This window comes from Pseudooceanicola sp. NS-SX9 (genome assembly GCF_057380705.1).
The window spans coordinates 111,486-555,818 of record NZ_CM170818.1; the positions used below are offsets into that span (position 1 = coordinate 111,486).

The 444,333-nt window shown below is 67.2% G+C and carries 427 protein-coding genes, 4 tRNA genes, 2 pseudogenes and 1 riboswitch (2 of these 434 running past the window's edge); of the genes and pseudogenes, 237 read left to right on the top strand and 196 right to left on the bottom strand.

The features are described 5' to 3' along the window. The 3 genes from pcaF to fghA form a co-directional block, all read left to right on the top strand. Positions 1–912, top strand: the 3' portion of a protein-coding gene (pcaF, locus tag AC2ITM_RS00530; RefSeq protein WP_486467889.1) for a 3-oxoadipyl-CoA thiolase. It extends 285 nt beyond the left edge of the window; the window shows 912 of its 1,197 coding nt (coding positions 286–1,197); its start codon lies off the left edge, out of view; it ends in the stop codon at positions 910–912. Between the two features lie 268 nt (positions 913–1,180). Further along, entirely contained in the window at positions 1,181–2,290 is a 1,110-nt protein-coding gene (locus AC2ITM_RS00535; RefSeq protein ID WP_486467890.1) for an S-(hydroxymethyl)glutathione dehydrogenase/class III alcohol dehydrogenase, read from the top strand. Further along, the gene (fghA, locus tag AC2ITM_RS00540) at positions 2,290–3,132 is read left to right on the top strand and encodes an S-formylglutathione hydrolase (protein WP_486467891.1); all 843 of its coding nucleotides are present in this window, start codon (positions 2,290–2,292) and stop codon (positions 3,130–3,132) included. The genes AC2ITM_RS00535 and fghA overlap by 1 nt, the downstream gene beginning before the upstream one ends. Here fghA and AC2ITM_RS00545 read toward each other — a convergent pair. From AC2ITM_RS00545 to AC2ITM_RS00555, 3 genes are all read right to left on the bottom strand, one after another. After that, on the bottom strand, positions 3,129–3,752 hold the full coding sequence (locus tag AC2ITM_RS00545) for a TetR/AcrR family transcriptional regulator (protein WP_486467892.1): 624 nt from the start codon (positions 3,750–3,752) through the stop codon (positions 3,129–3,131). The two genes, fghA and AC2ITM_RS00545, sit on opposite strands and share 4 nt — an antisense overlap. A gap of 107 nt (positions 3,753–3,859) precedes the next feature. Next, entirely contained in the window at positions 3,860–4,408 is a 549-nt protein-coding gene (locus AC2ITM_RS00550) for an ActR/PrrA/RegA family redox response regulator transcription factor (RefSeq protein WP_486467893.1), read from the bottom strand. Between the two features lie 109 nt (positions 4,409–4,517). Then, the gene (locus AC2ITM_RS00555) at positions 4,518–5,150 is read right to left on the bottom strand and encodes an SCO family protein (RefSeq protein ID WP_486467894.1); all 633 of its coding nucleotides are present in this window, start codon (positions 5,148–5,150) and stop codon (positions 4,518–4,520) included. Between the two features lie 115 nt (positions 5,151–5,265). On the opposite strand from AC2ITM_RS00555, the gene regB reads away from it, so the two are divergent. The 12 genes from regB to AC2ITM_RS00615 all read left to right on the top strand — a co-directional run bounded on the left by regB (position 5,266) and on the right by AC2ITM_RS00615 (position 20,912). After that, entirely contained in the window at positions 5,266–6,633 is a 1,368-nt protein-coding gene (gene regB, locus AC2ITM_RS00560) for a sensor histidine kinase RegB (RefSeq protein WP_486467895.1), read from the top strand. 118 nt (positions 6,634–6,751) lie between these two features. After that, a complete protein-coding gene (locus AC2ITM_RS00565; protein ID WP_486467896.1) occupies positions 6,752–8,377 on the top strand; it encodes a PAS-domain containing protein in 1,626 nt (541 codons plus the stop codon). A gap of 70 nt (positions 8,378–8,447) precedes the next feature. Further along, positions 8,448–8,939, top strand: a complete 492-nt coding sequence (tsaE, locus tag AC2ITM_RS00570; protein WP_486467897.1) for a tRNA (adenosine(37)-N6)-threonylcarbamoyltransferase complex ATPase subunit type 1 TsaE — start codon at positions 8,448–8,450, stop codon at positions 8,937–8,939. Beyond that, positions 8,932–9,954 carry an aminoglycoside phosphotransferase family protein gene (locus tag AC2ITM_RS00575; RefSeq protein WP_486467898.1) on the top strand — a complete coding sequence of 341 codons (1,023 nt, stop codon included), beginning with the start codon at positions 8,932–8,934 and terminating at the stop codon, positions 9,952–9,954. Before tsaE ends, AC2ITM_RS00575 begins: the two co-directional genes overlap by 8 nt. After that, positions 9,930–10,613 carry a nucleotidyltransferase family protein gene (locus tag AC2ITM_RS00580; RefSeq protein ID WP_486467899.1) on the top strand — a complete coding sequence of 228 codons (684 nt, stop codon included), beginning with the start codon at positions 9,930–9,932 and terminating at the stop codon, positions 10,611–10,613. Before AC2ITM_RS00575 ends, AC2ITM_RS00580 begins: the two co-directional genes overlap by 25 nt. Then, positions 10,606–13,557: a double-strand break repair protein AddB gene (gene addB, locus AC2ITM_RS00585; protein ID WP_486467900.1), complete on the top strand. Its 2,952-nt coding sequence runs from the start codon at positions 10,606–10,608 to the stop codon at positions 13,555–13,557. The genes AC2ITM_RS00580 and addB overlap by 8 nt, the downstream gene beginning before the upstream one ends. Beyond that, the gene (gene addA, locus AC2ITM_RS00590) at positions 13,554–16,934 is read left to right on the top strand and encodes a double-strand break repair helicase AddA (protein ID WP_486467901.1); all 3,381 of its coding nucleotides are present in this window, start codon (positions 13,554–13,556) and stop codon (positions 16,932–16,934) included. Before addB ends, addA begins: the two co-directional genes overlap by 4 nt. Positions 16,935–16,995: 61 nt before the next feature. Further along, the gene (trxA, locus tag AC2ITM_RS00595; RefSeq protein WP_486467902.1) at positions 16,996–17,316 is read left to right on the top strand and encodes a thioredoxin; all 321 of its coding nucleotides are present in this window, start codon (positions 16,996–16,998) and stop codon (positions 17,314–17,316) included. A 166-nt stretch (positions 17,317–17,482) separates the two neighbouring features. Then, on the top strand, positions 17,483–18,037 hold the full coding sequence (hslV, locus tag AC2ITM_RS00600; protein WP_486467903.1) for an ATP-dependent protease subunit HslV: 555 nt from the start codon (positions 17,483–17,485) through the stop codon (positions 18,035–18,037). A 26-nt stretch (positions 18,038–18,063) separates the two neighbouring features. Then, on the top strand, positions 18,064–19,374 hold the full coding sequence (hslU, locus tag AC2ITM_RS00605; RefSeq protein WP_486467904.1) for an ATP-dependent protease ATPase subunit HslU: 1,311 nt from the start codon (positions 18,064–18,066) through the stop codon (positions 19,372–19,374). Next, complete coding sequence (locus tag AC2ITM_RS00610) at positions 19,374–19,844, top strand: GNAT family N-acetyltransferase (protein WP_486467905.1); 471 nt, start codon at positions 19,374–19,376, stop codon at positions 19,842–19,844. The genes hslU and AC2ITM_RS00610 overlap by 1 nt, the downstream gene beginning before the upstream one ends. A gap of 117 nt (positions 19,845–19,961) precedes the next feature. Further along, positions 19,962–20,912 carry a class I SAM-dependent methyltransferase gene (locus tag AC2ITM_RS00615; protein WP_486467906.1) on the top strand — a complete coding sequence of 317 codons (951 nt, stop codon included), beginning with the start codon at positions 19,962–19,964 and terminating at the stop codon, positions 20,910–20,912. Positions 20,913–20,926: 14 nt separating this feature from the next. Here AC2ITM_RS00615 and AC2ITM_RS00620 read toward each other — a convergent pair whose 3' ends face one another. Further along, entirely contained in the window at positions 20,927–21,535 is a 609-nt protein-coding gene (locus AC2ITM_RS00620; RefSeq protein ID WP_486467907.1) for a Smr/MutS family protein, read from the bottom strand. A gap of 197 nt (positions 21,536–21,732) precedes the next feature. Continuing rightward, on the bottom strand, positions 21,733–22,392 hold the full coding sequence (locus AC2ITM_RS00625; protein WP_486467908.1) for a Tim44/TimA family putative adaptor protein: 660 nt from the start codon (positions 22,390–22,392) through the stop codon (positions 21,733–21,735). A 102-nt stretch (positions 22,393–22,494) separates the two neighbouring features. On the opposite strand from AC2ITM_RS00625, the gene AC2ITM_RS00630 reads away from it, so the two are divergent. Further along, positions 22,495–22,974 carry an FxsA family protein gene (locus AC2ITM_RS00630; protein WP_486467909.1) on the top strand — a complete coding sequence of 160 codons (480 nt, stop codon included), beginning with the start codon at positions 22,495–22,497 and terminating at the stop codon, positions 22,972–22,974. A gap of 123 nt (positions 22,975–23,097) precedes the next feature. Beyond that, positions 23,098–23,601, top strand: a complete 504-nt coding sequence (gene secB, locus AC2ITM_RS00635) for a protein-export chaperone SecB (RefSeq protein WP_486467910.1) — start codon at positions 23,098–23,100, stop codon at positions 23,599–23,601. A 47-nt stretch (positions 23,602–23,648) separates the two neighbouring features. On the opposite strand, the gene dnaQ is transcribed toward secB, so the two are convergent. From dnaQ to AC2ITM_RS00655, 4 genes are read right to left on the bottom strand one after another with little or no spacing between them, the layout of a single operon-like run. Next, complete coding sequence (gene dnaQ, locus AC2ITM_RS00640) at positions 23,649–24,341, bottom strand: DNA polymerase III subunit epsilon (protein ID WP_486467911.1); 693 nt, start codon at positions 24,339–24,341, stop codon at positions 23,649–23,651. Beyond that, positions 24,334–24,927 carry a dephospho-CoA kinase gene (coaE, locus tag AC2ITM_RS00645; RefSeq protein WP_486467912.1) on the bottom strand — a complete coding sequence of 198 codons (594 nt, stop codon included), beginning with the start codon at positions 24,925–24,927 and terminating at the stop codon, positions 24,334–24,336. Before coaE ends, dnaQ begins: the two co-directional genes overlap by 8 nt. Continuing rightward, the gene (locus tag AC2ITM_RS00650) at positions 24,924–25,757 is read right to left on the bottom strand and encodes a shikimate dehydrogenase (RefSeq protein WP_486467913.1); all 834 of its coding nucleotides are present in this window, start codon (positions 25,755–25,757) and stop codon (positions 24,924–24,926) included. The genes coaE and AC2ITM_RS00650 overlap by 4 nt, the downstream gene beginning before the upstream one ends. After that, positions 25,754–26,353 (bottom strand): Maf family protein, encoded by a 600-nt coding sequence (locus AC2ITM_RS00655; protein WP_486467914.1) that lies wholly within the window; start codon positions 26,351–26,353, stop codon positions 25,754–25,756. The genes AC2ITM_RS00650 and AC2ITM_RS00655 overlap by 4 nt, the downstream gene beginning before the upstream one ends. Before the next feature lie 431 nt (positions 26,354–26,784). Between AC2ITM_RS00655 and hemJ the strand changes: the two genes are divergently transcribed. The 7 genes from hemJ (at position 26,785) to AC2ITM_RS00690 (ending at position 34,177) form a co-directional block, all read left to right on the top strand. Beyond that, positions 26,785–27,234 carry a protoporphyrinogen oxidase HemJ gene (gene hemJ / locus AC2ITM_RS00660; RefSeq protein ID WP_486467915.1) on the top strand — a complete coding sequence of 150 codons (450 nt, stop codon included), beginning with the start codon at positions 26,785–26,787 and terminating at the stop codon, positions 27,232–27,234. Between the two features lie 155 nt (positions 27,235–27,389). Continuing rightward, positions 27,390–28,661 (top strand): transcription termination factor Rho, encoded by a 1,272-nt coding sequence (rho, locus tag AC2ITM_RS00665; protein ID WP_486467916.1) that lies wholly within the window; start codon positions 27,390–27,392, stop codon positions 28,659–28,661. A gap of 7 nt (positions 28,662–28,668) precedes the next feature. Beyond that, positions 28,669–29,952, top strand: a complete 1,284-nt coding sequence (mnmE, locus tag AC2ITM_RS00670; protein ID WP_486467917.1) for a tRNA uridine-5-carboxymethylaminomethyl(34) synthesis GTPase MnmE — start codon at positions 28,669–28,671, stop codon at positions 29,950–29,952. A 14-nt stretch (positions 29,953–29,966) separates the two neighbouring features. Further along, positions 29,967–31,835 (top strand): tRNA uridine-5-carboxymethylaminomethyl(34) synthesis enzyme MnmG, encoded by a 1,869-nt coding sequence (gene mnmG / locus AC2ITM_RS00675; RefSeq protein WP_486467918.1) that lies wholly within the window; start codon positions 29,967–29,969, stop codon positions 31,833–31,835. Then, positions 31,832–32,452: a 16S rRNA (guanine(527)-N(7))-methyltransferase RsmG gene (gene rsmG / locus AC2ITM_RS00680; RefSeq protein WP_486467919.1), complete on the top strand. Its 621-nt coding sequence runs from the start codon at positions 31,832–31,834 to the stop codon at positions 32,450–32,452. Before mnmG ends, rsmG begins: the two co-directional genes overlap by 4 nt. After that, on the top strand, positions 32,436–33,245 hold the full coding sequence (locus AC2ITM_RS00685) for a ParA family protein (RefSeq protein ID WP_486467920.1): 810 nt from the start codon (positions 32,436–32,438) through the stop codon (positions 33,243–33,245). The genes rsmG and AC2ITM_RS00685 overlap by 17 nt, the downstream gene beginning before the upstream one ends. Before the next feature lie 17 nt (positions 33,246–33,262). Next, positions 33,263–34,177 (top strand): ParB/RepB/Spo0J family partition protein, encoded by a 915-nt coding sequence (locus AC2ITM_RS00690; RefSeq protein WP_486467921.1) that lies wholly within the window; start codon positions 33,263–33,265, stop codon positions 34,175–34,177. Here the strand turns inward: AC2ITM_RS00690 and AC2ITM_RS00695 are convergent. From AC2ITM_RS00695 to rph, 4 genes are read right to left on the bottom strand one after another with little or no spacing between them, the layout of a single operon-like run. Then, on the bottom strand, positions 34,161–34,520 hold the full coding sequence (locus tag AC2ITM_RS00695; RefSeq protein ID WP_486467922.1) for a YbaN family protein: 360 nt from the start codon (positions 34,518–34,520) through the stop codon (positions 34,161–34,163). The genes AC2ITM_RS00690 and AC2ITM_RS00695 overlap by 17 nt on opposite strands. Beyond that, positions 34,517–35,683, bottom strand: a complete 1,167-nt coding sequence (hemW, locus tag AC2ITM_RS00700; RefSeq protein WP_486467923.1) for a radical SAM family heme chaperone HemW — start codon at positions 35,681–35,683, stop codon at positions 34,517–34,519. Before hemW ends, AC2ITM_RS00695 begins: the two co-directional genes overlap by 4 nt. After that, positions 35,680–36,288 (bottom strand): RdgB/HAM1 family non-canonical purine NTP pyrophosphatase, encoded by a 609-nt coding sequence (gene rdgB, locus AC2ITM_RS00705; protein ID WP_486467924.1) that lies wholly within the window; start codon positions 36,286–36,288, stop codon positions 35,680–35,682. The genes hemW and rdgB overlap by 4 nt, the downstream gene beginning before the upstream one ends. After that, on the bottom strand, positions 36,281–36,997 hold the full coding sequence (rph, locus tag AC2ITM_RS00710; protein ID WP_486467925.1) for a ribonuclease PH: 717 nt from the start codon (positions 36,995–36,997) through the stop codon (positions 36,281–36,283). The genes rdgB and rph overlap by 8 nt, the downstream gene beginning before the upstream one ends. A 111-nt stretch (positions 36,998–37,108) precedes the next feature. Between rph and hrcA the strand changes: the two genes are divergently transcribed. Next, positions 37,109–38,164 (top strand): heat-inducible transcriptional repressor HrcA, encoded by a 1,056-nt coding sequence (gene hrcA / locus AC2ITM_RS00715; RefSeq protein ID WP_486467926.1) that lies wholly within the window; start codon positions 37,109–37,111, stop codon positions 38,162–38,164. Between the two features lie 23 nt (positions 38,165–38,187). After that, complete coding sequence (locus AC2ITM_RS00720; protein ID WP_486467927.1) at positions 38,188–38,745, top strand: nucleotide exchange factor GrpE; 558 nt, start codon at positions 38,188–38,190, stop codon at positions 38,743–38,745. A gap of 164 nt (positions 38,746–38,909) precedes the next feature. Here the strand turns inward: AC2ITM_RS00720 and mutS are convergent, their stop codons facing one another. Next, entirely contained in the window at positions 38,910–41,567 is a 2,658-nt protein-coding gene (gene mutS, locus AC2ITM_RS00725) for a DNA mismatch repair protein MutS (RefSeq protein ID WP_486467928.1), read from the bottom strand. 127 nt (positions 41,568–41,694) lie between these two features. Between mutS and AC2ITM_RS00730 the strand changes: the two genes are divergently transcribed. Beyond that, positions 41,695–43,953: an NADP-dependent malic enzyme gene (locus tag AC2ITM_RS00730; protein ID WP_486467929.1), complete on the top strand. Its 2,259-nt coding sequence runs from the start codon at positions 41,695–41,697 to the stop codon at positions 43,951–43,953. Beyond that, entirely contained in the window at positions 43,950–44,807 is an 858-nt protein-coding gene (locus tag AC2ITM_RS00735) for a ribokinase (RefSeq protein ID WP_486467930.1), read from the top strand. Before AC2ITM_RS00730 ends, AC2ITM_RS00735 begins: the two co-directional genes overlap by 4 nt. Before the next feature lie 240 nt (positions 44,808–45,047). Here AC2ITM_RS00735 and AC2ITM_RS00740 read toward each other — a convergent pair whose 3' ends face one another. Both AC2ITM_RS00740 and AC2ITM_RS00745 read right to left on the bottom strand, forming a co-directional pair. Beyond that, positions 45,048–45,743, bottom strand: a complete 696-nt coding sequence (locus AC2ITM_RS00740) for an alpha/beta fold hydrolase (protein ID WP_486467931.1) — start codon at positions 45,741–45,743, stop codon at positions 45,048–45,050. Positions 45,744–45,882: 139 nt separating this feature from the next. Further along, positions 45,883–47,112, bottom strand: a complete 1,230-nt coding sequence (locus AC2ITM_RS00745) for an argininosuccinate synthase (protein WP_486467932.1) — start codon at positions 47,110–47,112, stop codon at positions 45,883–45,885. Between the two features lie 105 nt (positions 47,113–47,217). On the opposite strand from AC2ITM_RS00745, the gene ilvA reads away from it, so the two are divergent. Then, on the top strand, positions 47,218–48,453 hold the full coding sequence (gene ilvA / locus AC2ITM_RS00750) for a threonine ammonia-lyase IlvA (RefSeq protein ID WP_486467933.1): 1,236 nt from the start codon (positions 47,218–47,220) through the stop codon (positions 48,451–48,453). Here ilvA and AC2ITM_RS00755 read toward each other — a convergent pair whose 3' ends face one another. Further along, positions 48,454–48,756 (bottom strand): Hpt domain-containing protein, encoded by a 303-nt coding sequence (locus AC2ITM_RS00755; RefSeq protein ID WP_486467934.1) that lies wholly within the window; start codon positions 48,754–48,756, stop codon positions 48,454–48,456. It lies immediately after the preceding gene. A 222-nt stretch (positions 48,757–48,978) separates the two neighbouring features. On the opposite strand from AC2ITM_RS00755, the gene AC2ITM_RS00760 reads away from it, so the two are divergent. Beyond that, positions 48,979–50,289, top strand: a complete 1,311-nt coding sequence (locus AC2ITM_RS00760; RefSeq protein WP_486467935.1) for a PP2C family protein-serine/threonine phosphatase — start codon at positions 48,979–48,981, stop codon at positions 50,287–50,289. Positions 50,290–50,320: 31 nt separating this feature from the next. Here the strand turns inward: AC2ITM_RS00760 and AC2ITM_RS00765 are convergent, their stop codons facing one another. After that, positions 50,321–50,752: an NUDIX domain-containing protein gene (locus AC2ITM_RS00765; protein WP_486467936.1), complete on the bottom strand. Its 432-nt coding sequence runs from the start codon at positions 50,750–50,752 to the stop codon at positions 50,321–50,323. A gap of 92 nt (positions 50,753–50,844) precedes the next feature. On the opposite strand from AC2ITM_RS00765, the gene hslO reads away from it, so the two are divergent. The 6 genes from hslO (at position 50,845) to AC2ITM_RS00795 (ending at position 57,341) form a co-directional block, all read left to right on the top strand. After that, complete coding sequence (gene hslO / locus AC2ITM_RS00770) at positions 50,845–51,834, top strand: Hsp33 family molecular chaperone HslO (RefSeq protein WP_486467937.1); 990 nt, start codon at positions 50,845–50,847, stop codon at positions 51,832–51,834. Further along, positions 51,824–52,423, top strand: a complete 600-nt coding sequence (locus AC2ITM_RS00775) for a CoA pyrophosphatase (protein WP_486467938.1) — start codon at positions 51,824–51,826, stop codon at positions 52,421–52,423. Before hslO ends, AC2ITM_RS00775 begins: the two co-directional genes overlap by 11 nt. Beyond that, positions 52,420–53,571 carry a CCA tRNA nucleotidyltransferase gene (locus AC2ITM_RS00780; protein WP_486467939.1) on the top strand — a complete coding sequence of 384 codons (1,152 nt, stop codon included), beginning with the start codon at positions 52,420–52,422 and terminating at the stop codon, positions 53,569–53,571. The genes AC2ITM_RS00775 and AC2ITM_RS00780 overlap by 4 nt, the downstream gene beginning before the upstream one ends. An 87-nt stretch (positions 53,572–53,658) precedes the next feature. Beyond that, positions 53,659–55,497, top strand: coding sequence for an ABC transporter ATP-binding protein (locus AC2ITM_RS00785; RefSeq protein ID WP_486467940.1), 1,839 nt, complete (start codon positions 53,659–53,661; stop codon positions 55,495–55,497). A 39-nt stretch (positions 55,498–55,536) separates the two neighbouring features. Further along, positions 55,537–56,751, top strand: a complete 1,215-nt coding sequence (locus AC2ITM_RS00790; protein ID WP_486467941.1) for a class I SAM-dependent RNA methyltransferase — start codon at positions 55,537–55,539, stop codon at positions 56,749–56,751. 89 nt (positions 56,752–56,840) lie between these two features. Next, positions 56,841–57,341 (top strand): L,D-transpeptidase family protein, encoded by a 501-nt coding sequence (locus AC2ITM_RS00795; RefSeq protein WP_486467942.1) that lies wholly within the window; start codon positions 56,841–56,843, stop codon positions 57,339–57,341. 94 nt (positions 57,342–57,435) lie between these two features. On the opposite strand, the gene dalA is transcribed toward AC2ITM_RS00795, so the two are convergent. Further along, positions 57,436–57,993 (bottom strand): divisome-associated lipoprotein DalA, encoded by a 558-nt coding sequence (dalA, locus tag AC2ITM_RS00800; RefSeq protein WP_486467943.1) that lies wholly within the window; start codon positions 57,991–57,993, stop codon positions 57,436–57,438. A gap of 178 nt (positions 57,994–58,171) precedes the next feature. Between dalA and AC2ITM_RS00805 the strand changes: the two genes are divergently transcribed. Beyond that, the gene (locus AC2ITM_RS00805) at positions 58,172–58,789 is read left to right on the top strand and encodes a L,D-transpeptidase (RefSeq protein WP_486467944.1); all 618 of its coding nucleotides are present in this window, start codon (positions 58,172–58,174) and stop codon (positions 58,787–58,789) included. Positions 58,790–58,946: 157 nt separating this feature from the next. After that, the gene (locus AC2ITM_RS00810) at positions 58,947–59,129 is read left to right on the top strand and encodes a hypothetical protein (RefSeq protein WP_486467945.1); all 183 of its coding nucleotides are present in this window, start codon (positions 58,947–58,949) and stop codon (positions 59,127–59,129) included. A gap of 89 nt (positions 59,130–59,218) precedes the next feature. On the opposite strand, the gene hemH is transcribed toward AC2ITM_RS00810, so the two are convergent. Both hemH and AC2ITM_RS00820 read right to left on the bottom strand, forming a co-directional pair. Then, on the bottom strand, positions 59,219–60,259 hold the full coding sequence (hemH, locus tag AC2ITM_RS00815) for a ferrochelatase (RefSeq protein ID WP_486467946.1): 1,041 nt from the start codon (positions 60,257–60,259) through the stop codon (positions 59,219–59,221). A gap of 86 nt (positions 60,260–60,345) precedes the next feature. Then, positions 60,346–61,170, bottom strand: coding sequence for a methyltransferase domain-containing protein (locus AC2ITM_RS00820; protein WP_486467947.1), 825 nt, complete (start codon positions 61,168–61,170; stop codon positions 60,346–60,348). On the opposite strand from AC2ITM_RS00820, the gene AC2ITM_RS00825 reads away from it, so the two are divergent. From AC2ITM_RS00825 to AC2ITM_RS00835, 3 genes are read left to right on the top strand one after another with little or no spacing between them, the layout of a single operon-like run. Further along, positions 61,169–61,927: a ComF family protein gene (locus AC2ITM_RS00825; RefSeq protein ID WP_486467948.1), complete on the top strand. Its 759-nt coding sequence runs from the start codon at positions 61,169–61,171 to the stop codon at positions 61,925–61,927. The genes AC2ITM_RS00820 and AC2ITM_RS00825 overlap by 2 nt on opposite strands. Before the next feature lie 41 nt (positions 61,928–61,968). Further along, complete coding sequence (gene grxC / locus AC2ITM_RS00830; protein WP_486467949.1) at positions 61,969–62,229, top strand: glutaredoxin 3; 261 nt, start codon at positions 61,969–61,971, stop codon at positions 62,227–62,229. Between the two features lie 46 nt (positions 62,230–62,275). After that, entirely contained in the window at positions 62,276–62,716 is a 441-nt protein-coding gene (locus tag AC2ITM_RS00835; RefSeq protein WP_486467950.1) for a MarR family winged helix-turn-helix transcriptional regulator, read from the top strand. Positions 62,717–62,793: 77 nt separating this feature from the next. Here the strand turns inward: AC2ITM_RS00835 and ubiG are convergent, their stop codons facing one another. After that, positions 62,794–63,540, bottom strand: coding sequence for a bifunctional 2-polyprenyl-6-hydroxyphenol methylase/3-demethylubiquinol 3-O-methyltransferase UbiG (gene ubiG / locus AC2ITM_RS00840; protein ID WP_486467951.1), 747 nt, complete (start codon positions 63,538–63,540; stop codon positions 62,794–62,796). 53 nt (positions 63,541–63,593) lie between these two features. On the opposite strand from ubiG, the gene pip reads away from it, so the two are divergent. The 5 genes from pip (at position 63,594) to infB (ending at position 70,182) form a co-directional block, all read left to right on the top strand. After that, positions 63,594–64,562, top strand: coding sequence for a prolyl aminopeptidase (pip, locus tag AC2ITM_RS00845; RefSeq protein WP_486467952.1), 969 nt, complete (start codon positions 63,594–63,596; stop codon positions 64,560–64,562). Positions 64,563–64,801: 239 nt separating this feature from the next. Further along, positions 64,802–65,386 carry a ribosome maturation factor RimP gene (gene rimP / locus AC2ITM_RS00850; RefSeq protein ID WP_486467953.1) on the top strand — a complete coding sequence of 195 codons (585 nt, stop codon included), beginning with the start codon at positions 64,802–64,804 and terminating at the stop codon, positions 65,384–65,386. Between the two features lie 3 nt (positions 65,387–65,389). Beyond that, positions 65,390–67,009 carry a transcription termination factor NusA gene (gene nusA, locus AC2ITM_RS00855; RefSeq protein WP_486467954.1) on the top strand — a complete coding sequence of 540 codons (1,620 nt, stop codon included), beginning with the start codon at positions 65,390–65,392 and terminating at the stop codon, positions 67,007–67,009. 20 nt (positions 67,010–67,029) lie between these two features. Continuing rightward, on the top strand, positions 67,030–67,620 hold the full coding sequence (locus tag AC2ITM_RS00860) for an RNA-binding protein (RefSeq protein ID WP_486467955.1): 591 nt from the start codon (positions 67,030–67,032) through the stop codon (positions 67,618–67,620). Positions 67,621–67,662: 42 nt separating this feature from the next. Next, complete coding sequence (infB, locus tag AC2ITM_RS00865) at positions 67,663–70,182, top strand: translation initiation factor IF-2 (RefSeq protein ID WP_486467956.1); 2,520 nt, start codon at positions 67,663–67,665, stop codon at positions 70,180–70,182. A 223-nt stretch (positions 70,183–70,405) separates the two neighbouring features. On the opposite strand, the gene AC2ITM_RS00870 is transcribed toward infB, so the two are convergent. The 4 genes from AC2ITM_RS00870 to AC2ITM_RS00885 form a co-directional block, all read right to left on the bottom strand. Then, a complete protein-coding gene (locus AC2ITM_RS00870; protein WP_202397679.1) occupies positions 70,406–70,546 on the bottom strand; it encodes a hypothetical protein in 141 nt (46 codons plus the stop codon). Between the two features lie 273 nt (positions 70,547–70,819). Continuing rightward, positions 70,820–71,224, bottom strand: coding sequence for a (deoxy)nucleoside triphosphate pyrophosphohydrolase (locus AC2ITM_RS00875; protein ID WP_486467957.1), 405 nt, complete (start codon positions 71,222–71,224; stop codon positions 70,820–70,822). Beyond that, positions 71,221–72,450 carry a bifunctional glutamate N-acetyltransferase/amino-acid acetyltransferase ArgJ gene (gene argJ / locus AC2ITM_RS00880; protein ID WP_486467958.1) on the bottom strand — a complete coding sequence of 410 codons (1,230 nt, stop codon included), beginning with the start codon at positions 72,448–72,450 and terminating at the stop codon, positions 71,221–71,223. The genes AC2ITM_RS00875 and argJ overlap by 4 nt, the downstream gene beginning before the upstream one ends. 4 nt (positions 72,451–72,454) lie before the next feature. Further along, a complete protein-coding gene (locus AC2ITM_RS00885; RefSeq protein ID WP_486467959.1) occupies positions 72,455–73,399 on the bottom strand; it encodes a peptidylprolyl isomerase in 945 nt (314 codons plus the stop codon). A gap of 175 nt (positions 73,400–73,574) precedes the next feature. On the opposite strand from AC2ITM_RS00885, the gene secA reads away from it, so the two are divergent. Together secA and AC2ITM_RS00895 are read left to right on the top strand one after the other, a co-directional pair. Beyond that, positions 73,575–76,301, top strand: a complete 2,727-nt coding sequence (gene secA, locus AC2ITM_RS00890) for a preprotein translocase subunit SecA (protein WP_486467960.1) — start codon at positions 73,575–73,577, stop codon at positions 76,299–76,301. Further along, a complete protein-coding gene (locus tag AC2ITM_RS00895; RefSeq protein WP_486467961.1) occupies positions 76,285–76,959 on the top strand; it encodes a hypothetical protein in 675 nt (224 codons plus the stop codon). Before secA ends, AC2ITM_RS00895 begins: the two co-directional genes overlap by 17 nt. Here the strand turns inward: AC2ITM_RS00895 and AC2ITM_RS00900 are convergent. Continuing rightward, the gene (locus tag AC2ITM_RS00900; RefSeq protein ID WP_486467962.1) at positions 76,932–77,732 is read right to left on the bottom strand and encodes an IclR family transcriptional regulator; all 801 of its coding nucleotides are present in this window, start codon (positions 77,730–77,732) and stop codon (positions 76,932–76,934) included. The two genes, AC2ITM_RS00895 and AC2ITM_RS00900, sit on opposite strands and share 28 nt — an antisense overlap. A 117-nt stretch (positions 77,733–77,849) precedes the next feature. Here AC2ITM_RS00900 and AC2ITM_RS00905 point away from each other — a divergent pair, with 117 nt between their 5' ends. After that, entirely contained in the window at positions 77,850–79,997 is a 2,148-nt protein-coding gene (locus AC2ITM_RS00905; RefSeq protein WP_486467963.1) for a malate synthase G, read from the top strand. A 58-nt stretch (positions 79,998–80,055) separates the two neighbouring features. Here AC2ITM_RS00905 and radC read toward each other — a convergent pair whose 3' ends face one another. The 3 genes from radC to dnaK form a co-directional block, all read right to left on the bottom strand. After that, positions 80,056–80,817 (bottom strand): RadC family protein, encoded by a 762-nt coding sequence (gene radC, locus AC2ITM_RS00910; protein WP_486469457.1) that lies wholly within the window; start codon positions 80,815–80,817, stop codon positions 80,056–80,058. A gap of 184 nt (positions 80,818–81,001) precedes the next feature. Next, positions 81,002–82,147 (bottom strand): molecular chaperone DnaJ, encoded by a 1,146-nt coding sequence (gene dnaJ / locus AC2ITM_RS00915; protein WP_486467964.1) that lies wholly within the window; start codon positions 82,145–82,147, stop codon positions 81,002–81,004. A gap of 87 nt (positions 82,148–82,234) precedes the next feature. After that, entirely contained in the window at positions 82,235–84,157 is a 1,923-nt protein-coding gene (gene dnaK, locus AC2ITM_RS00920; RefSeq protein ID WP_486467965.1) for a molecular chaperone DnaK, read from the bottom strand. Positions 84,158–84,375: 218 nt separating this feature from the next. On the opposite strand from dnaK, the gene AC2ITM_RS00925 reads away from it, so the two are divergent. Continuing rightward, positions 84,376–84,975 carry an alpha-ketoglutarate-dependent dioxygenase AlkB family protein gene (locus AC2ITM_RS00925; RefSeq protein ID WP_486467966.1) on the top strand — a complete coding sequence of 200 codons (600 nt, stop codon included), beginning with the start codon at positions 84,376–84,378 and terminating at the stop codon, positions 84,973–84,975. On the opposite strand, the gene AC2ITM_RS00930 is transcribed toward AC2ITM_RS00925, so the two are convergent. Then, positions 84,972–85,790 (bottom strand): ABC transporter permease, encoded by an 819-nt coding sequence (locus AC2ITM_RS00930; protein WP_486467967.1) that lies wholly within the window; start codon positions 85,788–85,790, stop codon positions 84,972–84,974. The two genes, AC2ITM_RS00925 and AC2ITM_RS00930, sit on opposite strands and share 4 nt — an antisense overlap. A 177-nt stretch (positions 85,791–85,967) precedes the next feature. Between AC2ITM_RS00930 and cysQ the strand changes: the two genes are divergently transcribed. From cysQ to AC2ITM_RS00960, 6 genes are all read left to right on the top strand, one after another. Further along, a complete protein-coding gene (gene cysQ / locus AC2ITM_RS00935) occupies positions 85,968–86,762 on the top strand; it encodes a 3'(2'),5'-bisphosphate nucleotidase CysQ (RefSeq protein ID WP_486467968.1) in 795 nt (264 codons plus the stop codon). Positions 86,763–87,038: 276 nt separating this feature from the next. Beyond that, positions 87,039–87,932: a UTP--glucose-1-phosphate uridylyltransferase GalU gene (galU, locus tag AC2ITM_RS00940; RefSeq protein ID WP_486467969.1), complete on the top strand. Its 894-nt coding sequence runs from the start codon at positions 87,039–87,041 to the stop codon at positions 87,930–87,932. Positions 87,933–88,071: 139 nt separating this feature from the next. Beyond that, positions 88,072–89,127, top strand: a complete 1,056-nt coding sequence (locus tag AC2ITM_RS00945; protein WP_486467970.1) for a glycosyltransferase family 2 protein — start codon at positions 88,072–88,074, stop codon at positions 89,125–89,127. Between the two features lie 182 nt (positions 89,128–89,309). After that, entirely contained in the window at positions 89,310–90,320 is a 1,011-nt protein-coding gene (locus AC2ITM_RS00950; RefSeq protein WP_486467971.1) for a glycosyltransferase family 2 protein, read from the top strand. 18 nt (positions 90,321–90,338) lie between these two features. Next, on the top strand, positions 90,339–92,030 hold the full coding sequence (locus tag AC2ITM_RS00955) for a DUF5927 domain-containing protein (RefSeq protein WP_486467972.1): 1,692 nt from the start codon (positions 90,339–90,341) through the stop codon (positions 92,028–92,030). After that, positions 92,031–93,413, top strand: coding sequence for a nodulation protein NodH (locus AC2ITM_RS00960; protein ID WP_486467973.1), 1,383 nt, complete (start codon positions 92,031–92,033; stop codon positions 93,411–93,413). It abuts the gene before it with no gap. Positions 93,414–93,521: 108 nt separating this feature from the next. Here AC2ITM_RS00960 and AC2ITM_RS00965 read toward each other — a convergent pair whose 3' ends face one another. The 6 genes from AC2ITM_RS00965 to AC2ITM_RS00990 all read right to left on the bottom strand — a co-directional run bounded on the left by AC2ITM_RS00965 (position 93,522) and on the right by AC2ITM_RS00990 (position 97,434). After that, positions 93,522–93,986 (bottom strand): PTS sugar transporter subunit IIA, encoded by a 465-nt coding sequence (locus AC2ITM_RS00965; RefSeq protein ID WP_486467974.1) that lies wholly within the window; start codon positions 93,984–93,986, stop codon positions 93,522–93,524. Between the two features lie 50 nt (positions 93,987–94,036). After that, positions 94,037–94,606, bottom strand: a complete 570-nt coding sequence (gene hpf / locus AC2ITM_RS00970) for a ribosome hibernation-promoting factor, HPF/YfiA family (RefSeq protein ID WP_486467975.1) — start codon at positions 94,604–94,606, stop codon at positions 94,037–94,039. Between the two features lie 323 nt (positions 94,607–94,929). Beyond that, positions 94,930–95,688, bottom strand: coding sequence for an LPS export ABC transporter ATP-binding protein (gene lptB / locus AC2ITM_RS00975; protein ID WP_486467976.1), 759 nt, complete (start codon positions 95,686–95,688; stop codon positions 94,930–94,932). Further along, positions 95,689–96,195, bottom strand: a complete 507-nt coding sequence (locus AC2ITM_RS00980) for an LptA/OstA family protein (protein WP_486467977.1) — start codon at positions 96,193–96,195, stop codon at positions 95,689–95,691. Positions 96,196–96,200: 5 nt separating this feature from the next. After that, positions 96,201–96,809 carry a hypothetical protein gene (locus AC2ITM_RS00985; protein WP_486467978.1) on the bottom strand — a complete coding sequence of 203 codons (609 nt, stop codon included), beginning with the start codon at positions 96,807–96,809 and terminating at the stop codon, positions 96,201–96,203. Positions 96,810–96,819: 10 nt separating this feature from the next. Next, positions 96,820–97,434 carry a ribonuclease D gene (locus tag AC2ITM_RS00990; RefSeq protein WP_486467979.1) on the bottom strand — a complete coding sequence of 205 codons (615 nt, stop codon included), beginning with the start codon at positions 97,432–97,434 and terminating at the stop codon, positions 96,820–96,822. Positions 97,435–97,665: 231 nt separating this feature from the next. Between AC2ITM_RS00990 and AC2ITM_RS00995 the strand changes: the two genes are divergently transcribed. Beyond that, the gene (locus AC2ITM_RS00995) at positions 97,666–99,039 is read left to right on the top strand and encodes an aminotransferase family protein (RefSeq protein WP_486467980.1); all 1,374 of its coding nucleotides are present in this window, start codon (positions 97,666–97,668) and stop codon (positions 99,037–99,039) included. 176 nt (positions 99,040–99,215) lie between these two features. Here the strand turns inward: AC2ITM_RS00995 and AC2ITM_RS01000 are convergent, their stop codons facing one another. The 4 genes from AC2ITM_RS01000 to AC2ITM_RS01015 form a co-directional block, all read right to left on the bottom strand. Beyond that, positions 99,216–99,665 carry a hypothetical protein gene (locus AC2ITM_RS01000; RefSeq protein ID WP_486467981.1) on the bottom strand — a complete coding sequence of 150 codons (450 nt, stop codon included), beginning with the start codon at positions 99,663–99,665 and terminating at the stop codon, positions 99,216–99,218. 109 nt (positions 99,666–99,774) lie between these two features. Then, positions 99,775–101,517, bottom strand: coding sequence for a tannase/feruloyl esterase family alpha/beta hydrolase (locus AC2ITM_RS01005; protein ID WP_486467982.1), 1,743 nt, complete (start codon positions 101,515–101,517; stop codon positions 99,775–99,777). Positions 101,518–101,781: 264 nt separating this feature from the next. Then, a tRNA-Leu gene (locus tag AC2ITM_RS01010) sits at positions 101,782–101,867 on the bottom strand. Positions 101,868–102,016: 149 nt separating this feature from the next. Continuing rightward, positions 102,017–102,102, bottom strand: a tRNA-Leu gene (locus AC2ITM_RS01015). 155 nt (positions 102,103–102,257) lie between these two features. On the opposite strand from AC2ITM_RS01015, the gene AC2ITM_RS01020 reads away from it, so the two are divergent. Continuing rightward, positions 102,258–103,256 carry a complex I NDUFA9 subunit family protein gene (locus AC2ITM_RS01020; RefSeq protein ID WP_486467983.1) on the top strand — a complete coding sequence of 333 codons (999 nt, stop codon included), beginning with the start codon at positions 102,258–102,260 and terminating at the stop codon, positions 103,254–103,256. Positions 103,257–103,315: 59 nt separating this feature from the next. On the opposite strand, the gene AC2ITM_RS01025 is transcribed toward AC2ITM_RS01020, so the two are convergent. Beyond that, positions 103,316–104,143 carry an undecaprenyl-diphosphate phosphatase gene (locus AC2ITM_RS01025; protein ID WP_486467984.1) on the bottom strand — a complete coding sequence of 276 codons (828 nt, stop codon included), beginning with the start codon at positions 104,141–104,143 and terminating at the stop codon, positions 103,316–103,318. Positions 104,144–104,376: 233 nt separating this feature from the next. On the opposite strand from AC2ITM_RS01025, the gene AC2ITM_RS01030 reads away from it, so the two are divergent. Together AC2ITM_RS01030 and gltB are read left to right on the top strand one after the other, a co-directional pair. Continuing rightward, positions 104,377–105,822: an NAD(P)-dependent oxidoreductase gene (locus AC2ITM_RS01030; RefSeq protein WP_486467985.1), complete on the top strand. Its 1,446-nt coding sequence runs from the start codon at positions 104,377–104,379 to the stop codon at positions 105,820–105,822. Between the two features lie 278 nt (positions 105,823–106,100). Then, entirely contained in the window at positions 106,101–110,639 is a 4,539-nt protein-coding gene (gene gltB, locus AC2ITM_RS01035; protein ID WP_486467986.1) for a glutamate synthase large subunit, read from the top strand. Between the two features lie 140 nt (positions 110,640–110,779). On the opposite strand, the gene AC2ITM_RS01040 is transcribed toward gltB, so the two are convergent. Further along, complete coding sequence (locus AC2ITM_RS01040) at positions 110,780–111,127, bottom strand: DUF4342 domain-containing protein (RefSeq protein WP_486467987.1); 348 nt, start codon at positions 111,125–111,127, stop codon at positions 110,780–110,782. Positions 111,128–111,452: 325 nt separating this feature from the next. Between AC2ITM_RS01040 and mtgA the strand changes: the two genes are divergently transcribed. The 6 genes from mtgA to AC2ITM_RS01070 all read left to right on the top strand — a co-directional run bounded on the left by mtgA (position 111,453) and on the right by AC2ITM_RS01070 (position 116,038). After that, positions 111,453–112,106 (top strand): monofunctional biosynthetic peptidoglycan transglycosylase, encoded by a 654-nt coding sequence (mtgA, locus tag AC2ITM_RS01045; protein WP_486469458.1) that lies wholly within the window; start codon positions 111,453–111,455, stop codon positions 112,104–112,106. A gap of 46 nt (positions 112,107–112,152) precedes the next feature. Next, complete coding sequence (gene fzlA / locus AC2ITM_RS01050) at positions 112,153–112,824, top strand: FtsZ-binding protein FzlA (protein WP_486467988.1); 672 nt, start codon at positions 112,153–112,155, stop codon at positions 112,822–112,824. 79 nt (positions 112,825–112,903) lie between these two features. Further along, positions 112,904–113,944 (top strand): tRNA epoxyqueuosine(34) reductase QueG, encoded by a 1,041-nt coding sequence (queG, locus tag AC2ITM_RS01055; RefSeq protein ID WP_486467989.1) that lies wholly within the window; start codon positions 112,904–112,906, stop codon positions 113,942–113,944. A 92-nt stretch (positions 113,945–114,036) separates the two neighbouring features. Next, positions 114,037–114,483 (top strand): peptide-methionine (R)-S-oxide reductase MsrB, encoded by a 447-nt coding sequence (msrB, locus tag AC2ITM_RS01060; protein WP_486467990.1) that lies wholly within the window; start codon positions 114,037–114,039, stop codon positions 114,481–114,483. Beyond that, positions 114,483–114,992, top strand: a complete 510-nt coding sequence (msrA, locus tag AC2ITM_RS01065; protein WP_486467991.1) for a peptide-methionine (S)-S-oxide reductase MsrA — start codon at positions 114,483–114,485, stop codon at positions 114,990–114,992. Before msrB ends, msrA begins: the two co-directional genes overlap by 1 nt. Before the next feature lie 131 nt (positions 114,993–115,123). Further along, positions 115,124–116,038, top strand: a complete 915-nt coding sequence (locus AC2ITM_RS01070; protein WP_486467992.1) for a DMT family transporter — start codon at positions 115,124–115,126, stop codon at positions 116,036–116,038. 78 nt (positions 116,039–116,116) lie between these two features. Here the strand turns inward: AC2ITM_RS01070 and AC2ITM_RS01075 are convergent, their stop codons facing one another. The 5 genes from AC2ITM_RS01075 to AC2ITM_RS01095 form a co-directional block, all read right to left on the bottom strand. Further along, positions 116,117–117,460 carry an NAD(P)/FAD-dependent oxidoreductase gene (locus AC2ITM_RS01075; protein ID WP_486467993.1) on the bottom strand — a complete coding sequence of 448 codons (1,344 nt, stop codon included), beginning with the start codon at positions 117,458–117,460 and terminating at the stop codon, positions 116,117–116,119. A gap of 38 nt (positions 117,461–117,498) precedes the next feature. Next, entirely contained in the window at positions 117,499–118,314 is an 816-nt protein-coding gene (locus tag AC2ITM_RS01080; protein WP_486467994.1) for an ABC transporter permease, read from the bottom strand. Beyond that, positions 118,311–119,204, bottom strand: coding sequence for an ABC transporter permease subunit (locus tag AC2ITM_RS01085; protein WP_486467995.1), 894 nt, complete (start codon positions 119,202–119,204; stop codon positions 118,311–118,313). The genes AC2ITM_RS01080 and AC2ITM_RS01085 overlap by 4 nt, the downstream gene beginning before the upstream one ends. Positions 119,205–119,398: 194 nt before the next feature. After that, positions 119,399–120,520: an ABC transporter ATP-binding protein gene (locus AC2ITM_RS01090; protein ID WP_486467996.1), complete on the bottom strand. Its 1,122-nt coding sequence runs from the start codon at positions 120,518–120,520 to the stop codon at positions 119,399–119,401. Between the two features lie 73 nt (positions 120,521–120,593). Continuing rightward, entirely contained in the window at positions 120,594–121,682 is a 1,089-nt protein-coding gene (locus AC2ITM_RS01095) for a polyamine ABC transporter substrate-binding protein (protein WP_486467997.1), read from the bottom strand. A gap of 148 nt (positions 121,683–121,830) precedes the next feature. Between AC2ITM_RS01095 and AC2ITM_RS01100 the strand changes: the two genes are divergently transcribed. The 3 genes from AC2ITM_RS01100 (at position 121,831) to AC2ITM_RS01110 (ending at position 125,128) form a co-directional block, all read left to right on the top strand. Further along, positions 121,831–122,505: a GntR family transcriptional regulator gene (locus AC2ITM_RS01100; protein WP_486467998.1), complete on the top strand. Its 675-nt coding sequence runs from the start codon at positions 121,831–121,833 to the stop codon at positions 122,503–122,505. Positions 122,506–122,587: 82 nt separating this feature from the next. Next, entirely contained in the window at positions 122,588–123,982 is a 1,395-nt protein-coding gene (locus tag AC2ITM_RS01105; RefSeq protein WP_486467999.1) for an aspartate aminotransferase family protein, read from the top strand. 306 nt (positions 123,983–124,288) lie between these two features. After that, on the top strand, positions 124,289–125,128 hold the full coding sequence (locus AC2ITM_RS01110) for a formate/nitrite transporter family protein (RefSeq protein WP_486468000.1): 840 nt from the start codon (positions 124,289–124,291) through the stop codon (positions 125,126–125,128). Positions 125,129–125,160: 32 nt separating this feature from the next. Here AC2ITM_RS01110 and AC2ITM_RS01115 read toward each other — a convergent pair whose 3' ends face one another. Continuing rightward, positions 125,161–125,577 (bottom strand): winged helix-turn-helix transcriptional regulator, encoded by a 417-nt coding sequence (locus tag AC2ITM_RS01115; RefSeq protein WP_486468001.1) that lies wholly within the window; start codon positions 125,575–125,577, stop codon positions 125,161–125,163. 120 nt (positions 125,578–125,697) lie between these two features. Here AC2ITM_RS01115 and AC2ITM_RS01120 point away from each other — a divergent pair, with 120 nt between their 5' ends. Then, positions 125,698–126,807 carry an NADH:flavin oxidoreductase gene (locus tag AC2ITM_RS01120; RefSeq protein WP_486468002.1) on the top strand — a complete coding sequence of 370 codons (1,110 nt, stop codon included), beginning with the start codon at positions 125,698–125,700 and terminating at the stop codon, positions 126,805–126,807. A gap of 198 nt (positions 126,808–127,005) precedes the next feature. Here AC2ITM_RS01120 and AC2ITM_RS01125 read toward each other — a convergent pair whose 3' ends face one another. Beyond that, positions 127,006–127,872 (bottom strand): branched-chain amino acid aminotransferase, encoded by an 867-nt coding sequence (locus AC2ITM_RS01125; protein WP_486468003.1) that lies wholly within the window; start codon positions 127,870–127,872, stop codon positions 127,006–127,008. 210 nt (positions 127,873–128,082) lie between these two features. On the opposite strand from AC2ITM_RS01125, the gene AC2ITM_RS01130 reads away from it, so the two are divergent. Together AC2ITM_RS01130 and AC2ITM_RS01135 are read left to right on the top strand one after the other, a co-directional pair. After that, complete coding sequence (locus tag AC2ITM_RS01130) at positions 128,083–128,580, top strand: MarR family winged helix-turn-helix transcriptional regulator (RefSeq protein WP_486468004.1); 498 nt, start codon at positions 128,083–128,085, stop codon at positions 128,578–128,580. Next, positions 128,577–129,293, top strand: coding sequence for a response regulator (locus AC2ITM_RS01135; RefSeq protein ID WP_486468005.1), 717 nt, complete (start codon positions 128,577–128,579; stop codon positions 129,291–129,293). The genes AC2ITM_RS01130 and AC2ITM_RS01135 overlap by 4 nt, the downstream gene beginning before the upstream one ends. A gap of 94 nt (positions 129,294–129,387) precedes the next feature. Here the strand turns inward: AC2ITM_RS01135 and AC2ITM_RS01140 are convergent, their stop codons facing one another. Beyond that, positions 129,388–130,344 (bottom strand): phosphotransferase, encoded by a 957-nt coding sequence (locus AC2ITM_RS01140; RefSeq protein ID WP_486468006.1) that lies wholly within the window; start codon positions 130,342–130,344, stop codon positions 129,388–129,390. 116 nt (positions 130,345–130,460) lie between these two features. Between AC2ITM_RS01140 and AC2ITM_RS01145 the strand changes: the two genes are divergently transcribed. From AC2ITM_RS01145 to dxs, 3 genes are read left to right on the top strand one after another with little or no spacing between them, the layout of a single operon-like run. Then, the gene (locus tag AC2ITM_RS01145) at positions 130,461–130,703 is read left to right on the top strand and encodes an exodeoxyribonuclease VII small subunit (protein ID WP_486468007.1); all 243 of its coding nucleotides are present in this window, start codon (positions 130,461–130,463) and stop codon (positions 130,701–130,703) included. Positions 130,704–130,706: 3 nt separating this feature from the next. Then, complete coding sequence (locus tag AC2ITM_RS01150; RefSeq protein WP_486468008.1) at positions 130,707–131,567, top strand: polyprenyl synthetase family protein; 861 nt, start codon at positions 130,707–130,709, stop codon at positions 131,565–131,567. Between the two features lie 43 nt (positions 131,568–131,610). Next, complete coding sequence (gene dxs / locus AC2ITM_RS01155) at positions 131,611–133,536, top strand: 1-deoxy-D-xylulose-5-phosphate synthase (protein ID WP_486468009.1); 1,926 nt, start codon at positions 131,611–131,613, stop codon at positions 133,534–133,536. A gap of 139 nt (positions 133,537–133,675) precedes the next feature. Here the strand turns inward: dxs and AC2ITM_RS01160 are convergent, their stop codons facing one another. Continuing rightward, positions 133,676–134,356, bottom strand: a complete 681-nt coding sequence (locus AC2ITM_RS01160; protein WP_486468010.1) for an exopolysaccharide biosynthesis protein — start codon at positions 134,354–134,356, stop codon at positions 133,676–133,678. 31 nt (positions 134,357–134,387) lie between these two features. Further along, positions 134,388–135,254: an SDR family oxidoreductase gene (locus AC2ITM_RS01165; protein WP_486469459.1), complete on the bottom strand. Its 867-nt coding sequence runs from the start codon at positions 135,252–135,254 to the stop codon at positions 134,388–134,390. 160 nt (positions 135,255–135,414) lie between these two features. Here AC2ITM_RS01165 and AC2ITM_RS01170 point away from each other — a divergent pair, with 160 nt between their 5' ends. Together AC2ITM_RS01170 and AC2ITM_RS01175 are read left to right on the top strand one after the other, a co-directional pair. Continuing rightward, positions 135,415–136,881: an AMP nucleosidase gene (locus tag AC2ITM_RS01170; RefSeq protein ID WP_486468011.1), complete on the top strand. Its 1,467-nt coding sequence runs from the start codon at positions 135,415–135,417 to the stop codon at positions 136,879–136,881. A gap of 176 nt (positions 136,882–137,057) precedes the next feature. Continuing rightward, positions 137,058–137,345, top strand: a complete 288-nt coding sequence (locus AC2ITM_RS01175; protein ID WP_486468012.1) for an HU family DNA-binding protein — start codon at positions 137,058–137,060, stop codon at positions 137,343–137,345. Between the two features lie 129 nt (positions 137,346–137,474). On the opposite strand, the gene AC2ITM_RS01180 is transcribed toward AC2ITM_RS01175, so the two are convergent. From AC2ITM_RS01180 to AC2ITM_RS01190, 3 genes are read right to left on the bottom strand one after another with little or no spacing between them, the layout of a single operon-like run. Beyond that, positions 137,475–138,617 carry an HlyD family secretion protein gene (locus tag AC2ITM_RS01180; protein WP_486468013.1) on the bottom strand — a complete coding sequence of 381 codons (1,143 nt, stop codon included), beginning with the start codon at positions 138,615–138,617 and terminating at the stop codon, positions 137,475–137,477. Positions 138,618–138,628: 11 nt separating this feature from the next. Next, the gene (locus AC2ITM_RS01185; RefSeq protein WP_486468014.1) at positions 138,629–140,314 is read right to left on the bottom strand and encodes an efflux MFS transporter permease; all 1,686 of its coding nucleotides are present in this window, start codon (positions 140,312–140,314) and stop codon (positions 138,629–138,631) included. Then, positions 140,301–140,705 carry a MarR family winged helix-turn-helix transcriptional regulator gene (locus tag AC2ITM_RS01190; protein WP_486468015.1) on the bottom strand — a complete coding sequence of 135 codons (405 nt, stop codon included), beginning with the start codon at positions 140,703–140,705 and terminating at the stop codon, positions 140,301–140,303. Before AC2ITM_RS01190 ends, AC2ITM_RS01185 begins: the two co-directional genes overlap by 14 nt. Before the next feature lie 331 nt (positions 140,706–141,036). On the opposite strand from AC2ITM_RS01190, the gene AC2ITM_RS01195 reads away from it, so the two are divergent. The 3 genes from AC2ITM_RS01195 to AC2ITM_RS01205 are packed head-to-tail and all read left to right on the top strand — an operon-like array spanning position 141,037 to position 143,116. Beyond that, positions 141,037–141,933, top strand: coding sequence for a DMT family transporter (locus AC2ITM_RS01195; protein WP_486468016.1), 897 nt, complete (start codon positions 141,037–141,039; stop codon positions 141,931–141,933). Between the two features lie 33 nt (positions 141,934–141,966). Beyond that, positions 141,967–142,680, top strand: coding sequence for a cytochrome c biogenesis CcdA family protein (locus AC2ITM_RS01200; RefSeq protein ID WP_486468017.1), 714 nt, complete (start codon positions 141,967–141,969; stop codon positions 142,678–142,680). Between the two features lie 13 nt (positions 142,681–142,693). Next, the gene (locus AC2ITM_RS01205; protein ID WP_486468018.1) at positions 142,694–143,116 is read left to right on the top strand and encodes a thioredoxin family protein; all 423 of its coding nucleotides are present in this window, start codon (positions 142,694–142,696) and stop codon (positions 143,114–143,116) included. Between the two features lie 18 nt (positions 143,117–143,134). Here the strand turns inward: AC2ITM_RS01205 and AC2ITM_RS01210 are convergent, their stop codons facing one another. The 3 genes from AC2ITM_RS01210 to aroC form a co-directional block, all read right to left on the bottom strand. Next, positions 143,135–143,401: a hypothetical protein gene (locus AC2ITM_RS01210; protein WP_486468019.1), complete on the bottom strand. Its 267-nt coding sequence runs from the start codon at positions 143,399–143,401 to the stop codon at positions 143,135–143,137. Between the two features lie 126 nt (positions 143,402–143,527). Further along, positions 143,528–144,475: an AEC family transporter gene (locus AC2ITM_RS01215; RefSeq protein WP_486468020.1), complete on the bottom strand. Its 948-nt coding sequence runs from the start codon at positions 144,473–144,475 to the stop codon at positions 143,528–143,530. A 1-nt stretch (position 144,476) separates the two neighbouring features. Continuing rightward, on the bottom strand, positions 144,477–145,580 hold the full coding sequence (gene aroC, locus AC2ITM_RS01220) for a chorismate synthase (protein WP_486468021.1): 1,104 nt from the start codon (positions 145,578–145,580) through the stop codon (positions 144,477–144,479). 184 nt (positions 145,581–145,764) lie between these two features. Then, positions 145,765–145,862: riboswitch (TPP riboswitch) on the top strand. 39 nt (positions 145,863–145,901) lie between these two features. Between aroC and thiB the strand changes: the two genes are divergently transcribed. The 6 genes from thiB to AC2ITM_RS01250 all read left to right on the top strand — a co-directional run bounded on the left by thiB (position 145,902) and on the right by AC2ITM_RS01250 (position 153,251). Next, positions 145,902–146,882 (top strand): thiamine ABC transporter substrate binding subunit, encoded by a 981-nt coding sequence (gene thiB / locus AC2ITM_RS01225; protein WP_486468022.1) that lies wholly within the window; start codon positions 145,902–145,904, stop codon positions 146,880–146,882. Continuing rightward, on the top strand, positions 146,858–148,396 hold the full coding sequence (locus tag AC2ITM_RS01230; RefSeq protein WP_486468023.1) for a thiamine/thiamine pyrophosphate ABC transporter permease ThiP: 1,539 nt from the start codon (positions 146,858–146,860) through the stop codon (positions 148,394–148,396). Before thiB ends, AC2ITM_RS01230 begins: the two co-directional genes overlap by 25 nt. Beyond that, the gene (locus AC2ITM_RS01235) at positions 148,389–149,084 is read left to right on the top strand and encodes a thiamine ABC transporter ATP-binding protein (protein ID WP_486468024.1); all 696 of its coding nucleotides are present in this window, start codon (positions 148,389–148,391) and stop codon (positions 149,082–149,084) included. The genes AC2ITM_RS01230 and AC2ITM_RS01235 overlap by 8 nt, the downstream gene beginning before the upstream one ends. 32 nt (positions 149,085–149,116) lie before the next feature. After that, positions 149,117–149,788 (top strand): 2-dehydro-3-deoxygalactonokinase, encoded by a 672-nt coding sequence (locus AC2ITM_RS01240; protein ID WP_486469370.1) that lies wholly within the window; start codon positions 149,117–149,119, stop codon positions 149,786–149,788. An 87-nt stretch (positions 149,789–149,875) separates the two neighbouring features. After that, a complete protein-coding gene (gene deoC, locus AC2ITM_RS01245) occupies positions 149,876–150,880 on the top strand; it encodes a deoxyribose-phosphate aldolase (protein ID WP_486468025.1) in 1,005 nt (334 codons plus the stop codon). A gap of 43 nt (positions 150,881–150,923) precedes the next feature. Further along, positions 150,924–153,251, top strand: a complete 2,328-nt coding sequence (locus AC2ITM_RS01250; protein ID WP_486468026.1) for an aldehyde dehydrogenase family protein — start codon at positions 150,924–150,926, stop codon at positions 153,249–153,251. Positions 153,252–153,387: 136 nt separating this feature from the next. On the opposite strand, the gene serB is transcribed toward AC2ITM_RS01250, so the two are convergent. The 3 genes from serB to AC2ITM_RS01265 form a co-directional block, all read right to left on the bottom strand. Continuing rightward, positions 153,388–154,263 (bottom strand): phosphoserine phosphatase SerB, encoded by an 876-nt coding sequence (gene serB / locus AC2ITM_RS01255; RefSeq protein ID WP_486468027.1) that lies wholly within the window; start codon positions 154,261–154,263, stop codon positions 153,388–153,390. 82 nt (positions 154,264–154,345) lie between these two features. Next, positions 154,346–155,338, bottom strand: coding sequence for an MDR family oxidoreductase (locus tag AC2ITM_RS01260; RefSeq protein ID WP_486468028.1), 993 nt, complete (start codon positions 155,336–155,338; stop codon positions 154,346–154,348). A 24-nt stretch (positions 155,339–155,362) separates the two neighbouring features. Then, entirely contained in the window at positions 155,363–156,118 is a 756-nt protein-coding gene (locus tag AC2ITM_RS01265) for a FadR/GntR family transcriptional regulator (RefSeq protein ID WP_486468029.1), read from the bottom strand. 154 nt (positions 156,119–156,272) lie between these two features. On the opposite strand from AC2ITM_RS01265, the gene AC2ITM_RS01270 reads away from it, so the two are divergent. Further along, a complete protein-coding gene (locus AC2ITM_RS01270; RefSeq protein ID WP_486468030.1) occupies positions 156,273–157,652 on the top strand; it encodes an FAD-binding oxidoreductase in 1,380 nt (459 codons plus the stop codon). A gap of 28 nt (positions 157,653–157,680) precedes the next feature. Then, a complete protein-coding gene (locus AC2ITM_RS01275; protein WP_486468031.1) occupies positions 157,681–161,046 on the top strand; it encodes an indolepyruvate ferredoxin oxidoreductase family protein in 3,366 nt (1,121 codons plus the stop codon). Positions 161,047–161,080: 34 nt separating this feature from the next. Here the strand turns inward: AC2ITM_RS01275 and AC2ITM_RS01280 are convergent, their stop codons facing one another. From AC2ITM_RS01280 to AC2ITM_RS01290, 3 genes are read right to left on the bottom strand one after another with little or no spacing between them, the layout of a single operon-like run. Then, the gene (locus AC2ITM_RS01280; RefSeq protein ID WP_486468032.1) at positions 161,081–161,890 is read right to left on the bottom strand and encodes an enoyl-CoA hydratase/isomerase family protein; all 810 of its coding nucleotides are present in this window, start codon (positions 161,888–161,890) and stop codon (positions 161,081–161,083) included. A 9-nt stretch (positions 161,891–161,899) separates the two neighbouring features. Further along, entirely contained in the window at positions 161,900–162,811 is a 912-nt protein-coding gene (locus AC2ITM_RS01285) for a pseudouridine-5'-phosphate glycosidase (protein WP_486468033.1), read from the bottom strand. Between the two features lie 6 nt (positions 162,812–162,817). After that, positions 162,818–163,951, bottom strand: a complete 1,134-nt coding sequence (locus AC2ITM_RS01290; RefSeq protein ID WP_486468034.1) for a carbohydrate kinase — start codon at positions 163,949–163,951, stop codon at positions 162,818–162,820. A gap of 161 nt (positions 163,952–164,112) precedes the next feature. Between AC2ITM_RS01290 and AC2ITM_RS01295 the strand changes: the two genes are divergently transcribed. The 5 genes from AC2ITM_RS01295 (at position 164,113) to AC2ITM_RS01315 (ending at position 168,938) form a co-directional block, all read left to right on the top strand. After that, positions 164,113–165,057: an isopenicillin N synthase family dioxygenase gene (locus AC2ITM_RS01295; RefSeq protein ID WP_486468035.1), complete on the top strand. Its 945-nt coding sequence runs from the start codon at positions 164,113–164,115 to the stop codon at positions 165,055–165,057. A gap of 78 nt (positions 165,058–165,135) precedes the next feature. After that, positions 165,136–166,173 (top strand): ABC transporter substrate-binding protein, encoded by a 1,038-nt coding sequence (locus AC2ITM_RS01300; RefSeq protein WP_486468036.1) that lies wholly within the window; start codon positions 165,136–165,138, stop codon positions 166,171–166,173. An 82-nt stretch (positions 166,174–166,255) separates the two neighbouring features. Continuing rightward, positions 166,256–167,314: an ABC transporter ATP-binding protein gene (locus AC2ITM_RS01305; RefSeq protein ID WP_486468037.1), complete on the top strand. Its 1,059-nt coding sequence runs from the start codon at positions 166,256–166,258 to the stop codon at positions 167,312–167,314. Next, positions 167,314–168,156, top strand: coding sequence for an ABC transporter permease (locus tag AC2ITM_RS01310; protein WP_486468038.1), 843 nt, complete (start codon positions 167,314–167,316; stop codon positions 168,154–168,156). The genes AC2ITM_RS01305 and AC2ITM_RS01310 overlap by 1 nt, the downstream gene beginning before the upstream one ends. Beyond that, positions 168,156–168,938 carry an ABC transporter permease gene (locus AC2ITM_RS01315; RefSeq protein ID WP_486468039.1) on the top strand — a complete coding sequence of 261 codons (783 nt, stop codon included), beginning with the start codon at positions 168,156–168,158 and terminating at the stop codon, positions 168,936–168,938. Before AC2ITM_RS01310 ends, AC2ITM_RS01315 begins: the two co-directional genes overlap by 1 nt. Before the next feature lie 168 nt (positions 168,939–169,106). Here AC2ITM_RS01315 and AC2ITM_RS01320 read toward each other — a convergent pair whose 3' ends face one another. The 6 genes from AC2ITM_RS01320 to AC2ITM_RS01345 all read right to left on the bottom strand — a co-directional run bounded on the left by AC2ITM_RS01320 (position 169,107) and on the right by AC2ITM_RS01345 (position 174,731). After that, positions 169,107–170,135 carry a tyrosine-type recombinase/integrase gene (locus AC2ITM_RS01320; RefSeq protein WP_486468040.1) on the bottom strand — a complete coding sequence of 343 codons (1,029 nt, stop codon included), beginning with the start codon at positions 170,133–170,135 and terminating at the stop codon, positions 169,107–169,109. A gap of 180 nt (positions 170,136–170,315) precedes the next feature. Further along, a complete protein-coding gene (locus AC2ITM_RS01325; protein WP_486468041.1) occupies positions 170,316–170,531 on the bottom strand; it encodes a phage head-tail joining protein in 216 nt (71 codons plus the stop codon). Next, positions 170,531–172,294: a prohead protease/major capsid protein fusion protein gene (locus AC2ITM_RS01330; protein WP_486468042.1), complete on the bottom strand. Its 1,764-nt coding sequence runs from the start codon at positions 172,292–172,294 to the stop codon at positions 170,531–170,533. The genes AC2ITM_RS01325 and AC2ITM_RS01330 overlap by 1 nt, the downstream gene beginning before the upstream one ends. After that, positions 172,291–173,604: a phage portal protein gene (locus tag AC2ITM_RS01335; protein ID WP_486468043.1), complete on the bottom strand. Its 1,314-nt coding sequence runs from the start codon at positions 173,602–173,604 to the stop codon at positions 172,291–172,293. Before AC2ITM_RS01335 ends, AC2ITM_RS01330 begins: the two co-directional genes overlap by 4 nt. A gap of 5 nt (positions 173,605–173,609) precedes the next feature. After that, on the bottom strand, positions 173,610–174,194 hold the full coding sequence (locus AC2ITM_RS01340; RefSeq protein WP_486468044.1) for a hypothetical protein: 585 nt from the start codon (positions 174,192–174,194) through the stop codon (positions 173,610–173,612). A gap of 165 nt (positions 174,195–174,359) precedes the next feature. Continuing rightward, the gene (locus AC2ITM_RS01345) at positions 174,360–174,731 is read right to left on the bottom strand and encodes a hypothetical protein (protein ID WP_486468045.1); all 372 of its coding nucleotides are present in this window, start codon (positions 174,729–174,731) and stop codon (positions 174,360–174,362) included. 141 nt (positions 174,732–174,872) lie between these two features. Between AC2ITM_RS01345 and AC2ITM_RS01350 the strand changes: the two genes are divergently transcribed. The 3 genes from AC2ITM_RS01350 to AC2ITM_RS01360 all read left to right on the top strand — a co-directional run bounded on the left by AC2ITM_RS01350 (position 174,873) and on the right by AC2ITM_RS01360 (position 176,457). After that, positions 174,873–175,157 (top strand): Arc family DNA-binding protein, encoded by a 285-nt coding sequence (locus AC2ITM_RS01350; RefSeq protein ID WP_486468046.1) that lies wholly within the window; start codon positions 174,873–174,875, stop codon positions 175,155–175,157. 140 nt (positions 175,158–175,297) lie between these two features. Then, positions 175,298–176,173, top strand: a complete 876-nt coding sequence (locus tag AC2ITM_RS01355) for an ATP-binding protein (protein WP_486468047.1) — start codon at positions 175,298–175,300, stop codon at positions 176,171–176,173. A 68-nt stretch (positions 176,174–176,241) separates the two neighbouring features. Further along, on the top strand, positions 176,242–176,457 hold the full coding sequence (locus AC2ITM_RS01360) for an STAS-like domain-containing protein (RefSeq protein ID WP_486469371.1): 216 nt from the start codon (positions 176,242–176,244) through the stop codon (positions 176,455–176,457). 18 nt (positions 176,458–176,475) lie between these two features. Here AC2ITM_RS01360 and AC2ITM_RS01365 read toward each other — a convergent pair whose 3' ends face one another. The 4 genes from AC2ITM_RS01365 to AC2ITM_RS01380 all read right to left on the bottom strand — a co-directional run bounded on the left by AC2ITM_RS01365 (position 176,476) and on the right by AC2ITM_RS01380 (position 179,977). Further along, complete coding sequence (locus AC2ITM_RS01365; protein WP_486468048.1) at positions 176,476–178,248, bottom strand: phage terminase large subunit family protein; 1,773 nt, start codon at positions 178,246–178,248, stop codon at positions 176,476–176,478. A 6-nt stretch (positions 178,249–178,254) separates the two neighbouring features. Then, a complete protein-coding gene (locus AC2ITM_RS01370) occupies positions 178,255–178,578 on the bottom strand; it encodes a head-tail joining protein (RefSeq protein WP_486468049.1) in 324 nt (107 codons plus the stop codon). Continuing rightward, positions 178,571–179,062 carry a terminase small subunit gene (locus AC2ITM_RS01375; RefSeq protein ID WP_486468050.1) on the bottom strand — a complete coding sequence of 164 codons (492 nt, stop codon included), beginning with the start codon at positions 179,060–179,062 and terminating at the stop codon, positions 178,571–178,573. Before AC2ITM_RS01375 ends, AC2ITM_RS01370 begins: the two co-directional genes overlap by 8 nt. A 111-nt stretch (positions 179,063–179,173) precedes the next feature. After that, a complete protein-coding gene (locus AC2ITM_RS01380; RefSeq protein ID WP_486468051.1) occupies positions 179,174–179,977 on the bottom strand; it encodes a hypothetical protein in 804 nt (267 codons plus the stop codon). Between the two features lie 321 nt (positions 179,978–180,298). On the opposite strand from AC2ITM_RS01380, the gene AC2ITM_RS01385 reads away from it, so the two are divergent. Together AC2ITM_RS01385 and serA are read left to right on the top strand one after the other, a co-directional pair. Next, positions 180,299–181,453, top strand: coding sequence for a phosphoserine transaminase (locus AC2ITM_RS01385; RefSeq protein WP_486468052.1), 1,155 nt, complete (start codon positions 180,299–180,301; stop codon positions 181,451–181,453). Positions 181,454–181,527: 74 nt separating this feature from the next. Further along, a complete protein-coding gene (gene serA / locus AC2ITM_RS01390; RefSeq protein ID WP_486468053.1) occupies positions 181,528–183,123 on the top strand; it encodes a phosphoglycerate dehydrogenase in 1,596 nt (531 codons plus the stop codon). Positions 183,124–183,184: 61 nt separating this feature from the next. On the opposite strand, the gene AC2ITM_RS01395 is transcribed toward serA, so the two are convergent. Beyond that, the gene (locus tag AC2ITM_RS01395; RefSeq protein WP_486468054.1) at positions 183,185–183,556 is read right to left on the bottom strand and encodes a hypothetical protein; all 372 of its coding nucleotides are present in this window, start codon (positions 183,554–183,556) and stop codon (positions 183,185–183,187) included. A gap of 213 nt (positions 183,557–183,769) precedes the next feature. Here AC2ITM_RS01395 and AC2ITM_RS01400 point away from each other — a divergent pair, with 213 nt between their 5' ends. Beyond that, complete coding sequence (locus tag AC2ITM_RS01400) at positions 183,770–184,525, top strand: metallophosphoesterase family protein (protein WP_486468055.1); 756 nt, start codon at positions 183,770–183,772, stop codon at positions 184,523–184,525. Positions 184,526–184,655: 130 nt separating this feature from the next. Here AC2ITM_RS01400 and AC2ITM_RS01405 read toward each other — a convergent pair whose 3' ends face one another. Genes AC2ITM_RS01405 through puuE form a run of 4 tightly spaced genes read right to left on the bottom strand, consistent with a single transcriptional unit; the run spans position 184,656 to position 188,784 of the window. Beyond that, positions 184,656–186,011 carry a uracil-xanthine permease family protein gene (locus tag AC2ITM_RS01405; RefSeq protein WP_486468056.1) on the bottom strand — a complete coding sequence of 452 codons (1,356 nt, stop codon included), beginning with the start codon at positions 186,009–186,011 and terminating at the stop codon, positions 184,656–184,658. A gap of 51 nt (positions 186,012–186,062) precedes the next feature. After that, entirely contained in the window at positions 186,063–186,551 is a 489-nt protein-coding gene (locus AC2ITM_RS01410) for an ureidoglycolate lyase (RefSeq protein ID WP_486468057.1), read from the bottom strand. After that, a complete protein-coding gene (locus AC2ITM_RS01415; protein ID WP_486468058.1) occupies positions 186,551–187,372 on the bottom strand; it encodes a bifunctional allantoicase/(S)-ureidoglycine aminohydrolase in 822 nt (273 codons plus the stop codon). The genes AC2ITM_RS01410 and AC2ITM_RS01415 overlap by 1 nt, the downstream gene beginning before the upstream one ends. Next, positions 187,369–188,784, bottom strand: a complete 1,416-nt coding sequence (puuE, locus tag AC2ITM_RS01420; protein WP_486468059.1) for an allantoinase PuuE — start codon at positions 188,782–188,784, stop codon at positions 187,369–187,371. The genes AC2ITM_RS01415 and puuE overlap by 4 nt, the downstream gene beginning before the upstream one ends. Positions 188,785–188,869: 85 nt before the next feature. Between puuE and uraH the strand changes: the two genes are divergently transcribed. Continuing rightward, a complete protein-coding gene (uraH, locus tag AC2ITM_RS01425; RefSeq protein WP_486468060.1) occupies positions 188,870–189,229 on the top strand; it encodes a hydroxyisourate hydrolase in 360 nt (119 codons plus the stop codon). A gap of 105 nt (positions 189,230–189,334) precedes the next feature. Here the strand turns inward: uraH and AC2ITM_RS01430 are convergent, their stop codons facing one another. The 3 genes from AC2ITM_RS01430 to AC2ITM_RS01440 all read right to left on the bottom strand — a co-directional run bounded on the left by AC2ITM_RS01430 (position 189,335) and on the right by AC2ITM_RS01440 (position 191,634). Continuing rightward, positions 189,335–189,982 (bottom strand): YiaD family glycine zipper/OmpA-like lipoprotein, encoded by a 648-nt coding sequence (locus AC2ITM_RS01430; protein ID WP_486469372.1) that lies wholly within the window; start codon positions 189,980–189,982, stop codon positions 189,335–189,337. Between the two features lie 122 nt (positions 189,983–190,104). Continuing rightward, the gene (locus AC2ITM_RS01435; protein WP_486468061.1) at positions 190,105–190,944 is read right to left on the bottom strand and encodes a methylated-DNA--[protein]-cysteine S-methyltransferase; all 840 of its coding nucleotides are present in this window, start codon (positions 190,942–190,944) and stop codon (positions 190,105–190,107) included. A gap of 69 nt (positions 190,945–191,013) precedes the next feature. Beyond that, complete coding sequence (locus AC2ITM_RS01440) at positions 191,014–191,634, bottom strand: Hint domain-containing protein (protein WP_486468062.1); 621 nt, start codon at positions 191,632–191,634, stop codon at positions 191,014–191,016. A 92-nt stretch (positions 191,635–191,726) separates the two neighbouring features. On the opposite strand from AC2ITM_RS01440, the gene nth reads away from it, so the two are divergent. Both nth and AC2ITM_RS01450 read left to right on the top strand, forming a co-directional pair. After that, complete coding sequence (gene nth / locus AC2ITM_RS01445; RefSeq protein ID WP_486468063.1) at positions 191,727–192,371, top strand: endonuclease III; 645 nt, start codon at positions 191,727–191,729, stop codon at positions 192,369–192,371. Further along, positions 192,368–193,354, top strand: coding sequence for an adenosine kinase (locus AC2ITM_RS01450; protein ID WP_486468064.1), 987 nt, complete (start codon positions 192,368–192,370; stop codon positions 193,352–193,354). Before nth ends, AC2ITM_RS01450 begins: the two co-directional genes overlap by 4 nt. A 104-nt stretch (positions 193,355–193,458) precedes the next feature. On the opposite strand, the gene lpxK is transcribed toward AC2ITM_RS01450, so the two are convergent. From lpxK to AC2ITM_RS01475, 5 genes are all read right to left on the bottom strand, one after another. Continuing rightward, positions 193,459–194,448 carry a tetraacyldisaccharide 4'-kinase gene (gene lpxK, locus AC2ITM_RS01455; protein WP_486468065.1) on the bottom strand — a complete coding sequence of 330 codons (990 nt, stop codon included), beginning with the start codon at positions 194,446–194,448 and terminating at the stop codon, positions 193,459–193,461. Next, positions 194,448–195,602, bottom strand: coding sequence for a 3-deoxy-D-manno-octulosonic acid transferase (locus tag AC2ITM_RS01460; RefSeq protein ID WP_486468066.1), 1,155 nt, complete (start codon positions 195,600–195,602; stop codon positions 194,448–194,450). The genes lpxK and AC2ITM_RS01460 overlap by 1 nt, the downstream gene beginning before the upstream one ends. 160 nt (positions 195,603–195,762) lie before the next feature. Further along, positions 195,763–195,993 (bottom strand): DUF4170 domain-containing protein, encoded by a 231-nt coding sequence (locus tag AC2ITM_RS01465; protein ID WP_486468067.1) that lies wholly within the window; start codon positions 195,991–195,993, stop codon positions 195,763–195,765. A gap of 141 nt (positions 195,994–196,134) precedes the next feature. Then, positions 196,135–196,959: a 3'(2'),5'-bisphosphate nucleotidase CysQ gene (locus AC2ITM_RS01470; RefSeq protein WP_486468068.1), complete on the bottom strand. Its 825-nt coding sequence runs from the start codon at positions 196,957–196,959 to the stop codon at positions 196,135–196,137. Beyond that, positions 196,946–198,304, bottom strand: a complete 1,359-nt coding sequence (locus tag AC2ITM_RS01475) for a TldD/PmbA family protein (protein ID WP_486468069.1) — start codon at positions 198,302–198,304, stop codon at positions 196,946–196,948. The genes AC2ITM_RS01470 and AC2ITM_RS01475 overlap by 14 nt, the downstream gene beginning before the upstream one ends. A 213-nt stretch (positions 198,305–198,517) precedes the next feature. Here AC2ITM_RS01475 and AC2ITM_RS01480 point away from each other — a divergent pair, with 213 nt between their 5' ends. Beyond that, positions 198,518–199,267, top strand: coding sequence for an SDR family oxidoreductase (locus tag AC2ITM_RS01480; protein ID WP_486468070.1), 750 nt, complete (start codon positions 198,518–198,520; stop codon positions 199,265–199,267). A 418-nt stretch (positions 199,268–199,685) separates the two neighbouring features. Then, positions 199,686–200,855 (top strand): TIGR03862 family flavoprotein, encoded by a 1,170-nt coding sequence (locus AC2ITM_RS01485; RefSeq protein WP_486468071.1) that lies wholly within the window; start codon positions 199,686–199,688, stop codon positions 200,853–200,855. Between the two features lie 12 nt (positions 200,856–200,867). Here the strand turns inward: AC2ITM_RS01485 and holA are convergent, their stop codons facing one another. The 3 genes from holA to leuS form a co-directional block, all read right to left on the bottom strand. Then, the gene (holA, locus tag AC2ITM_RS01490; RefSeq protein WP_486468072.1) at positions 200,868–201,884 is read right to left on the bottom strand and encodes a DNA polymerase III subunit delta; all 1,017 of its coding nucleotides are present in this window, start codon (positions 201,882–201,884) and stop codon (positions 200,868–200,870) included. Then, positions 201,881–202,264, bottom strand: a complete 384-nt coding sequence (locus AC2ITM_RS01495; protein WP_486468073.1) for an LPS assembly lipoprotein LptE — start codon at positions 202,262–202,264, stop codon at positions 201,881–201,883. Before AC2ITM_RS01495 ends, holA begins: the two co-directional genes overlap by 4 nt. Positions 202,265–202,358: 94 nt before the next feature. Further along, on the bottom strand, positions 202,359–204,911 hold the full coding sequence (gene leuS / locus AC2ITM_RS01500; RefSeq protein ID WP_486468074.1) for a leucine--tRNA ligase: 2,553 nt from the start codon (positions 204,909–204,911) through the stop codon (positions 202,359–202,361). Positions 204,912–205,060: 149 nt separating this feature from the next. Here leuS and AC2ITM_RS01505 point away from each other — a divergent pair, with 149 nt between their 5' ends. After that, the gene (locus AC2ITM_RS01505) at positions 205,061–206,284 is read left to right on the top strand and encodes a glycosyltransferase (RefSeq protein WP_486468075.1); all 1,224 of its coding nucleotides are present in this window, start codon (positions 205,061–205,063) and stop codon (positions 206,282–206,284) included. Between the two features lie 73 nt (positions 206,285–206,357). Here AC2ITM_RS01505 and AC2ITM_RS01510 read toward each other — a convergent pair whose 3' ends face one another. Continuing rightward, on the bottom strand, positions 206,358–206,849 hold the full coding sequence (locus tag AC2ITM_RS01510; RefSeq protein ID WP_486468076.1) for a DUF3576 domain-containing protein: 492 nt from the start codon (positions 206,847–206,849) through the stop codon (positions 206,358–206,360). A 298-nt stretch (positions 206,850–207,147) separates the two neighbouring features. Here AC2ITM_RS01510 and AC2ITM_RS01515 point away from each other — a divergent pair, with 298 nt between their 5' ends. Further along, positions 207,148–208,026 (top strand): porin, encoded by an 879-nt coding sequence (locus AC2ITM_RS01515; RefSeq protein ID WP_486468077.1) that lies wholly within the window; start codon positions 207,148–207,150, stop codon positions 208,024–208,026. A gap of 192 nt (positions 208,027–208,218) precedes the next feature. After that, complete coding sequence (locus AC2ITM_RS01520) at positions 208,219–208,875, top strand: YggS family pyridoxal phosphate-dependent enzyme (protein WP_486468078.1); 657 nt, start codon at positions 208,219–208,221, stop codon at positions 208,873–208,875. Here the strand turns inward: AC2ITM_RS01520 and AC2ITM_RS01525 are convergent, their stop codons facing one another. After that, positions 208,876–211,452: a hybrid sensor histidine kinase/response regulator gene (locus AC2ITM_RS01525; RefSeq protein ID WP_486468079.1), complete on the bottom strand. Its 2,577-nt coding sequence runs from the start codon at positions 211,450–211,452 to the stop codon at positions 208,876–208,878. Between the two features lie 491 nt (positions 211,453–211,943). Between AC2ITM_RS01525 and AC2ITM_RS01530 the strand changes: the two genes are divergently transcribed. Continuing rightward, a complete protein-coding gene (locus AC2ITM_RS01530; protein ID WP_486468080.1) occupies positions 211,944–212,558 on the top strand; it encodes a response regulator in 615 nt (204 codons plus the stop codon). Between the two features lie 9 nt (positions 212,559–212,567). Here AC2ITM_RS01530 and AC2ITM_RS01535 read toward each other — a convergent pair whose 3' ends face one another. Next, on the bottom strand, positions 212,568–213,521 hold the full coding sequence (locus AC2ITM_RS01535; protein ID WP_486468081.1) for a formylglycine-generating enzyme family protein: 954 nt from the start codon (positions 213,519–213,521) through the stop codon (positions 212,568–212,570). A 135-nt stretch (positions 213,522–213,656) separates the two neighbouring features. After that, the gene (locus AC2ITM_RS01540; protein WP_486468082.1) at positions 213,657–214,331 is read right to left on the bottom strand and encodes a TetR/AcrR family transcriptional regulator; all 675 of its coding nucleotides are present in this window, start codon (positions 214,329–214,331) and stop codon (positions 213,657–213,659) included. A gap of 413 nt (positions 214,332–214,744) precedes the next feature. Here AC2ITM_RS01540 and AC2ITM_RS01545 point away from each other — a divergent pair, with 413 nt between their 5' ends. The 4 genes from AC2ITM_RS01545 to AC2ITM_RS01560 all read left to right on the top strand — a co-directional run bounded on the left by AC2ITM_RS01545 (position 214,745) and on the right by AC2ITM_RS01560 (position 220,057). Beyond that, positions 214,745–215,848 (top strand): ABC transporter ATP-binding protein, encoded by a 1,104-nt coding sequence (locus AC2ITM_RS01545; RefSeq protein WP_486468083.1) that lies wholly within the window; start codon positions 214,745–214,747, stop codon positions 215,846–215,848. 120 nt (positions 215,849–215,968) lie between these two features. Further along, a complete protein-coding gene (locus AC2ITM_RS01550; protein WP_486468084.1) occupies positions 215,969–217,051 on the top strand; it encodes an extracellular solute-binding protein in 1,083 nt (360 codons plus the stop codon). A gap of 116 nt (positions 217,052–217,167) precedes the next feature. Continuing rightward, the gene (locus tag AC2ITM_RS01555; RefSeq protein WP_486468085.1) at positions 217,168–218,868 is read left to right on the top strand and encodes an ABC transporter permease; all 1,701 of its coding nucleotides are present in this window, start codon (positions 217,168–217,170) and stop codon (positions 218,866–218,868) included. A 10-nt stretch (positions 218,869–218,878) separates the two neighbouring features. Next, the gene (locus tag AC2ITM_RS01560; protein WP_486468086.1) at positions 218,879–220,057 is read left to right on the top strand and encodes an ABC transporter permease; all 1,179 of its coding nucleotides are present in this window, start codon (positions 218,879–218,881) and stop codon (positions 220,055–220,057) included. Positions 220,058–220,158: 101 nt separating this feature from the next. On the opposite strand, the gene AC2ITM_RS01565 is transcribed toward AC2ITM_RS01560, so the two are convergent. From AC2ITM_RS01565 to AC2ITM_RS01575, 3 genes are read right to left on the bottom strand one after another with little or no spacing between them, the layout of a single operon-like run. After that, positions 220,159–220,920, bottom strand: coding sequence for a LamB/YcsF family protein (locus tag AC2ITM_RS01565; RefSeq protein ID WP_486468087.1), 762 nt, complete (start codon positions 220,918–220,920; stop codon positions 220,159–220,161). 53 nt (positions 220,921–220,973) lie between these two features. After that, complete coding sequence (locus tag AC2ITM_RS01570; RefSeq protein ID WP_486468088.1) at positions 220,974–221,675, bottom strand: winged helix-turn-helix domain-containing protein; 702 nt, start codon at positions 221,673–221,675, stop codon at positions 220,974–220,976. Beyond that, a complete protein-coding gene (locus AC2ITM_RS01575) occupies positions 221,647–221,958 on the bottom strand; it encodes a hypothetical protein (protein ID WP_486468089.1) in 312 nt (103 codons plus the stop codon). The genes AC2ITM_RS01570 and AC2ITM_RS01575 overlap by 29 nt, the downstream gene beginning before the upstream one ends. Positions 221,959–222,195: 237 nt before the next feature. On the opposite strand from AC2ITM_RS01575, the gene AC2ITM_RS01580 reads away from it, so the two are divergent. The 3 genes from AC2ITM_RS01580 (at position 222,196) to AC2ITM_RS01590 (ending at position 224,594) form a co-directional block, all read left to right on the top strand. After that, positions 222,196–222,585: a hypothetical protein gene (locus AC2ITM_RS01580; RefSeq protein ID WP_486468090.1), complete on the top strand. Its 390-nt coding sequence runs from the start codon at positions 222,196–222,198 to the stop codon at positions 222,583–222,585. A gap of 174 nt (positions 222,586–222,759) precedes the next feature. After that, the gene (locus AC2ITM_RS01585) at positions 222,760–223,392 is read left to right on the top strand and encodes a ribonuclease HII (protein WP_486468091.1); all 633 of its coding nucleotides are present in this window, start codon (positions 222,760–222,762) and stop codon (positions 223,390–223,392) included. Between the two features lie 101 nt (positions 223,393–223,493). Further along, positions 223,494–224,594: a DNA methyltransferase gene (locus AC2ITM_RS01590; RefSeq protein WP_486468092.1), complete on the top strand. Its 1,101-nt coding sequence runs from the start codon at positions 223,494–223,496 to the stop codon at positions 224,592–224,594. Between the two features lie 96 nt (positions 224,595–224,690). Here the strand turns inward: AC2ITM_RS01590 and AC2ITM_RS01595 are convergent, their stop codons facing one another. Next, the gene (locus AC2ITM_RS01595) at positions 224,691–224,999 is read right to left on the bottom strand and encodes a darcynin family protein (RefSeq protein ID WP_486468093.1); all 309 of its coding nucleotides are present in this window, start codon (positions 224,997–224,999) and stop codon (positions 224,691–224,693) included. Between the two features lie 124 nt (positions 225,000–225,123). Between AC2ITM_RS01595 and AC2ITM_RS01600 the strand changes: the two genes are divergently transcribed. Next, the gene (locus AC2ITM_RS01600; protein WP_486468094.1) at positions 225,124–225,690 is read left to right on the top strand and encodes a TetR/AcrR family transcriptional regulator; all 567 of its coding nucleotides are present in this window, start codon (positions 225,124–225,126) and stop codon (positions 225,688–225,690) included. Here AC2ITM_RS01600 and AC2ITM_RS01605 read toward each other — a convergent pair. Next, positions 225,687–226,505, bottom strand: coding sequence for a sulfotransferase family protein (locus tag AC2ITM_RS01605; RefSeq protein WP_486468095.1), 819 nt, complete (start codon positions 226,503–226,505; stop codon positions 225,687–225,689). The two genes, AC2ITM_RS01600 and AC2ITM_RS01605, sit on opposite strands and share 4 nt — an antisense overlap. Positions 226,506–226,645: 140 nt before the next feature. Here AC2ITM_RS01605 and AC2ITM_RS01610 point away from each other — a divergent pair, with 140 nt between their 5' ends. The 4 genes from AC2ITM_RS01610 (at position 226,646) to polA (ending at position 231,996) form a co-directional block, all read left to right on the top strand. Further along, a complete protein-coding gene (locus AC2ITM_RS01610; protein ID WP_486468096.1) occupies positions 226,646–228,223 on the top strand; it encodes a DUF5928 domain-containing protein in 1,578 nt (525 codons plus the stop codon). 8 nt (positions 228,224–228,231) lie between these two features. After that, complete coding sequence (locus AC2ITM_RS01615) at positions 228,232–228,612, top strand: HIT domain-containing protein (protein WP_486468097.1); 381 nt, start codon at positions 228,232–228,234, stop codon at positions 228,610–228,612. 102 nt (positions 228,613–228,714) lie between these two features. Beyond that, a complete protein-coding gene (locus AC2ITM_RS01620; protein WP_486468098.1) occupies positions 228,715–228,909 on the top strand; it encodes a zinc-finger domain-containing protein in 195 nt (64 codons plus the stop codon). A gap of 276 nt (positions 228,910–229,185) precedes the next feature. Continuing rightward, positions 229,186–231,996: a DNA polymerase I gene (polA, locus tag AC2ITM_RS01625; RefSeq protein ID WP_486468099.1), complete on the top strand. Its 2,811-nt coding sequence runs from the start codon at positions 229,186–229,188 to the stop codon at positions 231,994–231,996. A 69-nt stretch (positions 231,997–232,065) separates the two neighbouring features. Here polA and AC2ITM_RS01630 read toward each other — a convergent pair whose 3' ends face one another. Further along, positions 232,066–232,476: a MerR family transcriptional regulator gene (locus tag AC2ITM_RS01630; protein WP_486469373.1), complete on the bottom strand. Its 411-nt coding sequence runs from the start codon at positions 232,474–232,476 to the stop codon at positions 232,066–232,068. Positions 232,477–232,559: 83 nt separating this feature from the next. On the opposite strand from AC2ITM_RS01630, the gene AC2ITM_RS01635 reads away from it, so the two are divergent. Further along, on the top strand, positions 232,560–233,525 hold the full coding sequence (locus tag AC2ITM_RS01635) for a cation diffusion facilitator family transporter (RefSeq protein ID WP_486468100.1): 966 nt from the start codon (positions 232,560–232,562) through the stop codon (positions 233,523–233,525). Here AC2ITM_RS01635 and AC2ITM_RS01640 read toward each other — a convergent pair. The 4 genes from AC2ITM_RS01640 to AC2ITM_RS01655 all read right to left on the bottom strand — a co-directional run bounded on the left by AC2ITM_RS01640 (position 233,519) and on the right by AC2ITM_RS01655 (position 236,092). Then, the gene (locus AC2ITM_RS01640; RefSeq protein WP_486468101.1) at positions 233,519–234,232 is read right to left on the bottom strand and encodes a helix-turn-helix transcriptional regulator; all 714 of its coding nucleotides are present in this window, start codon (positions 234,230–234,232) and stop codon (positions 233,519–233,521) included. The two genes, AC2ITM_RS01635 and AC2ITM_RS01640, sit on opposite strands and share 7 nt — an antisense overlap. 13 nt (positions 234,233–234,245) lie before the next feature. Continuing rightward, positions 234,246–234,599 (bottom strand): VOC family protein, encoded by a 354-nt coding sequence (locus AC2ITM_RS01645; RefSeq protein WP_486468102.1) that lies wholly within the window; start codon positions 234,597–234,599, stop codon positions 234,246–234,248. 71 nt (positions 234,600–234,670) lie between these two features. Continuing rightward, complete coding sequence (locus AC2ITM_RS01650; protein ID WP_486468103.1) at positions 234,671–235,459, bottom strand: hydroxypyruvate isomerase family protein; 789 nt, start codon at positions 235,457–235,459, stop codon at positions 234,671–234,673. 39 nt (positions 235,460–235,498) lie between these two features. Continuing rightward, positions 235,499–236,092, bottom strand: coding sequence for a DUF1285 domain-containing protein (locus AC2ITM_RS01655; RefSeq protein ID WP_486468104.1), 594 nt, complete (start codon positions 236,090–236,092; stop codon positions 235,499–235,501). A 70-nt stretch (positions 236,093–236,162) separates the two neighbouring features. Between AC2ITM_RS01655 and AC2ITM_RS01660 the strand changes: the two genes are divergently transcribed. Genes AC2ITM_RS01660 through AC2ITM_RS01675 form a run of 4 tightly spaced genes read left to right on the top strand, consistent with a single transcriptional unit; the run spans position 236,163 to position 242,878 of the window. Further along, positions 236,163–237,170 (top strand): AAA family ATPase, encoded by a 1,008-nt coding sequence (locus AC2ITM_RS01660; RefSeq protein ID WP_486468105.1) that lies wholly within the window; start codon positions 236,163–236,165, stop codon positions 237,168–237,170. Further along, positions 237,167–238,042 carry a DUF58 domain-containing protein gene (locus AC2ITM_RS01665; RefSeq protein WP_486468106.1) on the top strand — a complete coding sequence of 292 codons (876 nt, stop codon included), beginning with the start codon at positions 237,167–237,169 and terminating at the stop codon, positions 238,040–238,042. The genes AC2ITM_RS01660 and AC2ITM_RS01665 overlap by 4 nt, the downstream gene beginning before the upstream one ends. Beyond that, entirely contained in the window at positions 238,042–240,810 is a 2,769-nt protein-coding gene (locus AC2ITM_RS01670; protein ID WP_486468107.1) for a DUF4159 domain-containing protein, read from the top strand. Before AC2ITM_RS01665 ends, AC2ITM_RS01670 begins: the two co-directional genes overlap by 1 nt. Before the next feature lie 16 nt (positions 240,811–240,826). Then, a complete protein-coding gene (locus AC2ITM_RS01675; RefSeq protein WP_486469374.1) occupies positions 240,827–242,878 on the top strand; it encodes a hypothetical protein in 2,052 nt (683 codons plus the stop codon). Here the strand turns inward: AC2ITM_RS01675 and AC2ITM_RS01680 are convergent, their stop codons facing one another. Beyond that, complete coding sequence (locus AC2ITM_RS01680; RefSeq protein WP_486468108.1) at positions 242,879–243,592, bottom strand: DUF599 domain-containing protein; 714 nt, start codon at positions 243,590–243,592, stop codon at positions 242,879–242,881. It abuts the gene before it with no gap. A gap of 285 nt (positions 243,593–243,877) precedes the next feature. Here AC2ITM_RS01680 and AC2ITM_RS01685 point away from each other — a divergent pair, with 285 nt between their 5' ends. Beyond that, positions 243,878–244,342: an Hsp20 family protein gene (locus AC2ITM_RS01685; RefSeq protein WP_486468109.1), complete on the top strand. Its 465-nt coding sequence runs from the start codon at positions 243,878–243,880 to the stop codon at positions 244,340–244,342. A gap of 56 nt (positions 244,343–244,398) precedes the next feature. Here the strand turns inward: AC2ITM_RS01685 and AC2ITM_RS01690 are convergent, their stop codons facing one another. Beyond that, positions 244,399–245,025, bottom strand: coding sequence for a VOC family protein (locus tag AC2ITM_RS01690; RefSeq protein ID WP_486468110.1), 627 nt, complete (start codon positions 245,023–245,025; stop codon positions 244,399–244,401). An 83-nt stretch (positions 245,026–245,108) separates the two neighbouring features. Continuing rightward, positions 245,109–246,281: a MalY/PatB family protein gene (locus AC2ITM_RS01695; RefSeq protein WP_486468111.1), complete on the bottom strand. Its 1,173-nt coding sequence runs from the start codon at positions 246,279–246,281 to the stop codon at positions 245,109–245,111. A gap of 225 nt (positions 246,282–246,506) precedes the next feature. On the opposite strand from AC2ITM_RS01695, the gene def (AC2ITM_RS01700) reads away from it, so the two are divergent. The 4 genes from def (AC2ITM_RS01700) to fmt are packed head-to-tail and all read left to right on the top strand — an operon-like array spanning position 246,507 to position 248,954. Continuing rightward, complete coding sequence (def, locus tag AC2ITM_RS01700; protein WP_486468112.1) at positions 246,507–247,025, top strand: peptide deformylase; 519 nt, start codon at positions 246,507–246,509, stop codon at positions 247,023–247,025. Between the two features lie 6 nt (positions 247,026–247,031). Continuing rightward, positions 247,032–247,529, top strand: coding sequence for a peptide deformylase (gene def, locus AC2ITM_RS01705; RefSeq protein ID WP_486468113.1), 498 nt, complete (start codon positions 247,032–247,034; stop codon positions 247,527–247,529). Next, positions 247,526–248,020: a peptide deformylase gene (gene def, locus AC2ITM_RS01710; protein ID WP_486468114.1), complete on the top strand. Its 495-nt coding sequence runs from the start codon at positions 247,526–247,528 to the stop codon at positions 248,018–248,020. Before def (AC2ITM_RS01705) ends, def (AC2ITM_RS01710) begins: the two co-directional genes overlap by 4 nt. A gap of 13 nt (positions 248,021–248,033) precedes the next feature. After that, positions 248,034–248,954, top strand: a complete 921-nt coding sequence (gene fmt / locus AC2ITM_RS01715) for a methionyl-tRNA formyltransferase (RefSeq protein ID WP_486468115.1) — start codon at positions 248,034–248,036, stop codon at positions 248,952–248,954. Positions 248,955–249,074: 120 nt separating this feature from the next. Here the strand turns inward: fmt and rnhA are convergent, their stop codons facing one another. Continuing rightward, the gene (gene rnhA, locus AC2ITM_RS01720) at positions 249,075–249,527 is read right to left on the bottom strand and encodes a ribonuclease HI (RefSeq protein ID WP_486468116.1); all 453 of its coding nucleotides are present in this window, start codon (positions 249,525–249,527) and stop codon (positions 249,075–249,077) included. Positions 249,528–249,643: 116 nt separating this feature from the next. On the opposite strand from rnhA, the gene queF reads away from it, so the two are divergent. Next, positions 249,644–250,108, top strand: coding sequence for a preQ(1) synthase (gene queF / locus AC2ITM_RS01725; RefSeq protein WP_486468117.1), 465 nt, complete (start codon positions 249,644–249,646; stop codon positions 250,106–250,108). Positions 250,109–250,252: 144 nt separating this feature from the next. Here the strand turns inward: queF and ispH are convergent, their stop codons facing one another. Continuing rightward, a complete protein-coding gene (ispH, locus tag AC2ITM_RS01730; protein ID WP_486468118.1) occupies positions 250,253–251,203 on the bottom strand; it encodes a 4-hydroxy-3-methylbut-2-enyl diphosphate reductase in 951 nt (316 codons plus the stop codon). Between the two features lie 151 nt (positions 251,204–251,354). After that, entirely contained in the window at positions 251,355–251,930 is a 576-nt protein-coding gene (locus AC2ITM_RS01735; protein ID WP_486468119.1) for a LabA-like NYN domain-containing protein, read from the bottom strand. 128 nt (positions 251,931–252,058) lie between these two features. Between AC2ITM_RS01735 and folK the strand changes: the two genes are divergently transcribed. The 5 genes from folK to AC2ITM_RS01760 all read left to right on the top strand — a co-directional run bounded on the left by folK (position 252,059) and on the right by AC2ITM_RS01760 (position 256,988). Continuing rightward, positions 252,059–252,643 carry a 2-amino-4-hydroxy-6-hydroxymethyldihydropteridine diphosphokinase gene (gene folK / locus AC2ITM_RS01740; RefSeq protein ID WP_486468120.1) on the top strand — a complete coding sequence of 195 codons (585 nt, stop codon included), beginning with the start codon at positions 252,059–252,061 and terminating at the stop codon, positions 252,641–252,643. Between the two features lie 146 nt (positions 252,644–252,789). Continuing rightward, the gene (gene rpoZ / locus AC2ITM_RS01745; protein ID WP_486468121.1) at positions 252,790–253,146 is read left to right on the top strand and encodes a DNA-directed RNA polymerase subunit omega; all 357 of its coding nucleotides are present in this window, start codon (positions 252,790–252,792) and stop codon (positions 253,144–253,146) included. A 148-nt stretch (positions 253,147–253,294) separates the two neighbouring features. Further along, positions 253,295–255,469 carry a RelA/SpoT family protein gene (locus tag AC2ITM_RS01750; RefSeq protein WP_486469375.1) on the top strand — a complete coding sequence of 725 codons (2,175 nt, stop codon included), beginning with the start codon at positions 253,295–253,297 and terminating at the stop codon, positions 255,467–255,469. Positions 255,470–255,509: 40 nt separating this feature from the next. After that, a complete protein-coding gene (locus tag AC2ITM_RS01755) occupies positions 255,510–256,148 on the top strand; it encodes a DUF2062 domain-containing protein (RefSeq protein ID WP_486468122.1) in 639 nt (212 codons plus the stop codon). Positions 256,149–256,238: 90 nt separating this feature from the next. Then, positions 256,239–256,988, top strand: coding sequence for a pyridoxine 5'-phosphate synthase (locus tag AC2ITM_RS01760; protein WP_486468123.1), 750 nt, complete (start codon positions 256,239–256,241; stop codon positions 256,986–256,988). On the opposite strand, the gene AC2ITM_RS01765 is transcribed toward AC2ITM_RS01760, so the two are convergent. Beyond that, the gene (locus tag AC2ITM_RS01765; RefSeq protein ID WP_486468124.1) at positions 256,973–257,881 is read right to left on the bottom strand and encodes a LysR substrate-binding domain-containing protein; all 909 of its coding nucleotides are present in this window, start codon (positions 257,879–257,881) and stop codon (positions 256,973–256,975) included. The genes AC2ITM_RS01760 and AC2ITM_RS01765 overlap by 16 nt on opposite strands. Before the next feature lie 95 nt (positions 257,882–257,976). On the opposite strand from AC2ITM_RS01765, the gene AC2ITM_RS01770 reads away from it, so the two are divergent. From AC2ITM_RS01770 to AC2ITM_RS01800, 7 genes are all read left to right on the top strand, one after another. Continuing rightward, a complete protein-coding gene (locus AC2ITM_RS01770) occupies positions 257,977–258,216 on the top strand; it encodes a hypothetical protein (protein ID WP_486468125.1) in 240 nt (79 codons plus the stop codon). 30 nt (positions 258,217–258,246) lie between these two features. Next, a complete protein-coding gene (gene acpS, locus AC2ITM_RS01775) occupies positions 258,247–258,645 on the top strand; it encodes a holo-ACP synthase (RefSeq protein ID WP_486468126.1) in 399 nt (132 codons plus the stop codon). 316 nt (positions 258,646–258,961) lie between these two features. Further along, positions 258,962–259,792 carry a signal peptidase I gene (gene lepB, locus AC2ITM_RS01780; RefSeq protein WP_486468127.1) on the top strand — a complete coding sequence of 277 codons (831 nt, stop codon included), beginning with the start codon at positions 258,962–258,964 and terminating at the stop codon, positions 259,790–259,792. Positions 259,793–259,890: 98 nt separating this feature from the next. After that, positions 259,891–260,580, top strand: coding sequence for a ribonuclease III (rnc, locus tag AC2ITM_RS01785; RefSeq protein ID WP_486468128.1), 690 nt, complete (start codon positions 259,891–259,893; stop codon positions 260,578–260,580). Further along, positions 260,577–261,458 (top strand): DMT family transporter, encoded by an 882-nt coding sequence (locus AC2ITM_RS01790; protein ID WP_486468129.1) that lies wholly within the window; start codon positions 260,577–260,579, stop codon positions 261,456–261,458. The genes rnc and AC2ITM_RS01790 overlap by 4 nt, the downstream gene beginning before the upstream one ends. Positions 261,459–261,534: 76 nt before the next feature. Beyond that, positions 261,535–262,443 carry a GTPase Era gene (gene era / locus AC2ITM_RS01795; protein WP_486468130.1) on the top strand — a complete coding sequence of 303 codons (909 nt, stop codon included), beginning with the start codon at positions 261,535–261,537 and terminating at the stop codon, positions 262,441–262,443. A gap of 78 nt (positions 262,444–262,521) precedes the next feature. Continuing rightward, positions 262,522–262,851, top strand: coding sequence for a DUF1491 family protein (locus AC2ITM_RS01800; RefSeq protein WP_486468131.1), 330 nt, complete (start codon positions 262,522–262,524; stop codon positions 262,849–262,851). A gap of 6 nt (positions 262,852–262,857) precedes the next feature. Here the strand turns inward: AC2ITM_RS01800 and AC2ITM_RS01805 are convergent, their stop codons facing one another. Further along, positions 262,858–263,484, bottom strand: coding sequence for a Pr6Pr family membrane protein (locus AC2ITM_RS01805; protein ID WP_486468132.1), 627 nt, complete (start codon positions 263,482–263,484; stop codon positions 262,858–262,860). A gap of 53 nt (positions 263,485–263,537) precedes the next feature. Here AC2ITM_RS01805 and recO point away from each other — a divergent pair, with 53 nt between their 5' ends. Continuing rightward, positions 263,538–264,272 carry a DNA repair protein RecO gene (gene recO, locus AC2ITM_RS01810; RefSeq protein ID WP_486468133.1) on the top strand — a complete coding sequence of 245 codons (735 nt, stop codon included), beginning with the start codon at positions 263,538–263,540 and terminating at the stop codon, positions 264,270–264,272. Here recO and AC2ITM_RS01815 read toward each other — a convergent pair. Beyond that, entirely contained in the window at positions 264,264–264,809 is a 546-nt protein-coding gene (locus AC2ITM_RS01815) for a TetR/AcrR family transcriptional regulator (RefSeq protein WP_486468134.1), read from the bottom strand. The genes recO and AC2ITM_RS01815 overlap by 9 nt on opposite strands. Positions 264,810–264,905: 96 nt before the next feature. Next, positions 264,906–265,592 carry a fumarylacetoacetate hydrolase family protein gene (locus AC2ITM_RS01820; RefSeq protein ID WP_486468135.1) on the bottom strand — a complete coding sequence of 229 codons (687 nt, stop codon included), beginning with the start codon at positions 265,590–265,592 and terminating at the stop codon, positions 264,906–264,908. A gap of 138 nt (positions 265,593–265,730) precedes the next feature. Between AC2ITM_RS01820 and ade the strand changes: the two genes are divergently transcribed. After that, positions 265,731–267,431, top strand: coding sequence for an adenine deaminase (gene ade / locus AC2ITM_RS01825; protein WP_486468136.1), 1,701 nt, complete (start codon positions 265,731–265,733; stop codon positions 267,429–267,431). Between the two features lie 156 nt (positions 267,432–267,587). On the opposite strand, the gene AC2ITM_RS01830 is transcribed toward ade, so the two are convergent. Beyond that, positions 267,588–268,715, bottom strand: a complete 1,128-nt coding sequence (locus AC2ITM_RS01830; RefSeq protein WP_486468137.1) for an alkane 1-monooxygenase — start codon at positions 268,713–268,715, stop codon at positions 267,588–267,590. A 30-nt stretch (positions 268,716–268,745) separates the two neighbouring features. Then, entirely contained in the window at positions 268,746–269,837 is a 1,092-nt protein-coding gene (gene mutY, locus AC2ITM_RS01835) for an A/G-specific adenine glycosylase (protein WP_486468138.1), read from the bottom strand. Positions 269,838–269,915: 78 nt separating this feature from the next. On the opposite strand from mutY, the gene AC2ITM_RS01840 reads away from it, so the two are divergent. Together AC2ITM_RS01840 and AC2ITM_RS01845 are read left to right on the top strand one after the other, a co-directional pair. After that, positions 269,916–270,425 carry a DUF721 domain-containing protein gene (locus tag AC2ITM_RS01840; RefSeq protein ID WP_486469376.1) on the top strand — a complete coding sequence of 170 codons (510 nt, stop codon included), beginning with the start codon at positions 269,916–269,918 and terminating at the stop codon, positions 270,423–270,425. Positions 270,426–270,440: 15 nt separating this feature from the next. Beyond that, positions 270,441–271,124 (top strand): DsbA family protein, encoded by a 684-nt coding sequence (locus tag AC2ITM_RS01845; RefSeq protein WP_486468139.1) that lies wholly within the window; start codon positions 270,441–270,443, stop codon positions 271,122–271,124. 71 nt (positions 271,125–271,195) lie between these two features. Here the strand turns inward: AC2ITM_RS01845 and AC2ITM_RS01850 are convergent, their stop codons facing one another. Next, positions 271,196–272,218, bottom strand: coding sequence for an NADP-dependent oxidoreductase (locus AC2ITM_RS01850; RefSeq protein ID WP_486468140.1), 1,023 nt, complete (start codon positions 272,216–272,218; stop codon positions 271,196–271,198). Between the two features lie 111 nt (positions 272,219–272,329). Between AC2ITM_RS01850 and smpB the strand changes: the two genes are divergently transcribed. From smpB to AC2ITM_RS01870, 4 genes are all read left to right on the top strand, one after another. Further along, a complete protein-coding gene (gene smpB, locus AC2ITM_RS01855) occupies positions 272,330–272,803 on the top strand; it encodes an SsrA-binding protein SmpB (RefSeq protein WP_486468141.1) in 474 nt (157 codons plus the stop codon). 73 nt (positions 272,804–272,876) lie between these two features. Continuing rightward, positions 272,877–273,725 carry a 3-mercaptopyruvate sulfurtransferase gene (gene sseA / locus AC2ITM_RS01860; RefSeq protein WP_486468142.1) on the top strand — a complete coding sequence of 283 codons (849 nt, stop codon included), beginning with the start codon at positions 272,877–272,879 and terminating at the stop codon, positions 273,723–273,725. 7 nt (positions 273,726–273,732) lie between these two features. Beyond that, positions 273,733–274,920, top strand: a complete 1,188-nt coding sequence (locus tag AC2ITM_RS01865; RefSeq protein ID WP_486468143.1) for an amino acid aminotransferase — start codon at positions 273,733–273,735, stop codon at positions 274,918–274,920. An 89-nt stretch (positions 274,921–275,009) separates the two neighbouring features. Further along, a complete protein-coding gene (locus AC2ITM_RS01870) occupies positions 275,010–275,597 on the top strand; it encodes a VOC family protein (RefSeq protein ID WP_486468144.1) in 588 nt (195 codons plus the stop codon). A gap of 3 nt (positions 275,598–275,600) precedes the next feature. Here the strand turns inward: AC2ITM_RS01870 and AC2ITM_RS01875 are convergent, their stop codons facing one another. Then, the gene (locus AC2ITM_RS01875; RefSeq protein ID WP_486468145.1) at positions 275,601–275,990 is read right to left on the bottom strand and encodes a thioredoxin family protein; all 390 of its coding nucleotides are present in this window, start codon (positions 275,988–275,990) and stop codon (positions 275,601–275,603) included. A 109-nt stretch (positions 275,991–276,099) separates the two neighbouring features. Then, positions 276,100–276,987, bottom strand: coding sequence for a 4-hydroxy-tetrahydrodipicolinate synthase (gene dapA, locus AC2ITM_RS01880; protein WP_486468146.1), 888 nt, complete (start codon positions 276,985–276,987; stop codon positions 276,100–276,102). A 295-nt stretch (positions 276,988–277,282) separates the two neighbouring features. On the opposite strand from dapA, the gene AC2ITM_RS01885 reads away from it, so the two are divergent. Continuing rightward, positions 277,283–279,193, top strand: a complete 1,911-nt coding sequence (locus AC2ITM_RS01885) for a lytic transglycosylase domain-containing protein (RefSeq protein WP_486468147.1) — start codon at positions 277,283–277,285, stop codon at positions 279,191–279,193. Here AC2ITM_RS01885 and AC2ITM_RS01890 read toward each other — a convergent pair. Beyond that, positions 279,158–280,024, bottom strand: coding sequence for a DMT family transporter (locus AC2ITM_RS01890; RefSeq protein WP_486468148.1), 867 nt, complete (start codon positions 280,022–280,024; stop codon positions 279,158–279,160). The genes AC2ITM_RS01885 and AC2ITM_RS01890 overlap by 36 nt on opposite strands. Next, positions 280,021–280,689, bottom strand: a complete 669-nt coding sequence (mnmC2, locus tag AC2ITM_RS01895; protein WP_486468149.1) for a tRNA (5-methylaminomethyl-2-thiouridine)(34)-methyltransferase MnmC2 — start codon at positions 280,687–280,689, stop codon at positions 280,021–280,023. The genes AC2ITM_RS01890 and mnmC2 overlap by 4 nt, the downstream gene beginning before the upstream one ends. Positions 280,690–280,754: 65 nt before the next feature. Between mnmC2 and AC2ITM_RS01900 the strand changes: the two genes are divergently transcribed. Then, entirely contained in the window at positions 280,755–281,795 is a 1,041-nt protein-coding gene (locus tag AC2ITM_RS01900; protein WP_486468150.1) for an NAD(P)/FAD-dependent oxidoreductase, read from the top strand. Between the two features lie 96 nt (positions 281,796–281,891). Here AC2ITM_RS01900 and AC2ITM_RS01905 read toward each other — a convergent pair whose 3' ends face one another. Beyond that, complete coding sequence (locus AC2ITM_RS01905; protein ID WP_486468151.1) at positions 281,892–282,302, bottom strand: PaaI family thioesterase; 411 nt, start codon at positions 282,300–282,302, stop codon at positions 281,892–281,894. Positions 282,303–282,474: 172 nt separating this feature from the next. Here AC2ITM_RS01905 and AC2ITM_RS01910 point away from each other — a divergent pair, with 172 nt between their 5' ends. After that, positions 282,475–283,416 (top strand): class 1 fructose-bisphosphatase, encoded by a 942-nt coding sequence (locus tag AC2ITM_RS01910; RefSeq protein WP_486468152.1) that lies wholly within the window; start codon positions 282,475–282,477, stop codon positions 283,414–283,416. Positions 283,417–283,554: 138 nt separating this feature from the next. Then, positions 283,555–284,250 carry a ribulose-phosphate 3-epimerase gene (gene rpe / locus AC2ITM_RS01915; protein WP_486468153.1) on the top strand — a complete coding sequence of 232 codons (696 nt, stop codon included), beginning with the start codon at positions 283,555–283,557 and terminating at the stop codon, positions 284,248–284,250. A gap of 66 nt (positions 284,251–284,316) precedes the next feature. Here the strand turns inward: rpe and AC2ITM_RS01920 are convergent, their stop codons facing one another. Beyond that, positions 284,317–285,453, bottom strand: a complete 1,137-nt coding sequence (locus tag AC2ITM_RS01920) for a sensor histidine kinase (RefSeq protein WP_486468154.1) — start codon at positions 285,451–285,453, stop codon at positions 284,317–284,319. A gap of 190 nt (positions 285,454–285,643) precedes the next feature. Next, positions 285,644–286,186, bottom strand: a complete 543-nt coding sequence (locus tag AC2ITM_RS01925) for a helix-turn-helix transcriptional regulator (RefSeq protein WP_486468155.1) — start codon at positions 286,184–286,186, stop codon at positions 285,644–285,646. Positions 286,187–286,249: 63 nt separating this feature from the next. Here AC2ITM_RS01925 and AC2ITM_RS01930 point away from each other — a divergent pair, with 63 nt between their 5' ends. After that, positions 286,250–287,566 carry an acetylornithine deacetylase/succinyl-diaminopimelate desuccinylase family protein gene (locus AC2ITM_RS01930; RefSeq protein WP_486468156.1) on the top strand — a complete coding sequence of 439 codons (1,317 nt, stop codon included), beginning with the start codon at positions 286,250–286,252 and terminating at the stop codon, positions 287,564–287,566. A 59-nt stretch (positions 287,567–287,625) separates the two neighbouring features. On the opposite strand, the gene panC is transcribed toward AC2ITM_RS01930, so the two are convergent. Together panC and panB are read right to left on the bottom strand one after the other, a co-directional pair. Beyond that, the gene (panC, locus tag AC2ITM_RS01935; RefSeq protein ID WP_486469377.1) at positions 287,626–288,462 is read right to left on the bottom strand and encodes a pantoate--beta-alanine ligase; all 837 of its coding nucleotides are present in this window, start codon (positions 288,460–288,462) and stop codon (positions 287,626–287,628) included. A 39-nt stretch (positions 288,463–288,501) separates the two neighbouring features. Next, positions 288,502–289,311, bottom strand: a pseudogene (gene panB, locus AC2ITM_RS01940) (3-methyl-2-oxobutanoate hydroxymethyltransferase); the annotation flags it as partial. Positions 289,312–289,510: 199 nt separating this feature from the next. Between panB and AC2ITM_RS01945 the strand changes: the two are divergent. From AC2ITM_RS01945 to AC2ITM_RS01980, 8 genes and pseudogenes are all read left to right on the top strand, one after another. Continuing rightward, a complete protein-coding gene (locus AC2ITM_RS01945; RefSeq protein WP_486468157.1) occupies positions 289,511–291,004 on the top strand; it encodes an ABC transporter substrate-binding protein in 1,494 nt (497 codons plus the stop codon). A 256-nt stretch (positions 291,005–291,260) separates the two neighbouring features. Then, positions 291,261–292,208 carry an ABC transporter permease gene (locus AC2ITM_RS01950; protein WP_486468158.1) on the top strand — a complete coding sequence of 316 codons (948 nt, stop codon included), beginning with the start codon at positions 291,261–291,263 and terminating at the stop codon, positions 292,206–292,208. After that, positions 292,205–293,056: an ABC transporter permease gene (locus AC2ITM_RS01955; RefSeq protein WP_486468159.1), complete on the top strand. Its 852-nt coding sequence runs from the start codon at positions 292,205–292,207 to the stop codon at positions 293,054–293,056. The genes AC2ITM_RS01950 and AC2ITM_RS01955 overlap by 4 nt, the downstream gene beginning before the upstream one ends. Continuing rightward, positions 293,053–294,645 carry an ABC transporter ATP-binding protein gene (locus tag AC2ITM_RS01960; RefSeq protein ID WP_486468160.1) on the top strand — a complete coding sequence of 531 codons (1,593 nt, stop codon included), beginning with the start codon at positions 293,053–293,055 and terminating at the stop codon, positions 294,643–294,645. The genes AC2ITM_RS01955 and AC2ITM_RS01960 overlap by 4 nt, the downstream gene beginning before the upstream one ends. A 142-nt stretch (positions 294,646–294,787) precedes the next feature. After that, positions 294,788–295,342: an NADPH-dependent FMN reductase gene (locus AC2ITM_RS01965; protein ID WP_486468161.1), complete on the top strand. Its 555-nt coding sequence runs from the start codon at positions 294,788–294,790 to the stop codon at positions 295,340–295,342. A 196-nt stretch (positions 295,343–295,538) separates the two neighbouring features. Beyond that, positions 295,539–296,561, top strand: a complete 1,023-nt coding sequence (locus AC2ITM_RS01970) for an aspartate-semialdehyde dehydrogenase (protein ID WP_486468162.1) — start codon at positions 295,539–295,541, stop codon at positions 296,559–296,561. Positions 296,562–296,729: 168 nt separating this feature from the next. Then, the gene (locus tag AC2ITM_RS01975) at positions 296,730–298,346 is read left to right on the top strand and encodes a DUF4139 domain-containing protein (protein WP_486468163.1); all 1,617 of its coding nucleotides are present in this window, start codon (positions 296,730–296,732) and stop codon (positions 298,344–298,346) included. A 123-nt stretch (positions 298,347–298,469) separates the two neighbouring features. Beyond that, positions 298,470–298,720: pseudogene (locus AC2ITM_RS01980) on the top strand (transposase); the annotation flags it as partial. Between the two features lie 810 nt (positions 298,721–299,530). Here the strand turns inward: AC2ITM_RS01980 and AC2ITM_RS01985 are convergent. After that, entirely contained in the window at positions 299,531–300,181 is a 651-nt protein-coding gene (locus AC2ITM_RS01985) for a carbonic anhydrase (RefSeq protein ID WP_486468164.1), read from the bottom strand. A gap of 206 nt (positions 300,182–300,387) precedes the next feature. On the opposite strand from AC2ITM_RS01985, the gene AC2ITM_RS01990 reads away from it, so the two are divergent. The 3 genes from AC2ITM_RS01990 (at position 300,388) to AC2ITM_RS02000 (ending at position 303,110) form a co-directional block, all read left to right on the top strand. Beyond that, entirely contained in the window at positions 300,388–300,768 is a 381-nt protein-coding gene (locus AC2ITM_RS01990; protein WP_486468165.1) for a hypothetical protein, read from the top strand. Positions 300,769–300,840: 72 nt separating this feature from the next. Then, entirely contained in the window at positions 300,841–302,244 is a 1,404-nt protein-coding gene (locus AC2ITM_RS01995) for a leucyl aminopeptidase family protein (protein ID WP_486468166.1), read from the top strand. Continuing rightward, a complete protein-coding gene (locus AC2ITM_RS02000; RefSeq protein ID WP_486468167.1) occupies positions 302,241–303,110 on the top strand; it encodes a C40 family peptidase in 870 nt (289 codons plus the stop codon). Before AC2ITM_RS01995 ends, AC2ITM_RS02000 begins: the two co-directional genes overlap by 4 nt. 75 nt (positions 303,111–303,185) lie before the next feature. On the opposite strand, the gene AC2ITM_RS02005 is transcribed toward AC2ITM_RS02000, so the two are convergent. Together AC2ITM_RS02005 and AC2ITM_RS02010 are read right to left on the bottom strand one after the other, a co-directional pair. Further along, on the bottom strand, positions 303,186–303,530 hold the full coding sequence (locus tag AC2ITM_RS02005; RefSeq protein ID WP_486468168.1) for a DUF2794 domain-containing protein: 345 nt from the start codon (positions 303,528–303,530) through the stop codon (positions 303,186–303,188). Positions 303,531–303,677: 147 nt separating this feature from the next. Next, the gene (locus AC2ITM_RS02010) at positions 303,678–305,357 is read right to left on the bottom strand and encodes a Y-family DNA polymerase (protein WP_486468169.1); all 1,680 of its coding nucleotides are present in this window, start codon (positions 305,355–305,357) and stop codon (positions 303,678–303,680) included. Positions 305,358–305,482: 125 nt separating this feature from the next. Between AC2ITM_RS02010 and AC2ITM_RS02015 the strand changes: the two genes are divergently transcribed. Further along, positions 305,483–305,920 (top strand): c-type cytochrome, encoded by a 438-nt coding sequence (locus AC2ITM_RS02015; RefSeq protein ID WP_486468170.1) that lies wholly within the window; start codon positions 305,483–305,485, stop codon positions 305,918–305,920. A gap of 67 nt (positions 305,921–305,987) precedes the next feature. Here AC2ITM_RS02015 and AC2ITM_RS02020 read toward each other — a convergent pair whose 3' ends face one another. Both AC2ITM_RS02020 and AC2ITM_RS02025 read right to left on the bottom strand, forming a co-directional pair. Further along, positions 305,988–306,608, bottom strand: a complete 621-nt coding sequence (locus tag AC2ITM_RS02020; protein WP_486468171.1) for an I78 family peptidase inhibitor — start codon at positions 306,606–306,608, stop codon at positions 305,988–305,990. A 20-nt stretch (positions 306,609–306,628) separates the two neighbouring features. Then, positions 306,629–307,300 carry a TetR/AcrR family transcriptional regulator gene (locus AC2ITM_RS02025; RefSeq protein WP_486468172.1) on the bottom strand — a complete coding sequence of 224 codons (672 nt, stop codon included), beginning with the start codon at positions 307,298–307,300 and terminating at the stop codon, positions 306,629–306,631. Positions 307,301–307,547: 247 nt separating this feature from the next. Here AC2ITM_RS02025 and AC2ITM_RS02030 point away from each other — a divergent pair, with 247 nt between their 5' ends. From AC2ITM_RS02030 to AC2ITM_RS02040, 3 genes are all read left to right on the top strand, one after another. Then, positions 307,548–308,099 carry a PAS domain-containing protein gene (locus tag AC2ITM_RS02030; protein WP_486468173.1) on the top strand — a complete coding sequence of 184 codons (552 nt, stop codon included), beginning with the start codon at positions 307,548–307,550 and terminating at the stop codon, positions 308,097–308,099. A 165-nt stretch (positions 308,100–308,264) separates the two neighbouring features. Beyond that, complete coding sequence (locus AC2ITM_RS02035) at positions 308,265–311,678, top strand: chemotaxis protein CheB (protein WP_486468174.1); 3,414 nt, start codon at positions 308,265–308,267, stop codon at positions 311,676–311,678. Next, positions 311,662–312,072 (top strand): response regulator, encoded by a 411-nt coding sequence (locus AC2ITM_RS02040; RefSeq protein ID WP_486468175.1) that lies wholly within the window; start codon positions 311,662–311,664, stop codon positions 312,070–312,072. Before AC2ITM_RS02035 ends, AC2ITM_RS02040 begins: the two co-directional genes overlap by 17 nt. Positions 312,073–312,136: 64 nt before the next feature. On the opposite strand, the gene AC2ITM_RS02045 is transcribed toward AC2ITM_RS02040, so the two are convergent. Continuing rightward, positions 312,137–313,378: an MFS transporter gene (locus AC2ITM_RS02045; protein WP_486468176.1), complete on the bottom strand. Its 1,242-nt coding sequence runs from the start codon at positions 313,376–313,378 to the stop codon at positions 312,137–312,139. Between the two features lie 127 nt (positions 313,379–313,505). Between AC2ITM_RS02045 and zapE the strand changes: the two genes are divergently transcribed. Continuing rightward, a complete protein-coding gene (gene zapE / locus AC2ITM_RS02050; protein WP_486468177.1) occupies positions 313,506–314,582 on the top strand; it encodes a cell division protein ZapE in 1,077 nt (358 codons plus the stop codon). A 352-nt stretch (positions 314,583–314,934) separates the two neighbouring features. Here zapE and AC2ITM_RS02055 read toward each other — a convergent pair whose 3' ends face one another. Genes AC2ITM_RS02055 through AC2ITM_RS02070 form a run of 4 tightly spaced genes read right to left on the bottom strand, consistent with a single transcriptional unit; the run spans position 314,935 to position 319,072 of the window. After that, positions 314,935–316,209, bottom strand: a complete 1,275-nt coding sequence (locus AC2ITM_RS02055; protein WP_486468178.1) for a bifunctional folylpolyglutamate synthase/dihydrofolate synthase — start codon at positions 316,207–316,209, stop codon at positions 314,935–314,937. After that, positions 316,206–317,201, bottom strand: coding sequence for an acetyl-CoA carboxylase, carboxyltransferase subunit beta (accD, locus tag AC2ITM_RS02060; protein WP_486468179.1), 996 nt, complete (start codon positions 317,199–317,201; stop codon positions 316,206–316,208). The genes AC2ITM_RS02055 and accD overlap by 4 nt, the downstream gene beginning before the upstream one ends. A 60-nt stretch (positions 317,202–317,261) precedes the next feature. Then, complete coding sequence (locus AC2ITM_RS02065) at positions 317,262–318,209, bottom strand: CPBP family intramembrane glutamic endopeptidase (protein WP_486468180.1); 948 nt, start codon at positions 318,207–318,209, stop codon at positions 317,262–317,264. Then, positions 318,206–319,072 (bottom strand): CPBP family intramembrane glutamic endopeptidase, encoded by an 867-nt coding sequence (locus tag AC2ITM_RS02070; protein WP_486468181.1) that lies wholly within the window; start codon positions 319,070–319,072, stop codon positions 318,206–318,208. Before AC2ITM_RS02070 ends, AC2ITM_RS02065 begins: the two co-directional genes overlap by 4 nt. Positions 319,073–319,211: 139 nt before the next feature. On the opposite strand from AC2ITM_RS02070, the gene AC2ITM_RS02075 reads away from it, so the two are divergent. The 4 genes from AC2ITM_RS02075 (at position 319,212) to AC2ITM_RS02090 (ending at position 322,188) form a co-directional block, all read left to right on the top strand. Next, positions 319,212–319,865 carry a hypothetical protein gene (locus AC2ITM_RS02075; protein ID WP_486468182.1) on the top strand — a complete coding sequence of 218 codons (654 nt, stop codon included), beginning with the start codon at positions 319,212–319,214 and terminating at the stop codon, positions 319,863–319,865. A 123-nt stretch (positions 319,866–319,988) separates the two neighbouring features. Next, positions 319,989–320,768 carry a DUF6478 family protein gene (locus AC2ITM_RS02080; RefSeq protein ID WP_486468183.1) on the top strand — a complete coding sequence of 260 codons (780 nt, stop codon included), beginning with the start codon at positions 319,989–319,991 and terminating at the stop codon, positions 320,766–320,768. A gap of 16 nt (positions 320,769–320,784) precedes the next feature. Further along, on the top strand, positions 320,785–321,162 hold the full coding sequence (locus AC2ITM_RS02085; RefSeq protein ID WP_486468184.1) for a hypothetical protein: 378 nt from the start codon (positions 320,785–320,787) through the stop codon (positions 321,160–321,162). Positions 321,163–321,279: 117 nt separating this feature from the next. Next, positions 321,280–322,188, top strand: coding sequence for a LysR family transcriptional regulator (locus tag AC2ITM_RS02090; RefSeq protein ID WP_486468185.1), 909 nt, complete (start codon positions 321,280–321,282; stop codon positions 322,186–322,188). 554 nt (positions 322,189–322,742) lie between these two features. On the opposite strand, the gene AC2ITM_RS02095 is transcribed toward AC2ITM_RS02090, so the two are convergent. From AC2ITM_RS02095 to AC2ITM_RS02105, 3 genes are read right to left on the bottom strand one after another with little or no spacing between them, the layout of a single operon-like run. Then, a complete protein-coding gene (locus AC2ITM_RS02095) occupies positions 322,743–323,681 on the bottom strand; it encodes an OmpA family protein (protein ID WP_486468186.1) in 939 nt (312 codons plus the stop codon). Between the two features lie 3 nt (positions 323,682–323,684). Beyond that, complete coding sequence (locus AC2ITM_RS02100) at positions 323,685–324,434, bottom strand: GNAT family N-acetyltransferase (protein WP_486468187.1); 750 nt, start codon at positions 324,432–324,434, stop codon at positions 323,685–323,687. Further along, positions 324,431–325,153: a competence/damage-inducible protein A gene (locus AC2ITM_RS02105; protein ID WP_486468188.1), complete on the bottom strand. Its 723-nt coding sequence runs from the start codon at positions 325,151–325,153 to the stop codon at positions 324,431–324,433. The genes AC2ITM_RS02100 and AC2ITM_RS02105 overlap by 4 nt, the downstream gene beginning before the upstream one ends. A 45-nt stretch (positions 325,154–325,198) precedes the next feature. Here AC2ITM_RS02105 and sfsA point away from each other — a divergent pair, with 45 nt between their 5' ends. Beyond that, positions 325,199–325,900 carry a DNA/RNA nuclease SfsA gene (gene sfsA / locus AC2ITM_RS02110; RefSeq protein ID WP_486468189.1) on the top strand — a complete coding sequence of 234 codons (702 nt, stop codon included), beginning with the start codon at positions 325,199–325,201 and terminating at the stop codon, positions 325,898–325,900. A gap of 104 nt (positions 325,901–326,004) precedes the next feature. Further along, entirely contained in the window at positions 326,005–326,838 is an 834-nt protein-coding gene (gene map / locus AC2ITM_RS02115; RefSeq protein ID WP_486468190.1) for a type I methionyl aminopeptidase, read from the top strand. A 121-nt stretch (positions 326,839–326,959) separates the two neighbouring features. On the opposite strand, the gene rsmD is transcribed toward map, so the two are convergent. Continuing rightward, positions 326,960–327,520 (bottom strand): 16S rRNA (guanine(966)-N(2))-methyltransferase RsmD, encoded by a 561-nt coding sequence (gene rsmD / locus AC2ITM_RS02120; RefSeq protein ID WP_486468191.1) that lies wholly within the window; start codon positions 327,518–327,520, stop codon positions 326,960–326,962. Further along, entirely contained in the window at positions 327,520–328,728 is a 1,209-nt protein-coding gene (locus tag AC2ITM_RS02125) for an NAD(P)/FAD-dependent oxidoreductase (protein WP_486468192.1), read from the bottom strand. The genes rsmD and AC2ITM_RS02125 overlap by 1 nt, the downstream gene beginning before the upstream one ends. Before the next feature lie 87 nt (positions 328,729–328,815). On the opposite strand from AC2ITM_RS02125, the gene AC2ITM_RS02130 reads away from it, so the two are divergent. Beyond that, a complete protein-coding gene (locus tag AC2ITM_RS02130) occupies positions 328,816–329,304 on the top strand; it encodes a redoxin family protein (protein WP_486468193.1) in 489 nt (162 codons plus the stop codon). Positions 329,305–329,516: 212 nt separating this feature from the next. On the opposite strand, the gene AC2ITM_RS02135 is transcribed toward AC2ITM_RS02130, so the two are convergent. After that, complete coding sequence (locus tag AC2ITM_RS02135) at positions 329,517–330,092, bottom strand: protein-tyrosine phosphatase family protein (RefSeq protein ID WP_486468194.1); 576 nt, start codon at positions 330,090–330,092, stop codon at positions 329,517–329,519. Between the two features lie 129 nt (positions 330,093–330,221). Between AC2ITM_RS02135 and AC2ITM_RS02140 the strand changes: the two genes are divergently transcribed. Beyond that, on the top strand, positions 330,222–330,827 hold the full coding sequence (locus AC2ITM_RS02140) for a winged helix-turn-helix domain-containing protein (protein ID WP_486468195.1): 606 nt from the start codon (positions 330,222–330,224) through the stop codon (positions 330,825–330,827). 10 nt (positions 330,828–330,837) lie between these two features. Here AC2ITM_RS02140 and AC2ITM_RS02145 read toward each other — a convergent pair whose 3' ends face one another. The 6 genes from AC2ITM_RS02145 to AC2ITM_RS02170 form a co-directional block, all read right to left on the bottom strand. Further along, complete coding sequence (locus AC2ITM_RS02145) at positions 330,838–331,134, bottom strand: 4a-hydroxytetrahydrobiopterin dehydratase (RefSeq protein ID WP_486468196.1); 297 nt, start codon at positions 331,132–331,134, stop codon at positions 330,838–330,840. Continuing rightward, entirely contained in the window at positions 331,131–332,336 is a 1,206-nt protein-coding gene (locus AC2ITM_RS02150; protein WP_486468197.1) for a GNAT family N-acetyltransferase, read from the bottom strand. The genes AC2ITM_RS02145 and AC2ITM_RS02150 overlap by 4 nt, the downstream gene beginning before the upstream one ends. 32 nt (positions 332,337–332,368) lie before the next feature. After that, positions 332,369–333,136, bottom strand: a complete 768-nt coding sequence (locus AC2ITM_RS02155) for a glycerophosphodiester phosphodiesterase family protein (RefSeq protein WP_486468198.1) — start codon at positions 333,134–333,136, stop codon at positions 332,369–332,371. Position 333,137: 1 nt separating this feature from the next. Beyond that, positions 333,138–333,602, bottom strand: a complete 465-nt coding sequence (locus tag AC2ITM_RS02160; protein WP_486468199.1) for a RidA family protein — start codon at positions 333,600–333,602, stop codon at positions 333,138–333,140. A gap of 263 nt (positions 333,603–333,865) precedes the next feature. Continuing rightward, the gene (locus AC2ITM_RS02165) at positions 333,866–335,158 is read right to left on the bottom strand and encodes an HlyD family type I secretion periplasmic adaptor subunit (protein ID WP_486468200.1); all 1,293 of its coding nucleotides are present in this window, start codon (positions 335,156–335,158) and stop codon (positions 333,866–333,868) included. Next, positions 335,155–336,882 (bottom strand): type I secretion system permease/ATPase, encoded by a 1,728-nt coding sequence (locus AC2ITM_RS02170; protein WP_486468201.1) that lies wholly within the window; start codon positions 336,880–336,882, stop codon positions 335,155–335,157. Before AC2ITM_RS02170 ends, AC2ITM_RS02165 begins: the two co-directional genes overlap by 4 nt. A gap of 289 nt (positions 336,883–337,171) precedes the next feature. On the opposite strand from AC2ITM_RS02170, the gene AC2ITM_RS02175 reads away from it, so the two are divergent. Both AC2ITM_RS02175 and AC2ITM_RS02180 read left to right on the top strand, forming a co-directional pair. Beyond that, on the top strand, positions 337,172–338,053 hold the full coding sequence (locus AC2ITM_RS02175; protein ID WP_486468202.1) for an MlaA family lipoprotein: 882 nt from the start codon (positions 337,172–337,174) through the stop codon (positions 338,051–338,053). Continuing rightward, positions 338,043–338,660, top strand: coding sequence for an MlaC/ttg2D family ABC transporter substrate-binding protein (locus AC2ITM_RS02180; RefSeq protein WP_486468203.1), 618 nt, complete (start codon positions 338,043–338,045; stop codon positions 338,658–338,660). The genes AC2ITM_RS02175 and AC2ITM_RS02180 overlap by 11 nt, the downstream gene beginning before the upstream one ends. Positions 338,661–338,747: 87 nt before the next feature. Here the strand turns inward: AC2ITM_RS02180 and AC2ITM_RS02185 are convergent, their stop codons facing one another. After that, positions 338,748–341,012 (bottom strand): transglycosylase domain-containing protein, encoded by a 2,265-nt coding sequence (locus tag AC2ITM_RS02185; protein ID WP_486468204.1) that lies wholly within the window; start codon positions 341,010–341,012, stop codon positions 338,748–338,750. Between the two features lie 290 nt (positions 341,013–341,302). On the opposite strand from AC2ITM_RS02185, the gene AC2ITM_RS02190 reads away from it, so the two are divergent. The 4 genes from AC2ITM_RS02190 (at position 341,303) to AC2ITM_RS02205 (ending at position 344,967) form a co-directional block, all read left to right on the top strand. Further along, positions 341,303–341,641, top strand: a complete 339-nt coding sequence (locus tag AC2ITM_RS02190) for a P-II family nitrogen regulator (protein ID WP_486468205.1) — start codon at positions 341,303–341,305, stop codon at positions 341,639–341,641. Between the two features lie 28 nt (positions 341,642–341,669). Beyond that, entirely contained in the window at positions 341,670–342,992 is a 1,323-nt protein-coding gene (locus tag AC2ITM_RS02195) for an ammonium transporter (RefSeq protein WP_486468206.1), read from the top strand. 284 nt (positions 342,993–343,276) lie between these two features. Beyond that, on the top strand, positions 343,277–343,615 hold the full coding sequence (locus AC2ITM_RS02200) for a P-II family nitrogen regulator (RefSeq protein WP_486468207.1): 339 nt from the start codon (positions 343,277–343,279) through the stop codon (positions 343,613–343,615). A 29-nt stretch (positions 343,616–343,644) separates the two neighbouring features. Then, the gene (locus AC2ITM_RS02205; protein WP_486468208.1) at positions 343,645–344,967 is read left to right on the top strand and encodes an ammonium transporter; all 1,323 of its coding nucleotides are present in this window, start codon (positions 343,645–343,647) and stop codon (positions 344,965–344,967) included. 62 nt (positions 344,968–345,029) lie between these two features. Here AC2ITM_RS02205 and AC2ITM_RS02210 read toward each other — a convergent pair whose 3' ends face one another. Then, complete coding sequence (locus AC2ITM_RS02210) at positions 345,030–345,407, bottom strand: rhodanese-like domain-containing protein (RefSeq protein ID WP_486468209.1); 378 nt, start codon at positions 345,405–345,407, stop codon at positions 345,030–345,032. Positions 345,408–345,649: 242 nt separating this feature from the next. On the opposite strand from AC2ITM_RS02210, the gene AC2ITM_RS02215 reads away from it, so the two are divergent. Then, on the top strand, positions 345,650–346,873 hold the full coding sequence (locus tag AC2ITM_RS02215; protein ID WP_486468210.1) for a urate hydroxylase PuuD: 1,224 nt from the start codon (positions 345,650–345,652) through the stop codon (positions 346,871–346,873). Positions 346,874–346,928: 55 nt separating this feature from the next. On the opposite strand, the gene AC2ITM_RS02220 is transcribed toward AC2ITM_RS02215, so the two are convergent. The 4 genes from AC2ITM_RS02220 to rbfA form a co-directional block, all read right to left on the bottom strand. Continuing rightward, entirely contained in the window at positions 346,929–347,441 is a 513-nt protein-coding gene (locus AC2ITM_RS02220) for a DUF1643 domain-containing protein (RefSeq protein ID WP_486468211.1), read from the bottom strand. A 223-nt stretch (positions 347,442–347,664) separates the two neighbouring features. Next, a complete protein-coding gene (truB, locus tag AC2ITM_RS02225) occupies positions 347,665–348,579 on the bottom strand; it encodes a tRNA pseudouridine(55) synthase TruB (RefSeq protein ID WP_486468212.1) in 915 nt (304 codons plus the stop codon). A gap of 212 nt (positions 348,580–348,791) precedes the next feature. Next, on the bottom strand, positions 348,792–349,586 hold the full coding sequence (locus AC2ITM_RS02230; RefSeq protein WP_486468213.1) for a phosphodiester glycosidase family protein: 795 nt from the start codon (positions 349,584–349,586) through the stop codon (positions 348,792–348,794). Positions 349,587–349,593: 7 nt separating this feature from the next. Continuing rightward, the gene (gene rbfA, locus AC2ITM_RS02235) at positions 349,594–350,022 is read right to left on the bottom strand and encodes a 30S ribosome-binding factor RbfA (protein WP_486468214.1); all 429 of its coding nucleotides are present in this window, start codon (positions 350,020–350,022) and stop codon (positions 349,594–349,596) included. Between the two features lie 170 nt (positions 350,023–350,192). Between rbfA and dapB the strand changes: the two genes are divergently transcribed. Further along, the gene (gene dapB, locus AC2ITM_RS02240) at positions 350,193–351,014 is read left to right on the top strand and encodes a 4-hydroxy-tetrahydrodipicolinate reductase (protein WP_486468215.1); all 822 of its coding nucleotides are present in this window, start codon (positions 350,193–350,195) and stop codon (positions 351,012–351,014) included. Between the two features lie 82 nt (positions 351,015–351,096). After that, the gene (locus AC2ITM_RS02245) at positions 351,097–351,486 is read left to right on the top strand and encodes a hypothetical protein (RefSeq protein WP_486468216.1); all 390 of its coding nucleotides are present in this window, start codon (positions 351,097–351,099) and stop codon (positions 351,484–351,486) included. A gap of 117 nt (positions 351,487–351,603) precedes the next feature. On the opposite strand, the gene AC2ITM_RS02250 is transcribed toward AC2ITM_RS02245, so the two are convergent. Beyond that, on the bottom strand, positions 351,604–351,840 hold the full coding sequence (locus AC2ITM_RS02250; RefSeq protein ID WP_486468217.1) for a DUF1674 domain-containing protein: 237 nt from the start codon (positions 351,838–351,840) through the stop codon (positions 351,604–351,606). Positions 351,841–351,911: 71 nt separating this feature from the next. Between AC2ITM_RS02250 and AC2ITM_RS02255 the strand changes: the two genes are divergently transcribed. The 9 genes from AC2ITM_RS02255 to rlmN all read left to right on the top strand — a co-directional run bounded on the left by AC2ITM_RS02255 (position 351,912) and on the right by rlmN (position 363,029). Continuing rightward, on the top strand, positions 351,912–353,246 hold the full coding sequence (locus AC2ITM_RS02255; RefSeq protein WP_486468218.1) for an RsmB/NOP family class I SAM-dependent RNA methyltransferase: 1,335 nt from the start codon (positions 351,912–351,914) through the stop codon (positions 353,244–353,246). Positions 353,247–353,356: 110 nt separating this feature from the next. Beyond that, positions 353,357–355,087: a heparinase II/III family protein gene (locus AC2ITM_RS02260; RefSeq protein WP_486468219.1), complete on the top strand. Its 1,731-nt coding sequence runs from the start codon at positions 353,357–353,359 to the stop codon at positions 355,085–355,087. A 27-nt stretch (positions 355,088–355,114) separates the two neighbouring features. Then, entirely contained in the window at positions 355,115–356,713 is a 1,599-nt protein-coding gene (gene purH / locus AC2ITM_RS02265) for a bifunctional phosphoribosylaminoimidazolecarboxamide formyltransferase/IMP cyclohydrolase (RefSeq protein WP_486468220.1), read from the top strand. A gap of 7 nt (positions 356,714–356,720) precedes the next feature. Then, positions 356,721–357,191, top strand: a complete 471-nt coding sequence (gene lspA / locus AC2ITM_RS02270) for a signal peptidase II (protein WP_486468221.1) — start codon at positions 356,721–356,723, stop codon at positions 357,189–357,191. 55 nt (positions 357,192–357,246) lie between these two features. Next, complete coding sequence (locus AC2ITM_RS02275; protein WP_486468222.1) at positions 357,247–357,843, top strand: DUF3035 domain-containing protein; 597 nt, start codon at positions 357,247–357,249, stop codon at positions 357,841–357,843. Between the two features lie 229 nt (positions 357,844–358,072). Continuing rightward, positions 358,073–359,467, top strand: a complete 1,395-nt coding sequence (locus AC2ITM_RS02280; RefSeq protein ID WP_486468223.1) for a M16 family metallopeptidase — start codon at positions 358,073–358,075, stop codon at positions 359,465–359,467. Further along, positions 359,464–360,783 carry a M16 family metallopeptidase gene (locus tag AC2ITM_RS02285; protein ID WP_486468224.1) on the top strand — a complete coding sequence of 440 codons (1,320 nt, stop codon included), beginning with the start codon at positions 359,464–359,466 and terminating at the stop codon, positions 360,781–360,783. Before AC2ITM_RS02280 ends, AC2ITM_RS02285 begins: the two co-directional genes overlap by 4 nt. A gap of 434 nt (positions 360,784–361,217) precedes the next feature. After that, positions 361,218–361,739, top strand: coding sequence for an invasion associated locus B family protein (locus AC2ITM_RS02290; protein WP_486468225.1), 522 nt, complete (start codon positions 361,218–361,220; stop codon positions 361,737–361,739). Positions 361,740–361,847: 108 nt separating this feature from the next. Continuing rightward, positions 361,848–363,029 (top strand): dual-specificity RNA methyltransferase RlmN, encoded by a 1,182-nt coding sequence (gene rlmN, locus AC2ITM_RS02295; RefSeq protein ID WP_486468226.1) that lies wholly within the window; start codon positions 361,848–361,850, stop codon positions 363,027–363,029. Between the two features lie 141 nt (positions 363,030–363,170). Here the strand turns inward: rlmN and arsJ are convergent, their stop codons facing one another. The 5 genes from arsJ to AC2ITM_RS02320 are packed head-to-tail and all read right to left on the bottom strand — an operon-like array spanning position 363,171 to position 367,534. Continuing rightward, positions 363,171–364,421 carry an organoarsenical effux MFS transporter ArsJ gene (gene arsJ, locus AC2ITM_RS02300; protein ID WP_486468227.1) on the bottom strand — a complete coding sequence of 417 codons (1,251 nt, stop codon included), beginning with the start codon at positions 364,419–364,421 and terminating at the stop codon, positions 363,171–363,173. 57 nt (positions 364,422–364,478) lie between these two features. After that, complete coding sequence (locus tag AC2ITM_RS02305) at positions 364,479–365,477, bottom strand: ArsJ-associated glyceraldehyde-3-phosphate dehydrogenase (RefSeq protein ID WP_486468228.1); 999 nt, start codon at positions 365,475–365,477, stop codon at positions 364,479–364,481. A gap of 9 nt (positions 365,478–365,486) precedes the next feature. Next, complete coding sequence (locus AC2ITM_RS02310) at positions 365,487–366,299, bottom strand: arsenate reductase/protein-tyrosine-phosphatase family protein (RefSeq protein WP_486468229.1); 813 nt, start codon at positions 366,297–366,299, stop codon at positions 365,487–365,489. 48 nt (positions 366,300–366,347) lie between these two features. Next, on the bottom strand, positions 366,348–366,980 hold the full coding sequence (locus AC2ITM_RS02315; protein WP_486469378.1) for a ChrR family anti-sigma-E factor: 633 nt from the start codon (positions 366,978–366,980) through the stop codon (positions 366,348–366,350). Beyond that, entirely contained in the window at positions 366,980–367,534 is a 555-nt protein-coding gene (locus tag AC2ITM_RS02320) for a sigma-70 family RNA polymerase sigma factor (protein WP_486468230.1), read from the bottom strand. Before AC2ITM_RS02320 ends, AC2ITM_RS02315 begins: the two co-directional genes overlap by 1 nt. A 252-nt stretch (positions 367,535–367,786) precedes the next feature. Between AC2ITM_RS02320 and AC2ITM_RS02325 the strand changes: the two genes are divergently transcribed. The 5 genes from AC2ITM_RS02325 (at position 367,787) to AC2ITM_RS02345 (ending at position 374,308) form a co-directional block, all read left to right on the top strand. Continuing rightward, entirely contained in the window at positions 367,787–369,064 is a 1,278-nt protein-coding gene (locus AC2ITM_RS02325; RefSeq protein WP_486468231.1) for an NAD(P)/FAD-dependent oxidoreductase, read from the top strand. After that, positions 369,061–369,819: a DUF1365 domain-containing protein gene (locus AC2ITM_RS02330; RefSeq protein WP_486468232.1), complete on the top strand. Its 759-nt coding sequence runs from the start codon at positions 369,061–369,063 to the stop codon at positions 369,817–369,819. The genes AC2ITM_RS02325 and AC2ITM_RS02330 overlap by 4 nt, the downstream gene beginning before the upstream one ends. Further along, positions 369,819–370,967 carry a class I SAM-dependent methyltransferase gene (locus AC2ITM_RS02335; RefSeq protein ID WP_486468233.1) on the top strand — a complete coding sequence of 383 codons (1,149 nt, stop codon included), beginning with the start codon at positions 369,819–369,821 and terminating at the stop codon, positions 370,965–370,967. Before AC2ITM_RS02330 ends, AC2ITM_RS02335 begins: the two co-directional genes overlap by 1 nt. A gap of 150 nt (positions 370,968–371,117) precedes the next feature. Continuing rightward, positions 371,118–371,864 (top strand): SDR family NAD(P)-dependent oxidoreductase, encoded by a 747-nt coding sequence (locus AC2ITM_RS02340; RefSeq protein WP_486468234.1) that lies wholly within the window; start codon positions 371,118–371,120, stop codon positions 371,862–371,864. Between the two features lie 251 nt (positions 371,865–372,115). Continuing rightward, entirely contained in the window at positions 372,116–374,308 is a 2,193-nt protein-coding gene (locus tag AC2ITM_RS02345; protein ID WP_486468235.1) for a FepA family TonB-dependent siderophore receptor, read from the top strand. A 214-nt stretch (positions 374,309–374,522) separates the two neighbouring features. Here AC2ITM_RS02345 and AC2ITM_RS02350 read toward each other — a convergent pair whose 3' ends face one another. Further along, on the bottom strand, positions 374,523–375,179 hold the full coding sequence (locus tag AC2ITM_RS02350) for a TetR/AcrR family transcriptional regulator (protein ID WP_486468236.1): 657 nt from the start codon (positions 375,177–375,179) through the stop codon (positions 374,523–374,525). A gap of 322 nt (positions 375,180–375,501) precedes the next feature. On the opposite strand from AC2ITM_RS02350, the gene mhpA reads away from it, so the two are divergent. The 10 genes from mhpA (at position 375,502) to AC2ITM_RS02400 (ending at position 384,934) form a co-directional block, all read left to right on the top strand. Further along, positions 375,502–377,148 (top strand): bifunctional 3-(3-hydroxy-phenyl)propionate/3-hydroxycinnamic acid hydroxylase MhpA, encoded by a 1,647-nt coding sequence (gene mhpA, locus AC2ITM_RS02355; protein WP_486468237.1) that lies wholly within the window; start codon positions 375,502–375,504, stop codon positions 377,146–377,148. 5 nt (positions 377,149–377,153) lie between these two features. Next, on the top strand, positions 377,154–378,212 hold the full coding sequence (locus AC2ITM_RS02360; RefSeq protein WP_486469379.1) for a maleylacetate reductase: 1,059 nt from the start codon (positions 377,154–377,156) through the stop codon (positions 378,210–378,212). A gap of 31 nt (positions 378,213–378,243) precedes the next feature. Next, on the top strand, positions 378,244–379,512 hold the full coding sequence (locus AC2ITM_RS02365) for an ABC transporter substrate-binding protein (protein ID WP_486468238.1): 1,269 nt from the start codon (positions 378,244–378,246) through the stop codon (positions 379,510–379,512). A gap of 65 nt (positions 379,513–379,577) precedes the next feature. Then, entirely contained in the window at positions 379,578–380,297 is a 720-nt protein-coding gene (locus AC2ITM_RS02370) for an ABC transporter ATP-binding protein (RefSeq protein WP_486468239.1), read from the top strand. Further along, a complete protein-coding gene (locus AC2ITM_RS02375; RefSeq protein WP_486468240.1) occupies positions 380,294–381,007 on the top strand; it encodes an ABC transporter ATP-binding protein in 714 nt (237 codons plus the stop codon). The genes AC2ITM_RS02370 and AC2ITM_RS02375 overlap by 4 nt, the downstream gene beginning before the upstream one ends. Continuing rightward, positions 381,004–381,864, top strand: coding sequence for a branched-chain amino acid ABC transporter permease (locus AC2ITM_RS02380; protein ID WP_486468241.1), 861 nt, complete (start codon positions 381,004–381,006; stop codon positions 381,862–381,864). Before AC2ITM_RS02375 ends, AC2ITM_RS02380 begins: the two co-directional genes overlap by 4 nt. A gap of 12 nt (positions 381,865–381,876) precedes the next feature. Further along, positions 381,877–382,938: a branched-chain amino acid ABC transporter permease gene (locus tag AC2ITM_RS02385; RefSeq protein ID WP_486468242.1), complete on the top strand. Its 1,062-nt coding sequence runs from the start codon at positions 381,877–381,879 to the stop codon at positions 382,936–382,938. Continuing rightward, entirely contained in the window at positions 382,935–383,783 is an 849-nt protein-coding gene (locus AC2ITM_RS02390) for a dioxygenase family protein (protein WP_486468243.1), read from the top strand. Before AC2ITM_RS02385 ends, AC2ITM_RS02390 begins: the two co-directional genes overlap by 4 nt. Positions 383,784–383,834: 51 nt before the next feature. Further along, positions 383,835–384,167: a hypothetical protein gene (locus AC2ITM_RS02395; RefSeq protein ID WP_486468244.1), complete on the top strand. Its 333-nt coding sequence runs from the start codon at positions 383,835–383,837 to the stop codon at positions 384,165–384,167. A 119-nt stretch (positions 384,168–384,286) separates the two neighbouring features. Then, on the top strand, positions 384,287–384,934 hold the full coding sequence (locus tag AC2ITM_RS02400) for a hypothetical protein (RefSeq protein ID WP_486468245.1): 648 nt from the start codon (positions 384,287–384,289) through the stop codon (positions 384,932–384,934). Positions 384,935–385,035: 101 nt separating this feature from the next. On the opposite strand, the gene AC2ITM_RS02405 is transcribed toward AC2ITM_RS02400, so the two are convergent. Beyond that, a tRNA-Met gene (locus AC2ITM_RS02405) sits at positions 385,036–385,112 on the bottom strand. Positions 385,113–385,246: 134 nt separating this feature from the next. Here AC2ITM_RS02405 and AC2ITM_RS02410 point away from each other — a divergent pair. The 4 genes from AC2ITM_RS02410 (at position 385,247) to AC2ITM_RS02425 (ending at position 390,395) form a co-directional block, all read left to right on the top strand. Beyond that, positions 385,247–386,653, top strand: a complete 1,407-nt coding sequence (locus tag AC2ITM_RS02410) for an FAD-binding oxidoreductase (protein WP_486468246.1) — start codon at positions 385,247–385,249, stop codon at positions 386,651–386,653. A 190-nt stretch (positions 386,654–386,843) separates the two neighbouring features. Continuing rightward, complete coding sequence (locus AC2ITM_RS02415) at positions 386,844–389,753, top strand: error-prone DNA polymerase (RefSeq protein ID WP_486468247.1); 2,910 nt, start codon at positions 386,844–386,846, stop codon at positions 389,751–389,753. A gap of 73 nt (positions 389,754–389,826) precedes the next feature. Continuing rightward, a complete protein-coding gene (locus AC2ITM_RS02420; protein WP_486468248.1) occupies positions 389,827–390,201 on the top strand; it encodes a hypothetical protein in 375 nt (124 codons plus the stop codon). Then, entirely contained in the window at positions 390,198–390,395 is a 198-nt protein-coding gene (locus AC2ITM_RS02425) for a helix-turn-helix transcriptional regulator (RefSeq protein WP_486468249.1), read from the top strand. The genes AC2ITM_RS02420 and AC2ITM_RS02425 overlap by 4 nt, the downstream gene beginning before the upstream one ends. A gap of 4 nt (positions 390,396–390,399) precedes the next feature. Here AC2ITM_RS02425 and AC2ITM_RS02430 read toward each other — a convergent pair whose 3' ends face one another. The 6 genes from AC2ITM_RS02430 to rnr form a co-directional block, all read right to left on the bottom strand. Further along, complete coding sequence (locus AC2ITM_RS02430; protein ID WP_486468250.1) at positions 390,400–390,969, bottom strand: PqiC family protein; 570 nt, start codon at positions 390,967–390,969, stop codon at positions 390,400–390,402. Between the two features lies 1 nt (position 390,970). Beyond that, entirely contained in the window at positions 390,971–393,058 is a 2,088-nt protein-coding gene (locus tag AC2ITM_RS02435) for an MlaD family protein (protein WP_486468251.1), read from the bottom strand. Then, entirely contained in the window at positions 393,055–393,693 is a 639-nt protein-coding gene (locus AC2ITM_RS02440) for a paraquat-inducible protein A (protein WP_486468252.1), read from the bottom strand. The genes AC2ITM_RS02435 and AC2ITM_RS02440 overlap by 4 nt, the downstream gene beginning before the upstream one ends. Beyond that, positions 393,672–394,322: a paraquat-inducible protein A gene (locus tag AC2ITM_RS02445; RefSeq protein WP_486468253.1), complete on the bottom strand. Its 651-nt coding sequence runs from the start codon at positions 394,320–394,322 to the stop codon at positions 393,672–393,674. Before AC2ITM_RS02445 ends, AC2ITM_RS02440 begins: the two co-directional genes overlap by 22 nt. Before the next feature lie 137 nt (positions 394,323–394,459). Then, positions 394,460–396,010, bottom strand: a complete 1,551-nt coding sequence (locus AC2ITM_RS02450; RefSeq protein WP_486468254.1) for a lytic murein transglycosylase — start codon at positions 396,008–396,010, stop codon at positions 394,460–394,462. A gap of 122 nt (positions 396,011–396,132) precedes the next feature. Beyond that, a complete protein-coding gene (gene rnr / locus AC2ITM_RS02455; RefSeq protein WP_486468255.1) occupies positions 396,133–398,430 on the bottom strand; it encodes a ribonuclease R in 2,298 nt (765 codons plus the stop codon). Between the two features lie 288 nt (positions 398,431–398,718). On the opposite strand from rnr, the gene AC2ITM_RS02460 reads away from it, so the two are divergent. Beyond that, complete coding sequence (locus AC2ITM_RS02460) at positions 398,719–399,399, top strand: hypothetical protein (protein WP_486468256.1); 681 nt, start codon at positions 398,719–398,721, stop codon at positions 399,397–399,399. Continuing rightward, positions 399,399–400,511: a hypothetical protein gene (locus AC2ITM_RS02465; RefSeq protein ID WP_486468257.1), complete on the top strand. Its 1,113-nt coding sequence runs from the start codon at positions 399,399–399,401 to the stop codon at positions 400,509–400,511. The genes AC2ITM_RS02460 and AC2ITM_RS02465 overlap by 1 nt, the downstream gene beginning before the upstream one ends. On the opposite strand, the gene AC2ITM_RS02470 is transcribed toward AC2ITM_RS02465, so the two are convergent. The 4 genes from AC2ITM_RS02470 to AC2ITM_RS02485 all read right to left on the bottom strand — a co-directional run bounded on the left by AC2ITM_RS02470 (position 400,417) and on the right by AC2ITM_RS02485 (position 402,876). Beyond that, positions 400,417–400,869, bottom strand: coding sequence for a GNAT family N-acetyltransferase (locus AC2ITM_RS02470; RefSeq protein ID WP_486468258.1), 453 nt, complete (start codon positions 400,867–400,869; stop codon positions 400,417–400,419). The two genes, AC2ITM_RS02465 and AC2ITM_RS02470, sit on opposite strands and share 95 nt — an antisense overlap. Beyond that, on the bottom strand, positions 400,866–402,017 hold the full coding sequence (gene dapE, locus AC2ITM_RS02475; RefSeq protein ID WP_486468259.1) for a succinyl-diaminopimelate desuccinylase: 1,152 nt from the start codon (positions 402,015–402,017) through the stop codon (positions 400,866–400,868). Before dapE ends, AC2ITM_RS02470 begins: the two co-directional genes overlap by 4 nt. Before the next feature lie 85 nt (positions 402,018–402,102). Beyond that, on the bottom strand, positions 402,103–402,462 hold the full coding sequence (locus AC2ITM_RS02480; RefSeq protein WP_486468260.1) for a hypothetical protein: 360 nt from the start codon (positions 402,460–402,462) through the stop codon (positions 402,103–402,105). A gap of 162 nt (positions 402,463–402,624) precedes the next feature. Further along, positions 402,625–402,876, bottom strand: a complete 252-nt coding sequence (locus AC2ITM_RS02485; RefSeq protein WP_486468261.1) for a GlsB/YeaQ/YmgE family stress response membrane protein — start codon at positions 402,874–402,876, stop codon at positions 402,625–402,627. Between the two features lie 229 nt (positions 402,877–403,105). Between AC2ITM_RS02485 and AC2ITM_RS02490 the strand changes: the two genes are divergently transcribed. Continuing rightward, complete coding sequence (locus AC2ITM_RS02490; protein ID WP_486468262.1) at positions 403,106–404,122, top strand: Hint domain-containing protein; 1,017 nt, start codon at positions 403,106–403,108, stop codon at positions 404,120–404,122. Between the two features lie 60 nt (positions 404,123–404,182). Here AC2ITM_RS02490 and dapD read toward each other — a convergent pair whose 3' ends face one another. Then, complete coding sequence (dapD, locus tag AC2ITM_RS02495) at positions 404,183–405,010, bottom strand: 2,3,4,5-tetrahydropyridine-2,6-dicarboxylate N-succinyltransferase (RefSeq protein WP_486468263.1); 828 nt, start codon at positions 405,008–405,010, stop codon at positions 404,183–404,185. Between the two features lie 130 nt (positions 405,011–405,140). Here dapD and AC2ITM_RS02500 point away from each other — a divergent pair, with 130 nt between their 5' ends. After that, complete coding sequence (locus tag AC2ITM_RS02500; RefSeq protein WP_486468264.1) at positions 405,141–405,983, top strand: LOG family protein; 843 nt, start codon at positions 405,141–405,143, stop codon at positions 405,981–405,983. A 20-nt stretch (positions 405,984–406,003) separates the two neighbouring features. Continuing rightward, on the top strand, positions 406,004–407,167 hold the full coding sequence (locus AC2ITM_RS02505; RefSeq protein WP_486468265.1) for an MFS transporter: 1,164 nt from the start codon (positions 406,004–406,006) through the stop codon (positions 407,165–407,167). A 15-nt stretch (positions 407,168–407,182) separates the two neighbouring features. Here AC2ITM_RS02505 and AC2ITM_RS02510 read toward each other — a convergent pair whose 3' ends face one another. Next, the gene (locus tag AC2ITM_RS02510) at positions 407,183–408,181 is read right to left on the bottom strand and encodes a P1 family peptidase (RefSeq protein ID WP_486468266.1); all 999 of its coding nucleotides are present in this window, start codon (positions 408,179–408,181) and stop codon (positions 407,183–407,185) included. A 144-nt stretch (positions 408,182–408,325) separates the two neighbouring features. Here AC2ITM_RS02510 and AC2ITM_RS02515 point away from each other — a divergent pair, with 144 nt between their 5' ends. From AC2ITM_RS02515 to AC2ITM_RS02555, 9 genes are all read left to right on the top strand, one after another. Beyond that, positions 408,326–409,405 carry a hypothetical protein gene (locus AC2ITM_RS02515; RefSeq protein ID WP_486468267.1) on the top strand — a complete coding sequence of 360 codons (1,080 nt, stop codon included), beginning with the start codon at positions 408,326–408,328 and terminating at the stop codon, positions 409,403–409,405. A 64-nt stretch (positions 409,406–409,469) separates the two neighbouring features. After that, positions 409,470–410,573 carry a hypothetical protein gene (locus AC2ITM_RS02520; RefSeq protein WP_486468268.1) on the top strand — a complete coding sequence of 368 codons (1,104 nt, stop codon included), beginning with the start codon at positions 409,470–409,472 and terminating at the stop codon, positions 410,571–410,573. A gap of 39 nt (positions 410,574–410,612) precedes the next feature. Then, a complete protein-coding gene (locus tag AC2ITM_RS02525) occupies positions 410,613–412,514 on the top strand; it encodes an AAA family ATPase (RefSeq protein WP_486468269.1) in 1,902 nt (633 codons plus the stop codon). Between the two features lie 94 nt (positions 412,515–412,608). Continuing rightward, a complete protein-coding gene (locus AC2ITM_RS02530) occupies positions 412,609–414,024 on the top strand; it encodes a DUF6638 family protein (protein ID WP_486468270.1) in 1,416 nt (471 codons plus the stop codon). Further along, complete coding sequence (locus AC2ITM_RS02535) at positions 414,021–414,299, top strand: hypothetical protein (protein WP_486468271.1); 279 nt, start codon at positions 414,021–414,023, stop codon at positions 414,297–414,299. The genes AC2ITM_RS02530 and AC2ITM_RS02535 overlap by 4 nt, the downstream gene beginning before the upstream one ends. Before the next feature lie 13 nt (positions 414,300–414,312). Then, a complete protein-coding gene (locus AC2ITM_RS02540) occupies positions 414,313–414,930 on the top strand; it encodes a DUF1523 family protein (RefSeq protein ID WP_486468272.1) in 618 nt (205 codons plus the stop codon). A 59-nt stretch (positions 414,931–414,989) separates the two neighbouring features. After that, positions 414,990–415,967, top strand: coding sequence for a diacylglycerol/lipid kinase family protein (locus tag AC2ITM_RS02545; RefSeq protein WP_486468273.1), 978 nt, complete (start codon positions 414,990–414,992; stop codon positions 415,965–415,967). Then, positions 415,964–416,839, top strand: coding sequence for a metallophosphoesterase family protein (locus tag AC2ITM_RS02550; protein WP_486468274.1), 876 nt, complete (start codon positions 415,964–415,966; stop codon positions 416,837–416,839). The genes AC2ITM_RS02545 and AC2ITM_RS02550 overlap by 4 nt, the downstream gene beginning before the upstream one ends. Positions 416,840–416,991: 152 nt before the next feature. After that, the gene (locus AC2ITM_RS02555) at positions 416,992–418,272 is read left to right on the top strand and encodes a glycerate kinase type-2 family protein (protein WP_486468275.1); all 1,281 of its coding nucleotides are present in this window, start codon (positions 416,992–416,994) and stop codon (positions 418,270–418,272) included. Positions 418,273–418,353: 81 nt separating this feature from the next. On the opposite strand, the gene hypE is transcribed toward AC2ITM_RS02555, so the two are convergent. From hypE to AC2ITM_RS02650, 19 genes are all read right to left on the bottom strand, one after another. Next, positions 418,354–419,397 carry a hydrogenase expression/formation protein HypE gene (hypE, locus tag AC2ITM_RS02560; RefSeq protein WP_486468276.1) on the bottom strand — a complete coding sequence of 348 codons (1,044 nt, stop codon included), beginning with the start codon at positions 419,395–419,397 and terminating at the stop codon, positions 418,354–418,356. A gap of 13 nt (positions 419,398–419,410) precedes the next feature. Beyond that, entirely contained in the window at positions 419,411–420,553 is a 1,143-nt protein-coding gene (hypD, locus tag AC2ITM_RS02565; RefSeq protein WP_486468277.1) for a hydrogenase formation protein HypD, read from the bottom strand. Next, on the bottom strand, positions 420,553–420,843 hold the full coding sequence (locus AC2ITM_RS02570) for a HypC/HybG/HupF family hydrogenase formation chaperone (protein ID WP_486468278.1): 291 nt from the start codon (positions 420,841–420,843) through the stop codon (positions 420,553–420,555). The genes hypD and AC2ITM_RS02570 overlap by 1 nt, the downstream gene beginning before the upstream one ends. A 4-nt stretch (positions 420,844–420,847) precedes the next feature. Then, a complete protein-coding gene (locus AC2ITM_RS02575) occupies positions 420,848–422,320 on the bottom strand; it encodes a sigma-54-dependent transcriptional regulator (RefSeq protein WP_486468279.1) in 1,473 nt (490 codons plus the stop codon). Further along, positions 422,317–423,243, bottom strand: coding sequence for a hydrogenase nickel incorporation protein HypB (gene hypB / locus AC2ITM_RS02580; RefSeq protein ID WP_486468280.1), 927 nt, complete (start codon positions 423,241–423,243; stop codon positions 422,317–422,319). Before hypB ends, AC2ITM_RS02575 begins: the two co-directional genes overlap by 4 nt. Then, positions 423,243–423,584 carry a hydrogenase maturation nickel metallochaperone HypA gene (gene hypA, locus AC2ITM_RS02585; RefSeq protein WP_486468281.1) on the bottom strand — a complete coding sequence of 114 codons (342 nt, stop codon included), beginning with the start codon at positions 423,582–423,584 and terminating at the stop codon, positions 423,243–423,245. The genes hypB and hypA overlap by 1 nt, the downstream gene beginning before the upstream one ends. After that, the gene (locus AC2ITM_RS02590; RefSeq protein WP_486469380.1) at positions 423,577–424,461 is read right to left on the bottom strand and encodes a hydrogenase expression/formation protein HupK; all 885 of its coding nucleotides are present in this window, start codon (positions 424,459–424,461) and stop codon (positions 423,577–423,579) included. Before AC2ITM_RS02590 ends, hypA begins: the two co-directional genes overlap by 8 nt. Further along, the gene (gene hybE / locus AC2ITM_RS02595; protein ID WP_486468282.1) at positions 424,461–425,285 is read right to left on the bottom strand and encodes a [NiFe]-hydrogenase assembly chaperone HybE; all 825 of its coding nucleotides are present in this window, start codon (positions 425,283–425,285) and stop codon (positions 424,461–424,463) included. Before hybE ends, AC2ITM_RS02590 begins: the two co-directional genes overlap by 1 nt. Further along, positions 425,282–426,097: a hydrogenase expression/formation protein gene (locus AC2ITM_RS02600; RefSeq protein WP_486468283.1), complete on the bottom strand. Its 816-nt coding sequence runs from the start codon at positions 426,095–426,097 to the stop codon at positions 425,282–425,284. The genes hybE and AC2ITM_RS02600 overlap by 4 nt, the downstream gene beginning before the upstream one ends. A gap of 1 nt (position 426,098) precedes the next feature. After that, on the bottom strand, positions 426,099–426,485 hold the full coding sequence (locus AC2ITM_RS02605; protein WP_486468284.1) for a thioredoxin domain-containing protein: 387 nt from the start codon (positions 426,483–426,485) through the stop codon (positions 426,099–426,101). Between the two features lie 10 nt (positions 426,486–426,495). After that, positions 426,496–426,816, bottom strand: coding sequence for a HypC/HybG/HupF family hydrogenase formation chaperone (locus AC2ITM_RS02610; protein ID WP_486468285.1), 321 nt, complete (start codon positions 426,814–426,816; stop codon positions 426,496–426,498). A 2-nt stretch (positions 426,817–426,818) separates the two neighbouring features. Next, on the bottom strand, positions 426,819–427,424 hold the full coding sequence (locus tag AC2ITM_RS02615; RefSeq protein ID WP_486468286.1) for a HyaD/HybD family hydrogenase maturation endopeptidase: 606 nt from the start codon (positions 427,422–427,424) through the stop codon (positions 426,819–426,821). A 280-nt stretch (positions 427,425–427,704) separates the two neighbouring features. Beyond that, positions 427,705–428,421: a Ni/Fe-hydrogenase, b-type cytochrome subunit gene (cybH, locus tag AC2ITM_RS02620; RefSeq protein ID WP_486468287.1), complete on the bottom strand. Its 717-nt coding sequence runs from the start codon at positions 428,419–428,421 to the stop codon at positions 427,705–427,707. A 61-nt stretch (positions 428,422–428,482) separates the two neighbouring features. Further along, the gene (locus AC2ITM_RS02625) at positions 428,483–430,276 is read right to left on the bottom strand and encodes a nickel-dependent hydrogenase large subunit (protein WP_486468288.1); all 1,794 of its coding nucleotides are present in this window, start codon (positions 430,274–430,276) and stop codon (positions 428,483–428,485) included. Positions 430,277–430,279: 3 nt separating this feature from the next. Beyond that, a complete protein-coding gene (locus AC2ITM_RS02630; RefSeq protein WP_486468289.1) occupies positions 430,280–431,386 on the bottom strand; it encodes a hydrogenase small subunit in 1,107 nt (368 codons plus the stop codon). 215 nt (positions 431,387–431,601) lie between these two features. Continuing rightward, a complete protein-coding gene (gene hypF / locus AC2ITM_RS02635; protein ID WP_486468290.1) occupies positions 431,602–433,824 on the bottom strand; it encodes a carbamoyltransferase HypF in 2,223 nt (740 codons plus the stop codon). Continuing rightward, positions 433,824–435,254: a nickel-dependent hydrogenase large subunit gene (locus AC2ITM_RS02640; RefSeq protein WP_486468291.1), complete on the bottom strand. Its 1,431-nt coding sequence runs from the start codon at positions 435,252–435,254 to the stop codon at positions 433,824–433,826. The genes hypF and AC2ITM_RS02640 overlap by 1 nt, the downstream gene beginning before the upstream one ends. Further along, positions 435,251–436,240, bottom strand: coding sequence for an NADH-quinone oxidoreductase subunit B family protein (locus AC2ITM_RS02645; protein ID WP_486468292.1), 990 nt, complete (start codon positions 436,238–436,240; stop codon positions 435,251–435,253). The genes AC2ITM_RS02640 and AC2ITM_RS02645 overlap by 4 nt, the downstream gene beginning before the upstream one ends. After that, positions 436,237–437,562 carry a sensor histidine kinase gene (locus AC2ITM_RS02650; protein ID WP_486468293.1) on the bottom strand — a complete coding sequence of 442 codons (1,326 nt, stop codon included), beginning with the start codon at positions 437,560–437,562 and terminating at the stop codon, positions 436,237–436,239. The genes AC2ITM_RS02645 and AC2ITM_RS02650 overlap by 4 nt, the downstream gene beginning before the upstream one ends. A 233-nt stretch (positions 437,563–437,795) precedes the next feature. On the opposite strand from AC2ITM_RS02650, the gene AC2ITM_RS02655 reads away from it, so the two are divergent. Next, positions 437,796–439,241 carry an MFS transporter gene (locus AC2ITM_RS02655; protein WP_486468294.1) on the top strand — a complete coding sequence of 482 codons (1,446 nt, stop codon included), beginning with the start codon at positions 437,796–437,798 and terminating at the stop codon, positions 439,239–439,241. Here AC2ITM_RS02655 and AC2ITM_RS02660 read toward each other — a convergent pair. Then, positions 439,222–439,869 carry a GntR family transcriptional regulator gene (locus tag AC2ITM_RS02660; protein WP_486468295.1) on the bottom strand — a complete coding sequence of 216 codons (648 nt, stop codon included), beginning with the start codon at positions 439,867–439,869 and terminating at the stop codon, positions 439,222–439,224. The genes AC2ITM_RS02655 and AC2ITM_RS02660 overlap by 20 nt on opposite strands. Before the next feature lie 31 nt (positions 439,870–439,900). After that, the gene (locus AC2ITM_RS02665) at positions 439,901–440,587 is read right to left on the bottom strand and encodes a M48 family metallopeptidase (protein WP_486468296.1); all 687 of its coding nucleotides are present in this window, start codon (positions 440,585–440,587) and stop codon (positions 439,901–439,903) included. A 138-nt stretch (positions 440,588–440,725) separates the two neighbouring features. Here AC2ITM_RS02665 and AC2ITM_RS02670 point away from each other — a divergent pair, with 138 nt between their 5' ends. The 5 genes from AC2ITM_RS02670 to AC2ITM_RS02690 all read left to right on the top strand — a co-directional run. Then, entirely contained in the window at positions 440,726–441,055 is a 330-nt protein-coding gene (locus tag AC2ITM_RS02670) for a TIGR02300 family protein (protein WP_486468297.1), read from the top strand. A 120-nt stretch (positions 441,056–441,175) separates the two neighbouring features. Continuing rightward, a tRNA-Ala gene (locus AC2ITM_RS02675) sits at positions 441,176–441,251 on the top strand. A 274-nt stretch (positions 441,252–441,525) separates the two neighbouring features. Continuing rightward, positions 441,526–442,404 carry a hypothetical protein gene (locus AC2ITM_RS02680; RefSeq protein WP_486468298.1) on the top strand — a complete coding sequence of 293 codons (879 nt, stop codon included), beginning with the start codon at positions 441,526–441,528 and terminating at the stop codon, positions 442,402–442,404. Between the two features lie 68 nt (positions 442,405–442,472). Then, positions 442,473–443,996 carry a cryptochrome/photolyase family protein gene (locus tag AC2ITM_RS02685; RefSeq protein WP_486468299.1) on the top strand — a complete coding sequence of 508 codons (1,524 nt, stop codon included), beginning with the start codon at positions 442,473–442,475 and terminating at the stop codon, positions 443,994–443,996. A gap of 161 nt (positions 443,997–444,157) precedes the next feature. Continuing rightward, positions 444,158–444,333, top strand: partial view of an MFS transporter gene (locus AC2ITM_RS02690; protein ID WP_486468300.1) — the start only. Its footprint extends 970 nt past the window's final position; 176 of the gene's 1,146 nt are visible here — the first part of the coding sequence; the start codon lies at positions 444,158–444,160; the stop codon falls past the right edge of the window.

The following is a 444,333-nucleotide window of genomic DNA, read 5'->3' on the forward strand; positions in this document are numbered from 1 at the left end:
GCGATCATCGCTGCGGCCCGCGCGATCAAGGCGGGCGAGGCCGATCTGATGATCGCCGGCGGCGTCGAATCGATGTCGCGTGCCCCCTTCGTCATGCCAAAGGCGGAAAGCGCCTATTCGCGCTCGAACGCCATCTACGACACCACCATTGGCTGGCGCTTCGTCAACCCGCTGATGAAGAAGCAATATGGCGTCGATTCCATGCCCGAAACCGGCGAGAACGTCGCCGAGGACTTCAACATCTCGCGCGATGACCAGGACCTGTTCGCCCTGCGCAGCCAGGAAAAGGCCGCCGCCGCCATCGCCTCGGGCCGGCTGGCGAAGGAGATCGTGCCGGTGGCCATCAAGCGCCGCAAGCAGGATGACCTGATCTTCGACACCGACGAACATCCCCGGGCCTCGACCCTGGAGAAGCTGGCGAAGCTGCCGACGCCGTTCCGCGAAGGCGGCAGCGTAACGGCTGGCAACGCATCCGGCGTGAACGACGGGGCGGCGGCGCTGATCCTGGCCTCGGCGGAAGCCGCACGGAAATACGGCCTGACCCCGATCGCCCGGGTGCTGGGCGGGGCCACCGCGGGCGTGCCGCCGCGGATCATGGGCTTCGGCCCTGCGCCTGCTTCCAAGAAGCTGATGGCGCGGCTGGGGCTGGGCCCGGACGATTTCGCCGTGATCGAACTGAACGAGGCCTTTGCGAGCCAGGGCCTGGCGACGTTGCGCGATCTCGGGATTGCCGATGACGATGCGCGCGTGAATCCCAATGGCGGCGCCATCGCCTTGGGCCATCCGCTGGGCATGTCGGGCGCCCGCATCACCGGCACTGCCGCGCTGGAGCTGAAGGCGGGCGAGAAATCCCTGTCGACCATGTGCATTGGCGTCGGGCAGGGCATTGCCGTGGCCCTTGAGGGCATCTGAAGCGATCGCAAAGCCGCACCGAAGGGCGCCCCCGATGGGCGCCCTTTTGCTTTCATCTTTCCTTAAATATGCATTCGCAACCGTCGTCCCAGGCGGCCGGCCGGGGCAGGGGGCTCTGCCCCCGCGCCTGTCGGCGCTCCCCCGGAGTATTTATGGCCAGATGACGGGAAACCTGTCGCGCAAGGGCGGGGACGTGCCGCTTCGGGGCTTTCCCGGGACGCAAGGCTATGCTTTGTCGAGGTCAAATCACTTCCGGAGGTCTGCCCCCATGAAAACCCGCGCCGCCGTCGCCTTCGAGGCGAAGAAACCGCTCGAGATCGTCGAGATCGACCTGGAAGGCCCGAAGGAGGGCGAGGTCCTGGTCGAGATCATGGCGACCGGGATCTGCCACACTGATGCCTATACGCTGGACGGCTTCGACAGCGAGGGGATCTTCCCGTCGGTGCTGGGCCACGAGGGTGCGGGCGTCGTGCGCGCCGTGGGGCCGGGCGTAAAATCGTTGAAGCAGGATGACCACGTGATCCCGCTTTACACCCCCGAATGCCGCCAGTGCAAAAGCTGCCTGTCCGGCAAGACCAACCTTTGCACCGCGATCCGTGCCACGCAGGGCAAGGGCCTGATGCCTGATGGCACCAGCCGGATGTCCTACAAGGGCGAGACGATCTATCATTACATGGGGTGCTCGACCTTCTCGAACTTCATTGTGCTGCCCGAGATCGCGGTTGCGAAGATCCGCGAGGACGCGCCCTTCGACAAGGCCTGCTATTGCGGCTGCGGCGTCACCACCGGCGTCGGCGCCGTGATCAACACGGCCAAGGTCACCCCCGGTTCCAACGTCATCGTCTTCGGCCTGGGCGGCATCGGCCTGAACGTGATCCAGGGCGCCCGGATGGTCGGCGCCGACAAGATCATCGGCGTCGATCTGAACGACGGCAAGGCCGAGTGGGGCAAGAAGTTTGGCATGACACATTTCGTCAACCCCTCGAAGATCGAGGGCGACATCGTCAGCCACCTGATCGCGCTGACCGATGGCGGCGGCGACTACACGTTCGACTGCACCGGCAACACCATGGTCATGCGTCAGGCTTTGGAAGCCTGCCACCGTGGCTGGGGCGTTTCCACCGTGATCGGCGTCGCGGAAGCGGGCAAGGAAATCAGCACCCGGCCGTTCCAGCTGGTCACCGGCCGCGTCTGGCAGGGCTCGGCCTTCGGGGGGGCCAAGGGCCGGACCGACGTGCCGAAGATCGTCGACTGGTACATGAACGGCAAGATCGAGATCGATCCGATGATCACCCATGTGCTGACCCTGGACGAGATCAACAAGGGCTTTGAGCTGATGCATGCGGGCGAGAGCATCCGCTCGGTGGTGGTGTTCTGATGGAGATCCTGTCCACCAACCGCGCCCATGGCGGCACCCAGGGCGTCTACAGGCATGCCTCGAGCGCGACCGGCACCGAGATGACCTTTTCGGTCTACGTGCCGCCACATGCGGCGGGCGCGAAGCTGCCGGTGGTCTGGTACCTGTCGGGCCTGACCTGCACCCATGCCAATGTCACCGAGAAGGGCGAGTTCCGCGCCGCCTGCGCAAAGCTGGGGCTGATCTTTGTCGCCCCCGACACCAGCCCGCGCGGCGAGGGCGTCGCCGATGATGCCGAGGGCGCCTATGATTTCGGCCTGGGTGCCGGGTTCTACGTGAACGCGACCGAAGCGCCCTTTGCACAGCATTACCGGATGCGCGACTATATCGAGCAGGAACTGCCGGCGCTGATCGCCGAACACTTCCCCGCCGACATGGCGCGCCAGTCGATCATGGGACATTCCATGGGTGGCCACGGGGCGCTGACCATCGGGCTGCGCAATACCGACCGCTTCAAGGCGATCTCGGCCTTTGCGCCGATCGTCAGCCCGCTGAACTGCCCCTGGGGCGAGAAGGCGCTGACCGGCTATATCGGTGCGGACCGGGCCAAATGGCGCGAATACGACGCCTGCGCCCTGATCGAGGACGGGGCGCGAATGCCCTCGGGGCTGCTGATCGACCAGGGGACCGCCGACGGCTTCCTGGAAAACCAGCTAAAGCCCGAATTGCTGGAAATCGCCTGCCGGTCCACCGGGCAGGCAGGCGAGGTGCGGATGCAGGAGGGCTATGACCATTCCTACTACTTCATCTCGACCTTCATGGCCGAGCACCTCGCCTGGCACGCCGAACGGCTGAAGGCCTAATCCCCGGCGCCGCGGACCAGGGCACGCAGCCCCGCGGCGCAGAACGGCAGCAGGTGGGCATAGACCTGTCCCAGGTCATCCCCCTGCGCCACGCCATGCGACAGCGACGTCACGCGGGTTTCCCCGATCACCGAACGCAGCATCAGCGACAGCACGAAGTTGAAGCCGTGGAACAGCGCCTGTTCGCCGCAGCCGGGCACGGCGCGGCGCAGTTCGGCCACGAATTCCCGCGCGGTGGCGTCGAAACGTTCCGCCAGAAGGTCGCTCAGCCGCTGGTCCTGCACCATGTTGGCCAGCACCCGCGTATAGCTGGACCAGCCCGGATCATGGGTTTTCATCCGGTCGAAAAGCGGCCGCATGAAGGCATCCAGGACCTCCTCGACGGCCGGCGCGGCAGCGCGGGCGCGCAGCGTCTTCAGGCGCTCCATCCGCAGCTGGCCCAGGTCTTCGGACCGACGCGAGATCACCTCGTAATAGAGGTTTTCCTTGCTCTTGAAGTGGTAGTTCACCAGCGCCAGGTTGACCCCCGCCATGCCGGTGATCTGCCGCAACGAGACGCTGTCGTAATGCCCCCTGCCAAAGGCGTCCTCGGCCGCATCAAGGATGCGTTGCCGGGTCACCATCCCATTGGCGCGCTGCGCCGACCGACCGGAGTCGGATATGCTGCCATCGTCTGTCATGATGCCAGGATGCACCGCAGCACGGGGGAAGTCATCAGCCCGCGCAATCAGCGCGGCGAACGTTTGGCCAGGATCCGCTGCAGGGTTCGACGGTGCATGTTCAGCCGCCGCGCCGTTTCCGAGACGTTGCGGTCGCACAGCTCGTAGACGCGCTGGATGTGTTCCCAGCGGACGCGGTCGGCGCTCATGGGGTTTTCGGGCGGCGGCGGCAGTTCGTCATCGGTCGACAGCAGCGCGTTCACGATGTCGGTCGCATCGGCGGGCTTCGACAGATAGTCTGTGGCGCCGATCTTGACCGCGGCGACGGCGGTGGCGATGGCGCCGTAGCCCGTCAGCACCACGATGCGGCAATCGGGGCGGCGTTCGCGCAGCACCTCCACCACGTCGAGGCCATTGCCGTCCTCAAGCCGCAGATCGCAGACCGCATAGGCCGGTGCCCGGGTCGAGGCGATGGCCTTGCCTTCGGCCACGGTCTCGGCGGTCAGAACGTCGAAGCCGCGCTTTTCCATGGCCTTGGCCAGGCGCCGCAGGAAGGGTTCGTCGTCGTCGAGCAGCAGCAGGCTCTTGTCTTCGCCGATATCACCCATTTCCGTCATGTTCTTGCCTCCGGCCGGATTCCGATGTGCACCGTTGCGGTACACGCTTCCGAAAAGCATTAATGCGGACGCTGGGTTAGGTCAAACCGACAGCGTGATCACAGAGGCGTTAACCCGCCTTGTCCAGAAAACAGGAAAGCCTTTTGGCCATTTCTTCCGCCGTTTCATCGCGGCGAAAGAAATCGACAAAGCCGTGGCCCGGCAAAACCAGGTAGCTGAATGTCGAATGGTCAACGAGATAATAATCCGCATCCTCGCCTTTGGCGGGAGGATTGATCTTGTAATAGACCCGGTAGGCGCGGGCGGCCGCCCGGATCTGCTCTGACGTGCCGGTCAGCCCCAGCAGATCGGGGCTGAGGTAATCGGTATAGGCGGCCAGCTGTTCGGGCGTGTCGCGCGCCGGATCGACGCTGATGAAGACCGGCTTCACTGTCTTGCCCTGCTGCGCCAGCATCGAGACCGCATCGACATTGCGCGCCAGATCCATCGGGCAGACATCGGGACAGAAGGAATAGCCGAAATAGAGCAGGGTCGGGCCGTCGATCACCTGCTGGTCCGTCACCGTGGCACCGGTTTCGTCGATCAGCGTGAAGGGGCCGCCGATCTGGCTGCGCCCGCCCGCCACCGCCCCCGACAGGCAGGGGGCAAAGGGATCGCTGCCATCCGGCCGGGTGGCGTACCAGATCCCGCCCAGCAGCCCGGCCATGACCGTCACGGCCGCGATGGCATAGATGCGCAGCATGGGCGCTCTCCCTCTCCCCCCGCGACGCCCGGCGCAATTGCGGGTCCGCAGGTCAAGACCTATCAAGCGGGGGCGCGATTGCAATCCATCGATCGGTCGCAGGAAGGACTGCCCCATGCCAGACACACATCCCCAGAAGGACCTGCCGATCCAGACCGGCCAGCACCGCGGCAACTGGATCCGGTTGCGCACGCTGATCCTGCTGCGCTGGATGGCCATCATCGGCCAGCTTTCGGCGCTGTTCGTCGCCGAACAGGTCTACCGGCTGGACCTGCAGTACGGGCTGTGTTTCCTGGTCGTCGGCATCAGCGTCATCGGCAACATCATCGCCAGCTTCATCTTCCCCGAAAGCAAGCGCCTGTCCGAGGCCGAGAACCTGCTGATGGTGCTGTTCGACCTGTTCCAGCTTTGCGCGCTGCTGTACCTGACGGGGGGGCTGAACAACCCGTTCTCGATCCTGCTGGTTGGGCCGGTGACGGTGTCGGCGGCGGCGCTGTCGGCGCGCTCGGCCATCTTCGTGGGCTCGATGGCGATCATCCTGGTGACCTTGCTGTCGGAATTCCACTTCCCCCTGGTCACCCGCGACGGGATGCTGCTGCAGGTGGCCGACATCTTCCTGTTCGGCAACTGGCTGGCCATCGTCATCGCGGTGATCTTCCTGGGGACCTATTCACGCTGGATCTCGGCCGAGATGCACGCCATGTCGGATGCCCTGCAGGCCACCCAGATGGCCCTGTCGCGCGAGCAGAAGCTGACCGATCTGGGTGGTGTCGTCGCCGCTGCCGCGCACGAGATGGGCACGCCCCTTGCCACCATCAAGCTGACCTCGGGCGAGCTGATCGAAGAGCTGGACGGCCACCCCGAGCTGCAGGAGGACGCCCGGCTGATCCGCGCCCAGGCCGACCGCTGCCGGGACATCCTGCGTTCGATGGGGCGGGCGGGGAAGGACGATCTGATGATGCGCCGCGCCCCCCTGCCCACGGTGATCGAGGAAGCCGCCGAGCCGCACCGCGATCGCGGCAAGGCGATCGAGTTCCTGCATGGCGACGGCGAAGAGATGCCCCCCACCATCCTGCGCCAGCCCGAGCTGATCCATGGCCTGCGCAACCTGGTGCAGAATGCCGTCGACTTTGCCCACAGCACGGTCTGGGTCGAAAGCAGCTGGGACGACAGCTATATCACCATCCGCATCATGGATGACGGCCCGGGGTTTTCGCCAAACGTGCTGGGGCGGATCGGCGATCCGTTCATGCGCCGGCGCCGCAGCGCCCAGGACCGCCAGGCGCGCCCCGAATACGAAGGCATGGGGCTGGGCCTGTTCATCGCCAAGACCCTGCTGGAACGCACCGGCGCCGAGCTGATCTTTGCCAATGACGAGGACGGCGGTGGCGCCGTGGTCCAGGTCACCTGGCCCCGGCGCCGTATCGACGCGCTGAGCGGCGACAATGCCCTGCGCTGGCGTCAAAACGAACCTATCCACTGAACTGTCCGTTTCAATCCAACCGATCACCCCGCCTTTCTCTGCAAAGGTGGGGTGATTTATTAATGAATATTTTACCTTCGGTTCAGAATGCTGTTTACACTTCGGCAGGAGAAAACACGTGTTCTTCATCACGGGATCCGAGATGACAGGGATCAGCCCATCGTCGCTCCTGCTCGCGATCGTGTTCGGCCTGCTGATGGCCGGGGCGTGCCTTGTCATCCTGGTCGGGATCGGGCGGCGCCCGCTGTCGCGGGACGAGGAAGAGGCGGAATTGCCCGAGGCCCCCACGGCCTCGGTCTTCATCTTTGACGAACAGCACCTGGTCAGCGCGCCGCGCGACTGGCGCAGTTGGCTCGAGGGAGAGCCGCAGGACACCTCGGACTGGACGCGGCTGCGCGGCCTGCTGGCGGATCGTTTTCCCGGCCTTCCCGAACAGGCGGAACTGACCGGCGGCAAGTCCTTCGTGCGCCTGGATACGCGCGACCCCACGGACCGCGCCGTGCTGCGGCTGCGCCAGAGCGGCCGGAACCTGCGGGTGACACTGTGCGAGCCGGGGGCGGCCTCGCTTCTTGACCGGCATCTTGCGGCGCTGCGCGCCTGCCGGCTGAACGAGCGCGACTCCGTCCTGGAAGATCTGCCCATCCCAAGCTGGAGCATGGATGGCGAGAACCGCGTAACCCGCCGCAACGCCGCCTACCGGGCGCTGGAAAGCCGCCTGTCGGGCGCGACCGAGCTGACGGCACCGCTGGTGCGCGGCCACGAGGGGCAGGCCGACCGGCCCGAATTCACCTATCGCGTCATGCTGGACCCGCGCGGCCGGCTGCCGGAACGCTGGTTCGACGTCTCGGCCCGGCGCAACCGCGACGGCTGGGACTGCGCCGCACAGGATGTCACCGCCCTGGTCAAGGCCGAGGTCGCGCAGCGCAACTTCGTGCAGACCCTGACCAAGACCTTCGCGCAGCTGTCGACGGGCCTGGCGATCTTCGACCGCGACCGTCAGCTGATCCTGTTCAACCCGGCGCTGGTCGACCTGACCTCCCTGTCGCCGGAATTCCTGACCGGACGCCCGGCGCTGTCGCAGTTCTTCGACCACCTGCGTGACCATCAGATCATGCCGGAACCCAAGAACTATGCCTCGTGGCGCGAACAGCTGAATGCGCTGGTCTCGGCGGCGGCGGACGGGCGCTATCAGGAAACCTGGAGCCTGCCCAGCGGCGCCACCTACCGCGTCACCGGCCGACCGCATCCCAATGGCGCCATCGCCTTCCTGTTCGAGGACATCACCGACGAAATCGCCATCACCCGCCGCTTCCGCCAGCAGCTTTCGCTGTCGCAATCGGTTCTGGATGCGCTGACCGACGCAATCGTGATCTTCGATGCCCAGGGCATCATGAGCTACTGCAACAGCGCCTATCGCCAGCTGTTCGCCCTGGCCCGGGAGGCCGATCTGACCGATATCTCGGTCCGCGACGCGCATGCCACCTGGACCCGCCACGCCGCCAGCCCCCAGGCCCTGGACGAGCTTCTGGCCCGCGTGCTGGGCCGCAACGGCCGCGAGACCTGGCATGGCACGGCGTTGCTGGACGGGGTAACCGAAGTGCCCTGCAGTGCCCTGCCGCTGGTTGCGGGGGCCTGCATGGTGACCTTCGGCCATGCCGACCGGCCGCTGCCCGATCCCGGCCACGCCCTGCCGCCCGTGGATGCCGACACGGCTGCACAGCAGGAATCCCAGGCTGCCGAATAGCCCCCCGGGGGCCGGCCGCCAGCCGCCAACTTCGGCTTGCGGCCCGGCCCGCGGTCGTTACATTCGCGACATGAGCCGCGCCGCATTTCACCTGACCCTCGCCTCTGCCGATGCCACTCGCGCGCTTGCCGCGGCGCTGGCGCCGCATCTTCATCCCGGCACCGTGCTGCTGCTGTCGGGCGGCATCGGCGCCGGCAAGACGCATTTCGCCCGCAGCCTGATCCAGACCCTGCAGGACCCGCCCGAGGACGTGCCCTCGCCGACCTTCACCATCGTGCAGGAATACGACACCCCCGCAGGGCCGCTCTGGCATGCCGACCTCTACCGCCTGGGCGATCCCGCCGAAGCGGTCGAGCTGGGCCTGGAAGAGGCGTTCTCGGATGCCATCTGCCTGGTGGAATGGCCCGACCGGCTGGGCAGCCTGACCCCGCCCGATGCCTGGCAGCTGGAGCTTGCGCCGCTGCCAGAAGACGACGATGCCCGCACCCTGACCCTGGACGTTCCGGCCGCAGCAGCAGCCCTTGTCCAGGCGATCCTGAAAGAGATCCCGTCCCATGAGTGACCGCACCGCGCAGAAGCTTTCCTTCCTGGCCGGCACCGACTGGGCCGATGCCCGGATCCGGCCGCTGGCCGGCGATGCCTCGATGCGCAAATACGACCGGCTGCAGCGCGACGACGGCACCACCGCCGTGCTGATGGACGCGCCCCCCGACAAGGGCGAAGACGTCCGCCCCTTCGTCGCCATCGACCGCCACCTGACCGGGCTGGGCCTGTCGGCCCCTGCCATCCTGGCCCTGGACACCGCCCACGGCTTTCTGCTGCTGGAGGACCTGGGCGACAACCTGTTCGCCCGCGCGGTCCCGGCGATCCCCGACAGCGCGCCGCTGCTTTATGGCGCGGCCATCGACGCGCTGCAGGTGCTGCACCGCGGGCCGCTGCCACATGGCCTGCCGCCCTATGACCCGCCGCTGATGACCCGCCTCGCCGCGCTGGCCTATGAATGGTACGTTGCCGGTGCCACCGACAGGGTGCCCTATACGATGGCGGGCTTCTCGGCCGATTTCCAGCCGCGGCTGGCGCGGGCGACGGGGATGCCCTCGGTGGTGATCCTGCGCGACTTCCACGCCGAGAACCTGCTGTGGCTGCCCGACCGCGAAGGCCCGGCCCGCGTCGGCCTGCTGGATTTCCAGGACGCCATGCTGGGCCATCCGGCCTATGATCTGGTGTCGCTGCTGCAGGACGCGCGCCGCGATGTCCCGGCCGATCTGGAAGAGCAGATGATCGCGCGGTTCGTCGCCACCTCGGGCGCCGATCCGCAGGCCTTCCGCACCGCCTACGACATGCTGGGCATCCAGCGGAACCTGCGCATCCTGGGTGTCTTCGCGCGCCTGTGCATGGGCTATGGCCGCCCGCATTACGTCGATTTCATCCCCCGGGTCTGGGGCTATCTGCGCCGCAGCCTGGACCGCCCCGGCATGGAAGAGATCCGCGCCCGCCTGCTGTCGGACCTGCCCGAACCCACCCCCGAGATCCTGGACCGCCTGAAAGAGAAATGCGCGACACGCCCTCTGCCCTGATGCTGTTCGCCGCCGGTCACGGCACGCGGATGCGCCCGCTGACCGACACCCGGCCGAAACCGCTGATCGAGGTCGCAGGCAAGCCGCTGATCACCCATGCGCTGGAGCAGGCCCGGGGCCTGCCCCTGCACCCCGTGGTAGCCAATGCGCATTACCTGGGCGAGCAGATTGCAGCGCATTTCGCGGGCTCTGACGTGCGGGTCCTGCACGAGGAGGTGTTGCTTGACACCGGGGGCGGTTTGCGCGCGGCAGGGCCGGTCCTGGGGCCCGGGCCGGTCTTCACCCTGAACACGGACGCGGTCTGGAAGGGGCCTGCGGCGCTGCAGGTGCTGGCGCGGCACTGGGATCCCCGGCGGATGGATGCGCTGCTGCTGGGGCTGCGGCCCGAAAACGCCATCGGCCATGCCGGGCAGGGGGATTTCACCGCCGACGCCACCGGGCGGGTCACTGGCCGCGGCGCCGGGCTGGTCTATGCCGGCGCCCAGATCACCACCACCGACGGGCTGAAGGACATTCCCGATCAGGTCTTCTCGCTGAACCTGCTGTGGAACCGGATGATCGCCCGCGGGCGCCTTTACATCGTCCCCTACGAGGGGCTGTGGTGCGATGTTGGCCGCCCCGAGGGCATCGCGCTGGCCGAAGAGATGCTGGATGTTTGAGCCCACCGACCGTCCCCGCCTGTTCGGCCTGCCGCCGGGCGCCGATTTCCCCGCCGACCTGCTGAAGGGCCTGCTGCTGCGCATGGCGGGCCAGCCGCCCCATGCGCTGGCGCGGGTCGAGCTGGTGGTGAACACCCGCCGCATGGCCCGCCGCATCCGCACCCTGCTGGACACCGGCCCCGCGATGCTGGCCCCCCGCATCCGCCTGCTGACCGACCTGCACTGCGCCGAGGCGATCCCGCCGTCGATCTCGGGCATCCGCAGGCGGCTGGAACTGATCCGGCTGATCTCGGCGCTGCTGGATGCGGAACCGGATCTGGCGCCGCGCGCCGCGCTTTACGATCTGTCGGACAGCCTGGCCAAGCTTTTGGACGAGATGCAGGGCGAGAAGGTCTCGCTCGATGATATCCGCAACCTCGATGTGTCGGACCTGTCGGGCCACTGGGCGCGGACGCAAAAGTTCCTGTCGATCGTCGGCACCCTGGATGCGGATCGCGAGGCCCCCGACCCCGAGGAACGCCAGCGCCGCGTCGTCGAGGCACTGGTCGCGGAATGGGAAACCAACCCGCCGCAGCATCCGGTGCTGCTGGCGGGCTCGACCGGGTCGCGGGGGGCCACACACCTTCTGATGCAGGCGGTTGCGCGGCTGCCGCAGGGCGCGGTGATCCTGCCGGGCTACGATTTCCACCAGCCCGACCGGATCTGGTCGCAGCTTGACGATGCCCTGACCGCCGAGGACCACCCCCAGTTCCGGTTCCGCAAGCTGATGACGGGTCTAGGGCTGGACCCGTCCGAGGTGCAGAACTGGCACCCCGACACCACCGGCCCCGAGGCGCGCAACCGTTTGGTTTCGCTTGCGCTTCGTCCCGCGCCGGTGACGCACCAGTGGCTCGAGGAAGGCCCCTCTCTGGGGGATCTGATCGCGCCGACGCAGGACATCACGCTGCTGAAGGCGCCCTCGCCGCGGGCCGAGGCGATGGCGATTGCCCTCAGGATGCGGCAGGCGGCCGAAACCGGGCAGACCTGCGCGCTGATCACCCCCGACCGGCAACTGACGCGGCAGGTCAGCGCCGCCCTTGGCCGCTGGGGGATCGTGCCCGATGACTCGGCCGGGATTCCGCTGCAGGTGACGCCCCCGGGGCGCTTTCTGCGGCAGGTGGCGCAGCTTCTGGTCGCGCCCCCCAACGCGGTCGAACTGCTGACCCTGCTGAAACACCCGCTGGCCCATTCCGCCCCCAAGGGCAATGACGCCGCCGCCCATCTGCGCGGCCGCCACCTGAGCCTGACGCGTCGGCTGGAGATCTATCTGCGCCGTCAGGGCCGCCCGCGCCCCACCCCCGAGGACATCCGCAAATTCGCCGCGACCGAACGCCTGCAGGACGTGGCGCCCGCCTGGGCCGATTGGGTCTGCACCCATGTCTTCGGCGCGGCCCGGCCCGATCCGATCCCGCTGGACCAGCGCGTCCAGGACCACCTGGCGCTGGCCGAAACCATCGCACGCGGCTGCATGGAAAGCTCGGCCTCGGGGCGGCTGTGGGAAGGCGACGCGGGCACCGAGGCCGATCGCGTCATGGCAAGCCTGGCGCAGGACGCCCCCCATGGCGACGATTTCGCCGCGCGCGACTATCTGAACCTTGTCTCCAAGATCATCTCGGGCGGCGAGGTCCGCAACGCCGATGAACCGCATCCCGGGCTGCTGGTCTGGGGGACGCTGGAGGCGCGGGTGCAGGGCGCCCAGCTGGTCATCCTGGGCAGCCTGAACGAGGGGTCCTGGCCCGAGGCCCCCGATCCCGATCCATGGCTGAACCGGCAGATGCGCCAGAAGGCGGGCCTGTTGCTGCCCGAACGCAACATCGGCCTGTCGGCGCATGATTTCCAGCAGGCCGTCGCCGCGCCCGAGGTCTGGCTGTCACGCTCGATCCGGTCGCAGGATGCCGAAACGGTGCCCGCGCGCTGGCTGAACCGGATGACCAACCTGCTGAGCGGCCTGCCCGAATCCGGCCCCGCCGCGCTGAAGGACATGGAGGCACGCGGCAATCACTGGTTGGCGCTGGCCCGCCAGGTCGAGACGCCCACGCCGATCCCCCCGGCGCCGCGTCCCGCGCCCTGTCCGCCGCTGGAGGCCCGCCCGCGCGATTTCTACGTGACCGAGATCGAACGCCTGATCCGCGACCCCTATGCGATCTATGCCAAGAAGATCCTGCGCCTGTCGGCCCTGAACCCGCTGATGCGCGAACCCGACGTGATGCTGCGCGGCGATGTCAGCCACCTGGTGCTGGAGGATTTCGTCACAGGCGTCGCCCGCGGCACCGAACCGCTCAGCGCCGAACGCCTGCTGGAGATGGCCCATGCGGTGCTGGTGGATCAGGTCCCCTGGCCCGAAACCCGCCTGCTGTGGCACGCCCGCCTGGCCCGTGTCGCCGACTGGTTCGTCGCCCACGAAGCCGCCCGCCAGCAGGAAGCGGCCGAGATCCTGAACGAACGCAAGGGCACGGCCCGGATCGAGGCGCTTGGCGTGTCGCTGTCGGCGCGCGCCGACCGGGTCGACCGCGATCACCACGGAAGGCTGCACATCTTCGACTACAAGACCGGCAAGCCGCCCAGCGAACGCGAACAGACGTTCTTCAAAAAGCAACTGCCGCTCGAGGCCGCGATCGCGGAACGCGAAGGGTTCGGCAAGACCGGCCCCATGCCCGTGGCCCGCGCCGTCTACATTGGCCTGTCGAACCCGCCCGAAGAGGCCCACGCGCCTCTGGACGAAACCTCGCCCGCGCAGGTCTGGGCCGAATTCACGCAATTGATGGAACGCTGGCTGGACCCCGAACAGGGCTACCTGTCGCGCCGCGCCATGCGCGAGGTCCGCTTCAGCGGTGATTTCGACCATCTGGCGCGCTTTGGCGAATGGGACGAGACCGACGAGCCCGACCGGAGACCCCTGACATGATCCCCAGGAACGAGGCCTCGGTCCGCCAGATCCGCGCCGCCCGCCCCGACAAATCCACCTGGCTGGCTGCCAATGCCGGATCCGGCAAGACCCGCGTGCTGACCGACCGCGTGGCCCGGCTGCTGCTGGATGGCGTGTCGCCGCAGAACATCCTGTGCCTGACCTATACCAAGGCCGCCGCCTCTGAGATGCAGAACCGCCTGTTCAAACGCTTGGGCGAATGGGCGATGCTGAAGGATGACGAACTGCGCGCCGCGCTGACCGATCTGGGCATCGAGACCGAGATCGACAGCCAGCGCCTGTCCCGCGCCCGGACCCTCTTTGCCAGCGCCATCGAGACCCCCGGCGGGCTGAAGATCCAGACCATCCACTCGTTCTGCGCGGGGCTGCTGCGGCGTTTCCCCCTCGAGGCGGGCGTGTCCCCCCAGTTCCAGGAGATCGACGACCGCAACGCCGTGATCCTGCGCGAAGAGGTGATGGAGCGGCTGTCGAACGGCCCCATCGCCGCCACGGTGGAACGTGTCGCGGCCTATCTGCGCGACGACAGCTTTGGCCCCCTGGTCGAGGACATCGCCCGCAACCGCGACCTGTTCACCGCCCCCGTCTCTGCCGAAGACCTTGATCTGGCGCTGGATCTTCCGCCCGGCCTGACGCCGCAGGATTGCCTGGACATGGCCCTGACCGCGGCCGACATGGCCCTGATCCCGCAGCTGTGCGAGATGCTGCGCACAGGCACCACCAAGGGCGACGCCACCGCGCTGGAGGCCCTGGCCCCGCTGCGCGATCGCACCCCCGAGACGCTTCTGGTGCTCGAGGACCGGCTGCTGACGAAAAGCGGCAAGGCCCCCTTCACCCCGGCGAAATTCCCCAGCGTCGGCGCCAAGAAGGCCTTTCCCCACCTGGTCCCCCAGATCGAGGACTGGCAGACCCGCATCGCCGAGGCCCGCGCCCTGCGGGTGGCCCTTCAGGCCCGCGACAAGGCGTTGGTTCTGCAGGACTTTGCCCGCGCCTTCCTGCCCGCCTTCGCCGCCGCCAAGGAGGCCCGCGGCTGGCTGGATTTCGACGACCTGATCCTGAAGACCCGCGACCTGCTGACCGACAAGACGGTGTCGCAATGGGTGCTGTGGCGCCTCGATGGCGGCATCGACCACATTCTGGTGGACGAGGCGCAGGATACCAGCCCGGTGCAATGGCAGGTGATCGCCGCCCTGGCGCGCGAATTCACCAGCGGCGAGGGCGCCCGCGATGACGTCCGGCGCACGATCTTCGTGGTGGGCGACAAGAAGCAGTCGATCTATTCCTTCCAGGGCGCCGATCCGTCGGGCTTTGACCGGATGCGCGACGATTTCGGCGACCGGCTGGAACAGACCGACAATCCGCTGCAAAAGCTGGAACTGCAGTTCTCGTTCCGCTCGTCCGCCGCGATCCTGTCGCTGGTCGACACGGTGTTCGAGGGGCGCGAGGCCGCCGGTTTCACCCCCGACCAGCGCCACCGCGCCTTCAAGTCCGCCATGCCCGGCCGGGTCGATCTGTGGCCCGTCGTCCCCGAGCTGAAAGAGGAAGAGGACCGCGACTGGTTCGATCCCGTCGACAAACTGGCCGAGAACCACCACAACGTCATCCTGTCGCGCCGCATCGCCCGCCAGATCCACGAAATGATCCACGGCGGCGCCACGATCCCCGAGGAAAACGGCCATACCGGCACCTATCACGCCCGTCCGGTGCGTCCGAAGGATTTCATGATCCTGGTCCGGCGGCGCTCGGGCATCTTCAACGAGGTCATCCGCGCCTGCAAGGAACTGAACCTGCCGATGGCGGGCGCCGACCGGCTGAAGGTGGCCGCCGAACTGGCCGTGCGTGATGTCACCGCCTTCCTGGCCTTCCTGGCCCTGCCCGAGGATGACCTGTCGCTGGCCGCCGTGCTGAAATCGCCGATCTTCGGCTGGGACGAACAGCGCCTGTTCGACCTGGCGCATCGCCGCGCGCCGGGCATCACCCTGTTCCATGCCCTCGAGGCCAGACCACAAGATTTCGCGTGGGAACTGGGGCTGATCCGCGACATGATGGGTCTGTCGGACTTTCTGCGGCCCTATGACCTGATCGAACGCATCCTGACGCGCCACGACGGGCGCCGCAAGCTGCTGGGCCGTCTGGGCCCCGAGGCCGAGGACGGGCTGGATGCGCTGCTGGATCAGGCGCTGGTCTACGAACAGTCCGAGGTCCCCAGCCTGACCGGTTTCCTGGTCTGGATGGAGGCCGATGAGCTGGAGATCAAGCGCCAGATGGATGCGGCCTCGGACCAGATCCGGGTGATGACGGTGCATGGGTCGAAGGGTCTCGAAAGCCCAATTGTCATCCTGCCGGAAACGATCTCGGGCGGACGGACGACGGCGCCGCATGTGGTGGATGCCGGGGGCCTGCCGCTGTGGTCGCTGACCGAGGCCGAGGAACCCGCCCAGATGCGCGAGCTGCGCGCCACCCGCAAGGAGGCCGCAGCGCAGGAACTGGACCGGCTGCTTTATGTCGCGATGACCCGGGCCGAGAAATGGCTGATCGTCGCCGCCGCCGGCAAGATCGGCGAGAAGACCGAGAACTGGTACACCCGCATCCGCGACGCCATGACCGTGATGGAGGCCGACCCGCTGCCGATGGACGGCACCGAGGGTCTGCGGCTGGAGGTGGGCGACTGGGATCTGGCCGTCGAGCGCCCGCAAACCCGCGTCATCCCCACGCCCGAACTGCCCGGCTGGGCGCATCAGCCGGCGCCGAAACCCGCGCTGCCGCCGAAAACCCTGTCTCCGTCCGAGGATCTGGGCGGCGCCAAGGCCCTGCCCGGCGCCGAGGGCCTGGACGAGGCCGCCGCCAAGCGCCGCGGCCGTCAGGTCCACCTGCTGCTGGAACACCTGCCCGCGTTGCCGCCCGACCACTGGCCCGCCACCGCCGACACGCTGCTGGCCAGCGGCGCCGATGCCGCGATCCCGGCGGAAATCGCCCTACTGCTGGCCGAGGCGACCCGCGTCATCACCGGCAATGCGACCGCGCCCTTCTTCGGCCAGGACGCGCTGGTCGAAACCGCGATCACCGCCGCCCTGCCGGAACTGGACGGCCAGCGCATCCATGGCATCATCGACCGGCTGATCATCGACGACCGCGGCGTGCTGGCGGTGGATTTCAAGACCAACGTCACAATCCCCGACCGCCCCGCCGAGGTGCCCGCGGGCCTGCTGCGGCAGATGGGCGCCTATCGGGCGGCGCTGATGCAGGTCTATCCCGATCTGCCCGTGCGCACGGCATTGCTGTGGACACGGAATGCAACGCTGATGATGCTGCCCGATGATCTGGTCATGGCAGCCTTGCACGATGCCGCCACAGCTTGACCCGGGCCGGGGCGGTACTTAGGTTCGCCCCAACTCAGACACCCCCCGATGGAGGCCCGATATGGCAACCCATGCAGTCACCGACGATACCTTCGAGGCCGAGGTCAAGAACGCGGACCTGCCCGTCCTCGTCGACATCTGGGCCGAATGGTGCGGCCCGTGCAAGCAGATCGCCCCGGCGCTGGAAGAGATCTCGGAAGAGATGGCCGGCAAGCTGAAGGTCGTGAAGGTCGATGCCGATGCGAACCCGCAGTCGGTCATGGCGATGGGCGTGCGCGGCATCCCGGCGCTGTTCATCTTCAAGGACGGCGAGATCGTCTCGAACCGGACCGGCGCTGCGCCCAAGGCCGCGCTGCAGAACTGGATCAACGACTCTATCTGAGGCGTGCGCATCCCGTCACGAAAGGGCGCCTTCGGGCGCCTTTTCTTTTATTTCCAAGGGGATGTTTTTGGGAAATCAGCAAGGTCCCGCGCGATTGCACCGTGCCAAGCCTTGCCCGCCCGCGCCCCCGCCCTCATATAGCGGCCAAGATCGAAGGAGATATCTGATGGCAGACAGCGATTTTCCCGGCTGGCACGGCACCACGATCATCGGCGTCCGCAAGGGCGGCCGCGTGGTGGTGGCGGGTGACGGGCAGGTCTCGCTCGGCAATACCGTGATCAAGGGCACCGCGCGCAAGGTGCGCCGGCTGTCGCCCGGCGGCTATGACGTGGTGGCGGGCTTTGCCGGATCCACCGCCGATGCCTTCACGCTGCTGGAACGGCTGGAAGCAAAGCTGGAAATGACCCCCGGCCAGCTGGCCCGCGCCAGCGTCGAACTGGCCAAGGATTGGCGCACCGACAAGTACCTGCAAAAGCTGGAGGCAATGCTGATCGTCACCGACGGCAAGGACCTGTTCGTGATCACCGGCGCCGGCGACGTGCTGGAACCCGAACATGACATCGCGGCCATCGGCTCGGGCGGGAATTTCGCCCTCTCGGCGGCCCGCGGCATCTACGCCTACGAGGACGACGCCGAGGTGATCGCGCGCAAGGCCATGGCCATTGCCTCCGACATCTGCGTGTTCACCAACGGAAACCTGACCGTGGAGTCGATCGGCTGAGCCCGGTCGCCCGAAAGGATCCCCCCATGACCGACCTGACCCCCCGTGAAATCGTCAGCGAACTGGATCGCTTCATCATCGGCCAGAACGACGCCAAGCGCGCCGTGGCCGTGGCCCTGCGCAACCGCTGGCGCCGCAAGCAGCTGTCCGATGACCTGCGCGACGAGGTTTATCCGAAGAACATCCTGATGATCGGCCCGACCGGCGTCGGCAAGACGGAAATCAGCCGCCGCCTGGCCAAGCTGGCGCGCGCGCCCTTCATCAAGGTCGAGGCCACCAAGTTCACCGAAGTGGGCTATGTCGGCCGCGACGTTGAACAGATCGTCCGTGACCTGGTCGATGCCGCCATCGCCCAGACCCGCGAATACATGCGCGAAGACGTCAAGCAGAAGGCCCATGAACAGGCCGAAGAGCGCGTGATCGAGGCCATCGCCGGCAAGGACGCCCGCGACAGCACGCGTGAGATGTTCCGCAAGAAGCTGCGCGACGGCGAATTGGACAACACGGTCATCACCCTGGAACTGCAGGACAACTCCAACCCTCTGGGGATGATGGGCATTCCCGGCCAGCCCGGTGCCGGCCAGATGGGCATGATGAACCTGGGCGATATCTTCGGCAAGGCCTTCGGCGGCCGCACCGTGACCAAGCGCCTGACCGTCGCCGAAAGCTACAACGCCCTGATCGGCGAAGAGGCCGACAAGCTGCTGGACGACGAAACCGTCAACCGCGTGGCGCTGGAGGCGGTGCAGGAAAACGGCATCGTCTTCCTGGATGAGATCGACAAGGTCTGCGCCCGTCAGGATGCCCGCGGCGGCGACGTGTCCCGCGAAGGCGTGCAGCGCGACCTGCTGCCGCTGATCGAGGGCACCACGGTCTCGACGAAATACGGCCCCGTGAAGACCGACCACATCCTGTTCATCGCCTCGGGGGCGTTCCACATCGCGAAACCCTCGGACCTGTTGCCCGAACTTCAGGGCCGCCTGCCGATCCGGGTCGAGCTGCGCGCCCTGACCGAGGATGACTTTGTCCGCATCCTGACCGAGACCGACAATGCCCTGACCCGCCAATATGCGGAAATGCTGGGCACGGAAGAGGTGAGCGTCACCTTCACCGAAGGCGGCATCCGCGCCATCGCCCGCATCGCGGCCGAGGTGAACGCCAGCGTCGAGAACATCGGCGCCCGTCGCCTTTACACGATCATCGAGCGCGTCTTCGAGGAACTTTCCTTCACCGCGCCCGACCGCTCGGGTGATGCGGTCGAGGTGGACGAGGCCTTCGTGCAGAAGAACGTCGGCGAACTGGCGGCCTCGGCCGACCTCAGCCGGTACGTGCTGTAATGGCGCCGCGCCTTCGCCTTGCCGAACGCGCGGATCTGATGGCGGTCGAGATGATCATCTCGGCCGCCTACACCCCCTGGATCGACAAGATCGGCCAGCGTCCCGGCCCCCTGACCGACGACTACGGCGCGCTGATCGACGAGGGGCGCGTCACCCTGCTGGACGACGCCGCCGAGATCCTGGGACTGGTGGTGCTGGTGCCGCAGGGCGATGCAATGCTGCTGGACAATATCGCCGTGGCGCCGCAGGCGCAGGGGCGGGGGTTGGGCCGCGTCCTGATGGACCATGCCGAGGACCAGGCCCGCGCCGCAGGCCTGCCGAAGATGCGCCTTTACACCCATGCCCGGATGGACACCAACATTGCCATCTACACACGCGCCGGTTACGCCGAGACCCGCCGGGTGACCGAAAAGGGGCTGCACCGGGTCTACATGGAAAAGCCCCTGTCAGACGACGCAACGTCCTGTTGACAGAACGGCCCCGGCGGCCGTATCGGCATCGCTGATGCAGCATCAGGCTGCAGCGTTTTCCCCGCCCCGGCGCAGTACGAACCTGTGAAATGGCGGGCCTTTTGGAAAGTGACAGCGATGGTGGGAACGCGTTTTCCCTCTGGAGACCCGGCGGCCGACCGCCGGGCGTCCTATGCCGAGATGCTGATGCATATCGGCGATCCCGGCGCGGCGATCGAGGTGCTATCGGGCGCCATGGAGCTGGTTCCCGGCTGGGCCGCAGGCTGGTTCCGCATGGGCGAGCTGCTGGAGGCCGTCGGCGCCCATGCCGAAGCCTGCACCGCCTGGGACCGGGTGGTGACGCTGGATCCGGCCGACCCGCTGGGCGCCGGGCTGAAGCGCGACCTGCTGCGCAAGGTACCCGTCACCGACACCATGCCCTCGGCCTTTGTCGAGCTGCTGTTCGACCAGTATGCCCACCGGTTCGAGACCTCTCTGGTGGAAAAGCTGGGCTATCGCGGCCCGGCGCTGATCGCCGATGCGCTGACGCGGGCGGGCGTGGGCTATGCCAGCCGGGTGCTGGACCTGGGCTGCGGCACCGGGCTGGCGGGCGTCGTGCTGCGCGATCGCAGCGGCTGGCTGGGCGGCTATGACATCTCGGAGAACATGCTGACGGAAGCGGCCGAAAAGGGCATCTACGACCTGCTGGAAAAGCGCGACCTGTCGACGCTGGAACTGTCGGCGGAACGCTATGACCTGATCGTCGCGGCCGATGTCTTCATCTACCTGGGCGCGCTGGAGCGTATCGTCGGCTGGTGTGCCGATGCGCTGGCCCCCGGCGGCACCCTGGCCTTCACCATCGAGCTGGGCGAGGCCCCCGTCGAGCTGCGCGAAAGCCGCCGCTTTGCCCATTCCCGCGCTTATGTCGAAACCCTTCTGGCGCAGGCGGGCTTTGCCCTGGTGCAGATGGACGATTGCGTGCTGCGGCAGGATCGGGGCAGCGATGTGGCGGCGCTCTGCGTGGTGGCCTCGGCCCTGATCCAGCGGCCGGTCCAGGAAGGCGACAGCCTGTCCCGAGCCCTGGCATGATCAATATATAGAATTCATCGGTTCCGGCGCAGATAGATATAGTATGCGCCGGTGCCGCCATGCTTCAGATGGGCGGCGCTGACCTGCAGCACCACCTGCGACAGCGGCGGCAGCGACAGCCAGTGCGGCAGCTGGTGGCGCAGGATCCCATGGCGCACCGGGATCGGGCCGTCCTCGTCCGCGCGGCGGCCCTTGCCGGTGATCACCAGCACCAGCCGCATGTCCTGCGACACGGCCCGCAGCAGGAACCCCGTCAGCGCCCGGTGCGCCCGGTCGACCGTCATGCCATGCAGGTCGATCCGCGCCTCGGGGGACATCTTGCCCCGGGTCATCTTGCCATGGGTCTTCTTGTCCATCCGCAGCGGAGCGCGATGCAGACGTTCGGGCAGGGGATCCAGAAGATCATGGAAGTTTTCCGGCGGCCTGGCGGCCTCGCCCAGGCGGAAGGCCGGGATCGGCAGGTCGGGCAGGGGATCGGGACGGGGCACGGGCGGCGCCTTCGTGACCGCGCGTGGGGCCGGGGCAGGTGGCTTGCCTTCCGGGTGCAGACGCTCGGCCTGACCGGCAACCTGTTTCCACAGCTCGATTTCCTCGGGGCGCAGGGTGCGGCGGCGGCGACTCATGACAGGCACCCGCCGGCCAGGGGCGCCCGCGCCCCGCTGCCTTGCCGATGCCCTGTGCCGTCCATGTCCGCCCCTCTTGCCTTGTGCCGCGTGCAGCCCACCTGTGCCATTCCTGTGGCGAAGATTTAAGTGAAAAAGGCCCCGGGTCACCCCGGAGCCTCGTGAATTTTCGACCGGCCGGTGAAGCGGCAGGCGGATCACTCGCCGGTGGCGACCAGCTGCCAGTTCAGATCATCGGTGCCCATGCGGCGTTCGAAAGTCCAGCCGTCGCGCTGCGTCTTGATCTTGCCTTCCTCGCCCTCGATCACCGTGCCGTTGGCATCGCGCACCACCTGGGTCAGCTGGCCGGTGAAACGCACCGTCAGCGCGGCAAGACGGCTTTGGGGATCGTATTCGGCCTCGTCCAGGGACATTTCGCGGATACCGATGAACTCGGCCTCGACGCTCAGACCCTGGCGTTCGCGGGCCGTGACCACCTCGGCGAAGCTTTGGTAGACCTCATTCGACAGGAAGGGGCGGACATCCGTCAGATCCCCCTTTTCGAAGGCCATCAGGATCATTTCATAAGCTGCCCGGGCACCGCCCAGGAATTCGCTGACGCTGAAAGAGGGCTCGGCGGCCTTCATCTCGGCCAGCGCACGGGCGGCGGCGCTGCCCTCGGCGACGTGATCGGTGATGTCATGGTCAGGACCGCCATCGATCACCTCGAACTTGCCCTGGCGGGCGGCCGGCTGGGGCGTCGCGGAAACCGGCGGCTTTTCAAAGCCTTCGCGGGTGCCGAGCACACTGCGCAGCCGCAGGATCAGGAAAATGGCGATCCCTGCCAGGACGAGAAGCTGAAGTATCGGCGAATTCATGGGAACCTCTCGGGCCTCCGGGGCATGGTATCTCTTCGGGTCCGTTCCTATGTAGGGATTGCACCGGGCTTCGTCCACCGTGCGAGCGAAAGGAGACTTACCATGTGGCTGCTGCTGGCCTTCATCGCGATCCCGATGATCGAGATCGCCCTGTTCATCAAGGTCGGTGGCCTGATCGGCCTGGGCTGGACCCTTGCCATCGTCTTCGGCAGCGCGATCCTGGGCACCTGGCTGGTCAAGCAGCAGGGGCGCGACGTGCTGGCCAAGATCCAGCGCAGCTTCAACGAGCTGTCGGACCCGTCTGCGCCGCTGGCCGAAGCCGCGATGATCCTGATCGCCGGCGTCCTGCTGGTCACCCCCGGTTTCTTCACCGATGCCATGGGCTTTGCCCTGATGGTGCCGGCCTTCCGCCACGCCGCATTCCGCTTCCTGAAGAAGCGTGTGAAGGTCCAAAGCTTCACCATGGGCGGCACCCAGGCGCAACAGCGCCCGGCCCAGTCCGATATCATCGATGGCGAATTCACCGAAGTCGATCCCTCCAAGCGGCCGACGCACCAGCCCTCGGGGTGGACCCGCCACTGAGGGTCCTTCCAGGGCAACACTGCGTCCCTTTGTGACCCGAACGGTCTTAACGCGGCGTTGAGACGCCCCGTGCAAGCTGCTACCAAAGGTCCCGACGCATAACCTCAAGGGGAGGGAGCCGAAATGGCTGATCAACCGAACGACGCGGCGCCGCAACAGGCGCCGCAGGTCAGAATGAACGTCCTGACGCAATACATCCGCGACATGTCCTTCGAGAACATCCTGGCGCGCAAGCCCGCGCCCGGTCAGGTTCAGCCCGACGTGCAGGTCCAGGTGGCGCTGGATGCGAAAAAGCGCGAGGCCGAGCACCAGTTCGACGTGATGATGAAGCTGCACATCACCAGCAAGGCCAAGGAAACCGGCGATCCGATGTTCCTGATGGAGCTGGAATATGTCGGCGTCTTCCATGTCGAGGGCGTGCCGGAAGAGCAGATGCACCCGTTCCTGCTGATCGAATGCCCGCGGATGCTGTTCCCCTTCGCCCGCCGCATCGTTTCCGACGTGACGCGCGACGGTGGCTTCCCGCCGCTGAACCTGGACACGATCGATTTCGTTGGCCTTTACCGCGCCGAACTGCAGCGCCGTGCCACGGCCATGCAGCAACAGGCCCCCGCGACCGCGAACTGATCGCACGCGGAAAGATCCTTGAAAACCCGGCCCCCGGCCGGGTTTTTTCATGACTGCAGCTTGGTCCAGAGGGCCCCATCGCCCATCTTCTTGACGAAAGCGTCATGCGCGGCCTTCTCGGCCTCTGTCAGGCGCGACGGCAGGGGGGTCGGACGCGGCCGTGGACGCCAGTCATCGGAAACCTCGACCACCGCCTTTGTCGTGCCGGATGCCAGAACGAGGTCCGGCTGTCGGCCACCGATCAATTCCAGATAGACCTCGGCCAGGATCTCGGAGTCAAGCAGCGCCCCGTGCAGCGTCCGGGCCGAGTTATCGATGCCGAAGCGACGGCAGAGCGCATCGAGCGATGCTGGCGAGCCCGGGAATTTCCGCCGCGCGATGGCCAGCGTGTCGACCGCGCGATTGTTCGGGATCTGCGGCAGATTCAGCCAGGACAGCTCGGCATTGAGGAATTTCATATCAAAGCTGGCGTTGTGGATGATCAGCTTCGAATCTGCGATGAAATCGACGAAACTCTGCGCCAGTTCCCGGAACGTCGGCTTGTCCGACAGGAATTCGGTGCTAAGCCCGTGCACCTTGAAGGCATCCTCGGGCACGTCGCGTTCCGGGTTGATGTAGACATGATAGGTCTCGCCCGTCGGCACGTGGTTCAGAAGTTCCACGCAGCCAATCTCGACCAGACGGTCCCCCTGGAATGGGTCGAAGCCAGTCGTTTCCGTATCCAGAACAATCTCACGCATAAACGGGGCCTTTCCGGATCGCCTCGAGGATGTCCAACACCTGTTTCCGGGCATACGCTAACGTATGTGTCTCGATCACATAGTCCGCGCGAGCGCGTTTCTCGGCATCCGGCATCTGCTTGGAAAGAATCATGTCGAATTGCGTCTCACTCATCGTTCCGCGCTCGAGGACCCTTTGCCGCTGAACCTCTGGCGGTGCAGAAACTACTGAAATTGCGTCGAATTCTTTTTCATACTCACGTTCGAACAGCAACGGGATATCGCAGACAACAACATCGGATTTCGCGTTTTCGATGAATCTTTTTCGATCATCAGCTACCAGGGGATGTACGATCTCCTCAATACGCTTCAGTACGGTTTCATCTTCCGATATCAGTCGCCTCAATGTTTCACGTGAAACAATGCCATCCGTCACGGCTTGCGGAAACGCGGCTTTCAACGGCCCCACAGCCGCCCCGCCAGCACCATACAGACGGTGAACCGCGGCATCGGCATCCCAGACATCACATCCGGCTTCGGCAAAAAGCCTCGCCGTTGTCGACTTGCCCATGCCGATCGACCCCGTAAGCCCCATCAAAAAGGTCACTTCAGGGCCTCTTCCCGCAACTCTGCCGTCACCTCGGGGCGAACACCGAACCAGCGCTCGAAACCGGGCACAGCCTGGTGCAGCAACATGCCCAGCCCATCGACCGTGACGCATCCCGCCTCGCGCGCGCGGCGCAAAAGCGTCGTTTCAAGGGGATTATAGACGATATCCGTCACCACCTGTCCAGAGTGGAGAGCATCCAGGTTCACATTCAGCTCAGGCTTGCCAATCATGCCGAGCGAAGTCGTGTTGACCACCAGAGCGGCATCGGCCATCGGATGGGACAAGGAATGCCAGTCTATCACCTTGAGTTTTCGACCGAAATCCTCTTGCAGGCGCTCTGCCCGAAGGCGGGTGCGATTGGCGATGAAAATCTCCGGCACGCCGGCCTCGAGCAGCGCGAAAACGATCGCCCTCGACGCACCGCCTGCCCCCAGCACCATCGCCGGCCCCGAAGTCGGATCCCAGGCCGGCGCATATTGCCGCAGATTCTCTATGAACCCGTAACCATCTGTATTATCGGCATGAATCGACCCATCAGGACGAAAGATCAGCGTATTCGCCGCGCCGATCAGCGCAGCCCGATCGGTGACGATATCCGCCAGCGCCAGAACGGATTCCTTGTGGGGAATTGTCACGTTAATGCCCACGAAGCCCATTTTTGGAAGCATTTTCAACGCCTCAGCTAGGTCATCCGGGTGGATATCCATGGGGATGTAGTGCCCGCGCAGGCCAAGGCTGCGCAGCCAGTGGCCATGTACCAGCGGCGAGCGCGAATGCGCGATCGGGTGACCGATCACACCGGCGAGGGGGGCAGCATCCAGCGTCATGACGAAATGGCTCCTCTGAGAGCAAGGTAGTCGAGAACTTCCAGCAAAGGCAGGCCGAGCACCGAGAAATAGTCGCCGTCGATGCGCGAAAACAGCCGCACCCCCTCGGATTCGACCTGGTAAGCACCACAGGATTGGCCGATCTGAGGCCAATTTCGCTGCAAATACCCCTCGAGATAGGCATCCGAGAGTGGTCGCATCGTCATCCGCACCGTCGAAACCCGCCGCCAGACAACGCCTTCGCCATTGTGGATCACCGCAGCGCTGTGCAGCGCATGACGTTGACCGGACAGCGTTTTCAGCTGCGTGCGGGCCTCTTCCAGGTTTTCAGGCTTGGAAAAGATACGTCCCTCGAGCTCCAGAACCTGGTCGCAGCCCAGGACATAGGCCTCGGGCTCTTTCCGGCCGACCTTTTCAGCCTTCGCCTGGGCCAAGGCGTCGGCAATGTTGCGCGGACTTTCCCCTTCGGCCTCGAGGGCCTGCCGCACAGCGTCCTCGTCAACCCGCGGCTTGCTGACCTGGAACGTGACGCCCGCCTTCGAGAGCAATTCGGCCCGGATGGCCGAGCCCGAGGCAAGGAGGATGGATGCGGACATGGGGATAAACCGGTTCAAAATCAGGAAGAAAGCGCCGCACTGTTCTGGGAAAAAACGCCCGAAAACGCAAGCCCTGCGCGAAGCGGTGGACAACTCACCCGAGTCGGTCCTGAGTCGCACCGATTCCCCCACGGTGGGAAAGGATATGTGGATTCCTCGTTCCGCACCGATTCTCCCGGACTCGCTCCCCAGAATCAGTCCACAGTTATCCACTGGTTTTTCACAGCGTAAGCACTTGAGTGGGAAAAGCTTCTCTGAAATCCTGAAAAGAATTCCACTGATTCGAGGTGATTCATCCCTGACTTATGCACCTGTGGAAAAGGGGTGGGACAAATCAAGGATCCACAGCCTTAAGGCAGACAACATCACACAACAATCTTTTCTTTCTTTTTAATGAAAGAGTAAGAGGCTCCACTCAGAAGGAGTTCCCCATGACCGATTTCCTCGTCTCGGTTTACCCGTGGACAAAGTTCCTGCACGTCATCTGCGTGATTTCCTGGATGGCGGGAATTTTCTATCTTCCCAGGCTCTTCGTGTACCACGTGGAACAGGGCAGCGAAGACGAGAAGATCGACGCAATGTTCCAGACGATGGAACGGCGGCTTCTTCGCGGGATCATGAATCCGGCGATGATCGGCACCTGGGTTTTCGGCTTAATGCTTGTTTTTACTCCGGGAATTGTCTCCTGGAGCATGCTTTGGCCGTGGGCGAAAGCGGCCTCTGTGCTGGTTATGACTTGGTTTCATCACTGGCTTGGCAAGCGCCGGAAGGGGTTTATGAAAAAAACGAATACCCTTACCGGGCGCCAATATCGCATGATGAACGAGGTCCCCACCGTGCTGATGGTGATCATCGTCCTGTCGGTCATCGTGAAGTTCTGAGGGCCTGGAAAGCGCCTGGAACGTTGACTTCGCTGCCCCGGACGCGTATGTCCTGCAGCAAGCCGCCCGTCCGGGCGGATGTCTTCCGCACATGACATTGACAGAACATGACGATCGCCCGCCACGGCGGCGCCGATCCCCGGGGATGCCCTTCGATGACCGAAAACCGCCTGAACCTCTCTGACCTGAAGGCCAAAAGCCCGAAGGACCTTCTGGCCATGGCCGAGGAGCTGGAGATCGAAAACGCCTCGACGATGCGCAAGGGCGAGATGATGTTCCAGATCCTGCGCGAGCTTGCGGACGAGGATTGGCAGATCGGCGGCGACGGCGTTCTGGAAGTGCTGCAGGACGGCTTTGGCTTCCTGCGCTCTCCCGAAGCGAACTACCTGCCGGGTCCCGATGACATCTACGTCTCGCCCGACATGATCCGTCAGTGGTCGCTGCGCACCGGTGACACCGTCGAGGGGCTGATGAAGGCGCCCGACGACAACGAGCGCTATTTCGCCCTGACCTCGGTCCAGCGGATCAACTTCGAGGATCCCGAGAAGGCCCGCCACAAGATCGCCTTCGACAACCTGACGCCGCTGTACCCGGATGAGCGCCTGAAGATGGAGATCGAGGATCCGACCATCAAGGATCGCTCGGCCCGGATCATCGACCTGGTCGCGCCGATCGGGAAGGGGCAGCGTTCGCTGATCGTGGCTCCGCCGCGGACCGGCAAGACCGTGCTGCTGCAGAACATCGCCTCGAGCATCGAAAAGAACCACCCGGAGTGCTATCTGATCGTCTTGCTGATCGACGAACGCCCGGAAGAGGTCACCGACATGCAGCGCTCGGTGAAGGGCGAGGTGATCTCCTCGACCTTCGACGAACCGGCAACGCGCCACGTCGCCGTGTCCGAGATGGTGATCGAAAAGGCCAAGCGCCTGGTCGAACACAAGCGCGATGTCGTCATCCTGCTGGACTCGATCACCCGCCTGGGCCGTGCCTTCAACACCGTCGTGCCGTCCTCGGGCAAGGTGCTGACCGGGGGTGTGGACGCCAACGCCCTGCAACGCCCGAAACGCTTCTTCGGTGCGGCGCGCAACATCGAAGAGGGCGGCAGCCTGACCATCATCGCCACCGCGCTGATCGACACTGGCAGCCGGATGGACGAAGTGATCTTCGAAGAATTCAAGGGCACCGGTAACAGCGAGATCGTACTGGACCGCAAGGTGGCCGACAAGCGCGTCTTCCCGGCGATGGACATCCTGAAATCCGGCACCCGGAAAGAGGACCTGCTGGTCGACAAGGTGGACCTGCAGAAGACCTTCGTTCTGCGCCGCATCCTGAACCCGATGGGCACCACCGATGCCATCGAGTTCCTGATTTCCAAGCTGAAGCAGACGAAGACGAACTCTGACTTCTTCGACTCGATGAACACCTGAGGATGTGATGGATACGATCTTCGCGCTGGCATCGGCCCCTGGCCGGGCCGGCGTTTCGGTGATCAGGATCTCTGGGCCGGGGGCAATCCCGGCCCTTGCCCATTTCGGGGTCAGGGATCCGGCGCCACGTGAAACACTGCTGAGGACCCTGCGGGACGGGCAGGGGGGGCTGCTGGACCAGGCCGTGGTGGTGTATTTCCGCGCGCCTGCCTCGTTCACCGGCGAAGACGTGGTCGAGCTGCACCTGCACGGCAGCCCCGCCATCATCAGCGCCACGCTGCGGATCCTGGGCGATCTGCCGGGCCTGCGCATGGCCGAGGCGGGGGAATTCACCCGCCGGGCGCTGGAAAACGGCAAGATGGACCTGACCCAGGTCGAGGGCCTGGCTGATCTGATCGATTCCGAGACCGAGGCCCAGCGGCTTCAGGCGCAGCGGGTCTTTTCCGGCAAGCTGGGAGAGATCGTCCAGGACTGGCGCCGCGATCTGCTGCGCGCAGCGGCCCTGCTGGAGGCCGTCATCGACTTTGTCGACGAAGACGTGCCCGTGGATGTCCGCCCCGAGGTCACGGCCCTGCTGGGCCGCGTTTCGGCCAGCCTGAAGGTCCAGGCGGCGGGGGCCCAGGTGGCTGAACGGGTCCGCCACGGCTTCGAGGTCGCCATTCTGGGCGCACCGAACGCCGGCAAGTCGACGCTGCTGAACTACCTGGCAGGCCGGGATGCCGCGATCACCTCGTCAGTGGCGGGAACCACCCGCGATGTGATCGAGGTTCGCATGGACCTGCGCGGTCTTCCCGTGACCCTTCTGGACACCGCCGGCCTGCGCGAGACCCAGGACGAGGTCGAGGCCATCGGCATCGAACGTGCCCGCGCCCGGGCCGAAACCGCCGATCTGCGGATCTACCTGCTGGAACCCGGCGAGGAACCGCGCATCGCCCTGCAGCCCGGCGACATCGCCCTGCACGGCAAGGCGGATCAGACCGGCGACCCCGAGGGCATCAGTGGCCGCACGGGGCAGGGGATCGACGCCCTGGTGGACCGCGTCACCGCCATTTTCGCGGACCGCAGCGCCCTTGTCGCCACGGCGACGCGGGAACGCCACCGTCTGGCGATCCTGCGCGCCATGGGCTATCTGGACGCCGCGCAGGACATGCTTGCTCAACCGCTGGCGACGGAAGACGTGATCGCGGAAGAACTCCGCTCGGCTATCCGCGCGCTGGATTCTCTGGTAGGAAACATCGATGTCGAGTCTCTCCTGGGAGAGATCTTTTCGAGTTTCTGCATCGGCAAATGATGGGAGTGTTTCACGTGAAACATCCGGACTTCGATGTTGTAGTGGTCGGTGCCGGCCATGCGGGTTGCGATGCGGCCCATGCGGCGGCCCGCGCGGGCGCCCGGACGGCGCTTGTGACGCTGAAATTCGACGGGATCGGCGTGATGTCCTGCAACCCGGCCATCGGCGGCCTGGGCAAGGGGCATCTGGTCCGGGAAATTGACGCGCTGGACGGCGTGATGAGCCGCGTGGCCGATGCTGCGGGCATCCAGTTCCGCCTGCTGAACCGCCGCAAGGGGCCCGCCGTGCAGGGGCCGCGCGCCCAGGCCGACCGCGCCGTCTACCGCGCCACGATGCAGCGGGAAATGACCTCTTTCCCGGGCCTCGAGGTCATCGTGGGAGAGGTGACGGATTTCCTGATGGATGGCAACCGCGTGGCGGGGATCGTTCTGGCGGATGGCTCTCAGGTCTCGGCCCGCGCCGTGGTCCTGACCACGGGGACCTTCCTGCGCGGCCTGATCCATATCGGCGATCACAGCTATTCCGGCGGCCGGATGGGCGACAATGCCGCGAACCTGCTGGGGCAGCGCATGGATGGCTTTGGCCTGCCGCTGGGGCGGCTGAAGACCGGCACGCCGCCGCGCCTGGACGGCAAGACCATCGATTGGAGCATCCTCGACAGCCAGCCCGGTGACGAGGATCCGGTTTTCTTCTCGTTCGCGACGAAATCCGTGGCGATCCGGCAGGTGTCCTGCGGGATCACCCATACCAACGCCGCGACCCATGACATCATCCGCGACAACCTCAAGCGCTCGGCCATGTACGGCGGCTATATTGAGGGCGTCGGCCCCCGCTACTGCCCCTCGATCGAGGACAAGGTGGTGCGCTTTGCCGACAAGGACTCGCACCAGGTCTTCCTGGAGCCCGAGGGCCTGAACGACGACACGGTCTATCCCAACGGCATCTCGACCTCGCTGCCGCAGGACGTGCAGGAGGCCTATGTGCGCTCGATCCGGGGCCTCGAGCAGGTGACGATCCTGCAGCCGGGCTATGCGATCGAATATGATTACGTCGATCCGCGGGCGCTGAACGACCGTCTGGGCCTGCGCGACGTGCCCGGCCTGTACCTGGCGGGCCAGATCAACGGCACCACCGGCTATGAAGAGGCCGCCGCGCAGGGCCTGGTCGCGGGTCTGAACGCCGCGAAAGAGGCGCTTGGCGCCGATCCGGTGACCTTCAGCCGGACCGACAGCTACATCGGCGTGATGATCGACGACCTGATCACCCGGGGCGTCTCGGAACCCTACCGGATGTTCACCTCGCGCGCCGAATACCGGCTGTCGCTGCGGGCGGACAATGCGGACCAGCGCCTGACGGGGAAGGGGATCGAGGCCGGCGTCGTGGGCGAGGCCCGCAAGGCCGCCTTCGCCGACAAGATGGAACGCCTGGGCCGCGGCAAGGCGCTGCTGGAAGAGGCCAAAGTGACGCCGAAGGCGTTGAACGGGGCTGGAATCAAGGTGGGCGAGGACGGGAAACTGCGCTCTCTCTACCAGGTCTTGGCATTCGCGGATGTTGAGATACAGCATCTTGAGGGTTTGGCGCCGGGTCTGTCAGATCTGGATGGGGAAACCCGCGACCAGCTGAAGAAGGATGCGCTCTACGCAACCTATATCGGCCGGCAAGAGCAGGACGCGGCCGCGCTGCGCAAGGACGAGGCACGTTCGATCCCCGAGGGCTTTGACTATGCCGGTTTGGAGAGCCTCTCGAACGAGCTGAAGATGAAGCTGCAGCGCGTGCGTCCGGTGAACCTGGCGCAGGCCGGCCGGATTGAGGGCATGACCCCCGCCGCTCTGGCGCTGATCCTGGCGCGACTGAACCGCGAGACCCGGGAAAAATCCGCGTGAGCCTGGATCCGACCACCGAGAATGTTTCACGTGAAACATCGGAGAAGCTCCGCCTTTACGCGGAGCTTCTCGAGAAATGGAACCGCAAGATCAATCTGGTCTCGAGGCACACGATCCCGGATCTGTGGACGCGCCATTTCGTCGACTCGGCCCAGATCCACGATCTGGCGCCGGGCTTTGGCCATTGGGTCGATATCGGCAGCGGCGGCGGTTTCCCGGGGCTTGTGATTGCACTCCGCGCGGCCGAATTGCAGCCCGAGGCCACCTTTACCCTGATCGAATCTGACCAGCGCAAATGCGCTTTCCTTCGGTCGGTGGCGCGCGAATGCGGCGTCAAGGTGCAGGTTCTGTCGCAGCGGATCGAACAGGTTCCGGCGCAGCAGGCGGATGTGCTGTCGGCGCGGGCGCTGGCCTCGCTTTCGGACCTGCTGGGATTTGCCGAACGGCACCTTTCGCCTGAAGGAACGGCGCTTTTCCCCAAGGGCGTCCGCTGGCGGGACGAGATTTCCGAGGCGGAAGCACAATGGTCCTTCCTCTGGGAGGCCGTGCCGAGTAAGACTGAACCCGAGGCTGTCATCCTGAAAATCGGAGGAATTCGCCGTGTCGCGTCTGCTTAACCAAACGGGCCCCCGCATCATCGCTGTCGCGAACCAGAAGGGTGGGGTGGGCAAGACGACAACGGCGATCAACCTGAGCGCCGCCCTGGTCGAGAACGGCTGCAAGGTGCTGCTGATCGACCTGGATCCGCAGGGCAATGCCTCGACCGGGATCGGGGTGGAAGCGGATGACCGCGAATTCACCGCCTATGACCTGATGGTCGACAACACGCCGCTGGATCAGGTGATCCGCAAGACCGGCGTGGCCAACATGGATGTCATCCCGGCGACGATCGACCTGTCCTCGGCGGATATCGAGCTTTACAGCAACGAGAACCGCGTCTTCCTGCTGCAGAAGGCGCTGCAGCAGCCGGCGATGGCGCCTTATGGCTATGATTTCATTGTCATCGACTGCCCGCCGTCTCTGAACCTGCTGACGGTGAACGCGATGGTCGCGGCGCATTCTGTTCTGGTGCCGCTGCAAAGCGAATTCTACGCCCTCGAGGGCCTGTCGCAGCTGATGCTGACGGTGCGCGAAGTGCGCTCCAGCGCCAATCCCGATCTGCGGATCGAGGGTATCGTGCTGACGATGTACGACTCGCGCAACAACCTGTCTCAGCAGGTCGAGCAGGACGCGCGTGAAAACCTGGGTGACATGGTTTTCCGCACCCTGATTCCAAGGAATGTCCGCCTGAGCGAGGCGCCGTCCTTTGCGATGCCGGTGCTGGACTATGACACGACGTCTCGAGGGGCTGAGGCCTATCGAGCATTGGCACAGGAAATCCTTAAGAAATACGAACCTGTCGCCGCCTGAAGGCAGAGGAGCAGCAGATGATGGAAAAGAGGAAAACCCGGGGGCTCGGGCGCGGTCTGTCGGCCTTGATGGCGGATGTGACCCCCGAGGAAACAGCCACCCTGCAGGGCAATCGTCGTCCTGACCTGCTGGTTCCGATCGAGAAGGTCGTGCCCAATCCCGACCAGCCGCGCCGCAGCTTCACCGAGGCGCAGCTGGAGGATCTGACCAATTCCATCAAGGAAAAGGGCATCATCCAGCCGCTGATCGTGCGACCGAAGCCGGGCATGGACGGCAGCTACGAGATCGTCGCAGGCGAACGCCGCTGGCGTTCGGCGCAGCGGGCGCAGCTGCACGAAGTGCCTGTGATCGTTCGGGATTTCGATGATATCGAGGTCCTCGAGGTCGCCATTATCGAGAACATTCAGCGGGCCGACCTGAACCCCGTGGAAGAGGCCATGGGCTTCCGTCAGCTGATGGACAAGTTCGGCCACACGCAGGAAAAGCTGGCACAGGCCCTTGGGAAAAGCCGCAGCCACATCGCCAACCTGATGCGCCTGCTGCAACTGCCCGACGAGGTGCAGGAGATGCTGCGCGAAGGTCAGCTGTCGGCGGGCCATGCCCGGGCGCTGATCACCTCGGAAAACCCGGTAGCGCTGGCGCACAAGGTCGTCGAGGGCGGCCTGTCGGTCCGCGCGACCGAGCAGCTTGCCAAAAAGCCCGAGGCCCCGGCCGCGCCGAAACCGCAGAAGAAGATCAGCTTCGGCATCCGCCCGGACGAGGGCGAGAAAGACGCGGACACCCGCGCGCTGGAACAGGATCTGGGCGCGGCGCTTGGCATGACGGTGATCATCGACCATGTGCCGGGCAAGACCTATGGCCAGGTGACGATCAGCTACGACACGCTCGAGCAGCTGGACGACCTGTGTCAGGTCCTCAGCGCGGGCCGCTAGGGCGCGACCACAGGAAGGTCATCACGCCCAGCAGCGTGATGACCTGGATCGCCAGAAGTTGCGGGCGCAGGCCCATCAACACCGAGATCAGAAAGACGCCTCCCACCATGACGGTGGCGAGGCGTTTTGCCTTCAGAGAGATCGCGCCATGGTCATGCCAGTCGCGGATGGCGGGGCCGAAGGTCGGGTGGTTCACCAGCCAGCCGTGCAACCGGTCCGAGGACCGCGCAAAGCAGAAGGTGGCCAGCAGCATGAAGGGCACGGTGGGCAGAAGCGGCAGAACCACCCCGATCAGGCCGAGTCCGAGGCTGAGCAGCCCCGAAACCAGCCAGAAGGCCCTCATTCCAGCGAATCCAGCAGTTTGTTCAGGATCGCGTTCAGGACCATACGTCCCTGATCTGTAACGAAAATATGCGATTTTTCGCGTTTCAGTAGGTTCATCTCGTCGAGCTCGTTCAGGACAGAGGTATCAAGGGACGTTCCGCTCAATCTCTCGAACCGGTTTTGATCGATTCCCTCGAGCAGCCGCAGCCCCATCAGCAGGTATTCTTGCGCCTGTTCGGGGCCGGTCAAGGCTTCGATCAAACTGTCCGCATTTCCTGCCTCGGCCGCGGCCAGCCATTTGCCGGGGGCACGGTGGGCTTCGGTCGCGTGGCGACGGCCGTCGATGGTGACGCGGCCATGGGCGCCGGGACCGACGCCGATGTAATCGCCGTAGCGCCAGTACAGGACATTGTGCCGGGACCGCGCGCCATCGCGCGCGTGGTTCGAGACCTCGTAGCAGTCAAAGCCGTGTTCGGCGGTGACGCTTTGCGTCAGCTCGTACATGTCGGCGGCCAGGTCTTCCTCGGGCAGGCCCTTCAGCCCGCCGCGCTTGTAGCGGTCGCCGAAGGCGGTGCCTTCCTCGATCGTCAGCTGGTAGAGCGACAGATGGTCGATGGCCAGCGACAGGGCGCGGTGCAGCTCGGCCTCCCATTCGGCCAGGGTCTGATCCTGGCGGGCATAGATCAGGTCAAAGCTGACGCGGTCGAACTGGTTGCGGGCCACGTCGAAGGCGCGCAGGGCCTCGTCCACGGAATGCAGGCGCCCCAGCCGCTTCAGGTCCCGGTCGTTCATCGCCTGAAAGCCCATCGACACCCGGTTCACGCCCGCCGCCGCATAGCCACGGAACCGTTCTGCCTCGACCGAACCGGGGTTGGCCTCCAGCGTCACTTCGGTGTCATTGGCCTGCGGCCACAGCCTGCGGATGGTGTCCAGGATCCCCTCGACCGTCCGGGGCTCCATCAGGGACGGGGTGCCGCCGCCGAAGAACACCGACTGGACGACGCGACCTGACGTAACGGTAGCGTATCGTTCCAATTCGGTGACGTATGTTTTCAGCCAGCGGCCCTGGTCGATGCTTTCCGCCACATGCGAGTTGAAGTCGCAATAGGGGCATTTGGACTGGCAGAAGGGCCAGTGAACATAGATGCCGAAGCCGGCATTCTGCCAGTCCTCAGTGGTCACTCAAAGCAGCCCTGAACCAGTTTCGCGAACGCCTGCGAGCGGTGCGAGATCGCGTTCTTCTGCTCCGAGGTCATCTCGGCGAAGGTCACGTCAAAGCCTTCGGGCTGGAACATCGGGTCATAGCCATGACCGTTGTCGCCGCGCATCGGCCAGACGCATTGCCCGGGCATCCGCCCGACAAAGATCTCGTCATGGCCATCGGGCCAGGCCAGGCACAGGGTGCAGTTGAAGGCCGCGGTGCGCGGGTAGGGGGCGTCCTTTGCCTCCAGCTCGTCCCAGACCTTGGCCATGGCCATCGGGAAATCGCGGCCATGGTCGGTTTCGGCCCAGTCGGCGGTGTAGACGCCCGGGGCGCCATCCAGGCCGTCGACGGAAATGCCGCTGTCATCCGACAGGGCGGGCAGGCCGGTCGCCTTGGCGGCGTAATGCGCCTTGATGCGGGCATTGCCGATGAAGTTGTCCTGGTCCTCGACCGGCTCTTCCAGCCCATGGTCGGCGGCCGAGGTTACGGTGATGCCGAAGGGGGCCAGAAGCTCGGTGATCTCGGCCAGCTTGCCCTTGTTGTGGGTCGCCAGGACCAGGTCCTTGCCGTCGAACTTACGCATGGACTGCCGCCTTCTGGATCTCGACCAGCTCGGCCACGCCCTTTTCGGCAAGGTCCAGCAGCTGGTTCATCTGGTCACGGGAATAGGTGGACCCTTCCGCCGACATCTGCACCTCGATCAGGCGCTTCGTGCCGGTCAGGATAAAGTTGCCGTCGACGCCTGCCTCGCTGTCCTCGGGGTAGTCGAGGTCCAGCACCGGCTGGCCGGCATAGATGCCGCAGGACACCGCCGCCACCGGATCGACCAGCGGGTCCGAGATCACGATGCCCGCCTTCATCAGCTTGTTCACCGCCAGTTTCAGCGCCACCCAGCCGCCGGTGATCGAGGCGCAGCGGGTGCCGCCATCGGCCTGGATCACGTCGCAGTCGATGGTGATCTGACGCTCGCCCAGGGCCACGCGATCGACGCCGGCGCGCAGCGCACGGCCGATCAGGCGCTGGATCTCGACCGTGCGGCCGCCCTGCTTGCCCATCGCCGCCTCGCGCCGCATCCGCGAGCTGGTCGAGCGCGGCAGCATTCCGTATTCCGCCGTCACCCAGCCCAGGCCGGTGCCCTTGATGAAGGGGGGCACGCGCTCGTCGATGGTGGCGGTGCACAGCACATGGGTGTCCCCGACCTTGATCAGGCACGAGCCCTCGGCGTGCTTGGTGACGCCGGTCTCGATTGAAACCGGGCGCATTTCGCTTAAATCTCTACCAGACGGTCGCATGAAACCTCTCATCTTTTGAGGCCCGTGATAGGCACCGGGACCCCCGGAAGGCAAGTCCCGTTGACCTTTGGCGCAAGGCCTCTTTAATGAACCTTGGAACGGAATGCGGCGATGGCAGAGCAGAAAACCATCCTCAATGATCTGAACGACCGCTCGCGAGAGGTGTTTCGCCGGGTTGTCGAAGGCTATCTGGACAACGGAGAGCCCGTGGGCTCGCGCACCCTGACCCGCGTGATGAGCGAGAAGGTCAGTGCCGCGACGATCCGCAACGTCATGCAGGACCTTGAATACATGGGGCTGCTGGGCAGTCCGCACGTATCTGCCGGGCGCATCCCGACGCAGCGCGGCCTCAGGATGTTCGTCGATGGGCTGCTCGAGGTCAGTGACCTTGATGCGAACGAGCGCCAGAAGATCGACGCGACGGTCGGCAATGGCGGCGATCCCTCGACGCTGCTGGATCGGATCGGTTCGGCGCTCAGCCTGGCGACGCAGGGGGCCTCGCTGGTGCTGGCGCCCAAGCACGAGGCGCCGATCAAGCATATCGAATTCGTCGCGCTCGGCCATGACCGGGCGCTGGTGGTGCTGGTCTTCGGCGATGGCCATGTGGAAAACCGCATCTTCACGCCGCCGCCCGGCCAGACGCCGTCCTCGATGCGGGAGGCTGCGAATTTCCTGAACGCGCTGCTCGAGGGCAAGACCCTCTCGGAGGTCAAGTCCGTCGTCGCCCGCGAGATCGAGGCCCGCCGTCAGCAGATCGACGGGCTGGCGCGGGCGCTGGTGGAAAGCGGCGCTGCGATCTGGGAGGGCGAGGGCGGCATCCACGACCGGCTGATCGTGCGGGGGCGCTCGAATCTGCTGGGCGCGGACGAGGCTGACCTGGATCGCATCCGGGAGCTGTTCGATGACCTGGAACGCAAACGTGACATCGCCGAGTTCCTGGAACTGACCGAAGACGGCGAGGGGGTGCGCATTTTTATCGGCTCCGAGAACAAACTTTTCTCACTTTCGGGTTCCTCTCTGGTGGTCTCTCCTTATATGAACGCGGACCGAAAGATCATCGGTGCGGTCGGTGTGATCGGGCCCACGCGGCTCAATTACGGACGGATCGTTCCGATCGTTGACTACACGGCCCAGCTGGTGGGACGGATGCTTTCCGACCGCCGCTAGGGGCCGCTCAGTGAGGTGAAATGATGGCAGAGCCGAAAGACGACGACTTCCTGGATGATCCCGAGCGGGCCGAGGCCGAATCCCGCGCCTACGAGACGGAAGAGATCGACGATGCCGATATCGCGCTCGAGACGCTGCGTGCGGAACGGGACGAGATGAAGGACAAGTGGATGCGCGCCCTGGCGGATGCGGAAAACGCCCGCAAGCGCGCCGACAAGCAGCGCCGCGAGGCCGAGCAATACGGCGGGTCGAAACTGGCCCGCGATATGCTGCCGGTCTACGACAACCTCAAGCGCGCGCTCGAGGCTGCCGGCGAAAAGACCGAGGAAAACACCGCACTTCTGGAAGGCATCGAGCTGACCATGCGCGAGCTGTCGAACACTTTCCGCAAGCACGGTCTGCTGGTGATTTCGCCCGCCGTCGGTGACAAGTTCGATCCGAACCACCACGAAGCCATGTTCGAGGCCCCGGTCCCCGGCACCAAGTCCGGCGAGATCATCCAGGTCTCGGCCGAGGGCTTCATGCTGCACGACCGCCTGCTGCGCCCTGCCCAGGTCGGCGTCAGCTCCTTCCCTGGCTGATTTCGGCCCCGTTCCGGGGCCGAAGCCTCCGGCGGGAGTATTTATGGCCAGATGAAAGAACCGGTCGCGCCCAGAAGCGCGGCCGGTTTTCTCATTTTCTTGTTCTGAAATACCTCGGGGGAGGCCGCCGCAGGCGGACGGGGGCAGAGCCCCCCCTTCAGGGCTCATCCCCGAGAGGCGTCCTTCAGCCGGTAGAGCGCTTCCAACGCCTCGCGCGGGGTCAGGTCGTCAGGGTGGATATCCTTCAGCAGTTCGGACACGGCCAGCAGCTCGGGCGGGATCTTGGGCTTGGGCGGCGGCGGAGGGGCCGCGGCGAACAGCGGCAGGTCATCGATCATCGCGCGCGGGGCGCCACCGCCCTTGCGGGCGTTTTCCTCGAGCAAAGCCAGGACCTCGCGGGCGCGGGCCACGACGCTGTCGGGCAGGCCCGCCAGCTTGGCCACCTGCACGCCATAGCTGCGGTCGGCCGCCCCCATGCGGACCTCGTGCATGAAGATCACTTCGCCGTCGTGTTCGCGCACCGTGACGGTGGCGTTCTCGACCCCCGAGAGGCGCTTCGAAAGCTGCGTCATCTCGTGGTAATGCGTGGCGAAAAGGGCGCGGGCGCGGTTCGTCTCGTGCAGGTGTTCCAGCGTCGCCCAGGCGATCGACAGGCCGTCGTAAGTGGCGGTGCCGCGGCCGATCTCGTCCAGGATCACCAAGGCCCGGTCGTCCGCCTGGTTCAGGATCGCGGCGGTTTCCACCATCTCGACCATGAAGGTCGAGCGGCCCCGTGCCAGGTCGTCCGAGGCGCCGACGCGGCTGAAGATCTGGCTGACAAGGCCCACATGCGCCGCTGTGGCGGGCACGTGGCAGCCCATCTGCGCCAAGAGCGCGATCAGCGCGTTCTGCCGCAGGAAGGTCGATTTGCCGGCCATGTTGGGGCCCGTCAGCAGCCAGATCGAGGCGCTGTGCTCGCCCTCGGGGATCAGGGCGCAGTCATTGGCGATGAAGGGGGTGCCGTCGCGGCGCAACGCCTGTTCCACCACCGGGTGACGGCCGCCGTCGATGCGCAGCACCCGGCTGAGGTCGACCTTGGGCCGCACCCAGTTTTCCGAGCGTGACAGATCCGCAAGCCCCGTTGCCAGGTCGAATTCCGCCAGCGCCTGCGACAGCTGGGTCAGGGCGGGGGCGGCCTCGATCACCTGGGCGCGCAGGGTCGCGAAAAGCTGCGTCTCGATCCCCTGGGCCTGGCCTGCGGCATTCAGGATCCGGGTTTCCAGGTCCGACAGTTCGGGCGTGGTGAAGCGCAGCTGGTTCGCCGTGGTCTGGCGATGCTTGAAGCGTTCCGACAGGGGCGGCGACAGCATCTTGTCGCCATGGGTCGCGGTGACCTCGATGAAATAGCCCAGCACGTTGTTGTGCTTGATCTTCAGGGAGCCAATGCCGGTGTCCTCGGCGTAGCGGCCCTGCATGGCAGCGATGACGCCGCGGCCCTCGTCGCGCAGGCGGCGGACCTCGTCCAGCTCGTCGTGGAAGCCCCGGGCGATGAAGCCGCCGTCGCGCACCAGCAGCGGTGGCTCGGCCACCAGCGCCACGTCCAGCAGCGACAGCAGCGCCTCTTGCCCGGAAAACGCATGGGCGCTTTTCGACAAGAGCTGCGGCAGGCTGGCGTTGCCCAGCCGCGCGGCCAGCTGTTCGGCCTGGCTCAGCGCATTGCGGATCGCCGCAAGGTCACGCGGGCCGCCGCGCTCCAGCGACAGCCGCGACAGGGCGCGGTCGATGTCGGGCACCTTGCGCAGCAGCTCTCGCAGGTCGGCGGCGGTGCGGCTGTTGGTGCAGGCATAGTCGATCGCATCCAGCCGCTCGCCGATCACCGACAGGCTGCGCGAGGGCGACGAGATCCGCCGTTCCAGCAGGCGCGCGCCCAGGGGCGTCACCGTGCGGTCGACGGCCTGCAGCAGCGATCCCGCCCGCCCGCCGGTCATCGCATGGGTGATTTCCAGGTTGCGCCGGGTGGCGGCGTCGATCTGAACCGTGCCGTCCAGCGCCTCGCGCACCGGCGGGCGCAGCAGCGGCAGCTTGCCCTTCTGGGTGATCTCCAAATAATCGACCAGCGCCCCCATGGCCGAAACCTCGGGCCGGCCGAACTGGCCGAAACTGTCCAGCGTGCCGACGCGGAACAGTTCGGTCAGGCGCTTGGCGGCACCGTTGCTGTCGTAGGAAGACCGCGCCAGCGGCGTGATCGAGATCCCGAAATCCTCGACCAGCGGGCGCAGGCGGTTTTCATCGGCATCGCTGACCAGCAGCTCCGACGGCATCAGCCGCGCCAGTTCCGGCCCCAGCTTGACCGCCGCCAGCGGCATCACGTGAAACGCCCCGGTCGAGATATCGACCCAGGCCAGCGCCGCGCCGTCGCGCATCTCGGCATAGGCCGCCAGGAAGTTGTGGCGCCGCGCCTCCAGCAGGCTGTCCTCGGTCAGGGTGCCGGGGGTGACCAGGCGCACCACATCGCGCCGCACCACCGATTTCGAGCCGCGCTTCTTCGCCTCGGCCGGGTCTTCCATCTGCTCGCAGACGGCGACGCGAAAGCCTTTGCGGATCAGCGTCAGAAGGTAGTTTTCCGCCGAATGCACGGGAACGCCGCACATGGCGATATCTTCGCCCAGGTGCTTGCCCCGCTTGGTCAGCGCGATGTCCAGCGCCTGCGCGGCCTCTTCCGCATCCTTGAAGAACATCTCGTAGAAATCGCCCATGCGGTAGAACAGCAAGGCATGAGGGTATTGTCCCTTGATTTCAAGATATTGCGCCATCATCGGCGTGACGGTTTCCGCCGTGCTCATAGGTCCCCCGGTTCGTTTCGCGCAACTTAACGGTCCAGGAGGTGCGGCGAAAGGGGGGACCTCTGGGCGGTTGAGGCAGCCCCGGCAACCCGATATGCAACTCTCTGACTTCGGAGGGAAGACAGTCATGACCAAGAGCCGCATCAGCCGTGAAGACGCGCTGGCCTTTCACCTTGAGCCCACGCCCGGCAAGTTCGAGATCACGGCCACCGTGCCAATGACCACCCAGCGGGACCTCAGCCTGGCCTACAGCCCGGGCGTCGCCGTCCCCTGCGAGGTGATCGCCGAACAGCCCGAGACCGCCTATGACTATACCAACAAGGGCAACCTTGTGGCGGTGATCTCGAACGGCACTGCGGTGCTGGGTCTGGGGAACCTGGGCGCGCTGGCCTCGAAGCCGGTGATGGAGGGCAAGTCGGTCCTGTTCAAGCGCTTTGCCGATGTGAACTCGATCGACATCGAACTGGACACCGAGGACCCGGAAGAGATCATCAAGGCGGTCAAGCTGATGGGGCCGACCTTCGGCGGCATCAACCTGGAAGACATCAAGGCGCCCGAATGCTTCATCATCGAGCAGCGCCTGAAGGAAGAGATGGACATCCCCGTCTTCCACGACGACCAGCACGGCACCGCGGTGATCTGTGCGGCGGGCCTGATCAACGCGCTGCACATCAGCGGCAAGAAGATCGAGGATGTGAAGATCGTGCTGAACGGCGCGGGCGCGGCGGGCATCGCCTGCCTCGAACTGCTGAAGGCCATGGGCGCGCGGCATGACAACTGCATCATGTGCGACACCAAGGGCGTGATCTATCAGGGCCGCACCGAGGGCATGAACCAGTGGAAATCGGCCCATGCCGCCGCCACCTCGGCCCGTACCCTGGCTGAGGCGATGGAGGGCGCGGACGTCTTCCTGGGCGTGTCGGTCAAGGGCGCGGTGACGCAGGAGATGGTGAAATCCATGGCGCCCAATGCCGTGATCTTCGCCATGGCGAACCCCGATCCCGAAATCACCCCCGAAGAGGTCCACGAGGTCCGCGAGGACGTGATCGTTGCCACCGGCCGGTCGGATTATCCGAACCAGGTCAACAACGTGCTGGGCTTCCCCTATCTGTTCCGCGGCGCGCTCGACATCCATGCCCGCGCGATCAACGACGACATGAAGATCGCCTGCGCCCAGGCCCTGGCGGCCCTTGCCCGCGAGGACGTCCCCGACGAGGTGGCCCTGGCCTATGGCAAGACGCTGACCTTTGGCCGTGACTACATCATCCCGACGCCCTTCGATCCCCGCCTGATCTGGCGCATTCCCCCCGCCGTCGCCCAGGCCGGCATGGAGACCGGCGCCGCCCGCCGCCCCATCGTCGACATGGACGGCTATCAGGTGTCGCTGCAGGCCCGGATGGACCCGACGGCCTCGATCCTGCGCGGGCTGAACGCCCGGGCGCGTCGGGCGCAGGCCCGGATGATCTTTGCCGAGGGCGATGATGTCCGCGTGCTGCGCGCCGCGGTCCTTTACCAGCGCTCCGGCCTGGGCGAGGCCATCGTGGTCGGCCGCGAGGCCGATGTGGAACAGAAGCTGCGCGGCGCGGGCCTGTCCGATGCGGTGGGCGAGCTGAAGATCGTCAATGCCGCCAACACCCAACATCTGGGGGAATACAAGGACTTCCTCTACAAGCGGTTGCAGCGTCGTGGGTTCGACCAGCAGGATGTGCACCGTCTGGCGGCGCGCGACCGGCATGTCTTTGCCTCGCTGATGCTGGCGCATGGCCATGGCGATGCGATGATCAGCGGCGCCACCCGCAAGTCGGCCCATGTGATGGAGCTGATCAGCCACGTCTTCGACGCCGATGCCGAACATGGCGCCTGCGGCACCACCGCCGTCCTGCACAAGGGCCGCATCGTGCTGATCGGTGACACGCTGGTCCATGAATGGCCGGACGAAAACGACCTGGCCGACATCGCCGAACGCTCGGCCGAGGTGGCGCGCGATCTGGGTCTGGAACCCCGCGTGGCCTTCGTCAGCTTCTCGACCTTCGGCTATCCGGTCTCGGAACGGGCCGAGAAGATGCACCTTGCACCCCAGGTCCTGGAAGCGCGCGGCGTCGACTTCGAATTCGAGGGCGAGATGACCATCGACGTGGCGATGAACGCCAAGGCCCGCGCGGCCTACCCGTTCCAGCGCCTGACCGGTAATGCCAACATCCTGGTGGTTCCGGCGCGGCACTCGGCCTCGATCAGCGTCAAGCTGATGCAGGAGATGGCCGGCGCCACGATCATCGGCCCGATCCTGTCGGGGATCGACAAGGCGGTTCAGCTGTGCTCGACCACCGCGACGGTGAACGACATTCTGAACATGGCGGTCGTCGCCGCCTGCAAGGTGAAGGGTTGACCATCTGGAACCTCGGGTCGGTGAATGCCGACCTGCTTTTCCGGGTGCCGCACATGCCGGCACCCGGGGAAACCCTGTCGGCCACCGGCCACCAGAAGGGGCTGGGCGGCAAGGGCGCCAACATGTCCGTCGCGATTGCCCGCGCCGGGTCCCAGGTGGAACATATCGGCGCCGTGGGCGAGGATGGCCTGTGGCTGAAGGACCGTCTGACCCGTTACGGCGTCGGCACCACCCACCTGGCCGAGGTCCCGGGCCCCACCGGGCAGGCCGTCGTCTATCTGGACGACAGCGGCGAAAACCAGATCGTCATCCTGGCGGGCTCGAACGCCGCGATCACCCCCGAGGCGATCGAAGCTGCCCTGCAGCAGGCCCGTCCCGGCGACATCGCGCTGTTCCAGAATGAGACCAGCGGTCAGCTGGCCTTTGCCCGTGCCGCGAAGGCGCGCGGGCTGCGCCTGGCCTATGCCGCCGCGCCCTTCGATGCGGATGCGGTGGCGGCGGTGCTGGATCACCTCGACATCCTGATGATGAACGAGGTCGAGGCCGCGCAGTTGCAAAAGGCCACCGGTCTTGCCCCCGAGGCCCTGCCCGTGGCCGAGGTCATCGTCACCCTGGGCGCCCGGGGCTGCCGTCGAATCAACACCGCGGCAGCGGTGCTGCGCGACTTCCCCGCGCAGAAGGTCACGCCGGTCGACACCACCGGCGCCGGGGATACGTTCAGCGGATATCTGCTGGCGGGCCTCGACCAGGGGTTGCCCATGGATGATGCGATTTCCCTTGCCCAGAAGGCTGCAGCGCTGATGGTCACCCGCCTGGGGGCCGCTGACGTCATTCCGGGACGAGCGGAAATATGACAATTGTCATGGTACGAATTTTTTTCCTTATGAATCCCCCAAAATGAACTCTATCTTCTACTTGTGGAATATGAGTGCGCCTGAGGGTTGCCAGGCATGACCCGGAACGTCTGGAGGCGGATCGGGTCGGGGGAGTGCAAGCTCTTCGCGTAACGAGTGGTTCGTAGTAGGAACCGAACGGGCTGATCCTTTTGGGGTCGGCCCGTCTTGTTGTGTGGTGCCTGCACGGCCCGTTACATCCTACAGCGCCAGCCAGTCCTGCAGGGCGGCATTGACCGCCTCGGGGGTTTCCATGGTCGACAGGTGGCCGCAGCCCGGCACCACGACCAGCCTTGCTCCGGGAATGGCATCCGAGATCTCGCGGGCGATCTCGGGCGGGGTCAGCAGGTCGGCTTCGCCCACCAGGACCATCGTCGGCAGGGCATAGCTCGCCAGATCTGGGCGCGAATCCGGGCGTGAGATGATTGCCGCCGATTGCTGCGCCAGCACCGCCTTGCCCAGACTCAGCGACATCTGCAGCACCGGTTCGCGCAGGCGCGCCTGGTGATCGGAATGCACAAGGTTGGGCAGCCCGGCGGCAAAGGCCATGCGCAGCTGGCGCCCTTCCAGCGGGCCGATGGTGTCCAGCGTGGCACGGCGATAGGCCGATTGCTGGTCGGTATCGGGGCGGGCAGAGGTATCCAGCAGCGCCAGACGCTCGACCCGTTCGGGGGCCTGGCGCATGATCTCCATCGCGGCATAGCCGCCCATCGACAGACCAGCCAGGGCAAAGCGCGGCGGCGCCTCGGCCAGGATGGCGCGGGCCATTTCGGCGATGGTTTCGCCGCGTTGGGTGTTGGCGACGGTCACCGCCCCATGCGGCCACAGCGCGGGGATCTGGGCGGCGAACAGGGCAGGCGTCGCCATCAGCCCGGGGATCAGCAGGATCGGGGTCATCGACTCATCCTTCTCGCAAGTCGTCCGGGCGGAAGGGTGAAACCCTTTGCGGCGGGGACCAAGGGGGAAGGCGGCCTTGCAGATGAAAAAGGGCGCGCATCTACATATGCGCGCCCTATACCAGATGTAGTGTTCTGGATTACTTCTTGATGCGCATGTTGCGTGCCGCCAGCAGCTTCAGACGCAGGGCGTTCAGCTGGATGAAGCCGGCCGCGTCCTTCTGGTCGTAGGCGCCGGCGTCTTCCTCGAAGGTCACGTGCTTCTCGGAATAGAGCGAGTAGTCGGACCAGCGGGCCACGGTGCGCGCCGCACCCTTGTAAAGCATCAGCTTGACGGTGCCGGTGACGAACTCTTGCGACTTGTCGATCAGCGCCTGCAGCATCTCACGCTCGGGCGAGAACCAGAAGCCGTTGTAGATCAGTTCCGCGTAGCGCGGCATGATCGAGTCCTTCAGGTGGCCCGCGCCGCTGTCGATGGTGATCTGCTCGATGCCGCGGTGGGCTTCCAGCAGGATCGCGCCGCCGGGGGTCTCGTAGACGCCACGGGACTTCATGCCGACAAAGCGGTTTTCCACAAAGTCGAGACGGCCGATGCCGTGCTTTTTGCCATAGGCGTTCAGCGCGGTCAGGATCGTGGCCGGGCTCATCGCTTCGCCGTTGATCGCGACGGCATCACCCTTTTCGAAGGTGATCTCGATGTACTCGGGCTCGTTCGGGGCCTGGGTGACGGGATCGTCGGTGCGCTGGAACACGTATTCGGGCGCCACGGCGGCCGGATCTTCCAGCACGCGGCCTTCGGACGAGGTGTGCAGCAGGTTCGCATCGACCGAGAACGGTGCCTCGCCGCGCTTGTCCTTGGCGATCGGGATTTGGTTCGCCTCGGCGAATTCCAGCAGCTTGGTGCGGCTGGTCAGATCCCACAGGCGCCAGGGTGCGATCACCTTGATGGCCGGGTTCAGCGCATAGGCCGACAGCTCGAAGCGGACCTGGTCGTTGCCCTTGCCGGTGGCGCCATGGGCGACGGCATCGGCACCGGTTTCGCGGGCGATCTCGACCAGGCGCTTGGAAATCAGCGGCCGCGCGATCGAGGTGCCCAGCAGGTACAGGCCTTCATAGACCGCGTTGGCGCGGAACATCGGGAAAACGAAGTCGCGCACGAATTCTTCACGGACGTCTTCGATGAAGATGTTCTCGGGCTTGATCCCCAGAAGCTCGGCCTTCTTGCGGGCGGGCTCCAGCTCTTCGCCCTGACCGAGGTCAGCGGTGAAGGTGACGACCTCGCAACCGTATTCGGTTTGCAGCCACTTCAGGATGATCGAGGTGTCGAGGCCACCGGAATAGGCCAGGACGACTTTCTTGGGCGCGGACATGAATTTTCCCTCAATTCGAGTTTCGCCGGGCGATAGCCCTTTTTCGCCTAGGGTACAAGCCTAACGCCCCTTGCCAGCAAGGATACAAGGCGTAAAGACGAGGATATGAGCGAGTTTCTGGACAAGGCCCGGGCGGCCATGGTGGCAATGCGGGAGGTCTTTCCCGCCACGCCGCTTCTGCGCAACGATCATCTGTCGGCCCGCTATGGGGCCGAGATCTGGCTGAAACGCGAAGATCTGTCGCCGGTGCGCAGCTACAAGTTGCGCGGCGCCTTCAACGCGATGCGCAAGGTGATGTCGGCAGGTGGCGCGCCGTCGTTCGTCTGTGCCAGCGCTGGCAACCATGCCCAGGGCATGGCCTTCATGTGCCGCCATTTCCAGGTGCCGGGCGTGGTCTTCATGCCGGTGACGACGCCGCAGCAGAAGATCGACAAGACCCGCACCTTTGGCGGCGATTTCATCCAGATCCGCCTGGTTGGCGACTATTTCGACGACACCCTGGCCGAGGCGCAGCGCTATTGCAGCGAGGTCGGTGGGCATTTCCTGGCGCCTTTCGACGATGATGACGTGATCGAGGGCCAGGCCTCTGTTGCCGCCGAGATCGAACAGCAGCTGCCGGGCCTTGCCGACATGATCGTGCTGCCGGTCGGCGGCGGTGGTCTGGCCGCCGGGGTGCGCAGCTATTTCGGCGACCGGATGGCGTTCCGCTTTGTCGAGCCCGAGGGCGGCCGTTCGCTGCGCGCCGCGGTCGAGGCAGGCGAGCCGGTGACGCTGAAGAAGGTCGACAGCTTTGTCGACGGGGCCGCGGTGGCGCGCATCGGGGCACGGCCCTTTGCACGGCTGAAGGACATTGCCGCCGATCACGTCCTGGCTGCCCCCGAGGACCGCATCTGCCTGACCATGCTGGACATGCTGAACGTCGAGGGGGTTGTGCTGGAACCCGCGGGCGCGCTGTCGGTCAACGCGCTGGAGGATCTGAAGGACGAGATCCGCGGCAAGCGGGTGATCTGCGTCACCTCGGGCGGCAATTTCGACTTTGAGCGCCTGCCCGAGGTCAAGGAACGGGCACAGCGCTTTGCCGGGCTGAAGAAGTACTTCATCCTGCGGCTGCCGCAGCGCCCCGGCGCCCTGCGAGAGTTCCTGGACATGCTGGGCCCCGAGGATGATATCAGCCGGTTTGAATACCTGAAGAAATCGGCACGCAATTTCGGCACGGTGCTGATCGGCATCGAGACGAAGGATGCCGCGAACCTGCAGGCGCTGACGGCGCGGATGGAGGCGGCGGGCTTTACCTTCCGCGACATCACCACCGATCCGGTGCTGGCCGAATTCCTGATCTGATCAGGCGGCCACCCGGCCGGGCAGTTCGGACAGGAAAATCTGCCGACTTTCGGCATAGCAGGTGCGGATGGCCCCGATGTCGACCGCATCACCGTCTCCGGCGGCGGCCATGTGCTCGCCCTGGGCGCAGAGACCGGCAAAGGCGTTGAACCCCAGGTTCAGCGCCGATCCCTTCAGCGCATGCAGCACCTGCACCAGCGCCGGCCCGCGTTTCAGATCCGCCAGCGTGCCCTCGACGTCCTCGAGGAAGATCTGCACGACCTCGTCGAAATCGTCATGCCCGACATCGTCGCGCAGGGACATGACCTGTTCCCAGGATATCATCATCGCTCTCCCGTGACCCCCGGGGTGGTCATAGGGCCAAGGTCTTAACCGGCGATTTCAGACAAAGGTCGAACTCTAGCTTTAAGGGCTTCTTAGCTGACCTGGCCCTATCCCCTTGGGCAAGACCGGCGGCCGGGGGGCCGGCGGAAGGCATTGAGGACACCCGGGGCGCGCCCGTGGTGTCGGTGACGGGTGGTGGGAATGCAGGCTGGACGGGACATTGCGCCGGAGCAGGAGGCGGACGGGGACCGGGCGCGGGCGCGCCGGGTGCTGGTGGTCGACGACAGTCGCTTGCAGCGGCACATCCTGAAGCGGCTGCTGCTGGGCTGGGGCTACGAGGTCGACGAGGCCGAGACCGGCGATGCCGCGCTGGAGCTGTGCCACAGCCAGCCGCCCGATCTGGTGATCAGCGACTGGATGATGCCGGGCATGGACGGGCTGGGCTTTTGCGAGGCCTTCCGCCGCCTGCCGCGCGAGGATTACGGCTATTTCATCCTGCTGACCTCGAAACAGGAAAAGCTGAGCGTCGCCGAGGGGCTGGATGCGGGGGCGGATGATTTCCTGACCAAGCCGGTCAGCAAGACGGAACTGCGCGCCCGGCTGAATGCCGGCGAGCGCATCCTGGACATGAGCCGCCAACTGCGCGAGAAGAACCGCCTTGTCAGCCAGACGCTGGCGCGGCTGCAGGTGGCGCATGACCTGATCGATGGCGACCTGATCGAGGCCAAGAAGCTGCAGCAGAGCCTGGTGCGGGAACGCTTTCGCGATTTCGGGCCGGTGGCGGTGTCGCTGATGCTGCGCCCGGCGGGACGGGTCGGCGGCGATCTGGTGGGCTTCTATCCGGTGAATGAGGCGTGGTTCGGCTGCTTTGCGCTGGATGTGTCGGGGCACGGGATCAGCTCGGCGCTGATGACGGCGCGGCTGGCGGGCTATCTGACCTCGGCCACGCCGGGGCGCAACCTGGCGATCACGCGCGATGCCGAAGGGCAGCCCGCGCCGCGCCCCCCCGCCGAGGTGGCGGCGCATCTGAACCAGCTGATGCTGGCCGAGATGTCGACCGAGCATTACTTTACCATGGTGCTGGCCCAGGTCGAGATCGCCACCGGCCGGGTGATCCTGGTGCAGGCCGGCCATCCGCATCCGCTGCTGCAGCGCGCCAATGGCCAGGTCGAGAGCATCGGCCGCGGCGGCGTTCCGATCGGGCTGATCGACGGCGTGCCATACGAGGAGACCGAACTGGTGCTGGCGCCGGGCGAGCGGCTGTTGCTGCAGTCCGACGGCATCACCGAATGCCCGCTGGAGGGCGGCGGGATGCTGGATACCGAGGGGCTGGTGGCGCTGATGGAAGGCCTGCGGGAGAGCCAGGGCACGGCCTTTCTGGAGGCGCTGGTCTGGCAACTGGCCGAGCGGGCGGGGGCTGGGGATTTTCCCGACGACATCTCGGCTGTGGTGATCGAACGGCCTGACGGAGGGGATGGGGTGGGGGCGCTGCCCCCGTCAGCCTGCGGCTGACCCCCCCGAGGTATTTGGAACAAGAAAATGGTTACAGGAGGCTGCGCAGCACGGCGGCATCGCCTTCGCTGCCGACGGCCTGGGCCGCAAGGGTGGGGGCCATCCAGAGGGCGGTGTGGTGCGGTTCCGACGGGGCGGAGCGGCGCATCACCGGGCGCGCGAGGAAGATGTGGCAGAGCTTTTCGGCAAAGATCTCGTACTCCGGCATCCAGACGAAGCGGCGGTAGCTGGTGATCAGGCGCGGCGCGGTGATCGACCAGCCGGTTTCCTCCCAGACTTCGCGGTGCAGGGCGCGGACCGGCGTTTCGCCGGGGTCGATGCCGCCGCCGGGCAGCTGGACCTCGGGTTCGGGGTGGGCCTGGAAGGTCACCAGAAGCTTGCCGTCACGGGGCAGGATCGCGTAGGCGCCGGGCCGCAGCGTGTATTTCTGACCCGGGCGGGGCGGTTTTCCGTAGCGGCGCATGGCGGGTTCTCGGTCTCTCGGGGGTTGAAGGCGGCTGGGTTGCTCCTTACCTCGCACCGGGTTATGCCAAGAGCAAGCGCATAGGACATCTCATGACCATCGGCACCAAACTCGCCTGGGACGACACGGTACTGCCGTTCCAGCTGGACAATGCAGACATTCGCGGCCGGGTGGCCCGCCTGGACGGGGTGCTGGACGGCATCCTGAAGCAGCACGACTACCCCCCCGGCGTCGAGGCCCTGGTGGCCGAGATGGCGCTGCTGACCGCGCTGATCGGCCAGACGATCAAGCTGCGCTGGAAACTGTCGCTGCAGGTGCAGTCCGACGGACCGGTGCGGATGATCGCCACCGACTACTACGGCCCCGAGAAGGAGGGCGAGCCCGCCCGTATCCGCGCCTACGCGAGCTTTGACCGCGAGCGCATCACCGACGGGGCGCCCTTTGCCCAGATCGGCAAGGGCTATTTCGCCGTGCTGATCGACCAGGGCCCGGGCACCGTGCCCTACCAGGGCCTGACGCCGATTGCGGGCGGCAGCCTGCGCGCCTGCGCCGAGGCCTATTTCGCGCAGTCCGAACAGCTGCCCACCAGCTTCAACCTGTCCTTCGGCCTGTCGACCGAGGCAGGCGGCATCCAGCACTGGCGCGCCGGTGGCGTGATGCTGCAGGCGATGCCGAAGCCGGGCGAGCATGTCGCCAATGCAGAAGGCTCGGGCGAGGGCGGGCTGCTGCTGGCCCAGGACCTGGTCGAGGGCGAGGCGGAAGAGAACTGGAACCGCGTCAACTTCCACCTCGATACTGTCGAGCAGCTGGAACTGATCGGCCCCTCGGTGTCGCCGACCGACCTGCTGGTGCGGCTGTTCCACGAGGAAACGCCGCGCGTCTTCGATGCCCAGTCGGTGCGTTTCGGCTGCACCTGTTCCGAGGATCGGGTGCGGCAGAGCCTGTCGATCTACTCGGCCAAGGACATCGAGAAGATGACCACCGAAGAGGGCGTCGTGACCGCGGACTGCCAGTTCTGCGGCGCCCATTACGTGATGGATCCGAAGACCCTGGGCTTCGAAGCGGGGAAGGATGAGGGCTGAGCCCGATTTCGACCGCATCGCCGAGGCGCTTTTGCGCCCCGGCACCCCGTCCTCTGATTTCGACCTGAATCCGCCGCTGGCGCTTCCGGCCGGTCGCAAGCTGCGGCCGGCCTCGGTGCTGTGCGGCCTCGAGGAGGGCGCGCGGGGGCTGCAGGTGATCCTGACCAAGCGGTCCTCGGCGCTGAAGCACCATCCGGGGCAGATCGCCTTTCCGGGCGGCAAGCAGGAAGAGGGCGATGCCGATGCCACCGCCGCCGCCCTGCGCGAGGCCGAGGAAGAGATCGGCCTGCCCGCATCTGCCGTGGCCGTGCTGGGCCATCTGCCGCCGCACGAGACGGTGACGGGGTTCCAGGTCAGCCCGGTGGTGGCGCGCATCACCACGCCCTTTGCCGAACGCTGGCAGGCCAGCGAGGTCGAAGAGGTCTTCCGCGTGCCGCTGGCGCATCTGCTGCGGCCCGAAAGCTATTCGATCCAGTCGCGGCGCTGGCGGGGTGTCAGACGCTACTACTATACGGTTCCTTACGGGCCCTACTACATCTGGGGGGCGACCGCCCGGATGCTGCGGGTGCTGGCGGACCGGCTGGCATGACGCGACTGACCGGCGACTGGCTGCGGACCCCGGCCACCCGGGCGGTCTGCGCGGCGCTGACCGGGGCCGGGCACCAGGCCTGGTTCGTCGGCGGCTGCGTGCGCGATGCGCTGATGGGGATCGCGGTGGGCGATATCGACCTGTGCACCGATGCCCGGCCCGATCAGGTGCAGGCGCTGGCGCTGGCCGCCGGGCTGAAACCCGTGCCCACCGGGATCGAGCATGGCACGATCACCATCGTCTCGGGCGGCATCCCGCACGAGGTCACGACCTTCCGCCGCGATGTCGACACCGACGGGCGCCATGCGGTCGTGGCCTTTTCCGACAGCATGGAGGAGGACGCGCGGCGCCGCGACTTCACCATGAACGCGCTTTATGCCGATCCCGAGGGCCGGGTCCGCGATCCGCTGGGGCAGGGGCTGGCGGATCTGGCGGCTGGGCGGCTGCGCTTCATCGGCGATGCCGAAACCCGCATCCGCGAGGATTACCTGCGCACCTTGCGCTACTTCCGCTTCCATGCGCGCTTTGCCGATCCCGAGGGCGGCTTTGACCCCGAGGCGCTGGCCGCCATCGCCGCGACGCTTGAAGGGCTGGAAACCCTCTCGGCCGAGCGCATCACGGCCGAGCTGACCAAGCTGCTGTCGGTGCCGGATCCCGCGCCCGCGGTGGCCTGCATGGCGCAGACCGGGGTGCTGGGCACCCTGTTGCCGGGGGCCGAGGCGCGGGCGCTGGCGCCTCTGGTGCACCTCGAGGGGGCGGTGGGCGTGGCCCCGGACTGGCGCTGCCGTCTGGCGGCAATCGGCGGCAGCACGCCGCTGCGGCTGTCGAAGAGGGATGCTGCCACCGTGGCCCTGCTGCGCGACGAAGCGGGCACGATGACCGGCGCGGCCGAGCTGGGCTATCGCCACGGCGCCGATCTGGCGCTGCAGGTTCTGCTGCTGCGCGCCGCGCTGCTGGAGATGCCGGTGATGCCGGATGCCGCCCGGCAGGCGCGCTTTGGTGCCGCGCAGGTCTTTCCGGTGAAGGCCCGGGATCTGCCGACCGGGCTGAAGGGGCCGCAGATCGGCGCCGCGCTGCGCGCCATGGAAACGAGATGGATCGTTTCCGAATTCACGCTGGACCGGGACGCCCTGCTGCGCGATCCTTGACGCCGCGTGATCACGATCGCGACACCCGGCGTGGCGCGCTTGATTGCAGGCCTTCCCCGCGTCGATAACCGCGAGGAGAGGTGCCCCATGTTCCAACCCGAGACCCTGATCGACCCCTTTGCCCCGGCCACCGGGGCGCCGCCGAAGACGCTGCTGCGCTTCATGGGCTGGCTGCTGAAGGGGGCCTTTCCGGCGCTGATCCTGGCGGCGGGGCTGGCGGCGCTGGCCGGCGCGATGGAGGCCGCGACCGCCTGGATGCTGGGCCGCGTGGTGGACGGCGCCCAGGCGGCCGGCCCCGAGGCGTTCTTTTCGGTGGGCAATATTGTCCTGCTGGCCGGGGCGGTCGGGTTCTTCCTGCTGGTGCGGCCGCTGTTCTTCGGGCTCAGCTCGGCGGCGAATTCGATGATCGTGCAGCCGAATGTCTTTGCGCTGGTGCTGTCGCGGCTGCATCGCTGGACCATGGGCCAGTCGGTGACCTTCTTCGACAACGATTTTGCCGGGCGGATCAGCCAGAAGCAGATGCAGACCGCCCGCGCCACGACCGATGTCGCCTTCGAGACGATCAACGTGGTGGCCTTCGCGCTGGCCTCGATGGGGGGATCGGTGCTGCTGATGCTGTCGATCGACGGCTGGCTGGGGCTGGCCTTCATCCTCTGGCTGGCGGGCTATCTGGCGCTGGTGCGCTGGTACATCCCGAAGGTGCGCGCCCGGGCGGGCAAGCGGGCGGCGGCGCGGGCCATGGTGTCGGGGGTCGTCGTCGACACGATCACCAACATCAAGACGGTCAAGCTGTTCGCCCATGCCGAACACGAGGATCAGGCGGCGCTGGCCTCGCTGGGGCGCTACCGTGATGCGGCGCTGCATTTCGGGCGGCTGTCGGCGCAGTTCCGGTTCACCCTGACGATCATGGGGGGCGTGCTGCCGGTGCTGCTGGTGGGGGGTACGCTGGCCTCCTGGGCGCATGGGGGGGCATCGGTGGGCGACATCGTGGCGGCAGGCGCCATCGCCACCCGGATCGCCCAGATGACCGGCTGGGTCAGCTTTTCGCTGATGGGCATCTATGGCTCGGTGGGCGAGGTCGAGGACGGCATGCACACGCTGGGCCGCGCGGTGCGGCTTTATGACCGCGACGATGCCGTGCCGCTGCGCGCGGACTGCGGCGGCATCCGCTTTGACCACCTGACCTTTGCCTATGGCGGCCAGAAGGGCGGCCTGCACGGCGTCGACCTGACCATCCGCCCGGGCGAGAAGCTGGGGATCGTCGGGGCTTCGGGGGCCGGGAAATCGACGCTGGTGTCGCTGCTGCTGCGCCTCTACGACCCCGAGGGCGGCCGGATCGAGATCGACGGTCAGGACATTGCCGGTGTCACCCAGGACAGCCTGCGCCGCAACATCGCGCTGGTCACGCAGGACACGGCGATGTTCAACCGCTCGGCCCGGGAAAACATCCTCTATGGCCGTCCCGATGCCACCGAAGACGACATGATCGAGGCCGCCCGCAAGGCCGAGGCCGACCATTTCATCCGTGATCTCAGGGACCTCGAGGGGCGCTCGGGCTATGATGCGCGGCTGGGCGAACGCGGGGTCAAGCTGTCGGGCGGCCAGCGCCAGCGCATCGCGCTGGCCCGCGCCATCCTGAAGGACGCCCGCATCCTGGTGCTGGACGAGGCGACATCGGCCCTCGACAGCGAGGTCGAGGCGCAGATCCAGGACGCGCTGGAACGGGTGATGGAGGGCAAGACGGTGCTGGCCATCGCGCACCGGCTGTCGACCATCAGCCACATGGACCGGATCGTGGTGCTGGACCAGGGCCGCATCGCCGAGATCGGCCCCCATGCCGAACTGCTGGCCCAGGGCGGCCTTTACGCGCGCTACTGGGCGCGGCAGTCGGGCGGTTTCCTGGGCACCGAGGAAGCCGCGGAATAGGGCTTTGCCGGGCGTGTCTTCCACGGTAAGGGGCCGGACATGGAACATCGCATCGAACGTCTAGGCCACCATGGCGACGGCGTGGCCCCCGGCCCCGTCTTCGCCCCCATGACCCTTCCCGGCGAAACCGTCAGCGGCACGCTGAACGGCGACCGGCTGGAGAACGTGAAGATCCTCGTGCCCTCGCCCGACCGGGTGGCGGCGCCCTGCCGGCACTTCCGCTCCTGCGGGGGCTGCGCGGTGCAGCACGCGGCCGAGGATTACGTGGCCGACTGGAAGCTGGGCATCGTGCGCACCGCGCTGCAGGCCCAGGGGATCGAGGCCGAATTCCTGCCCGTCGCGACCTCTCCGGCGCGTTCGCGTCGTCGCGCGGCGGTGTCGGCCAGAAAGACCAAGGGCGGCGCGCTGGCGGGGTTCCACGGCCGGGCCTCGGATGCGATCGTGGCGGTGCCCGAGTGCCAGCTGCTGCACCCCGACCTGATGCAGGCGATCCCCGTGGCCGAGGCGCTGGCCATCGCCGGTGGCGCCCGCAAGGGCGAACTGTCGGTGCTGGCCACGCTGTCGGACGGCGGCCTTGATGTTGCGGTGACGGGCGGCAAGCCGCTGGACGAGGCGCTGCGCATGGGCCTGACCGCGACCGCCCAGCAGCTGGGCCTGGCCCGGCTGTCGTGGGAGGACGAGGTGATCGTCACCCTGACGCCGCCGGTGCAGCGGTTCGGCCGCGCCCGGGTGGTGCCGCCGCCGGGATCCTTCCTGCAGGCCACCGCCCATGGCGAGGCCGTGCTGCGCGACGCGGTGCTGGGGATCATCGGCGATGCCCGGAAGGTCGCGGACCTGTTCGCCGGTTGCGGCACCTTCGCGCTGCCGATCTCGGAACGGGCCGATGTCTGGGCGCTGGAAGGCAGCAAGCCGATGATCGCCGCCCTGGAAGACGGCTGGCGGCGCGCCGGTGGCCTGCATGCGCTGAAGGCGCAGGCGCGTGACCTGTTCCGCAACCCCGCCGAGGGGATCGACTTCAAGGGCATCGACGCCGTGGTCATCGACCCGCCGCGCGCCGGTGCCGAGGCCCAGACCCGCTGCATCGCCGAGGCCAAGGTGCCGGTGGTGGCCTCGGTGTCGTGCAACCCGGTGACCTTTGCCCGCGACGCCCGCATCCTGTTGGCGGCGGGCTACCGGATGGGTCCGGTGCAGGTGGTCGACCAGTTCCGCTGGTCGCCGCATGCCGAACTGGTCGCGGCCTTTCACCTCACTTAAACGCGAGGGCGGCATGCTGGCTTCTGCGATGCACGCGGAAGTGATATGTTGGCCTCAGGCAGAAAACCTGAATCATAATCGGGGCAGTGATGAAACGGGCAGTGATGTTCCTGGCCATGGCGTTGGCGATGGTGCTGACGCTTGCGGGCTGTGTCAGCAAGATCCAGACCTATGACGGTCCGGAAGTGACGCGGATCCTGGTCTTCAAGGGCGACCGCAAGATGTACCTCATGCATGGGGGCGTCGCGATGAAGACCTACAATATCGAACTGGGCTTCGATCCGGTGGGGCCGAAGCAGTTCAGCGGTGACGGCAAGACACCCGAGGGCACCTATTACATCGACCGGCGGAACGCGAATTCGCAGTTCCACCTGTCGGTCGGGATCTCTTATCCGAACCCCGCGCAGATGGCCTTTGCGGCGCAGCAGGGCAAGCAGCCGGGCGGTGACATCTTCATCCACGGCGCCCCCAATTCCGGCGCCGACGTGGTGGGGGACTGGACGGCAGGCTGCATCGCGGTGTCGAACAAGGATATCGAGGAAATCTTCTCGATGGTTCCCGAAGGGACGCTGATCACCATCTTCCCCTGACCCGGGGCGAGTGTTGCAAAAAAGCCCGGCATCGCAGGATGCCGGGCTTTTTTCTTAGGCGCGCTTCCGCCGATCGGACCTTGGGTCAATCGGCTCAGTTGCGCTGAGAGACCTTCTCGGTACCCGGGTCGGGCAGGGTCGAGCCGATGACCAGCGTCCACCAGATCTTGCCGTTCGGGTCCTGGTGCCAGGCAATGCCCATGTCGGTTGCCGACTTGTCGAGGATCACCCGGCGGGTGTCTTTCTCGTTCGACCAGGCGGCCAGGGTTTCCAGTTCGGTCTCGTAGGTTTCCGAGATATCCTCGCCGACGAGGCGGCCCTGGTAGCCCACGCGCTCGACCCGGTCGACCGGCGAAGAGCCGTCAGAGCCAAAGTGCCATGGGCGGTTTTGTCTAGACATATCAAGGGAATGCGTGGCGGCTGCGGCGGTCAGCTGCGGGCTCAGCTGCAGCGGCGCGGCGCCTGCGGCCTGACGCAGGGCATTGACCGAGTCGAGCATCTCGTAGGGGATCTTGCTGTCGGCATCCCGCGGCATGTGGTAGACCTGCGGCAGAGGCTTGCCATCCGGTCCGAGTTGCGGCGCTTGCGAGCCGGTGGTGGCGCACGCCGAGAGGGCCAGCGTTGCCGAGATCAAGAGAGGTAGAATGCGCATTCAGATCCTGCCCGATTAGGTGTGTTGAAACCCGCTTAGCGCGGCGCAAAGACCTTAGCAAACGCACAAGCGGGTGAGAAAGTTCGCTGACACTTGTTTGAGTTGCCGCTATAGCCGCAGCGCCCTACCTTTTCGCAGCATTTTCGGTCCCAACGTACCGCAAGGTTACGGAGTCCCCATGAAACCCAACAACAAGTCCACGCGCCGTGCCTTCCTTGCCACTGGCGCTGCCATGCTGGCGACGCCCGCGTTCGCCCAGTCCCATACCGCCGCTTACGATGCTCCCTTCCAGGAACCCGAAGCGCCGGTCGAGCGCGACCCGGCGAAGGCCGCGCGCCGCAATATCTCGTCCTTCCGCACGCTGGATTGGCAGCCCTACTTCGACAACACGAAGAACGGCGTCATCCTGGTCGACATCGACAGCCGCGCCCTGCATTTCTGGTCCGAGGACCGGACGATCTACAAGCTGTACCCGACCTCGGTTCCGCTCTCTCCGGACCTGACGCGCCGGGGCCGCACGCGGGTCGTTCTGAAGGACCCGCATCCCAGCTGGCGTCCGACCCCGGCGATGAAGGAGCGCGATCCCGAATGGCCCGATTTCATCCCGCCGGGCCCGGAGAATCCCCTGGGCACCCGTGCCCTGCACCTGAGCTGGACCTACTACCGGATCCACGGCACCCAGGATACGCGCAAGATCGGTCGCCCCTCGTCGAACGGCTGCATCGGCCTTTATAACCAGCACATCGAGGAGCTTTACGACCTCGCCGTGGTGGGGACGCAGGTGTTGCTAATTTGACCACAGGTCGTCGGCAAGCGTAAGGCGAAAACCAAGTTCGAATTGCTTTTGATACGGGCCGATCTATTACATCAGACTCACGAGGTAAGTCTTAGCGCCGCCCTCAATGTGTCTGACGATCGTGTGATGACACGGCGGCTTTTATCTGGAGGTTAACATGAAGAAACTCGTTCTCGCAGCCGTTCTCGCTGGCTCCGCAACCGCAGCTTCGGCTGGCTCGCTGGCTCAGCCGGTCATCGAAGCACCGGTCGTCGTGCAAGAAACCAAAAGCTCCTCCACCGGGATCATCATCCCGCTGGTGATCCTGGCTGTGGTGGCTGCTGCTGTCGCGTCCAACTAAGACGCGGCCTCAGGGCAAAACGGAAAAGGCGGTGGAGCAATCCACCGCCTTTTTCGCATTCTGCAGGCCTTGGGGCCGGGCGGCGGCCCTCAGGCCAGCCAGCCCGAAAGGTTCGCCTCGATCGCCGCGCCCAGGGCCGCGATATGGGCATCGTCGTCGTTCAGGCAGGGGATGTAGGTAAAGCTTTCGCCGCCGGCATGGACGAAGCTTTCGCGGATCTCCTCGTTGATCTCTTCCAGCGTCTCGATGCAGTCGGCCGAGAACGCCGGCGCCATGATGGAGATGCGCTTCTTGCCGGCCTTGGCCAGCCGCGCGACCTCTTCCACGGTATAGGGCTTCAGCCATTCCTCGGGGCCGAATTTCGACTGGAAGGTGGTGATGATCCGCCCGTCCGCCAGCCCCAGCCGTTCCTTCAGCAGCCGCGTCGTCTTGTGGCAATGGCAGTGGTACGGGTCGCCTTCGTGCAGGTAGCGTTCCGGCAGCCCGTGGTACGAGCACACCAGGATGTCGGGTTCCTGCGCCAGCCCGGCATAGGCCCGCGTGACCGAGGCCGCCAGCGCCTCGACATAGGTGGGGCTGTCGAAATAGGGCGGCAGGGTGCGCGAGGCGGGCTGCCATTTCAGCTCCATCAGGGCGCGGAAGAACTGGTCGTTGGCGGTCGCGGTCGTGGCGCCGGCGTATTGCGGGTAAAGCGGGCAGAACAGGATCTTCGAGCACCCCTCTGCGACCATCCGCGCCACCACCGATTTCGTCGAGGGATTGCCGTAGCGCATGCAGTAGTCGACCACCACGTTGCCTTCGCCATAGCGCGCCTCCAGCGCCGTCTTCAGCTTGGCATGCTGGGCCTTGGTGATGGTCATCAGGGGCGATTCATTGGCCTCGTTGTTCCAGATCGACCGGTAGGCCTTGCCGGATTTCGACGGCCGCACCGTCAGCACGATGCCCTGCAGGATCGGCTGCCACTTCCACGCCGGGTAGTCGATGACCCGCTTGTCGGACAGGAATTCCGACAGGTAGCGCCGCATCGAGCGGTAGTCGGTGCCATCGGGCGTGCCGAGGTTGGCGATCAGCACGCCCACTTTCTCGCGCGGCAGCGCGGGATGGTTGGCGGGGCGGTGGGCATCGGTCATGGGGCACTCCTGAAGATGGTCCGCCCCCGAGATAGACGCCCGGGGCGGCAGGTCAATGCGGTCTGGCGCACCATATCCTGTGCGGGTCAGGATTTCAGTGGGGTTTCCCGGGTGCCAAGGGCCGCCGCGAGGGATGTCATCGCCGAACCGGGCCGCAGCGGCTGCTGCTGGCTTTCGTGCGGCGACCAGCCGGTCAGGGTGACCAGCTCGAAGGTGGCGGGGATGCGGCCTTCGGGATCGGCATGGGTTTCAAGGTACAGCTCGATCGCGCGCAGGAAGACGGCGCGGCGGGTCGGGCGGCGCAAGCGGGCCTGCAGCGCGTTGCTTTCGCCCATGGCGCGCAGCTCGGCCATCAGGCGCAGCGGGTGGCTGTAGGTGACGGGGGTGCGGTCGTTGTCGGCCACCGGCAGGGCAAAGCCCGCACGCTGCAGCAGCGCGCCCAGGTCGCGGACCTCGCCCATGGGGGCGACGCGGGGCGACAGGCCGCCGGTGACCTCGATCTCGGCCTGGCCCAGGCAGGCGCGCAGCTCGGTCAGGGTCTGGCCGCCGAAGAACACCCCCAGGAACAGCCCGTCGGGGCGCAGGGCGCGGCGGCACTGGATCAGCTGGCCTACCGGGTCGTTGCGCCAGTGCAGGTCCATCACGTGGATCACCAGATCGGCGCTGCCTTCCGCCAGGTCCAGCGTATCGGCGGCGGCCAGGATGCGGGGGCGCACCGGCAGGTCCTGCACCAGGCGCTGCCAGTGGTCGGGGAAGGGTGTGATCAGCACCGCATCCGTGAAGGTTTTCTTAACCATGCCGAGGCGATCCTGCAGGTCCTGAGCCACCAGGTCATGCAGGAACAGGCCTTCGGGGGTGGCGCGGGCGCGGTGGCGGGCAAGGGCCGCCATGTCGGTCAGGATCTGGCTCATGGGGAACAGAGATAAGCGCCTTCAGGGGGCAGTGCAAACGGCGTTGCGGGTGATCTATCCGGCGCGCTGTTTGTGCTGCGGCGGGCTGGTGGACAGCGATTTCGGGCTGTGTGCGGGATGCTGGGCAGATACCCCCTTTCTGGGGGGAATGGTCTGCGACGGCTGCGGGGCGCCGCTGCCGGGCGGCTATGCGGGCGAGGTGGCGCGCTGCGACCAGTGCCTGAAGGATCCGCCCCCCTGGCGGCAGGGCCGGGCGGCGCTGATGTACGAAGGCATGGGGCGGCGGCTGGTGATGGCGTTGAAGCACGGCGATCGCCACGACATCGCGGCGCCTGCCGCCGACTGGCTGCTGGACAGCGCAGCCCCGATGCTGTGCGACGGCATGGTGGTGGCGCCGGTGCCGCTGCATTGGCGGCGGATGTGGAAGCGCGGCTACAACCAGGCGGCGCTGCTGTCGCGGGGGCTGGCGCGGCGTCTGGCGGGGCGCGGGGCGCTGGATCTGCCGGATCTGCTGGTCCGGCGCCGCGCCACGCCGGGCCTCGACCACCGCGGTCGCACGGAACGCGCGGCGCTGCTGGCGGACACCATGGCGGTCGATCCGCGCCACCTCGCGCGGCTGCGGGGCCGGCCGGTGCTGCTGGTGGACGATGTGCTGACCAGCGGCGCGACCTTTTCCGAGGCGACACGGGCTTGCGTTGCGGCAGGTTCCGGGCCGGTGTCCGTTCTGGCACTGGCGCGCGTGGCGAAATCGCCCTAGTTTGCCGGATGTCCCCGATCCGAACCGAAAGCGTCTCTCTCATGCAGCCGATCGACATCTACACCACGCCGACCTGCGGCTATTGCCAGGCCGCCAAGCGCCTGCTGACCCAGAAGGGCGCCGATTTCAACGAGATCGACGTCAGCGCCGACCCCGAGTTGCGCCAGAAGATGACCGAGCGCGCCCATGGCGGCCGGACCGTGCCGCAGATCTTCATCGGTGGCGCCCATGTCGGCGGCTGCGACGACCTTTACGCGCTGGAGCGCGACGGCAAGCTGGATGCGCTGCTTGCGGATGCATGAACGCTGCCCCTGCGGGGCACGGCCCCAAAGGGACTGACGACCAACCATGAGCGACGCCCGCAATTCCCTTGCCATCGCCCTGTTCTCGGAGATCCTGGCGGCGGATCAGCTGATCCGCAACCGCCTGTCGAAGGTGTTGCCGAAGGGGATGGAGCTGTCGCATTTCTCGGTGCTGAACCACCTGGCACGGGCGAGCACGGAACGCACGCCCGCGCAGCTGGCGCAGAGTTTCCACGTGACCCGCGGCGCGATGACCAACACGCTGTCCAAGCTGGAATGGGCGGGATACGTGCATATCCGTCCCGACTGGGACGATGCGCGGCGCAAGATGGTGGCGATCAGCCCGGCGGGGCGCATGGCGCGCGATGCAGCCCTGGCCGCGGTGGCGCCGATGTTCGCCCAGGTCGTCGACGAGATGAGCGAGGACAAGGTGCGCGCGCTGCTGCCGATCCTGCGGGAATTGCGCGGCAAGCTGGAGGATGGCTAGGGGGAGGGGGCTCTGCCCCCGTCTCCTGCGGAGACTCCCCCGGAGTATTTATGGCCAGATGACGGGGAACCCGGCCTTCAGGCCGGGCGGTGCGCCGCGGTGACGTAATTGACGCTGAGGTCGCGGTCGCTGATCTTCCACTGCCAGGTCACCGGGTTGAAGATGTAGCCCTTGCGGTCGACGGGCGTCATGCCGGCCTGGCGGATCAGCGCGTAGAGTTCGTCGGGGGTGATGAACTTGGCCCAGTCATGGGTGCCCTTGGGCAGCCAGCGCATCACCCATTCGGCACCGACGATGGCCATGGCAAAGCTTTTCGCGTTGCGGTTCAGGGTCGAGCACAGGTGCAGCCCGCCAGGTTTCAGCAGGTCGTGGCAGGCGGTCAGGTAGGCCAGCGGATCGGCGACGTGTTCGACCACTTCCATGTTCAGCACGACGTCGAACTGTTCGCCGGCGGCGGCCATGGCCTCTGCTGTGGTGTGGCGGTAGTCGATCTGCAGGCCGGATTGTTCGGCATGGGTCTGCGCGACGGGGATGTTCTTCGGCGCCGCATCAACGCCCACGACGGTGGCGCCCAGCCGTGCCATCGGTTCGCACAGAAGGCCGCCGCCGCAGCCGATGTCGAGGATCCGGATCCCCTGGAACGGTGCCTTGTCCTTGAGATCACGGGAGAATTCGGCAGCGATCTGGGTGGTGATGTAGTCCAGGCGGACCGGGTTCATCATGTGGAGCGGCTTGAACTTGCCCGTCGGGTCCCACCACTCCGCAGCCATGGCTTCGAACTTGGCGACTTCGGCGGGGTCGATGGTTGTCGTGTCGGTTTGCATTCCGCGCTCCTTGCGGTCATGGTGGCTCAACCCCCCTTCTACAGGGAGACGTCATGGATAGGAACTCGGGGCAAAGAGCCGCAGGTCAAGTGCTGTATCCGCCGGTTGATCCCTTCGATCAGCGGATGCTGGACGTGGGCGACGGCCACACGATCTATGTCGAGCAGTCCGGCAACCCCGAGGGGATCCCCGTCGTGGTGCTGCATGGCGGCCCGGGCGGCGGCTGTTCCCCGGCGATGCGGCGCTACTTCGACCCGGCGCAGTACCGCGTGGTGCTGTTCGACCAGCGCGGCTGCGGGCGTTCGCGCCCCTTTGCCGGGGTCGAGGCCAACACCACCTGGCACCTCGTCCGCGACATCGAGCTGATCCGGGAAACCCTGGGCATCGACAGCTGGATCGTCTTCGGCGGTTCCTGGGGCGCCACCCTGTCGCTGGTCTATGCCCAGGCCCACCCCGAGCGTACCCGCCATCTGGTGCTGCGCGGCGTCTTCCTGATGACCCGCTCCGAGCTTGACTGGTTCTATGGTGGCGGCGCGGCGGCCTTCTGGCCCGACACCTGGGCCCGCTTCACCGCCCCCATCCCCGAGGACGAGCGTCACGATCTGATCGGCGCCTATGCCCGGCGCCTCTTCACCGGCAACCAGGCCGAGGAAGTCACCTATGCCAAGGCCTGGTCGGCCTGGGAAAACGCCCTTGCCTCGATGGCCTCGACCGGCCACGGCGGCGAACCGCCGGGCCAGTATGCCCGCGCCTTCGCCCGGCTGGAAAACCACTACTTCACCCATCTCGGCTGGTTGCAGGACAACCAGCTGCTGGACCAGGCCCACCGCATTGCCCATATCCCGGGCCATATCGTGCAGGGCCGCTACGACATGATCTGCCCGCCGCGCATGGCCCATGCCCTGCACCGTGCCTGGCCCCGGTCCGAGCTGCGGATGATCCCCGACGCCGGCCATGCCCTGTCGGAACCCGGGATTTCGGCGGAGCTTGTCCGCATCATGAATGCCCTCGTCCCCGGCTGACGCAGGGGACTAACCGGTTCTTTCATCTGGCCAAAAATACTCCCGCCGGAGGCCCGGTGCCGCCCGGCGGCACCGGTTGCACCATCCGCCAAACCGCGCCAAGGCCGATTTTCCTTGCGATTCGCCAGTCAAAGACCTATATCCCCTTCAACAGCGGCGTGTCGGTGCCTTCCTGGTCCGACGCTCCACCGGAAGCACCGACGGGCCGCGCGCCCGTTTTTTTGTACCCGGATCATCCCATGACCGACCTCATCGCGAAAACCGCCATCGATCGCCGCCTGGCCGAGATCGTCTCTCCCGTCCTCGAGGACATGGGGTTCGAGCTCGTCCGCCTGCGGCTGATGGGTGGCGACATCAAGACCCTTCAGATCATGGCCGAGCGCCCCGACGGCGGTATCGACGTCGACGAATGCGCCGACATCTCGAACGCGGTCTCGGCCGTGCTCGACGTCGAGGACCCGATCACCGACAACTACACCCTCGAGGTCTCGAGCCCCGGCATTGACCGTCCGCTGACGCGCCTGAAAGATTTCGACACCTACGAAGGCTATGACGCCCGCCTCGAGACCGCCGAGCTGGTCGGCGGCCGCAAGCGCTTCAAGGGCGTGCTGGCCGGTGTGGAGGACGACGAGGTCCTCATCAACATCGAGGACCAGGGCGAGGACGTCACCGTCGGGCTGAAGTTCGACTGGCTGGTCGAAGCCAAGCTTGTCCTGACGGACGAGCTGATCAAGCAGATGCTGAAGGCCCGCAAGGACGCAGGCGTTCTGAACGAAGAGAATTTTGACGAGATCGAGACCGATCCGGACTCCCAGGAGGACTGAGACATGGCCATCACCTCTGCCAACCAGCTGGAGCTGCTCCAGACTGCCGAGGCCGTTGCCCGCGAGAAGATGATCGACCCCGGTCTGGTGGTCGAGGCGATGGAGGAATCCCTCGCCCGTGCCGCCAAGAGCCGCTACGGCTCCGAGATGGACATCCGCGTGAAGATCGACCGCAAGACCGGCCGTGCCACCTTCACCCGCGTCCGCACCGTGGTCGCCGATGAGGATCTGGAAAACTACCAGTCCGAGCTGACCGTCAAGCAGGCCAAGCAGTACATGGCCGATCCGCAGATCGGCGACACCTTCGTCGAAGAGGTCCCGCCCGTGGAAATGGGCCGCATCGCCGCGCAATCCGCCAAGCAGGTGATCCTGCAGAAGGTGCGCGAAGCCGAGCGTGACCGCCAGTTCAACGAATTCAAGGACCGCGTCGGCAGCATCATCAACGGTGTCGTCAAGCGCGAGGAATACGGCAACGTCATCGTCGATATCGGCACCGGCGAAGGCATCCTGCGCCGCAACGAGAAGATCGGCCGCGAAGCCTATCGTCCGAACGACCGCATCCGCTGCTTCATCAAGGACGTGCGCCGCGAAACCCGTGGCCCGCAGGTCTTCCTGTCGCGCACCGCGCCCGAGTTCATGGCGGAACTGTTCAAGATGGAAGTGCCGGAAATCTACGACGGCATCATTGAAATCAAAGCCGTGGCCCGCGATCCCGGTTCGCGCGCCAAGATCGGCGTGATCTCCTATGACAGCTCGATCGACCCGGTCGGCGCCTGCGTCGGTATGCGCGGCAGCCGCGTGCAGGCCGTCGTGAACGAGCTTCAGGGCGAGAAGATCGACATCATTCCGTGGTCCGACGACATGCCGACCTTCCTGGTGAACGCGCTGCAACCGGCCGAAGTCACCAAGGTGGTTCTGGACGAGGATGCCGAGCGCATCGAGGTCGTGGTCCCCGAGGAACAGCTGTCGCTGGCCATCGGCCGTCGCGGTCAGAACGTGCGTCTGGCCTCGCAGCTGACGGGCCTTGATATCGACATCATGACCGAGGCCGAGGAATCCGCCCGTCGCCAGAAGGAATTCGAAGCGCGCACCAAGCTCTTCGTCGACAAGCTGGACCTGGACGAATTCTTTGCCCAGCTGCTGGTTTCGGAAGGCTTCACCAACCTCGAAGAGGTTGCCTATGTGGATCTGGACGAACTGCTGGTCATCGACGGCGTCGACGAGGACACCGCCAAGGAACTTCAGGCCCGCGCCGCGGATTGCCTGGAAGCCGAGGCCAAGGCCGCGCTCGACCATGCCCGCCAGATGGGTGCCGAGGACAGCCTCATTGAATTCGAGGGTCTGACCCCCCAGATGGTAGAGGCCCTGGCGGCGGACGGCGTGAAGACGCTGGAAGACTTCGCCACCTGCGCCGACTGGGAACTGGCCGGCGGCTGGACGACGGTCAACGGCGAGCGCGTCAAGGACGAAGGCCTGCTCGAAAAGTTCGACGTGTCGCTGGAAGAAGCGCAGCACATGGTGATGAACGCGCGTGTCCTCTTGGGCTGGGTCGACCCGTCCGAGCTGGAACCCGAAGCGGCAGATGAAGCCGAGGCGGATGACGCAGAGGAGTCCGAGGCGTAACGCCTCGGGTTCCCTGACCGATGTCTCGCGGTGGACAGGAAAGGGACCCGGAAGCGGGTCCCGAACGCAAATGCATCGTCACGGGTGAGTCGCAGCCGAAAGGCGGGCTGGTCCGTTTCGTTGTGGGTCCGGATGGTTCGGTTTTCCCGGACATCCTCGAAAAACTCCCCGGCCGGGGTATCTGGGTTTCCGCCGATCGGGCGGCAATCGAGACGGCCGCGAAGAAGAAACTGTTTTCCCGGGCGGCGAAACAGCCGGTGACGGTCCCCGATGGGCTGGCCGACATGGTTGAGAAGCTGCTGCTGCGCCACGTGACGGATCTTCTGGCACTGGCACGCAAATCCGGTGACGCCGTCACGGGTTACGAGAAGGTGAAGGACTGGCTGGCCAAGGAAGAGGCCTCCACCCTGATCCAGGCCAGTGACGGATCGGGCCGCGGCAAGTCGAAATTGTCGACCCCCTACAAGGGTCACTACATCGGCTGGCTGACCTCGGACGAGCTGGGCTTGGCCTTCGGGCGGGAATTTGTCATACACGCCGCCTTAGGAACTGGTGGTTTGAGCAAACGTGTTGTAGAGGAGGCCGCAAGGCTGAAAGGCATGCGCGCCTGACGTGAGGCGGGAGGGACCCGCCTGAAAGGAAGTATGGTCCATATGAGCGACAACGACGGCAAAAAGACTTTGGGTGTGCGCGGCAGCGGTCCCCGTCCGGGGAACGTGAAGCAGAGCTTCAGCCATGGCCGCACCAAGAGCGTCGAGGTGGAAGTTAAGAAGAAGCGTACCGTGACGAAGCCTGCCCCTGGCAAGGCTGCGGGCGGTAAGTCTTCGCTTGGCAACCCGTCTCGCCGTCCCGCCGGGATCACCGATGCGGAGATGGAGCGTCGCCTGAAGGCGGTGGCTGCTGCGAAATCGCGCGAAGCGGAAGAGACGGCCCAGCGGGCGCGTGAAGAACGCGAACGCGAGGAAGAGCGTCAGCGCCGCCGCGAGGAAGCGGAGCAGAAGGAACGCGAACAGCGCGAAGCCGAGGAAAAGGCCCGCGCCAAGGCCGAGGAAGAAGAGCGCCGCCGCAAGGAAGAGGAAGAGGCCGCCAAGCGCGCCGCTGCCCAGGCCGCTGCGGCGAAGGAAGCTCCCAAGACGGAAGCGGCTGCGGCTGCCGATCCCGCCCGTGGCGGTGCCGCAAAGGCGCCGGTGCGCGGTGGTGGCAAGGCGCCCGCGGTTCCGGAACGCACCGATCGCGAGGACCGTGGCAACAAGCGCGGCGCGACCCGTGAAGACGGCCGTCGTGCTGGCAAGCTGACGCTGAACCAGGCCCTTTCGGGTGGCGAGGGTGGCCGTCAGAAGTCGCTCGCCTCGATGAAGCGCAAGCAGGAGCGTGCGCGCCAGAAAGCCATGGGCAACCAGCAGCGCGAGAAGATCGTGCGCGACGTCCAGGTGCCCGAGACCATCGTGGTGTCGGAACTGGCGAACCGCATGGCCGAACGCGTCGCGGACGTGGTCAAAGAGCTCATGAAAATGGGCATGATGGTCACGCAGAACCAGACCATCGACCAGGACACCGCCGAGCTGATCGTCGAGGAATTCGGCCATAACATGGTCCGCGTGTCCGACGCCGACGTCGAAGACGTGATCCAGTCCGAAGAGGACAAGGCCGAAGACCTGCAGTCGCGTCCCCCGGTCATCACGATCATGGGCCACGTCGACCACGGCAAGACCTCGCTGCTGGATGCGATCCGCAAGACCAAGGTCGTGTCGGGCGAAGCCGGCGGCATCACGCAGCACATCGGCGCCTATCAGGTGCAGACGACGGGTGGCTCGACGCTGACCTTCCTCGACACGCCCGGCCACGCGGCCTTCACCTCCATGCGTTCGCGCGGGGCCCAGGTGACGGATATCGTGGTTCTGGTCGTGGCGGCGGATGACTCGGTCATGCCGCAGACGATTGAGGCCATCAACCACGCCAAGGCGGCGGGTGTGCCGATGATCGTCGCGATCAACAAGATCGACAAGCCGGCGGCAGATCCCGACCGCGTGCGCGCAGGCCTGCTGCAGTACGAAGTCGTGGTCGAGAAGATGTCCGGTGACGTGCAGGACGTCGAAGTGTCGGCGCATACCGGCCAGGGCCTGGATTCGCTGCTGGAAGCCATCGCGCTGCAGGCAGAGATCCTGGAGCTGAAGGCCAACCCCGACCGCAACGCCGAAGGCGCGGTGATCGAGGCGCAGCTGGACGTCGGCCGTGGCCCCGTTGCGACCGTTCTGGTCCAGAAGGGCACGCTGAAGCAGGGCGACATCTTCGTCGTGGGCGAGCAGTACGGCAAGGTCCGTGCGCTGGTGAACGACAAGGGTGAGCGCGTCAAGGAAGCCGGTCCTTCGGTTCCGGTCGAGGTCCTTGGCCTGCAGGGCACCCCGGAAGCGGGCGACGTGCTGAACGTCGTCTCGACCGAGGCCCAGGCCCGCGAGATTGCCGAATACCGCCGCAACGTCGCCAAAGAGAAGCGCGCTGCAGCCGGTGCCGGCACGACGCTGGAACAGCTGATGGCGAAGGCCAAGGCCGACGAGAACGTCTCGGAGCTGCCGGTCATCGTGAAGGCCGACGTGCAGGGTTCTGCCGAGGCGATTGTCCAGGCGCTGGAAAAGGTCGGCAACGACGAGGTCCGCGTGCGCGTGCTGCACTATGGCGTGGGCGCCATCACCGAAACCGACGTGGGCCTTGCCGAAGCGTCCGGTGCCCCGGTGATCGGCTTCAACGTCCGTGCCAATGCGCCGGCGCGCAACTCGGCCAACCAGAAGGGCGTCGAGATCCGCTATTACAGCGTGATCTACGACCTGGTGGATGACGTGAAGGCGGCGGCCTCGGGCCTGCTGTCGAACGAGATCCGCGAGAACTTCATCGGCTATGCCAACATCAAGGAGGTCTTCAAGGTCTCCAACGTGGGCAAGGTCGCTGGCTGCCTGATCACCGAAGGCGTGGCACGCCGCTCGGCTGGCGTGCGCCTGCTGCGCGACAACGTTGTGGTCCACGAAGGCACGCTGAAGACCCTGAAGCGCTTCAAGGACGAAGTCAGCGAAGTGCATTCGGGCCAGGAATGCGGCATGGCCTTCGAGAACTACGACGACATCCGCCCCGGCGATGTCATCGAGATCTTCGAGCGCGAAGAAGTCGAACGTTCGCTCTGATATTCGGCGTGGCGGGGGCTCTGCCCCCGTCTCCCGTTCCGGGAGACTCCCCCGAGGTATTTCAGAACAAGAAAATGCAGAAGGCGCGCCCGGGATCCCGTGGCGCGCCTTTGGTTTTCATCTTTCCCTAAATATGCCCGCCGGAGGCGGTTAGCAGCTGGCGGGCAGGCATGAAAAAAGGGACGGAGAACCGTCCCTTTCTGTCTTCGGTCTTGCAGGTCGCTCAGGCAGCGGCGGTCTGATTTACCGGAGTGCCGGAGAAAAGTTTCTCGCCCACACGGACTTCCACTTTCCCGTTCGGGAGTGCGCGGACGAACGTGCCCTGGACGGAAACGTAACGACCAATGGTGACGGTCTTCAGCATGGTGGTTTCCCTTTCCCCCTTGAAATTGGTACGTCCAGAGTATCTCAAAATCCGTTAACGGAATATCTAATATTTACTCATTCGTTGTTGTGACGTTACGAAAAACGTTCACATTTTCGAATCTCGTCGGAAATTCGTTTCCGGACACACGAAAATCCTTGCTCAATTCTTGCGTGTTTTCCGCCTTTGCGTGTGGAATGTGGGCATGTGCACGAAAAAGGCGCTCTCCTTGCGGAAAGCGCCCTTGATGTCTGCGAATCACGTTCTAGCGGCTTACAGCCAGTCCTGCAGGATCGGGATTAGCGGCAGGTCGGCGGGGGGCATCGGGTAGTCACGCAGCTGGCCCGGGCGCGCCCAGGCCAGGGTCTGGCCCTCTTTCGGCTGCGGCACGCCGTTCCAGCGGCGGCAGGCGAAGAGCGGCATCAGAAGGTGGAAATCGTCATAGGCATGGCTGGCAAAGGTCAGCGGCGCCAGGCAGCTTTCCCAGGTGTCGATGCCCAGTTCCTCCTGCAGTTCGCGCACCAGGGCGGCTTCCGGGCTTTCGCCCGGTTCCACCTTGCCGCCCGGGAATTCCCAGAGCCCGGCGAGGGATTTCCCCGCGGGGCGTTGGGCCAGCAGGACGCGGCCGTCAGCATCGATCAGCGCCACGGCCGAGACGAGGACCGTCTTCTTCGTCACGAACGGTAGTCCGCGTTGATCGAGATGTAGCCGTGGGTCAGGTCGCAGGTCCAGACGGTGCACTGGCCGCTGCCCAGGCCCAGATCGACGCCGATGCGGATTTCCTGCTGTTTCATCACGGCGGCGCCCTGGTCCTCGCTGTAGGAGGGCGAGACCCAGCCCTTTTCGGCGACCAGCACGTCGTCGAAGGTGATGGTCAGCAGGTCGCGGTCGGCCTCGGCGCCGGATTTGCCGATCGCCATGACGACGCGGCCCCAGTTCGGATCCTCGCCGGCGACGGCGGTCTTGATCAGGGGCGAATTCGCGATGGCCATGGCGTGCACCTTGGCCTCGGCATCCGAGACGGCACCGGTGACGGTGATCTCGACGAACTTGGTGGCGCCCTCGCCGTCCTTCACGACCTGGTGCGCCAGGTCCAGCATGACGGCCTTCAGCGCCTCGGTGAAGGCGGTGTCACCGGCGGTGACCTCGACGCCCGAGGCGCCGGTGGCCGCCAGCAGCAGCGTGTCCGAGGTCGAGGTGTCGCTGTCGACGGTGATGCAGTTGAAGGTGACATCGGTCAGGCCCGACAGCATCCCCTGCAGCACCGGGCGTTCCACCTTGGCGTCGGTGAAGATGTAGACCAGCATGGTGGCCATGTCGGGGGCGATCATCCCCGAGCCCTTGGCGATGCCCGCGATCTTCACCGTGCCGCCGGGCAGCTCGACGGTGGCGGTGGCGCCCTTCGGGAAGGTGTCGGTGGTCATGATCGCATTCGCGGCCTCGGCGATCTTGCCGGGGGCGAGGTTCGATTTCAGCTCGTCGAGCTTGGCGGTGATGCGCTCGTGCTTGAGCGGCTCGCCGATGACGCCGGTCGAGGAGGAGAAGACGCGGGTTTCCTGAAGGCCCAGCATCGCGGCGGTGGCCGAGGTCACCGCGCGGGTCGATTCAATGCCGTTCTTGCCGGTGAAGGCGTTGGAATTGCCCGAGTTCACGATGATCGCCGCACCGCCCGTGCCGTCCAGGCCGATCTTGGCCTGGCAATCCAGCACCGGGGCGGAGCGGGTCTTGGAGCGGGTGAAGACCCCGGCCACCGTGGTGCCGGGATCCATTACGGCGAGCATGACATCCGTTCGCCCCTGGTACTTCACACCGGCCGCAGCGCTTGCAAGGCGCAGACCCCCGATGACGGGAAGGTCAGGGAAGGTCGCGGGTGCGAGGGGAGAGGTAGGATACTTGCCCGCCATGGGTTCACTCCGAAAGGTCGATCGAGTCCAGTTTCGACGGGTCGATGCCGTCGGCCGGAGTCTTATCGACTTGAGCCGCAGCCACAAGGGAATCGATGTACTTGCCGGCCAGGTCCTGCTGAACCTTGTCCTGGATCTGGGCCTTCACGTCCTCGAACTTGGGCGCCTGCTTGCGGGTGTCGAGCAGTTTGATCACGTGCCAGCCGAACTGGGTCTTGACGGGGGCGCTGACCTCGCCGGGTTTCAGGGCGGCCACGGCCTTCTGGAAGTCGGGCACCATCATGCCGTCCGAGAACCAGCCCAGATCGCCGCCGTTCGGGCCCGAGGGACCGGTCGATTTCTCTTTCGCTTCCTTGGCGAAATCGGCGCCGCCTTTCAGGTCCTTCTCGACGGCCTTTGCCTCATCCTCGGTCTTCACGAGGATGTGCGCGGCGTGCCATTCTTCCTTCGGCTCGTAGCCGGCGCCGTATTCCTTGTTGTACTCGGCCTTCAGCGTGTCGTCGTTGATGTTGGCCTGCAGGTAGTCCGCCAGCGCCACGGACGCCATGGTCGAGCGGTCGGTGTTGTCGAGCGAGTACTGCACGATCTTCGGCACGGCGCCCTTGTAGGACTGCTTCAGCACTTCCTGCTGGATCAGCTGGTTCAGCAGGCCCGGGAAGATGACCGAGGTCGGGATCTTCTGATATTGCTGGGGCAGCGCGTCGCGCGCGGTCAGCAGGTGACCCACGGTGATCTTGGTGCCGCCGACGGTCGCCAGGACGGTGTCGGGGGTGACCGGGGTCTCGTCCTTCTTGGTATCGGCGGCCTTGTCCGCAGCCGGGGCGGCGGTGGCGGGGGCCTCGGTCTTGGCAGCGGGGGCAGGGGTCGTGGTGGCGGCCGTGTCCTCGGCCATGGCGAAGGCCGGCAGGCACAGGGCCAGGGCAGTTGCGCAGGCAAGACGGTTGATCATGGGAATTCCTCGGTATTGACCGCGCGGGGCGCGGCGTTGACACAGGTAGGGCTCCACCTTACATCGCCTTATGGCAAAGGGCCGGAGGGCCGGTTCCGGCTCTTTCTATGGGCCATGCGGACGCCGGACAACAGGCCCAAAAACACGAAGGCGTCAGAGAGGCGGAATACGGATCATGCTGGGTATCGGAACAATCGCCAAGAAGGTCTTCGGGACCCCGAACGACCGCAAGGTGAAGGCAACCCGCCCGCTGGTCGCGAAGATCAACGCCCTGGAAGAGGAATTCCGTGCGCTGACCGACGACCAGCTTCGGGCCAAGACCGAAGAGTTCAAGAAACGGGCAGCCGAGGGCGAAAGCCTGGACGACATGCTGCCCGAAGCCTTCGCCAACTGCCGCGAAGGCGCGCGCCGGGCGATCGGCCTGCGGGCCTATGACGTGCAGCTGCTGGGCGGGATCTTCCTGCACCAGGGCAATATCGCCGAGATGAAGACCGGCGAGGGCAAGACCCTGGTCGCGACCTTCCCGGCCTACCTGAATGCCCTTTCCGGGAAGGGCGTTCACGTGGTGACGGTGAACGACTACCTGGCGAAACGCGACGCCGAATGGATGTCGAAGGTCTATGGCTTCCTGGGGCTCAGCTGCGGGGTGGTGCATCCCGGGCAGGACGACTTCTCGAAGAAGGCGGCCTATCGCTGCGACATCACCTATGCCACCAACAACGAGCTGGGCTTCGACTACCTGCGCGACAACATGAAGTCGGACCTGGACGATCTGTACCAGCGCGAACACAACTTCGCGATCGTGGACGAGGTCGACAGCATCCTGATCGACGAGGCGCGCACGCCGCTGATCATCTCTGGGCCGTCGCAGGACCGTTCGGACCTGTACCTGTCGATCGACAAGCTGATCCCGCTGCTGCCCGAAGAGGGCTACACCATCGACGAAAAGCAGCGCTCGGTCACCTTCACCGAAGAAGGCAACGAGGCGCTGGAGCAGCTGCTGCACCAGCAGGGCCTGCTGGCCGAGGGCGCGACCCTTTATGACCCGGAAAGCACGACCATCGTGCACCATGTCAACCAGGCCCTGCGCGCCCACAAGCTGTTCCTGAAGGACCAGCAGTACATCGTCCGCAACGGCGAGGTCGTGCTGATCGACGAATTCACCGGCCGGATGATGTCGGGCCGCCGCCTGTCCGAGGGCCTGCACCAGGCCATCGAGGCCAAGGAAGGCGTGCAGATCCAGCCCGAGAACGTGACGCTGGCGCAGGTCACCTTCCAGAACTACTTCCGCCTCTACAACCGGCTGTCGGGCATGACCGGCACCGCGATGACCGAGGCCGAGGAATTCCTGGAAATCTACAGCCTTGGCGTGGTCGAGGTGCCGACGAACCGTCCCATCGCCCGCAAGGACGAGGATGACGCGATCTACCGCACCGCCCGCGAAAAGTACGAAGCCATCGTCGAAGAGATCAAGGTCGCCCATGCCAAGGGCCAGCCGGTGCTGGTCGGCACCACCTCGATCGAGAAATCCGAGATGCTGTCGCAGATGCTGACCCAGGCCGGTCTGCCGCACAACGTGCTGAACGCCCGTCACCACGAGCAGGAGGCCTCGATCGTGGCCGAAGCCGGCAAGCTGGGCGCGATCACCATCGCGACGAACATGGCCGGCCGCGGCACCGACATCAAGCTGGGCGGCAACGTCGAGATGAAGGTGATGGAGGCGCTGGCCGCCAACCCCGAGGTCAACCCCGACCAGCTGCGCGAAAAGATCGAGGCCGAGCACGCCGCCGCCGAAGAGGCGGTGAAGGCGGCCGGGGGCCTGTTCGTTCTGGCCAGCGAACGCCATGAATCGCGCCGGATCGACAACCAGCTGCGCGGCCGTTCGGGCCGTCAGGGGGATCCGGGGCGTTCCAGCTTCTTCCTGTCGCTGGAAGACGACCTGATGCGCATCTTCGGCTCGGACCGGCTGGACAAGGTGCTGTCGGGCCTTGGCATGAAGGAAGGCGAGGCGATCGTGCACCCTTGGGTGAACAAGTCGCTGGAACGCGCCCAGGCCAAGGTCGAGGGCCGCAACTTTGACATGCGCAAGAACGTGCTGAAGTTTGACGACGTGATGAACGACCAGCGCAAGCTGATCTTCAAGCAGCGGCGCGAGATCATGGAAACCACCGATCTGGCCGAGATCGCGCAGGACATGCGCTACGAGGTCATCGAGGATCTGGTGACCAAGTTCATGCCGCCCAAGACCTATGCCGACCAGTGGGACACCGAGGGCCTGAAGACCGCCTGCCGCGAGCAGCTGGGCATCGACGTGCCGGTGGATGAATGGGCGGCCGAGGAAGGCGTCGACGACGAACACATCATCGAGCGCCTGGAAGAGGCCTCGGATGCGGTGATGGCCCAGAAGACCGAGGCCTTCGGCGAAGACAACATGCGCCTGATCGAAAAGCAGATCCTGCTGCAGACGATCGACGGCAAGTGGCGCGAGCACCTGATGCGGATGGAGCACCTGCGCTCTGTCATCGGCTTCCGCGGCTATGCGCAGCGCGACCCGCTGAGCGAGTACAAGAACGAGGCCTTTGCCATGTTCGAGACGATGCTCGACGGTCTGCGCGAGGATGTCACCACGACCCTCGCCCGCGTCCGCCCGATGACCGAGGAAGAGCGCGAGGCCCAGATGGCGCTGCTGCAACAGCAGATGGCGCTGCAGCAGCAGCAGGTCGACGAGGCCGTGCACCAGGCCGAAGCCGCCGCCAGCGACGAGGCCCCCGAGGCCCCCGAAGGCGCGCTGCCGGGCTTTGACGAGGCCGACCCCTCGACCTGGGGGATGCCGGGCCGGAACTCTCCCTGCCCCTGTGGGTCGGGCAAGAAGTTCAAGCACTGCCATGGCGAAATCGCCTGACCTTCTGAAAACGGCGCTCTCGGGCGCCGTTTTTTGCGTGGCCCTGGCCGCGGCCGGAAGCCTGCGCGCGGCCGATTGCGGCATCATCGCCGGCGCCACCCCCGAGGCCGGGGCGATCGTCCGTTTCGACCTGGCCGCGCCCTGCCGCGGTGGCCAGGACGTGACGATCCTGCACGATGGGCTGGCCTTCACCGAAACCCTGCCGCCCAATGGCATCCTGCAGATCGACCTGCCGGTGTTGTCGGACCCGGCGCTGATCGTGGCGGCTTTCGCAGATGGCGCCTCGGCCCATGCGCAATCGGCGGTCACGGGGCTGCAGGACGTGGTGCGGGCCGCCGTCGACTGGACCGGCCCCTCCGAGATCGCGCTGATCTCGGCCGATGACAGCGGCAATGGCGTCCACCTTGGCACCCATCGCGGCGCCGACGGGCGGCATCTGCGGATCGACAGCTTCAAGGCGGGCAGCGACGTGCCGATCCTGCCCGAGGTCGTCCTGACGCCCGAGACCTGCAACACCGCCCTGACCGTCCATGCGGCGCTGAAGATGCCCGGCCAGCCCGCCATCCACCACACGCTGAAGCTGGACCTGCCGGCCTGCGATGCGGTGACGGAAGACCGGGTGCTGCTGCCTCAGCTCTTCCCGGAACTGGGCGACTGATCGCCCGCCGGTGCAGCGCCCATCGCCGCCGACAGCTCGGCCGCGATGCGCTGCACGGTTTCGCCGCAACGGGCGACCTTTTCCGGGGTCATCCGCGCCGCCAGCCCGCTGACCGAGATCGCGCAGGCCGGATCCCCGTCCGGGCCCCGGACGACGGCGGCAACGCAGCGCAGGCCCAGCACGAATTCCTCGTCATCGACGGCATAGCCCTGGGCGCGGATGCGGGCCATTTCCGCCAGCGCGGCCTCGGGGCGGGTCAGGCTGCGGGCGGTGGCGGCGCGAAAGCCGTGGCGGCGGATCAGCTGGCTGACCTCGGCATCGCTGCGGGTGGCCAGCAGCGCCTTGCCCATCCCCGAACACAGCACCGGCACCCGGCCCCCGGGCGGGGAAATCGCGCGCATGATCTCCCGGCTTTCGACCTGGCTCAGGGTGACGACCTCGCCGTCCTCGATCAGGCCCAGGTTCGCCGTCTCGCGGGTGGCATCGCGCAGGCGCCGCAGAAAGGGCAGGGCCGGGGCCACCAGGTTGCGCGCCAGCACATAGGCCGCCCCCACCCGATGCGCCGCCCGCCCGACATGCCAATGCCCCGAGGCCGCATCCGATTGCAGGAAGCCGCGCTGTTCCAGCGTTGTCAGCAGCCGGTGTGCGGTCGAGGCCGCCAGCCCGGCGCGCCGCGCGACCTCTGACAGGCGCAGCCCGTCGGGTTCGGCGGCGATCAGTTCCATCAGGGTCAGCGCGCGGTCCACCGACTGGACGCCCGGGGCTTCGGCCATGGGGTGCCTTTCCATTTTCTGCCGATACCTTTCCACATCGTGGAAAAGGTTGCAAAGCCATCCCCCTTTGTCCCGCGCTGTGGCTAAGGTGGCGCAAAGCGTTTGAGGAGACACCCGATGACCCAATACGTGACCCGCGCCGGTCTTTCGGTCGCAGCGCCGCTGGCCGCCCTGGTCGAGGACCAGATCCTGCCCGGCCTGGAGATTTCGCCCCAGGACTACTGGTCCGGCTATGCCCGCCTGCTGGCGCGGCTGGTGCCCGAGAACCTGCGCCTGCTCGAGGTCCGCGACACCCTGCAGGCCCGGATCGACGACTGGCTGCTGGCCCGCAAGGGGCAGCCCTGGGATGCCGCCGCCTATCGCGCCTTCCTGGAAAAGATCGGCTACATCGTCCCCGAGGGCCCGGAGTTCCAGATCGGCACCGCCGATGTCGACCCCGAGATCGCCACCATCGCCGGCCCGCAGCTGGTGGTGCCGGTGATGAACGCGCGCTTTGCGCTGAATGCCGCGAATGCCCGCTGGGGGTCGCTGTATGACGCGCTCTATGGCACGGATGCCCTGCCGGGCGTGGCCGAGGGGCCGGGCTATGACCGTGCCCGGGGCGCGCAGGTGATGGCCTGGGCGGCCGAATTCCTGGACCTGGCGCTGCCGCTGAAGGGCGCAAGCCACGCCGAGGTCACCGCCTATCGCCGCGACGGCACGACCCTGGTGGCCGAGGTCGCAGGTGTGGCCCATGGCTTCAAGGACCCGTCCGCCTTCAGGGGCTATACCGAGGACGGCACCAAGGCCTCGTATCTGCTGCGCCACAATGGCCTGCATGTCGTGCTGATGATCGACCCGGATCATCCCGTGGGCCAGGACAGCCCGGCGGGCCTGCGCGACGTGGTGCTGGAATCCGCGATGACCGCGATCCAGGATTTCGAGGATTCCATCGCCGCCGTCGATGCCGATGACAAGACCGAGGCCTATTCCCGCTGGCTGGGCCTGATGAAGGGCGACCTGACCGACAGCTTCGAAAAGGGGGGCGGGGTGATGACCCGGGCGCTGAACCCCGATCCCGAATACCTCTCGCCCGAGGGCGAAGCCTTCACCCTGCAGGGCCGCGCCCTGCTGCTGGTGCGCAACGTCGGCCACCTGATGACCACCGATGCGGTCCTCTTCGAGGGCGAGGAAACCCCCGAGGGGATGCTGGATGCCATCGTCACCGTCGCCTGCGCCATGCATGATCTGATCAAGGCCGAGGGGCCGCGCAATTCCCGCGCGGGCTCGGTCTATGTGGTCAAGCCCAAGATGCATGGCCCCGAGGAAGTGGCCTTTGCCGAGGCGCTTTACGCGGGCGTCGAGGACATCCTGAATCTGCCGCGCAACACGGTGAAGCTGGGGGTGATGGACGAGGAACGCCGGACCTCGGTCAACCTGCGCGAATGCATCCGCGCGGTGAAGGACCGGCTGGTCTTCATCAACACCGGCTTCCTGGACCGCACCGGCGACGAGATCCACACATCAATGCAGGCGGGGCCCTTCGTGCCCAAGGCCGAAATGAAGGATGCCGCCTGGCTTAGCGCCTACGAGAACGGCAATGTCGACACCGGCCTTGCGGTGGGGATGCAGGGCAAGGGGCAGATCGGCAAGGGCATGTGGGCCAAGCCCGACATGATGGCCGAGATGCTGGCGACCAAGATCGGCCATCCGATGGCGGGCGCAACGACGGCCTGGGTACCCTCGCCCACGGCAGCGACGCTGCATGCGACGCATTACCACCAGGTCGATGTCTTTGCCCGCCAGGACGACCTGAAATCCCGCGAGAAGGCCAGCCTGGATGCGCTGCTGACGCCGCCGCTTTTGTCGGGCCGCAACCTGACCGAAGACGAGGTCGCCCGCGATCTGGACAACAACTGCCAGGGGATCCTGGGCTATGTGGTGCGCTGGATCGACCAGGGCGTCGGCTGCTCCAAGGTGCCCGACATCCATGACGTCGGGCTGATGGAGGACCGCGCGACGCTGCGGATTTCCTCGCAATACCTGGCGAACTGGCTGCTGCACGGCCTGGTGGGCGAAACCCAGGTCGAGGACGCGCTGCGCCGGATGGCAGTCAAGGTCGATGCGCAGAACGCTGGCGATCCGGCCTACCGGCCGATGGCCCCGGGCTTTGACGGCGTGGCCTTTGCCGCGGCGCGGGATCTGATCTTTACCGGCGTGGCGCAGCCCTCGGGCTATACGGAGCCGGTGCTGCATGCCCGCCGCCGCGAAGCCAAGGCGCTGTAAGACCCTGATGCGACGCCCGGTTGCGGGCGTCGCATGCATATTTGGGGAAAGATGAAACCTAAAGGTAGCCCTCTGCCCGGAAGCTGAGCTCGCGGGAGCGGCCGATGATGATGTGATCGTGCAACACGATGCCAAGGGCGCTGGCGGCGGTCTCGATCTGGCGGGTCATCTCGATGTCGCTCTCCGACGGGGTCGGGTCGCCCGAGGGGTGGTTGTGGACCAGGATCAGCGCGCTGGCATTGTGGTGCAGGGCGCGCTTGACCACTTCGCGGGGATAGACGGGAACGTGGTCCACGGTGCCCTGGCCCTGCGCCTCGTCCGCGATCAGCACGTTGCGACGGTCCAGGAACAGCACGCGAAACTGCTCGGTCTCGCGATGGGCCATGGCGGTGTGGCAATAATCCAGCAGCGCCTCCCACGAGCTGACCACATGGCGCTGCATGACGCGGGCACGGGCCAGCCGTTGTGCGGCGGCCTCGATGATCTTCAGCTCGCAGATGACGGCCTCGCCCACATCAGGCACCTCGGTCAGGCGCTCGGGGCTGGCTGTTACAACGCCGTTGAAATCGCCGAACCGCTGCAGAAGGGCATGGGCCAAGGGTTTCATGTCACGCCGGGCATTGGCGCGGAACAGAACCAGCTCCAGCATCTCGTAATCCGGCAAGGCGCCTGCGCCACCCTCCAGAAAACGGTCCCGCAGCCGCTTGCGGTGGTCCCGGATATACGAGGGCAACCGCCCTTGCGGCAGGGCCGCAGGCACGGCCTCGTCGGAATCGAAAAGGGGCAGGGTCATTTCCCGGAAGGCGCGCGGATCACTCATCATGCGCCAAGCTTCGCGCTCCGTTCCTTAAACCATGGTTAACGCAGTGCGCCGTCCCTTCATTTTCTTGTTCCAAATACCTCGGGGGAGTCTTCCGGTACGGAAGACGGGGGCAGAGCCCCCCTCCACAGATGAAAAGGGCGACCCGAAGGCCGCCCTGTCCAAACAATTCCATCATCGGGTCTCAGCCCTTCATCGAGTCCCAGAAATTCTTCACCGATTTGAAGAACCCTTCGCTTTCCGGATTATTCTCCGCGGAAAGCTCCTCGAATTCGCGCAGCAGTTCCTTCTGGCGATGGGTCAGGTTCACCGGGGTTTCCACCGCCAGCTCGATGAACATGTCGCCATGACCGCCACCGCGCAGGGCGGGCATGCCCTTGCCGCGCAGGCGCATCTGCCGCCCGGCCTGGCTGCCCTCGGGGATCTTCACCCGGGAACGCCCGCCGTCGATCGTCGGCACCTCGATATCACCGCCAAGCGCGGCCGAGGTCATCGACACCGGCACGCGGCAGAACAGGTTCGTCCCCTCGCGTTCGAAGATGTCGTGCTTGGCCACCTCGATGAAGATGTAAAGGTCCCCCGCAGGGCCGCCGCGCATCCCGGCCTCGCCCTCGCCACCCAGGCGGATCCGGGTGCCGGTCTCGACGCCGGCGGGAATGTTCACCGACAGCTGCCGCTCGCGCTCGACACGGCCCTGGCCGCCGCAGGCCGAGCAGGGGTTCTTGATGATCTGCCCCAGACCCGAACATGTCGGGCAGGTGCGTTCCACGGTGAAGAAACCCTGCTGCGCACGGACCTTGCCCATGCCCGAACAGGTCGGGCAGGTGACCGGTTCCGCACCGCCCTCGGCGCCGGTGCCGTGGCAGGTGTTGCACTGAACGGCGGTCGGTACCTTGATGGTCTTCTGCAGGCCCTGGTAGGATTCCTCCAGCGTCACCCGCAGGTTGTAGCGCAGGTCCGAACCCCGGGTGGCGCGTTGCCGCCCGCCGGGCTGGCGCCCGCCCATGAAGTCGCCGAACAGGTCGTCGAACACGTCCGAGAAGGCCGAGGCGAAATCGCCCTGGCCCCCCGCACCGCCCGGCCGCCGCCCGGCCCCCATGCCACCTTCAAAGGCCGCATGGCCGAAGCGGTCATAGGCGGCTTTCTTCTCGGCATCCTTCAGGCAGTCATAGGCCTCGTTGGCCTCCTTGAACTGCTCCTCGGCCTGGGGGTTGTCCTGGTTGCGGTCCGGATGAAGTTCCTTGGCCTTCTTGCGATAGGCCTTCTTGATCTCTTCCGCAGAGGCGCCCTTCGACAGGCCGAGGACCTCGTAGTAATCGCGTTTTGCCACGTCAGGTCATCCCTTCCTTCGGAACGATCAGGGCCGGCCCGCCCGATGGGAGGACCGGCCCCGGAAGTTCCTCAGCGAAGCTGCAAATCAGCCACGCTTCTTGTTGTCGTCCAGGTCCTCGAAATCGGCGTCGACAATGCTGTCGTCATCCGAGGGGCCCGCGCTGTTGTCGGCCGCCGAAGGCTCGTCGTCGTTTTCCGACGCCTGCGCCTTGTAGATCGCCTCGCCCAGACGCATCGCCGCTTCGGTGACGTTCTGGATGCCGGCCTTGATCTTGTCGGCGTTGTTGCTTTCCAGCTCGTCCTTCAGGGCGGCCAGGGCCAGTTCGATCGCCTCGACGGTGGACGGGTCCACCTTGTCGCCATGATCCTCGATCGATTTCTCGGTCGAGTGGATCAGGCTTTCGGCCTGGTTCTTGGCTTCGATCAGCTCGCGGCGCTTCTTGTCGGCCTCGGCGTTCTCTTCCGCGTCCTTCACCATCTTCTCGATATCGGCATCGGACAGACCGCCGGACGCCTGGATGGTGATCTTTTGCTCCTTGTTGGTGCCCTTGTCCTTGGCGCCGACGGACACGATGCCGTTGGCGTCGATGTCGAAGGTCACTTCGATCTGGGGCACGCCACGCGGGGCGGGCGGAATGTCTTCCAGGTTGAACTGGCCGAGCATCTTGTTGTCGGCCGCCATTTCACGTTCGCCCTGGAACACGCGGATGGTCACGGCGTTCTGGTTGTCCTCGGCGGTCGAGAAGACCTGCGATTTCTTCGTCGGGATCGTCGTGTTGCGGTCGATCAGGCGGGTGAACACGCCGCCCAGGGTCTCGATGCCCAAGCTCAGCGGGGTCACGTCCAGCAGCACCACGTCCTTGACGTCACCCTGCAGCACGCCGGCCTGGATCGCGGCGCCCATGGCAACCACTTCATCCGGGTTCACGCCCTTGTGGGGTTCCTTGCCGAAGAACTTGGTCACCTCTTCGATGACCTTCGGCATACGGGTCATACCGCCGACCAGAACCACCTCGTCGATGTCCGAGGTCGACAGGCCCGCATCCTTCAGCGCAGCCTGGCAGGGCTTCAGCGAGCCCTTGATCAGGTCGCCGACCAGGCTTTCCAGCTTGGCGCGGGTCAGCTTGACCACCAGGTGCAGCGGCGTGCCGGTTTTCGGGTCCATCGAGATGAACGGCTGGTTGATCTCGGTCGACTGGCTGGACGACAGCTCGATCTTGGCCTTTTCAGCGGCTTCCTTCAGACGCTGCAGGGCCATCTTGTCGAGGGTCAGGTCGACGTTGTGCTCTTTCTTGAACTCGCCCGCCAGGTAGTTGACGATGCGCATGTCAAAGTCTTCGCCGCCCAGGAAGGTGTCGCCGTTGGTGGCTTTCACTTCGAACAGGCCGTCGTCGATTTCCAGGATGGTGACGTCGAAAGTACCACCGCCAAGGTCATAGACCGCGATCGTGTGGGTGTCTTCCTTGTCCAGACCGTAGGCGAGGGCGGCTGCGGTCGGTTCGTTGATGATCCGCAGCACCTCGAGCCCGGCGATCTTGCCGGCATCCTTGGTGGCCTGACGCTGGGCGTCGTTGAAGTAGGCCGGGACCGTGATGACCGCCTGGGTCACTTCCTCGCCGAGGTAGCTTTCGGCGGTTTCCTTCATCTTGCCGAGGATGAAGGCAGAGATCTGCGAGGGCGAATATTTCTCGCCGCGGCTTTCGACCCAGGCGTCGCCGTTCGGGCCGGCGATCACGTTGTAGGGCAGGTTCTTCTTGTCTTTCGACAGGTGGGCGTCATCCGACCGGCGGCCGATCAGGCGCTTGACGCCGAAGATGGTGTTGGCGGCGTTGGTGACGGCCTGGCGTTTTGCCGACTGCCCGACCAGGCGCTCTTCTTCCGTGAAGGCGACGATCGAGGGCGTCGTGCGCGCGCCTTCGGAGTTCTCGATGACCTTGGCCTGCGAGCCGTCCATGATGGCGACGCAGCTGTTGGTGGTGCCGAGGTCGATACCGATCACTTTGGACATGTTTTCAATCCCTTCTACTTAAGGCGATGTTACGAGGAACCGACCCGTGTCGGCATCGGCCCCCGATCCCTGACACGACGGTAGGTTCCCCGTCCCGCCGCGCTTCTGGGCGTATATAGGCAGGGGGTTTGCACCCTGCAAGCGCGCAGCAAGGGGGCGAAACGCAAAAAACGCGGCATTTCACGGCAAATGCCCGTGGCACTGGCAAGAGGTTGGTCATGTCCGTGAAGATCCATGGGGTCGAGATCCTGAAGGGGCATCTGGATCGTCCCGCGCAACAGGCGCTGATGGACCAGTTGCGCGATGTCGTGGCGGCGGCGCCGCTGTTTTCGCCGGAAACCCGCGGCGGACGGAAGATGAGCGTGCGGATGACCTCGGCCGGGCGCTATGGCTGGGTGTCGGACCGCCGTGGCTACCGTTATGAACGCCGCCACCCCTCGGGCTGCGACTGGCCGCCGATCCCGCCGCTGGTGCTGGCGCTGTGGCATGCCGTCACCGGGCTGGAGCGCGCGCCCGACTGCTGTCTGCTGAACCTCTATCGCGACAGCGCGCGGATGGGGCTGCACCAGGACCGGGACGAGGCCGATTTCCGCTGGCCGGTGCTGTCGGTCTCGCTGGGGGATGACGGGTTGTTCCGCATAGGCGGGACGGAACGCGGGGCGCCTACGCGCTCGGTCTGGCTGCAGTCGGGCGACGTGGCGGTGCTGGGGGGTGCGGCGCGGCTGTGTTATCACGGGGTGGACCGGATCCGGCCCGGCAGTTCCAGCCTGCTGGCGGGGGGTGGCCGGCTGAACCTGACCTGCCGGGTGGTCGACTAGCGCACCTTCCACGACAGCGACACATGGCGGCGGGTGTAGAATTCGCCGATCATCGCCAGGCAGAAGATCACCACCGAGACCCAGATCGCATAGCTGATCGAGGTGAAATGCGGCGTGTAGTTGATGAAGACGTGGCCTCGGGTCTGGTCGATGGTGTGGAACAGCGGGTTCCAGTCGAAGATGTTGCGCATCTTCGGTGGCAGGGTGTTCACCACGAACATCTTCCCCGAGGCGATCATGTTGGCACGCCGGTAAAACTGCGAGGCGATGTTGGCGAAGGTCGGGACCCAGGGCTTCAGCGCGGCGAAGGCCACACCCACCGCAATGCCGAACCCCCAGGCCACCAGCACCCCGGCGAAGGCGCCTGCGGGCTGGTAGATCTCGAACGGGCCATGGATCAGGTGATAGCCCAGCAGGATGATCAGCAGGCACAGTGTCTGAACGTAAAGCACCGACAGCGAAGACGAGGCCAGCGCCACCAACGTGTTCAGCGGCCGGTGCTGGCGCATCGAGGCAAAGGCGCTGCTGGCCCCCATCACCTGGCCCACGGTCTGGATATGGGTGCGGTACAGGAACACGCCCGACAGCATGAACAGCAGGAAATCGCCACGGATCGCGGTGCTGCGCAGGCCGAACAGCAGGAACATCAGGTAAAAGACGCTCATCATCACGGCGACGCGCACCAGGTTGTTCAGGATCGAGAACAGCGCGCTGCGGTGCGATTTGCGGATGTCATGGGCGGTGGAATGGAAGATCAGCTCGGCCATGCCGAGGGCCGATTGCAGCCGGCTGCGGGGGACGGGCTTTTCGAACATTCGCCTGCTCCGTCGTCGGGCCGCTGCCTTGCTGCGCAGGGTTGCGGCGGTTTCGGTCGCATTCTGGTCGGCAACGGGCAGCGGGTCTTGCAAAGTGCCCTCGGGACAGGGATACCTCGGGAAAAGTTTTCAATCAATTAGCGAGGTCCCGGTCCGCCGGTCCTCGAGGAGCCTATTTTGGATTACGAAAAACTGACCGTCGTCATGCGCACCCTTGCCCTGGAAGCCGGTGCGAAGATCATGGAAATCTACAACTCGGACGATTTCGAGGTGAAGACCAAGTCCGACGAAAGCCCTGTGACGGCGGCGGACGAGGCGGCGGATGCGCTGATCTCGGCCGGGCTGAAGGCGGCCTTCCCCGATATCCTGCTGGTGACCGAGGAACAGTCGGCGACCCACAGCGAACAGGCCGCGACCTTCCTGATCGTCGACCCGCTGGACGGCACCAAGGAATTCGTCAACCGCCGCGGCGACTTCACCGTCAACATTGCGCTGGTCGAGAACGGCACCCCCACCCGCGGTGTGGTCTACGCCCCGGCGCGCGAGCGGATGTTCTTCACCCTGGCGGATGGTTCGACCGTCGAGGAAATCGGCCCCTTCGGTGACAAGCCGTCCGAGATGAAGGCGATCAAGGTCTCGGCCCCCGACAATGACGCGCTGATGGTCGTGGCCTCGAAAAGCCACCGCGACCAGGCGACCGACGACTACATCGCCAAGTACAAGGTCAAGGACATGACCAGCGCGGGCTCTTCGCTGAAGTTCTGCCTGGTGGCCACGGGCGAGGCCGACATCTACCCGCGCGTCGGGCGCACCATGGAATGGGACACCGCCGCCGGTCACGCGGTGCTGAAGGGCGCGGGCGGCGAGGTGGTGCGTTTCGACGACCATACCCCGCTGGCCTACGGCAAGGACGGCTATGCCAACTGCTTCTTCATCGCCTACGCCCCCGGCGTCGATCTGAAGAGCGCCTGATTCCCGGGGGGGGGCTGTCGCCAGGCCACGGGCGGGATGCGCGCAATGATGGTTTTCCGCGCATCCGCAGTGCTGTCCGTGATCAAGTCGTGACGTCTTGAAGACAGGCGATTTTTCCAGTGGAAAGCCCCCTTGCGATCCGTCATGCTGTTGCGCAGAACAACTTGAAATCGAGTTTTTTCGTTACACAATTCCAACCGAATTTGTCTGATGCGACCTGGGTGCTATGCTCTGGAAGGCATCGGACGGACATTTTGAAAAAGTTGAGGGCTTAAAGTGAAAAACAAGGTCACCAAGGCGATTTTCCCCGTTGCGGGCCTGGGCACGCGCTTCCTTCCGGCCACCAAGTCGGTGCCGAAGGAGATCATGACCCTCGTCGACCGGCCGCTGATCCAGTATGCCATCGACGAGGCCCGCGCCGCCGGCATCACCGAGTTCATCTTCGTCACCTCCAAGGGCAAGTCGGCCCTGGAAGACTATTTTGACCATTCCGCCGTCCTGGAGGCCGAGCTGGAGGCCAAGGGCAAGACCGACCTGCTGGAGATCCTGCAGCAGACCTACATGGAATCCGGCCAGATCGCCTATATCCGCCAGCACAAGGCCCTGGGCCTGGGTCACGCGGTCTGGTGCGCCCGCCGCCTGATCGGCGACGAACCCTTCGCCGTCATCCTGCCCGATGACGTCATCGCCGCCGAGAAACCCTGCCTGGCGCAGATGATCGAGGCCTTCGAGGAAGAGCCCGCCTCGATGGTCGCTGCCATGGAAGTGCCCGCCGACAAGGCGAAATCCTACGGTGTCCTCGACATCGCCGAGGACAATGGCGACGTGGTGAAGGTCAAGGGCATGGTCGAAAAGCCGAAGGCCGGCACCCAGCCGTCGAACCTGGCGGTGATCGGCCGCTACGTGCTGCAGAACACCGTCATGCAGAACCTCGACCAGCTGAAATCCGGTGCCGGCGGCGAGATCCAGCTGACCGACGCCATCGCCGACGAGATCACCGCAGGCCGCAAGGTGCACGGCTACCGCTTCAAGGGTCAGCGTTTCGACTGCGGCTCGAAGGCGGGCTTCCTGCAGGCGACCGTGTCCTTCGGCCTGTCGCGCGACGATCTGAAGGACGAGCTGATGGAATATCTGCAGGATGTGGTCGCGCTGAAGACCGCCGCCCAGTAAGGCCTGGCTCCGTTTCGAACCTGCGGGGGCGGTCCGAAAGGGCCGCCCCCTTGCCTTTGCTGCAATTGCACAAAGACGACGCTTGACCGGGAAGGCCGGGCGGCCGCACGCTCGGTCCGGTTGTGGCGTGGAGGTGTGGATGCGGATCCGGGGCGGGCTCTCTGGGGTCAGGCGCGGGCTGGCGCGGCAGCGGCAGGCGCTGAAGCTGCGCCGCCGCCGCCAGCTGGGCCTGTGGCAGGCGTTCCGTGCACGCCATGACCTGCACTGCCGGATCGACCGCACCGCCGCGATCCGCCCGGGCGACGTGCTGCTGGTCTGCGTCTTTCGCAACGAAGCCCTGCGGCTGCCCTATTTCCTGCGTCATTACCGGCGCCTGGGGGTGCGGCATTTCCTGTTCGTCGACAATGACAGCGACGATGACAGCGCGGCGCTGCTGGGGGCGGCCCCCGACGTGTCGCTGTGGTGGACCGATGCCTCGTACCGGGGGGCGCGCTTTGGGATCAGCTGGCTGAACCACCTGCTGGCGCGGTATGGCCATGACCATTGGTGCGTTATCGCCGATGCGGACGAACTGCTGGATTATGCCGGATCGGGGCACATGGATCTGCCGGTTCTGGCGGCCCGGCTGCAGGCCCGTGGCCAGCCGGTCTTTGGCGCCTTCCTGCTGGATCTCTTTCCAGAGGGGCCTCTGGGCCGGCAGGTCTACCGCCCCGGCGACGATCCGCGCCAGGTACTGACCCATTTCGACCCCCGCCCGATGCGGGTCACCCGGCAGATGCCGATGGGCAATCTGTGGCTGCAGGGCGGGCCGCGCGACCGGGTGTTCTTTGCCGGCCAGCCCGAGCGCGCGCCGACGCTGAACAAGCTGCCCTTCCTGAAGTGGCACCGCCGTTACGCCTTCGTTAACTCATCGCACGCGATACTGCCGCCGCGGTTGAATGCCTATTACTCGGGGCCGGGCGGTCCGTTTCCCAACGGCGCGATTCTGCATACGAAATTCCTGCCCGATGTCACGCAACGGGCGGCCGAGGATATGTCTCGGCAACAGCACTTCAATGTGCCGGAGGCCTATCGCGACTATTACCTGTCCATTCTCTCGGAACCGGTCCTGAAGGATGGTGTTTCCCTGGAATTCAAGGGGGTCGAGGGACTCGTGGATCTGGGATTGATCAGCCCTGAACGGGAATTGGGCTGAATTCCTTTTCCTCTTGTCGGAATCCAGAAGGGTTCGTTAATGTTGGAATCAACCATGGGTGGTTTTTCGCTTCTTCCGTGCCCGTGGAAGTCATGCCGGTGTTACGGGGGCGCGGGGCCTTGCGGGACCGGCGCGGTGGGGTGGCATGCCGTCCGGAAGGCGGCTGGAATGGAACGTGCGACTTGGGTCTTCGGGACACATATCGGCTTCGGCGCTGGCGTCGCAGAAGGGCCCTGCGTGGCTTCCTGAAGTCGCGCGGCCTGAAGGCCGTGCAGGACAACACCGGGCTGATCCGCAAATCCGACATCCTGCTGTTCGCCACCATTCGGAACGAGAAGATCCGCCTGCCCTATTTCCTGGACTATTACCGCCGGATGGGGGTGGACCGGTTCCTGATCGTCGACAATGCCAGCCAGGACGGTGCACAGGATTTCCTGACCGGGCAGGAGGATGTCTCGGTCTGGTACACCGAAGGCAGCTACCGTGATGCCAGTTTCGGCATGGACTGGATCAACCACCTGCTGCGGCGCCATGGCCATGGTCACTGGGTTCTGGTGGTGGATCCGGATGAATTCTTCGTCTACCCGTTCTGCGATACCCGGCCGCTGTCGGCGCTGACCGGCTGGCTGGACACCTGCGAGATCCGCAGTTTCGGGACCATGCTGCTGGACATGTATCCCAAGGGCCCCCCCGAGGCGCAGCCCTACCAGGAAGGCCAGGATCCGCTCGAGATCGCATCCTGGTTCGATTTCGGCAACTACACGATCAAGAAGAACGACACCTTCGGCAACCTGTGGATCCAGGGCGGACCGAGGATGCGCACCTTCTTCCGCGACACGCCGGAACGGGCGCCGGCGCTGAACAAGATCCCGCTGGTCAACTGGCACCGCAGCTTTGTCTATGAAAGTTCGACACATATGCTGCTCCCGCGGGGGTTGAATCTGGTCTATGATCCCTGGGGCGGAGAGAAGGCCAGCGGCGTGCTGCTGCACACCAAGTTCCTGCACACCTTCGCCGACAAGGCCGCAGAAGAGGTGAACCGGGGCGAGCATTACCAGGGGGGGCAGGAATACCGGGCCTATGATTCCAACCCCGAGGCCGTGGCGCAGCTGTGGTGCAAATGGTCCGAGAAATACATCAACTGGCGACAGCTCGAGGTTCTGGGGCTGCTGTCCAAGGGCAACTGGGCCTGAAGCGGGGGGCGGCGCGGGGTGACGGTCGGTATCGTGATGTTGGTCCATACGGCTTTGGGGAGGGCAGCGCAGGTGGCCCGCCACTGGAGCGCGGGCGGCTGCCCGGTGGTGATCCATTGCGATGCGCGGGTGTCCGACCGGCAGTTCCAGCGTTTTCGGGCCTCGCTGTCGGACGATCCGCTGATCGCCTTCGGGCCGCGGCACCGCTGCGACTGGGGCACCTGGGGGCTGGTGGCGGCGACCCAGGACGCGGCGACGCTGCTGCTGAAGACCTATCCGCAGGCCAGCCATGTCTTCCTGACCTCTGGATCCTGCCTGCCGCTGCGCCCCGTGCAGGAGCTGGTGAACTACCTCGCGGCGCGGCCCTCGACCGATTTCATCGAAAGCGCCACCACCGATGACGTCACCTGGACGGTGGGCGGGCTGGACCGCGAACGCTTCCTGCTGCGCTTCCCCTTCTCGTGGAAAAAACACCGGCGGCTGTTCGACTGGTACGTCAATGTCCAGCGCCGGGCCGGCTTCCAGCGCCGCATCCCCGAGGGGATCGTGCCGCATATGGGCAGCCAGTGGTGGTGCCTGACCCGGCAGACCCTGCAGGCGATCCTGACGGATCCGAACCGCCGGACCTACGACAGCTACTTTCGCAAGGTCTGGATCCCGGACGAAAGCTATTTCCAGACCCTGACGCGGCGCTGGTCTCAGCAGGTGGAAAGCCGGTCGCTGACGCTGTCGAAATTCGATTTCCAGGGCAAGCCGCACATCTTCTACGACGATCACCTGCAGCTTCTGCGGCGATCGGACTGCTTTGTGGCGCGCAAGATCTGGCCCCGCGCCGGCAAGCTGTATCGGGCCTTCCTGACCGATGGCCACACGGCCATGAAACGGGCCGAGCCCAACCCCGGCAAGATCGACCGCATCTTCGAGAAGGCCTCGGATCTGCGCACCCGCGGGCGCACCGGCCTCTACATGCACAGCCGTTACCCGAACGAGGGCTGGGATAATGGGCTGACGGCCGGGAAATACTCGATTTTTCAGGGCTTTGCTGAGGTCTACGAAGATTTCGAGCCCTGGCTGGAGCGGCAGGCGGTGGCGCGGGTGCATGGGCCGCTCTTCGGGCCGGGCGATGCGGTTTTCGCCGGTGGCCAGACGATCCTGAACGGCGGGCTGATGGCGGATGCGCGGCTGCGCGATTACGCGCCGCGGGACTTCCTGACCAACCTGGTGTGGAACACCCGGGGCGAACGCCAGGTCTTCCAGTTCTCGCCGCTGGCCAACCAGGCGATCTGCTGGGACATTGCCAAGGACCCGAATGCCCATGTTTCGCTGATCACCGGGGCCTGGGCGGTGGCGCTGTTCCGCTCGGGGATGGATTTCACCGAGGCGCGGGCCGAGGCCGCGCGCCTGCAGAAGATCGAGAACGACTTCCTGGGCGCGCTGCGTTCGCCCTATGCCCGGGCGCGGGTGTCGGTGTGGAACATGGCCCAGTTCGTCCGCGCCCCGATGGCACCGCTGCAAAGCGCGATCGAGGTGATCGGCGCCCGCCTGGCCACCCCAGTGGCCGAGGCGCCCACCATGGTGGCCCTCGAGGGCTTTGCGCAATTCCTGCAGGAGCTGAAGAACACCGGCATGCATCCCTTTCTGGTGGGCGATCTTCCGGTCGCGCCCCCGCCCCGGCCGCAGCAGGTGCGACCCTATCTGGTGCGGCAATAGATGGCGGATTTCGACTATTTCATCGTTTTCGCAGACATGCGGACGGGGTCGAATTTCCTCGAGGCGAATTTGAATGCCTTCGAGGGGCTGACCTGCCATGGAGAGGTCTTCAACCCGCATTTCGTCGGCTATCCGAACCGCGATGCCTGCCTGGGGGTGGGACGGGCAGCGCGCGATGCCGATCCCGGGGCGTTGATCGCAGCGCTGAAGGCGGCACCGGGGCTGAACGGGTTTCGCTTCTTCAGCGATCATGATGCCAGGGTGGCCGCGATGGCGCTGGCCGATCCGCGCTGCGCCAAGGTGATCCTGGGGCGCAATCCGCTGGACAGCTACATCAGTCTGAAGATCGCGCGCGCCACCGACCAATGGAAGCTGACCGATGTGCGGCGCCGGCGCGACAGCCGCATCCGTTTCGAAACGGCCGAGTTCTTGCGGGTGCTGGAGGTGATGAAGGCCTTTCGGCTGGATCTGCTGAACCGGCTGCAGGCGGCGGGGCAGGTGGCCTTCTGGCTGGATTACGACGACCTGCAGTCATTGCCAGTGATCAATGGGCTGGCGGCCTGGCTGGGGGTCGATGCGCGCCTGCAGGCGCTGGACCAGAGCCTGAAGGTGCAGAACCCCGGCCCCCCCGAGGACAAGGTCGAGAACCCCGAGGAGATGCGCGCGGCCTTGGCCCGGCTGGATCTGTTCAACCTGGACCGGGTCCCGGATTTCGAGCCGCGTCGCGGTCCGAGGGTGCCGAACTTTCTGGCGGCGGGGGGGCTTTTGTACATGCCCGTGCCCGGCGGCCCCGAGGCCGCGGTCGAACACTGGATGTCGGGGCTGGCGGGCGGGGTGCTGCGTGATTTCAACCGCAAGCGGCTGAAGGACTGGCAGCAGGCCCATCCCGGGCACCGCAGTTTCACCGTGATCCGGCATCCTTTGGTGCGCGCGCACGAGGTCTTCTGTCGCAAGATTCTGGACCCGGGGACAGGACACCTGCCCGAGATCCGCCGCCTGCTGATCCAGCGGTTCGGACTGGACCTGCCGGATGGACCCGAGGGGCTGGCGGATGTGGCGCGCCACCGGTCGCTGTTCCTGGGGTTCCTGGATTTTCTGAAGGCCAACCTGGCGGGGCAGACCGGGCTGCGCATCGATGCCCACTGGGCCAGCCAGTCGGCGGTGATCGAGGGTATGACGCAGATCGTTCTGCCCGACCGGGTGATCCGCGAGACAGAAATGGCGGAGGAGCTGTCGGCGATGGCCGGGGGCACAGTTGCGCCCGAACCCAGCCGGGCGCCGGTGCCGCTGGCGGCGATCCATGATGCGGCGCTGGAGGCGAAGGTGGCCGAGATCTATGCCCGCGACATGCTGGGGTTCGGATTCGGGCCCTGGCGGGGCTAGGGGGCTCTGCCCCCGTCCCCTGCGGGGACTCCCCCGGAGTATTTATGGCCAGATGACAGGGAAGCCGGTCGCGCGGGGCGAATCGAATCCCCCGAGTTTTCCAGAGGCTCAGGCGGCCTGCATGTCCTGATCGGAGGTCAGGATCGCATAAAGCGTCGCGGGATCGGTGTTGGAGCGCAGCTTTTTGCAAAGGGCTTGATTTCGCAGGGTTCTCGAGACGAGCGCCAGAGCCTTCAGGTGTTCGACACCGGCGCTTTCGGGGGCGAAGAGCGCAAAGATCACATCCACTGGCTGGCGGTCGATCGCCGCGAAATCCACAGGCTTTTCCAAGGCAATGAAGGCGCCCAGAACCTGGTCCATGCCTTCAAGGCGCGCATGCGGCAGGGCCACGCCGTGGCCCACGCCGGTGGGCCCCAGATTCTCGCGCTCCTGCAGGGCTTCGACGACCATGCCCTGGTCCAGCCCGTAGGCGGACTGGGCCAGGTCGCCGATATCCTGCAACAGGCGCTTCTTGCTGGATGCCGAGGCAATGACCTTGATCGCATCCGGCTTGAGAATCTGAGACAGTTTCATGCCGTCTTTCGTATCCCTTGTGCGGGACCCGTCAGACGGGTTCCCGGTCCTCAGTTCCGCGGGTCGATCCAGCCGATATTGCCGTCCTCCCGACGATAGACCACGTTGAGCCCATCCTTCTTCTCGTTCCGGAAGACCAGGATCGGAGCGCCGGCAAGTTCCATCTGCATGACGGCTTCGCCGACCGACAGCGAGGGAATCTTGGTCTCCATCTCCGCAACGATCACGGGCTGCAGGCTATCGGGTTCCGAATCCTCGTTGTCCTGTTCCGAGGCGAGGATATAGGTCGATGCCCCCAGGAGTTCAACCGGCTCGACCCGCTCCTTGTGGTGGTCTTTCAGACGACGTTTGTAGCGCCGCAGCTGTTTTTCCATCTTCTCACAGCAGGAGTCGAAAGAGGCATAGATTTCCGTGGCTTTCGCCTTTGCCTGGGCGGTCAGCCCGGTACTGAGGTGCACGGTGGCTTCGCAGATGAATTCATGTGCGCTCTTGGAAAAGGTGACGCTGCCGTCGGTCGGACGGCCAGCATATTTCGACACGGCGGTCACCAGCCCATCGCGGACGTGGGTTTGCAGGGCTTCGCCGATGTCGATCTGTTTTCCGGTGATCTGAGTGCGCATTCCGTCTCCTCTCATGACAATTCGGGCGTGGGGCGGCGTGGCTTTGCCGACACGCTTAGGTTCGAATGCTGCGGAAAAGTGACAGTCCGTTCAGCCAGAGCATTTCCCTGCCGCAAAGGCGGCCCGGGCGATGTTCATCAGGGCGACGCGAAACTGTCATATATCCATTTGAGGGTGAAACGGGGCGGACTGTCAACGCCCTCTGGGTCGCATCCTTGACGCGGCGTTTCCCCGCCGGTTCACAGGCCCGCGGGCGGGCCTTTCAGGCAAGGCGCGGCCGACCCCGGGATGGGGGGCGCGGCAGGGTGTCGCTGGGGCCTTGATCAGGAGATGCGGAAGCTGTCGCCCAGGTAGACGCGGCGGACGTTTTCGTTGCGCACAACCTCGTCGGGGGTGCCCGACATCAGCACCTTGCCGTCGTGCAAGATGTAGGCGCGGTCGACGATTTCCAGCGTTTCCCGGACGTTGTGGTCGGTGATCAGCACGCCGATGCCGCGGGTCTTCAGATCCGCCACCAGATGCCGGATATCCGCGACCGAGATCGGGTCGACCCCGGCGAAGGGTTCGTCAAGCAGCAGGTACTTCGGATCGGCGGCCAGGCAGCGGGCGATCTCGACCCGGCGGCGTTCGCCGCCCGACAGCGCCAGGGCGGGGGCGCGGCGCAGGTGCTCGATCGAGAATTCTGACAGCAGTTCCTCGAGCCTCTCGCGGCGCTTGTGCGGATCGGCATGGGTGATGTCGAGGATCGCGGCGATGTTGTCCTCGACGTTCATGCCGCGGAAGATCGACATTTCCTGCGGCAGGTAGCCGATGCCCAGCTTGGCGCGGCGGTACATCGGCAGGCCGGTCACGTCGATGCCGTCCAGCAGGACGCGGCCGCCCTCGGGGATGACGAGGCCCGCGATAGAGTAGAAACTGGTGGTCTTGCCCGAGCCGTTCGGGCCCAGAAGCGCCACGACCTCGCCCTGGTCAAGGCTGATCGAGACATCGGTGATCACCACGCGCTTCTTGTAGGCCTTGCGCAGGCCGGTGATGCGCAGGCCCTTTTCGGCCGGGGCGGGGCTGACGGCAGAACGCGGCATTCACTTGGCCTGCTGCTGAAGGACGGTGCGCACGTTGCCCTGCATCTGCGCCTCGCCGGTGGTGACGTTCAGGTCCATGCGGTCGGCGGCGATGGTGTTCTTGCCGCTGACCAGCAGCACCTTGCCCTGCATCCGAACCTTGCCGCTGGAAACCAGGTAGTCGGCGGTCTGCGCTTCGGCGGCATCGGTGCCGCTGACCAGGGTGACGCCGCCGGTGGCATGCAGACTTTCGATCTGTTTGCCGGTCTCGTCATAGGCGACGGTGACCTTGGCGGCCGACAGCTTCATCGTGTCCTGCTGGATCACCACCTTGCCCTCGAACACGGCCGAGCCGTCCTTCTGGCTGACCGAGAGCGTCTCGGACTGGATGTTGATCGGGGCGTTGCGGTTGCCGCCGCCCTGTCCGAAGGCCAGCGAAGCGCCCTGCGCTGCGGCAAACCCCGTCGCAGCCAGGGTCAGGGCGCCGGCCAGCAGGACCGGAAGAAGGCTGTTCCTGAATGCATTCAAGGGGATCACTCCTGCGACGACTTGGGGGTGTATACCAGCTTAACGCCACCGGTAAAAAGCAAAAGGCTGTCGCCCTTGCCGTCACCCTGGTGCAGCGCCATATGGCCTGCCTCCAGCGTGCCGACGGGGCCGTTGCCCTGCACCGGGCCAGTGCTTTCGACATCCAGGGCCTTCATCGCGGTGCGCAGGCCATCGGTCGTCAGCGTATAGCCCAGTGACGAGGTGAAGGTGACGCCGCCCTCCAGCCGGGTGATGCCGCGGGACTGGTCGACGCGGCCCTGGGCGGCGGTCATGCTGACGGTCGATCCGCCCACCAGGTCCAGTTTCGCGGTCAGGCCGGTGGCGGCAAAGACGGACCCGCTTTCTGGGGTGGCCTCGGTTGCGGTGATGGCGATCAGGTCACCCGCAGTGGTCGCCCCGGCAAAGCTGGGCTTGGTGATGCCCTCGCGGCTGGCGATATCCTTCAGGTCGACCTGCGAATAGGGGATCTGCGGATCGCTGTTGCGCCCGCGCGACACCAGAAAGACCGTCGACAGCAGCACCACCGCGGCCAGCGGCAACGCCACCTTCAGCAGGGACACGACCCGGGAATAGGACCTTTCGCTAAGTGCCATCGCCGGATCCTCAGCTATGCGCGAAGATGTCGGTGTCGGGCCAGCCCGCCAGGTCCAGCTGCGCCCGCGTCGGCAGGAAGTCAAAGCAGGCCTGGGCGATTTCGGTCCGGCCCTCGCGCGCCAGCCGGGCCGACAGCACGTCGCGCAGCCTGTGCAGGTACAGCACATCCGAAGCCGCGTAATCCAGCTGTGCGGGGGTCAGCGCCTCGGCGCCCCAGTCGCTCATCTGCTGCTGCTTCGAGATGTCGACGGCCAGCAGTTCGTGGGTCAGGTTCCGCAGCCCGTGGCGGTCGGTATAGGTGCGCACCAGGCGGCTGGCGATCTTGGTGCACCAGACCGGGGCGGCCAGCGCGCCGAAGGTGTTGTACATCGCCGCGATGTCGAAGCGGCCGTAGTGGAACAGCTTCAGCACCTGCGGGTCGCGCAGCAGCCGCTCCAGGTTCGGCGCCCGGGTCTGGCCCTTGGCGATCTGCACGATATGTGCGTCGCCGTCGCCCGCCGACAGCTGCACCACGCACAGGCGGTCGCGATGCGGGTTCAGCCCCATTGTCTCGCAGTCGATGGCCACCACGGGGCCAAGGGACAGCCCGTCGGGCAGGTCTTGCTGATGCAGGTGGTTGGTCACGGGCGGGGCGTCCTCGGGGCTGGCTGCCATTGCACTTAGTGGCTTGCCTGCGGGGATGCAAATCCGCGCAGGCGCTGTTATCCTAGCGGCAAGGCGCCGGCCGGCGAAACCGCGCCCGGTGGGGCGGTTTCGGGCGCCGGAAACTGGCCCTATCGAATTCACGATTCTGGACCTAGAAATCGGGCCGGGCGGCGGGCTTTCTGGGGCCAGCACGACCTCCGGAGCAGATCCATGCACGACAACGACATTACCGGCATCATCGAAGCCGACAAGGCCCATGTCTGGCACCACCTCAGCCAGCACAAGGCCTACGAAACCTCCGACCCCCGCGTCATCGTCGAGGGCAAGGGCATCCATGTCTGGGACGCCACCGGCAAGAAGTTCCTTGATGCGGTCTCGGGCGGGGTCTGGACGGTGAACGTGGGCTACGGCCGTGAAAGCATCGCCAACGCCGTGCGCGACCAGCTGGTCAAGCTGCCCTATTTCGCGGGCGCGGCCGGCACCATCCCCGGTGCCCTCTTCGCGGAAAAGCTGATCTCGAAGATGCCGGGCATGACCCGCGTCTACTACAACAACTCGGGCTCGGAGGCGAACGAGAAGGCCTTCAAGATGGTCCGCCAGATCGCCCACAAGAAATACGGCGGCAAGAAGCACAAGATCCTGTTCCGCGAACGCGACTATCACGGCACCACGATCGGCACCCTCTCGGCCTGCGGTCAGCCGCAGCGCGCCGAGCAATACGGCCCCTTCGCGCCGGGCTTCGTCGAGGTGCCGCATTGCCTGGAATACCGCGCCCAGTGGGACCTGAGCGGCGCCGAATACGGCAAGCGCGCTGCTGACGCCATCGAAGAGGTCATCCTGCGCGAAGGCCCCGACACCGTCGGCGCCCTCTGCCTGGAACCGGTGACCGCCGGCGGCGGCGTCATCACCCCGCCCGAAGGCTACTGGGACCGCGTGCAGGAAATCTGCAAGAAGTACGACATCCTGCTGCATATCGACGAGGTCGTCTGCGGCCTTGGCCGCACCGGCACCTGGTTCGGCTACCAGAACTACGGCATCAAGCCCGACATGGTGACCATGGCCAAGGGCCTGGCCTCGGGCTACGCCGCCATCGCCTGCCTGGTGACCACCGAAGAGGTGTTCAACATGTTCAAGGATGATGCGGCGGATCCGATGAACTACTTCCGCGACATCTCGACCTTCGGCGGCTGCACCGCGGGCCCTGCGGCAGCGCTGGAAAACATGCGCATCATCGAAGAGGAAAACCTGCTCGAGAACACGCTGGCCATGGGCGCCCGCCTGATGACGCGCCTGGAAGAGCTGAAGGAAAAGCACGCGGTCATCGGCGATGTGCGCGGCAAGGGCCTGTTCTGCGGCGCCGAGCTGGTTGCCGACCGGGCCACCAAGGAACCCGTCTCCGAGAAGCAGGCCCAGCAGGTCGTCGCCGAATGCGGCGCCCAGGGCGTGATGATCGGCGTGACCAACCGCTCACTGCCAGGCTTCAACAACACGCTCTGCCTGTCGCCTGCGCTGATCGCCACCCCCGAGGACATCGACACGATCACAGCCGCCATCGACGTGGCCCTGACCCGCGTATTCGGCTGATCTCCGGCGGCCCTCCCGGCGTCACCGTCGGGAAGGTGCATATTTATGGAAAGATGAAGACAGAAGGGCGCGCCCGGTTACCCCGGCCGCGCCCTTCCTCATTTTCTTGTTCTGAAATACCTCGGGGGAGGCCGCCGCAGGCGGACGGGGGCAGAGCCCCCTGCGCGGGTGGGGCTTCAGCGCAGCTTCCACTCTTTCAGGCGCCAGTTCGGCCCGTATTCGGCCTTGAACCTGTGTCCATCGGGATCGACCCCCTCGATCTCGGCGCCATCGTCGTGGAATTCGATCTTTTCGAGGCGCCCGTCCGCAGGGTAGCGCTCGGCCGCCTTCAGGGGCTCGGGGATGACGATGGCAATGGCGCTGGCCGCGATCAGGTCATGATCGTCACCCTTGATCTCTTCCAACGTGCCATCGCGGTGCAGGTCAAGCTCGATCCAGGTGCCGTCGGGCAGGCGGCCACGGGCATCGGGGCCGTGGTCGTCGCGGTGGATCGTTACCTGTTCGAGCTTCAGAGCGTCGATCACCGTTTGCAGAGTGTCCGGGCCAGCTGGGGCAGTGGCAACCTGGGCTGTGGCCAGGCCCGCGGCCAGGATCAGGGGCAGGGTCGTCAGGGAGAGGCGGAGCATCCGGTTTCCTTCGGGATGGGGGACCTCTGGGCGAGTCGGGCGAAGCTGCCTGCGGGCGGAGGTCGGGAGGGGAAGGCCGGGGCGGCGCGTACCGCCCCGGCTGGTATCGTCACCGGGTGGTGAAGATATAGGGGGTGAACATCGAGCTGCCCGGCCAGTCGGGCGTGGCCACGATCTGGGCGGCATCGCCCTTGCTCCAGTTGGCGGCATCTGTCACCTCGCCCGTGCCGCTGTACTTGGCGACATAGGGATAGGGATAGACCGGGCGCGTCATGTCCGGCAGCGCCGGATAGTCCAGGGCTGCGGCTTGCGGATGACTGTTCGGTTTGGCGCCGTCGGGCTGACCGAAGCTGGAGGTCTCGCGGGTGGTGGCGGTCTCGATCGCGTCGGGGGCCTGGCCGTTCTCAACCCAGGCCATCATCGGCGTCAGCAGATCAAGGTTGCTGGGGCCCTCGCCGCCGCCGCAATGGGCGACCCCGGGCAGCAGGTAGAGCCGCTCGAAGCTGTCAACGCGGTCCTGGCCAAGGGTCTTCACAAGGGCATTCTGGTAGCTGACCGTGTTGGCCGGAGAGATGTGCTGGTCGGCCAGGCCGTGCCACATGATCAGCTTGCCGCCGGCGGAATCGAAGCGCGACAGGTCCGGGTTGGTGGCATCATAGAAGGGATGGCGGGCGCGCAGCGCATCCAGGGTCGTTTCGGTGAACTTCAGATCCGACAGCTTGTAGTCGGGATTGGCCTTCTGGAAGGCCAGGTATTTCAGCACCGGATCGACGATCTTCTGCGAGAAGAGCTCGTCATCGGCCGTGGCGGCGACATAGACGCCGGCCCAGTTCAGCTCGGAGCCGTATTGTGGCTGGCCAGCGGTCAGCGGCGTGTTGGTCAGCGGATCCTTGGGGCCTTCGTAGAACTTCTTCGCGACATCGGCCTGGGCCTGGGTCAGCCCCTTGCCGACCAGGCTGGAGGGGTCGAAATGGCACAGGGCCGGCTGGCTGATCAGCCCGTCCTTGACGCCGTCCAGGTCGTCGCAGGCCTCGACCACGGCCTTGTGCAGGATCGGCAGCTGGGCGGCGGTCAGGATCACCTTGCCGTCCTTGTCGTAGTTCGACGCAGCCTGCCAGCCGTGGAACAGCGTGTTCTGAACCTGGAACAGCATGGCCGGGGCGCCGGCGATGATGCCGTTGAAATCGTCGGGGAAGCGCTGGGCCTCCATCAGCGCCTCTCGGCCGCCGTCGGAGCAGCCGTTGAAATAGCTGTACTGGGCGTCCTGGCCGTAGAAGGCGACGATCAGCTGGTGCGCCGCCAGCGACGTGATGTGCTGGGCGCGATAGGCAAAGTCCTGGCGCTTCTGGTCATCAAGGCCCCAGGTGCCGTCCTGGCCGGAATGGCCCATGTCGGTGGCGGCCATCACGAAGCCGCCGTCATTAAGCACCTGGCATCCGGCCGAGGCGCCCGAGGTCAGGGTGATCATGCCGCACAGGCCGCCGCAGCCCAGCTGCAGGTAGCGCTGTGTCCAGCTTTTGGTGGGCAGCAGGATCTCGAGCGAGATCTCGGGGGCCAGCGTTGCCTTGATGTCGCAGACCGGCAGCCCGCCCGAGGTCGTCTCGGTGGCCGAGGTGATCTTGCTGCCCGCCCCGCCGATCCGCGTCAGGTCGGTCTTGGCCAGATCGGCGCAGCTGATCACCGGCTTCAGCACGGCAAGGGATTTCGGCGTTGCGGCGGCGGAGGTGGTTGCCGCCGGGGCAGCGGCGGGGGCGTCCTCGGCCCGGGCCAGTGCGGGCAGGGCCAGGGCCAGCCCGGTGACCACAACGGCCACCGCGCGGACCATGCCACCGTGCAAGGGTATGCGAATCATGTGTCTCTCCTGATCGTCGGGATGCCTCGCACGTCCGAGCGCATCCGGGTCTGCGTCGATCCTACGCAGGGCCGCGGCGATTCCGTCGGGCCAGCGGGTGATCTGACCCGATCATGGTAGGTACGGGCCTGTACCGCAACATGCCGCATTCTATGGCCCTGTCCATGGTGTTGAACGCGGCCGGGTCGGATTTCTGCCAGGGCGAATCCTGAGGGGGGAACGACAAAGCCCCGAAACCGCTGGGGTTTCGGGGCTTTCGAAAAGTGGTGCCCAGGAGAGGACTCGAACCTCCACGTCCTTTCGAACACTAGTACCTGAAACTAGCGCGTCTACCATTCCGCCACCTGGGCCGGTGTCGTGAGGTGCCGTATAGGGGCAAGCGCAGAGGCCGTCAATCGGTCTTGAACAGGTCCTGCAAGATTTCGTTAAAAATCCGCAAGTCCCTGGCCGCAAAAGAAAAAGCCCCGAAACCACGAGGGTTTCAGGGCTTTTAGAAGAATGGTGCCCAGGAGAGGACTCGAACCTCCACGTCCTTGCGAACACTAGCACCTGAAGCTAGCGCGTCTACCATTCCGCCACCTGGGCCGGTGTCGTGAGGTGCCGTATATGAGGGGCTGCTGAGGCCGTCAACGATCTTTTTCAGTTTTTCGAGAACGACCTAGCGGCAATCCCGGGAACGCCTTGCCCGAAGGGGCCCCGGGCGGTACTTACAGGAGGGAAACGCCAGCCGGAGGTCGCTCATGTCCCTTTCGTCCCCGTCCAAGCTCGTCACCATTTTCGGCGGCTCGGGTTTCGTCGGCCGCTACATCGCGCGCCGGATGGCCAAGCAGGGCTGGCGGGTGCGTGTCGCCGTACGCCGCCCGAACGAGGCCGGCTTTGTGCGCACCTACGGTGTCGTCGGCCAGGTCGAGCCCGTCTTCTGCAACATCCGCGACGATGCCTCGGTGCGGGCGGTGACGCTGGGGGCCTCGGCAGTGGTGAACTGCGTGGGCACCTTCGCCGCCACGGGCAAGAACAATTTCGACGCCGTGCAGAACGCGGGCGCGGGCCGCATCGCGCGCATCGCCGCCGAAGAGGGCATCACCGCGATGGTGCACCTGTCGGCGCTTGGCGCGGACGAGGGCGGCCACAGCCAGTATGCTGTGTCGAAGGCCAAAGGCGAGGCCGCCGTGCTGGCCGCCCAGCCCGGCGCGATGATCCTGCGCCCCTCGGTGGTCTTCGGCCCCGAGGACAAGTTCTACAACCGCTTCGCCGAGATGGCCCGCAATGGCGCCTGCCTGCCGATCGTGTCGGGCAGCACCCGGTTCCAGCCGGTCTATGTGGATGACATCGCCGCCGCCGCCGAGCTGTACCTGACTGGCCAGGCCGAGGGCGGTATCTACGAGTTGGGTGGCCCCGATGCCCATACCTTCCGCGAGCTGATGCAGGAAATGCTGGGCGTGATCCAGCGCCGCCGCCCGGTGATCGGCGTGCCGCATTTCGCGGCCGCACTGATGGCTTCGGCGCTGGACGGGCTGGACCGCGTGACCGCCGGCACCTTCGCCAACCATACCCTGACCCGCGACCAGCTGCGCCAGCTGGGCAGCGACAACGTGGTCACCGGCAGCCAGAAGGGCTTTGCCGATCTGGGCATCCAGCCGGTCTCGGTGGAAAGTGTCCTGCCGGACTACCTGTGGCGCTTCCGCCCGGCCGGCCAGTACGCGCCGCTGACGCGCTCGGCCAAGAACCTGCAGATGTAACCGCGCTTCCGCGTGAGGGCGACAGGCCCCGGTGCCGCAAGGCGCCGGGGCCTTTGCGTTCACGCCTCCTGCGGCGGGGCGCCGAACAGGTAGGCATAGCCCAGCAGAATCACCCCCAGCACGACGCGGTAAATCACGTAGGGCGTGAAGCTGACCGAGCGCAGCAGCCGCATCATCAGCACCAGCGCCACCAGCGCCGACAGGAAGGCGAAGACCGCCGCGATGGCGCCGTCGCGGGCGGCCTGCAGGTTGGCGCTGGCCACCACGTCGCCGAATTCATAGGCCGTGGCGGCGATGATCATCGGAATCGACATCAGCATCGAGATCTTGGCCGCCGCCTGACGCTCGAACCCGGCAAAGAGGGCGCCGGTGATGGTGATGCCCGAGCGCGAGGTGCCGGGAATCAGCGCGATCGCCTGCCACAGGCCCAGCTTGATGGCATCGCGCATCGACCAGTCCGCGGCCGGCCTGCCGGTGTCGCCGCGACGGTCCGCCCAGTACAGCACCAGCCCGAACAGCAGCATCGTCCAGCCGATGACCGCGACAGATCGCAGCATCTCGTCCAGGCCGGTGATGGCCAGCAGCAGCCCGAACAGAATGCCGGGAATCGTCGCAACGATCAGCAGCAGCGCCAGCCGGGCACCGGGGGTGTCGGCGCGGCCGCAGGCCAGCCGTGGCAGCCCCGCCACCGCCTGTCCGACATCCTTCCAGAAGTAGATCATCACGGCCAGAAGCGTGCCGAAATGCACGGCAACATCCAGAATCTGGCCCTGATCTTCGGCGCCGGTCAGCGCGGGCAGAAGAATCAGGTGGCCCGAGGACGAGATTGGCAGAAACTCGGTGATGCCCTGGATCATCGCCAGGATGAGAAGGTGGAGGAGGGTCATGAAAGGTCCTTGGTCTGGAATGTGCCGCGTGAAAACAGCGTGGAAAAGAAGGCGGAAATCGAATATAGGTCCGGTTGTTGACCTTTTTTAGGGGGTCAAATTGTCCCTAAACTCAAAATCCTGCAGTAAAGTGACATATTGGGTCAGCATGTCTGACTTTTATTCCCTCTCGATGTGTCATAGAAGGCCTCCGACAGGCACGGGGACCCGTGAATCGAAAAAGGAGCTAGGCCGTGGCGAAGCAACCGATGCTGAAATTCGTGACCGTCAGCCGTGACATGCCGCAAAAGCGTGACGCGAGCTTGCGCGCGAAGGACTACGACGAGATCTATGCCGAATTCGCGGCTGCAAAGGCCGAAGAGCAGGCCTCGCGCTGCTCGCAATGCGGCGTTCCGTATTGCCAGAGCCACTGCCCGCTGCACAACAACATCCCCGACTGGCTGCGCCTGACCGCCACCGGCCGGCTGGAAGAAGCCTATGCGATCAGCCAGGCGACGAACACCTTCCCCGAGATCTGCGGCCGCATCTGCCCGCAGGATCGCCTCTGTGAGGGCAACTGCGTCATCGAGCAGTCCGGCCACGGCACCGTGACGATCGGCGCGGTCGAGAAATACATCACCGACACTGCCTGGGAAAACGGCTGGGTCAAGGCCAAGGGCCCCGAGCTGGAGCGCGAGGAAAGCATCGGCATCATCGGTGCGGGCCCGGGCGGTCTGGCGGCAGCCGACATGCTGCGCCGCGAGGGCTTTCAGGTCACCGTCTATGACCGATACGACCGCGCCGGCGGCCTGCTGACCTACGGCATCCCGGGCTTCAAGCTGGAAAAGGACGTGGTCATGCGCCGCATCCAGCAGCTGCAGGACATGGGCATCGAATTCGTGCTGAACTGCACCGTGGGCGAGGATATTTCCTTCGACGCGATCCGCGGCAAGCATGACGCGGTGCTGATCGCCACCGGCGTCTACAAAACCCGCGACCTGTCGGGCCCGAACGCAGGCGCCACCGGCATCGTGCGCGCCATCGACTACCTGACCGCCAACAACAAGGTGTCGAACTTCGGCGACGACGTGGCCGAGTTCGAAAGCGGCGAGCTGAACGCCAAGGGCAAGAAGGTTCTGGTGGTCGGCGGCGGCGATACCGCGATGGACTGCGTGCGCACCGCGATCCGCCAGGGCGCGACCAGCGTCAAATGCCTCTATCGCCGCGACCGCGCCAACATGCCCGGCTCGCAGCGCGAGGTGAAGAACGCCGAGGAAGAGGGCGTCGAATTCGTCTGGCTGTCGAACCCGGTGGGCTTTGCCACCACCGATGCCGGCGCCGTCAGCCAGGCCATGGTGCAGAAGATGCGCCTGGGTCAGCCCGATGCCTCGGGGCGCCGCGCGCCGGAACTGATCGAGGGCTCGGACTATGCCGAGGACGCCGATCTGGTCATCAAGGCCCTGGGTTTCGAGCCCGAGGACCTGCCGAAGCTGTGGAACACCGAGGGGCTGGAAGTGACCCGCTGGGGCACCGTGCGCGCCGAATTCGGCACCGGCCGGACCAGCCTGGATCGCGTCTATGCCGTGGGCGACATCGTGCGCGGTGCCAGCCTGGTGGTCTGGGCGATCCGCGACGGCCGCGACTGCGCCACCGCGATCATCGCCGATCTGAAGGCCCAGGGCGCCATCGCCGCTGAATGACGAAAGGGGCGACCGGCCCCTTTCACCCCCGTCTCAAGCCGGGGAAGACCGGAACGGATGCGGAAAGCGGCCCCCGGGGCCTTCTTTCCGCGGCAAGGCGCCGCGCAAGGCGGGCGCCCCGGCAGCTTCCCCTTCGTCCTCCCGCCGGTTCGGGCCACACTGGCCCCGGCACGGAAGACGGCAGCAGGACCCCGCGCGGTCCGACAGAACAGCACCGGCCCGGGGCCGCTCCCCCGCCCGGTTGCACGTAACGCCACTTCGGCAGAGGAGAGCTTTGAATGACCCGCTTTGATGAGAACTGGGCCGCCGCCGAGGAAGCCAAGCGCAAGTGGATGGAAGAGAACGGCCTGTTCCGCGAGGAACACGAGCACTCTTCCTGCGGCGTGGGCCTCGTTGTTTCCGTGGACGGGAAAGCCTCCCGCAAGGTGGTCGAATCCGGCATCACCGCGCTGAAGGCGATCTGGCACCGTGGTGCCGTCGATGCCGACGGCAAGACCGGTGACGGCGCGGGCATCCACGTGCAGATCCCCGTTCCCTTCTTCCACGACCAGATCCGCCGCACCGGCCACGAACCCCGCCTGGATGAACTGATGGCCGTGGGCCAGGTCTTCCTGCCGCGCACCGATTTCGGCGCCCAGGAAACCTGCCGGACGATCGTCGAATCCGAAGTGCTGCGGATGGGCTACTACATCTACGGCTGGCGCCACGTGCCCGTCGACATCGACTGCCTGGGCGAAAAGGCCAACGCCACCCGTCCCGAAATCGAGCAGATCCTGATCTCGAACTGCAAGGGCGTCGACGAAGAGACCTTCGAGCGCGAGCTTTACGTGATCCGTCGCCGCATCGAGAAGGCGGCTCAGGCGGCGCATGTCAGCGGCCTGTACCTGGCGTCGCTGTCGTGCCGCTCGATCATCTACAAGGGCATGATGCTGGCCGAGCAGGTCGCCGTCTTCTACCCCGACCTGATGGACGAACGTTTCGAATCGACCTTCGCGATCTACCACCAGCGCTATTCGACCAACACCTTCCCGCAGTGGTGGCTGGCCCAGCCGTTCCGCATGCTGGCCCACAACGGCGAGATCAACACCCTGAAGGGCAACGTCAACTGGATGAAGTCGCACGAGATCCGCATGGCCTCGAGCACCTTCGGAGAGCTGGCCGAGGACATCAAGCCGATCATCCCCTCGGGCACGTCGGATTCCGGCGCGCTGGATGCCGTCTTCGAGGTTCTGGTGCGTGCGGGCCGTTCGGCGCCCATGGCCAAGACCATGCTGGTGCCGGAAAGCTGGTCCAAGCAGGCCGAGGAGCTGCCCGAAGCCTGGCGCGACATGTATTCCTACTGTAACTCGGTCATGGAACCCTGGGACGGCCCCGCCGCCCTGGCGATGACCGATGGCCGCTGGGTCTGCGCCGGTACCGACCGCAACGGCCTGCGTCCGATGCGCTATGTCGTCACCGGTGACGGCCTGCTGATCGCGGGTTCCGAAGCGGGCATGATCCCCGTTGACGAGGCCACCGTGCGCGAAAAAGGCGCGCTTGGCCCGGGCCAGCTGCTGGCCGTCGATACCGCCGAGGGCAAGCTGTACCACGACACCGAGATCAAGGACAAAATGGCCGCTGGCCAGCCCTTCGGTGAATGGGTCGGCAAGATCTCGGAACTGGACGAGCACCTTGAAAAGGTCGAGGAAAAGCCGCTGTTCGAAGGCGAGGAACTGCGCAAGCGCCAGATCGCGGCCGGCTTCACCATCGAGGAAATCGAGCAGATGCTCGCGCCCATGGCCGAAGATGGCAAAGAGGCGCTGGCCTCGATGGGCGATGACACGCCCTCTGCCGTGCTGTCGAACAAGTACCGTCCGCTGTCGCATTTCTTCCGCCAGAACTTCAGCCAGGTGACCAACCCGCCGATCGACTCTCTGCGCGAATTCCGCGTGATGAGCCTGAAGACGCGCTTCGGCAACCTGAAGAACGTGCTGGACGAAAGCAGCGCGCAGACGGAAATCCTGGTCCTGGACAGCCCCTTCGTCGGCAATGCCCAGTTCGAGGAGCTCAAGCGCCACTTCAACGCCGAGATGGTCGAGATCGACTGCACCTTCGCGGTGGACGGCGGTGAACATGCCCTGCAGGACGCCCTGGCGCGCATCCGCCGCGAGGCCGAGGATGCCGTGCGTTCGGGCGGCGGCCACATCGTGCTGACCGACCATCACCAGAATGCCGACAAGATCGGCATGCCGATGATCCTCGCGACCTCGGCGGTGCACAGCTGGCTGACCCGCAAGGGCCTGCGGACCTTCTGCTCGCTTGGCGTGCGGTCTGCCGAATGCATCGACCCGCATTACTTCGCGGTGCTGATCGCGTCGGGCGCGACCATCGTCAACGCCTACCTGGCCGAGGACACCCTGGCCGACCGCATCAAGCGCGGCCTGTTGGAAGGGTCGCTGACCGACAACATCGGCCGCTACCGCGATGCCATCGACCAGGGTCTGCTGAAGATCATGGCCAAGATGGGCATCTCGGTGATCTCGTCCTATCGCGGTGGCCTGAACTTCGAGGCCGTCGGCCTGTCGCGCGCCATGGTGGCCGAGTTCTTCCCCGGCATGCTCAGCCGGATCTCGGGGATCGGGGTCTCGGGCATCCAGAACAAGCTGGAAGAGATTCACGCGCTTGGCTGGCTGAAGGGCCGTGACGTGCTGCCGATCGGCGGCTTCTACAAGTCCCGCAAATCCGGCGAGACCCACGCCTGGGAAGCGCAGACCATGCACATGCTGCAGGCGGCCTGCGACCGGTCCAGCTATGAAATCTGGAAGCAGTACAGCGCCCGGATGCAGGCGAACCCGCCGATCCACCTGCGCGACCTGCTGGCGATCAAGCCGCTGGCCAAGGCGATCCCGCTGGAAGAGGTCGAATCGATCACCTCGATCCGCAAGCGTTTCGTGACGCCGGGCATGTCGCTGGGCGCCCTGTCGCCCGAGGCGCACAAGCTGCTGAACGTCGCCATGAACCGCATCGGTGCGAAATCCGACAGCGGCGAGGGCGGCGAGGATCCGGCACATTTCGTGCCCGAACCCAACGGCGACAACCCGTCGGCGAAGATCAAGCAGGTGGCTTCGGGTCGTTTCGGCGTCACCGCCGAATACCTGAACCAGTGCGAAGAGCTGGAGATCAAGGTCGCGCAGGGTGCCAAGCCCGGCGAGGGTGGCCAGCTGCCCGGCATGAAGGTCACCGACCTGATTGCGCGTCTGCGCCACTCGACCAAGGGTGTCACGCTGATCAGCCCGCCGCCGCACCACGACATCTACTCGATCGAGGATCTGGCCCAGCTCATCTATGACCTGAAGCAGATCAACCCGACGGTGAAGGTGACGGTCAAGCTGGTGGCAAGCTCGGGCGTGGGCACCATCGCTGCGGGTGTGGCGAAGGCCAAGGCCGACATCATCCTGATCTCGGGGCACAATGGCGGCACGGGCGCGTCCCCGGCGACCTCGATCAAGTTCGCGGGCCTGCCGTGGGAAATGGGCCTGACCGAGGCGCATCAGGTCCTGGCGATGAACAAGCTGCGCGAACGCGTGACGCTGCGCACCGACGGTGGCCTGCGGACGGGTCGCGACATCGTCATGGCCGCGATGATGGGTGCCGAGGAATTCGGCATCGGCACCGCCGCGCTGATCGCGATGGGCTGCATCATGGTGCGTCAGTGCCAGTCGAACACCTGCCCGGTGGGCGTGTGCACCCAGGACGAGGCCCTGCGCAAGAAGTTCACCGGTTCCGCCGACAAGGTGGTCAACCTGATCACCTTCTACGCCCAGGAAGTCCGCGAGATCCTGGCCAGCATCGGTGCGCGCAGCCTGGATGACGTGATCGGCCGTGCCGACCTGCTGCACCAGGTCAGCCGCGGTGCGGAACATCTTGACGACCTCGACCTGAACCCGCTGCTGGTGACGGTCGATGGCGCCAAGGACATCGTCTACGACCGCCTGAAGCCCCGCAACGTGGTGCCCGACACGCTGGACGCCGAAATCGTCCGCGATGCCGCGCGCTTCCTGCAGGAAGGCGAGAAGATGCAGCTGTCCTACGCGGTGCAGAACACGCACCGGACCGTGGGCACGCGGACCTCGTCGCATATCGTGCGCAAGTTCGGGATGCGCAACGCGCTGCAACCCGACCACCTGACGGTCAAGCTGACCGGGTCTGCCGGCCAGTCGCTGGGCGCCTTCGCGGCCCCGGGCCTGAAGATCGAGGTCTCGGGCGAGGCGAACGACTACGTGGGCAAGGGTCTGTCGGGCGGCACCATCGTGGTGCGTCCGGCGATGAATTCGCCTCTGACGGCGGCCGAGAACACGATCATCGGCAACACCGTGCTGTACGGCGCGACCGATGGCTTCCTGTTCGCGGCAGGCCGTGCGGGCGAACGTTTCGCGGTCAGGAACTCGGGCGCCAAGGTGGTGATCGAGGGCTGCGGCTCGAACGGGTGCGAGTACATGACCGGCGGTGTCGCCGTGATCCTGGGCTCGATCGGGGCGAACTTTGGCGCGGGCATGACCGGCGGCATGGCGTACCTTTATGATCCCGAGGGCAAGGCCGAGAAGCTGATGAACAAGGAAACCCTTGTCACCTGCGCGGTCGAGGTCGCCCACTGGCAGTCGCAGCTGCACGAGCTGGTCAAGCGCCACGCCGAGGAAACCGGCAGCCGCAAGGCCGCCGAGATCCTGCAGCACTGGGACCTGGAGCTGGGCAACTTCGTCCAGGTCTGCCCGATCGAGATGCTGAAGCACCTGCCGTTCCCGCTGACCGAGGACGAAAAGGCGATGCCGGCGGAATGATCCTTCGGCCCCCTTCTGGGGGCCGGGAGCAAGGTCCGTCGAAGGGGGCGGACAGGGAAAGACCCCGGTGCGCAAGCGCCGGGGCCTTTTTCGTTGCGGGGTCGCATCTGCCCCTGCCGCCTTTTCCTGTCGGACCCGGGTCAGACCGGCATGTTGTCACCGATCGGGTCATCGTCGATATCGGCGGCCGTTGGCTCCATGTGGGGTGGGCCACGGCCGTCATGGGCGGCTTCGGGGTGATGATCGACCTCGACATGCAGGTCGGTGGCCAGCCCCGCGACGGCGCCCAGAAGGGCGATCCAGGGGGCGGCCAGCGCCACGGTCCCGCCGGCCACGACGGCTGCCGTCACCGGCAGTTCCAGCGTGAAGTTGCCTTCGGGGTCGCGGATGCGCAGGTGACTCACGTTGCCCTCGGCGATCCGGTCCCGGATGTGTTCGACGATCCGGGGGGCAGTGATGCAGGTGGTGGTTCCATGAATGCGGGCCATGACAGGCTCCTTTCATCCGGGCTGTCGGGAGGGTGGTGCAGGTGGAGGAAACGAACCCGGCCACCCTCCCTTTCCAGACATCTGTATGTTAGCACTGCAAGGACGGTTCCCGACTTGATCCTGATCATTTCCGGCCGAACTTTTGACGGCAGGACAGGCGGGCATCCGGGCAGCGAAAGGGCAGGGCGTGGCGAAACAGGCCGTACGGAAGACGACGGGCAGCAGGGGCGGAAAGAAGGCGGCAAAGACCGCGGCCCCGGTGGAAACGAAACGGGGGCTGGGGGCGCTGCTGCGCTGGCGCCGGGGCGGCGGACGGGTCCGGCCGATGCGGCGGATCTGGCAGGGGCTGGGCGTGCTGGTGCTGCTGGCGCTGGCGCTGGTGGCCGCCAATTCGGTCATCCGGCCCTTCCAGGGTGTCTACATGCATTCCGAGGCCCGCCGGCTGGGCGGCATCACCCAGGACTGGGTCCCGATGAGCCGCATCGCCCCGGTGATGGCGCGATCCGCCGTGGCGGCCGAGGATGCCAACTTTTGCCGCCACTGGGGGTTCGACATGTCGGCGATCCGCGATGCCATTGCCGAAGGCATGTCGCGGGGGGGCTCGACCATTGATCAGCAGGTGGCGAAGAACGTCTACCTCTGGCCCGGGCGCAGCTATCTGAGGAAGGCGATGGAGGGCGTCGTGACCCCCGCGATCGAGTTGTTCTGGAGCAAGCGGCGCATCCTTGAGGTCTATCTGAACGTGGCCGAGTTCGACGAGGGCATCTTTGGCGTGCAGGCGGCGGCGCGGCATTACTTTGGCGTCGATGCCGACAAGCTGAGCGCGACCCAGGCGGCGCGGCTGGCAGCGATCCTGCCTTCGCCCCAGGCCTGGTCGGCCTCGCACCCGACGAATTACGTGCGGCGGCGGGCCGCGCAGATCATCGACGGGGCGGCAACCATCCGGCGGGATGGCCGGGCGGATTGTTTCGAGGATTGAACCCGCGGCCCTGAACGGGCATGACATGGGCCCAAGGATGGTGAAGATGATGTCTGCAGAACTGTACCACGTGCCGCTTTCCCCCTTCTGCCGCAAGGTGCGCCTGTCGCTGGCGGAGAAGCGGATCGAGTGCAAGCTGATCGAGGAACGCTACTGGGAGAAGGATACCGACTTCCTGCGGCGCAACCCGGCCGGCAAGGTGCCGGTGCTGAAGCTGGACGGCCGGGTGCTGGCCGAAAGCGCCGCGATCTGCGAATATCTTGAAGAGGTCTGCCCAGAGCCGCCGCTGATGCCGCACGAGCCGCTGGAACGCCACGAGGTGCGCCGGCTGGTCAGCTGGTTCGACGACAAGTTCCACCACGAGGTGACGTCGAAGCTGCTGTACGAGCGGGTGAACAAGAAGATCACCGGCCAGGGGTTTCCGGATTCCGCCAATGTGAAGGCCGGGCTGCGGGCGATCAAGTTCCACATCGACTATCTGGGCTGGCTGCTGGACCACCGCCGCTGGCTGGCGGGCGGGCGGATGACGCTGGCGGATTTCGCCGCAGCCGCCCATCTGTCGAGCCTCGATTACATCAGCGACGTGGACTGGGACCGCAATGCGACGGTCAAGGACTGGTACGCCAAGATCAAGTCGCGTCCGGCCTTCCGGGGCATCCTGATGGACCAGGTGCCGGGTTTCCCGCCGCCGGACCATTACACGGATCTCGATTTCTGAGCGGGGTGGGGGCGCTGCCCCCGTCCGCCTGCGGCGGCCTCCCCCGAGGTATTTGGAACAAGAAAATGAGGGGGCCGGGGTGCTTCGGGAACGGCTGATCGCGCAGGCGCAGGCGGAGGGGTTTTCTGCGGCGCGGATCTGCAGGCCCGGTGACGTGCCCGAGGTGATGGCGCGGCTGCAGGCCTTCCTGGCCGCCGGGTATCATGGGCAGATGGGCTGGATGGCCGAGCGGGTACACTGGCGGGGCGATCCGGCGGCGCTTTGGCCCGAGGCGCGATCCGTCATCATGCTGGCCGAGAACTATGGGCCTGATCATGACCCGCGGGAGGTGCTGGAAGAGCCCGGGCGGGCGGCGATTTCGGTCTATGCGCAGAACCGCGATTACCATGACGTGGTGAAGAAGCGGCTGAAGCGGCTGGCGCGCTGGCTGATCGCCGAGGCGGGGCCGGAGGTGCAGGTGAAGGTCTTTGTCGATACCGCGCCTGTGCCGGAGAAGGCCCTGGGGCAGGCGGCGGGGCTGGGCTGGCAGGGCAAGCACACCAATCTGGTCAGCCGGGATCTGGGCAGCTGGTTCTTTCTGGGGGCGATCTTTACCACGCTGGAGCTGCCGGTGGATGGCGCCGAGGCGGATCATTGCGGGCGCTGTTCGCGCTGTTTGCAGGCCTGTCCGACGGGGGCGTTTCCGGCGCCCTATCGCCTGGATGCGCGGCGCTGCATATCCTATCTGACGATCGAGCATTCGGGGCCGGTCCCGGAGGATCTGCGGGCGCTGATGGGCAATCGGATCTATGGCTGCGACGACTGCCTGGCGGCCTGTCCCTGGAACAAGTTCGCCGAGCGCGCGGCCGAGGTGAAGTACCATGCCCGCGACGACCTGCTGGCGCCCGATCTGGCGGAGCTGGCGCGGCTGGACGATGCGGGGTTCCGGGCGCGGTTCTCGGGGTCGCCGATCAAGCGGATCGGGCGGGACCGGTTCGTGCGCAACGTGCTTTATGCGATCGGCAACAGCGGGCAGGCGGATCTGCGGGCGGTGGCGGGGGCGCTGCGGGGCGATCCCGATCCGACGGTTGCCGAGGCGGCGCACTGGGCCTGGGCGCGGCTGGGGACGGTGCAGTCCTGAAACCATGGGTGTGAGGCCCCGGGGGGTTTTCCTTTGCCGCAAAATCCCCACATGATCCGGGAACCACCATCCCTGACGACCCAGGAGGCGCCATGACCACATATCGCAAGACCGAGGAGGCCATCGCCGCTCTGACCCCGGAGCAGTACCGGGTGACCCAGCAGAACGGGACCGAGCGGCCCTGGAGCGGTGAATACAACGAGATGAAGCAGGCCGGGCTTTACGTCGATGTCGTGTCGGGAGAGCCGCTGTTTGCCAGTGCCGCCAAGTTCGAGAGCGGCTGCGGCTGGCCGAGCTTCGTCAAGCCCGTGGCGCCCGACAACGTGGTCGAGCTGACCGACATGACCCATGGCATGGTCCGCACCGAGGTGCGATCAAGGCATGGGGACAGCCATCTGGGGCATGTGTTCCCGGACGGGCCGCGCGATCGGGGCGGGCTGCGCTATTGCATCAACTCGGCCTCGTTGCGGTTCATCCCGAAGGCCCGGATGGCCGACGAGGGCTATGCCGATTACATCGACCAGGTGGAGGAACCGTGATGGGCGAGGCACGTGCCGTTCTGGCGGGGGGATGTTTCTGGGGGATGCAGGATCTGATCCGCAGGCTGCCCGGCGTCATCCGCACCCGCGTGGGCTATACCGGCGGCGAGGTGGCCCATGCCACCTATCGCAACCATGGCAGCCATGCCGAGGGGATCGAGATCTTCTTTGATCCCGAGGTGATCAGCTATCGGCAGATCCTGGAGGTGTTTTTCCAGATCCATGATCCGACGACGCCGAACCGGCAGGGCAATGACCGGGGCCCGAGCTATCGCAGTGCGATCTATTATGTCGATGCGGCCCAGAAGGCCGTGGCCGAAGAGACGATCGCGGATGTGAATGCCTCCGGCTTGTGGCCGGGTCCTGTCGTGACCGAGCTGGAGCCGGTGGGGGATTTCTGGGAGGCCGAGCCCGAGCATCAGGATTACCTGCTGCGCTATCCCAACGGCTATACCTGCCATTTCCCGCGACCGAACTGGGTGCTGCCGAAGCGCGACGCGGCCGAGTGAGGCCCCGGGCGTTCTGAACACGGGGCGACCCCGGTGCCGGAAGGTGCCGGGGGCTGCAAGGGCGGCTGTGCCGTTGACGCAGCGGAAAACGCGCGGAAGGGGAGGTGAATCCCATCTGCTCGAGGTCCGTCATGAATCCCCTTCAGGGCATCTTGCTGAAACTGGTGTCGGTCACCTGTTTCATCGTCATGCAATCGCTGATCAAGGCCGCCAGCCCCCATGTGCCGCCGGGCGAGACGGTGTTCTTTCGCTCGTTCTTCGCGATCCCGGTGATCCTCGTCTGGCTGGCGGCGCGGCGCGAGCTGCGCACCGGTTTTCGCGTCAAGGTCCCGATGTCGCATGTCTGGCGGGGGTTTATCGGGACGACCTCGATGGGGTGCGGCTTTGCCGGGCTGGCCTTTCTGCCGCTGCCCGAGGTGACGGCGCTTGGCTATGCGATGCCGCTGCTGACTGTGGTCTTCGCGGGGATGTTCCTGCACGAGAAGGTCGGCATTTTCCGGCTGAGCGCGGTGGGGCTGGGGATGATCGGTGTGCTGATCGTGCTGGAGCCGCGGCTGACGGCGCTGAACGGCTCGGTCAAGATCGAGGAGGCTGCCGGTGCCATGCTGGTGCTGTTCGGGGCGATGTGCGGCGCGCTGGCGCAGATCCATATCCGCAACATGGTGCGCAGCGAGGCGACCTCGGCCATCGTGTTCTGGTTCACCATGACGGCGACGGTGCTGTCGCTGATCACCATCCCCTTCGGCTGGGTCATGCCGACGGGCCGCGAGGCCGTCTGGCTGATCTGCGCGGGACTGGTGGGCGGGGTCGGGCAGATCTTTCTGACCTCGTGCTACCGGTTCGCCGATGCCAGCGTGGTGGCGCCCTTCGACTATGCCTCGATGATCTTCGCGCTGCTGATCGGCTATGCGGTCTTTGCCGAGGTGCCCTCGGAGCAGATGCTGGTAGGGGCGGCGATCATCGTGTCGGCGGGGGTGTTCATCATCCTGCGCGAACGTCACCTGGGGTTGCAGAGGGCGAAGGCCAACGCGGCGAAGACGCCCTGAGGGACCGGCCGGGGCGGGGGGCGCTGCCCCCCTCAGCCTGCGGCTGATCCCCCCGAGGTATTTCCGACAAGAAAATGATCAGCGGTCGGCGAGCCGGGCGAGGGTGTATTCCGAGGCCAGGATCAGCCGGCGGAAGCGGCCCAGCGGGAAGCGCTGTGGCGGGGTGGTGAAGCTTTTCGGAAGGTCGGGGGTGTGTCCCTGGGCGATCTCGGCCATGCGGGCGCCCAGATGCGAGGCCATGGCGACGCCGTTGCCGTGGTAGCCGAAGGCGGCGAAGAGGCGCGGGCTTTTGGGGATCGGGCCGCAATAGGGGGTGAGCGAGGCCGTCAGACAGACCATGCCGGACCAGTGGAACGGGCTTTCGACATGTTTCCAGGCCGGGAAGGCGGCCTCGAAATCGGCGCGGACGCGGGCGGCGACGCGCTTTTCGTTCTCGGGGGCCGAGACCAGGGCGCCGCGCTGGCCGAAGACCATCCGGTTGTCGGGGGTCAGGTGGAAATAGTGCAGGAGCTTTCTGTCCTCGAAGCTCATCTGGTGGGAGGTGAAGCCCTGGGCGGCCAGTTCGGCCTGGGTCATGGGGCGGGTGGCCAGGACCGAGCTTTGCGTGGGAAGGGTGCGGCCGCGCAGCCAGGGGTGCATGGTTTCGGTGGTGTAGCCGTTGGTGGCGATCAGCACGCGGTTGGCGGTGATCGTGCCGTGGGGTGTGGTGACGCGGACCGCATCGCCCGTGTCGTCGATCCGCAGCGCCGGGGTCTGGCCGTGCAGCTGGACGCCCGCGGCGCGGGCGGCCGCGAGCAGGCCCGCGACGTATTTGCGCGGGTGGATGGCAAAGCCGTAGGGATGGTGGATGCCGCCGTGCCAGAGCGGCCCGTAGAGGCCCTGAGCGGGCAGGTCGGATTTCTCGATCAGGGTGGGGGGCCGGCCCTGATCGGGGTGATGGGATGCGGCTTCGCGGCGCATTTCGGCCATCTTGGCGGGGGAATGGGCCAGGATGACCTCGCCTTCCGAATGGCGGTCGACGTCGAGGGCCTGTTCCGCGAGGAAGGCCGCGACATGGTCGATGGCGGCGGCCTCGGTGCGGTGGACGCGCGCCGGTTCATCGGGCCCGAAACGGCGGCGCAGCAGTGCGTCGGGGGCCCGGTGAGAGCCCACGCAGCAGAAGCCGCCGTTGCGCCCCGAGGCACCGAAGCCGGGGAATTCGGCCTCGATCAGGGTGGTTTCGACCCCGTCGCGGGCCAGCCGCAGCGCTGCGTTCAGCCCGGTGAAGCCGCCGCCGATCACCAGCGCATCGGTGCGGTGATCTGCCAGAGGCGGACAGGTCAGGGCGGCCTCGGGGATGGCTTCGGCCCAGTAGCAGGCTTTGATCGGGGCGCGCGAATAGGTGAAGTCGGGGTAGAGGCGGCGGGGCGGCTGGTAGGACACGGCTTTGGGGTCTTTCGGGGGCAGGGGGCGCCGGCCGCTTATGCGCGGTCGGCGGCCAGTTCTTCGATCTGCTGCCGCACGGCGGCGCGCTTGCTGATGATCGAGAAGATCACCACGCCAAGCGCCACGACACCGATCATCAGCGTCGAGAGGGCGTTGATTTCTGGCGAGACGCCAAGGCGCACGGCCGAGTAGATCTTCATCGGCAGGGTGGTCGAGGACGGCCCGGCGGTGAAGGAGGCGATCACCAGGTCATCGAGCGACAGGGTGAAGGCCAGCAGCCACCCCGAGATCACCGCGGGCGCGATGATCGGCAGGGTGATCAGGCGGAAGCTTTGCCAGGGGGTGCAGCCGAGGTCGAGCGCGGCCTCTTCCAGGGAGGTGTCGAAGGACGACAGCCGCGAGGATACCACCACCGAGACATAGCACATGGCGAAGGTCGTATGGGCCAGCACGATGGTTGTGATGCCCCGGTCCAGGCCTACCCCGATGAACAGCAGCAGCAGCGCCAGGCCGGTGATCACGTCGGGCATGACGAGCGGCGCGTAGATCATCCCCGAGAACAGCGTGCGCCCCAGGAAGCGCCCGGTGCGCACCAGGATCCAGGCGGCCATGGTGCCGAGGATCGTGGCCAGCGTCGAGGAGATCACCCCCACCTTCAGCGTCACCAGGGCGGCATCAAGGAAGGCCTGGTCGTGGAACAGTTCTCCGTACCACTTGGTCGAGAAGCCCGCCCAGACCGTCACCAGCTTGGAAGCATTGAAGCTGTAGATCACCAGGATGACCATCGGCAGGTAGAGGAAGGCAAGGCCCAGCGTCAGTGACACCAGGTTGAACGAGGACATGCGTCTCATCGGCCGGCCTCCCGGTTCTTCTGTTCATTGCGTTGGAAGAGGATGATCGGGATGATCAGGATCAGCAGCAGCACCACGGCCACGGCCGAGGCAACGGGCCAGTCGCGATTGTTGAAGAACTCTTCCCACAGAACCTTGCCGATCATCAGCGTGCGCGAGCCGCCCAGCAGCGAGGGGATGACGTATTCGCCGATCGCCGGGATGAAGACCAGGAAGCAGCCGGCGATGATGCCGGGCTTCGACAGCGGCACGGTGACCAGCCAGAAGGCCGACATTCGCGAGCAGCCCAGGTCCTCGGCGGCTTCCAGCAGCGAGATGTCGAGCTTGTCGAGGGTGGCGTAGATCGGCAGGATCATGAAGGGCAGGTAGGTGTAGACGATGCCGATGTAGACCGCGAGCGGCGTGTTCAGGATGATCAGCGGTTCGTGGATCAGGCCTGTCCACATCAGGAAGCTGTTGAGCAGCCCGTTCTGTCCAAGGATCCCCATCCAAGCGTAGACCCGGATCAGGAACGAGGTCCAGAATGGCAGGATGATCAGCATCATCAGCGTCGGGCGCCATTCGCTGCGCGCCGAGGCCATGGCATAGGCGATCGGGAAGCCGACCAGCAAGGTGATCACGGTCGAGAGCGCCGCGATCTTCAGCGACGAGACATAGGCCTTCCAGTACAGGTCGTCGGTGGTCAGGAACCAGAAGTTTTCCAGATCCAGCTTGGAGAAGAAATCCCTGAGCCCGGCAAGGCCGGCGGTGATGTCGAGCTGGGGCATGTAGGGCGGCCGCGCCAGCGCCACATCCGACAGCGAGATTTTCACCACGATGATGAAGGGCACCAGGAACAGCGCCAGCAGCCATAGGTAGGGAATGAGGACGAGGGTCAGGCGACGCAGCATCAGCAGGCCCTCCGGCGGTCAGGCAAGAGGGGGCTCTGCCCCCGCGCCTGCGGCGCCCCCCCGGAGTATTTTGGGCCAGATGACAGGGAACCCGTCAGCCCGGGATGGCCAGGTGTTTCATCTTTCCCCAAATATGCCCGCCGGAGGCGGAACGGGGCGCGAAGGGCGGGGCTGGGCGCGCGGGCATCCATGGCTCAGCGTTCCAGCAGGACGGCGGCGGTGTCGGTCCAGGAGAGCCAGACATTGTCCCCCCAGCTGAAGGAGCGGCGGGCGATGCGGCGGGTGTTGGTGCTTTGCGCCTTGATCACGTGGCCGTTCGGCAGCTTGACGTGATAGGTCGAGATGTTTCCCAGGTAGCCGATGTCGAGGATCTCGCCCTGCAGGCGGTTGGTGGTGTCGGGCTCGGTCTCGGAGATGGTGATCTTTTCGGGACGAATGGCCAGGTAGCAGGTCTGGTCGTGGGCCAGCTGAAGGTCGGTTTCGGCGACAAGGGGCGGGGCACCTTCCGCCCAGGTGATCTGGACACGCTCGCCCGATTGCTCGGCGCTGCCCTCGATGATGTTCACGTCGCCGATGAAATCGGCCACGTAGACCGAGTTCGGTGTCTCGTAGATGCGGTCGGGGGTGGCGACCTGGACCAGCTTGCCCTCATCCATCACCGCGACGCGCGAGGCAACAGTCATCGCCTCTTCCTGGTCGTGGGTGACGATCACGAAAGTGGTGCCGGTCTTTTCCTGGATGTCCATCAGTTCGAACTGGGTTTCCTCGCGCAGCTTCTTGTCGAGGGCGCCGAGGGGTTCGTCGAGCAGCAGCAGTTTCGGTGCCTTGGCCAGCGAACGGGCCAGTGCCACCCGCTGACGCTGGCCGCCCGACAGCTGGTGCGGCTTGCGGCGGGCGAATTTTTCCAGCCGCGTCAGGCGCATCATGTCGGCGACGCGGGTCTCGATCGTGGCCTTGTCCTTGCCTTCGCGCTTCAGGCCGAAGGCGATGTTTTCCCAGACCGAGAGATGCGGGAAGAGCGCATAGCTTTGGAACATCATGTTGACGGGGCGGCGGTTCGGCGGAATCTCGGCCATGTCCTGGCCGCCGATCAGGATGCTGCCCGAGCTGGGCGTCTCGAAGCCGGCCAGCATCCTCATCAGCGTGGTCTTGCCGCAGCCCGAGGGGCCCAGCAGCGCGAAGAACTCTCGGGTGTAGATGTCGAGGTCCAGATTCTCGATCGCGGTGAAGTCGCCGAAGCGCTTGGTCACGTTGCGGAACTGGATCAGCGGTTTTTCGTCCGGGTTTTCCCAGGGAGCGAAGACGGTCTGGGGCATGGGAGGCTCCTGATCTTGGCAAGAAGGCCGCGCCGCCTTTCGGACGGCGCGGCGGTGGGTCAGGTGGCGGGGATCAGGTACCCGACTTCACCTTGGTCCACATGCGCGTCAGGTTGCGCTGGTCCTTCGGATCGAAGGGCGTGGTGGTGTAGAGGTTGTTCAGCGTCGCCTCGTCCGGGTAGATCGCCGGATCGTCGATCACGTCCTTGTTGAGGTACTGCTGAGAGGCCTTGTTGCCGTTCGCATAGTAGACATAGTTCGAGGCCGCCGCCGCATTCTGCGCATCCATGATGAAGTTCAGGAACTTCATCGCGCCATCGGGGTTCGGCGCATCGACCGGCACCGCCATCTGGTCGAACCACATCAGCGCGCCTTCCTTCGGAATGTGGTATTCCAGATGCACGCCGTTGTCGGCCTCGTCGGCGCGGTCACGGGCCTGCAGCACGTCACCCGACCAGCCGAAGGCCACGCAGATGTCGCCGTTGGCCAGCGCGTTGATGTATTCCGAGCTGTTGAATTTCTGCACATAGGGGCGCACGGCCGCCAGCACCTTCTCGGCCTTGTCGAGCGAGGCCTGGTCGTGGCCGTCGGGGTTCTCGCCCAGGTATTTGAGGGCGGCGGGCACCATCTCGGTCGGGGCGTCCAGGAACATCACGCCGCAGGAGGCGAGCTTTTTCATGTTCTCGGGGTCGAAGACCAGCGACAGGCTGTCGACGGGGGCGTCGGGGCCCAGCACTTCCTTGACCTTGTCGATGTTCACGCCGATGCCGGTCGTGCCCCACATGTAGTTGATCGAATAGTCGCCGTCGGGATCGTAGGTGTCGGTCCGCTTCTGGATCACGTCCCACATGTTCTTCAGGTTCGGCAGCTTCGACTTGTCGAGCTTCTGGAACGAACCGGCGGCGATCTGGCGCTGCAGGAAGGTCCCCGAGGGCACGACCACGTCGTAGCCCGAACCGCCCGCCAGCATCTTGGTTTCCAGCAGCTCGTTGGAATCGAAGACGTCGTAGACCAGCTTGATGCCGGTTTCGTCCTCGAACTTCTTCAGCAGCGATTCGTCGATGTAGTCGGACCAGTTGTAGACGTGCACCTCTTCCTGGGCCGCAGCGGCGGTTGCCGCCAGGGCCAGAGCTGCAGTCAGGCTCAGCATGGTTGTCTTCATGAAATGGTCTCCCTGGGATCTGGGGGGGTCTTCGTGCCCATAGATCCAAATTTGATCAAACGTATGCCGGTCTGGCAACAGGAAGATGTTTCCATGGGGGCGGAACCCGTGCAAGATAGGGTTAAGCATGGGGTGTCGGAGAAAGGTGATGAATTTGCAGGCAGAGGCGCCGGTGGACCGCGATGGCAAGGGGGCGGGGCTGCCCGCGCACGAGATCGTCTATCGCGAATTGCGCGCGCGGGTGCTGTTCGGCCAGTTCGAACCCGGGCAGGCGGTGACGATCCAGGGTCTGGTGGCGGATCTGGGCGCCGGCATGACGCCGGTGCGCGAGGCGCTGCGCCGGCTGATGGCCGAAAGCGCGCTGGAATTCCGCGGCAACCGCCGGATTTCCGTGCCGCAACTGACCGAAGCCGCGCTGGACGAGCTTCTGGTGGCGCGACGCGCGCTGGAGCCAGAGCTTGCACGGCGGGCCTGCCTGCGCATCACCCGCAAGGACATCCAGGCGATGGAGGCCATCGACGCCGCCCTGGACGAGGCGATCCGGCGCGGCAACGTGCATGACTACCTGGTCGAGAACCACCGTTTCCACACCCATATGAACCATCTGGCCCAGGCCCCGATCCTGGCCGGCCTGGTCGAGGGGCTGTGGCTGCGCTTTGGCCCCTCGCTGCGGGTGGTCTGCGGCCAGTTCGGCACCCGCAACCTGCCCGACAAGCACAAGGAGTTGATCGCTGCCTTGAAATTAGGCAATTGCGACGCCGCCGCCGAGGCGATCGTCGGAGATCTTGAGCAGGGCATGGAGATGATCCGGCAGGCCCTGTGACGCGGGGTCTGATTCGATTGACAAGGTGTGATTTGATCATATTCTCCGTTCCGATCTGCACGCATCGGAAAGGAGCTCTCTCATGGGCCGCATCACCAATCACCTGCCCACGGCCGAGCTTCAGGCGCTGGATGCCGCACACCACGTGCATCCGTTCTCGACCAATGCGGGGTTTGCTGCGAAGGGCGCGCGCGTCATCACCCAGGCCGACGGCTGCTGGCTGACCGACAGCGAGGGCGAGAAGATCCTTGATGGCATGGCGGGGCTGTGGTGCGTCAACATCGGCTACGGCCGCGACGAGCTGGCCGAGGTCGCCGCGCAGCAGATGAAGGAACTGCCCTATTACAACACCTTCTTCATGACGACCCATGTGCCGGTCATCGCGCTGTCGGCGAAGCTTGCGGAACTGGCGCCGGGGGATCTGAACCACGTCATGTTCTCGTCCTCGGGGTCCGAGGCCAATGACACCAACCTGCGCATCGTGCGCACCTACTGGGCGGAAAAGGGCAAGCCGTCCAAGAAGGTCGTGATCGCGCGCTGGAATGGCTACCACGGGTCCTCGATGGGGTCGGGCAGCCTGGGCGGCATGAAGTCGATCCATTCGCAGGGCGGCCTGCCGATCCCCGACATCCACCACATCGGCCAGCCCGACTGGTGGGCCGAAGGCGGCGACATGACCCCCGAGGATTTCGGCCTGGCGCGCGCGCAGGAGCTGGAGCAGGCCATCCTGGAGCTGGGCGAGGACAAGGTTGCCGCCTTCATCGCGGAACCGGTGCAGGGGGCGGGCGGCGTGATCATCCCGCCCTCGACCTACTGGCCCGAGATCCAGCGCATCTGCGACAAGTACGAGATCCTGCTGATCGCGGACGAGGTGATCTGCGGCTTCGGGCGCACCGGCAACTGGTTCGGCTGCCAGACCATGGGCATCCGCCCCGACATCATGACGATCGCCAAGGGGCTGTCGTCGGGCTATCAGCCGATCGGCGGCTCGATCCTGTCGGACGAGGTCAACGCGGTGATCGCCGCGACCGAATTCAACCACGGCTACACCTATTCCGGCCACCCGGTCGCGGCCGCCGTGGCGCTTGAGAACCTGCGCCTGCTGGAAGAGGAAAAGGTGATCGAGCGCCTGCGCGACGACACCGGCCCCTATCTGAAGGAACGCTTCGAATCCCTCGCGCAGCACCCGATGGTGGGCGAGGCACGGATCGTCGGCGCCATGGGCTCGCTCGCGCTGACGCCCGACAAGGGCACCCGGGCGAAATTCGCCGCCAAGGAAGGCACCGTCGGTCTGATGGTCCGCGAACGCTGCTTTGCCAACAACCTTGTGATGCGCCATGTCGGCGACCGGATGATCATTTCCCCGCCGCTGGTCATCACCCGCGCGGAAATCGACATCCTGATCGAACGCGCCTGGAAAAGCCTCGACGAGGGGATGGCCCAGGCGCAGGCCCAGGGGCTGTTCCCCACCGCCTGAGTGCGGGAATGACGCGATGACAGGGGCCTGGCCGGAAACGGTCGGGCCCTTTCCCGTTTCGTGGCCCTTGCCCTTGATGTTGCCGTTGTTCGGCTCTCGGCTCTCGGCTCTCGGCTCTCGGCTCTCGGCTCTCGGCTCTCGGCTCTCGGCTCTCGGCTCTCGGCTCTCGGCTCTCGGGCCGATTGCCCGGCGCCCGTCCGCCCCGTCCGCAGGCGGTGTTCCACTGGTCCCGGGGGGGCTTGGAACAGCCCGGCGCCGCCGCGCGTTTCCAACCGGTGTGCGTACCGCATCGAAAGGACCCCTCCCGTGACGGACCCCTCCCAGCCCGCCTCCCGGGCCCCCGATGTCGAAACCCTGGAAGCGCAGCTGCCCTCGCAGGCGGCCGCCGTCCATGCCATGATCCGCCGCGCCGGCGAAAAGGAACTGCAGCGCGAGGTCATGGCGCTCATGTGGTCCGCCATTGCCGGCGGCATCACCATGAGCACCTCTTTCCTTGGCCGTGGCGTGCTGATGGCCAACCTGCCGGAAACCGACTTTGGCTTTCTGATCGATTCCGCCGGCTACACGCTGGGCTTCGTCTTCGTGATCGCCGCCGGTCAGCAACTGTTCACCGAAAACACCGTGACCCCGGTGCTGCCCTTCATGTCGAACCCGACGCGGCGGATGCTGGGGCGGCTGCTGCGCCTGTGGGGCGTGGTGCTGGCCGGCAATACCATCGGCGGCGCCATCGCTGCGGGGGTCTTTGCCTATCTGCGGGTCTTTCCGCCGGACGTGATGCAAAGCTTCCTCGACATCGGGCACCACCTGCTGTCGAAACCTTGGCAGCAGGACCTTGCGGGGGGCGTGATTTCGGGCTGGCTGATCGCCACCATGGTCTGGGCGATCCATGCCACCCCGGCGGCCAAGCTGCCGCTGGTCTTCATCGCCACCTACCTGATCGCCATCGGAGATTTCCCCCACGTGATCGTCGGCACCATCGAATCCCTCTTCATGGTGATGCGCGGCGAGGCCTCGGCCCTGCATGCGGTCTTCGGCTTCTGGCTGCCGACGCTGGTGGGCAACGTGCTGGGCGGCACCTTCATCTTTGCCCTGATCAGCCATGCCCAGGTCCGCGCCGACGTGGATGTGCCGCGCCGCAGGGCCTGACAGACGCGCCGAAGCGCCCGGGGTAGGGGCCGTCAGTCCTGCGCGTCGAACCGCGTGCGCGCGGCCTCGACCGCCTCCATGTGGCGGTAGGTCCAGGCATAAAGCGCGCGGAACGGCGGCAGCAGGGTCTCGCCCAGGCCGGTCAGGCGGTATTGCACCGCGACCGGGCTGCCGGGCAGGACCTCGCGGTCGATCAGGCCGTTCCGTTCCAGCCGTCGCAGGGTCTGGGTCAGGCTTTTCTGGGAAATCCCCTCCAGCGCGCGCTTGATGGCGTTGAACCGCGCCGGCCCTCCCGACAGCACCGTCAGGATCATCATCGACCACTTGTCCGAGATCTCGGCGAACAGTTGCCGCGACGGGCAGTCGGCGGAAAACGCCCGCGCCCCGCAGCAGGCGATCTTTTCGGCCATGGCATCGGGCAGGGTGTCGGGATGATAGGTGTCGGGCATGGCGGTTACCTCGAAGTGACTTGGTGAAGGGGTGGTGCCTCATTGACACCAGGTTTCTAAAATATACCTTCGCCAAGTCAAGACAGTCACGCTGCACGGCAGCATATCCGGAGAAGACGCATGAGCGCATCGACCGAGACCCTGTTCCGCCCCTTCACCTACAAGGGGCTGTCGCTGAAGAACCGCATCGTCATGGCGCCGATGACCCGTGGCATGGCCCCCGAAGGCATCCCCGGTGAACCCAACGCCGCCTATTACAAGCGCCGCGCCGAACACGAGGTCGGCCTGATCCTGTCCGAAGGCACGGTGATCGACCGCCCCGCCTCGCGCAACCTGCCGGGCATCCCCTTCTTCCACGGCGCGGCGCTCGATGGCTGGCAGCAGGTGATCGACGCGGTGCATGAGGCGGGCGGCAAGATGGGCCCGCAGATCTGGCACACCGGCTCGACCCGCGGCGGCAAGTGGGAACCCGAAGCCCCCGTCGAAAGCCCCTCGGGCCTGGTGGGCCCCGATGATCCCCGTGGCACCACCATGACCGAGGCCGATATCGAGGCCACCATCGCCGCCTTCGCCCAGGCTGCCGCCGATGCGAAACGCCTTGGCTTCGATGTGGCCGAACTGCACGGCGCCCATGGCTACCTGATCGACCAGTTCTTCTGGCCCGAGACCAACCTGCGCACCGATGCCTGGGGCGGCGACACGATCGAGGCCCGCTCGCGCTTCGCGCTCGAGGTCGTCAAGGCCACCCGCGCCGCCGTTGGCCCCGACTTCCCGATCATCCTGCGCCTGTCGCAATGGAAGCAGCAGGACTACAAGGCCCGCCTCGCCCATGACCCGAAAGAGATGGAGCGCTGGCTGCAACCGCTCGTCGATGCCGGCGTCGACATCCTGCACTGCTCGCAGCGCCGCTTCTGGGAACCAGAATTCCCCGAGATCGACGGCGAAGAGGGCCTGAACTTTGCCGGCTGGGCGAAGAAGATCACCGGCGTGCCGACGATCTCGGTGGGCTCGGTGGGCCTGTCGGGTGAATTCCTCGCGGCCTTCGGCGGCGCTGGTTCCGAGGCCTCCTCGCTCGACAAGCTCCTCACCCGCATGGAAAAGGACGAGTTCGACCTGATCGCCGTCGGCCGCGCGCTGCTCTCGGATGCCGCCTGGGTCGAAAAGGTCCACAAGGGCGCAGCCGACCAGCTGAAAGGGTTCGAGGCCGCGGACCTCGCGGAACTGGTCTGACCCATTCCGCCTCCGGCGGGCATATTTAGGGAAAGATGAAACCGGGCGGGGGCGCGCAACCCCTGCCCATTTTCTTGTTCCAAATACCTCGGGGGAGTCTTCCGGCACGGAAGACGGGGGCAGAGCCCCCTTCGCCGCTGCCAAAGGCAAAAGGCCCGCCGGTTCGGGCGGGCCTTCGCAATCCGGTCAGGGCCCTGGTCAGGCGCGGACCAGCTTCTCGTAGCTTGCGACCGCGTCCTTCGCCATCGCGCCGACCTCGAAGGTATAGTCGCCGATCTGGCCCACCGGGGTCACCTCGGCCGCGGTGCCGGTCAGCCAGCATTGCTCGAAGCCTTCCAGCTCGGCGGGCTCGATATGGCGTTCCCAGACGCGGATGCCCTTTTCCTTCAGCATGGTGATCACCGTCTGCCGGGTGATCCCGTTCAGGAAGCAATCCGCCAGCGGCGTGTGGACCTCGCCATCCTTCACGAAGAAGATGTTGGCGCCGGTGCATTCGGCCACGTAGCCGCGGTAATCCATGAAAAGCGCATCCGAGCAGCCCTTGGCCTCGGCCGCGTGCTTGGACATGGTGCAGATCATGTAAAGGCCTGCGGCCTTGGCATGCACCGGGATGGTTTCCGGCGAGGGACGCTTCCACTTCGCGATGTCGAGCTTGGCGCCCTTCATCTTGGCGTCACCGTAGTAGTTGCCCCATTCCCAGCCGGCGATGGCCAGCCGCACCGGGTTGCGCTTGGCCGACACGCCCATGTCCTCGCCGGCGCCGCGCCAGGCCACCGCACGCACATAGGCGTCCTTCCAGCCGTTCGCCTCCAGCATGGCATATTTCGCCGCCTCGATCTCTTCGACCGAATAGGGGATCTCGAAGTCCAGCAGGCTGGCGGAGTTTTTCAGGCGCTTTGAATGCGCCTCGCTCTTGAAGATCCGGCCGTTGTAGCAGCGCTCGCCCTCGAACACCGAGGAGGCGTAATGCAGCGCATGGGTCAGCAGATGTACGTTGGCATCGCGCCACTCCACCATCTTGCCGTCCATCCAGATCTTGCCGTCGCGGTCCTCATAGGAACTCATCGCGCCCTCCTGATATTGAAGTTTTCCGTTAGTTGCCCTGATTCATCTGATTTGGACAGAAAGTTTCAAGACAATGGGGTTCTCCTATTCATTGATTTCCACAATGTCAACAAGGCTGACTTATTTTCACGCCCGCGCTTGTCGCCCCCCCGCCGGGGCGGATACAGTCGGGATCAACGGGCAGGGCAGGTCGAAGGGGACGTGGGGCAGATGTCGGATACGCAGGTGGGCGACGCGCTTCTCTTCCTCACGGACGAGCAGCTGCGCCAGGGGATCGAGGCGGTGTTCTTCGCCTATCAGGGCTTTACCGCCGCCCCGGATCTGGTGCTCGAGGGCACCCATTACGGCCGGGCCCATCATCGGGCGCTGCATTTCATCGCCCGCGCCGAGGGCATGAAGGTCACGCGCCTGCTGACCATCCTGGGTGTGACCAAGCAAAGCCTCAACCGCGTGCTGCGCACCCTCATCGACGACGGCCTGGTCGAAAGCCGCGTGGGCCGCGCCGACAAGCGCGAGCGTCACCTCTACCTCACCCCCGAGGGCGCTGCCCTCGAATCCCGCCTGTCGGGGGCGCAGCGCAAGCGCATGCGCGCCGCCTATCGCCAGGCCGGCCCCGATGCCGTCGCGGGCTTCCGCCAGGTTCTCGAGGCGCTGATGGATCCCGAACACCACCGCACCTACATGTCGCTCAGGGAAGGCAAGTCATGACCGATCCGGACCCGCATATCCTCATCGTGGATGATGACGAACGGATCCGGGACCTGCTGGCCCGGTTCCTCAAGCGCAACGGCTTCCTGGTGTCGGCCGCGCGCGATGCCGCCCAGGCGCGCCGCCTGCTGGCGGGGCTGGAATTCGACCTGATCGTGATGGATGTCATGATGCCGGTCGAGGACGGCATCACCCTGACCGAAAGCCTGCGCCACGAGATCGCGACGCCGATCCTGCTGCTCTCGGCCCGCGGCGAGGCCGACGACCGCATCCGTGGCCTCGAGGCCGGCGCCGACGACTACCTGCCCAAACCTTTCGAACCGCGCGAACTTCTGCTGCGCATCAACGCCATCTTGCGCCGCGTCCCCGAGGTGTCCCATGCCGCGTCCTCGGCTCCGAAGGTGCTGCACCTGGGCGATGTGCGCTACGACATGGACCGGGCGGAACTGTGGCGCGGCGACATGCCGATCCGCCTCACCGCGACCGAGATCCAGCTGATGCGGATCTTCTCGGCCCATCCGGGAGAGCCCCTCTCGCGCCTGCAGCTGGTCGAGGAAATGGGCCGCACCGGTGGCAAGGACCAGCCCGGGGCCCAGGAACGCGCCGTCGACGTGCAGATCACCCGCCTGCGCCGCAAGATCGAGACCGACCCCAAGCAGCCCCGCTACCTGCAGACGGTGCGCGGCGCGGGCTACATGCTGGCCCCCGACTGACGCGCGCCTGACACGCGCCACCTGGGGGCCGACGGTTCTTCATCATCTGACCCCAAATACTCCCGCCGGAGGCGTCCCGCCCCCGCCACCGGCGCTAGCCTGCCAGCCGGGCGCGCAGATCCGCCAGAAGCTCCTCGGCCAGCGCGCGGGTATGGGCGATGCGCGCGGGCGGCAGGCCCGGGTGCTCGACCCGCGCCAGCAGCTCGTGACACAGGAAGAAGGGCAGGTCGCCCTCGGCCTCGGCCTCGCTCAGCCCGAAGGCGCGCACGAAACCGGCCAGCCCCTCTGCATCCACCCCGTAGCGCCGCCGCCCCGAGGGCAGCATCCCCCGTCGCGCCGCATGGACCAGGAACCGTGCCATGTCGCGGCAGACCGGCGCCACCGCCCGCGTGCCCAGGTCGATCCCCCACAGCACCGGCCCCTCGGCCAGCAGGTTGTTGGGATGGAAATCGCCATGGCCCAGACTGATGCGCCAGCTTGTGCCCTCGGTTCGCAGGGCCCGCGACAGCCGGTGCATCTGCTGCAGCAGACTGGCCTCGACCCCCTGCAATGCCGCATGCGGCTGGCGTGCCACGCCCGCCTCGGCCCAGTTGCGCCAGGGGCGGCGGTTCGCCGGGCGAAAGCCCTCGGTCGGGGCAGCATGGGCGCGCAGCCAGTCCGCCGCCCGGGCCTGCAACGCCAGCCGCGCCGGGCCCTCGGCCTGCCACAGCGCGGCCATCAGCGGCGTGCCGCCGACCCGCGCCGTCACGACGGCTTCGCGCCCCAGCAGCGCCAGTGGCCGCGCCACCCGCGATGGCCCGCCCGACATGTAGGCCGCGACCCGCTGCGCCTCCTGAAAGCGGCGCGGCAGATCCGCCCCGGGCCCAAGCGCCAGGTGGTAGACGCAGGGCGCCCCCTGCCAGTCGCCCGCCAGCACCGCGCGCTGCCCGGGCACCAGCTTCAGCACCGCCAGGGCCGTTCCGCGCGCGCCGGTCAGCGCCGCCAGCCGCGCCCGCGCGCGGGCTTCCTCTTCCGGATGGGCTCCGGCGGCATGTTCCCCAAGGATGCTCATCCGGCCAGCTTGGCGCGGTGCGGCGCCCACCGTCAATCACCCGCCCGCACGCGATTGAACCCCGGCCCGCCGCTCGGTAAGGTGCGCCCGACCCGACAGCCCCCGCGGAGCCCAAGATGACCGATACCCCCCTTGCCGAGATGTCCTTTGAAGCCGCCATGCGCGAGCTTGAGATGGTGGTCGGAAAGCTCGAACGCGGCGACGTCGAACTCGAAGCCTCGATCAAGCTCTACGAGCGCGGCGCCGAGCTGAAGAAGCACTGCGAGAAGAAGCTGGCCGAGGCCGAGGAAAAGGTTGCCGCCATCACCCTCGACGGCGAGGGCAACCCCGCCGGGCTGAAACCGGTCGAGGGGCTCTGATCCATGTTCGAGACCGCGCTTGCAGAGGCCGCCGCGGCGGTCACTGCGCATCTGGACCTGCGTCTTGCGGGTTTCGGAGGCGAGACCGGCAAGGCCATGCGTTACGCGGCCGGGGGCGGCAAGCGCCTGCGTGCCTTCCTGGTGCTGGAAAGTGCGCGCCTGCATGACGTGGCGCGCCCGCCCGCGCTGGATGCCGCCGCCGCCATCGAGGCGATCCACGCCTATTCGCTGGTCCATGACGACCTGCCGGCGATGGATGACGACGACCTGCGCCGTGGCCTGCCGACGGTGCATGTGAAATGGGACGAGGCTACCGCCGTTCTGGTGGGCGATGCGCTGCAAAGCGCCGCCTTCGAATGGCTGGCCGCCGCCCATCTGGACGCCACGCGCAAGGCCGAACTGATCCTGCGGATGGCGCGCGCCGCCGGCGGGCAGGGCATGGTCCTTGGGCAGGCCCTTGATATTGCAGCTGAAACTGCGGCCGTGCCGCTCGATCTGCCGGAAATCAAGCGGCTGCAGGCGCTCAAGACCGGGGCGCTGTTCGAATGGTCCGCCACCGCCGGCCCGGTGATGGCCGGGGCCGATCCCGCGCCGCTTGCGCGTTACGCGGCGGGTCTGGGCCTTGCCTTCCAGATCGCCGACGACATCTTGGACGTGGAGGGCGACGAAGCCCAGACCGGCAAGCGCGTCGGCAAGGATGCGGAGGCGGGCAAGGCCACTTTCGTGTCGCTGATGGGGCTGGAAGCTGCCCGATCCGAGGCATCCTGCATCGTCGAGGATGCCTGCGAGGCGCTTCATCCCTATGGCGCGCTGGCGGAAAACTTGCGGGAGGCCGCGCGCTTCGTTATCTCCCGCCGCAGCTAAGCAAGGCCGGTGCGGTTGCGGCGCCCCGGACCAGGAGACCACGATGAGCGACAGACCCGACACCCCCCTTCTCGACAAGGTGGTCACCCCCGCGGATATGAAGGGCCTGTCGGACGCCGAGCTGCGCCAGCTGGCAGGCGAACTGCGCGCCGAGACGATCTCGGCCGTGTCGGAAACCGGCGGGCACCTGGGCGCGGGCCTGGGTGTCGTGGAGCTGACCGTGGCGCTGCATGCCGTCTTCGAGGCGCCGCGCGACAAGATCATCTGGGATGTCAGCCACCAGTCCTATCCGCACAAGATCCTGACCGGGCGCCGCGACCGCATCCGCACCCTGCGCCAGAAGAACGGGCTGTCGGGCTTCACCAAGCGCTCTGAATCGCCCTATGATCCGTTCGGCGCGGCGCACAGCTCGACCTCGATCTCGGCGGCGCTCGGCTTTGCCGTGGCGCGCGACCTGGGCGGCCAGCTGCCCGAAGGCCTGGGCGACGCGATCGCGGTGATCGGCGACGGCTCGATGAGCGCGGGCATGGCCTTTGAGGCGATGAACAACGCGGGCCATCTGAAGAAGCGGATGATCGTCATCCTCAACGACAATGAAATGTCGATCGCGCCGCCCACGGGTGCGCTGTCGTCCTACCTGTCGCGGCTTTACGCGGGCGACCCGTTCCACACCTTCAAGGAGGCCGCCAAGGCTGGCGCCCGGCTGCTGCCGCCGCCGTTGCAGGAAGGCGCCAAGCGCGCCCGCGACATCCTCAAGGGCATCGCCGTCGGCGGCACCATGTTCGAGGAGCTGGGCTTTTCCTACATTGGTCCCCTTGATGGCCACGACCTGTCGCAGCTGCTGCCGGTGCTGCGCACGGTCAAGGCGCGGGCGACGGGCCCGGTGCTGATCCACGTGGTCACGAAGAAGGGCAAGGGCTATGCGCCCGCCGAACGCGCCAGCGACAAGGGCCATGCCACGGCCAAGTTCGACGTGCCGAGCTTTGCCCAGAAGAAGGCGCCTTCGAACGCCCCCAGCTATACCTCGGTCTTCGGCAAGGAACTGGTGCGCCTTGCCGCCGAAGACAGCCGGATCTGCGCGGTGACGGCGGCGATGCCCGATGGCACGGGGCTGCAGCTGATGGCCGAACGCTTCCCGGCGCGCTGCTTTGACGTGGGGATCGCCGAACAACATGGCGTGACCTTCGCGGCGGGCCTTGCGGCGGGCGGGCTCAGGCCCTTCTGCGCGATGTATTCCACCTTCCTGCAGCGCGGCTATGACCAGGTGGTGCATGACGTGGCGATCCAGCGCCTGCCGGTGCGCTTTGCCATCGATCGCGCGGGCCTGGTGGGGGCGGATGGCGCCACCCACGCGGGCAGCTACGACATCGCCTTCCTGGCGAACCTGCCGGGCATGGTCGTGATGGCCGCCGCCGACGAGGCCGAACTGAAACACATGGTCGCCACCGCCGCCGCCCATGACGAGGGCCCGATCGCCTTCCGCTACCCCCGGGGCGAGGGCGTGGGCGTCGAGATGCCCGAAAAGGGCATTCCGCTCGAGATCGGCAAGGGCCGGATCATCCGCCAGGGCAAGGGCGTCGCCCTTCTGTCCTTCGGCACCCGCCTGCAGGAGGTCCAGAAGGCCGCCGAGGCGCTCTCGGCCCGGGGCATCACGCCCACCATCGCGGACGCGCGCTTCGCCAAGCCCCTTGACCGCGACCTGATCCTCGACCTCGCCGCCACCCACGAGGCGCTGATCACCATCGAGGAAGGCGCGGTCGGCGGGTTCGGCTCTCACGTGGCGCAGCTCCTGTCGGATGAGGGCGTCTTCGATGCCGGCCTCAAGTTCCGCTCGATGGTGCTGCCCGACATCTTCATCGACCAGTCCTCGCCCGAGGACATGTACGCCACGGCCCGCCTCAACGCCGCTGACATCGAAGCCCGCGTCCTCGATACCCTCGGCCTGCAGCGCCTCGACCGCCGCGCCTGAGTCCGGGGCAGAGGGGCGGCCCCGGCATCGAGCCGGGCCCGCCCCTGCCAATCCCCTTCGGGGTTGGCGGGTCTTCCTCATTTTCTTGTTCTGAAATACCTCGGGGGAGTCTCCGCAGGAGACGGGGGCAGAGCCCCCTTCACACGGCCGCCATCCCGCCCGTCACCAGCCAGTAGATCAGCCCCAGCGACACGGCCGTCCAGACATAGCCCAGCAGTGTGAACAGCCCGTCCCGCGACAGCAGGCCGATCGCGAAGAACGACAGCGCCGTCGCGAAGATCGAGGTCACCATCGGCAGCAGTTCCAGCGCCGGGATCAACAGGCAGATCGTCAGGATCACCACCAGTGTCAGCCTGTTGGCCGGGGGGCTGACCAGCAGACCCAGCCGCCTTTGCGTGCGCCGGTCGATCCAGGCGCAGGGCCGGCGCAGCCAGGCCACGGCCTTTTCCAGCCGCGCCCCCTTCACCTGCCGGCGGCGCAGCCAGCCGGGAATCCAGACCTCGGACCGGCCCAGCAGCTTTTGCAGCGTGATCAGGAAGATGAACGTTGCCCCCAGTGTCGGCAGCCCGAAGATCCCGGATAGCGGCGATACCAGGATCAGCGCCGGCACCAGGATGATCGGTGCAAAGGCCCTCAGGCCGATCTCGCGCATCACATCCCCGACCGAGACGTTACCGCGCCGCGCCGCATGCTCCAGCGCCTCCAGGATGTCGCCCAAGCTGCGCAGCTTCGGCGCCGCGCGGTCCAGGCCGGAGGAACGGGGCGTCGCCTCATCGGGCGGCAGGTCGCGGGCGACCGGGGGGACAGACAGATCCTGCATGGGACCCAAACGCCCGCCGGGGCCGGTTGGTTCAGTCATCCGCGCCGGTCTCGGCGGCCAGCAGCGCAGCCAGGCCCGCCCGGTAGTCGGGATAAAGCAGCCGCACCCCCAGCTCCTGCTTGATCAGGTCGTTCCGCACCCTCTTGCTTTCGGCGTAGAAGCTGCGCGCCATGGGCGTCATCTCGGCCGTGGCGAAATCCTCTTCCGGCGGCAGCGGCAGGTGCAGCAGCGCCGCGGCATGGGCGATCACGTCCTGGGGCGGCGCCGGGTCGTCGTCGCACAGGTTGTAGATCGCCCCCGGCCGTGGCCGCGCCATCGAGGCCTCCAGCACCTGGGCGATGTCCTCGACATGGATGCGGCTGAACACCTGGCCCGGCTTGACGATGCGCCGCGCCGTGCCCGCCCGCACCTTGGAAAAAGGCCCGCGCCCCGGCCCGTAGATCCCCGCCAGGCGGAAGATGTGCAGCGGCAGGCCGGGGATCGCCTGCCAGGCGGCCTCGGCCTCGGTCCGCCAGCGGCCGCGCCGGGTCGAGGGCGCCAGCGCCGAGCCCTCGTCCACCCAGCCGCCCGCGTGATCGCCATAGACCCCGGTGGTCGAGAGATAGCCCACCCACGCCAGATGCGGCGCCGCCGCAGCGATCTGGTCGCGTAGCACCCGCAGCACCGGGTCGCCCTCGGCATCGGGCCCGGCCGAGATCAGCAGATGGCTGCAGCGCCGCAGCAGCGGCGCCAGATCCTCGCCGGGGAACAGGTGGGGCGTGACACCGGTCGCGGCCATCGGCGCCAGGCGCTCGGGCTTGCGGGTGGTGCCGTGAATATGCCAGCCCTGCGGCAGCAGCCGCCGGGTCAGCGCGCGGGCCGAATATCCGTGCCCGAAGGAAAGCATCATGCCGGTCATGGCGCAGTTGTGCGCCGCCGCCGCGCGCCTTGCAAGCCTGCCCGCGGCCCGGGCCGTCATCGGCCGGTCATGCCGCGCTGGCAGGCCGGGAAACGTCAGTCGTTCACGATGCTTGCACCACCGGCGCGGGCATCGCACAAAGGATGTAAAGGAGTCTCGAATGACCGAAAGCGTGATGACCCCCGACGCCCTGCCTGCCGAAGGGTTCACCGATGCCACCGCCGCCGTCGACCGGCTGCAGGTTCTCTATGACCAGGCGGCCGAGTACCTGAGGGCGGAATTCCTGAAGGCCATGGCCGAAGGCCGCCCGGCGACCCGGATCCGCGCCTTCTACCCCGAGGTCCGCATCACCACCTCCAGCTTTGCGCAGCTCGACAGCCGTCTCAGCTTTGGCCATGTCGCCCATCCGGGTACCCATGCTGCCACGATCACCCGGCCGGACCTGTTCCGCGACTACCTGATCCAGCAGATCGGCGCGTTGCTGCACAATTACGGCGTGCCGGTCACCGTGGGCCCGTCGCAGACGCCGATGCCGGTGCACTTTGCCGTCGCCAATGCCGGGATCACCGTGCCGCATGAAGGCGCCGCCAGCTTTCCGCTGCGCGATGTCTTCGACGTGCCGGACCTGAACACCACCAACGATGACATCGTCAACGGCACCTTCGTACCCGGCCCCGACGGGGCAAACCCGCTGGCGCCCTTCACCGCGCAGCGCGTGGATTATTCGCTGGCCCGCCTCAGCCACTATACGGCCACGGATGCCGAGCATTTCCAGAACCACGTCCTGTTCACCAACTACCAGTTCTACGTCTCGGAATTCGAGGCCTATGCCCGGCGGATGCTGGCGGATCCGGGCAGCGGTTACACCAGCTTTGTCTCGACCGGCAATGCCGAGATCACCGACGCCCAGGCCGAGATCCCGGCGACCGCGAAGATGCCGCAGATGCCGTCCTACCACCTGAAGCGGCCGGGCGGCGGCGGCATCAGCCTGGTCAACATCGGCGTCGGGCCGTCGAATGCCAAGACCGCCACCGACCATATCGCGGTGCTGCGCCCGCATGCCTGGATCATGGTCGGCCATTGTGCCGGATTGCGCAACAGCCAGCGGCTGGGCGATTTCGTTCTGGCCCATGCCTACCTGCGCGAGGACAAGGTTTTGGACGACGATCTGCCGGTCTGGGTGCCGATCCCTGCCCTGGCCGAGATCCAGGTCGCCCTGGAGGAAGCGGTCGAGCGCGAGACCGAGATGGAAGGCTATGACCTGAAGCGGATCATGCGCACCGGTACGGTGGCGACGCTCGATAACCGGAACTGGGAACTGCGCGACCAGCGCGGCCCGGTGCAGCGGCTGTCGCAGTCGCGTGCGGTTGCGCTGGACATGGAAAGCGCCACGATCGCGGCGAACGGGTTCCGCTTCCGGGTGCCTTACGGCACGCTGCTGTGCATTTCCGACAAGCCGTTGCACGGGGAGCTGAAGCTGCCGGGCATGGCCACGGACTTTTACAAGACCCAGGTCAGCCGGCACCTGATGATCGGGATTCGCGCCATGGAAAGCCTGCGCGACATGCCGCTGGAACGGCTGCACAGCCGCAAGCTGCGCAGCTTCGACGAAACCGCCTTCCTCTGAACCCGGCGTCTCGGCGGCCGGACGGCGGTGATGCCGTCCGGTCAAGGGAAATAAGGGCCTTTTTGCCGGCAAATAAGCGCGACAGCCCTGCATGATTGATTGTGTCGGGATTCCCTATCCGGTTATATGCCCGGCACGAGGCCCAAGACATCGGGCAGTGACAAGGAGACCATCGAATGGCGAAGCCGATGACCAAGACCCAACTCGTTGCCGCGCTGGCCGAGGAAATGGGCGAAGACAAGAAGACCGCAAACGCAGCCCTGGACGCTGTCGTCGCGATCATCACCAAAGAAGTGTCGGCCGGCGGCGCCGTGACCCTGCCGGGTGTCGGCAAGATCTACTGCCGTGAACGTCCCGAGCGCATGGTCCGCAACCCCGCCACCGGCGAACAGATCAAGAAAGAGTCCGACAAGGTCGTCAAGATGACCATCGCGAAGGCTCTGAAGGACAGCGTCAACGCCTGATCCTTTCCCCCCGCGGGATCCCAAAGGCTGCCCTTCGGCAGCCTTTTTTCGTTTCCGGATGCGAAACGGCACATGAAAAAGGGCCCGTCCCCGGGAGGGGGCGGGCCCTTCCGCCTGAGGGGGTGGACCTCAGGTCGGGCTTTCGTCCGGGTCGGACGAAAGCACGCCGGTGGGAAGGCCGCTGCCTTCGGTGTTCTCGGCTGTCTTCTTGCCGGTGGGGGACATCTTGCTGCCCGGCAGCGAGCGGTCGACCGAGACCTCGACCGACAGGCCGGGCACCAGGCGGGCGGCTTCGGACTGGTTCTCGTCGATGGCGATGCGCACCGGGACCCGCTGGGCGATCTTGGTGAAGTTGCCGGTGGCGTTCGACGACGGCAGCACCGAGAACTGCGACCCCGTCGCCGGAGAGAACTGCTCGATCCGGCCGGTAAAGCGCTTGCCGCCCATGGCATCGACGCGGAAGCTGACCGGCTGGCCGATCTTCATCCCCGCCAGCTGAGTCTCGTTAAAGTTGGCGATCACCCAGGTCTGCGGCGAGACATGGTACATCAGCGTCGTCCCTGCGGACACGTATTGTCCGACCCGGACCGAGATCTGCCCCAGCCGGCCGTCCTCGGGGGCGCGGATGACGGTGTTCGACAGGTTGATCTGCGCGGTCTCAAGCGCCGCCTTGGCGCTGTCGACGCTGGCCTCCAGGGTGGCGGAATTCGCTTCGGCGGTCTTCTGGGCCTCCTGGGCGACCAGGATCGCGGCCTTGGCCTGCTCGACCGCGGCCTTGTCCTGGTTCAGCGTCAGCCGGGCATCGTCCAAATCGCTTTGCGCCACAAAGCCGCGCTGCTTCAGCCGCTGGTCGCGGTCCCAGTTGGTCTGGGCGGTATCAAGGGCGGCATTGGCACTGTCGAGCGCGGCATTGGCCGAGGTCACGCTGGCCTGGGCCGAGGCGATCGAGATGGCGTTGTTCTTCAGGCTGGCCTCGGCCGAACGCAGGCTGGCCTGGGCCGAGGCGACCGACTGCACATAGCTGCGGTCGTCGATGCGCGCCAGCACCTGACCTTTCGAGACCTGCTCGAAATCGGTGACGGGGACGTCGGTGACCAGCCCCGCCAGCTGCGGCGAGATCGTCGTGACCTTGCCGTGGACATAGGCGTTGTTGGTGCTGGTGACGGGGCTGTCGAAGGGCGGCAGCTGCCAGGCGAACAGAATGAAGCAGACGGCGCATAGGCCGATGATGCCGGCTAGGATGGAGTGGAACAGATGTTTGGTGATTTTCATGGCAGCGGGCCTCAGGCGGATGCAGGTGCGGCGCGCAGCGCCCTGAGCTTGAGCACCAGAAGGTGCGCCAGCAGCAGGAAGAGGGCCGTGCCCGCGATCATGGAGGTAAGGAGGAAGGCGTCGTTATAGGCCAGGACAGTGGCCTGGTTGGTGGCATTGGTGGCCAGCATCGAGGCGGCCTCGGCCTTTAGCAGGACGGGATCGGTGATGGTGGGGGTGTAGGCCTTGACCAGGGAGCTGATCTGCGTCGTCACCGACGTGTCGCCGCCCATCAGCCCCTCTTTCAGCACGCCGTAGTGGAAGGCGGTGCGGATGCGGATGAAGGTTCGGAACAGCCCCGAACCGATGATGCCCCCAAGGCTTTGGGTCGACAGGAAGATGATGATGAAGCTCAGCAGATAGGCCGGGCCCTTCTTCAGCGCCAGGGTCAGGCCCTTGGCCATGGTCGAGGGCAGGAAGACGGCACCGGCGAAGGCGATCATGCCCTGGCTCAGGAACATCTGCTGGGGGCGGGTCTGGATGGTCGAGTGGCTGTCCATCCAGGCGCCGATGCAGATCAGCGCCAGCGCCAGCGTGTGGATATAGGGCACCCGGTCGATGGTCAGCGTGGCGCATAGCAGCAGCCCCCCGGCCAGGTAGGCCGCGACGATCACGGCGAACAGCGGCTGCATCTGCCACTGGCCCAGACCCAGGGCGATGTACATGTAGGGCGCGCCGGTGCTTTGTTCCGACAACAGCATCCGAAAGGTCAGCAGCACGCCCGTCAGGTGCAGGATCTCGGGCGAGAGCATCCAGCGGATGTCCATCAGCGGCACCTTGCGGTTCAGCTCGATCAGCACGGCGACGGTCAGGCACCCGGCCGAGGCAGCCAGCAGCCAGCCCAGCCAGACGGTGCTGTTCCACCAGTCGGTGGTGGCCCAGGCGAAGGTTGCCAGGATGCCGCCAAAGCCCACGGCGATCAGGCTGTAGCTGAACAGGTCAAGCGGCTTGATGACCTTCTGGCGCGGTGCATGCTGCAGCGGCAGCTTGATGATGAAGGGCAGGGCGCACAGCACCAGGCCGAACTGGAAGCACTTGATCGCCTGCCAACCGCCCAGATCCCACAGCGGCGGAGAGATCACCCGCGCCAGATACATCCCCACCATGATGAAGGTCAGCGCCATCGGCAGCCCGAAGCTGAGCTTTTTCGCCGGCGGCAGGCATTCCAGCATGTAAAGGAACGCCAGAGACCCCAGCGGCGCCCCCGCGACGCCCGAGATGAACTGCACCGCCACTGCGGAATGGAAATCGTCGACGAAGAACGACAGGCTGGTGGCCAGCGCATAGGCGATGATGCCGATGATGGCGAAGGGCCGCAGCCCGTATTGCGCGCGGATCTTGAACAGCAGCAGCGGCAGCGAGGCGCGCGGCATCATGTAGGCCACCAGCAGCCAGGTCGCATCGGTCTGGGAAATTCCCAGATCCCCTGCGATCTGCCGCGAATCCGCCGACAGGAAACCCTGCGCCAGCGACAGCGACAGCCCCATGACCATCGAGGCGATGACGAACAATACGACCACGTACCATGGGCGCGGCACGAAGGGCGGCGGCCCCGGCGGGGCGGCCGGGGCCTCGGGCGCGGGCTGGGCCTGCGCCGCGACGGCGGGGGCCTGCGCCCCCTGTGCCGTCCTGTCCTGTGTCACGTCATCGCTTGGCATTTGCGGTCATTCTCTGAAGGTTTGCGTGCATCTTCATCAGCGTGGCTTCGGTCGCGGCCAGTTCCTCGGGGGAAATGCCACGGACCAGCTCGGCGCGCAGTGTACGCGAAAAGTCGAAGATTTCGTTTGCATGCGCCCGCGAGCGTTCGGTCAGGAAGACCTGGCGGACGCGGCGGTCCTGCGGCTGCGGGCGGCGCTCGATAAAGCCGGCCTCTTCCAGCCCGTCCAGCGTGCGGTTCATCGTCGGCGCCTCGATGTCGAGGGTTTCGGCCAGGCTTGACTGGCTCATGCCTTCCTGGCGGGCGATGGCCAGCATGGCCTGGGCACGGGCAAAGGTCAGGCCCAGCCGCTTGGCGCGCTGGTCGAAGGTCTTGCGCAGGGTGCGGGCCATCAGAACGACCGTCCGCAGAAGGTCGCCGCTGCGTGCATCCATAGGCAAGTCGTTCGAGGTCCCTTCGGGGTCCACCGTCATGCTGTTCACCGATTAGCTGGCTAAAGATTAGCTTGCTAAATAAATCCCGGAGTTGAAAATGCAAGAGAGTTGGCGCCTGGGCAAGCCATCCCGTCAGGGTGTGATTTTTGCGAAACCCCTTGTTTTCAAGGGCATTGAGAAAAACGCACATCTGGCTCTCAGGATTTGCATGGCTGTTCTGAGGCGCTGCCCCTTCCCGCAGGGCGTGTCGTCTGGTCATCTGCCGGCGCTGCCGTTGAAAGGAGCACTCATGGATTTCCGCGCCGTCCTGATGGGCGTCACCTTCGCCTTCATGTGGTCGAGCGCCTTTGCCTCGGCCCGGATCATCGTGCAGCACGCGCCGCCGATGGCCTCGTTGTCGCTGCGCTTCCTGATCTCGGGGGTGCTGGCGCTGGGGCTGGCGCGCGCCATGGGCCAGAGCCTGCGCCTGAGCCGCGCCCAGTGGCGGTCGACCGTGATCTTCGGGGTTTGTCAGAACGCGCTGTACCTGGGGCTGTTCTTCATCGCCATGCAGTGGATCCCAGCCAGCCTGGCGACGATCCTGGCCTCGACCATGCCGCTGATCGTGGGGCTGATCGGCTGGCTGGTGCTGGGGGATCGCCTGCGCCCGATGGCCATGCTGGGGCTGGGGCTGGGCCTGGTGGGTGTGGCGATCATCATGGGATCGCGGATCGAGGGCGGCGCGGCGTTGGGCGGTATCGCGCTGTGCCTGGTGGGGGCGGTGGCGCTGGCGGTGGCGACGCTCTCGGCGCGCGGCGCCTCTTCGGGGGGCAATGTGATGGCGGTGGTGGGCTACCAGATGCTGGTGGGCTCGGCGGTGCTGGCGGTGGCCTCGGTCGCGATCGAGCCCTTCCACTTCACCCCCTCGCCCGGCTTCTTCCTGGCCTTCGCCTATACAGTGCTGGTGCCGGGGGTGGCGGCGACCTGGATCTGGTTCCTGCTGGTGGCGCGGATCGGCGCGGTGAAGGCCGCGACCTTCCACTTCCTGAACCCGTTCTTCGGCGTGCTGGTGGCGGCCCTGGTGCTGGGGGAACAGGTCAGCCGCATCGACATCCTGGGCGTCGCCATCGTGGCTGCCGGGATCCTGGCGGTGCAGCTGTCAAAGCAGCCGCCCCAGCCGCCCGTCGCGCAAGCAGACGTGGGGTGACAGGTCCCGGCCCGGTGGCGCATTCTGCCGGGCATGGAGATCGCCCTGGCCTATCTTGCGGGTCTGCTGACCCTGATCAACCCCTGCGTCCTGCCGGTGCTGCCGATGGTGCTGGGATCGGCGCTGCAGGCCAGCCCGCGCGGGCCTGCAGCGCTGGCGGCGGGGCTGGGGCTGTCGTTCGTGGCGCTGGGCCTGCTGCTGCCGACGCTGGGCTACGCGCTGGGCCTGACGGCGGACCGGCTGGCGCAGGGCGGCGCCGTTCTGATGATCCTTTTCGGGCTGATGCTGCTGTGGCCTGCAGGCGGGCGGGGCCTGGCGCGGCTGACGGCGGGGCTGTCGCAGGGGGCCGACCGGCGCATCAGCGGGCTGCGCGCCACGGGGGCCGCGGGCCAGTTCGCCGCCGGCCTGCTGCTGGGCGCCGTCTGGAGCCCCTGCATCGGGCCGACGCTGGGTGGCGCCATCGCGCTGGCGTCCTCGGGGCAGGATCCGGGGTGGGCGGCGGCGATCATGGCGGGCTATGCGGCGGGTATGGCGACGCTGATCCTGCTGCTGGCCCATGGTCTGCGCGGGCTGCTGGCGCGCCACCGGGCCACCGCCGCCCGGGTGGCGATTGTGGCACGCCCGCTTCTGGGGATGCTATTCGTCGCCCTGGGGCTGGCCATCCTGCTGCAACTGACCCACCTTGCCGAGGGATGGGCCCTGCGGCATCTGCCGCCCTGGCTCATGGACTTGTCCGTATCCCTCTAGGAGGTCTTGCCCCATGGACCGTCGCCTGTTTCTTGCTTCCGTGCCCGCGCTGATCGCGGCCTCGGCGCTTCCCCTGCGCGCCCAGAGCGGCGAGCTCGACTATACCCCCGGCATCATCCAGCAGCGGCTGGACCGGGGCGAAACGCTGCTGCTGGATTTCTATGCCCCCTGGTGCACGACCTGTGCCGCCCAGCAGCGGATCCTGGAAAAGCTGAAGGCGGAAAATCCCGCCTATGTGCAGGACATCACCTATATCCGCATCGACTGGGACACCTATGGCGAGGCGCAGTTCACCCGGCGGATGCGAATCCCGCGGCGCTCGACCCTGGTGTTGCTGAAAGGCAAGGACGAGCTGGGCCGGCTGGTCGCCGATACTCGCGAAGACAGCATCAAGGCGCTGCTCGATACGGCGGTGACCGCCGCATCGGCTGGCTGACGGTACTGGTGCCGCGACTCAGTTCAGGCGCATCTGCACCGGGATATGCACGGCGGCGGCTTCGACCGGCCCCGTGCCATCCGGCGGCAGGGCCCCGAACCACCCCGAGGCCAGGGCAAAGCTGCCCGCCGCCAGGGCAACGACACAAAGTGTGGAAATAAGCAGCCTGTCCATGTCCGGCCGCGTGGCATGTCCGGCGCTAACAGGTCGAATGCGAGGGATATTGGCCTGGGGCAGGGCGGTGACAGGCATGGCGGCAATCGCCGAAACGGGTCTGTGCATCATCAAAAATCTCCTCCGCGACAGGAGGTTACCCGGGACTCGGGCACCTTCGGCCGCTGTCTCGTCAATCCACGAAACAGGCTGCGGGGAAATCGTTAACAAATTGCAAATGCCGGGCGGCGGCTTTGGTTACAAAAGCAGCGTCATCAGCGCGGTCAGGGTGAAGAAGGCGCTCAGGGTGCAGATCATCACGGTCAGGGCGGCGGCGCCTTCATGGCCGGATCCCTGCGACAGCAGGGGGAAGACCCCGAAGACCGGCATCGCGGTCGACAGGATCAGCGCGGTGGCCATCTGTGGGCTGGCGGGGCCGGGCCAGCCCAGCAGTGCGAACAGGCTGATCAATCCGAAGGCAATGGCCGGATGCACCACCAGCTTGAACGCCGTGATCACCGAAGCCAGCCGGATGTTGCCGCGGATCGGCAGGCCGACCAGCGTGCCGCCCATGAAGAACAGCGCCAGCGGCGAGGCCGTGCGGGAAATCAGGTCGATCGGATGCTCGATCACCGGCGGCAGCGGCAGCCCCAGCACCGACCACAGCGCGCCCAGGATCAGCCCAAGGATCATCGGTCGCCTCAGCACCGACAGGACCAGCTGCAGGGCGCGTTTCCACACCGGCGCGCTGTCGCGCGGCCGCGCCGCCTCGACCAACATCAGCCCGATGGGGTTCAGCACGAAATTCTCGTTCAGCAGGCACATCGCCAGCACCGACGGGGCCTGATCGGGAAAGATCATCGACATCATCGGGAAGGCCAGGAAGGCCGAATTCGGCGTCGCCGACCCCAGCACCCCCACCGCGCGCCGCCCCGGCCCCAGTCCCCGCAGCCGCAGCAGGATCCAGATCAGTGCCTGGGTGCATAGGCCCGCGCAGACCAGCGTCAGCAGGAAACCCGGATCGACCAGCTGCCCGAAGGACTGGGTGGCGGTGGCATGGAACAGCAACAGCGGCAGCGCCAGCAGCATGACGAAATTGCCAAGCGCCGAAAGCTGGATCCTGTCGAAGACCTTCAGATACGTCAGCACATAGCCCAGGCCGACGATGGCGAAGATCGGGAAGGTGATCGACAGGATCGAGAGCATCTCAGCCGATCTTTCCGCCCGCATCCCCGATCTGGCCCCGGTGCAGCAGCAGGTGGTCCAGGATCACGCAGGCCATCATCGCCTCGGCGACCGGCACCGCGCGGATGCCGACGCAGGGGTCGTGGCGACCCTTGGTGATGATCTCGGTCGCCTGGCCGTCCTTGGTGATGGTCTGGCGGGTCTTCAGGATCGAGGACGTCGGCTTGACCGCGAAGCGCACGACGATCTCCTGACCGGTGGAAATCCCGCCCAGGATCCCCCCCGCATGGTTCGAGGAATAGACCGGCTGGCCGTCATTGCCGGGGAAGATCTCGTCGGCGTTTTCCTCGCCGGTCAGGCAGGCGGCATTCATGCCCTCGCCGATCTCGACGCCCTTGACGGCGTTGATCGACATCATCGCGGCGGCCAGATCGGTGTCCAGCTTGCCATAGATCGGCGCGCCCAGACCGGCAGGCACGCCCTTGGCGACCACCTCGACCACGGCGCCGACGGAATTGCCGGACTTGCGTAGATCGTCCAGGTAACCGGCCCAGCTCTCGGCTGCACCCGCATCGGGGCACCAGAAGGGGTTCTTTTCGATCTCGGCCGCATCAAAGGCGCTGCGGTCGATGCCATGCGGCCCGATCTGCGTCATGTAGCCCCGGATCTCGACCGAGGGCGCCAGCACCCCCAGCACCGCCCGCGCCAGCCCGCCCGCCGCGACCCGCGCCGCGGTTTCACGTGCCGAGGACCGCCCGCCACCGCGATAATCCCGGATGCCGTATTTCAGCCAGTAGGTGATGTCGGCATGGCCGGGGCGGAACTTTTCGGCAATGTCGCCGTAATCCTTCGACCGCTGGTCGGTGTTGCGGATCATCAGCTGCACCGGGGTGCCGGTGGTCTTGCCCTCGAAGGTGCCCGACAGGATCTCCACCTCGTCGGGCTCGCGCCGCTGGGTGGTGTATTTCGACTGGCCGGGCTTGCGGCGGTCCAGCCAGTACTGCAGCAGCTCGGGGTCCAGGTCCACGCCCGGCGGCACGCCATCCACCGTCGCGCCAAGCGCCGGCCCGTGGCTTTCGCCCCAGGTGGTGATACGGAAGAGATGACCGAAGGTATTCATGGACATGGGCGGACCTCCCCGGGGGCAACATTCACGTCCCGGTTACCCGATCCCCGCCCCTTGCGCAATTGCACAGCCGACCTCGACACCACGCCCCGCGCGCCCCTCTGCCCAGCCTTTCATCTTTCTCCAAATATGCCCGCCGGAGGCGCCCTCCACCTTGCGCAGCCCCCGCCCGCCCCCTACTGTCCGCCCCACCTCGGGGAGCCTTCGGGCTGAGATGCATACCGCGAACCCGTTGAACCTGATCCGGTTAGAACCGGCGGAGGGAAGGTCCGGCACCATGCCGCCATTCTGTCTCCGCCCGTCGCAAAAGGAAGTGATGCCATGTGGAAGCATCTCGTACTTGCCACGGGTTGCCTGCTGGCGAGCCAAGCCGCGGCCCAGACGCCCGTGCTCAACGTCTATACCTACGACAGCTTCAGCTCGGACTGGGGTCCGGGCCCGGCGATCGAAAAGGCCTTCGAGGCCCAGTGCGGCTGCGACGTGGTCTTCACCACCGCGGGCGACGGCGCGGCGCTCTTGTCCCGGCTGCGGCTGGAAGGCGCGCGCAGCAAGGCCGACGTGGTGGTGGGCCTTGATACGTCGCTGACCGCGCAGGCCAGGGGCACCGGCCTCTTCGCCCCCTCGGGCGTGACGGCCACCTACGACCTGCCCGTCACATGGGACGACGACACCTTCGTGCCCTTCGACTGGGGCTATTTCGCCTTCGTGGGCAATGCCGACGGTCCGAAACCGAAATCCTTCAAGGACCTCGCCGCCAGCAACGCCAAGATCGTGATCGAGGATCCCCGCAGCTCGACCCCCGGGCTGGGCCTTCTGCTGTGGATCAAGAAGGCCTATGGCGACCAGGCCCCCGAGATCTGGAAGGCGCTTGCCCACAACATCGTCACCGTCACCCCTGGCTGGTCCGAGGCCTATGGCATGTTCCTCAAGGGCGAGGCCGATCTGGTGCTCTCCTACACCACCTCGCCCGCCTATCACGTGATCGCGGAAAAGGACGACAGCAAGGTCGCTCTGCCCTTCGAGGAAGGCAACTACATGCAGGTCGAGGTCGCCGCGATGACCAGGACCGCCGCCCAGCCGAAGCTGGCGCAAGAGTTCCTTCAGTTCCTGGTGTCCGACAAGGTGCAGGCGCTGCTGCCGGAAACCAACTGGATGTACCCGGTGATCAAGCCCGCCCAGCCCCTGCCTGCGGCTTTCGACCAGATCGTGCCCGCCGACAAGGCCCTGCTGATGACCCCGCCCGAGGCCGAGGCCGCCCGCGCCCCCGCCCTTGAAGAATGGCGCACCGCCCTGTCGCGCTGAGGCAGGGCCTCGCGGGCAGTGCCGCAGGTCTGGTCCTGCTGGTGCTGTTCGCGCCCCTGGCCGCGATCCTGATCCGGGCGGGCGGTGGCAGCCTGCCGGGGCCCGCCGACTGGGCGGCGCTGCGCTTCACCCTGGTGCAGGCGGCGTTGTCCTCGGTTTGTTCCGTGGCGCTTGCCCTGCCGGTGGCGCGGGCCCTGGCGCGTCGGCGCTTTGCCGGGCGGCGCCTGTTCATCGCGCTGACGGGCGCGCCCTTCATCCTGCCGGTGATCGTCGCGGTCATGGGGTTGCTGGCGGTCTTCGGGGCACGTGGCCTGCTGAACACGGCGCTGGCGCATCTGGGGCTGGGCCCCTGGCGGATCTACGGGCTGCATGGGGTGGTGCTGGCGCATGTCTTCTTCAACATGCCGCTGGCGACGCGGATGCTCTTGCAGGGCTGGCAAGCGATCCCGGCGGAACGCTTTCGCCTGGCCGCCCAGCTGAACCTGCCGCCCGCCGCCACCTTCCGCCTGCTTGAGGTGCCGATGCTGCGCCAGGTGGTGCCGGGGGCGCTGGCGGCGATCTTTGCCATCTGCCTTGCCAGCTTTGCCGTGGCGCTGATCCTCGGCGGAGGCCCCCGCGCCACCACGGTGGAACTGGCGATCTTCCAGGCCTTCACCTTCGATTTCGACCTGGGCCGGGCGGCGGTGCTGGCCCTGTTGCAGACGGCGCTGGTGGCGGCTGCCGCGGTGCTGGCGCTGCTGGTGACGCGCACGGACGGCAGCGGCGCGGGTCTGGGCCGCAGCCTGCCGCGCCTGGATGCTCCCATAGGCTGGCGGCGCGGCGCGGATGCGCTGGTGCTGATCCTGTCGGGGGCCTTCCTGCTGGGGCCGATGCTGGCGCTGGTGGCGGCAGGCCTGCCGGGGATGGCGCAACTGCCGGGAACGCTCTGGGCGGCGGCGCTGAATTCCATCGTCGTGGCGCTGGGATCGGCGGCGCTGACCTGCGGGCTGTGCCTGGCGCTGGCGGCGGGCATGTCGCGGACCATCCAGGGCATCGGCCTTCTGCCACTGGCGCTGTCGCCGCTGGTGCTGGGCACCGGCTGGTTCCTGATCTTGAACCCGGTGATCGCGCCGGTGCGGCTGGCGCTGCCGATGGTGCTGCTGGTCAACACGCTGATGGCCACGCCCTTCTGCCTGCGCATCCTGGCCCCCGCCTATGCCCGTGCCGAAAGCGACCATGGCCGTCTGGCCGACCAGCTGGGCCTGCGGGGCACAGCCCGCCTGCGCTGGCTGATCCTGCCGCGCCTGCGCCCGGCGCTGGGCTTTTGCGCGGGCCTTGCGGCGGCGCTGTCGATGGGCGATCTGGGGGTCATCACCCTGTTCGGATCCCCCGACCGGGAAACCCTGCCGCTGCTGATGTACCGCCTGATGGGCGCCTACCGGACCGAGGCCGCCTCGGCCGTGGGGCTGATCCTGCTGGCGCTCAGCTTCGGCCTGTTCTGGCTGTTCGACCAGGGAGGCGGCCGCGATGCTTGAGCTGAAGGCCCTGAAGATCCGTCAGGACGATTTCCGCCTGTCGGCCGATTTCACCGTCCCCTCCGGTGCCCGGGTGGCGCTGCTGGGGCCTTCGGGGGCGGGCAAGTCGACGTTGCTGAACGCCATCGCGGGCTTTCTGGCCCCCGAGGCCGGGTCGATCCGCTGGCAGGGGCAGGCGCTGGACGGGCTGGCCCCGGGCGCGCGCCCGCTGGCGATGCTGTTTCAGGACGGCAACCTCTTTCCGCATCTCGACGTGGCGCGCAACGTGGCCCTCGGGATCAGTGCCGCGCGGCGGCTGACCCCCGACATGCGCGCCCGGGTCGAGGCCGCGCTGGCCCGTGTCGGGCTGGCGGGGATGGGGGCGCGAAAACCGGCGCAGCTGTCGGGCGGCCAGCAAAGCCGCGCGGCGCTGGCCCGGATCCTGGTGCAGGACCGGCCCCTGCTGCTGCTGGATGAACCCTTTGCCGCCCTTGGCCCCGCCCTGCGGGCCGAGATGCTGGATCTGGTGGCGGGGCTGGTCGCGGAAACCGGGGCGACGCTGCTGATGGTCAGCCATGCCCCCGAGGACGCCCGCCGCATCGCCGACCGCATCGTCCTGGTGGCCGATGGCGTGGCGCAGGCCCCGGCCCCGGCGCAGGCGCTGCTGGACAACCCGCCCGAGGCGCTGCGGCGCTACCTGGGCGATTGACCGGCAGCCCTCCCGGGCCTATCCCAGTGGCCATGACATGGCAGGGCTTTGAAATCGACACCGACCGGACCTGGGGTCCCGAAGGCAGCACGGCCCGCGCCGCCCTGCCGCCGGACCAGTGCCTGCTGGTGGGCGAGCCGACCGTGCCCGGCGACGGCCTGCCCGGCACCCTGCTGCCCGAGGCCCTGCCCGGCAACCATCAGGGCCGCCATCTGCCGCCGCTGGGCGGGCTATCGGCGCAGTGCCGGCTGCGGCTGCTGGGGTTCCAGACGCTGAACCCGCACTGGGACGGGCTGGCGCTGGTCGTGAAGGCCGAGCGCACCCATTGGGCGACGCTTTCGGCCGGAGAGGTCATTCACCTGCAGACCAGCGCCACCGGAGAGGTCGCGCGCGCCATGGGCTGTGCCGAGGCGGCGGCCGAAGGTCTGGACGAGGCGCTCAGCGATGCCGATCGGCTGCCCTTTGCGCTGGCGCAGCACCGCGACCCGGGCGCGCGCCTGGGCCTGCTGATCGGCGCCGAGATGGCCGCCGCGAAATCCCTCTGGCTGGGGCAGCAGGCCGTGCTGATCGGGCAGGGGCCTCTGGCGCGGGCCTATCTGGACGCGCTGCAGGGCCTTTACGTGCCGGTCACCGAGACCCGCGAAGAGATTTTGGTGCGCGAGGGCTTCCGCGCCCTTGCCCGCACGTTCCTGTCCCAGGACTGAGACCGCGCAAGACTTGCGCGGCGCCTGCGCTTCTGGAACAGTTGCGCCTTAGATCCTGATCGGATCGTCAGGTTTTCAGGAGGGGCCATGGGCAGTGACAAAGTGACCGGGAATGCGGGCCTGAGGGATCTGGCGCTGGTTCCGCAACATGAGCCGCGCAACCCCGGCATGGCGCTGGATCTGGACTGGGTGGCGGGCGCGCGGGCGAACCGCTCGGCGATCGAACGCCGCACCGCCAGCCTGCCGGGGCGCCGCAGCCTGAAGAAGGACCATCAGGCGGCGTGGCTGTGCCGGGCGATCAGCTGCATCGACCTGACGACGCTGGCGGGCGACGACACCGAAGGGCGCGTGCGGCGCCTTTGTGCCAAGGCGCGCCAGCCGGTGCGGGCGGATCTGCTGGAGGCGCTTGGGATGGAGGGGCTGACCACCGGCGCCGTCTGCGTCTACCACGACATGGTGGAGACGGCCGTGCAGGCGCTGCGGGGCTCGGGCATTCCGGTGGCGGCGGTGTCGACCGGGTTCCCGGCGGGGCTGTCGCCCTTCCCCCTGCGGCTGGCCGAGATCGGTGAAAGCGTGCAGGCGGGGGCGGCCGAGATCGACATCGTGATTTCCCGCCGCCACGTGCTGAGTGGCAACTGGCGGGCGCTCTATGACGAAATGCGGGCGTTCCGGGCGGCCTGCGGCGCGGCCCATGTGAAGGCGATCCTGGCGACCGGAGAGCTGGGCACGCTGCAGAATGTCGCCAAGGCGTCGCTGGTGTGCATGATGGCGGGGGCGGATTTCATCAAGACCTCGACCGGCAAGGAAAGTGTCAACGCGACCCTGCCCGTGAGCCTGGTGATGATCCGGGCGATCCGCGATTACCATGAACGCACCGGTGTGCGGGTGGGCTACAAGCCCGCCGGCGGGATTTCCAAGGCGAAGGACGCGCTGGTTTACCTGAGCCTGATCAAGGAAGAGCTGGGGGACCGCTGGCTGCGGCCCGATCTGTTCCGTTTCGGTGCCTCGTCCCTGCTGGGGGATATCGAGCGGCAGCTGGAGCATCATGTGACGGGCGCCTATTCGGCCGGCTGGCGTCACGCCGCTGGCTGATCGGGCGAATGCATATTTATGGAAAGATGAAACGGGGGCGGGGATGCGCGTGAAAGAGATCTTCGAGAGCATGGAATACGGTCCCGCGCCCGAGGCGGCGGGCGAGGCGCTGGCCTGGATCGCGGGGTTTGGCGGGCGGTTCGGCTGTTTCGTGGATGGGGCCTTTCAGGTGCCGGGAGAGGTGTTTGAGACCCGCAATCCGGCGACGGGGGCGGTGCTGGCGGAGGTGACGCAGGCCACTGCGGAGGATGTGGAGCGGGCGGTGGCCGCCGCGCGGGGGGCGCAGGGCAAGTGGCAGGCCTTGGGCGGCAAGGGCCGGGCGCGGGTGCTTTATGCCATTGCGCGGCTCTGCCAGAAGAATGCGCGCCTGATGGCGGTGCTGGAGACGCTGGATTGCGGCAAGCCCATCCGCGAGGCGCGTGATGTCGACCTGCCGCTGGTGGCGCGGCATTTCTACTACCACGCCGGGATGGCGCAGCTGTTCGAGGAAGAGATGCCGGGGCGCGAGGCCATCGGGGTCTGTGGCCAGGTGATCCCGTGGAATTTCCCGCTGCTGATGCTGGCCTGGAAGGTGGCGCCTGCGCTGGCGGCGGGCAATACGGTGGTGCTGAAGCCTGCGGAATGGACGCCGCTGACGGCGCTGCTGTTTGCCGACATTTGCCGTCAGGCCGGGGTGCCGAAGGGGGTGCTGAACATCGTCACCGGCGACGGTGCGGTGGGCGAGCGCCTGGTGGTCCACGAGGGCGTGGACAAGGTGGCCTTTACCGGCTCGACCGGGGTGGGACGCCGGATCCGCCGCCTGACCGCCGGGCAGGGCAAGGCCCTGACGCTGGAGCTGGGCGGCAAGTCGCCCTTCATCGTCTTCGAGGATGCCGATCTGGATTCGGCGGTCGAGGGGCTGGTCGATGCGATCTGGTTCAACGGCGGGCAGGTCTGCTGTGCCGGATCCCGCCTGCTGGTGCAGGAGGGCGTGGCGGAGCGCTTCCTGGCCAAGGTGAAGGCGCGCATGGCTGCGCTGCGGGTGGGCGATCCGCTGGACAAGGGGATCGACCTGGGGGCCATTGTCGATCCGGTGCAGCTGGCGCGGATCAGGGCGCTGGTCGAGGCCTCGGGTGGCGAGGTGTTCCAGCCCTGCGACCTGCCTGAGGGGTGCTATTACGGACCGACGCTGATCACCGGACTGGAGGCGCCGGACCTGCTGATGCAGGAGGAGATCTTTGGGCCTGTGCTGGTCTCGACCACCTTCCGGACGCCTGCGGAGGCCGTGCAGCTGGCCAATGATACCCGTTATGGCCTGGCGGCGAGCGTTTGGAGCGAGAACATCAACCTGGCGCTCGATATCGCGCCGAAGCTGGTCGCGGGGGTGGTCTGGATCAACGGGGCGAACATGTTCGACGCGGCGGCGGGCTTTGGCGGTCTGCGCGAAAGCGGGTTCGGGCGCGAGGGTGGCCCCGAGGGGCTGCGCGCCTACACGAAGCCTGCGGGCAAGCGCAAGCCGCTGAAGCCGGTGAAGGCGATGACCGGGGAGCCGGGGGCGCAGGCCGGGCTGGACCGGACGGCGAAATTCCTGATCGGCGGCAAGCAGGTGCGCCCGGATGGTGGGCAGGTGCGCGCGGTCTATGGCCGCAAGGGGCTGGCCGGTCAGGTGGGCATCGCCGGAAGGAAGGACATCCGCAACGCGGTCGAGGCGGCCCGGGGGGCTGCCGGCTGGGCGGGCACGACGGCGCATCTGCGGGCGCAGATCCTCTACTACATCGCAGAGAACCTCGAGGCGCGGGGGACGGAATTCGCCGCCCGGATCGAGGATCTGACGGGGGTGAAGCACGGCGCCCGCGAGGTCGAGTTCGCCGTGTCGCGGCTGTTCAGCTACGGCGCCTGGGCGGACAAGTTCGGCGGCGACCTGCGGCAGGTGCCGATGCGGGGCATGGCGCTGGCGCTGCGCGAACCGGTGGGGGTGATCGGGGCGCTGTGTCCTGAAGAGGCGCCGCTGCTGGGGCTGGTCAGCCTGATGGCGCCGGCCATCGCCATGGGCAACCGGGTGGTGCTGGTCACCGGAGAGGCCGCGCCGCTGGTCGCGGGCGACTTCTGCCAGGTGCTGGAGACCTCGGACGTGCCGGGCGGCGTGGTCAACATCCTGTCGGGACCCCATGCAGAGCTGGCGCCCGTCCTGGCGGCCCATATGGACGTGGATGCGGTCTGGAGCTTCTCGGGGGCAGATGTGAGCGCGGTGATCGAGGCGCAAAGCGCGGGCAGCCTCAAGCGGACCTGGGTCAACGATGGCTTCGCGACGGACTGGGAGGGCTTCGAGGGGCGCGATATGCTGGAACAGGCGACCGAGGTGAAGACGGTCTGGGTGCCATACGGGGCGTAGAGGGGGCTCTGCCCCCGTCTCCTGCGGAGACTCCCCCGGAGTATTTCGGGTCAGATGACAGGGGAACTGCGCCGGCTCCGAAGGAGGCGGCAGGGGCGGCCCCGGCTCGATGCCGGGGGCGCCCCTCCCTTCGGAATCAGGCGGCGAAGTCGGTTTTCGCGTAGCCTTGCAGGTAGAGAAGCGCGGTCAGGTCGCCGAAGTTCACCCGGACCTCGCATTGCGCGGCGACCGAGGGCTTGGCGTGCAGTGCCACGCCCGTGCCTGCGCGGGTCAACATGCCAAGGTCGTTGGCGCCGTCGCCCACGGCGATGACCTCGGCCTCGGTCAGGCCCAGCCTGGCGGTGATCTCTTCCAGCGCCTGGACCTTGGCCTCGCGGCCCAGGATCGGGCGGCCCACTTCGCCGGTCAGGGTTTCTTCGGCGTGGATCAGCGTGTTGGCGCGGTTCTCGTCAAAGCCCAGGCGTGCGGCCACGGCCTGGGTGAAGGCGGTGAACCCGCCCGAGACCAGCGCGCAATAGCCGCCCTCGGCCTTCATCGTTGCCAGCAGCGTCGGGCCGCCGGGCATCAGGGTGATGCGGGTTTCCAGCACCTTGTCGATCACGGAAAGCGGCAGGCCCTTCAGTAGGCCGACGCGCTCGGTCAGGGCGCCTTCGAAGTCCAGTTCGCCGTTCATGGCCCGGGCGGTGATGTCCTTCACCCGCGCGCCGACGCCGGCCTCGTCGGCCAGTTCGTCGATGCATTCCTGGCAGATCATCGTCGAATCCATGTCCGCCAGCAGCATCCGTTTCCGGCGCCCTGCGGTGTCCTGGATGTTCAGGTCGATCTGCATCTTCTGCAGGTCCGCCCAGACCGAACGGAAATTGTCCGGGATCGCGGGCAGGGTGAATTCGGCTGCCTCATCGGGCGCGAGCCAGGTGACCTCTCCGCCGCCCCAGGCGTTGCGCAGGGGGGCGATCAGCGCGGGGTCGAGGCCGCGGGTCACGGGGCTTTTCAGCAATGTTGCAGTGTACATGGCCTCTCCTTCGGTTTGGGGGCGTTTAAGCACGCGCGCCTGCGAAGGGGAAGGGGCGGCGAGGCGCGCCGCCCCGGGGGGATCAGACCGTGACCACGACGCGGCCGCGGATCCGGCCCGCGATGATGTCCGAGGCGAGCTGCGGCAGGTCCGCGAAGGGATGGACCGTGTACATCGTCGCCAGCAGCGCCGGGTCCAGATGGTCGGCCAGCAGCTGCCAGGCGGCCTCGCGCTTGGTCCGGGGGGCCATCACGGAATCGATCCCCAGCAGCGCCACGCCGCGCAGGATGAAGGGCATGACGCTGGTCGGCAGGTCGGCGCCGCCCGCCAGCCCGCAGGCCGCCACCGCGCCCCCCGTCTGCACCTGGGCCAGCACGTTCGCCAGGGTATGAGAGCCCACCACGTCGACCGCGCCCGACCAGCGTTCCGCCTGCAGCGGCTTGCCCGCCTCGGCCAGCTCGGCCCGATCCAGGAAGGCCGTGGCGCCCAGTTTCGACAGGTAGTCATGGGTCTCGGGGCGCCCCGTCACGGCGGTGACCGGATAGCCCAGGGCCGACAGAAGCGCGATTGCGACCGAACCGACACCGCCTGCAGCCCCGGTGACCAGAACCGGCGCGCCGTCCTTCGAGATCGAGCCGTGATCCAGCAGCGCCTGCACGCAAAGCGCGGCCGTGTAGCCCGCCGTGCCGATCGCCATCGCCTGTTCCGGGCTGAAGGCCGGGGGCAGGGGCAGCAGCCATTCGGGCTTCAGCCGCTGGAATTTCGTGAAGGCGCCCTGTTCGGTTTCGCTCAGGCCCCAGCCGTTCAGGATCACCTTGTCACCGGGCTGCCATTCGGCCGAGGCGCTTTCGACCACCGTGCCGGCCAGGTCGATCCCGGCGATCATCGGCAGGCGGCGGGCGATCCGGCCCTTGCCGGTGATCGACAGCCCGTCCTTGTAGTTGACGGTCGAGTGGCTGATCTCGACCAGCACCGGGTAATCCGGCAGATCCGCCAGCGTCAGCGGCGTGATCTGGGCCTTGGTCTTGCGCTCGCCCGCATCGGTGATGACCATGGCGTCGAAGGTATCGGACATGATGTGCCCTTTCTGTCTGGGGTGTCACGCCCCGGGGCCAGAGGTCCCGCGGGCTTCGCGCGCCGCCTGTGAGGCGCGGTAGTTCTGGGTCAGATGCGCGATCAGCCGGTCGAAGGCCATGCGCGCGGCGGCCGCGTCGCGGGCCTCGACGGCCTGCAGGATCTGGCCGTGCAGGGTCGTCGTCTCGGCGCGGACGCGCTGGCGGACGACGATCATGTTCAGGATCGGGATGAAGCTTTCGATCACCGTGCCCATCATCAGCCGCAGCGGCCCGTTGCGCCCGGCATCGACCAGCGCCCGGTGGAACCGCACGTCCGAGGCGCAGAAATCGGTATCCGCCAGTCCGGCATCGCGCTGCAGCGCCAGTTCCGCCCGCATCCTGGCCAGGTCGTCGTCGTCCCGCTGGGCGCAGGCCAGTTCCAGACACAGCGATTCCGTGCGGTGGCGGGCGGTGATCATCTCGTCAAAGTCGAAGGCGCCCATGCCCACCAGCAGCGTGGTCGAGGCCGAATGCTGGTCCACCAGCTCGTCGACCTCGGGCATCTTGACGAAGTTGCCGCCCGTGGGGCCGCGCCGCGAATGGATCAGGTTCAGCGCCGCCAGACGCTTCAGCGCCTCGCGCACGGTGGGCCGCGAGACGCCGAAACGCGCTGCCAGCTCCTCTTCTCCTGGCAGGCGGTCATCGGCCTTCAGCCGCCCGTCGAGGATCGCCGCGCGGATTTCATCCGCGACCTGACGCGCCAGCCCCGCCGTGACAACCTGCCCGAATTTTACACTCATCTGCCCGTCCCGCGGTCCGAAGATCGCCCCGGTCAGGGCGAAAAGAATAATAGGTTTGACAAATATGGATATGAGCGCATGGAATGGGGGTATGTCCATAGCAAATTTGCCAAAACACCGTGGGTGCGGCGGCGGGCCTTCGGAAAACGACCAAATGACTGACAGTTGTATCGACGCCGACGCCCTGGATGCCCTGCTGCGGCGTCTGGTGGATCTGCCTCCGGCGGCGGTGCTGCATGGCGACGGCATCGGGGCGGGCTATGGCCATGATGAGACAGGCAACCTGTCGTGCCTGCCGATCCTTGTGCTGCGCCCGGCCTGCACCGAAGAGCTGTCGCGGATGCTGGCCGCGTGCCACGATCTGGGCGTGCCGGTGGTGGTGCAGGGCGGCCGCACCGGCCTGTCGAACGGCGCCACCCCCCGCGAGGGCGAGGTGGCGATCAGCCTGGAACGGATGACGCGCCTCGATCCGGTCGATCCGGTGGCGGGCACGGTGGTGGCCGAGGCAGGCGTCAGCCTGCAGCGCGTGCAGGAGGCGGCGCTGGCCGCGGGCCTGTCGTTCGGCGTCGACATCGGCGCGCGCGGCACGGCGACGGTGGGCGGCATCTGCGCCACCAATGCGGGCGGGCTGAACGTGATCCGCAACGGCATGACGCGGGCGCATGTCGTCTCGTTGCAGGTGGTGCTGGCCGATGGCCGGGTGCTGGGGCACACGCGCAGCCTGGCCAAGGACAATTCGGGCTTTGATCTGAAACAGCTTTTCATCGGCTCCGAGGGGGTTCTGGGCGTCGTGACCCGGGTCTGCCTGGCGCTGAAACCCGCTCCGGGGCCGGCGGCGACCCTATTTGGCACCGCCCCCGGGATCGCTGCCGCCCGGGATCTGCTGGCGCGCCTGCGCCGCGACGCCCCCGGCGCCCTGCTGGCGTTCGAGATCATCGACCAGCCGCTGTTCGCCCGCATCCTTGCCGCCGGGCACCGCGCCCCGGTCGCCCCCGGCCCCCTGCAATTGCTGATCGAGCTGGAAGAAGGCCCCGACCCCGAGGCCCTTCCCGCCCTGCTGATGCAGGCGCTGGAGGCCGAGGAGCTGTCGGATGCCACCCTTGCTAGTTCCGGCGCCCAGCGTCAGGCGCTGTGGGCCCTGCGCGAAGCCTGCGCCGAGGCGGTCTTTTCCATGGCCGCCCCCGTGGGCTTTGACATCGGCCTGCCCACCGCGCAGATGGAGGCGTTCCTCGACAAGGCCCGCGCCCGCATCGCCGCCGCCCACCCCGAGGCCCGCGCCTATGTCTTTGGCCATCTGGGCGACGGCAACCTGCATTACATCGTCGACACCGACCACCCGGCCGAGGTCGCGCAGATCGTCTTCACCGCGCTTGCGGACCATGGCGGCGCCATCACCGCCGAACACGGCCTTGGTCGCGAGAAGGGCAAGTACCTGCCGCTGGTGCGCAGCCCGGCCGAACTGGACGTGATGCGCGGCCTGAAACAGCTTTTCGATCCCCGGGGCATCCTCAACCCCGGCCGCGTCCTGCCCTGAGCAGCCGCCAAGACCCAAGGGACCCGCCATGAGCAAACCCGACACGCTTTCCCCCAAGACCGCCCCGATGGCCTTCCTGTCCGGCAACCAGGCGCTGGCGAAACTGCCGGTGCTGATGCGCCAGCGCGACGCGGCGGCGGGGCTGAACACGGCGGGCTATGTGACGGGCTATCGCGGATCGCCACTGGCGCAACTGGATCGCGAGATGACGCGCCAGAAGGACAGCCTGGCCGAGGGGCACATCCATTTCCACCCCGCCCTGAACGAGGATCTGGCCGTCACCGCCGCCTGGGGCACCCAGCAAAGCGCCCTGTTCCAGGGCGTCCGCTACGACGGCATCTTTGCCATGTGGTACGGCAAGGGGCCGGGCGTGGATCGCAGCATCGACGCCTTCCGCCATGCCAATGCCGATGGCACCAACCCCCATGGCGGGGTGCTGGCGCTGATGGGCGATGACCATGGGGCGGTGTCCTCGACCCTGCCGCACCAGACCGAACATGACATGATCGCGGCGCAGATCCCGGTGATCGCCCCGGCGGGGGTGCAGGACTATCTGCGCTTCGGCCTGCTGGGCTGGGAGATGTCGCGCGCCGCCGGAACCTGGGTCGGCTTCAAATGCCAGACCGAGGTTGTCGAAAGCTCCTCGACCGTGTCGCTGGAGGGGCTGATGGACCCCGCCATCCTGCCCGAGATCCCGGAAAACCTGTCGCTGCGCTGGCCAGACGGCCCCTTCCCGAAAGAGGCCCGGCTGGAAAAGAAACTTCGCGTGGCGCAGGCGTTCGCGCGGCTGAACGGCCTTGATGAAAGCCATGGCACGGGGCACGCTCGGCTGGGGCTGGTGGCCTCGGGCAAAAGCTGGCTGGACCTGCGGGCGGCGCTGGACCTGCTGGGTCTCGACGAAGACGATCTGGGCCAATACGGCATCCGGCTGCGCAAGGTGGGTCTGGTCTGGCCGCTGGAACCCGAGGGGCTGCGCGCCTTCGCGGCGGACTGCGACGAACTGCTGGTGATCGAGGAAAAGCGCCCCGTCATCGAGGATCAGGTGAAATCCCTGCTGTTCAACGCCGATCCGCGCCCCAAGGTCAGCGGCAAGACGGCCCCCGATGGCGCGCCGCTGCTGTCGGCGCTTGGCGAACAGACCCCTCACATGGTGGCCCGCGCCATCCTGATGCGCCTGCCCGAAGACCTGCGCGCGCGCATCCCCGGCCACATTCCCGACGCCCCGGCGCCGAACCTGAAACCCCTGCCCGAGATGAACCGAGACCCCTATTTCTGCTCGGGCTGCCCGCATTCGATTTCCACCCGCCTGCCCGAGGGCAGCCGCGCCACCACCGGCATCGGCTGCCACATGATGGTGATCGGCGTCGAGGGGCGCGAGACCTCGACCTTTACCCAGATGGGCGCCGAGGGCATCAGCTGGCTGGGCCTTGCGCCCTTCACCGATGAAAAGCACATCTTTGCCAACATGGGCGACGGGACGTTCTTCCATTCCGGCCTGCTGGCGATCCGCGCGGCCATCGCGGCGCAGGTCAACATCACCTACAAGGTGCTTTTCAACGATGCGGTCGCGATGACCGGCGGCCAGCCCCATGACGGCGAACTGACTGTGCCCAAGGTCGTGGCCTCGGTCTTGGCCGAGGGCGCGCGCGAGGTCGTCGTGGTGGCCGAACAGCCCGAGCGCCACAAGGGCGCCCTGCCGGCCCATGTGCAGGTCTATCACCGCGACCGTCTGGACGAGGTGCAGCGCCACCTGCGCGAGGTCGAGGGCACCACCGTTCTGGTCTTCGATCAGGTCTGCGCCGCCGAGAAACGCCGCCGCCGCAAGGCCGGCGAATTCCCCAAGATCAGCACCCGCGTCTTCATCAACGATCTGGTCTGCGAGGGCTGCGGCGATTGTTCCGCGCAATCGGGCTGCATCTCGATCGAGCCGAAGGACACCCCCCTTGGCCGGAAACGAGAGATCAACCAGAGCAGCTGCAACGGCGATCAAAGCTGTCTGAAGGGGTTCTGCCCCAGCTTCGTCACCATCGAGGGCGGCAGCCTGCGCAAGCCCGCCGCAAAGCGCGCCGAGGCCGAGGCGGCGCCGATCCCCGATCCCGTGGTGCCTGCGGTCGATGGCGTCTTTTCCCTGCTGGTGGCGGGGATCGGCGGCACTGGCGTGCTGACGGTCAGTCAGGTTCTGGCCAAGGCCGCGCATCTGGACGGGCTGGCGGTGCAGTCGCTCGATCAGACGGGTCTGGCGCAGAAGAACGGCGCCGTGGTGGGCCACCTGCGGCTGGCGCGCGATCCCCATGCCCTGACGGCGGCCCGCGTGGGCGAGGGGCAGGCGGATCTGGTCCTCGCCTTCGACATGCTGGTGGCGCAGTCGGCGAAGGTGCGGCCCTCGGTCCGCGCCGGGCGGACGCAGGTGGTGGTGGATGACCGGCTGGCCCCGAACGCCAGCTTCGTGCAGAACACCGCCATGGCCTTCCGCAAGGATGCCGCGCTGAAGGTGCTGGCGGGGCTGGTGGGGCCGGGCGCCTGCCGTCCCGTCGCCGGGACCGAGATGGCCCTGGGCCTGATGGGCGATGCGATCGCGACCAACCTGCTGATCCTGGGGACCGCCTGGCAGGCGGGGCTGGTGCCGATCAGCGCCGCCGCCCTGCGCAAGGCCATCGGCGGCGCCCGCGGCGGCGAGGCGAACCTTGCGGCCTTCGACTGGGGCCGCCGGGCGTATCTGGATCCGCAGGGCGTGCTGGCGCTGGCCCATGCGGTGGTGCCCGCCCCGGGCGAACCGGCCGAGGAAACGCTGGATGCCTTCGTGGCCCGCCGCGCCTCTTATCTGAAGGGCTACCAGTCGGGGCGCTATGCGAAACGCTACCTGAAGCTGGTCGAGCGGGTCCGGGCCGCCGAAGGCCCCCTGGGCGAGGCGCTGACCCGCGCCGTCGCGACCACGGCCTTCCGCCTGATGGCCTACAAGGATGAATACGAGGTCGCCCGGCTGCATCTGGACGCCAGCCAGAAGGCCCGCATCGCCGAGACCTTCGAGGGCGATTACAAGATCCGCTATCACCTTGCCCCGCCGGTGATTTCGAAACCCGACGGGCGCACGGGGCGGCCTGCGAAACGGGCCTTCGGGGCAAGGATGGACACCGGTTTCCGGGTGCTGGCGGCGATGAAGGGGCTGCGGGGCACGCCGCTCGATCCGTTCGGGCGCACCGACGAACGCCGGATGGAACGCGCGCTGATCTCGGAGTTCGAGGCCGAGGTGCAGGCCCTGATCGCCGGGCTGTCGCCCGAAACCCACGCCCGCGCCGTCCAGATCGCCGAGCTGCCGCAGATGATCCGCGGCTTCGGCCCGGTCAAGGAGGCCTCGGTCGAACGTTACCGGGCCGCCCGTGCCCAGCTGGGCTGAAAGGGGCCGGGGCGATCCGCCCCGGCGCCATCGCTCAGTCGAGGCCCCTGAAGGGCGAATCCCGGTATTCCAGGTATTCCTTCAGGGTCATCTTGGCGAGCTTGCGCATCCATTCCTCGCCCTCGGTCGTGACATGCAGACCGGCGATCGAGGTGATGTTGTAGTCGAACGACGCCTGCAGACCGGCGACCAGCTGCTGGTTGTTGATCGACTTCTTGGTGTATTTCAGCGCCGGGGTCGGCATCCGCGCCATCTTGCGCGCCAGGTTTTCCGAGCGCAGCTTCAGCTCGTCCGCGGGGACGACCTTGTTGATCAGGCGCATCTTGTCGGCTTCCTGGGCGTCGATGATGTCGCCGGTGAACATCAGGTAGCGCACGTCGCGGGTGTGCAGCAGCCAGGGCATCATCAGCGCCGGCGGGCCCGAGTTGTGGCGCACCTCGGGTTCGCCGAACCTGGCGGTATCGGCGGCAATCGCCAGGTCGCAGGACATCATCAGCTCCAGCGCGCCTGCCAGGCAATAGCCGTTCACCGCCGCGATCACCGGGATCGGCGCCTTCCAGATGTTCAGAAGGGCGGTGGCGTTTTCCGTCATGTCTTCGACCCAAAAGTCGAAATCCACGACGAAATCGCCGCCCTGCAGGTCATAGCCCGAGGAAAACGCCCGCCCCGCGCCGGTGATGATCAGCGCGTTCACATCCGGGTCGGCGACGGCGGCAGCCACCGCCGCGTCGATCTCGCGGATGCAGGTCTTGTTCATCGCGTTCAGCTTGTCGGGCCGGTTCAGCGTGATGGTGGCGAACTTGTCGTGTTCGTCCTTGGTGTAAAGGATGGTCTCGTAGGTCATGATCGGTCCTCAGGCCACCAGCGCCAGGGCGATCCGGGCGGCCAGGCGGGCATTGTTGCGCACCAGCGCGATGTTGGCCTTCAGGCTGCGGCCCTCGGACTTTTCGTTGATGCGCGCCAGCAGGAAGGGCGTCAGCTCCTTGCGGGACACGCCCTGGGCGTCGGCTGCGGCCACGGCCTCGTCGATGATGGCGTCGATCTCGGTATGCGAGAGGGCGTCTTCTTCGGGGACGGGGTTGGCGACCAGGATGCCGGTGCCGGCCTTGATGGCGGTGTGCGCGTTCATCATCGCGGCGATGTCGGCGGCATCGTCCAGACGGTGATCGGCCTTCTGGCCGCTGTCACGGCAGAAGAAGGCGGGGAAGGCGTCGGTGCCGTAGGCCACGACCGGAACCCCCTGGGTTTCCAGGAATTCCAGCGTCTTCGGAATGTCGAGGATGGATTTCACCCCGGCACAGACCACGGCGACCTCGGTCTTGCCCAGTTCAGACAGGTCGGCGGAAATGTCGAAGGTCTCTTCCGCGCCGCGGTGCACGCCGCCGACGCCGCCGGTGGCAAAGACGCGGATGCCGGCCATCTCGGCCACGCGCATGGTGCAGGCGACCGTGGTGCCCGCCCATTGCTTCTTGACCATGGCCACGGCCAGATCCCGGGAGCTGGCCTTAACCACACCCTTGGCCTGCGCCAGCGTGTCCAGTTCGGCATCGGTCAGGCCGACCTTGATGCGGCCCTCGATCACGGCGATCGTGGCGGGCACGGCGCCAAGCGCGCGGATGTCGCCTTCGACCATGCGGGCGGTTTCCAGGTTCGCCGGATAGGGCATCCCGTGGGTGATGATGGTCGATTCCAGCGCCACGACGGCACCGCCGGCCTTCAGCGCGGCTTCGACTTCGGGGGAGAGTTCAAGAAGAGGGGCGGTCATGCAGGTTTACTCCGCTGCGGGGTGCAGCTCAGCCGGGGAAAGGCGGTGCTGGCTGGTTTCAAGAAGCTGCGCGCTGAGATCGGCGCGCACGGTTGTTGCGGTTTCGACGCTGAGCGCGGCCAGAAGCGCGCCGGTGCGGGCGGCCTCGGGCAGGGCGGCGCCGCCGATCAGCGCGTGCAGGGTGCCCGCGATCATGCCGTCACCCGCGCCGGTCACCTCGACCGGATGGGCGGGCACGGCGGGGATGAAGGCGCGGGTCTGGCCTTCGCTGACGGCAAGGCCGGTGGCGCCCGCGCTGACCACGACGCCCGCGGCGCCGCGCATCCGCAGCTGGTCGGCCGCCGCCAGCGCCCCGTCGCGCCCCGAAGGGTGGTCGGCGCCCAGATAGCCGTTCGCCTCGTCGAGGTTCATGAACAGCCAGTCGATGCCGGTCAGATCCTGCGGCAGCTTGCGCGCCTTGTGGGTCGAGACCGGATCGACGGCCAGCCGGAACCGGCTGCCCTTGGCGCGTTCGATCAGCGCCAGGATCGTGTCGATGGGCGGGTTGCAGTCGGCAAAGACCATCGTCGCGCCCAGGATGTGCGACCAGGCGCGGTCCAGCCGTTCGGGGCCCAGCTCATCAAAGATTTCCATGTCGGCGATGCCCAGCTCCAGATCACCCCCGGGCGAAAGGATGGCGCAGTATTCTGCGGTCGAGCGGCGCGCGGACAGGCTGACCTGGCTGACATCCACCCCGCGGCTGCGCAGGTGGTCCAGCATGTGGCGGCCGGTCTCGTCTTCGCCCACGACGGACAGGAAACTGGTGGCGCGGCCCAGAAGGGCCAGGTTTTCCGCCACGTTGCGCGCCACGCCGCCATGCGAATGGAACCCCTCGGCCGGGTTCGAGGTGCCGCGCTGCAACCCGTCCTTGGCCCGGTACTTGCGGTCCAGAACCGCGCCGCCGATGCAGATCACGCGCTCGGGTTCGGGCAGCACATAGCCCCGGCCCAGGATGTAGCCCTTGCGCGTCAGCGACACGATATGCGCCGCCACCGTCGAGCGCGCGATGCCCATCTGGTCCGCGGTCTCTTGCTGGCCCGCGAAGGGGTTCTGCGTGATGTGCCTGAGGATTGCTGCCTCAAGCGGCGAAAGCTCGTCCATGCGGCGCCTTTCAGGGTTTGGATCGGGATTTTTCTAGACAACAACAGTTTTGCTCGTCAACAAGTGTTTTGCGACGAGCCGCTGGGACGGCCCACCGGCTTGAAAACAGGACGTTTTGCAGGACCCGGCGCCAGGGTGGCAGTCGGGCAGGGGGGTGTGTCATGACAAGCGACACGATCGACATGATTCCGGTGGTGGACATTTCCGCCTTCATCGCGGGCGATGCGGGCGCCGCCGAAGTGGTGCGCCAGATCGGCACGGCGGCCACGCAATCGGGCTTTTTCCTGGTCACGGGCCATGGCGTCGACGGGGCGGTGACGAAACGCCTCTACGACCTGGCGCATGACTTCTTCGACGAGCCCCAGGACTGGAAGACCACCATCGGCCAGGGCAAGGGCGTGACCGGGGGCCTGGCCTTCGCACCGATGAAGCAGGAGGCGCTGGCGGGCACGCTGGGGCTGAAGACCCCGGGCGACCTGAAGGAAAGCCTGAACTTCGGTCCTCTGCTGGCCGGCGACACCTGGCCCGACCGCCCCACCGGCATCGAGACCGCCTTCCGCGCCTATTTCGCCGAGATGGAAACCCTGGCCCGTCACCTGCGCGCGATCTTCTGTTCCGCCATCGGGCTGGCGCCGGACCATTTCGAACCGGCCTTCGAAAACCACCTCTCGGCGCTGCGGGTGATCAACTACCCCGAACAGTCCGAGGCGCCCGAGCCCGGGCAGCTGCGCGCCGGGGAACATACCGATTACGGCTTCATGACCATCCTGCGCTCCGAGGCCTCGGCCGGTGGTCTGCAGGTGCGCCGCCGCGATGGTGTCTGGCTGGACGCGCCCAATATCGAGGGCGCCTATGTGGTCAACATCGGCGATGCCTTCATGCGCTGGTCGAACGACGAATGGGTCAGCACGCCGCACCGCGTCGCCAACCCGCCCTCGGGGTTCAAGGGCACCGCACGGCGCCAGTCGATCCCCTTCTTCCTGAACCCCTCGGCCGAAACGATGATCGAATGCCTGCCGCCCTTTGCCAAGGACGGCGCGAAATACGACCCCATCAGCTTTGCCGACTACATCGCGCTGAAGACCAGCCAGGCCTTCGGCGCCTGACACGACCCCCGGAGAAGGGCGGCGCCAGATCGCCCCTCCGTCCCGGCCACCGACAGACCGACCAACTTGGAGAACCAGATGACCATCACCAGACGTCAGGCCCTGCAGGGCATGGGGGCCATGGGCCTTGCCTCTCTGCTGCCGCGCTATGCCTTTGCCCAGGATGCCGAAACCCTCGTCGTGCCGACCCTCGGCGGCGTGTGGGAACAGTTCTGGCGCGACAACATCGCCCCCGCCTTCGAGAAGAAGTCGGGCGCCAAGGTGACGCTTGATGTCGGCAACGGCCGCGTCTTCGGCGCCAACCTGCGTGCCGCCGGTGTCGACAACCCGCCCTATTCCATCGTCATGACGAACGAGGTCTTCGCCCAGGGCCTGCGCAAGGACGGCTATTTCGAAAAGCTGGATCTGGCGAAGCTGCCCAATTACGCCGACCTCTATCCGATCGCCAAGACGGCGGATGGCTATGCGCTGGTGGCGGCCTATTCGCCGATCGGCATCGGCTACCGCGCCGACGTGCTGACCAAGAAACCCACCGGCTGGCACGATTTCTGGGACAATTCCGACGTGAAGGGGCAGATCGGCCTCTACAACTTCGCCAACTCGGCCGGCAAGATGGAGCTGCTGCTGTTCTCGAAGATGTTCGGCAAGGACCAGTACGACACCGAGGCGGGCTTTGCCGCGCTCAAGAAGCTGGGCAGCACCATCCAGGTCGACATCAACCTGTCGACCGCGCTGGCGCAGGGCGAGATCGTCATCGCCCCCTTCGACTTTGCCGAGATCGCCCGCCTGAAAAAGCAGGGCCTGCCGGTCGATTACATCATCCCCGAAGAGGGGCTGCTGGCCTATGACCAGACGATGAACATCACCGCCCATGCGCCCCACAAGGACTTGGCCTATGCCTATATCGACTTCCTGATCTCGGCCGAGATCCAGGAGATGATGATGAAGCAGTTCTACATCTCGCCCACCAACTCCAAGGTGGTGGTGCCGGACGACCTGAAGGAACAGGTGCCGGTGTCGGGCGCGGGCATGGACAAGATCCTGCAGTGGGACTGGGCCTTCGTGAACGACAATCAGGACAAGCTGTCCGAGGAATGGGCCAAGCAGGTGGGCTGAGGCCCGCGCGCAGCCAGTGGCCGGGGCGCATTGCGTGCCCCGGCCTTTCGATGAAGACCAAGACCCCAGGACAGGCAAGCAGATGACCGAAGTAAGGTTGGACGGGCTGACCAAGATCTACGCAGGCTCGAAGGCGGCGGTGGATGCGATTTCACTGACGATCCCTTCGGGGCAGTTCGTCTCGCTGCTGGGGCCGTCGGGCTGCGGCAAGACCACGACGCTGAAGATGCTGGCCGGGTTCGAGGATGTCACCCGCGGCGCCATCGTCTTTGACGGCCAGGACGTGGCCCATGTGCCGGCGGAAGACCGCGACATCGGCATGGTGTTCCAGAACTACGCGCTGTTCCCGCACATGACGGTGTTCCAGAACCTGGCCTTCGGGCTGGAGATGCGCAAGATCCCCAAGCCCGAGATCAAGCGCCGCGTCCAGGCCACGCTGGAGATGGTGCAGCTGGACCACCTGTCGGGCCGCTACCCGGCGCAGCTGTCGGGGGGCCAGCAGCAGCGCGTCGCCATCGGCCGCGCCCTGGTGATCGAGCCGCGCATCCTGCTGCTGGACGAGCCGCTTGCCAACCTTGACGCCAAGCTGCGCGAGGAGATGCGGGTGTTCATCCGCGACCTGCAAAAGCGCGTCGGCATCACCACGGTCTACGTCACCCATGACCAGGCCGAGGCGATGACCATGTCGGATCTGGTGGTGGTGATGTTCGATGGCCGCATCGCCCAGGCGGGCGCCCCGGCCGACATCTACGAAAAGCCGCGCTCGGCCACGGTGGCGGGCTTCGTGGGGCAGGTGAACCTGATCCCCGCCGTGGTCGAGGCGCATCGCCCCGATCATGTCGACACCCCCTTCGGAGAGATCCCGCTGCCCTTCGCCGCCCGTCCGGGGGCAAAGGTGACGCTGGTGCTGCGCCCCGAGGCCGTCGACCTGCACCCCCACACCACCCCCCATGGCCTGCCCGCGACCATCGTCGGCCTGCAGTATTCCGGCGCTATCGTCGACTATGTGCTGGAATTCGGCGACGGCCGCCGGATGGATGTCAAGACGATCCCGCGGCACCGGTTCCTGCTGGGGGACATGGTGCGGCTGTCGGTCGATCCGTCGCGCTTCTGGATGCTGGACGAAGAGGAGGCGCGCTGATGCGCCAGCGCACCGCCATCCTGCTGCTGCTGCCCGCGGCGGTCCTGCTGACCGTCTTCCTGGCCATTCCCTATGTCACGGTGATCACCTCGGCCTTCCGGGTGCCGGGGCAGGGGACGCCCTTCGGCCAGGGCTACACGCTGGGCAATTTCGGCCGCATCTTCTCGCAATGGTATTACATCGGGCAGGCGCTGAACACGATGCTGATCGGCGCGGTGACGACGCTGGTGACGCTGCTGATCGCGCTGCCGGTGGCCTTTCAGCTGGCCCGGCCAAAGCTGTTCCTGCGGGGGCTGGCCTATGGCATCGTGCTGTCGCCGCTGCTGGTGGGCATCGTCATCCGCAGCTACGGCTGGACGATCCTGCTGGGCAACAACGGCGTCATCAACAAGACCCTGAGGGGCTGGGGGCTGATCGACCACCCGCTACCGCTGATGTACAACACGCTGGGCATCATCATCGCGCTGACCCATGTCTTCCTGCCCTTCATGATCCTGCCGATCATGAGCGCGGTGCAGGGCATCGACCCCTCGGTGCCGGCTGCCGCGCGCTCGCTGGGGGCCAAGCGGTTCACCGTGATCCGCCGGGTGCTGCTGCCGCTGGCGATGCCAGGCATTCAGTCCGGCTGCATCCTGGTCTTCGTGCTGTCGCTGTCGTCCTACGTGACGCCGGCGCTGATCGGCGGCTTCCGGGTCAAGACGACGGCCGTCACCGTGGTCGATGCGATGCTGGACACCTTCCAGTGGCCCTTCGGGGCGGCGCTGGCGCTGACGCTGGCGGCCTTGGGCGGCGGGACGGTGATCCTGTTTGCCCGCCTGACCCGGATCAAGTGGAAATCATGATGTCGCGCTGGACCCTGAATATCTTCTGCCTGCTGGTCTATGTCTTCCTGATGGCGCCGATCATCGTCGTCATCGGGGCATCCCTGAACGCCGGCGCCTTCCTGACCTTCCCGCCGCAGGGCCTGTCGCTGCGCTGGTACGTGACCTTCTTCCACAACGAGGTCTTCATCCGCGCCATCGGCACCTCGCTTTGGGTGGCGGCGGTGGCGACGTTCTTCTCGGTGATCATCGGCACCATGGCGGCGCTCTACTACGTGCATTTCGCCGGCCGCCGGAAGGAACTGGTGCGCATCGCGCTGATCTCGCCGCTGCTGCTGCCCGAGATCCTGACCGCCATCGCGCTGCTGTTCTTCCTTTATGGCGTGGGCATCGGCACCAAGACGCTGTTCGGGATGCTGGTGGGCCATGTGCTGATGACGCTGCCCTTCGTCTTCATGAACGTCTCGGCCAGCCTGGAAAGCTTTGACACCGACTGGACGATGGCGGCGCGCTCGCTGGGGGCAAAGCCCCTGGTCCGCTTCCGCCGCATCGTGCTGCCGCTGATCAAGCCGGGGCTGATCGGGGGCACGCTGTTCTCGTTCGTGATCTCGTTCGACATCTACACGATCTCGCTGCTGCTCAAGAGCATCGGCACCGCGACCCTGCCGATCCAGCTGTTCGACTACCTGAAGACCAACTACACCCCCGAGGCCGCGGCCGTGTCGTCGGTGTCGATCGTGGTGACGCTGGCGGTGGTGATCTTCGTCGAGAAGGTCGTGGGCCTGAAGGTCCACAAGTTCTGACGCATCGCTTTCTCTGCCCCGGGCCCGCTGCTCCCCCCTTCCAACGCGGGTCCGGGGATTTTTGTCCGAAAGCGACACTTCGGGGGCGGCTTGCGAAATCCCTTGCGTGCCCCGGGGGAATCCTCTACAGCCCCAAGCGGGACACCCTTCCCCAACGAAGGGCTTTGTTCATGCTTGATTTCTCCTTACATTTCCGTTGCTTGCGATTTTAGACTTTTGGTCTTGTGCCAATTCTGTGTCAAAAAGCAGATTTGTGACACTGGTGTCCTCCAGTGCGTGAGCATAGGTGCGCAGCACCGTTGCCGCATCCTTCCAGCCCCCGCGCTTGGCGATGGTCGCCACGTCCTGGCCCGCCCGCATCATCGACGTGGCAAAGCCATGACGGCAGCAATGCGGCGTCAGAGGCGCGATCTCGGCCCGCTCGATGACGTTGTTCCAGACCTTGGTCACAGAGCCGCGCTCGGCGTATTTGAACACTGCCTCATCGGCCTTGCGGTTGCTGGGGATGTTGGACAGGGCGGCCACCACGCGGGGCGGCATATGCGCCGTGCGCGACCAGGGGCGGGGCTTGTAGCCATACAGTTCCGCCGTCCCGGAGGTCAGGTCCACTTCGCCCCAGGTGAGCCGGATCGCCTCGCTGACGCGGGCTGCGGTGCCGTACATGAACAGGCAGAGGGCGGCGAGGTGCGGCAGGTCATCGGCCAGGGCCTGACGCTCGAACGCGCTGATCCACTCCAGAGAGGCCGGGGCCTTCTCCTGGGCTTCGTGGTCGAACTTGCGGATGCGGATCGGGCTGCACCAGCCCAGCTCTGCGGCGTAGTTGATGATCGCCTTGGTCGGCGTCAGCACCTGGCGGTTCCAGGTGGCGCCCGAGGCGTCAGGATAGAGCTTGCGGGCAGAGCGGCGGATGCCCTCTCCGGTGATCTCGCGAATGGGGGTGTCTTTCCAGTGGTCCTCGATCCGCTCCAGGAAGCGGGTGGGCTTTCCGGCCTGACGATAGGCGATGGAGGCTTGGGCGAGGGTCACGTTAGCTTCCGGTCCATCGAGATGACTGCGCCACGCGCGGGTTTCGGCTTCTGCCGCGATCCGCTGCGCGATGGCTTTGTCCTCAGTGCCCGTAGAGCTTCGTAGTCGCCGCCCGGCAACCGTTCCTCGGTAATGCCAGACCTTGCCGCGGCGATAGAGTTTGAGGGACATTTCATCGCCTCCTTCAGGGCTTCGACGTGTTCGGGGAAGAGGACGACTCTGCGCCCCAGTTTTGCATAGGCACCAATGGCGCGCACCTTGTCCCTGAGCGTCCGTTCCGAAACGCCAAGATGCCCCGCCAGATCGGCGGGGGTGACGTAATTGGGCAGGAGGTTCAGGGACGGATGCATTTCAGAAGCCTTTTCCGGTGGCAAAGCGGACCTTGGTGGGGCGGGTGCGGACGGCCTGACGGATGCGGGCCTCCAGGTCGCCAAGGGCGGCGGCCATTTCGGCATCGCTGCCGTAGCGCACCCGCTCGCCGTTGAACTGGATCTCGCGTGCGCCTTTTGCGCGCGCCCTGATCAGGGCGTCGCGCATGGTTTCCAGTTCTGCGGTGCCGATCGCCATCAGCCGACCCGGAACCAGCCGCGATGGTCGATCCAGCCGCTGCCGAAGTCGAGGCGCACCTTGATCTGCATCCCGTCCACCTCGAACCCGGCCTTGGTTTCGATCTGCGGGCCTGGTGCACCTTCAAGGTAGGCGTATTCCAGGCCGTCCACCTGGGCCGGATCGGCGGTGACGTACCATTGGGTCTTGTTCGTCAGGCGGGGTTCCACGATCAGCCCGAGGCGCGAGAACGGGTTGGTGTCCTCGGTGCGGGTGGCGCTGATCTCGGCCAGCAGCTGCTCGGCGGTGGTCTCCAGCTCGGGCGGCACGACGACGAAGCGCGGCGTCACGTTGATCAGCTGGCCGGACAGGCCGGTCTGCCGGCGCATCGCCAGACGGGCCGTGCTGAGGGCGGCGAAGGTCAGCGCCGTGGCGTCGGGGTTCTCGGCGTCATAGGCGGTGACGTTGCTGTGGCTGGCGTCGAAGACAGCCGCGCCGTCGCTCATCGCGGGGTTGCTGACGATCTTCTCGACCAGCTGCTGCGCCTCGAAGGCGGCAGAGGACGCGCCCAGAAGGGAGGGAACGCGGGTGAAGGCGCCCAGGTCATCGTTCACCATGGCCTGCCGGGAAATCGCGAAGATCTTCCCGAAGGTCTGGGCGCTGTAGCTCTCTGCCGATTCCTCGATGGTGCCATGGGTGAACTCGCCACCTTCCCCGACCCGTTCCAGCTGGGGGCCTTCGCCCATCATGATCGCGCTCTTGGCACGGAAGTCCCGGGCCGTGGTCTGGCGGGCCAGCTGGCGCACGCCCGAGGGGGTGGCGCCATAGGCACGGCGCAGCTCGCGGTGCACGGCATCGCCCAGGATCAGAGGAAAGTCCGAGGTCGAATGCAGGGCGCGGGTGATCAGGGTTTCGCCGCTCATGGCGGTGGTCGAGACGCCGCGCAGGTGCAGGACCTCGCGGGCGATCTCGCGGAAGCTCAGGCCAGCCCATTGGCGGGCGGCGGGGCTCAGTTCGTGGTCGTGGTGGGCGCGGGCGAACAGCGCTTCACCGGCCCGCTGCGCGATCACATCGGGGGCGTTGTTGTCGGTGATGATCTCGGTCCGGCTGCTGCGGGTCGTGGTCTCGGCGCTGCGGCGCTGCATTTCGGCAAAGGCCGAGGCGCGGGCGGCGTCGGGGGTCACTTCCGCGTCGATCTGCTGGTCGGCCCAGGAGCGGGTAAGGCCCGCCGTCTGGGCAATGCTGCGGATCTCGGCGTTCACCTGGGCGCGGGTCTGCGGCGCGGTGATGATCAGGTCTTCGGGGGCCATGCGGGATACTCCGTTGCGGAAGTGTGCCCCGGTGTCGGCCGGGACGGGGACGATGGAGACCTCAAGGGGCGTCCAGCGGGTTGCGGTGCGGATACGGGTCTTGCCGTCTCGCGTGTCCTGCCAGTCGGCCACGGTGTAGCCGATGGAGAGGCCGCGCAGAGTGCCGTCGCCGATATCGGCCAGCACGCCCTGGGCGGCGGTGTTGCTGCGGAAGCGGATGCGGACCCAGAGGCCCTCGGAGCGGACCTCGGCGGCCTCGACCACGCCCAGCTGGTCCTGGGTGGAGCCGGAGCGGTGCCCGTCCAGCACCGGCCCGCCGATCAGGCGCGACAGGTCCACGCCGCCCAGGTCCAGGCGTTCGATGAAGCCGGGGCGGGCAGCATCCGCGCCGGTCGAAACGATGGCCTCGACGGTGCGGGCCTCGGTGTTGACGGTGGTGGGGCGCGGAGAGGCCGCGCGCAGGTGGATCGTCATTGCTGGGCCTCTTGCGGCTGGCGGCCCGCGCTGCGGGCAATCTCTTCGTCCAGTTCCTCGATGTCGCGCCCGCGCCCGGCGACGACCTCCTCGCGGCTTTTCAGGCCCGCCTGAATGGCGGCAACATCGGCCTGCACCTCGTTCTGGGGATCGACCCATTGCCAGCCGGGGGCGACAAAACGCACGGCGCGGTAATCGGCCAGCTGGGCGGGATCAGAGGGGATCTCGCCAGCCAGGGCCTGAAGGTCGATCCAACGCTGCCAGAGCGGGCGCAGGAACATGCCCTCGATCAGGTGGCGTTGCAGCATTTCGGCGCGGCGGCGGAACTCCAGCAGGCCGACGCGAGCCGAGGAATAGTTCGCCTCGCCCAGATCGCCCGTCAGGGTTTCGAAGGTCAGGCCCACGCCCGCCGCGATCTCGCGGTCCTGGGCGCGCAGGAACTCGACCGCCTGGGCGAGGCCTTGGCCGGGTTGCGAAAACTTCACCTCGGCGCCCACCGGCAGGATGCGCATGGCGCCCGGTTCCAGCGAAACGTTCATGTCCAAGTTCTCTTCCTCGAACCCGCCGACGCCGCCGTTCAGATCCTGAATGAAGCCGGTCATCAGGGCCGAGACCTTCTCGCGCATCAACATGGCGTCCGAGGCTTCGTCCCGGTCGCGCATCTTCAGCAGCACCGGAGAGAGCCAGGAGAGGCCACGCACCTGCCCGGGAAACAGCGGGTCGAAGATATGCAGCATGTCGCTGGCCGGGACGCGGACGGTCTCGCCGGTCAGGGCAAAGACGCTGCCGGGCAGTTCGCGCAGGACATGGTAGGCGGTCACTTCGTCGTCGGCGTCGAACTCGATCCCGGCAACGATGCGAGAGCCGTTGCCCAGGTCGCGGGAAAGGGCAGGGTCGATCTGCTCGGTCGGGATGACCTTCAGGCGCGGGGCGCCGTCCCGCGAGACCAGGATCTGGACGAAGGCTTCGCCGTCGCGCACGAGGGAGCGGGCGATCATGGTCAGAACCTGATTCACCATTTGTTCAAAGCGCTCCGCCAGAGCGCGGCGCACGGTCGCTTCCGGGTGGCGGGAACGTGCCTGCCACCCTTTGCCGATCAGAGCGGCGGTCCATGCTTCCACGATCCGCTGCCCGTAGGGGGTGTTGAGGTAGAGGCCGGAGGCGCGGGCCTTCACAGCCCCGCGCGCGGCAAGCGTCTGTTGCTGAGGGGCCGTCACCAGCGAGGCCCCCTCCCAACGGCGCCCGCCGCTACCGGCTTCGATGCCGGAGCGGCGGAACACGCGGTTGAGAATGTCGAACGCGAACGCCATGCCGATTACTCGTCCTCGGGGATCATGCCGATGGCAATGCGGCGCTCGGTTTCGTGCTCTTTGAACCAGTCGGGGTATTGCGCCAGGTCCTGGGTCACGCTGGCGGGCCACTCTTCGCCCTCGGGCAGGCCAAAGTCCCTTGCCTCCTTCCAGACTTCCTCGGCCAGTTCCGTCACGCAGAACGCTTCGATGGAGCGCAGGATGGCGTCCGTGCCAAGCGAGGTAACGAAGTCGGCGGCCTTGGTTTTGAGGTCGATCCAGCGCCCGCCGATCACCTGGCGAAAATCCCATTCCTCCGGTGCGCTTTCCCAGTCGTAGCGGACCAGGGCGACGAACATGTCCTCGCCCGTGTAGGTGTAGGGGGTGAAGGGGCGCAGGGCGCTGACAGCGCGGCGGGCCAGCAGCCCTGCGCTGTCGTTGTCCATGCTCTTGGCGGCTTGCAGCATCAGGCGCAGCGCAACGGCGTTGTCGAGCGTGTAGTCGCTCCAGTTCCGATCCCTGATTTGGAAGGGCAGGTGCCCGCGCGCGGTGTGCGCTTCGAAGGTTTTGACGGTGCAGCCGGTGACCGCCAGGAGTGCTTTGCGTTTCATGAGAAGATCCCGAAAAAGCCCTTATGATGGGTGGACTATACGGAAATGAAAAAAGACCCGCAACATGTATGCACTCAAGATGGGTGCTAAATTTGCATTGACTGGTTAGGCTGGAAAGGCCGGGGCGCTAAGGTCCTGTTGCGCGGCGCCGGCCCTTTCAAATGCCTAGGCCAGGGCCTCCAGGGCATCGACCGCGTTGGTCAGTGCATCTTCGTATTCGCAGCAATCAAAGTGACCGTGCGAGTCGGCGAGCACCCATCTGATTTGCGAGATTGCGCCGCGTACCGTGGACGGGCGTGTGCGTGCGATCTGCTGCTCAAGCGCAATGAGCCGGTCTGTCATGGCTTTGCCTTCCGGGTCTTCATCCCCGCCGTCATGAGCGTTGAACGCGTCTCTGGTGGCGCGCCAGTCGGTCAGCCAGTGTGGGTGGAGGTCGTGCGGCGCGGCTCTCAGAGCGCTTGGCGCTGCTGCGGCGCTGGTCAGGGCAGGGAGGGCTTTCAGAAGGGCCCGGCGGTTCATATATTGGCTTTCAGCCATGGGGCGATCTCCTTTTCAGATCGGTTCATGTCAGGGCCGGGACGGTGTTGGCGCACCGCCCGGCCCGTTCTACCTAGTTTGAACTGATTGCTGGCTCATAGCCATTATTGTGTCAATGAGAAAACATGGCTCTATGCCATCATGGAATCGCGCAAGCCTCAGTCTCAAGACAAGTTCATCCTTCGCATGCCCGAAGGGATGAGGGATCGTATCAAGCGTGTGGCGGCTGCCAGTGGGCGCTCGATGAACGCGGAGATTGTTCTGCGTCTCGAGCGCAGCATGGAGGCCGAAGCTGAGATTGCTGCGCAGTTGGGGCGAGGAGGCGACCAGGGAGCAACGGATCCAGTGGCCTCACTCAGTGAGCAAATAGCGCGTATGCAAGTCTTGTGTGCGAGGCTCGAACAGTTGCTGTCGGAGCGCACGTAAGTAGTTTTGCAGGTTCCCTGATTTGTAGCGTGTGCAAATCCTCGGCCGGGGGTATTTGCGGTCCGTATCGGTCCTGTACGGCTTCTCATGTGTTAATTTTGGCGTATTGTGGTGTTGCTTCTTTGCGCTGCGAGATTGACATGGCACCAATATATTTACCGAAATTGCTTGATGCGCCGAACCTCCTGATGTGCTTGGGGGCGGCCCTTGATCTAAACAATCTTCCTGAGCAAATATGCTTTGATTTCAGTGTGGTTCAGTTCTGTAAGCCGTCTGGCGTGGTGCTGCTGCATAACCTTACGAAGTATTTGAATCGCCGGGGGTGCAAGGTCTTCTATTCCGGTATTGAAAACCCAACTAAACCTTTGATGTTCCTTGATAGTATAGGTTTCTTCGAGGATCAGCTGGGGCGGAAGTTGTGGGAAGCTTCACGATTGAAGTCTACGACCTGTCGATTGATTGAGGTTCAGCACTCATACTGTCACGGTTGGGTCCACCAAGAATTTATTCCGTGGATGTCGAGCTGTTCCGGTAGACCTGCTGGCGCGCTGGCTGAGTTGAAGACCTGCATCAGTGAGGTGTTTAATAATATTCAGGATCATGCTGGCTTTGATGTCGGGAGTATTTTTGCTCAGTGGTATCCGAACTTGGAAGTTTTGGAGTTTTCCATTGGGGATTTCGGATGTGGCATCCCAAGCAACGTAGCACGAGTAGAGGCCGGGCTGCACCCTAGCGATGCCATCGGGCGAGCTTTTCAGCGTGGCTTCACGACGGGGCGTCCGAACAACCGTGGCGAGGGGCTCGACTTCCTTAGGCAGAATGTTACCGAAAATTTTGGTGGAAAACTGGAAGTTTTTTCTGGTGGAGGGTATATCGCGTGCGATTCGGATGGAAAAATTCAGCCATTTAACGTATGGTATGGAAACTCAGGTTATACTGGGACGTTGATAAACGTGAAGATGCCGACCAACTTGATCGACAACTCAGAACCGCAGCTTGAGGAAGAAATATGGTGATTGTTGTTCGGGACGTGCTGCCTGCTTGCGACACCAACGCACAGGGCGATTTTCTTCTGGAACTCATCATGGGTGCGCATCGGAGCGGCGGGAGGGTGATCCTAGACTTTTCCGGTGTTTCAAATGCAACTAGTTCGTTTGTGAACTCATCATTTGTTGCGTTGCTACAGCGTTGGAGTCTCGGGGAGATCAAGCAGAGAGTTTCTGTGGTTAAGGTGCACCCGCAAATTGCGTCGATGATACGGAGCCGCTTGGAGTATGAGACCCACGAGAGGGTTGCGTAAGTCTTCTATATTTCGTTGCTACCTCATCCATCTGGAGCGAAGGTTTACTATGCTGCGAGGCGTTGTTTTGATGGCTCCGCTTAGTGTTATGCGTCTGTTTGGCCAATCAGGATGGATGATTTGGCGAGCTGAGATTGCATAGACTAAGCAGTCGAGCGCTTCCGCTCGTTTCCCCGCTATGCGCTCGAAGCTTCGAACCGGTTGCCCACGCCTGTAGCGAACAACCGAGCGCTCCGAGGTTAGTTGTTCGTGCCAGACGCGGGGGAGCTCCTTAGACAGTCGGATTGTGCTGCCGTGGCTTAGACGGCTGAAAATCTGCCCCTTCGCGGTATCCACGCCGACGATCCACAGACGCGCGCCTGCCTTCGTTTTCGATCCAGCACGCTCGATCAAAGGGCGGTTACCCGCCGCGCCCTTGATCGCTATGATCCTTCTTTTGGTCCTCGGTACAGCGAAGGCCGTCACTCGGTTCATGGTCGTGCCGTCCCCGGCATCCACGGCGCAAGCGTCGATGCCGATCCGTCCGCCCAGGGCGTGGGGGAAGGTCTCGCGCAGCTGCATGTCTAGGGCGGCCCAGGTCTCGTCATCATCCCAGTCTCCCCAGATGACGCGGTGCCCTAGGACGAAGGCGTGCCCGTTCTCGGCCCACCCCACGAAGGTCAGTTCCAAGCGGTCGTGTTGCACGTCGCAGCCGACCGTGAGGGCCAGTACCTCCTCGGGAAGGCCGGAGAGGCCCCAATTTTCGCATCTGGTGGCCAAGTCGTCTTCGGACAGCTCTTCCCCCTCGCCGCGCCAACCTTGCCCCAGGATCGTGTTTACGAAGGTCTGGAGCGTGGTCGGGTCGTCCTTCGCGCCAATGAACTCCTCGGCCAGCTTCGACCAGGAGGCGTTCGCGTGGAGGCTGACCAGCGCATTCAGTCGGAAGCCCGCGTGGCCCTTCACCTCGGGTCGGGTTGCCCGCCATTGGCCCTGGGCCACCATGGCGGCCTTGTGGCGTTCCGAAATCTCGTCCCGGCAGTGGGGGCATTGCCACCGTGCGGTGTCGGGTGTCTCGTCCCAGATGATCTGATCCCAGAGGATCTCGGAGAAGGTGCCGCAGCTAGGGCAGGGCACCTCGAAGACGCGGGCGTCGGACTGGGCATAGGCGCGCAAGACGTGGCTGGTTTCGTCATGCACGGGCGTGCTGCCCAGGACGATCTTGCGGTCCGGGAAAGACAGGGTGCGGCGCTCGGCCAGCAGGATCGGGGAGCCTTCGGCGGTCGCGTCCATGCCGTCCGCCTCGTCGATGAAGAGGACGCGGACGTTGTGGCGCCGCAGGTTCCGGGGCGATTTGGCAGCAACCACCTTCAGCGACCCACCGGGGAAGCGGCGCGACAGCAGGGTGTTTCGTTCGCTTTCCTCGCGATCCTCGCCCAAGGCGCTGGCAACGCTGGGCGAGGCCGAGAAGATCGGTTCCACGTCGCTGACCATGTAGTCCCGGCAGTCGGCCTCGGCGGGCAGCAGGCAGAGGATGGGCGAGGGTTCGTTCGCCACGAAGGAGGCGACGGCAGAGGTCAGCAGCGTGGTGAAGCCGACGCGCACGGGCTTCACCAGGGTCACGCGCTCTAGGGCGGGGTCGCCAATGGCGTCCGCGATATCGCGCTGGAAGGGCCAGAGGCGCACGGGGCCGGGCTGGGCGCTGACGCCTTCGGGCAGGGCGATGTGCTCCTCGATCCAGCTGGACAGGCGCAGGCGCGGCGGCGGGATCAGGGCGCGCAGGGCGTTGCGGCGGATGGTTTCGATGGTTGCCATGGGGCCTCAGTCTTCAAAAAGTTCGCATATCAGGAAGCTGTCTGTCGCGGGGGAGCCTGACGGCCATACGTTTTGCACGGTGTAGGTCTTGCCGTCCCAGGGCTGGATCTGATCGCCGCGCGCCAGCTCCGGCGCGAGAGAGGCCGGGACGCTCCAGGTCGGGCGCAGCACCAGGACATCATGCCCGTCCTGGCCAATGGCCTGCACCGGGCTGAGGCGGAAAATCGACTGCACGCTGCGGGGATTGCCACCGGCAGGCAGGTAAGTCACCAGGGCGCCGAACTGGTCATTCAGCAGCAGCCCCATGCCTTCGAAGAGGGCGTTAGCCATTGTCGCCTCCAAGCTCCGTCAGGGCGTCTCTCAGCTCACGGTCGATCTGGTCGACCTCGAACGCGGAGAGGGTCAGGGTTTGCCGCACGCGGGGCGTCACGGCGAGGATGCGGGCGCGCACCTGGCGCAGAACGTCTGTCCAGGCGCGCTCGACCGCGCTGGCCTCCACGACCTCGCCGCGCAGTCTGGCGTTCTTCAGCGCCTGGGCGTCGGCCTGCTCTTTCGCGAGGCGGGCGCGTTCGGTGGTCAGCTGGGCGGCCTGATCCTCGGTGCCCCAGCCCGCCGCGACGCCGCGCAGGTGGCGCACATAGGCCGTGACGGTGGCCTCCAGGTCGTAGGCGTCATGCCCGAGGTGCACGGCGATGCCGCGTTTCTTCAGATCGGCCAGGGCGCCGGAGGACAGGTCCAGCAGGACGCAGAGATCGCGCCCGCCGATGCGGTGCGCGGGTTCTCCGTCCAACGGAAGTTCGGAAAAAATCCTCATGATTTCTTACCCCCTAGGCGTTTTCTCAGCGGCTGACACGTCGGGGTGCGAATTACCCCCATAGGGGACACCCCCAGGGAGGACCCGCGACGGGCTTGGGAAAGCAGGCGATCACTGGGCGGCAAGGCGCGACGCCTCCATGTCCAGGAGCGCACGGAAGAACCAAAGCGCCTGCCGTTTCTTGGCCTCACTGTCGGGCGCGTTGGTCCAAGGGAGATACCAGTAGGCATTGCCCTTCTCGGACGTGGTGCGCAACGCAAAGTTGTGAAGCTCGGGGAGGCCGTGATCTTGGAGCCAGCGTCCCCAGTCCGACAGAGCCGCCCGATAGGCTTTCACTTCGACCGCTTTCAAACCGGCGAACGGATTGCCTTCAAACCTCGTGTCTCGGAAGGCGCGCAAAATCGCGTCCTTTTGTTCCTTTGATTGTTCTATATAGGAAGGCTCACTGGTGACCCCTTTTAGCGGAAAATTTGACCCCTTTTGTTTGGGGTAAAGGCTCACTGGTGACCCCTTTTCGGCAGGGGTGCGGATCTCCTGAGACCCCCTTTCCTGGGGTGCCGTCTGGACCGTCTTCGGGGTCTCCTGCCGGGCGGTGCGGGGCTTCCGGGTAGACTTGAAGGGTACAATCTTAGCGGGAGCGGCCAGGGTGTAGGTGGTCACGTTCCCCCGGCCTCGGCCCTCGGTGCGGCGCAGCCAGCCGGTCATCACCAGGACGCGGACAGCCCGTTTCACGCTCGCCATGGAGACGCCCAGGAACTCGCACAGGGTCTGCATGGCGGGGTTCAGCTGGCCGGTCTCGTCATTGGCAAACTGAGTCGCCAGGGCGGATGCCACAAGGCGCGTGGAGGCGGTCAGGCTGCGTTGCTGGAGGACGGCCTTCTGCCACTCGAATCGGTTCAGGCATGCCTTAGTCATGACGCACCTCCCGGGTTGCCGAGGGGCGTGCGCTCGGGCTATGGTCGAGGGACTTAAGACGGGTTTCCCGTGATGCTTTGATGCCGGATGCAGTTGCCGCTGCTCCGGCATTTTTCTTTGCCTTTTTCAGGAAATCGCAGCTGATCCGTGTGTCAGATTTGTGCCAATCGGGCGTGAAAGTTCCCGCCATGTTCCGCGCGTCGTCGTGACGATCTGCGCGGCTCTGCGCGAAATTCCTTGCGTTTTTACTGGGGGTTCCGTAAAGGCGTCCTCGGGACACCCTTCCCCAACGAAGGGCGTATATCTGTAAGGATACCAGAAATGGCTATCGAAGCTCCGGCAACGCGCCCGGCAAATCCGCGTTTCTCCTCTGGCCCCTGCGCCAAGATCCCCTCCTTCACGATCGACATGCTTGCTGATGCGCCCCTGGGCCGCAGCCACCGTGCCGCTGTCGGCAAGGAAAAGCTGAAAGCCGCGATCGAAGAGACGCGCGATCTGCTGGGCATCCCCGCCGACTACCGCATCGGCATCGTTCCCGCATCCGATACCGGCGCCGTCGAAATGGCGATGTGGTCGCTGCTGGGCGCCCGCAAGGCCACCATGGTTGCCTGGGAATCCTTCGGGTCCGGCTGGGTCACCGATGCCGTCAAGCAGCTGAAGATCGACGCCGAAGTGAAGACTGCCGACTACGGCCAGATCATCGACTTCGCCGATGTCGACTTCAACACCGATGTCGTCTTCACCTGGAACGGCACCACCTCGGGCGTGCGCGTGCCGAACGGCGACAAGATCCCCGCCGACCGTGAAGGCCTGACCATCTGCGACGCGACCTCGGCCGCCTTCGCGCAGGACCTGCCTTGGGACAAGCTGGATGTCGTGACCTTCTCCTGGCAGAAGGTGATGGGCGGCGAAGCGGCCCATGGCATGCTGATCCTGTCCCCCCGCGCCGTCGAACGCCTTGAGACCTACACCCCCGCCTGGCCGATGCCGAAGATCTTCCGCATGACCAAGGGCGGCAAGCTGATCGAGGGCATCTTCAAGGGCGAAACCATCAACACCCCCTCCATGCTGGCGGTCGAGGATTACCTTGTCGCCCTGGCCTGGGGTCGTTCGGTGGGTGGCTTTGCCGGCCTGCAGGCCCGCGCCAATGCCAATGCCCAACTGATCTGGGACTTCTGCGAGGCCCATGACTGGATCGCCAACCTGGCCGAAGATCCCGCCACGCGCTCCAATACCTCGGTCTGCCTGAAGTTCACGGACGACCGCATCAAGGACGGTGCCGCCTTCGCCAAGGCCGTTGCAAAACGCCTTGAAAAAGAGGGCGTTGCCCTGGACGTGGGCGCCTATCGCGACGCGCCTGCCGGTCTGCGCATCTGGTGCGGTGCCACGGTGGAATCCTCGGACATCGAGGCCCTTCTGCCCTGGATCGCCTATGCCTTCGAGGCCGAGATCGCCGCGCAGACCGAAGCGGCCTGATCCCTTCTTCCTGATCTGAAAAGGGGTGCCCTGCGGGGCGCCCCCGGACCAACTGTATCCGAAGGAGCCCAGACATGGCCCCCAAAGTCCTCATTTCCGACGAACTGTCCGACGCCGCCGTCCAGATCTTCCGCGACCGCGGGATCGAGGTGGATTTCCAGCCCAAGCTGGGCAAGGACAAGGAAAAGCTGGCCGAGATCATCGGCAATTACGACGGTCTGGCGATCCGTTCCGCCACCAAGGTGACCGCCGCCCTGCTGGAAAAGGCGACCAACCTGAAGGTTGTCGGCCGCGCCGGGATCGGTGTCGACAACGTCGACCGTGAAGCCGCGTCCAAGAAGGGCGTGATCGTCATGAACACGCCGTTCGGCAACATGATCACGACCGCGGAACACGCGATCGCCATGATGTTCGCCGTCGCCCGCCAGATCCCCGAGGCCTCGGCCTCGACCCATGCCGGCAAATGGGAAAAGTCCAAGTTCATGGGCGTCGAGCTGACCGGCAAGACCCTGGGCGTGATCGGCGCCGGCAACATCGGCGGCATCGTGTGCAACCGTGCGCAGGGCCTGAAGATGAAGGTCGTGGCCTACGATCCCTTCCTGGGCGAAGAAAAAGCCAAGAAGATGGGCGTCGAGAAGGTCGACCTGGACGAGCTGCTGTCGCGCGCCGACTTCATCACCCTGCACGTGCCGCTGACCGAGCAGACCAAGAACATCCTCTCGGCCGAGAACCTGGCGAAAACCAAGCCCGGCGTCCGCATCATCAACTGCGCCCGCGGTGGCCTGGTTGACGAAGCGGCCCTGGCCGAGCTGCTGAAATCCGGCCATGTCGCAGGCGCCGCCTTCGACGTGTTCTCGGAAGAGCCCGCCAAGGAAAACGTCCTGTTCGGCCTGCCGAACGTGGTCTGCACCCCGCACCTGGGCGCCGCCACCACCGAGGCGCAGGAAAACGTCGCCCTGCAGGTCGCCGAGCAGATGTCGAACTACCTGCTGGACGGCGCCGTGGAAAACGCGCTGAACATGCCCTCGATGTCCGCCGAGGAAGCCAAGGTCATGGGCCCCTGGGTGGCGCTGGCCGGCCATATCGGCAACTTCATCGGCCAGCTGACCGACGAGCCGATCGAGGCGATCAACATCCTGTACGACGGCACCGCAGCCGGCATGAACCTGGCGGCGCTGAACTGCTCGGTGATCGCGGGCATCCTGAAGAAAGCCAACCCGGATGTGAACCTGGTGTCCGCACCGGTCGTCGCCAAGGAACGTGGCATCCAGATCTCGACCACCAGCCAGGAGAAATCCGGCACCTTCGACGGCTACATCAAGGTGACGATCTCCACGCCCGAGCGTGAACGCTCCTGCGCGGGCACGGTGTTCTCGGATGGCAAGCCGCGCTTCATCCAGATCAAGGGCATCAACATCGACGCCGAAGTGGGCGACCACATGCTCTACACCACCAACAACGACGTGCCGGGCATCATCGGGACCCTGGGTGGCGTGCTGGGCAAGCATGGCATGAACATCGCCAACTTCACCCTGGGCCGCGCCGGTGCCGGTGGCCAGGCGATCGCCATCGCCTACCTGGACGAGAAGGCCAAGCCCGAAGCCCTGGCCGAACTGCGCGAAACCGATCTGTTCACCCAGATCCGTCCGCTGGAATTCACCCTGGCCTGAGGCCCGGGACACATTTCCGAATGGCAGCGGGCCGCCCGAAAGGGCGGCCCGTTCGCATGTCTCAGCGGGCCCGGCCGCGGGTCAGCACCACGAAGGCGAAGATCAGCATCGATAGGATCGTCAGCACCGATCCGATCTTGGCCAGCGCCTCGCCCTGACCGGTGACGGCCAGCGCGATGCCCGGCACGATGGTGACCACCCCCAGCAGCGCCACCCCCAGGTGGATCTTCGGCAGCAGCCCCTCGGCGGCCTTCGGGACCAGATGGTAGAAGGTGCCGAACAGCGCCAGCGTGACCCAGCCCAGCAGGTTCAGGTGCGCATGGGCGGCGACCATCTGGTGGTCGTGCGATGCCGACATGTGAATCCCCCAGGCCATGCCCAGCAGGGCACAGATCGTGGCGGCGGCGAAAAAGATGTACGAAATGCCTTTCATGGCTGACCCCCCTTGTCCGTCATGGGATGTGCCTTTGTGGCCACCCCTTCCTCCATAGGTTGATATTACGCAAGGTCAGAACTTTGACCATGTGGATTATCACGCGGGCGACACATCTTGCCATCACAGGGCAGGGGCGGGTTCGCGGCGGCGGCACTGGCCTTCGCCGGACATCCGTGGTGATCTTGCCGCGTCACAGGAGGGGACTTGCCCATGACGATCTACGCAATCGGCGACATCCACGGCCAGCTTGGCATGTTGCAGGCGGCCCTGGCCCGCATCCATGCCGACGGTGCCGGTCCCCGCGACGAGGTCATCTTCCTTGGTGATCTGGTCGATCGCGGCCCCCAGGCCCGCGAGGTCCTCGACCTGCTGATCGCCGGCCGCGCCCAGGGCCGCAACTGGACCATCCTGCGCGGCAATCACGACGAGATGTTCCGCGCCGCCCTCGACGAGGGCCAGCTGCACCACCCCGCGATCAAGAGCGGCCGGTCCTGGTTCGATCCCGCACTCGGCGGCCCTGAAACGCTGAAAAGCTACGGCGTTGACATGTCCGAGGGCCGCAGCATCGCCGAGATCCTCTCGGATGCGCGGGCCCGCGTCCCCGACGCCCACCGCAGCTTCCTGCGCGAGACGCCGCTCTGGGCCGAGCGCGAGGAGCTGCTGTTCGTCCATGCGGGCCTGCGCCCGGGCCTGCCGCTGGAACGCCAGGTGATCGCCGATCTGACCTGGATCCGCGATCCCTTCTACGCCGTCACCGATCCCTTCCCCTGGCTGATCGTGCATGGCCACACCATCGTCGATGCCCCCCGCCATTTCGGCAACCGCATCGACATCGACACCGGCGCCGGCGCCCAGAAGGCGCCCCGCTACCTGACGGTCGCAGCCTTCGAGGGCAGGGATTGCTTCATCGTCACCGATGCCGGCCGCACCCCCCTTCTGCCGCAGCCGGCGACCGAGCCCGCCTGACGCGCCGTTCCCTGTCATCTGGCCATAAATACTCCCGCCGGAGGCAAAAGGCGCGGCCTTGGCCGCGCCTTTTTCATTTCGCCTTCGGCGAGCATATTTGGGGAAAGATGAAAGACCTTTCCGTGGGGCCTCAGTCCAGGTCTTCGGGCAGCAGCAGGTTCAGGGCCACCGACAGGGCGGCGGCGGGCAGCAGGCCCGAGGTCAGCAGGATCTTCGCCATCGAGGGCAGGTGTTGCAGCGCCGTGGGCTCCAGTTGCAGGCCAAAGCCCAGCGACAGGGATACCGCAAAGATCACCATGTTGCGGCGGTTCCAGGTGACTTCCGACAGCATGTTGATCCCGGCCGAGGCGACCATGCCGAACATCACGATTACCGCGCCGCCCAGCACGTTGGTGGGCACGGTGGCGACGATGGCGCCGAATTTCGGCACCAGCCCGCAGATGATCAGGAAGACCGCGCCGATGGTCACCACATGGCGGCTCATGACGCCGGTCATCGACACCAGCCCGACGTTCTGGCTGAACGAGGTGTTGGGCAGGCCGCCGAAGATGCCCGCGACCGCCGTGCCGAGGCCATCGGCAAAGGTCGCGCCCGAGATCTCTCGGTCGGTGGCCTCGCGGCCGGCGCCGCCCTTGGTGATGCCCGAGGTGTCGCCCACCGTCTCGATGGCCGAGACGACAGCCATGAAGCACATGCCGGCGATGATCGCGGGATCGAAGGCAAAACCCCAGCGGAACGGCGTCGGCAGGTCGAAATAGCCCGCCCGCCCGACATTGGCAAAGCTGACCTGGCCCATCATCAGCGCCACCGCATAGCCCGCCAGCAGCCCGATCAGCACCGCCGAGACCGACAACATGCCGCGGGCGAAGAACGACAGTGCCAGCGCCACCACCACCACGACCAGCGCCGGGATCCACATGGCAAGCGAGCCGAACTCGGGCTTGCCCATCAGCGGCACGCCGCCGGCGGCGTACTGGATGCCGGTCTTCAGCAGCGCCAGGCCGATCATCAGCACGATCAACCCCGTCACCAGCGGCGGCAGGGCATTGCGGATGTGCCCGATGATGAAGCCCAGGCAGAAGTGGAAGCAGCCGCCAAGCGCGATGCCGGTCATCAACGCGGCCATCCCTTCGGGGCCCTTGCCCGCAACCGCCGGGATCATGATCGGCAGGAAGGCAAAGGACGTGCCCTGCACGATCGGCAGCCTGGCCCCCACGGGGCCGAAGGTGATGGTCTGGAACAGCGTCGCGATCCCGGCGAACAGCATCGCCATCTGGATCATGTAGGTCATGTCCGGAAAGCCCAATGCCCCCTGGTCCGAGCCATAGCCGAAGCCCGCGGCCCCCGCGATGATGATCGACGGCGTGATGTTCGAGGCGAACATCGCCAGCACGTGCTGGATCCCCAGCGGGACGGCATCGACGATGGGCGGCAGGTAGTCGGGATCGCGCAGCTGCTCTGGCGTCCCCAGTCTGGCATGGGCCATGTGTGTTCCCCGGTCTGTTTCCGAACGCGCCCCTCTTTCACGGGGGCGTGATCAGAGCGTGACGGAAAACGGCTCGGGCAGGAAGTGTTCGACCAGGTTGGGGGTGGTCCCGATGCGGTCGATGACCGCAAACAGCCCCGGTTCTGCCAACGGGGTAAGCACCCCGTGCCAGGTATCGCGCAGAAAGTTCACCCCCTGGCCGGGCTGGCACAGGAAGGCGCGTGGCGTGCCGGGGGTGCCCTCCGCATCGGGGGCGACGATCACCATCCAGGGGGCATCCGACATCGGGATGAAGGCCTGGGACCCCTCGGGGTGGCGTTCCAGCAGGTCGCAGGCATAGGGCAGATCGCGCGGCTTTGCCCGGAAAACCGAGATCCCCGCGCGCCCTTCAGGGCCGAAATCCAGCCGGGCGCGGTCGTGGTAGCGCTCGCACAGGCCCGCGTTGATCAGCTTGTCGTAGCTTTCCGTCACCTCCAGCACGTCACCGAAGGGGGCGAAGGCCTCGGCGGTCAGGGGCTCGGCCCGGATCGTCAGGGCCATTACAGAACCAGCCCCGGGTGCCGGTTCACGTCCTTGTAGAGGAGGTAGCGGAAGGGTTCGTCGCCGATCTGCTCGCAGGCCTGGGGGCAGAAGGCGCGCAGCCACATGAAATCGCCCGGGCCCACATCGACCCAGTCGGTGTTCAGCAGGTAGCGGGCGCGGCCCTGCAGCACGTAAAGGCCGTGCTCCATGATATGGGTTTCCGCGAAGGGGATGCGGCCGCCCTTCAGGAAAGTGACGATGTTGACATGCATGTCGTGGCGCAGGTCCGACGGATCGGCAAAGCGGGTCGTGGCCCAGGCGCCGTTGGTGTCGGGCATGGCATTCGGGGCGACCGCATCGTCATGGGTGACGAAGGCCTCGGGGGCGGGGATGCCGGGGGCGGGTTCGTAGCGCTTGCGGATCCAGTGGAAGGTCGTCGTCGCCCCGCTGGTATTGGCGAGCGACCACTTGGCGCCCGGCGGCAGGAAGGCATAGCCGCCCGGGGTCAGCGCGTGGTCCGTGCCATCGAGCGTCAGCGTCAGCGTGCCGTCGACCACGAAGAGGACGCCCTCGGCCCCCGCATCGGGTTCGGGGGTGGTGGTGCCGCCGCCGGGGGCGACCTCGACGATCAGCTGGGCAAAGGTTTCGGCAAAGCCCGACAGCGGCCGGGCGATGATCCAGGCGCGGGTCCTGTCCCAGCCGGGCAGCAGCGAGGTCACGATGTCCGACATGCAGGCCGCCGGGATCACCGCATAGGCGGTGGTAAAGCGCGCCGGGTCGTAATGGCGTTCGTGTTGTGCGGGCAGGCCGCCGCGGGGCGTGTAGTAGCTGCGGGTCACGGCAGCAGGTCCTTCAGTCGGTGATAGGCAATGCGCTCTACCTGCTGGCAGGCGGCCTTGAATTCGGTGTCGCGGTCATGGGAAAGGCGCGTCTTCATCGCCTCCATGATCGAGGCCTTGGTATTCTCCTTCACGGCGATGATGAAGGGGAAACCGAACTTTTCCGTGTAGCGGGCATTGTGCCCTTCGAAGAAGGTACGCTCGGCATCGGTCAGCGCATCAAGGCCGGCGCTGGCCTGTTCGGCGGTGCTTTCGGCGGTCAGGCGTTTCGCGGCGGCCAGTTTCCCGGCCAGGTCCGGGTGCGCGGTCAGCACGGCCAGGCGTTCATCGGGCGAGGCACGGCGGAAGGCGCGGGCGAGGGCCGTCCAGACGCCGACGGCGCTGTCATGGGCCGGGCCCAGCTCCAGCTTCCAGGCGCGCTTGGCGATCCAGGGGGAATGTTCGAAGATGCCGCCGAAGGTCTCTACGAAGGTCTTCTTGTCCATCTGGCTGGGGATCAGGGCGGGTTCGACGGGCGGATGGGTGGCGGCCCAGTGATCGGCGATGTCGATGCGGCGCGGGCACCAGACGCCATCGAACTGCGCGATGTAATCGAGGAACTTCTGCAGCCCCGCCATCCGGCCCGGGCGGCCCAGCAGCCGGCAGTGCATCCCGATCGAGAACATCTTGGGGCTGCCGGCCTGGCCTTCGGCATAAAGCACGTCGAAGGCGGCCTTGAGGTATTCATAGAACTCGTCCGTGCCGCCGAAGGTGGCGGGCCCGGCAAAGCGCATGTCGTTGGTGTCCATCGTGTAGGGGATGACCAGCGTGCGGTGGCCGTCGAAGGTCCCCCAGTAGGGCAGGTCGTCGTCGATCGTGTCGGAGACCCATTTCATGCCCAGCTCGGCGGCCAGTTTCACCGTGTTCATGGAACAGCGCCCGGTGTACCAGCCCTGGGGTTTTTCGCCGGTCAGCTCCTCATGCAGGGCGATGGCCTCCTGCATGACGGCGCGTTCCTCGGCTTCGGGCATGTCCTTGTGCTCGACCCATTTCTTGCCGTGCGAGGCGATTTCCCAACCGGCCTGCTGCATCGCCCAGACCTGTTCGGGGCTGCGCGCCATGGCATCGGTGACGCCATAGACCGTCAGGGGAATGTTGCGCGAGGTGAACAGCCGGTGCAGCCGCCAGAAGCCGGCGCGGGCGCCGTATTCATAGACCGATTCCATGTTCCAGTGGCGCTTGCCCTCCCACGGGGTGGCGCCGATGACCTCGGAGAGGAAGGCCTCGGAGGCGGTGTCGCCGTGCAGGATGTTGTTTTCACCGCCCTCTTCGTAGTTCAGCACGAAGGAGACCGCGATCTTTGCACCGCCCGGCCATTGCGCGTCCGGGGGCGTGGGGCCGTATCCGATCAGGTTGCGCGGGTAGCGGTTCATGTGCTTTGACTCCTGCAAGATGGGCCCGGGCAGTGTCAGCCGGTCCGAAAGCGGGATTCAAGCGGATTTTGGGAAAGGGTGCGGGATGGCCAAGGGTTACCTGACGACGCATGTTCTGGATACGGCACGCGGATTGCCCGCAGCGGGGCTGGAAGTCGTGCTGTACCGGCTGGAGGGCGGGCAGCGCGTGGAGTTGGCGCGGATGGTGACCAATGCCGACGGGCGCACCGATGCGCCGATCCTGCCGGCCGGGGCCTTCGTGCCGGGTGCCTACGAGCTGGAGTTCCTGGCGGGCGCCTATCTGGATGCGGTGGGCGTGGCGCCGGAGAGCCCGCGGTTCCTTGACGTGGTGCCGATCCGGTTCGGGATCTCGGACCCGCAGGCGCATTACCACGTGCCGCTGCTGCTGTCGCCCTTTGGCTATTCGACCTATCGCGGCAGCTGAGGAAGGGGGCTCTGCCCCCATCGCCTGCGGCGATTCCCCCGAGGTATTTCGGGACAAGAAAATGAAGAAGGCCGCGCGGGGGAGCGCGGCCTTTGGTCTTTTGGGTCAGTTGCCGGTCGGGATGATGATGATCTCGACCCGGCGGTTCTGGGCGCGGCCTTCCGGCGTCAGGTTGGTGGCGCGGGGCTGGTCCTCGCCGCGGCCGAAGGCGGTGAGGCGGCTGGCGGGCACGCCGTAGCCGATCAGCGTGTTGGCGACCGAAGCGGCGCGGCGCTGCGACAGGGTCTGGTTGTAGGCGGCAGCGCCGGTGTTGTCGGTGTGGCCGACCACCTGGATGCGGGTCTTCGGATATTCGTTGAGCGAATTCGCGACCTTTTGCAGATCGGTCGTCAGGTCCGGGCGCAGGGTGGCGCTGTCGGTGGCGAACAGGATGTCCTGCGGCATGGTCAGAATCAGCTGGCTGCCGGTGTTCTGGATCTGCACGTCCGAGCCCAGGGTGCCGCGCAGGGCCGCTTCCTGCTTGTCGAGGTAGTTGCCATAGGCCGAACCGGCGATGCCGCCGATCACGGCGCCGACTGCGGCACCCTTGCCGCTGTCCTTGGCCACGATCGAGCCCAGCACGGCGCCGAAGCCTGCGCCCGCGACCGCGCCGGTGCGGGTGTTCTGGTAGCCGTCGTTCTGGTCGCAGGCTGCGAGCAGCAGCAGCGACGCGCCGGTCAGGCCCAGGATGGATGTCTTGGCGGTGAGTTTCATCAGGGTCATGTCTGCCTCTTGAGTGCCGGGCCTGAGCCCTCCCATCGGGGAGAAATAGCGCATGTTGGCGGGCGGCCCAATGAATTCTGCGTGCGGGATACGGCAGGTTTCCGCCTTCGGGATCACGCGGCAGGGGCGGCTTCGTGCCGGGCGGCCTCGCGAGCGAGCATGGCGCGCTTGACGGGCAGGCCCCAGTGGTAGCCGCCAAGCGCACCGTCGCGGCGCAGCACGCGGTGGCAGGGGATCAGCAGCCCGACCGGGTTGCGCCCGACCGCGGTGCCGACCGCGCGGACGGCGCGGGGGGCGCCGATCCGGGTGGCGATGTCGGAATAGGTGGTGACCTGGCCCGAGGGGATTGCCAGCAAGGCCTCCCAGACCTTGATCTGGAAGGGGGCGCCGATCATGTGCAGCCGGGTCTCGCCGCGGGTGTCAAAGACCGGGGTGACAAGGGGAGCGACGAAGGCGGGGTCCTCTAGATAGCGCGCGGCGGGCCAGCGGGCGGTCAGGTCGGCCATGGCGGCATGGGGCCCGGTTTCCGAGGTGAAGGCCAGGCCGCAGAGGCCGCGATCCGTCGCCATTGCCAGGGCCGGGCCGAAGGGCGAGGGCAGCAGGCCGTGGCGGATCGTCAGCCCGGCACCGCCGCGGGCGACATCGCCGGGGGCCATGGCCTCCCACCGCAGGAAGAGGTCATGCAGCCGCGAGGTGCCCGAAAGCCCCGTCGCCAGCGCCGTGTCCAGCAGCGAATGGCGATCAAGCAGCATCTGCCGGGCCTGGCCAAGCGTCAGGTATTGCTGGTAGCGCTTGGGCGAGATCCCCGCCCAGGCCGAGAACAGCCGTTGGAAATGTGCCGGCGACAGGCCGATGCGGGCGGCCAGCGCATCAAGCGGCAGGGGCGTGTCGGCGCGGTCGATTTCCTCGATCGCGCGGCGGATCACGGCGTAGTGGTAGGGATCGTCGGTCATGGGGTCCTCGTCCGGCATGGGGCGAGGATAGGCTGCAGCAGGGGGCGCCGCGACCCGTTTCCTGCGCCTTCAGGCAGCCATCAGATCCAGCAGCGACAGATCCTTGGGGCAGCTTTCGCGCACCAGCAGCGCCTCGTCCCGGTCCAGGCAGCGCCGGGCGGTCTTGAAACCCGGATCGAAGAGGCGCGTGGCTCGCAGTACCGCCGGCGGCAGGTTCAGCCGCGCCGCCATCCCGGCATCGGTGGTTTCCACCCAAAGGGAGCCTGCGGTGATGACCTCGTGACGTTCCATGATGATCAGGTGATAGGTCAGCCCGCCCATCGTCGGATCGGGCCGCGCCCGATTGCGCCGCGAGATGTCCGAGAACCGCGCCAGCGCCTCTTCGGTGCCGAAGTTCAGTTGCAGTTCCGGACGGCGCAGCAGGCCGCGATGGCCGGGGGCGACGCGCAGTTTCTCTTTCAATTCGCCCTGGGGGCCGCGTTCGCCGCGATGGAAGGTCATCGGGTAGGGCAGCGGCGCGCCCTCGGGCGTCTGGCGCAGGCGCGCGATATGCAGGATCGGCTGCGCGCCCCGGTCGCGGGTGATCAGCCGGTCGCCGGGGGCGATCCATTCGACTGGCATTTCCCCTTCCAGGGTCAGCAGCATGGTCCCGGGGCCCAGGCCGGATATGGGGGGGTAGGATTCGCTCATGTCTGACCTCCGGGAGGCAGATTGCGGGGTGGCAGTTTATGCGCCGTTAAATCGGCTTGTTGTAGGTCGGGTTTCGGGGCAGAAACCCTGCCATGGCCCGCCAATTGCCCTATCAGACCCTGCGCGAGATCTTCACGCGTTTCCGTGATGCCGAGCCCGAGCCCAAGGGCGAGCTGAACCATGTCAACGCCTATACGCTGGTGGTGGCGGTGGCGCTGTCGGCGCAGGCGACCGATGCCGGGGTGAACCGGGCGACGAAGGACCTGTTCCCGATCGCCGACACGCCGCAGAAGATGCTGGATCTGGGCGAAGAGGGCCTGATCGCGCATATCAAGACCATCGGCCTGTTCCGCAACAAGGCGAAGAACGTCATCAAGATGTCCCGTATCCTTGTCGAGCAGTACGGCGGAGAGGTCCCCAATTCCCGGGCCGCGCTGGAAGGCCTGCCGGGGGTGGGGCGCAAGACTGCCAACGTCGTGTTGAACATGTGGTGGCGCTTTCCGGCGCAGGCGGTGGATACCCATATCTTCCGGCTGGGCAACCGCTCGGGCATCGCGCCGGGCAAGGATGTGGTGGCCGTCGAACGCGCCATCGAGGACAATATCCCCGTGGATTTCCAATTGCATGCCCATCACTGGATGATCCTGCACGGACGCTATGTCTGCGTCGCGCGCAAGCCCAAGTGCGCGGCCTGCCTGATCCGCGACCTGTGTGACTTTGAGGACAAGACTCTATGACGACCTATGACGTGATCGGCATCGGCAATGCGGTGATGGACGTTATCACCCAGAGCGACGATGCCTTCCTGTCCCGGATGGGCATCCAGAAGGGCATCATGCAGCTGATCGAGCTGGACCGCTCGGAGGCGCTTTATGCCGAGATGGGCGAGCGGCGGCAGGTGCCGGGAGGCTCGGTGGCGAATTCGGTCGCCGGGGTGGCGAACCTGGGGCTGAAGACCGCCTTCATCGGCAAGGTCCGCGATGACGAGGTCGGGCTGAGCTATGCCGCCCGCACCGAGGCCGACGGCACCGATTTCCCGAATGCGCCGGTGGCGGGGGGCGATCTGCCTTCGTCGCGCTGCATGATCTTCGTCAGCCCGGATGGTGAGCGCTCGATGAACACCTACCTGGGGATTTCCTCGGAGGTGGGGCCGGACGACGTGTCCGAGGATGTGTGCCGTGCGGCAAAGATCCTGTTCCTGGAGGGCTATCTGTACGACAAGCCCAAGGGCAAGGAAGCCTTCGAGACCGCGGCGCGGCTGACCCGCGCGGCCGGCGGCATGGCCGGGATTGCGCTGTCGGACCCGTTCTGCGTCGACCGTCACCGCGCCGATTTCCGCAAGCTGGCCCGGGAGCTGGACTTCGTGCTGGGCAACGAGCACGAATGGAAGTCGCTTTACGAGACCGACGATCTGGGCGCGGCACTGGAAGCGGCGGCGGGCGAATGCGGGCTGATCGTGTGCACGCGATCGGGCGGCGACGTGGTGATCGTGAAGGGCGACGAGGAAGTCATCGTGCCGGTGAAGGAAGTCGTGCCGGTCGATGCGACGGGGGCGGGCGACCTGTTTGCCTCGGGGTTCCTGTACGGGCTGGCGACGGGGGCGTCGCTGGAGGTCGCGGGCCGGATGGGCTGTGTGGCGGCGGCGGAGGTGATCTCTCATTTCGGGGCGCGGCCCGAGGCGGATCTGAAGGCGCTGTTCCGGGCCGAAGGGCTGATCTGAGGGCGGGTCCGGGGGCGCTGCCCCCGTCTTCCGTGCCGGAAGACTCCCCCGAGGTATTTGGGACAAGAAAATGGCAGGGCGGGGTCTGTGGGCCGCGCCCTTTTTTATGGGAAGAGGGCGTCGAGAGCGGTGTCGAGGGCGCTGGCGTCGGCGAGCTGCAGGCGGACCGGCAGGGTCAGGACCTTCTGGCGGAAGGCGGCGGGCAGGCGAACGGCATCCTTTTCGGTGGTGACCAGCTGGGCGCCGAGGCGCAGGGCATCCGTTTCGAGGCGGGCCATCAGGGCGGCGGAGAGCGGCTGGTGGTCCGAGAGGGATTCGGCATGCACGATGTCGGCGCCGAGGCCGCGCAGGGTGGTGAAGAATTTCTCGGGGTGGCCGATGCCGGCGAAGGCGAGGGTCTTCAGGCCCTGCCAGTCCATGCCGGTTTGCAGCGGGTGCAGGTGGCCCTGCAGGCGGGGCAGCGGCAGGGCGGGGTTGGCGGTGGTGAAGGTGGCCTGGGCCGGGGCATCGCCAATCGAGAGCAGCAGGTCGGCGCGGGCAAGGCCGGTGGCCACCGGTTCGCGCAGGGGGCCTGCGGGCAGGCAGCGGCGGTTGCCGAAGCCGCGGGCCGCATCCGCCACGATGATCGAGAGCGCCTTGTGCAGCGCCGGGTCCTGGAAGCCGTCATCCAGGACGATCACGTCGGCGCCCGCGTCGCGGGCGGCGCGGGCGCCTGCGGCGCGGTCGCGGGCGATCCAGCCGGGAGCGAAGGCCGCGAGCAGCAGCGGTTCGTCCCCGGTCTCGGCGGCGGTGTGGCGGGCGGGATCGACCCGGGTCGGGCCGGTGAGGCTGCCGCCATGGCCGCGGGACAGGAAATGCGGGGTCAGGCCGCGGGCGGTGAGGCGCATCAGCAGGTCAATGGCCGTCGGGGTCTTGCCGGTGCCGCCGGCGTTCAGGTTGCCGACGCAGATCACCGGGATGCCGCAATCGACGGGGGTGCCGCGGGCCAGCCGGCGGGCGGTGCCCCGGGCATAGAGCGCGCCGAGCGGCGCCAGCAGGCGGGCGCGCAGCGCCGGGTGGGCGGGGTCGGTGAACCAGAAGGCGGGGGTCTGCATCAGAGGGCTCCCTTGTCCTCGAGGCGGGCGATGGCCCAGGCGGCGACGCGGTCGGTGGCCTCGGCGCCGTCGGTGGCGACGGTCCAGGCGGCGCTGGCCATGGCAGCAGCCTGGTCGGGCGACATCAGCCGCGTCAGCACCTGTTGCAGGGTTTCCACGCCGCGTACCGCCCGTGCGCCGCCGGCCTGCGACAGCCGGGTATAGGCCGCCAGGTGCCCTTTCACATGCGGCCCGTGCAGGATGGCCGAGCCATGCGCCGCCGCAGGATAGGGATCGGTGCCGCGCTGGCCGCGCAGCAGCGACTGCGCCAGGAAGCAGACCGGTGCCAGGCGGTACCAGAGGCCAAGCTCGGTCCCCGGGGCGGCCAGCAGCACCTGGGTTTCCTCGCCCGGAGAGGCGCCTTCGCGCCAGTCGCACCAGCGCCAGTCCTGTGCCGTCAGGCGGGCGCGGGCGGCCTCGTGGGCGGCCTCGTCGGCGGGCGAGAGCACCAGGAGCGCCCGGTGCGCCAGCCGGGCCGCGCCGCGGTGGGCCTCGATCAGGGGCTCGATCTCGGCCTCGGCGGCGGGGACGGCCAGCCAGATCGGCCGGCCCGTCAGCTCGGTTGCGAGGTCGTCGCGCTGGCGCGGGTTGTAGGGCAGCGCCGGGCTGCCTTCCTGAAGGGGGCCGGTGATCTCGATCCGCTCGGGGTCGGCGCCGAGGCGGCCGAGGCGCCGCGCGGCATTGCCGGTGGTGGCGCAAAGGCCGTCGAACCGCGGGATCAGCCGCCGGCTGAGCGAGCCGCGCAGCCGCCAGCGAGGCTCTTCCAGGGCGTGGTCTTCGGTTTCGGCCAGCATCATCGGGATCTGGCGCTGGTCCACGGCCTGCAGCAGCGCCGGGCGCAGGTGACCGTTCAGCCAGATCAGCGCGTCAGGGCGCCAGTGGTCCAGGAAGGCGATGGGGTCGGTGTCCTCGGGTGGGTCGGGCTGGCAGACCAGACCCGGGGCCTCGGGGCAGGGGGCGTCGGTCTCGCCGGTCAGCAGGACCGAGACCAGCCCCTCTTCCAGGGACAGCAGGCGCAGGGCCAGCTGTTCGGCCGCCTTGCGGCGGGCCAGGCGCGGGCAGTGGATCCAGACCAGGGCGCCACGGGGGCGGGGCGGGGGGGTGTCCTGCGGCATCAGGCCTCTCTGGTGGGCGCGGGTGCAACAGGACAAGGGACGCGGATGGCATATCCGCGTCCCGGCGCCGGGGTTTGGCGCATCGATCCGTGCGGCAGGTCGCGATGCGGCATGCGGTCGGGGGCGCGGCTGGACCGGAGGAGGACCGGCCCGGCGGCGATCAGGCCGTTGCGGCTTCGGGCATGCCTTCGCGCAGCTGGTGGATGTTGGCGATGAAGTAGCGCATGTGGGCATTGTCCACGGTGCGCTGCGCCTCGGCCTTCCAGGCGTCGTAGGCGGCGTCATAATCCGGGAACAGGCCCACGATGTGCAGGTCGTTCAGGTCGCGGAACACGTTCTTGGCGGGATCGACGAGTTCTCCGCCGAAGACGAGGTGCAGGCGATGCGACATGGTACTATCCTTTCCGGCTGTGCGGGGTCGGCGGCAAACTGCGCCCAAAGCCCTGCAGGGTCAAGCCCGCGAGGGGCTGTCAACCCCGTTGGCAGCGGCGCAATTGCGTCGAATTGTCGTGAAGGTGCAACCCTTCCGGGATCATCCGGCGCCGGGCAGCCGCAGCGCGGCAGGGGCGAAGGCCAGCCGTGACAACAGCTGGCCGTGCAGGGCGGGACCGGCGGCGACGACACCGTTCAGCTTGGGGGTGGGGTTGTTGAAGACCAGCCCCCGCCCCGCCCGGTCCGAGGCCACGGCGCCCGCCTCCTGCGCGATCAGCGTGCCGGCGGCGACGTCCCATTCCCAGGTCGGGCGCAGGGTGATCATCGCGTCGAAGCGCCCCTGGGCCACCAGAGACATGCGATAGGCCAGGGCGGCGCGTTGGTGCACGGCGAAATCGGGCACCGGACCGGCCCAGTTCACCGGCGCGATCACCGGCCGCGCCGCCAGCACGCTGGCCGCAGTGACCGAGCGCTGTGCGGTGCAGTGGATCGGCACGCCGTTCAGCGTGGCGCCGCCGCCGCGGGTGGCGGCATAGAGGCGCCCCAGCCGCGGCATGTGCACCACGGCGGCGATGATCCGGCCATCCTCGGCGATGGCAAGGGAATGACCCCAGGCATGGTCGCCGCGCATGAAGGCACGGGTGCCGTCCAGTGGATCGACGATGAACACCCGGCGCGCGGCCAGGCGCGCGGAATCATCGGGGCTTTCCTCGGACAGCCAGCCGTACTCCGGGCGGGCGCCCAGGAAACTGTCCTTCAGCATCCGGTTCACGGCCAGGTCGGCCTCGGTCACGGGGCCCTGGTCGTCGGGCTTTTCCCAGGACTGGGCGCCGCGTTCGGCATAGCTGACGGCAATGCGCCCTGCTTCCAGGGCGGCATCGGTCAACAGCTGAAGGTCGTCGGAGGGGGCCTCAGCTGCCGGCAAGCGTCATCCCCTCGACCAGGAGCGAGGGCACAACGGTGCCGCGCCAGGCGCGGGCATCGTTGGCGGGCGTGATCCGGCGCAGCATGTCGCGCAGATTGCCGGCGATGGTGCATTCGTTCACCGGGCGCACGATCTGGCCGTTCTCGATCCAGAAGCCCGCGGCGCCGCGGGAATAGTCGCCGGTATTGGCATTGATGGTGGATCCAATCAGCGAGGTGACCAGCAGGCCGGTGCCCATCTCGGCCAGCAGCTCTTCGCGGGTCTTGTCGCCCTGGGTCAGCTCCAGGTTCCAGTTGGTCGGGCTGGGCGGGGCGGAAAGGCCGCGGGCGGCATTGGCGGTGGGCGTCATGCCCAGCTTGCGCGCGGTCGCCAGATCCAGCGTCCAGCCGGTCAGCACGCCGTTGCGGATGATGTCGCGGGCGGCGGTGGGCAGGCCCTCGGCGTCGAAGGGACGGCTGCCGAAGCCGCGCGGCCGCAGCGGATCCTCGGTCAGGGTCAGGGTCTCGGGCAGGACCAGCTCGCCCAGGCTGCCGGACAGGAAGGACGAGCCGCGCGCCACGGCCGCGCCGTTCACCGCCCCGCACAGATGGCCGATCAGGGTGGCGGCGACGCGTTCGTCGAACAGGATCGGGTAGGCGCCGGTTTTCGGCGCGCTGGCCCCCAGCCGTTCCACCGCGCGTTCGCCCGCGGTGCGGCCGATGTCTTCGGCATCGCGCAGGTCGGCCTGGAAGATCCGGCCATCGCCGTCGTAATCGCGTTCCATCCCGGTGCCGGTCCCGGCGATCGCCACGCAGGAGACCGAGCGCGAGCTGCGCCGGTAACCGCCGCTGAACCCGTTGGTGGCGGCGATCACGGTCTCGCTGGCGCCGTAGCCGGCCGAGGCCCCCGACACCTGGGTCACGCCGGCAACGGCAAGGGCTGCGGCCTCGGCCCGGGCGGCGTCCTCCTGAAGGCGGGCGGGATCGGGTTCGGGGGTGGGGTCGAAGCATTCCAGCCCCTCGGCATCGCGGCGCGCCGACAGCTGGTCGGGATCGGCCAGGCCGATATAGGGATCCTCGGGGGCTTCGCGGGCCATGGCGACGGCGCGCTCGGCCATCATGCGCAGCGCCTCGGGGCGGATGTCCGAGCCCGACACGCAGGCCTGGCGACGCCCGACGAAGACCCGCAGCCCGGCCTCGGCCCCGTCGGAACGTTCGGCATGTTCCAGCTTGCCGCCGCGCACGTCGATCGACACCGAGGTGCCTTCGCGGGCAATCGAATCGGCCGCATCGGCGCCGGCGGCGCGGGCGGCCTCCAGCAGGGCCTGGGTGATGTCGGCAAGCACGGGGGCGGTGTCTCTGGGCATGGGCCTTCTCCTGAACCTCTCTGACCTAGCCTTTGGGGCCTGCCGGATCAACCCGCGCCCCTGTCGCGGAGGCGTGCCGATGCCGCCAATTCGCCGCATTCCGCGCCGGGGCTGGCCCGAGGGGGGCGGTCGGGCTACGACTTGGGGGAACGGCGGCGCGGCACGCGGCGTTTCGGAACCGGGCACGGGGGTGTCCGCAAAGGGAGAACGAGCATGGATCTGAGCGGCAAGACGGCCATCGTCACCGGCGCAAGCCGGGGCATCGGGGAAGCGACGGCGCGGGCCTTCGCGGCGGCAGGGGCGCAGGTGGCACTGCTGGCGCGCGGCCGCGAGGAACTGGCGCGCCTGGCCGGAGAGATCGGCCCGAGCGCCATCGCCATCCCCTGCGACATCACCCGCTACTGGGAGATGGACGTGGCGGTGAAGGCGGTGGCCGAGACCTTCGGCAGCGTCGACATCCTGGTCAACAACGCCGGTGCCCTGCAACCCATCGGCCCGATGTCGCAGGTCGATCCGGGTGCCTGGGACCACGTGATCGACGTCAACCTGAAGGGCGTCTTCCATGGCATGCACGCGGTGATGCCGCTGATGATGGCGGCGGGCGGCGGCACGATCCTGACGATCTCCTCGGGGGCGGCCTCGAAGCCCTACGAAGGCTGGAGCGCCTATTGCGCCTCGAAGGCGGGGGCGGCGATGCTGACGCGCTCGGCGCATGAAGAGGGCGCGGCACATGGCCTGCGGGTGATGGGGCTGAGCCCCGGTACCGTCGCGACCCGGATGCAGCGCGACATCCGCGAGAGCGGGGTGAACCCGGTCAGCCAGCTCGACTGGGACGTTCATGTTCCCCCCGAATGGCCCGCCCGGGCGCTGCTGTGGATGTGCGGCCCGGAGGCGGACGCCTACCTGGGTCAGGAGATCTCGTTGCGGGACGAAAGCATCCGGGCCGCCGTTGGCCTGGTCTGAGATCGGGCAGGGGGCTCTGCCCCCGTCTCCTGCGGAGACTCCCCCGAGGTATTTGAGAACAAGAAAATGCAGAAGGGCGCGCCGCTGCCTGCCATCTTCCCCAAATACGGCTGCGACGGCCGGGTGCGGGTTGGCGGTACATGGTTCTTTCATCTGGCCCCAAATACTCCCGCCGGAGGCCTGCGCCGTCAGGCGCAGTTCTTGGTTTGCGGCCAGGGGGACACATTGGTGGTGGCGGGTCCCCGGCCTTCCAGGAGGTGGAGCGGATGGGGCTGCTGCGCCTGGGGTAGTTCGTGAAACGGGGGCGCCGGGGGTTTGGAGCAGAGGCGCGGCATGGCCATGGGCAATTCGGTGACCGGGACATGGTGAAACCTTTGGCAGTGGGGTAGGCAAGGCGCGGTAATGAAGGCGAGGGGCGATGCAGGTCGAGGCTCTGGTAATTGGCGGTGGTCCGGCGGGGCTGATGGCGGCAGAGGCGCTGGCGGGCGCCGGGCGGCAGGTGCTGGTGGCCGAGAGGATGCCCAGCCTCGCGCGCAAGTTCCTGATGGCGGGGAAATCCGGGCTGAACCTGACCAAGGATGAGGGATTCGATGATTTCCTGTCCGCCTACGACGCGGACGCCGGTTGGCTGCGGCCGATGCTGGAGGGGTTCGGGCCGCAGCAGGCCCGGGCCTGGGCCGAGGGGCTGGGGCAGGAGATGTTCACCGGCTCGACGGGGCGGGTGTTCCCGGTTGGCATGAAGGCCTCGCCGTTGCTGCGGGCCTGGTTGCGGCGGCTGGAGGGCCAGGGGGTGAGCGCGCGGACCCGCTGGGACTGGCTGGGCTGGCAGGAGGGGTGCGCGGTGTTCTCGACGCCCCAGGGCGAGGTCAGGGTGCAGGCCGGGGTCACTGTCCTGGCGATGGGCGGGGCCAGCTGGCCGCGGCTGGGGTCGGATGGCGGCTGGGCCGGGCATCTGGGCGATGTGGCACCGTTCGAACCGGCGAACTGCGGCTTTCGGGTCGCCTGGTCCGGCCATATGGCGCCGCAGTTCGGGGTGCCGGTCAAGGCCGTGGCGCTGAGCGCGGGGCAGGTCCAGACCCGGGGGGAATTCGTGATCTCGAAAGGCGGGGTCGAGGGCGGTGCCATCTACACCCTGTCGCGCGCGTTGCGCGGCGGGGCTGCGTTGCGGGTCGACCTGCTGCCGGATCTGACGCTGGCGCAGGTTGCCGACCGGCTGGGGCGGACGCGGCGGGCCGAGAGTGTCTCAAACCGGTTGCGCAAGGGGCTTAAGCTGGATCCGGTGAAGCGCGCGCTGGTGCTGGAATGTGCTCGTCCGCTGCCCGAGGATCCCTCAGCCCTGGCCGCGCGGCTGAAGGCGCTGGAGATCCCGCTGCAGGGCCCCTTCGCCATCGAGACCGCGATTTCCACCGCCGGCGGGCTGCGGCGCGGCGCGCTGGACGACGGGTTGATGCTGCGGGCGCGCCCAGGCGTGTTCGCCGCCGGCGAGATGCTGGACTGGGAGGCGCCGACGGGGGGCTACCTGCTGACCGCCTGCCTGGCCACCGGCCTTTGGGCCGGGCGTCACGCGGCGGATTTCTTGGCGGGGTGAGGTTCCGGCGCGCTAGCGGTTGCGGCCCAGCATTGCCAGGCGCACCAGCATCCGCTCCACCAGCGCCATGTCCGGCGCCGTCCGCCCGGCCGAGCGCAGCGCCAGGTCGGTATCGGTGATCACCGTCAGTGCCTGTTCCAGCCGGATCGCGCCCCAGTCGCGGGCCTGGCGCAGCATCCGGTCGCGGCGCGGGCCGAACAGTGGCGGCCGCAGGGCTCCGGCGCCGTCGGGATGGCCCGCGATGGTGTAAAGCGCGCGGAAATGGCGTTGCGCCGCGATGCACAGACCCGTCGCATTGGCCCCCTGCGCCTGCAGGCGGCGCAGCAGGGGGGCGATTTCGCCGGCGCGGGCCTCGGCCACCACATGCAGCATGTCGTCCAGTTCGGCTTCGGTCGAGGCGGGGGCGCAGAGGGCGATCTCGGCCACCGTCAGCGGCGTCGCGTCGCCCAGCTTGTAGAGCGCGATCTTTTCGACCGTCTGGCGGAAATCGCCGGGGTCGATCGACAGCGCCAGGGTGGTCAGGGCGCGCATCGCCTCGTCCGGCAGGGTGGTCAGGCCGGCGTCGCGCAGCATCTGCTCGACTTCCTCGCGGGTGGGAGGATCGTCGTAAATGCCGCAGGCATAGGCGTTGGGGTGGATTTCGAAGGCCTTGCGCAGCTTCGAGGTGCCCTTCAGCTGCCCGGCGGTGATCACCAGCTGGGCATCGCCCGGTTGCCAGTCCTCCAGCGTGGGCAGGATGGCGGCGGCATGGGTTTCGGTGGCGTCCTCCAGGAAGACCACGCGGGGGCCGGGGAAAAAGCCCTGCGCCTTGACCGCATCCAGAAGTCCGGCCGCATCGCGGCGGATATCGGCGGCATTCATCCGGGTCAGGCGCATTTCCTCGTCGCCCCGGGGGCCGACGAGGTTTGCCACGATTTCCTGCCGGCGCAGGGCGATGCGCATCGCGTCGGGGCCATAGAGCAGGATGCCCGTGCGTCCAGATTCGGGGCGGCGGGCATAGGCGGCGATCTTGGCGGCCGCCAGCTTCATGCAGGGGTCAGGTCGATGAAGAGACGCGACATCAGCGCGTCCGTGAGGATCACCATCAGCCGTTCATGGGCATCGGCGCGCGCCGATTCGGTCGCGGCGGTGGTGCCGGTGGCGGAATAGGAGGTGAAGCTGGTCACCGTGCCCGCACCCCGCTGGGTGTTGTCCGCCGTCGAGGTCAGCACGTAATCAAGCTTGCCCTGAACGTGGAAACGCGTGGTCACGTCATCGGTGGCGACGGCTTGCTGGCCTTCCTTGACCTTCAGCACCAGCTTCAGCTTGTAATCGCCGTTCGGGGTCGAGCGTCCGACGCGCTGTTCCAGTTCGCGGATCAGCACGTAGCTGTCGCGGGAATTGGGCGCGGGCAGCTCGACCTTGTTCAAGAGCAGGTCACCCGCGCCGCCGGGGGCATAGACCGGCCGAAAACCGCAGGCCCCGAGGGGGACTGCGGCCAGCAAAGCCAGGAACCTGCGTCGATCAGACAACGACATTGACGATACGTCCGGGGACCACGATGACCTTCTTGGGCGTGACGCCTTCCAGCGTCTTGGCGACATTGTGGTGCGCCAGTGCCAGCTTTTCAACCTCGGCCTTGTCCATGTCCTTGGGCACGGTGATCTCGCCCCGGCGCTTGCCGTTGACCTGGATCGGCAGGGTCACGCTGTCCTCGACCAGCATCGCCTCGTCGAAGGTGGGCCAGGCGGCCTGCGCGATCAGGCCTTCGCCGCCCAGGATCTGCCACATCTCTTCCGAGAGGTGCGGCGTCATCGGCGACATCAGCTGTGCCAGCACCTTCAGCGCCTCGGCCTTCGCCTTGCCCGAGGCCTGCGATTTCTGGATCGCGTTGGTGTAACCATACAGCTTCGCGATCGAGGCGTTGAAGCCAAAGCTTTCGATGCCCAGCGTCACGTCCTTGATGGCCTTGTGCATCTCGCGCAGCAGCGCGGTGTCCTCGGCCTCTGCGCCCGCAGCGGTCAGGTCCAGTTCGGCGGCCATGCGGTGCACGCGGGCCAGGTGCTTGGCGGTGGCTTCGGCGCCCGCGGCGGTCCATTCTACGTCACGCTCGGGCGGGCTGTCGGACAGCACGAACCAGCGCGCGGTATCGGCGCCGTACTGGCCGATGATCGCCACCGGATCGACGACGTTGTTCTTGGATTTCGACATCTTGGCCGAGGGGATGACCTCGACCTCGGTGCCGTCCTTCAGGAAGCCGCGGCCGTCCTTCAGCTCCACCTCTTCGGGGTAGTGGTAGACCGGGCGGCCTTCGGCGCTGGTCGTCTTGTAGATCGCGTGGGTCACCATGCCTTGGGTGAACAGCGCATCGAAGGGTTCCTTCGACTTTTCGGGCAGGTGGCCGCAGACCGCCATCGCGCGGGCGAAGAAGCGCGAATAGAGCAGGTGCAGGATCGCGTGCTCGATGCCGCCGATGTACTGGTCGACGTTCATCCAGTAGGCGGCCTCTTCGGCCCCAATCGGCGTGGTGGCACGCGGCGAGGTGAAGCGGGCGTAGTACCAGGACGAATCGACGAAGGTGTCCATCGTGTCGGTTTCGCGCTTGGCAGGGGCGCCGCAGGCCGGACAGCTGCAGTCGCGCCAGGTCGGGTGACGGTCCAGCGGGTTGCCCGGCACGTCGAAGGTGACGTCATCGGGCAGGGCGACGGGCAGGTTTTCCTTCTTCTCGGGGACCACGCCGCACTCGGGGCAGTGGACGACCGGGATCGGGCAGCCCCAGTAGCGCTGGCGCGACAGGCCCCAGTCGCGCAGGCGGAACTTGGTCACGCCTGCGCCAAAGCCCCTGCCCTCGCAGAAGGTGACGGCGGCGTCGATGGCCTCAAGCCCGGTCTGGACCTCCGCGCCGGCGATGCCCTTCACATAGCGGACCTTCTCGGTCTTGGCGGGGACGAAGGGACCCTTGGCGGGGTAGTCGCCCTCGACCGGTTCGAAGGTGGGCGTGATGGTCAGGCCGTACTTGGTGGCGAATTCGAAGTCGCGCTCGTCATGGGCCGGGCAGCCGAAGATGGCGCCGGTGCCGTAATCCATCAGGATGAAGTTGGCGATGTAGACCGGCAGTTCCCAGCTGGGATCCAGCGGGTGCGTGCATTTCAGACCGGTGTCAAAGCCCAGCTTCTCGGCGGTCTCGATGGCCTCTTCGGTGGTGCCGCCCTGGCGGGCCTTCTCGCAGAAGGCCGCGACGGTTTCGTCCTTGGCTTCCAGCGCCTTGGCCAGCGGGTGATCGGCGGAAATGCCGACAAAGCTGGCGCCCATCAGCGTGTCGGGCCGCGTCGTGTAGCATTCGATCTTGTCGAAGCCCTCGGGGGAACCCACCGTATCAAAGCTGAACTGCAGGCCGCGCGACTTGCCGATCCAGTTGGCCTGCATCAGCTTGACCTTGGCGGGCCAGTTGTCGAGGCCGTCCAGCGCGCTCAGCAGCTCATCCGAGAAATCGGAGATCTTGAAGAACCACTGGGTCAGCTCCTTGCGCTCGACCAGCGCGCCCGAGCGCCAGCCGCGACCGTTCTCGACTTGCTCGTTGGCCAGCACGGTCATGTCGACCGGGTCCCAGTTGACGATGGCGTTCTTGCGGTAGACCAGGCCCTTTTCCAGGAAATCCAGGAACATCGCCTGCTGCTGGCCGTAATATTCCACGTCGCAGGTGGCGAACATGCGCGACCAGTCCAGGCCGAAGCCCAGCGGCTTCATCTGCCCGACCATGGTTTCGATGTTGGAATAGGTCCATTCCTTGGGGTGGCCGCCATTGGCCATCGCGGCGTTTTCCGCCGGCATCCCGAAGGCGTCAAAGCCCATCGGGTGCAGCACCGAATGCCCGGTGGACAGCTTGTAGCGCGCGATCACGTCGCCCATCGTGTAGTTGCGCACATGGCCGATGTGGATCCGCCCCGAGGGGTAGGGGAACATCTCAAGCACGTAGTACTTGGGTTTCGTGGGATCATGGCGGGCCTTGAAGACCTCGGCCGCGTCCCAGGCCTGTTGCCACTTGGGTTCGATCTCGGCTGCGGAATAGCGCGACATGGCCGCTCCCTCATACGTGCTGCTGCTTGGGGGCGGTTGATAGGGCCGCGCGGGCGAAGGGTCCAGCCCCCTGACGCGCGTCCCGCCCCGGTTGGCATGTTTTTAACCGCGATCTGCCATCACGAAGCGCCAAGACCAAGGGGCGATGCGTGCAGATCCTGTTCATCCACCAGAACTTCCCGGCGCAGTTCCGCCACCTGGCGCCAGCGCTGGCGGCGCGCGGCGACCAGGTGACGGCGCTGACCCTGCGGGTGGACCGCGCGGTGGACTGGCAGGGGGTGCGCATCCTGCCCTATGCCCTGCCGGCCGCGCGGGCCCAGAAATGCCACCCCTGGGTGCTGGATTTCGACAGCAAGATCACCCGGGCCGAGGCCTGCTGGCGCGCCGCCCGCGCCTTGCGCGACCAGGGCTATGTGCCCGACGTGATCCTGGCGCATCCTGGCTGGGGGGAATCGCTCTTCCTGCCGGATGTCTGGCCCGGCGCGCGCCTGCTTCTCTATGCCGAATTGTATCACACCGGAGAGGACGCGGATCCCGAATTCCCCCCCGTCGATCCCGCCTCCGATCCGCTGCGCCTGCGGCTGAAGAACCTGCACAACCAGATGCAATTCCCCCAGGCCCGTGCCGCGATCAGCCCGACGCGGTTCCAGGCCGACAGCTTTCCCCAGCCCTTCCGCGACCGTATCACCGTGATCCACGACGGCATCGACACCACGGCGCTCGCCCCCGACCGCCGCGCCACGCTGACATTGCCCTCGGGCCGGGTTCTCAGCGCCACGGACGAGGTCGTCACCTTCGCCAACCGCCGACTGGAGCCCTACCGCGGCGTGCATGTCTTCCTACGCGCCCTGCCGCGGATCCTGCGCGAACGTCCGCGCGCCCAGATCGTCATCGCTGGCCGCGAGGACGGCGCCGCCTACGGCCCGCCCCCCCCAAAAGGGACCACCTGGCGCGCGCATTACTGGACGGAAATCGAACGCGACCTGCCGGCGGACGCCGCCGAACGGGTCCATTTCACCGGCCCGCTGCCGCATGACGCCTTCGGCCGGATGCTGCGCCTCAGCGCCGCCCATGTCTATTTGACGCGGCCCTTCGTGCTCAGCTGGTCGCTGCTCGAGGCCATGTCGCTCGCCGCCCCCATCGTCGCCTCCGACACCGCCCCCGTGCAGGAGGTGCTGACCCATGACGAAACCGCCCGGCTGGTGCCCTGGTCCGATCCCGCCCGCCTCGCGGCCGAGGTCACGGGCCTGCTGACCGACCGCCTGCAGGCCACACGCCTGGGCCAGGCCGCCCGCGCCCGGGTGGTGGCGGATTACGATCTGACGTCACAATGCCTGCCGCGCCAGATCACCTGGCTCGACAGTCACGTCTGATTTTCATCTTTCCAAGAAATATGTCGGGGGAATCGGCGCGGCACGCGCCGATGGGGGCAGAGCCCCCGCGCCCTCACCGCCCGCGGTCGGCTTTCAGCAGCTGGCGCGCCCGGGTCAGGATGGCATCCTCGACCGCATGCTGGGTCGACGCGTCCACCGGCTTGCCATTCGCCGTCTCCAGCGTCACGTTCAGCGACCGCGCCTCAAGCGCGGGATCGCTGATCAGCACGGTGGCACGGTAGCTGCGCGTGCCACCCGGGGGCGTGCCGTACCCGGTCGAGATCACCCCGGTGAACGGATCCACGGATTCGATCGGCAGGAAGTTCAGCACCTCCAGCGAGGCATTCCACAGGTACCGGTTCACGGCGACCTTGGTGCCGTCGTCATGCTGCTTGAACAGGTCCCAGATCTTGCCCTTGGAACGTCCCTCGCGGACGCGTTCCTGCTCGGCCTGCTGGGCATTGATGTCCACGTTGCTCGAGGCGGCCTTTTCCAGAGAGCTGCAGGCGCTCAGCGCGACCAGAGATCCGATGGCCAGAAGCCGAATTGCGCCAGAAGACATCATGCGAAAGCCTCGTTTCCCCGTGTTTCCAGACCGATCTAACGGACCCCCGTTTGGGGGGCAAGCGGCTTTCCCGTGATCGGCCCCGGGCTTCGGATTTCCGCCGTCCGCTTTGCAACCCGTCCGGGCGCGGCACCCCTGTGGGCAAAGACTGTGGCAGAGTTGCACCATGCGCCCGGCCATTGCGGGACGCCCGGGCAGCGTGCTTGCCAACACGACGTCAAAAGCGCCAAAGACCATGACATGCCCAATTCGGAGGGTCTTCGAAATTGGGGCAGACTGAGAAACCGAGGGAAACACCATGAAAAAGATTCTCTTCGCGACGACCGCGCTCGCGCTGTCCGCAGGCGCCGCAGCCGCAGACGTCAGCTTCTCCGGCTTCGGCCGTTTTGACTATGTCTACTCTGACCCCAAAGGCGCAGACAACGACATCTCCTTCCTGGATCAGCGTCTGCAGCTGGACATCGTCGGCACGACCGAAACCGATGGCGGCCTGACCTTCGGCGGCAAATTCCGCATCCGTAACGACGACAACAACTCGTCCACCACGGAAGTCGACACCTCGTCCACCTACACCACCGCAGGTCAGCTGTTCGTCTCCGCTGGCGGCCTGAAAGTCGAAGTCGGCAACGTCGACTACGCACTGGACAACATGGGCGGCCACCTGGGCTACGTGGGCATCTCGGCCTACGAAACCATGATCTCCAGCTACGCCTACACCTCGGGCTCGACCACTGCTGACCAGGGCGTCGCAGCGATCTACTCGATGGGCGCATTCGGCGCACACGTGTCGTACGACGCAGTGCACGACAAGACCGACGGTGTCGTGACCTTCAAAACCGCTGGCTACACCTTCTCGCTGGGCGGCTCGAACTACGACGAAGACACCGGCATGACCAAGGTCGCAGCTTCGGTTGCTGGCACCCTGGGCGGCGTCAAGTTCAACGCGGCTTACCTGGATAACGGCGTCGCAGGCAACTACTACACCGCAAGCGGCAAGTTCGAAGTCGCAGCAGCCACCACCGTTGGCGGCTACCTGCTGTACAACGACGAGATCGACGAAACCGGCGTTGGCGCAGACGTGGCCTACGACCTGGGCGGCGGTGTGACCCTGAAAGCTGGTGTGTGGAACTACAACGACGCCACCACCGCAAACGCTGGCGCACAGTTCAACTTCTGATCCCAGAAGTTCGAAAGTTCGCTTTCGGAAGGGCAGGTCTTCGGACCTGCCCTTTTCCTTTGGCGGCGGCGGGGCAGGGCTTTACCGGGCGGTCCCGGCGCGCCATACCCTGAGCGCATCCGGTCCGGCCGGTTCCAGACCCCCGGATCCCCCAAAAACCGGACCCAAGACCCAAAGACCAGGAGTGGCCCCATGTCCCTTGCCGAGATCCGCAGCCGCATCCAGACCGCCTGTGCCGAGGCCGGTCGCGACCCCGCCGGGGTCAGGCTGATCGCCGTGTCTAAGGTGCAGCCCGATGCCCGCGTCCGTGCCGTTCTGGAAGAAGGCCAGCGCGTCTTCGGCGAGAACCGCGTCCAGGAAGCCGCCGGGAAATGGCCTGCCTTCCGCCAGGAATTCGACGGGATCGAACTGCACATCATCGGCCCGCTGCAAACCAACAAGGTCCGTCAGGCGATGGAGCTTGCGCAGGCGATCCATTCCGTCGACCGTCCGAAGCTGGCCCATGCCATCGCCCGCATCGCCGACGAGACCGGCACCTGCCCGGAGCTGTTCATCCAGGTCAACACGGGCGAAGAGCCCCAGAAGGCCGGCATCCTGCCCGCCGAGGCCGATGCCTTCGTGGCCGAATGCCGGGGCCTGTCGCTGCCGGTCGTCGGGCTGATGTGCATCCCCCCGGTCGAGGAAGAGGCGGCGCTGCATTTCGCCCTGCTGGCCAAGATCGCCGCCCGCAACGGCCTGAGCGGGCTGTCGATGGGCATGTCCGGTGATTTCGAGAAGGCGATTTCCTTCGGGGCCACCCATGTGCGGGTGGGCTCGGCCATCTTCGGAGAGCGCACGACCGCCGGCTGATCAGCCGGCGGCGACGGCGCTGTCGGTCTGTCCGTCATTCAGCTCGCGCTGGCTTTCCTGCCAGAGCGAGGCGATGCGGTCGAGGTCGAAGGGATAAAGCGTCTCGCCGCGCTTCAGCCGGGTTTCCAGCATCTCCAGCGCGTCGCGCAGGGCGATCAGGCCGAAGGTGCCGCAGCTGCCGGCCAGACGATGGGCCAGGGGGCCGATTTCGGCCGAATCCCGCGGCAGGCCCCGCAGGTAATCCAGCTGGCTGCCGGTCTCGGCGATGAACCGCGACAGCAGCCCCTCGTGGATGCGCGGCTCCAGGCTGTCGCGCAGGGTGTCGACCTGGCTCAGATCGACCAGCGGTGCCCGGGCCACGGTGTCGGGCAGGGCCGTGCGCGGCGGCGGCGTGACAGTGCTGCCAAGCGCATCGGCCAGCTGGTCCAGCAGCTCGTCCCGGTTGATCGGCTTGTTGACGCAAAAGTCCATGCCGGCGGCGCGGAAACGCTCGATCTCTTCGGGCAGGGCATGGGCGGTGACGGCGATGATCGGCGTCGCGGCATTGGGCCCGTTGCCCTTGCGGATCAGCCGGGCGGCCTCGGGGCCGTCCATCACCGGCATCGAGATGTCCATCAGGATGATGTCATAGGCCTGCTCGGCGGCCAGTTCGACCCCGATCTGGCCATTGGCGGCCTCGGTCACGGTATGGCCTGCGGCGCCCAGCATCTCGCGGGCGACGAAGCGGTTGATCTCGTTGTCCTCGACCAGCAGCAGGTTCAGCGACGGCAGCTCCGAGCGCGCGGCGCTGCGGCGGTCGGGGGCGGCGGTCAGCGCCTTGCTGGGCGACAACGGCAGGCGGACCCAGAACAGGCTGCCTTCGCCCGGCTCGCTTTCCGCGCCCATCTCGCCGCCCATCAGCTTGACCAGGCGGCGGGTGATCCCCAGGCCCAGCCCCGATCCCCCGGATTGCCGCGCATAGGAGGAATCGAGGGTCTCGAAATCCTCGAAGATGCGCTGCAGGTCCTCGGGGCGGATGCCGATGCCGGTGTCGAGCACGCGGAACTCGACCTCGTGGCCATTGCCCAGGACCTCGACCTCCAGGTCGACGCGGCCGTTGCGGGTGAATTTCAGGGCATTGCCGACCAGGTTCAGCAGCACCTGGCGCAGCCGGCGGGTGTCGCCCTCGCCGGTTTCGGCGCTGGTGCCGATCCATTTCCATTCCAGATGGTTCGAATTGGCGCTGGCCAGCGGCAGCGTGGTGTCGATCACCCCGTCCAGCAGCCGCGTCAGCGAGAAGGGGCGGACCTCGGCGGTCATCTTGCCGGCCTCGAATTTCTCCAGGTCCAGCACGTCGTTGACCAGCCCCAGCAACAGCCGCCCCGAGGTCCGCATCCGGTCGGTCAGCGCCTTTTGCCAGGGGGTCAGCTGTTCCTCTTCCAGCAGCTGCAGCGTGCCCAGAAGCCCGTTCAGCGGCGTGCGCATTTCGTGGCTCATCATGGCCAGGAATTCGGACTTGGCGCGTTGGCCGGCAACGGCGCGGTCACGTGCGGCGGTCAGCAGTTCCTCGGCCGAGCGGCGCCGCGAAATGTCGCTGATGAAGGCGACGAAATAGGCGCCGTCATCGTCCACGGCGCGGGTGAACGAGAATTCTGCCGGGAAGTGATGGCCGGTGCTGTCCTGGGCGGTGACCTCGGACTGGCGCTCTCCGGTGGTGGGGGGCAGGCGGCCCTGGCTGTAGCGGCGCCCCATCATGATGACCTTCTCGGCGTCGTCTTCGGGGAACAGCAGGCTGGGGCCGTGTTTGGCCAGCGCGTCGTTGCGCCGGTAGCCGAAGATACGTTCGGCCGAGGCGTTGAATTCCAGGATCAGGCCCTTGTCGTCGGTCACCACCACGGCGTCGCGGGATGTGTCGATGATGGTCTGCATCCGCAGCGCATGGGCGCGCACCTGGCGGGCCTTGTGCGCGGCGTCCTTGGCCAGCCGCGACAGCGCATAGGCCAGCAGCCCGATGCCGATGACGAACAGCATCAGCAGCACCGCCATGCCGATCAGGCCGCGGGTCAGCGTTTCGCGCATCGCATCGCCCTTGTGGGTCAGGCTGTCGCGGCCCTGCAGCAAGATGGCATGCACCGCCGGGTTGATCCCGTCGAGCGTCTTCAGGATGGCAGGGAACTGGCCGGCCAGTGCCTGGTCGGGGGAATCCAGCACCGGGATCAGGGAATCGACGGCAGCGGTGGTGCGGGCCACCGCAGCGGCATAGGTCGGATTTTCCTGGATGATTTCGCGGAAGATCTCGCCTTCGCGCAGCGTGGCCAGGGCGCTGTAGAAGATGTCGAAGCGCTGGCGCAATTCGTCGATGCGGCCGGGCTGGGTTGGGGGGTGTTCGACCGCGTGATGCAGCTTGCCGTATTCCGCATCGATTCGTGCCAGCGACCACAGCGCCCCGTCCGACCGCGGGCTCGAGACGGCCTCGATCTCGTGCAGCAGGGCGATGCCCATGCCGACCGCCGCCACCGCGCAGGCCAGCAGCACCATGGCTGCCACCTTCGAGCGCACCCAGGCGCGGCGCATGGACTGGTCGTTACGGAATGGCATTGGAAAGTACCTTCTGGGGCTGTGGCGGACCGGGCTTTGGGTCGGGCGGGTGATCCCCGGATCCAGACTGCGCTGAATATAGGATCTGATCACGTCTTGCCTGCCCGGGATGCTGATAAACCGGGCCCATCCGAAGTCAATTGTCCCAAGGTGCGGCAATACTGGCACAGCAGGTGCCCGACGGGCCTTGCGGCGCGGGGCAAGGAGACGTGCGAAGATCACGTCGGGCCCTTCCCCTGTGCGACACAGGTGAATATATCCTTTCGGAGAGGCGTCGCATACGATTGGGTAGGTGAACGCCCAGGCCTTCTGCCCGCCACGACGGCCTCTGTAAAGATGCGTGAGATGAAGGGGATGGCCTCTGGCCCGTCAGTGTGCGGGTTCCGGCCGGTGGGGCGTGTTGGCGCCGTGGCGCCGGCAGGGGAAGGGAATGGAATCTGATCCGTGGCGGCCGTCGGGCCGGGCCGGGTCCGTAGGTAGATGGCTGGACGGTGCGAGTACTTATTGCGGACGATCATGAACTTCTCAGGGACACCCTGAACCTGTTTCTGCAAGGCGAACCGGGTATCGAGACCTGCGCCGTTGCCACCCTGGACGAGGCCCTCGTGGCGGCCTCCGATGGGGCGGGCTTTGACGTGGTGCTGCTGGATTACCAGATGCCGGGGATGAACGGGCTGGACGGGCTGCGCAAGATGCTGACGCTGCCGGGGCGCCACCGCGTCGCCATCATCTCGGGGGTGGCGAACCGCGAAGTCGCCGAAGAGGCGCTGTCGGCCGGTGCTGCGGGGTTCCTGCCCAAGTCGCTGTCGGCGCGTTCGCTGGTCAATGCCGTGCGCTTCATGGAGATGGGCGAGCAATACGCCCCGATCGAGTTCATGAAGGCGCAGGAAGAGGTTGCCCTGCATCCGCTGGCACAGAAGCTGTCGCAGCGCGAACTTGAGGTGCTGGAGGGGCTGAGCGTCGGCAAGTCGAACAAGCAGATCGCCCGCGACCTTGATGTCAGCGAACCGACGGTGAAGCTGCACGTCAAGACGCTCTATCGCAAGATCGGGGCGGCGAACCGCACCCAGGCGGCGCTGATCGCCAAGGAAGAAGGGTTGTTCTGAACCGGCCGCTCAGCCGGCGGGGGCTGCGACCCGAAAGCCGATGTCAGACCGGGTCAGGCCCGGTTCCGCCGCCTTGCGGGAATGTACCTGGCAGCGGGGGTCGTGGCTGATGTGGCTCAGGAACGACCCGCCTCGGATCACCCGCAGGGGCCCTTCGTCGGGCCCGGTGGGGTCGATCAGCGGCAGGCGCGGGGTCTGCGGCCGGGGGCCGAAACGGTCCTGCACCCATTCCCAGACATTGCCCGTCATGTTGTAGAAGCCCAGCCCGTTCGGGGCATAGGCGGTGACGGGGGCGGTCGCGGCATGGCCGTCGAGGGCGCTGTTGCGCACCGGGAAATCCCCCTGCCAGGTGTTCATGCAGTGAAAGCCGCCGGGCATCATCGCGTCGCCCCAGGGAAAGCTGCGCCGTTTCAGCCCGCCCCGCGCGGCATGTTCCCACTGTGCCTCGGATGGCAGGCGCAGTCCGGCCCATCGGCAATAGGCCAGGGCGTCGTCATGGCTGACATGGGTGACCGGGTGATCGGGGGCGTCCTGCCAGTGGCTGCCGGGACCCTGGGGATGGGCCCAGCAGGCGCCCCGGACCTGGCGCCACCAGGGGTGCCGGGGCAGGGGCCGGGGGTGGCTGTCGGGATCGGCCAGCAGCAGCTGGAAGACCTGGCTGTGGCCTTGGCGCTCGGCCGTGCCACGGTGACCTGTCGCGAGGACAAAGCGCGCGTATTCGGCGCGCGTCACCGCGGTGGCGGACAGCCGGTAGGGCTGCAGCCGCACACGGATGCGCGGCGCGTCGTGATCGCCCGGGTGCAGCGATTGTGCTGCGCCCATGTCGAAGGTCCCGCCGCGCAGCGCCAGCAGGGCGGCACGCAGCCGGTCGCGCTCCTGCTGGGTGGCCAGTGGCGGCGGGGCGGCGGCAGGCAGGCGGCAAGGCGTGGCCGTCACCCGCGCAGAGGGCGGGGCTTTGTCCATGGCAGGGTCGGTCCGGTCAGGAAGGTGTCCGCAGGGTAACATCGCCGGACCGCCGCTTGAACGCCGCTTGCGCCCGGCCTGCGGACTTTGCCCGAGGGTGTGGGAAATTCGTCCCGCCCGGGCGGCGTCGCTGCCTCAGTCCTCGGGCAAGAGGGGGTGCAGCGCGGTTTCGGGGGGCAGGGCGGGATGCGGGGCCGCCAGCAGCGCGGCGGCATCCTGCCGCGGCAGCCCGGCCAGACACAGCAGGCGCAGCGCGGCTGCGGTCAGGGCGGTCTGCGGCTGGCCGTCGCGCAGCACCGACAGCGCGACGCCGACGATCGCATGGGTGGTCATCTGCCAGGTCAGCACGGCCTCGGCGCCCCAGAACCGGCCCCGGCAGCCGCCGCGCTTCAGCAGGTCGACGGCAAAGGGGCCGATGCGGTGTTCCATCGCGTCGGCGACGATGCCCGAACGCCCCAGCAGCTGACGCCAGCGCGGATCCGTGGTGGCGGTGTCCAGCACCGTCACCAGCGTCATCGCATAGATCAGCGCCGGGTCGTCGATGTCATCCGAGGCCTGTTCGATCCGCAGTGCCAGGTCCTGCATGATCTCCTCGAGCACGGCGACGGCCAGGTCGTCCTTGGAACGGAAGTAGTTGTAGACGGTGCCGGCACCCATGTCGGCGCGGTCGGCGATCTCCAGCATGGTGGCGGCATCGATTCCCTTCTCGGACATCACGTCGCTGGCGGCGCGAATCAGAGCCTCGCGATTGCGCCTCTGACGGCGCGCCACGCGGCCTTCCCGCAGCAGATCGTGCTTCTGTCCGGTCATCGATATTGTCCCCTCACAACTGAACGCTATTCAGAGGCGAACCCACCCGCAAGTGAATTGCCGGAAAACGACCTGTTCCGAGGTCCTTGCGAACAGTGCGGTTTCCGCGCGCTTATCTGCTGAGCATTCCGCCAGCCGCAACATCAATCGCCAAAAATAGTGGAAAAATAGGGTTTTCATCCATTGGTCGGGATGTGAAGCTTGGGCGGACATGAGTAATATCTAATCGCGAATACGATTCATGCGTGACACTGTGTGATGGAATGCCATCATTCAGTTGGCACAGGGCCCAGAATGCGCAGGCTGGGTCGCGATCAGGACGCAGGGGAAGCCAACCGGGCGGCGCCCCTGGATCCAAGGCTAACGCGGGGACAACTTTCCGCGAAGAAAAAACGAAAAACGGGGAGCCGGAATTGGCAGCAACATCCGAAAGCGAGGCGTTTGTCGCCTTCGAGCGCGTGCAGAAAAGCTATGACGGCGAGACTCTGGTCGTGAAGGATCTGAACCTTTCGATGCCGAAGGGGGAATTCCTGACCATGCTGGGGCCGTCGGGTTCGGGCAAGACGACCTGCCTGATGATGCTCGCGGGCTTCGAGACCGCAACCTATGGCGAGATCAAGCTGGACGGGCGGCCGATCAACAACATCCCGCCACACAAGCGTGGCATCGGCATGGTGTTCCAGAACTACGCGCTGTTCCCGCATATGTCGGTGGCCGAGAACCTCTCGTTCCCGCTGGAAGTGCGCAAGATGGGCAAGTCCGACCGCGAGGCCAAGATCAAGCGGGCGCTGGACATGGTGCAGATGGGCAAGTTCGCCGGCCGTCGTCCGACGCAGCTGTCGGGCGGTCAGCAGCAGCGCATCGCGCTGGCCCGGGCCCTGGTCTTTGAACCCGAGCTGGTGCTGATGGACGAACCGCTCGGCGCGCTCGACAAGCAGCTGCGCGAGCACATGCAGTTCGAAATCACGCGCCTTGCGCATGAGCTGGGCATCACCACGGTCTACGTCACCCACGACCAGACCGAGGCGCTGACCATGTCGGACCGCGTTGCCGTCTTCAACGATGGCCGCATCCAGCAGCTGGCGCCGCCCGACGTGCTGTACGAAGAGCCGGAAAACAGTTTCGTCGCGCAGTTCATCGGCGAGAACAACACCCTGGAAGGCACCGTCAAGGAGATGACCGGCCCGCGCAGCTGCACCGTGCAGCTGGATGGCGGAGAGATCATCGCGGCGCGGCCCGTCAACGTCAGCGAGCCGGGGCAACGCACCCGCGTGTCGATCCGCCCCGAGCGGGTCGAGATGAACCGCGACCGCCTGCAGGAAGGCGCCCATCTGCTAAAGGCCGAGGTGCTGGAATTCATCTACATGGGCGACATCTTCCGCACGCGTCTGCGGGTGGCCGGCAATGACGATTTCGTCGTCAAGACCCGCAACGCCCCCGATCAGGTCCGTCTGAAGAAGGGGCAGCAGGTCGAGATCGGCTGGCTGCCCGACGATTGCCGCGCGCTCGACGCCTGACGTCTTTCCCTTCGCGCGCGGCACCGGACATGCGGCGCGCGAGGGGTCCAGAGATCCCGACCGTCCCGCCCGGGGCGCGGGGTCCTATCACCAAGTATCCGGGCGATAAGGGAGTTTGACATGCATATCACGAAAACCCTGCTGGCAGGCACGGCTCTGGCCCTGGTGGCCGGCGGTGCCAACGCGATGGACCTGACGTTCGTGTCCTGGGGCGGGGCCTACCAGAACTCGCAGCTGAAGGCCTATGTGGAACCCTATGTGAAGGAGCATCCCGACATCTCGGTCACCTGGGATGAATCCTCGGCCGAGGCCGTCGCCAAGCTGCGCGCCATGAACGAGGCCGGCAATGTCACCTGGGATCTGGTGGACGTGGTTGCCGCTGACGCCATCCGCCTGTGCGACGAAGGTCTGGCCGAAGAGATCGACCCCGATGAGGTCCTGGCCCCGGCGCCCGACGGCACCAAGGCCTCGGACGATTTCGGCGACATGCTGGTGTCTGACTGCTTCATCCCGCAGATCGTCTATTCGACCGCTGTCGGCTACCGCACCGACATGGTGCCCGCCGGCGAAGCCCCGCCCTCGTCGATCTGCGACCTGTTCGACATCAAGAAATACCCCGGCAAGCGCGCGCTGGAAAAACGCCCGATCGCCAACATGGAATGGGCGCTTTACTGCGACGGCGTGGCCAAGGACGACATCTACAAGGTCCTGGCCACCGACGAAGGCCAGGAACGTGCGCTGAAGAAGCTGGAAACCATCAAGAGCGACGTGATCTGGTGGTCCGCCGGCGCCGATACGCCGCAGCTGCTGGCCGACAAGGAAATCTTCATGGGCTCGACCTACAACGGCCGGCTCTATTCCGTGATCGTCGATCAGCACCAGCCGGTCGGCATGATCTGGGACATGCAGGTCTATGACCTGGACGGCTGGATCATTCCCAAGGGCCTGTCGCCCGAGCACCTGGAGGCGGTGAAGAAGTTCCTCTACTTCGGCACCGATACCCAGCGTCTGGCCGACCAGGCCAAGTACATCTCCTACGGTCCGGCACGCAAGTCCTCGGCCCCGCTGGTGCCGGAAGCGATGAAGCAGCACATGCCGACCGATCCCGAGAACGCCAAGAACACGCTGCTTTATAACTACGAGTTCTGGGCCGACTACCGCGACGACATCGACGCCAAGTTCCAGGCCTGGCTGGCCAAGTGATCCTGGCCTCGCGCCGCTGAACAGGTGGCGGGCCGGTCCGGCCCGCCACTGCAAGGGGAGGCTTCCGCCACGAAGGACGGGGGCACGCAACAACACGAAAAACCGACAGGGACCACATGAGCGACACGACCCAGACCGGTCCGATGGGCGGCATGCTGTCCAGGGACAAGGCCCGCACCGGCCCGATGCTGGCGGCCGATGGCACGCCCCTGAAACGCAGCCTGAACCGGGCGCTGCGGCGCCAGAAGATGCGGGCGCTGGCACTGATCGCGCCTCTGCTGATCTTCGTCCTGGTGACCTTCATCGCGCCGATCGCGGACATGCTGTTCCGCTCGGTCGAAAACGACATCGTCCCGGACACGCTGCCCGTCACCACCGCTGCGCTGAAAAGCTGGGACCACACCACCGGCCAGCCGCCCTCCGAGAAGGTGTTCGAGGATTTCTACTTCGACATGTACATCGCCGCCGAGGCGAAGGTGCACACCAAGCTCGGCACCCGGCTGAACTACGAGCAGACCGGCCTGTCGTCGATGTTCCGTTCCTCGGGGCGCAAGCTTGAGGGGCTGGGCAAGGATTACCTGAAAGAGCTGAAGAAGATCGACCCGCGCTGGAGCGATCCGCAGGTCGTCTACACGCTGATGCAGGGGCAGGGGGGGCCGGACACCTCCTATGTCGATGCGGCCCTGGGCCGGATCCGCAAGATGGCCGGCGAACACCTGAGCGGCGACGTGGGCTTTGCCCCCTCGGCCAAGATTGCCGCGCTGCTGCCCGATACCACCCGGGCCTATACCGATTTCGCGGTCTTCACCGCGCTGGAGGACGGCAAGACCGTCTCGAAGGAAAAGACCTGGCCTTCGGTCTATGTGGGGCTGGTGCAGGATCTGCAGGGCGCCGATGTCTCGGGCTATACCGGCCCCGAGGCCGACCTGCTGAAGACCACCAAGGCCGCCATGGACCAGATCCAGGTCGTGCCGCTGCGTGAATTTTTCGCGCAGACCGACGAGAAATGGATCGATCCTTCGGTCTGGGCGACGATCCAGACCTACAGCAGCGAATATACCTCGGGCTATTTCCTGAACGCCGTCGACCTGCAGCTGACCCCCGACGGCATCAAGCCGCGCGATGTCGATCAGCAGATCTACATCATGCTGTTCAAGCGCACGATGTTCATGTCCATCGTCATCACCCTGTCCTGCATCGTGCTGGGCTATCCGGTGGCCTGGCTGCTGGCCAACCTGCCGGCGTCCAAGTCGAACCTGCTGATGATCCTGGTGCTGCTGCCGTTCTGGACCTCGTTGCTGGTGCGGACCTCAGCCTGGAAGATCATGTTGCAGCAGCAGGGCGTCATCAATGACGTTCTGGTCTGGCTGGGGCTGGTCGATGACGGGCATCGACTGGTGATGATCAACAACCAGTTCGGCACCATCGTGGCGATGACCCACATCCTGCTGCCCTTCATGATCCTGCCGCTTTATTCCGTGATGCAGGGCATTCCGCCGACCTATCTGCGGGCCGCGAAATCGCTGGGCGCGACCAACTGGACGGCGTTCTGGCGGGTCTATTTCCCGCAGTCGGTGCCGGGCATCGGGGCAGGGTCGATCCTCGTGTTCATCCTGGCCATCGGTTACTACATCACGCCGGAAATCGTCGGCGGCACCACCGGCACGTTCATCTCGAACCGGATCGCCTATCATATCTCCAGCTCGCTGAACTGGGGTCTGGGGGCGGCGCTTGGCGCGATCCTGCTGGTCATCGTGCTGCTTCTGTACTGGGCCTACGACCGCATCGTCGGCATCGACAACGTCAAGCTGGGCTGAGGAGGGCATCATGGCCGTTACCATCGCAAAACCGACCTCTGCCGCCTTTGCCGCAAGCGTCTGTGCCGGCTTCGGGGCCTTCTTCGGGCTGTTCATCGGCACCGCGTCGGGCTCGGGCTTGGCGGGGATCCTGGGGGGGGCGGTGCTGATGTTCGCGCTGTCCTTCCTGTCGGTGCAATTCCTGCGGGCGCAGGAAAAGGCCGCCAAATGGGGCTATGCCGTGGTCTTTGCCGCGGCGGGGGCGCTGTTCAGCGGCATCCCCGGCGCGGTGATGGGGGTGCTGTTCGGGTATTTCTTCGGGCACATCACCTTCTGGCTGGCCTCGGGGCGCTACCGGACCGAGCTGCCGCCCTACCTGACCCCGGGCCAGGTGCTGTGGCACTATGCCTTCCGCACCATCGCGGGCGCCATCCTGGTGTTCCTGATCACCCCGATCCTGGTCGTCATCCCGCTGTCGTTCAACGCCGAGAACTTCTTTACCTTCACGCCCGCCATGCTGCATTTCGATCCCGCAGGCTATTCGCTGAAGCACTACCGTGACTTCTTCACCAGCTCTGACTGGCAGGGGGCGCTGTGGAACTCGGTGCGGATCGCGCCGGTGGCGACGATCCTGGCGGTGGGCTTTGGCACGCTGGCGGCCATCGGCCTGAGCCAGCCGCATGTGCCGTTCCGGCAGTGGATCATGGCGATCCTGATCTCTCCGATGATCGTGCCGCTGATCATCTCGGCGGCGGGGATGTATTTCTTCTATTCCCGCATCGGCCTGCAGGGGACCTATTGGGGTGTGGTGCTGGCCCATGCCGCGCTTGGCATTCCCTTCGTGATCATCACCGTCACCGCGACGCTGGTGGGCTTTGACCGCAGCCTGGTGCGGGCGGCGGCGAACATGGGGGCGAACCCGGTCACCACCTTCTTCCGGGTGCAGATGCCGCTGATCCTACCCGGGGTGATCTCGGGGGCGCTGTTTGCCTTCATCACCTCGTTCGACGAGGTGGTGGTGGTGCTGTTCGTCGGCAGCGCGGGCCAGAAGACGCTGCCCTGGCAGATGTTCACCGGCCTGCGCGAGCAGATTTCCCCCACCATTCTGGCGGTGGCGACGATCCTGGTGGCGATTTCGATCCTGCTGCTGACCACGGTCGAGCTGCTGCGCCGGCGCAGCGAGAAGCTGCGGGGGCTGTCGCCGAGCTGAGGTTTGGGTCTTGCGGAAAGGGAAGGGGGGCTGTCGGCCCCCCTTCTTGCGTCTGGCGACGCAATTCATCCCCCCGAAGGTATTTCGGACAAGAAAATGGATCAGGCGAAGGCGGCGAGGGTGATGCCGGCGGCCGTCAGGCGGGCGCGCAGGTCGCGGGCCATGGCGACGGCGGTGGCGCTGTCGCCATGCACGCAGATCGACTGGGCGGCCAACGGGATGGGATCGCCGCCGACGGTGGGCATCAGGCCGGTGTCGAGGAACTGCAGGATGCGGTCGGCGGCCTGGGCCGGATCGTGGATCATCGCGCCGGGGGTGCTGCGGGGCACCAGCTGGCCTTCGGGGGTGTAGCCGCGGTCGGCGAAGATTTCCGAGACGGTCGGGATGCCCGCGGCATGGCCCGCCTTTTCCAGTTCCGTCCCCGAGACGGCGAGGAGGGCAAGGGTGCCGGGCTGGGCGCGGATGGCTGCGACGATGGCATCGGCGGCGGGGCGGTTGACGCAGGCGAAGTTGTTGAGTGCACCATGAGGCTTCACGTAGGTGACGCGTGCATCTGCCAGGGGCGCGATGCCGGCGAGCGTGCCGATCTGCGCGGCGGTCATGGCGGTGATCTGGGCGGGCGTCATCGGGATCACCCGGCGGCCGAAGCCCAGCGGATCGGCATAGCCCGGATGGGCGCCGATGCTGACGCCCTTTTCCGCACAGAGGCGCAGGCTGGCCAGCATGGTGTCGGGGTCGCTGGCATGGCCGCCGCAGGCGATGTTGGCGGAGGTGACGATGCCCAGCATCGCGTCGTCGTCGCCCATGGCCCAGGGGCCGTAGGCCTCGCCCAGGTCGGAATTCAGGTCGATGGTTCTGGTCATGAAGGCCCCCTTTTGCCGCAGGATCCCGGGGGCGGGCCGGGATGGCAAGCCCCTCAGAGCATCCGGATCACGTCCTTGCCGACCGAAAGGACATAGCCGCGCCGGGCGATGTTCTTGACCAGCAGTTCCGACACGATCTGGTTGCCCAGCGTGTCGCGCAGCCGCTTGATGCGGGTGGCGCCGGCGGCTTCCTCGCAATCGGTTTCCGCCTTGCCCGAGATCACGGATTCGATCTGCGCGCCCGAGAGGACCTCATCATCAAGGCGCGCTTCGGCCAGTACCGAGAGGGTCTCCAGCGCGGCATCCGTCAGCTTGAAGCCGAGGTTGTTGAGGTAGACGGTCTTTTCCTCGCGCGAGATCATCAGGGAGTTGACCTCGATCCCGGCGCGTTCGATCTGCGCCATGCGGCGGTTCAGCATGACCAGCATCAGGATCGCGCCAAGCGCGGCCAGCAGCAGCGCCGCCGAGAACACCAGCAGCACGAAGATCACCATCCGGTACGAGGTCAGCGTTTCCGAGAAGGCCGTGCCCGACAGCGCCAGGATGTTCAGCAGCTTGACCTCGGCCTGGGTGGTCAGGTCGTTGTTGACGAAGATCTGTTCGACCTGGTCGTTGAAGGCGCCGGCATCGGGCAGGTTCAGGAACAGGAAGACGGCGGCCAGGGCCAGGATGCCCACCACCGCGGCCAGGCCGATCACCACCGCCCGGGTGCCCGAGCGGCGCAGGTCAGAAGCGAAGATAGAAGGGTCCGGCATTGGCTTTCCTGCTGTCGAGTCCGCTCTCGTCGAAGACGGACACGATATTGAGCAGGTCATAGCCCGCCTTCGCAAGTCGCTTGCGCATGTCGTCGCTGACCTCGGCCTTGGAGCAGGCGGAAACCTGCATGACGCCGTAGATCAGTTCATACGGGCGGTCGCGCCGGGCCTTGTAATCGGCATAGCAGCCGGCGCTGGCACTGGCCGGGACGGCCAGGGCGGCAAGGGCCAGAAGGGTCAGGGCCGCGATGCGCGGCCAGAGGGGGGGGCGGTTCGGTGTCATGCGGGCACTGTGACCCAGGCACGCAGCGTCACGCAATATCATGGCGGCTTCCTGCCGGTGTTATCCGATAACGGCCAGCAAAACAGGGCCTTTTCCGCTCATGCTATCCGATATCACGGGGCTGATATTGCCCGGCAGGGGGGAGTGACCCCAGTTTGCCCTCAGTCAGGCACGGCCCGCCGCGGCAGAATCGCCCGGTTGAACGGGACGCAGCCATACACCTGAAAGGAGATCGCCATGATCCGCATCGCAAGCCTTCCGCGCCGCCTGGTCACCGGGACCGCAGCCGCGGCCATCGCCCTGGGCATGATCGGCGCCAGCCCCGCGGCCGCCCAGCAGAATGGTGACGTCGCCAAGGTCATCGTCGGCGCCACGGCGCTGGCCATCATCGGCTCGGCGCTGATCAATGAGAACAACCGTCAGCAGCCGCGCTACTACCGGGTCGAGCCGCCGCGCCCGCGCCCCCAACCGATGGCCGTGCGCCCGCTGCCGCGCGACTTTCGCCCCGATCCGCGCCGCGTCCCCGACCGCTTCCGCGATGATCGCCGCGACCACCGCGACTGGCGCGATGCCCGCTGGGACGACCGCCGCGACGGTCGCCATGACTGGGACCGCGACCGCCACTGACCTGCAGGCAGGATGACGGCCCCGCATCGCCCCGGCGCGCCGTCATTCGGGCAGGCCTTCGGACCCATCCGTCCGGGGGCAGACGAGGGGGGCGTCCCCAGGCCCCCCTCGTTTCCGTTGCCCGTTTCCGCCGGGCGCCCTTGCGTGCTGTCACGGCCTTTGCCAAGACAGGCCATGACCGACAGACCGCGCCCCGATTACGCCACCGAAGCCGCCCTGATCGCCCAGGGCCTGATCCTTGTTGCCGGCGTCGACGAGGTCGGCCGCGGCCCGCTGGCCGGTCCCGTGACCGCCGCCGCGGTGATCCTGGATGCCGCCTGCATCCCGCCCGGCATCGACGATTCCAAACGCCTGAGCGAGAAGCGCCGTGACGTGATCCATGACCAGCTGATGGCCGATCATCTGGTGTCGGTCGGCGAAGCCTCGGTCGAGGAAATCGACAGCCTCAACATCCTGCAGGCCAGCCATCTGGCGATGTGCCGCGCCATCGCGGGGCTGACCGAGCGCCCCGATCACGTGTTGCTGGACGGCAACAGGATCCCGAAGGCGCTGAACCTTCCGGCCACCGCCATCGTCAAGGGGGACGCCAGGGTGCTGTCCATCGGGGCGGCCTCGATCGTCGCGAAAATCGCCCGCGACAGGGTGATGCGGGACTTGGCGCAACACTATCCCGGCTACGGCTGGGATCAGAACGCGGGGTATCCCACCCAGGCCCACAAACAGGCGCTACTGGATCTTGGTGTCACCCCACATCATAGACGCTCTTTCGCGCCCGTGCGCAGTATCTTGTGTCGAGAGCAAAACTAACACCCTCATTCAAATAAACAAATTGACGCCGATTCCGCTTTGACTCATCTTGCAAGCACAAGAACGAGCGCGAAAAACAGCGCCGTCACGAGGCAGAGCACATGATCCGTAAACCTGTGAAGGGGGCTAACATGCTCCCACTAAATAGTATTTTGTCCGGAGATTGCGTGGAGGTGATGAATTCCCTCCCCGAGAACTCTGTCGACCTGATCTTCGCAGACCCGCCCTACAACCTGCAGCTTCGCGGGGATCTTCACCGTCCCGACAATTCCAAGGTCGATGCGGTGGACAATGACTGGGACCAGTTCGCCAGTTTCGAAGCCTATGACCGCTTTACCCGTGACTGGCTGAAGGCGGCGCGCCGGATCCTCAAGCCCAACGGGGCGATCTGGGTGATCGGCAGCTATCACAACATCTTCCGCGTCGGTGCCGCGCTTCAGAACGAAGGCTTCTGGATCCTCAACGACGTGGTCTGGCGCAAGTCGAACCCGATGCCGAATTTCCGCGGCAAGCGGCTGACCAACGCCCACGAGACCATGATCTGGGCCTCGAAATCCGAGAAGGCCAAGTACACCTTCAACTACGAAGCCCTGAAGGCGCTGAACGAGGGCACGCAGATGCGCTCGGACTGGGTGCTGCCGATCTGCAACGGCGGCGAGCGTCTGAAGGACGAAAACGGCGACAAGGCCCATCCGACGCAAAAGCCGCAGTCGCTGCTGCATCGCGTGCTGGTGGGCTCGACCAACCCCGGCGATGTCGTGCTGGACCCGTTCTTCGGCACCGGCACCACGGGGGCCGTCGCCAAGATGCTGGGCCGCGACTTCATCGGGATCGAGCGCGAGGAAGCCTACCGTAAGGTTGCCGAAAAGCGCATCGCCCAGGTCCGCAAGTTCGACAACGAGGCCCTGAACGTCTCGACCGCCAAGCGTGCCGAGCCGCGCGTGCCCTTCGGCCAGCTGGTCGAACGCGGCCTGCTGCGCCCCGGAGAAGAGCTGTGGTCGATGAACGGGCGTCACAAGGCCAAGGTGCGCGCCGATGGCACGCTTGTGGGCGATGACGTCAAGGGTTCGATCCATCAGGTCGGCGCCAAGCTCGAGGGCGCGCCTTCGTGCAACGGCTGGACCTACTGGTGCTTCAAGAAGGACGGCCAGACCGTCCCCATCGACCTGCTGCGCCAGCAAATCCGCTCGGAGATGAGCTGACCGTCTTTCCATCATGATCCGCCTGTGTTGCGTGTCCCTCCGGGGGGCGCGATGCAAAACCTTGCCCTGCCGGTTCGTCCGGCAGGGTTTTTTGCTCTATGGGTGACGCATCATCTGGTGTCCGCCCTCTAGTGTGACCACGATATCTTCCAGGCGAAACCAGGGCGTGGTGAAAACGGGACCGTCCCGCAGGGCCTCGATCGCGCGGTGGAAGGCGCGGGGGCTCATCCCCTCGACCATCATCACGTCGGAACAGCGGGCCGAGAACGCCTCGGCATCGAAGAAGCGCACGCCGGTCAGGCCCGCCGCCTGTACCGCCTGCCAGCCAAGGGCATCGCGTTCGGCGCGGGGGATCGACAGGAAGGCGGGCAGGGCGGTCAGCAGCAGGAAATAGGTCTGGGTCATCGGGGCCTCTTGCATCGGTTGCGGATGTGGCCAAGTTTCGCGGCAGGGGCCATCGGGGGCCACTCGCATCCGGGAAGGGGCCGCCTTGTCTGATCATCCCGCTGTCACGCCAAGGAAAACGCCGGTGCAGCCGCGGGCCCGGGCGACTTGTGATGCGATCCTTGAGGCCGCAGCTCGCATTCTGGAACATGGCGGGGCGGCGGCGGTCACCACCAATGCGGTGGCCGATCTGGCCGGGGTCTCGATCGGGTCGCTGTACCAGTACTATCCCGGCAAGGAGGCCATCCTGGCCGAGCTGATCCGCCGGATGCGCGCCGCCCTGCTGGCCGATCTGCAGCGCGCCTGTGCCGGTCCCGGGGATCTGCCTGCCCTGCTGCGCCGTATCCTGGCTGTGGTGCTGGACCATCACCTGTCGCGCCCCTGCCGGATCGCCGCCCTGGAGGCGCTGGAGCCCACCCTGCCGCTGCAGGCTGAAACCGCGGCGCTGGACGCGCAGATCACCGCCCTGCTGTCGGGCCTGCTGGGCAGGCACGGGATCGCCGCGCCCGACGGGGCGGCCCGCGACCTGCAGGTGATCACCACCGCGCTGACCGATGCCGCGCTGGCGCGGGGCGATACGGCCGACCTGCCAGACCGGCTGGCCCGGGCCACCTTCGGCTATCTGGGCCTGCCTTTGCCGCAGCGCCCCTAGTCGCCCAGCTTGGCGTGCACCTCGTCCAGGTCGATTTCGCCCACCGGCATCTTGTTGGCGGGGGTCTCGAAATCATAGCGGAACAGCTGGAAGTCGCGCTTGTACATCTCGTAGACCAGATGCATCGAAAGGTCGTCGAAATAGGCCTCGACCGGGTGGGCGCGGCGGGGCCCGTGGCCTTCGCTTTCGTTGAAGCGCGGGATGGTGGCCAGATCGACCGGCACCGGGGTCTCGATCCGGTCCAGCACGCCCTGCATCCCCTCGTTGAAAGACTCGGTCCAGAAGATCCGGTCGTAGCGGCCGCCATTGGCGATGAAGGTCGCGACATGGCCCGACATGGCGGACCAGTGGATGTCGGGCTCCATCGGGCGGCGCCAGCGGATGGTGTCGCGGGCGAACAGCAGGAACCGGCGAAAGCTGCGGATCTGGTCGAAGTCGTCCTTGCCGTCCGGGCCGCCGACCTCGATGCCGTATTTCTGGATCAGCAGCGGCACCAGGTTGCCGCGGTAGCGGTTGCCGTTCCTCTGAATGCCGCAGACCTTGTCGAAAAAGCTCGACAGGATGCGGGTATAGGGGTTGCGCACGCAGGTGAAGGCAAAGGCCGTGTGATCGCGTGCGGCGGCTTCGATGCGCGGCTGGCTGGCCTCTTGCGACCATTTGTGCAGCCCTTCGGTGGCATCGTGGATGTCGCCTTCGAAGAAGCGACCATGGTCGGAATAGTACAGGATCTGCCCGATGGTCGAGCAGGCACATTTCGGCACGACCCGGTAGAGAACGCTTTCGCTTTCCGTCATCCAGGTTCCCGGGAACCCCATTCGCTTGCCTCCCGATCTGTCGTGCCGCGCCCTGGCGGAATTACCTGCCAGAAGAGCAAGTTTTCTCTCTGATTTCAATCTCTGGTAGTGCCTCCTGTGCCAATCTGAGGCAGAATCCCGGGGGGAGGGCCGCGCACCGCATGGCGAGAATCGCGTTCATACTGCTGTGTCACAAGGATCCTGACGGGATCATCGAGCAGGCGCAGCGGCTGACCGCCGTGGGCGACTACATGGCCATCCATTTCGATGCCCGCGCCCGGCCCGTGGATTACCACAAGATCCGCACCGCTCTGGCGGACAATCCCAACGTGACCTTCGCGCGGCGGCGGGCGAAATGCGGCTGGGGCGAATGGTCTTTGGTCGAGGCGACGCTGCTGGCGGTGCAGGCGGCGGTGGCGGCCTTTCCCAGGGCCACGCATTTCTACATGCTCTCGGGCGATTGCATGGCGATCAAGACGGCGGAATATGCCCATGACTTCCTCGACCGCGAGGAAGTCGACTATATCGAGAGCTTCGATTTCTTCACCTCGGGCTGGATCAAGACCGGCATCCGCGAAGAGCGCCTGATCTACCGCCATTTCTTCAATGAACGCAGGCACAAGTGGTTGTTCTACAAGGGTCTGGCCCTGCAGCAGAAACTGGGGCTGACGCGGCCGGTGCCGGCGGATCTGCAGATCATGATCGGATCGCAATGGTGGTGCCTGCGCCGCGCCACGATCGAGGCGATCCTGGCCTTCTGCGATGCCCGCCCCGAGGTGCCGCGCTTTTTCCGCACCACCTGGATCCCGGACGAGACCTTCTTCCAGACGCTGGTGCCGCATCTGGTGCCGACACGGCAGATCCGCCGCCGAACGCTGACCTTCCTGATGTTCAGCGACTACGGGATGCCGGTCACCTTCTACAACGACCATTACGGGCTGCTGCTGAACCAGGACTACCTGTTCGCGCGCAAGATCTCTCCCGAGGCGCAGCAGATGAAGGAGCGGCTGGGGGCGCTCTATGCTGCCCGCGGACTGGAATTCCGCATTTCCGACGAGGGGCGGCCGCTCTATCATTTCCTGACCGGGCGGGGCCGGATCGGGCGGCGCTTCGGCACCCGTTTCTGGGAGACCGAAAGCTCGCTCGGGCGCGAGCGCGAGCTGATGATCGTGATCTGCAAGAAATGGCATGTCGCCAAGCGGCTGGTGGAACGGATCCATCAGTGCAGCGGCCTGCCGGTGGTCGAATACCTCTTCCACGAAGAGGTCTGCCCGCTGCCCGATCTGGGCGGCATCCAGACCTCGATGGAAAAGCGCACCCGGCACCGGCGGGCGCTGCTGCGGATGCTGTTCGACTATTACGGCACCGACCGGCTGGTGATCTGCATGGATCCCTCGGGGCTGGATCTGCTGCATGACTTCTGCTCGGACCGGGCGCGGACACCGATCCTGGACATCGACTGCGGCTTCAGCGACGCCTACCTGGAAGGGCACGCGCGCAGGGTGGGGCTGGCCGGGCAGAACACCCCGCCCGAGACCCTGCAACGCCTGCTGCCGACGATCCGCAACGACATCACCTTCGAAACCGACCGGATCCGCGACGCGGGCTTCGACCGGCTGCTGCGCCTGCGAGACGGCGCGGGCCTGGCGGAAAACGCCGCCGCCCTTGCCGATTTCCTCTCGGTGTCCCATGACGAGGCGCAGGAGATCCTGTCTCTGCCCCACCTGTTCCTGGATTGAGGTGCCCGATGGCTTTTGACTACGACGACCAGAACATCTTCGCGAAGATCCTGCGCAAGGAGATCCCCAGCACCCCCGTGCTGGAGACCGAGCATACCCTTGCCTTCGAGGACATCCGCCCCCAGGCCCCGGTGCACCTGCTGGTGATCCCGAAGGGCGCCTACGTGACCTATGACCATTTCTGCGCCGAGGCCTCGGATGCAGAGATCCTCGATTTTACCCGTTCGGTGGCAAGGCTGTGCGAGATGGCCGGCGTGTCCTCTGCCACCACGCCGGGCGCGCGCTTCATCTCGAATGCGGGCGATCACGGCGGCCAGGAAGTGCCGCATTTCCACCTGCACATCCTTGGCGGGCGCCCCTTGGGCGTCATGCTGCAACCGGCAGGCTAAGCCCGCCGGCCAGCGCCGCGCCATGTCTTGCGTGTCGCGGCGCTTTCACGTTATTCCAAGACGATGGCCCCTTTCGGGCCCTGACCAGACGAGGGACCGCCGATGCCGATCGAAGCGCCTGAAACCAAGATCGTGGAAAGCAGCAAGATCGCCTGTGATGGCGGCGAGGGGGCCCTGGGCCATCCGCGCGTCTGGCTGCACATCCCCGAGGACACTGGTTTCGTGGAATGCGGCTATTGCGACGCGAAATACATCCTGAAAGGCCATGAGGCCGAGGCACCCGCCGCCAAGGCCTGATCGGCGTCCTGTCATTTGGCATCCGGGAAGGGGGCTCTGCCCCCGCCAGCCTGCGGCTGACTCCCCCGGAGTATTTTCGGTCAGATGACAGGGAAGCCCGGTTCTTCATCATCTGGCGGGAAATACTCCAGGGGTGAATGACGCCCGGTACGGGCGGCAGAGGGGGCAGCGCCCCCTTCTTTCCTTTTCCGAAAACCAGACCCGCCTTGCGCCACGAAGGCGGTGGCCGCGCCTGCCGGAACATGGCAGAACCGGGGCCAGCACAGGAGGCCTGACATGAACGAGACCAAAACCGGCTTCGGCAAGGGATGCCACCTGCACCTGATCGACGGATCGGGCTTCATCTTCCGCGCCTATCATGCGCTGCCGCCGCTCACGCGCAAGTCTGACGGGGCGCCCATCGGGGCGGTCTCGGGCTTTTGCAACATGCTGCACCGCTATGTCGAGGGCAACACCGGCCCCGACGCGCCGACCCATGTCTGCGTTGTCTTCGACAAGTCGGGTCACACCTTCCGCAACGACCTTTATGACCAGTACAAGGCCAACCGCGAGGCCATGCCCGAGGATCTGCGCCCCCAGATCCCGCTGACCCGCCGTGCCACCGAAGCTTTCAACATCGCCTGCAAGGAGCTTCAGGGCTACGAGGCCGACGACATCATCGCGACGCTTGCCTGCCAGGCGCGCGAGGCCGGCGGCCGCGTCACCATCATCTCTTCCGACAAGGACCTGATGCAGCTGGTCGGCGGCGGGGTCGAGATGCTGGACGCGATGAAGAACCTGCGCATCGACCGCGAGGGCGTCGAGGCCAAGTTCGGCGTCGGTCCCGAGCGCGTCGTCGACGTGCAGGCGCTGGCGGGCGATGCGGTCGACAACGTGCCCGGTGCCCCCGGCATCGGCATCAAGACCGCAGCCCTGCTGATCAATGAATGGGGCGATCTGGAAACGCTTCTCGACAATGCCGAGAAGATCAAGCAGCCCAAGCGCCGCCAGACGCTGATCGACAACCGTGCCCAGATCGAGTTGTCGAAGAAGCTCGTGCAACTGGAGTGCAACACGCCGCTCGACTTCACCCTCGACGACCTCGAGGTGAAGGACCCCGAGCCCGAGGTCCTGCTGGGTTTCCTGGCCGAGATGGAGTTCCGCACCCTCACGAAACGCCTGGCCGAGCAGATGGGCGCCGCCGCCCCCGAGATCGACGATGCCCCCACGGCCCCAGCCGCGCAGGATGCGCCCGAAGCGCCCGCCATCGACACCGCCAGCTACCGGATGGTCAGCGATGCCGAAACGCTTCAGACTTGGATCGACCGCATCCGCGAGCGCGGCTATGTTGCCGTCGATACCGAGACCACGGGCCTCGACGAGATGGTCGTCGACCTGGTGGGCATCTGCCTGGCCACCGACCCCGGTCAGGCCTGCTACATCCCGCTTGCCCACAAGGCCGAAAGCGGTGAGGGGCTGTTCCGCTCGGACGAAGCCGTGCCCGGCCAGATGCCCCTCGATGAGGCGCTCAGGATGCTGAAGCCGGTGCTTGAGGATGACAGCATCCTCAAGATCGGCCAGAACATGAAATACGACGCCAAGATCCTGAAGCGTTACGGGATCGACGTCGCCCCCTTCGACGACACCATGCTGATCAGCTACGCGCTGAACGCCGGGCTTCACACCCATGGCATGGATGCGCTGTCCGAACGCTACCTCGGCCATGTGCCGATCCCCACGAAGGAACTGCTGGGCAGCGGGAAAAGCCAGATCACCTTCGACCGCGTGCCCCTCGACAAGGCCACCGCCTACGGGGCCGAGGACGCCGATGTCACCCTGCGCCTGTGGCAGGTGCTGAAACCGCGCCTGCACCGCGAGCAGCTGGCCACCGTCTACGAGACCCTCGAACGCCCGCTCGCCCCGGTGCTGGCCCAGATGGAGATGCACGGCATCAAGGTCGACCGCGACACGCTCTCGCGGATGTCGAACGCCTTCGCGCAGAAGATGGCGGGGCTTGAGGCCGAGATCCACGAACTGGCCGGCGAAACCTTCAACGTCGGCTCTCCCAAGCAGCTTGGCGAAATCCTCTTCGACAAGATGGGCCTGCCCGGTGGCACCAAGGGCAAGACCGGTGCCTACGCGACCGGCGCCGACATCCTCGAAGACCTGGCGACGGAACACGCGCTTCCGGGCCGGGTCCTCGACTGGCGGGCCCTGTCAAAGCTGAAATCGACCTATACGGATGCCCTGCAGGAACACATCAACCCCGACACGGGCCGCGTGCACACCTCCTACCTGCAGACCGGCGCCAACACCGGCCGCCTGTCGTCGAGCGATCCGAACGTCCAGAACATCCCCGTGCGCACCGAGGAAGGCCGCCGCATCCGCGAGGCCTTCATTGCGGATCAGGGCAAGACCCTCGTCTCGCTCGACTACAGCCAGATCGAACTGCGCATCCTCGCCCATGTGGCCAGAATCGAGTCGCTGAAACAGGCTTTCCACGAGGGCCAGGACATCCACGCCGCCACCGCCTCCGAGGTCTTCGGCGTCCCCCTCGACCAGATGACCCCCGAGATCCGCCGCCAGGCCAAGGCGATCAACTTCGGCGTCATCTACGGCATCTCGGGCTTCGGCCTGGCACGCAACCTGCGCATTCCCCGGTCCGAGGCCCAGGGCTTCATCGACCGCTACTTCGAACGCTTCCCCGGGATCCGCGAATACATGGATCAGACGGTGGCCTTCGGGCAGGAACATCTCTTCGTCCAGACCCTCTTCGGCCGCAAGATCCACACGCCGGAAATCGCCGCCAAGGGCCCCCGTGCGGGCTTTGCCAAGCGCGCCGCCATCAACGCGCCGATCCAGGGTACCGCGGCCGACATCATCCGCCGCGCCATGATCCGCATGCCCGAAGCGATCGCCGGGATCCCCGCCAAGATGCTCCTCCAGGTCCATGACGAACTGGTGTTCGAGGTCGACAAGGGCGCCGAAGAGGCCCTGATCACCGCCGCCCGCCATGTCATGGAAACCGCCGCCGAACCCGCGATCCATCTCGACGTGCCGCTGGTGGTCGATGCGGGCCAGGGCGCCAACTGGGCCGAGGCGCACTGACCCCCCTCATTTTCTTGTCCTGAAATACCTCGGGGGAGTCTCCGCAGGAGACGGGGGCAGAGCCCCCTCTCAGTGCTCCCCCAGGCACTGCCCATGGTCGCCAAGCGCCGCGATCAGCCCACAGGGCTCTCCGGGGCCGTGATCACAGACCTCCGACAGCCGCGCCAGCTCCGCTTCCAGCCGTTGCAACCGGGTGATCCGCGCGCGGATGTCCTCCAGATGCTGGCGGGCGATCAGATGGGCATCGGTGCAGTCCCGGCCCCGGTCGCTCAGCTCCAGCAGGTGACGGATCGCCTCCAGCGACAGGCCCAGCTCGCGCGCATGGGCGATGAACTGCAGGCGGTCGCGACCGGCGCGGCCATAGCGGCGCTGGTTGCCTTCGGTGCGCTCGTCCGCCGCCAGCAGGCCCGCAGTCTCGTAATAGCGGATCGTCGGCACTTTGACGCCCGTCTCCCGTGACAGCTCTCCGATGGAAAACATCATTTGCCCCCTTGAAGCTCTAGTCACTAGAGGTCCTATCTTGCCGGTCGACGCATGCAAGACGAAACGAAAGGGGGCCGGCAATGCCGCACGATCATGCCCATCACCACGATCATGCCCATCACCACGATCATGACCATGGCCACGGCCATCACCACCACCACCATGATGTCGACCTGGCCGGAGACCGCAGCCTGGCCTTCGCCGTGGCGATCAACATCCTGCTGACGCTGGTGCAGATCGCGGCGGGGCTGTTCGCGGGTTCGCTCGCGCTGATCGCGGATGCGGTGCACAATCTCTCGGACGCGCTTTCCATGGTGATCGCCTGGGCCGCCCGCCGGATCGCCCGTCGTCCTGCCGATGCCAGCATGACCTTCGGCTATGGCCGGGCCGAGGTCGTCGCCGCGCTGATCAACTATACCACCCTGATCACCATCGCGATCCTGCTGGGCTTCCAGGGCATTGAAAAGCTGTTCGCCCCGGAAGAGGTCCACGGCTGGACCGTGGTGATCGTGGCCGTCGTGGCGCTGGTGATCGACACCTGGACGGCGCTGCTGATCCTGCGCCACGCCAAGGAGGGCGTGAACATGCGCGCCGCCTTCCTGCACAATGTCGCCGACGCCCTGGGCTCGGTCGCGGTGATCGTCGCCGGGGTGCTGATCCTGCTCTACGACTGGCGGCTGATCGACCCGATCGTGACGCTGGGGATCTCGGCCTACATTCTGTGGCACGCCGGATCCGAGATCGGCCCGGTGATCCGCCTGCTGATGCTGGGCAGCCCCGACAGCCCCACGGTCGAGGACGTCGCCCGGGCCATCCGCGCCACCGAAGGCGTCCGCGACGTGCACCACATGCACCTGTGGCACATGCAGGAGCACGAAATCGCCCTGGAGGCCCATGTCGTGCTGGAAGAAGGCGCCGATCCCGCAGGCCCTGCCCGTCACAGCCTGAAGGCGCGGCTGCAGCAGGATTTCGGCCTGACCCATGTCACACTCGAGATCGAGACCCCCGCCCAGGCCTGCGCCGGCGCCAAGCTGATCGGTCACTGATCGCGGGGGCCGTCTTCGGGGATCCGTCCCAGGGCGCGTTCGCGCGCGTAGAAAGCGGCCAGGCTGCGTTCGGGGCTGGCGGGGAAGGGCTCTCCCTCGCTCATCAGGGCGATGCGGTCCAGGCGGAAAGTTCGGAAATCATTTCGCAATTCGCACCAGGCCACCAGCGTCCAGACCTTGCCCCAGAAGAACAGGCCCAGCGGGCGCACCGGGCGTTCGCTGGTCTGGCCAGTGGCATCGACATAGCCCAGATGCAGCCGGATCCGGCCCTGCGCCGCGGCCTCGATCCGGTCCAGGCGGGCCCGCAGGGCCTCGGGCAGGGTGGCAAAGCCCGGCGCGTGGACCGAGACCTGGGCGGCGCGGGTGCGCGCCTCGGGGGGCAGAACGGCGTCGATCTTGGCCAGGGCTTCCTCGGCGGCGGCGGCCATGGCGATGCCGCCCCAGGCGCGGATCATCCGGGCGCCGGCGACCAGTGCCACGATCTCTTCCGAGGTGAACATCAGCGGCGGCAGGTCGTAGCCCGCGCGCATCACATAGCCCACGCCCGCCTCGCCCTCGATCGGGACGCCCGATCCGATCAGGTCGGCAATGTCGCGGTAGATGGTGCGCAGCGACACCTCCATCCGCTCGGCCAGCGCCGCGCCGGTGACAAGCTGCCCGCCCCGCAGATGCTGGACGATGCGGAACAGTCGGTCGGCGCGGCGCATGGCCCTTCCTTCCTCAGGCGGCGGGCTGGAACAGCCCGATGCGGTTGCCGTCGGGATCGCGCATCAGCACGTAGCGACCCGGCGGGATGGTGATGATATCCCCGTCGATCTGCGCCCCTGCGGCGGTGGCACGGTCGCGCGCAGCCTCCAGCGTGTCGGGCACGACCAGATGGATGACATTGCCGCGGCCCTCGCCCACGGGGCCTTCCACCAGATCGCCGCCAACGCCGCCCTGACCGAAGGGCGCGACGCGGTCTGGCCCCATCCGCATGGGCGAGGTGTTCCAGTGAAAGACCGTGTTGTAGAAGGTGATGGCGGTCTCCAGGTTGCGGACCGGGATCTCGGTCCAGATGACGCTGAGGGTCATAGCAGTCTCCTGCGTTCGGGGTTGCGATGACCCCTCTTCGCACAGCCCTGCTGACAGCCTGCCGTCAGCAGTCACGCGGGCCGGCGAAAGGCATCGGTGCCCGCCCTGGCCTCGGCCAGCCAGCCCAGCCCGGCCAGCGTGCGGCCGCGTGGCCGGTAGTCGGCGCCGACCCAGCCCGCATAGCCCGAAGCATCCAGCATGGCGTAGAAATCGGCGAAGGCGGGCCCAGAATCGTCGGGTTCGCCCTGGTCGGTCAGCCCGGCGACCTGCACATGGCCGACGCGGGCGCCGTAGCGCGCCCAGCTGCCCGGCACGTCGCCGGTGATCCGGTGGACATGGTAGGTGTCGAACTGCAGCGACAGGTTCGCGGCCCCCACCGCGTCCAGCACTTCGGTCGCCAGGTCGAGGGACGACATGAAGTAGCCGGGCAGGTCCTGGGCATTCATCGGCTCGATCACCAGGCTTTGGCCGGGGGCGAAATCGCAGGCCCATTTCAGGTTGGCGATCAGCGTTTCCTGCGCCTGGTCCCCCCAGGCGGCGCCCGACATCACATGCACATGCTGCGCCTTCAGAGACTGGGCATAGCGCAGGGCACGGCGGAAATCATGGCGAAAGCGGTCCTTCCCGCCGGGAATGGCGGCGAAACCGGCGGTGCCGCCGGTATAGTTCGGGGGCGGCGCGTTGATCAGCACCAGCGGCAGCCCGGTCAGCCCCAGGGCATTGCGGATCTCCATCGCGGGGCTGTCATAGGGAAACTGCACCTCGACGGCATCGAAACCGGCCTCGGCTGCGGCCGAGACGCGCTCGGGCAGGGGCAGTTCGGTGAAGAGGTTGGTCAGGTTGGCGGCAAATCTGGGCATGGGAGGGCCTCGGGGGGACTGGCCCGACGATAGGGGCCGTCAGGGGGCGGTCAACTCATTCGCGGGGATGATCGGGAAAAATTCCCCGCCCGAGCGGATGCCGAACCAGTCCGCCCCGTCATGCGGCTGGGTGACGCCCAGATCGACCAGCCGGTAAAAGCTCTTGCGGTCGATCAGCGCCTCCAGCCGGTCGCGGATCAGCACATAGGGGGCGGGCTCTCCGGTTTCGGGGTCGCGGGTGACGCGGATCGGATGGTCGGGGCCGGCAGAGGCGCGGTCGGCCACGCTGGTCAGGAACTGCAGCACCTGGTCGGGGCCGGGATTTTCGACCTCGAAATCGACCGCCAGGAAGGGCGCGTCATCGACGGTGATGCCGACCTTTTCAACGGGAGTGACCAGAAAATAGGCATCCCCCTCGCGTTTGAGGATGGTCGAGAACATCCGCACCATCTCCGGGCGACCGATTGGCGTGCCCTGGTAGAACCAGGTCCCGTCGCGGGCGATGCGCATGTCCAGATCGCCGCAGAAGGGGGGATTCCATTTGTGTACCGGCGGAAGCCCGCGACCTTTCGCGGCACGGGCGGCGGCCAGGATACTGTCGGCGGTGACTTTCGGGCTATCATGCGCAGACATAGGTTTGGTCGTTAACCTTCTCGGGCGTACAGTTTGATACAAAGCCTACAGATCAATCGGGAGTAATGCCATGGCCGAAGCAGGTGATCTTGTTGCTGAAATCGAAGCGGTCGAGGAAAGGCTGGCGGCGGCGAAGGCCTCGATCACGAGGCGATTCGTCGGGCAGGAGCAGGTCGTCGACCTGGCGCTGTCGGCGCTTTTGTGCGGCGGGCACGCGCTGCTGATCGGCCTGCCGGGGCTGGGCAAGACGCGGCTGGTGGAGACGCTGTCGACGGTGATGGGGCTGCAGGGCAACCGGGTGCAGTTCACCCCCGACCTGATGCCCGCCGACATCCTGGGCTCCGAGGTGCTGGAAACCGCCGCCGACGGCACGCGCAGCTTCCGCTTCCTGCCGGGGCCGATCTTTTGCCAGTTGCTGATGGCGGACGAGATCAACCGCGCCAGCCCGCGCACCCAGTCGGCGCTGCTGCAGGCGATGCAGGAAAAGGTGGTGACGGTGGCGGGGGAAAACCGCCCCCTCGGCCTGCCGTTCCATGTTCTGGCCACCCAGAACCCGATCGAGCAGGAAGGCACCTATCCGCTGCCCGAGGCGCAGCTGGACCGTTTCCTGGTGAAGATCGACGTACATTACCCCGACCGCGCCACCGAACGCGCCATTCTGCTGGCCACCACCGGCGCTGCCGAGGACGAGGCCCACGCGGTCTTCTCGTCCGCGGATCTGGTGGCGGCGCAGCGGCTGCTGCGGCGGATGCCGGTGGGCGATTCGATCGTGGAAATCATCCTGGACCTGGTGCGCGCCTGCCGCCCCGAGGACCCGACCGCCCCCCAGAAGGTACGCGAGACCGTCAGCTGGGGCCCCGGCCCCCGCGCGGCGCAGGCGCTGATGCTGACGGTGCGGGCGCGGGCCATGCTGCACGGCCGGCTGGCGCCCTCGCCCGAGGACGTGCTGGCGATGGCGCAGCCGGTGCTGTCACACCGCATGGGGCTGAACTTTGCCGCCCGCGCCCGGGGCGAACGCCTGGATGACCTGATCACCGAGATCGCCGCCGGCGCCTCGGGGCAGGAGGCCGCTGCGTGAGAACCCCGGCCGAGCTGCGCCACCGCGCCGAGGAAGAGGCCGCCCGGCTGCCCCCCCTTCTGGCCCGGGCCGAGCAGCTGGCCGGGTCCGTCCTGCTGGGCGATCACGGGCGGCGCCGGGCGGGCTATGGCGATGATTTCTGGCAGTACCGCCCCGTCCAGCCCGGCGATCCGCGCCGCTGGATCGACTGGCGGCGTTCGGCGCGCAGCGATGACCGCTTCGTGCGGGAACGCGAATGGCAGATCGCGCAAAGCGTCATGCTGTGGGTCGATCAGTCGGCCTCGATGCAGTTTTCGTCCGGCAAGACCCTCAGCCACAAGGGCGACCGGGCGCGCAACATCGCGCTGGCGACGGCGATCCTGCTGATCCGGGGCGGCGAAAGGGTGGGGCTGACGGGCACGCTGCTGCCCCCGCGGCGGGGGCGCAACCAGGTGCTGCGGCTGGCGGAATTCTTCTCGGACCCCGCGCCCGAGGATTACGGCGTGCCCGAACACCGCGCCATGATCCCCAATGCCCGGGCGCTGTTCGTGTCGGATTTCCTGGGCCCGATGGAGCAGCTGACGCTGGCGCTGACCAAGGCCGCCGACCGTGGCATCCGCGGCGTGCTGCTGCAGGTGCTGGACCCGGCCGAGGAAACCTTTCCCTACCACGGCCGCACCATCTTCGAGAGCATCGGCGGCACGCTGGCGCATGAGACGCTGAAGGCGTCGGACCTGCGCGGGCGCTATCTGGCGCGGCTGGCCGAACGCAAGGACGCATTGCAGCAGCTGGCCCATGCGACGGGCTGGCAATACGGCCTGCACCACACCGACAGTTCCGCCCAGGCGGCGCTGTTGTGGGTCTGGCAGGCGATGGACAGGGGGACGGTCTGATGATCCTGGGCGTGCTCGGCTTTTCGGCCCCGTGGTTGCTGATGGCGCTTGCGGCGCTGCCGGTGCTGTGGCTGCTGCTGCGGGCCGTGCCGCCCGCCCCGGTGCGGCGGCGCTTTCCGGGCGTCGCGCTGCTGCTGGGGCTGAAGGATTCCGAGGCGGTCTCGGATCGCACGCCCTGGTGGCTGCTGGCGCTGCGGATGCTGGCGGTGGCCGCCGCGATCATCGGGCTGGCGGGGCCGGTGCTGAACCCCAAGGATCGTCCGGTGACGCAGAAGGGGCCGCTGCTGGTGCTGCTCGATGGCAGCTGGGCCTCGGCCCGCGACTGGCCGCAGAAATCCCAGGCCGTCGACCGCCTGCTGGCCGAGGCCGACCGCGCCGGGCGCAGCGCCGCCGTGATCCGCCTGACCGACCCCCAGCCGCCCGCGTTCCAGACCCCCGCCACCTGGCGCACCCGGCTGCCGGGGCTGGCGCCGAAACCCTGGGATCCCGTTGAAAACGATGCGGATGTCCTGGCGTCCCTGGGGCAGATCGATGCCGGAACCGAAACCGTCTGGGTCAGCGACGGCATCGCCCGCCCCGGCCGCGCGGCGCTGCTGAAGGCGCTGCAGGCGAAGGGCCCGGTGCGCGTCCTGCAGGCCGGCCGCGACGTTCTGGCCCTGCGCCCCGTCACCTTCGAGGACGGCAAGGTCCGCGTCACCGCGCTGCGTGCCAGCCATGGGACCGACCACCCGCTGAGCGTTACCCTGCAGGTTCATGGCCGCGATCCCTCGGGCACGCTGCGGGTGCTGGAGCAGGCGCCGCTGACCTTCCCCGCAGGCGCCGCGGTGGCGAGCCTCGACATGGACCTTCCGTCCGAGATCCGCGGCCGCCTGACCCATGTCTCGATCGCGGGGGAACGTTCGGCCGGGGCGGTGGCGCTGACCGACGACGGCCTGCGCCGCCGCGAGGTCGCCCTGATCGCCGGCCGCGAGGACCGCGAGGGGCAAGAGCTGCTCTCGCCGCTGCATTACCTTGAAAAGGCGCTGGAAAAAAGCACCGACCTGCTGCACGGCCCGCTGACCGACGTGCTGCCTGCGAACCCCGACGTGGTGGTTCTGGCCGATGTCGCGACCCTGTCCGAGGGCGAGGAAAAGGCCCTGCTGGAGTGGATCGACAAGGGTGGCATCCTGCTGCGCTTTGCCGGGCCGCGCCTGGCCGCCAGCGAGGTCGGCCGCGCCACCGAGGATCCGCTGATCCCGGTCCGCCTGCGCGAGGGCGGCCGCACCGTCGGCGGCGCCATGAGCTGGGGCGAGCCCAAGACCCTTGCGCCCTTCCCCGAGGACAGCCCCTTTCACGGCCTGAGCGTGCCGCCGGACGTGACCGTCAGTTCTCAGGTGATGGCCCAGCCCGACCCGGATCTGGCCAGCCGCGTCATCGCCCGGCTGACCGACGGCACCCCTCTGGTAACGCGCAAGCATGTCGGGCAGGGGCAGGTGGTGCTGTTCCACGTGACCGCCAATGCCGACTGGTCGAACCTGCCGCTGTCGGGTCTTTTCGTACAGATGCTGGAACGCCTGTCGGTCAGTTCCGCCACCGAACGGCCCCGGCCGGAGGACCTGAAGGGCACGACCTGGCAGCCGCAGAAGGTGCTGGATGCCTTCGGGGCGGTGTCGAACGCGGGCAACCTGCCGGGGGTGGACGGGGCGAAACTGGTCTCGGACCCGCTGGGGCCGGATCTGCAGCCGGGCCTCTATGCCAGCGAGGGCCGCGCCATCGCCCGCAACGTGATGAATGACGACAGCCTGCTGGCGCCCGCGCTCTGGCCTGCCTCGGTTACGGTCGAGGGGCTGGATGGCCCGCAGGAGCGCGACCTGAGCGGCGCGCTGCTGACGCTGGCGCTGTTGGCGCTGCTGGGGGACATCGTGGCCTCGCTGGCGCTGTCGGGGCGGCTGAGGGGGGCGCGGGCGGCGGCCGGTGCGGTGGTGCTGGCGCTTGTCCTGATCCCGGTGCCGCAGGCCCGGGCGCAGGACAGCGACGACAGCTTTGCCCTGCAGGCCACCCGCGACACCGTGCTGGCACATGTGATCACAGGCGACAAGAAGCTGGACGACCTGGCGCAGGCGGGGCTGCAGGGGCTGTCGGATGTGCTGTACTTCCGCACCTCGGTCGAGCCCGCAAAGCCCATGGCGGTGGATCTGGAAACCGACGAGCTGTCGCTGTTCCCCTTCCTCTACTGGCCGATCTCTGCGGATCAGCCGATTCCTTCGGACGTGGCCTATGAAAAGCTGAACCGCTACCTGCGCACCGGCGGGCTGATCCTGTTCGACACCCGCGATGCGGACATTGCGGGCTATGGCGCGGCAACGCCTGCGGGGCGGCGGCTGCAGCAGATCGCGAAACCCCTTGATATTCCACCGCTGGAGCCGATCCCCGCCGACCATGTGCTGACCCGCACCTTCTACCTGCTGCAGGATTTCCCCGGCCGCTACGATGGCGACATCTGGGTCGAGGCCGCCCCCCCCGATGCCGAAACGGTCGAGGGGATGCCCTTCCGCAACCTCAACGACGGGGTGACGCCGGTGGTGATCGGCGGCAACGACTGGGCCTCGGCCTGGGCGGTGGATGCCGATGGCGCGCCGCTGGTGCAGATCGGATCGGGCTATGCGGGCGAACGCCAGCGCGAGATCGCCTATCGTTTCGGCGTCAACCTGATCATGCATGTGCTGACGGGCAACTACAAATCCGACCAGGTGCACGTTCCGGCGCTGCTGGACCGGCTGGGACAGTGAGGGCGTGATGGACGTGATGGCAGGCAACATCCTCTTCGATCCGCTGGTGCCCTGGCCGCTGCTGGCGGTGCTGGCGGTGCTGGTGGGGCTGGGCGTCATCCTGGCGCTGTGGCGGGGTCTTGCGGGCTGGGCGTTCCGGGGACTGGCAGGGCTGGTGATCCTGGCCGCGCTCTCGGGGCCGGCGCTGCGACAGGAAGACCGCGCGCCGCTGTCCGACATCGTGCTGCTGGTCGAGGACCGCTCGGCCTCGGACCGGCTGGGGGATCGCGCGGCGCAGGAAAAGGCCGCCGCCGACGCGCTGGCGCAAGAATTGGCCGCCCGCCCCAACACCGAGGTCCGCCGCATCACCGTGGGCGATGGCCCCGGCGACAGCGGCACCCTGCTGATGGGCGCCCTGAACGAAGCCCTGGCCGAAGAGCCGCGCGCCCGCATCGCCGGTGCGATCCTGGTGTCCGACGGGCGGCTGCATGACCTGGATCAGGCGCCGAAGATGCCCGCGCCGCTGCATCTGCTGCTGACCGGCACGCCGCAGGACTGGGATCGCAGGCTTGTGATCACAAACGCCCCGGCCTTCGGGATCATCGACGAAAAGGTCACCCTGACCCTGCGGATCGACGACAGCGGCGCCGTGCCGGCCGCCGATAGCGGCGTGGCGCCGGTGTCGATTTCCGTCGATGGCGGCGATCCGGTGACCGTGAACGCCGTCACCGGCCGCAACTTCGAGGTCCCGGTGACGCTGACCCATGGCGGGCGCAACGTGATCCAGTTCTCGACCCCCGCCATGCCGGGCGAGCTGACGGACCGCAACAATGCCGCCATCGTGCAGATGAACGGCGTGCGCGACCGGCTGCGCGTGCTGCTGGTCTCGGGGGAGCCGCATCCGGGCGGGCGCACCTGGCGCAACCTGTTGAAATCCGACAGTTCCGTCGATCTGGTGCATTTCACCATCCTGCGGCCTCCGGCCAAGCAGGACGGCGTGCCGGTGTCGGAACTGTCGCTGATCGCCTTCCCGACGCGGGAGCTGTTCATGGACAAGATCGACGATTTCGACCTGATCATCTTTGACCGCTACAAGCGGCGGGGGATCCTGCCGTCGCTCTACCTCGACAATGTGCGCCAGTATGTCGAGAAGGGCGGCGCGCTGCTGGTGGCGGCGGGGCCGGATTTCGCCACGGCGGATTCGCTCTATCGTTCGCCGCTCAGCCAGATCCTACCGGGTCGGCCCACCGCGCGGGTCTTTGAACAGGGCTTTCGGCCCAAGGTCACCGATCTGGGCCAGCGCCATCCTGTCACCGCCGGGCTGGAACAGTCCTGGGATGGCCCCTGGGGTCGCTGGATGCGCCAGGTCGAGGTCACGCCCGAACGCGGCGAGGTCGTCATGTCGGGCGTCAACGACAGCCCGCTGCTGATCCTCGACCGCGAGGGCAAGGGCCGCGTGGCGCTGCTGGCCTCGGACCATGCCTGGCTGTGGCACCGCGGCTTCGAGGGCGGCGGGCCGCAGCTGGAATTGCTGCGCCGCCTGGCGCATTGGATGATGAAGGAACCCGAGCTGGAGGAAGAGGCGCTGACCGCCGAGGCCTCGGGGCTGACGATGACGATCACCCGCCAGACCCTGGCCGAGACCGCCGATCCGGTGACCGTCACCGGCCCCGATGGTGCCCCTGTCGAGGTGCCGCTGACCCAGGTGGCGCCGGGCCGCTTCCAGGCCACCTATGTGGCGCCGGACATCGGCCTTTATCGGCTGGTGTCGGGGGATCAGAAGGCGGTGATCGGTCTTGGCCCGGCGGCGCCGAAGGAATTCGAGGACACGATCGCCGACGGTGGCGCGCTGAAGCCGCAGGTCGAGGCGACGCGCGGTGCCATCGTGCATGTCTCGGACGGGATCCCGCAGATCCGCGAGGCCCGCCCCGGCCGTCCCGCCGCCGGGCGCGGCTGGATCGGCCTGACGCCGCGCGATGCCTACGAGACCCGCAACGTCACCCAGCGGGCCTTGCTGCCGGCCTGGCTGGTGCTGCTGCTGGTGGCGGGGCTGATCCTGGCGGGCTGGCTGCGCGAGGGGCGGCGCTGATCAGCCGGGCAGGTCGCCCTTCTCGTGCTGCAGCAGCAGTTCGCGGGACTGCGAGGCGAATTCGCGCCGCCACAGCATCAGGCTGGTGACAAGGGTCGTGGCCAGCAGGCCGAAGGGGCCCAGGAACCAGCCCGTCGCCGCCAGTGCGAAATAGATCGAGCGCAGGCCGCGGTTGAAGCTGCGCGCGGCAAAGATGTTCATCTGCGCGGCCTTCAGGGCCCGGGGCAGGGTGCGGGGATCCTGCGCGCTGTTGGGGATCGCGCCCATCAGCACGCCGCAATAGCCGAAAAGCCGGTTCGCCCAGACGAATTTCAGGAAGGCATTGGCCAGGAAGAAGGCGACCAGCACCAGCTTCACCTCCCAGGCGGTTTCCGGGCTGCGCGCGACGCCCAGATCGCTGACGACCCCCCTCAGCTGGTCGGAATTTCCCAGGAGCGCCAGAACGCCGCCGATGGCAATCAGTGTCGATGAGGCGAAGAACGAGGAGTTTTCGCGCAGTGTGCTGAGGATCTGGGAATCGAAGATGCGGGGATTGCGCTCGGCGGTCATGCGCAGCCATTCGCGGCGGTACTCGGCCATCAGGGTCGAGACCGAGGGGCGCCTGGGGCTGGGGTGTTCGATCCGCCAGCCGGTGAACAGCCACAGCATCAGGATGACGGCCACCGCGGCCAGGTCCATGCGAGAGAATAGCGTGATGAAATCGAGGATCGTCATGGCGCCAGTCTATGCCAAGGGCGGGGCTGATTGCCTATAGGCAAGTGCATGTCGCAGGCGTTGCGGGGGCTCTGCCCCCATCGGCGCGTTGCGCCGATTCCCCCGCCATATTTGTGGAAAGATGAAAGGGGCGGCGGCCGCCGCAGGCCCCCTTGAAAGCCGGCGGCGCGATCCCCAGATCAGTTAAACCGGGACGCCACAGATCGGGTTCCGGACCATATATGGCCCGTCCTACGGCAGGAGGGCCGCACATCTTGCGTTATCGCTTCGAGAAGGATGACAGACATGCGTAATTTTGATTTTGCCCCGCTCTATCGCTCCAGCGTCGGGTTCGACCAGATCGCCAACATGCTGGACCGGGTCTTGGCGGCCGAGGTCAGCCAGCCCAGCTATCCGCCCTACAATATCGAAAAGACCGCCGAGGATGCCTATCGCATCTCGATCGCCGTGGCGGGCTTTGCTGCAGATGAGCTGGGCGTCGAGGTCAAGGACAAGGCTCTGGTGGTCACCGCCCGCAAGGCCGAGGACGAGGCGCAGCGCAGCTACCTGCACCGGGGTATCGCCACCCGCGCCTTCGAGCGTCGCTTTGCCCTGGCGGACCACGTGCGCGTGACGGGCGCCACCCATGCCGACGGCATGCTGCATATTGATCTGGTCCGCGAAGTCCCCGAAGCGCTGAAACCCCGCCGGATCGAGATCGGCCGTGGTGCCACCGCCCAGCCCCGGGTGATCGAGGCGACCGAGGTCTGATCCCTCATCCATGACACCGTCGGGCGCGTCTCTGAAAAGAGGCGCGCCTTTTCGTTTCAGCGCAGCACGACAGGGCCCGCAGGCCCCTCATAGGTCGCGACCAGCGCCGGGGTGTCATCTGTGACAAAGCGCAGCCGTGCGTCCTCGACCAGCGGGGCCAGTCGTGCCTGCAGGTCCAGGGCCCTTGGGTGGCGGATTTCCAGGGCGGTCAGGGTCATTTCTCCGCCGGGCATCTTCCGCGTTGGGATGACGTCGTCGGTATCCCAGTCGATGAAGGTGGGAAAACAGCCGTCGTAGGGCAGGCTGCCGTCTTCGGGGACGCAGATCAGCCAGCGCATGTCGCCCCGCTGTCCCACAAGGATCTCGCCGTTCTCTGCCGGCAGTAGCGCGCGTTTCTCGCGCAGGCCGCGGATGCGGGCCACCCAGTGGATCAGTCGCGGCGCTTCGGGGGCATGATCCAGCGCGAACCAGCGAGGCCTGGGCGCCTTAACCCCCGGTTGCGGGGCGATTGCCTCCAGGTAGCAGTCGCCACCGGTGCCCACGACAGCATTATGCGTGGCCATCATTGGATGCACGCCCCCCTGGCGCAGCCGGAAGCCCGGCAGAGCCTCGACATGGGCCACCGCATCCTCCAGGTGCCGCGCCCCCACCACCAGGTGATCCAGCTCAGCCATCGCGCTCATCGCATCCTCATTTTCTTGTTCTGAAATACCTCGGGGAGTCTCCGCAGGAGACGGGGGCAGAGCCCCCTGCCGCCCGTGCCACCTTACTGCAGGTCGCCGAATGCGCGCTGCATGCGTTCCACCGCTTCGACCACGCGTTCCCGCTGGGTGCCCAGGTTGAAACGCTGGTAGCTGTCGCCGCCCGCCCCGAAGACATCGCCGTAATTCACCGCGATTTTCGCATCGTCCAGGATCCGTCGCTTGACCTCCTCGGGGGACATGCCAGTGCCCGAGAAATCCACCCAGGCCAGGTAGGTGCCTTCCAGCCGCATGGATTTCAGCCCCGGAATGGCATTGATGCCGCTGTCGAAAAGGTGTCGGTTGCCATCCAGGTAATCGCAGAGCGCATCGACCCAGGCCGCGCCTTCCGGGGAATAGGCAGCGGGCAGCATCCGCTGCGCGAAGGCGTTGGCAGAGATCCCGAGCCCGCTCATCACCTGCCCGAAGCGCTTGCGCAGTTCGGGGGCGGGGATGATCACATTGCCGGTGTGCATCCCCGCCAGGTTGAAGGTCTTGGTGCCCGAGGTCATCATCACCAGCCGGTCGGTGATGCTGTCGTCGGCCGCGGCCATGGGGATATGGGTGTGGCCCGGCATCACCAGGTCGCAGTGGATCTCGTCCGAGACCAGGATCAGGTCGTGGCGCCTGGCGAAGGCGGCCAGGTCCTGCAGTTCGGCGCGGCTCCAGACGCGGCCGCCGGGATTGTGCGGCGAGCACAGGATCAGCATCTTCTCAGAGCCGTCGAGCTGCGCGTCATAGGCGTCGAAATCCATCTCGTAGCGGCCGTTTGCCAGTGTCAGCGGGCATTCCACCACGCGGCGTCCGGCGCCTTTGATGGTGCGTGCGAAGGCGTGGTAGACGGGCGTGAACAGGATCACGCCGTCGCCCGGTTCGGTAAAGGCCTGCAGGCACAGGCCGGTGCCGTTCACCAGCCCGTGGGTCGAGAAGATCCAGGACGGGTCGATCGCCCAGCTGTGGCGGGTTTCGCTCCACCAGCAGACCGAGGCCAGGTAGTCGCGGTCATCGCCGAAATAGCCGTAGATGCCGTGGGCCGTGTAGTCTTCCAGTGCCTTCTGCACCGCGTGGGGGGGGCGGAAATCCATGTCGGCCACCCACATCGGCAGGCCGTCCTCGGGCGAGAGGCCGTAGACCTTCTCCATCATGTCCCATTTCGAGGAATGCGTGCCGCGGCGCTCGATGATCTCGTCGAAATTCATTTGGGTCTCCTGCTCGTCGCAGGTGACGCTAGCGGAAAGCCGGGCGGGGGCAAGCGGGGGGTGGTGCGGACCCTGCGTCAGGCGGGTGTGCTGCCTTGCGGGCGGGCAGGGGGCTCTGCCCCCGCCGCTCCTGCGGAGCGACTCCCCCGGAGTATTTCCGGTCAGATGAGGGAACCGCGTTTGCGCCACATTGCGCAGCCGGGCGCCTTGTCCTACATGAGCGGCATGAAACGTCCGATCCTGATCCATCCCGATCCCCGCCTCAAGAAGGTGGCAGAGCCCGTCTCCGATGTGTCGGACGCGCTGCGCAGCCTTGCGGATGACATGCTGGAAACCATGTACGACGCGCCCGGCATCGGTCTGGCTGCGCCGCAGATCGGCATCCTGCAGCGGCTGATCGTTCTGGACTGCGTCAAGGAAGGCGACAGCAGCCCGCGTCCCCTGGTGATGTTCAACCCCGAGATCGTGGCGGCATCTGACGAGACATCCGTCTACGAGGAAGGCTGTCTGTCGATCCCCGAGCAATACGCCCCGGTGACCCGCCCGGCCGAGGTGACGGTGCGCTGGATCGACCGCGACGGCGCGCTGCAGGAAGAGACGTTCGACAAGCTTTGGGCGACCTGCGTGCAGCATGAGATCGACCATCTGGAAGGCAAGCTGTTCATCGATTACCTGTCGCCGATGCGTCGCCAGATGATCACCCGCAAGAGCCAGAAGCTGAAGCGCGAACGGGCGCGGGGCTGAGGCGGCGTGCCGGTCCGGGAAATCCTGCTCTGGCCGGACCCGAGCCTGCGCACGGATTGCGAGGAAATGCCTGGGGATGCCCGCCTGGACGGGCTGGTGTGGGACCTGTTCGACACGATGTATGACGCCAAGGGGCGGGGCCTGGCCGCGCCGCAGATCGGCGTGCTGCGGCGGGTCTTCGTGATGGATGCGGGATGGAAGGGCGGCAGGCCTGCGCCGCGGGCCTTCGTCAACCCGGTGATCCTGTGGCGCTCTGCGGTGATCGGAGTAGGCGAAGAGGCCTGTCTGTCGATCCCCGGGATCAGCGCCGCGGTGCCGCGACCCTCGGAGGTCGTGGTGCGGTGGCACGACGTGGGATGGCAGCGGCATGAGGCGCGCCTGACGGGCTTCGAGGCGATCTGTGCCCAGCACGAGGCCGATCATCTGGAAGGCCGCGTCTACCTGGAGTATCTGCCGCCCGCGACGAAGGCCGGGCTGCTGGCCGCTTACGAGGGAAAGAGATGACCAAACGACCCTGCCTGCCCTGGCCCGACCGCCGTCTGCGCACCGCGGCCGCCCCGGTAACCGGGATCACCGACGAGATCCGCGCCATCTGGACCGACATGATCGACACGATGGAGGCGATGCCGGGCGTGGGCCTGGCCGCCAACCAGATTGGCGTGATGCTGCGGCTGGCGGTTGTGGATGCCTCGGAGAGCCGCGGCAAGGTCGTGCGCATGGCCAACCCCGAGGTCCTGCACGCCAGCGTCCAGCTGCGTGAGCACGAAGAAGCCAGCCCCAACCTGCCGGGCGTTTCGGCGGTGATTTCTCGCCCTCGTGCGGTGACGGTGCGCTTCCTCAACGAGGCGGGCGAGATGGAGGACCGCGATTTCGTCGGCCTCTGGGCCACCAGCGTGCAGCACCAGATCGATCACCTGGCGGGGCGGATGTATTTCGACCGCCTCGGCAAGGTGAAGCGCGACATGCTGATCCGCAAGTCGAAGAAGCACGGCTGACCAGGGGGCGGACATGCGCATCATCTTCATGGGAACGCCGGAGTTCTCGGTTCCGGTTCTGGATGCTCTGGTAGATGCGGGGCACGAAATCGCCTGCGTCTACTGCCAGCCGCCGCGGCCTGCGGGACGCGGCAAGAAGGACCGCCCGACCCCGGTGCACGCCCGCGCCCAGGAGCTGGGCCTGGAGGTCCGCCATCCCGTCCGCCTGAAGGACCCCGCCGACCAGGCGGCGTTTGCGGCGCTGAACGCGGATGTGGCGGTGGTCGTGGCTTACGGGCTGATCCTGCCGCAGGCGGTGCTGGATGCGCCGGCAAAGGGCTGTCTGAACATCCACGCGAGCCTCCTGCCGCGCTGGCGCGGTGCGGCACCCATTCACCGGGCGATCATGGCGGGGGACGCCGAAACCGGCGTCTGCATCATGCAGATGGAGGCGGGCCTCGACACCGGCCCGGTGCTGCTGCGCGAGGCCCTGCCGATCGGTGCCGAGGAAACGACCTCTGAATTGCACGACCGTCTGTCGGCCCTTGGCAGCCGGCTGATCGTCACGGCGCTGGAGGGTCTTGATGCGTTGACGCCCGAAGCCCAGCCGGGAGAAGGCGTGACATATGCCAGCAAGATCGACAAAGCCGAGGCGCAGGTGGATTTCAGCCGCTCCGCGGCCGAGGTCGACCGGCAGATCCGCAGCCTTTCACCTTTTCCAGGGGCCTGGGTGGACCATGAGGGCCAGCGCCTGAAGCTGCTGGCCTCGCGGCTGGCCACGGGGGCGGGTGCGCCGGGGACCGTGCTGGATGATGCGCTGACCATCGCCTGTGGCGAGGGTGCAGTCCAGGTGCTGCGCCTGCAGCGCGCGGGCAAGGGGCCTCAGGAGGCCGAGGTTTTCCTGCGCGGCATGCCCATCGGTGCGGGCGTGATGCTGGGCGGCGGCGAAGGCTAGGGGGCTCTGCCCCCGTCTCCTGCGGAGACTCCCCCCGAGGTATTTGGGAACAAGAAAATGAGGCAGGGCGGCGGCTCTGCCTTTCATCTTTCCTTAAATATGCATGTCGGGCGGACTGGGTTATTTGAACGGGGCCATGCCGGCACGGGCGAGTTCGTCCGCGCGTTCGTTTTCGGGGTGGCCGGCGTGGCCCTTGACCCATTCCCAGGTGACGTCGTGGCGCTTGGCGGCCTCGTCCAGGCGTTGCCAGAGTTCGGCGTTCTTCACGGGTTTCTTGGCCGAGGTCTTCCAGCCGTTGCGCTTCCAGCCGTGGATCCAGCCGGTGACGCCGTTCTTCACATACTGGCTGTCGGTGATGATGGTGATTTTCGTCGGTCGGCCGAGGGTCTCGAGCGCATTGATTGCGGCGAGGAGCTCCATGCGATTGTTGGTGGTGTTGGCTTCGCCGCCCTTGAGTTCGCGCTCCTTGACCAGGGTGTCGCCGTCCCTGGCCTGCAGCAGGGCGCCCCAGCCGCCTGGGCCGGGGTTGCCGGAGCAGGCTCCGTCGGTGAAGGCGTAGAAGGTCGTGGGCATGGCGCTCTCCTGCGGTTGGGGGCCGGTGTGACCATGGGCGGAGGCGGAGGTCAAGAGGGGCTTCTGCGCGGGCGTGGTGTTCTGTAGAAGAGGGGTTCTGACGCGGAAAGGAAGGCGTGATGGAAACGATCTATGACGGGCTGACGCAGCTCGGGGGCAAGACGGAGCTGCCGGCCTCTCCGGAGGAGGCGCTGCTGGAACGGGTGGAGAACCCGCAGAAGGGGGTATCTTATTGCGTGCGCTTCACCGCGCCCGAGTTTACGTCGCTTTGTCCGATGACGGGCCAGCCGGATTTCGCGCATTTGGTGATTGATTACGTGCCGGGGGACTGGCTGGTCGAATCGAAGTCGCTGAAGCTGTTTCTGGGCAGTTTCCGGAACCACGGGGCGTTCCACGAGGACTGTACGGTCAGTATCGCGCGGCGGCTGGTCGAGATGCTGGAGCCGCAGTGGCTGCGGATCGGTGGCTACTGGTATCCTAGGGGGGGGATTCCGATCGATGTCTTTTGGCAGACCGGTGCGGTGCCGGTAGGCGTCTGGATCCCCGATCAGGGAGTGCCGCCTTATCGCGGGCGAGGCTGAGGGGGCTCTGCCCCCATCGGCGCAGCGCGCCGATTCCCCCGCCATATTTGAGGAAAGATGAATGGGGTGGGGCCGCCGGCTCCGAAGGAGGCGGCAGGCGTGGCCCCGGCTCAATGCCGGGGGCGCGCCTCCCTGCGGGGGGAGTCAGGCGGGCATGCGCAGGACGCGCGGGACCTTGAATTCGACGTTCTCTTGGGCCGTCTCGACCAGTTCGACCGTGACATCGTGGCGCTCGCGCAGAGAGGCGATGACTTCGTCTACCAGGACCTCGGGGGCCGAGGCGCCGGCGGTAATGCCGATCGAGCGAATGCCTTCGATGGCGCGCCAGTCGATCTCGGAGGCGCGTTGCACCAGCTGGGCATAGGCGCAGCCTTCGCGGGCCGCGACCTCGACCAGGCGGCGCGAGTTCGACGAGTTCGGCGCCCCTACCACCAGCATGGCGTCGATCTTGCCTGCCATCGCCTTCACCGCTTCCTGGCGGTTGGTGGTGGCATAGCAGATGTCCTCCTTGTGCGGCCCGACGATGGCCGGGAAGCGCGCCTGCAGCGCCGCGACAATGCCTTTGGTGTCGTCCACCGACAGGGTCGTCTGGGTGACGAAGGCCAGTTTCGACGGATCGCGGACATCCAGATGTGGCACGTCGGCCTCGGTTTCCACCAGCAGGACCTCGCCCTCGGGCAGCTGGCCCATGGTGCCGATGGTCTCGGGGTGGCCGGCATGGCCGATCATGATGATCTGCAGGCCCGCCTCGTGGTGACGCTCGGCTTCGATATGCACCTTCGAGACCAGCGGGCAGGTGGCATCGACAAAGACCATCTCGCGGGCCTGGGCGGCGGCGGGGACCGATTTCGGCACGCCATGCGCCGAGAAGATCACCGGCCGGTCCAGCGGACATTCGTCCAGTTCCTCGACGAAGACGGCGCCCTTGGCGCGCAGACCGTCGACGACGAACTTGTTGTGCACGATCTCGTGGCGGACGTAGACCGGGGCGCCCCATTTCTCCAGGGCCATCTCGACGATCTTGATGGCGCGGTCGACACCGGCGCAGAACCCGCGAGGCGCGGCCAGATAGAGGGTAAGGGGGGGCTTGGTCATCGGCATCTCCTGTTGGTCCACAGGTAGGCGAGCAGGGCGTCCCCGTCCAGAGGGGGCTGCCCGCGCCGACGATGCCAGGGTTTTGAACCGGCGGATCCACTGCCGCCGGTCCCCTTCCGGATCTGGGCGCGTCCCGACGCCCTGGCCCGGTTCAGGCCCCGGAAGAGGCGCGGTGGCTTCGGCTGTCGTCGCCGGGGTCGCGCGGCGGACGACCGATGACTTCCTTCAGCTCGTCGAGCTCGATGAAGTTGTCGGCCTGGCGGCGCAGTTCGTCGGCAATCATCGGCGGCTGCGAGCGGATGGTCGACACGACCGAGACACGAACCCCCTGGCGTTGCAGGCTTTCCACCAGCGGGCGGAAATCGCCGTCGCCGGAGAAAAGGACGATGTGATCGACACGCGGCGCAAGCTCCATCGCGTCCACCGTCAGCTCGATATCCATATTCCCCTTCACCTTGCGGCGGCCCTGGCTGTCGGTGAATTCCTTGGCGGGCTTGGTCACCATCGAGAAGCCGTTATAATGCAGCCAGTCGACCAGCGGACGGATGGGGGAATATTCGTCGTTCTCGAGAAGGGCGGTGTAGTAGAACGCGCGCAGCAGCTTGCCACGGCGCATGAATTCCTGCCGTAGCAACTTGTAATCGATGTCGAACCCAAGCGCCTTGGCCGCGGCGTAAAGGTTCGATCCATCGATGAACAGCGCGAGCCGTTCGTCCTTGTAGAACATCAAACAATTCCTTTCATGGGCCGTGTCGACTGGGGGAGTGAGTGGGTCCAGTCGCCCCGGCTATCTTAAATTAAATGCCCGCTTAGGATGCATCAAGTGAACTGCGAAGTCCAAAAGAATAGGTCATCATGTCCATGCGTATAAATTGTCTCGTTGCGCTCGGCACGAACATGGCTCCCGAGGGGAAAAGCTGTTCCGATGTGATCCGGTCTGCGGTTGAAATGCTGTCGGGCGAATCCGGCACGGTCTTGGCCGTCAGCAGGTTGTATTCCACCCCCGCCTTTCCGGCCGGCTCCGGCCCTGACTTTGTCAATGCGGCGCTGCTTTTGTCCAGTGAAATGACGCCGCCCCAACTGTTGTCAGAGTTACATAAAATTGAGCAAAGCCTTGGAAGAGAAAGGAAAAAACGCTGGGGGCCGCGGGCGATCGATCTGGATCTTATTGCCTGTGGCGACCAGGTGCTGCCCGATGAGGCAGTACATCAACATTGGCGTGATCTGCCCCTCAACCGGCAGATGCAGGACGCCCCCGAAACGCTGATCCTGCCGCATCCGCGGCTGCAAGATCGCGCTTTCGTGTTGGTCCCGCTACGTGATGTCGCACCCGATTGGCGGCATCCGATCCTGGGGCGGACGGTCACGCAGATGTGCGATGCCCTGGCGGAGGGTGACGTAGCGGCGGTCGTGCCGCTGCAGGACGCTTTGCCTGACTGATGGGCAAAGCCACGCGGCAGGGCGCGCGCGGGGGGCCTTGGCAGGCGCCGCGCTGCGGGGCAGAATCCGCTTGTCAGAAAGGGCCAAAGCCCTTATCTACACTGTTTCCAAACCTACCCGCATCCGCGTCGATGAAGGAGTGAACGATGGCCCGCGTGACCGTAGAAGATTGCGTCGACAAGGTCCCGAACCGGTTCGAACTGGTGATGCTGGCCGCCCACCGGGCGCGCGAGATCAGCTCTGGCTCGCCGCTGACCGTGGATCGCGACAACGACAAGAACCCGGTCTGCGCCCTGCGCGAGATCGCCGAAGAGACCCAGTCCGCCGACGAGCTGCGCGAGCGTCTGATCGAATCGAACCAGACCCAGATCGAGGTCGACGAGCCCGAAGAAGACAGCATGGCGCTGCTGATGGGGGCCGAAGCGGCCGACAAGCCCGTCGATGACGACATGAGCGAAGAAAAGCTGCTGCGCGCCCTCGTCGAGGCTCAGCGCCAGGGCTGATGATGTCCGGGGCCCTGCGGGGCCCCGCTGCGCCCTTCGGGGTGCGCCCATCCGCGGGGCCCCGGGCCCTGCAGGCCTGACGGAGCGGATTGCCCTGCTGCGGCGAACAGGCCGTCTCCGGCTCAGGGCAGAGGCGCGACAGGTGGACCTGGACCTGGCTGTGGACGAGCTGGTCACGCTCGTCCGTTCCTACAATCCCCGCACCAACGAGGCCCTTCTGCGGAAGGCCTATGACTTTGGCCGCCAGATGCACGACGGGCAGCTGCGCCGCTCGGGCGAGCCCTACTTTACCCATCCCGTCGAGGTCGCGACCATCCTGGCCGAGCAGAAGCTGGACGATGCCACCATCGTCACCGCGCTGCTGCACGACACGATCGAGGACACCAAGGCCAGCTATGCCCAGGTGGCCGAGCTGTTCAGCACCGAGATCGCCGACCTGGTCGATGGCGTCACCAAGCTGACCAACCTGCAGCTGTCCAGCACCGAGACCAAGCAGGCCGAGAACTTCCGCAAGCTGTTCATGGCGATGTCCAAGGACATGCGGGTGATTCTGGTCAAGCTGGCCGACCGTCTGCACAACATGCGCACCATCAAGGCGATGAAGCCGGAAAAGCAGATCCAGAAGGCGCGCGAGACCATGGATATCTATGCGCCGCTGGCCGGCCGCATGGGGATGCAGTGGATGCGCGAGGAACTGGAGGATCTGGCCTTCCGCGTCCTCAATCCCGATGGCCGCCAGTCGATCATGCGCCGCTTCGTGACGCTTGAGAACGAGACCGGCGACGTGGTCGAGCGCATCACCAGCGACATGCGCAGCCTGCTGAAAGAGGCCGGCATCGAGGCCCAGGTCTATGGCCGCGCCAAGAAGCCCTATTCGATCTGGCGCAAGATGCAGGCCAAGGGGCAAAGCTTTTCGCGGCTCTCGGACATCTACGGCTTTCGCGTCCTGGCGCGGACCGAGGATGACTGCTACCGCGTGCTGGGCCTGATCCACCGCCGCTGGAAATCCATTCCGGGCCGCTTCAAGGATTACATCAGCCAGCCGAAATCGAACGGCTACCGGTCGATCCACACCACCGTGTCGGGCCGGGACGGCAAGCGCGTCGAGGTGCAGATCCGCACCTTCGCCATGCACGAGGTCGCCGAATCGGGTGTCGCCGCGCACTGGTCCTACAAGGACGGCCAGAAGGCCGAGAACCCCTTTGCCGTCGATCCCACCCGCTGGATCGCCGCGCTGACCGAACAGATGGGCGCAGACGAGGACCACGAGGACTTCCTCGAGGCCGTCAAGCTGGAGATGTATTCCGACAAGGTCTTCTGCTTCACCCCCAAGGGCGAGGTCGTCAAGCTGCCGCGCGGCGCCACGCCCATCGACTTTGCCTATGCGATCCACACCCGGATCGGGTCGGCCTGCGTGGGCGCCAAGGTCGACGGGATGCGCGTGCCGCTGTGGACGCGGATCAAGAACGGCCAGTCGGTCGAGATCATCACCGCCGAGGGCCAGGAGCCGCAGGCGACCTGGCTGGACATCGCCTTTACCGGCCGGGCCAAGGCCGCGATCCGCCGCGCCCTGCGCGAGGTCGACCGCGAACGCTACATCAAGCTGGGGCGCGAACTGGCGCGCTCGGGGTTTGAACATGTCGGCAAGAAGGCCACCGACAAGGTGCTGGACACCGCCGCCAAGAAGCTGCGCATCGAGGACGGCCGGGACGAGCTGCTGGCCCAGCTGGGGCGGGCGGAACTGCGCGTGGCGCGTGTTGTCGCCGTCCTTTACCCCGAGCTGATGGAAATCGAGGGCGAGCAGGTCAAGCGCGACCGCGCCCTGATCGGGCTGGAAAAAGGCCAAAGTTTCAAGCGCGCGCCCTGCTGCCGTCCGCTGCCGGGCGAGCGCATCGTCGGCATCACCTGGCGCGGCCGGCCGCTGCAGGTCCATGCGATCGACTGCGCGGCACTGGCCCAGTTCGAGGACCAGCCCGACCGCTGGGTCGATCTGCACTGGCAGTCGGGACGCCATGCCGCGATCTATGCGGTGCAGCTGGATCTGACGCTTTCGAACGATCCCGGCGTCCTCGGGCGCGTTTGTTCGTTGATCGGAGAGCAAAAGGCCAATATCTCGGACCTGACCTTCGTGGATCGCAAGCCGGATTTCTTCCGCCTGATCGTCGAGGTCGAGCTGCGCGATGCCGAACACCTGCACACCCTGATCTCCGCGCTGGAGGCCGAGGGCGATGTGGCGTCTGTCGCGCGTGTCCGCAACCCGGAGGCCGCGGCCCCTCCGCCGGTGACATCGCCCACGCCGCAGGGAGAGGCCGTTGGTCTTTAAACGCCGGGACAGGCGGAGCACTCGGACCGCACTGAAAGAGATGTTCTGGCCGCGTGGCGGCTGGAGCCGCTCTTTCCAATACGTGCGCCACCGGCTGCATCGCCTGCCCGATACCCCCGAGAAGATCGCCCGCGGCGTGTTCGCGGGCATCGTCACGGTGTTCAGCCCGTTCTTCGGCATGCACTTTCCGATGGCAGCGCTGATCGCGCTGATCGTGCGGGGCAATGTGCTGGCGGCGATGCTGGCGACCTTCGTCGGCAATCCGGTGACCTTCGTGCCGATCGGGGTGATCTCGCTGACCACGGGGCGGTTCATCCTGGGGTTGTTCGGCTATGACATCCACCATGGAGAGGGCGACCCCCATGGCGTGGCGGGCAAGTTCCTGGCGGCAACCTATGACCTGCGCAACAATTTCCTGGCGCTGTTCACCGACCGGCCGACGGACTGGCACGGGCTGGTGGTCTTCATCCACGATATCTTCTGGCCCTACACGATTGGCGGCATCCTTCCCGGAATCGCCGGCGGTCTGGTGGGTTACTGGCTGATCCTGCCGGTGATCCGCGCCTACCAGTCGCGCCGCCGCAGCAAGCTGAAGGCCAAGCTGGCGGCACTGCGCGCCAAGGCCGCGCCGCGTGCGGCCACCCCCAAGCCCGACGTGCGCCCCGGCAAGCCCGGCTGAAGCACCGCAACCACGCCGCTGCGCCTGAAAACGCTGGCCCTTGCCGCGCCGATCCGGCACAGATGGCGCGCATTCCGAAGGAGTTCCGTCATGCGCGACCTGCCCCGCCTGCGACTGGGTGTGAACATCGACCACGTGGCCACCGTCCGCAACGCGCGCGGCGGCGCCTATCCCGATCCGCTGCGCGCCGCGAAGCTGGCGGAACAGGCCGGGGCCGACGGGATCACCGCCCACCTGCGCGAAGACCGCCGGCATATCTCGGATGCGGATATCGAGGCGCTTTCGGCCAACCTGACGGTGCCGCTGAACTTCGAGATGGCCGCCACCGACGAGATGCAGAAGATCGCGCTGCGTCACCGGCCCCATGCCGTCTGCATCGTCCCCGAAAAGCGCGAGGAACGCACCACCGAGGGCGGCCTGGAAGTGGCGCAGGATGAAAACCGGCTGGCCCATTTCATCGCGCCGCTGCGCGAGGCGGGCTGCCGGGTGTCGATCTTCATCGCCGCCGACGAGGCGCAGATCCGCGCCGCCCACCGCATCGGCGCGGCCGTGGTCGAACTGCACACCGGCGCCTATTGCGATGCCCATGCCGAGGGCCGCTTCGAGGACCGCGACGCGGAACTGGCGCGGCTGACGAAGATGGCGGCGCTGGCGCATGAGCTGGGCCTTGAGGTCCATGCAGGCCACGGCCTGACCTACGAAACCGTCGGCCCGATCGCCGCCCTGCCCGAGATCATGGAGCTGAACATCGGTCACTTCCTGATCGGCGAGGCGATTTTCCTGGGCCTGCAGCCAGCGATTGCCGAGATGCGCCGCCTGATGGATCAGGCCCGCGCCTGAGGCCCGCCCATCCCGGAGCTGGCCAGCGCCTGCGTCAGCCAGCTTCGGAAGCGCCTTTGCGGTGGCGACAGCGACCGTCCCGGTGCCGAGACCAGCCAGTAGCTGAACCCCGTCGGGTGCCAACGCGGGATCGGCGCGACGATGCGTCCCTGGGCGATGGCGTCCAGGCACAGCGTCTCGAAGGCCAGCAGCACGCCTTCCCCCGACATGGCGGCATCGAGGCCCAGCGAGGCTTCGTTGAAGACCGGGCCGTCCTGCAGGATGGTGTCCGACAGGCCTTCGGGGTGCAGCCAGGCGTTCCAGCCGAACATCGCCCGGGCGTCGCGGATGACCGGCACGCGGGCCAGATCCGCGGGGGTGCGGATGCGGCGGGCCAGTTCGGGGCTGCAGACCGGGGCCACGTATTGGGTCAGCAGCCGTTCGGCTGTGACGTTCGGATAGTGGCCGGGGCCGATGCGGATGGCGAAATCCACGTCGCCCTTGTTCGGATCGACCAGGGCATGTTCGGAATCGATGCGGACGCGGATCTCGGGATGGGCGCGGGTAAAGTCCGGCAGCCGCCAGATCAGCCAGCGCGCGGCAAAGATCGGCGCGGCCGAGATCGTCAGGATCTGGCTGCGGTCGCGTTTCAGCAGTTCGGTGGCGGCGGCCAGCCGGGTGAAACCCTCTGACAGCAGGCGAAAGACATCCTCGGTGCCGGGCAGGGGCACCATGCCGCCGGGGCGGCGGTCGAACAGCTGCTGGCCCAGGGCCTCTTCGGCGCGGCTGACCTGCTGGCTGACGGCGCCGGCCGAGACGCCCAGCTCGGCCGCGGCGGCGCGCAAAGAATGCAGCCGGGCCACGGCCTCCAGGGCGCGCAGGCCGTTCAGGGGAATGTTCCGAAGCGTTTCCATTTCAGCTTTTCTAAATGCTCTTTCAGATTCTGTGCAATTTTTATGGTCGTGCGGTGGGGCTAAGTTTCCATCCTCTGAAGTGGAAAGGAGACCGCATGTTCCGCTGGATCCATCGCCTTCTGGCCCGCCGTCCGGCCGCCGCCGCACCGGATGCCACCGGGGATCCCTTCGCTGATCCCGAGGTCGCGGGGATGACCCTGCGCGAACTGGCCGATCTGCCGCTTTGCCCGCCGCCCGCCCCGGCCCGGGCGCCGGGGCCCTCGCCCCTGCCATCCGCGGTGCCCCCGAGGGGGTGGGCCGGGTCTGTGCTTTCCAAGGGGCGGGGGGCGGGGTAAGCCCGGGGCGACAGTGAAAGGAGATCCCGCATGATCCTGGGCATCGGCACGGACCTGGCGAATATCGACCGCATCGCGGCGACGTTGCAGCGCTTCGGCGACCGGTTCCGCACCCGCGTCTTCACCGAGACCGAGTTGGCGAAGGCTGCACGCCGCAAGGACGAGGCGGGCACGCTGGCGAAACGCTGGGCAGCGAAGGAGGCGTGTTCCAAGGCGCTTGGCACCGGGCTGGCGATGGGGATTTCCTGGAAGGACATGGCGGTGGGCAACCTTGGCAGCGGCCAGCCGGTGATGGAGCTGACCGGCTGGGCGGCGGAACGGCTGGCGCAGATGACGCCGCCGGGGCACCGGGCGGTGGTGCATGTGACGCTGACGGATGACCATCCCTGGGCCCAGGCCTTCGTGGTGATCGAGGCGCGTCCGCTCTGATGCGGGCGCGGGCGGGGGCCGGGCAGGGGGCTCTGCCCCCATCGGCGCTGCGCGCCGATTCCCCCGACATATTTAGGGAAAGATGAAAGGGGCGGGGCCGCCGGCTTCGCAGAAGACGGCAGGCGGGGCCCCGGCTCGATGCCGGGGGCGCGCCTCGGCTGGCTGCTGTCACGCGGCTGTGACGCGGCGCGGGCGGTGGGGCGGGGCAAAGCGGGGGGCGGGCGGTTGACTTGGCGAAATTCCCCCCGCAAGTATCGCGGGCCGCAGGACCCGGCCGGGCCGCGGCAAGGCATCTGTAACGCAGGGACGGCGAGGCATGGCGAAGAAGACCAAAGAAGGCGGTAACGCGATCTGGGAAACCATCAAGACGGTGTTCTGGGCGCTGGTCATCGCCGGGCTGTTCCGGACGCTGTTCTTCCAGCCGTTCTGGATTCCCTCGGGGTCGATGAAGGACACGCTGCTGATCGGCGACTTCCTGTTCGTCAACAAGATGGCCTACGGCTATTCCTATGCCTCGTGCCCGAACATCCATGTCGGCCCGATCGACCTTGAGGCCCGCCAGATCTGCGGCTTCCTGGGCGACAAGCGGGTCCTCGGCCATGCGCCAGAACGTGGCGATGTGGTGGTCTTCCGTCACCCGGTCTCGGGCGAGGATTACATCAAGCGGCTGATCGGCCTGCCCGGAGACGAGATCCAGGTGCGCGACGGGCTGCTTTATATCAACGGCAAGCCGGTCGAGGTGAAGGACGGCGGCACCTTCGTCGAGAAATACGAGGCCCAGGGGCCGCAGGGCCGCGCGCCGCTGTGCGCCAATGCCCCCGTGGGCCAGGGCGGCGATTGCGAGAAGCATCGCCTGATCGAAACCCTGCCGAACGGTGTCACCCATGACATCCTGGATATCCGCTACATGCCCTCGGCCGATGATACCGGCGTGTTCCGGGTGCCGGCGGGCCACTACTTCATGATGGGCGACAACCGCGACAACTCGACCGACTCGCGCTTTGCGCAATCGGTGGGCGGCGTCGGCTTCGTGCCCGCCGAGGACCTGATCGGTCGGGCTGACCGCATCATCTTCTCGTCCGCCGGGCGCTCTCTGCTGTACTTCTGGACCTGGCGGAGCGACCGCTTCTTCAAGAAGATCGTCTGAAAACGCTGCGAAACAGGGTGGCGCAGTGCTTGCGCCGCCCGGCGAATGGGTGTTTTACGGGGCAATCCGCAAACCGGCAGCGCACGGGGCCCGTCGCCATGAAGATTTCTCAGGACCTGAAGGATTTCCAGGAACGGCTGGGGCATACGTTCTCGCAGCCGGATCTTCTGGCCCGGTCCGTCACCCATTCCTCGATGTCCTCGCCGACCCGGCCCGACAACCAGCGGCTTGAATTCCTGGGCGACCGCGTCCTGGGGCTGGTCATTGCCGCGGCGCTGCTGTCCGAGGACAAGGGTGCCAAGGAAGGCCAGCTGGCGCCGCGGTTCAACGCCCTGGTGCGCAAGGAAACCTGTGCCGATGTCGCCCGTGAGATCGACCTGGGCGCGGTGCTGAAGCTGGGCCGGTCCGAGCAGATGTCGGGGGGGCGGCGCAAGCTGGCGCTTCTGGGCGACGCGATGGAGGCGGTGATCGCCGCCGTCTACCTGGATGCCGGGTTCGAGCCCGCCAAGGCGCTGGTGCTGCGGCTCTGGGCTGATCGCATCGCCGAGGTCGAGGCCGATGCCCGCGACGCCAAGACGGCGCTGCAGGAATGGGCCCAGGCGCGCCGCCTGCCGCCGCCCGCCTATGTCGAGCTGGCCCGCAGCGGCCCCGACCACGCCCCCGTCTTCACCATCGCCGCCCGGCTGGAAAACGGCGAGGAGGCGATCGCCAAGGCGTCTTCGAAACGCGCGGCCGAGCAATCCGCCGCCAAGGCCCTGATGGACCGTCTGCCGCAGGACAAGCCGTGAGCGACAATCTGAAGGGCAGCCTGTGGATGCTGGCGGCGATGATGGGCTTTGCCGTCGAGGACGCCCTGTTCAAGGTCATCACGGGCGAGGTCTCTCCGGGTTTTGCGATGGCGGTTTCGGGCGCCTGCGGGATCGTGCTGTTCGGCGCGCTGTCGCTGCGCGCGGGCGAGCGGGTGCTGCATCCGCAGACCTTCGGGCGCCGGCTGATGGTGCGGTCGGGGCTGGAGATCACGGGGCGGCTGTTCTTCGGCCTGGCGCTGGCCTATACGCCGCTGTCGTCGACCGCGGCGATCCTGCAGGCAGCGCCGCTGGTGGTGACGGCGGGCGCCGTGGTCTTCTTCGGCGAGAAGGTCGGGCTGCGGCGCTGGACGGCGATCTGCATCGGGCTGCTGGGGGTGATGATGATCCTGCGCCCGACGCCCGAGGCCTTCCGCGCCGATGCGCTGCTGGCGGTGATCGCGACCATCGGCTTTGCCGGGCGCGATCTGGGCACGCGGGCGGCGCCGAAGGGCGTGTCGGGCTGGCAGCTGGGGACGCTGGGCTTCACCATGCTGATGATCGCCGGGGTGATCCTGATGGCGGTGCAGGGGCGCGGGCCGGTGGTGCCTTCGGGCGGGGTGATCGGGCTGATGGCGCTGGAAGCGCTGGCGGCGACCTCGGCCTATGCGGCGCTGACGCGGGCGATGCAGACCGGCGAGATCGCCGTGGTGTCGCCGTTCCGCTATTCGCGGCTGCTGGCGGCGCTGGCCTTCGCGGTCTTCCTGTTCGGGGAGCGCCCGGACCTGTGGACCCTGGGTGGCGGGGCGCTGATCGTGGCCAGCGGGATCTACACGCTGCTGCGTTCGGGCCGGAAAGCCGCGCAAAGGCGCCCGGCCTGAACGCGAGACACGAGACAGGGCTGGCGTGTCGGGCTATTCTGCCCTAGAGAGCGCGCTTCCAGCGAGGGAATTCGTCATGAGCACACGCGCGGGCTTCGTCGCCCTGATCGGAGAGCCGAATGCCGGCAAGTCGACCCTGACCAACCGTATGGTCGGGGCGAAGGTGTCGATCGTCACGCACAAGGTGCAGACAACGCGGGCCAGGATCCGCGGCGTGGCGCTGGAGGGCGACAGCCAGATCGTCTTTGTCGACACGCCCGGGCTGTTCCAGCCCAAGCGCCGGCTGGATCGCGCCATGGTCGCGGCCGCCTGGGGCGGGGCGGCGGATGCCGATGTGATCGTGCTGCTGGTCGAGGCGCATCGCAACATCAGCGAGGGGGTCGAGCGGATCCTGGAGGGCCTGGCCGAGCTGCCGAAGGGCCGCCGGGTGGCGCTGGCGATCAACAAGATCGACCGGGTCGAAGCGCAGAAGCTGCTGACCCTGGCCGAGGCGCTGAACGAGCGCTACGCCTTCGAGAAGACCTTCATGATCTCGGCCGAGAAGGGCCATGGGGTGAAGGATCTGAAGGCCTGGCTGGCGGGCGAGGTGCCGGAAGGCCCGTGGCTGTATCCCGAGGACCAGATCGCCGATCTGCCGATGCGCATGATCGCGGCCGAGATGACGCGCGAGAAGCTGACCCTGCGGCTGCACCAGGAACTGCCCTACCAGCTGACGGTGGAGACCGAGCACTGGAACGAGCGCGAGGATGGCTCGGCGCGGATCGACCAGATCATCTATGTCGCGCGCGACGGCCACAAGGGCATCGTGCTGGGCAAGAAGGGCGAGACGATCAAGGGCGTCAGCAAGGCCGCCCGCGAGGAGCTGGAAGAGTTCCTGGGCCGCAAGGTGCACCTGTTCCTGCAGGTGAAGGTGCGCGAGAACTGGCTGGAAGAGGCCGAGCGCTATTCCGAGATGGGCCTGGATTTCCGTGACGGCAACAGCTGAGGCGCGGCGGGACGGGGGCGGACGCTGGCTGCCTGCGGCAGCAACGCCCCGCCCACCGTCCCTTGCGGGAGGACTGCCATGCGTCTGAAGGCGCGGATCTGGGTCGATGCCTATCTGACGCGGCTGCGCCTGATGGAGATCCCGGCCTTTGTCACCGCCCATGGCGATGACGGGGCGGGGGCGGTGCTGGTCAAGCTGAACACGCTGGACGGGCAGGCGCGGCTGTTCCAGCTGGGGTTCGACCTGATGAGCGGCGATCGCCGCTGGCAGGTGCTGGCCGAGGGGGATGAGGCCCAGGTCGATGCGGCGGTGCAGCGGCAGCGCGGCTTCGACCCGGACCTCTGGGTGATCGAGGTCGAGGACCGCCAGGGCCGCCACCTGCTGGACGAGCCGGGCTTTGCCGACTGAGCGTGATCAGGCGCTGCGCGAGAACAGCCTGCCCAGCCAGATCACCACCCAGCCGGTCACCAGGAAGACCAGGGCCAGCAGGCCCAGCCAGACGAAGACGCCATCCCAGCCATCGGACTGCGGGTTCAGGAAGAAATAGGGGTAGCGGCCGTCGAGGCTGCCGCGCCAGAAGGCGTAGACCGCGTAAAGTCCGGGCCAGATCAGCCAGACCAGCGCGGTGCGCAGCTGCATCTGCGGCTTTGGCACCAGGAAGCACCAGTAAAGCAGCACCAGCGCCGGCACCACCGTGTGCAGCCCCTGGTCGGCCAGCATCGCGACGCCGGTCGTGGGCTGGTAGAGCAGGCCGTGGTAGATCGCGCCGGTCAGCACGATCCAGACCGTCAGCCCGCCCATCCACACCCGCCCGAGCGAGCGCCCCAGCAGCACCGTCAGCAGGAAGCTGATCATCACCAGCGCATTGGTCAGGATGGTAAAGTAGCGTGACATCCGCCACAGCACGGCACCAAGGCCGTCGCCGGGGGCATCGTGCAGCGACACCAGGACCTGGGTGATCAGGGCGGCCGCCGTCACCAGCAGCACCAGGGTCGAGACGACCCGCGCGAACGGGGAGAGAGCATCAGAACGAAAATCCATGCGCGCAAGCTGATGGATCTTGCCCGCACCCGCAACCCCACCGATGATGCGCCATGGAATGGCGCGAGGAAGGCATCCTGCTGACGGCACGCGGTCACGGCGAAAGCGCCGCGATCGTCGAAGCCTTCACGCCTGCCCGCGGGCGCCATGCCGGACTGGTGCGCGGCGGCGCGGGGCGGCGCCTGGCCCCCCTGCTGCAACCCGGCGCCCAGCTGGAGTTTACCTGGCGTGCCCGGCTGGAGGATCAGCTTGGTCACTTTTCCGTGGAACCCGTGCGCTCGCGCAGCGCGGTGGCACTGGGGGGCGACCGGCTGGCGCTGGCGGGGCTGAACGCGGTGACGGCGCTGCTGTCGTTCTGCCTGCCCGAGCGCGAGGCGCATCTGCGCCTCTACCACGAGACCGAGCGCCTGCTGGATCTGCTGGGCCAGTCCGATCTGTGGCCGCTGGCCTATCTGCACTGGGAAATCGCGCTGCTGGAGGATCTGGGCTATGGCCTGGACCTCGCGGCCTGCGCGGTGACGGGGGCGACCGAGGGGCTGGCCTATGTCTCGCCCAGGACGGGGCGGGCGGTGACGCGGGCGGGGGCGGGGGACTATGCCGACCGGCTGCTGCCGCTGCCGCCGGTGCTGAAGGGCGAGGGCATGGCCTCTGACGCCGAGATCGCCCAGGCGCTGCGCGTCACCGGGCATTTCCTGCACAACCACCTGGCGCCGGAACTGGGCAGCAAGCCGTTGCCCGATGCCCGTGACCGCCTTGTCGCCCGGATCGAGAAACGCGCCCTAGCGTAGCGCCAGCACCAGATCGACCAGCGTGTCGAGGGCGCTTTCGTTGCGCGCCAGGGCCTCGTCCCCGTTGGCATCGCACAGCGCCGTCATGCCGACACGCGCCGCCATCAGCATCCGCGCGATGTCGGGATTGGTGACGCCCACCGCGCGCAGCAGCGCCTGCAGATGGGTCAGTCGGGCGGCATCGACATGGGCCAGCACGGCGGCGGCCTCGGGGTCGGTGCGGGCCCAGGCGCGGATGGCGGCCTCGATCTCGATCTCGGGGGCGTGGCCTTCCTTGACGATCGCATGCAGCTGCGCCACCGCGTCGCGGCGGTCGTCGGGGACGGTGTCGGCCAGGGCGGCGGCGCCCTGCCAATAGGCCAGCAGCGCCTGCCGGAAATGCGGCACATCCGGGAAATGCCAGTAGAAAGAGCCCTTCGTCGTCTCCAGCACCCGGGCCAGGGGTTCGGCCTTCAACGCTTCTGGCCCCGCTTCTGCGAGGGCTTCCAGACCGGCCTGCAGCCAGTCTTCCGGGGAAAGGCGCGGTTTACGACTCATGCGGAAACGCTAGCGCAGCTTCTGCATTGCAGCAATCGGTATGCTGGTCCCGGACCGCTGCCGGTGCGGCCGGTCCGGGACAGGGTGACGGCGGCCTTATTCGGCGGCGGTCACGGTCAGTTCGACCGGGCTCAGCCCGTCGATCGTGCCGACCAGATGGTTGCCGGGCAGCACGGGGCCGACCCCTTCGGGGGTGCCGGTAAAGATCAGATCGCCCGCGCCCAGCCGGTAATAGCCCGACAGGTGGCACAGCACCTTGACCACGTCGTTCAGCATCAGGTCGAGGGTCGAGGCCTGCCGGACCGTGCCATCCACCGTCAGGCCGATCTTCTGGTCCCCGACGGCAAAGGCATCGGCCTTGGTGATCGGGGCCACCACGGCGCCGCCGCGGAAATCCTTGCCCAGGTCCCAGGGGCGCTGCTTCTTGCGCTCGTAGGTCTGCAGGTCCCGCCGCGTCATGTCGAGGCCGCAGGCATAGCCATAGACGGCAGCGGCGGCTTCCTCGGGGGTGGCGCGGAACAGCGGCGCGCCCAGGGCCACGACCAGCTCCATCTCGTGCTGGCAGTCCTCGGTGCCGGGGGGATAGGGCAGGCTGGCGCCGGTCAGCAGCATGTTGGCGGGCGACTTGGTGAAGTAGAAGGGCGCCTCGGGGATCTCGTTGCCCAGTTCGGCCGCATGGGCGGCATAGTTGCGCCCGACGCAGAAGATGCGGGCCACGGCATAGCCGTCGGTTTCGCCCTCGACGGGGATCAGGGGAAGGGCGGGCAGGTCGAAGATCGGCATCGTCAGGTCCTTTCGGGCGGTTCGCGCCAAGGGTTACGCCTGCCCCCGGGGCTTGTCACCTGCTGCCGCCGCGCCGTGCTGGACAAGGGCGGGCCTTCCGGTTTTCCTGACGCCACACCCTTGCAACCGGAGCACGCCATGACCCTTCCCCCCCTGTCCCAGATGATTGCCCAGGGTGCGGGCGATGCGCCTGCCGATCTGGTCCTGAAAGGCGGCCGGGTGCTGGATGTCGTCACCGGCGCGCTGCTGGAAGGCGACGTGGCGATCTGCGGCAGTCATATCGTCGGCATCATGGACAGCTACCAGGGCGCGCGGGAAATCGACGTCACCGGCCGCATTCTGGTGCCGGGTTTCATCGACACGCATCTGCATATCGAAAGCTCGATGGTGACGCCGCATGAATTCGACCGCTGCGTCGGCCCGCGGGGCGTCACCACGGCGATCTGCGACCCGCACGAGATCGCCAATGTCATCGGCGTCCCGGGGATCGAATACTTCCTGGCCTGCGCCACGGAAACGCTGATCGACATCAAGGTGAACCTGTCGTCCTGCGTGCCGTCCTCGCATATGGAAACGGCCGGCGCCCGGATCGAGGCGGCGGATCTGGCGCCCCTGCGCGACCATCCCCAAGTCATCGGGCTTGCGGAATTCATGAACTATCCCGGGGTGATCTTCCAGGATCCGGGCTGCATGGCCAAGCTTGAGATGTTCCGCGGCGGCCATATCGACGGCCATTGCCCGCAGCTGGCGGGCAAGGGGCTGAACGCCTACATCGCGGCCGGCATCCGCACGGAACACGAGGCGACGACGGCGCAGGAGGCCCGCGAGAAGCTGCAGAAGGGGATGCGGGTGCTGATCCGCGAGGGGTCGGTCTCGAAGGACATGGTGGCGCTGCAACCGCTGCTGAGCGATCTGACCTCGGCCTACATGTGCCTGTGCACCGACGACCGCAATCCGCTCGACATCGGCGAACACGGTCACCTTGATTTCATGATCCGGGAACTGATCCGCATGGGCTGCCCGCCGCTGGCGGTCTATCGCGCGGCGTCGCTTTCGGCGGCCGAGGCCTTTGGCCTGAAGGACCGCGGCCAGATCGTGCCGGGGCGGCGCGCCGACATCGTGGTGCTGCCGGACCTCGAAACCTGCCGGGCGGAAATGGTCCTCTCGGCGGGCGTGGTGCTGGAGGACGCGGCCTTCGCCGCCCGCTCCGTCACGGCTCCGGTGGGCCGCAACTCGGTCCGGGCGCCGGTGGTGACGGCAGATCACTTCCGCAGCACCGAGAACCGCGAGGACACCCATGTCATCGGCATCGTCGAGGGCAAGATCATCACGGAACACCTGCATGAGGTCATCGCGATCGAGGACGGCGACAAGCGCCCGGACCCCGCCCGCGACCTGGTCAAGATCGCGGTGGTCGAGCGTCATGGCATCAACGGCAACATCGCCTCGGGCTTCGTGAAGGGGTTCGGGCTGCAACGCGGCGCCATCGCTTCGACGGTCTGCCACGACCACCACAACATCGCCTGCGTCGGCGTCGACTACGACGACATGGCGCTTGCCGCCAACCGGCTGGGCCAGATCGAGGGCGGCTTCGTCGTGGTGGACGGCGGCAGGATCCTTGCGGAACTGCCCCTGCCGGTCGCGGGCCTGATGAGCCTCGATCCTTTCGAGGCGGTCCGCGACGCCCTGGTCGAACTGCGCGCCGCCGCCAAGACCCTTGGCGTGACGCTCGAAGAACCCTTCCTGCAGCTTGCCTTCCTGGCGCTGCCGGTGATCCCCGCCCTGAAGATCACCGACCGCGGCATGGTCGATGTCGTGAAATTCGAGATCATCTCCTGAACCGGCCCGGGCAGGGGGGCTTTGCCCCCCCGCCGCTCCTGCGGAGCGCCTCCCCCCAGAGTATTTACGGTCAGATGATGAAGAACCCGCTTCCCTGTCATCTGACCAGAAATACTCCGGGGGAGTCTCCGCAGGAGACGGGGGCAGAGCCCCCTTCTAGGCGTCCAGCCCGGGATGCTGGCCGGATTTGTAGGGAGCCCAGTCGGTGATCTCGGGGTAGTGGCGGCGGCGCCAGGCGCGGACTTCGGGGTTCATCCGGCGGCGCCAGAGCGGCGGGATCGCGGCCAGGAAGGCCATCGCGGGATAGCCCATGGGAAGTCGCGGTGCGGTATCCTCGGGGGGCAGCTGCAGCAGCGGATAGCGGCGGTCGGGGCGGCCGTGGTGGTCCGAGTGGCGCTGCAGGTTGATCAGCAGGCGATTGGTGGCGCGCTGCGGTGCGTTCCAGCTGTGGTGCGGGCGGGTCGGTTCGAACCGGCCCTGCCCGAGGTATTTCCGCGTCAGGCCGTAGTGCTCGATGTAATTCGTCAGTTCCAGCATCCAGACCGCGACCAGCGCCTGCCAGAGGAAGAGGAGCAGGCCCAGGGGGCCTCCGGCGAGGCAGGCGAGGGTCAGCATCAGAAGTTGCAGTGCGCCGTAGCGCCAGAAGGGGTTGCGGCGGTCAAGGGGGGGCAGGCCCCGGCGGATCAGGCGCCGGCGTTCCGTCTGCCAGGCCGAGCGGGGGCAGTCGCGCAGTACGCGCCAGAAGAAATGCGGGAACCCTTCGTTGTAGCGGGCGGTAGCGGCGTCACGGGGGGTGGCGACGGCGGCGTGATGGACATGCAGGTGCTCGGTCCGGAAATGGCTGTAAAGGACCATGGCCAGTAGGATATCGGCCAGCCAGCGTTCCGCGCGCGCCGGCTGGTGCATCAGCTCGTGTGCGTAGACGATGCCGATGGCGCCGGTCATCGCGCCCATGCCGTAGAACAGGAAATAGAGCTCCAGCCCGGTCAGGTGATCCGTGCGGCAGGTGTACCACAGCGTCCAGAACAGCACGGCGCACTGCACCGGCACCCAGATCCAGATGATCGCACGGTGCCAGGTGAGGCGCGACAGGGGCGTGTCGGGGTTGGGGTTCGCCTCATCCGAGCCCAGCACCCGGTCCAGCACCGAGGCCAGCACGAAGGCATAAAGCGGCACCAGCAGCACCGTCCAACCGCCGCAGAGCGCCCCCGTGACCATCAGCGGCGCCAGCGCCAGAGAGGCCCAGAAAGGCGCCGCCGCAGGCGGGTTCGGGACGGATGGCATGGTGACCTCGCATCATCAACCTGTGGCTGATTATGCGAAGTCCGACCGCGCCAGGTCAAATGCCTTGCGCATCACCGTGGGCAGGTCCGAGGGGCGGAAGATGCCGGGGGGCAGGAAGTCTCCGGTGCGGGGCACGGCGTTCAGGCCGACCTGCGCCACCCGGACCTGCAGGATCAGGTGGAAATGGGTGAAGGTGTGCAGTGCCTCGGCCGGAAGCAGCTGCCAGTCGGCTTCCAGCGGGGCGTCGTGGGGCGGCACGGCTTCGGCCCAGTCCGAGCCCGGCCAGCCCAGCATTCCCCCCAGCAGCCCGCGGTCGGGGCGGCGTTCCAGAAGGAAGGCACCGTCCGAGCGGCGCACGATATAGGCGATGCCGCGGCGGGTGGGCTTGGGTTTCTTCGGCGTCTTCTTCGGCAGGTCCGCGGCGGTGCCGGCGATGCGCGCGGCACAAGGGTCGCGCCAGGGGCAGATGCCGCAGGCGGGCGAGCGTGGCGTGCAGATCGTGGCGCCCAGATCCATCACCGCCTGGGCATAGTCGCCGGGGCGTTCGGTGGGCGTCAGGGCGGCGGCCAGGGCCGTCAGTTCCGTCTTGGCGGCGGGCAGGGGGGTATGGACATCGTGCAGCCGCGCCATCACGCGCTCGACATTGCCGTCGACCACCGTGGCCGGGCGGTCGAAGGCGATCGAGGCCACGGCGGCCGCAGTATAGGGCCCGACGCCCGGCAGCGACAGCAGCCCCTGCAGCGTGTCGGGGAACCGCCCTCCATGGTCCGACACCACTGCGCGGGCGCATTTCAGCAGGTTGCGGGCGCGGGCGTAATAGCCAAGGCCCGCCCATTCGCCCATCACATCCGCATCGGGCGCCGCCGCCAGATCCGAGACCGTCGGCCAGCGGGCGGTGAAGCGCAGGAAGTAGTCGCGCACCGCCGCCACCGTGGTCTGCTGCAGCATGACCTCGGACATCCAGACATGGTAGGGGTTGGGCCGCACGCCCGCCTTGCGCGCGGCCGGGGGGACGCGCCAGGGCATCTCGCGCGCATGGCGGTCGTACCAGTTCAGCAACTCTGCCGCTGTTGCGACCGTTTCGGGGTTCGCGTATTGTCCTGCCTGCACCGTTTCACGCATTCTTTATGGTTGTCGGGGGCTTTGCTATGGCTATGCCCGCTTGTCCGACTAGAATAGTGCGGAACAGAGGGAATGCCCATGCCGCCGCGCCGCCAGACCACGACCTACGGGTTTACCCGCACTTACGGGCTGCTGGAAAGCAGGATCCGCAAGGCGGGCGAGTCGCGCGGCTTTGCCGTATCCAAGCTGCTGACCCACTGGGAGGAGACCGTCGGCCCCGACATGGCCGCCATGGCCCGCCCGGTCGAGGTCAAGTACGGCCGGTCCGACATGGGGGCGACGCTGGTCCTGCTGACCACGGGGGCCAATGCGCCGCTGCTGGAAATGCAGAAGGAACAGCTGCGCGCCCGCGTCAACGGCGTCTACGGCTATAACGCGATTTCCCGCATCCGCATCACCCAGACCGCCCCCACCGGCTTTGCCGAGGGGCAGGTTGCCTTCCGCGGCAAGCCGAAGGCCCAGGAAAAGGCCCCCGATCCCGAGGTCGTGCGCAAGGCGCATGACCAGGCGGACGGCGTGCAGGATCCCGGCCTGAGGGCCGCCCTCGAAGCCCTTGGGCGCAACGTGCTCGGCTCTTCCAGTCACTGAGAAAGGAAACACCCAATGGATCGCAGATCCCTCATCGGCGGCGGTATCTCTGCGCTTGCCCTGATGGCCACCTCGGGCCTCTGGCTGGGCACGGCGGGCGCCGCGCTGGCGCAGGACGCGAAATCGGGCGACGACAAGGCCGCCGAGCCGAAGATCGATACCTCAAGCATCCAGGACATGGTGCTGGGCGAGGCAAGCGCGCCGGTCACGCTGATCGAATACGGGTCCTACACCTGCCCGCATTGCCGCGACTGGCACAACGAGGTCTTCGCGGACATCAAGAAGAACTATATCGACACCGGCAAGGTGAAGTTCATCTTCCGCGAGGTCTATTTCGACCGCTACGGCCTGTGGGCCTCGTTGATCGCGCGCTGCGATCCGATGCGCTTCTTCGGCATCACCGACATGCTGTACGAAAAGCAGAAAGATTGGTTGAACGGCGCCAAGTCCGAGGCCGAGATCGCCGACAACCTGCGCAAGCTGGGCAAGGTCGCGGGCCTGTCGGATGCGCAGCTGGATGCCTGCCTCTCGGACGAGACGAAGGCCCGCACGCTGGTCGCCTGGTACCAGGAAAAGGCCAAGGCGGACGACATCACCGGCACGCCCAGCTTCCTGATCAACGGCACCAAGTACTCGAACATGAGCTATGCCGACATGTCGAAGCTGCTGGACGAAGCGATCGACAAGTCCAAGTCCTGATCCCCGAAGGGATTTTCCGGGGCGGCCCTGCCATCGGTGGCGGGGCCGTTCGCGTTTTCGGTGGCGGAGCGCTACAGCGCCACCACCTGCTTGCCCTTGTTGCCGCCCCTCAGCATCGAGAAGAACGCCTGCGGCGCGCTTTCCAGCCCCTGCGACAGGTCCTCCAGATAGGCGATCTGGCCGCTTTGCACCTTGGGCGAGACCTCCTCCAGGAACTGGTCGAAGAGGGGCAGGTGATCGGTTTGCAACAGGCCCTGGATGGTCAGCCGCTTGACCAGCGCCATCCGCCAGACCTTCTGCAGCGGCATCTGGCCGGTGGCGTCGGTTTCGCCGGAATACCAGGCCACGGTGCCGCAGACGATGATCCGGCCATGGGTGTTCATCACCGGCAGCACACCGCCCAGGGTGACGCCGCCGACGTTCTCGAAGTAGATGTCGACGCCCTTGGGGCAGACCTCGTGCATGGCCTCCATCATCTTCAGGATGGTGTCATGCGCACGCCGGTCCAGGCAGGCATCGAAGCGGAAGGTTTCCAGCGCCAGGCGGCGCTTGTCCTCGCCGCCGGTCACGCCCACCGTGTGCAGCCCGGCCTCGCGCGCCAGCTGCCCCACCATAGAGCCCACAGGCCCCGTGCAGGCGCCCACCACCAGGGTTTCGCCCGGCGCCATCCGGCCATAGGCGCGCAGCCCCGACCAGGCGGTGAACCCGGGCATCCCCAGCACGCCAAGCGCCGTCGAGGGCGTCTGATGTGCCACAAGCTTGCGCAGCCGCCGCGCCGGCAGGCAGCCATGGGTGGCCCAGCCGAACATGCCGAACACCACGTCCCCCTCGCGGAACTTCGCATCCCGGCTGGCAATCACGGTGCCGACGCCGCCGCCGCCCATGGTCTGGTCCAGCTCCTGCGGTTCGGTGTAGCTTTGCACATAGTCCATCCGGCCCCGCATGTAGGGATCAAGCGAGAAATGGCTGAGTTCCACCAGCACCTCTCCGGTGCCGGGCTCGGGCAGGGGGGCCTCTTCCAGGCGAAAGTCGGCCTCGACCGGAAAGCCCGAGGGGCGGCGCGCCAGCACGAAGCGTCTCATTGTCCTTGTCATCTTGACCTCCCTATCTTCGCCCCCCAGATCCCAGGGTCGGGCGCAGCCTAGGGCCAAGGGGTTACCGGGCGATGGACAGCCCCCGCCCGCCTGACGTAAAGAGGCCCGATCATGGCACAGAAAAAATCCGATCCGAACTACAAGGTCATCTCCGAGAACCGCCGTGCGCGGTTCGACTACGCGATCGAGGACGACCTCGAATGCGGGATCCTGCTGCTGGGATCCGAGGTGAAATCGCTGCGCAAGGGCCAGTCCAACATCGCCGAAAGCTATGCCGCGGTCGAGAACGGAGAGCTGTGGCTGGTCAACAGCTACATCGCCCCCTACGAGCGCGCGATGTTCAGCCACGAGGAACGTCGCCGCCGCAAGCTGCTGGTTTCCAAGAAGGAACTGTCGAACCTCTGGAGCCTCACACAGCGCAAGGGCATGACGCTGGTGCCGATCGTGATGTATTTCAACGACCGCGGCATCGTGAAGCTGAAGATCGGCATCGCCAAGGGCAAGAAGAACCACGACAAGCGCGCCTCCGAGGCCGAGCGCGACTGGAACCGCCAGAAGCAGCGCCTGCTGAAGGAAAACCACTAGGACGCGGCGCTTGCCTTGCCGGTCCACTGACGATAGGGAATCGGCGTTTCTCAAGGCAGGAAAGGGCCGCGTCATGCAGGATGATCCGAAGGTTCTGGTCTCGACCGGCTGGCTGGCCGACCATCTGAAGGACCCGGACCTGCGGCTGCTGGATGCCAGCTGGTTCATGCCGGGGTCCGGCCGCGACGCCCGCGCCGAATACGAGGCCGGGCATATCCCCGGCGCCCGCTTCTTCGACATCGACGAGATCTCGGACCAGCGCTCCGAGCTGCCGCATATGGCGCCGCCGGTCGAAAAGTTCATGTCCCGCCTGCGCGCCATGGGCGTGGGCGATGGCCATCAGGTGGTGGTCTACGACAGCCAGGGGATCTTTTCCGCCGCCCGCGTCTGGTGGACCTTCCGCCTGATGGGCCAGTTCGACGTGGCCGTGCTGGACGGCGGCCTGCCGAAATGGAAGGCCGAAGGCCGCCCCGTCACCGATGACGAGCCGGTGATCCGCGACCGCCACATGACGGTGCGCCGCCAGAACCAGATGGTCAAGGATGTCACGCAGGTGTCCTCGGCCTCGAAGCTGGGGGATTACGCGATCGTCGATGCCCGCGCCGGTGCGCGGTTCCGCGGCGAGGTCCCCGAACCCCGTCCGGGCCTGCGGTCGGGTCATATCCCCGGCGCGCGCAACGTGCCCTTCGACACGCTGCTGTCCGAGGGCCAGATGAAATCCCCAGAGGCGATCCGGTCGATCTTCGAGGCCGCCGGTGTCGATCTGTCGAAACCCGTCATCGCCAGCTGCGGCTCGGGCGTGACGGCGGCCGTGCTGTGCCTGGCGCTGGAGCGCATGGGCAAGTCCGATCACGCAATCTATGACGGCTCCTGGGCGGAATGGGGCGCCTTCCCCACCCTTCCCGTGGCCACCGGAGAATGAGAGAGACATGTTCGAGAACCTGAAGCAACAACCGGCCGACAAGATCCTGGCGCTGATGGAGACCTTCAAGGCCGATCCGCGCGGCGACAAGATCGACCTGGGCGTCGGCGTCTACAAGAACGCCGAGGGCGTCACCCCGGTGATGCGCGCCGTGAAGGCCGCGGAAAAGAAGATCTGGGAAGAGCAGACCTCGAAATCCTACACCGGTCTGGCCGGTGATCCGGCCTATGCCGACGCGATGATCGGCCTGGTGCTGGGCGATGCGGTGGACCGCGCTCAGGTCGCGGCCGTCGCCACCCCCGGTGGCACCGGTGCGGTCCGTCAGGCCTTCGAACTGGTCAAGATGGCCAACCCCACGGCCCGCGTCTTCTATTCCGATCCGACCTGGCCGAACCATGTCTCGATCCTGCATTACCTGGGGATGGAAACCGTTTCGTATCGCTATTTCGACAGCGAAACCGGCGCGGTGGACTTTGACGGCATGATCGCCGACCTGCAGACCAAGCTGCAGGCCGGTGACGTCGTGCTGCTGCACGGCTGCTGCCACAACCCGACCGGCGCCAACCTGAACCTGGTGCAGTGGAAAGAGGTCGTCGCGGTGCTGAACGCCAAGGGCGCGATCCCGATGATCGACATCGCCTATCAGGGCTTTGGCGACGGTCTGGACGCCGATGCCGAAGGCACCCGCTATGTCGCCGCCAACGTGCCGGAACTGCTGATCGCGGCGTCGTGCTCGAAGAACTTCGGCATCTACCGTGAACGGACCGGCCTGCTGATGGCGATCGCGGCCGATGCTGGCAAGACCAAGATCAACCAGGGCTCGCTGGCCTTCCTGAACCGCCAGAACTACTCGTTCCCGCCGGATCACGGGGCGCGCATCGTCACCACCATCCTGACCGATCCCGCCCTGCGCGCCGAGTGGGCCGCCGAGCTGGAAGAGGTCCGTCTGGGGATGCTGGAGCTGCGCAAGGGCCTGGCGTCCGAACTGCAGCGCCTGACCGGATCCGACCGCTTCGCCTTCCTGGGCGAACATCGCGGCATGTTCTCGCGGCTGGGCGCCTCGGCCGAGCTGGTCGAGAAGATGCGCGCCGACAGCGGCATCTACATGGTGGGCGACAGCCGCATGAACATCGCCGGGCTGAACACCAAGACCGTGCCGATCCTGGCCCAGGCGATCGTCGACGCCGGCGTCTGAAACGCACAGGGAACCTGCGCGCGGGCCGGTTGACGGCCCGCGGCACAACCGCCAGCATGATCCCCGAAACCAGCAAGGGGGACGGGGACATGCGCAAGATCCAGGCCCAGGGGGTGCATCACATCACCCTGACGGGGGCGGACCGCCAGACCAGCATCGATTTCTGGGAGGGCGTGCTGGGGATGCCGCTGATCTTCGATCAGCCGAACCTGGACGATCCGCAGCAGGGGCATCTGTATTTCGATCCCGGTGACGGCCGGCTGATCACCATCTTCACCAACGAGACCCGCAAGCCCGTGCATGATCGCACGCCGATGGATCCGGGCTGCGTGCACCACATCGCCTTCAACGTCAGCCGCGCCAGCTTCAGCCAGGCGGCCTCGCGGCTGGAGGCGCGCGGGATCAAGCATTCCGGGGTCAAGGACCGGGGCTTCATGGATTCGATCTATTTCAAGGACCCGCTGGGCCTGCTGATCGAACTGGCCACCTACAAGTTCGAGCCCCCCACCGGCTGCACCCATGCCGATGTGCTGCTGCGCGCCCATATCCTGCGGGTCGAGCGTGGCGATTACAACATCGCCGAGGAACACCTTGCCGATGCCATCGAGGAGCTGGTGCTGGAAACCACCGGGTCGCTCTCCGAAGATCGCGGCCCGGCCGATCCCTACACCCGCTAGGCGTCACTTCTGCGGCAGCGACTGGTCCAGCCAGGCATCGAAATCCTTCTGGTCCATGTAGCCCGCGGTGCGGAAGCCCGGCTTGCCGTCATGGAACAGCACGAAGGTGGGCATGGCGTTGACCTTGTACTGCTCGGTCTCGGTGATCAGCGACACGGCATCGACATTGACGATGGTGATGTCCTTGCGCGCGGCCGCCACCTGATCCAGCACCGCGACCTCGTCCTCGCAGGGTTTGCAGGAGGGCGACATGAAGGCCGCCAGCACATAGCCCTGCTGGCTGGGCTGGATCACCTGGGCGTCGAAATCCGACGTCTGGTTGACCTGCGGCACCGCGGCCAGGGCCGGGGTGGCAAGAAGCCCCATCAGGGCGGGAAGAAGTAGTCGTTTCATCGGGACCCCCGGACATGAAGAAGGGCCCGGCGCAATGTCCGGGCCCTTTCCATGTACAAGAGGCCCCGCAGGGCAAAAGCCAAATGCCCGTGAGGGCGGCGTGATCCGCTCAGGCGGCGGCGGTTTCCAGCAGGCCCGCATGGGCCAGGGCGGCGCGGATGGCGGCCTTGGTGGGTTCTTCCAGCGGCATCAGCGGCAGGCGTACCTCGGCCGAGCACAGCCCCAGCAGCGACATGGCGTATTTCGCCCCGCAGACGCCCGGTTCCATGAAGATGGCGGTGTGCAGCGGCATCAGCAGGTCCTGGAATTTCAGCGCGGTCGCGTAGTCGCCCGCCAGGCAGGCGGCCTGCATGTCGGCGCACAGCTTCGGCGCGACGTTCGCCGTGACCGAGATGCAGCCGACGCCGCCCATGGCATCGAAGCCGACGGCGGTCGCGTCCTCGCCCGAGAGCTGGCAGAAGTCGGGGCCGCAGGCCATGCGGGTCTGGGCGACGCGGGCCAGATCGCCCGTCGCGTCCTTGACGCCGATGATGCGCGGCAGCTGCGCAAGCTCCGCCATGGTGGCGGGCTTCATGTCGATGACCGAGCGGCCGGGGATGTTGTAGATCACGATCGGCAGATCGCAGCAGTCATGCATCGCGGTGAAATGCGCGATCATGCCCCGGGCGGTGGGCTTGTTGTAGTAGGGCGTCACCACCAGGGCGGCATCGGCGCCCACTTCGGCGGCGTGCTTGATCAGGCGGATGCCTTCCAGCGTGTTGTTGGCACCGGCGCCCGCGATCACCGGGATGCGGCCGGCGGCGGCCTTCACGACCTCTTCCACGACCTGCTCGTGTTCGCGCAGGCTGAGGGTGGGCGATTCGCCCGTCGTGCCCACCGGAACCAGCGCCGAGGAGCCCTGCTCGACGTGCCAGTCCACGAGTTTCTTGAGCGTATCCAGATCCAGCGCGCCGTCCTTGAACGGCGTGACCAGGGCAGGGATGGACCCTTTGAACATGACACGCTCCTTCTACGTATGGCGGGTGGCGAACGCATCGACCGGACCCGGGTGGCTGGTCCCGTAAGCTTGTGATTTCCAGTGCAGGGGACCACAGAATATCATGGCAGCGTCTATCCGCTCAGAGGGGGTAAAACAAGTGATCCGACCGCCGTTCCCGGCCCTTTTCGCGCTCTCGGTGGCCTTTGGCACATGGGGCGGGGCCGCTGTGGGTCCGGCGGCCGCGCAGCAGGCCGCAGCCTCCGCGCCCGCCGCCCCGACCCCGGTCGTCCCTTCCCCCGCAGACGCCCCCGCGGTGGCCGTGCCACGGGCGCCCCGGCCCCTTGCCTGGGCCGAGGACGCCGCCGACCGCGGCGACTGGGACCGCGCGCTGCAGATCGCCGGACGCGACGGCCCGGTGGCCGAGGCGCTGATCACCTGGCGCAAGCTGCGCGCGGGCGAGGGCACCCCGGAGGAGGTCCTGTCCTTCCTGCAGGCGCATCCCGACTGGCCGGGGCTGGACCTGCTGCGCCGCCGCAGCGAGGCGGGCTTTGCCGGGGCGACGGCGGACCAGATCGCGGCCTTCTTTGCCGGGCACCGGCCGGTGTCGGGGCTGGGGGCGATGCTGTGGGCGCAGATCCTGAAGGACCGGGGAGACCGCCGCCGCGCCGAGGCCGTCATCACCCAGGCCTGGACCGGCCTTGTCATGACCGAGGGCGAGCAGACGGCGATGCGCGCCGCCTGGCCGAAGGTGACGGCACGGGGCGATGCGGCGCGGCTGGACATGCTGTTCTGGGCCGGGGCGCGGGCACAGATCGCGGTGCTGCTGCCGCTGTTGCCGGACGACCTGCGCAACCTGGGGCTGGCGCGGGAACTGGCGCGGGCCGGATCGCCCGAGACGACGGCCGCGATCGGCATGCTGCCACGGACCCGGCGCGATGATCCGGCAGTGGCCTACGGGCTGTTCCGGGCGATGCTGGACAAGGGCGACACCGACGGCGCCCGGGCGCTGCTGCTGCAGCAAAGCCTGCGGCCCGGCGGACTGGGTCATCCCTCGGCCTGGGCCAGCCAGCGCCGCTTTTGGGCGCGTACCGATTTCCAGGACGGCAACTATCTGCAGGCCTATCAGGTGGCCTCGCACAACCAGCTGACCTCGGGCGAGGATTTCGCCGATCTGGAATGGCTGGCGGGCTACATCGCGCTGCGCGAGCTGCACCAGCCGGAACTGGCGTTGCAGCATTTCCACCGGCTGCGGGCGGGGGTGGGGGCGCCGATCTCTCTGGGGCGGGCCTGGTACTGGATCGGCCGCGCGCAGGAGGCGCTTGGCGATCAGACGGCGGCGCAGGCGGCCTATCGCAACGGGGCGCGCTACCAGACCAGCTATTACGGGCTGCTGGCGGCCGAGAAGGCCGGCGCCCCCTTCGATGCGGCGCTGGCCGGGGCGGATCCGCTGCCCGACTGGCATGTCCCTGGGATCGAAGATTCGGACCTGCTGAAGGCCGCGATGCTGCTGCGGGCCTCGGGGCGGGCGGGGGCGGCGGAACCCTTCGTGCTGCAACTGGCCGCGGGCCAGGATCGCACCGGGCTGGAGCGGCTGGCGAAATTCCTGCAGGATCAGGGCGATGCCCATATGCTGATCCTTCTGGGCAAAGAGGCCGCCGGGCGCGGCATCATCCTGCCGCAGGCCTATTACGCGCTGCATCCGCTGGCCCAGCTGCCGCTGCCGGTGCCGCCCGAACTGGCGCTGTCGATCGCCCGCCGGGAAAGCGAATTCGACCCGTCTGCCGCCAGCTCCGTCGGCGCCAGCGGGCTGATGCAGCTGATGCCCGGCACGGCCGACAAGGTGGCGCGCGATCTGGGGATTCCCAACAGCCCGGCGCTGCTGACCGGCGACTGGGCGCATAACGCGACGCTGGGCTCGGCCTATCTGGCCGAGCTGGGGCTGATGTTCGACGACAATCCGATGATGGTGGCGGCGGCCTATAATGCCGGGCCCGACCGGGTGCGCAGCTGGATCGCCACCTATGGCGATCCGCGCGATCCCGCTGTCGATCCCGTCGACTGGGCCGAGGAAATCCCCTACCGGGAAACCCGCAACTACGTTCAGCGCGTCACCGAGAGCCTGCCGGTCTACCGGGCGCGGCTGGGGCTGGACCCCCTGCCGCGACCGTTCAGCCGGGAACTGGCCAGCTCAACGCTTCTGCCGCTCGCGGAAGAAGGTAAATAGCCCGGCGCTGATGATCAGCACCGCCCCGATGGCCACGTTGGTGCGGATGTGCTCTCCGAAGACGGGGATGGCGATCATCGCGCCGAAGGCCAGCTGGAAATAGGCAAAGGGCTGCACGGCCGAGGCCTCGGCGATCTCGTAGACGCGGATCAGCAGGTAATGCCCGCTGGCGCCCGCGATGCACAGGATCAGCATCAGGATCCAGTCGGTGCCGGTCATCGGCTCCCAGTAGAAGATGCCGACGGCGGTCAGCAGCACGAAGCCCACCACCCCGGTCCAGAAGAACGACGTGGCCGAGCTGTCCTGCCGCGCCACGTATCGGTTCAGCAGCCCGTAGCCCGCGAACATCAGCGCCGCGATCAGCGGGATGATGGCGGCGGGCTTGAAGACGCCAAAGCCCGGCTCCAGGATGATCATCACGCCGACAAAGCCCACCCCGATGGCCGACCAGCGCCGCCAGCCGACCTTTTCGCCCAGCACCGGGCCCGAAAGTGCTGCGATCAGCAGCGGGTAGCAGATGAAGACGGCCTGGGTCTCGATGATGCCGAGGTAGGTGAAGCCCACCACCATGACGCAGATTTCCAGCGCCAGCAGGGCCGAGCGGAAGAACTGCACGACGGGTTGCCGGGTGGCTGCGGCCGCGCGCAGGCTGCCCGCCTGGCGGATCCCCATGGCGATCACGAAGGCGGCGAAGAACCAGTAGCGGATCATCACCACCATCAGCACATTGTAGCTGTCCGACAGGTGCAGCGAGAACGCGTCCTGCATGGCAAAGATCAGTGTGGTGAGGATCATCATCATGATCCCCTTGTTGTTGTTCTGTTCGGTCATATCCGTCTGGCCCGGGTCATGTGACGCTTGCGGCCAAAGCCCGGCGCCCGCGTCACCTCGAAGCCCGATGCGGCCAGCGCCCGGCGGACATGGCCCGCGGCGGTATAGGTCGCGACCGTGCCGGAAGGCGCCGTATGGTCGTGCACGGCCTGCATCAGCGTCTCTTCCCACATTTCAGGGTTTTTCGCGGGGGCGAAGCCATCAAGGAACCACGCATCCGCCTGTTCGCGCCACGCGGGCACTGTCAGGCGCGCATCGCCCGTGACCATGCGGAAGTCCAGATCCCGCAATGCAAAGGTGCTGTTGCCCCAATAGGGAGAAAGCTCTTGCGACAGTTCTGCCACTTCGGGAAAGGCGGCCTGGGCGCGGCGCATGTCGGCGGGGGCCATGGGGTAGGCCTCGAAGGTGGTGTAGCGCAGGGTGCCGGGGCTGCCGGCCGCGCGCCACAGCTTCAGCACCGCCAGCAGGTTCAGCGCCGTGCCAAAGCCCAGCTCGGCCACGTGGAAGCCGTCGCGGAAACGCTCGGGCAGGCCGTTGCCTGACAGGAAGACATGCGCGGTTTCCGCCAGCCCGTTGCCCAGACTGAAATAGGGGTCGTCGAACCGGGTGGCGACGGGAACGTCGTCCTCGGTCCAGTCAAGCTCGGGCGGCGGCTGGTCCTGCATCTGGGTATCCTCTAGGAAGGCTCCGGGCGGCCGGAGCGGGCCGAAGATGGATAAGAGGTGCGCAAATGGCAAGGATCGACGTGACGGTGCGGGGCGCGGGAATCTTCGGGCTGGCCTGCGCCTGGGCCTGCCAGGGACGCGGTGCGCGGGTGCGGGTGGTCGATCCCTTCGGCGTGGGCGCCGGGTCATCCGGCGGGGTGGTGGGGGCGCTGGCGCCGCATGTCCCCGAGACCTGGAACGAGAAGAAGGCCTTCCAGCTGGAAAGCCTGCTGATGGCCGAGGCGTTCTGGGCCGAGGTCGAGGCGGTGGCGGGCCGATCCGCGGGCTATGGGCGGACGGGGCGGTTGCAGCCGCTGGCCGATGCCCAGGCGGTCGAGCTGGCGCGCGGCCGCGAGGGCACGGCGGCCGTGCTGTGGCAGGGCCGGGCCGACTGGCGGGTGGTCGAGGCGACGGGTGCGGCCTGGGAACCCGCAAGCCCGACCGGCCTGCTGGTCTGGGACAGCCTGACGGCGCGGGTGCATCCCCGCCAGGCCTGCGAGGCGCTGGCGGCGGCGATCATCGCGCGCGGCGGCGCGGTCGTGGCCGAGGCCCCCGACGAGGGCGCGGTGATCTGGGCCACGGGATCGGCCGGTTTGCAGGAGATGTCGGCGCTGGCAGGCCGGCAGGTCGGCGTGCCGATCAAGGGCCAGGCGGCGGTGCTGGGGTATGATGCGGGGGCGGGCGTGGCGCAGATCTTTGCCGGTGGCGTCCATGTGGTGCCCCATGCCGACGGCACCGTGGCGATCGGATCGACCACCGAGCGCGAATTCGACGGGCTGGGGTGCGATGCGCAGCTGGAGGACGTGATTGCCGCGGCGCGGGCGGCCGTGCCGGTGCTGGCCGGGGCGCCGGTGCTGGCCCGCTGGGCCGGGCTGCGGCCCCGGGCGCGGAGCCGCGCGCCGATGCTGGGGGCCTGGCCGGGGCGGCCGGGGCAGTTCATTGCCAATGGTGGTTTCAAGATCGGCTTCGGCATGGGGCCGAAGGTGGGCGCGGTGATGGCGGATCTGGTGCTGGAGGGCGATGCCTCGGGGATCCCGGAGGGGTTCCGGGCCGAGGCACTGTTCTGAGGCGCTGATGGTGCCGCGGGGAAGGGGGCGCTGCCCCCGCAGGCCTGCGGCCTGCTCCCCCGGAGTATTTCCGGTCAGATGATGAAGAACCGGTGCCTAGCGGCCGCGCAGGCGGAAGACGCCGGTGGCGGTGGCGCAGAGCGTGCCCTGGCTGTCGATCATCCGCGCCTCGGCGAAGAAGGTGCGGGCGCCGCCGCCGGTGCGGGTGCCTTCGGCGATGAGGTGGGTGCCCTGCGCGGGGGCGATGAAATTCACCGACAGGTTCAGCGTCATTGCCATCTGGCGGGTGTCCGGATCGCCGGTATAGGTACCGGCAAAGCCCATCGCCGTGTCGCCCATCACCCCGTGGATGCCGCCGTGCAGGATGCCGTAGCGGTTGCCCAGGAAGGGCGCGAGGGGGAGTTCGATCCGGGCGAAGCCGTCGTGCCAGGCGGTCAGCCGGTAGCCCAGGTGCTGCTGGATCGGATAGGGGGCTTCGATGAGGCGGGGGTCGAGGGCGTCTGTCACGGGGGCTCCTGCAAAAACTGCGGGCAGTGTGACCTGTGGTGTGCCCCGGGGAAAGGGGGCGCTGTGGCCTGGTGGCGCTAACCCCGTGCTTGTGGGGCGCCTGCGGGTGGAAAGGGATTTCATGGCCCGGGGCGATGTGGAATAACCCGGGGCAACGTGAGAGGAGTCCTTCATGTCTGCCATTGATAAAAGCCTTGTTCCCGAAGCCCTTTTCCCCACCATCGAGGCGCTGTGCGCGACCGCGGTGACGCTGTCGGCGGTGATCGCGCGGGGCCCTCTGGGCCAGTCGCTGGGCGCCGGGGTCGGCGAGAATTCCGATGGCGACCAGCAGAAGGCGCTGGATGTCATGGCCGACGAGATGTTCGAGGCCGCACTGAAAGACGCCGGCGTCAGGCATTATGCCTCGGAAGAGCAGGAAACCGTTCTGACGCTGGACGCGGGCGGCGCCTATGCGCTGGCGATCGACCCGCTGGACGGGTCTTCCAACATCGATGTGAACGTGACCATCGGCACGATCTTCTCGATCTTCGAGGCCGAGGAGGAGGCCGAGGCGAGCTTCCTTCGGCCGGCGTCGCAGCAGATCGCGGCGGGTTACATCGCCTACGGGCCGCAGACGCTGATGGCGGTGACCTTCGGGGCGGGGACGCATCTTTACGTGCTGGACCCCGAGACCGGCGCGTTCGAGCTGGCGACCGGGCAGATGGATCTGCCGGTTGCGGCCAAGGAGTTCTCGATCAACGCGTCGAACCGGCGGCACTGGAGCGCGCCGGTGCGCGCCTATGTCGAGGAATGCGAGGCGGGTGTCGAGGGCGCCAAGGGCAAGAACATGAACTTTCGCTGGGTCGGCAGCCTGGTGGCCGAGACGCATCGCATCCTGACCCGGGGCGGCACGTTCCTGTATCCGTCGGATGCGCGTAAGGGCTACGAGAAGGGCCGGCTGCGGATGGTCTACGAGGTGGCGCCGATGGCCTTCCTGGTCGAGCAGGCGGGCGGCAAGGCCACCGACGGCAGGACCCCGATCCTGGAGCTGGAGGCCGGTGCCCTGCATGAGCGTTGCCCGCTGGTCTTCGGTTCGTCCGAGGAAGTGGACCGGATCGCCGAGCTGCACGGCTGAGGCCGGGATCCGCGTGGCGGAGCGCCCTGGCGGGCGCTGCCTGCGGCGCAGGTATTTGGAACAAGAAAATGACAGGGCGCTTTCCCTTGCGGGGAGGGCGCTCTATACGGGCGGCGTTCTTGGAAAGGGAGCCGCCCGATGACTGCCGCCTTCGACCGTAACCTGAAGATCGCTCCGTCGATCCTGTCCGCCGATTTCGCCAATTTCGGGGCCGAGATCGAGGCCGTGGAGGCGCAGGGCGCCGACTGGATCCATGTCGACGTGATGGACGGGCATTTCGTGCCGAACCTGACCTTCGGCCCGCCGATGTGCAAGGCGATCCGCAAGCACATCAAGACCGTCATGGACGTGCATCTGATGATCGCGCCGGTGGATCCCTATATCGAGGCCTTTGCGGATGCGGGCGCCGATGTGCTGACCGCGCATCTGGAGGCCGGGCCGCATATCCATCGCACGCTGCAGGCCATTCGCGGGGCCGGTTGCAAGGCGGGCCTGGCGCTGAACCCCGGCACCCCCGTCGAGGCGCTGGACTATCTGCTGGACATGGTGGACCTGGTCTGCGTGATGACGGTGAACCCGGGCTTCGGTGGGCAGAAGTTCATCCACTCGCAGGTCGCCAAGGTCGCGAAGCTGCGCGCCATGATCGGTGACCGCCCGATCCATATCGAGATCGACGGGGGTATCACGCCGGAAACCGCGCCGCTGATGTGGAATGCCGGGGCGGATGTGCTGGTGGCGGGCTCGGCCGTGTTCAAGGGCGGTTCGGTGGCAAATCCCGCGCCCTACGGTCAGAATATCCGGGCGATCCGCACCTCCTGCGATACGCTGGTCTGAGGCGCTGTTGCGCGCCTTTGGGCGCGCGCGGCCCTGCGCCCCTCGATGGGGGGCAGGGCCGCCGCCTTACAGATGTGACAGCGCGCCATCCGGGTCGCCCAGGGTCGCATGCGGATCGCGCAGCGGGAAGTCCAGCGTGATCCGTGTGCCATGCGGGCCCGATTCCAGCGCGAAGGCGCCGCCCAGCTGCCGCGCAGAGGCCTCGATCACCTGCATCCCCAGCCCTTGCTGCGCGGTCACGCCCTGCGGCAGTCCCACGCCGTCATCCGACAGGTCCAGCTGGCGGCGTCCGTCGACCTCGGGGCCGACACGGAACAGCAGCCGCCCGGCCCGCCCGTCCGGAAAGGCATGCTTGTAGCTGTTCGAGGCGAATTCGTTCAGGATCACACCGAGCGATGCGGCGACGGCGGAATCGACCTCGACGTCGGGCCATTTGCAATCCAGCGTCACCCGCGGCGGCGCGGATCCCGCGATCAGCCCGCAGACCGAGGTTCCGAAACGCCTGAGGTTGATCGTCTCGCTGTCGGCCGCGCGGTAAAGCTGTTCGTGCAGGGCGGCCACCGTCTCGATCCGGCGGCGCACCTGGCCCAGGGCTGCCCGGGCCTCCTCGCCCTTGACGAAGCGCGCCTGCAGCCGCGTCAGCGCCGAAACCGACTGCAGCGAATTCTTCACCCGGTGGTCGACCTCGCGGCGCATCAGATCGGCCTGCTTCAGGCTGCGCTTCAGCTCCATCTGCACGATCACCTGCCGCGCCAGGACCTTCAGCGCATCGCGCTGCAAGGGGGTCAGCCGGCCGGGCTTGTCGTCGATCACGCAGAGCGAGCCGATCGGCAGCCCCGCCGAGGTCCGCAGCACCGCGCCCGCGTAAAATCTCAGATGCTCGGCCCCGGTGACCAGGGGATTGTCGGCGGTGCGGGGGTCGGTGCTGGCGTCCTCGATTTCCAGGAAATCGTCCTGCTGCAGGATCGCATGGGCACAGATCGACTGCCCCAGCGTGGTCTGCTGCAGCGCGGTGCCGGTGCGGGCCTTGAACCATTGCCGGTCGTCCTCGACCAGGCTGATCAGCGAGATCTGCGTGCCGCAAAGCGCCGAGGCCAGCTGGACGATGTCGTCAAAGGGCGCCTCGGGGTCGGTGTCGAGGATCTCGAAGGAGCGCAGTTCCTTCAGGCGGGCCGCGCGATCGGGGTGGTCAGGGGCTAACATCGGCAACTCTGTTGTCTCCACGCAGATACGTGGCGCAGAGTGCGATCTAAAACATGCATCCCCGGTATTGCAAAGGGTAAACCGCCCCGAGGCCAAAGGGCGCGCGAAACTGCCGAAACCCTGAGCTCTGGATGCTTTTCCTCCTTTTTCAACGGCTTGTGACGCATCGGTCGATCTGCTGAACGTCGGGTCAAAGGCCGGGCCCTGCCAGCTTCAGGATCAGCTCGGCGGCATTGCGGACCTCGTGCTTGCGCAGCAGCCGGGCGCGGACGTCCTCGACGGTGCGCGGCGACAGGCCCAGGCCGCGGGCGATCTCCTTGCTGGTCTGGCCGCGCGCCAGGCCCTGCATCACGTCGCGCTCGCGCGGGGTCAGGGGGTTCTCGACTGCCCGGGAAAGAGGCGCAAAGCTCATCACGATGCGGGAAAGTGGCCGGTCGGGGGTCAGCGTCCGGGCCCGGAAACGCACCCAGAAGGGCGTGCCGCCCAGCTGCTGCATCATGCGTTCGTCGCTGTAGAACCCGGTGCGATGCAGCGCGTCCAGACCGATGTCGCGGATCGTTCGGAACTCTTCCTCGGTCGAGTAGAGGACGCGAAAGCTGTGTCCGATCAGAAGGTTGCGATCCCGACCGACCAGCCGGGCGAAGGTCGCGTTGCAGGCGCGGATGATCCGCTCCTCGGCCAGGACCAGGCCCTGGGGGGCGTGGTCCCAGGCCATCTGTGCAAAGTCGTCCATCGGCTCTCCCACCGTAATCCTACGGTATTGAGACCGTATGTCGCGCCGAGCAAGCCTTTTGCCATGACAACCGACACCGCCGCCGCTGCCCCGCCCTCGATTCATGCAGATGCCCTGCGCGCCGCCATCGCGGAGCGCCGCGAGGACCTGATCGCCCTGACCCAGGACCTGCTGCGCATCCCGACGCTGAACCCGCCGGGCGAATGCTATCTGGAGATCTGCGAATATCTGGCCGGGCGGCTGAAGGGCAAAGGGTTCGAGGTGCAGCTGGTGCGCGCCCATGGTGCCAAGGGCGACACCGACCGCTACCCGCGCTGGAACGTGGTGGCGCGCAAGGACGGCCCGCGCACGGGCGACTGCGTGCATTTCAACAGCCATACCGATGTGGTCGAGGTGGGCCGCGGCTGGACCAAGGACCCGTTCGGCGGCGAACTGGAAGACGGCAAGATCTACGGCCGCGGCGCCTGCGACATGAAGGGGGGCCTTGCCGCCAGCATCATCGCGGCCGAGGCCTTCATCGCCGCGGTCCCCGACTGGGGCGGCGCGATCGAGATCTCGGGCACGGTGGACGAGGAATCGGGCGGCTACGCGGGCGTCGCCTACCTGGCCGAGAAGGGCTTTTACAAGAACGTCCAGCACGTCATCATCCCCGAACCCCTGAACCCCGACCGCATCTGCCTTGGGCATCGCGGCGTCTGGTGGGCCGAGATCGAGACCTATGGCGAGATCGCCCATGGTTCGATGCCGTTCCTGGGCGATTGCGCGGTGCGCCACATGGGGGCCGTGATCTCCGAGATGGAGGACACGCTGTTCCCCGCCCTTTACGCCAAGACGACCGACATGCCGGTGGTCCCCGAAGGGGCGCGGCATTCGACGATGAACATCAACTCTCTGCACGGCGGCCTGCCGGAACCCGAGCCCGAGGCGACCGGCTTCCCCTCGGCCTGCGTGCCCGACAGCGCGCGGATGATCATCGACCGCCGCTACCTGATCGAGGAAGACCCCGAAGAGGTGAAGGCCGAGATTCGCGCCGTGCTGGAGCGCGTGAAATCGAAGCGCGAAAAGTTCTCCTATGATCTGCGCGAGATGTGGGGCGTGCCGCCCACGATGACCGACAAGGCCGCCCCGGTGGTGCAATCGGTGCACCGCGCGATCGAGGCCACCTATGGCCGGGCGCCGGATTACGTCGTGTCTCCGGGGACTTACGATCAGAAACACATCGCCCGCATCGGCAAGCTGCACAATTGCATCGCCTATGGTCCGGGGATCCTGGACCTGGCGCACAAGCCCGATGAATACATCGGCGTCGATGACATGATGCGGTCGGCCGAGGTGATGGCGCTGGCGCTGGCCGACCTGCTGGCCGGGCCCGCAGCATGACCCTTGCGGCGGGGATCAGGGGCGCCGTAGCGCCCGTCCGGCCCCGCCGCAGGGGGCCGTCAGCCGGTCACGGGCCGGTTGTCGATCAGCCGCACGCCGCCCAGCCAGGCGGCGGCGAACAGGCGGCTTTCGCCACCGGCCTTCGCCAGCAGCGTCAGGTCATTGGCCTCGCGCAGCTCCAGATATTCGATCTGGGTGAAACCGGCCTCGGACAGGGCCGCTTCGGCGGCGGGCAGCAGGTCGGCCATGGCGGCGCCGCCGCGCAGGACCTCGGCCATCTCCTCCATGATCTGAGCCAGGCGCGGCGCGGCGTCCCGCGCCGCCTCGGGCAGCAGCAGGTTGCGGGACGACATGGCCAGCCCGTCGTCCTCACGCACCGTGGGGCAGCCGATGATGTCGATGTCGATGTCCAGATCGCGGGCCATCCGGCGCACCACCTGCAACTGCTGCCAGTCCTTGCGGCCGAAATAGGCCCGGTCCGCGCTGGTCTGACCGAACAGTTTCGCCACAACCGTCGCCACACCGTCGAAATGGCCGGGCCGGTGCGCGCCGCACAGCACATCCGTCAGCCCGCTGACCGCCACGCTGGTGGCAAAGCCCTCGGGGTAGATCTGGCTGCCGTCGGGCACGTAGATCGCATCGACACCCAGCGGCGCCAGCTTGCGGGCATCCTCCAGTTCGGTGCGGGGATAGTTCGCCAGATCCTCGGGGTTGTTGAACTGCTTCGGGTTCACGAAGATCGTCACGATCACCCGGTCGCAGTCGGCCTTTGCGGCCTTGACCAGGCTCAGATGGCCTGCGTGCAGGGCGCCCATGGTGGGCACGACGCCGATGATTTCACCGGCACGCCGCCAGCCGCGGGTCAGGCTGCGCAGATCGGCCAGCGTGCGGATGATCTTCTCGGTCCCGTCCGAGGGCGCCCTGTCGGCGACCGTATCGGCAAAGACATGTTCGGGGGCGGGAAAGTGGCGCGCGCGGACCTCATCGGCATAGGCGGCAATGGCGGCCTCGGCCTGGCGGCCCAGATGGGCGAAACGCTTGACGAACTTGGGCTTGAAGGCGGTGAACAGGCCCAGCATGTCATCGACCACCAGGATCTGCCCGTCGCACCCGGCCGAGGCCCCGATGCCGATGGTCGGGATCGGGATTTCGGCGGTGATCCGGTCGGCCAGCGTCGCGGGGACCTTTTCCAGCACCACGGCAAAGGCGCCGGCTTCGGCCACGGCGCGGGCATCGGCCAGCAGCGCCTCTCCGGCCGCGCCGCGGCCCTGCACCTTGTACCCCCCAAGCGTGTTGATCGACTGCGGCGTCAGCCCGATATGGGCCATCACCGGCACGCCGCGCGCGCTCAGGAAGCGGATCGTCGGCGCCATGGTGACGCCGCCCTCCAGCTTGACGGCGGCGGCGCCGGTCTCGGCCATCAGCCGTGCGGCATTGCGGAACGCCTGTTCGGGGCTTTCCTCGTAACTGCCGAAGGGCATGTCGATGACCAGCATGGCGCTGCTCAGGCCGCGGGCAACTGCCTGTCCATGCAGCACCATCATCTCGATCGACACCGGAAGCGTCGAGGCCAGACCATGCTGCACCATGCCCACGCTGTCACCCACCAGAACCACGTCGCAATATGCGTCCATCATGGCCGCCATCGGCGTGGTGTAGGCGGTCAGCGACACGATGGGACGCTGGCCCTTCAGGGCGCGGATGTCATCCGGCAGCGGGGCCGTCTTGCGGGCGGTGGCACTCATGTCTCGCTCCTCCTGGGCCGGGACGCGGCTGCCCTTGCGGCAGCGCGGCATCGGTCGGCGGCTGGGTAACGATATTGCGCGCAAAGGTCCAGCGCGTCGAAGGCATAACAAAGCTTGACCCCGCCCGATCCGGGCGCAAGGGTCCGGGCACGACAGGGAAGGGGACCTTCACGGCCCCGAAAGAAAAGGAGAAACATCAATGGTTTCCAAACTTCTGAGGGCCACCGTCCTGGGGGCCCTGACGCTGGGTGCCGCAACCGGTGCCGCCATGGCCCAGGCTCGCGACGACCTGAAGGTCGCCCTTCAGCTTGAGCCGCCGAACATGGACCCGACCTCGAACGCGGCGGGCGCCATCGACCAGGTGCTTTACGCCAACGTCTTCCAGGGCCTGACCCGCTTCGGCCCGGACGGAGAGATCCTGCCCGATCTGGCAAAAAGCTGGGACGTCTCGGCGGATGGCACGGTCTACACCTTCCACCTGCAGGACGGCGTGAAATTCCACAACGGCACCCCGTTCGAGGCCGCCGACGTCAAGTTCACCCTTGACCGCGCCCGTGCCCCCGACAGCACCAATGCGCAAAAAAGCCTCTTTGCCGGCATCACCGAGGTCGATGTGATCGACCCGCTGACGGTCAAGGTGGTGCTGAAGCAGCCCGACGGCGCCTTCCCCTTCAAGATGGCCTGGGGGGACGCGGTGATCGTGGCGCCCGACAGCATCAAGGATATCGCCACCTTCCCGGTCGGCACCGGCCCCTTCAAGTTCGAGGACTGGGTCCAGGGCGATCACGTCGACCTGGCGAAAAACCCCGACTACTGGGGTACGCCCGCCAAACTCGATCATGTCGAGTTCAAGTTCATCTCGGATCCGACGGCCGCCTTCGCGGCGATGATGGCGGGCGATGCGGATGTCTTCTACGGCTACCCCGCCCCCGAGAACCTGCCCCAGTTCGAGGCCGACCCGCGCTTCCAGGTGATCGTCGGCTCGACCGAGGGCGAGACGATCATGGCGATGAACAACGCCCGTCCGCCCTTCGACAACAAGCTGGTGCGCGAGGCGGTCGCCCATGCCATCAACCGCAAGGAAGTGATCGACGGGGCGATGTTCGGCTACGGCACGCCGATCGGCACCCATTTCGCGCCGCACAACCCCGATTACGTCGACCTGACCAGCCTGTCGAACTACGACCCGGCCAAGTCGAAGGAGCTGCTGAAGGAAGCCGGGGTCACCCTGCCGCTGAAGGTCAAGATGACCCTGCCGCCGCCCTCCTACGCCCGCCGCTCGGGCGAGATCATCGCGGCCGAGCTGCGCGCCGTCGGCATCGAGCCCCAGATCGAGAACGTCGAATGGGCGCAATGGCTCTCCTCGACCTTCAAGGGGGCGCATGATTTCGACCTGACCATCGTCAGCCACACCGAGCCGATGGACATCAACATCTACGCCAACCCGGACTACTACTTCGGCTACAACAGCCCGGCCTTCCAGAAGGTCATCGCGGATCTCGACGTGACCTCCGACACCGCCAAGCGCTCCGAGTTGCTGAAGGAAGCGCAGACGATCATCGCCAAGGATTACGTCAACGCCTGGCTGTTCCAGATGCCGCTGCAGACGGTGGCCGCGAAGGGCGTCGAGGGCCTTTGGAAAAACGCCCCCACCCAGGCGGTCGATCTGACCGGCGTCTACTGGGACGAATGATCCCTTCCCCGCCGGAGAGCCAGCTTTCCGGCGGGCCCGCCGCGCCCGCGCCGCTGCTGGCGTTTCGCCGCCCGCCCCGTTCCGAAGCCTCCGGCGGAGGTATTTGAAACAAGAAAATGCATCGGAGTCTCGCGGGCGCGCGCCGCCCTCGCTGGGCCCCTGTCATTTTCTTGTTCTAAATACCTCGGGGGAGTCGCGCCCTGGCGCGACGGGGGCAGAGCCCCCTCCCACGCCGCCCAGAAGACCAAGACATCCCATGACGCGCTACATCCTCACCCGTCTGCTGTCGCTCGTGCTGTCGCTGATCGCGGCCTCGATGGCGATCTTCCTGGTGATCGAGATCCTGCCGGGCGATCCGGCGACCATCATGCTGGGCGTCAATGCTCAGCCCGACACCCTGGCCGCGTTGCGCAGCCAGATGGGGCTCGATGAGCCGATGCTGTTCCGCTACTTCGCCTGGGTTGCAGGCATGTTGCACGGCGATTTCGGCACCTCCTATACCTACCATACGCCCGTGGCCAAGCTGGTCTCGGACCGGATGGCCGTGTCGCTGCCGCTGGCGCTGTTTGCGCTGGCGCTGACCGTGGTCATCGCCTTTCCCGTCGGGATCTGGGCGGCGGCGCGGCGCGGGTCGTTCGTGGACACGCTGGTCATGGGCATCACCCAGCTGGGGGTCGCCATCCCGAACTTCTGGTTCGCCATGCTGATGGTGGTGCTGTTTGCCATCAATCTGCGCTGGTTCTCGGCCGGGGGCTTTGCGGGCTGGAATGCGGGGCTTTTCCCGGCGCTGAAATCGCTCACGCTGCCGGCGGTTGCGCTGGCGCTGCCGCAGGCCTCGATCCTGGCGCGGGTGATGCGTTCGGCGCTTCTTGACACCCTGTCCGAGGACTTCGTGCGCACCGCCCGCGCCAAGGGCCTGAGCCGCGCCCAGGCGCTGCGCCGCCATGCCCTGAGGAATGCGCTGATCCCGGTGCTGACCATCATCGGGCTGCAGTTCTCGTTCCTGCTGGCCGGCGGCATCATCATCGAGAACGTCTTCTACCTGCCGGGCCTGGGGCGGCTGATCTTCCAGTCGATCTCGGCGCGCGACCTGATCACCGTGAAAAGCGTCGTGATGCTGCTGGTCTTCGCGGTGATCCTCGTCAATTTCCTGGTCGAGCTGGCCTATGCCCTTGTCGACCCCCGACTGCGGAGGGCGAAATGAGCCTGGCCGAAACCTCTTTCTCGCGCGTCATGCGGTCCCGCAACCTGTGGATCGGCGGCCTGCTGACGGGTCTTTTCGCGGGCGCGGCGCTGCTCAGCTTCCTGTGGGTGCCCTATGATGTCACCCAGATGGACATCGCCCACAAGATCAAGCCGCCCTCGGGCGCGCATTGGATGGGCACCGACCATTACGGCCGCGACATCCTGAGCATGATCATGGTGGGGGCGCGGACCTCGATCGCGGTGGCGGTGCTGGCCGTCGGCATCGGCATGGGGCTGGGCGTGCCGCTGGGCCTGTGGGCCGCCGCGCGGCGGTTCTCGCTGGTGGATGAAATCATCATGCGCGGCAACGACCTGGTCTTTGCCTTCCCCTCGCTGGTCATCGCCGTGATGATCACCGCGATCCTGGGGCCCTCGGCCACCAATGCGATCATCGCGATCGGCATCTTCAACATCCCCGTCTTTGCCCGGCTGGCGCGTTCGGGCGCGCTGTCGCTCTGGAGCCGCGATTTCGTCCTTGCCGCCCGCGTTGCCGGCAAGGGACCCGCCCGCATCAGCTTTGAACACATCCTGCCCAACATCCTGAACCTGCTGATCGTGCAGGGCACCATCCAGTTCAGCCTTGGCATCCTGGCCGAGGCGGGGCTGTCCTACGTGGGTCTTGGCGCCCAGCCGCCCACCCCCAGCTGGGGGCGGATGCTGGCCGACAGCCAGACGATGATCTCGTTCGCGCCGCATATGGCGCTGTTCCCGGGCCTTGCCATCCTGCTGACGGTGCTGGGCCTCAACCTGCTGGGCGACGGTCTGCGCGACCTGCTCGACCCGAAACTGCGCCGGGGCCGGACATGAGCAGCCTTCTCGATATCCAGAACCTGACCCTGTCCATCCACGGCACGCCGATCCTGCACGATGTCTCGCTGCAGCTCGATGCGGGCCGCATCCTTGGGGTCATCGGCGAAAGCGGCTCGGGCAAGTCGATGACCGCCTTCACGGTGATGCGCCTGCTGCCCGACGGCGCGCAGGCCGAGGGGCAGGTGACGCTGGCCGGCCAGCCGATCCTGGCGCAGAGCGAGGCGCAGATGTGCGCCCTGCGCGGCCGCGACATCGGCATGGTCTTCCAGGAGCCGATGACGGCGCTCAACCCGCTCAGGACCATCGGCGACCAGGTGGCCGAGACCATCCTGATCCACGAGAAGATCCCCAAGCGCGAGGCGATGAAGCGCGCGGCCGACGCCCTGGCGCGGGCCGAACTGCCGCAGGATCGCTTTCCCCTGACGCGGTTCCCGCATGAACTGTCGGGCGGGCAGCGCCAGCGCGTTGTCATCGCCATGGCGATCGCCCTGCGCCCCAAGCTGCTGATCGCGGATGAACCCACCACCGCGCTGGACGTCACCACCCAGGCCCAGGTGCTGAAACTGCTGGCCCGCCTGGTGCGCGAGGACGGCATGGCGATGCTGCTGATCAGCCACGACCTGGCGGTGGTGGCGGATCTGGCCGATGACATCGCCATCATGCAAAAGGGCAGGGTGGTCGAATCCGGCCCCGCCCAGGCCCTGCTGCGCAACCTGACCCATCCCTATTCGAAGGCGCTTCTGGCGGCCTCGACCCATGCGCCCGACCGCGCCCCCCGGGTCGAGGACAAGCCCCTGCTGGAAGTCACGGCCGTGCACCGCCGCTACCCGCTGCCGCGCAAGACGCTGTTCGGGGCGCCGGGGTCCTTCCATGCGGTCAAGGGCGTGTCGTTCAAGCTGATGAAGGGCGAAAGCCTGGGCCTGGTGGGCGAATCCGGCTGCGGCAAATCCACCCTGACCCGCGCCATCCTGGGGCTGGAACAGGTTCAGGACGGCGCCATCCGGTTGAACGGGCGCCCCGTCTTCCAGGGATCCAAACCCGACCCCGAGGTCCGCCGCCGGATGCAGGTGGTCTTCCAGGACCCCTACGGCAGCTTCAACCCCCGCCACAAGGTCGCCCGCCTGGTGGCCGAGCCGTTTCATCTTTCCCCAAATATGCCCCGCGCGGAGCGCGATGCCGCCATTGCCGAGGCGCTGACGGCCGTGGGTCTGACACCGGCCGACGCCGACAAGTACATCCACGAATTCTCGGGCGGGCAGCGCCAGCGCATCGCCATCGCCCGCGCCCTGATCACCCGCCCCGAGCTGATCCTGCTGGACGAGGCGGTCTCGGCGCTGGATGTGCAGGTGCGGGCAAGGATCCTCGATCTGCTGGCGGATCTGTCGGAACGCTATGGGCTGTCGTACCTCTTCATCTCGCACGACCTTTCGGTGGTGCGCGCGGTCACCGACCGGGTGCTGGTCATGCAACATGGCGAGATCGTCGAGCACGGCCCGACCGAACAGGTCTTCCGCGACCCACAGCATCCCTACACGCGCCAGCTTCTGGCGGCGGCCCCGCAGCTGCCTGCGGACATCACCGGCTGATCCGCAGGGGGCAGGGCCCCTGCAGGGATGCACAGCCGCTGTCACGGCAAACGGGGTGGGAATCTGCCCCGTTGTGCCTAAATCCTTATGCGTAAACGGAATTCAAGAACATGACCCCGCAAGGGGCCAGGAGGATAATACCATGACCGCACATGTGGCCGTCATCGTGGGCTCCCTCCGGGAGGGCAGCCTGAACCGCAAACTGGCCGAGACGCTGGTGGATCTGGCGCCCGAAGGGCTGGCTTTCGACTTTGTTCCGATCGGCGATCTGCCGCTCTACAACCCCGACCTCGACACCGACGCGGCCCCGGCCGCCTGGACGACCTTCCGCGATGCGATCCGCGCCCATGACGCGGTGCTGTTCGTGACGCCGGAATACAACCGCTCGGTCCCCGCCGCGCTGAAGAACGCGCTCGACGTGGGCTCGCGGCCGATGGGCGCCAGCGTCTGGGATGGCAAGCCCGCGGGCGTCGTCACCGGGTCTCCGGGGGGGATGGGCGGTTTCGGTGCCAACCACCACCTGCGCCAGTCGCTGGTGTTCCTGAACATGCCCGCCATGCAGCAGCCCGAGGCCTATGTGGGCCAGCTGGGCGCCATGTTCACCGAAGACGGCCAGCTGGCCAATGACAATTCCCGGGCCTTCCTGACCAAGATCATGGCGGCCTATGCGGATTGGGTCGGGCGGCATATCGCCTGACCCCGGCCCGGGGCGCGCCATCGCGCGTGTCCCGGGCCCCGGGCCCGGCCGTTTTCCTTCGGATGGCCGGGCCCCGATGCGGCCTTGCCGCCGCCATCCATCGCGGTCCTTGATGGCGGACATCAGCGCAATGCCCTTTCCTGTCAGGCTGGATTGCGGTATGGACGCCCGTCTCAAGGAGAAGGATTCATCCATTATGGGTTACAAGGTCGTCGTCGCCGGCGCCACGGGCAACGTGGGCCGCGAAATGCTGAACATCCTCGCCGAACGCGAATTCCCGGTGGACGAGATTGCCGTTCTCGCCTCCCGCAAATCGCTGGGCACCGAGGTCAGCTTTGGCGACAAGACCCTGAAGACCCAGGATCTGGCCACCTTCGATTTCGCCGGCTGGGACATTGCGCTCTTCGCCGTGGGCTCGGGCCCGACGAAGGAATTCGCCCCCAAGGCCGCGGCTGCGGGCTGTGTCGTGATCGACAACTCCTCGCTCTACCGCTACGACCCGGATGTGCCGCTGGTCGTGCCGGAAGTGAACCCCGAGGCGGTTCTGGGCTATGCCAAGAAGAACATCATCGCGAACCCCAACTGCTCGACCGCGCAGATGGTGGTGGCGCTGAAGCCGCTGCATGACCGCGCCAAGATCAAGCGCGTCGTGGTGTCGACCTACCAGTCCGTTTCCGGCGCCGGCAAGGAAGGCATGGACGAGCTCTGGGATCAGACCAAGGCGATCTACAACCCGACCGCCGACGTGCCGCCCGCCAAGTTCACCAAGCAGATCGCCTTCAACGTGATCCCGCACATCGACGTCTTCATGGAAGACGGTTCCACCAAGGAAGAGTGGAAGATGGTCGCGGAAACCAAGAAGATCGTCGATCCCTCGATCAAGGTCACTGCGACCTGCGTGCGCGTGCCGGTCTTCGTCGGCCATTCGGAATCGATCAACATCGAATTCGAAGAGTTCCTGGATGAAGACGAAGCCCGCGACATCCTGCGCGAGGCCCCCGGCGTCATGGTGATCGACAAGCGTGAAAACGGCGGCTACGTGACCCCCGTCGAATGCGTCGGCGACTATGCGACCTTCATCAGCCGCATCCGCCAGGACAGCACAATCGACAACGGCATCAACCTGTGGTGCGTCTCGGACAACCTGCGCAAGGGCGCGGCGCTGAATGCCGTGCAGATCGCGGAAACGCTGGGTGCCCGGGTCCTGAAGAAGGGCTGAACGGCCCTTCACCCCGCCTGACACCGAACGCCCGGGGGATCCCTTCCCCGGGCGTTTCGCGTTTCGGGGGCGGGGATCCTTGCCGGTTTCCGCCCGGGGGCGAAAAGCCGTTTGCGGCGGCGCGTGCGGGATGATCACTCTGGGCCGATGCAACCCGGAGGAGTGCCCATGCGTCCCGTCCCGCCCCTTGCCCTGCTGCCCCTTGCAGCCACCTTCGGCCTGCTGGCCCCCGCCGTTCATGCCGATGAGGTGGTGCTGAAGGGGGCGGTGCGTGCCGTGACGCTTTATCCCGATGCGGCGATGGTGGAACGCGATCTGCCGGTGGATCTGCCGGCGGGCGAGCATCAGCTGGTGCTGCCGGACATGCCCTTCGTCGATCCGGCGCTGCTGCGGATCGCGGTGCCGGGCGGGCAGGTCGGCGCCGTGCACTGGCGCGACGAGGCCCTGCCGCCCCGCCCCGAGGACGAAAGCCCTGACCTCCGCGCCGCCCGCACCGCGCTGGATCAGGCCCATGCCGCGGTCACCGCGCAGGAGGGGCGCGCCCGCGCCGCCGAGGCCGAGGCCGCCGCCGCAGGCGACCGGTTGAAGGTGCTGGCCGGGCTGGGCCAGAGCCCCGCCGCCGCCGATCCCGCCACCCTGCCGCAGCTGCTGTCGGTGGTCGCCACGCAAAGCCTTGCGGCGCGGCAGGACCAGCTGGCCGCCGAAGACCGCGCCCGCCAGATCCGCGACGGCCTTCCCCCCCTGCAGAAAACCGAGGCCGAGGCGCAGCAGGCGCTGGATGCGCTGCTGACCGCGGCCTCGGCCCGCGCGCGGCTGGTGGTGGATCTGCACAGCGACGTCGCGCTGCGCGGCACGATGACGGTCTCTTACCTGACCCATGACGCGGGCTGGCAGCCGGCCTATGACGTGTCGCTGACGACGACCGGCGCGGCGCCGGTCCTCGACATTGCCCGCAAGGCGGTGATCCGGCAGTCGAGCGGCGAGGACTGGTCGCAGGTCAAGCTGGATCTGTCGACGGCGCGGCCCTCGGGGCAGACCGAGCCCTCGGTGCTTGGCCCCGATCTGCTACAATACCACGATCCCCGCCCGGTGATGCCGCTGGCGCGCGCCGCCGGGGCGCCGATGGCCGAGATGATGCTGAAGGCCGATGCGGTTTCGCCCAATGACGGGCTGACGCTGGACTATGCCTATCCGCAGCCGGTGAGCCTGGCGAACGGTGCCGAGGCGCTGACGATTTCCCTGGGCGACACGCGGCTGACGCCCGAGGTCTATGCCCGGGCGGTGCCGATGTCGGATCCCTCGGCCTATCTGATGGCGGGGTTCACGAATGGGGCGGATGCGCCGCTGCTGGCCTCGGAGCGGGCGGCCTTCTACCTGGACGGCACCTACATGGGGACCCGCAGCCTGCCGCTGCTGCCCGAGGGGACGGCGGCAGACTGGTCCTTCGGTCCGATCGACGGGCTGCGGCTGGAACGCCAGGTGGTGGCGCGCTCGGAAGGGGACCGGGGGGTGATCGCGAAGTCGAACCGTCGCGAGGAAGAGGTGCGTCTGGTGCTGACGAACCAGACCCGGCGCGACTGGGATCTGCGGGTCACGGACCGCGTGCCCTATTCCGAGCAGGACGACCTGAAGATCACCTGGCAGGCCGATCCGGCCCCCGGAACCCAGGATCTGGACGGCCAGCGCGGTCTTCTGGAATGGCGCCTGAAGCTGGCCGCCGGGGCGCAGCAGGTGATCACCTTGCAGGACAGCGTCAGCTGGCCTGAAGGCAAGGTTCTGAACTAGGCTGTGTTGAGAAACAGGATGCCCCCCGGGCGTCGGGCATGATCCAGGCTGGGATCTGCGATAGAGGCCAGCCTGGCACGAAGCCTTGTGTCGGACGAGGTATGAGCGTTCTTTGAGCGCTTCATCCTTGCCGTCCGCGCCCCGAACGGGTGCAAACCTACCAACCACCGCTTCGTTCCCGATGGCATGTTCCGGATTGCATGAACCGGGCTCCATGGCGCGATCTGCCGGGGGACGGCAAATGGTCAAGCGTTTGCAGACAGTTCCGGCGCTGGACGCGGGCGGTCCCCTGGAAGGACATCACCGAGGCCCTGAACCAGAGCGGAGCCGTGCCAAGCGCCCAGAAAATGATCGACAGGACCGTGAGCCGCGCCCGGCATCCACTGCCCGGCAGGGCATCGCGGCCGCAATGTCCCGAGAGAGCGGCAGCGGGCGCTAAAGGGGGACGCCTCTACAAGGTTTCGGCTGTTCCCGCGCGTCCGGTGGGAAAACGATCAACAGGGTCGTTTTCTGGATCACCTATCCCTTCACGACCAGTGTCCTTCTCCTCGTCAACGCACGCGGGCTTCCTGTGAGGACAGAGATCAGGCCCGGCCAGATGCCGGACTGCCTCGGCCTCGGTCCGGTAATGGTGGATCATCTGCCGCGCCTGAGCGTGCGGTTCGCGGCCGGGAGGCAGACAAGATCAGGGACGGTACGGAGGCGCGCTATGTCCTGCCCGTGATGCCCCTCTCGGGACATCGCTGTGCGATGCCCTGCCGGGCAAGGGATGCGCAAGTCCCGCAAGAAGCGGATTGGTGTCGATCACTCGCTGCATCGCCTGCGTAATCTGGTCCAACGCTGCTTCAGCACGCTCAGGCATGCCAGGCGTGTCGAGACACGCTACGACAAGACGGCGGAACGCTTTCTCGGTCTCATTGACATCACGTCGATCCGTCTGTGGATCCGCCATATATCAACACGACCCAGGCTGACGCTGCGCCCGGCCGCAGGGGCGCGCCAGTGCATATTTGGGGAAAGATGAAGGCAAGGTGCGCGCCCGGCCGGGCTTTGGCGCGCCTGTTGCCGGTGGAGCGATTCCGTATTTGGGGAAAGATGAAAGCGAAAGAGGCACGGACCGGCCCCGCGCCTCTTTCATCTTTCTAAAAATATGCATTCGCACCGGCCGGTCGCCGGCACGCCGGTCAGATGGCGCGGAACGCCTTCTGGTCGGGCAGGTACTGTTCGACCGAACCGTTGCCGATGTCGTGCCACAGGCCGTGCAGCGACAGGTCCTCGGCCGCGACGGCGGCCTGCACGAAGGGGAAGGTCATCAGGTTCTCGAGCGAGACCAGGACGGCTTCCTTTTCCAGCGCGCCACGCTGTGCCTCGTAGCCCTGGATGTCCTTGACCCGGTCATAGCCCGGGCGCAGCAAGTCCATCCAGCGGCCGACGAAGCTCGATTCCTCTTCAAGCTCCGGGGCATGGCCCGAGCACATGTCGAGGCAGCCCTGCACGCCGCCGCATTTCGAATGGCCCATGATCACCACATGCGCGACCTTCAGCGCCGTCACCGCATATTCCAGCGCGGCCGAGGTGCCGTGCTGCTGGCCATCGGGCTGGTAGGGCGGCACCAGGTTGGCGATGTTGCGGTGGATGAAGAACTCTCCCTGGTCGGCGCCGAAGATGCCGGTGACATGCACGCGACTGTCGCAGCAGGAGATGATCATCGTCTTCGGGCGCTGCCCCTCGTCGGCGAGGCGACGGTACCAGGACTTGTTCTCGGTGAAGGTGGTGGCCTTCCAGCCGTGATAGCGCTGCACCAAAAGGCTGGGGAGGGGCTTGGCGTGCTCCATGGCGAACTCCGAAACGCTGCAATGAACTGGCGCGGACTATAGGCCCCGGTCCCGGGGGTTGAAATGCGGAATGCGCCAATTGGTGGAAAATCCTCTGCAAAACCGGGCGCTGCACCCCTGCAATTCCGCAAAACCGCAAGCTTTTGGGAACTTCGGCGGGCGATTGTGGCTGCCGCCGTGGGGGCGATGCCGAAGGGGGTGTGACGATGAACCAGATCCTGGTGATGATCCGGGACGAACCGGTACGACTGGATCCGGACCGGCTGCGGGCGCTTTATGCCCAGCTGGGCGAGGCCGGGGCCGACAACGTGGTCTGCCGCGCGATGGAGGAGCTGGCGCTGCGCTTTGCCCATGCCGAGCGGATGTTCCGCGAGGCCCGCAAGGACGAGCTGCGCAAGGCCACCCGCAGCCTGGCGGCGATCGCGGACCAGGTGGGCATGCTGGCGCTGTCGCAGGTGGCGGGGGACGTGACTGCCTGCATCCGGGCCGGGGACGAGGTCGCGCTGGCTGCCACCTTCGCCAGGCTGTTGCGGGTGGGCGAGCGGTCCCTGATGGCGATCTGGGACCTGCAGGACATCACCGTCTGATCCCGGGCGGCAAGGAGGCTTGCGGTCGCGCGCAGGCGGGATAGGCTGGGGCCGCACTGCAGGAGAGCTCCTATGCCCAAGACCCCCTCTCTCACCTTCGTCCCCGACAGCGCCAAGGCGTTGCCGCTGCACCTGATCGAGAAGGACGCGCTGGCCGGATGGCTGGCGGGGCAGCCTGCGGATGTCGTGGCCTGGGTCGGGGTCATGGGGTTCACCGGGGCGCTGGCTCAGGTCTGTATGATCCCGGGGCCCGAGGGCACGCCGCGGATGGCGCTGGCGGGCTATGGCGATGTGCAGGCCCGGGCGCGTGGCCGCTTTGCCCTGGCCGCTGCGGCGGCAAAGCTGCCTGCGGGGGACTACCGGATCGTCTCGGGCCTGCCGCCCGAAGCCGCCGAGACCGAGGCCCTGGGCTGGCTTTTTGCCGGATATGCCTATGACCGTTACCAGGCGCAATCCGGCATCAAGGCCCGTCTGGTGGCCCCTGAAGGGGTCCGCGCCGACCGGCTGGAGGCCATTGCCGCCGGCGAGGCGCTGACCCGTGAGCTGATCAACACCCCCCCCAACGACATGGGCCCGGCCGAGCTGGAGGCCGCCGCGCGCGCCCTGGCCGAAACCCATGGCGCTGCCGTCTCGGTCATCGAAGGCGACGCGCTGCTGACGCAGAATTTCCCGATGATCCATGCGGTGGGCCGGGCCGCGGCGCCGCATCGCGCGCCCCGTCTGATCGACCTGCGCTGGGGCGACAACGGCCCGGCGCTGACGCTGGTGGGCAAGGGCGTGTGTTTCGATACCGGCGGGCTGGATCTGAAGCCCGCGGCCTCGATGGGGCTGATGAAGAAGGACATGGGGGGCGCTGCGACCGTGCTGGGGCTGGCGCATATGATCATGGCGCGCGATCTGCCGGTGCGGCTGCGGGTGCTGATCCCGGCGGTGGAAAACGCCGTCTCGGGCGATGCCTTCCGGCCGCAGGACATCCTGACCTCGCGCAAGGGGCTGACGGTCGAGATCAACAACACCGATGCCGAGGGGCGGCTGGTGCTGGCCGATGCGTTGGCGCTCGGCGCCGAGGACGCGCCCGAGATGATGATCTCCTTCGCGACGCTGACGGGGGCGGCGCGGGTGGCTGTGGGGCCCGACATCGCCCCCTATTTCACCGATGATCCCGATGTCGCGGCCGCGCTGGAGAACTCGGCCGGGATGGTCGCCGATCCGGTCTGGCGGCTGCCCTTCCACGACCCCTACGAGGCGATGATCGAACCGGGCATCGCCGATCTCGACAATGCGCCCAAGGGTGGTTTCGCCGGCGCCATCACCGCTGCGCTCTTCCTGCGCCGCTTTGCCGGGCCGGGCTTGCGCTACACCCATTTCGACATCTACGGCTGGAGCCCCTCGGACCAGCCCGGCCGCACCCGGGGCGGCACCGGGCAGGGCGCGCGGGCGCTCTTCTCGGCACTGCCGGGGCTGCTGGGCCTATGAGCACGCCGGACCGCCGCCGCTGGCCCTGCAACGGGCGCGTCGCGGCCGAGCGCCTGAAGGGCCAGGCCAGGGCCGATCTCTACACCCCCGGCACCCTCTGCCATGTACAGGCCGATGCCGCGGATCTGCTCTCGGCGCCGGATGGCGCCCGCGACCGCCAGCTGCTGCATGGCGACGAGGTCCTGCTTTACGAGATCCGCGATGGCATGGCCTTTGTCGAGGCCCTGAAGGACGCTTACACCGGCTATGTCGCGGCCATGGCCCTGGCTCACACCGCCCCGGGCGCCGCTCCGAACGCCAGGGTCCGCATCCGCGAGACCCTGCTCTGGGATCGTCCTTCGGCGCGCGGCATGGCGACCCGCCGCTTCGCTCTGAACACCCGCCTGCTGGTGGCCGAGGTCACTGACGGCTGGGCCCGCACCGGGGGCGGCTGGATTCCCGCGCACCACCTGCACCTGCAGCCCACCCCCGAGACCGATCCGGTCGCGGTCTCGGCCCGCCTCCTCGGGCTGCCCTATCTCTGGGGCGCCAATGGTCATGGCGGCATCGACTGTTCGGGGCTCGTGCAGGCGGGGTGCCTCGCCTGCGGCATCCCCTGCCCGGGCGACAGCGACATGCAGTCCCGCGAACTGGGCGATCCGCTGCCCGAAGACGCCCCCCTGCACCGCGGAGACCTGCTGTTCTGGAAGGGCCATGTCGCCTGGGTCGCAGATCCCGACACGATCCTGCACGCCAATGGCCACAGCATGAGCGTCGCCTACGAAGGCCTGCCCCAGGCGATCACCCGGATCCTCGCTGCCGATGGCGGTCCGGTCACCGCCCGGCGGCGCCTGCCGGGCCTCGCCGGGCGCCTCGCCAGCTCTTGATCATTTTCTTGTTCCAAATACCTCGGGGGAATCAGCCGCAGGCTGATGGGGGCAGCGCCCCCGCACCGCCGGTCGCTAGTCGACCGCGCGGATCAGCTTGCGTTCCAGCACCCGCAGCACGGTGCGCAGGTCATGGCCGCGCTTCAGCACCTGCCCGTCCATGCCCATGACCGCGTACATGCCCTGCCTGTTGCGCAGCTTGGGACGTTTCTCGATCCGGTAGAGCGGATGCTCGGCACTGCGCCGGAAGATCGAGAACACGGCCGCGTCGCTCAGGGTCGAGATGCCGTAGTCGCGCCATTCGCCCGCCGCGACCATCCTCCCGTAGAGCGACAGGATCACGTTCAGCTCGGTGCGGTGAAAGGCCACCTGCTGGGCGGCAGCCTCGGGCGGGGTGGGGGGCGGCGTTTGCATCGTCATGGGAAAAAGGTGCGCTCCGGGTCCGGCAAAATCAAGGCGCTTTCGGTCGGATGGTGCGCGGGCGGCGGACCGGGCCGGGGGCTCTGCCCCCCTCGCGCGTGCCGCGCGAGTCCCCCGGCATATTTGGGGAAAGATGAAGCCAGAGGCTCAGCCGTAGCTGCCATGGCAGAACCAGCCGCCGGGCAGGTCGGCGCCATGGGCCAGGAACAGCCACAGCCCCTGGCCGGTATCGAGCATCGCCGAGAGGTAGTCGCGGGTGCCGCTGCGCCAGGCGGGCTCGGCCAGCCACCATTCCGGCGCGATGCGCTCTCGCGAGGGGTGGGGGCGCAGGGCGCAGTCGCGGCGCTGCCAGCGGATCGCCGTGGGGCGGGCGGTGCCGGGATGCGGCGGCGGGGCGGGTTCCGGTGGCCAGAGCTGCAGCGGGCGGACCAGATCGGGCGGTGGCCAGGGCGCCTCGGGGGGATCGGACCAGGCGGCGGCGAAGGTCAGGGCGGTTTTTTCCGGGATGTGAGAGGTGCCGGGGTGGCGGCGGGTCAGGGCTTCGAGGCCGATGCGGGCGCCGATCCGGGCCATCAGGTCCTCGCGCGCGGGGGCGAGGGGGCGGCCCGGGCGCCAGGCGGCCGAGGGCGCACGGCGGCTGTCGAGGGGCAGTTCTGTGGCGGCAGGGGCGTCCTCGGGGGCTTCGGTGCGGGCGGCGACGAGGCGCAGCATGTCGATGCCGAACCCGGCCTGCAGCGTGGGGATCTTCATCGCCAGCAGCGGGCGGATGCGGGCGGGATCGCTGGTGGGGCGGGCAAGCCCGGCGGCGACCCATTGCATGGTGCCGTCGGTGCGCCAGGCCTCCAGGCGGATCAGGCGGGCGGCGCGGCCTTCGGTGCGCAGGGTGTCGCACAGGCGCGGCAGCAGCCGGTCGATCCCGGCCAGCAGGTCGTTTTCCAGGCCGATCGGATCGGGCAGGGTCAGGCGGGTGGCGAAGGCGGGGGCCGTGCGGCGGGGCGACAGCGGCTCGGGCGCATGGCCAAGCGCCTGGTCGAGGCGCAGCACCAGGTCCTGGCCGAAGCGGCGCGCCAGCGGTGCGCGGGGCCGGCCGGCCAGGTCGCCGATGCGGCGCAAGCCCAGGCGGTTCAGCTGTTCCAGCACGTCGGGGGTCAGCCGCAGGGCGGCCACCGGCAGCGGCGCCAGGGCTGTCTGCAGCCCGCCCGGCGGCGCGATGCGATGCGCCGCGGGCAGCGCCGCCGCCAGCACCGGGGTGCTGCCGCCGCGTTCCCAGTGGCGGCGGCTGGCGCGTGAGCGCGTCGCGCGGGCCTCCTGGTCGACGGCATCGCCGCTGCGGGCGGCCCCGGGCGTGGCACCGGCAAAGCGCGCCAGCGCCCAGGCGCCGCCGGGCGTGTCGGCAATGGCGCCGCGCGCCGTCAGGGCCAGGCCGGCACAGTCGTCCTCCAGCCGGGCCAGCATCGCCGCTTCGCCGCCGAACAGCCGCGCGCAGCCGGTGATGTCCAGGATCAGCCCGTCGGGGCCGCTGTCGGCGATCCAGGGCGAATAGCGCCCGGCCCAGCGGCGCAGCGCCGCCAGCATCCCGGCCTCGGCCTGGGGGTTGCGCAGGCGGGTCAGCAGGTCGGGGCAGATCACCCGCGCCTCGCGCAGCGGCTGGCCGCGCTGCAGACCGGCCCGTTCGGCCCCCGGCGAGAGCGAGCTGAGGATCTGCCGCTGGCCGGTGTCTTCGACCACGGCGAGGGGTTGATCGGGATCGAGGCCATCGCGGCGCAGCACCCGCTCGGCCCCCAGGCGGCAGAACCACAGCGACAGGATGCGGCGGGGGACAGGCATGGCGGGCACCTTTTGGTGTTCATCTTATGTTCTTATTCATAATCTTTGTGTGAACCCCTGTCGAGACCTCTTGGCGAAGTCCTGCTTCACGCTAGGGTAGAATCTGGCAACGGGAGATTTCCATCATGAAACGACAGATACTGCTCCTTACCTTTGCGACCCTGGCGCTGGCCGGGGCGGCGCAGGCGCGCGACGGGGTGACGAACCCCGACGCGGCGGCGCGCATGGACCTGATGGACGAGGTCCGCGGCAGCTTTGCGGTGCTGGGCGGCATCGCCCAGGGCAAGGCCGATTACGACGCCAAGGCCGCGGCCGAGGCCAAGAGCGCCCTGGTGCAGGCGGCGGCGCTGATCCCGCAGACCTTCAAGCCCGAGGGCATGGATCCGAAATCCAAGGCCGCGCCGGCGATCTGGCAGAACTGGGATGATTTCATGTCGGATGCCGCGGCGCTGGAGACGGCGGCCAAGGGGATCGACACCAGTTCGGCCGAGACGATCAAGGCGGGCTTCGGACCGATCGCCCAGACCTGTGGCGCCTGCCACGGCGAATACCGGCTGAAGTAACCCCCGGGCCGGACATGAAGACGCCCGCGGCCGGGGTCGCGGGCGTCGGCGTTTCAGGGGGCCTGCGTCAGATGCAGCGCATCGCGGCGACCTTGCCATCGGCATCCAGGTGGATGGTCAGGCGGTCGGGGCGGTAGTCCATCGTCTGTTTGCCGTTTTGCGGCACCACCCGGTAGGGGGCGGTGCGCCCGGCCATCATGCTTTCATCGAAGGTCTGGCCGACCAGGTTGGCATACTGGCCCATGCCGCAGCTGTCGCTGGTGTCGGTGGCGGCATCGGTGGCGGGGGCGGCAACCGTCGGGGCGGGCACCGGCGTGGCGGCCGGGGCCGGGGCGGCGACGGCGCCGTCCTGGGCCGTGGCATCGGTTTCCGCACCCGGCGTCACCGCCGCTGCATCCCCCGAGGTGGCGGCCAGCGCCTGGGCCACGTCATCGGTCAGCGCCGAGGTGCTGGTGTCGGCCGTGCCATCGCTGGTGCTGTCCGCCGCCGGCCCCAGGTCGATGGCGGTGATCGGCGCCGCGGGGGCGGGGGTGACGACGGGCGCCTGGGCGACGGGGGCGGGCGCCGGCACCTGGGCGCGCGGCATGGACATGTCGGCGCAGGCCGACAGGCCCAGCACCAGGGCTAGGCCCGCAAGGCCAAGGGGCAGGCGGCCCGGTCGCCGGGCGGAAGGAAGGCTCGGGGTCATGAGGTCTCTTTCTGGCGGTTTCAGCGCATCATGGCTGTACGTGGGGCAAGATGGTCTTCGGACCAGTCTGACCTCCGGGCGCCGTAACGTGCAAGGAAGGTATCGACCGCCTCGCGGGCGATGCGGGCGCGGTCTTCGGGCTGCAGGCTGCGTTCCAGGCCGATCAGCATGCGGACGAAGAAGCCGGCGCGGCACAGTTCGACGAACTGGTGCGCGGCCATGTCGGGATCGTCGATGGCCAGTTCTCCGGTCGTGGCGGCGGTGCCCAGGAAGGTCGCCAGCAGGCGGTGGGCCAGCTCGGGGCCGTTTTCGTAGAATTCCAGCGCCAGATCGGGAAAGCGGTCGGCCTCGGTGGTGCAGATGCGGAAGATCGCCAGCGCCATGGGCGAGCAGAAATAGTCCACCATCCGCGCTGCGGTGATCTCCAGCAGCGCCGGTGCCGGCAGGTCGAGCGGGATCATCGCCATCGTCTCGTCGGCCTGACGGCGGCATTCGGCGCGGGCGACCTCGATGAACAGCAGCCGCTTGTCGGGGAAATAGGAATAAAGCGTGGCCTTCGAGACCTCGGCGACACGGGCGATGTCGTCGACGCTGGCCCCGTCGAACCCATCCTGCAGGAACACCGTGCGGGCGCCTTCCAGGACCTGGTCATACTTGCGGCCCCGACGTCTGCCGATCCCCGTTTCACTCATCTCAACATGTCCTTCCCGCGTGGCGGTCGCACAAACAATCCTGCCTTGAAAATGAAGCATACACCGTCCGGGCGCGTCAGGGCCAGTCACGCTTGAAGGATCGTGGCCTTCGGGGGCGGGGCCTGTGCCGTTTCGCCTGCCGGACGGCAGGCATTGGACCGATTATCGGACTTCTGTCGCTGCGGGGCTTGCCGACCGGCCATCCGCGCTATCTGGTCAGGCGAACCCCTTTTCCGTCAGGACCGCCATGCCCGCATCGTCGCGCCACCCGCTGCCCCCCTCGCTGGAGGCCTATTGCACGCGGTCCCGCATCGCGCTGACGCTGGCTGCGGCAACCCTGCCGGACCAGCCGCTGATCTTTGCCAACCAGGCCTTCCTGACGCTGACCGGCTACGAGGCCGCGGATGTGCTGGACCGCAACTGCCGCTTCCTGCAGGGCGGCACCACGCCGCCGGCGCAGAAACAGGCCCTGCGCGCCTTCATCGACGACGACACGATCGAGGCGAACTGCTTTCCGGTGGTCAATTTCCGCAAGGACGGCACGCGGTTCGACAACTACGTCTTCATGAGCCGCCTGCGCGACGGTCAGGGCCAGACGCGGTTCTTCCTGGGATCGCAGTTCGACATGTCCCATGTCGCCCGCCGCGCCGAGATCGATGATTTCCAGCGCAGTCTGGGCCAGAATGTCTCGGATATCGACGCGATCTCGCGCGAGTTCGGCCTGACCATGCTGGGCACGGCGCGGATCATCTCGGACAGCGTGGCGACGCTGGCGCGCATCACCCTGGACGCCTTCTAGGCCCATCTGCCACGCAGTCCCGGTTTCGCATGGCTTATCCGCGATTTGACCCGTTGGTAAGTTGTCAGGGCGGGATCGGTGCTCTACCTCTGTCCCCGGGTAGAGGGCCAGAGGGCGCGTGCGCCCGGACAACCCCGCCGCCATGGCGGCTTTGGCAGGACGGACATGAGCCAGGACGACAGCGCGGACAGCCTCTGCATCATCGGGATCGGTGCCTCGGCCGGGGGGCTTGAGGCGATCCGAGAGATGCTTTCGCCCGCGCGGGCCGAGGATCCCCTGGCCTATGTCGTGGTCCAGCACCTTGATCCCAATCACGAATCCATGCTGGCCGAACTGCTGGACCGCAACACGCAACTCAGCGTGCGGCAGGCCGAGGACCACGAGACGGTCGAGCCGGGCCATGTCTACATCATCCCGCCGGGCTACGGCATGGGGATCGAGGGCGGGCGGATCACGCTGACGCCCTTTGCCCAGCCGCGCGGCCTGCGCCGTCCGATTGACGATTTCTTCCTCAGCCTGGCGCTGGACCAGGGGCAGAACGCGATCTGCGTGATCCTGTCGGGCACCGGCGCCGACGGCAGCGCCGGGCTGCGCGCGGTCAAGGAACATGGCGGCATCTGCATCGCCCAGGACAGTTCCGCCCGCTACGACGGGATGCCCAATTCCGCCGTCGCCACCGGGCTGGTCGATCTGGTCTGCCCGCCGGGCGAGGTCATCGACCGCATCACCCGTTTCCGCCGCATCGCCCCCGATCTGGGCATCAGCGAGGCCACCCCCGTGGCCGACAGCCTGCAGCAGCTGTGCGAGGCGCTGGTCAAGCGGACGGGGCATGATTTCTCGGGCTACAAGCGGTCCACCCTGCTGCGTCGCATCCAGCGGCGGATGCAGGTGCTGGGCATTGCCGACAGCGCCGCCTACCTGAACCGGGTCTGTACCGACAGCAAGGAGGCCGACACGCTGTTCGGCGAACTGCTGATCAACGTCACCCGCTTCTTTCGCGATACCGAGCCCTTCACCGTGCTGCGCGAACAGGCCGTGGCGCCGCTGGTCGCCAATGCCATCGACGGAGACGAGCTGCGCATCTGGGTGCCCGGCTGTTCCTCGGGCGAGGAACCCTATTCCATCGCCATGATGTTCGCCGCCGAGATCGCCCGCACCGGCCGCCAGGTCACGGCCCAGGTCTTTGCCACCGACATCGACGAGCGGATGCTGGACATGGCGCGGGCCGGGCGCTATCCGCTCGCGGCGCTGCAGGACATCCCGCAGGAGCTGCGCGACGCCTATACCGTGGGCCGCGAGGGGGCGTTCCAGATCTCCTCCCGGATCCGCGACATGGTGCGGTTCTCGGTGCACAGCCTGATCAAGGATCCGCCGTTCAGCCGGATCGACCTGATTTCCTGCCGCAACCTGCTGATCTATTTCGACGACGGGTTGCAGTCTCTGGCGCTGCCGGTCTGTCATTACGCCCTGAAATCAGGCGGTTATCTTTTCCTTGGCCCCTCGGAAAGCATCGGGCGGGCCGAACATCTGTTCGAACCGGTCGAGCCCAAGGCGCGGCTGTTCCGGCGCAATCCGGGTCGCGCCCGCTACCCGATCGAACTGCCGGCCGTGCACAGCCACGACCGGCGCCCGCGGCCCAATCCGCCCCCCCGGACCCGCACCCAGATCGAATGGGAATCCTCCGTGGCAAACAGCAGAATACTTGAAACCTACGCCCCCCCGACGCTGCAGATCGACCGCAACGGCGCCATCCTGGCCGCCACCGGCAAGCTGTCGAAATTCCTCGATTTCGACCCGGCTGCCACCGGCACGTCATTCGCCCAGAGCCTGGCCAGACCCGGCCTGCGCGAGGCCCTCTCGGCGCTGATCCGCGAGGCCTCGGGCACCAATACCCGCAAGGTCGCCCGCCAGGTCGAGGTGATCTCGGAACTGGGCAAGCAGAAGGTCGACGTGATGGCCGATCCGCTGCCCGACGACACGCTGCTGATCATCTTCCGCGACCGCGCCCCCTTCGAGCCGATCACCGGCGATGATTTCGAGGAACTCGTGCCCTCGGAATCCCATGTCCAGGTCCTGGAGGCCGAACTGCGCGCCACCCGCACCCGGCTGCGTTCGACCGTGGAAGAGCTGGAGACCGCCAACGAAGAGCTGAAGTCCTCGAACGAGGAAATGATGTCGATGAACGAGGAGCTGCAGTCCACCAACGAGGAACTGGCCACCGTCAACGACGAGCTGAAGTCGAAGGTCGAGCAGCTTTCCAGCGCCAATGCCGATCTGCGCAACCTCTTTGCCTCGACCTCGCTGGCGCTGGTGACGGTGGAACGCTCGATGCGGATCCGCAATTTCACCCAGGCCGCGAAGGTGGTCTTCCCCTTCCAGGAGGCCGACAAGGGCCGCCCGCTGCGCGAGGTCCAGGGCGCCATCGACGATGCCGACCGGGTCGAGCACCTGACCCGCGAAGTGATCGACAGCGGCGAGGCGCAGACCATGCGCATCCGCTCGCGCGAGGGGCGCACGGTCTGGTCGCTGTCGATCAGCCCCTACCGGCTGGCCGACGGGCGCATCGACGGCGCGACGCTGGTCTTCACCGACGTGACCGAGGCGCTGCGCCTGGAAGGCCGGCTGGCCGCCGAGGGCCAGCGGCTGAAGCTGGCGCTGGCACTGGCGGCGATCGGCGTGTGGGAGCTGAACCCCGCGACCGGCGCAATGGAGGCCGATGCCACGGTGCGCGGCCTGTTCGAATTCCCGCAGACCGGCGCGCTTGGGATCGACGATCTGATGGCGCGGCTGGCGCCCGGCGATGCGGCAATGGTGCAGACCGCCGTGGCCGAGGCGTTGCAGTCGGGCGGCGATTTCGACGTGTCGTTCCCGATCACGCTGAAGGGCGGCGGCGTGCGCTATATCCGCGGCATGGGATCGGTGCAGTACGAGGACGGCCAGGCCAACATCATCGGCGTCAAGATGGACATGACGGCCGAATTCGAACATGCCCAGATGCGCGAGCTGATGCTGCGCGAGATGAACCACCGGGTGAAGAACCTGTTCTCGATCATCTCGGCGATGCTGCGGATCGCGGCGCGCAAGGCCGAGACGCCCAGGGATCTGGTGGCCGATGTCAGCCGCCGGATCACCGCGCTGGCGCGCTCGCATGATCTGACCCAGGCGCGCAGCGTCGACGAGAAGGTCCAGCTGCAGGAGGTCGTCGAAGCCGCGCTGGAACCCTACCGCGACCATCATCTGGTGACGGTGATGGGCCCGGGCGTCGAGGTGGCCTCGGAAGAGCTGACCTCGCTGGCGCTGATCTTGCATGAATGGAGCACGAATGCGGCAAAATACGGCGTCCTGGGCGCCGTGCCGGGCAATCTGACCATCACCTGGTCTCAGGAAAATGATGGGAAGGTGACATTGGAATGGAACGAAACCTACGATGTGGCGTTGGATCCCAAGGAAGAAACCGACGGCTTCGGCTCGACGCTGATCCGCTCTTCGGCGCTGCAACTGGGTGGCGCCGTGACGGTCGAGCAGATGCCGGGTGGAAGGTTGAACAGGATTACCTATCGCAATGAACGCTATAGCTGACACTGACCCGTCCGCCGGAGGCGATGCCACGCCGGACCTTGCCGGTGGCGTCCTCGTGGTCGAGGACGAGGCCATCGTGGCTCTGGATCTGCAATTCATCGTCGAGGACATGGGCCTGATGGTCATCGGTCCCTGCGCCACCGTACGCGCCGGGCTGACCGCCGCCGATGCCCGTCGCCCGGCCGTGGCGATCCTGGACGTCAAGCTGCCCGACGGCGAGGTCTTTGAACTGGCCGACCGGTTGCATGCCGCCCAGGTGCCGCTGATCTTCCATTCCGGTCATGCCGACATGACCGCGCTGGCGCGCCGCTATCCCGGCTCGGCCTTCTGCCCCAAGCCCACGACCCCGCGTCAGATCGAAACCTGCGTCACCCGCGCCATGGCGGCCCGCTAGGGCTGTCCGCTGGCCCCGCCAGGGCCGCCCGTTACCCGGACGGCGCCAGAGGACGTCGCCAGAGTCAGACCGGCTGGGCCAGGGCGGGACGTTCGCGCACCGGCAGATGGACAATGGCGCTGAACAGGCCGACGCCGACGCCGATCCACCAGACCAGCGTGTAATTGCCGTAGATGTCGTACATCCGCCCGCCCAGCCAGACGCCGAAGAAGCCGCCGATCTGGTGCGACAGGAAGACGATGCCATAAAGCGTGCCCATGTAGCGCAGCCCGTAGATATGGGCGATCAGGCCGCTGGTCAGCGGCACCGTGGCCAGCCACAGCCCGCCCATCAGCACCGAGAACAGCAGCACCGATCCCGGCGTGATCGGCATCAGGATGAAGGTGCCCGCCACCACGGTGCGCGCCAGGTAGATCCCCGCCAGCAGGTATTTCTTGGAATAGCGCTTGCCCAGCCAGCCCGCAGCCAGCGTCCCCGCCACGTTCGCCGCCCCGATGACCGAGATCGACACCGCGCCAAGCGCCGAGGTGCTGGTGATGCCCGCAGAATGCAGCAGGCTGCCCGGCGCGATGGCGCCGCACAGTTCCGTCACGAAGGCCGGAAAATGCGCCGTGATGAACGCCAGCTGGTACCCGCAGGAGAAGAAGCCCAGGAAGATCAGCGCAAAGCTGGGATCGCGGGCGGCGCGCAGCAGGATCTGGCCCAGGGTTTCTTCCAGCTCGGCGCGGGTGGCGGGGGGCGTTTCGGACTTCAGGAAGGGCAGCAGCCCCAGCACCAGCAGGATCGCCACGGCGAAGACCACGAAGACGCCCTGCCAGGACATCGCGCCCAGCAGCGCCTCGGCCAGGGGCGCGCCAAAGATCTGCCCCGCGCTGCCCGCCGCGGTGGCGATCGCCAGCGCCATCGAACGGTTCTCGGCCGAGGCGGCGCGGCCGACGACCGCCAGGATCACGCCAAAGCCGGTGCCGGCGATGCCGAAGCCCACCAGGACCTCCAGCGCCCAATGGGCCTCGGGGGTGGTGGCCAGCGACGACAGCATCAGGCCGGCCGCATAGGCGATGGCGCCCAGCACAACCGCCAGCCGGTCGCCCATCTTTTCCGCCAGCGCGCCGAAGATCGGCTGCCCGATGCCCCAGGCCAGGTTCTGGATGGCGATCGCCAGCGAGAAATCGGCCCGCGCCCAGCCGAACTCGGCCGCGATGGGGATCTGGAACACGCCGAAGCTGGCGCGGATGGCAAAGCTGATCAGGATGATGAAGCACCCGGCGATCAGCACGGGCGACAGGAGGCGGGCTTGGGCGGGCATGGCGGTCTCCGGGCGGGGGTCGCGTTACAGTAGAACGTGCCTGCAAAACGTCAATTCAGCCTTTGTGCGTTACCATATTCGCATCTGTGCGCTTCCCTGTCCCGGCGTCGCACGGTAAGGGGCTGGCATGACCAGCATGTCCGACCTCTACGCGGCCCGTGTCGCCGCCGGTGAAATCAAGCCCGACCCCGCGCAGCAGGCCGTGCTGCCCGAATTCGATCGCATCCGCGAGGGGCTGAACGCGAAACCCGTGAAGGCGGGCCTGTTCCGCCGCGCGAAACCGCCCGAGGCGCCGAAGGGACTGTACCTGTGGGGCGGTGTCGGGCGTGGCAAGTCGATGCTGATGGACCTGTTCGTCGAGGGGCTGGACGTGCCGGTGCGCCGGGTGCACTTTCATGCCTTCATGCAGGAAATCCACGAGGGGATGCACAAGGCCCGTCAGGCCAATATCGAGGACAGTCTGGCACCGGTCGCCGCCAAGGTGATTTCCCAGGTCAAGGTGCTGGCCTTCGACGAGATGCAGATCACCGACATCACCGACGCGATGATCGTGGGGCGGCTGTTCCAGGCGCTGTTCGACGCGGGCGTGGTGGTTGTGACGACCTCGAACCGGGTGCCGGATGACCTGTACAAGAACGGGCTGAACCGGCAGCTGTTCCTGCCCTTCATCGCGCTGATCAAGGACAAGCTGGTGGTCCACGAGATGGCCAGCGACAACGACTACCGCCAGAACCGCCTGTCCGGCGCGCAGGTCTATTTCACCCCCGCCGACCGTACCGCGCGCCTCGCCGTGCAGGAGATCTGGGATGACCTGACCAACAAGGATCCGGGCACGCCCCGCGCGGTGCTGGTCAAGGGTCGCAAGGTGATGCTGCCGGCCTATCACGACGGCGTGGCGCGCGCCCGCTTCCATGACCTGTGCGGCGAGATGCTGGGCCCGGGCGACTATCTGGCCATCGCCGAAGAGGTCGAGGTGCTGATCCTCGAGGACATTCCGACGCTGGGCCGGTCGAACTTTAACGAGGCCAAGCGCTTTGTGACGCTGATCGACGCGCTTTACGAGGCCAAGGTCAAGCTGATCTGCACCGCCGCCGACCAGCCGGAATCGCTTTATACCGAGGGCGAGGGGGTCTTCGAATTCGAACGCACCGCCTCGCGCCTGCGCGAGATGCAGGACAAGGATTGGGGCCGCGACGCGGGCTGATCCGATCCCGGCGGGCCCGGTCCGCGCCGGTCCAGGGGGCAAAGAAGAAGGGGGTCGTTGACCGACCCCCTGTTTTTGCCCGATGGTCCCCGTTCCGTAACCATGTTCCGAGAGGCGGTGATAGGCGATGGTGCCTGCCGGAACCTGGGTGAAACTCCTGTTTCTAAGGCCACTTTAGGCATCCCGAATCGAATCGGTCAACTATAAGTTGCGTGTAGGCGCCGCCTGATTCGACATATTTGGTTAACCGATTCGGAAAACCGATTCGGGCCGGGGACTTAGCTGGATTTCATGCAGGATATTTTTCAGGCACGGCCCCGGGCGGGGCCGTGCGGATGCGAGACCGCGCGGGTCAGGCGTCGGCGGCCAGAACCTGGCCCGCCAGATAGAGCGACCCCGAGATCAGGATCCGCGCGGTGGGATCGGTGGCCGCAATGGCATCCAGAGCGCTTTCCACGTCGGTCGCGACCAGGGCCTCGATCCCGGCGGCGGTGGCGGCGGCGGCGGTGGCCTCGGCCGGCAGGGTGGCGCTGGCACCGGGGATCGCCACGGCATGCAGGCGGCGCACCAGCGGCGCCAGAGGCCGCAGATAGCCGCCGATGTCTTTGGTGTTCAGCATCCCGCAGACCATGTAGGTGGGCCGTTCCGGCAGCCCCGAGAGGTGCCGGGCCAGGGCCTCGCCCGCGGCGGGGTTGTGGCCACCGTCCAGCCACAGCTCCGCCTGCGGCACATGGGCGGCGATCTTGCCGTCCTTCAGCCGCTGCAGGCGGGCAGGCCATTCGGCGCGGGTGACGGCGGCCTCGCAGGCGGCCTCGTCAAAGCCCAGGTGCCGCAGTGCCGCCAGTGCCGCACCGGCATTGGCGATCTGGTGTTCGCCCGGCAGGTTCGGCATCGGCAGGTCCAGCAGGCCGGTCTCGTCCTGAAAGATCAGCCGGCCGCGTTCGCTCCAGACGTGCCAGTGTTGGCCATGGACCAGCAGAGGGGCACCGACCTTGGCGGCGCGGGCCTCGATGACCTCCAGCGCGGCATCGGGCTGGGGCCCCACCACGCAAGGGGTGCCGCGCTTCAGGATGCCGGCCTTTTCGCCGGCGATCTTGTCCACCGTGTCGCCCAGGAAATCCTGATGATCGAGCGAGATCGGCGTCAGGATCGTCAGCGCGGGCCGCGCCACCACGTTGGTCGCATCCAGCCGTCCGCCCAGCCCCGTTTCCAGCAGCAGCCAGTCGGCGGGCGTATCGGCAAAGGCCTTGAAGGCGGCGCAGGTGGTGATCTCGAAATAGGTGATCGGATCGGGGCCGTTGGCGGCCAGACATTCGTCCAGCAGGGCGCTCAGGGCGTCCTCGCCGATCAGCCTGCCCGCCAGGCGGATGCGTTCATGGAAGCGCACCAGATGCGGCGAGGTATAGGCGTGGACGGATTTGCCCGCGCCCTCCAGCCCGGCCCGGATCATCGCCTGGGTCGAGCCCTTGCCGTTGGTGCCCGCCAGGTGGATGACCGGCGGCAGACGGTCCTCGGGGTGGTCCAGCGCCGCCAGCAGGCGCCAGACGCGGTCCAGCACAAGGTCGATGACCTTGGGATGCAGGGCCATCATGCGCTCAAGCAGCGCATCCGAAGCGGGTGTTGTCACGACTTGTCCTGAGCTTTCTTTTCAGGGGCCTTGGCCTTGGCGGCCTTCTTCGGCTCGGCGGGTTCGGCGGCGGCCTCGGGCAGCGGAGCGGCTGCCACGTCCGACACCCGGCCCGGCGCCGGCAGATCGCCCGCGATGGCGGGCGGCAGGCCCATCAGCATCCGGGTGATGGTGATCAGCTCGTCCCGCATCTTCGTGCGCGGGGTCACGCAGTCCAGCATCCCGTGGTCCAGCAGGTATTCGGCGCGCTGGAAGCCGTCAGGTAGCTTTTCCCGGATCGTCTGTTCGATCACGCGCGGCCCGGCAAAGCAGATCAGCGCGTTGGGTTCCGCAATATGCACATCGCCCAGCATCGCATAGGACGCGGTCACGCCCCCGGTGGTGGGGTGGGTCAGCACGACGATGTAGGGCAGGCCCGCCTCTTTCAGCATCTGCACGGCGACCGTGGTGCGCGGCATCTGCATCAGCGACAGGATGCCTTCCTGCATCCGCGCGCCCCCGGCGGCCGAGAACAGCACCAGCGGGCATTTCTTTTTCACTGCGCGCTCGGCAGCGGCGATGATCGCATTGCCGACATACATCCCCATGGAGCCGGCCATGAAGCTGAAGTCCTGGGCTGCGGCAACGATCGGGGTGCGGCCGATCTCGCCCTCGGCGACCAGCATCGCCTCGTGCTCGGCGGTCTTCTTGCGCGCCTCGCGCATCCGGTCGGGGTATTTCTTCTGGTCGCGGAAATGCAGCGGGTCGGCGACGGGTTCGGGGACATCGACGGTGGTGAAGATGCCGCCATCGAACAGCGCGGTAAAGCGCGCCCGCGGCGTGATCGCCATGTGGTGGCCGCAGCTGCTGCAGACGTTCAGGTTGTCGGAAAGCTCGCGGTGGAACAGCATGGTTCCGCAGCTGTCACATTTCGTCCAGAGGTTCTCGGGCGTTTCACGACGCGAGAAGATCGAGTTGATCCGCGGACGGACGTAGTTAGAGATCCAGTTCATCGACGCTCCCCTGGGATGGCCAGTCGCGCCTCAGATAAGGGGGTTGTCACTGGATTGCAATCAACGCCGCAAGGCCAGCCGGGCGGAAAGCCACGCGAGCAGCAGGATTGCCAGCTCGGTTCCCAGCGACAGCGACAGCACCGGACCCAGCGGTGCATCGTCGGGCAGCAGGGGGTCGTATTCGGGGAAAAAGAACAGCGCCAGCCCCGAATCCGCGCCATGCAGGTCGCCGAAGAACACGAAGGCATAGACGTTGTTGGCAAGGTGCAGGCCGATCCCGGGCAGCAGGCTGCCGGTGCGCGCGGCCAGGTCCGAACAGGCCAGGCCAAAGCAGAAGGCCCAGATCACGTATTGCAGGTTCTCGGCCTGCGTGGCGCCGCTGTCCCAGTGCACCGAGGCAAAGGCGAGGTTCGGCACTACCATCCACACCAACGGAGATGTGAACCGCGCCGCCAGCATCTGCTGCAGATAGCCGCGATACATCATCTCTTCCGAGGCCGTCTGCAGCAGCAGCGCCAGCAGCGCGAAGGGCAGGGCGGCCAGCCAGTGGTCGAGGGGTTTCATCGCCACGACGGCGCGAAAATCCTGCCAGGGCGGCAGCAGCTGCACCGCCAGGTAAAAGGTCATGGCGCCCAGGAAGGCCTGGCGGAACAGCCGCCGCATCTGCGCGGCGGGCATGTCCGCAGGGGCGAACAGGGTGGCGGGGCTGCGGGCGTGCAGGATGCGCACCACCGCCGCCACCCCCAGCCCCAGCACCGCATAGGAAGCCAGCTGGACGATCAGCCCGGCGGCAGTATCGCCCACCAGCACCGCATCTGCGAAATCCCCCGAGATCCGCGCCGTCAGCCCGTCAAAGACCGACAGGCCACCGGCAAAGATCATCTCGACCAGGATCAGGCCCAGGGCGGCGCGCCACAGCGGCGCGGAATCGGCACGGGCGGCGGCGGTGAAGGCCGCGTGCGGGGCATAGGCGCGGGGCAGGCCCGCACCGGACAGAAATGGGATCATGTCTTCAGGGCCGTTCGGGCCGCCAGCCAGGTGACGGCAGTGGTGGCCAGATCCAGCGGGATCAGCGGGCGCAGCGCGGCGTCGCCCTCGGATACCGGCAGGTGCATCAGCGCCAGCCCGCCCAGCTGGTCATTGAACGACACCACCAGGATGGCCATCAGATTGTTGACGAAATGCAGCGCCAGCGCCGGGCCCAGCGTGCCGCTGCGCCGGGTCAGATCGGCGGCGACCAGCCCGAACAGCGTGGCCGAGGCGACAAACCAGGGGGCATTGGCGCCGGAATCGCTCTGGAAATGCAGCAGGCCGAACAGCATCGAGGGCGCCGCCATCCAGATCCAGGGGCTGGCAAAGCGCGCCGCCAGCCGCGATTGCAGGTAGCCGCGGAACATCAGCTCTTCGGTGGCGATCTGCACGGCGATCATCGGCACCGCCAGCGGCAGCAGCAGCAGCCAGTGGCCGGGCGACAGGTAGGGCTGGGGTGTCAGGGCCTCGGGCAGGGGCAGCAGCCACAGCAGGCCCTGCAGCAGCAGCGCGGCGGCGGCCACCTTCAGCCCCTGGCGCAGCGCCAGCGGCCAGGGGCCGGTCAGCGCCAGCAGGCTGCGGCTGTGCACCATGGCCAGCATCCCCGCCATCCCCAGCAGCCCGGCGCTGAACGAGCCCAGAAAGATCAGCGTCAGCCGCGCCGAGATCCCGCCCGCCGGCGGCGGAAACAGCATCGCCGCCCCCAGGAACCAGATCCCCGAGATCGTCAGGTAAAGCAGCATGAAGATGCCCACCCCCAGCCCCGTGCGCCACAGGGCGGGCGGGTCATCCTGCCAGGGTTCGGCAGTGCAGGGCAGGTCATCTTGGTCGGATCGGTCCATTCCGGCAGGCTATCGCCGGGCCCGTCGGCTCGCAATCGCCCATATGCAGCGGGCGCAACCCTTGTGTGACAACTTTCCCTGCCCTAAGAGCACGCAACCTTTGGTATAAGGTATCCCGAGTCCCCCTGTGAGCGTTACGATGTCCGCCCCTGTCCGTTACCCCCCGTTCTCTGGCCTGTCCTGGCGCCTGCTGCGGCCCGGCGCCCTGGCTCTTGGGGCGGCGATGGCGCTGGCGGGCTGCGAACCTGCACCGCAGGCCGAGGGCTCGATCGGGTTCCTGTCGACCATGGACGACGCCAGCGGTCAGGCCCTGACCCAGGCCAAGCTGTCGGGCGGCAGCATCGTGATCCGTGGCCCCGACGGCTATTGCATCGACGCCCGTAGCCTGCGCAACCGCCCCGAGAAATCCTTTGCCCTGCTGGCGCGCTGCGACGTGCTGTCGGGCGGGCTGATCGGCGCCCCGGTCGAGGCCGCGGTGCTGACCGTCACCGTGACGCCGGCCTCAGGCACCCTGCCGCGCGCCCAGGCGCTGGCCAGCAGCTTTTCCCCCGGCGAGGTGCTGAAGGCGCTGAACCGGGCCGGGCTGCGGCTGTTGCTGCTGGCCAAGGGGGGCGACACGCTGATCAACACCGCCGATCCGCAGCACTGGCGCGGCGCGTTCGAACTGAAGGGCCAGCTGGTCTCGATGGCGGCCTATGGACCCAAGAACAGCGATGTCGGCGGCGAGGCGGGCCGGGTCCTGCTGCAGACCCTGGCGCGCTCGATCCAGCTGGCGACGCGCGACGGGTCCTGACCGGATCGCCGCAGCCCTGGTCGGATCGCCCTCCGGTTCAGATTTTCCCGCAAGGGTTGTGATCTGCCTTGGTTTTGCGCGCAAAGTCGCGCTAACCTGCCGGGGAACGGACCCCGGGGTGCGATGGCAGGACGGTTTCACAGGTTGCGGGACGCTTGGCTGGCGCGGCGAGAGCTGCGGCGATGGCATGCCCGCTGCCGTGCGGCTACGGATGCCCCGCTGGCCCGCCTGCGCCGCGACCTGCAGCAGGCGCATCTGCTGCGCGGCACGCTGGACGAACTGATCCACCTGGCCGACGCCCGCCTGACGTTGCCCGCGATCGGCAGTTCCGCCATGCCCTTCGATCCCGGCGATGGTGTCGACTGGGCCCTGCGGCCGGCCCTGTGGCGCGGCCCCGTCCCCGAGATCGGCCTGACCGCCCTGTCGCCCGGCGAAATGCTGGGAGAGGACGTGTCGCTGTTCCACGACTGCCCCCGGGGCGAGATCATCCTGAGGCAGGTTCGCAGCCCGCTGCGGCAGGGTCTGGCGCCCTTCGGCCTGCGGCTGGAGGTCTTCTCGTTCCGCGGCAGCTTCCTGTCGCTGGTGGTCGACCTGCCAGAACCGGTGGTGCGCGACCTGGGCCGGCGCCACATCCTGCGGGTCGATGCCCAGGTGCGCAGTGAACGCCCGCTGCCGCTGTTCGTGCGGCTGTGCATCCGCCACGGCCCCAATACCGAGGAACTGGTGCAGGAACTTTCCGGCGACGGGCACGAGCGCGTCGCCGAATTCGACCTGGCCTATGCCGAGCTGAACGAGGCCCGGATCGAACGCGCCTGGATCGACGTCATCTTCGGCGCACCGCGGATGAACGGCATCGACCTGGACGATCTGGTGTTCAGCCGTCGCCTGCGGGCCGATCTGTGATGCGACGGAGGGACCCATGACCGCCCTGATCCTGACTGCGACGCGCCTGGTATCCGGGGTCTGGCAGGCCCGGCTCAGCGGCCCTGACGGGCCAGCGCCGGTGCTGCGCGTCAGCTGGCGCGACCAGCCCGTGCCGGGCGTCACCCTGACCCGGGACGGTGCCCCCGGCACCTGGGACCTGCGGGTGCCGTTGCCGCCCGAGGCGCTGTCGGACGGGGTGCAGGTGATCGTCATCCAGGGGCCGGACGGGGCGGTGCTGGGCAGCTTCGCCTTCCTGGCCGCCGAGGCCCTGACCGACAGCCTGCGCGCCGAGGTCAGCCTGCTGCGCGCCGAGCTGGACCTGCTGAAACGCGCCTTCCGCGCCCATTGCGCGGGCGAGGACAAGGAGGTCTGATTGCTGTTTCGGGGTAATAAACGATTAATCTTAAAACCCCGATATTGTCCTGCCCCTGCCTTTTTTCTGCCCGATTTCGACCCGACCCTTGCCATGGGAGAGGGCCGGAGGACAGGCATGGACAGGCTCACGGAAATGGAAGCCTTCGCGGCGGTGGTCGACCAGGGCGGCTTTACCGACGCGGCGCGCAAGATGGGGATCTCGAAGTCGGCGGTGTCCAAGCATGTCGCGGCGCTCGAGGGGCGGCTGGGCGTGCGGCTTTTGAACCGCACCACGCGGCGGGTGTCCCCGACCGAGATCGGCTTGGCCTATTACGACCGGGCGCGGCGGGTGCTGGAAGACGCGGGCGAGGCCGACGCGCTGGTGACGGCGATGCATGCGGCGCCTGCGGGGCATCTGCGGATCACCGCGGGCACCGATTTCGGCGTCACCCACCTGGCGCCGGTGGTGGCGGAATTCCTGGCCGCCTGCCCCGAGGTGAACGTCAGCATGGAGCTGACCAACCGCCCCGTGGATCTGCTGGCCGAAGGGTTCGACATGGCGCTGCGCATCGGCAACGGCGCTCCGCCCGAGGGGCTGACGGTGCATGGCCTGGCGCAGAGCGCGCGGATGCTGGTTGCCAGCCCCGCCTATCTGGAACAGGCCGGCCGGCCGCAGCGCATCGAGGATCTGGGCGAGCATCGCCTGCTGCATTACTCGGACATGGCGGCGGGGCCGTCCTGGACGCTTACGGCAGGATCGGGCGAACAGCGCACGGTGCGCGCCGCCGGGGTGCTGACGGTGAACGACGGCCGCGCCCTGTTGCAGGCGGCCGAGGACGGGCTGGGCATCGGCCAGCTGCCCGCGTTCCTGTGCCAGCCCGCGCTGCGGGCGAAACGCCTGAAGGAGGTCCTGCCGGACCTGCCGCGCGAGACCCTGCAGATTCAGGCGCTGCATGCCCCTGGTGCCATCACCCAGCCCAAGCTGCGGGTCTTTCTGGACCACCTGTCGCGTGCCTTCGGCGGTCGCGGGCCGCTGGGCTGGTAGACCGTCGGCCGAACGGCCGCCCGGATGCGGATCTCGACGGGCGCGGGGGCTGCTTGTCAATCTTCCTGCGTTGCCTGTTGCGGGGGCTGCTTCGGTGGCCTTCTGGAACAGGCGGATCGCCGGGCGTGTCGCCTGCCGGGGGCATGGACGCTGCGCCGAGCGGCGCTGGCCACCTGGTTTTGGCCTTTGACAGGGGGCAGGGACCGGGAGTGATCATCAATCTTGCTGCGTTGCCCATCATGGGGGACGGTTTGACGGTCCCGGGCCTTTTCGGCGGATGGAGCTGCGGGCGTCGGGCGGGCAGGGAAGCTGCGCGCAGGGGGCGTCCGGGCGTGCCACATTCCCCGTAACCACCCGCGTGGTCGTTAATAGTGTCAGTGTCCGGCGCAGGGGCCTGCCCCGTGCCGGGGCGGGCCGTGCAGCTGTCAGCACCGGGCGCGGGTTCTGCCGGCGGGGGCGGTGACGGCGGGCCCCCGGGGGCAGGGTTCGCTCCGGGGTACTCGGTTCCCGGGCGGCGGCCTGCGCGGGTTGCTGGACGGCCCCCGGGCCGGGTGTCAGCCGGCAGGCACCAGAACGGCCTCGACCCGGCGGTTCGCCTGGCGCCCCGCTTCGGTCAGGTTGCTGTCCCGCGGGGACAGATAGCCAACCCCCCGCGCATCCAGCTGCGCCCCGGGCACGCCGTAATCCTGCTCCAGCACCTCTGCCACGGCGCGGGCGCGGGCCAGCGACAGTTTCAGGTTGCCCTCCAGCCCGCCGTCGCTGTCGGTATGGCCCACCAGCACCACCCGCCGCGTCGCATCGGCCTTCAGGAAGTCCGCAAGCTGCGTCAGGCTGTCGGTATCCGAGGCCGTCAGGCTGGCCGATCCGGTGGCGAAATCCAGCCCCGGGATCACCACATGGCCGCGGCCCTGCAGCCGTGCCAGCAGCCCCGAGGCCTGCACCGGCCGTCCGCCCTGGGGTGTCACCACATGGGGCGGCGTGGCGGCGGGGGGCGGGGCGTCCTCGGGGGTGACGGTGATCATCTGGACATAGCCCGCATCGGGGCCGTGGCTGACCAGCACAAAGGTTGCCTCGGGGCCGTCCGCCCCCTCGCGGCGGGCCGAGATCGCCTGAAAGTCGAACAGGTCCACCGACATGTCCGGCGGTGCGATGACCTCGGTCGCGAAGCGAAAGTCGAAGCCGCCGCAATTGCGGTCGCGACAATCCAGCAGCAGGTCCCAGCCCGCCGCCAGCAGCTGCTCGCGCAGCGGCGCGATCATCTGTTCCACCGTCAGCGTGCGCCCGGGGATGCGCCAGCTGCGCAGCAGCACATGCCCCGTATAGGGTTCGCTCGGCAGGGTGCCCTCGGCATAGGGGCCGGTGGGCAGGTCGTAGCGGCCCGGGTCGCGCAGCTCCTGATGGGTCAGGCTGGCCGAGGCCGGCAGCTGCTGTGCCTGCACCGGGGCTGCCAGCAGCGCCAGTGCCAGGGCAGGACAGAGGAAACGCAGGACCATCGCTCAGGCCATGCGGTAATGGTAGCGCCCCTGCCAGACCATCCCGAGCGCCCGGTACAGCCCGTTCGCGGGATCGTTTTCCGTGGTGCACACGACCGAGAATTCCCGCGCGCCCTGTTGCGCGGCCCAGTCGGCCGCATCCAGCATCATCGCCCGGCCCAGCCCCTTGCCGCGGAAGGCCTTCAGCACCTCAAGCGCATGCAGCATCGCGACGCCCTGATGGATCGCCACGAAGGCCGAGGCCGCCGGATCCTGGTCCACCCGGCCCACCAGCGTCGTGGCAGGCGCGGGCGCCCGTTCCATCACCGCGACCCGCGCCGCGCCGATGCCGCCCTCGGCCCAGATCTCGCGCTGGATCTCCAGCACGGGCCAGGCGGGAAAGCCATAGACCCCGGGGCGGCGGGGCTGGACGGTCAGCACCTCGACGGGGCAGGCCCAGATGTTCACCGGATCGATGATCGCATAGCCGCGCGTCGCCAGTGCCTGGTCCAGCGCCTCGTCCCCGGGGCGGATGCTGAACAGCCGGGGCTGCTCCATCGCCAGCATGGCGGCTTCGGCCGCGTCGATCTGGGCCTCGCTCACCGGTCCGGTGGCCGAAGCCGCCGAGACGCGCTTGCCGCCGCCCGCGCCCCGGCGCAGCACGAAGGGCCCATGGGGGCGCGTTTCGGCGGCGGGCCAGGTGGCATCGACCACCGCCATGTAGAAGGCGGTGCGGGCGTTCAGCGCGGCATCGGGGGTGTCACAGGTCGTCATGCGGGAAAGGTCTCGGCCAGGCGGGTCATGGCGGCGTCGATCATCGCGCCATCGGTGCCCCGGATCACGATATTGGCGCCGTAGACGCCGTCGCGCTGGTAGGGATAGGACCCGATCGACAGCGCCGGATAGTCTTCGGCCAGCTTCCGCAGCGGGCCTGCGATCTCGCCCTCGCCGCGGTCGATGCGCAGCGTCTGCGACAGCAGGGGCTGGCCGCCGGTCAGCTTCGGCAGGGTCGAGGCCACCATCGCCTCGAAGACGCTGGGCACGCCCGCCATGACATGCACGTTCTGCACCGTGAAGCCCGGCGCCACCGACACCGGGTTGTCGATCAGCGTCGCGCCCTCGGGGATGCGGGCCATGCGCAGGCGGGCCTCGTTGATCTCGACGCCGCGGGCATTCCAGTGGTCGCTCAGCAGCTTGCGGGCATCCTCGCGCACATCGATGCTGCGGCCAAAGGCCTGGGCCACGCAATCGGCGGTGATGTCGTCATGGGTCGGCCCGATCCCTCCCGAGGTGAACACCTCGTCATAGGCATCCGACAGGGCGGTGACGGCCGCGACGATCGCCGCGGCATCATCGCTGACCACGCGGACTTCCTTCAGGTCGATGCCCGCCTTCGTCAGCTCGCCGGCCAGGTGGAACATGTTGGCATCGCGCGTGCGACCCGACAGGATCTCGTCCCCGATGACGAGCATGGCGGCGGTGGGATTGGGCATCATGGCCTCCTTGGCATTGGCTGTCGAAATCTATAGGGCCGCCACATGCGCTTTCAAACCCCTCTCGTCCCCGCCACGCTCTTGCGCCGATACAAGCGCTTTCTTGCGGATATCCGGCTGGACGACGGGACCGAGGTCACGGCCCATTGCGCCAATCCCGGTTCGATGCTGGGGCTGGCGGAACCGGGGATGCGGATCTGGGTCGAACCGAACGACGATCCGAAGAAAAAGCTGAAATACGGCTGGCGGCTGGTCGAACATCCGGGCGGCCATTTCACCGGCGTCGATACCTCGGTGCCGAACCGCGCCCTGCGCGAGGCGCTGCTGGCGGATCAGGTGCCGGGCCTGCAGGGCTATTCCCAGGTCCTGCCGGAACAGGCCTATGGCGCAGGCAGCCGCGTCGATTTCCTGCTGAAGGCTCCCGACCGCCCCGATGCCTATGTCGAGGTCAAGTCGATGACCCTGTCGCGCCACCCGGGCCTGGCGGAATTCCCCGACAGCCGCACCGCCCGCGGCCTGAAACACCTGCAAGAGCTGGCGCAGATGGCACAGGCCGGCCACCGCGCGGTCATGCTGTTCCTGGTGCAGCGCACCGATGCCACGCGCACCGCGCTCGCCGCCGATATCGACCCGGGCTATGCCGCAGGCTATGCTAGCGCCCGCGCTGCCGGTGTCGAGGCCCTGGCCTTCGGCTGCACCATCACGCCGCAGGCGATCACCCTCGGGGCGCCGCTGCCCGCGCCCTAGGCAAAGGCGCCGCCGCACTGGCCATCGGCGGAAAACTGCATTACTCCGAAGGAAAGCGCCGGTCCGGCCCTGCCGCCTCCGGTGCCCCCATGTTGCAAGGGCAGATGACGTTGAAACAGGAACACCGCGGTCGCATGACGAAAGAAGGCATCCGGATCTACGAACCGGCCGATTTCGAGGGGATGCGCAAATCCTCGCAGGTCACGGCGCGGATCCTCGACGACATCGCCCCCCATGTCTTCCCCGGCCAGACCACCGAGGCCCTTGATCGCATCATCGAGGACAAGGTCACCGAATACGGCGCCACCTCGGCGACGATCGGCTACAAGGGCTACAAGCACGCCTCCTGCATCTCGATCAACCACGTAGTCTGCCACGGCATTCCGGGGCCGAAGACGCTCAAGGATGGCGACATCCTCAACATCGACGTGACGGTGATCGTGGATGGCTGGTTCGGCGACAGCTCGCGCATGTACGTGGCCGGGAAACTCTCGCGCAAGGCCGAGCGGCTGATCCAGGTCACCCATGACGCGCTGATGATCGGCATCGAGCAGGTGAAACCGGGCCGCACCTTCGGCGACATCGGCCACGCGATCCAGCAGTTCGTCGAGGGCCACCGCATGTCGGTGGTGCGCGATTTCTGCGGCCACGGTGTCGGCAAGGTCTTCCACGCGCCGCCGAACGTGCTGCACTACGGCCGCCCCGGCACCGGCGCCGTGCTGGAAGAGGGCATGATCTTCACGATCGAGCCGATGGTGAACCTCGGCCGCCCGGAAACCAAGGTGCTGGCCGACGACTGGACTGCCGTCACCCGCGACAAGTCGCTCTCCGCCCAGTTCGAGCATTCGGTGGGCGTCACCGCCGATGGCGTCGACATCTTCACCCTGTCGCCCGGCGGCCTCTTCCACCCGACCTACACCGCCGAGGCCAGCGCCTGATCCCGGGCGCCACGCCGTTCCCCGTCATCTGGCCATAAATACTCCGGGGGAGTCCCCGCAGGGGACGGGGGCAGAGCCCCCTTCCTCGGCCCGGGCTCCGCGCCCTCCATCCGCTTCCAACTCAGTCCGCGTCCAGGAACGTCACCCAGGTGTCGCCAAAGCGCCGGGTCTCCAGCAGGCCGAAGCCCTCGGGCGCCTCCTGGGCCGTGCTTTCCTCCCAGACGATCAGCGCCCCGGGGGCGATCCAGCCCCCCGTCCGGGCCGCCGCCAGCGCCCTGGTTCCCAGATCCAGCCCATAGGGCGGATCCAGGAAGACCAGCGTTGCCGGTGCCCCCGCATTGGCCGGAAGCCGGGTCGCATTGGCCCGGCTGACGGCGGTGCGCCCCTGCAGCTTCAGCTCGGCGATGTTGGCGGCGATCAGCTTCTGCGCCACCCGCCCGTCATCGACGAAGGTGACCCGGGCTGCGCCCCGCGACAGCGCCTCCAGCCCCAGGGCGCCGGTGCCCGCGAACAGGTCCAGCACCACCGCATCCTCGATGGGATCGTCAAAGCGACCGCCCAGCAGCATGGAAAACAGGCTCTCGCGGACCCGGTCGGTGGTGGGCCGCAGATGCGCGCCCATGTCCCCCTTGCCAAGCGCGGCCAGGCGGCGGCCGCGGAATTCGCCTCCGATGATGCGCATCAGCCCTTCATCAGCTCCTTCAGATCGACCGAAGGATCGGCCACCCGCGCCGGATCGGCGCTCCGGCCGGCATCGATCAGCCGCTTGCCCACCATGTAGCCACGCGGATCGTTCATCGCATCGACCGCCAGCAGGCGATCGCCCGCATAGTACCAGTGCGACACCGCTCCCTTGTCGCCCCGGCGGGTGACGATCCGGTCGTATCCGGTCCCCAGCCCGGTGATCTGCAGCTTGACGTCGTACTGGTCCGACCAGAACCAGGGCGCCGGGACATAGGTCTTGGCCGCGCCCAGCATGTTCTCGGCCACCAGCTCGGCCATGTCGATGGCATTGGGCACCGATTCCAGCCGCAGCCGCCCCGCGCCATGCGGGAACGAGGCACAGTCCCCCGCCGCCCAGATCGACGGATCGCTGGTGCGGCCCTGCGCATCGGTGCGGATGCCGTTCTCGATCGCCAGGCCCGCGTCCTCGGCCAGGTGGGTGACCGGCAGGATGCCGGTGCCGACGATGGCAAAGTCGATCTCCAGCCGGGTGCCGTCCGACAGGATCGCCCCGGAAACCGTGCCCTCTCCGGTCAACCGTTCCAGACCGACCCCTTCCAGGATCCGCACGCCATGGCTTTCGTGCAGCGCCCGGAAATAGTCCGAGGTCTCGGGGGCGGCGACGCGCTGCAGGATGCGCGGGGCCATCTCGACCAGGGTGACCTGCAGGCCCTTCTTCGCGGCCACCGCCGCGGCCTCAAGCCCGATGTAGCCGCCACCGATGATCAGCACCCGGGCGCCTTCGGTGAAATGCGGCGCCATCGCATCGGCATCCGCCAGATCGCGCACGGTAAAGACATGGCCCAGCCGGCCGCCCAGGGCCTCGGGCAGGTGGCGCGGCGTTGACCCGGTGGTCAGCGCCAGCATGTCATAGGTCACCACGTTGCCGTCGACGATCAGCTCTTTCGAGGCGGGGGCGATGGCCTCGACGGTGCAGCCGGTGTGCAATTCTATGGTGTTGTCGGCGTACCAGCTGGCCGGGCGCAGATACAGCCGCGCCTCCTCCATCTCGCCCAGCAGGTATTTCTTCGACAGCGGAGGGCGCTGATAGGGCGGGGCTTTTTCCGTCCCGAACAGGCTGATGCGCCCGTCAAAGCCAAGCGCACGCAGCTTCGCCACCAGAGAGGCCCCGGCCTGGCCGGCCCCGATCACGGCAATATGGGTCATGGAGTTACCTTTCTGTCTCTGGCTCCCTGCCGGGCAAAAGCTATAGTCCGTCTCACGGTAAACGCAATTCAACGACAGGATTACGCCATGACCCTTTCCACCGGGGACACCCTTCCCGATGCCACGCTGGTCACTCTGACCGCCGAGGGCCCCAAGCCCGTCTCGATCAAGGACAAGACCGCTGGCCGCAAGGTGGTGATCTTTGGTCTGCCGGGCGCCTATACCGGCACCTGCACCAGCGCCCATGTCCCCAGCTTCATCCGCACCATCGATGCCTTCAAGGCCAAGGGCGTGGACGAGGTCATCTGCGTCGCGGTCAACGACCCCTTCGTGATGGCGGCCTGGGCCAAGGATACCGGCGCCGACGTGGCGGGCCTGACCTTCCTGGGCGACCCGCTGAGCGATTTCACCAAGGCCATCGGCCTGAATTTCTCGGCGCCGCCCATCGGTTTCGTCGACCGTTCCAAGCGCTATGCCCTTTATGCCGAGGACGGCGAGGTGAAGGTGCTGAACGTCGAGGAAAGCCCGGGCGTCTGCGAACTGTCCGCCGGTGAAACGCTGCTGGCGGCGATCTGATCCCCGGGATCTGAAAGCAGGAAGGCCCGGGGGCGGCGAACCGCTCCCGGGCCTTCGCATCTCGGACAGCGCCAAGGCGTTGCTTCTACCCCGATAGACCACGCGGCGGGCATGGATGGGCATGACCGGCCACGGGAACCGATGCCAATGCCGGATCTGCGCCAGCTTTCAGCATAGGTTGAGCGTACAGGTACATGTATACAGGGGCAAAGTCAATCTGAGCGGTCATTTTCTGAACTGCCGGGTTCGCTTTTCAGCGCCTGCAGCCAGGCGACCTGAGCCGGGCTTTCGACCGCCTCGTGAAAGCCGCGGCGCACGGTGGCGATGGCCTGGTCGGGGGCGGTGCCACGCTCGATCATCATCAGCGCCGCTATCAGACCGCTGCGCCCGGCGCCGTACTGGCAGGCCAGCGCACAGGTGTCGCCTGCAGCCAGCCCGGCCGCTAGCCCGGGCCAGAGCTGTCGCCAGCGCGCCATGAAGGCGGCGTCGGGCGGCTGGAAATCGGCGATCGGCAGATGCAGCAGCGCGATGTCGCGGGGCTGCAGCGCGGCCGCCAGCAGGCCCGGCGCACCGGCGGGCAGCTCGGCGGTTTCGGCCAGCAGGATCAGACGGCGGGCCCCGGTGGCCGCGATGTCGTCCAGCGTCTCGTGCAGGCAGGCCGGGTCGATATAGGCCTGGCCGTCAATGCTGCTCTGCAGGCCGGGAAATCCCGACAGCACCACCTGGCCGCCGCCCGGCAGGGGCAGGCAGGCGCGCATCAGGCTGCTGCTGTCATTTTCGCCATCCATGCTTTGCTCCTGCAGAAAATTGCCACTGTCATTGCCGCAGTGCAGCACGACTGGTTGTCAATATATACATCCTGTGGGGGCGGTGGTAACCAGCCTGCGGGCGAAAACCGGCGCGGGCGCGAGGGTTGCATGAGAAAGAACAGCACAGAGATCGCGGCCACCATCCGCGAGCGGATCTGCCTTGCCCCGGGCGACGAGATCCTGCTGCTGCACGAAGGGCAGCTGGCGGCGGAATTCGGCGTCTCGCGTACGCCGGTGCGGCAGGTGCTGCAGATGCTGGCCTATGAACGCCTGGTCGAGACGCGCTCGGGCGTGGGGACCATCGTGACGCCGCTTTTGTCGGAACACCGCCAGGGGGACGAGGCCGCCTTTCGCGCCCTGCTGCAGGCCGCCGCCGCCTGTCCGCTGCCGCGCGCCCAGGTGCCGCAGACGGTGCAGGCGCGGCTTCTGGTGGCGCGCCAGGCGCTGGCGGGCGACGGCGGATCGCTGCATGCGCTCTATGTCAGCATGTCGGGCATGATGGAGGCTGCCTCGGCGCTGGTGGCCGACGACATCCTGGCGGCCGCGCTGAGGGCGGCCTGGCTGCGTCACATCCGCTGGGCCTTCCACCGGGCCGAGGACCCTTCGGTGGTGCTGCATCCCCGGCTGCGCGACGGCCTGGCGCTGGCCCTGTCAGAGCCGGCGCAGGCCTGCCCGGCCACGCTGCTGCAGGCGCTGGTGCGCATGGCGGTCTGATCCCGGGGGCTCAGCCGATCAGCTGGTCCATCTTGCGCGCCAGCTTGGCATCGCGCGAGGTGACGCCGCCCATGTCGTGGCTGGTCAGCGAGACATGGACCTTGTTGTAGCTGTTGCTCCAGTCCGGGTGGTGGTCCCATTTCTCGGCCCAGAGGGCAGCGCGGGTCATGAAGGCGAAGGCCTCGGTGAAATCGGCGAAGGCAAAGTCCTTCTTCAGGGCCTGGGTGTCGGGGTCGTAGGTCCAGCCGGTCTGGTACAGCGGTTCCAGCAGGGCCTCTTGGGCGGATGCGCTGAGGGGTTCGGTCATTGGTGGTCCTCCTGCGAGGCACTGCGCCGGAAGGGTCCGTAGGCGGTCAGTACCTCGATGTCTTCATCGACCGCGCGGGTCTCGGCCTCCAGATAGGACGCGACGGCCTTGCGGAAACCGGCATCGGCGATCCAGTGCAGCGAATGGGTCAGGCTGGGCAGATAGCCGCGCGCCAGCTTGTGTTCGCCCTGGGCACCGGCCTCGACCCGGGCAAGGCCCTTGGCGATGGCAAAATCGATGGCCTGATAATAGCACAGTTCGAAATGCAGGCAGGGGTGATGTTCGGTGCAGCCCCAGTAGCGCCCGTAAAGCGTGTCGCGCCCGATGAAATTCAGTGCCCCTGCAATGGGCCTGCCGTCGGCGCGCAGCGCCAGCGCCAGCAGCACGTCGTCACGCATGGTCTGCTGCACGATATCGAAGAAGGCCCGCGTCAGGTAGGGCGATCCCCATTTGCGGCTGCCGGTGTCCTGGTAGAAGCGCCAGAAGGCATCCCAGTGTTCGGGGCGCAGCGCATCCCCGGTCAGCGCCACGATCGTGCCGCCGAAATCCTGCGCCTGGGCGCGTTCCTTGCGGATGTTCTTGCGCTTGCGCGACGACAGGGTGGCCAGAAAGGCGTCGAAATCCGCATAGCCGTCGTTCTGCCAGTGAAACTGGCTCGAGGCGCGTTTCAGCAGCCCCATGCGCGCGCCGGCAATGGCTTCGGCCTCGGTGCAGAAGGTGACATGCAGCGACGACAGCCCGTTGTCGGCGGCCAGCTGCACCGCCCCCTGCAGCAGCGCCGCCATGGCCTGCGCCTCGTGCCCCGGACGGGCCAGAAAGCGGCGCCCGGTGGCGGGGGTGAAGGGTACGGCGATCTGCAGCTTGGGATAATACTGCCCGCCCGCGCCCTCATAGGCATGGGCCCAGTTGTGATCGAAGATGTATTCGCCCTGACTGTGGGATTTCGCGTAAAGCGGCGCCACGCCGATCAGCAGGCCATCGGCATAGGCGGCCAGGTGATGCGGTTCCCAGCCCGTGCGGGGGCCGACCGATCCGCTGTCCTCCAGCGCCTTCAGGAAACGCCAGGTGGTGAAGGGATCGGCGGGCGGGCCACCGTCCGCGGCTTCGGGGCAGGCGCAGGCATCCCAGTCGGCGGCCGGGATCTGGCCAAGCGACGTCAGGGTGCGGATCTCGATCTCGGGGGCGGCAGAGGGGTTGGTCATGCCGCGATCATCTGGCGCGCGGGGCCGCAGGATCAAGCGGGAATGGCGGCGGGGTAGCCCTCGAAAGTGACATTGTCGGCCATGCGGCGGGCGATGTCCTCGGCCTCTTGCGAGCGGATCGTCCAGCACAGCACCGGCACGCCCGAGGCCTGCAGCTGGCGCACCCGGGGGCGGGCCAGGTCGGCGGCGTCGTGGCTGATGAAGCTGGCGCCGGTACGGTCGAAATCGGCGATCTCGCGCAGCTGGACTTTCCGCGCCATGTCCATGTCGTCGCAGTCGGGGCCTTCCCAGGCCCAGGTGGTCAGGCCGCGTGGGATGTCAGGGCAAAGCCGGGCAATGCAGGCCACGGCGTCGGGATTGAAGGACATGAAGGCCAGGGGTCCCTCATAGCCCGCAACGGCGCGTGCCGCAGCCTCTTCCAGCGGGCCGATGCCGGCACGGTCCGACTGGTCCTTGATCTCGACCAGCAGGGGGACGCGGCCAGCGGTCCTTGCCAGGACCTGCGCAAAGGTCGGGATGCCGGAGGTGCCGCCGATCAGCGGCATCGCCTGCAACCGGGCGGCCGTGCAGGCCGCCAGGGGACCGGTTTCCCCGGTCAGCCGATCCAGGTCATAGTCGTGAAAGACCATCGCCTCTCCATCCGAGGACGGCTGCAGGTCGATCTCGATCGCGTAGCCGGCGGCGATGGCCGCGTCCACGGCCTCCAGGCTGTTCTCAGGGCGGCCGGCGGCGCGGTCGTGCAGGGCGCGGTGCGCGACGGGGGCCCGAAGGAAAGCCGGGGGCAGGGGACGCGGGTTCATCTTATTCGACCTCGAAAATGCCTTCGATCTCGACGGCAACGTTGAAGGGAAGGGCGGCGGCCGAGACGGCCGAGCGCGCGTGGCGCCCGATGTCGCCGAGGGCCTCGACAAAGAAGTCGGAGGCCCCGTTGATCACCTTGGGCTGATCGCCGAATTCGGCGGTCGAGTTGACGAAGCCGGTCAGCTTCACGACGCGCTTCAGCTTGCCCAGATCGCCGCCACAGGCGACCTTGACCTGCGCCAGAAGCGAGATCGCGCAGAGCTTAGCGGCAGCAGCCCCGGCCGCGACATCCAGCTCGGCACCCAGCTTGCCGGTGACAAGGCCATTGGAATCCTGGCTGACCTGACCCGAGACATAGACCAGGTTGCCAGATTGCACGAAGGGAACGTAATTCGCAGCAGGGGCGGCAGGGCTGGGCAGGGTGACGCCAAGTTCGGCCAGGCGGGTTTCGATGGCGGTGCTCATGGGGGCCTCCGGAAGGGGATGTATCAGACTGGCCGCGACGCTAGCCGCTGGTCCCGCGATTGCAACCGCGAATGCGGCCCCGCAGTTAGCGCGGCCACATGACGCCGGTGTGACAGCTTCCGGCCTGGGCAGGGGGCTCTGCCCCCGTCTCCTGACGGAGACTCCCCCGGAGTATTTCTGGTCAGATGACAGGGAACGCGGTTCTTTATCATCTGACCAGAAATACTCCCGCCGGAGGCCTGCGCCGGCAGGCGCAGTTCCGGTCAGCCGCGGAAAGCCCGGGCCAGGTAATCGGAGACCGGCTTGACCATGTATTCCAGCGGCGTGCGGTCCGTGGTGCGGATGAAGACCTCGACCGGCATGCCTGGGATCAGCTTGTCGCCTTCGGGCAGGCGGTTGCGTTCGCCTTCGGTCAGGCGGATTTCGGCACGGTAGTAGCTGACGCCGGTGGCCTCGTCGGTGAAGGCATCGGCGGAGAGGGTGGTGAGGGTGCCGTCGAGCTCCGGGGTGGTGCGCTGGTCGAAGGCCGGGAAGCGCAGGCGGACGTCCTGGCCGGGGTGCAGCGCATCGACATGGATCGGTTCCACCCGGGCAGCGATCACCAGCGGACGGTCCGTAGGTACCAGGTAGAGGACCGGTTCCGCCGGGCGCAGCACCGCGCCGGGGGAAAACACCCGCAGGCCGTAGACCGTGCCGGGGCCGGGGGCGGTGATGTCGAGGCGGGCGATCTTGTCGCGCAGGGCGCGGGATTTCTCGGCCAGTTCCAGTTCCTGCACGCGCAGGTCGCGCAGTTCGGTGATCGCGTCCTGCTGAGAGGAGGTGCGCTGGCGCAGGATTTCCAGCTCGTATTCGGTGATCCGGCCCTGGGCCTCGGCGCGGCGGGCGTCGAGGTCGCCGCTGAGACCGGTCAGGCGGGCGGCCTCGCGTTGCAGTTCCAGCACCCGGGCCCGCTGCGACAGGCCCTTGTCGAGCAGCGCCGCCTGGGTGACGTATTGCTGATGGGTCAGGTCGGCCTGGGTCACCAGCGCCGCCTCCTGGGCGTCGATGCCGTCGATCTGGGCGCGGGTCTGCTGGATCCGCTTGCGCATCTGCTCGGCCGACTGTTCCAGGGCCTCGGTCCGGGTGGCGTGCAGGCGGCGCTGGCCGTCGATCAGCTCGGCCACCTCGGGGCGGTTGGCCCGGGCCAGAAGGGCGGGGTCGAAGACCAGGGTCGGGCGGGCATCGCGTTCGGCTTCCAGCCGGGCGCGGCGGGCCATCGATTCGTGCAGCTGGCCTTCGGTGATCGCCAGGGTCGAGGCGAGGTCGGCGGGCGAGAGCCTCAGCAGGATCTCTCCGGCGGTGACCTGCTGGCCCTCGCTGACCAGGACCTCGGCCACGGTGCCGCCGTCGGGATGCTGCAGGATCTGGCGGTTGCGCTCGACCTCGATCCGGCCGGGGGCGATGATGGCGCCGGCGATGCGGGTCAGCGCCGCCCAGCCGCCGAAGCCGCCCAGCAGCAGGGTCAGGGTGATCAGGCCCAGGGCCAGCGGCAGGCGGGCGGCACGCAGGTAGGTCATCTTACCCCTCCGGCGGATTTCAGGATCGTGTCGTGGTTGCGGACCACCTTGCGCAGCACCTCGTCGCGGGGGCCGAAGGCGGCGCGGGTGCCGTTTTCCAGCATCAGCAGCAGGTCGCATTCGCGGATCGCCGCGGGCCGGTGCGCCATGATCAGCACCGCGCCGCCGGCCTGCTTCAACCCGACGATGGCGCGGTTCAGCGCATCGCTGCCCTCGTTGTCGAGGTTCGAGTTCGGCTCGTCCAGCACCAGCAGCACCGGGTCGCCGTACATCGCCCGCGCCAGGCCGATGCGCTGGATCTGCCCGCCCGACAGCTGCCCGCCGCGCGATGTCAGCCGCGTGTCGTAGCCCTGCGGCATTTTCAGGATCATCTCGTGGGCATCGGCCTTGCGGGCGGCCTCGACCACCTTGGCGGGATCGGGGGTGGCCTCGAGGCGGGCGATGTTCTCGGCCACGGTGCCGTCGAAGACCTCGACCCGCTGGGGCAGGTAGCCGATCAGCCGGCCCAGCTCGTCCTCGGGGTATTGGTCCAGGGTGGCGCCGCCCAGGCGGATGCGGCCGGCGGCACAGGGCCAGGCCGAGGTCAGCGCGCGCGCCAGCGTCGACTTGCCCGCGCCCGAGGCGCCGATGACGCCGATCGCCTGACCGGGCTCCAGCGTGAAGCTGAGCAGCCGCAGCGCGGGCTGTTCGGCGCCGGGGGGCAGGATGCTGGCCTGCTGGACCTCCAGCCGGGCCTCGGGGCGGGGCAGGGGCGTGCGGGGGGCGGGCACCGGGCTTTCGCCCAGAAGGCGGGCCAGGTTGTCCCGAGCGCGGGCGGCGCGGCGCAGCAGCGGCCATTGTGCCACCAGCACCTCGACCGGCATCAGCGCCCGGCCCAGCAGCACCGAGCCCGCAATCATCGAACCCGCCGACATCTGCCCCGACAGCGCCAGCCAGGCCCCCAGCCCCAGCATCGCCGATTGCAGCATCATCCGCAGCGTCCGCGACGCCCCCGAGAACCCCGAGGTCCGGTCCGAGGCCTGCAGCTGCGCGGCCAGCGCCCGGTCGCGGTCGGCGTGCCAGCGGCGGCGCACCGCCCCGGCCATGCCCATGGCGCGGATCAGCCCGGCTTCGGCCCGGATGCGGTCGGCCTGGGCCTGCGCGGCCTGCTGCGCGAGCAGCGCGCGGGCCTGCGGGGCATGGCCAGATCGCTGGTTCAGGGCCGCCACCGCCACCAGCAGCGCCCCGCCGCCCACCGCCAGCATCCCCAGCCAGGGGTGGAACAGCGTCAGCCCGGCCAGGAACAGCGGCGTCCAGGGCAGGTCGAACAGCGCCGGCGGCACCGGCGAGGACAGGAGCGCGCGGATCGCGTCCAGGTCCTGCAGCGCGCTGTCGGCCAGCGGATCGGGTTTCAGCGCCGCCCGGCGCAGCGCCGCGTCATAGACCCGCCCGTCAAGGCGTGCTTGCACATGTGCCCCCAGCCGCGCCAGCAGCCAGCCGCGCAGCACATCAAGCACCCCCATCGTCAGGAACAGGAAGGCGGCGAAACCGGTCAGCACCAACAGCGTCTCTTCCGAGCGCGACGGCAGGACCCGGTCGTAGACCAGCATCATGTAGAGCGGCCCGGTCAGCAGCAGCAGGTTGCAGACCAGGGAAAACAGCGCCGCCGACCACAGCAACGGGCGCCCCTCGCGACGGATCGCGGTCAGTTCCGCAAGACCGCGGAGAACGGCAGGCTCTTTCAAAGGCTCCCCCAAAGGGCCCTGCGGGCGGCGGTTTCCCGCCGGCAGGCACCCGGAAGGCGGAAAACCGGACTTTGCCGGCCCCGTCGAATTGTGTGAAATACCGGCAGTCATGCCGAAGGCGCGGGCCGTTTCACGGCCCGACCGAAACCCTACACCCTGCAGACTGTGCAAAGACGGTGTACGGCCGGGTTCACCTATGCCCGATTAGCGTTTAAGGAATACATAACAGCCTTCCTTTCTTCTGTTCCCATCGACTACCTTCCTCCGAGCATCAGAGACGGCCCGTGACATGACCCAGTTCCGCTTCCTGCCTCAGCGCCGTGCTGGCGCGGCGCTTGCCGCCCTGTCGCTGGCCACGCTGCTTTCCGCCTGCGCCGCGACCCCTCATCAGGATCAGGTCAGCCGCGCCGGCGGCGAAGACCCCTATGAACAATCGAACCGCCAGATCCACGACTTCAACCTGAAGCTCGACAAGGCGGTGCTGCGTCCGGTGGGCGTCGGCGTCTCGAAGGTGCTGCCGCCGGTCGCCGCCAAGGCCATCGGCAATTTCGGCGAGAACCTCTCGACCCCGCGCTATGTGGTCAACAACCTGCTGCAGGCGCATTTCGAAGAGGCGATGGCGAATTCGGCCCGCTTCGTGGTCAATACCGTGCTGGGCATCGGCGGCCTGATCGACACCGCCACCTACATGGGCATCCCCAAGCACGAGACCGATTTCGGCGCCACCCTCTATACCTGGGGCGTGCCGGAAGGCGACTTCCAGGAACTGCCGGTGCTGGGCCCGTCGACCCAGCGGCGCACCCTGGGACGCATGGTCGACCTGCTGCTCGATCCGCTGGAATACGTGCTGCCCAGCCCCCAAAGCAGCTATGGCACCTATGCCCGCGTGACCTCGACCGTGGACGACCGCGGCCGCAACGCGGCGGCTTATGATTCCGTTCTGTATGACAGCGCCGACAGCTATACCCAGCTGAAATCGATCTATCTGCAGCACCGCCGTTACGAGCTGGGCGATACCTCAGCCTCTGGCATGGGCGGGGGTGCGGACCCATATGGTGCAGAAGACCCGTATGCAGCGGCCGGGGCCACCGGCAGTGCGGCCGCCGCGAAATCCTCTGATGCAAGTGCAGATCCCTATGATGCAGGCTACACCGACCCCTATGACCAATAGCTTCCAGACCCGCCGCCGCCTTCTGGGCGCGCTGGCCGTGATGCCGGTCGCGCTGGCTGCCACCTCGGTGGCGCGGCCCGCCTTCGCCATGAGCGATGCCCAGGCCCAGGGCCTGGTGCAGAACGTCATCTCGGATATCACCCGGATCATCGAATCCGGTGAATCCGAAGCCGCGATGATCAAGGACTTTGCCGGGCTGTTCGATCAGTACGCCGATGTCTCGATCATCGCGCAAAGCTGCCTTGGCCCGAGCGCCCGCAGCCTGAGCGCCAGCCAGAAGACCGCCTATGTGGCGGCCTTCCGCGGCTACATCTCGCGCAAGTACGGCAAGCGGTTCCGGGAATTCATCGGCGCCAAGTTCACCGTCAACAAGGTCGAGCAGGTCAAGACCTGGACCGAGGTCTCGGTCACGGCGAACCTGCGCGGCCAGTCCCCGTTCGAGGTCCGCTTCCTGGTCTCGGACCGCTCGGGCCGGAACCTGTTCTTCGACATGCTGATCGAGGGCATCTCTCTGCGGCTGACGGAACGCTCGGAAATCGGCGCGATGCTGGACAAGAACAAGGGCAGCATCGACGGTCTGATCCAGACCCTGAAGACCTCGGGCTGACTGCTGCAAGCCGGGCCGGGTGGTCCGGTCCCATGAAAAAGGGCGCCCCGCGGGGCGCCCTTCGTCGTTTTGGGGATCTTCGGGCCGTCAGTTCAGCCCGAAGATGTTGCGAATCGCGTTCTCGATCACCTGGTCGATCCGCTGGCCGCCGCCGCCCGCATTGCCGCTGTCGGCCACCGAACGGGTGGCGGGCGCGGGGGCCGGATGCAGCATCGGCAGCGGGTTGACCGGCTGGCCGGCCTCGACGCGGCTCATCACCTCGTGGAAGATCTCGGCCGGCAGGCCAGCGCCGGTGACGCCGGTCAGGGGCGTGTTGTCGTCGTAGCCCATCCAAACGCCCACCACGTAATCGGCCGAGAAGCCGATGAACCAGGCGTCCCGCGCGCTGGAGGTGGTGCCGGTCTTGCCGGCGATCTCGCGGTCGGGCAGGCCCGCGCGGATCCCCGAGCCCTGGGTGACGACCTGGCGCATCATGTAGATCAGCTCGCGCGCGGCATCCTGGCGGATCACCCGTTCGCCGATCCCCCCTTCCGAGCCCATCAGCGGCGTGCTGTCGCCCTGCAGCCGGATCGAGTTCACCCCGTAGGGCGTCACCGAGGAGCCGCCGTTGAGGATCCCGGCATAGCCGCCGACCATCTCGATCAGGGTGCTTTCCGAGGCGCCGAGCGCCAGCGCCGGGCCCTGGGCCAGGTCGGAATGGATGCCGAAGTCCTCGGCGACGGAACGCACCTTGTCGAGGCCCACCGCCTCGGCGACGCGGACGGCGGGGATGTTCAGCGAATGCGCCAGCGCGGTTTCCAGCGTCACCGGGCCGCGGAACTTGCGGTCATAGTTCTCGGGGGTCCAGGGACCCGAGCCGGGGATGTTGATCGTCAGCGGCGTGTCCTGAACGATGTCGTTGTAATGATAACCCATTTCCAGCGCCGTCGCGTAGACGAACGGCTTGAACGAGGACCCGGTCTGCCGCAGCGCCTGGGTGGCACGGTTGAAGACGCCGCCGCCCTTGATGTTGCGCCCGCCGACCATGGCGCGCACGGCGCCGTCGGCGCTCATCACCACGATGGCGGCCTGCGCCTTCGAGCCGTCCTTGACCTTGCCGTCGAAGACGCTGACCAGCGCGCTGTCGGCGGCCTTCTGGATGCGCTCGTCGAAGGTGGTGGAATAGATCACGTCCTCGGTCGTCTTGGTGCCCAGCGAATCGGGCACCGACGACATGATCCAGTCGGCGAAATAGCCGCCCGACTGTTCCCGTGCCTGGGCCGAAAGCTCGGCCGGGTGGGCATGGGCCTCGGTGGCCTGGGCGGCAGTCAGATAGCCCTCTTCCTTCATCAGCCCGATGATCACGTTGGCGCGGTTCTGGCTGCGCGCCAGGTTGCTGGTGGGCGCATAGCGCGTCGGCGCCACCAGAAGCCCCGCCAGCATCGCGGCCTCGGCCGGCGACAGCTTTTTGGCGGAATGGCCAAAGTAACGCTGGCTGGCGGCCTCGAAGCCGCGGGTGCCCTCGCCCAGATAGGCGCGGTTCATGTAGATCGACAGGATCTGGTCCTTGGAATAGCGCGTTTCCATCGCGACGGCATAGACGGCCTCCTTGGCCTTGCGCCACAGGGTGGTCTGGCGGCAGTCGGCCTCGTAGGCGTGTTCGTTCTTCCATTTCTTCGGATCATACGGTTCGCCCATGCACAGCAGCTTGGCGGTCTGCTGGGTGATGGTCGATCCGCCATGCCCCGACAGCGGGCTGCGCCCCTCGCGCAGGTTGATCGCCATGGCGCCGATGATGCCGCGCGGGCTGACGCCGAAATGGTGGAAAAAGCGGCGATCCTCGGTCGAGATGATCGCATGCACCAGGTTCGGCGAGACGGTCTTGGCATCGACGATGCCGCCGAACTGCTCGCCGCGCCAGGCGAAGGCATGGCCCTGGTCGTCCAGCATCGTGACCGAGCCCTTGGCCCGCCCGTCATAAAGATCCGCAGCCGGCGGCAGCGTCAGCGACACATAGGCCACCGAAACCACGATCGCGGCCACGGCAAAGGCCACCAGCCGCCAGGCCAGCCGCCAGGCCAGCGACAGCGCCAGCCGGAACGGCCACAGCACCGTCGCCACCAGCCCGCCCAGCAGGCCGCGCGGCGGCCGGCCGCCGCCACCGCCATTGCCGCCGCTGCGGCGCGGCGGGGCCTTGCGGGGCGGAGGTTTGGACGCGGCGGGATTGCGCGGCGGGCGTTGTCCCCCGCCCTGGCCGCCGCCCCTGCTGCCGCTTCCGGCCCCCGCACCTTTGGGCCCCGAAGAAGGCCGGCCGCCGCCCGCACCCCGCTTGTCCGCCACGAGGGGCGGTTTTCTGCGTCCTGAATCGCTCATGTCTTGCCTGTTCGCAGTTTTCTGCTTTGCAGCAGGTTACAGCTTTCCCCTGCGGTTGTGGACCCTTCCGCCACGGATATGGATCAATTTCGGACCCGGAAAAGGCTTCTTTGAATGATTAATAAGTGGGCAAATCAGGGGTGGTCGCACAACCTGACGGCGGGTTGTGTACATTTTCGGCTGGCAAAACCCGTGTGGTGCTACGCACGTCCGCGTGACGTGGCATAGCTGCCTGTGCCAAAGGCGGGAGCTTTCGCGAGGGGGCCCTCGGTCAAAGGAAGGGGAAAGTAGTGAAACTCATCATTGCGACAATCAAACCGTTCAAGCTGGAAGAGGTCCGCGAGGCGCTGACCGAGATCGGCGTTCGCGGGATGATGGTGACGGAAATCAAGGGCTTCGGCTCTCAGTCGGGGCATACCGAGATCTACCGCGGCGCGGAATACGCGGTGAATTTCGTCCCGAAGATCAAGCTTGAGATCGGGGTGTCGGCCGCCATGGCGGACCAGGTCGTCGAAACGATCACCAGCACGGCGAAGACCGGCAAGATCGGCGACGGCAAGATCTTCGTTCTGGACATCGCGCAGGCGGTGCGTGTGCGCACCGGCGAGATGAACGAAGACGCACTGTGATCGTCTGGACAGGGGAAAGGAACTCTCGATGAAATCTGTGATGAAACTGGGGGCGCTCGGGGCGCTTCTGGCGGTGCTGCCGGGCCTGGCAATGGCCCAGGACGCAGCCGCTGCAACGGTGAACAAGGGTGACGTCGCCTGGATGATGACCGCCTCGGCGCTGGTCCTGTTCATGACGATCCCGGGCCTGGCGCTGTTCTACGGCGGCCTGGTGCGCGCCAAGAACATGCTGTCGGTGCTGATGCAGGTCACGCTGGTCGCCTGCCTGGTCATGGTGCTGTGGGTCTTCTACGGCTACTCGATGGCCTTCGGCGGCGGCACCAGCCCGTTCTGGGGCGGCTTTGCCAAGGCCTTCCTGAAGGGCGTGACGATCGATTCCACCGCAGCCACCTTCACCGACGGCGTCGAGCTGCCGGAATATGTCTTCATCGCCTTCCAGATGACCTTCGCGGCCATCACCCCGGCGCTGATCGTCGGCGCCTATGTCGAACGCATCAAGCTGTCGGCCGTGCTGCTGTTCTCGGGTCTGTGGGCAACCTTCATCTACTTCCCCATCGCGCACATGGTGTGGGACGGCTCGGGCCTGGTGTTCAACTGGGGCGCGATCGACTTTGCTGGCGGCACCGTGGTGCACATCAACGCCGGTGTCGCGGCGCTGATGGTTTCGCTGGTGCTGGGCAAGCGCTTTGGCCTGGGCCGTGACAACATGGCGCCGCATTCGATGACGCTGACCATGGTCGGCGCCGGCATGCTGTGGTTCGGCTGGTTCGGCTTCAACGCCGGTTCGAACCTGGAAGCCACCGCCAACGCCACCCTGCCGCTGCTGAACACCTTCGTCGCCACCGCCGCCGCCGCGCTGAGCTGGTGCGCCTTCGAAGCCATGGGCCGCGGCAAGGCCTCTGGTCTGGGTGCCGCTTCGGGCATCGTCGCCGGTCTGGTCGCGATCACCCCGGCCTGCGGCACCATCGGTCCGGTCGGCGCCATCGTGCTGGGCCTGGTCGTTTCGCCGATCTGCCTGTTCTTCGTGACCACCGTGAAGAACTCGTTCGGCTATGACGACAGCCTCGACGTCTTCGGCGTGCACGGCATCGGCGGCATCGTCGGCGCAGTGGGCACCGGCTTCCTGACCTCGGCGTCGCTGGGCGGCCTGGGCTATGCGGATGGCGTGTCCATGGGCATGCAGGTCTGGATCCAGATCAAGGCCGTGCTGGTCACCATCGTGTGGTCGGGCGTCGGCTCGCTGATCCTGATCTACATCACCAAGGCCATCACCGGCCTGCGTCCGAGCCAGGAAGACGAACAGATCGGTCTCGATCTGACGACCCATGGCGAAAGCGCCTACCACAGCTGATCCCGCCCAAACCGGCAGATCATCGGAAACCGCCCCCCTTGGGGGGCGGTTTTTTCGTTCCCGCAGGCCGCGTGATCACATTTCACCCAGAGCGATCACGGATTCGCGTTCTGCTTGAAAACTGTGCTGTTTTCCCCATGAGCGGAAAAATACGGCAAAACCTGTCCGGTTTTCGCTGGCCAAGCCGGGCCCTTCCTACGCATTGCGGACGGACCGGGCTTTGCTGACCGGGCCAACGGCGGCATCGCAGGCGGAGCGGTGCTGCCCTCAGGAAGGGGAAACCAGTGAAACTGATCATTGCGACAATCAAGCCGTTCAAGCTGGAAGAGGTCCGCGAGGCGCTGACCGAGATCGGCGTGCGCGGCATGATGGTGACGGAAATCAAGGGCTTCGGCTCTCAGTCGGGGCATACCGAGATCTACCGCGGCGCGGAATACGCGGTGAATTTCGTCCCCAAGATCAAGCTTGAGATCGCGGTGTCGTCCGGCATGGCCGACCAGGTGGTCGAGACCATCGTGCGGGCCGCGAAGACCGGCAAGATCGGCGACGGCAAGATCTTCGTGCTGGATGTCGCGCAGGCCCTGCGCGTGCGCACCGGCGAAACCAACGAAGACGCGCTCTGAGTGCGCCCCGGACAGCAGAGGGAGACCCCATGAAACTTGCATCGAAACTGGCCCTCGTGGCCGCGCTTGCGGCGCTGCCGGGCCTGGCCCTGGCGCAGGATGCCGACGTGACGCCGCCGAACGGCGATATCGGCTTTATCTTCACCACCTTCATGTTCCTGGTCACCGGTTTCCTGGTGATGTTCATGGGCTGCGGCTTTGCCATGCTCGAGGCCGGGCTGGTGCGGCAGAAGAACGTCACCATGCAGCTGACCAAGAACGTCGCCCTGTTCGCCATCGCGGCGATCCTCTATTTCCTGGTCGGCTACAACCTGATGTACCCCGGCGACGGCTGGAGCGTGCCGAACCTGCTGGGCGCGTTCAAGCTGGCCACGCTGGAACCCGTGGGCCTTGAGGGCGCGGACCCGGACCTGAGCTATGCCTCGGTGGGCTCGGACTTCTTCTTCCAGCTGATGTTCTGCGCCACCACCTGCTCGATCGTGTCGGGCACCCTGGCCGAGCGCATCAAGCTGTGGCCCTTCCTGATCTTCTGCGTGCTGCTGGCGGGCTTCATCTACCCGATCCAGGCATCGTGGAAATGGGGCGGCGGCTTCCTGGACCAGATGGGCTTCCTGGACTTCGCGGGCTCGACCGTGGTGCATTCGGTGGGCGGCTGGTGCGCGCTGACCGGCGCGATCATCCTGGGGCCGCGGATCGGCAAGTTCAAGGACGGCCGGGTGAACCCGTTCCCGGGCTCGAACCTGACGCTGGCGGTGCTGGGCACCTTCATCCTGTGGATGGGCTGGTTCGGCTTCAACGGCGGCTCGCAGCTGTACATGGACACGGCCGGCAATGTCGCCGACATCAGCCGCATCTTCGCCAACACCAACACGGCGGCAGCCGGCGGCGCGGTGGCGGCGCTGATCCTGACGCAGATCATGTACGGCAAGGCCGACCTGACCATGGTGCTGAACGGCGCGCTGGCGGGGCTGGTGTCGATCACCGCGGAACCGCTGACGCCGGGCCTGGGATCGGCCACGATCATCGGCGCCATCGGTGGCATCCTGTGCGTTCTGGCCGTGCCGATGCTGGACCGGATGAAGATCGACGACGTCGTCGGCGCCATCCCGGTGCACCTGGTCTGCGGCATCTGGGGCACGCTGGCGGTCTGCTTCACCAACCCCGAGGCCAAGTTCGGCACGCAGCTTTATTCCATCGTCGCGGTGGGCGCGTTCTGCATCGTCGTCTCGTCGGTGATCTGGCTGCTGCTGAAGGTCACGCTGGGCCTGCGCGTCTCGGCCGAGGACGAGATCATGGGCCTCGACATGGCCGAGCTGGGCATGGAAGCCTATCCGGAATTCTCCAAGGGCTGAGGCCCTGTCGAGACCGGCAGACGAGGGGCCCGGGGGGATGCATTCCCCCGGGCCCTTTCGCGTCAGGGGGTGACCTTCACCGGTGCTCCGGTCGCCATGTCGGTGCCGGTATAGGGCAGGCCTGCGGCCTTCCAGGCGCCAAAGCCGCCCTCCATATGGGCGATCTTCGGCAGGCCGGCCTCGATCGCGCGGCGCGCCACCTTGTCGGATCGCATCCCCGAGCCGCAGTGCAGCACGATGCGCTTGCCCTCCTGGCCGGGCAGGGTGGCGGGGGTGAAGAAGGACATCGGCATCAGCAGCGCCCCCTCGACATGTTCGAACATGTATTCCTGGGGCGTGCGCACGTCGATCAGCACGATCTCTCCGGCGTCGAGCGCCGCCTTCACCTCGGCGGGGGTCAGGGTATCGAGCGGCACACCGTTGACGGTTTCGGTCTTCATCGGGTCCTCGGGGGCTGTGGCAGCAGGACGCGGGGCGCGGCAGGGCACTGCCGGTTTCGGGGGCCGGCCCGCGCGGGCATACTGGACCCCGGCGGCGGCGCTGTCATGGCCCGCTTTGCCCTGCGGCGATGCTTCGCGCCCCGGAACCGGCGCCGGGGCGGGGCGGCGACCTTGCAGAGGTTTGCCGCAGGTTGCATTCCGTGGTTAATTTGCGCGTCGGACAGCGTGGGGAACAGGGACAGATGTATGACTTGGCCGCCCTCGGGGCGTGGATCGAATTCGGGGTGCGCTGGCTGCACGTGATCACGGCGATCGCGTGGATCGGGTCCTCGTTCTACTTCATCGCGCTGGACCTGGGGCTGCACCGGGACCGCAACCTGGCCTCGGGCGCGGATGGCGAGGAATGGCAGGTGCATGGCGGCGGCTTCTACCATGTGCAGAAATACCTGGTGGCCCCCGCCGCGATGCCCGACGACCTGATCTGGTACAAATGGGAGGCCTATTCGACCTGGCTGTCGGGCTTTGCGCTGATGTGCCTGGTCTATTACCTGGGCGCGGGCTTCTACCTGGTGGATCCGGTGGTGCTGGACATCCCCACGGGCTGGGCGATCGTGATCTCGGTCTGCTCGCTGGCCTTCGGGTGGATCGTCTACGACCGGCTGTGCAAGTCGAAGTTCGGTGACGACAACACCCGGCTGATGCTGGGCCTTTACGTGCTGCTGGTGTGCCTGGCGTATTTCTACACCCATGTCTTTTCGGGGCGCGCGGCGCTGCTGCATCTGGGCGCCTTCACCGCCACCATCATGAGCGCCAACGTCTTCTTCATCATCATGCCGAACCAGCGCGTCGTGGTGGCGGATCTGAAGGCGGGCCGCAAGCCCCATGCCAAATACGGCAAGATCGCCAAGCAGAGGTCGACCCACAACAACTACCTGACGCTGCCGGTCATCTTCATGATGCTGTCGAACCACTATCCGCTGGCGTTCTCGACCCGGTATACCTGGATCATCGCCAGCCTGGTGTTCCTGATGGGCGTGACGATCCGGCATTTCTTCAACTCGATGCATGCGCGTCAGGGCCGGCCCTACTGGACCTGGCTGGTCACGGCGCTGATCTTCATCCTGATCGCCTGGCTGTCGACGGCGCCGCTGTTCTTCCACAAGGACCAGGAGCAGGTCAGCGAGGACCTGAGGCATTTCACCGACGCGCCGGGCTATGCGCAGGTGCATGACATCGTGATGGGGCGCTGTTCCATGTGCCACGCGAAAGAGCCGGGCTATGACGGCATCCTCTGGGCGCCGAAGGGGGTGCGGCTGGACACCGACGCCCAGATCGCCCGCAATGCCCGGATGATCTATCTGGAGGCGGGCCTCAGCCATGCTATGCCGCCCGCCAATGTCAGCTTCATGGAAGATGCCGAGCGGCAGAAGATCCGCGACTGGTACGCGGCGGCGACCAAGGGATGACGACCCGGGGGTGACGCCCAAGAGGTGACGGGGCAGGGGCCTTCGGGCCCCTTCTTCACGCCCAGTCGGTGGGCTGCGTCGCGTAGGCCACGTAAAGCGGATGGCGCGGTGCGCCGTCCTTCGTCAGCCCCAGATGCGCCAGCCGGCGCCCGGTGCCCTGCAGCAGCGCCTTCACCTGCGGCCCACGACCCATGTGGCTGCCATGCACGCCCCAGCCGCACAGGATCAGCCCCTCGGGGCCGATCCAGTCGGCGGCCTCCCGCAGCAGGCGGTCGTTTTCCGGCCCGATGGGCTGGGCGGCCTTCTTCAGCAGGGCCGGAGAGGTCTCTCGCCAGGCAAAGAGGTTGCAGACCCGGAACCCGCCGTAGCCCAGCGTGCGGGCGCGGCGTTCGCAGCGTTCGACGGTGGGGTCGTTCTGGGTCTCGGTCGCGGTCGAGGGGTTCAGCATCACGTAGAGGATACGGCCCCCGTCGCCCCATTCCCGGCTGAGCGCATAGCGGTAGCCTTCGCAGGGGGAATACAGCGCGGTGCTGAAGGCGTCACCCTTCTGGAACTGGCGTTCGATCATGGATGGTGTGGTGCCTTTTGCCGTGGATACCATGGGTGGTGGCTGATCTGCGGCCCGGGGAAAGGCGCGTCTGGACAGCCACGGGCCAGGGAGGCCATCCGGCCCCGGGACATCAACCGGACCCCGCAGGGTCCGTTCGGCACCGGCAGGCCGACCCGCCTGCGGAGTCCGGTCCTTCCCGGGATGGAAAAAGGGGAACGGAACCCCGTTCCCCCTCGCAGGATCAGTCTTCGGACAGGTTGAAGACGCGGCTGGGATGCAGGGCGCCGCCGCGGAACTGGCCCACCGCGACCGGCACGCCATCAAGGCTGGCCCAGCATTCCTCGCCGTAATCGAGCCCCGAGGCGATCACCATGCCGGGGTTGCCGTGGCGCAGGCGGGCGGCGCCTTCCGGCGTGGCCGAGACCTGCGGCAGATCGGTCAGGCCCAGTTCCAGCGGCAGCAGCAGCGCGTCCAGATCGGGGGTGCGGGCCAGCTCCTGGATGCGGTCGAAGGAAACGCCCTTGGCGGCCTCGAAGGGGCCGGACCAGACGCGGCGCAGCTCGCGGACATGGCCGTGGCAGCCCAGCTTCTCGCCCAGATCGCGGGCGATGGCGCGGACGTAGCCGCCCTTGCCGCAGACCATTTCCAGCGTCGCGTGATCGGCATCGGGGCGATCCAGCAGGATCAGGCTTTCGACGAAGAGGGGGCGGGCGGCGATCTCGAACTCTTCGTCATCGCGGGCGAGCTTATAGGCGCGTTCGCCGTCGATCTTCACCGCCGAGAACTTGGGCGGCACCTGCATGATGTCGCCGACAAAGCCGTGCAGGGCCTCTTTCAGCGTGGCGTCATCGGGGCGCGCGTCGCTTTCGGCGATCACCTGGCCCTCGGCGTCATCGGTGTTGGTGGCCTGCCCGAGGCGCACGGTAAAGACATAGGCCTTCAGCGCGTCGGTGATGTAGGGGACGGTCTTCGTCGCCTCGCCAAGCGCCACGGCCAGCACGCCGGTGGCCTCGGGGTCGAGGGTGCCGGCATGGCCCGCCTTGTTGGCATCGAAGGCCCAGCGGACCTTGTTCACCACGGCGTTCGAGGTCAGCCCGGCGGGCTTGTCCACCACGATCCAGCCCGAGATGTCACGTCCCTTGCGCCTGCGTCCCATGTCGGTCCCCTGAGAATGCGTCGTTGAATGGTCGTTCCGTTGAAGGCCGACCCTCTAAAGGGGCGGTGCGGCTGGGTCAACGGGTCTGTTGGCGGGGGCCATCCGCGGGGCTTGGGTTCGGGTCTGTGCGGGGGACCCGTTGGGGGGCCTCAGGCCGGACCGCCGGATCGGGGGGCGGTGGCTGCCGGATCGGAGGGCCCTTGCGCGGGCGGTCAGTTCGACGGCGCGCCGGGGGCCTCGGCGGCGGGGGCATCGACGACGACGCCGACGATCGGGCCCATGCCGCGGCCCCAGTCGTTGCGCCCCAGCTGCGGCGCGTAAAGCCGCGAGATGTTGCCATCGAAATACAGCGCCTGCGGCAGGTGCAGCCCGTCGCGGAAGTAGCTGGCGAATTCGTGGAAGGTGACCGGCTGGCGCGAGATCACGAAGACCGCCTTGCTGCCGTCCTCGGTGGTGCCGACGCCGTTGCGGATGTAGCGCGAGGTGCTGTCGGGCTTGAAGGCCGGGTGCAGCTGGCCGTCGATCACCAGCATCGGGCCGGACTGGGTGGCATAGGTGCAGTTCAGCTGGCCGCGCAGGGATTCATAGCGCAGGGTCTCGAAGACGCGGGCCTTGCCGGGGGTCAGGCAGAAGACGCCGTTCGGCAGCAGGCCGAAATTGCCGGGGCCCGCGTTCGGGACGACGCGCATCAGCTCCTTGCCGTCCTCGATGTAATGGCCGACGGGGCTGCGGTCTTCGTGGTACATGCCGGCGTTCATGGCAAAGCCCAGGGTCTTGCCCTCGACGCCGAGGCGGGCGTTCAGCGCGTCGAATTCGCCATAGGCCGCGCCGCCCGGATCATAGAGGAAGAGGCGCAGGTCGTCCTTGGCGGGGTCGACCTCGCACAGGGCATAGCGGGTGCCGTTCCAGGTGTCATTGCGGCACTCGAGGGCGGCGGCGGGCAACGGAAACAGCGGGGCCAGAAGCGGCGTCAGCCCGAGGGCGAGGAGGGCGGCGCGCAGGAACATGCCGCGCTCAGCCCTCGTCCTCGTCGTCGAAATCGTCATCGCTGCCGTGGATGTCGCGCTGCACGGTTTCATCCGAGAACAGGCGGCGCGTCTCGTCCAGGCGGTCGAAGGTCTCGTCCGGGCGGAAGCGCAGGTCGGGCGTGAACTTGAGGTTCAGCTTGCGGCCGATGGCGCGGCGCATCTCGTTCTTGTTGCGCTTCAGCAGCTGGATCGCCTCGGTCACGTCGCCGCCGCCGAGCGGCATCACGTAGGCCGTCGCGATCTTGAGATCGGGCGAGCAGCGGACTTCGCCCACGGTGATCGACAGGCGATTCAGCTCGGGGTCGTGGATGTCGCCACGCTGCAGCAGCTCCGAGAGGCCACGGCGAATGGTCTCGCCGACGCGAAGCTGACGCTGGGAGGGGCCGGGCCCGTCATGGAACTTGTTCTTGCTCATGGGCTGCATCTAGAGGTTTGCGGGTGTTTTGCCAAGTGGAGAGCGCGTGCGGGGGCGCTGCCCCCATCCCGCTGCGCGGGATTCCCCCGGCATATTTGGGGAAAGATGAAAGGGGCGGGGTGGCAGGGGCGCGGGTGCCGCGATATTGAGCGGAAAACCGGAGGGTCGAGATGGACGTGAAACCTGGAATCGTGATCACCGGCGCGGCGGGCCGGATGGGCCAGATGCTGATGCGCTGCGTGCTGGACAGCGACGCGGTGCGGCTGGCGGGGGCCGTGGTGCGCCCGGGCCATCCTTGGGTCGGGCGTGACGTGGGCGAGGCGATGGGCGGTGCGGCGGTGGGCGTCGTGGCCACCGATGACGCGCTGGAGGCCTTTGCGAAGGCGCAGGCGGTGATCGATTTCACCACCCCTGCGGCGACGCTGGAATTCGCCGCGCTGGCGGCGCAGGCGCGGGCGGTGCACGTGATCGGTACCACCGGCTTTGCCCCCGAGGAGATCGCGGCGCTGGAGCCCGCGGCGCGTCACGCGGTGATCGTTCGGGCCGGCAACATGAGCCTTGGGGTGAACCTGCTGGTGCAGCTGGCGAAACAGGTGGCCACGGCGCTGGACGAGGATTTCGACATCGAGGTGGTGGAATATCACCATCGCCGCAAGGTCGATGCGCCTTCGGGCACCGCGCTGATGCTGGGCGAGGCGGCCGCAGAAGGCCGTCGGGTCGAGCTGGCCGAGGTCGCCGACCGCGGTCGCGACGGCATCACCGGGGCGCGGGAGCGCGGCCATATCGGCTTTGCCGCGGTGCGGGCGGGCGGCATCATCGGCGAGCATGACGTGATCTTTGCCTCGGAGAGCGAGCGGGTGATCCTGCGCCATGTGGCCGAAGACCGCTCGGTCTTTGCGCGCGGCGCCATCAAGGCCGTGCTCTGGGGGCAGGGGAAGGCGCCGGGGCAGTACGACATGCTGGACGTGCTGGGGCTGAAGGGGCGCGGCTGAGGGGCGGGGAAAACCCGGGTGCGCGCGGGTTTTTGACCTGCGGGTGGATTGATTTTCCGCAGCTTTCGTGGATTGTCGGGCCATGCTCTGCCGGTCCCGCGTCCCCCCGCTTCCCGTCCTGTGCCTTGGTCTGGCCCTGGTGATCCTGTCGCAGCTGTCGCAGCCTTCGGCGGCGCAGGGGTTGCAGCGGATCCAGACCCGCCGCGACTTTCTGGCGGTGGTCGAGGGGCGCGTGCTGTGGTCGCTGGGGCTGAGCCTGCGAGTGAAGGACAACGGCAACCTGCGCGGCGACAGCCTGGGCCGGCGTGTCACCGGCAGCTGGCATTGGCAGGACGGGTTGTTCTGCCGCACCATGACCGCCGAGGGGCGGACCCTGCCGATGAACTGTCAGACGGTGCAGCGCGTGGCGGACATGCTGCGCTTTACCGCAGATGCCGGAAAGGGCGCGCGGCGGGACTTTCAGATCCGCTGAGGCGGCCCTGGCATGTCGGGGCCTTGCCGCCTGTCCGGCAGTGGCCCGTGCAGGGGCGGCACCGGTGAGCCCAAAGGCCCGGCCCCGGCCATCAGGCGGTCACAAGCTGTCTGGAGATCAAAAGTCGATCGCCAGGCCCTTCTTCTCCCAGTCGCCGAAGCGCGAAGGGTCCAGCCCGTCGCGGCCGCCATATTCCTTCGGGCGGGCGGCGGCCTCGGCATCGGCCTGGGCGCGGCGTTCGGCGGCCTCGGCCAGCGCCCGCTGCGCGGCGGGCGGCAGATCGGCGATCTTCAGCCCCGATGCGGTTTCGGCGTCGGTTTCGGGCAGGGCGGCGGGTTGGTCTGCGTCGGACATGGCGGTTCCTTTCGGCTTGGCCCATGATATACGCGCGCCCTGAGCCATTCTCAACCACGCCGGACCTGTCCATGCCCTCGCCCAAACGCCCCCGTTCGCCTGCTGCCCGATCCTCTGACGTGCCGAAGGCCCCGCGCCGCCCGCTGGGGGCGCGCGCGGCGGCGCTGCGGATGCTGAACGAGGTGCTGGGCGAAACCCCGCGTCTGCTGGCCGACCTGTCCGAGGCGCCCTGGGCGCGCGACATGGCGGGGGCCGACCGGGCGCGGGCGCAGCGGCTGGCGGCCGAGACGCTGCGCGGGCTGGAACGCTGCGACCGGCTGCTGGGCAAGCATCTGAAGAAGCAGCCGCCGCTGCCGGTGCTGAACCTGCTGCGCATCGCCACCTGGGAGCTTGCCCAGGGCGAGGCCGCCCATGGCGTGGTCAACGAGGCGGTGAATGCCGTGGCGGCGATGCCGCGGCAGGGGCATCTGAAGGGGCTGGTCAACGCGGTGCTGCGCAAGATCGCCGACGAGGCGCCCGCCGAATGGCCCAAGCTGCGCGCGCCGCGGCTGCCCGACTGGCTGCGCGAACCGCTGCTGCAGGCCTACCCGTCCGAGCGGATGCTGGCCTTCGAGGCCGCCCATGCGGCGGGGGCGCCGCTGGACATCACGCCGCGCGATCCGGCGCAGGCGGCGGATTGGGCGGACCGGCTTGGGGGGACGCTGCTGCCCACCGGATCGGTCCGGCTGGCCGAGGCGGGGCAGATCTCGGCCTTGCCGGGATATGAGGCGGGGCAATGGTGGGTGCAGGATGCGGCCGCCGCGCTGCCGGTGCGGCTGCTGGCGCCCCGGCCGGGGGAAACCGTGCTGGACCTGTGCGCGGCGCCCGGGGGCAAGACGCTGCAGATCGCGGCCGCAGGGGCCACTGTCACCGCGCTCGACCTGTCGGCGCACCGGCTGAAGCGGCTGGAGGCCAACCTGCAGCGCACCGGGCTGAAGGCCACCGTGCTGGTCGGCGACGCGATGGAGCATCAGGGCCGCTACGACGCGATCCTGCTGGATGCGCCCTGTTCTGCGACCGGCACGATTCGCCGTCACCCCGATCTGCCCCATGCCCGCGACGGCGCCGAGATCGGCGACCTGATCGGCCTGCAATCCTTCATGATCGACCATGCGCTGTCGCTGCTGAGCCCCGGCGGGCGGCTGGTGTTCTGCACCTGCTCGCTGATCCCCGACGAGGGCGAATGCCAGATCGAGGAGGCGCTGGAGCGTCACCCGGACCTGAGCGTCGACCGCACCGCTCTGGCGCGTCCGGGCATCGACCCGGCGTGGATCACCGAAGAGGGCGGGCTGCGGCTGACCCCGGACCTGTGGCCCGATCTGGGCGGCATGGACGGGTTCTACATGGCGGTGCTGCGGCGGGGCTGATCCCCGCCGAGGCGCCCACCCCGGGGGCTTTGCGCCATGACATCGCCTCCGGCCAACGTTAATTTACCGGCGCGGCGCCGTCAGAGCGCCCGAGAGCGTCAGAGGCCCCCATGTCCCCTTCCCACCCCCGGTCGGATTTCGCATCGCCCGGGTTTATGGACCATTACCAGGCCCGTCGTGCCACCCGGGCCCGCCCGGTCACTGCCCTGCTGGCGCAGCCCGATCCGCGCAGCGTCGGCAGCTACACCCGCGGCTTTGCCCTGTTGCAGGGCAAGTACCTGTTCGCGGGTCAGATCCTGCCGGGCCGCTCGTTGTGGCAGGCCGAGGTCACGGATGGCGCCTTCCTGGAAGAGATCCACGGCTTTCTGTGGCTCGATGATCTGGCGGCGGTCGGCAGCCCCTCGGCGCGGCAGCTGGCGCAGGACTGGATTTCCGACTGGTTCGACCGCTACGGCCGGGGCCAGGGGCCGGGCTGGCGGGCCGATCTGACGGGGCGGCGGCTGCTGCGGCTGCTGCACCATGCGCAGTTCCTGCTGCATGGTCAGGACGCGGCCGCACAGCGCGCCTATGTGCTGGGGCTGGCCCGCCAGACGCTGTTCCTGGCGCGGCGCTGGAAGGCCGCCCCCGAGGGGCTGCCCCGTTTCGAGGCCCTGGCCGGGCTGATCTGCACCGGGCTGGTGCTGGACCGGATGCGGCCCAAGGTCGATGCCGGGCTGCGCGCCCTGGAACGCGAGGTCTCGGTGCGGATCGGGCCGCAGGGGCAGATCCCCTCGCGCAACCCCGAGGAGCTGCTCGAGATCTTCTGCCTGCTGACCTGGACGGGACTGGCGCTGCAACAGGCCGAACGGCGGATCGGGCCGCAGCTGGGGCGTGCCATCGTGCGCATCGCGCCGGTGCTGCGCCGGCTGCGGCATGGCGACGGCACGCTGGCGCGGTTCCACGGCGGCGGCCCCGGCGTCGACGGCCGGCTGGACCAGGCGCTGCGCGACAGCGGCGTGCCCGCGCACCTCAGCACCGGCATGGCGATGGGCTATGCCCGGATGCAGGCCGGGCGCACCGACGTGATCGTCGATGCCCAGCCCCCCGCCCAAGGGCCTGCCGGACGCGAGGCCCATGCCTCGACCCTGGCGTTCGAACTGACCTCGGGGCGGCGGCCGCTGATCGTCAGCTGCGGCACCGGGCGCGCCCTGGGCGAGGACTGGCGCCGCGCCGGGCGCTCGACCCCGTCGCATTCGACCCTGTGCCTTGAGGGCAAGTCGTCCTCGGGGCTGACCGGTCCGGGGCCGCTGCACGATGTGCCGCGCGACACGCCCCACACCCTGCAGACCCTGCGCGAGGGCATCCGTTTCGAAGGCGCCCATGACGGCTATGCGAAGGCCACCGGCCTGCACCATGTCCGCAGTCTGGCGCTGGAACCCGGCGGCCGGGCGCTGGAGGGCGAGGACCTGCTGCTGACCCTGTCGGATCCCGACAAGCGCCGCTTTGACCGGGCGCTGCGCGACGCACCCAGGGGGCTGGCCTGGCAGCTGCGTTTCCACCTGCATTCCGACGTGCGTGCCGATCCCGATCTGGCGCGGCAGTCCGTCACCCTGACCCTGCCCACCGGCGAGGCCTGGATCTTTCGCCCCGAGGGCCAGTTCGAGCTGTCGGTCGATGCCTCGATCCTGATGGAAAGGGACAGCCTGAAGCCGGTTCCGACCAAACAGCTGGTTCTCTCCGGGCGCACAATGGAGTATGCGACGCGCATTCGCTGGTCTTTCGCCAAGGCAGAGGGTACTCCCCTCGCCATCCGGGACGTCCCCGTCGAGGCGGCCGAGACCCCCGCGATCGAAGTGACCTGACCTTGTAACGCTGCCTGGACCAGACCCATGACCGATACCCTCGCACTTCACCCGGTGCGCCGCGCGCTGATTTCCGTTTCCGACAAGACCGGCCTGGTGGAGCTCGCCTCGGCGCTGACCGCGCGCGGGATCGAACTGCTGTCGACCGGCGGCAGCGCCAAGCTGCTGCGCGAAGCGGGCCTGACCGTGAAGGACGTCGCCGACGTCACCGGCTTCCCCGAGATGATGGACGGCCGCGTCAAGACGCTGCATCCCAAGGTCCACGGCGGCCTGCTGGCGCTGCGTGACGATCCGAACCACGTCGCCGCCATGGAAGCCCATGACATCGGCCCGATCGACCTGCTGGTCGTGAACCTTTACCCGTTCGAGGCCACCGTCGCCGCCGGTGCCGACTATGACACCTGCATCGAGAACATCGACATCGGCGGCCCGGCGATGATCCGCGCGGCGGCGAAGAACCACAAGTTCGTCAACGTCGTCGTCGATACCGAAGACTACGCCGCCCTGCTGGCCGAGCTGGACGCCCACGACGGCGCCACCAGCTATGCCTTCCGCCAGACGCTGGCGCAGACCGCCTATGCCCGCACCGGTGCCTATGACGCCGCCGTGTCGACCTGGATGGCCGATGCCCTGGGGGAAACCGCCCCCCGCCGCCGCGTCTTTGCCGGCACGCTGGCGCAGACCCTGCGCTATGGCGAGAACCCGCACCAGACCGCGGCCTTCTACACCGACGGCTCGGCCCGTCCGGGTGTTGCGACGGCGACCCAGGTGCAGGGCAAGGAACTGTCCTACAACAACATCAACGACACCGATGCGGCGTTCGAGCTGGTGTCGGAATTCCTGCCCGCCAACGGCCCGGCCTGCGCGATCATCAAGCACGCCAACCCCTGCGGCGTGGCGCGCGGCGAAACCCTGCGCCAGGCCTATCTGAACGCCTTCGACTGCGACCGGACCTCGGCCTTTGGCGGCATCATCGCGCTGAACCAGCCGCTGGACCTGGAAACCGCCGAGGAAATCAGCCAGATCTTCACCGAGGTCATCATTGCCCCCGGCGCCGATGACGCGGCCAAGGAACTGCTGGCGAAGAAGAAGAACCTGCGCCTGCTGCTGACCGAAGGCCTGGCCGATCCCAAGACCGCCGGTCTGATGATCAAGCAGGTCTCGGGCGGGATGCTGGTGCAGGACAAGGACGCGGGCCATATCGACATGGACGATCTGAAGGTCGTGACCAAGCGCAAGCCCTCGGACAAGGAAATGGCCGATCTGCTGTTCGCCTGGAAAGTCGCCAAGCACGTGAAGTCGAACGCCATCGTCTACGTCAAGGACGGCGCGACCGTGGGTGTGGGCGCCGGCCAGATGAGCCGCGTCGACAGCTGCCGCATTGCCGCCCGCAAGGCGCATGACATGGCCGAGGCCCTGGGTCTGGCGGAGCCGCTGACCCGCGGTTCGGTCGTGGCGTCGGATGCGTTCTTCCCCTTCGCCGACGGCCTGCTGACCGCCGCCGAAGCCGGGGCGACCGCGGTGATCCAGCCCGGCGGCTCGATGCGCGACCAGGAAGTGATCGATGCGGCAGACGCGGCAGGTCTGGCGATGGTCATGACCGGCATGCGCCACTTCCGCCACTGAGCCCGCGATGCGCATCGTCACGCTGACAGCCCTGCTGGCGATCCTCCTGGACCAGGCGACGAAAATCGCCGTGGTCCAGGGGCTGGACCTGCAGAACAAGCTGCGGATCAACGTCATCGACGGGATCTTCAGCTTTCGCATGGCCTGGAACGAGGGCATCAACTTTGGCCTGTTCGCCGGCAGCGGCAGCCAGAATGCCCGCTGGGTCCTGATCGGCGTCGCAGCGGTCATCTGCGCCGCCGTGGCGGTCTGGGTCAGGCGCGCGCGTCCGGGCACCTGGGGCCAGATCGCCGGAGGGCTGATCATCGGCGGTGCGCTCGGGAATGTGATCGACCGCCTCTGGTACGGGGCGGTCGCCGATTTCCTGAATGTCACCTGTTGCGGGATTGCCAATCCCTTCGCCTTCAACGTGGCGGATGCGGCCATCTTCTTCGGCGCCGTGCTGCTTGTGCTGATGCCCGCCCAGAAAGGGGCGTGACCTCACCATGGCGATGCGATACTCCTCGCCCGAAACAAGGAGGCTGCCGATGAGAATGGCTACGGGTCTTGCGCTGGCAACGGTGTGTGCGCTGGCGGCCTGCGGAAGCGATGACAATATCGCTCTGCGCCGATATCACCCCGCATCGTCGGGCCCCGAGGAATTCGACGTCATTCCGACCAAGGAACTGCAGAAGCCCGCGGATTACAGCACCCTTCCGGTGCCGACGCCGGGCGGAACCAACCTGGTCGATCCGACGCCCAAGGCCGATGCCATCGCGGCGCTCGGCGGCAAGCCCTCGGCGGCGGTGCCCACGGGCAGCATTCCCGCGGCCGACGGGGCGCTGGTCAGCTATGCGGCGCGCGGCGGCTCGGATCCTTCGATCCGCCAGACCCTGGCCAGCGAGGACCTGGCCTTCCGCAAGCGCCAGTCGGGCTTTGACGCGCTGAACATCTTCGGTGTCGACCGCTACTACCAGGCCTACGAGAAGTATTCCTTGGATCCCCAGAAGGTCGTCGCCTGGGCCCGGGCCAAGGGAATCAAGACGCCCTCCGCCCCTCCGGGCGACGGGGCCGTGGCGGGCTTCCTGGGCGGCACGCCGCTGCCGCAGGACAAGAAGCTGGATGCCTATTGGGTCAATCCTGACAAATGATTGGGCCCGACACGTGAGCGGGCCTGCCAAGTGATCGGACCTGACAAGTGATCAGACGGGGGCGGGGCCGATGGCACCGCCCCTTTCGCATCACACGTCCCGATTGTGTTTGCTGCGCGCCCTGCTACCCTTGCTCTACACAAGCCGGTGAGATGACCCGGCGTGGCTTGCGAGGCCGCATCCGCGCCGTATCTTTCCCCCGATGTTCGTTCAGCGAAAAGGAGAGCGCATGCCTATGCGGCTCGCGGTGGGGGCCCTTGCCCTTGCCAGTCTGACCTCCCCGGCGATGGCCGCGGACACCACCGACCAGGTGAGCGATTTCAAGCTCGACAACGGTCTGGAAGTCGTCGTGATCGAGGATCACCGCGCCCCGGCCGTGGTCCAGATGGTCTGGTACAAGGTCGGCGCCGCCGACGAGAAACCCGGCGTCTCGGGCATTGCCCACTTCCTGGAACACCTGATGTTCAAGGGCACCGACACGGTGAAGGATGGCCAGTTCTCGGCCACGGTGGCGGCCAACGGGGGCTCGGACAATGCGTTCACCACCCAGGACTACACGGCCTATTTCCAGCGCGTCGCCGCGGATCGCCTGCCGCTGATGATGCAGATGGAAGCCGACCGGATGACCCATCTGAAGCTGACGCCCGATGTCGTGAAGACCGAGCGCCAGGTCATCCTGGAAGAGCGCGCCATGCGCACCGACAGCAATCCCCAGGCCCTGTTCGGCGAACAGATGGATGCGGCGCAGTACATGAACAGCCCCTACGGCATTCCCGTCATCGGCTGGCGCCAGGAGATGGAGAAGCTGTCGCTGAAGGAAGCGACCGATTTCTACCACACCTACTATGCCCCGAACGACGCGGTGCTGGTGGTGGCGGGCGACGTGACCCCCGACAAGGTCAAGGCGCTGGCCCAGCAGTATTACGGGCCCATCCCCGCCAATCCCGACCTGCCCGCGCGCCTGCGCCCGCAAGAGCCGCCGCAGCTGGCCGAGCGTCGCCTGACGATGCACGATCCGCGCGTGGCCCAGCCCTACATGATGCGCAGCTATCTGGCGCCTGAGCGCCGCCATGACGACCAGCAGCAGGCCGCCGCGCTGGAACTGCTGTCGGACCTGCTGGGGGGCAACACGGGCAAGCTTTACGATGCGCTGGTGGTGCAGAAGAAGCTCGCCGTCTATGCCTCGGCCTATTATTCGGGCCTCAGCCATGACCAGACGACCTTTGGCGTCTATGGTGCGCCGGCGCCGGGCGTGACGCTGGAACAGCTTGAGGCCGGCATCGACGACGTGCTGGCGCAGTTCCTGAAGGATGGCGTGGACCCGCAGGACCTGGACCGGATCAAGATGCAGATCAAGGCCGGGCAGATCTATCAGCGCGACAACGTGGGGGGGCTGGCGCGGATGTACGGCGCGGCGCTGGCGACGGGGCTGACGGTTTCGGACGTGCAGGCCTGGCCCGGGATCCTCGAGGCCACGACGCCCGACCAGATCATGGCCGCCGCCCGGGCGGTGCTGGACCGCGACCATGCCGTCACCGGCTACCTGACGCCGCCCGGATCCGACAAAGGGACCGACGCCCCCGCCGCCATCGCGGCGCCCGCAACCGGGGAGATGACCCGATGATCCGTTTCGTCCTGCCCGTTCTTGTCACCCTCGTGGCGGTGCCCGCCGCGGCCGAGGTGCATATCCAGAAGGTCACCAGCCCCGGTGGCATCACCGCCTGGCTGGTCGAGGAGCGCTCGATTCCCTTCACCGCGCTCGACATGCAGTTCGCGGGCGGCGCATCCCTGGACCTGCCGGGCAAGCGCGGGGCCACCAACCTGATGACCGGGCTGCTGGAAGAGGGCTCGGGGAAGATGGACAGCCAGCAGTTCGCCAAGGCCGAGGACGACCTGGCGGCCAGCTTCGGCTATGATGCCGATGACGACGCGCTGTCGGTCTCGGCGCGGTTCCTGACGCAGAATCGCGACAAGGCGGTGGACCTGCTGCGCCAGTCCCTGGTCGAACCCACCTTCCCGCAGGATGCCATTGACCGGGTGCGCGACCAGGTGCTGTCGGTGATCGCCTCGGACAGCCAGGACCCGGGCAGCATCGCCTCGGACACCTTCGACCGGGAGGTCTACGGCGATCACCCCTATGCCACGTCGCTGAACGGCACCGAGGCCAGCGTCAAGGCGCTGAGCCGCGACGACATCGTGACCGCCTGGAAGGATGTCATGGTGAAGAACCGCGTCAGCATCGCGGCCGTGGGCGACATCACCCCTGATCAGCTGGGCAAGTTGCTGGACCGGCTGCTGGGCGATCTGCCGACGGGGGGCGTGGCGCTGCCGAAGGACGCGACGCTGACGCTGAAGCCCGGGGTGACGGTGGTGCCCTACGACACGCCGCAGGCGCAGGTCCTGTGGGCGCAGAAGGGGCTGGGGCTGGATGATCCGGATTTCTACCCGGCCTATGTGCTGAACACGATCCTGGGCGGCGGCAGCTTTGAAAGCCGTCTGATGAAGGAGGTCCGCGTCAAGCGCGGCCTGACCTATGGTGTCTATTCCTATCTGGTGGACCGCGATCATGCGGATCTGTGGATGGGATCTGTGGCGTCCTCGAACGCGAAGGTGGCCGAGGCGATCCAGGTCATCAAGGACCAGTGGGGCGAGGTCGCGAAGAACGGTGTCACCGCCGAGGAGCTGGCCAATGCCAAGAAGTACATGACGGGGGAATACCCGCTGCGCTTTGACGGCAACGGCACCATCGCCTCGATCCTGGTGGGGATGCAGCATGACGGCATGCCGATCGACTACCCGGCGTCGCGCAATGACAAGATCGAGGCGGTGACGCTGGCGGATGTGAACCGGGTGGCGAAGGCATACCTGGACCCGGCCAAGCTGCATTTCGTGGTGGTGGGCAAGCCCGTGGGCCTGCCGGAGGATGCGGCCGGCAAGTGACGGTGCGTGCGGAGCTGCGGCGAGGGGGAGGGGGCTGTCTGCCCCCTCTGCCAGCCCTGCGGGCTGTCATTCACCCCCGAGGGTATTTCGGGCCAGATGAAAGAACCGGTCCCGCGCGGGGGCGGTTGCGGTCTGGATCGGTGGCGTTTGCATGGCGTCTGGGCCGCAGGGGAAGGGGGCTGGCTGACCGATGCGGCATGGCCGGAAGGGGCCGGTTCGCGGGGTCTTGCCTGCTGTGGGGCAAGGTTGCGCGCATTGTCCGGGCGAATCACTTATGGGCGGAACCTTCAAGCTTCTGCGATTTTTTCCGCCTTCGCCTTTCGCCTGTGGCAGAAATTGGATTATTGTTGCACCATCGAAGCAAGAAGACAGCCCAAGAGCGCCAATGAAGGTGCCGGGGTGGTTCAGAGGCAGAGAACTTGGAGGCTAGTTACATGACATCCCGGACCCTTGCGGCCGCAGCGGTACTTGCGCTGATGGCAGGCGGAGCCCATGCCCAACAGGAGAGCGACAATCGCGTTTCGGTGAAAACCGACTGGAGCGTGTTCGAGGATTCCAACCCGAAGGAATGCTGGGCGGTGTCGGTGCCGAAATCGACGGTGAACAGCAAGGGCGGCAAGCCCGTGCAGGTGTCGCGCGGCGAGATCCAGCTGATGGCCTTCTACCGGCCGGCCTCGAATGTCAGCGGGCAACTGGCGTTTACCGGGGGCTATCCCTTCGCGTCGGGCTCGACTGTGACGCTGGTGGTGGGCAGCAGCAAGTTCGATCTGTACACCGAGGGTGAATGGGCCTGGCCCGCCAGCGCCGGTGACGATGCCAAGATCCTGGCGTCGATGAAGGCGGGCGCCGAGGCAGTGCTGACCGGCCATTCCAGCCGCGGCACGCAGACACAGGACACCTTCTCGCTGAGCGGTTTCACCGCAGCGCTGGAGGAATCGCAGAAGCGCTGCAAGTAAGCCGGGCGTGGCATGCGAAAGGCCAGGGGGCGTCATGCGTGACGCGCCCTGTTTTCATGTGCGGACGAATCCGCTATAACCCCTGACCTTGAGCAGGAGCCGCCACCGATGAGCCAGACCCCCACCGCCCCGATCACCCAGGATGTGATGACGATCCCCCGGAAGCTTCCGGAAGGGCCGGTGAACCTTGTCGGTCTGACGCGGGAGGGGATGCGTCAGGCGCTGCTGGAGGCCGGCACGCCGGAAAAGCAGATCAAGATGCGTCTGAACCAGGTCTGGCAGTGGGTCTACCATTGGGGGGTGCGCGACTTTGACCTGATGACCAACCTGGCCAAGGATTACCGGGCGCTGCTGCAGGATCACTTTGTGATCGAGTTGCCGGAAATGGTCTCGAAGCTGGTCTCGGAAGACGGCACGCGGAAATACCTGGTGCGGATTGCCGGCGGCCACGAAGTCGAAGTGGTCTATATCCCCGAGGCAGACCGCGGCACGCTTTGCGTGTCGTCGCAGGTGGGCTGCACGCTGACCTGCTCGTTCTGCCACACGGGTACGCAGAAGCTGGTGCGTAACCTGACGCCCGGGGAAATCGTCGGGCAGATCATGCTGGCGCGCGATGACCTGGATGAATGGCCGACCCCCGGCCAGCCCAAGGACGAGACGCGCCTGCTGTCAAACATCGTGCTGATGGGCATGGGCGAGCCGCTCTACAATTTCGAGGGCGTGCGTGACGCGATGAAGATCGCCATGGATGGCGAGGGGATTGCCCTGTCGCGCCGCCGGATCACGCTGTCGACCTCGGGCGTGGTGCCCGAGATCGCCCGTGCCGCCGAGGAAATCGGCTGCCTGCTGGCGGTGTCGTTCCACGCCACGACGGACGAGGTTCGCGACAAGCTGGTGCCGATCAACAAGCGCTGGAACATCGAGACGTTGCTGGCAGCGCTGAAGGACTATCCGAGGCTGTCGAATTCGGAACGCATCACCTTCGAATACGTGATGCTGAAGGATGTGAACGACAGCGACGAGGATGCGCGCCGTCTCGTGCGGCTGATCTCGGGGATTCCAGCCAAGATCAACCTGATCCCGTTCAACGAATGGCCCGGCTCGCCCTACCAGCGCTCGGACTGGACGCGGATCCGCAAGTTCGCCGACATCATCCACAAGGCGGGCTATGCCTCGCCGATCCGCACGCCGCGGGGCGAGGATATCATGGCGGCCTGCGGTCAGCTGAAATCGGCCACCGAACGCGCGCGCAAGTCGCGGGCGCAGATCGCTCAGGAAGCGGGTCTCTGACGGCAAGGGGGAAGGGGGCGCTGCCCCCGTCTCCTGCGGAGACTCCCCCGGAGTATTTCCGGTCAGATGATGAAGAACCGGTTCTTTCATCTGACCATAAATACTCCCGCCGGAGGCTCGGCGCCGTCAGGCGCCGAATTTTCATCCCAGTCGGGCCGCACCGAAGCGGCTGAGCGCCAGAAGCACGGCCGCTGTGCCAAGGCAGGCGGGCAATCCGCCCAGCTGGTAGCTGAGGCCCGAGAGCAGCGTGCCCAGAAGCCTGCCGGCCGCATTCGCCATGTAGTAGAAGCCCACGTCCATCGTGACCCGGTCGCCGCTGGTGAAGGCCAGGATCAGGTAGGAATGCAGCGCCGAGTTCACGGCGAAGAGCGCTCCGAAGGCCAGGAGGCCCAGCACCAGGGCTGTTGTCAGCCAAGGGGCGGGGGCCGGGTGGAGGAGGCTCAGCAGGGCTAGGGTGGCTGGCAATGCGATGAGGCCTGTGACCCAGGGGCGGGCGGCGCGGATCAGCTCGGGTTGGGGGCGGGTGCGGGCGCGCAGGATCTTCGGGGCCAGCGCCTGCATGGCGCCGTAGAGGATCGTCCAGAGCGCCATGAAGCCGCCGATCGCGAAGAAGGCGGCGTGGTCGGCCTCGGGGGTGCCATCGGAGAGCACCGCGTAGAAGTAGATCGGGATGCCCACAACGAACCAGACGTCGCGGGCGCCGAACAGGAAGACCCGCGCGAAGCTGAGCCAGTTGACGTTCGGGTCGCTGGAGAGGACCTCGGTGAATTTCACGCCCTTTTTGCCGGCGGGCAGGCCGGGGGGCATTCGCCAGATCACGGCCGCCAGGATCAGGGCCAGGACGGCCGCCATGCCCAGCACGGCGGGCGTGAAGCCCGCGACCGCCAGCAGGCCCGCACCCAGCAGGAAGCCCGCGCCCTTGACCGCGTTCTTCGAGCCGGTCAGCACGGCCACCCAGCGGAACAGCCCCGCCTTGCCGGAAGGGGCCAGCAGTTTCACCGCGGATTTGGAACTCATCTTGGCGAGGTCCTTGGCGATGCCGCTGAGGCCCTGCACCGCCATCACATAGGCGACCGAGGGCCAGAGGCCCCAGCCCGGGTCGAGCCGGGCCAGCGCCAGCAGGGCCAGCACCTGCAGCGAGAGGCCCGCGTAAAGCGTGCGGGTCAGGCCGAAGCGTGCCGCCAGCCACCCGGCGCAGAGGTTGGTGGCCATGCCCGCGACCTCGTAGAGCAGGAACAGGTAGGCCAGCTGCACCGGGGAAAAGCCCAGGTCATGGAAATGCAGCAGCACCAGCATCCGCAGGGCGCCGTCGGTCAGCATGAAGGCCCAGTAGGCCATGGTGACGGCGACATAGGCCTGAAGGGCGCCTCTGGCGGGCGGGGTGTCTGTCATCGGAACCTCCGGGGGCGGTGGCGGGTGGCGGCTTGCATATTTGGGGAAAGATGAAGGTCAGAGGCGCGCGCCGACCATCCGGGCAACGTCGACCAGGCGGTGGGCATAGCCCCATTCGTTGTCGTACCAGGCGTAGACCTTGACCTGGGTGCCGCCGATCACAAGGGTCGAGAGGGCATCGACGATCGCGCTGCGGGGGTCGTTGACGTAATCGGAGGAGACGAGGGGGCGGTTCTCGTAGCCGAGGATGCCCTTGAGCGGCCCTTCGGCGGCGGCCTTGAAGAGGGCGTTGACCTCTTCGGCGGTCGTTGGGTGGGCGACCTCGAAGACGCAATCGGTCAGCGAGGCGTTCAGCAGCGGCACGCGTACCGCATGGCCGTTCAGCTTGCCGGCGAGCTCGGGGAAGATCAGGCCGACGGTGCGGGCCGAGCCGGTGGTGGTGGGAATGAGCGCGTTCAGCGCCGAGCGCGCCCGGCGCAGGTCCTTGTGGGCGCGGTCGACGATGGTCTGGGTGTTGGTCACGTCGTGGATCGTCGTCATCGAGCCGTGACGGATCCCCAGCCCCTCGTGCAGGACCTTGACCACCGGCGCCAGGCAGTTGGTGGTGCAGCTGGCGGCGGTGACGATATGGTGCTGCGCCGGATCGTAGATGCCGTCGTTGACGCCCATGACGACATTGGCGGTGGGGCCGTCGTTGACCGGGGCCGAGACCACGACCTTTTTCACTCCGGCGTCGAAATAGGGGCGTAGTTTCGCCTCGGTCTTGAAGGTGCCGGTGCAGTCGATCACCACGTCGACGCCCCGAAGCGGCAGGTCGGCGATCTGGCGGGTGCCGATGAAGGGCAGCCGGGTGCCGTCGATGGTGACGGCGCTGTCGTCATGGCTGATCCGGGCGTCCCAGCGGCCATGTACCGTGTCGAATTCCAGCAGATGCGCATGGGTCGCCGCATCGCCTTCGGCGTCGTTGATCCAGGCGATGCGGTCGCCTGCGCGCAGCAGCGGGCGCAGGGCAAGCTTGCCGATCCGGCCAAGGCCGTTCAGGGCATAGGTGGTCATGGCGGTCTCCTATGGGGTGAGGGCGATGCGGTCCACGGCGTGTTGCCGCGCGATCCGGTCGAGGTCGGTCAGGGGCAGGGCGGTGAAGGCGGAAAGGCGGGCCTTGAGCCCGTCATAGGCGGCCTGGAAGGCGAGGGCGCATTCGGCCGGGGTGCCGGGGGCGGCGGCCGGATCCGGCAGGCCCCAATGGGCGGTGACGGGCAGGCCGGGCCAGGCGGGGCAGTCCTCGTTCGCGGCGGAATCGCAGAGGGTGAAGATGAAATCCATCTGTGGCGCATCGGGGCCCTGGAAGGTGTCCAGCGGTTTCGGGTGCAGCTCTGACGCGTCGTGGCCATTGGCGCGCAGCGTGTCGAGGGTCAGCGGATGCAGCGCCGCGCGGGGCTGGGTTCCGGCCGAGAAGGCGCGGAACCTGTCGCCGGCAAGGGCCCTTAGCAGGGTTTCCGCGAAGGCCGAGCGCGCGGCATTGCCGGTGCACAGGAAAAGCACGTTGAAGAGGCGATCCTGGCCCGGGCCTGCGCTGGCGGGCAGGCAGGCCTGGGGGCGGCCGCGGCAGCAATCGGCAAAGAGGTAGCCCAGCAGCGCATCCGCCGCCTGCGGCTGCGCGCGGTAGCGCAGCGAGGTCCCGGCGCGTTCCTGTTCGATCAGGCCGGCGCCGCGCAGGGCGCCCAGATAGACCGACAGGGTCGAGGGTTTCAGCTGCAGGATGTCAGCCACCTCTCCGGCCGGCAGGGCCTGGGGATAGCGGCGCATCAGCAGCCGCCAGATCGCCAGGCGCTGCGCATGTCCAAGGGTCGAAAGCTGGGCGAGAATCGTATTTTCCATATTTCATGAAATATGGAAATATAGGCGCTGTGTCCAGCGGGAACGGCCCTAGATCCGCAGGAAGGGCTGCGCGAGGCGCGGCAGGAAGGCGCGGAAGCGCAGCCGTGCATCGGTGGCGGCCAGGCAGATACAGGGGGAGCCCTCGACCGCGATGGGGGTGTGTTCCAGCGTTTCATCGGCGATTTCGACGTCGCCGGGGCCGAAATGGCCGGTCTCGTCGCGGAAGGCGCCCTGCAGGACCAGTGTCAGTTCCAGCCCGTTGTGGCCGTGGTCGGGCACGGCCATGCCGCCGGGGATCCACAGCAGCCGGACGGATCCCTTGCCGTCTTCCATCAGGATCTTCTGGCGCACACCGCCGCCCGCCGGGCGCCAGCGCGGTTCGGCATGGTTCAGCACCTCGGCCACGGGGCCGGGATAGATCCCCATCCGGGCGGGGCCCTTCGGCGCGGGCGCATCATCCAGACGGGCCAGCATCCGGTCCAGCGCGCCATCGGAAAGCGCGGGCGTTTCACCCCCTTCCAGCAGGGTGCCGGCCAGGGTGTCCCGGGCGTCCAGCAGCGCGCGGCAGTCGTCGCACAGCGATACATGCGCCGCCACCACCAGTTCGAACGTGCGGGGCAGCTGGCCTGCGGCATAGGCCGCCAGCATGGTGTCGGGGATATGATGGGCGGTCTTGGCCATCACGATCGCAGATCCTTCAGGTCGTGGCGCAGCCGCTCCAGCCCCAGGCGGATGCGCGATTTGATGGTACCGAGAGGCAGGCCGGTTTCGGCCCGGATCTCTCCGTGGGTGAGGTCGCCCAGATAGGCGCGCGCGATCACGTCGCGCTGGTCGGGGCTGAGCCGGTCGAGGGCGGCACGCAGTTCGTGGGCCTCCTGCGACAGGGCCAGCTGCTGGCCGGGGTCGTCTTCGGGCGGGGTGGCAAGCTCTACCTCCTCGGGCAGGGAGCGCGGCGCGCGGCGCACCAGGTCGATCTGGCGGTTGCGCGCGATCCGGTAGATCCACCCCGAGACCTGGGCCCGGGCGGGATCGAACTGCGCCGCCTTGCGCCAGACCTGCAGCATCACGTCCTGCACGACGTCCTCGGCCTCGGCGCCGGTCATGCCCGAGCGCATCAGCATCCCCTTGATCCGCGGCCCGTAGAAGGCAAAGAGCCGCGCGAAGGCCGCCCGATCCCGGTGATCGCGGATCGCCAGCATCCATTCGGTCTGGGTGCTGGGGGTGTCGGAAGCCATCTGGGTCACCGCCGGCCTGCCTTTCTGCCATGCGTCCTGCCGCGCGGGTCTGGTCGCGCGCTTGGGGGAAACTGTTGCAGGCATCGGGTCCGGGTTCAACATGTCAGGACTACGCGGCGCCGGCGCCCCCGGATCACCGGCGGGGGGAAGATTTCGCGCCGTGGGGGATTTTTTCGCCCGCGCCGCCCTTTCTTTGTGAACTGCCGGGGGATCTGGACCGTATCCTTATCCGAACCCATGCAGGAGACGCCCATGTCCTTCGACGCGCTGTCCTTTCGTCCGCAGAAGATCGCCATCATCGGGGCGGGGATCTCGGGGCTGGCGGCGGCCTACCAGCTGGCGCCGCATCACAGGGTGACGCTTTACGAGGCCGAGGACCGCCTGGGTGGCCATGCCCGCACCGTCACCGCCGGGCTGCGGGGGGACCAGCCGGTCGATACCGGCTTCATCGTCTTCAACTATGCCAACTATCCGCATCTGACGCGGATGTTCCGCGACCTGGACGTGCCGGTGATGAAAAGCGACATGAGCTTTGGCGCCACCATCGCCGGGGGGCGGGTGGAATACGGGCTGCGCGATCTGGGCGCGGTGCTGGGGCAGCGGCGCAACCTGCTGCGGCCGGGCTTTGCGGCGATGATCCGCGATATTCTGCGCTTCAACGCCGGGGCCGAGGCGCTGGCACAGGACGACAGCCTGACCATCGGAGAGCTGATGGCGCAGATGCGGCTGGGCCGCTGGTTCCGTGAATATTACCTGCAGCCGATCTGCGGCGCGATCTGGTCCACCCCGCCCGAGGGGATCGCGGCCTTTCCGGCGCGGCCGCTGCTGCGGTTCTTCCGCAATCATGCCTTGCTGTCTGCCCGGGGGCAGCACCAGTGGTGGACGGTTGATGGTGGATCCATACAATATGTGGATCGCCTGACCCGCCATCTGACGGCCCTTGGCGTGACCATCCGCACCGGCACGCCGATTGCCGCGGTGCGTCGCCACGGCCCCCGCCCCGAGGTCGTCACCATGCTGGCGCCGCCCGAAAGCTATGACCAGGTGATCCTGGCCTGCCATTCCGACCAGGCGCTGCGGCTGCTGGCCCGCCCCACCTGGGACGAGCTGAAGGCGCTCTCGGCGGTGAAATACCAGGACAACACCATGGTGCTGCACCGCGACACGCGGCAGATGCCCCGGCGGCGGGCCTGCTGGTCTTCGTGGGTCTACCAGTCCGACGGGCGGCCGCGGCCGCAGATCGGCGTCACCTACTGGATGAACCGGCTGCAGAACATCCCCGAAGAGGATCCCCTTTTCGTCACCCTGAACCCCGCGCAGGACATCCCCGATGCGCTGAGCTATGACCGCAAGACCTTCCGCCACCCGGTCTTTGACGGCCCGGCCTTGGAGGCGCAGCGCCGCATCGCTGCCATTCAGGGCCAGAATGCCACCTGGTTCGCCGGCGCCTGGCTGCGCCATGGCTTTCACGAGGACGGCTTTGCCAGCGCGGTGCGCGTCGCCCGGCAGATCGACCCGGCGCTGGCATGATCGACACCCCCTGCCATATCCCCGGCCAGACCCTGCACGCCCGGCGCGGCGCTGTGCGGCACCGGTTCCGCTACGCGGTGGACTACGTGCTGATCGACGCCGAACGCGACGAACGCTGGCCGTGGCTGTTTTCCCGCAACCGCGCCAACCTTGCCTCGGTGCATGACCGCGACCATGGCGGGATCCGCGGGCAGGGGCAGGGCGCGCCCTGGCTGCGCGCGGTGCTGGCCGAACGCGGCCTGCCTGCCGCCCGCATCAGCCGCGTGCTGCTGCTGACCCAGCCGGCGCTGCTGGGGCGCGTCTTCAACCCGGTGTCGTTCTGGCTGGTCTATGAGGGCGCGGCGCTGATCGCCGTGGTGGCCGAGGTCAACAACACCTTCGGCGACCGCCACAGCTACCTGTGCGCCCATCCCGGTTTCCTGCCCATCGCCCCCACCGACCGGCTGCGGGCGCAGAAGGTCTTTCATGTCTCGCCCTTCCAGCAGGTCGCGGGCGGCTACAGTTTCCGCTTTGCCCTGCAGGACGGGCGCGTCGACATCCGGATTGACCATGACAATGGTAAAGAGGGTCTTTACGCTACCCTCGGCGGGCCCTGCCGGCCGCTGACCAGCCGCGGCCTTCTGGGGGCGGCGCTGCGCCGCCCTCTGGGGCCGTTGCGGACGCTGGTGCTGATCTACTGGCAGGCCCTGAAACTGAAGGCGAGGGGCGCGCGCTACACGACCCGCCCCGCCCCCCCGAAGGAGGACCTGACCTGATGCTGAGTGCCCGCGTGAAGACGGAATTCCTGAAGACCTGCGAGGGGATCACCCATGGCAGCCTGAGCGTGATCACACCCGAGGGCGACACCCACCGCTTTGGCCAGGGCACCCCCGAGGCCGAGCTGCAGATCCACGACTGGTCCGCCATCACCGCGATGATCGCGCGCGGCGACATCGGCATGGGGGAGACCTATGTGGCGGGGCTGTGGGACACGCCCTCGATCGAGGCGCTGACCCGCGTGGCACTGCTGAACCTCGACCAGTTTTCCGCCTATGCCTATGCCAGCCCCCTGCAAAGCCTGAAGTTCCGTCTGATCGACCGGCTGGTGCGCGCCAATTCGCGCCGCGGCGCCGCGCGCAACATCAAGGCGCATTACGATGTCGGGAACGAGTTCTTCCAGCTGTGGCTCGACCCGTCGATGACCTATTCCTCGGCGCTTTATGCCGAAGGCGATGATCTGGAACGCGCCCAGCTGCGCAAGTACGACCGGATCCTGGATCACCTGCCCGATGCGGGCCGCGTGCTGGAGATCGGCTGCGGCTGGGGCGGTTTCGCCGAACGCGCGGCGGGGCAGGGGCGCGATGTCACCGGGCTGACGATCTCGCCCTCGCAGAAGGGCTATGCGGATGCGCGGCTGGACGGGCGCGCCGACATCCAGCTGCGCGATTACCGCGACAGCCACGGCCGGTTCGAGGGCATCGTCTCGATCGAGATGATCGAAGCGGTGGGCGAACGCTACTGGCCGTCCTATTTCGCCACGATCCGCGACCGGCTGGTCGAGGGCGGCCGCGCCATGGTGCAGGCGATCACCGTGCCGGATGCCTATTTCCCGACCTACCGGAAGGGATCGGATTACATCCGCGCCCATGCCTTTCCGGGCGGGATGCTGCTGTCGGACAACCAGATCGCCAAGGCCGCGACGGGGGCGGGGCTGCGCGTCGCCTCCTCTCATGCCTTCGGACGCGACTATGCGCGCACCTGTCGCACCTGGCTGGACCGGATGGAGGCCGAGGCGCCGCGCATCCACCGTTTCGGCTATGCCGAGGCGTTTTTGCGCAGCTGGCGCTTTTATCTGGGGATCTGCGCCGCCTCGTTCGAGGTCGGCCAGACCGATGTCGTCCAGGTCGAGCTGCTGCGGGTCTAGGTCGCAGGCGCTTTCCGGCCGATGGCCAATCTGCCATAGGGGAAAGCGGGCCGACTCGCGTTAACTTACGTTAAGGAAGTCGCGTTGCTTCTGCCGGCTTCCGCAAGTCCCGCCTGTTTTACAAGTGCACCTTTTAACGAGGAATGTTCCATGTCCCGGACACGAGACCTGACTGGCAAGACCTATTGGCTGATCGGCGCGAGCGAAGGGCTCGGCCGTGATCTGGCAAAAGAGATGAAGCGCATGGGCGCCGAGCTGATCCTGTCGGCGCGCAGCGAGGACCGGCTGCACCAGCTGGCGGACGAGCTGGGCGGCGCGCAGGTGCTGCCGATGGATGTGACGGATGCGGCCTCGGTCGCGGCGGCGCTGCCGCGGGGCGGGGCGGCCGACGGGCTGATCTATTGCGTCGGCGATTACGACCCGATGACCGCGCAGGACTGGGATGCCGAAAAGGTCGTGGCGATGGCCGACACGAATTTCATGGGCGCGCTGCGGGTGCTGGGGCCTGTCATCCCCTCCTGGGTTGATCGCGGCGACGGACATGTGGTGCTGATCGGGTCGCTGGCCTCGTTCAAGGGGCTGCCGGGGGCCATCGGCTATGGCGCCTCGAAGGCCGCGCTGCGCCACCTGGCCGAGGATATGTATATTGACCTGAAGGGCACCGGCGTCGACGTGCAGGTGGCCCACCCGGGCTTTATCCGCACCCGTCTGACCGCCAAGAACGCCTTCCGCATGCCGCAGATCATGGACAGCCACGAAGCCGCCCGCCAGGTGATGTGCGTGGTGCGCAACCGCGAACCCCGGCAGCTGGCCTTCCCGACCCCGTTCAGCTGGGTCTTTACCGTGCTGGGCCGGATCCTGCCCTTCCGCCTTTACGCGCGCATCGTCGCGGGCTGAGGCCTCTGGCGGGGGCCCCTCACGCGGGGCTCTCGCAAATGTCATTTTTGCAACACATTTCGCGAAATGAAGTGCCTGACTGAAAAAGTCGGGATCTTTGCCTTGTGACTGTTGGACGAGCGTTTACATCCCGGTTCCAGACGCCAGCCGCCCCGGGTCCTGATCCGGCCCCGCAAGCCTCCCACCTTCTCATTTCCGCATTGACCGGAGGCATCATGGCTTGCTCTGCACGCCTGGTGTCCGGTACCGCTATGGCCCTGCTTCTGTCGGCAGGGTTCTCTCCGGTGCTGGCCCAGGAGACGTCCACTTCCCTCACCACATCGGAGGATGATGTCATCCTCCTCGATTCCATCGACGTGAAGTCCTACGAGCAGGAGGTGCTGCAATCGCTGGGCGTCTCGGTGATCTCGTCCAAGGATATCGCGGAACAGGGTGTCGCCAACGACATTTCCGAGGTCGTGCGCAAGATGCCGGGCGTCAACCTGACCGGCGCCTCGTCCTCGGGGCAGCGCGGCAACCAGCGGCAGATCGACATCCGTGGCATGGGCCCGGAAAACACCCTGATCCTGATCGACGGCAAACCCGTGCTGTCGCGCGACAGCGTCAAGATGGGCCGCGCCGGCGAACGTGACACCCGGGGCGACAGCAACTGGGTCCCGGCCGAGCTGATCGACCATATCGAGGTGATCCGCGGCCCGGCGGCGGCGCGCTATGGCTCGGGTGCGGCAGGTGGCGTGGTCAACATCGTCACCAAGCAGCCCGACAAGGACCTGTTCCAGGTCTCGGTCAACTACAACCAGCCGGAAAGCAGCCTGGAGGGCGCCGACCGCCGGGTGAACGTGCTGTGGGAAAAGAAGCTGAGCAAGGACCTGAGCCTGCGGCTGACCGGCAACTACAACAAGTCCGATCCCGATGACCCCGAGATCAACGCCTCGGCCGTGGCCGAAGGCGACACCGCGCCCGCCGGCACCGAAGGGGTGATCAACAAGGACACCTCGGCGATGCTGCGCTGGAAACCCAGCGACATCAATACGTTCGACTTCGAGCTTGGCTACTCGATGCAGGACAACATCTATGCGGGGGACACCCAGCTTAGCAGCGGGCGCAACACCGACACCGCCGATGCGCTGGCGGCCGAGCAGGCCACCACCAACAAGATGCGCCGCCTGACGGCCTCGGTCACCCACAAGGGCACCTATTCCTTTGGCGATGTGACCAACTACATCCAGTGGGAGCACACCCAGAACCGCCGTCTGTCCGAAGGGAGCACTGGCTCGGTCGAGGGCACGATCAACTCGGCCAGCGACTGGGGCACGGTCAAGCTGGACAATATCGCCGCCAAGTCCGAACTGACCCGCAATGGCCGCTTCCTGGGCCACGAGGCCAAATGGACCACCGGCGCCGAGATCCGGTTCGAGCGCATGGACGATCCGGTCTCGATCAGTTCGCGCGGCGATATCGACTTTAGCTATGGCAGCACGGCGGCCAGCGCCGCGGATCGCGATCCGGTCAGCAGCCAGACGATGGTGGGCCTTTATGGCGAAGGCAACATCATGTGGACCGACCGGCTGGCGATCACGCCCTCGATCCGGGCGGATTATGCCGATACCTTCGGGGCGAACCTGTCGGGGTCGCTGAACGCCAGCTACGAGGTCAGTTCCAACTGGACGCTGAAGGGCGGCGTGGCGCAGGCCTTCAAGGCGCCGAACCTGTACCAGCTGAACCCGAACTACATCTACACCACCAGCGGCAACGGCTGCCCCTATCCCTATTACCGCAACGGCCCCTGTTACGTGCTGGGCAACGAGGATCTGAAGCCTGAAACCAGCCTGAACACCGAGCTGGGCGTGGCCTATTCCAGCCCGAAGGGCATCGAGGCGACCCTGACCGCCTTCCACAATGACTATCGCAACAAGATCCAGGCCGGCACCGACCAGATCGCGGAACTGACGGTCGATGGCTCGACCTACCGGGTCTACCAGTGGGAAAACATCCCCCGCGCCCTGGTCGAGGGGGTCGAGGGCAGCTTCCAGGCGCAGCTGCGCCATGACCTGAAGCTGCTGACCAACTTCACCTGGATGATCAAGTCCGAGAACAAGGAAACCGGCGACCCGCTGAGCCTGGTGCCGAAATACACCGTCAATGCCTCGCTGGAATGGCAGGCCACCGACAAGCTGAAGGTGATTCCGGCGGTGACGCATTACGGCAAGATCTCGGCGGCGCAGACCAATGCGACGACGGGCTATGCCTATGACGACACGACCTCGCGCGATCCCTACACGCTGGCCAGCCTGACGCTGGCCTACCAGGTCCGCGATGGCTTCACCATGAAGGGTGGCGTCAGCAACCTGTTCGACAAGCAGATCCTGCGTTCGGGCAGTGGGGCCGAGACCTACAACGAACCCGGCCGGGCCTATTTCTTTGGCCTGACCAAGACCTTCTGATCCCGGCGGGATCCTTGAGGGAACCGGCCGCAGAGCGATCTGCGGCCGGTTTGCGTTCGGGGGCCGTTTTCCCGGAAGTCCGGCCCCGTGCCTGATCCCGGGGGCATTCGGGGCCGTCCGGGTCCGCTCTGGGGGCATCTGGGAAAGGCGCGGGGTCCTGAGGGGCGGATGCGCCGTGGGCGGCAGCCGCAGCCGATGGGCGCCCCGCGGCGGGTCAGTCCTCGGGCTGGTCGGGCAGTTCGGGCAGGGGCGGGCGGTCGCGCGCGGCCAGTTCGGCGGCGGCGTCGGTGCCGATGCCGGTCATGCACAGAATCCGGGTGATGATCTGCTGGCGGCTGTCGCCGGGCAGGCGGCCCTCGACGATGGCCAGCGCCGCGCCGAAGATCGCCGTCGTCGCCAGCCGCCAGACCAGTTCGGGGTCGGGGACCTCGAACCGGCCGGCGGCCTGGGCCTGCTGCAGGTCGCGGATCGCGAAGGGCCCCATCATCCGGTAGGCGGCATCGGCGATGAATTCCGAACGGTGCAGCAGCAGCCGCCAGCGCGGATCATCCACGGCCTCGTCCAGCACGTTGCGGATGCCGAAGGCATAGACCTGCGCCGGGTCGTCGAAACGGCGTGTCACCATCTCGATCCGCAGGCCCAGCTGGTGCATCAGGTCCTCCAGCACCGCGATCGCCAGTTCTTCCTTCGACTTGAAGTAGCTGTAGACGGTGCCCGCGCCGACATCGGCACGTTCGGCGATCTCCAGCATGGTCGTCGCGTCCACGCCCTTTTCGGTCATGATCGCGCTGGCGGCGGACAACAGCGCCTTGCGCTTGCGCCGCTGCGAGCGCGCGACGCGCCCTTCGGGGGCCGGTTTCTGTGTGCTCATGCGCCTTTCCTGAAAGGTTCGGGATCGAATCATATTCGACGGTCAACCGCCCGACAATCGCGGCCGGGTCAAGCCCATGGCACCGGGCAGGGTCAGGGTACCGCTCTGCCTAAATCGTCAACACATTGGATTTCCTTCCAGATCCTGCACCGACCCACGGGAAAAATCGACAAATAATCGAAATTGACGAACGTTCGATTTTGCGTCAGCTTAAGGAAAGACGGCCCCGGAGGACCCGATTGCCGGGTGGGGCCTTGTTTCGGACGACGGAGGAGATGCGCATCAGGCGCCCCACCGTCTGGACTTTCAGGGAGGAATCCGAATGACCGTTTCCGCGGACCAATCCGTCATGTCCTGTGACGTGGCCATCCTGGGCGCCGGCCCGGTGGGCACGCTGCTGGCGATCCTGCTGGGCCAGCGCGGCAAGCGCGTGACGCTGATCGAGCGCTGGACGACCCATTACGAACTGCCGCGCGCCGTGACCTATGACCACGAGATCGCGCGCATCCTGGCGACGCTGGGCATGGACTCCGAGAACGACCCCTCGGTCAGTTTCCATGACGAACTGTACTACTGGCAGAACGCCAAGCGCGAGAACCTGCAGATCGTCGATTGGCAAAGCCAGTCGGCCTCGGGGTGGCGGGTGCGCTACTGGTTCAACCAGCCGATGCTGGAGAACCGCTTCCTCGACATGGCGGCCAAGCTGGAAACCGTCACCATCCTGCGCGGCTGGGACGGCGTCGCGATGGAGCAGGACGCCGAGGGCGTCACCCTGACCCTCAGGCAGAACCCCGAGGAATATGGCCCCGATGGCGACACCCGCGTCATCCGGTCCAAGTTCCTGGCCGGGACCGATGGCGCCAATTCCTTCGTGCGCAACACCCTCGGGATCCAGAACGAGGACCGCGGCTATTTCTTCGACTGGCTGATCCTCGACATGATCCCGAACTTTGACTACTGCGCCACCCGCCCCGACGAGCCCGCCCAGTGGCAGCTGTGCGATCCGGCCCGCCCCACCACCATCGTGCCCGGCGGCCCCGGGCCGCACGCGGGCAGCTTCCCGCGCCGCCGCTGGGAATACATGGTCCTGCCGGGCGAGGATCCGGCGGAACTGGCGCGCCCCGATAACGCCTGGAAGCTGCTGGAACCCTGGGGGATCACCCCCGACAATGCGGAACTGGAACGTTCGGCCGTCTACCGCTTTCAGGCCCGCTGGGCCAAGGAATGGAACAAGGGGCGCTGCGTGATCGGGGGCGATGCCGCCCACCTGATGCCGCCCTTCGCAGGCGAAGGCATGTGCGCGGGCATCCGTGACGCCATCGCCATGGGCTGGCGCCTGAATGCCATCCTGGAGGGCAAGGCGGGTCTGGGGCTGCTGGACAGCTACACCACCGAGCGCGTCGAGCACGCCAAGCACTACATCACCTTCAGCCAGGAGCTGGGAGAGATCATCTGCGTCGCCGATGATGCCCTGGCCGAAACCCGCGATGCCGCGATGATCGCCGATCTGGCCGCCCGTGGCGAAACCCCGGTGCCGACCGATGTCTGCCATCTGGGCAAGGGCGTGTGGTGCGATGCCTCGGCCCATGCGGGCGAACTGTCGGTGCAGGGCGTGGTCGAGGCCAACGGCAAGCGTGACCGCTTCGATCAGGCCGTGGGGCAGGGCTGGGTGCTGGTGGGCTATGGCACCGATCCCCTTGCGGCGCTGACCTACAGCCAGCGCGGCCAGCTGGCGACGCTGGAGGGCTTTGCCACCCGGATCGGTCCGCAGGGATCGGATGCGCCGGTGATCGACGCCGAGGGCACCTACAAGCAGTGGCTGGAAGGCATCGACGCACAATATGTGCTGATCCGCCCGGACTTCTACGTCGCCCTGACCGCCAGAACCCCGGAAGAGCTGCGCAGCCGCTTCGACAAGGTGATGGTCGCGCTCGACCTGATGCCCGCCCCGGAAATGGCGGCCGAGTGACGACGATGATTGCGGATTTTACCTGCACACTGAACCCGGCCCGGGTGATCTTCGGGCCGGGAAGCCTGACGCGCGTCGCGGCGGAAATCGCGGGGCAGGGGGGCAGGAAGGCCCTGATCCTGTCGACCCCCTTCCAGAAGGCCGATGCCGAGGCACTGGCGGCATCCCTGGGCGATGCGGCGGCGGGCGTCTATGCCAATGCTACCATGCACACCCCCGTCGCCGTCACCAACGCGGCGATGGAGGTCTATGCGCAGACGGGGGCGGATTGCGTCGTGGCGCTTGGCGGCGGCTCGACCATCGGGCTGGGCAAGGCCATCGCCTATCGCAACGACTGCCCGCAGATCGTCGTCGCCACCACCTATGCGGGCTCCGAGGTGACGCCGATCCTGGGCCAGACCGAGGACGGCGTGAAGACCACCGTCAAGGGTGCCTCGATCCTGCCCGAGGTGGTGATCTACGACCCGAAGCTGACGCTGGGCCTGCCGGTGGGCATGTCGGTCACGTCCGGGCTGAACGCCATGGCCCATGCGGTCGAGGGCGTCTATGCGCAGGACCGCAATCCGATCGCCTCGATGATGGCGGTCGAGGGGGTGCGGGCGCTGCGCGACGCGCTGCCGGTGATCGTGAAGACGCCGGGGGATGTCGATGCAAGGGGGGCTGCGCTCTATGGATCGTGGCTGTGCGGCACGGTTCTGGGGGTGGTCGGCATGGCGCTGCACCACAAGCTTTGCCACACGCTGGGCGGCAGTTTCGACCTGCCCCATGCCGAGACCCATTCCATCATGCTGCCCCATACGGCGGCCTATAACGCGCCCGCCGCGGGCGCCGCGATGCAGCCGCTGGCGGATCTGTTCGGCGGCGACATCGGGCGCGGCCTTTGGGATTTCGCCAAGGCGCTTGGCGCCCCCATGGCGCTGAAGGATCTGGGCACCACCGAGGCCGACATGGACCGCGCCGCGGATCTGGCGGTCAGAAATCCATACTGGAACCCCCGCCCCGTCGAACGGGACGCGGTTCGCGCCTTGCTGCAGCGCGCTTGGGAGGGCGCGCCGCCGCACTAGAAAAAGGCCAGGCATCAGGGAGGAGACAACGATGCTGACACGACGCAAATTGCTGAAAACAGGTCTCGCCGCGACGGCGGCGGGATCCTTGGGACTGCCGGCGCTGGCCAAGGGCAGCGCCATCAGGATCGGTTACGTCAGCCCGCAATCGGGGCCGCTGTCGGCCTTTTCCGAGGCCGACGACTACATGATCGCCAAGTTCCTCAAGGTCGCGCGCGCCGAGGGGCTGAACGTCGAGGTGGTCGTCAAGGACAGCCAGTCGAACCCGAACCGCGCCGCCGACGTGGCCCGCGAACTGATCGTGCGCGACGGGGTGAACCTGATCTGCGTCGCCTCGACCCCGGAAACCACCAACCCGGTCTGCACCATCGCCGAATCCGAGGAAATCCCGGTGATTTCCACCGTCGCGCCCTGGCAGCCCTGGTTCATCGGCCAGCAGGGCAATCCGAACGACCCGAAAAGCTGGCAGGATTTCGATTACGTCTACCACTTCTTCTGGGGGCTCGAGGACAATGTCGCGACCTTCCTGAACATGTGGGACACGATCCCCACCAACAAGGTCGCGGGGGCGCTGTGGCCCAATGACGGCGACGGCAATGCCTGGGCCTCGGGGGTGGGGATGCCGGGCCCTGCGCAGGACGCGGGCTACAAGCTGATCGACACCGGCCGCTATCAGAACCTGACGGATGATTTCTCGGCGCAGATCAATGCCTTCAAGGCCGCCGGGGCAGAGATTTTCACCGGCATCCCGATCCCGCCCGATTTCACCACCTTCTGGACCCAGGCGCGTCAGCAGGGCTTTACGCCCAAGGTGGCCTCGATCGCCAAGGCGCTGCTGTTCCCCGAAAGCGTGCAGCAGCTGGGCGATCTGGGCCACAACCTGTCGTGCGAGGTCTACTGGGCGCCCGAATTCCCCTATGCCTCGTCGCTGACCGGCGAAAGCTGCAAGGACCTGGCGGCGGGCTTCGAGGCGGCGAAGGGCCGCCAGTGGACCCAGCCGGTGGGCTTTACCCATGCCCTGTTCGAGGTCGCGGCCGATGCGCTGAAGCGCGCGGATGATCCCACCGATGCCGATGCCCTGGCCCAGGCCATCGGCACGACCAGTCTGGATACCGTGGTCGGCAAGATCGCCTGGGGCCGGGACAACCTGCCCGAATTCGCCCGCAAGAACGTCGCCAAGACGCCGCTGGTCGGAGGCCAGTGGCGGCGCCAGGATGACGGGTCCTTCGATCTGGTCATCGTCGAGAACTCCAACGCCCCCGAGATCCCCACCGGCGGATCCCTGGAAGCGCTGGCCTGAGGTCCCCTCCCGGACGGCGGGCGGGCTTCGGCCTGTCCGCATTCGGGCGCGAAAGGAACATCGCAATGGCATTGCTCTCTCTGGCCAACGTGTCGAAATCCTTCGGGGCGCTGAAGGTGACCGATGGCGTCAGCTTCACCCTGGACCCCGGTCAGGCGCTTGGCGTCATCGGGCCGAACGGCGCGGGGAAATCGACCCTTTTCAACCTGATCACCGGGAACATCCTGCCCAACGAAGGCACCATCGTCTTTGATGGCAGGGACGTGACCCGGGTGCCGCCGATGACACGGGTGGGGATGGGGATTGGCCGGTCCTTCCAGATCCCGCAGCCCTTCACCCATCTGTCGGTCTATGAAAACCTGCTGGTTGCCGCGCAGTTCGGCGGCGGCCATCACCAGGGCAACCCCGGCGCCTTCTGCATGGACATCCTGGGGCGCACCGGGCTGGCGGATCTGGCCGACCGGCCCTCGGGGGGGCTGACGCTGCTGCAGCGCAAGCGGCTGGAACTGGCGCGCGCCATGGCGACCTCGCCCCGGCTGATCCTGCTGGACGAGATCGCCGGCGGCCTGACCGAGGCCGAGTGCCACGCGCTGGTCACCACCATCCGCGCCATCCATGCCGAGGGCACGGCGATCATCTGGATCGAACATGTGCTTCATGCGCTGACCTCGGTGGTGGAACGGCTGATGGTGCTGAACTTCGGCCGGATGCTGATGATCGGCGACCCCGAAGAGGTCATGCAATCGCCCGACGTGCGCGAAATCTATCTGGGGATCGAGGCATGACCGGCGCGCTGCTGCAAACCCATGGGCTGAAGGCCTGGTATGGCGACTTTCAGGCGCTGTTCGGGGTGGATCTGACCCTGAAGGCCGGGGAAACGCTGGCCATCATCGGGGCCAATGGCGCCGGCAAGACGACGCTGATGCGCTCGCTCACCGGGCTTCTGACGCAAAAGCCCGAAGAGATCCGCCTGCATGATCGCGCCATCGGTGCCCTGCCGGCCTGGGACGTGATCGAACTGGGCATCGCCATGGTGCCCGAGGGGCGCCGCCTGTTCCCCTCGCTCTCGGTCGAGGAAAACCTGCTGATCGGCGCGCACAGGCGGCGCGGCAACGGCTACTGGACGCTGGAGGGGATCTACGACCTGTTCCCGATCCTGAAAGAGCGCCGCCGCAGTCCCGGCACGGCGCTGTCGGGCGGGCAGCAGCAGATGGTCGCCATCGGCCGGGCGCTGATGTCGAACCCCGAGGTCCTGCTGTGCGACGAGATCAGCCTGGGCCTGGCGCCGGTGGTGATCAACGACATCTACGCGGCCTTCCCCCGCATTCGCGAAAGCGGCGCGGCGGTGATCGTGGTCGAACAGGACATCGGCCGCGCCCTGTCGGTCGCTGACCGCGTGGCCTGCATGATGGAGGGCCGCATCACCCTTGAGGGGCGCCCCGACGCGCTGTCGCGCGCGGCCATCCACGACGCCTATTTCGGAGTGAGCGCATGATCGTCGATACCATCGTGCAGGGCATCCTGCTGGGCGGCCTTTATGCCCTTTTCGCCGCCGGGCTCAGCCTGGTGTTCGGGATCATGCGGCTGGTGAACCTGGCCCATGGCGATCTGATCGTGCTGGCGGCCTTCGTGATCCTGATGCTGTGCAGCCATTTCGGGCTGAACCCCTTCGTGGCGGTGCTGCTGGCCATGCCGGTGATGTTCGCCGCCGGCTGGCTGCTGCAGGGCTATGTGCTGAACCGCGTGCTGGGAGACGACATCCTGCCGCCGCTGCTGGTCACCTTCGGCCTGTCGGTGGTCATCCAGAACGGCCTGCTGGAAGGGTTCTCGGCCAACAGCCAAAAGCTCTCGGCCGGCCCGATCGAGGCCGCTTCGCTGAACCTGGGGTTTTCCACCGTGGGGGTGATGCCGCTGATGACGCTGGTGTCGGCGGTGGCGGTGATCTTCGGGCTGAACCAGCTGTTCTACCGCACGGCCCTGGGGCGGGCGTTCCGCGCCACCTCGGATGATGCGGTGACGGCGGGGCTGATGGGCATCCAGCCGCGCAACATCTTCGCGATTGCCACCGGCATCGCGATGGTCGTGGCGACGATTGCGGCGCTCTATCTGGGGATCCGGGCCAATTTCGATCCCTCGATCGGTCCGGCGCGGCTGCTCTATGCGTTCGAGGCGGTGATCATCGGTGGTCTGGGGTCCCTCTGGGGGACGCTGGCGGGGGGCATCGTCATCGGCGTGGCCCAGGCGCTGGGGGCCGCCGTCAATCCCGAATGGCAGATCCTGGCGGGGCATGTGGCCTTCGTCCTGGTGCTGCTGGTGCGGCCGCGGGGCCTGTTCCCGCGCGCCAATGACTGAAGGGGCAGGGACATGACCAAGGAAAACTCAAGCCTTCCCATCCGCGCCCTGCTGGGCCTTGCGGTGATCGCGCTGGCGCTGGTGCCGGTGATCGGGACGCGGGCGCTGGTGCAGGACCTGTTCGGCGTGCTGACGCTGCTGGTGCTGGCGCTGAACTGGAACATGCTGGCGGGCTTTGCCGGGCTGGTGTCGGTGGGCCAGCAGGCCTTCGTGGGGGTGGGCGCCTATGCGATGTTCGCAGGCGTCATCCTGTGGGGGATGGACCCGGTCGCGGCCATCGCGCTGGGCGGCGTCGCCGCGCTGGTGCTGGCGATCCCGATGGCCTTCTTCACCTTCCGCCTGAACGGCGCCTATTTCGCCATCGGCACATGGGTCGTGGCGGAAATCGTCCGGCTGTCGCTGGCGCAGTGGCAGGCGCTGGGCGGCGGCACCGGCACGTCGCTGCCCAAGGGCACCACGAAGGACATGCTGGGCGTGGCGCAGGTGAAGGACTGGCTGGGCCTGTCGAATGCCGCCGCCGCCGATGCGGTCACTTACTGGCTGGCGCTGGCGCTGGCGCTGGTGACGCTGGTCGCGGGCTACCTGTTCCTGCGTTCGCGCATGGGGCTGGGGCTGCAGGCGATCCGCGACAATGCCCAGGCGGCGCGCTCGGTCGGGGTGGATCCGGTCCGGCTGAAGGCCGCGGTCTTCCTGCTGACCGCCTTCGGCACCGGGATCTGCGGCGCGCTGATGTTCCTGCAGATCACCCGGGTCACGCCGCTGGCCGCGTTCTCGGTCGTCGACTGGACCGCCTTCGTGATCTTCATCACCGTCATCGGCGGCATCGGCACCCTGCCGGGCCCCGTGCTGGGCGTGGTCTTCTTCTATGCCCTGCAACGCCTTCTGGCCGATTACGGCACGACCTACCTGATCGTGCTGGGCCTGATCGGCATCGCCACCATGCTGTTCGCCCGGCGCGGATTGTGGGGGCTGATCACCGACCGCACCGGACTGGAGCTGTTCCCGCTGCGCCATAGCGCGCCCGCGGCCCCCGCACCGGCCCCTGCGACACACCTCAGAAAGGAACCGACATGAGCAAGTATTTCACCGAGGAAGGCTCGGTCGAGGCGGTCAACGCCCGCATGGGCGAGGCCATCAACCCCCGCCTGCGCGCGGTCATGGCCAGCCTCGTCAAGCATCTGCACGCCTTCGCCAAGGAGGTCGAGCTGACCCAGGAGGAATGGGACTATGGCATCGAGTTCCTGACCAGGACCGGGCAGATCTGCTCGGCCGAACGGCAGGAGTTCATCCTGCTGTCCGACACGCTGGGTTTCTCGATGCTGGTGGATGCGATCAACAACCGCCGCCCCGAGGGCGCGACCGAGAACACCGTCTTCGGCCCCTTCCACGTCGCCAACGCCCCGATCCGAGAGATGGGCACCAACATCAGCCTCGACGGCAAGGGCGACACCTGCCTTTACGAAGGTCGCGTCATAGATGAGCACGGCGAGCCGATCGAGGGCGCCTGCGTCGATGTCTGGTCCGACAATTCCGACGGCTTCTATGATGTGCAGCAGCCCGACATCCAGCCCAGGTGGAACAACCGGGGCCGCTTCATCACCGGCAAGGACGGCGCCTATCATTTCACCGGCATCAAGCCGGTCAGCTATCCGATCCCCGATGACGGGCCGGTGGGGCAGATGCTGGGGCACCTTGGCCGCCATCCCTACCGCCCGGCGCATATGCATTTCATGATCACCGCGCCCGACCACAAGACCATCGTCACCCACACCTTCGTCGGCGACGATCCCTATATCGAGGACGACACTGTCTTCGGCGTCAAGAAGACGCTGGTTGCCCCCTTCGAACACATCCGCGGCGACACCGAATGGCACTGCCCCTTCGATTTCGTGATGGTCAAGACCAAGGTCTACGCCTGACACCCCCCCGGCCCGCGGATGCCGCGGGCCGTTTCCTGAAGGACCTCTCCCATGCCCCTGATGACGCTTTATTGCGATGACAGCATCGCCCCCGACACCCGCGCGAAACTGGCCGCCGCGCTGCCCGATCTCCGGGCGAAGGTCTGCGCCCTTCTGGATGTGCCGATCTCGGCCGCACAGATGGCGATCCTTTATGTCGCCGGCCTGCCGGACCAGCCGCAGATCAACGCCGAGATCCGCTATCTTGGCCGTACCGACCGCACCCCCGAGAAGATGCGCGGCGTCGCCGAAGAGATGCGCGCGGTGATTGTGCACGCCTGCGACATCCAGGCCGCGATCCGGCTGACGGTGCTGGACCCGCTGACCTATGTCGCGCTGAAATAGGCCCGCCCCGGACCTGCCCCCGGCCATGCGGCATTGCAAATTGACGCGCCCCCGCGGCCGGGGGGATAGTGAACCGATCGGGACAGAGGATCGGAGGGGCGACATTGACCAGATTTCTCATGGCCTTGTTTCGCATCGCCTTATTTCTCAGGGCCTTGCGGGTGGGGGTCGCGGCGGCCTTGCTGCTGGTGCCGCTGGGCGCGCAGGCCGACACCTGGCGTTTCGGCCTGTTCGAGGGCCAGTGGGCCGCCACCCGGCTGCCGCTTTTCCCCTATAATGCGCTGACCGGTCGGCTGTCGTTCGACGACAGCTACCTGACCTCGGTGATCGTGTCGCGTCAGGTGGGGACGGCGGATCTGGTGTTGCCCGGCACCCGCATCGGCTTTCACGACGCGCGATTCGAACTGGAAGGCACCGTCGATGCCCATCACGGCCTGCAGGACCATACCGAGCTGACGCTGGCGGTGATGACCCGCAGCCGGGGCTGGGCCGTGGGCCACAACGGCCTGGTCAGCCTGGGCTGGGCCAACGGCTTTTCCTACGCGCTGTCGCCGCCGGCCTATGAATACGGCTCCGAAGGGGTGCGCGGCGAGGACACCCGCCAGTTCCAGTACTACATGGGATTCGAGGCCGAATATCGCCCCGACCGCGATGGCCACTGGGCGGTCTTTGCGCGGCTGCACCACCGTTCGGGGATCTACGGGCTGATTTCGCCCTCGAAGACGGGGTCGAACATCCTGGGCGTGGGGCTGCGCTGGATCCTGTGATCCGGCGCCCTCCGACCCGCGAACACAGGGCCCCGAAACGACGACGGCCGCAGCGGGTGAACGCTGCGGCCGGGTCATGTTCAGCCCCCCGAGGGAGGGGTTGGTAGCGGAGGAGGGACTTGAACCCCCGACACGCGGATTATGATTCCGCTGCTCTAACCAACTGAGCTACTCCGCCGAACGAGGGGCTGAATACTGTAGGTCTCCGGGGGGGTCAATAGAAAAAGTTCGATTTTTTCGAGGTTGCACCCGCGGGCGGTTCCTGCTTCCTCGGGGCGGTGAAAAGCGCCTGTTTCGGAAGGGGAAAATGCCATGCTGGATCGTCTTAGGGATCTGCTCGGAGAGGCCCATGTGCTGACCGGGGACGCGGCCGTCCCCTATGGCCGGGACTGGAGCGGCAGCCCCCCCGTGATGCCCCTTGCGGTGGTGCGTCCGGCCTCGGTGCAGGAGGTGTCGGCGGTGATGAAACTGGCCTCGGAGACCGCGACGCCGGTGATCGCGCTGTCGGGGCGCACCGGGCTTGCGGGCGGCGGGCAGGGGGCGGGATCGCTGGTGGTCTCGCTCGAACGGATGAACCGCATCCGCGAGATCCGCACCGGCGCGCGTTCCGCCGTGGTCGAGGCCGGGGTGATCCTGTCGCGCCTGCACGAGGCCGCCGAGGCCGAGGGGCTGATCTTTCCGCTGACCTTCGGCGCGCGGGGATCGGCGATGATCGGGGGCGCGCTGGCGACCAATGCCGGGGGCTCGAACGTGCTGCGCTACGGCAATACCCGCGACCTGGTGCTGGGGATCGAGGCAGTGCTGGCGGATGGCACCATCGTCGATCTGATGCAGGACCTGCACAAGAACAACTCGGGCTATGACCTGCGCCACCTGCTGGTGGGGTCCGAAGGGACGCTGGGGATCATCACCGCGGCGGTGCTGCGGCTGCGCCCGAAACCCGGCGCCTATGCGACGGCGCTGGTGGCGATGGATGACCTGGCACCCGCGCTCGATCTGCTGAACGGGATCCAGCAGGCCACCGGCGGCGCGGTCGAGGCCTTCGAATACATGCCCGACAGCTTCGTCGAGGATTACCTGAAGCTGCGTCCCGAGGCCCGCCGTCCCTTCGCCGACCACCCCCCTGTGGTGATCCTGCTGGAAATCGGCGCCCTGGCGCCCCGCGACTGCACCCCGGGCCCCGACGGCGCGCTGCCGATCGTCACCTACCTCGAGCAGGTTCTGGCCGACCAGCTCGAGGCCGGCCGCATCCGCGACGCCCAGATCGCCCGCTCGGGGCAGCAGCGGGCGCAGATGTGGGCGCTGCGCGAAGCCGCCAGCGAGATCGCCGGCACCCGCTCCCCCCGGATGATCCTCGACGTGGCGGTTCCCATCGACCGGGTGGCGGCCTTCCTTGATCAGGCCGACGCGACGCTGGCGCGCCTTGACCCGGAGGCGGGCACCTCGGTGGTGGCGCACCTCGGCGATGGCAACGTGCATTACACGGTCTTCCCCTCTGACGCCGATCCCGTCCACAAGGACCACCTGACGGAAGCGCTCGAGGATGTGGTTGCAACCTTCGGCGGCGCCTTCTCGGCCGAACATGGCATCGGGGTGCACAAGCTCTCGACCATGGCACGGCGCAAGGATCCGGGGGCGCTGGTGGCGATGCGGGCGATCAAGGCGGCGCTCGATCCGCAGAACATCATGAACCCGGGCAAGCTGCTGCCGCCGGTCTGACCGGCACGGAAGCCGCCGGAGGACAGGGCAGGTGCCTCCGGCGGGAGTATTTATGGTCAGATGATGAAGAACCCCGGTTCCCTGTCATCTGACCGGAAATACTCCGGGGGAGCCTCCGCAGGAGGCGGGGGCAGCGCCCCCTCTTGCCTCTCCAATAAGGAACAAAACATGAATATACTGCGGAGTCGCCATGTATGCCGAACTCTGTGTCTCATCGAGCTTCACCTTCCTCACCGGTGCTTCGCACCCGGAGGATTTCGTGCGCGAGGCGGTCGAGCTGGGGGTGCCGGCGCTGGCGATCGTCGATGTGAACTCGGTTGCGGGGGTCGTGCGGGCCTTTGACGTGGCCCAGGTGATCGCCGCTCAGCAGGCCGCGCGGGACACCCATGACCTGTTTCACCCTTTCATCGGGCCGCCCTTGCCGGCCTATGTGCCGCCCTGTGTGCCTCTGGTGGTGCCGCGCCTGCTGCCTGGCAGCCTGCTGCAGCTGACCTGCGGGACCGAGGTCGTGGCCCTGCCGCGGGATCGGGCCGCCTGGGGGCGGCTCTGCCGGTTGCTGTCGAAGGGGCAGCAGCGGGCGCCCAAGGGCGAATGCTACCTGGAGATCGGGGATCTGCTGGAAGAGGGGGTGCTGGACGGCGTGGCGCTTCTGCTGCAGCCGCCACAGGCGCAGACGGTGCCCTGCGGCGCGGGTGACTGGCTGCCACGGGTCCGACCGTTGGCGCGCCGCCTTGGCGGGCAGATGCACCTGGTCCTCAGTCCCGGTTACGACGGCAAGGATCACCTGCGGATGCCAGCCATCGCGGCGTTGGGCCAGGCGCTTGGCCTGCCGCTGGTCGCCAGCCTGCGCCCGCTCATGCATCATGCCCGGCGGCGGCGGATGGCGGATGTGCTTTCGGCGATCCGGCTGGGAACCACGGTGGACGATCTGGGCCCCGAGGCGCAGATCAATGCCGAACGCCGCCTGCGCCCCGTCGCCGAAGTTCACCGCATCTTCGCCGACTACCCCGAGGCCGTCGCCGCCAGCGGGCAGATCGCCGACAGCCTCGACTTCTGCCTGAGCGAACTGCGCTACGAATACCCCTCCGAGGTCTCCCCCGGCGAAACCCCGGCCGAACGCCTGTCGCGGCTGGCCCATGAGGGACTGCGCTGGCGCTACCCCGCCGGCGCCCCGCAGAAGATCCGCGACCTGCTGGCCCATGAGCTGGAGCTGATCGGCAAGCTGGGCTATGAACCCTACTTCCTGACCGTCAACGACATCGTGGCCTTTGCCCGTTCGCGCGACATCCTGTGCCAGGGGCGGGGTTCGGCGGCCAATTCCGTCACCTGCTTCTGCCTGGGCGTCACCTCGGTCAGCCCCGAGATCGGCACCATGGTCTTCGAACGCTTCGTCTCGGAGGCCCGGGACGAGCCCCCCGACATCGATATCGACTTTGAACACGAGCGCCGCGAGGAGGTGATCCAGTGGATCTACCAACGCTACGGGCGCCATCGGGCGGGCCTGTGCGCCACCGTGATCCACTATCGCGGCAAGCGCGCCATCCGCGAGGTCGGCGCCGCCATGGGCCTGCCGCAGGACGTCATCGCGGCGCTGTCGTCGCAGCTTTGGGGGCAGTCGACCGCGGGCAGCCTGACGCCCGAGCGGCTGCGCGAGATCGGCCTGGATCCCCTGAACCGCCGCCTGAACCTGGCGCTGCAGATGATGGCGGAAATCGAGGGCTTCCCCCGCCACCTGTCGCAGCATGTCGGCGGCTTCATCATCACCGAGGGGCGCCTGGACGAGCTGGTTCCGGTGCAGAACGCCGCCATGGAGGACCGCACCGTCATCTGCTGGGACAAGGACGACATCGACCGGCTGGGCATCCTCAAGGTCGATATCCTGGCGCTTGGCATGTTGTCCTGCCTGCGCCGCGCCTTCGACCTGATGCAGGCGCACGAGGGGCTGGACTATACCCTGGCCAGCCTTCCCGCCGAAGATCCCAGGACCTACGACATGCTGTGCCGCGCCGACAGCATCGGCGTCTTCCAGGTGGAAAGCCGGGCGCAGATGAACTTTTTGCCGCGGATGCGGCCGCGGCGCTTCTATGATCTGGTGATCGAGGTGGCGATCATCCGCCCCGGGCCGATCCAGGGCGACATGGTGCATCCCTACATCCGCCGCCGCAACCGCGAGGAAGAGGTTAGCTTCCCCTCTGATGCCCTGGGCGAGGTGCTGGGCAAGACCCTGGGCGTGCCGCTCTTCCAGGAGCAGGCGATGCAGATCGCCATCATCGGCGCGGGTTTCACCCCGACCGAGGCCGACCGCCTGCGCCGCTCGCTTGCCACCTTCAAGAAACACGGCAATGTCAGCGATTTCCGCGACCGCTTCCTGCGTGGCATGGCGAAGAACGGCTATGACATGGACTTTGCCGAACGCTGCTTTTCCCAGATCGAGGGGTTCGGCTCTTACGGTTTCCCGGAAAGCCATGCCGCCAGCTTTGCGCTGCTGGTCTATGCCAGCGCCTGGATCAAGTGCCACCATCCCGGCATCTATGCCTGTGCGCTGCTGAATTCGCAGCCCATGGGCTTTTATGCCCCGGCGCAGATCATCCGCGATGCGCGCGAGCATGGCGTCACGGTGCTGCCGATCGACATCAACGCCTCCTACTGGGACAACGTGATGGAGCGCGACGGCGGCGGCAATCTGGCGCTGCGGCTGGGCTTCCGGCAGATCAAGGGGCTGTCGCGCGACGAGGCGCACTGGATTTCCGGCGCCCGCGGCAACGGCTACCTGACGGTCGAGGAGGTCTGGCGCCGCGCCGGCACCCCGCCGCCGCTGATCGAGCGGCTGGCCGAGGCGGATGCCTTCGGCTCGCTCGGGCTGAGCCGCCGCGAGGCGCTGTGGGAGGCGAAGGCGCTGCGCCCGGGCGATCCGCTGCCGCTGTTCTCGCGCGATCTGGAGGGCGAGGGCATCACCGAGCCCCAGGCCCTGCTGCCCGAGATGACCCTGGGCGAACATGTGGTCGAGGATTTCGTCGCCATGCGGTTCTCGCTGAAGGCGCATCCGGTGGCGCTGCTGCGCCATATCCTGACACCGGGCTGGCGGCGCGGGGATATGTAAAGCACACTTTACACGCCGCCCCGACCGGCCCTAGTGTAAAGCACGCTTTACATGATTCCAGGGGAGGCACGGAATGAGACGTTCGATGATCGAAATCGCCCTGGCGATGACGGCCTATGTGGTGGTTCTGGTGCTGTCGCTTCTGCTGTTGGCGCGCGGCGGCATTGGCCATCCGGGGGGGCGCATCGCGGTGTCGCTGCTGCCGGTGCTGCCTGCGCTCGGCATTTTCTGGGTCACGCTGCGCGACCTTGCACGGCTGGACGAGATGCAGCGCCGCATCGCGCTGGAGGCCCTGGCCCTGGCCTATGGCGCCACGGCCCTGCTGACCTTCAGCTACGGTTTGCTGGAAAACGTGGGCTTTCCGCGGCTCAGCATGTTCGCGGTCTGGCCGGTGATGGGGGGGCTGTGGGTGCTGGGCAAGATCATCGCGCAGTGGCGCTACAGATGAGGAACCGCATCCCCGAACTGCGCGCCGCACGGCAGTGGTCGCAGGCGGATCTGGCAGGCCGGCTGCAGGTGTCGCGGCAGACGATCAATGCGCTGGAACGCGGCCGCTACGACCCCAGCCTGCCGCTGGCCTTCCGCATCGCGGCGCTGTTCGGGACCCGGATCGAAGAGGTCTTCGAACCGGATCCCGACTGATCCCTCAGCGCAGGCCCTGTTTCGCGATCAGCTGCGCCAGCTCGGCCACGGCCTGACCACGGGCGGCCGCCAGCGCCGCCGCCCCTTCGCCCGCCACCGGTGCCGTCAGGTCGAACAGCCCCGAACGCCCCGCAGCCCCGCTGTCGGGGGCCACGAAATACTGGCCCGACAGGTGGAAGCTGCCGTCGCCCTCGGTCAGCATGTCGGCAATGCGGACCTCGACCCGCGCCTGGGCACGGTCCAGGAATGGCCAGGGCGAGGCCGCGACCTGCGCCCCGGTGATCCCCGTCAGGTTCCGCACCAGCGTCATCGTCATCGCCCGCGCCGGATCATCGGCCCACAGCTTGGACTTGTCGGCCTTCAGGCTGCCGTCCTGCTGGCGCTGGTAGATCTGGCCGCTGCCGGCGTAATCGGGCAGCGACACCTGCGCCAGCTCGACCGAGGCGAAGGCGATGCGCTGATGCGCCAGCGCCCCGGGCGGCGGGGCGGGCACGGTATAAAGGTTCTCGTTGCCCGAGCAGGCTCCCAGAAGCACGAGAAGCGGAAGGGCGAAGGTCAGCCTTGCATGGGTCATCTTACCGTCCGAACAGAAGGGAGTTGGGGTTGCGCTGCAGCTCGCGCGCCAGCGCCGAGATCGCGTCCGAGGCGCGCTGCACCTGCCGCAGCGTGTCGGTGACATCGCGGCCGACGCCATCGCGGGCATTGTAGCCGCTCAGCGTCTTCGAGGCCTCGGCCAGCACCGTCTGGGCATTGGCGATCAGCGCCGGCAGGTCCTGCGATACCTTCGAGACATTCTTGGCCGCATCATTGGCCGAGGCCAGCGTGTCGTTCAGGTTGTCGACCGCGCCGCCCTCGCGCAGCTCCTTCAGTGTGTCGCGCAGCTGGTCCAGCGCCTGCGACAGATGCCCGGGCAGTTCCTTCGTGCCGGATTCCTGCAGGAAGCCGTCGACGGTCTTCATCAGCCCGTCCAGGCTGTCGGCCAGCTGGTCCAGCGGCACGTTCTGGGCATTGGCGGCGATGCCGTTCAGGCTCTGGATCAGGGCGGGCACGCCGGTGACGGCGCCGCTGAAGGCCTGGGCCGCATCGGTGACGCCCTGGATCGCGTCGACGACCTTCTTCACCATCTCCTGGTGCTGCGCCTGGTCCAGCAGCGTGTTCAGGTTGTCGGCCACCGACGACAACTGCCCGGGCAGTTTCTGCACGCCTTCCGATCCGATGACCTTGCGGGTGTCGTCCAGCAGGCCGCGGATCTCGCCGGGGACGGCGCGGGTGTCGTCGCTGCCCACCAGCGCCGAGATGTTGTTGAGGGTGTTGATGGCGCTGCTCATCAGCTGTTCGATCGGCAGGGACGACACGCGGTCCAGGATGCCCTGGGCGCTGGCCGTCACATCCGAGATCTGCCCCGGCGCGGTCGGCAGGATCGGGTTCGGATCGCCCTTCATGTCCAGCGTCTCGGGCTTGGCATCGGGGACCTCGCTCAGCTCGACCTTCAGCCCGCCGGTCAGGATCGAGGCCGTCACCAGCCGCGCCCGAAGGCCCGCCTCCTTCACCTGCGATTGCAGATAGGTCAGGGTGGCGTCGATGCTGTCATCCTTCAGCCCCATCTTCGAGGGCCGCAGCTCCAGCGTGGCGGCGATGTGCATGTCGTTGTCGCCAAAGCGTTTCTGATCGACGATGCCGCTGATCGCCGTGACCTTGCCGATCTGCAGCCCGCCCATGGCGACGGGGGCGTCGACCGACAGGCCGGCGACGTTCTCGGGGAAATAGGCGGTCAGGGTGACGGCGGGGCCGGCATCCTCTCCGAAGGCCGAGGAGCTGGCGGAATCCTTGTCGGGATAGACGGTGAAGGCGGTGTCCGGCTTCACTTCCTGCCCGCCCGAGGCGACGGTCTCGAAGCTGACGCCGCCCTGCAGCAGCGTCGCCACCGACGAGATGTCGAGCGCCGCACCATTCGGCCCCAGCGAGAACGAGAAGCCCGACGTGTCCCAGAACCGCGTCGCCGAGGTGACCATCTTGTCGTATGGCGCAAAGACGATCGCATCGGCCTGCACGGTCGATCCGTCATCGGCCACCGTGGCCGGGCCGATGCGGCCCACTTCGATGCCGCGGTATTCGATCACCGTGTTGCCGGTCAGCCCGCCATCGGCGGCGGCGCGCAGGCGGATCTTCAGCCCGGGCTTGCCCTCGCTGTTCAGGGGCGGCTGCGACAGGCCCTGGAAGGTGCTTTTCAGCCCGTCCGGCGTGCTGTCCCAGAGGCCCTGGATATAGACCCCCGACAGCACCGTCCCCAGCCCCGAGACGCCGCGCGCCGTGACCTCGGGGCGGACCACCCAGAAGCTGGCGCTGTCATCGACGTAATCCGCCACGTCCTTGTTCAGCCGGACCGAGACGACGACCTTGTCGAGGCCCTTGGAAAAGCCGACCTTCTCGACCACGCCGACGGCAACGTCGCGATAGTGCAGCTCGGTCTCGCCGGCCTTGATGCCCTCGGCGCTGTCGAAGGCGATCTGGATCACCGGACCCCGCTGGGAATAGTTGTGCCAGGCCACGCCCAGGGCGATGGCCAGCGCAAGGATCGGCACCACCCAGACCAGCGAGACGCGCTCGAACAGGGATTTGCGGGTGCTGGTGACGTGGATCTCCGGAGGGGTCTCGGTGCTCATGCGTCGGGCGATGCTCCGTTCTTGGCGTCGCGGTCCCACAGCATCCGACTGTCGAAGGCCTGGGCCGAGAGCATGGTGAAGATGACCGACAGCGCGAAATACAGCGCCGCCGGGCCCGGCTTGACGGCAACCACGCTGCCAAGCTGGACGAGAGAGGACAGGATGGCGACGACGAAGACGTCGATCATCGACCAGCGGCCGATGTATTCCACCATCTCGTACAGCTGCATCCGGCGGTGCGGCGACAGCCGGGCGCGGTGCCGCAGGCTAAGCGCCAGCAGCGCCACGATGGCGAACTTGCCGACCGGGATCAGCACCGAGGCCACCAGGATCACCCCGGCGATCGCCCAACTGCCGTGCTGCGCCAGTTCCAGCGCGCCGCCGACGATGGTGTTTTCCTGGGTCATGACCAGGGTGCGGGTCTGCAGCATCGGGTAGATGTTGGCGGGCAGGTAGCAGATCAGCCCGACCAGCCACCAGGCCCAGACCTTTTGCAGCGCCATCGGATCGCGTGATCGCAGCCGGTGGCCGCAGCGCGGGCATTCGCGCGTGCCCGCAGCCGAAACCCGGCCGCAGCGCGTGCAGCCCACCAGGCCCATCTCGCGGGCGGATTTCAGCCCTCCAGGCGTTTCCATACCGTGTACCTGCACATCAGGGTGTCCTGCACGACGACCAGCACCACAAGGATCGCGAACAGCCAGAACGCCGGGCCCATGTCGACGCGCGCCAGCGCCGCGATCTTGACCAGGGCGACGGCACAGCCCACGGCAAAGACCTCGGCCATGGACCAGGGGCGCAGGCGCTCGGCCAGGCGGAAGGCGCGGGCGGCCTGCGGCCAGGGGGCGCGGTTCAGCACCAGGGGCGTCAGCACGTAGATTACCAGCAGCGCCCGCAGCGCCGGAAAGAAGACGATCAGCGCGATCAGGAACAGCGACAGCGCCAGCAGGCCGCCATCGGCGCTGAACGACAGCGCCGCATCCAGGATCGAGCTGTGGTTCGACAACCCGTTGGTCGAGATCGACAGGAACGGCGTCACCGTCGCGGCCGAGACCAGGAACAGCACCGAAAGCGCCACCGCGATGATCCGCTTGCCGGCGCTTTGCCGGGGCGCGATCAGCACGTGGTGGCAGCGGCTGCAGGTGGCGCGCTGGTTGACCTGCGGACCCGCACCGACATGGAACACCGCATCGCAGCGCGGGCAGGCGATCAGGCTGTCCAGCGCCAGCGCGGGGGCGGTGTCGGGGTGCGGGGGATCTTCTGTCATCGGGGGCTGAGGCCGAGGCCTGGTCCTTGCGCAACATTCGGGTGGCTGCGGACCATGCTGCACGACCCTGCACCCCGCTGGCAAGGTAGCAGTCCCGCGCGCCAATCCAAGGGCGCGCGGAAGAAAATGCCGCTGCGTCAGCGCCGCAGCCGCTCCAGCACCGTGTACGAGGCAAAGCCGTCGGGCACCGCGCCGATGCTGCGCTGATAGGCGCGCAGCGCCGAAATGCTGCGCCCGCCCAGGATGCCATCGGCGCCGCCGGTGTCATAGCCGCGCCGGGTCAGCAGCACCTGCATCTCCTTGCGCTCGCTGCGGGTCAGGCCGCGTTCGCCGCGCGGCCAGTCGCGCGACAGCGGGCCCGCGCCGGCAATACGGTCGCCCAGCAGCCCCACCGCCAGCGCGTAGCTGTCGGCGTTGTTGTAGCGCTTGATGACGTCGAAGTTCTTGAACACCAGGAAGGCCGGGCCATTGGCGCCGGTCAGCATCAGCAGCTTGGCCGGGCCATAGTCGCGCAGCTGCTTCGACACCGGCCGCACGCCAAGCGCGGCCCATTGGCGGGCGGATTTCTTGGGCCCGTTCGCCAGGCCATAGTCAAAGCCCCGCGGCAGCTGGACCTCCATCCCCCAGGGCTGGCCGGGCTGCCAGCCGAAGCGGTGCAGATAGGCCGCGGTCGAGGCCAGCGCATCGGCGGGATTGTCCGACCAGATGTCGCGCCGCCCGTCTCCGGTAAAGTCGACGGCGTAATCCAGATAGGAGGTCGGCATGAACTGGGTGTGCCCCATCGCCCCCGCCCAGGACCCCACCATGCGTTCCGGCGTGGTGTCGCCATGCTGGACGATCTTCAGCAGCGCCACCAGCTGGGCCTCGTAGAAGGCGCGGCGGCGGCCCTCATAGGCCAGCGTCGCCATGGCGGAAATCAGCGGGGTATCCCCCCGGTGGGTCCCGTAATTGGATTCCATCCCCCAGATGGCCGCAACATATTGGGCTTGCACGCCATAGCGGTTCTGGATCGCCCCCAGGGTGCGGGATTGCTCGCGGTAGGACTGGCGGCCGTTGGAAACGCGGGTGTCGGACACGGCGCTCGACAGGTAGTCGCCGATGCCCTTGGTGAATTCGGCCTGGTTCTGATCCTTGCGGATGACATCGGGCATCAGCTGGACATGGCGGAAGGCCCGGTCGAAGGCCGCCCCCGAGATCCCCTGCGCCATCGCCCGGCCACGGAAGCCCCGCAGCCACTGGTTGAAACTCGGATCGGCCGAGGCCTGCATCACCTGGGTGGGCTCCGGTACCCGGTCTTCCTGCCGCAGCAGGGCAGGGCGGGGCCGCGGGCGCAGGCTTTCATCGGGGCTGTCGATGCCCGATGCGGCGAGCGCCCTGTAGGCATCCACCGGCACGACCGAACGCGCCGGTGCCTCGGCCGCGGCCAGCTGCACCAGGCCCTGCGGCGGCGCCTTCGGGTTGATCTTGCGCGGCACGGGCCCGGCCATGACCTGGGTGCGCGCTGCGGGCGCAATCCCCAGCTGCTGCATGGTCGCGGCGGCGATGGCCGCGCCATCCCCGCTCGACGCGGCCGAGACGGCCGGCCGCAACCGGGGACGCAGGGAATCCACCGGCGCCTGGTTCAGCGCCAGGGCGGTTTCGGGCAGAAGAAGGAACAGGAAGGGTGTCACCCCAAGGATGTGACGCATGGTGGTAAAAATCCGGCTGCTCGTGGATTTCGTTTTGATTTTTTCCGATCCTAAACCGAAAAAACCGAAATCCAAAGCATTGCGGCAATCGAATTTTTACCTTTGCGGTGACCCGCCCGTTTCTACGGGCGAGTCCGCTTGGCTTTCTTGGCGGTCTTGCTGTCCTTGCGTTTTTGCCGGACCAGCTTGGGCTTGACGCGGGTGGTGCCGGGCCGGTCGGGCGCGCCCTTGCCATAGCTCTTCCGGCGCCCGCCGCGCCGTGCCGGCCCGTGCGAGACCGTGGCGCCGTCCAGCTCGATCAGCTCCAGCTCCAGCCCGCCGGTGACGGGGACGGCCTCGGCCAGCTTGACCGTGACGGGCATCCCCGGCGCCACCAGCATCCCGGTATCGGCGCCCATCAGGGTCATCTCTTCGCGGTTGAAGTGGAAGAACTCGGATCCCAGGGACCGGATCGGCACCAGCCCGTCGGCCCCGGTTTCATCCAGCCGCACGAAGGCGCCGAACCGCGCCACGCCGCTGATCCGGCCGGTGAATTCATTGCCCACACGCTCGCTCAGATAGGCGGCCAGGTAGCGGTCGGTGGTGTCGCGCTCGGCCATCATCGACTTGCGCTCGGTCTCCGAGATATGGCCGGCGGTGTGTTCCAGCCGCTCGACATCCTCGGCTGACAGCCCGTCCTGGCCCCAGCGGTGCACGTTGATCAGCCCGCGGTGCACGATCAGGTCGGAATAACGCCGGATGGGGCTGGTGAAATGGGCGTAGTTCTGCAGCGCCAGGCCGAAATGGCCAAAGTTGATCGGCGCGTAATAGGCCTGCATCATCGAACGCAGCGTCGCCATGTTGATCAGTTCCGCCTGGTCGGTACCGGCGGCCTCGTTCAGCAGGCGGTTCAGATGGGCGGTCTTCAGCACCTGGCCCTTGGCCAGCCGGAAGCCCGCCGCATCGGCGGTCTCGCGCAGCGCCTCCAGCTTTTCGGGGCTGGGTTCCTCGTGCACGCGGAACAGCAGCGGCGAATTCTTCGCGATCAGCGTCTCGGCGGCGGCCACGTTGGCCAGCACCATGAATTCCTCGATCAGCTTGTGGGCATCCAGCCGCTCGCGGAAGCGCACCGATGTCACCTGGCCCTCGTCCGACAGCTCGATCCGGCGTTCCGGCAGGTCCAGGTCCAGCGGCTGACGGGCCTCGCGGGCGGTGCGCAGGGCGGCATAGGCAGCATAGAGCGGCTTTAGCACGTCCTCCAGCAGCGGCCCGGTCTTGTCGTTGGGCTGGCCGTCGATGGCGGCCTGCACCTCCTCGTAGGACAGCGACGCGGCCGAGCGCATCAGGCCGCGGTGGAAGGTATGCGACAGCTTGCGGCCCTCGGCATCGATCCTCATGCACACGGCGATGCAGGCGCGCGGCACCCCTTCATGCAGCGAACACAGATCCCCCGACAGCCGGTCCGGCAGCATCGGCACCACGCGGTCCGGGAAATAGGTCGAGTTGCCGCGCTGCCGCGCCTCGTGATCCAGCTGAGATCCGGGCGTCACGTAATGCGCCACATCGGCGATGGCGACCCACAGCAGGAACCCGCCCGGGTTCTTCGGATCGTCATCGGCCTCGGCATAGCAGGCGTCGTCATGGTCGCGTGCATCCGAAGGGTCGATGGTCACCAGCGGCATCTCGCGCAGATCCTCGCGGCCGGCAAGGCCTGCGGGCTTCATGCGGTCGGCCTCCTCGATGACGGCATCGGGGAAGGCATCGCGGATGCCGTGCTGGTGGATGGCGATCAGGCTGACGGCCTTGGGGGCGGTCGGATCGCCCAGCCGGTCGACGATGCGCGCCCGCGGCAGGCCCATGCGCGCCTTCGGCCCGGCCAGCTCGGCCTCGACCAGCTCGCCGTCCTTTGCACCATGGGTCAGCCCCTCGGGCACCAGCCATTCCTTGTCCTGGCCCTTGTCGATGGGCAGGATGCGCCCGCCCTCGGATCCCTTGCGGAACACGCCCAGGATGCGGGTGGGGTTGTGACCGATCTTGCGGATCAGCCGCGCCTCATAGGCATTCTCGCCCTCGATCAGGCTCACCTTGCCCAGGATCCGGTCGCCGGCGCCCAGGGCCGGATCGCCCTCGCGCAGCACCAGATGCACCACGGGCTCGGGGCCCTCGCCCTGCCATTCCAGGGGCTTGGCGGTCAGATCGCCATTGCGGTCGGGGGCGTTGACCTGCAGCACCGACACCGGCGGCAGCCGGTCGGGGTCGCGATAGGTCTTGTGGCGCTTGGCCAAAACGCCCTCGGCCTCCAGCTCCTTCAGCAGGCGCTTTAGGTCAATGCGGGCCTGGCCCTTGATGCCAAAGGCCTTGGCGATGTCGCGCTTTGCGGTCTGGGTCGGATGCGCAGAGATCCAGTCAAGGATCTCCTGCCGGGAGGGAAGCTGTGCCATAGCGCCGCCATACCACGCCGCCGAACCCTGGTCATCGCGAAAAGCAGCGCCGCCCCCTCTCCATTTTCTTGTTCCAAATACCTCGGGGGAGTCGCGCGCCCCGCGCGACGGGGGCAGCGCCCCCGGCCCGCTTTCCCCCCGCACGGCCCCTCCCGCATCAGGCCGGTGCATCCCGCACAGGCACCCCCCTGGCATACCGCCCGCCTCCGCAGGTCCGCCCCGCAGATTCCCGTTGCCTCCGCCCCGCCGTGCCGCAAACTGGTGTGAGCCGCCCAGGAAAGCCCGAAGATGCCCCAGGACGATCTCTTCGCCGAACTTGCCGCCTGGGACTGGCAGGAGGGGCAGGCCATCGCCATTTCCGCCCAGCTCGACGCGGCCTTCCCCGATCTCGAAACGCAGATCCGCGCATTGGTCGCGGCCAGTTCCTTCCGCAGGGCGGTGCTCTCGCGCGGGCTGAAGGCGCCGCTGAAGACCCTCTTCGACACCTGGGCGCTGGAGCAGACCGCCGAGGCCCTCCGCCGCGCCGAGCGCGATCTGGCCCGGCACCACATCCTGCTGCCCCCGGATCCCGATGTCGGCGGCGGTCTCGTGCCTGCGGCGCGCGCGGTGGCGCCGATGCTGCTGGGGGGCGCGCTGGCGGCCGCGGCCGTGCCGGCGGGCAGCATGGCGCTTTCGGCGGCGGTGCAGACCTCGACCGTGCTGTTCTTCTTCTCGACCTCGACGGTCAGCGTCCCGATCCTGATGGCGGGGCTGGCGGGGGCGGGGCTGCTGGGGCTGGGCGGGGTCTCGGTGCTGGGGCTGAACGCCCGCAAGCCCTGGCAGATGCTCGAGGCGCGCTGCATCGCCGCCGCCCGCCTCTGGGTCTTCGGGCGCACCGGGGCACCCGGAGAGGAAAGCCTGCTCAACAACATCCAGGACAATGTGCGCGCCCAGGTCCTGGCCGCACCCCTGCGCGGAAAGGACGGCTGATGGCCCTGGAACCGATGCTCTACACTATTCCGCAGCACCTGATGAGCGGGTATGAAGCCGGCGCCTACCAGCTGTTCAACGCGGTGCTGAAGGACAGCGCCACCGGCCAGATCGTCGGCCATGTCCAGCAGACCGGCGCGCTGGCGAAGCTGGCCGGGCAGGCGGGATCTTCGGGGCTGAATCTGCTCGGCAGCGGTTTCAACCCGCTCGAGGCGGTCAGCATCGTGCAGAACGTGCAGATCACGCAGAAGCTTTCGGCGATCCAGCAGACGCTCGGGGTCCTGCAGGGGATGCAGGTGGCGGGGCTGGCGCTTTCGGGGGTGAACCTTGGCGTTTCGGTGGCGGGCTTCGCGATGATGCTGCAGCGGCTGGAGGCGATGCAACGGGTGCTCTCGGGGCTGTCGGAGGAGATCGCCCAGATCACCCGCGACCGCCGCGAGGACGCGTTGCGCGACCTCCTCGCCCGGCTGGGGGCGTTGCTGCAACAGGTGGATCTGCTGCAACTGCGCAGGAACCCCGGTAGCTTCGGGCAGGATCTGCAGCTGGAACTGCACCTCGTGCAGGCCGGCCTGACCACGCGACTTGGGCAGATATTGCAGCAGGCCGATCTTGCGACACAGGATCTTGAGGTGCTCTGGCTGATCGTCTCGGCGCTGGCCCTGTGCCAGGATGCCGGGCTGCGCGCTCTCTATGAGGCCGGAGAGCTTGAGGTCGCCGCCGCCCTGTCGGCCCGTCAGGCGCAGGATCTGATGGCGCTGCTGCGGCCGCTCGGGGCGGATGGGCTGGCGCGTCGCGTGGCCGCAGGGATCGCGTTCGAGGACCGCGCCGCGCTGCGCCAGAGGGTGCTGCCGCAGGCGCAGACCCTGGTTGCGGGCCTGAGAGAGAGCGTCGGAGGGTTGCATGGCCGCGCGCTGCTGACCCGGGACCTGATCGCCCGGGGCCATTCCGGTCCGGCCTATCTGCGTGCCATCGAGGCCGAGCAGGAGGCGCCCGTCCTCTTCCTGCCCGCCTCTGGGGTCATGCCGGAACGGGCGATGGAGAGCGCGGCAGAACCAGCGCCATCTCGCGATGCGGCACCCCGCCGTCGTCGTATTCCGGGCCGCTGGTGGTGAACCCCAGCCGTTCGTAGAAGCCCATGGCCTGAACCTGTGCGCCCAGCACGATGCGGGCGTGGCCGCGCGCGGCCAGCTGCGCGATCCCCGCGCGCACCAGCGCCGCGCCAAGGCCGGTGCCGCGGGCGGCACGCGCCACGCAGATCCGCCCGATCCGGCCATCCGCGCCCTCGTCCAGCAGCCGCGCGGTGCCCAGGGGCACGCCATCCTGGCAGGCCAGCAGGTGCACCGCGCCCGCGTCCAGCGCGTCCCATTCGTCGGCTTCCGAGAACCCCTGTTCCTCGATGAAGACGGTGCGGCGCAGCGCGAAGCAGGCGGCGGGATCCGCCACCGCTTCGATCCGCAGGCCGGGGATCATGCGAAATAGTCTTTCAGGATGCGGCTGTAGATGCCCTTCAGCTGGGTGATCTGTTCGACGGGCACACGTTCGTCGACCTGGTGCATGGTCTGGCCGACCAGGCCGAATTCCAGCACCGGGCAGTGGTTCTTGATGAACCGCGCATCCGACGTCCCGCCCGAGGTCGACAGCACCGGCACAACGCCGGTCTCGGCCTCGACGGATTTCGCGACCAGATCCGACAGCTCGCCCGGAGGCGTCAGGAAGCTTTCGCCCGAGATCTTGATCTCGCAGTCGATCTGGATGCCGAAGTTGCGGCTGACATCCTGCGCCTCGCGCTTCAGCCACTGGCTGAGTTCGGCGCCGCTATGGGCATCGTTGAAGCGGATGTTGACGGCGGCCTTGCATTGCGCCGGGATCACGTTGGTGGCGCGGTTGCCGGTGTCGAACTGCACCACCGCCAGGGTCGAGGCGTCGAAATGATCGGTGCCCTCGTCCAGCGTCGCGCTGGCCAGACGGTCGATCAGCCGCGCCATGGCGGGCAGGGGGTTCTTCGCCTTGTGCGGATAGGCCGAATGGCCCTGCTTGCCGGTCGCGGTGAACCAGCAGGTCATCGAGCCGCGACGGCCGATCTTCATCATCTCGCCCATGGTCTCGGGGCAGGTGGGTTCGCCGACCAGGCAGTGGCTCATGGCTTCGCCCCGGGTTTCCATCCAGTCCAGCAGCGCGATGGTGCCGTCCAGCGCATCGCCTTCCTCGTCGCCGGTGATGGCCAGGATGATCGCGCCATCGGGGGGCGTCTGGCGGACGAAATCGACGGCGGCGGCGGCAAAGGCGGCAACGCCTGTCTTCATGTCGGTGGCTCCGCGCCCCCACAGGATGCCGTCCCGGATCACGCCGCCGAAGGGATCGACCGTCCAGGCGGCCTCGTCACCCACGGGCACCACGTCGGTATGGCCGTTGAAGCCGAAGCTGCGCGCGTGCCCCTTTTCGCCCCAGCGGGCATAGAGGTTCGCCGTGCCGTTGCGATCAACCCGGGTGCAGTCGAAGCCCGCCCCCGACAGCAGCGTTTCAAGCAGCACCAGCGCGCCGCCTTCGACGGGGGTAACCGAGGGGCAGCGGATCAGCTCGGCGCTGAGGGCAACGGGATCGACGGGGGCATGCGACATCTGGGACTCTCCTTTGACGCGCAGGGCTAGCGCCTTTCAGACCCGAAGCAAAGGCCCGGCCCGCCGGCAGGCTCTCACGTCAGTGTCAATGAACGGTTTCGCCCGGTTCCCCGGCATCGTCGTAGAAGGGCGTCATCTGCGCCACCACGACCGAGTTCTCGTCGAGGGCACGCTGCATCAGCTCGCGCTCTTCCTCGGGGATGTCGTGGCCTTCCTCCAGACGCTCTTCCAGGCTGCCGTAGCCCGACACGTCCAGGGGGGCCAGATCGGCCTGTTTCAGGATCGCGACGGTCTCGCGGACGGCCTCGGCCTCGTCCACGCCCGAGGCGTAGCACATCAGCGCGGCCCCGGTGCTGTCTTCGGGCAGGCCGTCGCCCTCGCGGCGGCCGACCTCGACCAGCAGCGTGTAGACCTGGTGCTTGCGGGGGGTCTTGTCCTTGGTCATCTGGGCCTCCGTGGTTGCGGCGGCTGTCCCAGATCGCGGGCCCAAAGTAAAGGGGGCGTTCGGATAGCAGATCGCCCGCACCGGGGGGCACGGGCGATCGCATATGATTCTTTGCAGATATACCTTTTCAGGTTTCATTCACCTGTTTTGGCGGCAATCCGGTCACACCCTGCGGAAGGCGCGCGACAGGGCGATCAGCAGGCAGGCGCCGATGACGCCAACGATCAGCTGGCCGAACCAGCCGCCCAGCGTCGATCCGAGGATCGCCAGCAGCAGGAAGTTCATCACCACGGCCCCGACGATCCCGAGGATGATGTTCAGGATCAACCCCATGTCAGAGTTCATGATTTTCTCGGCAATCCAGCCGGCGATGGCACCGACGATGATGGCGGCGATCCAGCCCAGTCCTTCCATTGGTCAATCCTCTCGATGTCTGGCCGCCTCGTCGGGCGGGATATCATGACAACGCCAGCGTGCCCAAAGAGGTTCCGTTTGCCCCTAATTCGTGTTAAGGTTGTGTTTACCAAAAATACGGAAGAGTTGATTGAAACCGCACGGAAGGGGGCCGTGCGGAGCGCGCCCGGATCTGCCTTCCGGTGCGGGCCCATGGTCCCTTGATCCCGTGTCCCATCGGGAGAAACCCATGGTCGATCTGACGGTTACCTCGGTCGAATACGACGGCGCCCTGCTGGTGGCGCAGCTGTTCACTGAACCCCGCACCATCGTGCTGGGTGACTATTCCGCGCCGACGTCGGAAACGCTGACGACGGGCAGCTACAGCTTTGTCGTCGGGCAGGGCTATACGCTTGGCAGCAACGACGTGACCTATCTGGGCAGCGGCACCGCCCAGGCCGGGATCAGCGCCCTGGGGGCGACGGTCGGCATCGGCGATGCGGTCGACGTGCTGATCTTTTCGGATGACGACACCGGGCAGATCTATTTCTCGTTCCCCGATGGATTGCCCAGTGCGGCGGGCATGGTGGCGCTGATCCTGGATGTGGCGCAGGTGGACTACACGCTGACGCCGCCGGTCTGCTTTTGCACCGGCACCCGCATCCTGACCCCGCGCGGCCCCGTCCCGGTCGAGGCGATCCGCCCCGCCGAGCACGTCCTGACCGCCCGCGGAGAGGTCCTGCCGGTGATCTGGACCGGTGCCTCGCATCACCGCGACCTGCCCGAGGCGCTGCGCCCGATCGTGATCCGCGGCGGTGCCCTGGGGCGTGGCCAGCCGTTCCGCGAACTGCGGGTGTCGCCGCAGCACCGCCTGGTGATCGCCGAGGCGGGCAGCCGGCGCCTGCTGGCCCCGGCGCGGGCGCTGCTGGGCCAGCCCGGGGTGCGCATCGCCCGCGGCGCCCGGACGCTCAGCTATCACCACCTGCTGCTGCCGCGCCACGCGGTGCTGCTGGCCGAGGGGTTCGAGGCCGAAAGCCTGTTCCTGGGAGGGATGGCGCTGCAAAGCCTGGCGCCCGCCGCGCTGGCGCAGATCGCCGGGGCGCTGGATTGTGCCCCGCAGGCGCTGCCGGGCCAGCCCCAGGCGCAGCCCTGCGGCACCCTGCTGAGCCGCGCCGAGGCCCAGGCCCTGCTGGCCGGTCAGCCCCGCCGTCCCGCCCGGCTGGTGCCGCGCCCGCTGGTCCCGCAGGATCTGGGCGCCGTCGCCTGATCGGCCATGCAAAAGGCCCGGGACGATGCCCGGGCCCTTCCTGTCACGGCTGGCGGACGATCAGTCGCGCAGCAGCTCGTTCACGCCGGTCTTCGAACGGGTGCGTTCGTCGACGCGCTTGACGATGACCGCGCAATAAAGGTTCACGCCGTTCTTCGACGGCATGGTGCCGGCGACGACCACGGAATAGGGGGGAACCTCGCCGTAGAAGACTTCGCCGGTTTCGCGGTCGACGATCTTGGTCGACTGGCCCAGGTACACGCCCATGCCCAGCACCGAGCCCTCGCGGACGATGACGCCCTCGGCCACTTCCGAGCGCGCCCCGACAAAGCAGTTGTCCTCGATGATGACGGGGCCGGCCTGCAGGGGCTCCAGCACGCCGCCGATGCCCGCGCCGCCCGAGATGTGGCAGTTCTTGCCGATCTGCGCGCAGGAGCCGACGGTCGCCCAGGTGTCGACCATGGTGCCGCTGTCCACATAGGCGCCCAGGTTCACGAACGACGGCATCAGCACCGCGCCGGGCGCGATGAAGGCGGATTTGCGCACGACGCAGTTCGGCACGGCGCGGAAGCCCGCGGCCTTCCACTGGTTGTCGCCCCAGCCCTTGAACTTGCTGTCGACCTTGTCCCACCAGCCGGACCCCTGCGGGCCGCCGTCGTGCAGTTCCATGTCCTTGATGCGGAAGCCCAGCAGCACGGCCTTCTTGGCCCACTGGTTGACGTGCCAGTTGCCGTCCGCCTGTTTCTCGGCCACGCGCAGGGCGCCGGAATCAAGCGCGTTCAGCGTGTCCTCGATGGCTTCGCGGGTTTCGCCGGTGGTGGCGGGGGTGATCGTGTCGCGCGCCTCCCAGGCGGCTTCGATGGCAGCTTCGAGCTGAGCGTTGGACATGGGATTTCCTCGTTTCGGTCTGCGACCGCTATAGCCAGCACGGCCAGCATGCGCAATCACGGGCTGCGGGCGCACTGGTGTCGGGATGCGGGCCGGGTTACGCAGGGGGACTGACAATGAAAGGCCCGAGATGAGCGACGACACCCATGGCCAGTTCCGCGACGCGCGCGACGACATCCGCCAGGCCGGGCATCTGCCCGATACGGCCCAGACCCGGGCACCGGCCTACCGCCTGGCCTTCACCGACGACGATTTCCTGGCCCGCGACGACCTGCGTCCCGTCCGCCTGCAGCTGGAGCTGCTGAAGCCCGCGCTGTCGATGGACGAGGCGGGCATCCGCTCGACCGTGGTGCTGTTCGGCGGCGCGCGCATTCCCGCGCCCGGCCAGACGCCGCGCAACGAGGGGCTGGGCAAGCTGGCGCATTTCTACGACGAGGCGCGCCGCTTTGCCCGGCTGATGACCGAGCGTTCGATGGCGGAGGGCGGCACCGACTGGGTGGTCTGCACCGGCGGCGGCCCCGGCGTGATGGAGGCCGGCAACCGTGGTGCGGCCGATGCGGGCGGCCGCAGCGTCGGCCTGTCGATCGTGCTGCCGCACGAACAGCTGCCCAACGAATGGGTCACGCCCGAGCTGTGCTTCAACTTCCACTACTTCGCCATCCGCAAGATGCATTTCCTGATGCGCTGCCGGGTGCTGTGCATCTTCCCCGGCGGCTTCGGCACGCTGGACGAGATGTTCGAGGCGATCACCCTGATCCAGACCGGCCGCATGGCGCAGATCCCGGTGCTGCTGTTCGGCCGCGGTTTCTGGGAAAGCATCATCGATTTCGACGCGCTGGCGGCGGCGGGCACGATTTCCCCCGATGATCTGAAGCTGTTCCGCTTTGTCGAGACGGCCGAGGACGCGATCGAGGCCATCGACAGCTGGGAACACACCGGAGAGAAGCGCCGCCGCATCCCGGGCCGGGGCTGATGGCGGGATCCCGCGGGCAGATGTGGTTTCGCATCGCGGTGCTGTTCCTGGCGGGGCTGGGGGCGGCGGGGCAGTTCGGCAAGATATCGGTGCTGTTCCCGGCCTGGGCTGCGGCCTATCCGGGGGCGGGGGCCTCGCTGGGGTTCCTGTTGTCGCTGATCTCGCTCATGGGCGTTTTGCTGGGGCTGGTCGCGGGGCTGGCGGTGGCGCGGCTGGGGTTCCGGCGGATGCTGGTGGCGGGGCTGGCTTTCGGGGCGGGGCTGTCGTGCCTTGAGGCATTGATGCCGCCGCTGCCGGTGATGATGGCGCTGCGCGTGGTCGAGGGGCTGTCGCATCTGGTCATCGTCGTCGCCGCGCCCACCCTGATGGCCGAGATCGCCGATGACCGCGCCCGCCCCGTGGCGCTTGGCATCTGGTCGACCTATTTCGGCGTGGCCTTCGCGGTCTATGCCGTCATCGGCCATGGCCTGCTGGCCCTGGGCGGCCTGCCCGTGGTGCTGCTGACCCATGCGGGCTGGATGGCGGCCTTTGCGGTCATCGTGTGGCTCAGCCTGCCGAGGGACCTGCCGCTGCGGGGGCAGGCGTCCTTTGCGCCGGGGGGCCTGCTGCGGCGGCATCTGGCGGCCTACCGGTCTGCCTATGTGGCGACACCGGGGCTGGGCTTTGGCTGCTACGCGGCGACCTACATGGCGACGCTGACCGTCATGCCCGCCTTCTTCCCGCCCGCCGCGCGCGAGGCGCTGATGACGGTGCTGCCGATGGCGGGCATCGTGACCTCGCTGACGGTGGGGGCGATGTTGCTGCGGCGGGTACCGGCGGTGCGGGTGGTGCTGTGGGGCTTTGGCCTGTCGGCCCTGGGGGCGCTGTGCCTGGCGCTGCTGCCGCAGATGCCCTGGGCGCCGGTGGTGCTGTTTTGCGTGCTGGCGCTGGTGCAGGGCGGCAGCTTTGCCAGCGTGCCGCAGATCAACCCCGATGCCGAGGGGCGCGCCCTGTCGAACGGCGTGCTGGCGCAGATGGGCAACCTGGGCAACTTTCTGGGCACGCCGGTGCTGCTGGCGATGACCGGCGCCGCGGGCGAGGCAGGCTATCTGGCCTTCGCGCTGGCGCTTTATGCGCTTGGCGCCGCGGTGCATGTGGTTTCGGCCCGGGCAAGGGGACGGGGGCGGGGGCTGGCCGGGGCATAGACCCCGGCCGCCGCTTCAGCCCTGCAGCGATTGCCAGCAGGGGAAGGGATCGTGCGGCGCGGGCGTCGCCGCATGGACGCCCCGGGCGATGGCGCGGGCCATCACGACCGAGGCCGCGTGGCACAGGTCCAGCAGGTCCTCGGGGCGGGCGAGCGGTTTCGCATCGGTCGCGGCGGCAAAGATCAGGTCTCCGTCGGCGGGGGTGTGCGAGGGGACCAGCGCGCGGGCAAAGCCGTCATGGGCGGCGGTCGCCAGGCGGGTGCACTGGGCCTGGGTCAGCGCCGCGTCGGTGGCGATGATGGCGATGGTGGTGTTTTGGCCCTGGGCGGGGCGGCCCAGCAGCTTGGCCTTGGTCAGCGCCTCGTGCGGGTCGGGGAAGGTGGCGGGCAGGCCCAGGCCGCCGAATTCGCCGTCCATTTCCCAAGGCGCGGCCCAGAACTGCCGGCCGGCGCCGACGGTGGCGGTGCCAAGGGCGTTCACCGCCACCAGCGCACCCAGCGTGTAGCCGCCCGGCAGCGTCACCGAGGCACTGCCGAGGCCCCCCTTGAGGCCCGCGGTATTGGCCCCGGTCCCCGCCCCGACCGAGCCCAGCTGCACCGCGCGCCCGCGGGCGGCATAGGCGGCACGGCCAAGCGCCTTGTAGGGGTTTTCGGCCCAGCCCTTGTCGCCGCCGTTCACCAGATCGAACAGGATGGCCGAGGGCACGATCGGCACCCGCACCGGCCCCGCCTGATAACCGCGTCCCGCCTCGCGCAGCGCATCCGCCACCCCCGATGCCGCGTCCAGCCCGAAGGCCGAGCCCCCCGACAGCACCAGCGCATCGACCTGCTGCACCGTCTTGTCGGGCGCCAGAAGGTCGGTTTCGCGGGTGCCGGGGGCGCCGCCCATCACGTGGACGGCGGCGGTGAAGGGGCGATCGGCGGTCAGCACCGTGACGCCGGACTTGACCGTCGCGTCCTGGGCCTGGCCCACCAGAAATCCCTCGATATCGGTGATCGTGTTTGTCCGGGTCATTGGAAAAATCCTTTCGGCGCGCACTCTTGTCAGCGGTTTGACGCGGCGCAAGCGGCGGCGGCGGGATGTTCACGGAAAATCGACCCCGGGGGGGATGTAAATCCGATTAACACCTTCCATATGGGCAGAAGATAACCGAGGGAGATGCAGATGTCCGATTTCGAGGCCCAGATCCGGCGCAGCCGCGAAGAGGTGAGCCAGGCGCAGGAGCGCATCGCACAGGTCACCGCGCGGATCGATGCGGCGCGCGCCGATGCCGGGGCCTCGGAGGCGCTGGCGGGGATCGAGGAGGCGACGCTGGCCGATGTGCGCGCCCATGCCGAGCAGATGAACGCCAACATCGCCGAGCTGATCATGGGCCTCGATGACGTGACGGGTCAGTTCTCGAAGGAATTCGACGCGATGCGCAGCCGGACGGGGATGGAGAAGGTCATGGGGATCTTCTCTCGTCACAAGGCCGAGCAGATGCGGCAGGAACGGCTGAGACATGCCTCGATCGACGACAAGCTGCAGGACCTGATCGCCAAGTCCGACGAGATCACCCGCCTGCTGCAGACCCAGCTGACCGAGCTGGAGCACCAGAAGGAGAAGGTGGGGGCGAACCTGGCGGCCACCCTGACCGAGCGCGAGGCCGTGGTGGCCGAGCTGGAGGCGCTGCGGGCCGCGATCCTGGCGATGGATCCGAAGATCATCGACCTGGAGAACCGCATCGGCGTCTGCCAGGACGCCGCCGAGCGCACCCGGCTGGAGACCGAGCTGGCGGCGCTGAATGCCGATTACAACGGCAAGGTGCAGGACGAACAGGTGAAGATCGCGCGCTCGCAGACGCTGGAGCGCTATGTCGAGAAGGGCAAGACTTGGGTGGACAGCCTGCAGAACCAGGCGGCGACTCAGATGGTGCTGATCAACAAGCTGCAGACGGATACGAAACAGCGGGTGGTTCTGTATGACGCGCTGACGAAATCGCTGAAGACCGCGCAGCAGCAGGAGGTCGCCCACCGGATCAACGAGATCGGCACCGAGACCGACCGCGAGGCGCAGAAGGCGATGGCGCAGATCGGGGCGGCGACCAATGCCCGGATGGCCGACATGCTGGAGGCGCACGAGGGCCACATGGTCTTTGCCCGCGAGGTGCTGGAGGCGAAGGCGCGCGCGGACGAGCGTTTCGCCCGCCGCTTCCGCGCAATCGTCGAGAAGCACGACAGCAATCTTTACGGGGGCTGAGGGATGGGAGCGACGCTCGCCCCTGCGGGGCATCGCCCCGCCCACCATCCCGTGAGGCGTTGCCATGGCTGAACCGTTGGCCGGGGATCACGTGGTGCTGGAGGACAACGCCCTGTCGCGGCGCTATCTGGCGCAGATGCGGCAGATCTGTGGCCATCTGCCACGGGTTTTGGGGGTGATGGAGGCCGAGGGCGCCTTTGATGCGCGCGAGAGCGCCGCGGTGGCGGGCCATCTGGCGGCGCTCGGGTTCACCTTCGGGGCGCTGGAGCTGAAGTACATGATGGCGGGGCGGGGGGCGGCGCTGACCATCGACGATCACGAGAGCGGCTTTCCCACCGCGCGCGAGGTCATGACCATGGCCAATGATGCGGCGCAGGCGGCGCAGCGGCTGGCCTCGGGGCCAGATGCGGCGGCGCTGAAGCGGCAGATGCTGGAAGAGATCATCGGCACCCTGCAGGTGCCGGTACGGCTGCAGTTCGCGCTGTCGCAGCGGCTTTACCTGCAGGAGCTGGCGAAGGGGCGGCTGTTCTGGCCCCATGTCGAGGCAGAGGCCGAATGGCTGGGCGATCTGGCGGGGCGGCGGCGCTATCTGCTGCACTGGTCGAGCTGGGACAGCCAGGTGAACCTGCCGCTGATCTGGCTGCTGGAGGTCGAGGACAGCGGCCGCAATGGCTTGCCCGCAGATGGCGCCCGCTGGGCCGAGCTGCGGGCCTATCTGTCGGCCCAGAGCCTGTCGGCGCTGAAGCTGTTGACCATCGCGAAGGGCCTGGATGCGGATTTCGCCGATCTGCACCCCAAGCGGCTGCGGCGTATCCACGTGGGGCCCATGCATTCGCATCTGTTCACCCGCCAGTCGGGGCCCCTGTCGGAGGTGCTGGCGGCGGCGGGGGCCGCCGAGGGCGAAGACTGGGCGCTGGCCTGGACCCTGGAGAGCCTGGAGAGCGAGCGGGTGGTGCAGGAACGCAACGGCTGGTTCGGCTCGGTTGATCGGGAAGTGTTCCGGCTGGATCCGGTGGTGGGGACCGAAGCGGGGGTCAGCGCGCAGGCGCGGGCGCTGGTGCTGCCGGCGCGGCCCTATCAGGTGCTGGTCGAGCAGGCGCCCCAGGGGTTTGGGCGCGTGCGGAAATATGTCGTCGGTGAAGGCGGGCGGGTGCTGAGCCAGCGGTGAGCGGGTCATGCATATTTGGGGAAAGATGAAAGGCGGGGCATGTCGGATCTGGATGTGATGGCGCTGGCCGAGGCGGAGATCCGGGGGAAATATCCGGGCGCCGAGGCGCTGCTGACGGGGTTCGATCATGCGCCCCGGGTGGCGGCGGGGTCTGTGGTGGCGGCACGCGGGGTGCCGGGGCACCGGCCGTTTCGTTCGACCACGCCGGGGCTGGCGGCGGCGCGGACGGGGCGGGGCAATGGCGTGCATCTGCTGGAGCGGATCCGGGGCGCCGAGGGGGATCTGCTGATTTCGCCCGGGCAGGCGGGGCTGGCACGGGCACTGCGGCGGGCGCTGGCGATTTCGATGGCGCTTGGGGATCAGTTTGCCGCCGTGTCGGGGCTGGAGGCAATGAAGCGGGCGAACCGCGAGGCGGGCGTGCCCGCGGCGCGCCGGGCCGAGTTCGCGCGGCTGCTGGAGGCCGAGGCGCTGGTGGGCCTGCATGTCTTTGGCAATGCGCTGGCCTTCCTGCTGGCACCGCAGCTGGAGGGGGCCTTGCCCGAAGGAGGGGCGCCGCGGGAGATCCTGACGGAGAACGCGCCTCTGGCCCTGCAGGGGGCGCTGTGGGAACTGGACGGGTTGCTGGAAGGTGTCGCCGATCCCGTGCCGGTGGTGGCGGGCTTTGCCGCGCGGCTGCGCGATGCGGTGGCGCTGCGGGCCGGGACGGCCGAGGTTGCGGGCTTTGCCGGGCGGGCCTGGCGGATCGAGGCGGACGATCTGGTGATCCGGGGCTTTGATCCGGCCGGGCGCAGGCCGTCGTCGCGGCTGGAGATGGAGTTCGTCCGCCCGCGCGAGGTGGTCGGCAATGCGCTGGCCAAGTACCGGGCGATGAAGCTGGCGCGGATGCTGATGGCCTATGATTTCGAGCGCCGGATGAATCCCTTTGCCGAGATGGGGGGCTTTGCCTTCACCTTTCTGGGGGACGGCAGGCCGGGCACCGGCAAGACCACGCTGATCCGGATGATGGCGGGCTTGCTGCATGAGTATTGCGAGGTTGCGGGCTATCCGTTCCGCTACCGGAACCTCTCGGTCGAGGCGGTCGACAGCTATCAGGGGAAATCGGGGCAGAATGCCCGTGCCTTCATCGAGGAGGTGACGGATCCCGGGGTGATCGGGTTCGGCACCATTGACGATGTGGATCAGGTGGCGGGGCGGCGGGGGGACCGTCAGGCCTCGGCCGGGCAGCAGGAGATCACGGCGGTGCTGATGCAGGCCTTTGCGGGGGCGGGGACGGTGGTGCGCGGCAATTGCAGCTTTGGGCTGTTTTCCAACCATCCCGAGCGGGTCGATGATGCGTTGCGGCAGCGTGCCGGGGCGCGGTTTGCCATCGATGGTCCGGAAAGCCGCGCCGATTACACCGATCTGCTGGCGGTGCTGATGGGCGAGGGGCATGGCATTCCGCTGGGCGACCACGATCTGCTGGCCGCGCAGGAGATCCGCCGCGCCGTGGCGCAGAGCCATGCGGGCCATGACCGTCCGCAGGAGGGGGCTCTGGCGGCGGTGATGGCCGAGGTCGAGGGGCGGCTGGGGCGGCTGGATACCCTGGCCAGGATCGGTGCCTATCTGAAGGCCATCCAGGAGCTGGATCCGCGGTTCACCGGGCGGGCGGTGAAGAACATCACCGATGCGGTGAAGGCGCGGTCGCTGGATGTGGAACTGCCTGATGCGTGGATGAGCGATCCGCAGGTGTTCCTGCGCCGCGACTATGCGACGAAACGCGCGATGATCGAAGAGTTGCGTCAGCCGGTCAGCGCGCAGATGCTGCTGCAGGAGATCAATCGCTATGCCGACAGCGAGCTGCGCTATGCCGGTGCCAGCGACGAGGCGGCGATTTCGGAGATGGTGCGCGAGATGGGACGGGCCGAGGAGGCGCAGCGGCGCTATCGCGGGGGACGGGCGTGAGCGCCGCCCGCGCCCCGAAGGGCCCGGCCGGCGCTGCCCGGGCCGCCTGTCGGCGACCGGGGCGGGCTGGTGGCACCCTGGGGGAGGAATGGCGATGAACCTGCTGCTGGAGAAGGGGCTGATCTACGGCAACCTGTTCCGCGTCGACACCCCCGCGCTGGCCGAGCGCTATGCGCGGGCGCTGCGGCATCTGACGGGCCGGGAAACGGCGCTGCGGGAGTTCCACATCGACCTGTCGGGCTATTCGCCCGAGGTGGGCGAGGAGCTGGGGGATCCGGGGTACCTGAACCCTCGGGGGGTGAACCGGCAGTTCATCCTGCTGTCGGTGCGGCAGAAGACGGCGCCCTTGCTTGAGGCGAAGTTCTCGACTTCGCGGTCGATCCTGCGGCGGTTCATCGAGGCCAACGAGGAGGCCCTGTTTGCCCTGACCGCCCGCGATGCCGTGGCCGGAGAGCTGGTGAATTCCGTCTTCTCGATCGACAGCCCCGCCCGGCTGGCCGAGATCCGCAAGGTCCGGGTCGAGGCCGACACCACATCCGGGGTGCTGCGCGCGGCCGAGCGGCTGGCGCAGCTGTCGGACCGGTTTCTGGGCGAGCCGGGGGGCTGGCATGACGCGGCGCTGATCGAAGAGCTGATCCGGGTCGCCGGCCAGACCGGCGACGTCAGCCGGACGCCGGTGCGGCTGACATCGGACAGCTACGAGCAGCCGAGCTTCTGGAGCGCGCATTTCGGCGGGACCTACCTGTTCCGCAATGTCCGCGAGCCGGCGGTGCTGGCGGTGGAACCGGCGCGGCTGCAGGGTATCCCGCTGCCGGTCATCGCGCTGGCGGATCGCGCTGCAGTGGCGCGGTTCCTCAGCGTCAATGGTCTGGCCGAGCCCGTCCTGCATGCCCGCGGCATCGATGGGGCGGCGATCCTGCGCCAGAAGATGGACTTCATCACCGTCGACGTGGCCCAGCATTCCGGCATCGATCTGCAGGGGGCGGACCGCCAGGACCTGCGCCGCATCGCCCGCATCCATGCGGATGTCCTGCCGCCCGAATACCACGCCCTGCGCCGCATGGTCGAGGGGGCGACCGGGCTGCCCGATCCCGGGGCTGCGGGCTATTTCTACGCCCTGCGCGCCGCCGAAGGCCCGGACGAGGACCTGGTGAACATGCTGCTGGCCGAGCTGACGCCGCGCGACGTCCGCCAGCTGTTCATCTGTCACAAGCCGCTGTTCTACCGGCTGTGGCAGGGCTGGTCGGCGACCAAACAGGCCTGGGTCGCGGATCTGCTGGCGCAGGAATATGCCGTCGACAAGGCGGGCACGCGAGCCGCCCTTTTCGGGCATGAACCCGCGATGGAGGAACCCCGGCGCCCCGCACGCGGCCCCTGGGGCAGCACGGGTGCCGGGGACAGTCCCGGCCTGGGTGGCCTGCATCCGAAACCCGGCCCCAAGCCCGCCCCGAAGGATGACCTGATCGCCCGGGTGGGCCCCTGGGGCGCGGTGCGCGGGCGGCGGACATGATCGCTTTCCTGCGCTTTCTGGTGCCGGCCGCGCTGGTGCTGGCGCTGGCCTATCGCATCGCCGTGCTGCGCGCCCGCCACCGGGCCCGCCGCCAGCTGGAACGCGACTGGGACCGCGCCCATCCCGGCCCCCATGACGAACAGGCCGAGGACGATTTCGTCGACCGCGGCCTTGATGCCTATGACCACAGCTTTCGCCGCCGGCTGATTGCCCTGATCGTGATCCTGCCGGTGGTCATTCTTGCCCTCATCATATACGCCCAGAATTACATGTAAGGAGAGACCGCCAATGCGTTACGTGAAATGGGCCGTCCGGATCATCCTGGTCCTGATCGTGGCAACGTTCTTCGATTACACCTTGCCCCAGCATGACGTGGTACGGATCACCGACACCTTCGAAAAGCGCATCGATTTCGGCGACAATTCCCTGTTCTGGTCGAAATCCGGGGCGGGCAATGGCGCCAATTCGACCAACCGCGATGTCTTCTTCATCCAGACCATCCGCGCCAACGGCAAGCCGCTGGTCTTCCGCAACGAGGACACCGGCTGGGGCTGGCCGCCCTATTTCAAGTTCAACACCAACAATCTTCAGACCGAGGCCGCGGATCTGAAATCGACCTCGGACAATCCGAAATGGGTGCGCGTCACCCATTACGGCTGGCGCAACGAATTCCTGTCGATCTTCCCCAATGCGGTGCGCGTCAAGGCGGTCTCGGGGCCTGACGACACCGGCCTGCCGTGGTTCAACACCATCGTCATCGCGCTGTTCATCGCGCTGGTCTGGGCGATCCGCGTGCGGGTGCTGCGCTTCTGGGACCGCCGGGTGGACCCGATGATGGAAGACGTGGGCGACGGGATCTATGCCGGACGCTCGAAACTGCGGCGGATCTTCTCGCGCGGGAAATAAGCGCGCAACCCGCAGGGGCCCTTCCGCGTTGGATCTGGATGTCAACGCAGGAGGGCCGCATGGCCATCAGCCAGATTTCCCCGGCGGAGCACTTCCGCCCCGAGGCCGCCGCCGCCCAGGCCGCGGCGTCCCTCACTCCGGTTGCGATCCTTGCGAACCGCAAGTCCGGTACCAATGCCCGCGACGCCGAGGCCATCGACCGCGCCATGGCGGTCTTTGGTCCCGAGGCGCGGCTGCATCACTGGGACACTGACGAGGATCTGGGCGGGCTGGTCGAGAAGGCCCTCGCCGAGGGCGCCCGCACCATCGTGGCGGCGGGCGGCGACGGCACCGCCATGGCGGTCGCCCAGGCCGTGCTGGGCCGCGAGGTCAATTTCGCGGTGCTTCCGCTTGGCACCTTCAACTACTTCGCCCGGGGCGTGGGCCTGCCGGAGGAAGCGGCGGATGCCGCCCGTGCCCTGCTGGCAGGCACCCCCCGCGACATCCGCATCGGTACGGTCGACGGTCAGGTGTTCCTCAACAATGCCAGCCTCGGGATCTACCCCCGCATCCTGAAGGAACGAGAGGATGTCTATGCCCGCTGGGGCCGCCGCCGCCTGATGGCGCACTGGTCTGTGGTGCGCACTTTCTGGGGCTTCCAGCGCCCGATGCGGATGCGCCTGACCTGCGACGGCTCCACGAGAGAGGTCCGCACGCCGCTGCTTTTCGTCGCGCGCTCGGCCTTCCAGCTGGAGGCCTTCGGTCTGCAGGGCGCCGAGGCGATCCATGACGATGCCTTTGCCGTGCTGGTCGGCCGGGGAGAGACGCGCGCGGCGCTGTTCCGGCTGGCCTGGCGGCTGGTGACGAAGCGGATGCAGCAGGGGCGCGACTACGATCTGATCTCGGCGCGGGAACTGGTGGTGGAAACCGCGAAACCCCGCACGCTGGTCGCCTTCGACGGCGAGAAACGCCCCGATCACAGCCCCTTCACCTTCCGGATGGAGACCCGCCCGCTGCGCCTTCTGCTGCCCGGCACCCCGGCCGGGGGCCCGTCATGACCCGCATCCTGCACCTGTCGGATCTGCATTTCGGCCGCAGCGAGCCGGCGCTGGAGGCGCCGCTCTTGCAGGTGATCGCCCGCACCCGGCCGGACCTGGTGGTGGTTTCGGGTGATTTCACCCAACGCGCCCGGACCGAGCAGTTCCGCCGCGCCCAGGCGTTCCTGGAACAGATCCGGGCGCCGCTGCTGTGCGTGCCGGGCAATCACGATACGCCGCTCGACAATGTGGTGCTGCGCTTCCTGCATCCCTTCGGCCGCTACCGCCGCCACATCGACCGGGATCTGGAACCGCTCTACCAGGACCAGGCGCTGTCGGTGGTTGGGGTGAACACGGTCAATCCCTGGGCCTGGCAGCAGGGGCGGTTCCGCGACCGCGCGCTGCGCCGGGTTTGCACGGCATTCGAGGGGGCGGGGGACCGGCTGCGCGTCGTCGTGCTGCACCACCCGCTGGAACATGGCCCCGAGGTGCGCAAGCGCCCGATGCGCGGCGCCGGCCGGGCATTGCGGGGGCTGGCAGATTGCGGCGCCGACGTCGTGCTTTCAGGACACCTGCACCGCGCCGGCACCGCTCCCTTCCGAGCCGCCCCGGGTCTGCTGTTCGTGCAGGCCGGAACGGGGCTGTCGACGCGCCGCCGCGGCGAGACCAACACCTTCAACATGCTCGATCTGTCCGGAGACCGGCTGCGGGTCACCGAATGGTCGGCCGAGGGTGTGGATCGCTTTGCGCCCGGGCGCAGCAATTCCTTCCGGCGCGAGCCCGGCGGCTGGTTGCGCAGCGGCGCGGCGCATAGCCTGTTTCCGGCCGGGGCGGGGGGCTCTGCCCCCGTCTCCTTCGGAGACTCCCCCGAGGTATTTGGAACAAGAAAATGAAGGGGGCGGTGCCGCGATGCGCCGTGGCTTCCCTGTCATCTGGCCATAAATACTCCCGCCGGAGGCGGTCGCTGCACAGGGGCTTGGCGGCGGCGGCGGGGCGGGGGTAAGCTTTCGCGATGATCGCAGATCCCATTCACAAGGAGCGTGCCATGGACGAGGCCGACCGCGTCTTCCTGACCGAGCTCTTCGAGGCCGCTGTTGCGGCGGCCGATCCTGCCGAGGCGTTGCAGGGCTATCTGCCCGAAGCGCCGGCGGGCCGTGTCGTCGTTATCGGGGCGGGCAAGGGGGCGGCGCAGCTGGCGCGGGCCTTCGAGGGGGCCTGGGAGGCTGCCGGGCACGCGCCACCCGAGGGCATCGTGGTGACGCGTTACGGCTATGCAGTGCCCTGCAGGCACCTTGAGGTTCTGGAAGCGGCGCATCCGGTCCCCGATGCCGCGGGAGAGGAAGCCACGCAGAAGATCCTGGCGCTGCTGGAGGGGCTTGGGCCCGACGATCTGGTGGTGGCGCTGATCACCGGTGGCGGGTCGGCGCTGCTGGCCGCGCCCCCGGGGGATCTGAGCCTGGAGGACGAGCAGGCGCTGAATGCCGCTCTGCTGGCATCAGGCGCGCCGATCGGGGCGATGAACGCCATTCGCAAGCAGGTCAGCCGGGTGAAGGGGGGGCGTTTGGCTGCGGCCGCCGCACCCGCGCGGGTGGTCAGCCTGATCGTGTCGGACGTACCGGGGGATGCGCCTGAAGAGGTTGCCTCGGGGCCCACAGTGCCCTGCCGCAAGGGGCGCGCACAGGCGCTTGCCGCCGTACGCCGTTACGGGATCGAGCTGCCGCGCCGCATCCGGCATTTCCTGGAGACCGCGCCCGAGGATGCGCCCAGGCCCGACGATCCGGTCTTTGCCGGCAACAGCGTGACGGTCATCGCATCGGCCGCGCGGTCGCTCGAGGCGGCGGCGGCGCTGTCGCAGGCGCGTGGCATTCCCGCCGTCATCCTGTCGGATGCGATGGAGGGCGAGGCGCGCGAGGTGGGTCGCGTGCAGGCCGCCATCGCCCGCGAGGTGCGCGCGAAGGGCCGTCCCTTCGCCCCGCCGGTGCTGATCCTGTCGGGGGGCGAGACCACGGTGACCCTGAAGGGCCGGGGCCGGGGGGGGCGCAACACCGAGTTCCTGCTGAGCTTCGCGCTGGAGATCGAGGGGCAGGAGGGCATCGTGGCGCTGGCCGCCGATACCGACGGCATCGACGGATCCGAGGACAATGCCGGGGCCTTTGCCAGCGGGCAGACCGCCGACTGGATGCGGGCCGAGGGGATCGATCCGGCCGAGGCGCTGTCCAACAACGATGCCTATACCGCCTTCGAAGCCGCCGAGGCGCTGTTCGCCCCCGGTCCGACGGGGACGAACGTGAATGATTTCAGGGCGATCCTGGTGAAGGCGCCGTGAAAAAGCCCCGGCGGGTGAGGGCACGGCGGATGGGGCCTGGCAGATGAGACCCATGCAGATTGGGCCTCCGTTGATGCGGGCCTAGCAGATGCGCGGCAGTTGTTCCCCCACCAGCATGTCGACGATGCGGGTGCCGCCGAAGGCGGTGCGCAGGGTGACGGGGATCGGGCCCTTTTCCACCGCGCGTCCGATGATGCAGGCATCGCGGCCGGCCTTAGTTGCGCGCATCGCCGCAAGCGCCGCCTGGGCCTGATCCGCGGGGGTGAAGAGGACCAGCGTGCCCTCGTTCGCGAGGTAGAGCGGATCGAGGCCCAGGATCTCGCACATGCCGCGGACTTCGGGGCGCAGCGGCAGGGTGGTCTCGTCCAGCTCGACGGTGACGCCGGCGGTCATTGCCATCTCGTTGAGGGTCGAGGCCAGGCCGCCACGGGTCGCATCGCGCGCCGCGCGGGTGGCGGGGGCGGCCGAGAGCACGGCCTCGATCAGGCCGTTCAGCGACTGGCAGTCCGATTGCAGCGGCGAGGACAGCGCCAGATCGCCGCGTGCCGCCAGGATCGTCGCGCCGTGATCGCCAAGGACACCGTTGACGATCGCCACGTCGCCGGGGCGGATCTGCCGGGCGGCCATGTCGCGGCCGGGCGGGATGACCCCCACGCCCGAGGTGGTGATGAACACCCCATCGCCGGACCCGCGCCCGACGACCTTGGTGTCGCCCGTCACGATGCGCACGCCGGCATGGGCGGCCTCGCGCGCCATCGAGGCGACGATGCGCTTCAGCTGGGCGATCTCGGTGCCTTCCTCGATGATGAAGGCGGCGGACAGCCACAAGGGTTTCGCGCCCCCCACGGCCAGGTCGTTGACGGTGCCGCAGACCGCCAGCTTGCCGATGTCGCCACCGGGGAATTCCAGCGGCGTGACGACGAAACTGTCGGTGGTGAAAGCGAGGCGCGCGCCCGGTTCGCGCAGCGCGTCAGAGGTCAGGCGGGCCTGATCCTCGTCGCTGTCGGGGCGGAAGACATCGGTGAAGACCTCTTCGATGAGGTCGCGCATGGCCCGCCCGCCGCCGCCATGGGCCATGGTGATGCGGGTGTCGCGCAGCCGCGAGGGCTTGGTTTCGGCGTTCATCTTGGGGGTCCTTCTATTCCGCCGCCAGGCGGGCACCGCCATAGGTCCAGTAGGCCGCACAGGCCCCTTCGGAGCTGACCATCAGCGCGCCCAGCGGCGTGTCGGGGGTGCAGCCGCGGCCGAACTGCGGGCAGGCGGTGGGTTTCAGCCGCCCCGTCATCACCTTGCCGCAGGCGCAGCCCTCGGGTTCGGGGACGGGGGTGCGCCCCGAGGACGCCGCATAGCCCACACCGAATTTCGTTTCCGCATCAAAGGCTAGGTAGGTATCGCGGATGCGCAGCCCCGAGGCGTCGATTTCCCCGAGGCCCCGCCATTCGAAGCTGGGGCGCGGTTCATAGACATCGGCCATGGCCGCGATCGACACCGGGTTGCCGTGTTCGGGCACGACGCGGGCATACTGGTTCTCGATCTCGGCGCGGCCCTGGCGGATCTGGCGCAGCACCATCAGCACCGATTGCAGCAGATCGAGGGGTTCGAACCCCGCCACGACCAGCGGCTTGCCATAGTCGCGGGCGATGAAATCGTAAGGATGCACGCCGATCACCATCGAGACATGCCCCGGGCCCACGAACCCGTCCAGCTGCATGTAGGGATCATCCAGCAGCGCCTTGATCGGCGGCGGCACGGTGATGTGGTTGCAAAAGACGGTAAAGTTCGGGATCTGCTCGCGCGCGGCGACCTGGATGGTGAGGGCGGTCGAGGGGGTCGTGGTCTCGAAGCCGAGGCCGAAAAAGACGACCTCTCGGTCGGGGTTGCGGCGCGCCAGTTCCAGCGCGTCGAGCGGCGAATAGACGGTGCGCACATCGGCGCCCTCGGCCTTGGCCTGCAGAAGCGAGCCCTTGGATCCCGGCACCCGCATGGCATCGCCGAAGCTGGTGAAGATCACGCCCGGGCGGCGGGCGATCTCGACCGCCTCGTCGACGCGCGACATCGGCAGCACGCAGACCGGGCAGCCGGGGCCGTGGATGAACTCGATCCCCTCATGCACCAGCTTGTCGAGGCCATAGCGGAAGATCGCATGCGTGTGGCCGCCGCAGATCTCCATGATGCGGATGGGGTTTTCGGCGGTGGCGCCGATGGTCTGGGCCTCGTGGGCGATGGCCGACAGCAGCGCGCGCGCCTTGGTCGGGTCGCGGAATTCCTCGACATAGCGCATCAGGCGTCTCCTGCCAGGGCCCGTTCGCCCTCGGCCATCTGGTCCAGGGCTTCCTGTGCCTCGCCCAGGGATTCAAGGGCGGCCAGGGTCTGGGCGGCCTCGTCCGCGTCGATCACCGCCATGGCAAAGCCCACATGGATCAGCACCCATTCGCCCACCAGATCCGCCAGCGGGCGGTCGGCGACGCAGGCCAGCGAGACCTCTCGTTTCACGCCGGAAACATCCGCCAGGCCCATCTGCCGGGCGGCGTCGGTGATGGCCGTGATCTGGCCGGGAATGCCAAGGCACATGGGTTCAGTCCTCTTCGGAAATGGCGGCGTGGGGTTCGATCCCGTAGCGGTCAAGCTTGGCCCGAAGGCCGACGCGCGACAGGCCCAGTTCGGTGGCGGCGCGGGACTTGTTCCACTTCAGCCGGGTCAGGGTCTCGCCCAGGATGCGCATCTCCATGATCTCGACCCGGTCCTTCAGCGTGCCCTCAAGCTGGCTGAGAGCCGGGAAAGAGCCGTGTTCCTCTTCACGGGGATCGCGCGATTGCAGGATGTGGCGGGAAATCAGATCGGCGCCCAGGGTCATGTCCTGCGCCAGGATCAGCATCCTTGTCACCTCGTTGCGCAGCTCTGGCAGGTTGCCGGGCCAGTCATAGGCCTGCAGGAAGGCGATGGCATCGGCGGCAAGACCGCGGGCCGCTTTGCCGTGTTCGCTGGCGGCCTCGTGCAGGAAGCGTTCGGCCAGGATGCCGATGTCTTCGCTGCGCGCGCGCAGGGGCGGCATCGACAGTTCCGTCACCTGCAGCGCATAGTAAAGGTCGCTGCGGAACTGGCCGCTGGCCACGCGCACCCGCAGGTCGCGGTGCGATCCGGCGATGATGCGGGCGCTGGTGGTCAGGGTTTCATGGGCGCCGAAGGGCTGGAACGCCCCTTCCGACAGCACCCGCAGCAGCGCCACCTGCATGGCAGGCGACAGCGCATCGACGCCGTTCAGGAAGACGGTGCCGCGGTCGGCCTTCTGCAACAGCCCGGCGCGCGTCTGGGTGATGCCGGGCAGGGCGCCGCGCCGCGCGCCGAACAGTTCCGCCTGCAGGGCCTCGTCGCCCAGGCCCGCGCAGTTCAGCGCATGGAACGGCCGGTCCGCCCGCAGCGAGCCATAGTGCATCGCCCGTGCCAGATCGGTCTTGCCGGTGCCCGGTTCGCCGGTGATCAGCACCGGCACGTCGAAGCTGGCGAAATGACGCGCCAGCGCGATCGTCGCGTTCAGCGCCGAATTCGGGCCGCGCAGCACCTTCTCGAAGCCCAGCCCCGCCTGCAGCAGCCGGCGGCGTTCCTCGGTCCGGGCCGAGGCCGCAGTGCCGAGGTAGCGCATTTCCAGCGTCATGCGTTCGTGGTCGCGCGCCAGTTCGAACAGGCGCGCGGCATTCTTCACCGCCATCAGCAGCTGGTCGGGGTGCCAGGGCTTGGTGATGAACTGGTAGATCCCGGCCTCGTTGATGGCCTGGATCATGTCGGCGGTCTCGGTATAGCCGGTGACGATGATGCGCACCGTGTCGGGCCAGCGGTCGCGGACCTCGGTCAGCAGTTCGATGCCGGTCTTGCCCGGCATCCGCTGGTCCGAGACCACGACCTGAACCCAGTGCTCCTCCATCAGGTGCCAGGCTTCGGCCGCGTCCTGGGCCTCGAGGACGTGGAAATCGTCCTCCAGCGCCATCCGCATGGCGGCGACGGAATGCGGCTCGTCATCGACGACCAGGATGGTGGGGAGCGATGTGCTCATTGTGCGGCCAGGGTCCGGCGCTTGGCCTGGGCCTCGTTCCGCAGCCAGGCGATCCACTGGTCCAGCCCCTCGCCGGTGCGGGCCGAGACGCGCAGGATCTGGATCAGCGGATTCACCCGGCGCAGGTTGGCCTCGTACAGGTCCAGATCCACGTCGCAATGCGGCGCAAGGTCGGTCTTGTTGAGGATCGCCAGCCGCGCGGCGGTGAACATGTCGGGGTATTTCAGCGGCTTGTCCTCGCCTTCCGTGACCGAGAGGATGGCGATCTTGGCATCCTCGCCCAGGTCGAAGGCGGCGGGGCAGACCAGGTTGCCGACGTTCTCGATGAACAGCGTGGTTTCGGGGGCGGGGTTCAGGTGGTCCAGCGCATGGCCCACCATATGGGCGTCCAGATGGCAGCCCTTGCCGGTGTTGATCTGCACCGCCGGGGCGCCGGTGGCGCGGATGCGGTCGGCGTCGTTGGTGGTCTGCTGGTCGCCCTCGATCACCGCGACGGGGCCTTCCATGGCGCGGATCGTGGCACACAGCAGCGTCGTCTTGCCCGAGCCGGGCGAGGACACAAGGTTCACCGCCAGACTGCCGAGCGCCTGAAGCCGGGCGCGGTTGACCTGCGCGTAGCGGTCGTTCTGCGACAGGATGCCGGTCTCGATCTCGATCAGGCGTTCCTGCGACATGCCAGGCACCTCGGTGCCGGCGGGGCCGTGACCCAGGTGGATGTCGTGGGAATGGCCATGGGGGTGGCCATGAGAGTGCCCGTGATCATGGTCATGGTCATGGTCATGGTCATGGTCATGATCATGGGAATGCCCGTGCCCATGGTCGTGGGCGTGGTCATGCGCGTGGTCGTGAGGGTGGGAATGGCCATGGTCGTGGGGGTGATCATGGGCCAGCCGGGCGTCGCCGCAGCCGCAAACGGTGCACATCAGATGACCTCCATGTCCTTGATCTGCAATTCATCGCCGCCCTGGGGCAGCAGTTTCCCCCCGCCGCACAGCGGGCAGGAATCCAGACGGTTCTCGATCTCGACCGGGACCATGCAGTCATAGCACATGGCGCGTCCGGGCAGGTCGATCATTTCCAGCACGGCGCCTTCCGCCTTGGAACCGCGCATCACCACCTGCCAGGCAAAGTCGAGCGCGGGCTTTTCCACCCCGGCGAAGCGGCCGATTTCCAGCCGCACGCGGGTGACGCGGGCCACGTCGGGGCGGTCGGCGGCTTGGTCCACGACCCGGCGGATGCCCTCGCACAGCGACATTTCATGCATCGATGGCCTCCAGCGTGACAGGCGAACAGGGGTCGAGGATATCAAGCACCAGCGGCGCCAGATCCGCCCTGGCAGCGGGCAGGCTGGCCAGCGTCCGCTCCATCACGCCGCCCGGGGCCAGCAGGCTGTCGGTGGGGGTGATGCGGGTCAGGCGGGTCACTTTGGCTCCGGCGGTCTCGACGCGGATGGCGTAGAACCCGCGGGTGGCGGGCACCACGGCCGTTCCGGGGGCGGGGATGGCGATGGCGGGCAGGCGGTCCTGCAACGCGGCCTCGACATCGTAAAGCCGGGCGCAGGCGCGCCACAAGGGGCCGCGACCCCATGCCTCTTCCAGCGCCCGCATCGCGGGGTGGTCCAGATGGCGCGTGGCGACGGAATTCTCCTGCGGGTGGTCCTGCAGCAGCGAATGGGGGGTGGCCGGGGGTAGGTCCCCGGCCACGGCCTCTCCCTTGGCGAAGGCTGCGGCGATGGGTGCGAGGACCACAGCAACACCTTGGGAAGAGGAGAGAAAGGCCAGCATCTCGGCGCCGGTGCGGGGCGCGCGGGCGGCGGGCCCGAACAGGGTTTCGGCGACCCCCTTGCCCTGCGCCCAGAGGGGTGGCAGCGGCAGGGGAGGCAGGTCCAGCAGCCGGGGCCAGCCCAGGCAGAGCTTCATCAGATGGTCGCGCAGCACCTCGCGCGCGATGCCCGAGGGGTCGGCCGGCAGGCCAAGTGCCGCGTTCACCGCCGCCCCCTGCGCCGCCCGGCACAGCGCGAAAAGCCGCGGCAGCAGCGCGGCCAGCGCCTCGGGGGCCATGTCCTGCACCACGGGGCCCAGGTCGGGACCGGGGGCCGCACAGGCGCGCAGCACGGGCGACAGGGGGGCGGCGGTGTCCATCACTCCACCGTGTCTTCCGGGGCCTGCGCCATCCCCGCGGTCAGCAGCGCCCGGCGCGAGGGGCGCTGTGACAGGATCGGCACGGGGGGCTCTTCGGCGGCGGCGGTGGCCTCGGCCGTTGCGGCTTCGGCTGCGGCCAGCTCGGCCTCGCGGGCGGCGCGGATGTCGGCGGAGCGGTCGGTCTCGGCGCGGTTCGCACCGTCGAACAGCGCCAGCATCACCGCTTCGGCCACCTCGACCGCATCCTTGTGGCGGGTGAACTCTCCCATCGGAGAGAACAGCGAACAGGCCTTGTAGGGCCCGGTCAGCGCCCGGCTGTTGTGGGTGAATTCGTAATCACCCGAGGGGAATTCGATCACTTCCTTCTCGCCCGCCGTCAGATCCCATGCCTGGCCGTCGGGCAGCAGGATCAGGTTCATGAACCAGGGGCTGATCAGCACCCCCAGAACGTGGCCTTCGTGGGCGCGAAAGCCCACGGCCTCGACCCGCAGCGCCTTGTTGACCAGCGGCACGTCGCGCATCTTGGAATGCCAGACCTCGTTGAAATCGTCCACCAGGCGCGCGGTCATGGCGTTGATGCGGTTGGTTTCCAGCAGGTCGGCGGCACCGGGGTCCTCCAGCACCATGAACTGTTCGGCGGGCGCCGAGCAGGTCGGGCAGCTCCAGTCGCCGGGCAGGGCGGTGAAGGGGGTGCCGGGGTCGATCTGGCGGGTCTCGTCGCCGATCGCCGGGTCATAGGGGGTCCAGCAGACCTTGCATTCCATCACGGCCTGCGGGCTGATCCGGTCGGATGCCCCCAGGTACGAACCCTCGAAGCCGCTCATCGGATCGCCTCGACCACTTCGCGCAGGCGCTCGGCGCTGTCGGCCAGATCCTCGCGGGCGGCCAGCACGACCTGCGGCATGGCGGTGACTTCGTAGGTGTTCAGGATCAGCTGGTCGGTCGAGTTGTAGAACTGCACGTGCCAGCAGCGCGGCAGGGCGGTGGCGGTGATCCGGCAGTTGCCGTAGCCGCGCGACAGGATGTCGACGCTGCCCTCGCCCAGCCGGTCCGAGAGCCAGGCCAGGTCTTCCTCGGTATGGGGCAGCAGCGACAGGTTGATGACGTGCAGATCGACGCCCGCCGCCGAGCGGTCCAGCAGTTCCGACAAGAGCGCCGGGGCATTGACCACGCCGGGGCCGGGACGGGCATTGCCGGGGGCGCGGAAGGGGGCATTGGCGCGGGTGATCGCGGCCTCGGGGGCCTGGGCGACCTCCAGCAGGTCAAGGCCCGCGCCCGACAGCTGCCAGACCCCGGCAAAGACCGATTCCTGCACCCGGATGGCGGGGATGTCGCGGATCTTCATCGACACCTCGCCCTCTTGCAGGGTTTCGGACAGCAGCCGGCGGGCGGTGGGGGAGAGCGCCGAGAGATCGAAGCGCCGGGCCGCGCCGCCAGCTGCCACCTGCTCGCAGGCGGCTGCCACGTCGAGCAGCACCCCGAGCGCCTCTGCCGGGGCGTCCATCGCCTCGGGCAGGTGCATGGAATAGGTCCGCATGTCCTGCGGCATCGAGAGGTATTCGAGGGCCTCGTCGCCCTCTTCCGGGGCCTGGGAGCCGGGGCCGTAGCCCATGGGGGGCAGGTGGAAGTTCTGCATGTCAGTGGTCCTGTTGTGCAGGGGCGTGGAGAAAGCGGGGAATGCGGGTCATGTAATCGTCCCAGTCGCGTACCTTGGCGATGCCGCCCAGGCACAGGCCGTCGTGGTAGAAGATCAGCGCGGGCGTCTTCAGCACGCCGCTGTCCTCGCGGACGGGGGTTTCGATCGCATCGCCGATGACGGCGCAGTCGAAGGCATTCTGGAAGGCCTGGCGCAGCTCGGGCAGGATGATCGCCACGTCGGGGGTTTCCAGGTTGCGGGCGCCGTCGCCGGGCACGAAGGCGACATGCACGCCGGGGCTGGCGGTCCAGGCGTCGAAGCTGCCCAGGTCGTCGATCTGCGGATAGCCCAGTTCGGTCGTCAGGCGGGTCACCAGGGGATGGGTCATCGGGGGGTCCTCAGGCAGTGGTGCGGCCGGCGGCCCGGGCGGCGGCCAGGTGGGGCGGAAGGGCGGGGGCGCGGGCATCGAGATCGGCAAAGGCATCGGCGCCGTCGCCCCCCGCCATGATGTCGCGCAGCCCCGCCAGCGCCTGGGCGATCAGCTGCGCCTCGGAGGCCGAGATCACCTCTCGTGCGGTGCCGAGGTGGTCGAGGACCCAGGTGCCGGGGGGCAGCGGGCCGGTCAGCGACAGGTCGGTCAGCCGTTCGGTGGTGCCGTCGGTGGCGCGGCCGGCGATGCCGTCGCAGGACAGGATCCGCAGGGGGGTTCCGATGCACATGCTCAGGCCGCCGGGAAAAAGCGCGGATCGCCGCTGCGGCAGGCCAGGTCGTCCGAGGGGCGTTCGCCCTCGTAGGCCTCGCGGCGCAGCGAGGGGTCGGCCAGGTCCGGGGTTTCGGTGCGGCCCGGGGTGGCGTGGAAGCCGCGTTCGGCCAGCCAGTCGCGGGCGATCTGCAACGCCGCGGGGATGCGGGCGGCGACGGCGGGGCGCAGGCTGCCGCCGTAATCCTCCAGCTCGACGGGCTGGACGCCGATCAGCAGGATCTCGGTCGGGCAGTAGCCCATCAGCGTGGCGGTGGCGATGACATCCTGGAACCCGGTCTGATGCAGCGACATCTTCTTGGCGCCCATGAAGGCGGGAACGTCGTCGCCCTCGACCCGCTTCAGCGTACCGGGTTCGAGGCCGTAATCGACCGCATCGAAGACCACCATCACGTCGGCGGCCTCGAGGAAGGGCAGCAGGTAGAGGCCCTGGGTGCCGCCGTCGAGCACCGTCACTTCGGGGCCGTAGGCGAGGGTGGCGGCCAGGTCCTCGACGCAGCGCACGCCAAAGCCCTCGTCCGCCCAGAGTACATTGCCAATGCCAAGAACAAGCGCGGTCTGGCGCATCTCTCGGTCCTCCTGGAAAGGGTGTCTGGGGGCTCCTCCTGCCCCGTGATGGAGTGTTACCGCCGATGGGGTCGAAATGGATGCCGGATTTCCATCTTTGGGAGGTTCGGCGCAGGGTGTTGATAACGCTTGAGGAAACGTGATTTCTGCGTGGCGGTGCCGGGGGTGTGATGGATAGTTTGTTTCCGGTTTTGCATATTTATGGAAAGATGAAAGCCGGAATGCGGAAGCGGGCCCCGTGGGGCCCGCTTCGAGGTGGTCAGAAAGGCTGCGGGGGTGGTCAGTCCGCGTCGTCATCCTTGAAGGTGCGGTGCCCCGAGATCATCGTCGAGACCATGGATTGACGGCCCATGATGTCCTCTCGGATGGCGGCGTAGATGTGGATGATCATGAAGACCACGATGAACCACATGCCCAGGTGGTGCAGCGAATGCATCGTCTGGCTGTTGCCGAGCGCGTCATGCAGCCAGCCGAACAGGATGTCGGGCAGGCTGCCCTGCTGCGCGCCTTCGGCATAGAGCGACCAGCCGGTGACGATCATGAAGGTCATGCCGACCACCATGAACAGGAACATCGCGATTTGCGCCAGCGGGTTGTGACCGATGTAGACGCGCGGCACGCTTTCCAGGAAGCCGTACCACTTCAGCTCGTGCAGGACCTCGTGCCACCAGGACTTGCGCCAGAACGGCACGTAGAACAGCTGGCGGGCATGGTGGTTGCCGACGAAGCCCCAGTAGATGCGGCCCAGATAGCCGACGGTCAGAAGCTGGCCGGCGGCGAAATGGGTGAAGCGGATGTAGCCCATGACGAACTGGTGCGTGGCGTCGCTGATCTCCATCGTGGGCAGCGGCCGGGCGATGAACCAGCCCGAGACGCAAAGCACCACGATGGCGAGCGCATTCAGCCAGTGCCAGAGGCGCACGGGCCATTCGTAGACATAGACCGAGCGGCGCACGCCCCCGGACGAGGGGTGGCCTTGGAGGGTGGGACCGGACATGGCGCTACCCCCTGTCCGGTGCCGCGGTGGCGGGCATCTGTTTCATGGTCGCTTTCCTCCCTCAGCGGACCTTGACCTGGGTCAGTTCCTCGCCCTCGGGCGACATGACGTGGGTCGAGCAGGCCAGGCAGGGATCAAAGCTGTGCAGCGTGCGCAGCAGTTCCACCGGTTCCTCGGGGCGGGCCATGGGGGTGTTCAGCAGGCTGGCCTCGAAGGCGCCGATATTGCCCTGGCTGTCCCGCGGAGAGCCGTTCCAGGTGGTCGGCACGACGCATTGGTAGTTCTCGATCCGGCCGTCCTTGATCTTGATCCAGTGGCCGAGCGCGCCGCGCGGCGCTTCGGTCATGCCGACGCCCTTGGCCTCTTTCGGCCAGGTCGAGGGATCCCACTTGGCAATGTTGGCGGTGCTTTCGTCGCCGTTGCGGATGTTGTTGACCAGCTTGTCGAAGAAGTGCTTCTGCAGGCGGCCACAATATTCCGATTCCAGCGCCCGCGCCGCGGTGCGCCCCAGCGTCGAGAACAGCGCATCGAAGGGCAGGTTCATGTCCGTCAGCAGGCCGTCGACCTGGGACTTGATGTCCTCGTGACCCTTGGCATAGCCGATGATGTAGCGGGCCAGCGGGCCCACCTCCATCGCGTGGCCCTTCCAGCGGGGCGCCTTGATCCAGCTGTATTTCGCAGCCTCGTCAAGCTCTTCGATATTGGTGCGGGTGCCCTTGGCATTGGGGCCAAGTTCGTATTTCGGCTCGGTCTCGCCATCCCAGGGGTGCAGGCCCTTGCCGGCTTCGGCATAGGTGTACCACGAATGGTCGACGAATTCCTGGATCTGGTCGGGGTCGCGGTTGTCGACCTCGTGCACCGTCGAGAGGTCGCCGTTGATGATGGCGCCGCGCGGCAGGTGCAGCTGCTCGGGGCTGAAATCGTTGGGGTTCTCGGGGATGTCGCCATAGGCGAGGCAGGCCTGCGAGGCGAGGCCGCCGCCATAGAGCCACGCCTTGTAGAAGCCGCCGATCGCCTTGACGTCGGGCAGGTAGACGTTGCGGTTGAATTCCTGCGTCTTGTCGATGATCGACGACACCAGGTTCAGCCGTTCCATGTTGATCGCGCCGACGGCGCCGGTGGAATGGACGTTGATCGGGCAGGGCACGCCGCCCACCAGCCAGTTCGGGTGGGGGTTCTTGCCGCCGAAGATCGTGTGGATCTTCACGATCTCCTTCTGCAGGTCCAGGGCCTCCAGGTAGTGGGTGGTGGCCATCAGGTCGGCTTCGGGGGGCAGCAGGTAGGCGGGGTTGTCCCAGTAGCCGTTCTTGAACAGCCCCAGCTGACCGGATTCGACGAATTTCTTCAGCCGGTTCTGCACGTCGCGGAAATAGCCCGGAGACGACAGCGGGTGGTCGGGGCTGACGGTCTGCTGCAGTTCCGACGTGGCCTTGGGGTCCGCCTTCAGCGCGTTGATCGGGTTCACCCAGTCCAGCGCGTGCAGGTGGTAGAAGTGCACGATGTGGTCATGCATCTGCAGCGCCAGCTGCATCATGTTGCGGATCGAGTTGGCGTTGTCGGGAATGGTGATGCCAAGCGCATCCTCGACCGAACGCACCGAGGTCAGCGCATGGGTGCCGGTGCAGACGCCGCAGATCCGTTCGGTGAAGGCCCAGGCATCGCGCGGGTCGCGGCCCTTCAGGATCACCTCAAGCCCGCGCCACATGGTGCCGGTGGACACGGCGTTGCGGATCACGCCGTTCTCGTCGACGTTGACCTCGCAGCGCATGTGGCCTTCGATGCGGGTGACGGGATCGACGACGATGCGCTTGCCGGAATTGTCCAGGCTGAAGCCGTTGGGGGTTTGCACGACCATGGCTTATACCTCTTCCTTCGCGTGTTCCTTGGATTTCGACGACTGCACCTTGCGCTGTGCGGTCTTCAGGGCCGACACGGCCGCGTGCAGCGCGATGCCGCCGCCGACGACGCCCGCGGCGGTCAGGCCGATCTTGTCGGCATTGGCCTCGACGCCGAACTGGGTCAGGTCGGTGACGCGGTTGTAGAAGCTGCCCTGATCCCAGAAGCCGTCTTCCGAACAGCCGATGCAGCCGTGGCCGGACTGGATCGGGAAGGACGTGCCCTCGTTCCAGCGGATGGTCGAGCAGGCGTTGTAGGTCGTCGGGCCCTTGCAGCCCATCTTGTAGAGGCAATAGCCCTTGCGGGCGTTTTCATCGTCCCAGTGTTCGACGAACTGGCCGGCGTCGAAATGCGGGCGACGATAGCATTTGTCGTGGATGCGCTGGCCGTAGAACATCGCCGGGCGGCCCTGGCGGTCCAGTTCGGGCAGGCGGTCGAAGGTCAGCATGTAGGTGATCACGCCGGTCATCACCTCGGCGATGGGCGGGCAGCCCGGGACCTTGATGATCGGCTTGTCGGTGATGACCTTGTGCACGGGCGTGGCGCGGGTCGGGTTCGGCTTGGCGGCCTGGACGCAGCCGTAGCTGGCGCAGGCGCCCCAGCTGATGATCGCCTTGGCGCCTTCGGCGGCGCGGCGCAGCTGTTCGACGAAGGGCTTGCCGCCGATGATGCAGTACATGCCGTCTTCGTTCAGGGGCGGGTTGCCCTCGACCGCGAGGATGTAGTTGCCCTTGTACTTCTCGATCGTGTCTTCCAGCGCGGCTTCGGCCTGCTTGCCGGCCGCGGCCATCAGCGTGTCGTCGTAATCAAGGCTGATCATCGACAGCACGACATCCTTGGCCAGCGGGTGGGCCGAGCGGATGAACGATTCGGAACAGCAGGTGCATTCCAGCCCGTGCACCCAGATGACGGGCGTGCGGGGCTTGGTCTCCATCGCTTCGGCGATCTTCGGCACGAACGCCGGGCCAAGGCCCAGGGCCGCCGCCGTCAGAGAGCAGTATTTCATGAAGCTGCGCCGGGTGATCCCCTGGCGGCGCATCACATCGTAGAAGGTTTCGATCTGGCTCAAGGCTTGCTCCTCCTTTCCTTCCGGGGTGCATGCATTGGGCGCACCTGACCCGAGGTGTGCGTAATCTGCCGCGTATGCGCTGGTATGCGGAGGGGGAAACGGCGGGCCGGGCCCGTACCGTAAAGGTGACATATTTCCAGTGGGTTGGCGTGAATTTCAGGGGGTTTTCCGGGGCCGCTGCCGGAAGCGGTGATTGCGGCTGGAAGGCGCGCTGGTCAGCGGCTTTCCAGCCGTGCCAGCGCGACCAGCACCTGGCCCAGGGCCAGGCTGCCGTCATTGGCGGGTGTGCTGCGGTGAAACAGCACGGGCCGCCCGTCGAGGAAGCGCAGCGTCTCCTCCAGCAGGCGGGCGTTCTGGAAACAGCCCCCCGTCAGGGCGATGGCGCGGGCCTGTCCGCTGTCCACCAGCGCCCGTGCGCGGGCGGCGAAGGCCTGCGCCAGCCCGGCATGGAACCGCCCCGAGATCCGCGCCGCGGCGATGCCCCCGGCCATGTCCCGCTGCAGCGCCCGCAGCATCGGCCCGGGGTCGATGGCGGCATCGGGGCCGAAGGGATAGGGGGCCTCGGCGGGGCCTGCCACGCCCTCCAGCCGCATGGCGGCCTCGCCCTCGTGGCTTTGCCGCCCGGGGCTGAGGCCCAGGATCGCCGCCACCGCATCGAACAGCCGCCCGGCCGAGGACGACATCGGCGCATTCATCCCGGCGGCGGCGGCGCGGCGCAGCAGGGCGCGGGGGGCGTCGGGGAAAAGCCGGTCCGCCCAGTCCTCCAGCCCCGCCGCATCGAGGCGCATCAGCGCGTTGCGCCAGGGTTCCGCCTGCGCCGCATCGCCCCCGACCAGCGGTGCCGGCGCCAGATGGGCGATCCTGTCGCAGTGGTGGTAATCGCCCAGCAGCAGCTCTCCGCCCCAGACGGTGCCGTCGGGACCCAGCCCCAGCCCGTCCAGCACGATCCCCGCCACCGGGCCTGCATCCGCGGGCCAGAGGTTCTCTCCCAGGCAGGCGGCCAGGTGGGCATGGTGGTGCTGCACGCGGATGACCGGCAGGCCGAGGCTTTCGGCATGTTGCGTGGCGCGGAAGCCGGGGTGCAGGTCGCAGGCGACGGCCTCGGGGTGGTGATCGAACAGCGCGGCATAGTCGCGGTCAGCCTGCAGGAAGGCCTGCCATGTCAGCGCCTCGTCCAGCTCTCCCAGGTGGTGGCCCAGCAGCAGCTGGCCGTTCTTCGACAGGCAGATCGCCGATTTCATCTGGCCGCCATAGCCCGTCACCTGCCGGTCGGGCAGGCCCTCGGGCAGCGGCAGGGTGCCCGGCACGCGGCCCCGCGCGCGGCGCAGCACCATCGGGCCATGGGGGGTGATCCGCTCGACCGAATCGTCCAGACGCCGGGCGATCTGCCGGTCATGCATCAGGAAACCGTCGGCAAACCCGGCAAGATCCCGGCGGGCCTCTGCGTTGTCGATCACCTGCGGCGCCCCCGAGAGGTTGCCCGAGGTCATCACCAGAGGGCCGCCCACCACCTCCAGCAGCAGGTGGTGCAGCGGTGTGTAGGGCAGCATCCAGCCCAGCGTCGCCTGTCCGGGGGCCAGCGCCTCGGGCAGGGGGGCGGCCTTTGCCAGCAGCACGACGGGGGCGGCGGGATCCCGCAACAGCGCCAGTTCCTCCCCCGAGGGGTGGGCGTGGCGCAGCAGCACCTCCAGCGGCGCCATCAGGGCAAAGGGCTTGGCCGGGCGCCGCTTGCGGGCGCGCAGCTGCGCGATGGCTTCGGGGCTGGTGGCGTCGCAGGCCAGATGGAACCCGCCCAGTCCCTTGATTGCAAGGGTGCCACCGGCGCGCAGCAGGGCGGCGGCGGCCTCGATGGCGCCGCCGCCCTCCACTGGGTCCGGGGCCGCCCCTTCGAACCAGAGGCGGGGGCCGCAGAGCGGGCAGGCGATGGGCTGGGCGTGGAACCGGCGGTCACCGGGATCGGCATAGTCGGCGGCGCAATCCGGGCACAGGGCAAAGGCCGCCATGGTGGTGCGCCCGCGGTCATAGGGCAGGCCGGTGACGATGCTGAAGCGCGGCCCGCAATGGGTGCAGTTGGTAAAGGCATAGCCCGCCCGGCGGCCGGTCCCGTGCATTTCCTCCAGGCAGGCGGGGCAGGTGGCGGCATCGGGGGTGACGCGGGTCTCGGCGCCGGGGCCGCCGCTGGCGCGGATCTCGAAGGTTGGGGCCGTGACCTCTGCCGGGGTGCTCTCGATCCCGTCGATGCGCGCCAGCGGCGGCGCCTCGGCGCGAAGCGCGGCCTCGAACCCCGCCAGATCCGCCCCCGAAACCTCGATCAGCACGCCATGGGCGTCGTTCAGCACCCAGCCCGTCAGGCCAAGGCGCCGGGCCAGTTGCCACACGAAGGGACGGAACCCCACCCCCTGCACCTGTCCGCGCACGCGGATGCGACGGCCCGGCATCAGTGCACCGTGCAGGCCATGCAGGGATCGAAGCTGCGCACGATGTGCTGGACGGCGATGGGCGTGTCTTCGTCCCGGCCCACGGGCGCGCCGACCAGCGCGGCCTCGACCGGACCCGGGGTGCTGGCGGCGTCGCGGGGCGAGAAGTTCCACGTCGTCGGCGCCACGATCTGGTAGCGCGCGATGCGGCCGCCCTCGATCCGCAGCCAGTGGCCCAGCGTGCCGCGGGCGGCCTCGACCAGGCCCGCGCCGGTGCCCGCCTTCGGCAGCGGTGCCCCCTGCATGAAGCGCGCCGCCGGGTCGAGCGCCCGCGCCCAGTCTTCCAGCAGGATCTGCAGCCGGGCGATTTCCAGCAGGCGGCCGGTGATGCGGGCGCGCACGCTGCCCTCGGGGGCCAGCGCCAGCGCCAACGGATGGCCATCGACCACCTGCCGCGCCAGCGCGCCCACCTCGGCCGTGCGGCCCGCCAGCCGCGGTGCCTTGCACCAGGAATAGCCGGGATCGGCCATGTCCTCGTCGGGTTCGGTCACGCCGTCCTGTGGATGCGCGCTGCTACCCAGCATCCAGGCATGGGACAGGTCCTCGGAAATCTCGGCAGGCGCAAAGGCGGTGATCTGCCCGCCTTCCCAGACGCCGGCGCGGCCCGCGCGCCCCCCCGCCAGCGGATAGGCCCCCGAGGACATGTAGCGCCTGGGCCCGATGCCCATCCCCGCCAGCCCCAGATCGGCCGCGATCGCCCCGAACAGACCGGCATCGCCTGCCGCCCAGCCCTCAAGGGCGGCGATGTCGGGCAGGGCGGCGAAGGCTTCCAGCGGGGCGCCGAAAAGGCTGTCCTCCAGAAAGCGGCGGAAGCTGCGCAGGGTGGCGATGATGCGCACTCTTTCGCCCGCATCGGGGGCCTTGGTGACGCCGCCGGGCTGGATCGCCAGCGTATGGGGCCATTTGCCGCCCAGGATGCCCGCGATGTGCAGCAGCTGGGCGCGGGCCTCGGTGGCGCGGCGGGCCGCACTGCCCTGCATGGCGGTGAAACGCGCCTGCGCCTGCCCGTGCCAGCGCCGTCCGCCATAGCAGGGACGGGCGAAATCGGGCATGAAGAACAGGTGGAAATGGGTGATGTGGTCGGCCATGTTCTCGACCCCGTGAAGGATCGCGGCGGCCAGCGCACCCTGGGCGGGCATGGTGATGCCGCCCGCATCCGCCAGCGCCCAGGCCGCCGCCGTCGACTGGCTGACCGAGCAGATGCCGCAGATCCGGGGCGTCAGGGTCAGCGCGTCGCGGGGATCCTTGCCGGGCAGCATCATCTCGAAGCCGCGGAACAGGGGCGAGTTCACATGCGCCGCCGCCACCGCGCCATCGCGGATGTCGAGGCGGATTTCCAGATCGCCCTCGACCCGGTTGAAGGGGCCGACGATCAGCTTGCGGTCATTCACTTGCGCTTGCTTTCTCCGGGGGGGATCCTCAGCCGGTCGGAATGGGCGTTGACGTCGATCCGTTTCGGCGTCGCGGCCTTCGACAGCGATGCCAGCGCCATGAACCAGGCCTTGGGCATGTCCGAGGGCAGCCCCACCGGGATCCCGGCGATGGTGGGGGTCTCGGTGAAGGGATGGCGGGGTTCCTCGAATTCGGGGGCGGTGCAGTTGATGCAGGGGTAATTGCCCCGGGTGCAGGACCCGGTGCCGTTCCAGGGCCGGATGTTGCAATCGCCATGGGCCTGGGTGCCGACGCAGCCCAGATGCTCCATCATGCAGCCGATTTCCGACAGTTCGCGGGCGCTGGCCTTGTATTCGTAGTATTCGTTCTTCGGGCAGGCGTGGTGCACCAGATGGTCGGCGAAAAAGCGCGGCCGGCCCAGGGGATCCAGATCGGCCGGGCCCAGGCGGTCCTCGGCCAGCAGCAGCAGGGTCTGGGTGATCCAGTCGGGATGCGTGGGGCAGCCCGCGATGTTGATGACGGGCCGACCCGAGCGGGCGCGAAAGTCGGGCTCCAGCGCGCCGCCCTGCAGCTTGCCGTCATAGACCAGCCCGACGGCGCCCGCGGGGTTGCCGCCCGCCGAGGTGACACCGCCATAGGCCGCGCAGGTGCCCACCGCCAGCACGTCGCGCGCCAGCGGCGCCAGGCTTTGCACCCAGTCCAGCATCGCCCGCCCGGTGCCCGCCAGCATGTGATAGCGCCCGGTTCCCTTCGGCCCGGTGACGATCGAGCCCTCGATGCACAGCAGGTCCAGCGCGATTTCGCCTGCCTCGATGGCCGAGAGCATCCGGCGCACCTCGGCCCCCGTCGCCTGCGAGAACGACGGATGCCAGAGGGTGTCGATGCCCGCATCCTGCAGCAGGTCGAAGACATTCGGGGTTTCGGCGCACAGCAGCGACATGGTGCAGCCGCCGCAGCCTGCGGATTGCAGCCAGAGCAGGTTCATGGGGCCTCCGGGGCGGTGATCGGCAGGGTCAGGCGGAAATGGCCGCCGGGCCCGGGGCCAAGGGTCAGGCTGCCGCCGTGTTCCTCGGCGATCTTCAGGCTGATCGACAGGCCAAGGCCGGTGCCCTGGCCGACGGGCTTGGTGGTGAAGAACGGATCGAAGATCGCGGCGCCGATGTCGGGGGGGACGCCGGGGCCGCTGTCGCGCACCGACAGCACCGCCATGTCGCCTTCGCGGGTGATCTGCAGCGTCACGGCGGGGTCGGGGCTGTCCTGAGCGGCGTCCATGGCATTTTGCACCAGGTTCATCACGATCTGCTGCACATGCCCCGCAACGCCCGTCACCTGCAAGGCGGGCAGACCGGCAAAGGCGGGGCTGATCCCGGATTTCGAGCCCCTCTCGACCCAGTGGGCGGCGATATGTGCGGTTTCCACCAGATCGAAGGCGGCGCGGGTGCCGGTGCCGTCGGCCGAGAGGCGCCGCAGGTCGGCCACGATGTCGCGGACGCGCTCGGCGCCGTCGCGGGCGCCGTCGATGGCGGTGCGCAGGTTCTTCAGGCTGCGGTCCAGCTTCAGTTCCTGGCGCAGGGCGACCAGTTCGTCGCGGGTGGCGCCGGCCTCGACCTTCTCGAAATAGGTCTCGAACCGGTGGAGGTATTTTTCCAGCGCATGGGCATTGGCATAGACAAAGCTGATCGGGTTGTTGAGTTCATGCGCCACCCCCGCCAGCAGCCGCCCGAGCGAGGCGAGCTTTTCGTTGCGCACCAGCTGGGTCTGCGCGGCCTTGAGCTGGCTGTGGCTGCGTTCCAGTTCCGAATAGGCCTGGCGCAGTTCCCCCAGGGGGCGGCCGATCATCACCGCGCCGATCAGCCGGCCGCCCTGGTTCAGCCGGGCCGACAGCGCGATCTCGAAGGGCAGGGGGCCGTCGGGGGTGGTGAGGTCGGCCTCGAACTGGGCGGCGCCGCGCGACAGGCGCAGATCGCGCAGGGCGCGGTTCAGCTGATCGGCGGCGGGGGCGGTGAAAAGGGCGGGAAGGGCGGTGCCCTGCAGTGCCGCCGCGGGGCGGCGGGTAAGGCTGGCGAGCGAGGCCGAGACCTCTTCTATGGTGCCGTCGCGGGTGATGACGGCCATGATCTCGGTCACGGAGCCGAGGAGGGAGGCGACGAAGCGGCGCAGTTCCTGCAGTTCCTCGCCCTGGCGTTCCAGCTGTTCCTGGTGGGCGACCAGATCGGCATAGGTGCGGTCGACCGCCGAGAGCACGCTGGCCCAGGCGTCGTCGGTGAAATCGCCGGTGGCGGATCCGGTCGGCAGGTCGATGTCCATGGGCGTCTCCGGCGGGATGGGGCGGGCCCCCGGGGCAGTGTAGGGCGGGGCGCGGGGTTTGGAAACCGGGGGCGGGGGAAGAAGGGGGCGCTGCCCCCGTCCCCTTACGGGGACTCCCCCGGAGTATTTTGGGTCAGATGACAGGGAAGCCGGGTCCGGCAAGGGCGCCTTGGCTCTTGTGCAGGCGGGGCGGGCTGCGCAGGGATGGGGCACGCAGACAACGGATGAGAGCCATGAGCGCATGGGACAGGCTGGGCCGCGGCGGCATCGCGCGCGGGCTGAGGCAGATCGGGGCAGAGGGCGCCTTGCCGCTGCTGGTGGCGGGCACGCTGTTCATGCAGAACCTCGACGGGTCGGTGATCACGCCCGCGATCCCCGACATGGCGCGCGCCTTCGGGGTGCCGCCGGTGGATCTGAACATCGGCGTCAGCGCCTACATGCTGACGGTGGCGATCTTCATCCCGGCCTCGGGCTGGGCGGCGCAGCGGTGGGGGGCGCGGCGGATCTTCCTGCTGTCGATCCTGGTGTTCACCCTGGCCTCGGCGCTGTGCGGGCTGAGCCGGTCGCTGCCGGAATTCGTGGCGGCGCGGGTGCTGCAGGGCCTGGGCGGCGCGATGATGGTGCCGGTGGGACGGCTGGTGGTGCTGAAGCTGACGCCCAAGGAAAAGCTGATGGGGGTGATCGCGCTGCTGACCTGGCCGGGCTTGCTGGCGCCGGTGCTGGGGCCGCCGGTGGGCGGGCTGATCGTCGACAATGCCTCGTGGCGGTGGATCTTCTGGCTGAACCTGCCGCTGGGGGCCATTGCGCTGGCGGCCTCGGTGCGGTTGCTGCCGCGGCTGGAGCGGGAGCCGAAGCTGCCCTTTGACTGGGCGGGCTTCGGGCTGATCGCGCCAGGGCTGTTCTGCCTGCTGTTCGCGGCCGAGATGCTGGGGCGTGGCGGGGCTGGGGCCCTGGCGCTGGCGGCGCTGGTGCTGGCGGCGGTGGTGCTGCTGGGGCTGGGCTATCGCCATCTGCGGCGCGCGCGCCAGCCGATGCTGCGGTTCGATGCGCTGAAGTACCGGACCTTCCGGGTGTCGCTGCAGGGGGGGTCGCTGTTCCGGCTGGGCACCAATGCGACACCCTTCCTGCTGCCGCTGCTGTTCCAGGTGGGCTTTGGCTGGAGCGCCCTGACCGCCGGGCTGATGCTGACCGCGACCTTCGCGGGCAATATCGCGATGAAGCCCTTCACCTCGCCCTTGCTGCGCCGCTTCGGCTTTCGCACCGTGCTGGTGGTGAACGGGGTGCTGAATGCGGCGATGATCGCGGCGCTGGCCTTCCTGGGGCCCCAGACGCCCGTCGTACCGATCCTGGTGCTGCTGTTCCTGTCGGGGCTGGCGCGGTCGATGCAGTTCACCGCCCTCAATACCCTGGCCTTCGCGGATGTCCCGCAGGAGGAGATGGGGCCGGCCAACACGCTGTTTTCCACCGGGGTGCAGCTGGCGCGCGGCATGGGGGTGGCCCTGGGGGCGATCTGCTGGCGCCTGGGCGAGGTGATGTTCCACGGCAGCGCCCTTGCGGGCTTCCGCTTTGCCTTCGCGATGGTGGCGGCGATCTCGGTGCTGGCGCTGATCGACAACCTGAGCCTGCCGCGCGATGCGGGCGACGTGGTGGCCCGGCGCGTCAGGCCGCGAGCATCCTGAGGCCCTTGGTCACGTCGGTGCGCACCGCAAGGCGCAGGCCGGGTTCATCCCCGGCCTTCAGCGCCGCGATGATCAGCAGGTGATTCTTCGGCGGCTCGTTGCGGCGCATCCGGGTGTAGAGCTTGCGCATGGTGGGCCCCAGCTGCAGCCAGACGGTTTCGGCCATGGCCAGCATCGCGGGGGCCTGGGCGCGCAGGTAGAGGGTGCGGTGGAATTCCAGGTTGGTGCGGATGTAGCCCGCCGAATCGTTCTGGGCGACGCGCTCGGCCACGGCGGCGTTGATCGTCTCCAGCCGGTCGATCAGCGCCATGTGGGCCCTGGGCAGCGCCCGCGAGGCCAGCTCGACCTCGATCAGCGAGCGCAGCGAGGCCAGTTCCTCGATCCGTTCGTTCGACAGGTCCGGCGTCGACACCCGCCCCGAGGACGACAGCTGCAGCGCGCCCTCGGCCACCAGGCGGCGTATGGCCTCGCGCGCGGGGGTCATCGAGACGCCGTATTCGGCGCCGATGCCGCGCAGGGTCAGCGCCTGCCCGGGCTCGATCTCTCCGTGCATGATGCGCGAGCGCAGGCCGCGGTAGACGCGGTCATGGGCGGATGGGGACGGGTCGGGGCGCGGCTGGATAAGCATGGATCAGATGTGATCACAAATCCGTCCGGGGTCAAGCATCGAAGCGGTAACGATGCAGATCGGCGCCGTGGCGTTTCAGCCAGAGGCGGGGGGGCGCATAGGGGCCGTGGATGCGCGTGACCTCGTCCCAGAAGGCCTGGGAATGGTTCATCTGGGCCAGGTGGGCGACCTCGTGCGCGGCCACGTAAGAGAGCACATCTGGGGGTGCAAGGATCAGCCGCCACGAGAAGTTGAGCGACCCTTCCGCCGTGCAGGACCCCCAGCGGGACCGGGTGTCGCGCAGGGTGATGTGCCGGTAGGGGCGGCCAAGACGCGCCGAATACAGGTCGCAGGCGCCGTGCAGGCGGTCGCGGGCCAGTTCCTTCAGCCAGGCGGCCAGGCGCGGGCCCATGCGGTCCTGGGGCAGTTCGATCCGGTCGTCCAGCAGGCGGATGCGGCGGCCGGGCGCGGCGGTCAGCAGGCGCGGCGTGCCCTCGACCGGGATCTGTGCGCCGGGGGCTGCCGTCACCTCGTCCGAGCGGCGCGAGAGATGGCCGCGCAGCCAGTCCTCCTTTTCGGCGGCAAAGGCCAGGGCCTCGCGTTCGGGCACGCCGCGGGGCAGGGTCAGCGTCACCCGCCCGTCCAGCGCCGACACCCGCAACGAGATCCGCCGCGCCCGCGCCGAGCGCCGCAGGAGAAGGGGAACCGGGGGATTGCCCGGAAGGACATGATTGCCCATATAGCGTCCTCAGTACCGTGCCGGACCCCTCCGTGACTGCGGGGTGCCGCCTATTTCAAAAGGTTTTGACACCCTGTGGCCGTTATGGCAGGTGGCGCGGATTGTGGACAAGAGATGTCAGCCAGGAAGGGACCTGAAATGCCCAAGGAAGAATGGGGCACGAAGCGCGTTTGCCCGACGACCGGCAAGCGGTTCTACGATCTGAACCAGACCCCGATCATCAGCCCCTACACCGGCGAAGTGGTCGAAGTGGAAGTCGGCCGCAGCCGCATGATCGCCGCCGACGCCGAGGATGCCGCCAGCAAGAAAGCCGCCAAGCGCGAGGTCGATACCGAGGATGATGATATCCTCGATGACGACGACGTTGATGTCGATCTGGGCGATGACGTCCTGGATGATGACGATGATGACGAGAACGTCTCGCTCGACGACCTGGCAGACATGCCCGGCGACGACGACGACAACTGATCGTCAGGGGTGACGGCGGGTCACCTCAAAAAAATGCCCAGGGCGCGATTTTTTCGCTTGATCCCGCCCCGGGCATCCCATAGATACCCGCTCACCGGAGGCAAACAAGCCTTAAGGTACGGGGCCTTAGCTCAGCTGGGAGAGCGCTTGCATGGCATGCAAGAGGTCAGGGGTTCGATCCCCCTAGGCTCCACCAAACTTCCCTTGAAAGTTTTGGATGGTTACCCCCTCGGGGCCGCGAAAGCGGTTCTTCCCGTTCCGGGATAGCCATGCGCCGCACGGTCTTCGCCCCCGGGCGGCCCTTTGCGCAAGGAATGGCGGCGGGACATATATCCTCGCTCTGCCGTTGCGCAGCCGTTACCCCCGATGTCGCCAGGGACAGTCGCGGGGGATGCATGTCGAATATCGGGTGGCATGAGGCCCGGGCCAAATGGGGGCCCGACATCGACCTGGCGCTGAAGGTCGGCGCCGTGATCTGGCTGGCGCTGAGCCTGCTGTCCTCCTTCGTGCTCAATCACTACCTGAGTCTCATCGGTCAGACCGGCCTGCCGCTGGATTTTTCCGGGAGCTGGGCAATCTTTTTCATATTCGGCGGTGTCCTGGCCCTTTCCCTGGCCGTGATCACGCTTCCGGTGGCCTTTGCGCGCGGCCTGTTTCACGGGAACGCCCCAGAGGACGGCAAGGCAGTCCGCGCCGATGTGGCACGTCTGACGGTCGGGATGACGGTGGCGCTTGCCGTTGGCGTTCATTGGGAATTTCAGGCCCTGCACTGGTGGCTGGCTGCGCTGGCCGTGCTGCTGCTGAGCCAGGCCCCGGCGATGCTTCGCCTTTGGCGGCAGTGGTCCACGCGCTTTTTCCTGAGCTGGTGCGGTCTTGCCGGGCTCACCGCTGTCATGTTCTTCGACCTTCTGTATTTCGTCGATCTGATGCTGTGGTTGTGGCATCCCGGGGGCTGGAACGTCTTCGTGGCCGACGGTGCCGCCTGTCTGGCGATCCTCGTCTGTCTGTACGCCCCGCTGGCCGGTGCCGTGCCCGTCATCCTGATCGTGGCGGCCAGCTTTGTCGTGTTCGTGTCGCCGGGGCCGATGGGGCTGATGCAGCTGGCGCTTTACAACAGCAACCTTGGCGGCGGGATTCCGGCGCAGGGCGTCACCTCGGCGACCACGGCGCGGATCTGCAACCTGGGCACGGCGACGCGGCCGGTGCTGTATGTCGCCGAGAGGACCTGTTCCAAGGGGGCGGCCCTGAAACACCTGCGGACCCTGAGCCGCGAAACGGACCTGATCCGGCGCGCCGAGATCCTTGGCTGGTGGCAGGTCGAGGCCAAAGTTGCCTCATGGGGCAGATGACAGGGTGAAGTGACGCACAGCGCCGCTATATTCTCGGCTCAGGCAGCGGCAGAGCGGCGGGCGGGCATATGAAACTGATACTTGTCCTGGGCGATCAGCTGACGCCCGCGCTGTCGGCGCTGCGGGCGGGTGATCCCGCGCGCGACCGCGTCGTCATGGCCGAGGTCGCATCGGAAACCGGTTACGTGCCGCATCACCCGAAGAAGATCGCGCTGGTGCTTGCGGCGATGCGCAAGTTCGCGGATCGGCTGCGGGCGGCGGGCTGGACGGTCGATTACACCCGGCTTGACGATCCCGACAACGCCGGCAGCATCCCGGCCGAACTGCTGCGCCGCGCCACGGCCACCGGCGCGACCCAGGTCCTGGCCACCCGTCCCGGCGAATGGCGCCTGATCGGGGCGCTGCAGGACACGCCGCTGCATGTCCACCTGCTGGAGGACGACCGCTTCATCGCCTCGCATGCCGATTTCGACGCCTGGGCCGAGGGGCGCAAGCAATTGCGGATGGAGTATTTCTATCGCGAGATGCGCCGCCGCACCGGCCTTTTGATGGAGGGCGACAGGCCCGCGGGCGGCCAGTGGAACTATGACGCGCAGAACCGCAAGCCCGCGCGCGATGACCTGTTCGCGCCGCGGCCGCTGTGGTTCGAACCCGATCCGACCGTGGCCCAGGTGCTGGATCTGGTCGAGGCGCGCTTTGGCGACAATTTCGGCCGGCTGCGCCCCTTCGGCTATCCGACCGACCCGCAGCAGGCCGAACAGGTGCTGGCGCATTTCATCGCCCATGCCCTGCCGTCCTTCGGCGACTACCAGGATGCGATGCTGTCGGGGAACCGGTTCCTGTATCATGCGCTGATCTCGGGGGCGCTGAACCTTGGCCTGCTGGATCCGCTGCAGGTCTGCCGCCGGGCCGAGGCCGCCTGGATCGCCGGCCACGCGCCCCTGAACGCGGTCGAAGGCTTCATCCGGCAGATCCTGGGCTGGCGGGAATACGTGCGCGGCCTCTATTTCCGCGAGGGGCCGGATTACGCGGGCCGCAACGGGCTGGGCCATGACCGGGCGCTGCCGCCGCTCTACTGGGGCGCGCCCACGCGGATGAACTGCCTGTCGCATGTCGTGGCCCAGACCCGGGACGAGGGCTATGCCCACCACATCCAGCGCCTGATGGTCACCGGCAATTTCGCCCTGCTGGCGGGGATCGACCCGGGGCAGGTGCATGAATGGTACCTGTCGGTCTATGTCGATGCCTTCGAATGGGTCGAGGCCCCGAATACCGTCGGCATGAGCCAGTTTGCCGATGGCGGCCTCATCGCGTCGAAACCCTATGTGTCCTCGGGGGCCTATATCGACCGGATGTCGGATTACTGCGGCGGCTGCGGCTATGACGTGAAGGCGCGGACGGGGGCGGGGGCCTGTCCGTTCAACCTGCTCTACTGGGCCTTCCTGGATCGTCACCGCGACCGCTTCCACGCCAATCCCCGGATGGCGCAGATGTACCGCAGCTGGGACCGGATGGAGGCGCCGCACCGCGCCGCGGTCCTGTCGGGGGCCCATGCCTTCCTGCAGGCGCTGGAGCGCGGCGATCCGGTCTGAGGCGCCGCTTTCTTTGGCAGGGCAGGGGCTTGGGGCGGGTTGCCGGGGGGCTTGCCCTTGCGGCCACCGGGGCGGGCGCGGATAGCGGGGGCTCAAGTTCCCGTGACGGAGGCCCCGATGATCGCCCAAGCCCTGACCCTGCCGCGCCGAGGGGGCCGCCCGTGACGCCGCGCCTGGTCCTGACGATCCTGTTCATGATGGTCTGCGGCATCTCTGCCCCGGGAGAGCTGTACCTGACCCTGCCGCTGGGACCCGAGCTGCAGGCGCGCTTCGGCATTGCCGCGGCTGCCGCACCGCTGGCGGGCAGCGCCTTCGGGCTGGCCTATGCGGTCAGCTT

Bases quoted from the DNA above. Each gene is read 5' to 3' on its own strand.
- AC2ITM_RS02610 (WP_486468285.1), bottom strand. From the start codon at position 426,816: ATGTGCATCGGAACCCCCCTGCGGATCCTGTCCTGCGACGGCATCGCC.
- AC2ITM_RS01165 (WP_486469459.1), bottom strand. From the start codon at position 135,254: ATGACCGGCATGATGCTTTCCTTCGGGCACGGATATTCGGCCCGCGCG.
- AC2ITM_RS01875 (WP_486468145.1), bottom strand. From the start codon at position 275,990: ATGAAACGACTACTTCTTCCCGCCCTGATGGGGCTTCTTGCCACCCCG.
- AC2ITM_RS01130 (WP_486468004.1), top strand. From the start codon at position 128,083: ATGTCGGATACGCAGGTGGGCGACGCGCTTCTCTTCCTCACGGACGAG.
- AC2ITM_RS01340 (WP_486468044.1), bottom strand. From the start codon at position 174,194: ATGAAACGCAAAGCACTCCTGGCGGTCACCGGCTGCACCGTCAAAACC.
- AC2ITM_RS02105 (WP_486468188.1), bottom strand. From the start codon at position 325,153: ATGCCCAATCCCACCGCCGCCATGCTCGTCATCGGGGACGAGATCCTG.
- AC2ITM_RS02465 (WP_486468257.1), top strand. From the start codon at position 399,399: ATGGCCCTGGAACCGATGCTCTACACTATTCCGCAGCACCTGATGAGC.
- AC2ITM_RS02320 (WP_486468230.1), bottom strand. From the start codon at position 367,534: ATGGCTTCCGACACCCCCAGCACCCAGACCGAATGGATGCTGGCGATC.
- AC2ITM_RS01520 (WP_486468078.1), top strand. From the start codon at position 208,219: ATGTCCCTTGCCGAGATCCGCAGCCGCATCCAGACCGCCTGTGCCGAG.
- AC2ITM_RS02160 (WP_486468199.1), bottom strand. From the start codon at position 333,602: ATGAGCACCGCCATCGAAACCCGCCTGGCCGAACTTGGCGTCACCCTG.
- AC2ITM_RS01760 (WP_486468123.1), top strand. From the start codon at position 256,239: ATGCGCGACCTGCCCCGCCTGCGACTGGGTGTGAACATCGACCACGTG.
- mnmC2 (WP_486468149.1), bottom strand. From the start codon at position 280,689: ATGCAGGACCAGCCGCCGCCCGAGCTTGACTGGACCGAGGACGACGTT.
- AC2ITM_RS01330 (WP_486468042.1), bottom strand. From the start codon at position 172,294: ATGACGATCCACCTGCGCGCGGCCTCTCCGCGCCCCACCACCGTCAAC.
- truB (WP_486468212.1), bottom strand. From the start codon at position 348,579: ATGGGACGCAGGCGCAAGGGACGTGACATCTCGGGCTGGATCGTGGTG.
- AC2ITM_RS01125 (WP_486468003.1), bottom strand. From the start codon at position 127,872: ATGAGTTCCTATGAGGACCGCGACGGCAAGATCTGGATGGACGGCAAG.
- pip (WP_486467952.1), top strand. From the start codon at position 63,594: ATGGATAGGAACTCGGGGCAAAGAGCCGCAGGTCAAGTGCTGTATCCG.
- AC2ITM_RS00755 (WP_486467934.1), bottom strand. From the start codon at position 48,756: ATGTCCCTGCGCGACGATGTCGGGCATGACGATTTCGACGAGGTCGTG.
- AC2ITM_RS01970 (WP_486468162.1), top strand. From the start codon at position 295,539: ATGGGTTACAAGGTCGTCGTCGCCGGCGCCACGGGCAACGTGGGCCGC.
- AC2ITM_RS00740 (WP_486467931.1), bottom strand. From the start codon at position 45,743: ATGACCCCGATCCTGCTGATCCCCGGGCTGATGGCGACGCCTGCCCTG.
- hslV (WP_486467903.1), top strand. From the start codon at position 17,483: ATGGCAGACAGCGATTTTCCCGGCTGGCACGGCACCACGATCATCGGC.
- AC2ITM_RS02075 (WP_486468182.1), top strand. From the start codon at position 319,212: ATGTCCGCCCCTGTCCGTTACCCCCCGTTCTCTGGCCTGTCCTGGCGC.
- rlmN (WP_486468226.1), top strand. From the start codon at position 361,848: ATGAGCCAGACCCCCACCGCCCCGATCACCCAGGATGTGATGACGATC.
- ilvA (WP_486467933.1), top strand. From the start codon at position 47,218: ATGAGCGAGTTTCTGGACAAGGCCCGGGCGGCCATGGTGGCAATGCGG.
- AC2ITM_RS02525 (WP_486468269.1), top strand. From the start codon at position 410,613: ATGTCGGATCTGGATGTGATGGCGCTGGCCGAGGCGGAGATCCGGGGG.
- AC2ITM_RS02220 (WP_486468211.1), bottom strand. From the start codon at position 347,441: ATGATCGAACGCCAGTTCCAGAAGGGTGACGCCTTCAGCACCGCGCTG.
- AC2ITM_RS02430 (WP_486468250.1), bottom strand. From the start codon at position 390,969: ATGACCCATGCAAGGCTGACCTTCGCCCTTCCGCTTCTCGTGCTTCTG.
- AC2ITM_RS02330 (WP_486468232.1), top strand. From the start codon at position 369,061: ATGATCGACACCCCCTGCCATATCCCCGGCCAGACCCTGCACGCCCGG.
- AC2ITM_RS01025 (WP_486467984.1), bottom strand. From the start codon at position 104,143: ATGACCCTCCTCCACCTTCTCATCCTGGCGATGATCCAGGGCATCACC.
- AC2ITM_RS01215 (WP_486468020.1), bottom strand. From the start codon at position 144,475: ATGCTCTCGATCCTGTCGATCACCTTCCCGATCTTCGCCATCGTCGGC.
- AC2ITM_RS02570 (WP_486468278.1), bottom strand. From the start codon at position 420,843: ATGTGCCTTGGCATTCCCGGCCAGATCACGGCCATCACCGACGCCGCC.
- AC2ITM_RS01990 (WP_486468165.1), top strand. From the start codon at position 300,388: ATGAACCAGATCCTGGTGATGATCCGGGACGAACCGGTACGACTGGAT.
- hpf (WP_486467975.1), bottom strand. From the start codon at position 94,606: ATGCGCACTCAGATCACCGGAAAACAGATCGACATCGGCGAAGCCCTG.
- AC2ITM_RS02660 (WP_486468295.1), bottom strand. From the start codon at position 439,869: ATGCTTATCCAGCCGCGCCCCGACCCGTCCCCATCCGCCCATGACCGC.
- AC2ITM_RS01975 (WP_486468163.1), top strand. From the start codon at position 296,730: ATGCGTCCCGTCCCGCCCCTTGCCCTGCTGCCCCTTGCAGCCACCTTC.
- AC2ITM_RS02530 (WP_486468270.1), top strand. From the start codon at position 412,609: ATGAACCTGCTGCTGGAGAAGGGGCTGATCTACGGCAACCTGTTCCGC.
- AC2ITM_RS02415 (WP_486468247.1), top strand. From the start codon at position 386,844: ATGTATGCCGAACTCTGTGTCTCATCGAGCTTCACCTTCCTCACCGGT.
- AC2ITM_RS01580 (WP_486468090.1), top strand. From the start codon at position 222,196: ATGATCCGCATCGCAAGCCTTCCGCGCCGCCTGGTCACCGGGACCGCA.
- AC2ITM_RS02505 (WP_486468265.1), top strand. From the start codon at position 406,004: ATGTGGTTTCGCATCGCGGTGCTGTTCCTGGCGGGGCTGGGGGCGGCG.
- AC2ITM_RS02500 (WP_486468264.1), top strand. From the start codon at position 405,141: ATGAGCGACGACACCCATGGCCAGTTCCGCGACGCGCGCGACGACATC.
- hypF (WP_486468290.1), bottom strand. From the start codon at position 433,824: ATGCCGGGCCGTCGCATCCGCGTGCGCGGACAGGTGCAGGGGGTGGGG.
- AC2ITM_RS01275 (WP_486468031.1), top strand. From the start codon at position 157,681: ATGAGCAAACCCGACACGCTTTCCCCCAAGACCGCCCCGATGGCCTTC.
- AC2ITM_RS02015 (WP_486468170.1), top strand. From the start codon at position 305,483: ATGAAACGACAGATACTGCTCCTTACCTTTGCGACCCTGGCGCTGGCC.
- deoC (WP_486468025.1), top strand. From the start codon at position 149,876: ATGGGCAGTGACAAAGTGACCGGGAATGCGGGCCTGAGGGATCTGGCG.
- tsaE (WP_486467897.1), top strand. From the start codon at position 8,448: ATGAGCCGCGCCGCATTTCACCTGACCCTCGCCTCTGCCGATGCCACT.
- AC2ITM_RS00620 (WP_486467907.1), bottom strand. From the start codon at position 21,535: ATGAGTCGCCGCCGCCGCACCCTGCGCCCCGAGGAAATCGAGCTGTGG.
- map (WP_486468190.1), top strand. From the start codon at position 326,005: ATGACGTTGAAACAGGAACACCGCGGTCGCATGACGAAAGAAGGCATC.
- AC2ITM_RS02275 (WP_486468222.1), top strand. From the start codon at position 357,247: ATGGCTACGGGTCTTGCGCTGGCAACGGTGTGTGCGCTGGCGGCCTGC.
- AC2ITM_RS00615 (WP_486467906.1), top strand. From the start codon at position 19,962: ATGGTGGGAACGCGTTTTCCCTCTGGAGACCCGGCGGCCGACCGCCGG.
- AC2ITM_RS02655 (WP_486468294.1), top strand. From the start codon at position 437,796: ATGAGCGCATGGGACAGGCTGGGCCGCGGCGGCATCGCGCGCGGGCTG.
- AC2ITM_RS02515 (WP_486468267.1), top strand. From the start codon at position 408,326: ATGCAGATGTCCGATTTCGAGGCCCAGATCCGGCGCAGCCGCGAAGAG.
- AC2ITM_RS01290 (WP_486468034.1), bottom strand. From the start codon at position 163,951: ATGGACGAGCTTTCGCCGCTTGAGGCAGCAATCCTCAGGCACATCACG.
- AC2ITM_RS02140 (WP_486468195.1), top strand. From the start codon at position 330,222: ATGAGAAAGAACAGCACAGAGATCGCGGCCACCATCCGCGAGCGGATC.
- AC2ITM_RS00625 (WP_486467908.1), bottom strand. From the start codon at position 22,392: ATGAATTCGCCGATACTTCAGCTTCTCGTCCTGGCAGGGATCGCCATT.
- AC2ITM_RS01645 (WP_486468102.1), bottom strand. From the start codon at position 234,599: ATGACCCTCAGCGTCATCTGGACCGAGATCCCGGTCCGCAACCTGGAG.
- rnhA (WP_486468116.1), bottom strand. From the start codon at position 249,527: ATGCCCACGACCTTCTACGCCTTCACCGACGGAGCCTGCTCCGGCAAC.
- rnr (WP_486468255.1), bottom strand. From the start codon at position 398,430: ATGGCACAGCTTCCCTCCCGGCAGGAGATCCTTGACTGGATCTCTGCG.
- mutS (WP_486467928.1), bottom strand. From the start codon at position 41,567: ATGAGCACGGCGGAAACCGTCACGCCGATGATGGCGCAATATCTTGAA.
- AC2ITM_RS01380 (WP_486468051.1), bottom strand. From the start codon at position 179,977: ATGACTAAGGCATGCCTGAACCGATTCGAGTGGCAGAAGGCCGTCCTC.
- AC2ITM_RS01865 (WP_486468143.1), top strand. From the start codon at position 273,733: ATGTTCGAGAACCTGAAGCAACAACCGGCCGACAAGATCCTGGCGCTG.
- AC2ITM_RS00785 (WP_486467940.1), top strand. From the start codon at position 53,659: ATGTTCCAACCCGAGACCCTGATCGACCCCTTTGCCCCGGCCACCGGG.
- rdgB (WP_486467924.1), bottom strand. From the start codon at position 36,288: ATGCGTAAGTTCGACGGCAAGGACCTGGTCCTGGCGACCCACAACAAG.
- AC2ITM_RS00835 (WP_486467950.1), top strand. From the start codon at position 62,276: ATGAGCGACGCCCGCAATTCCCTTGCCATCGCCCTGTTCTCGGAGATC.
- AC2ITM_RS01085 (WP_486467995.1), bottom strand. From the start codon at position 119,204: ATGCTGCGTCGCCTGACCCTCGTCCTCATTCCCTACCTATGGCTGCTG.
- AC2ITM_RS01090 (WP_486467996.1), bottom strand. From the start codon at position 120,520: ATGCCCCAGACCGTCTTCGCTCCCTGGGAAAACCCGGACGAAAAACCG.
- AC2ITM_RS00690 (WP_486467921.1), top strand. From the start codon at position 33,263: ATGATGGAAAAGAGGAAAACCCGGGGGCTCGGGCGCGGTCTGTCGGCC.
- AC2ITM_RS01430 (WP_486469372.1), bottom strand. From the start codon at position 189,982: ATGAAACTCACCGCCAAGACATCCATCCTGGGCCTGACCGGCGCGTCG.
- AC2ITM_RS01240 (WP_486469370.1), top strand. From the start codon at position 149,117: ATGACATGGCAGGGCTTTGAAATCGACACCGACCGGACCTGGGGTCCC.
- AC2ITM_RS01630 (WP_486469373.1), bottom strand. From the start codon at position 232,476: ATGTTTTCCATCGGAGAGCTGTCACGGGAGACGGGCGTCAAAGTGCCG.
- hemH (WP_486467946.1), bottom strand. From the start codon at position 60,259: ATGACCGATGCCCACCGCCCCGCCAACCATCCCGCGCTGCCGCGCGAG.
- AC2ITM_RS01510 (WP_486468076.1), bottom strand. From the start codon at position 206,849: ATGATGTCTTCTGGCGCAATTCGGCTTCTGGCCATCGGATCTCTGGTC.
- AC2ITM_RS02035 (WP_486468174.1), top strand. From the start codon at position 308,265: ATGAGCCAGGACGACAGCGCGGACAGCCTCTGCATCATCGGGATCGGT.
- AC2ITM_RS00730 (WP_486467929.1), top strand. From the start codon at position 41,695: ATGACCAAGAGCCGCATCAGCCGTGAAGACGCGCTGGCCTTTCACCTT.
- AC2ITM_RS02185 (WP_486468204.1), bottom strand. From the start codon at position 341,012: ATGAGCGATTCAGGACGCAGAAAACCGCCCCTCGTGGCGGACAAGCGG.
- AC2ITM_RS00745 (WP_486467932.1), bottom strand. From the start codon at position 47,112: ATGTCCGCGCCCAAGAAAGTCGTCCTGGCCTATTCCGGTGGCCTCGAC.
- AC2ITM_RS01400 (WP_486468055.1), top strand. From the start codon at position 183,770: ATGACGATCTACGCAATCGGCGACATCCACGGCCAGCTTGGCATGTTG.
- AC2ITM_RS01140 (WP_486468006.1), bottom strand. From the start codon at position 130,344: ATGAGCATCCTTGGGGAACATGCCGCCGGAGCCCATCCGGAAGAGGAA.
- AC2ITM_RS01925 (WP_486468155.1), bottom strand. From the start codon at position 286,186: ATGGACGACTTTGCACAGATGGCCTGGGACCACGCCCCCCAGGGCCTG.
- hrcA (WP_486467926.1), top strand. From the start codon at position 37,109: ATGGCAGAGCAGAAAACCATCCTCAATGATCTGAACGACCGCTCGCGA.
- AC2ITM_RS01375 (WP_486468050.1), bottom strand. From the start codon at position 179,062: ATGAGGATTTTTTCCGAACTTCCGTTGGACGGAGAACCCGCGCACCGC.
- AC2ITM_RS00790 (WP_486467941.1), top strand. From the start codon at position 55,537: ATGGAACATCGCATCGAACGTCTAGGCCACCATGGCGACGGCGTGGCC.
- AC2ITM_RS01295 (WP_486468035.1), top strand. From the start codon at position 164,113: ATGACAAGCGACACGATCGACATGATTCCGGTGGTGGACATTTCCGCC.
- ade (WP_486468136.1), top strand. From the start codon at position 265,731: ATGACCCTTCCCCCCCTGTCCCAGATGATTGCCCAGGGTGCGGGCGAT.
- AC2ITM_RS01620 (WP_486468098.1), top strand. From the start codon at position 228,715: ATGCCGATCGAAGCGCCTGAAACCAAGATCGTGGAAAGCAGCAAGATC.
- AC2ITM_RS01590 (WP_486468092.1), top strand. From the start codon at position 223,494: ATGATCCGTAAACCTGTGAAGGGGGCTAACATGCTCCCACTAAATAGT.
- rimP (WP_486467953.1), top strand. From the start codon at position 64,802: ATGACCGACCTCATCGCGAAAACCGCCATCGATCGCCGCCTGGCCGAG.
- AC2ITM_RS02045 (WP_486468176.1), bottom strand. From the start codon at position 313,378: ATGCCCGCCCAAGCCCGCCTCCTGTCGCCCGTGCTGATCGCCGGGTGC.
- AC2ITM_RS00860 (WP_486467955.1), top strand. From the start codon at position 67,030: ATGTCTCGCGGTGGACAGGAAAGGGACCCGGAAGCGGGTCCCGAACGC.
- AC2ITM_RS02480 (WP_486468260.1), bottom strand. From the start codon at position 402,462: ATGACCAAGGACAAGACCCCCCGCAAGCACCAGGTCTACACGCTGCTG.
- AC2ITM_RS02645 (WP_486468292.1), bottom strand. From the start codon at position 436,240: ATGAACCTGCTCTGGCTGCAATCCGCAGGCTGCGGCGGCTGCACCATG.
- AC2ITM_RS02085 (WP_486468184.1), top strand. From the start codon at position 320,785: ATGACCGCCCTGATCCTGACTGCGACGCGCCTGGTATCCGGGGTCTGG.
- AC2ITM_RS01840 (WP_486469376.1), top strand. From the start codon at position 269,916: ATGCCGCCGCGCCGCCAGACCACGACCTACGGGTTTACCCGCACTTAC.
- ubiG (WP_486467951.1), bottom strand. From the start codon at position 63,540: ATGCAAACCGACACGACAACCATCGACCCCGCCGAAGTCGCCAAGTTC.
- AC2ITM_RS01070 (WP_486467992.1), top strand. From the start codon at position 115,124: ATGAATCCCCTTCAGGGCATCTTGCTGAAACTGGTGTCGGTCACCTGT.
- AC2ITM_RS02400 (WP_486468245.1), top strand. From the start codon at position 384,287: ATGGCCTTGTTTCGCATCGCCTTATTTCTCAGGGCCTTGCGGGTGGGG.
- AC2ITM_RS01640 (WP_486468101.1), bottom strand. From the start codon at position 234,232: ATGCGCCGCGCCGACCGACTGTTCCGCATCGTCCAGCATCTGCGGGGC.
- rbfA (WP_486468214.1), bottom strand. From the start codon at position 350,022: ATGAGCAAGAACAAGTTCCATGACGGGCCCGGCCCCTCCCAGCGTCAG.
- AC2ITM_RS02135 (WP_486468194.1), bottom strand. From the start codon at position 330,092: ATGGATGGCGAAAATGACAGCAGCAGCCTGATGCGCGCCTGCCTGCCC.
- AC2ITM_RS00895 (WP_486467961.1), top strand. From the start codon at position 76,285: ATGGCGAAATCGCCTGACCTTCTGAAAACGGCGCTCTCGGGCGCCGTT.
- AC2ITM_RS01830 (WP_486468137.1), bottom strand. From the start codon at position 268,715: ATGCCATCCGTCCCGAACCCGCCTGCGGCGGCGCCTTTCTGGGCCTCT.
- dapD (WP_486468263.1), bottom strand. From the start codon at position 405,010: ATGTCCAACGCTCAGCTCGAAGCTGCCATCGAAGCCGCCTGGGAGGCG.
- AC2ITM_RS02210 (WP_486468209.1), bottom strand. From the start codon at position 345,407: ATGAAGACCGAAACCGTCAACGGTGTGCCGCTCGATACCCTGACCCCC.
- AC2ITM_RS02090 (WP_486468185.1), top strand. From the start codon at position 321,280: ATGGACAGGCTCACGGAAATGGAAGCCTTCGCGGCGGTGGTCGACCAG.
- AC2ITM_RS02095 (WP_486468186.1), bottom strand. From the start codon at position 323,681: ATGGTCCTGCGTTTCCTCTGTCCTGCCCTGGCACTGGCGCTGCTGGCA.
- AC2ITM_RS01800 (WP_486468131.1), top strand. From the start codon at position 262,522: ATGCGTCTGAAGGCGCGGATCTGGGTCGATGCCTATCTGACGCGGCTG.
- AC2ITM_RS01195 (WP_486468016.1), top strand. From the start codon at position 141,037: ATGGATTTCCGCGCCGTCCTGATGGGCGTCACCTTCGCCTTCATGTGG.
- thiB (WP_486468022.1), top strand. From the start codon at position 145,902: ATGTGGAAGCATCTCGTACTTGCCACGGGTTGCCTGCTGGCGAGCCAA.
- hypB (WP_486468280.1), bottom strand. From the start codon at position 423,243: ATGTGCACCGTTTGCGGCTGCGGCGACGCCCGGCTGGCCCATGATCAC.
- AC2ITM_RS01930 (WP_486468156.1), top strand. From the start codon at position 286,250: ATGACAACCGACACCGCCGCCGCTGCCCCGCCCTCGATTCATGCAGAT.
- polA (WP_486468099.1), top strand. From the start codon at position 229,186: ATGAACGAGACCAAAACCGGCTTCGGCAAGGGATGCCACCTGCACCTG.
- AC2ITM_RS01000 (WP_486467981.1), bottom strand. From the start codon at position 99,665: ATGCTCCGCCTCTCCCTGACGACCCTGCCCCTGATCCTGGCCGCGGGC.
- AC2ITM_RS01325 (WP_486468041.1), bottom strand. From the start codon at position 170,531: ATGGCGATCGGCACCGCAGAACTGGAAACCATGCGCGACGCCCTGATC.
- AC2ITM_RS00985 (WP_486467978.1), bottom strand. From the start codon at position 96,809: ATGGCACTTAGCGAAAGGTCCTATTCCCGGGTCGTGTCCCTGCTGAAG.
- AC2ITM_RS01610 (WP_486468096.1), top strand. From the start codon at position 226,646: ATGGCGAGAATCGCGTTCATACTGCTGTGTCACAAGGATCCTGACGGG.
- AC2ITM_RS01265 (WP_486468029.1), bottom strand. From the start codon at position 156,118: ATGAGTGTAAAATTCGGGCAGGTTGTCACGGCGGGGCTGGCGCGTCAG.
- AC2ITM_RS01370 (WP_486468049.1), bottom strand. From the start codon at position 178,578: ATGGCTAACGCCCTCTTCGAAGGCATGGGGCTGCTGCTGAATGACCAG.
- AC2ITM_RS01205 (WP_486468018.1), top strand. From the start codon at position 142,694: ATGGACCGTCGCCTGTTTCTTGCTTCCGTGCCCGCGCTGATCGCGGCC.
- AC2ITM_RS02410 (WP_486468246.1), top strand. From the start codon at position 385,247: ATGCTGGATCGTCTTAGGGATCTGCTCGGAGAGGCCCATGTGCTGACC.
- AC2ITM_RS02590 (WP_486469380.1), bottom strand. From the start codon at position 424,461: ATGGACACCGCCGCCCCCCTGTCGCCCGTGCTGCGCGCCTGTGCGGCC.
- AC2ITM_RS02285 (WP_486468224.1), top strand. From the start codon at position 359,464: ATGATCCGTTTCGTCCTGCCCGTTCTTGTCACCCTCGTGGCGGTGCCC.
- AC2ITM_RS00905 (WP_486467963.1), top strand. From the start codon at position 77,850: ATGACCCAATACGTGACCCGCGCCGGTCTTTCGGTCGCAGCGCCGCTG.
- dalA (WP_486467943.1), bottom strand. From the start codon at position 57,993: ATGCGCATTCTACCTCTCTTGATCTCGGCAACGCTGGCCCTCTCGGCG.
- AC2ITM_RS00580 (WP_486467899.1), top strand. From the start codon at position 9,930: ATGCGCGACACGCCCTCTGCCCTGATGCTGTTCGCCGCCGGTCACGGC.
- AC2ITM_RS01160 (WP_486468010.1), bottom strand. From the start codon at position 134,356: ATGCAGGATCTGTCTGTCCCCCCGGTCGCCCGCGACCTGCCGCCCGAT.
- AC2ITM_RS00885 (WP_486467959.1), bottom strand. From the start codon at position 73,399: ATGATCAACCGTCTTGCCTGCGCAACTGCCCTGGCCCTGTGCCTGCCG.
- gltB (WP_486467986.1), top strand. From the start codon at position 106,101: ATGACCCGCTTTGATGAGAACTGGGCCGCCGCCGAGGAAGCCAAGCGC.
- radC (WP_486469457.1), bottom strand. From the start codon at position 80,817: ATGAGTGATCCGCGCGCCTTCCGGGAAATGACCCTGCCCCTTTTCGAT.
- AC2ITM_RS00945 (WP_486467970.1), top strand. From the start codon at position 88,072: ATGCGGATCCGGGGCGGGCTCTCTGGGGTCAGGCGCGGGCTGGCGCGG.
- AC2ITM_RS02555 (WP_486468275.1), top strand. From the start codon at position 416,992: ATGGACGAGGCCGACCGCGTCTTCCTGACCGAGCTCTTCGAGGCCGCT.
- AC2ITM_RS00650 (WP_486467913.1), bottom strand. From the start codon at position 25,757: ATGACGCTGGATGCTGCCCCCCTCGCCGGTGTGATCGGTCACCCGATC.
- hypE (WP_486468276.1), bottom strand. From the start codon at position 419,397: ATGAACGCCGAAACCAAGCCCTCGCGGCTGCGCGACACCCGCATCACC.
- mnmE (WP_486467917.1), top strand. From the start codon at position 28,669: ATGGATACGATCTTCGCGCTGGCATCGGCCCCTGGCCGGGCCGGCGTT.
- AC2ITM_RS01150 (WP_486468008.1), top strand. From the start codon at position 130,707: ATGTTCGAGACCGCGCTTGCAGAGGCCGCCGCGGCGGTCACTGCGCAT.
- AC2ITM_RS02365 (WP_486468238.1), top strand. From the start codon at position 378,244: ATGCTGACACGACGCAAATTGCTGAAAACAGGTCTCGCCGCGACGGCG.
- recO (WP_486468133.1), top strand. From the start codon at position 263,538: ATGGAATGGCGCGAGGAAGGCATCCTGCTGACGGCACGCGGTCACGGC.
- AC2ITM_RS02350 (WP_486468236.1), bottom strand. From the start codon at position 375,179: ATGAGCACACAGAAACCGGCCCCCGAAGGGCGCGTCGCGCGCTCGCAG.
- AC2ITM_RS02175 (WP_486468202.1), top strand. From the start codon at position 337,172: ATGACCCAGTTCCGCTTCCTGCCTCAGCGCCGTGCTGGCGCGGCGCTT.
- AC2ITM_RS02375 (WP_486468240.1), top strand. From the start codon at position 380,294: ATGACCGGCGCGCTGCTGCAAACCCATGGGCTGAAGGCCTGGTATGGC.
- AC2ITM_RS01250 (WP_486468026.1), top strand. From the start codon at position 150,924: ATGCGCGTGAAAGAGATCTTCGAGAGCATGGAATACGGTCCCGCGCCC.
- AC2ITM_RS02290 (WP_486468225.1), top strand. From the start codon at position 361,218: ATGACATCCCGGACCCTTGCGGCCGCAGCGGTACTTGCGCTGATGGCA.
- hybE (WP_486468282.1), bottom strand. From the start codon at position 425,285: ATGAGCGGCTTCGAGGGTTCGTACCTGGGGGCATCCGACCGGATCAGC.
- AC2ITM_RS02025 (WP_486468172.1), bottom strand. From the start codon at position 307,300: ATGAGTGAAACGGGGATCGGCAGACGTCGGGGCCGCAAGTATGACCAG.
- hypD (WP_486468277.1), bottom strand. From the start codon at position 420,553: ATGCGCTATGTCGAGGAATTCCGCGACCCGACCAAGGCGCGCGCGCTG.
- AC2ITM_RS01685 (WP_486468109.1), top strand. From the start codon at position 243,878: ATGCGTAATTTTGATTTTGCCCCGCTCTATCGCTCCAGCGTCGGGTTC.
- AC2ITM_RS02625 (WP_486468288.1), bottom strand. From the start codon at position 430,276: ATGGTCGTGCAAACCCCCAACGGCTTCAGCCTGGACAATTCCGGCAAG.
- cybH (WP_486468287.1), bottom strand. From the start codon at position 428,421: ATGTCCGGTCCCACCCTCCAAGGCCACCCCTCGTCCGGGGGCGTGCGC.
- serB (WP_486468027.1), bottom strand. From the start codon at position 154,263: ATGTACACTGCAACATTGCTGAAAAGCCCCGTGACCCGCGGCCTCGAC.
- ispH (WP_486468118.1), bottom strand. From the start codon at position 251,203: ATGACCAAGCCCCCCCTTACCCTCTATCTGGCCGCGCCTCGCGGGTTC.
- AC2ITM_RS02520 (WP_486468268.1), top strand. From the start codon at position 409,470: ATGGCTGAACCGTTGGCCGGGGATCACGTGGTGCTGGAGGACAACGCC.
- AC2ITM_RS02305 (WP_486468228.1), bottom strand. From the start codon at position 365,477: ATGACCACCTATGCCCTGAACGGCCTTGGCCGGATCGGCAAGCTTGCC.
- AC2ITM_RS01485 (WP_486468071.1), top strand. From the start codon at position 199,686: ATGCAGGTCGAGGCTCTGGTAATTGGCGGTGGTCCGGCGGGGCTGATG.
- AC2ITM_RS01115 (WP_486468001.1), bottom strand. From the start codon at position 125,577: ATGCCCGACACCTATCATCCCGACACCCTGCCCGATGCCATGGCCGAA.
- secA (WP_486467960.1), top strand. From the start codon at position 73,575: ATGCTGGGTATCGGAACAATCGCCAAGAAGGTCTTCGGGACCCCGAAC.
- AC2ITM_RS01850 (WP_486468140.1), bottom strand. From the start codon at position 272,218: ATGACAAGGACAATGAGACGCTTCGTGCTGGCGCGCCGCCCCTCGGGC.
- AC2ITM_RS01405 (WP_486468056.1), bottom strand. From the start codon at position 186,011: ATGGCCCATGCCAGACTGGGGACGCCAGAGCAGCTGCGCGATCCCGAC.
- AC2ITM_RS02440 (WP_486468252.1), bottom strand. From the start codon at position 393,693: ATGGAAACGCCTGGAGGGCTGAAATCCGCCCGCGAGATGGGCCTGGTG.
- AC2ITM_RS02340 (WP_486468234.1), top strand. From the start codon at position 371,118: ATGTCCCGGACACGAGACCTGACTGGCAAGACCTATTGGCTGATCGGC.
- AC2ITM_RS01655 (WP_486468104.1), bottom strand. From the start codon at position 236,092: ATGTCTGCGCATGATAGCCCGAAAGTCACCGCCGACAGTATCCTGGCC.
- AC2ITM_RS01690 (WP_486468110.1), bottom strand. From the start codon at position 245,025: ATGAGCGCGATGGCTGAGCTGGATCACCTGGTGGTGGGGGCGCGGCAC.
- AC2ITM_RS02450 (WP_486468254.1), bottom strand. From the start codon at position 396,010: ATGCGTCACATCCTTGGGGTGACACCCTTCCTGTTCCTTCTTCTGCCC.
- AC2ITM_RS01355 (WP_486468047.1), top strand. From the start codon at position 175,298: ATGGCACCAATATATTTACCGAAATTGCTTGATGCGCCGAACCTCCTG.
- AC2ITM_RS01475 (WP_486468069.1), bottom strand. From the start codon at position 198,304: ATGCCCAGAGACACCGCCCCCGTGCTTGCCGACATCACCCAGGCCCTG.
- hemJ (WP_486467915.1), top strand. From the start codon at position 26,785: ATGACCGATTTCCTCGTCTCGGTTTACCCGTGGACAAAGTTCCTGCAC.
- leuS (WP_486468074.1), bottom strand. From the start codon at position 204,911: ATGTCGCGCTATTCCGCAGCCGAGATCGAACCCAAGTGGCAACAGGCC.
- AC2ITM_RS02205 (WP_486468208.1), top strand. From the start codon at position 343,645: ATGAAACTTGCATCGAAACTGGCCCTCGTGGCCGCGCTTGCGGCGCTG.
- AC2ITM_RS02510 (WP_486468266.1), bottom strand. From the start codon at position 408,181: ATGACCCGGACAAACACGATCACCGATATCGAGGGATTTCTGGTGGGC.
- AC2ITM_RS01300 (WP_486468036.1), top strand. From the start codon at position 165,136: ATGACCATCACCAGACGTCAGGCCCTGCAGGGCATGGGGGCCATGGGC.
- AC2ITM_RS02125 (WP_486468192.1), bottom strand. From the start codon at position 328,728: ATGACCCATATTGCCGTGATCGGGGCCGGCCAGGCCGGGGCCTCTCTG.
- mhpA (WP_486468237.1), top strand. From the start codon at position 375,502: ATGACCGTTTCCGCGGACCAATCCGTCATGTCCTGTGACGTGGCCATC.
- AC2ITM_RS01605 (WP_486468095.1), bottom strand. From the start codon at position 226,505: ATGGGGTTCCCGGGAACCTGGATGACGGAAAGCGAAAGCGTTCTCTAC.
- AC2ITM_RS02575 (WP_486468279.1), bottom strand. From the start codon at position 422,320: ATGAGCACATCGCTCCCCACCATCCTGGTCGTCGATGACGAGCCGCAT.
- AC2ITM_RS01440 (WP_486468062.1), bottom strand. From the start codon at position 191,634: ATGAGCGAATCCTACCCCCCCATATCCGGCCTGGGCCCCGGGACCATG.
- AC2ITM_RS01365 (WP_486468048.1), bottom strand. From the start codon at position 178,248: ATGGCAACCATCGAAACCATCCGCCGCAACGCCCTGCGCGCCCTGATC.
- AC2ITM_RS01435 (WP_486468061.1), bottom strand. From the start codon at position 190,944: ATGACCGACGATCCCTACCACTACGCCGTGATCCGCCGCGCGATCGAG.
- dapB (WP_486468215.1), top strand. From the start codon at position 350,193: ATGGACGTGAAACCTGGAATCGTGATCACCGGCGCGGCGGGCCGGATG.
- AC2ITM_RS01310 (WP_486468038.1), top strand. From the start codon at position 167,314: ATGCGCCAGCGCACCGCCATCCTGCTGCTGCTGCCCGCGGCGGTCCTG.
- AC2ITM_RS02180 (WP_486468203.1), top strand. From the start codon at position 338,043: ATGACCAATAGCTTCCAGACCCGCCGCCGCCTTCTGGGCGCGCTGGCC.
- acpS (WP_486468126.1), top strand. From the start codon at position 258,247: ATGATCCTGGGCATCGGCACGGACCTGGCGAATATCGACCGCATCGCG.
- AC2ITM_RS00775 (WP_486467938.1), top strand. From the start codon at position 51,824: ATGAGGGCTGAGCCCGATTTCGACCGCATCGCCGAGGCGCTTTTGCGC.
- def (WP_486468114.1), top strand. From the start codon at position 247,526: ATGACCAAACGACCCTGCCTGCCCTGGCCCGACCGCCGTCTGCGCACC.
- AC2ITM_RS02600 (WP_486468283.1), bottom strand. From the start codon at position 426,097: ATGCAGAACTTCCACCTGCCCCCCATGGGCTACGGCCCCGGCTCCCAG.
- AC2ITM_RS02685 (WP_486468299.1), top strand. From the start codon at position 442,473: ATGAAACTGATACTTGTCCTGGGCGATCAGCTGACGCCCGCGCTGTCG.
- AC2ITM_RS02065 (WP_486468180.1), bottom strand. From the start codon at position 318,209: ATGATCCCATTTCTGTCCGGTGCGGGCCTGCCCCGCGCCTATGCCCCG.
- AC2ITM_RS00900 (WP_486467962.1), bottom strand. From the start codon at position 77,732: ATGGCCGAAGCCCCGGGCGTCCAGTCGGTGGACCGCGCGCTGACCCTG.
- AC2ITM_RS01755 (WP_486468122.1), top strand. From the start codon at position 255,510: ATGTTCTGGCCGCGTGGCGGCTGGAGCCGCTCTTTCCAATACGTGCGC.
- AC2ITM_RS01660 (WP_486468105.1), top strand. From the start codon at position 236,163: ATGGCCGAAGCAGGTGATCTTGTTGCTGAAATCGAAGCGGTCGAGGAA.
- AC2ITM_RS01555 (WP_486468085.1), top strand. From the start codon at position 217,168: ATGAGCGACACGACCCAGACCGGTCCGATGGGCGGCATGCTGTCCAGG.
- def (WP_486468112.1), top strand. From the start codon at position 246,507: ATGAAACGTCCGATCCTGATCCATCCCGATCCCCGCCTCAAGAAGGTG.
- AC2ITM_RS01280 (WP_486468032.1), bottom strand. From the start codon at position 161,890: ATGACCTACGAGACCATCCTTTACACCAAGGACGAACACGACAAGTTC.
- dapE (WP_486468259.1), bottom strand. From the start codon at position 402,017: ATGTCGCATGCCCCCGTCGATCCCGTTGCCCTCAGCGCCGAGCTGATC.
- nth (WP_486468063.1), top strand. From the start codon at position 191,727: ATGGCCCGCCAATTGCCCTATCAGACCCTGCGCGAGATCTTCACGCGT.
- AC2ITM_RS02420 (WP_486468248.1), top strand. From the start codon at position 389,827: ATGAGACGTTCGATGATCGAAATCGCCCTGGCGATGACGGCCTATGTG.
- AC2ITM_RS02255 (WP_486468218.1), top strand. From the start codon at position 351,912: ATGCCCTCGCCCAAACGCCCCCGTTCGCCTGCTGCCCGATCCTCTGAC.
- era (WP_486468130.1), top strand. From the start codon at position 261,535: ATGAGCACACGCGCGGGCTTCGTCGCCCTGATCGGAGAGCCGAATGCC.
- AC2ITM_RS00550 (WP_486467893.1), bottom strand. From the start codon at position 4,408: ATGACGGAAATGGGTGATATCGGCGAAGACAAGAGCCTGCTGCTGCTC.
- smpB (WP_486468141.1), top strand. From the start codon at position 272,330: ATGGCACAGAAAAAATCCGATCCGAACTACAAGGTCATCTCCGAGAAC.
- dnaK (WP_486467965.1), bottom strand. From the start codon at position 84,157: ATGTCCAAAGTGATCGGTATCGACCTCGGCACCACCAACAGCTGCGTC.
- fghA (WP_486467891.1), top strand. From the start codon at position 2,290: ATGGAGATCCTGTCCACCAACCGCGCCCATGGCGGCACCCAGGGCGTC.
- aroC (WP_486468021.1), bottom strand. From the start codon at position 145,580: ATGTCCATGAATACCTTCGGTCATCTCTTCCGTATCACCACCTGGGGC.
- AC2ITM_RS00965 (WP_486467974.1), bottom strand. From the start codon at position 93,986: ATGAAACTGTCTCAGATTCTCAAGCCGGATGCGATCAAGGTCATTGCC.
- AC2ITM_RS01960 (WP_486468160.1), top strand. From the start codon at position 293,053: ATGAGCAGCCTTCTCGATATCCAGAACCTGACCCTGTCCATCCACGGC.
- AC2ITM_RS02460 (WP_486468256.1), top strand. From the start codon at position 398,719: ATGCCCCAGGACGATCTCTTCGCCGAACTTGCCGCCTGGGACTGGCAG.
- AC2ITM_RS02605 (WP_486468284.1), bottom strand. From the start codon at position 426,485: ATGACCCATCCCCTGGTGACCCGCCTGACGACCGAACTGGGCTATCCG.
- AC2ITM_RS02345 (WP_486468235.1), top strand. From the start codon at position 372,116: ATGGCCCTGCTTCTGTCGGCAGGGTTCTCTCCGGTGCTGGCCCAGGAG.
- AC2ITM_RS01815 (WP_486468134.1), bottom strand. From the start codon at position 264,809: ATGAGTCGTAAACCGCGCCTTTCCCCGGAAGACTGGCTGCAGGCCGGT.
- AC2ITM_RS01170 (WP_486468011.1), top strand. From the start codon at position 135,415: ATGACCGAAAGCGTGATGACCCCCGACGCCCTGCCTGCCGAAGGGTTC.
- AC2ITM_RS01180 (WP_486468013.1), bottom strand. From the start codon at position 138,617: ATGAAAATCACCAAACATCTGTTCCACTCCATCCTAGCCGGCATCATC.
- AC2ITM_RS01770 (WP_486468125.1), top strand. From the start codon at position 257,977: ATGTTCCGCTGGATCCATCGCCTTCTGGCCCGCCGTCCGGCCGCCGCC.
- AC2ITM_RS00610 (WP_486467905.1), top strand. From the start codon at position 19,374: ATGGCGCCGCGCCTTCGCCTTGCCGAACGCGCGGATCTGATGGCGGTC.
- folK (WP_486468120.1), top strand. From the start codon at position 252,059: ATGTCCATGCGTATAAATTGTCTCGTTGCGCTCGGCACGAACATGGCT.
- AC2ITM_RS02130 (WP_486468193.1), top strand. From the start codon at position 328,816: ATGACCCTTTCCACCGGGGACACCCTTCCCGATGCCACGCTGGTCACT.
- AC2ITM_RS01965 (WP_486468161.1), top strand. From the start codon at position 294,788: ATGACCGCACATGTGGCCGTCATCGTGGGCTCCCTCCGGGAGGGCAGC.
- AC2ITM_RS01200 (WP_486468017.1), top strand. From the start codon at position 141,967: ATGGAGATCGCCCTGGCCTATCTTGCGGGTCTGCTGACCCTGATCAAC.
- AC2ITM_RS00820 (WP_486467947.1), bottom strand. From the start codon at position 61,170: ATGAGCCAGATCCTGACCGACATGGCGGCCCTTGCCCGCCACCGCGCC.
- AC2ITM_RS01955 (WP_486468159.1), top strand. From the start codon at position 292,205: ATGAGCCTGGCCGAAACCTCTTTCTCGCGCGTCATGCGGTCCCGCAAC.
- AC2ITM_RS02155 (WP_486468198.1), bottom strand. From the start codon at position 333,136: ATGAACCCGCGTCCCCTGCCCCCGGCTTTCCTTCGGGCCCCCGTCGCG.
- sseA (WP_486468142.1), top strand. From the start codon at position 272,877: ATGCAGGATGATCCGAAGGTTCTGGTCTCGACCGGCTGGCTGGCCGAC.
- AC2ITM_RS02260 (WP_486468219.1), top strand. From the start codon at position 353,357: ATGTCCCCTTCCCACCCCCGGTCGGATTTCGCATCGCCCGGGTTTATG.
- AC2ITM_RS02550 (WP_486468274.1), top strand. From the start codon at position 415,964: ATGACCCGCATCCTGCACCTGTCGGATCTGCATTTCGGCCGCAGCGAG.
- AC2ITM_RS02040 (WP_486468175.1), top strand. From the start codon at position 311,662: ATGAACGCTATAGCTGACACTGACCCGTCCGCCGGAGGCGATGCCACG.
- regB (WP_486467895.1), top strand. From the start codon at position 5,266: ATGCCAGACACACATCCCCAGAAGGACCTGCCGATCCAGACCGGCCAG.
- AC2ITM_RS01185 (WP_486468014.1), bottom strand. From the start codon at position 140,314: ATGCCAAGCGATGACGTGACACAGGACAGGACGGCACAGGGGGCGCAG.
- AC2ITM_RS02390 (WP_486468243.1), top strand. From the start codon at position 382,935: ATGAGCAAGTATTTCACCGAGGAAGGCTCGGTCGAGGCGGTCAACGCC.
- trxA (WP_486467902.1), top strand. From the start codon at position 16,996: ATGGCAACCCATGCAGTCACCGACGATACCTTCGAGGCCGAGGTCAAG.
- AC2ITM_RS01675 (WP_486469374.1), top strand. From the start codon at position 240,827: ATGGCAGGCAACATCCTCTTCGATCCGCTGGTGCCCTGGCCGCTGCTG.
- AC2ITM_RS02540 (WP_486468272.1), top strand. From the start codon at position 414,313: ATGCGTTACGTGAAATGGGCCGTCCGGATCATCCTGGTCCTGATCGTG.
- AC2ITM_RS02280 (WP_486468223.1), top strand. From the start codon at position 358,073: ATGCCTATGCGGCTCGCGGTGGGGGCCCTTGCCCTTGCCAGTCTGACC.
- serA (WP_486468053.1), top strand. From the start codon at position 181,528: ATGGCCCCCAAAGTCCTCATTTCCGACGAACTGTCCGACGCCGCCGTC.
- AC2ITM_RS00795 (WP_486467942.1), top strand. From the start codon at position 56,841: ATGAAACGGGCAGTGATGTTCCTGGCCATGGCGTTGGCGATGGTGCTG.
- AC2ITM_RS01535 (WP_486468081.1), bottom strand. From the start codon at position 213,521: ATGGACAAAGCCCCGCCCTCTGCGCGGGTGACGGCCACGCCTTGCCGC.
- AC2ITM_RS01100 (WP_486467998.1), top strand. From the start codon at position 121,831: ATGAATTTGCAGGCAGAGGCGCCGGTGGACCGCGATGGCAAGGGGGCG.
- secB (WP_486467910.1), top strand. From the start codon at position 23,098: ATGGCTGATCAACCGAACGACGCGGCGCCGCAACAGGCGCCGCAGGTC.
- AC2ITM_RS01145 (WP_486468007.1), top strand. From the start codon at position 130,461: ATGACCGATACCCCCCTTGCCGAGATGTCCTTTGAAGCCGCCATGCGC.
- puuE (WP_486468059.1), bottom strand. From the start codon at position 188,784: ATGAACCGCTACCCGCGCAACCTGATCGGATACGGCCCCACGCCCCCG.
- AC2ITM_RS00995 (WP_486467980.1), top strand. From the start codon at position 97,666: ATGCACGACAACGACATTACCGGCATCATCGAAGCCGACAAGGCCCAT.
- dapA (WP_486468146.1), bottom strand. From the start codon at position 276,987: ATGTTCAAAGGGTCCATCCCTGCCCTGGTCACGCCGTTCAAGGACGGC.
- AC2ITM_RS01570 (WP_486468088.1), bottom strand. From the start codon at position 221,675: ATGCCGGACCCTTCTATCTTCGCTTCTGACCTGCGCCGCTCGGGCACC.
- AC2ITM_RS02145 (WP_486468196.1), bottom strand. From the start codon at position 331,134: ATGACCGAACCCCTCAGCGCATCCGCCCAAGAGGCCCTGCTGGAACCG.
- AC2ITM_RS01105 (WP_486467999.1), top strand. From the start codon at position 122,588: ATGGGCCGCATCACCAATCACCTGCCCACGGCCGAGCTTCAGGCGCTG.
- AC2ITM_RS00930 (WP_486467967.1), bottom strand. From the start codon at position 85,790: ATGTTCGAAAAGCCCGTCCCCCGCAGCCGGCTGCAATCGGCCCTCGGC.
- AC2ITM_RS01260 (WP_486468028.1), bottom strand. From the start codon at position 155,338: ATGTCCGATACCTTCGACGCCATGGTCATCACCGATGCGGGCGAGCGC.
- AC2ITM_RS01680 (WP_486468108.1), bottom strand. From the start codon at position 243,592: ATGACGATCCTCGATTTCATCACGCTATTCTCTCGCATGGACCTGGCC.
- accD (WP_486468179.1), bottom strand. From the start codon at position 317,201: ATGAACTGGATCTCTAACTACGTCCGTCCGCGGATCAACTCGATCTTC.
- AC2ITM_RS01575 (WP_486468089.1), bottom strand. From the start codon at position 221,958: ATGACACCGAACCGCCCCCCCCTCTGGCCGCGCATCGCGGCCCTGACC.
- mutY (WP_486468138.1), bottom strand. From the start codon at position 269,837: ATGCGTGAAACGGTGCAGGCAGGACAATACGCGAACCCCGAAACGGTC.
- AC2ITM_RS02435 (WP_486468251.1), bottom strand. From the start codon at position 393,058: ATGAGCACCGAGACCCCTCCGGAGATCCACGTCACCAGCACCCGCAAA.
- AC2ITM_RS01460 (WP_486468066.1), bottom strand. From the start codon at position 195,602: ATGCCGCAGGACACCCCCCCGCCCCGCCCCCGTGGCGCCCTGGTCTGG.
- AC2ITM_RS01120 (WP_486468002.1), top strand. From the start codon at position 125,698: ATGAGCGCATCGACCGAGACCCTGTTCCGCCCCTTCACCTACAAGGGG.
- AC2ITM_RS02615 (WP_486468286.1), bottom strand. From the start codon at position 427,424: ATGCGCCAGACCGCGCTTGTTCTTGGCATTGGCAATGTACTCTGGGCG.
- nusA (WP_486467954.1), top strand. From the start codon at position 65,390: ATGGCCATCACCTCTGCCAACCAGCTGGAGCTGCTCCAGACTGCCGAG.
- AC2ITM_RS01395 (WP_486468054.1), bottom strand. From the start codon at position 183,556: ATGAAAGGCATTTCGTACATCTTTTTCGCCGCCGCCACGATCTGTGCC.
- AC2ITM_RS01985 (WP_486468164.1), bottom strand. From the start codon at position 300,181: ATGGAGCACGCCAAGCCCCTCCCCAGCCTTTTGGTGCAGCGCTATCAC.
- AC2ITM_RS02325 (WP_486468231.1), top strand. From the start codon at position 367,787: ATGTCCTTCGACGCGCTGTCCTTTCGTCCGCAGAAGATCGCCATCATC.
- AC2ITM_RS02490 (WP_486468262.1), top strand. From the start codon at position 403,106: ATGGTCGATCTGACGGTTACCTCGGTCGAATACGACGGCGCCCTGCTG.
- sfsA (WP_486468189.1), top strand. From the start codon at position 325,199: ATGCGCTTTCAAACCCCTCTCGTCCCCGCCACGCTCTTGCGCCGATAC.
- AC2ITM_RS02670 (WP_486468297.1), top strand. From the start codon at position 440,726: ATGCCCAAGGAAGAATGGGGCACGAAGCGCGTTTGCCCGACGACCGGC.
- AC2ITM_RS01480 (WP_486468070.1), top strand. From the start codon at position 198,518: ATGGATCTGAGCGGCAAGACGGCCATCGTCACCGGCGCAAGCCGGGGC.
- AC2ITM_RS02370 (WP_486468239.1), top strand. From the start codon at position 379,578: ATGGCATTGCTCTCTCTGGCCAACGTGTCGAAATCCTTCGGGGCGCTG.
- AC2ITM_RS01995 (WP_486468166.1), top strand. From the start codon at position 300,841: ATGCCCAAGACCCCCTCTCTCACCTTCGTCCCCGACAGCGCCAAGGCG.
- AC2ITM_RS01890 (WP_486468148.1), bottom strand. From the start codon at position 280,024: ATGACCGAACAGAACAACAACAAGGGGATCATGATGATGATCCTCACC.
- AC2ITM_RS01345 (WP_486468045.1), bottom strand. From the start codon at position 174,731: ATGGCTGAAAGCCAATATATGAACCGCCGGGCCCTTCTGAAAGCCCTC.
- AC2ITM_RS01615 (WP_486468097.1), top strand. From the start codon at position 228,232: ATGGCTTTTGACTACGACGACCAGAACATCTTCGCGAAGATCCTGCGC.
- AC2ITM_RS02485 (WP_486468261.1), bottom strand. From the start codon at position 402,876: ATGGAAGGACTGGGCTGGATCGCCGCCATCATCGTCGGTGCCATCGCC.
- AC2ITM_RS01360 (WP_486469371.1), top strand. From the start codon at position 176,242: ATGGGTGCGCATCGGAGCGGCGGGAGGGTGATCCTAGACTTTTCCGGT.
- AC2ITM_RS02000 (WP_486468167.1), top strand. From the start codon at position 302,241: ATGAGCACGCCGGACCGCCGCCGCTGGCCCTGCAACGGGCGCGTCGCG.
- AC2ITM_RS02385 (WP_486468242.1), top strand. From the start codon at position 381,877: ATGACCAAGGAAAACTCAAGCCTTCCCATCCGCGCCCTGCTGGGCCTT.
- AC2ITM_RS01910 (WP_486468152.1), top strand. From the start codon at position 282,475: ATGTCTGCCATTGATAAAAGCCTTGTTCCCGAAGCCCTTTTCCCCACC.
- AC2ITM_RS00810 (WP_486467945.1), top strand. From the start codon at position 58,947: ATGAAGAAACTCGTTCTCGCAGCCGTTCTCGCTGGCTCCGCAACCGCA.
- fzlA (WP_486467988.1), top strand. From the start codon at position 112,153: ATGATGTCTGCAGAACTGTACCACGTGCCGCTTTCCCCCTTCTGCCGC.
- AC2ITM_RS01040 (WP_486467987.1), bottom strand. From the start codon at position 111,127: ATGGCCCGCATTCATGGAACCACCACCTGCATCACTGCCCCCCGGATC.
- rnc (WP_486468128.1), top strand. From the start codon at position 259,891: ATGAAGATTTCTCAGGACCTGAAGGATTTCCAGGAACGGCTGGGGCAT.
- AC2ITM_RS00825 (WP_486467948.1), top strand. From the start codon at position 61,169: ATGGGGAACAGAGATAAGCGCCTTCAGGGGGCAGTGCAAACGGCGTTG.
- arsJ (WP_486468227.1), bottom strand. From the start codon at position 364,421: ATGACAGACACCCCGCCCGCCAGAGGCGCCCTTCAGGCCTATGTCGCC.
- AC2ITM_RS02310 (WP_486468229.1), bottom strand. From the start codon at position 366,299: ATGGAAAATACGATTCTCGCCCAGCTTTCGACCCTTGGACATGCGCAG.
- AC2ITM_RS00630 (WP_486467909.1), top strand. From the start codon at position 22,495: ATGTGGCTGCTGCTGGCCTTCATCGCGATCCCGATGATCGAGATCGCC.
- AC2ITM_RS01270 (WP_486468030.1), top strand. From the start codon at position 156,273: ATGACTGACAGTTGTATCGACGCCGACGCCCTGGATGCCCTGCTGCGG.
- rph (WP_486467925.1), bottom strand. From the start codon at position 36,997: ATGCGACCGTCTGGTAGAGATTTAAGCGAAATGCGCCCGGTTTCAATC.
- AC2ITM_RS02010 (WP_486468169.1), bottom strand. From the start codon at position 305,357: ATGCCTGTCCCCCGCCGCATCCTGTCGCTGTGGTTCTGCCGCCTGGGG.
- AC2ITM_RS01385 (WP_486468052.1), top strand. From the start codon at position 180,299: ATGGCTATCGAAGCTCCGGCAACGCGCCCGGCAAATCCGCGTTTCTCC.
- AC2ITM_RS02315 (WP_486469378.1), bottom strand. From the start codon at position 366,980: ATGGCCAAGACCGCCCATCATATCCCCGACACCATGCTGGCGGCCTAT.
- AC2ITM_RS01765 (WP_486468124.1), bottom strand. From the start codon at position 257,881: ATGGAAACGCTTCGGAACATTCCCCTGAACGGCCTGCGCGCCCTGGAG.
- AC2ITM_RS00575 (WP_486467898.1), top strand. From the start codon at position 8,932: ATGAGTGACCGCACCGCGCAGAAGCTTTCCTTCCTGGCCGGCACCGAC.
- AC2ITM_RS01230 (WP_486468023.1), top strand. From the start codon at position 146,858: ATGGCGCACCGCCCTGTCGCGCTGAGGCAGGGCCTCGCGGGCAGTGCC.
- AC2ITM_RS02360 (WP_486469379.1), top strand. From the start codon at position 377,154: ATGATTGCGGATTTTACCTGCACACTGAACCCGGCCCGGGTGATCTTC.
- rpe (WP_486468153.1), top strand. From the start codon at position 283,555: ATGACTGCCGCCTTCGACCGTAACCTGAAGATCGCTCCGTCGATCCTG.
- purH (WP_486468220.1), top strand. From the start codon at position 355,115: ATGACCGATACCCTCGCACTTCACCCGGTGCGCCGCGCGCTGATTTCC.
- AC2ITM_RS01735 (WP_486468119.1), bottom strand. From the start codon at position 251,930: ATGTTCTACAAGGACGAACGGCTCGCGCTGTTCATCGATGGATCGAAC.
- AC2ITM_RS02020 (WP_486468171.1), bottom strand. From the start codon at position 306,608: ATGACCCCGAGCCTTCCTTCCGCCCGGCGACCGGGCCGCCTGCCCCTT.
- rpoZ (WP_486468121.1), top strand. From the start codon at position 252,790: ATGGCCCGCGTGACCGTAGAAGATTGCGTCGACAAGGTCCCGAACCGG.
- AC2ITM_RS02470 (WP_486468258.1), bottom strand. From the start codon at position 400,869: ATGATCCCCGGCCTGCGGATCGAAGCGGTGGCGGATCCCGCCGCCTGC.
- AC2ITM_RS02545 (WP_486468273.1), top strand. From the start codon at position 414,990: ATGGCCATCAGCCAGATTTCCCCGGCGGAGCACTTCCGCCCCGAGGCC.
- AC2ITM_RS01465 (WP_486468067.1), bottom strand. From the start codon at position 195,993: ATGTCGCATCGCCTGCACCTCGTCTTCGGCGGAGAACTCGTCGATCCC.
- uraH (WP_486468060.1), top strand. From the start codon at position 188,870: ATGGCCAAGGGTTACCTGACGACGCATGTTCTGGATACGGCACGCGGA.
- AC2ITM_RS01950 (WP_486468158.1), top strand. From the start codon at position 291,261: ATGACGCGCTACATCCTCACCCGTCTGCTGTCGCTCGTGCTGTCGCTG.
- AC2ITM_RS01515 (WP_486468077.1), top strand. From the start codon at position 207,148: ATGAAAAAGATTCTCTTCGCGACGACCGCGCTCGCGCTGTCCGCAGGC.
- AC2ITM_RS00760 (WP_486467935.1), top strand. From the start codon at position 48,979: ATGCAGGCTGGACGGGACATTGCGCCGGAGCAGGAGGCGGACGGGGAC.
- AC2ITM_RS02165 (WP_486468200.1), bottom strand. From the start codon at position 335,158: ATGACCTACCTGCGTGCCGCCCGCCTGCCGCTGGCCCTGGGCCTGATC.
- AC2ITM_RS02535 (WP_486468271.1), top strand. From the start codon at position 414,021: ATGATCGCTTTCCTGCGCTTTCTGGTGCCGGCCGCGCTGGTGCTGGCG.
- AC2ITM_RS01320 (WP_486468040.1), bottom strand. From the start codon at position 170,135: ATGTCCCTCAAACTCTATCGCCGCGGCAAGGTCTGGCATTACCGAGGA.
- AC2ITM_RS01565 (WP_486468087.1), bottom strand. From the start codon at position 220,920: ATGACCAGAACCATCGACCTGAATTCCGACCTGGGCGAGGCCTACGGC.
- AC2ITM_RS01210 (WP_486468019.1), bottom strand. From the start codon at position 143,401: ATGATGCACAGACCCGTTTCGGCGATTGCCGCCATGCCTGTCACCGCC.
- AC2ITM_RS01635 (WP_486468100.1), top strand. From the start codon at position 232,560: ATGCCGCACGATCATGCCCATCACCACGATCATGCCCATCACCACGAT.
- addB (WP_486467900.1), top strand. From the start codon at position 10,606: ATGTTTGAGCCCACCGACCGTCCCCGCCTGTTCGGCCTGCCGCCGGGC.
- AC2ITM_RS01305 (WP_486468037.1), top strand. From the start codon at position 166,256: ATGACCGAAGTAAGGTTGGACGGGCTGACCAAGATCTACGCAGGCTCG.
- AC2ITM_RS02100 (WP_486468187.1), bottom strand. From the start codon at position 324,434: ATGACGACCTGTGACACCCCCGATGCCGCGCTGAACGCCCGCACCGCC.
- AC2ITM_RS02445 (WP_486468253.1), bottom strand. From the start codon at position 394,322: ATGACAGAAGATCCCCCGCACCCCGACACCGCCCCCGCGCTGGCGCTG.
- AC2ITM_RS00695 (WP_486467922.1), bottom strand. From the start codon at position 34,520: ATGAGGGCCTTCTGGCTGGTTTCGGGGCTGCTCAGCCTCGGACTCGGC.
- addA (WP_486467901.1), top strand. From the start codon at position 13,554: ATGATCCCCAGGAACGAGGCCTCGGTCCGCCAGATCCGCGCCGCCCGC.
- dnaQ (WP_486467911.1), bottom strand. From the start codon at position 24,341: ATGCGTGAGATTGTTCTGGATACGGAAACGACTGGCTTCGACCCATTC.
- AC2ITM_RS02150 (WP_486468197.1), bottom strand. From the start codon at position 332,336: ATGACCAACCCCTCTGCCGCCCCCGAGATCGAGATCCGCACCCTGACG.
- rho (WP_486467916.1), top strand. From the start codon at position 27,390: ATGACCGAAAACCGCCTGAACCTCTCTGACCTGAAGGCCAAAAGCCCG.
- AC2ITM_RS01920 (WP_486468154.1), bottom strand. From the start codon at position 285,453: ATGTTAGCCCCTGACCACCCCGATCGCGCGGCCCGCCTGAAGGAACTG.
- AC2ITM_RS02245 (WP_486468216.1), top strand. From the start codon at position 351,097: ATGCTCTGCCGGTCCCGCGTCCCCCCGCTTCCCGTCCTGTGCCTTGGT.
- hslO (WP_486467937.1), top strand. From the start codon at position 50,845: ATGACCATCGGCACCAAACTCGCCTGGGACGACACGGTACTGCCGTTC.
- fmt (WP_486468115.1), top strand. From the start codon at position 248,034: ATGCGCATCATCTTCATGGGAACGCCGGAGTTCTCGGTTCCGGTTCTG.
- AC2ITM_RS01080 (WP_486467994.1), bottom strand. From the start codon at position 118,314: ATGAGACGCATGTCCTCGTTCAACCTGGTGTCACTGACGCTGGGCCTT.
- AC2ITM_RS00780 (WP_486467939.1), top strand. From the start codon at position 52,420: ATGACGCGACTGACCGGCGACTGGCTGCGGACCCCGGCCACCCGGGCG.
- AC2ITM_RS01005 (WP_486467982.1), bottom strand. From the start codon at position 101,517: ATGATTCGCATACCCTTGCACGGTGGCATGGTCCGCGCGGTGGCCGTT.
- AC2ITM_RS02215 (WP_486468210.1), top strand. From the start codon at position 345,650: ATGTATGACTTGGCCGCCCTCGGGGCGTGGATCGAATTCGGGGTGCGC.
- AC2ITM_RS01845 (WP_486468139.1), top strand. From the start codon at position 270,441: ATGGATCGCAGATCCCTCATCGGCGGCGGTATCTCTGCGCTTGCCCTG.
- AC2ITM_RS01020 (WP_486467983.1), top strand. From the start codon at position 102,258: ATGTCCCTTTCGTCCCCGTCCAAGCTCGTCACCATTTTCGGCGGCTCG.
- dxs (WP_486468009.1), top strand. From the start codon at position 131,611: ATGAGCGACAGACCCGACACCCCCCTTCTCGACAAGGTGGTCACCCCC.
- hypA (WP_486468281.1), bottom strand. From the start codon at position 423,584: ATGCATGAAATGTCGCTGTGCGAGGGCATCCGCCGGGTCGTGGACCAA.
- AC2ITM_RS02425 (WP_486468249.1), top strand. From the start codon at position 390,198: ATGAGGAACCGCATCCCCGAACTGCGCGCCGCACGGCAGTGGTCGCAG.
- lspA (WP_486468221.1), top strand. From the start codon at position 356,721: ATGCGCATCGTCACGCTGACAGCCCTGCTGGCGATCCTCCTGGACCAG.
- AC2ITM_RS01650 (WP_486468103.1), bottom strand. From the start codon at position 235,459: ATGCCCAGATTTGCCGCCAACCTGACCAACCTCTTCACCGAACTGCCC.
- AC2ITM_RS00535 (WP_486467890.1), top strand. From the start codon at position 1,181: ATGAAAACCCGCGCCGCCGTCGCCTTCGAGGCGAAGAAACCGCTCGAG.
- AC2ITM_RS01450 (WP_486468064.1), top strand. From the start codon at position 192,368: ATGACGACCTATGACGTGATCGGCATCGGCAATGCGGTGATGGACGTT.
- rsmD (WP_486468191.1), bottom strand. From the start codon at position 327,520: ATGCGCATCATCGGAGGCGAATTCCGCGGCCGCCGCCTGGCCGCGCTT.
- AC2ITM_RS01870 (WP_486468144.1), top strand. From the start codon at position 275,010: ATGCGCAAGATCCAGGCCCAGGGGGTGCATCACATCACCCTGACGGGG.
- AC2ITM_RS01525 (WP_486468079.1), bottom strand. From the start codon at position 211,452: ATGCCATTCCGTAACGACCAGTCCATGCGCCGCGCCTGGGTGCGCTCG.
- AC2ITM_RS02080 (WP_486468183.1), top strand. From the start codon at position 319,989: ATGGCAGGACGGTTTCACAGGTTGCGGGACGCTTGGCTGGCGCGGCGA.
- AC2ITM_RS01550 (WP_486468084.1), top strand. From the start codon at position 215,969: ATGCATATCACGAAAACCCTGCTGGCAGGCACGGCTCTGGCCCTGGTG.
- lptB (WP_486467976.1), bottom strand. From the start codon at position 95,688: ATGCCGCGTTCTGCCGTCAGCCCCGCCCCGGCCGAAAAGGGCCTGCGC.
- AC2ITM_RS02005 (WP_486468168.1), bottom strand. From the start codon at position 303,530: ATGACGATGCAAACGCCGCCCCCCACCCCGCCCGAGGCTGCCGCCCAG.
- infB (WP_486467956.1), top strand. From the start codon at position 67,663: ATGAGCGACAACGACGGCAAAAAGACTTTGGGTGTGCGCGGCAGCGGT.
- AC2ITM_RS02395 (WP_486468244.1), top strand. From the start codon at position 383,835: ATGCCCCTGATGACGCTTTATTGCGATGACAGCATCGCCCCCGACACC.
- AC2ITM_RS01190 (WP_486468015.1), bottom strand. From the start codon at position 140,705: ATGGCCCGCACCCTGCGCAAGACCTTCGACCAGCGCGCCAAGCGGCTG.
- holA (WP_486468072.1), bottom strand. From the start codon at position 201,884: ATGAAGCTGGCGGCCGCCAAGATCGCCGCCTATGCCCGCCGCCCCGAA.
- mtgA (WP_486469458.1), top strand. From the start codon at position 111,453: ATGCGGCGGATCTGGCAGGGGCTGGGCGTGCTGGTGCTGCTGGCGCTG.
- AC2ITM_RS01560 (WP_486468086.1), top strand. From the start codon at position 218,879: ATGGCCGTTACCATCGCAAAACCGACCTCTGCCGCCTTTGCCGCAAGC.
- AC2ITM_RS01805 (WP_486468132.1), bottom strand. From the start codon at position 263,484: ATGGATTTTCGTTCTGATGCTCTCTCCCCGTTCGCGCGGGTCGTCTCG.
- AC2ITM_RS01945 (WP_486468157.1), top strand. From the start codon at position 289,511: ATGGTTTCCAAACTTCTGAGGGCCACCGTCCTGGGGGCCCTGACGCTG.
- AC2ITM_RS00870 (WP_202397679.1), bottom strand. From the start codon at position 70,546: ATGCTGAAGACCGTCACCATTGGTCGTTACGTTTCCGTCCAGGGCACG.
- AC2ITM_RS01820 (WP_486468135.1), bottom strand. From the start codon at position 265,592: ATGCCGATCTTCGACCTGCCCGCCCTTCCCCTGATCCCCGTCGAGGGC.
- lepB (WP_486468127.1), top strand. From the start codon at position 258,962: ATGGCGAAGAAGACCAAAGAAGGCGGTAACGCGATCTGGGAAACCATC.
- AC2ITM_RS01335 (WP_486468043.1), bottom strand. From the start codon at position 173,604: ATGGCGTTCGCGTTCGACATTCTCAACCGCGTGTTCCGCCGCTCCGGC.
- hslU (WP_486467904.1), top strand. From the start codon at position 18,064: ATGACCGACCTGACCCCCCGTGAAATCGTCAGCGAACTGGATCGCTTC.
- argJ (WP_486467958.1), bottom strand. From the start codon at position 72,450: ATGGCGGGCAAGTATCCTACCTCTCCCCTCGCACCCGCGACCTTCCCT.
- AC2ITM_RS02665 (WP_486468296.1), bottom strand. From the start codon at position 440,587: ATGGGCAATCATGTCCTTCCGGGCAATCCCCCGGTTCCCCTTCTCCTG.
- AC2ITM_RS00925 (WP_486467966.1), top strand. From the start codon at position 84,376: ATGTCCGTGAAGATCCATGGGGTCGAGATCCTGAAGGGGCATCTGGAT.
- AC2ITM_RS00805 (WP_486467944.1), top strand. From the start codon at position 58,172: ATGAAACCCAACAACAAGTCCACGCGCCGTGCCTTCCTTGCCACTGGC.
- AC2ITM_RS01235 (WP_486468024.1), top strand. From the start codon at position 148,389: ATGCTTGAGCTGAAGGCCCTGAAGATCCGTCAGGACGATTTCCGCCTG.
- AC2ITM_RS02230 (WP_486468213.1), bottom strand. From the start codon at position 349,586: ATGTTCCTGCGCGCCGCCCTCCTCGCCCTCGGGCTGACGCCGCTTCTG.
- lpxK (WP_486468065.1), bottom strand. From the start codon at position 194,448: ATGCAGACCCCCGCCTTCTGGTTCACCGACCCCGCCCACCCGGCGCTG.
- AC2ITM_RS02070 (WP_486468181.1), bottom strand. From the start codon at position 319,072: ATGGACCGATCCGACCAAGATGACCTGCCCTGCACTGCCGAACCCTGG.
- AC2ITM_RS01135 (WP_486468005.1), top strand. From the start codon at position 128,577: ATGACCGATCCGGACCCGCATATCCTCATCGTGGATGATGACGAACGG.
- AC2ITM_RS00960 (WP_486467973.1), top strand. From the start codon at position 92,031: ATGGCGGATTTCGACTATTTCATCGTTTTCGCAGACATGCGGACGGGG.
- AC2ITM_RS01695 (WP_486468111.1), bottom strand. From the start codon at position 246,281: ATGAATTTCGACGAGATCATCGAGCGCCGCGGCACGCATTCCTCGAAA.
- AC2ITM_RS01175 (WP_486468012.1), top strand. From the start codon at position 137,058: ATGGCGAAGCCGATGACCAAGACCCAACTCGTTGCCGCGCTGGCCGAG.
- AC2ITM_RS02030 (WP_486468173.1), top strand. From the start codon at position 307,548: ATGCCCGCATCGTCGCGCCACCCGCTGCCCCCCTCGCTGGAGGCCTAT.
- AC2ITM_RS00720 (WP_486467927.1), top strand. From the start codon at position 38,188: ATGGCAGAGCCGAAAGACGACGACTTCCTGGATGATCCCGAGCGGGCC.
- msrB (WP_486467990.1), top strand. From the start codon at position 114,037: ATGACCACATATCGCAAGACCGAGGAGGCCATCGCCGCTCTGACCCCG.
- AC2ITM_RS01670 (WP_486468107.1), top strand. From the start codon at position 238,042: ATGATCCTGGGCGTGCTCGGCTTTTCGGCCCCGTGGTTGCTGATGGCG.
- AC2ITM_RS01540 (WP_486468082.1), bottom strand. From the start codon at position 214,331: ATGACCGGACAGAAGCACGATCTGCTGCGGGAAGGCCGCGTGGCGCGC.
- AC2ITM_RS01315 (WP_486468039.1), top strand. From the start codon at position 168,156: ATGTCGCGCTGGACCCTGAATATCTTCTGCCTGCTGGTCTATGTCTTC.
- msrA (WP_486467991.1), top strand. From the start codon at position 114,483: ATGGGCGAGGCACGTGCCGTTCTGGCGGGGGGATGTTTCTGGGGGATG.
- AC2ITM_RS02250 (WP_486468217.1), bottom strand. From the start codon at position 351,840: ATGTCCGACGCAGACCAACCCGCCGCCCTGCCCGAAACCGACGCCGAA.
- AC2ITM_RS01350 (WP_486468046.1), top strand. From the start codon at position 174,873: ATGGAATCGCGCAAGCCTCAGTCTCAAGACAAGTTCATCCTTCGCATG.
- AC2ITM_RS00655 (WP_486467914.1), bottom strand. From the start codon at position 26,353: ATGTCCGCATCCATCCTCCTTGCCTCGGGCTCGGCCATCCGGGCCGAA.
- AC2ITM_RS02195 (WP_486468206.1), top strand. From the start codon at position 341,670: ATGAAATCTGTGATGAAACTGGGGGCGCTCGGGGCGCTTCTGGCGGTG.
- AC2ITM_RS02650 (WP_486468293.1), bottom strand. From the start codon at position 437,562: ATGGACATCGACCTGCCGACCGGATCCGCCACCGGCGATTTCACCGAC.
- zapE (WP_486468177.1), top strand. From the start codon at position 313,506: ATGACCAGCATGTCCGACCTCTACGCGGCCCGTGTCGCCGCCGGTGAA.
- AC2ITM_RS01595 (WP_486468093.1), bottom strand. From the start codon at position 224,999: ATGACCCAGACCTATTTCCTGCTGCTGACCGCCCTGCCCGCCTTCCTG.
- AC2ITM_RS01095 (WP_486467997.1), bottom strand. From the start codon at position 121,682: ATGAAGACAACCATGCTGAGCCTGACTGCAGCTCTGGCCCTGGCGGCA.
- AC2ITM_RS01410 (WP_486468057.1), bottom strand. From the start codon at position 186,551: ATGGCCCTGACGATCCGGGCCGAGCCCCTGACCGCCGAGGCCTTCGCC.
- AC2ITM_RS02380 (WP_486468241.1), top strand. From the start codon at position 381,004: ATGATCGTCGATACCATCGTGCAGGGCATCCTGCTGGGCGGCCTTTAT.
- AC2ITM_RS02335 (WP_486468233.1), top strand. From the start codon at position 369,819: ATGCTGAGTGCCCGCGTGAAGACGGAATTCCTGAAGACCTGCGAGGGG.
- AC2ITM_RS01900 (WP_486468150.1), top strand. From the start codon at position 280,755: ATGGCAAGGATCGACGTGACGGTGCGGGGCGCGGGAATCTTCGGGCTG.
- AC2ITM_RS01285 (WP_486468033.1), bottom strand. From the start codon at position 162,811: ATGACCGCCCCTCTTCTTGAACTCTCCCCCGAAGTCGAAGCCGCGCTG.
- grxC (WP_486467949.1), top strand. From the start codon at position 61,969: ATGCAGCCGATCGACATCTACACCACGCCGACCTGCGGCTATTGCCAG.
- AC2ITM_RS00765 (WP_486467936.1), bottom strand. From the start codon at position 50,752: ATGCGCCGCTACGGAAAACCGCCCCGCCCGGGTCAGAAATACACGCTG.
- AC2ITM_RS01585 (WP_486468091.1), top strand. From the start codon at position 222,760: ATGACCGACAGACCGCGCCCCGATTACGCCACCGAAGCCGCCCTGATC.
- AC2ITM_RS00555 (WP_486467894.1), bottom strand. From the start codon at position 5,150: ATGCTGCGCATCTATGCCATCGCGGCCGTGACGGTCATGGCCGGGCTG.